Below are 461,373 nucleotides of genomic sequence, written 5' to 3'. Positions count from 1 at the left end.
TTGGCGTACGACACCTTCGGATGCGGCGTGAACCCCGCCGAGTACGCCATCGGCACCTCGGCACGGCGCAACGCACGCTCGAAGGCGCGCTGGAAATCACGGTGGCTGGTGAACCGGAGGCGGCCGCGCTTGGTGTAGCGCAGTCGGATGCGCTGCACCGCGGGTGCGGGCGGCGGGCCTTCGGGCTGTCGCTTGCCCAGTGTCGTTCAGTCCTTCGTGAGTGCGGTCGTACTGCTACCAAGAGTACGTGTCTCGGCCGCCGTCGGTTCCCGCCGGGCGACCGGCTCCGGCTCCTGCGGCTGCCCGAAGAGCGCCCACCGCACACTGGCGCGGGCCTGGCGGACGGATGCGCGGGCGGTGGCCAGGGCCTGCCGGGTGGTACGGCCCACAGTGCGCGCGACCGCCGTGACCGGCTTCCACACGACATCCCGTACCAGGTGGCCGGCGGGCGTGAGGACGGTCCGGTACACCCAGCGCGTGGGCTCCACGAAGATCCACCGGAAGAGGTTCGCCAGGAACCGACCGACGGCGAGCGAGATCCGCCCGGCCACCCGCCACGCGTGCCCGAGGGCGTCCCAGAGCTCCCGGCCGACGACGGCGAGGGCCCGCCCGACCGGTGTGAGGACCCAGCGCCACACGGCCAGCGCGGGCAGGACGAGCAGGACGCGCAGCGTCCAGTAGATCCCGAGCCAGAGCCCGGTGAAGATCATCCGTACGAGCCGTACGGCACCCCGGGCCACCCAGGCGATCGCATGGCCCACGGGCGTCAGCACATACCGGTACACCCACACGGCGGGTACGACGAGGAGGTACCGCACCAGCCAGGCCACGGCCGTGAACAGCGCGACCGCGACGGCGGCGATCCCGGTCCCGATCCCCCTGGCCAGCCAGGCGATGCCACGCCCGAGCGGCGCCAGCGTCCACCGGTACAGCCACACGAGCGCGGCCCCGACGCCGGTCGCGACCCAGACGACGCCCGCCCAGACCCCGGCGGCGACCCAGACGATCCCGGCCCAGATCCCGGCAGCCGCCCAGGCGATCGCGTGGCCCACGGGCGTCAGCACATACCGGTACACCCACACGACCGGCGCGACCACCAGCCAGTACCCGAGCCACCCGAGCCCTGTGGCGACCGGCACGACGACGTACCGCCACAGCGCCACCCACGGCCAGACGAAGACGGCCCTGCCGACCCACAGCAACGCCCGCCCCACCGGCCGGAACACGGCATCCGTCAGGAACCGTCCGCCCACGACGAGCGCGTCCCACACCATCCGCACCGGCACGACCAGCACGAGTACGACGATCCGCACAGGAATCCGGATCGCGACAGTGAGACACCCCTCGGGCGTCTGCTGCTCGGGCGTCTGCTGCTCGGGCGTCCGCCGCGTCGACGGCTCAACGGGCTGCTGGGCGGGCCGCTTTTCCAGGTCCATGACGACGTAGACGCCTCAGCAGCCTGTCCGGATCCAGCCACACGTCTGCAAATTCCCGCCCCGTTCGCCCTCGTGCCCTCTGTCGCCGACCCTCGTCACTTTATGCACGGTGCCACGGCAAGTCGCAGCTGGGGGCGGGTGATCGAGGTCTGCGGTCCGTCGACCCGGCTGACGGCCTCCTACCGCTTGCGCCCGGAACTCCTCGCGGACTTGGCGGACTTGCCGGCCCGAGCGGCCTTGGGGCGGCGCACCACGGAGGACAGATCCCGGAGGGATCCGGCATGCGGTGCGGAGAACTCCCGGTTGATCTCGACCTGGCGGCGGATGCGCTCGGGCAGGTCCCGCATCGCCAGCAGTGTGTCGCACGCCCGGAGGGCGGCGGCATGGTCGCCGACCCAGTGGGCGGTGATGGAGAACTCGAACAGCAGACCCCACCGATAGACCCAGGGCCTGGTGAAGAGCAGGTCGTCCGGTGCGGGCCTGTCGACGACGTCGACGAGGAGGGCGTGCGCGGTGTGGTAGCGGCGTCGGAGACGCAGACGGGAGGCCAACTCGTAGCAGGCTTCGAGTCTTACGGGACGCGACTCCCAAGTCTGCGGGGCCGCCGTCAACGGGCACAGCGCCAACGCCGGGGAGCCCATCAAGTTCGACGGCATCACCACGATCGGCGAGGTCTGGGAAACCACCTGTGTCGCGGTCACCAGCACCAACCCGGCCACTCTGGACTGCAACGACGCCGCAGGGAATCCCAACCCCTGGACCCGGGTGACACTGCAGCCGACCGAGGGCGTCACCAACGGGCGGCACCTGACGGACGCACCGCCGTATCCGGCTCTCACCGTGTGAGGCAGCTGGAGCGGTGACACGCACAGAGCGGTAATACGCCACATGGGGTGTCCGAGGGAACCTGTCGTTCCCTCGGACACCCCATGGCGTCGCCCGTTCTCAGTGGCTGTGCCCGCTCCCCGCCGGCTGCTTGACCGCCAGCGGCAGCAGCTTCCTGCCGGTCGGGCCGATCTGGATGTGTGTGTCCATCTGGGGGCACACGCCACAGTCGAAGCACGGGGTCCAGCGGCAGTCCTCGACCTCGGTCTCGTCGAGGGCGTCCTGCCAGTCCTCCCAGAGCCAGTCCTTGTCCAAGCCCGAGTCGAGGTGGTCCCAGGGGAGGACCTCCTCGTAGGTGCGCTCACGGGTGGTGTACCAGTCGACGTCGACGCCGAAGTCGGGGAGGGTCTTGTCGGCGCAGGCCATCCAGCGGTCGTAGGAGAAGTACTCGCGCCAGCCGTCGAAGCGGCCGCCGTCCTCGTAGACGGCGCGGATCACGGCGCCGATACGGCGGTCACCGCGAGACAGGAGGCCTTCCACGATGCCCGGCTTGCCGTCGTGGTAGCGGAAGCCGATGGAGCGGCCGTACTTCTTGTCGCCGCGGATCTTGTCGCGGAGCTTTTCGAGGCGGGCGTCCGTCTCCTCCGCCGACAGCTGCGGGGCCCACTGGAACGGGGTGTGGGGCTTGGGGACGAAGCCGCCGATCGAGACCGTGCAGCGGATGTCGTTCGAGCCGGAGACCTCGCGGCCCTTCTGGATCACGCGGGTCGCCATGTCGGCGATCTGGAGGACGTCGTCGTCGGTCTCCGTCGGTAGGCCGCACATGAAGTACAGCTTCACCTGACGCCAGCCGTTGCCGTAGGCGGTGGAGACGGTCCGGATCAGGTCCTCCTCCGAGACCATCTTGTTGATGACCTTGCGCATGCGCTCGGAGCCGCCCTCGGGTGCGAAGGTCAGGCCCGAGCGCCGACCGTTGCGGGTCAGCTCGTTGGCGAGGTCGACGTTGAAGGCATCCACGCGGGTCGAGGGGAGGGACAGACCGATCTTGTCCTCCTCGTACCGGTCCGCCAGGCCCTTGGCGATGTCGCCGATCTCGCTGTGGTCGGCGGAGGAGAGGGACAGCAGGCCCACCTCCTCGAAGCCGGTCGCCTTGAGGCCCTTCTCGACCATCTCGCCGATGCCCGTGATGGAACGCTCACGGACCGGACGGGTGATCATGCCCGCCTGGCAGAAGCGGCAGCCGCGGGTGCAGCCGCGGAAGATCTCCACCGACATCCGCTCGTGGACCGTCTCGGCGAGCGGGACCAGCGGCTGCTTGGGGTACGGCCACTCGTCCAGGTCCATGACGGTGTGCTTGGACACACGCCACGGGACGCCCGACCGGTTCGGTACGACGCGGCCGATACGGCCGTCTGGGAGGTACTCGACGTCGTAGAACGCCGGGATGTACACCGAACCCGTCCTCGCGAGGCGGAACAGGACCTCCTCGCGGCCGCCGGGACGGCCCTCGGCCTTCCAGGCGCGGATGATCCCGGTCATGTCGAGCACGGCCTGCTCGCCGTCGCCGATGATCGCCGCGTCGATGAAGTCGGCGATCGGCTCGGGGTTGAAGGCCGCGTGACCGCCGGCCAGCACGATCGGGTCGTCGACCGTGCGGTCCTTGGACTCCAGGGGGATCCCGGCGAGGTCCAGAGCGGTCAGCATGTTCGTGTAGCCCAGCTCCGTGGAGAAGGACAGACCGAACACGTCGAAAGCGCGGACCGGGCGGTGGCTGTCCACCGTGAACTGCGGCACGCCGTTGTCGCGCATCAGCTGTTCGAGGTCGGGCCAGACGCTGTAGGTGCGCTCGGCGAGGACGCCCTCGCGCTCGTTCAGTACCTCATAGAGAATCATGACGCCCTGGTTGGGCAGACCGACCTCGTACGCGTCCGGGTACATGAGCGCCCAGCGGACGTCGCAGGACTCCCAGGGCTTGACGGTGGAGTTGAGCTCACCGCCCACGTACTGGATCGGCTTCTGCACATGCGGGAGCAGGGCCTCAAGCTGTGGGAAGACCGACTCGACAGACATCGCGGGGATTACCTTCGTGAGCTGACTGGGGGCACCCCCGGCCGGAGGCTGGGGGAGGGTGACCATCTAGCGTAACGCCCCGGGAGGCACCCCTCGCACGCCCCGTCACCAGCAGGCCGACCGGCAGACCGTCGTGCGCCCGGCCATCGGCGTCCGCCCACCGCCAGAACGGCTGTCAGAAGGGCACGTCCGCGCTGATCTTCGCCCAGGTCCCCGGCAGCGCCCCCTCCGCCAGCTCCGCCCGCCGCTCCTCCCTGCCGTACAGCAGCCCGTACGTGAAGGCGCTCTCCCCCGCCTGATGGGCTTGGAGGGCGATGCCGCGCAGGGCCTCGCGGGCCATCACGCTGTCCTGGTGGTCGCCGAGGAGGGTCTGCAGGGACTTCATGTCCTTGACGACGGCCTTGGTCGGCTTGCCGAGGAGGGGGCTTGCCGCCTCGGCCGCGTACCGGGTGCGCTTGGCCTTCTTGCGGGCCTCATGCATCGCGAGATCCCGGTCGGCGCCGGACGGCTGCGCCAGGGCCTCCTCGACCAGGGCCGCCACCTTGCCGAAGTCCTTCTTGACCGCCTCGGTGATCACCTTCTCGGGATCGCCCTCGGCGGCCTTGAGCAGCGGCGGGTCCTTGACCACGGCGTCGAGGGACTCCAGCAGCTCCAGATAGCGCTGCCCGTCCAGCGCTTCGATCAGCTCGGGCCCCGGGCCGGTACCGCCGTCCTTCCCCGCCCAGGTCCGCAACCGTGTACGGACCGGGCCCGTCACCAGGCTCTCGGGGAGATCGTCCAGCGCCCCGGTGAGCCGTTCCGTCAGGACCTCCTGGTCACGGTCGACGCCCAGCTCCCCCGCCAGCCACTTCAGCTCCTCGCCGATCGGGTCCGTGACGGCCCGGTCCAGGACCTTCCCGAACGACTTGAAGGTGCTGCGCAGCCGGCGCGTGGCGACCCGCATGCTGTGCACGGAGTCGAAGACATCCCGGCGGACGGCGGGATCGAGCTCGATGATCGCGTCACGCTGGACGCGGACGTAGGCGAGGACATGATCACCGGGAGTGACGGGCTCACTCGGTGCCTCGGCCGTCTCCCGCTTCTTGTCCCGCTTCTTGTCCCGCTTCTGGTCCTTCTTCTTGCCCTTCTTGGGTGCCGTCTCCTGAAGGGCCCTGGCCAGCTTCGACGGTGAGCCGGACGGCCGTACGCCCGCCTTGCGCAGCTTCTTGTCGACCTTGTCGAGGAAGGCCGGGTCGCCGTCGTCGGCGAGTTCCACCTCGATCTCGGACCACTGGGCCGTCCGGCCGTCCTCGGTGAGCCGTTGGGCGACCACGGCGTCCACACTGACCTCGGCGAGGAGGATGCCGTCCGCGTCGAGCAGATCGCTGACGTCACGGGTGGAGAGGAGGCGGACCAGCGGGACCAGCTCGGCCTCCCGGACCCGGGAACGCACGAGCCCCGCGAGCTCGCCGGGCAGCGTGTCGGAGAGCGGGGCGCGGATCTCGTCCCGTACGCCGGTGGAGACGGGGAGCTTCAGATGCCAGCCGGCGTCACTGCCTCCCGTGCGACGGCGCAGGGTGATGGAGGCGGCGGCGAGACGTTCGTCGGGGGTGTCGTAGTAGACGGCGTCCAGCTCCGCCACGCCCTTGTCGATGACGGTCGCGACGCCGGCCACACCGGTGAGGTCCGGCAGGCCGCTCTCGTCGGACTCGTACTTCCGCTCGATCTCACGCTTGGTGTCCGCCATAAAAGGAATCTAGTCCTACTTCAGCCTCCTGGGCAGCCCCCACTTGTTGAACGACCGACAACTACCGTTTCCCCGGAGGACACCCGGCACGTCCCCCTACGCGGACATGGGTCGTTCCACACGGATGGACTGCAACAACCCCACCGCCACCCACACCGCGAACATCGACGACCCGCCGTACGACACGAACGGCAGCGGCAGCCCCGCCACCGGCATGATCCCGAGGGTCATGCCGATGTTCTCGAAGGACTGGAAGGCGAGCCAGGCGATGATGCCGCCGGCGACGATCGTGCCGTACAGCTCGGTGGTCTCGCGGGCGATCCGGCAGGCCCGCCACAGGACGACACCGAGCAGCAGGATGATCAGCCCGGCGCCCACGAACCCCAACTCCTCACCCGCCACCGTGAAGACGAAGTCGGTCTGCTGCTCGGGCACGAACTGCCCGGTGGTCTGTGAGCCCTTGAACAGTCCGGTGCCGAGCAGCCCGCCGGAGCCGATGGCGATCCGGGCCTGGTTGGTGTTGTAGCCGACGCCGGCCGGGTCGAGCTCGGGGTTGGCGAAGGCCGCGAAGCGGTTGATCTGGTACTCGTCGAGCACCCCGAGCTGCCAGACGGCGATCGCGCCCATCGCCCCGGTGCCGATGAGGCCGAAGATCCACCGGTTGGACGCGCCGGAGGTGAGCAGGACGCCCAGCACGATGACCACCATGACCATGACCGACCCGAGGTCGGGCATGAGCAGCACGATCAGTATCGGGACAGTGGCCAGACCGAGGGCCTGGACGACCGTGCGATGGTCGGGGTGGAGCTTGTCTCCCGCGTCCACCCGGGCCGCCAGCAGCATCGCCATACCCAGGATGATCGTGACCTTCACGAACTCGGAGGGCTGCAGCGAGAATCCGCCGCCGACGACGATCCACGCGTGCGCGCCGTTGATGGTCGCGCCCATCGGGGTGAGCACCAGCAGGATCAGCAGCACCGAGATGCCGTACAGGATCGGGACCGCCGTGCGCAGGGTGCGATGGCCGAGCCAGACCGTGCCGATCATCAGGGCGAAGCCGATGCCGGTGTTGAGCAGGTGCCGGAAGAGGAAGTAGTACGGGTCGCCCTGGTTGAGCTCGGTGCGGTTGCGGGTCGCCGAGAAGACGAGGGCCGCACCGATCAGGGAGAGCGCGATGGCCGAGAACAGTATCGGCCAGTCGAGCCGCCGGGCGAGCGAGTCACGGGCGAACAGACGGGTCCAGCCGGAGCGTTCGGGCCCGTACCCGGAGACGGAGAAGCTGTTGCCGGTCATGGGGACGTCCTCCGCGTAGGCGCTCCGCTGAAAGCGCCGCGATACGCCGTCGATCGCCTGCGGCGCCGTCGTGGCTGGTCGCGCCACGCGGCGGAGCCGCCTGTCGATACAGCCCCGCGCCCCTTTGGGGCGCGGGCGCAGCCGGTACGCCTTCGCGCCGCCCGGTTGCCGTTACCCCCACGGGTGCTGACGATCGCCGCCAGCGGGTCCCCCGTCCCCCGTTCGAAAGACACCGGCTGGGCCTCTGGTCCCGCGGCCACCGTCTGTGCCTCCTCCTCGGTCTTCTTCGGCGGGTAGGACTCCAGCTTCGGCGCGTCGATCGAGCCGTCGGACTCGATCTTCGGCAGGCCCTTCTGCGGCGTGGACAGCAGCGCCTTCTTCTTGTCGATCTCGCCGTCCTCGGAGACGCCGTACAGCGCGTTGTAGAGCTTGCGCACCGCGGGCGCAGAGGCGCCGGAGCCCGTACCACCCTGGGAGATCGTCATGACGATCGTGTAGTCCTTGGTGTACGTGGCGAACCAGGAGGTCGTCTGCTTGCCGTAGACCTCGGCCGTACCCGTCTTGGCGTGCATCGGGATCTCGTCCTGCGGCCAGCCCTGGAAGCGCCAGGCGGCCGTACCACGGGTCGCGACTCCCTCAAGGGCGTCGTCCATCTTGGCCAGCGTGGTCTTGTCTATCGGCAGCTTGCCGTGCGACTTGGGCGCGATCTCCTGCACGTTCTTGCCGTCGGCGCTGATGATGGCCTTGCCGACGGTGGGGTCGTAGAGGGTGCCGCCGTTGGCGATGGCCCCGTAGATGGTGGCCATCTGGATGGGCGTGACGAGCGTGTCGCCCTGGCCGATGGAGTAGTTGACGGAGTCACCGGCGCGCATGCGGTTGCCTTCGAGGCAGTTCTCGTACGCGATCTGCTCGGCGTACGAGCCGCCCTTCTTGCCATACTTGCACCAGGCGTCCTTGTTGGCCTCCCAGTACTCCTGCTTCCACTGGCGGTCCGGGATGCGGCCGCTGACCTCGTTCGGCAGGTCGATGCCGGTCTCGGCGCCGAGGCCGAACTGGTGGGCGGTCTTGTAGAACCAGTCGTTGGCGCCCTTCTTGGGCTTGATGCCTCCGTCGCGCTTCCACTCCTCGTGCGAGAGGCGGTAGAAGACGGTGTCGCAGGAGACCTCCAGCGCCTTGCCGAGGCTGATCGCGCCGTAGCCCTTGGACTCGAAGTTCTTGAAGACCTGGCCGCCGATCGAGTACGAACTGGAGCACTCGTACGGGCCGTTGAAGGAGTAGCCCGCGTTCACCGCGGCGGCGGTCGGGACCACCTTGAAGATGGAGCCGGGGGCCGACTGGCCCTGGATCGCGCGGTTCAGCAGCGGGTAGTTGGACTTCTTGCCGGTGAGCTTGGCGTAGTCCTTGGCGGAGATGCCGCCGACCCAGGCGTTCGGGTCGTAGTCCGGGTTGGAGGCCATGGCGACGACGCGGCCGGTCTTGGCCTCCATCACGACGACGGCACCGGAGTCAGCCTTGTAGTGCGTGCCCGTGTTGCGGTCCACGATCTTGCGGGCTTCCTTCATCGCGTCGTTGAGCTCGTACTCGGCGATGCGCTGGACGCGGGCGTCGATGCTGGTGACGAGGTTGGAGCCGGGCTCGGCGGGGTCGGCCTCGGCCTCGCCGATGACTCGGCCGAGATTGTCGACCTCGTAGCGGGTGACGCCGGCCTTGCCGCGCAGCTCCTTGTCGTACTGGCGCTCCAGGCCGGAGCGGCCGACCTGGTCGGAGCGCAGATACGGCGAGTCGGTGTCCTGGGCCTTGGTGATCTCCTCGTCGGTGACCGGCGAGAGATAGCCGAGCACCTGCGCGGTGTTGGAGCCGCCGGGGCTGGCATAGCGGCGGACGGCCTGGGGCTCGGCGGTGATGCCGGGGAAGTCCTCGGAGCGTTCGCGGATCTGGAGGGCCTGCTTGGCGGTGGCCTCGTCGGTGATGGGGATCGGCTGGTACGGCGAGCCGTTCCAGCAGGGCTGGGGCGTCTTGGAGTCGCAGAGCCGGACCTTGTCCATGACGTCCTTGGGCGTCATGTCCAGGACTCCGGCGAGCTTGGTGAGGACGGCCTTGCCGTCGTCGTCCATCTTCAGCAGGTCGGTGCGGGAGGCGGAGACGACCAGCCGGGTCTCGTTGTCGGCGATCGGCACTCCGCGCGCGTCCAGGATCGAGCCGCGCACGGCGGGCTGCACGACCTGCTGGACGTGGTTCCCCGAGGCCTCCTTGGCGTACGCGTCGCCCTCGCGGATCTGGAGATACCAGAGGCGGCCGCCGAGGGTGCCGAGGAGGGAGAAGACGAGGATCTGGATGATGATGAGCCTGATCTGGACCCGTGGGGTCCGCCCGGTCTCCGGGATGTTGGTCACTGTCTCCCCCTCTCAGTGCGTGAACGGGTGGTGCGTGTGCGGCTGGTGCCTGTGCCGGTCGTGCGCGTGGTGCCGGTACATGGGGTACACCGCTCGGCCGTGATCGGTTCCCGCGCCCGGACCGGATGTCATCCGACGTGCCGTCACAGCCGCTTGACCCCCTTGATGCGCCCCGCCCGTGCCATCCGTGATCGCGCGGCCTTGAGGCGGAGCCCCCCGCGCTGGTTGCCGATGCGCAGGCCGGTGCCGGAGGAGAGCCAGCCGGAGGAGACGTCGGCCGCCTTGGCGGCGTTGTTGGTCTCGGCGAGCGGGTCGTTCTCGGCGCGCCGGGCGAGCGCCATGATGCCGGGGACCACGAAGGGCGCGAGCAGCAGGTCGTAGAGCGCGGCGGTGAACAGCAGGCTGGGCAGGCCGACCTGGCGGGCCGCGTCGTCACCGACGAGGGCGCCGACACCGGCGTAGAGGAGCGTCGAGCCGAGCGCGGCGACGACGACCACGGCCATCGGTCCGGTCGCCGACCTGAGCCGGCCGGTCTCGGGTTTGGCGAGCCCCGCGAGGTAGCCGATGACGCAGAGGACCAGGGCGTAGCGCCCGGCCGCGTGGTCGGCGGGCGGCGCGAGGTCGGACAGCAGCCCGGCGCCGAAGCCGATGAGGGCGCCGCCGACATGGCCGTAGACCAGGGCGAGGCCGAGCACGGTGAGGAGCACCAGGTCCGGTACGGCGCCCGGGAGATGGAGTCTGGCGAGGACGCTCACCTGGATCACCAGGGCGACGATCACCAGGGTGGTGGAGAGCAGCATCCGGTTGAAGCGCATGAAGGGTTCAGCTCCTACTGTCCTACGTCCTACTGCTCTTGGGACTGGCCGTCGGTGCCGTCGCCGGGTTCGTCCGCGCCCGGCGTGACCGTCACGGTCACGGTCGGCGTGGGGGTGGCCTTCGGCTTGGCCGGCAGGACGGTGTCGCGCGGGTCCTTGCGGGGCGGCTGGACGACGACGCCGACGATGTCGAGCTGGGTGAAGGCCACGAACGGCTTGACGTAGATCGTGCGGGTGAGGTCGCCGCCGGAGGGGTCGACGCGGGAGACGACACCGACCGGGACGCCGGGGACGAACGGCTTGTCGGCCTGCGAGCCGAAGGTGACGAGGCGGTCGCCCGCCTTCACCTTGGCCTTGCCGTTGAGGAGTTCGACGCGCAGCGGGCGGTCGCCCTGGCCGGAGGCGAAGCCGAGTTCGTCGGTGGCCTCCATGCGGGTGCCGACGGTGAAGTCGGGGTCGTTGGCGAGGAGCACGGTCGCGGTGCTCGGTCCGACGGTGGTGACGCGGCCCACGAGCCCGTCGCCGTTGAGGACGGTCATGTCGCGGGTGATGCCGTCGTCGGTGCCGATGTCGATGGTGACGGTCCAGGAGAAGCCCTGGGCCGCTCCTATGGCGATGACCTCGGCGCCCTTGATGCCGTACTGGCCGTTCGCGGCGGTCTTCAGCATCTTGTCGAGCTGGTCGACTCTGCTCTGGTTGCGGTCGTCGCTGCCGAGGGACGCCTTCAGCTCGGCGTTCTCCTTCTCCAGCGCGGCGAGGCGGTCGTGGCGGGAGCCGGAGTCGCGAACGGCGCTTATGGCGTTGCCGATCGGGTCGACGGCGGTCGACACCCCGTCCTCGATCGGGCCGAAGACGGTGGCGGCGGCACGGCGGGCACCGTCGACCGGCGAGTCCTCCCCGCCGCGGATGTCCACCGTGATCAGCGCGAACGCGACGGCGATCAGCAGCACCAGGAGCAGCCGGCTCTCTCGTGTGTCCCTCACGTGCGGCGGCCGTGCCTTCCTCATAGGAATTCGACAGGAATTGGGGAATTCGGGTAGCCCCTCGGAATCCCGGGCCGGGAACCGTAGGGGCGCTTTGCGGGAGCTTATGCCTCTATATCAACGATCCGCCGCACGAGAGGAGAACGTCCCGTACGGCGGAATCGACGTGTCATGTCATCTGCGGGGCTGTGCGTCGAGCACCTGCTGCAACGCCTCGAACTCCTCGACACACTTGCCGGAGCCGAGCGCCACGCTGTCCAGCGGGTCCTCGGCGATGTGGATCGGCATTCCGGTCTCGCGGCGCAGCCGCTCGTCGAGACCGCGCAGCAGGGCGCCGCCGCCGGTGAGGACGATGCCGCGGTCCATGATGTCGCCGGAGAGTTCCGGCGGGCACTTGTCGAGGGTCGTCTTGACGGCATCGACGATGGCGTTGACGGGTTCCTCGATCGCCTTCCGCACTTCGGCCGCGGAGATGACGACGGTCTTGGGCAGGCCGGACACCAGGTCCCGGCCGCGGATTTCGGTGTGCTCGTCAGCGTCGAGGTCGTACGCCGAACCGATCGTGATCTTGATCTGTTCGGCCGTCCGCTCACCGAGGAGGAGGCTGTACTCCTTCTTGATGTGCTGGATGATCGCGTTGTCCAACTCGTCGCCCGCGACGCGGATGGACTGGGCGGTGACGATGCCGCCGAGGGAGATGACCGCGACCTCCGTGGTGCCGCCGCCGATGTCCACCACCATGTTGCCCGTGGCCTCGTGGACCGGCAGGCCGGAGCCGATGGCCGCGGCCATGGGCTCCTCGATGATGTGCACCTGACGGGCGCCGGCCTGGGAGGACGCCTCGATGACGGCGCGACGCTCGACACCGGTGATGCCGGACGGCACACAGACGACGACCCGAGGACGGGCGAGATACCGCCGCTTGTGGATCTTCAGAATGAAGTAGCGGAGCATTCGCTCGGTGATCTCGAAGTCGGCGATGACACCGTCCTTCAGCGGACGTACGGCAACGATGTTGCCCGGTGTCCGCCCGATCATCTTCTTCGCCTCCGCGCCGACCGCGAGGATGCCACCGGTGTTGGTGTTGATCGCGACGACGGACGGCTCGTTCAGTACGATCCCGCGACCCCTGACGTACACCAGCGTGTTGGCGGTCCCGAGGTCGACAGCCATGTCACGGCCGATGAACGACATTGAGTTCCCCATCAGGATTCGTCTGGCCTTCCCAAGTGGAGCGCTGACGGCTTTTGAGAGCTTTTCAGGCTTTTCAGGTCGGCGAAGTGGGTGCTGTGACGTGAAGGCTTACATCGTAGTCTCGCCCGCACGAACACTGCGCGAGGGTCTTCGCCATTGTGGGCATGCGATGCGTCGCCTCGCCTGTGGAGACGATCCATCGGGGGTGCGCGTTCCCCCGATCGCCGCGCATATGCCGTTGTACGGCCGGTATTTCAGCGGGGTTGGCTGGTCAGCCGGGGTATAGGCCATGTGGGTGGTGGCCGAATGTTGGCCGAATGTTCCAGAAGAGTAAGCGCGGCGGGGGCGGGACGACTCACCGGCCCCCGCCGTCACGGACGTTGCTACGCGCGCCCGGGGAAGAAGATCTTCAGCTCGCGCTCGGCCGACTCCTCGGAGTCCGACGCGTGGATCAGGTTCTCGCGCACGATGACGCCGTAGTCACCGCGAATGGACCCCGGTGCGGCGGCGATCGGGTCGGTCGGACCGGCCAGCGCGCGCACCCCCTCGATGACACGCTCGCCCTCGACGATCAGCGCGACGACCGGACCGGAGGCCATGAACTCGACCAACGGCTCGTAGAAGGGCTTGCCCTGGTGCTCGCCGTAGTGCTGCTCCAGCGTCTCCTGGTTCAGTGTCCGCAGCTCCAGCGCGGTGATCTGCCAGCCGGCCTTCCGCTCGATACGGCTGATGATCTCGCCGGTCAGGCCACGCCGGACGGCGTCGGGCTTGAGCAGGACGAGGGTGCGCTGGCTCACGGTGGTGACTCCTTCATTTCACAAGGGTGCGGAGCTCAGAGGCTACAGGGCGAGTCCGACAGGGTGTTACGCAGCGTCAGGAAGCCCCGGCCTGGGGCTCGGCCTCAGGAGGCTCCGGCGCCGGCCTCGGTGGAGGCCTGCGCCGCGAAGCGGGCCTTCGCCTCGTCGATCTTCCGCCCGAAGTGGACCGAGGCCCACCACAGGGCGGCGAACATCGCACCCATGAAGAACATCGTCGGGATGAAGAACCCGGACGCGATCAGACCGATCTGGAGGGCCCAGCCGATCTGGACACCACCGGGCCGGGTGACGAGGCCGCACAGCACGACGCACAGGAACATGGCGATGCCGCTGACCGTCCAGATCGTGGTCATGGTCAGGTCGGGGTCCTTCATGGCGACCAGCCCGGCGAAGGCGATCACGAAGAACTCGCCGATCAGGGTCGAAGCACAGAGGGTACGCATGGTGGTGAGACTCAGCCCTTCCCCAGCAGCAGCCGGGCTTCGCCGACGGTGATGACGGAACCGGTGACGAGGACGCCGCCACCGGCGAACTCGCCCTCCTCCTCGGCGAGCGTGATCGCCGCCTCCAGGGCATCGGGCAGCCGTGGCTCGACCTGCACCCGCTCCTCGCCGAACACCTCGACCGCGATCCCGGCCAGCTCGTCGGCGTCCATCGCCCGGTGGCTGGAATTCTGCGTGATCACGATCTCGGCGAAGATCGGCTCGAAGGCCTCCAACAGCCCCCGTACGTTCTTGTCGCCGCTGGCCCCGACCACCCCGATCAGCCGGCTGAAGTCGAACGCCTCTCCGACGGCCTCGGCGGTGGCCCGCGCGCCCGCCGGGTTGTGGGCGGCGTCCAGCACGACGGTCGGGGACCGCCGTACGACCTCCAGCCGTCCCGGCGACGAGACCGCCGCGAAGGCCTTGCGGACGGTGTCCACGTCGAGCGGCTCCGGGCGCTGCGAGCCGACACCGAAGAACGCCTCGACCGCCGCGAGGGCGACGGCCGCGTTGTGCGCCTGGTACGGGCCGTGCAGCGGGAGATACACCTCGGGGTACTCGCCGCCGAGGCCGCGCAGGGTGAGCATCTGCCCGCCGACGGCGACCTGCCGCGAGACGACGCCGAACTCCAGGCCCTCCCGGGCCACCGTCGCGTCGACCTCCACGGCCTTCTTCAGCATCACCTGCGCCGCGTCCACCGGCTGCTGCGCCAGGATCACGGTCGCGTCCTGCTTGACGATCCCGGCCTTCTCCACGGCGATCTCGGCGGGCGTCTCGCCGAGCCGGTCGGTGTGGTCGAGGTCGATGGGGGTGACGACGGCGACGTCCCCGTCGATGACGTTCGTGGCGTCCCAGGTGCCGCCCATGCCGACCTCGACGACGGCCACGTCGACGGGGGCGTCCGCGAAGGCGGCGTACGCCATTCCGGTCAGCACCTCGAAGAAGGAGAGCCGGTACTCCTGAGCTGCGTCCACCATCTCGATGTACGGCTTGATGTCCTCGTACGTCTCGATGAACCGCTCGGCGGAGATCGGTGCGCCGTCGAGGCTGATGCGCTCGGTGATCGACTGGACGTGCGGGGAGGTGTACCGGCCGGTGCGCAGCTCGAAGGCGCCGAGGAGGGCCTCGATCATACGGGCGGTGGAGGTCTTGCCGTTGGTGCCGGTGATGTGGATCGAGGGGTACGACCGCTGCGGGTCGCCCAGGACGTCCATCAGCGCGGCGATCCGCGTCACCGAGGGTTCCAGCTTGGTCTCGCCCCAGCGGGTCGCCAGTTCCGTCTCGACCTCGCGCAGCGCCTTGTCGAGGGCCGGGTCGGCGGGCCGCGTCGGTACGTCGGTCTGCGGCATACCGCCCTGGGCACGCAGGGTACGGCTGCCGGCCTCGATCACCGCGAGGTCCGGGTCACGGTCCGTCTCGGCGGAGATGATCTCCTCGAAGGGGTCGACTGCGTCGGGCTGCTGACTGCTGTCGTGCGGGCGCTCACTCACGGGGTCAGTCTACGGGTGGGGCTCCGCCGAGCTGGGGCGCCTTATCGCTCGGGAGCGCGGGTTGTGTGGCGGCTGCGGCTGCGTTGTGGTTGCTCGCGCAGTTCCCCGCGCCCCTGAAAGGGCTTCGCCCTTTCGGCGCCCGCCCACCCGTAAGCGCCGGGCCGCGCGGCCTCCCCGGCCGGTCGAAGGCCCCGGTGCCCGAGAAGCACCGGGGCCTTCACCCACGTACAGCCCGGAGAGCTACGCCTTCGGCAAACTCTCCAGTTGCGCGGCGATCCGTGCGATGTCCTCGTCCGCCTTGGCGAGGCGGCCGCGGATCTTCTCCACGACCTGGTCCGGGGCCTTCGCGAGGAACGCCTCGTTGCCGAGCTTGGCCGTGGCCTGGGCCTTGTCCTTCTCGGCCGCCGCGAGGTCCTTCGCGAGGCGCTTGCGCTCGGCGGCGACGTCGATGACGCCGGAGAGGTCGAGGGCGACCTCGGCGCCCGCCACCGGCAGGGTCGCGGTGGCCGAGAAACCCTCGCCCTCGGGCTGCAGGCGGAGGAGCTGACGGATCGCGGCCTCGTGCGGGGCCAGGGCCGTACCGTCGAGCGTCAGGCGGGCGGGGACGCGCTGGCCGGGCTGGAGGCCCTGGTCGGCACGGAACCGGCGGACCTCGGTGACGACCCGCTGGACCAGCTCGATCTCACGCTCGGCGGCGTCGTCGCGGAAGCCACTGTCCTTCGGCCAGTCGGCGATGACGAGCGACTCGCCGCCGGTCAGCGTCGTCCACAGGGTGTCCGTGACGAACGGGATGACCGGGTGCAGCAGCCGCAGCGTGACGTCCAGGACCTCACCCAGGACGCGCCGGCTGACCTCGGCCGGCTCGCCGCCCGCCTGGAACGTCGTCTTGGACAGCTCGACATACCAGTCGAAGACCTCGTCCCACGCGAAGTGGTACAGCGCCTCGCTGAGCTTCGCGAACTGGAAGTCCTCGTAGTACACGTCGACCTGTTCGACCGTCTCGCCCAGGCGGGCGAGGATCCAGCGGTCGGTCGCCGAGAGCTTCGAGGCCTCCGGCAGCGGGCCCTGGACCGTCGCGCCGTTCATCAGCGCGAAGCGGGTGGCGTTCCAGATCTTGTTGGCGAAGTTGCGGGAGGCCTGGACCCAGTCCTCGCCGATCGGGACGTCGGTGCCCGGGTTGGCGCCGCGCGCGAGGGTGAAGCGGAGCGCGTCGGAGCCGTACTTGTCCATCCAGTCGAGCGGGTCCACGACGTTGCCGAAGGACTTCGACATCTTCTTGCCGCGCTCGTCGCGGACCAGACCGGTCAGCGCGATCGTCTTGAAGGGGACCTCGCCGTCCATCGCGTACAGGCCGAACATCATCATCCGGGCGACCCAGAAGAAGATGATGTCGTGACCGGTGAGCAGGACGTCGGTCGAGTAGAACTTCCGCAGGTCCTCGGTCTGTTCGGGCCAGCCGAGCGTGGAGAACGGCCACAGGCCGGAGGAGAACCAGGTGTCCAGGACGTCGGTGTCCTGGGTCCAGCCCTCGGCCTCCGTGCCGGGCGGCTCCTCGTCCGGGCCGACGCAGACCGTCTCGCCGTTCGGGCCGTACCAGACCGGGATGCGGTGGCCCCACCACAGCTGGCGCGAGATGCACCAGTCGTACATGTTGTCGACCCAGTCGAAGTAGCGCTTCGACATGTCCTCGGGGTGGATCTTGACCCGGCCGTCGCGGACGGCGTCACCGGCCGCCTTGGCCAGGGGCGCGACCTTGACCCACCACTGCATCGACAGCCGCGGCTCGACGGTGGTCTTGCAGCGCGAGCAGTGACCGACGGAGTGGGTGTACGGCCGCTTCTCGGCGACGATCCTGCCCTGCGAGCGCAGCGCGCCGACGACGGCCGAGCGGGCCTCGAACCGGTCCTGGCCGAGGAACGGGCCGTGGACGGTGATGACGCCGTGCTCATCCATGATCGTCATGGCGGGCAGGCCGTGGCGCTGGCCGATCGCGAAGTCGTTCGGGTCGTGGGCCGGGGTGACCTTGACCGCGCCGGTGCCGAACTCCGGGTCGACGTGGGTGTCGGCGACGACCGGGATGGTGCGGTCGGTGAGCGGGAGCTTGATGTGCTTGCCGACGAGGTGCTTGTAGCGCTCGTCGTCCGGGTGGACGGCGACGGCCGTGTCACCGAGCATCGTCTCGGCACGCGTGGTGGCGACGACGAGGGAGTCGTCCCCCTCTCCGTACCGGATGGAGACCAGCTCGCCGGCGTCCTCCTGGTGTTCGACCTCGATGTCCGAGATGGCCGTCAGACACCGCGGACACCAGTTGATGATGCGCTCGGCGCGGTAGATCAGCTCGTCGTCGTAGAGCCGCTTGAAGATGGTCTGGACGGCCTTGGACAGCCCTTCGTCCATGGTGAACCGCTCGCGGTTCCAGTCGACTCCGTCTCCCAGCCGGCGCATCTGGCCGAGGATCTTGCCGCCGTACTCCTCCTTCCACCGCCAGACACGCTCGACGAACTCCTCGCGCCCCAAGTCGTGGCGGGACTTGCCCTCTTCGGCGAGCTGCTGCTCGACCTTGTTCTGGGTGGCGATGCCGGCGTGGTCCATGCCGGGGAGCCAGAGGGCCTCATAACCCTGCATGCGCTTACGGCGCGTGAGGGCGTCCATGAGGGTGTGCTGGAAGGCGTGCCCGAGGTGCAGGCTGCCGGTGACGTTCGGCGGCGGGATGACGATGGTGTACGCGGGCTTGTCGCTCTTGGCGTCGGCCGCGAAGTAACCCTTCTCCACCCAGCGCTCGTACAGCGTCCCCTCTACATCGGCCGGCGCGTACTGGGTCGGCAGATCGGTGGCGGGCGCTGGAGGCTGCTGCTGAGCGTTCTCGGTCACCCGCTCAGTTTAGGGGTGTCACGGGGTGGTCCCGAAACTCGATTCTTCGGTAACGGTGTGACCCCCGGTGCGTTGTGCTCCTCAGGTCTGAGCCAGGATGTCTGAAACACATAAGCATCTGGAGGGGAACCCAGAGATGAGCTACAACCAGCCGGGCCCGTACGGCGGGCAGCCCCAGCAGCCCGGACCGTACGGTCAGCCGGGCGGCCAGCCCGGCCCCTACGGCCAGCAGCCGCCGCAGGCCGCCCCCCAGCCCGGCTACGGGTACCCCCAGCAGGCACCTCCGCAGCAGCCGGGCTACGGGTACCCCCAGCAGACCCCCCAGGGCGTCCCGCCCCAGACCCCGCCCTACGGCCAGCAGCAGGCCCCGTACGGCCAGCAGCCCTACCCGACCGTGCCCCAGCCTCCCGTCTCCGGCGGTGGCGGCGGCAAGAAGGTCGGCATCATCCTCGGCGCGGTGGCCGTCGTGGCGGCCATCGCCGTGGGCGCCTACTTCGTCCTCGGCGGAGGTGGCGGCGCGGACATCGCCGATGACGGGCCGCACAAGCTGACTACGCCGGCGACTGTGCTCAACGACGAGTTCAAGAAGTCCAGCAACGCCGACAGCGGCGGCTTCAGCGAGAGCGACATCGAGGAAGCCGAGAAGAACGGTGTGAAGGACGCGAAGGACGTGAGCGCCGGATACCAGTCCGGCGACGAAAGCAACCCGCTGTCCGCGCAGATGATCAACTTCATGGGCGTCTACGGCGAGATCGATGACCCGGAGGCGGTCGTCGACGCCATGTTCGCCAACATGAAGAAGGAGGCGAGCAGCGACTCCTCGGATACCGGGGAACTCGTAGGCAGCCCCGAGGCGTTCACGCCCAGCGCGCTGGACGGCGCGGTACTCAAGTGCCAGGAGACCAAGTTCAAGGGTGACTCCTCGTCGGGCCCCGACCAGATGAGCGTGCCAATCTGCATCTGGGGTGACCACAGCACCCTCGGCGTCGTGATCTACGCCGACATGGCGTCCGCGATGGCGGGCAAAAGCGCGGACCTGAGCGGCGCTGCCGACAAGGCGGCCAACTTCCGCAACGACGTGCGCGTCAAGATCTGACGCTCATCAACTCCCGCGTTCCACTGGCGGAGAAGACGGCTCGGCGCCTCATTGAGAGGGCCGAGCCGTCGTCCGCACGAGGCGTCACCTCATCAGGCGCGCTTGCAAGCCGTCGATGCGTCACCTGACCTGACGCCAATGTTTACGAGCCCGGTCACGCAATACGGGTTGGGCAGCTTTATCACTCCGGAGGAGAGCGCCGCGTAGTCGCAAGCCGCCCTTACCCTGGGGCCGATCAGATAGCCCTGGTTGCCGAGGTAGTTCACGCAGCGCGCCTGAGACGCATGCGCCGGCGCGGCCGTCACCAGCGGGACGATGCCCGCCGCCGTCACCACACCCATCACTGCGAGAGCTCTCTTGATCTTCGTTGCCTTCACCGAGGGGTCTCCCGTTCCACTTTCCCCATCGCTCGAACGAGCGATCGATATGGTCGACCTCGACTAGATCATGAGAGCAAGCAAGGATCCAAGGCTTTGACGTGAGCCTGGCGTGTTTCCTTCGGCCTATGGCCACTTGAGCGAAAAAAAAGGGGGCCTGGCGCATTGCTGCGCCAGGCCCCTTCCGGCCAAGTGGGTGGAGAGAGCGGGTGTTACGCCGTCTTCTGCTCCCCCGGCCCCCGCCCGCGCGCGTCGCGCGGGATCAGGGTCGGGTTCACGTTGGAGTGGACGACGTCCGCCGTGATGACGACCCTCGCCACGTCCTTGCGGGACGGGACCTCGTACATCACGGACATGAGGACTTCCTCCATGATGGCGCGCAGGCCGCGCGCGCCGGTCTGGCGGAGGATGGCCTGGTCGGCGATGGCTTCGAGGGCCTCGCGCTCGAAGTCCAGCTCCACGCCGTCGAGTTCGAAGAGGCGCTGGTACTGCTTGACCAGGGCGTTGCGGGGCTCGATGAGGATCTGGAGCAGGGCCTCGCGGTCCAGGTTGTGGACCGAGGTGATGACGGGGAGGCGGCCGATGAACTCCGGGATCATGCCGAACTTCACCAGGTCCTCGGGCATGACGTCCTCGAACTGGTCCTTGGACTGCAGCTCGCGCTTGGAGCGGATCGTCGCGCCGAAGCCGATGCCCTTCGCGCCGGCCCGGGACTCGATGATCTTCTCCAGGCCGGCGAAGGCGCCGCCCACGATGAACAGGACGTTCGTCGTGTCGATCTGGATGAACTCCTGGTGGGGGTGTTTACGCCCGCCCTGCGGGGGCACCGACGCCGTCGTGCCTTCCAGGATCTTCAGCAGGGCCTGCTGGACGCCCTCGCCCGAGACGTCGCGGGTGATGGAGGGGTTTTCACTCTTCCTCGCGACCTTGTCGATCTCATCGATGTAGATGATGCCCGTTTCGGCTTTCTTGACGTCGTAGTCCGCCGCCTGGATCAGCTTCAACAGGATGTTCTCGACGTCCTCGCCGACATAGCCCGCCTCCGTCAGCGCCGTCGCGTCCGCGATGGCGAACGGCACGTTCAGCATGCGCGCGAGGGTCTGGGCGAGGAGGGTCTTGCCGGAGCCCGTGGGGCCCAGCAGGAGGATGTTGGACTTCGCCAACTCGATGGCGTCCTCACGGCTCTGACCGCCGCTGTTCTCACCGGCCTGGACCCGCTTGTAGTGGTTGTACACCGCGACGGAGAGGGCCTTCTTGGCCGCCTCCTGGCCCACCACGTAGCCCTCGAGGAACTCGTAGATCTCCCGGGGCTTCGGGAGCTCCTCCCAGCGGACCTCGCTGGTCTCCGCGAGCTCCTCCTCGATGATCTCGTTGCAGAGGTCGATGCACTCGTCGCAGATGTACACACCGGGCCCTGCGATGAGCTTCTTGACCTGCTTCTGGCTCTTGCCGCAGAACGAGCACTTGAGCAGATCGCCGCCGTCACCGATGCGTGCCACGGTGTGCTTCCCCTTCGCCATGGGAGACGCCTGGACAATTGGAATCCAGCGGCTCCTGGTGCTGCCTTATGTCGACGGTACCTTGCCGGGCCCCCCGTTCGGGCCCCCCTTGGCATGGTTCGCTTTGACGTGCACCTTGTCGTGCACTGGGTCGAACGGTGCCAACCATGCCAAGGGGCGGCAGACAATACAGCTTTTCCGGCCTCAGCGGACGTCCGCGTTGTTCATCTTCCGGGTGGAGATGATCTGGTCGATCAGGCCGTACGACAGTGCGTCCTCGGCCGTGAGGATCTTGTCGCGCTCGATGTCCTCGCGGATCTTCTCGATCGGCGTGGTCGAGTGCTTGGCCAGCATCTCCTCCAGCTGCGCGCGCATCCGGAGGATCTCGTTGGCGGCGATCTCCAGGTCGGAGACCTGACCGCGGCCCGTCTCGCTGTACGGCTGGTGGATCAGCACCCGGGCGTTCGGGAGCGCCATGCGCTTGCCCGGCGTACCGGCGGCCAGCAGGATCGCGGCGGCGGAGGCCGCCTGGCCCATGCAGACCGTCTGGATGTCGGGCTTCACGAACTGCATCGTGTCGTAGATGGCCGTGAGCGCCGTGAAGGAGCCGCCGGGGCTGTTGATGTAGACCGAGATGTCCCGGTCGGGGTCCATCGACTCCAGGCACAGCAGCTGCGCCATGACGTCGTTGGCGGAGGCGTCGTCGATCTGGACGCCGAGGAAGATCACCCGCTCCTCGAAGAGCTTGGCGTACGGGTCGTACTCGCGGATGCCCTGCGAGGTGCGCTCGACGAAGCGGGGGATGACATAGCGGGACTCGGCGCGGGGGCCGGTGTACTCGGCCTCGGTGCGGGCGAAGAGGCCGCTGCCGGGGAAGTCGTTCACGGTGTCTCCTGGAAAGAGGGCTGGGGCGGTGGGCTGGGGAGGGACTGGGAGGGGCGCTGACGGCCCTGGGGAGGCTCTGGGACTCCCCCGGCGGGCTTTCAGGGGCTCCGGGGAGCGCTCTGGGGCCCTGCTGCCGTCTTCGGCTCTCAGGCCGCCCCGGTACCGCCGCCGCCCGGCATGCCGGCGGCCGTGGGGATGACGTCGTCGATGAGGCCGTACTCCTTGGCCTCGAAGGCGTCGAACCAGCGGTCGCGGTCCGAGTCGCGGGTCACCTGGTCGACGGTCTGACCCGTGTGCTGGGAGGTGAGTTCCGCCATGCGCTTCTTGGTGTGCAGCAGCCGCTCGGCGTGGATCTTGATGTCCGAGGCGGAACCGGCCAGGCCGGCCGAGGGCTGGTGGATCAGGATCTCGGCGTTGGGCAGCGCGAAGCGCTTGCCGGGCGTGCCCGCGCTGAGCAGGAACTGGCCCATCGAGGCCGCGAGGCCCATGGCGATGGTCACCACGTCGTTCTTGATGAACTGCATCGTGTCGTAGATCGCCATGCCGGCCGTGATCGAGCCGCCGGGGCTGTTGATGTAGAGGTAGATGTCCTTGTCGGGGTCCGCGGCAAGGAGCAGAAGCTGTGCGGTGATCTTGTTGGCAATGTCGTCGTCGACCGGCTGGCCGAGGAAGATGATCCGCTCGTTGAGCAGCCGGTTGTAGACCTGGTCGCCGAGGCCACCACCGATGGAAGGCTCGCCGGCGGCGGAGGGCATCAGATTCGTCACGTATCCACCTGCTCGTCTTACGACGGCGCCGGGCCGTCTTCACGTTTCCCTGCGGGGCTGGAGCCGTTCGGGGACTCCACTGCCCTCGTATTCATGGACCCTAACGCGAGGGCACCGTCGAGGAATCCCGCAAAGGGAACTGTTCGCTGTCAGCGCATGGGCTCCGCTGGTGGGGCCGGGGGTGCGGTGGGGCCACCGGCCCCGTAAGGGGCGCGGGGAACTGCGCGACGAGCCACGGACAGGCCGCAGACGCGTCCGCCACACCAGGTGTGTCGGCGGGTGCGGCTCGCAGGGGGCTGGTCGCGCAGTTTCCCCGCGCCCCTGGGGAAGCGGATGGGCCCCCGGGTCACAAGTCCCCAGGGGCCCATCACGGCGTTACGAGCGGAGCGATCAGGCCTCGGGGGCCTTCTCCTCGGCCTCGGCGGCAGCCGGGGTCTCCTCGGTCTCCTCGGCGGAGCCCTCGGTGGTCTCGTCCTCGTCCTCGTCGTCCAGGTCGACGATCTCGCCGTTGGTGTCCTTCACCGTGGAGGACTCGACGACGAGGGCCAGGGCCTTGCCGCGGGCGACCTCGCCGACGAGGAGCTGGACCTGGTTGTTCTGGACGACGGCCTGGGCGAACTGGTCCGGGGACATGCCGGAGGAGGCCGCGCGGCGCATGAGGTGCTCGGTGAGCTCCTCCTGGTTGACGTTCAGCTTCTCCTTGGCGACCAGCTCGTCGAGGACGAACTGGGTCTTGATGCCCTTGACGGCCGCTTCCTTGGTCTCGGCCTCGAACTCCTCGGCCGTCTTGCCCTGGATCTCGAGGTACTTCTCGAGGTCGAGACCCATCTGGCCGAGCTGGTGGTGCTCCAGGTTGTGCTTGCGGGTGTTGATCTCGTCCTCGAGCAGCTTCTCGGGGACGGGCACCTCGACGATCTCCAGGAGCTTCTCCAGGACGCGCTCCTGGGCCTGCGTGGCCTGGTCGTACTGCTTCATGTTCTCCAGGCGCTTGCGGCTGTCCGCCCGCAGCTCCTCGAGGGTGTCGAACTCGGAGGCGAGCTGCGCGAACTCGTCGTCCAGCTCGGGCAGTTCGCGGGCGGCGACCTGGGTGACCTTGACGGAGACCTCGGCCTCCTTGCCGGCCGCCGAGCCGCCCTTCAGCTCGGAGGTGAAGGTGGCCTCGCCACCGGCCTCCAGGCCCTTCACGGCGTCGTCGATGCCTTCCAGCAGCTCGCCGGAGCCGATGGTGTAGGAGACGCCGTCGGCGACGCCGTCCTCCAGGACCTCGCCGTCGACCTTGGCCTGCAGGTCGATCGTGACGACGTCGCCGTCCTCGGCGGCACGCTCGACCGGGGAGGTCGAGGCGAAGCGCTCACGGAGCTGCTCGACCGCCTCGTCGACGTCCTCCTCGGTGACCTCGACGGCGTCGACCTCGACCTCGATGCCGGAGTAGTCCGGGATCTCGATGGTCGGGCGGACGTCGACCTCGGCGGTGAAGTTCAGCGTCTCGCCGTCCTTCAGCTCCGTGATGTCGACCTCGGGCTGGCCCAGGACGTTGAGCTCGGCCTCGTTGACCGCGTCGGTGTAGAACTTCGGGAGCGCGTCGTTGACCGCCTCCTCCAGGACCGCACCGCGGCCGAACCGCTGGTCGATGACGCGGGCCGGGATCTTGCCCTTGCGGAAGCCCTTCACCGTGACCTGCTGGTTGATCTTCTTGTACGCCGCGTCGAGGCTGTCCTTGAGCTCCTCGAAGGGCACCTCGATGCTGAGCCGAACCCGGGTCGGGTTCAGGGTCTCCACGGCGCTCTTCACGGTTCGGTCTCCTTGGGGGCTGACTTCTTGGGGTTCTGCCTGTCCTTGCCGGGAGCGGCAGGGCTTCAGCGGATTCGCGGCCCTTGATATACGTGAGTGCAGACACACGGGCGCGCAGCTTGCATAGTAACCGCAGGCGGTACACGCCCCAAAAGGTGATCTTGCCGGTGGCGGGCGCGCCGTCCGGCACGGTGGTCGGGGTGGCGGGATTTGAACCCACGGCCTTCCGCTCCCAAAGCGGACGCGCTACCAAGCTGCGCCACACCCCGTCTGGTGCGACACGTAGGGTACATGCCCCCAGCCCGCGCGGTTGCCGCATTTACGGAGTGCGCGGGGGCGTACGACGGCGGGTGACGGGCGCGGCCGGGAAGCGGTGTGCGGCGGGGGCACCCGACCCGCTACGATGCCTTCTGTGCCGCGGTCCTGCGACCTGTGGCGCGCGCTGTGCGGGCGTAGCTCAATGGTAGAGCCCTAGTCTTCCAAACTAGCTACGCGGGTTCGATTCCCGTCGCCCGCTCCAACGGCCTCCGGCCCGGTTTCGAGGGACTCCTCCCAACCGGGCCGGAGGATTTTCGTATGGCTTCGCGCCGCGTACGCGGCATGACCCTTTCACGCTACGCATCCGGTCGGTCACTAGAACTGGATCGAGTTGATCGTGTCCGCTATCGAGTTCAGGAAGCGTTGGATGTCGTCGGCCATGCCCGTCGAGGCGAGGAAGAAGCCGAAGAGGATGGCGACGACGGCCGGTCCGGCCTTGATCGTCCCTCCTCGCATCAGGACTACCAGGATGATCCCCAGCAAGAGCACCACTGACAGCGAAATGGCCACAACAGATCACACCCTCGGTCGGTCCGCACTCCCGGCCCGGGGCGCCGACCCCACGCGCACCCCGCCAGAACCATCGTGCCACCAACCAGGCCTTCGTATGCGGCTGGTGGGGCAACGTCGGCCACGATCACACGGATCCCGACGCACGTCCCCCCACGCATCCTCCGCCAACGAGCAGGCGTCCGTGGGGAATTCAGAGTGATCGTTTCCGTGCACACACATATCGTCCGCAGGTAATTCGAATTGTTGCCACAGACACATCAAGCGCCTTACCCAGGCGAGCAATTAACCGGACATTTCACCGGAGTCGCCTGCGCATGTTATGCACCATTTAGTCGGGATGAATGCGGACAGAAGGGTCGCCTTCCCCTCATGCCATCTGCCCTGCGGTGCACGGACGGTGACGCTCTGCCCGATGACAGCTTCACCGAATCCGGGGTACTCGCAGGTGACACGTACCCCTCAATACAGGATTCACGTCGGTGGTTTTACGAAATCGCACAGACAACGCTAGGGTGCCTCAGATGTTCACCGCTGCCTCGTCCCCCACTTGCGCAGCGAGTGCTCGGACCGCCCCGCCGAGTTTCCGGCGGGAGGGTCTGTGACGAACTCGCTGCGACCGCACGGCCGGCCCAGGGCGCCGCTCCCCCCGGCACAGTCACCACAGTCGCCGGCGGACGGAGTGCCGAGTCCGCGCTCGCTGAAGTCCTCGTCCCCCCACCCGACGCCAAGTGGCGCCTCCCCGGAGGCCAGACCGGCCAAACAACGTGACGCGTTCTTCGACAACGCCAAGTACCTCGCCATCGTGCTCGTCGCGATGGGGCACGCCTGGGAGCCGCTGACCGACCACAGCCGTGCCGCCGAGGCGCTGTACATGGTCGTGTACACCTTCCACATGCCGGCGTTCATCATCATCTCCGGCTACTTCTCGCGCAGTTTCGACATGCGCCCCGACCGGCTCCGGCGGCTGGTCACCGGCATAGCCGTGCCGTACGTCCTCTTCGAGGTCGCCTACTCCGTCTTCAAGCGGTACGGCAACGACGACCCCTCGCACCCGATCAGTCTGCTCGACCCCTGGTACCTCACCTGGTTCCTGATCGCGCTGTTCGTGTGGCGGCTGACGACGCCGCTGTGGAAGGTCGTCCGCTGGCCGATCCCGGTGGCGCTCGGCATCGCGGCGCTCGCCTCCGTCTCGCCCGACATCGGCGACGACCTGGATCTGCAACGCGTGCTGCAGTTCCTGCCGTTCTTCGTCGTCGGTCTCTTCATGAAGCCCGCGCACTTCCAGTTCATGCGGCGCCGTGAGGTGCGGATCCTGTCCGTGCCGGTGGCGGCGAGCGCGCTGGCCCTGGCCTACTGGGTGGGGCCCGACATGAACTCGGCCTGGTTCTACCACCGCGACAGCGCGCAGGAGTTGGGTGCGCCGTGGTGGGCCGGGGTCGTCATGACCTTCGCGCTGTTCGGCTGCTCCATGCTGCTCACGACCTGCTTCTTCGCCTGGGTGCCCCGGCGGAAGATGTGGTTCACCGTCCTGGGCGCGGGCACGCTGTACGGCTATCTGCTGCACGGGTTCCTCGCGAAGGGCTCGCGCTTCTGGGACTGGTACGACGCCAGTGCGTGGGTGTATCAGCCGCTCGGAGAGCTGCTCGTCACCCTCTTCGCGGCGGCCGTCATCACCGTGCTGTGCACCCCGCCGGTGCAGCGGATGTTCCGGTTCGCCATGGAGCCCGAGATGAAGTGGGCGTTCAAGCGGGACGCCACGGAGCTGGCGCGCGAGCGGGGGAAGGTCGGGGCCAAGGCGTAGGGCGGCCCGGGTTCCTTGGGCCCTTCTTCGGCCCTTCTTCAGCCCTTGTTCGACCCTCAGAGGTTGTCCGTCACGTCACCTCCTCGGCCGCCGGTTCGTCCGGCAGGCCGAGGAGGTTTCGCATGTGGGCGTACTTCTTCGTCAGGCGGGTGCGGGTGGGTTCGTCCAGGACGGCGAGCCGGGCCGGGTCGGCGTTGTGCGCGAGGTCCGACTGCTTGACGAGGAGGGCGCCCGGGGTGGCGAGGATACGGGCGGCGTACGCCTCCGGGGGTTCGCCCGGGCGTTTGGTGAGGGCCAGCACGATGGCCTTCGTGCGGGCGGTCAGCGGAGCCTCGGCCAGCCACGCCTCGGTGAGGGCGTGGTCCTCGACGGCGTCGTGCAGCCAGGCTGCGGCGATCTGCTCCGCGTCGCCGCCGCGTGCCTTGACTCCGTGGGCCACCGCCTGGAGGTGCTCGGTGTAGGGGCGGCCGGCCTTGTCGGTCTGGGTTGCGTGGGCGGTCCTTGCGAGGGCCTCTACTTCGGGGAGGGGGAGGGGGAGAGGGAGAGGGGTTGGGGGCATCGGGGTGGGGCTCCTGTCGTGTGGTGGGTGCGGGTCTGGATTGTCGCCCCCGCCGCCCCTACCCGTCCCATCCCCAGGGGCTGCGCCCCTGGAACCCGCCTTGGAGCTCGGGAGGATGGGCTCGTCGGCGAGTGCGGGTTCGTCGTGGTTGATCGCGCAGTTCCCCGCGCCCCTGACGGCGTGGTTGATCGCGTGGTTCTCCGTGACCCTGACGGCGTGGTTGATCGCGTAGTTTTCCGTGACCCTGACGTCGTGGGTGATCGCGTAGTTCTCCGGGCCCCTAAAACGGCCGGGGCCGTTACTTTCCCGCTGTGGGGCCCTCTCGGCAGATCAGCAGCAGGGCTCGGTCGTCGTTGACGTCCTTGGCCACGGCTTCGATGAGGTGCCAGGCGGCGCCGTGGAAGCCGCCTGCGACATAGCGGTCGGCCTCGCCGGTGAGGCGGTCGATGCCCTCGACGATGTCGCGGTCGGAGGTCTCGACGAGGCCGTCGGTGAAGAGCATCAGGACGTCGCCGGGGCGCAGCGAGCCCTTGACCGGGTCGAACTGGGCACCGTCGTAGACGCCCAGGAGGGGGCCCTCGGCGGCCTTCTCCTCCCAGCGGCCGGTGCCGGCGCTGAGCTGGAGGCCGGGCGGGTGGCCGGCGGAGAAGAGTTCGTAGTCGCCGGAGTCGAGGTCGAGGACGAGGTGGATGGAGGTCGCGAAGCCCTCGTCCCAGTCCTGGCGGAGGAGATAGCCGTTCGCCGCCGGGAGGAACGCGTGCGGTGGGAGCGATCCCAGCAGGCCGCCGAAGGCGCCGGAGAGAAGCAGGGCGCGGGAGCCGGCGTCCATGCCCTTGCCGGAGACGTCGGTGAGGACGACTTCGAGGGTGCGGCCGCCGTTGGTCCGGGCGGCAACGACGAAGTCGCCCGAGAAGGACTGGCCGCCCGCCGGACGCAGGGCCATCTCGCGGTGCCAACCGGCCGGCAGCTGCGGCAACTTGCTCTGGACGCGGATGCGTTCACGCAGGTCGAAGAGCATGGTGCCGCCGCGCCGCCAGGGGACGCCGACGCGGCTGCGGAACTGGGCGATGAGAAGGCCGAAGAAACCGCAGGCGGCGACCACGAGCACTATGCCCGGGGTCACCCGGGCCGGGCCCTCGGTATAGGGGCCGAGCCGTACGGACTCCACGATCAGCGCGGTCGCGGCGGCCGCGTACAGGCCGAGCAGGCTGGCGGGGCGGAGCAGGAGTCCGCCGGCGACGATGGGGAGGACGAGGACGGCGGGTGAGAACCACACCTCGTTGACCATCGTGAAGCAGGCGATCACCGGGATCATCAGCAGCAGACCGGCCAGGGCGATCCAGTCGGAGCCGTCCCCGCGGAAGTAGTCGACGGCGGATTTGCGCAGGCCTGTGCGGGCCCGGTGAACCAGCTTCTTCATCCGGGCCGTGAACGTATCGGCCGCCGCGCGCCGCTCTCGTCCTGCTGCCATTGTTCGGGACCTTATCCATCGGACCAGCCCCTGTGCACAGGAGGTCCTACTTGTCCCCCTTCCGAGGGCCGGTTCACGACGAATCTCACACAGATCTCACACCGGAACGCGTCCTTCTGCCCCCGTGCGCCCTCCATGCGGCACCTGGGAAGGATCCCATGAGACTTCCGGGCGCGCGGGGGTAATTCGCTCGCTCGTGCCGCATCTCGCTGCTAGGCATGGTGTATGACGACTGAGCTGCGTGCGCTGGGCAAGGATGACTGGAACGTCTGGTACGACAACTTCCTCCGCGCCTTCGGCGGATCCCCCGACCTGGCCGAGGAGCGCGAGTTCTGGCAAACGCTCACGGAGTGCGACCGCTCGATCGGCGCGTGGGACGGCGACCAATGCGTGGGTACGGCCGCGGCGTTCGACTTCCGCATCTCGGTTCCCGGCGGCACGGTCGTCCCGGCGGCGGGCGTCACGATGGTGAGCGTCGCGGCCACGCACCGGCGGCGCGGCGTCCTGACATCCATGATGCGGCGGCAGTTGGACGACGTCCGCTCCCGGGGCGAGTCGCTGGCGGTGCTGACCGCGTCCGAGCCGGTGATCTACGGCCGGTTCGGGTACGGCCTCGCCTCGCACCGGATGAGCGCCGAGATCGACACCACCCGTGTACGGCTGTCCGTACCGCCCGGCACCGATGACTTACGTCTGCGGTACGCGAACCCGGCCGACGTGCTCGACGTGTGCGAGGCGGTGTACGCCCGCCGGGTGCCGGAGCGGCCGGGGATGCTGGCGCGGCGGCCGGGCTGGGAGCAGGTGGAAATGCGCGACTCGGATCGGCATCGGGACGGGGCGTCGCCCTTGCAGTGCGTGGTGGCCGAGCGGATCGGCGGTGGGGGCGGGGACGGCTCCGAAGTGGTCGGGTACGCGCGGTTCCGGACCAAGTCGGACTGGGGGCCGGGCGGGGCGGAGGGTGTGGTGGCGCTGAGCGCGCTGGAGGCCGTGGATCCCGCCGCGCACGCCGCGTTGTGGCGGTTCCTCTTCGACATCGACCTGACCTCGAAGATCGTCGCGCATCGGCTGCCCGTGGACGAGCCGGCGCTGCACCTGGTGTCGGACATCCGCCGCTGCGGGCTGCGGGTGAAGGACGACCTGTATGTACGGCTCGTGGATGTGGGCGCGGCCCTGCGGGCGCGGACCTATCAGGCGCCGCTGGATGTGGTGTTCGAGGTCGAGGACTCCTTCTGCCCGTGGAACGAGGGGCGTTGGCGGCTCACCGGCGACCCGAAGGGCGCGACCTGCGAACGGACCGCCGACGCCGCCGATCTCTCCCTGTCCGTAAGGGAGTTGGGGACGGCCTATCTGGGCGGTGTGAGCCTCGCGTCCCTGGCCGCGGCCGGACGGGTGCGGGAGCTGCGGCAGGGGGCGGTGGCGGAGGCGTCCACCGGGTTCTTCGCGGCGGGGTTGGCGCCCTGGCTGCCGCACGGGTTCTAGGGCCCGGAGCCGGAGTTCACCGCCGTCTGGTTCCGGGTTCATCGCTCTGGTTACGGGTTCACTGCTCTGGTTACGGGTTCACCGCTGTTGGCAGGCCGGGCACCAGAAGAGGTTGCGGGCGGCGAGATCGGCGGTGCGGATCTCGCCGCCACAGATGTGGCAGGGCAGATCGGCCCTGCGGTACACGTAGACCTCGCCGCCGTGGTCGTCGACGCGGGGCGGGCGGCCCATGGCCTCCGGGGTGTGTTCCGGGCGGACGGTGTCGATGCGGTTGTTGCGTACACCCTCGCGCATGAGCATCACGAGGTCGGCCCACATCGCCTCCCATGCGCGGGAGTCGATGTCCTTGCCCGCGCGGTACGGGTCGATGCCGTGCCGGAAGAGGACCTCGGCACGGTAGACGTTGCCGACGCCGGCGATGACCTTCTGGTCCATGAGGAGCGCGGCGATCGTCGTACGGCTGCGGGAGATACGGGCGTACGCGCGCGCCGGGTCGGCGTCGGGGCGGAGCGGGTCCGGGCCGAGGCGGGCGTGGATCGCCTGCTTCTCGGCGTCCGTGATCAGGGCGCAGGTCGTCGGGCCGCGGAGGTCCATGTACGAGGTGTCGTTGCGCAGCCGCAGGCGGACGGTGTCCGTGGGCGGGGGTGCGGGGGCCGGGCCGAAGGTGACCTTGCCGAAGAGGCCCAGGTGGATGTGGACCCGTTCCTCGGCGTCGGCGTCGCCGAAGTGCAGGAAGAGGTGCTTGCCGTGGGCCTCGGCGGTGTGGAGGGGGGTGCCCGTGAGGAGGGCGGCCGCGTCGGCGAACTTGCCCTGGGGGCTCGTGACGTGGGCTTTCCGGCCGCCGAAGTGGGTGAGGCAGTCCTCGGCGAGGCGGTGGATGGTGTGCCCCTCCGGCACGGTGGCCTCCGGCGGTTCGGCAGGGTGGGTGGGGGGTGGCTGGGGGTGCGTTTTCGGGTGCGGGTGAGTGGGGGTTGCTCGCGCAGTTCCCCGCGCCCCTTAACAGCATGGGGCGCCCCCGGTGCTTTTAAGGGGCGCGGGGAACTGCGCGAGCAACCACATACGACCCGCAGCCGCCCTACGAGCCGAGGCTCCCGAGCTCGTGGGCGGGCGGCTCAAAAACCTACCGCTGAGGGTGGTGCGCCGGGATGGGCGGCAGATCCCCGGTGGTCTCATAGGCGGCCAGCATGTCGATGCGGCGGATGTGACGCTCGTCACCGGAGAACGGCGTGTTGACGAAGGTCTCGACGAACTTGGTCGCGTCTTCCTGGGAGTGCATACGGGCACCGACGGCGACGACGTTCGCGTTGTTGTGCTCACGGCCCAGCGCGGCGGTCTCGGCGCTCCACGCGAGGGCGGCGCGAACCCCGGCCACCTTGTTCGCGGCGATCTGCTCCCCGTTGCCGGAGCCGCCGATGACGATGCCGAGGGAGCCGGGGTCGGCGGCCGTGCGCTCTGCCGCACGGAGGCAGAACGGCGGGTAGTCGTCCTGGGCGTCGTAGATGTGCGGCCCGCAGTCCACGGGCTCATGGCCGGCGGCATTCAGCCACTCGACGAGGTGGTTCTTGAGTTCGTAGCCGGCGTGATCCGAGCCGAGGTAGACGCGCATGGTCCGAGTGTGACACGCGTGTTTCGGTGCGGCACGACGGGGTGCGGACACGTGAAACCGTGAGCTGTACCACGAAACCTCAAGTAAACCTCAAGTAACAATCTTGATTCAAAGGTTCAGGATTCCTTTCACCTCCGATTCACTGGACCGATCTTTACAGCGGCTCACACCGCCCCCGGCTGTCGACTCTCGTTTCCCGCTCTTGCGAGAGTCACGGGGGAATGCGTGGGCAGACGCACGGAAGTCCCCACAACGGCGCAAAGGAAACTCCCCCCATGACCTCGCAGCCGACTCTCCCGTCACAGACGGGATCCCCAGGCTCCCCCCCTCCCCCCTCCCCCGGTCTGCACGCCGGCCTCAAGAACCGCCATCTGTCGATGATCGCGATCGGTGGTGTGATCGGGGCCGGGCTGTTCGTCGGGTCGAGTTCCGGTATCGCCACCGCCGGTCCCGGCATCCTCCTGTCGTACGCGCTCGTCGGCACGATGGTGGTGCTGGTGATGCGGATGCTCGGTGAGATGTCCGCCGCCAACCCGACGTCGGGTTCGTTCTCCGCGCACGCCGACCGGGCGCTCGGCCGCTGGGCCGGGTTCTCGATCGGCTGGCTGTACTGGTTCTTCTGGGTCGTCGTGCTCGCGGTCGAGGCGACCGCGGGTGCGGTGATCCTGGAGGGCTGGATCCCGGCCGTGCCGCAGTGGGGCTGGGCGCTGATCGTGATGGTCGTACTGACCGCCACGAACCTGGTCTCGGTCGGTTCCTACGGTGAGTTCGAGTTCTGGTTCGCGGGCATCAAGGTCGTCGCGATCGCCGCGTTCATCGTGGTGGGCGGGCTGGCCGTCTTCGGGCTGCTGCCGGGCGCCGACAGCGACAAGGCCGGGCTGTCGAACCTGACCGACCACGGCGGGTTCCTGCCCAACGGGCCCGGCGCGATCCTCATCGGTGTGCTGCTGGTCGTCTTCTCCTTCATGGGCAGCGAGATCGCCACGCTGGCCGCCGGTGAGACGGAGAATCCGCAGAAGGCCGTCACCAAGTCCACCAACAGCATCATCTGGCGGATCGGTGTCTTCTATCTCGGCTCGATCTTCGTCGTCGTGGCGCTGCTGCCGTGGAACGACCCGTCGATCAAGGAGAAGGGCTCCTACGTCGCCGCCCTGGACTCCCTGGGGATCGCGCACGCCGGGCAGATCATGAACTTCATCGTGCTGACGTCGGTGCTGTCCTGTCTCAACTCCGGCCTGTACACGGCTTCCCGTATGGCGTTCTCCCTCGGCCAGCGCGGGGACGCGCCGCGGGCGTTCGGCCGTACGAACGGCCGGGGTGTGCCGATGACCGCGATCCTCGCCTCGGTCGTCTTCGGCTTCGTCGCGGTCATCTTCAACTACTTCTTCCCCGAGGGCGTCTTCCTCTTCCTCGTCAACTCCTCCGGCGCGGTCGCCCTGTTCGTGTGGCTCGTCATCTGCTTCTCCCAGCTCCGTATGCGCAAGATCATCGAGCGGGAGACGCCGGAGAAGCTCGTCGTGAAGATGTGGCTGTACCCGTATCTGACCTGGGCCACCATCGGCCTCATCCTCTTCGTCCTCGGCTACATGCTCACCGACACCGAGCACGGCAACCAGGAGATCCTGCTGCTGTCGCTGCTGGTCGCGGCCGTCGTCGTCGGCATCGCGCTGATCAAGGAAAAGGTCGGCGGCGGGAAGGCCACCGCCGAGGTCTCCGACAAGGTGCACTGACGGGGCGGCGGTCGAGTCCGCCTCAGGGAACCGGGGTCCGGTGGCGTGCGTACGCCGCCGGGCCCCGTTCGTCGCTCAGGGGCTCGAAGACGGTGGCCGGGAGGTGCCCGCGACCGTCGGCGGATCGCTGGTGTCGGGCAGGCGGGTCTCGCCGCCCGGCGGGATCGCGGTGGCGATCATCACGGCGACCACGGCGGCGGTGACCAGGAGTACGAGCGTGACGAGAAGCCTCGGACGCCAGTCGGGCGGCGGCTGCGGCTGTGGCTGTGGTTGCTGCGGCGGCTCGTCGGACTGCGGGTTCGGGGCCGCCGCCGCTGTCAGGTACGCCACGATCTCGTCCGCGTCGGGGCGTTCCGCCGGGTCCTTGGCCAGCAGTCGTCGCAGCAGCGGCGTCAACGGGCAGTCCGCGTCCGGGAGTTCGGGTTCGTCGTAGACGATGGCGAGGAGCGTCTCGGCGGTGGAGGCGCGGGCGAACGGGGAGCGGCCGGTCAGGGCGGTGCACAGGGTGGCGCCCAGGGACCAGAGGTCGGAGGGCGGGCCGGTGGGGCGGCTGAGGGCACGCTCGGGCGGGATGTACTCCGGGGAGCCGATGAGGACACCGGAGCGGGTCAGGGCACGGGTGTCCTCCAGGGAGGCGATGCCGAAGTCGGTGAGGACGACCCGGGTGCCGGGGCCGAGCAGGACGTTGCCGGGCTTGATGTCGCGGTGCAGGACGCCGGCCGCGTGCACCCGGCGCAGGGCCTCGGTGAGGGCGAGGCCGACGCGCGCGGTCTCCCGTACGCCGAGGGGGCCGTGGTCGTGGACGACGGTCTCCAGGGAAGGGGCGTCGACCAGTTCCATGACGATCCAGAGCCGGTCGGCGTCCTCGGCCACGTCGTAGACCCGTACGACTCCGGGGTGGTCGATCCGTGCGCTGGCCCGGGCCTCGCGCAGGGCGCGCTCCCGGCGGGTCCGCCGGTCCTCCACGTCGCCGCCGCCGTCCAGGCGCAGTTCCTTGACGGCCACCGGACGGTCCAGCACCTCGTCGGCGGCGCGCCACACCGTGCCCATGCCGCCCTGCCCGACCGGGTCTTCAAGGCGGTAGCGCCCCGCGACCCGCATAAGCGCCCACCTCCCACCTCCTTTCATGACAACACGGTTCGCCCCGGTCCGGGCAAGTCCTGTACGGGACATCGGCCCGGCGTTCGTGGACTGAGCCCCTGGGCGCGGAACGCGGAAGAGGCTCGCCATGGTGAAGTCGGAGTACGACATGGCGAGCCTCTTCGGGAGGGGTTACGGCGCTACCGCTTGAGCAGCTTCCACGCCGTCGGCAGCAGGCCCATGGCCAGCGCGGCCTTGAGCGCGTCGCCGATCAGGAAGGGAGTGAAGCCGGCCGCGACGGCGGAGGAGAAGGTGATGTCGGCCGTGGCGGCGAGGTACGGGACGCCGACGGCGTAGATGATCGCCTCGCCGACGAGCATCGTGCCCGCCATGCGCAGCATCGAGCGGTCGGCGCCGCGGCGGGCCAGGGCGCCCACGGCGGCGACGGCGAGGATCATGCCGAGGATGTAGCCGAAGGAGACGCCGACGCCGGAGGTGCCGTTCGCGAACCACGGCACGCCGAGGAGGCCGGCCAGCGCGTACAGGGCGAGCGAGGCGACGCCGCGGCCCGCGCCGAGGGTGGTGCCGACGAGCAGGGCGGCGAAGGTCTGGCCGGTGACCGGGACCGGGGAGCCCGGCACGGGTACGGCGATCTGGGCGGCGAGCCCGGTGAGCGCGGCGCCGCCGACCACGAGCGCGATGTCGCGGACACGGGAGGCGGGCAGGAGGTCGGCGAGGACCTCGCCGGGGCGGGCTGACGTGGCGGCGGCAGTGCTCATGTTCGGGCTCACTCCGGCGGGTGAAGGCGGTCGGGGACACGGTGACGCTATCTCAGGCCCCCGGCACCGGACACCGTCAGCGCTCGACAAAGCCGGGAGCGACGGCTTGATGGGCTTCTGACAAAGATTGCGGGTTACACCGGATACGGCGTGATGCCGGTCACTGAGGTGACGTGGCTCCGACCACGGGAGGGTGCCGGGTGGGATCTGTAGGTTCTCTCCAATCGAGCCCGGGGTGAACGCGAGGCGCCGGAGAAGCTCGCGGAGGCGCGGGACAAGGAGAAGGACGGTGTGGGCGAGCCGGCGGACGCGACCAGAGGGTCGACGTGGCCCGCCGTCATGAGGCCGCCGAAGAACCCCCGCGAGGACGTGACTCGCGGGGGTTCTCGCTCTCCCGGGCTGCCGGAAAACGCCACGGCGGGACGCATTCCGGTCTGACGGTTTCCTGAACTTTCGCCCTATGCTCCCGTTTTCCAGCCGGATTCCCGATCCGGCCGACCGGACCGGGAGGTCGCATGCCGAGTTACAAGCACTGCCCCCCTTGCGGAGGAAGCAAGCCGCTGCCGTTCTACGAGGTCGACAAGGAAGTACAGGAGCACCTGAGGTCCCTGGGGAAGAACCCGGCCGGCTGGTGGCGCTGCGGCAACCATGGCGAGAAGGGGCGCTGCCTCTACGTCCAGCCGTGGGGCAACAAGAGCGAGGGGCTGAGTCTCCCCGAGTCGTTCAGGTGACCGGGGCGGTCAGATCAGGTTGCTGAAGTCCGGGCCCTGGGTGCGGGTGCGCTTGATCTCGTAGAAGCCGGGGACCGAGGCCACGAGGAGGGTGCCGTCCCAGAGTTTGGCGGCTTCCTCGCCCTGGGGGGCGGGGGTGACGACGGGACCGAAGAAGGCGATCTGCTCGCCGTCGGCGCCGGGGACGGCGATGACGGGGGTGCCGACGTCCTGGCCGACCTTGTCGATGCCCTCCTTGTGGGAGGCGCGCAGTTCCGCCTCGTACGGAGTGGAGTCCCAGTGGTCCATGAGGGACTCGGGCAGGCCGACGTCCTTCAGGGCGGCGGCGACCGTCTCCTTCTCCGGGCCCTCGCCCTGGTTGTGGAAGCGGGTGCCGAGCGCGGTGTAGAGGTCGCCGAGGACTTCGGGGCCGTGCTCCTGCTGGGCGGCTATGACGACCCGTACCGGACCCCAGGCCTTGGTCTCCAGCAGCTCGCGGTACTCCTCGGGCAGCTCGTCGATCCTGGGCTCGTTCAGCACCGCGAGGCTCATCACGTGCCAGCGGACCTCGATGTCCCGGACCTTCTCCACTTCCAGGACCCATCGCGAGGTCATCCAGGCCCAGGGGCACAGCGGGTCGAACCAGAAGTCGACAGGGGTCTTGCCGGAGGTCTGCTCGGACATGGTTCTCCTCGGAAGGCAGTCGTTTCAGCTGGCAACACCGACGGCCGGGCATCGCATTCCCAACAGCCCGGCGTCAGCCGCGCATGGCAGGATCGGCCTGTCCGCATACTGAACACCACCCTGAGGGAGTGCCGCCCGTGCCCGGTGAGAATCTGTCCCGCGACGAGGCCCAGGAGCGGGCCGCGCTGCTGTCCGTGGACGGCTACGACGTCTCCCTCGACCTACGGACCGCCGTCGGTGACACCGGTGACCTCGGTGGCGAGCCGCGCACCTTCCGGTCGGTGACGACGATCCGCTTCCGGTGCGCCGACCCGGGCGCCACCAGTTTCGCCGATCTGATCGCGCCGAGTGTGACCGCGGTCTCCCTCAACGGCAAGGACCTCGACCCGAGCGAGGTCTTCGACGGCTCCCGGATCGTCCTCGACGACCTGGCCGCCGACAACGAACTGGTGGTCGACGCCCAGTGCGCCTACTCCCGCACCGGCGAGGGCATGCACCGCTTCGTCGACCCCGAGGACGGCGAGGTCTACCTCTATACGCAGTACGAGCCGGCCGACTCCCGCCGGGTCTTCGCGAACTTCGAGCAGCCGGACCTCAAGGCCCCCTTCCGCTTCGAGGTGCGCGCGCCCGAGGGCTGGGTCGTGTGGAGCAACGGGGTCGGCGAGCACACGGACGGGGTCTGGCGGTTCGCGGAGACGAAGCCGATCTCGACGTACATCACGGCGGTCGTCGCGGGCCCGTACCACTACGTGACGGACACCTACGAGCGGACCTTCGAGGACGGTACGCGGCTGGAGATCCCCCTCGGCGCGATGTGCCGCAAGGGTCTCGCCCCCTACTTCGACTCCGACGACGTCTTCCTGGTCACCAAGCAGGGCCTGGACTTCTTCCACGACCACTTCGACTACCCGTACCCGTTCGGGAAGTACGACCAGGCGTTCGTGCCCGAGTACAACCTCGGCGCGATGGAGAACCCGGGACTCGTCACCTTCCGCGAGGAGTTCATCTTCCGGGGCAGGGTCACGCGGGCGTCGTACGAGCGGCGGGCCAACGTCATCCTGCACGAGATGGCGCACATGTGGTTCGGCGACCTGGTGACCATGGTGTGGTGGGACGACCTGTGGCTGAAGGAGTCCTTCGCCGACTTCATGGGGTCCTTCTCCATGGTCGAGGCGACCCGCTTCACCAACGGCTGGATCACCTTCGCCAACAACCGCAAGTCCTGGGCGTACCGCGCCGACCAGCTGCCCTCCACCCACCCCGTCACGGCCGACATCCGTGACCTGGAGGACGCGAAGCTCAACTTCGACGGCATCACGTACGCCAAGGGCGCGTCCGTACTGAAGCAGCTGGTCGCGTATGTGGGGCGCGAGGCCTTCCTGGAGGGCGCCCGGCGCTACTTCAAGCGGAACGCGTACGGCAACACGCGCCTCGGCGATCTGCTGTCGGTGTTGGAGGAGACCAGCGGGCGGGACATGGCGTCCTGGTCGCGGGCGTGGCTCCAGACGGCGGGGGTCAACTCCCTTACGCCGCAGGTGCTTCTCGACCCCGCCGGCCGGATCGACGAGCTGGCGGTGGTGCAGGAGGCGGCCGAGTCGCATCCCGAGCTGCGGCCCCACCGGGTGGCGATCGGGCTGTACCGGCGGGCGAACGGGGAGGGCGGCGCGGGCGCGTTGGAGCGGTACGCACGGGCCGAGGTGGATGTCGACGGGCCGCGTACGGTCGTGGGTGAGCTGGCCGGGGCCGAGGCGCCCGAGCTGGTGCTGGTCAACGACGACGACCTGACGTACTGCAAGATCCGGTTCGACGCGGAGTCGCTGGACACGCTGCGGGCCGGGCTCGGGGACGTCTCCGACCCGCTGGCGCGGGCGCTGTGCTGGTCGGCGCTGTGGAACCTGACCCGGGACGCGCTGCTGCCGGCGCGGGACTTCGTGGACCTCGTCCTGCGGTTCGCCGGGCGGGAGTCCGACATCGGGGTGCTCCAGATGCTGCACGCGTGGGCCAACTCCGCGCTCACGCACTACGTGGCGCCGGAGTGGCGGGAGACCGGGGGCCGGCTGCTGGCGGAGGGGGCGCTGCGTGAGCTGCGGGCGGCCGAGGCGGGCAGTCAGCACCAGCTGACGTGGGCCCGGTTCTTCGCCTCGGTGGCGTCGGGCGAGGGCGATCTGGCGGTGCTGCGGGGGTTGTTGGCCGGGACCGAGAAGGTCGACGGGCTGGAGGTCGATCAGGAGCTGCGGTGGGCGTTCCTCGAACCGCTGGCGACGTACGGGGTTGCCGACGAGGGGGTGCTGGCCGCCGAGTTGGCGCGTGACGACACGGCGTCCGGGAAGCGGCATCAGGTGCGGTGCCTGGCGGCTCGGCCGTCGGCCGCGGTCAAGGCGCAGGCGTGGGCGTCGGTCGTGGAGTCGGACGCGCTGTCCAACGCGCTGGTCGAGGCGACCATCACGGGGTTCTCGCGGCCGTCCCAGCGGGAGTTGGTGGCGCCGTACGCCGCCAAGTACTTCGAGGTGATCGAGCGGGTGTGGGCCGAGCGGTCGATCCAGATCGGGATGGATGTGGTGCGGGGGTTGTTCCCGTCTCTCCAGGACTCCCAGGGGACGTTGGACGCGACGGACACGTGGCTGGCCTCGCACGAGGGTGCGGCGCCGGCGTTGCGGAGGCTGGTGCTGGAGGCTCGGGACGATCTGGCTCGGGGGTTGCGGGGGCAGGCGTGTGACGCGGCGGCCGGGGCGGCTGCCGGATAACTGCCGCTGAGTCCTGGGGTGTTGGGCACCCGGCAGCTGCCGCTGAGCAAGGTCGGATTTCGCTCACCGGCGCTTGCCGGGTGCCGCTGCGCCCCCCCGTGCCGCCCCAGCGGCACGACTGCCCGCAACTAGGACAGGCACGACCCTTGCCACTGCCGGGTGGGCACCGCCCCAGCGGCACGACTGCCCGCAGCTAGGACAGGCACGACCCCTGTCGCTGCCGGGTGGGCACCGCCCCAGCGGCACGACTGCCCGCGGCTGAGCAGGCGGGTGGATGCGGCCGGGTTCGGGGTTACTGAATTCGGGTAATCCGAGCCGTAACCTTTTTTGATCCCCGTCCGGACCAGCGGGTATCGGCAGTCGAACGCACGTACTTTAGTGTGGTCTTGTCCGGATTTGTCGACGAGCGTGTAACAAGGGTTCATGGGCGGCCCCGGAGCGGGAACCTCCGGGGCATGACCCACAACACCCCGCTCTCCCCCCGCCCCCTCCGTCGCCACTCGGACGTCACGCGCCGGGTGCTGACGGCCGCGCAGCTGCGCGCGCAGGGTGTCACCGCGGCCGAGACGAACGAGCAGTGCCGGCCCGGTGGTCCCTGGCAGCAGATCCTGCCGGGCGTGTTCCTGCTGCACCCGGGCCCGCCCACCTCCGAGGAGCGGCTGCACGCGGTGCTGTCGTACGCGGCCCGCTCCGCCTTCCGCGAGACGCCCGCCGCGGTCGCCGGCGTACCGGCACAGCCGAACGCCGACGAGCCCCGCCCGGCGCCCCGCTACTCGGACGCGGTGATCACGGGCCTGGCGGCCCTGACGCTGCACGGTTTCTCGTCCGCTCCCCCGCTCCCCTCCCTCGACTCGATCGACGTCCTGGTCCCGCGCATGCGCCGGCTGCGGACCATGGGATGCGTGCGGATCGTCCGTACACCGGTCATGCCGACCCCGTCGTACGTCACCGGCCTGCCCGTCGCCCCCGTGCCGCGCGCGCTGGCCGACGCGGTCGCGGAACTCTCGGACGCGGGCGCCGTACGCCGGCTGCTGACGGAGGCGGTGCGCGGCGGTCACGCCGAACCTGCGGCCGTCGTACGGGAGTTGACGCAGGCGCGGCTGCTGAGCCGCCCGCATGTCGTGGACGCGGTGGAGACGTTGCTCGCCGAGGGGCGGGCGATCGCGGAGGACCACCTGTATCGGATGGTCCGCGCATACGCCCTCCCCGACCCCGTCTGGAACGTCGACCTCCGCCTCCCCGGCGGCCCTCACCTCGGCGGTCTCGACGCGTACTGGCCGGAGCAGGCCGTCGCGGTCGAGCTCGACACCCGCGCCCCGCGTCAGGAGGACGACGCGCTGTGGTCCGAGTACGCCCGTAAGCGGGAGATGTTGGAGCGGCTCGGCATCACCGTCGTCCACATCACCCCCAAGAAGCTCCGTGACTCCCTGGAGCAGCAGGCGACCGTCGTCCGCACCGCCCTGATGGCGGCGTGCGACCGCGATCCGGCCGCGTACGTCGTGGTGGTTCCCCGCTGATCGGGTAACTCGGAGCACCAGGAGGGGAGAGGAAGGGCCGCCGCCCGCTTCGGCGGCCCTTCCTCATGCGCCCCTTCCTCATGGGCACGGGAACGCGGGCACCTCTTTCCTATTTCCTACTTCTTACAGAACTCCGCTTCCACGATCGCCTCGCTGTCGCCCGTCCAGTCGCTGTTGAAGTTGAAGGCGAGGGAGTGGCCGCCGTCGGACGTGGTGACGGCTTCCGAGGTGGAGCCGTGGATGCCGCCGCCGTGGCCCCAGACGGTGATGCCGCAGCTGAGCTTCCGTTCGATGAGGCCCAGGCCGTAGCCGGCGCCGGGGATCTCGTCGACCTTGATCGTGGTCTTCATCTCGGCTAGCTGCTTCGGCGGCAGGAGCTTGCCCTTGAGCAGCGCGGAGTAGAAGCGGTTGAGGTCGCCGGAGTCGGAGATCATCTCGCCCGCCGAGTAGGCCAGGGACGGGTTCAGTTCCGTGACGTCGTACGTCGGGCCCGTCGTCGTCTCGGCCAGCTTGCCGTAGGCGCGGCTGCTCGGCTTCGGGACCTTCGGGTAGGTGCCGGGGACGAGGGTGGAGCGCAGGCCGAGGGGCTCGATGACGCGGGCGCGGATCTCGTCACCGTACGGGTTGCCCGTGGCCTTCTCGATCACCATGCCGGCCAGGACGTAGTTGGTGTTCGAGTAGTTCCAGTCGGTGCCGGGGGCGAAGTCGGGCTTGTGCTTCATGGCGACCGCCACCAGGTGCTCCGGGGGCGCCGTGTCGAAGCGGTGCTTGAAGAAGCCGTCCTTCAGGAAGTACGTGCGGCCGAACTCCTCGTCGTCCGTGTAGTTGGAGATTCCGCTGGTGTGGTTGAGGAGTTGGCGGAGCGTCACCTCACGTCCGTCGTGGCCGTTGCCGCGCACCAGGCCCGGCAGCCATGTGTCCACCTTGTCGTCCAGCGACAGCTTCCCCTCCGCCTCCAGCTGGAGCAGGACCGTCGACACGAAGGTCTTCGTGATGCTGCCGACGCGGTAGCGGTCGTGGGCCGAACGCGGCTTGTCCGTCCTGATGTCGCCGACGCCGGACGTGGCCTTCCAGACGCCGTGCTTGTCCTTGGCCTGGAGGGCCACACCGGCGACGCCGTCCTTCACGGCCGCGTCCATGGCCTTCCGGGTCGCCACGTGGTCCGCTCTGGCCGGTGCGGGTGCCGCCACGGCGGGCGCGGCCAGCGCCACCGCCGCGGCCACCGCGGTCGCCGCCACCAGAGCCGTACGTACGGTGCGTGTTGCCATGTGATCTCCCCCTTCGCACCGACATTCTCGGCGGCTCCGAGAACGTTCGGTCGCGAAGGGGGACACCCCGGTGGGCGGGCAGGTTGAGCAGGTTCGCTCCGGTTGAGCGCTTTTCAGCCCTTGCGGAGGACCAGCTCCGTGTTGCGGTCGCCACCCGTGCCGGTGAGGGTGTCGCGGCGGCCGGGGGCGTTGTAGGAGAGCTCGCGGTAGAGGGCCGCGAGGCCGGTCTGGGAGAGGTCCGTGAAGTCGGTGGCGTGCGGGGCGGCCGATTCGATCAGGGTGGTGAAGAGGGAGATCGTGCCGTCCTTGTTGTCCACCAGCTCGATGACGCGGGCGAGTTGGGGGAAGTCGATGTGGGAGGCGGTCGAGATCTCCCAGAAGGAACCGCCGCTCGCGGCCGAGTGCGGGGTGATGCGGTTGCGGTGGCTGTGGCCGTTCACCCAGGCCAGGACGTTGCGGTGGCGGCCGAGCAGGGACAGCACCTCGTCGCCGCCGTGGCGGGCCTCGCCCGGGCGGGACGGGTCCTTGTTGAGGTTCCGCATCGACTTGCTGGTGTGGTGGCTGAAGACGACGGCGTACGAACCGTCCTTGGCCGCCTCCTTCAGCGTGCGGTCCAGCCACTTGAGCTGGGCCGTGCCGAGCGAGCCCTCGTAGTGGCCGCCGGGGTCGGTGGAGTCGAGGCTGATGCCGATGACGTCGTCGGCGATACGGAAGGCGTAGTACTGGGTGCGGGCGTCCAGGTTGGCCTTCGAGTAGCCGTGGCCGACCGGGCCGGGGCCCGTGTGGGCCGGGTCCAGGTGGGCCTTCAGGTACTCCTGCGGGGTGAAGGGGGCGCGGTTCTCGTCCGGGGTGACCGAGCGCATCTTCTTCGCCTGGGCCTTGAGGATGGCCTTCCACTCGGCGCCCCGGGGGTCGCCGCCGCTCTTGACGTTGTCCCAGATGGCCTTGCCGACCTGCTCGTCCAGGGTCATCAGCTTCCTTCCGCCGACCGCGAAGTCGGCGAAGAAGGAGTCGCCGGGGGCGTAGCAGCCGCCGGGGAGGGAGTCGTGGTTGCCGACCGTGGAGTACCAGGGGACGTTCAGGCCGGGGCTGTTGACCTCGCGGATCGCGGCGGCCAGGAAGCCGTTCAGGTGCGGGAAGCCGAGCTGCTTGTCGGCGTCGCGGAGGATCGCGTCCGGCTGCCAGTAGAGCTTGAGGCCGCTGTTCTGGACGCCCTCGTAGCGGCGCGGGTCACCGGAGTTGGGGGTGACCCGGCCACCGCTCATCACCTTCAGGAACCAGTCGAGTTCCGTCTTGGAGTTGTTGTCGGTGTTGTCGCCGGTCGTCATGACGAAGTGCAGGGGGGAGCCGGTCACCGGGGCTCCGCGCAGCGCGTTCACCCGCTCGACGAGCGAGACGGCGCCGGCCACGGACAGGGCCTCCTGCGGACGCCAGGCGCTCGCGGTCTGGGCGCGCAGGTACTCGTAGCGCAACGGGTGCTGGACGTCCACCACGTGCAGGTCGGTGAACTGCACGAAGGACGCCAGCGTCGTACGGCGGGTCTCGCGGCCGGACTTGGGGGTCGCGAGGTCGCCGCGGACCACCCGCTTCCAGGCGGGGCCGTCGCCGAGGCGGCGGTAGCCGGAGGCGTTGCGGGGGGCCGCGACCGAGGCGAGGGTCGTGCCCCGGGTGTACGGCGCGAGGGGGGCGGCCGGGGCCTCTCTGTTCGAGAGGTTGGCCAGGGGGACCTCGGCCGCCTTGTCGGCGGTGGCGGCGGCGTGGGCGTCGGTCTCCGGCCGCATGGCGAAGCCGGCCCCCGCGGCGAGGCCCACCGCGCCGGTTGCGGCGAGGAAGGCCCTGCGGTCAGGGTTGGTGGCGGCTGCTGCGACTGAGCGTATGCGCGACATGGCGCGGTCTCCCCGAGTGCGAACGCGTCGGAAGTGGTCGCGGGGCCGCTCCGCGGTGGGGGCCGGAGTGGGGTTCCCGCTCGTACTTGATGCTTGGCAGTTGGGGTGACCTGGACGTTAACGAGGCGGCAACGGGTGGCGCCGATCACCGTACGTGGATCTTCGAGTACGGTGCGCGTTCACTGGGGGTTCCCGAATGTGAGCGGGAGTGAAGGGAGGGGGTCACTCCTTGTTCATCTGGCGGGGTACGGCATCTATTCGCCGTGGGGGTGCGGTGGTTGTGTGGCTGCGGGTGCGTCGTGGCTTGTCGCGCAGTTCCCCGCGCCCCTTATCGACTGATCGGGAGTGCCAGGTGGCCGTTCCCCGGGCGTTCCCTCCAGAGTCGTAGGGCCGCGTCGACCAGGTCCACACGCTCCAGGTTCGGCACCTCGTCCAGGGGGTGCCAAGCGGCCATGTCGGTGGAGCCGTTGAGTTCGTGGCGGAGGTCGCCGCCGGTGACGCGGGCCTCGTAGACGATGCGGAGGGCGTGGAAGTCGACGTCGCGGCCGACGTGACGGGGGCGGTCGCGCCGGACGGAGTGGATGCCGAGGAGGGCGGTGGGCTCAATGTCGTAGCCCGTCTCCTCGGCGGCCTCGCGGACGACCGTGTCGTACGGGTCCTCGCCGTGGTCCATGCCGCCGCCCGGCAGGGTCCACTTCTTCTCGCTGCCGTCGCGGGAGACCCAGCGGGCCAGCAGCACCCGCCCGTCCCGTACGCACATGGCGTAGGCCGCCACCCTCAACTGCTCGCGCATACGGAGACGTTACTCAGTGGCCGTGGCGCCCCTGACGGGTGGCGGGTTCAAGTGGCGGGTTTACGCCATGACACAATCCCGCCGCCGTCAACTCTCCCCAAACATGCGTCACTTCGGTAAGGCTGAGCGATCATCCGGGACCGCATAACGGACCGGACCGATCCGAACCGCCGCTCGGATCATCAATGATCGTTTTCAGCTGAATTCCTTACCCAAAAGGGACGTCGATGACCCTCACCCCCCAGCCCGGCCCCCGGCCGGGTACGAGACGCGTGGCGCGCATAGCCGTGGCCGCGGGTCTGGTCGCCGCGCTTTCCGCGGCCGGGCCGATACCCATGGCCTTCTCGGCGGACGACCCCTCCGCGACCGTCCCGGCCGACGGCGGCGTCAAGTCCGCGCACGACAAGCTCGGTTCGACCGACGCCGATCTGCTCGCCGAGGCCAAGGCCGACGGCGACAAGAACGTCACCATGATGATCGCCACCGCGCCCGGGAAGACCGAACAGGTCGCCGAGCAACTGGACGCGGTCAAGGGCGGCTCCGTGGGCCGTACCGACGACAAGCTCGGCTACGTCCGCGCCACGGTTCCCACCAAGAGCGCCGACTCCGCCATCTCGGCCGCCACGAAGCTCTCCTCCGTGCACGGCATCGACCTGCGCCAGGAGATCCTCCTCGACGACCCGTCGCCGGCCGCGGACACCGCGAAGGGCGCCACGTCGCAGCCCACGGTGGCGGAGACGTACCCGGGGCCGGGCAAGAACACCCCCGCCGAGAACCCGTACAACCCGTCGTTCGAGACGGGCGCCGTCGACTTCGTGAAGCAGAACCCGAAGGCGGACGGCCGGGGCATCACCATCGGCGTCCTGGACTCCGGTGTCGACCTCGCGCACCCGGCGCTGCAGAAGACGTCCACCGGCGAGCGCAAGATCGTCGACTGGGTGACCTCCACCGACCCGATCATCGACGGCGACGGCAGCTGGCGCCCGATGACGAACTCGGTCTCCGGGCCGACCTTCACCTTCGGCGGCCGGACCTGGAGCGCGCCCTCGGGCTCCTACTCCGTCAACACCTTCCGCGAGTCCATCACGGCGGCCGGTGACGCGGCGGGTGACGTGAACCGCGACGGCGACACCACCGACGCGTGGGGCGTGCTCTACGACGCGGCGGCCGGCACGGTCACCGTCGACGTCAACCAGAACTTCGACTTCACCGACGACAAGCCGATGAAGCCGTACAAGGACGGCTACCAGATCGGCTACTTCGGCACCGACGACCCGTCGACCGACGTCGCCGAGCGCCAGCCGTTCGTCGTGGAGTACCGCAAGGACGTCCCGATGGATCCCTTCGGGGGCGACTGGGTCGGCAAGAAGGCCGACTTCGTCAACATCGGTCTCATCTCCAGCGAGCACGGCACCCACGTCGCCGGCATCACCGCCGCGAACGGCCTGTTCGGCGGCAAGATGAACGGCGCCGCGCCCGGCGCGAAGCTCGTCTCGTCCCGCGCCTGCGAGTTCGGCCCCGGCTGCACCAACGTCGCGCTCACCGAGGGCATGATCGACCTCGTCGCCAACCGTGGCGTCGACATCGTCAACATGTCCATCGGCGGTCTCCCGGCGCTGAACGACGGCAACAACGCGCGCGCCGAGCTCTACACGCGCCTCATCGACGAGTACGGCGTCCAGCTGGTCATCGCCGGCGGCAACGAGGGCCCCGGCGCCAACACGATCGGCGACCCCGGTCTGGCCGACAAGGTGATCTCGGTCGGCGCGGCCATCTCCAAGGAGACCTGGGCGTCCAACTACGGTTCACAGGTGACCAAGCCGTACCAGCTGTTCAACTTCTCCTCGCGCGGCCCGCGTGAGGACGGCGGCTTCACCCCGACCCTGGTCGCGCCCGGCGCGGCGGTCAACACCGCGCAGACCTGGCTGCCGGGCTTCATCGTCCCCGAGGCGGGCTACCAGCTGCCGGCCGGCTACCAGATGCTGAACGGCACCTCGATGGCCTCCCCGCAGGCGGCCGGCGCCTCCGCGCTGCTGCTCAGCGCCGCGAAGCAGAAGGGCATCGACCTGACGCCCGCGAAGCTGCGCACCGCGCTGACCTCGACCGCCGACCACATCAACGGCGTCCAGGCGTACGCCGAGGGCGCGGGCCTGATCAACATCGTCGACGCGTGGAAGTCGGTCAAGGCGGGCGCCACGGCGCACGACTACGCCGTCAAGGCCCCGGTCGACACGGCCATCGACTTCGCGCTCGAGACCCCGGGCTTCGGCACCGGCATCTACGACCGTGAGGGCGGCCTCAAGGCCGGGCAGAAGAAGACGTACGACGTGACCATCACCCGTACGTCCGGTGCCGACAAGGCGATCCGCCACGAGCTGCACCTGGAGAACAACCGGGACAACACGTTCCGGATCGTCGGCGACGACGTGGTCTCCCTGCCGCTGAACAAGCCGGTCACCGTGAAGGTCGCCGCCAAGCCGGAGAACTCCGGCATCAGCAGCGCGATCCTGGAGGTCGACGACCCGAAGACCGTGGGCATCGACAAGCAGATCCTCAACACGGTGGTCGTCTCCACGCCGCTGAAGTACACCCACTCGGCGTCCGGCACGGTCCAGCGCAACTCCTTCAAGTCGTACTTCATCACCGTCCCCGAGGGCGCGAAGACCCTCGAGGTCGCCATCAGCGGGCTGAAGGACAAGAGCCAGACCCGCTTCATCGCCAACCACCCGTACGGCGTCGCGGTGGAGGACACCGGCTCCCCGTACTGCTACAGCAACTACCTCGACGGCAGCGGCTGCAAGCCGGACGTACGGTCGTACGCCGACCCGCAGCCCGGCGTCTGGGAGATCGAGGTCGAGTCGCGCCGGACGTCGCCGGTGCTCGACAACACCTTCAAGCTGAACTTCGCGGTGTACGGGGCGAGCTTCGACCCGGAGGTCGTCACCGTGCCCGAGGCCAAGGTCGGCACCCCGACCGCCGCCTCCTGGAAGGTGACCAACAGCCTCGCCGCCGTCGACGGCAAGCTGGCGGGCGGGCCGCTCGGCTCGGCCAAGACCGACCGGCCGACCATCGCCAACGGTGCCACCCAGACCTCCACGGTCGAGGTGCCCGCGGGCGCCGAGTCCCTGGACGTCACCATCGGCAACACGGCTGACACCGCCGCCGACCTCGACCTGTACGTCTACGACGCCGAGGGCAACGAGGTCGCGTTCGACGCGGACGGCGACTCCGAGGAGTCCGTCTCCGTCCCGTCGCCGGCCGCCGGTACGTACACCATCCAGGTCATCGGCTACGCGATCCCGGCCGGGTCGACCGCGTACGACTACCGCGACGTGTTCTTCTCCTCCTCGCTCGGCGAGGTGAAGGTCGCGGACACCGCCGTCAAGCTCGGCACGGGTGACTCGACGACCGTCTCCGGTGAGGTCGTCGCGGCCGCCGAGGCCCCGGCCGGCCGGGAGTTCTTCGGCCGGGTCCAGCTGGTCAACGCCCGCGGCACCGTCGCGGGCACCGGCAGCGTGCGGATCGAGAAGGTCACGCCGTAGCACTCAGGTAGCAGGCAGTGCGTGAGGGGCGGGTGTCCGGGGGGACACCCGCCCCTTCGGCGTCAGCCGCCGGTGCCGTCACTCGGCGCCGTCACTCGCACGGCATGCGCGCCGCCGCCGGCAGGCCCTCCTCGATCCAGGCCCGCTCGTCGGCGATCTTCCGCTCGCCCACGGTCCACAGGTCGGGTTCGGCGGAGCCCGGCGAGATGCCGATGAGGACGTGGTCGCCCCTCCTCAGCCGGGGATCGACGTCCTCGGCCATGGGGAAGACGACCTCGTCGGCGCCCTCGGCGGGCTTGTAGTAGCGGTCCACGTCGACCGCGATCCGGTACTGCCCGGCACCCGGCACGGGTTCGACGTCGGTGACGGTGCCCTCGACGACGAGACGGGCGCAGGCGAGGTAGCCCAGGTGGCTCAGCTTGCCGCCGCTGTCGTCGTGCGGGCCGCTCACCTCGCCGTCCTGCTGATCGGCGCCACTGTCGTAGCCGCTGTCCGACTTGGACGACGACGTCGTGTCCGCCCCGCCGCCGGCCTGTACGAAGACCCAGCCCACGCCGAAGACCATGGAGGCGGCCACGGCTGCGGCGAGGGTGCCGAAGGCGATGTTCAGGGCGCGCCGGGCGCGGGCCGGCCGCGGCAGCAGGGGCCTCACCTCCGCGACGGGGGCCGTCGCGGGCCCGGACATCTGCCCGGGGTCCGTCTCGGCACCGGCCGCGTCCCCCGGCCGCGCGGCCACGCGTCGCCCCGGCGGTGCCCCGGCGTCGGCGTTCGCGGTGCCCGCCCCGGCCAGCGCCTCACCGATCAGCCCCAGCTGCTCCCGCAACAGAGCGATGTCGGCGGCGGCCGCGTCCCGCGAGGCCACGAAGTCGGAGTCCCGCAGGGCGTCCTCGGGCAACGGTTCGTCGACGAGTGCGGCCATCAGCGCGTCCATGCCGGCGTACGCGGGGCCGTCGTACCGGACGTCCTCGGCGGACTGCACGCGGTCGTGTTCGAGGCCCGCGCGCTCGACGCCGCCCTCATGCTCGAGGCCCGCGCGCCCGACGCCGCCCTCATGGTCGAGGCCCGCGCGCCCGACGCCGTCGCCGAAGACGAGGCCGCCGCGCGCGACGCCGTCGACAGCGGGGTCGCCGTGCTCGGCGTCTCCGCGCTCGGCGCCGCCGTGCTCGGCATCTCCGTGCGCGAGGTCGGCGCGCCCGGCATCCCCGAGCCCGAGGTCGCCATGCCCGGCGTCCCCGCGCCCGGCGTCAGCGCGCCCCGCGTCCCCATGCTCGACGTCCCCGTGCGCCATGTCGTCGTACTCGGCGTCGCGCCGGCTGTTGTCCCGGGCGGCCACGTCACACCACCTCGTCCTCGTGCAGGCGGGTGCGCAGGGCGCGGACCGCCGAGTGGAGCCTGCTCTTGACCGTGCCCTCGGGGATGCCGAGCTCGTCGGCGATCCCGCGTACCGGCAGGTCGGCGTAGAAGCGCAGGACGAGGACCTGGCGCAGGGCGTCGGGCAGCTCGTCCAGGCCGCGGGCGACGGCGAGCGAGAGCACGCTGGAGTCCTCGCCGGAGGGGTGCGCCACGGGCTGGCGCAGCGAGGCCAGCCGCTCGCCGAGGCGCTCCTGGCGACGCTTGGCGCGATGCCAGTCCATCGCCAGGTTGGAGGCGACCACCGCCGCCCACGCGGACACGTCCCGCGGTGCCTCACGGCCGCTCGCGGCCCTCTCCAGCAGCCGCAGCCGGACCTGCTGTACCCCGTCCAGCAGGTCCGACTGCGGCACACCGCCGAGCGCGAGCACCGCCCGCACCCGCCGCTCCTGGGCCGCGTCCAGCGGATCGACGGCCGTGGCGGCGGCGGTGGGCACGGTGGCAGCGGTGTCCTCCGTGCCCCCCGCGACCCCCGCGTCCCCCGTGTTCCCCGCCTCCCCCGTCGCCGCCGGCGAGTCGCCGCCCCCGGTCCGCAGGTCGCCGGCCCCGGTCCGCAGGTCGCCGCCCGCGTGCAGCGGATCGTCCACCTCCTGGACGCGGCGCGCCTTTCTGCGCAGCACAGCCACCCCTCCCCTCCCGCGTTTCCTCTACGACGCCGGTCCGGGCCGAAACGTTCGGAACCGTCGCCCGACCTTTTCCGGCGCAGCGCAGAGGCGTATGTCACACCTTCGCGTGCGCCCGGGTGCCGTGGGCAGGGTCGAGGCAGCACAGCTTGCGGTACGGGACCGTCGTAGGGTGAATTTCTCCAGCTCAGCCGGGGTGCGAGCCAAAGAAGCGGCTTCACCGGCGGGGGTCGTCGCGTCCCACGGTTCGAGCGCCCCGGTCAAATGGTTGGACAGGCGGACCCGGGCTGACAGCATGATGGAAACGCCTCGGCCATGCCGCAGACACAGACAAGCCACGTAAAAGGAGTCGCCGTGAGGGTCGGAATCGTCGGAGCCACCGGTCAGGTCGGCACGGTCATGCGCAGGATCCTCAAGGACCGTGACTTCCCGACGCGCGAGCTGCGCCTGTTCGCGTCCGCCCGTTCGGCGGGTTCGGTCATCGACGGCGTGACGGTCGAGGACGCGGCGACGGCCGACTACTCCGGCCTCGACATCGTCCTGTTCTCCGCGGGCGGCGCGACCTCCAGGGCGCTGGCCGAGAAGGTGGCGTCCCAGGGCGCGGTCGTGATCGACAACTCCTCCGCGTGGCGCCGCGACCCCGACGTACCGCTCGTCGTCTCCGAGGTGAACCCGCACGCGATCGCCGACCGCCCCAAGGGCATCATCGCCAACCCGAACTGCACGACGATGGCCGCGATGCCGGTGCTGCGTCCGCTGCACGACGAGGCGGGCCTCGAAGCGCTGGTCGTCGCCACCTACCAGGCCGTGTCCGGCTCCGGCCTCGCGGGCGTCGCGGAGCTGCACGGCCAGGTGCAGAAGGTCGTGGCCGACGCGGACAAGCTGACGCACGACGGTTCGGCCGTCGACTTCCCCGAGCCCGGTGTCTACAAGCGGCCCATCGCCTTCAACGTCATCCCCCTCGCCGGCTCGATCGTCGACGACGGTCTGCACGAGACGGACGAGGAGCAGAAGCTCCGCCACGAGTCCCGCAAGATCCTGGAGATCCCGGGGCTGAAGGTCTCCGGCACCTGTGTCCGCGTCCCGGTCTTCTCCGGCCACTCCCTCCAGGTCAACGCCCGTTTCGCGCGCCCGATCTCCGTGGAGCGCGCGACGGAGCTGCTGGCCGGCGCCCCGGGCGTCGCCCTCTCCGACATCCCGACCCCCCTCCAGGCCGCCGGCCAGGACCCGTCGTTCGTCGGCCGCCTCCGCGCCGACGAGACCGTCGACAACGGCCTCGCGCTCTTCATCTCCAACGACAACCTCCGCAAGGGCGCCGCGCTGAACGCGGTGCAGATCGCGGAGCTGGTGGCGGCGGAGCTGAGCGAGTAGGCGGGCAGTACGCCAAGTGGGCGGTCACCGTTCGTCGGTGGCCGCCCACTCGTCCGCGGGTGGTTCCTCGTCCAGCCCGTCACCGCTTGTCCGGTCCCACAACTCGGCGTCCTCACTCGCGGCCCACTCCTCGAAAGCCGCCGCGTACTCCGCGATGAGCTGCTCGTTCTCGTGCTCCATGGACAGAGTGTGCCCGTACCCTCACGACCTGCGCACCTCGAAAAGGAAGCATCCGTATTCGACCGCGCGGACATGGACCAACGCCACCTCCGGGTCGGCGAACGCCTCGTCGAAGGCCAGGCCGAACTCCTCGGGTTCCTCCACGAGTCGGCCGCCCAAGATGCGGCCCTCGGCCGAGTAGCGGCGCACCGTGCGGTGGGCGTTCGTGAAGGGGTAGCGGTCCCCGTCCGGGCCCGCGCACTCCTCCGCATGGATGAAGACCGGCCCCTGCTCGTCGTACGCTCCCGGGTCGACGCCCGTCCCGGCCGCCCAGCGGCGCAGGGGCGCGTACGAGACAAGGGCGATCTGCTCCCCCGGCTCACTGCGGCGCAGACAGCAGCGGAGTGGGGCGCCGCCCTCGTCGTCCACGAACGGGGCGCGCGAGCGCCCCGAATCGTCGGCCGAGCGCAGCTCCTTCAGAACCGCCGGGTCGATCGGTCGTGCGGCGTACGTCGTCATGTCCCCAGCCTCGCGCCCGTACACCCCGTTCACCGGCGGGAATCGGACATCGCGTCCGCGCGGGTCGCATGGAAGGATGGCGCAACCCACACATAACGAGGAGATGACCGCGTGCCTGGCACAAACCTGACCCGCGAAGAGGCTCAGCAGCGGGCGGAGCTGCTCAGCGTTGACTCGTACGAGATCGATCTCGATCTCTCCGGCGCGCAGGAGGGCGGCACCTACCGGTCCGTGACCACGGTGCGCTTCGACGTCGCCGAAACCGGCGCGGCGTCGTTCATCGACCTGGTGGCCCCGACCGTCCACGAGGTGACCCTCAACGGCGACGCGCTGGACCCGGCGGAGGTCTTCAAGGACTCCCGGATCGCGCTCCCCGGCCTGCTGGAGGGCCCCAACATCCTGCGGGTCGTGGCCGACGCCGCGTACACCAACACGGGTGAGGGCCTGCACCGGTTCGTCGACCCGGTCGACAACCAGGCGTATCTGTACACCCAGTTCGAGGTCCCGGACGCCCGTCGCGTCTTCGCCTCCTTCGAGCAGCCGGACCTGAAGGCCACCTTCCAGTTCACCGTGAAGGCGCCGACGGGCTGGACCGTCATCTCCAACTCACCGACGCCCGAACCCAAGGACGACGTCTGGGTCTTCGAGCCGACGCCCCGTATCTCGACGTACATCACGGCCCTCATCGTCGGCCCGTACCACAGCGTCCACAGCGTGCACGAGAAGGACGGGCAGAGCGTGCCGCTCGGCATCTACTGCCGTCCCTCCCTCGCCGAATACCTGGACTCCGACGCGATCTTCGAGGTCACCCGGCAGGGCTTCGACTGGTTCCAGGAGAAGTTCGACTACGCGTACCCGTTCAAGAAGTACGACCAGCTGTTCGTGCCGGAGTTCAACGCGGGCGCGATGGAGAACGCGGCCGCGGTCACCATCCGCGACCAGTACGTCTTCCGGTCGAAGGTGACGGACGCGGCGTACGAGACGCGCGCCGAGACCATCCTGCACGAGCTGGCCCACATGTGGTTCGGCGACCTCGTGACGATGGAGTGGTGGAACGACCTGTGGCTGAACGAGTCGTTCGCCACGTACACGTCGATCGCCTGCCAGGCGGCCCACCCCGAGTCGCGCTGGCCGCACGCCTGGACGTCGTTCGCCAACTCCATGAAGACCTGGGCGTACCGGCAGGACCAGCTGCCGTCCACGCACCCGATCATGGCCGAGATCCGCGACCTGGACGACGTGCTCGTCAACTTCGACGGCATCACGTACGCCAAGGGCGCGTCCGTGCTCAAGCAGCTCGTCGCGTACGTCGGCCAGGACGAGTTCTTCCGGGGCGTGCAGGCCTACTTCAAGGCGCACGCGTACGGCAACACGCGCCTGTCCGATCTGCTGGGCGCCCTGGAGGAGACCTCCGGCCGTGATCTGAAGGCCTGGTCGAAGCTGTGGCTGGAGACGGCCGGCATCAACATCCTCCGCCCGGAGATCGAGACGGACGAGCACGGCGTCATCACCTCCTTCGTGATCCGCCAGGAGGCCCCGGCGCTGCCCGCGGGCGCGAAGGGCGAGCCGACGCTGCGACCGCACCGCATCGCGGTGGGCCTCTACGAACTGGACGAGGCCAGCGGCAAGCTGGTCCGTGACGAGCGCGTCGAGCTGGACGTCGACGGCGAGCTGACCGCCGTACCGCAGTTGGCGGGCAAGCGCCGCCCGGCCGTCGTGCTCCTCAACGACGACGACCTGTCGTACGCGAAGGTCCGTCTGGACGAGCAGTCGCTGGCCTTCGTCACCGAGCACCTCGGCGACTTCGAGTCCTCGCTCCCCCGCGCCCTGTGCTGGGCATCGGCCTGGGACATGACGCGCGACGCGGAGCTGGCGACCCGCGACTACCTCTCCCTCGTCCTGTCGGGCATCGGCAAGGAGTCGGACATCGGCGTCGTGCAGTCGCTGCACCGCCAGGTGAAGCTGGCCATCGAGCTGTACGCGGACCCGACGGCCCGTGAGGCGCTGCTGACCCGCTGGACGGACGCCACACTGGCGCATCTGCGCGCGGCCGCCCCGTCCTCCGACCACCAGCTGGCCTGGGCCCGCGCCTTCGCCGCGACCGCCCGCACCCCCGAGCAACTGGACCTCCTGGAGGCCCTGTTGGAGGGTACGCAGACGATCGAGGGGCTGGCCGTCGACACCGAGCTGCGCTGGTCCTTCGTCCAGCGGCTCGCGGCGGTGGGCCGTTACGACGAGGCGGAGATCGCCGGCGAGTACGAGCGGGACAAGACGGCCGCCGGTGAACGCCACGCCGCCACCGCCCGCGCCGCCCGCCCGACCCCCGAGGCCAAGGCCGAGGCCTGGTCCCAGGTCATCGAATCCGACAAGCTCCCCAACGCCCTCCAGGAAGCCGTCATCGGCGGCTTCGTCCAGACCGACCAGCGCGACCTCCTCGCCCCGTACACCGACAAGTACTTCGAGGTCGTGAAGTCCATCTGGGACTCCCGCTCCCACGAAATCGCCCAGCAGATCGCGATCGGCCTCTACCCGACGATCCAGGTCTCCGCCGAAACCCTCCGCAAGACGGACTCCTGGCTGACCTCCACCGACCCCAACGCGGCCCTCCGCCGCCTGGTCTCGGAGTCCCGCGCGGGCGTCGAACGCGCCCTGCGCGCCCAGTCCGCGGACGCGGCGGCGGCCACGGAGTAGCCGAGGGCCAATCCGTACGACGACGGGGCGCCCGGTGACTTCACCGGGCGCTCCCGTGCGACTGGAGCACTTTCGGAGAGGGTGTCGTCGTGGACGGCCGTGTGCGCGGCTGGAGTTGGCCCAGGATCGTCGCGCCGAAGGCGAGGCTCATGCCGAGGAGTTGGAGGGGGGTGAGGGCCTGCCCCAGCGCGGCCCAGCCGACGACCGCCGCGGTCAGGGGGGAGAGGGGGCCCAGGAAGGTGACCTGGGTGGCGGACAGGCGGCCGATTCCCCGGAACCAGAGCCAGTAGGAGACGGCGGTGTTGGCGAGGGCCAGGTAGAGGTAGCCGCCGATCGCCCGGCCGTCCAGGGCTGGGGGCGCGCCTTCGACGAGGAGCGCGAGCGGGGCGATCAGGAGGCCGCCGGCGGTCAGTTGCCAGCCGGTGAGGGCGAGGGGGCCGACGCCGTCCGGGCGGCCCCAGCGTTTGGTGAGGACCGTGCCGGTGGACATGGAGGCGGTGGAGGCCAGCGCCGCGAGCACGCCGACGAGGTCGAGCGCGCCGGCCGCCTTCAGCACGACCAGGCTGACGCCGAGCGCCGCGGCGATCCCGGTGAGCAGCGTGCGGACGGTCGGCCGCTCCCCCAGCAGCACGGCCGCCAGGCCCGCGACGAACAGCGGGCCGACCGAGCCGACCACCGCCGCCATGCCGCCCGGCAGGCGGTACGCGGAGAGGAAGAGGAGCGGGAAGAAGGCGCCGATGTTCAGGGCGCCCAGTACCGCGGCCTTCCCCCACCAGACGCCGCGCGGCAGCGTGCGTGAGATCGCCAGGAGCAGCAGGCCCGCCGGGAGCGCCCGCAGCAGTCCCGTGAACAGGGGGCGGTCGGCCGGCAGGAACTCCGTGGTGACGGCGTAGGTGGTGCCCCAGGAGATGGGGGCGAGCGCGGTCAGGGCTATGAGGGGGAAACGGTTCGCGGTTTTCCCGGTTTCCCCGGTTCTCTCGATGTTCGCGGTCATTGCGCGTGCCCTTCGCGGCTCGACTGAGGAAACTTCAACTTCCCAACACTGACTTAGTGGAATTAGCTTAGCTCTAAGCAACTTTCCGTCAAGCTACTTTCTTGCGGCCGACCCACCGGCATCCGATACTCACCTCATGAGCGCGAGCCCCCGGCCCCAGCGGTCCGAGCCGTCCGAGCCGTCCGACAAGCCCCTCCGCGACCCCGTCGACGCGATCATCGACCAGTGGGCGGCCGTACGGCCCGACCTGGACACCACCGCGATGGAGGTGTTCGGGCGCGTCTACCGGCTCTCGCGGGCGCTCGGCGACCGGATGGAGAAGGCGTACGCGCGGTTCGGGGTCTCACGCGGGGAATTCGATGTGCTCGCGACCCTGCGGCGGTCCGGTGAGCCGTACACGCTCTCGCCGCGCGAGCTCTCCGCGACCCTGATGCTCACCACCGGCGGCATGACCGGCCGCCTCGACAAACTCGAACGCGCGGGGCTGCTCCGCCGCTCCCCCGACCCCCACGACCGCCGCGCCCTCCAGGTCACCCTCACCGACGAGGGACTGCGCCTGATCGACGAGGCCGTCGGCGCGGGCGTGGCCGTCCAGACCGAGGCGCTGTCCCACCTGAACGAGGAGCAGGCCGGCCAACTGGCCGACCTGCTGAGGATGTTGGTGGTGGGGACGGCATCGTGACCGCGGCCTGAAAGGCGGACCGAGCGGGCGGACCGAGCGGGCGGACCGAGGAAGCGGACCGAGGAAGCGGACCGAAGGGGCGGACCGAAGGGGCGGACCGAGGGGGCGGGCCGAGGGGGCGGGCCGAGGGGCGGCCGGGAAGGCCGGGTACTAGGAAGCGGCTCCCAGTGCCGCCGTCAGGGCCGCCTCGATCGTCGCGACGTCCGCGTCCTCCGCCGCCCAGGCCACGTATCCGTCGGGCCGGACCAGCACGGTCGTACGGCGGTCGCTCGTCCAGCGGGCGACGGCGAGGCGGTCCTTGCGGTCGCCGTGGGCGTACGGCCGGTCCGTGGCGCGCGGGGTGATGAGGACGAAGCGGCCGCCGCGCAGGGCCTCGTGGAGGCGGCCGGTGGTGAGGGTGACGTCCGGGACGCGGGTGCCGACGAGCCGGTGGGCGCCGCGCGGGGCCGGGTACTTGTAGCCGAGGCCGCTGACCTGGCCGATGACGCGGGTGCGGACCGGGGGGAGGAGGTTGGCGAGGGTGGTGAGGGCGGCGCGGAGCACCAGGGCCCAGGGGTGCTTGGCCATGGCGAGGCGGACGATGCCGCCGCTGCTGCGGAGTACGGCCTTGCCGACGGGGTGGCGTTCGGCCTCGTAGGTGTCGAGGAGGGCGGGGTCGGCGTGGCCGCCGAGGACCGCGGCGAGCTTCCAGCTGAGGTTGGCGGCGTCCTGGAGGCCGGTGTTCATGCCCTGGCCGCCGGCCGGGGTGTGGACATGGGCGGCGTCCCCGGCGAGGAAGACGCGGCCGACCCGGTACGCGGGTGCCTGGCGTTCGTCGCTGTGGAAGCGGGACATCCAGCGGGCGTCGCGCATGCCGTAGTCACGGCCGAGCGCGAGCCGGGTGATCTCCCTGACCTCGTCGAGGTCGAGCGGCGCGCTGTCGGGGACGTCGCGGCCGCGGTGCCAGCCGATGATCCGGTAGTAGCCGTCGCCGAAGGGCGCGATGAAGGCGAAGGCGTCGCCGACGGCCTTCGCGGTCAGCACCTCGGCCGGCTTCTCGTCGAGCCGTACGTCCGCGAGGACCACGGAACGGATGACCGACTTCCCGGGGAACGGCAGCCCGATCGCCTCACGGACCGCGCTGCGGTGCCCGTCCGTCCCGACGACGTACGCGGCGGTCAGCCGGTCCGTCTCGCCGGCCGGCCCTCGCACTTCCACGGCGACGGTGCCCGAGCCGGCGTCCGAGCCCGCGCCCGCGCCCTGCTCGACCGCCGTCACCTCCGTCTCGTACCGGAACCGCACCCCGGCCTCCACCGCCCGACGCTCCAGGACCTTCTCCACCTCGTACTGCGGGATCACGAGCAGGTGGTTGAAGCGGGAGGGGAGGGTGTCGAGGCGTGCGGAGAAGCGGCCGAAGAGGTTGATGCGGTCGAGGGGCCGGCCCTTGGCCTCCAGTTCGTCGGCGAGGCCGCGGGCGTCGAGCTGCTCCAGTGTGCGGGCGTGCACGACGAAGGCGCGGGAGAGGTTGCTGATCTCGTGGCGGCGCTTCTCGACGAGTGTGACCGGGATGCCGGCGGCGGCCAGGTCGCCGGCCAGGAGCAGGCCGGTGGGGCCCGCGCCTACGACGATGACGTCGCGGGAGTCAGAGGTGTTGCCGTTCCTGCCGTTCATGGCGGCCTCCTGCCAACACTTGTTGGTCAACGGTTGTTGGCCAACGCCTGTTGTCAACATAGAGAGAGGCCTCTGGACTGTCAACAGGTGTTGGCCTACGTTTGTTGGCATGGCTGACACGGAACCCGTCCCTCCCAGAGCGCCCCGCCGCTCCGACACCACCAGGCTCGCGATCCTCCAGGCAGCGCGCGAGCGGTTCGCGGCCGACGGGTACGACCGGGCCACGATCCGGGCGATCGCCAAGGACGCGAACATCGACCCGTCGATGGTCATGCGGTACTACGGCTCGAAGGAGGGGCTGTACGCCGCGGCGCTCGACATCGATCTGCTGCTGCCCGACCCCATCGGCGTCGATCCACGGGACGTGGGCCGGACGCTGGTGAGCCACTTCCTCGATCTCTGGGAGAAGAACGAGGTGCTCACCGCGATGCTCCGGGTCGGCGCCACCAACCAGGCGGGCGCCGAGCGGATGCAGGGGGTCTTCCGGGACCAGTTGCTGCCGCTCGCCCGGCATGTGTGCCCGGATCCCGAGCAGGCCGCGACCCGGGCGGCGCTCTGTGCGTCACAGGTGCTGGGGATGGCCCTGGCGCGTTACATCCTGCGGTTCCAGCCGGCGGTCGCGCTGAGCCGGGAGGAGATCGTGGAGTGGCTGGGGCCGACGGTGCAGCGGTATCTCACGGCGCCCTATCCGACGCCGTATCCCTGAGCGGAACACGTCGAGGGCACCCCCGGCGCACAGGTGTGCGGAGGGTGCCCTCGAGGGAAAGCGTTCGAGAACGGTGGAGCGGTGGAGGTCAGGCCTTGGCCTTGGCCTTCGGCTGACGGTCCGCCGACCGGTCCAGGACCATCACCAGGCCGGCGATCACCGCGAACAGCGCGAGCGGCGCCACGACGAAGAGGCCCAGCGTCTCGATCACATTGAGGCCCGGGCCCGGGTCGTCACCGTCGTCGGGCGTCAGCGCGAGCGCGGGGGACGACATGAGCAGCATCATCAGCGTCGTACCGGCGGCCAGGGCGCCGGCGCGCAGGGCGTTCTTCTTGTCCACGCCCCAAAGGTAACGAACGCGGGTGCGCTCCGCTTGGTCGGGGGGTGCCTAATGGCTCGGGGGTGCGTGTGGTCTGGCGGGTGCGGGTGGTGGGTGGCTGGTCGCGCAGTTCCCCGCGCCCCTGAAAAGCAGGGGCTGCGCCCCTTGCTTTTCGGCCCGCCGGACCGTCGTCTTTCAGAGGCGCGGGGAACTGCGCGAGCAACCACAGCGCACCCGCAGACGCCCACGCACCCCACGCCCCGAGCTCTCACGCGTCCCTCAGCACCTCCACCAACGCATGCAGCCGGGGGGAAGCCGCCAGGTCCTCCAACGTCACGGGGCGCCCCGTCGCGTCGGCGATGGGGAGGCGCCAGTTCGGATACTGATCCCATGTGCCGGGGAGGTTCTGAGGGCGGCGGTCGCCGATCGTGTCGGGGAGCCAGAGGCCGATCATGCGGGCGGGGGTGCGGACGAGGAAGCGGTGGACGGCCTGGATCGCGGCCTCCTCGGAGGCGGAGGAGATGCCTCCGCCGGCGCCGTTCAGCAGGCCCAGTCTGGCCAGCAGCGCCAGCCATTCGCCCGTGTCGGCGGCGGCCTCGGCCCGTTCCTCGTCCAGGGAGCGGGAGAGCAGGCCCAGGCCGTGGCGGAGGTCGACGTGGTCGCAGGTCAGCCGGGAGGCGGTGGGCGGGAGGTCGTGGGTGGTGGCGGTGGCGAGACAGTTGGCCCGCCAGCGCTCGGGTGGGAGGGGGCGGCCCGTGCCGTCCCAGTCGCGTTCGAACCAGAGGACGGAGGTGCCCAGGACGCCGCGTGCGTCCAGGGCCTCGCGTACGCCCGGCTCGACCGTGCCCAGATCCTCGCCGATCACCAGGGCACCGGCCCGTGAGGCCTCCAGGACCAGGATCGCGAGCATGGCGTCGGCGTCGTAGCGGACGTAGGTGCCCTCGGTCGGCGCCTGGCCCTGCGGGACCCACCACAGGCGGAAGAGGCCCATGACGTGGTCGATGCGGAGGGCGCCCGCGTGGCGGAGGAGGGCGCGGAGGAGGCGGCGGTAGGGGGCGTAGCCGGATGCGGCGAGGCGGTCGGGGCGCCAGGGGGGCAGGCCCCAGTCCTGGCCGCGGGAGTTGAAGGCGTCGGGGGGCGCGCCGATGGACATGCCGGCGGCGAAGTACTCCTGCTGGGCCCAGGCGTCGGCGCCGCCGGGGTGGACGCCGACCGCCAGGTCGTGCACCAGGCCGATCGGCATACCGGCGTCGCGCGCGGAGCGCTGGGCGGTGCCGAGCTGGGCGTCGGTGAGCCAGGCCAGGCGGGTGTGGAAGTCGACGCGGTCCATCAACTCGCCGCGCGCGCGGGCGGTTTCGGGTGAGCGCGGGTCACGCAGGCCGGTCGGCCAGCGCTGCCAGTCGGAGCCGTACACCTCCGCGAGCGCGCACCAGGTGGCGTGGTCCTCCAGCGCCTCGCCCTCCTCGGCGAGGAAGTCCGAGTACGCGGCCCGCCGTCCGGGGCCGAGCGGTACGGCACGCACCAGTTCCAGCGCCTCGCGCTTGAGGTCCCACACCGCGTCCCGGTCGATCAGCTCGCCCTTGGCCAGGACGGATTCCCGCAGCCGGGCGGCCCGTTCCAGCAGGGCGCCGAGGCGGTCGCGATCGTCGGGGGACGAGGCGGCGTACACGTACTCCCGGACGTCCTCGACGCGCAGGTGGACGGGGTCGGGGTAGCGGCGGGAGGAGGGGCGGTACGGGGAGGGGTCGGTGGGGGTGCCGGGGACGGCCGCGTGCAGCGGGTTGACCTGGACGAATCCGGCGCCGAGGGCACGGCCGGCCCAGGCGGTGAGTTCGGCGAGGTCGCCGAGGTCGCCCATGCCCCAACTGCGCTGGGAGAGGAGGGAGTAGAGCTGGACGAGGAGTCCGTAGGTGCGGCCGGGCGGGGCGGGCAGCCGGGCCGGGGCCACGACGAGGTGGGCCTCGGCGGTCCGGCCGTCGGGGGCGGTGGCGCGCAGGGCGTGCACGCCCGGGGGCAGCTCCTCGACGGTGGAGCGCACTTCGCCCTGCTCGGTCTCGATGCGCAGCCGGGTGCCGGCCGGGAGGGCGCTCAGGGCGGCGGGCGGTTCGCCGTCGGCCCAGCGGACCACGGTCGGCGGCAGCAGCCGCTCGCCCAGCTGCCGTTCGCGTGCCGTGAGGGCGGCCCGTACGGCCTCGGGGCTGCTCGCGTCGACGTCCAGTGCGGCGAGGGCGGCGACGACCGCACCGGCCGAGGCCGCGACCGTACGGTCCGGTGAGGGGCTGTAGGAGGTGGCGACACCGTGCAGCGCGGCGAGCCGGGCCAAGGGCGTCTCCGGTGGCGGCACGCCTGCGTCAGCCGAGCTCTGTGGCGGCAGGCCGGGGTCGGCCGGGCTCTGTGGCGGCACGCCTGCGTCAGCCGAGCTCTGTGGCGGCAGGCCGGGTTCGGCCGGGCTCTGTGGCGGCAGGCCGGGGTCGGCCGGACCGGACGGTGGGTCCCCGGGGTCGGCCGGTGTCTGTGGCGGCATGCCTGCGTCAGCGGGGCTCCATGGCGGCGCACCGGGGTCGGCCGGGCCGGGTGGTGGGGCTTCGGGATCCGACGGTCGTGGACGCGGGGCACCGGAATCGGTCGGTGGAGGCGGTTCGTCGCCGGAATCGGTCGGGCGTGGTGGGAGATCCCCGGAATCGGCCGGGTGTGGTGGCATCTAGACCCCCGATGCGGCGCCGTTGGACGTGGGTTCGCTGGTGAGCGGGGCCGCGTCGGCGAGGGGCGGCTCGCTGGTGAGGGGGGCGGCGTCGGGGAGCGGGGGCTCGCTGGTGAGCGGGACGTCGGCGCAGGGGCCCTCCGCGCTGAACACGCAGACATGGGGTTCGACGAGCTCGAAGGGCTGCGCCTCGCGTTTGGAGCGGGCCGGGGTCGGAAGGTGAGCCGGTGCGGCCACGGGGGCCTCCTTGTCGTCGTACGGCGATGGGGTGCGGGTCCGGGGTACTCCAGCCCTACCCAGCGGGCGCCGCCGCAGACGTGGGTGTACGGAGATCGTGGTTTTGGTCACTTCCGCGTCAGAACCTGTTCTCTTCGGTCTCCCTTCGGCACCGGCCTTGGCGGGACCGTTTCCGCACCCACTATCGCACCCACTATTCACTCAGTACATGTACTCGGTGCATACTGGTTCCCATGAGCACCCGTCACATCCTGTTGGGGCTGCTCGCCGGTGGGCCGAGCCATGGCTACGACCTCAAGCGACGGCACGACGAACGCTTCCCGCAGGCCCGCCCGCTGGCCTACGGGCAGGTCTACACGACCCTGCAGCGGCTGGTCCGCGACGGGCTCGCCGAGATCGACGGCACCGAGGCGGACAGCGGTCCGGAGCGGACGATGTACCGCTCGACGGACGAGGGGGCGCGCGAGCTGGCCAAGTGGGCCGGGGAGATCACGCCGCCCGCGCCGTTCGTGACGAACGAGATCTTCGCCAAGCTCGTCGTCTCGATCCTCGCCGACGGCGATCCGGCCGCCTACCTACGGGCGCAGCGCACCGCGCACATGACGCGGATGCGGGAGCTGACGGCCGTGAAGACCGCGCCGGGGGCCGATCTCGCGACCGTGCTCGCGGCGGACTACGCCCTGAACCATCTCGACGCCGACCTCCGCTGGATGAACACCACCGCGGCCCGGCTGACCACCCTGACCGCGGAGGTCGACGCAGCATGAACGAGAAGAACCCCAGCCCCGTGCCGCTGCTGGCGGCCCGTGGTCTCGTCAAGGAGCACGGCAGGACGCGGGCGCTGCGCGGCGCCTCGCTGGAGCTGCGCGAGGGCGAGATCCTCGCCGTCACCGGGGCCAGCGGCAGCGGCAAGTCCACGTTGCTGCACTGTCTGGCGGGGATCGTCCGGCCGGACGAGGGCTCGGTGTCGTACGCCGGGCAGCGGCTCGACCGGCTCCCGGAGAAGCAGCTCAGCGAGTTGCGCCGGACGGACTTCGGTGTCGTCTTCCAGTTCGGGCAGCTGATACCGGAGCTGACGGCCGTCGACAATGTCGCGCTGCCGCTGCTGCTCGCGGGCACGCCCCGCAGGGCGGCGCGGGAGCGGGCCGGTGCGTGGCTGGAGCGGTTCGGCGTACGCGGGCAGGAGGAGCAGCGGCCCGGGGAGATGAGCGGCGGGCAGGCGCAGCGGGTGTCGCTGGCGCGGGCGCTGGTGACCGCGCCGAAGGTGGTGTTCGCTGACGAGCCGACCGGGGCGCTGGACTCGCTGGCGAGCGAGCAGGTGATGGCGGCGCTGACGCACACGGCCCGGGAGTCCGGTACGGCGGTGCTGCTGATCACCCATGACGCGCAGACCGCGGCGTACGCGGACCGCGAGGTCACGCTGAAGGACGGCGTCGTGGTCTCCGAGGCCGACGCCTCCCTGGAGGTGTCCCGGTGAGCACGCTGGCGAACGATCTCCGCCTCGCCCTCCTGCTGACCCGGGGCTCCGACCGGCGCGAGTGGTGGCGGGTGACGCTGACGGGGCTGGGGGCGGCCCTGGCGACGGCCTTCGGCATGGCGGCGGGCGTGCTGGCCACGCTGAAGGGCCACCACCCGGTGGACATGGCCGCCGGTCTGCTGGACAACCCCGGTGAGCGCTCCGGGGTGATCGTCACCCTGCTGTTCCTGCTGTTCCCCGTGCTCGGGTTCCTCGGCCAGTGCACCCGCGTGGGCGCCGTCCACCGGGACCGCCGCCTGGCCGGGCTACGGCTGGCCGGGGCGTCGGCGGGCCAGGTGCGCCGGATCGCGGCGCTGGAGGCCGGGGTGGCCTGTCTGGCCGGTTCGCTGGTCACGACGGTCGCCTTCGTGGTGTTCCTGCTGAGCGAGTGGCAGAGCCCCACCGTGCCGGCCTGGATCGTGATCGCGCTGGTGGCGCTGGGCGTGCCGGTGTTGGGCGCGGTCGCGAGCGTGCTGGCGCTGCGCCGGGTGGTGGCCTCTCCGCTGGGCTGGGTGCGGCGGGTGACGCCGAGCACGGGCCGGGGGCCGGGGTGGGTGTTCCTGGGCGCGGTGGCGCTGCTGGTGGTCGCGGCCCTCGTCGCCGTCGCCAACACCTCCAGGAACATGCCCGACCACTCGGGTGGCCAGGCTCCGCTGACCTTCTGCGGTGCGCTGCTCGCGGTGGGCGCGGGCGCGGTGCTGCTGTCCGGCACGGTCTCGAAGCTCACCGGCCGGCTGCTCGCCGCGCGCGCCGAGAACCCGGCGGTCCTGATCGCCGCCGAGCGGCTGCGCGACGACCCGTGGGCGGCGGCCCGCACCCACGCGGCCGTCATCATGGGGGCCGTGGTCGGCAGCGGGTACATCGGCGTACGGCAGGCGCTGCTCGCGGAGGTCAGCAGCCAGAAGTACCTGGCCGAGAACGACGACTTCTACGTCACCGGCCTGAACTTCACCGCCGCCGCCATCCTCGTCGGCTTCGCCGTCACCCTGTTCGGGCTGGCCGTCGGCACCGCCGAGTCGCTCGCCACCCGCCGCCGGGGCCTGGCCGCGCAGGTCGCCGCCGGGGTGCCGCAGAACGTGCTCGGCCGCGCCCTGCTCCTGGAGACCGCCCTGCCGCTGGCGCCTTCGGTGCTGGTGGCCGGGGCCGGGGGCACGGCGATCGCCTTCATGTACGCCACGGCCATGGACGGCGTCTCGATCCTGCCGTTCGGGGCACTGCTGGTCCCCGTCGGGGTCTACGGCGCCTGTCTGCTGGCGGCGGCCACGTCGCTGCCGCTGCTGCGGCGGACGGTCCGGCCGGGGGAGCTGCGGTACACGTAGCGGCGCGTGAACGTCCCGGGAGGTACGGGGGTGCTCCCGGGGCGCGTGAAGGCGGTGGGGGCGCCCGGTGAAAACCGGGCGCCCCCACCGCCTTCACGCGAGCGGACGCGCTCTACTTGGGCACTCCCGAAGGCGCGATCGGCGTCGCCCGCTCCGACTGCGGGGACGTGGTGGACGCGTAGGCCGACGGGGGTGCCATGCCGGCCGTCGGGTCGGCCTCCGGGTCGGCGTCCGCGAGGGCGGGCACGCCGCCGACGATGCGGATGTCGGCGGCGTCGAAGGCCTTCTTGATGCGCCAGCGCAGTTCGCGCTCGACGGTGAGGGCCTTGCCGGGCATGGTCTTGGCGGAGACGCGGACGACCATCGAGTCCAGGAGCACGTCGTCGAGACCGAGGACCTCGATGGGGCCCCAGAGGAGCTCGTTCCAGGGGTCCTCCTTGCTCATCGCCTCGCCGACCGCCAGGAGGGTGCGGCGGACCCGGTCGAGGTCCTCGTCGTAGCGGACGGTGACGTCGACGCCGGCCGTGGCCCAGCCCTGGGAGAGGTTGCCGATGCGCTTGACCTCGCCGTTGCGGACGTACCAGATCTCGCCGTTGTCGCCGCGCAGCTTGGTGACGCGCAGGCCGACCTCGATGACCTCGCCGGAGGCGACGCCCGCGTCGACGGTGTCGCCGACGCCGTACTGGTCCTCCAGGATCATGAAGACACCGGAGAGGAAGTCCGTGACCAGGTTCCGGGCGCCGAAACCGATGGCGACGCCCGCGACACCGGCGGAGGCCAGCAGCGGGGCGAGGTTGATCTCGAAGGTGGCGAGGACCATCAGGGCGGCGGTGCCCATGATGAGGAAGGACGCCACCGAGCGCAGGACCGAGCCGATGGCCTGGGAGCGCTGACGGCGGCGCTCGACGTTGACCAGCAGCCCGCCGAGGGTGCTGCCCTCGACGCCGGGGACCGAGCGGTTCATGCGGTCTATCAGCTTCGTGATCGCCCGCCGGACCACCACTCTCAGCACCGCCGCTATCACCACGATCAGCAGGACGCGGAGACCGATGGCCAGCCATGTGGACCAGTTCTCCTCGACCCAGCTGGCGGCGTTGGTCGCGCTCTCCTGAGCGTCCTCCAGCGAGGGCACGGCCGGTGTCGTCGACGTCTCCGAGGGGGACGGCGACGGCGTGGCGGCGGCCAGTAGGAGGGGCAGGGAAGAAACGGACGACACGGCGGGTACCTCCAGGTGCGTTATCTGCCCTCCGGTACGGCGGTCAAGATCCGTCTGGTCACGGAAAGGTCACCGGACGGGCAGGCCCACCACACTAACGGGGCATTGTGTGGAGGTCCCCGGCACGTTCGAGGAGACAGGGCGCTCACCAGGGAGTGAAGGGCGCACACGACGGGGGATGAATCAGGGTGTGGTCGAAAACACTCCCAGCCCGTTACCGGGACATGGTGGCGCTTCCACCAGGCATGAGGGGAGACTGACTACGGATCGTCCACGGCGCGAGCCACGCGCCGCCGGCGTACAAGGAGGCATCCGTGCCGCACGTCCTGGTCCTCAACGCGTCGTACGAGCCGCTCGGCGTCGTACCGCTCCGCCGCGCGCTCGTCCTCGTCCTGGAGAACAAGGCTGTCGCCTTGGAGGAATCCGGCGCCTATCTGCACAGCGCGACCGTCACACTCCCCGCACCCAGCGTGGTCCGGCTCAAGCGATTCGTCCGGGTTCCCTATCGGGGGCCCGTTCCTCTCACCCGTCGGGCACTGTTCGCCCGCGACGGGGGCCGGTGCATGTACTGCGGTGGCGTCGCAACCAGCGTCGACCACGTCATCCCGCGCAGTCGCGGGGGCAAGCACGTCTGGGACAACGTGGTGGCGTCCTGCCGCCGCTGCAATCACGTCAAGGCCGACCGCCACCTCGTGGAGATCGGCTGGCGGCTCCGCCACAAACCCGCCCCGCCCACCGGCCTGGCCTGGCGCATCATCGGCACCGGGCATAGGGATCCGCGCTGGCTGCCCTACCTGCAGCCGTTCGGCGCGGACGACGCGTTGGCCCGGATCGACGGCATCTCCGCCTGACGGTCCGGGTTTTTGCATGACTCGGCGCCCTCTGGGGCGCGCCGGGTGACCTGATTGGGCCCTGGGGTGCTCGTGCCCCGGGGCCTGCTGGTGTGCACGAAGGCGGGAGCAGGGGTTCACGGCGTCAGCCGAACCAGCTCACCTGCACTACGACGATCCGCTCACCGCGCACGTCCGTCAGATACGTGAGCATCAGCAGCCCGCGGCTCTCGGTCCGCACTCCGGGACCTGTCCCGGAGTAGGCGGCTCCCTCCAGGAACACCATCGACTCACGTACGGCGATCTCGTTGGCCAGACGCCCGGTCTCCGTGCGCGCCACGTCCGGAAGCCCGTCCAGCAGATCGTCCTGGAACAGCTCCCAGTGCCAGTCAGCCACCGGCGACCTCTCGGTGCGCGGCACGCACGATGTCACCGGCCTCGCGGATGGCACGGTCGCGTACGGCGGGATCCGGGCTGCTGATGTCCTGCTCGGCGGCGTGCAGGCGGCGAGCCGTCTCGGGGTGCCGCTCGATCTCCACGACCACGCCCCACTGCCGGTAGAACATCCGGATCGGTACGACGCTGTCCTCGTCGCCGGCCCGCACGAACGCCTTCTGAAGGTCCTCGAAGAACTCCGGAAGCCGGGACGGCACGACCGTGGCCACCGCCTGACGCAGAGCCGGAAGCGTGAGAGCGGGACGAGGGATGAGCGGAGTGTCGCCCTCCGCGTACGGCATGGTCATCGGCCGCCCCTTCCGCTCGTCGAGCCCCGCTGTGGCACGTGCCCACGCTAGCGCCATTCCCGTCACTCCTTCGCGCCCACGAGCCGATTGCCCTCGACTCGGGCCGGAGCGAGCACCCACTCCGCGTAGACCGTCTTGCCGACGATCCGGGGGTCGCATCCCCACTGGTCGGCCAGCGCCGCCACCAGTAGTAGTCCGCGCCCGAACTGATCTGCGTCATCAGCCGTGCGCGGCTCCGGGAGCCGTTCGCCACATGGATCGCTGACCTCTACGCGGAGTGTGGTGGCCGTGACGGTGAGCCGTACGCGGATGAGCCGGTCCCGGAGGCTGCCGTGCAGCAGGGCGTTGGTCGCGAGCTCGGATACGACGAGGGCGGCGTCCCCGGCGAGGTGCGGGTAGCCCCACTCGGTGATGAGGCGGGTGGTGCGGCGGCGGGCGAGGGGGACGCTGCCGGGGATGGGAGCGTAGTCGAGGTAATCGTCGTGCAGGAGTTCGGCTTCGGTCATGGACACACACCTCCGTGTGCGGTCGGGAATGCCAAGTGGCACCGCTGAGTCAGCGGCCGCTGCGTGACGACCACCGGACAGACTGTGACCGTGAGGCGATCAATCGAACCGACAGGCAACCGAGCGTCGACCGTCCTGGGGCGCAAGCTCGGTGGCGAACTTCTGCGACTGCGTGACGCCGCAGGCAAGACACAGCAGCAGGCTGCCGCATCCATCAACGCGACGGGCACGAAGATCGTGAAGATGGAGCGAGGCTGGGTACCCATGAGGGACCCGGACATCCGGGTGCTGTGCGAGTTCTACGGCGTGGAGGACCGCAAAGTCGTGGGCCGGCTGCTGGAGTTGGCGAAGCTGGACCGCGAGCGCCGCAAGGCGAAGGGGTGGTGGCAGGACACACCCCACCCAGGAACGCTGTCCGAGTACATCGCGTTGGAGGATGCCGCGAGTCGCGTACGAACCTGGGAACTTTCCCTGATTCCGGGCCTGTTCCAGACCGCCGAGTACGCCCGTTCCCTGGCGGTCAGCGAAGGCGTGGGCGTTTGGGAGGATCCCGACGAGATCGAGCACCTGGTCGAGATCCGCATGCGCCGCCAGGGGCGCCTGCACGAGGAACGCCCGCTCCAGGTGTACGCAGTCATCTGGGAAGCAGCGCTACGACAGTTGATCGGCGGGCCCGATGTCATGCGCACCCAGCTTGAGCGCCTCCTGGAAGTGGCCCAGCTCCCGAATGTACGCCTGCAAGTGCTCCCGTTCCACGTGGGAGGGCACCCGTGCATCACGGGCCCGTTCACCATCATCTCGTTCGCCGAGACCGAGGCCGTGGACGTGGTCCACGCCGACACCATCGCGTCTACCGTGTGGGTGGAGAACGAGGCCGAAGGTGCGGCGTACAGCACGTTCTTCGACCGTACTGCTCGGCTGAGCCTCGCCCAGCACGACTCGGCCCTGCTGATCAACGCGATTCGCCAGGAGATGTAACCCGTGCCCGAGTTCGACTTCGTCAAGTCCAGCTACAGCAACACCGGCGGCCAATGCCTCGAATTCGCCCGCAACAACCCGCACACCGTCGCTATACGTGACTCCAAGAACCCCGATGGCCCCATACTCCGCCTCGCCCCTCACACCTGGGCGAAGTTCACCGCGTCCCTGCGCTGCCCACGCACGTGACCGTCCGGGAACTCGGCTGCTCGGTGCTGACATCAGCTGACGTATCGCTCCGGTTGGGAGTGCGTGACATCAACGCGGCGGCAACGTCCAGCACGGTGGCCGACCGTCGACGACGTCGGCTACGACTCGGTGATGGGCATCTCGACCCCATGGCGGCGGGCCAAGCTGAGGATTGCCGCGCGGGACTTCACGCCCTTCCACGAACTCCAGCCCTGGCGATCAGCCGCTCACCTGGAAGAACTCCTGATGGCCGGCGTGGGGTCTGCTTGTATGCGAACAAGAGAAGGAACCGCACGTGCATCACAGATACGCTCAGCCGTTTACGTGCTCCGTGTGCGGCGTCCAGACACAAACCTCACCCAACTGGCAAAAGATATTCATCCACACAAGACCCGGACAGCCTCAAACCTGTTGGGCATCCGGCTTGACACCCGACGGCGTCCAGCGCCGTCTCCGCACAAAATCTGCGGTCGAGCACAGGCCGACCGGAACGCCCATGCCGATGCCGATCTGGTTCCCAGGGTGGGAGGGCGAAAGCTACCCATCGATCGTTCTCTTCGCCCGGCGCCGCATGGGCTACTGGATACCCAAGATCAGCCGAGCGGATCACGAGGAGATCATCAAGGATCTGTTGGCCAAGAACGTACGCCCGACATGGGATGCGGAGCACGGGTGTTGGACCGTCTCCGACGACCACTTCCTCCAGCTCGCCGGAGTTTTCCTCAAACGCCATCCACGCGTGTCGGTGGGACGCGAATACAACGAACTGGAGGCATGCAACTGGCGGTGCAAGAACGCCCAGAGCCCACGGTGCACCTGCTCCTGCCAAGCCCGCAACCACGCCCACGTCGGCTCCGGCAAGGCGACTGGATGAAGGGTTGGAACATCCTGTTCGAAGACAACCGAGTCATGGACAGCCGGAACTGGAGTTGGATGGCAGTGGAAAGGAAGGCCACAGACCGCGGCTGACCACCTGTACACCACCGGCGTCGCTGCCGACGCCCTCGGCTACCACCACGTCACCACGACCTGCCTCGCTTTGAATCATCTGGCTGGATGTCCTCTGGACCAGGCCTACCTGCAGTGGGCCGCCAGGATCGGATGACCTCCAGCTACTTTCACAGACCCCACGCGTTCCCCACACAACGGTGATCGCCTAGTGTCGCCCCCAAGGGGGGCCCTTGTTCTGGAGCGCAACGCCCGGGGGTCCGCTTCGAATGTGGGGATACATGCGCAAGCTCGCCATAGGCGCCGTCATGTCCGGCGCCCTGGCTCTCACCGGTCTGGCCGCGCCCGCCGCGCTGGCCGACTCGCCGGACCTGACCTTCGGTGCCGTCACGGTCAACAACGGCAAGCCGATCGCGGTCGGCACCAAGGCCACGGTGACCGTTCCGGTCACGTACAGCTTCACCCGCCCGTCGGACTTCGCCATCGACTACGAGACGAACTTCCTCGGCGTCCTCCTGTACCGCGGCAGGCTCGCGGACCCCGACAACGGGCTGGAGACCTTCTCCAGGACGCCCAAGTGCACCCCGACCGCGACGACGGACACCACGGTGACCGAGTCGTGCACGACGGTGCTCACCGTGAACCCGCGGGAGCAGCTGATGGGCGCCGCGGACGCCACCACCTGGAAGGCCGGCGCCTTCTACGGACACATCTCGGTGGACAACGACGACTCCGACGACCACATCAGCTTCGAGAACGGCTACGACCTGTGGGGCGGCCTCGGCACGGCCAAGCTGCAGCGGATCGCCAAGGTCACCGTCAACGCCACCCCCGAGCCGGTCGTCAAGGGCAAGACCCTGACCGTCAAGGGCAGCCTCACCCGCGCCGACTGGGCCAAGCGCGCCTACACCGGCTACAAGGGCCAGAAGGTGACCCTCCAGTTCAAGGCCAAGGGCGCCACGGCCTACACGGACGTGAAGACGGTGACCTCCGGCACGGCCGGGGCCCTGTCCACCACCGTGAAGGCGTCGAAGGACGGTTCGTACCGCTACAAGTTCGCCGGTACGTCCACCACCGCGGCGAAGACGTCCGCGGCGGATTACGTCGACGTGAAGTGACATGACGTAGCACCGCCTCCCGCGTCGCGGGCACCGCCCCCAGGTAACGACTCCGTTGCCCGGGGGCGGTTTTTGTTGGCCGGATATTGACGCCCCTCTGGTCTAGTCCTATCGTCCTGGCATCCGACAGGAAACTTTCCTAACAGTTGGGCAGGTGGCGTCCACATGGCAGGAACCCCCCGCGTGCTGCGCGCCATGAACGACCGCGCCGCGCTCGATCTGCTGCTGGAGCACGGACCGCTCTCGCGGACGCGGCTCGGCAAGCTGACCGGACTGTCGAAGCCGACCGCCTCACAGCTCCTGGCCCGGCTCGAAGCCGCCGGACTCGTGATCGCCACGGGCACCGGCACGGACGAATCCGGCACCGGCGGGGGCGGCTCGGGCGCGGGCCGACCCGGCCCCAACGCCCAGCTCTACGCGGTCGACCCGACCGCCGCGTACGCCGCCGGCCTCGACGTCACCCCCGAACGCGTCCTCGCCGCCGTCGCCGACATCACCGGCCGCACGGTGGGCGAGTACGCCGTCCCCACCCCCGGACGCCGCCCCGCCGAACCTGTCGTACGGCAGGTCACCACCGCCCTCGACGGGGCGGTCAAGGCCGCCGGGCTCGTCCGGTCCGACGTGCGTCGGCTGGTCATCGGAACCCCCGGCGCCTTCGACCCCAACACCGGGCGGCTGCGCTACGCCTCGCATCTGCCCGGCTGGCACTCCCCCACCCTCCTCGGCGAACTCGCCGCCGCGCTGCCGATGCCGGTGGAGTACGAGAACGACGTGAACCTCGCCGCCGTCGCCGAACAACGGCTGGGCGCGGCCAAGGGCCACGACGACTTCGTCCTGCTGTGGAACGAAGGCGGTCTCGGCGCCGCGGTCGTCCTGGGCGGACGGCTGCACCGGGGGTTCACCGGGGGCGCCGGGGAGGTCGGGTTCCTGCCCGTGCCGGGCGCTCCGCTGGTTCGGCAGGTGACCAAGGCGAACAGTGGTGGCTTCCAGGAACTCGCCGGTTCGCAGGTCATTCCCCGGCTCGCCCGCGAGTTGGGGATCTCTCCGGTGCCGGAGGGGCCGTACGCGGAGGTCGCGACGGCGCTTGTGGCGAGGGCCGCGGACATCGACTCCGGTCCCCACCGACAACTTCTGGCCACGTATGCCACCGGGCTCGCCACGGGTATCGCTTCGCTCGTGGCCGTGCTCGACCCCGAGGTCGTCGTGCTCAGCGGTACGGCGTTGACCGCCGGTGGCGAGCCGTTGCGTGCCCTTGTCCAGGCCGAGTTGGCGGAGCTGGCGGCTTCCCGGCCACGGTTGGTTCTCGGTGACGTACGCGAAAAGCCCGTGCTGCGTGGGGCGTTGGAGAGTGCGCTCGCTGCCACGCGTGACGAAGTGTTTGACACCTCGCGCTGATTGATCGTTCAGAAGCTGCGGGCCGTCCGTGGCTGGTCGCGCAGTTCCCCGCGCCCCTGGGCTTCCCGGGCGTACCCCTCCCTCTCACCTCACCCCATCCCTCCCTCAGGAGACCCCACCATGCCCGGAATATCCAAGAACGCGGCGATCGCGCTCGCCGCCACCGCGTCCCTCGCCCTTCTCGCCACCGCCTGTACCGGTCAGGCCGAGACGGCCGCCTCCGACGACCCGAACGCCAAGACGACGATCACCTTCTGGCACGGGTGGAGTGCGCCCGGCGAGGTGAAGGCGATCCAGGCGAATGTGGACCGGTTCGAGAAGGAGCACCCGAACATCACGGTGAAGGTCGTCGGGAACATCAATGACGACAAGCTCAACCAGGCACTGCGGGCAGGCGGTTCGAACGGGCCGGACGTGGTGTCGTCGTTCACCACCTCCAACATCGGCAAGTTCTGCTCCTCCGGAGCCTTCCTCGATCTGAAGCCCTTCATCGAGAAGTCGAAGCTCGACCTCGACAAGACCATCCCGAAGCCGATGCTGGACTACACGCAGTTCGAGGGCACCCGGTGTGCGCTGCCGCTGCTGGGCGACGCGTACGGGCTGTACTACAACAAGGACGCCTTCGAGGAGGCGGGCATCGAGTCGCCGCCGAAGACGTGGTCGGAGTTCACGGAGGTCGCGAAGAAGCTGACCAAGGCCAAGGGGGACAGCTACGCACAGCTCGGCTTCATGCCGAACTACCACGGCTACGAGACGGTCGTGGACCACTACATGTCGCAGTGGGACCACGCGTACTTCGATGCGGACGGCAAGTCGAACATCGCCGAGGACCCGGCGTTCGCGGAGATGTTCACGTACCAGAAGAGCCTGGTGGACTCGCTCGGCGGCTTCGCGAAGCTGGAGAAGTACCGGAACACCTTCGGTGACGAGTGGGGGGCCAAGCACCCGTTCCAGACCGGTCAGGTGGCCATGCAGTTGGACGGTGAGTGGCGGCTCGGAATGGCGCGGGACGCCGGGACCGACTTCGAGATCGGCACCGCCCCGCTGCCCGTGGCCGACGACGAGGTGGACGAGTACGGCAAGGGCTTCCTCTCCGGCACGATCATCGGAATCGCCCCGCAGAGCGAGAAGCAGAACGCGGCCTGGGAGCTGGTGAAGTACCTGACGACCGACACCGAGGCCGTCGTCTCCTTCGCCAACGCCATCCACAACGTACCGTCCACCTTCGCGGCCCTGAAGTCGCCCGACCTGAAGGTGGACGAGGGCTTCCAGACGTTCCTGGACATCGCCCAGAACCCGGAGTCGAACACCCCGCCGGCCTCGATCAACGGCTCGACGTACCAGACGACACTCCAGGACTTCGGCTACCAGTACGAGTCCGGCAAGGTGACGGATCTCCAGGAGGGCCTGGAGAAGACCGCGAAGCAGATCGACACCGACATCGCGCAGGCGAAGTAGCGGTAGCGGTAGCGATCCGATGTCCACGCACACCCTGCGCGTGTCCAGTGGCACGCTCCGTGCGAAGCGCCGCCGGTCGGCGCTTCGCACGGTGGCCTTCCTGTCACCCTGGCTGATCGGGTTCGGCGTCTTCTTCGCCTATCCGCTGGTGTCCACCGTGTACTTCTCGCTGATGAAGTACGACGGCTTCGGTACACCGGTCTTCCGCGGCCTGGGCAACTGGGCCTACGTCTTCAACGACTATCCGATGTTCTGGCCGGCCCTGCGCAACACCCTCTGGCTGGTGCTCGTGATGGTGACCTGCCGGGTGGTGTTCGGGCTCGGCGTCGGTCTGCTGATCACGAAGATCAGGACCGGGGCGGGCGTCTTCCGCACCCTCTTCTATCTGCCGTACCTCGCCCCTCCGGTTGCCGCGACGCTGGCCTTCGTCTTCCTCCTCAACCCCGGGACCGGGCCGGTCAACTCCGTCCTCGACGGCCTGGGACTGCCGACGCCCGGCTGGTTCACGGACCCCGCCTGGTCCAAGCCGGCGCTCACCGCGCTCGCGCTGTGGGGCGTGGGCGACCTGATGGTGATCTTCATGGCCGCGCTGCTCGACGTACCGAAGGAGCAGTACGAGGCCGCCGAGCTGGACGGGGCGTCGGCCTGGCAGCGGTTCCGGTACGTGACACTGCCGAGCATCTCGCCGATCGTGATGTTCGCCGTGGTCACGGGCGTGATCCAGACGATGCAGTACTACACGCAGCCGCTGGTGGCCGGGAAGGTCGCCTCCGGCATCATCGGCGGCTCCGGTCAGCAGTTCGAGCCGGGCTACCCGGACAAGTCGACCCTGACGCTGCCCCAGCTCGTCTACAACCTCGGCTTCCAGCGCTTCGACTACGGCTCCGCCTGTGTGGTCGCGCTGGTGCTGTTCGCCCTGTCCATGGCGTTCACCGCACTGCTGATGCGGCGCCGGGGCGGACTGATCGGAACGGGTGACTGATGACCCAAGTACTGGACAGACCCGTTGACGCGGGCGCCACGCCGGCGAGTGAGCGCACCGCCCGCCGCCGGGCGCTCCTGGAGTGGATCGCCGTCCACTCCCTGGGCATCGCCGCCGCGCTCTTCTTCACCCTGCCCTTCGTGTTCGTCGTCCTGACCTCGCTGATGAGCGACCAGCAGGCGCTCACCCGCGATCTGGTCCCGGACACCTGGGAGTGGGGCAACTACACGAAGGTCCTGGACACCCCCGGCTTCCTGACCTGGTGGAAGAACACCCTGATCTACGCGGGCCTCGGCACCGTCCTCACCGTCGTGTCGTCGGTCCCGGTGGCGTACGCGCTCGCCAAGTTCCGCTTCCGGGGCCGTAATCTGGCGTTGATGCTGGTCATCTCGATGATGATGCTGCCGCCGCAGGTCGTCGTGATCCCGATGTACCTGTTCTGGGCGAAGCAGCTGGACCTGTCGGGCTCGCTGTGGCCGCTGATCATCCCGATGGCGTTCGGTGACGCGTTCTCCATCTTCCTGCTGCGGCAGTTCCTGACGACCATCCCGAACGAGTACCTGGACGCGGCCCGCGTCGACGGCTGCGGCGAACTGCGCACCCTGCTGCGGGTCGTCCTGCCGATGGCCAAGCCGGGCATCGCGGCCGTCGCCCTCTTCCAGTTCTTCTACGCCTGGAACGACTACTTCGGCCCGCAGATCTACGCCTCGGAGAACCCGGCGGCCTGGACACTGAGTTACGGCCTGGAGTCCTTCAAGGGCGCGCACCACACCGACTGGAATCTGACCATGGCCGCGACCGTGATGGTCATGGCCCCCGTGATCCTCGTGTTCTTCTTCGCTCAGAAGGCGTTCGTCGAAGGCGTCACCCTGACCGGAGTAAAGGGTTGATACAAGTATGAAGCTCTGCGTGGTCGGCGGAGGGTCGACCTACACACCCGAACTCGTCGACGGGTTCGCCCGGCTCAGGGACACGCTGCCGATCGAGGAGCTGGTGCTCGTCGATCCGGCCGCCGACCGGCTGGAGCTGGTCGGCGGGCTGGCCCGCCGTATCTTCGCCCGGCAGGGCCACCCCGGGCGGATCGTCACCACCGGCGACCTGGACCGGGGCGTCGAGGGCGCCGACGCCGTCCTCCTCCAGCTCCGCATCGGCGGGCAGGCCGCCCGCGAGCGGGACGAGACCTGGCCGCTGGAGTGCGGCTGCGTCGGCCAGGAGACGACCGGCGCGGGCGGCCTGGCGAAGGCGCTGCGCACGGTGCCGGTCGTCCTGGACATCGCCGAACGGGTCCGCCGGACGAACCCGGACGCCTGGATCATCGACTTCACCAACCCGGTGGGGATCGTGACCCGCGCCCTGCTCCAGGCCGGCCACAGGGCGGTCGGCCTGTGCAACGTGGCCATCGGCCTGCAACGGAAGTTCGCCGAGCGTCTCGGCGTGGCCCCGGCCGAGGTGCACCTCGACCACGTGGGCCTCAACCACCTCACCTGGGAGACCGGCGTACGCCTCGGCGGCCCCTCCGGCGAGGACGTCCTGCCGAAGCTGCTGGCCGACCACGGCGACACCATCGCCGCCGACCTGCGCCTGCCGCGCCCCGTCCTGGACCGCCTGGGCGTGGTCCCCTCCTACTACCTGCGCTACTACTACTCCCACGACGAGGTCGTACGAGAACTGCGTACGAAGCCGTCGCGGGCGGCCGAGGTCGCCGCGATGGAACGGCAGTTGCTGGACATGTACGCCGACCCGGCGCTCGACGAGAAGCCCGCGCTGCTCGCCAAGCGGGGTGGGGCCTTCTACTCGGAGGCGGCCGTCGACCTGGCCGCGTCGCTGCTGGGCGACGGGGGCAGCACGTACCAGGTGGTGAACACCTACAACCACGGCACGCTGCCGTTCCTCCCCGCCGACGCGGTGATCGAGGTACAGGCCGCCGTCGGCAGGCAGGGCGCGGCACCGCTGCCGGTGCCGACCGTGGACCCGCTGTACGCGGGCCTGATGGCGAACGTGACCGCGTACGAGGACCTGGCCCTCGACGCGGCCCTGCGCGGCGGGCGGGACCGGGTGTTCCGGGCGCTGCTCTCCCACCCCCTGATCGGGCAGTACGAGTACGCCGAGGCCCTCACCGACCGGCTGATCGCCCACAACCGGGAGCACCTCGCGTGGGCGTGAGCGACGGCGTGCACACGGGTTCGGACGCGGGCGTGCGCGGGAGCGACGGCGGGCGTGCGGAGTCGTCCTCAGGCGTGCGCGGGAGCGACGGCGGGCGTGCGGAGTCGTCCTCAGGCGTGCGCGGGAGCGACGGCGGGCGTGCGGAGTCGTCCTCAGGCGTGCGCGGGAGCGACGGCGGGCGTGCGGAGTCGTCCTCAGGCGTGCGCGGGAGCGACGGCGGGCGCGGGAGCGTACTCGCCGTCGACGCCGGCAACAGCAAGACCGACGTCGCCGTGATCGCGCCCGACGGGGAGGTGCTGGGCGCGGCGCGCGGCGGCGGGTTCCAGCCGCCGACGGTCGGGGTGACCACGGCTGTCGACGGCCTCGCGGACGTCGTGCGGCAGGCGTTCGCCGAGGCCGGGGTCGGCTCGGTCGACCATGTGTCGGCGTGTCTCGCCAACGCCGACTTCCCCGTGGAGGAGGAGCGGCTGGCGGCGGCGCTGCGCACGCGCGCGTGGGGCGCGACGGTGGAGGTCCGCAACGACACCTTCGCGATCCTGCGGGCCGGTGTGGCCGAGCCCCGGGGCGTGGCCGTCGTCTGCGGCGCCGGCGTCAACTGCGTCGGCATGCGCCCCGACGGCCGTACCGCCCGATTCCCGGCGCTCGGGCGCATCTCCGGTGACTGGGGCGGCGGTTGGGGCCTCGCCGAGGAGGCGATGTGGCACGCGGCCCGCGCGGAGGACGGCCGGGGCGGCCCGACCGCGCTGGCGCGCGCGCTGCCCGCGCACTTCGGCCTGGACTCCATGTACGCCCTGATCGAGGCCCTGCACCTGGAGCACGTTCCGGCCGCCCGCCGCCATGAACTCACCCCGGTCCTCTTCGCCACGGCGACCGCCGGCGACCCGGTGGCCCGCGCGCTCGTGGACCGCATGGCCGAGGAGGTGGTGGCCATGGCGACGGTTGCCCTGACCCGCCTGGACCTCCTCGGTGAGGAGACCCCCGTCCTCCTCGGCGGCGGTGTCCTCGCCGCCCGGCACCCCCTCCTCGACGCGGCGGTGCGCGAGGCGTTGGCGGCCGCCGCGCCCAAGGCCGTCCCCCGGGTGGTCACGGCCGCCCCGGTGCTGGGCGCGGCGCTGCTCGGACTCGACCACGTGGGCGCCCCGAGGACCGTGCACGCGCGCGTGCGCACGCAGTACGAAAGAGGGTGACCCGGCGGCCCGCGCCACCCCTCGAATCTCCCCCGAACGCGTTCGAACCCCCAGGGAACCGAACCCCACCGGAGCGCGTATTCATGGGCAGGGGGTGGTGCGGGAAGCCTTCTGCTGCGCCGGAATTCGACAAGCACAGCACGTACGGACACGATCGGGGAACAAGATCGAGTCAAGACCTGTGCGATGTCAGTCCCGACGGCGATACTTGCGGCCGTGCACCTCTGTCCGTGCGAGCGGGCGGAAGTGATGGACGGATGACCAGGGGGAGGTCAGGTGACATACACGCCGAAGGGCAGCGCGCCACCGCCGGCACCACCCGCGGGCCCCGGCCCGGCCGTGCCGCCACAGGCCACGCACGCGTCCCGGCCGCCCGTGCCGTCCCCGGCCCCGGACGGCGGCCCGCCCCGCCGCACGGCGTTCGCGGAGGGCGTCGACCAGCTGCGCGCCGCCGCGACGACCGAGCCCGGCCGACTGCGCATCATCGGCGCCGTCCTCGCCCTCCTGGTCGTCGCGTTCGGCTCCGTCACCGCCTGGCAGATGAACGACCGTTCGAGCGCCGCCGACGACGTGTTGCACGGCAGCCAGCCCCTCAGCTCCGCCGCGGCCCGTATCTACAGCTCCCTCGCCGACGCCAACACCGCGGCCTCCAGCGGCTTCCTCGCGGGCGGCCAGGAGACGAAGGAGTCGCGCGAGAGATACGAGCGGGAGATCCGGGAGGCCGCCGACAATCTCGCCGTCGCCGCCGCCGCCTCGGAGTCCGGCTCCGACTCCGAGGAGCGCGTCGCCAAGCTGAACGCCCTGCTGCCGGAGTACAAGGGCCTGGTCGAGCGGGCCCGCGCCAACAACCGGCTGGGCTACCCGCTGGGCGGCGCCTACCTGCGCTACGCGAACGACAAGATGCAGGACGACATGCTCCCGGAGGCCAAGAGGATCTACGACAACGAGAACCAGCGGCTGCGTGACGACTACGCCGACGCCACGTCGTATCCGTGGGCCGCGATCGCTCTCGGTGTCCTCGCCATAGGTGGCCTCGGCTGGGCCCAGCGGCGCAACTACCAGCGGACGAACCGGGTGTTGAACCACGGCCTGGTCGCGGCGACGGCCGCCTCCACGGTCGTCCTGCTGTGGCTGGCCGCCGGCCACACCCTCGCCCGCGCGGGCCTGAACGACTCCTACGACAGCGGCGTGCGGTCGCTGACCGTGCTGAACGACGCGCGCATCGCCTCCCTCACCGCCCGCGGCAACGAGAACCTGACGCTGATCAGCCGGGGCGCGCAGACCGTCACGGTCAAGGACAAGGGCGCGGAGGTGGTCGTGGACGAGTTCGACCACGCCTTCACGACCGACATGACGGAACTCAAGTCACGGCTGGCCGCCGCCGAGAAGATCGCCGACGACGACAGTGGCGCGAAGCCCGTGAAGGCCGCCGTCGCCAATATGAAGGTATGGCTGGAGCGGCACGAGAGCGCCCGCGCCGCCGATGAGACGGGCGACTACCAGTGCGCCCTCGACCAGGTGATCGGCGGCGAGGCGACGGCAGAATGCCCGCAGGGCGCCGAGCCGACGGGTGAGTGCTTCGACAAGGTCGACGAGAACCTGGACAACGCGAGCAAGCACGAGGAGAACGAGTTCGAGCTGGCGGCCCAGGGCGGCCGGAACGCCATGATCGGGCTCCCGGTGGGCGCCGCGGCCCTGGCCGTGCTGGGCGCCGCGGGCGCGGTGCTGGGCATCGGGCGCAGGCTTTCGGAGTACCGGTGACGGCGGCGGAAGGAGACACGGTGGAAGGAGGAGCGATGCATGCGGTACGACGCCTGCGGGCCGGCCTCCGGGGCTGGGGCGGCGTGGGCGCGATGGCGGTCCTCTGCGCCCTGACCGTGGTCTTCGCCCTGGTGCTGCCGGTGAGCGGGACACGCGGCGACGGCACCACGGGCACCGGAGGCCGGGGCGTCGCCCGGGGCACCCAGGCGCGGGCGGACGAGTGCGACACCATGGCCGATCCGCAGAACCAGAGCCTCAGGCCCTCCTCCGACGAGTCGGGTACGACGATCACGAAGATCAAGGAGAAGGGCTACCTCACCATCGGCGTCGACCAGAACAGCTACCGCTGGGGCTACCGCGACCCGAACAACACGACCGCGGGCGCCGAGCTGGAAGGTTTCGACATCGACATCGCGCACCACATCGCCGAGGAGATCCTCGGCGATCCGAACAAGGTGCGCTTCAGGGCGATTCCCACGAACCAGCGCATCCCCGCCATCCAATCGGGGCAGGTCGACATGGTGGTCCGCACCATGACGATCAGTTGCGAGCGAATGAAGGAAGTCGCCTTCTCCCAGCCCTACTTCAAGACCGGACAGCAGGTCCTGGCCCCCAAGTCCTCGACGATCGAGGGCTACGACAAGACGCTGGCTGACCAGCGGATCTGCTCGGCCAGCGGTTCCACCGCGCTGGACAACCTGACCGCCGACCAGCAGTCCGGCAAGCTGCCCACCTCCGCCGACATCTCCTCCGTCAACCCGCCCAACCAACTCGACTGCCTGGTAAGGCTCCAGCTGGGCGAGGTCGACGCGGTGGTGACCGACGGCGCGCTCGCCGCGAGCCAGGCGGCACAGGACCCGACGGTCGAGTTGAAGGGCGAGCCGTTCACCACCGAGTACTACGGCGTGGCGATGAACCTGGACGCGAAGGATCTGGTACGCCGGGTCAACCAGGTGCTGGTGGACTATCTCAAGGACGGCTGGCAGGACTCGTACACCCGGTGGCTGTCCGCGACGCTGGGCGCCGACTCGACGAACTCCCGACCGCCGGCGCCCCAGTACGGGGACTGAAGGCGACCGGCCGAACATCCAATGACCGACACCGACAGCAGCGAGAGGTGATCGATGGGCGTCGCGGGATCCACCGGGCCGGTGATGGACCGGGACGAGGTGGACCGTGCGCTCGCGCGGCTCGGCGCGGAGCACGAGGCCATCGAGACCTCGCTGCTCGCCCTGCAGGACCACGCGGGCCGCAGGCTGCTCGAAGGCGCCGAGCTGACCGGCGTCACCAAGGAGCGCTGGACCACCGCGGACGCGTCGATCACGCTGCTGTGGGCGTACTTCGACGCGTACACGGACGCGCTGCACTCCGCCCGCGAGATCCGTTCGCGGCGCCGCTGGTCCAGCCGTGAGGACCTCGTGGAGCTGACCGAACTGCTGCGCGGCGAGGCCGTCACGGTCGCCGGCAGCGCCACGGCGATGGCGAACGCGCCGACGCTGCAGGGCGCGAGCCGGCTCAGCGAGCAGTTCTCGCTGGTCACCCTCGTGGACCGGATGAACGACCTGTACGCGTCCTCGCTGGACATGGTCGTGGCCGCCGACGCGGTGTGGTCCGCGCTGCCCGCCAGGATCGATCTGCTGTCCGCCGAGCTCCAGCGCACCCGCCAGCTCGCGCACTCCGTCGGCGTACGCCCCGGCGAGCACCCGGCCGGCGACGACCTGGAGCGCATCACCCGCACCCTGACCAGGCTCCGCGAGCAGGTCATCTCCGATCCGCTGGCCTTCTGGGTCCCCGCGCCGGGCAGTTCGGCGCCCGGCGGCGGCCGCCCGGACACCTCGACGTACGACCGTGAGGCGCGCGCCCTGGAGGACGTACGGCGGGAGATCGACGCCGTGCTGACGGTCCGGCAGGACGCGGAGTCGCGGCTGCTGAAGCTGCGGGACGTGCTCAGCCGCGCCGACCGCACGCTCGCCGAGGCGCGCAGCGCGCGCGGTGAGGTGCTGGCGAAGATCGCGGCGACCGAGGTGCCCGTGGTGAGCGGCCCGCCGACGGTCCTCCAGGAGCAGCTGGCGATGGCGGCCGAGTACCGCAGACACGCGCAGTGGCACCGGCTGTCCCCGCTCCTGGAGTCCCTGGAGCAGAAGGCCGACGACGAACTGCTGCGCGCCCGCGAGTCGTTGACGGCGGTCACGGCTCCGCTGGCGGTCCGCGCGGAGCTGCGCGGCCGGCTCGACGCGTACAAGGCGAAGGTCGCCCGGCACGGCTTCGCGGAGGACTCGCTGCTGGTCGAGCGCTACGACGCCGCGCGCCGCATGCTGTGGAGCGCCCCCTGCGATCTGCGCGTCGCGGAGCAGGCGGTGCTGCGCTACCAGCACGCGGCGGCCGAACTGCTGGGCACCTCGGTCCCGCGCGTGCCCCAGGACCGGAGGAAGGAGGAATCGTGAGTCAGACGGAGGAAAGCCGGACAGGCGAAGAGAGCCGGCAGCAGTCGTGCCAGCGGCCCGGTTGCTCGGGATCGTACGAGGACGTGGGCGGCGGCGAGCTGTACTGCGACACCTGCGGTCTGGCTCCGGTCGTCTCGGCCGGCGGCATGGTCTCCTCCCCGCCCACCGGCATCACCGGGGGCGGCAGGGGCTCGCGCGGCTCCGGTTCCAGCAGTTCACGCTCCTCGCGGGCGTCCGCGCGCTCCTCGCAGTCCCGGCGCTCGGTCTCGGGCCGGCTCTCGCGCGCCCTGTCGGGCAAGTCGACGGGCCGCTCGGTGTCGGTGCGCAGCTCCGGCAAGACCGCCGGCTCCTCGGGGCGGGCGCGGCTCGGCGTCGGTCTCGTCCAGGTGCCGGACGTGCCGCGCCCGGACCCACGCTCGATGGTCCTGGAGACCGCCGAGGTGCCCGAGCGGAAGCGGTTCTGCTCGCGCTCCGACTGCGGGGCGCCGGTCGGGCGGGCGCGCGGTGAACGGCCGGGGCGCACGGAGGGTTTCTGCACCAAGTGCGGCCACCCGTACTCGTTCGTGCCGAAGCTGCACTCGGGCGACATCGTGCGCGGCCAGTACGAGGTCGTGGGCTGTCTCGCGCACGGCGGCCTGGGCTGGATCTATCTGGCCATAGACCGGGCGGTCTCGGACCGCTGGGTCGTGCTGAAGGGCCTCCTCGACACGGGCGACCAGGACGCGATGGCCGCCGCGATCTCCGAGCGCCGCTTCCTCGCCGAGATCGAGCACTCCAACATCGTCCGCATCTACAACTTCGTCGAGCACCTCGACCAGCGCACCGGTTCGCTGGACGGGTACATCGTCATGGAGTACGTCGGCGGCAAGTCGCTGAAGGAGATCGCCAACGGCCGCCGCACCACGGACGGCCGCCGCGATCCGCTGCCGGTCGAGCAGGCGTGCGCGTACGGCATCGAGGCCCTGGAGGCCCTCGGCCATCTCCACAGCCGCAACCTGCTGTACTGCGACTTCAAGGTCGACAACGCGATCCAGACCGAGGACCAGCTCAAGCTGATCGACATGGGCGCGGTGCGCAGGATGGACGACGACGAGTCGGCCATCTACGGCACGGTCGGCTACCAGGCCCCCGAAGTCGCCGACGTCGGCCCGTCGGTGGCCTCCGACCTGTACACGGTCGCCCGTACGCTCGCGGTCCTCACCTTCGACTTCCAGGGCTACACGAACGTCTTCGTGGACTCCCTGCCCGACCCCGACAACATCGAGGTCTTCCGCCAGTACGAGTCCTTCTACCGCCTGCTGGTACGTGCCACCGACCCCGACCCGGCCCGCCGGTTCGCCTCCGCGCAGGAGATGTCGGAGCAGCTGACGGGTGTGCTGCGGGAGGTCGTCTCCCTCCAGACGGGCCGGGCGCGGCCCGCGCTGTCGACGATCTTCGGGCCCGAAGTGAAGGTCACGGACACGGAGTTGTTCGCGGAGCTGGACGGGGATGTGTCCCGGCTGGGGACGCGCCGCGACAAGGCGGCCGTCAAGAACGGTGGTTCACCTTCCGCCACGCCCGCGCCGCTCACCGTCGGTGCGCCCTCCCCCGCGAGGCTCACCAAGGAGCTGGACACCGCCGCCGCGGCCCTGGCGCTGCCCGTCCCACGCGTGGACCCCGGGGATCCGAACGCCGGGTTCCTGGCGGGGCTCATCGCCTCCGCACCCACCGAGCTGATCACGGCGCTGCACGCGGCGCCCAGCGGCTCCCTGGAGCTGCGGCTGCGGGAGCTGCGGGCCCGGCTGGAGATGAGCGAGTTCACCATCGCCCTGGCCACGCTGGACGCCCTGGAGCGGGACCACCCCGACGACTGGCGGGTCGTCTGGTACCGGGGCGTCGCCGCGCTCGCCACCGGCGACCACGAGAACGCCGCGCTGTCCTTCGACGCGATCTACGACGCCTTCCCGGGCGAGCCGGCCCCCAAGCTGGCCCTCGGCCTGTGCGCCGAGGTACTCGGGCAGCTCGACAACGCCGCCGAGTACTACCGCCTGGTGTGGACGACCGACCCCAGCTTCGTCAGCGCCGCGTTCGGGCTCGCCCGGGTGCGGCTGACCGCCGGGGACCGGCAGAACGCCGTGCGCACCCTGGAGTCCGTACCGGAGGCGTCCATCCACTACACCGCCGCCCGGGTCGCCGCCGTACGGGCGCGGCTCAGACACCGTACGCAGGCCGCGCCCGGTGCCGTGCCGGACGCGCCGTTCCTGGACGACCTGACCGCGGCCGCCGGGCAGGTCGAGGCGCTCGACGGGTACGGTCTGGACGCGGTGCGCCGCGAGCAGTTGTCCACAGAGGTCCTTGGCTGCGCCCTGGACTGGGTACTCTCCGGGGGCCAGGGTGCCGCGCCCCCGGCCGGCGGGCGGGTGCTGCTCGGCAGCGCGCTGGACGAGCGCGGCCTCCGCTTCGGACTGGAGCGGTCGTACCGCACACTGGCCCGGCTCGCCCGAGGCGGCGAGGAGAGGATCGACCTGGTGGAACGTGCCAACCGTTACCGCCCCCGGACGTGGGTGTAGTTCATGTCGCAGATGCCCCAGCCGACCGCGCTGACGAAGTGCCCGATCTGCGAGTGGCCCCTCGCATCGGACGACCGCTTCTGCGGTGCGTGCGGCCATGACCTCTCGGCGCTGCCCGCGCCGCCGGCGGCGGACCAGCCGACCATCACGATGAACGGGACGGCGGGCGACCCGCCCGACGAGACCGCGTCCGTGGCCTGGCCCGTCGCCTCCGAGCCCAGCTCCGACACGCCCCCGCCGGTGGTCCGTCCCACCGACATCCAGGGCACCGACTCGGGCGGCGGCGACCTGCCCGGTCCGGGGCGAGGCGTGCGATTCGACCGGACCCGCGAGCCCGACGAGTACCCGCTGGCCGCGCCCCAGCCGCCGGACCCGCGCACCACCGACCTGGCCACGCCGCCGGCCGGCACGAAGGTGTGCGTGGCCTGCCGCGCGGGCCATGTCGACCGGGACGGCTACTGCGAGAACTGCGGGCACGCCCAGCCGCGGGAACGCGACCACATGGAACTGGAGTTGGGCGCGGTCGCCGCGGTCAGCGACCGGGGCCTGCGCCACCACCGCAACGAGGACTCGTTCGCGATCTCCTCGACCGCGCTGCCCGACGGCTCCCCCGCGGTCGTGGCGATCGTCTGCGACGGCGTGTCCTCCGCGACCCGCCCCGACGACGCCTCGCTCGCCGCGGCCCGCGCCGCCAACGGAACGCTCCTGGACTCCCTGCCGCGCGGCACCCACCCGCAGCAGGCCATGCACGACGCGATCGTCGCCGCTTCCCACGCCGTCAACGCCCTGGCGGAGGAGCCGGAGACGGCGCAGGAGCACGCCCCGCACCAGAACGCGCCGGCGTGCACCATCGTCGGCTCGATCGTCACCCCGAGCCTGCTCGTCGTCGGCTGGGTCGGCGACAGCCGGGCCTACTGGGTCCCTGTGGACCGCAGCGCACCCCCGGCCCGGCTCACCGAGGACGACTCGTGGGCGGCGCAGATGGTAGCCGCGGGACTGATGAACGAGGCCGAGGCGTACGCCGACGAGCGCGCCCACGCGATCACCGGCTGGCTCGGCGCGGACGCGTACGAACTGGAGCCGCACACCGCTTCCTTCAAGCCGGACCGGCCGGGTGTGGTGGTGGTGTGCACCGACGGACTGTGGAACTACGCGGAGGCCGCCGACGAGATGGCCGGGGCCGTGCCCCTGGACGCGGCCGGGCGACCACTGCACTGCGCGCAGGTTCTGGTCGGCCGCGCGCTCGACGGAGGGGGCCACGACAACGTAACAGTGGCCGTCCTGCCGTTCCCTGCCCCTCCTCAGGGGGCAGGATCGGCCTGAGGGTGCTCGCGGGCGGGGTGCTCGCGGGCGCCTCGGCGGCCGGACGGGAACGGCCGACGGACCGGAGGGGACCGGTCCGGTCACGGGCACGCACAGTCATCACCCCACGTGCTGTGGGGCCGCTAGGGGGATCTGAGTAGGCATGGCCAATTTCTCGAAGTCGAACGTGCCGCAGTTCTCGGTCGAGGTGTACCAGAACGAGTACCTGCCGGAAGGCGGCCGCGAGGTCAACGCCATCGTGACGGTCAGCGCGACCGGCGGGGGCACCATCGGCAGCGCGGTCGCCGCGCCGCACCTCTACTCGCCCGGCCAGGGCCCGTCCGCCGCCGTGGCGATCATGGTCGACTGCTCGGGGTCGATGGACTACCCGCCGACCAAGATGCGCAACGCCCGGGACGCCACGGCCGCCGCGATCGACACCCTGCGGGACGGCGTCCACTTCGCGGTGATCGACGGCACCCATGTGGCCCGGGAGGTCTACCCCGGTGGCGGGCGGCTCGCGGTCGCCGACTCCGCCACCCGGGACCAGGCCAAGCAGGCGCTGCGCAGGCTCAGCGCGGGCGGCGGCACCGCGATCGGCACCTGGCTGAAGCTCGCCGACCGGCTGCTCGCCTCGGCCGATGTCGCCATCCGCCACGGCATCCTGCTCACCGACGGCCGCAACGAACACGAGTCGCCCGAGGACCTGAAGGCCGCGCTGGACGCCTGTGCCGGACGGTTCACCTGTGACGCGCGTGGAGTCGGGACCGACTGGGAGGTCAAGGAGGTCACCGGGATCGCGTCCGCGCTGCTCGGCACCGCCGACATCGTCGCCGACCCGGCGGCCCTGTCCGCCGACTTCACGCAGATGATGGAGGCGGCCATGGGCAAGGAGGTCGCGGACGTCGCCCTGCGACTGTGGACGCCGGTCGGCACGCAGATCAAGTTCGTGAAGCAAGTGGCGCCCACGGTCGAGGAGTTGACCGAACGTCGCAGCGAGGCGGGGCCGCGCGCCGGCGACTACCCGACCGGCTCGTGGGGAGACGAGTCCCGTGACTACCACGTGTGTGTCGAGGTCCCGGCCGCGACCCTCGGCCAGGAGATGCTGGCCGCCCGTGTCTCGTTGGTCATCCCGCAGCCCGACGGCACGGCCCAGAACCTCGGCGCCCAGGGGCTGGTGAAGGCCGTGTGGACCGACGACATGGTCGCGTCCACGTCGATCAACCCCCAGGTCGCGCACTACACGGGCCAGGCCGAACTGGCACAAGTCATCCAACAGGGACTCGATGCCCGTAAATCCGGTGATTTCGACGGAGCAACGGCCAAGCTGGGACGGGCCGTTCAGCTCGCGAGTGCGTCGGGGAACGCGGATACTGCGAAACTGCTTGCGAAGGTGGTGGACGTCGTCGACGCGGCGACAGGTACTGTGCGACTGAAGGCGAAGGTCACGGAGGCCGACGAGATGACTCTCGAAACTCGGTCGACAAAGACTGTTCGTGTAAAGAAGTAGAAGCAGCAGCAGAGACACAGCACCACCATCACGACATACCGAAGCCGGCGAACCTGGCTCCCCCACCGGGGATCCGGACAGCGGGACCCGGCCGAGAGGCCGGAAAGGAGAGGGGGAAGCGCCGACATGCCGACCTGCCCGAACGGACACCAGTCGGGTTCCGACGACTGGTGCGAGGTCTGCGGTCACCGTATGGCCGGTGCCGTGCCCCCGCCGCCTCCACCACCGCCGCCCCCTGGCGCCGGTTACGGATACCCGCCGCCCGGCTCGCCTCCCCCGCCTCCGGGCGCGGGCGGCCCCGGGGGGCCTGGTGGGCCCGGTGCGCCCGGTGGGCGCCCGCACCTCGCCGCACAGTCGGAACTCTGCCCGCAGTGCCGCACGCCCCGTGAGGGCGGCGCGCCCTTCTGCGAGGAGTGCCGGTGGAACTTCCTGACCAACACGGCGACGACGTACACGCCGGCCGCGCCACGGCCTCCGGCGCCCGGGGCGGGTGCGGGGCCGGGCGGGCCCGGTCCCGGCGGGCCTGGTCCCGGCGGACCCGGCTCCGGCGGACCCGGTGCCGGTCCGGGTGCCGGTCCCGGTGGGAATCCGGCGCTCCGCTTCCAGCAGCCGCCTCCGCCGTCCTTCGGCGGCGGCGGTGACGGGTACGACTACCAGAGCTCACGCCCCTCGCAGATGAATCGTCCCGCCGAGCCGATCCCGCCTGGGCCGCCGTTCGGCGGGGATCCGTCGGGTCCGGGTAGGCCCGGGGGTCCCGGCGGGTCCGGTGGGCCCGGTGGCTTCGGCGGGCCTGGTGGGCCTGGTGGGCCTGGGGGCAACGCTGGTCATGGTGGGCCCGGTCGTCCGGGTGGACCTGGTGGTCCCGGTGGGCCGTCGGGGCCGGGGGGTTCCTCCGGGTTCGGTGGCGGGCCTTCGGGCCAGCCCGGGCAGCCCGGTCCGGGTCAGTCCGGCCAGCCTGGTCAGCCCGGCCAGCCTGGTCAGTCCGGTCCGTCCCCGTTCGGTGGGGATCCGTCGCGGCCCGGCCCCTCGGGCTTCGGGGGCGATCCTTCGCGGCCCGGGCCTTCGGGCTTCGGCGGCGATCCCTCACGACCGGTTCCGCCGCCGCCCGGGCCTACGCCGGGCGGGCCCGGTGGGCCTGGCGGACCCGGGTTTCCCGGCGGGCCCGGGGGACCTGGTGGTCCCGGTGGTCCTGGCGGCCAAGGTCCCGGTGGTCAGGGGCATGGTGGTCAGGGGCATGGTGCTCACGGGCCCGGTGGTGGTCCGGGGGCCGGTGGGGCGCCGCAGGCGTTCCAGCAGTCGGCGCCGCCCGCTCCGCCCGCGTTCCCGCAGGAGACCCGGCGGCCGCAGCACGGAGGCCCAGGCGGTCCCGGTGGACCGGGTGGTCCTGGTGGCCCCGGTGGTCCGCAGTCCGGCGGCGGCCCCTCCTTCGGAGGCGACGACGACTGGGTGATCTCACCACCGTCGTCGACGGGTCCGGGTGGATCCGGTGGTCCCGGCGGTGCGGGGGCTCGCCCCGGTGGCTACGGCTACCCGCAGCCCGGTGCCACCCAGGCCCCGCCCGGCGGCCCCGCGTACCCGCAGGCGCCGACGACCTGGAGCGCGACCATCGGCCCGGACCGCGACTACTTCATGGCGATGATGCAGCGCTCGGGCCCCGAGGCCGCGGGCCTGAACCTGCCCGCGTACTCCCCCGAGCAGCAGCGCACCCTCACCGGCAACCAGATCACCATCGGCCGGCGCCGCCACTCCACCGGCGACACCCCCGACATCGATCTCTCGGTGCCGCCGGAGGACCCGGGCGTCTCCCACCAGCACGCGGTGCTGGTGCAGCAGCCTGACGGCAGCTGGGCGGTCGTCGACCAGAACTCCACCAACGGAACCACGGTCAACGGCTCCGAGGACCCCATCCAGCCCTTCGTGCCGGTCCCCCTCCAGGACGGGGACCGCGTACACGTGGGCGCGTGGACGACGATCACGATCCGCCGGGGCTGACCGCCCGCACCAACGAATCGATCAGGTCGATCAGGGCCGACTGAGCAGCTTCAGTCGGCCCTGATCTGTCGGTTGCCGGTGTCGGATGCCGGGTGCCGGGTGCCGGTTGCCGGTTGTCGGTTGTCGGTTGCCGGTTGCCGGTTGCCGGTTGCCGGTTGCCGGTTTTCGGGTCACGGAAGAGGCCAGGCGTACGGTCCCTCCGGGTCGTCCAGCCAGGCCCAGGCGTGCTCACCGCGGACCGTGATGCCGTAACGCTCGCGGGAGGGCATGCCCTCCCGCTGCCAGAGCGCCAGCGCCTCGTGCGGGTCGAGGCTGCCCGCCGTCAGGGCCAGCAGGAACCGGAAGAGCTCGTGGTCCCTGGCCCGGTGCGGCAGTCCGCCGAGGTGCGGATGCGCCGCCTCTGGCTCACTGCCCCCACGCAACGGCACGAAGTACGCGGACGTGTGCAGGAAACGGCCCTCCGCGTGCTCGCCGTCCTCGACCCGCAGCCGTACCAGCCCCGTGGCCAGCGGCGTCAGGATGCGTGCGCCGGGGGTGCACTGGGCGAGCCAGGCGCGCGGGATCGAGTGCAAGGTGCAGGTCGCGATGATCCGGTCGTACGGCGCCCGCTCGGGCACCCCGCGCGCCCCGTCCCCGGTGACGACGGTCGGGTGGTACCCGGCGGCGTCCAGATGCCTGCGCGCCGCCTCGGTGATGTCGGCGTCCAGGTCGACGGTGGTGACGTGGCCGTCCCCCAGCCGGTACGCGAGCAGCGCCGCGTTGTAGCCGGTCCCGGCGCCGATCTCCAGGACCCTGTTGCCGTCCTCCACCTCCAACTCGGCCAGCATCTTCGCCATCAGCGAGGGCTGGCTGCTGGAGGAGATCAGCTCCCCGTCGCGCACCCGCGTGGCGAGCGGGGTGTCGGCGTACGCGCCCCGCACCCAGCGCTCACGCCGCCGGGGGTCGCGTTCCTCGCCCCACAATCGTTCGAAGCCGCCCATGACGCCGATGTAGTAGTACGGGACGAAGAGATGCCGGGGAACGCTCTCGAACGCCTTCCGCCAGTCAGGATCGGCGTCCCAGGCCCCGCTTGCCTCGATCTCGCGCACCAGCGCCGACCGGGCCTCGGCGGCGAGGCGTTCCAGGTCGTGGTCCACAGTGTGCGTGCCCATACCTCCACTGTGCGGCCCGACGCCCCCCGAGGCGAGCACCACGGCACATGGATCAACCTATCGCGGGTCCGCCGGTGTGATCGAGATCGACGGCCCGCGGCACAAGGACCACGCGGGTCGCGACCACAGCCGCAGCCGTCTGTTCCTGCACTCCGGCGTGAAGGTGGTCGACCGGCTGAACGTGGAGGAAGTGAAGAGCCGAGCCGAGGTCGAGAAGTTCGTGGATGACTTCTTGGCTCAGCTCAAGCGGTAGACGGCACGGAGCCCGGCCCGATGTTGCCTCCCGGGCGGGGCTCCGTCGTGTGCGGACGATCAGGCGGTGGTGACCCACTTGATCCGCTCGGTTCCCCGCGTCCCGCCAACCCTGCGACGGTGATCCGTATCTGCCCGCGGAGTTCGGGCGTGAGCAGCAGCGCAGCGACAGCACGCCGGCGCTGGACGTCGGCTACTGTGATAGCCATCGCCCCTCCTCGTAACACTGTGTGCCTTACACCTCCCATTGGGTACCTACGGTCCGTACTTATCCTCCATCCCCTCATCTGAGACCATGGGTGACGTGAAAGAGATTCGGCGAGGCACGCTTCAGGAGCAGACCTTCTACGAGCAGGTCGGTGGCGAGGAGACCTTCCGGCGCCTCGTGCGCCGTTTCTACGAGGGTGTCGCCGAGGATCCGATCCTGCGGCCCATGTATCCCGAGGAGGACCTGGGCCCGGCCGAGGACCGCTTCGCGCTGTTCCTGATCCAGTACTGGGGCGGCCCCACGACGTACAGCGAGAACCGGGGCCACCCCCGGCTCCGTATGCGCCACGCCCCGTTCACCGTCGACCGTGCCGCCCACGACGCCTGGCTGAAGCACATGCGCGTCGCCGTCGACGAGCTCAACCTCTCCGAGGAACACGAGCACACCCTGTGGAACTACCTCACCTACGCGGCGGCCTCGATGGTGAACGCCCCGGGCTGAGCGCCCGCCCGAGTCGGCGCCGAGCCGACCCTTCTGATCCTGGCGGGCACCCTCGGCGAAAGGGCGACCCGTTCCCCGGCAACCCGGCGACGAGCCCGCGACCTCAGCGGACGCTGACGTCCAATGCCCCAAGTCCCGCCCTGCGTACGGCGATCGACCCGTACGGTGTGCGCAGCCGGAGCCACGCGCCCGACGAGAACAGTCCGAGCGAGGCCACGTCTCCCGCGCCGGTCGTTCGCGCGGGACGGAGGAAGCCGAGCGACTGGGCCGCGTGCACGGCCCGCACCGGCAGCCGCGTGTCCCCGACCGTCCGGGACCAGATCTCCCGCCCGATCCGGTCGAGCTCGGCCCGCGTACGCCGCTCGGGCTCCAACTCCTCGGTACGGGACCGGAATTCCCTCACCGCCGTGGAGACCATCGCCCGCAACGCGTCCGGCGCGGGCAGCCCCGCCTCCTGCCGCCAGCCGCCGCGCGGGGGAAGCACCCCGGCCCACGGCGGCCCGGTCACCGCCCCCGGAACGACGGCCGTACCCGCCGACTCGTCGATGGACTCCAGGAGTTCACCGGCCGACACGGTCTCGTCGAGCGTGACGTCGAGCCCGTTCTCATACGGCTTGCCAAGGCGCACCGCGCGGATCGCCAGCACGTCGAAGGACGGGGGACGGCCGAAGACGGCCAGTGCGGTGCCGGCCGCCTGGAGGCGCACCGCGGCTCCACGGTCGTAGTGGAGCAGCCGGGAGAGGAAGGCCGCGAGATCCGCCGTCTCCCCCTCGTCGGCGAGGTGGAGGACCGTCATGCGGCGACGGCCTCCTCCTCGTCGTCCCTGTACTCCTGCAGGAACTCGCGTTCCTCGGCGGTGAGCCGCCGGGGCCGCTGGGTCGCGAAGTCGAACGGCACTATCACCGTCGAGGCCCGGACGTAGACCTGGTCCGGGTCCTTGACCTCGTAGGTGATCGTGAACGACGCCGCTCTGATCTCCGTGATCCACAGCTCGATGTCCACCGGCTGGTGCCGGTGCACCAACTGCCGCTTGTAGTCGATCTCATGGCGTGCCACCACGGACCCCTGCTTGAAGTCCTTTTCCGGGCGGAACAGGAAGTCGATACGGGCTTCCTCCAGGTACCGGAGGAAGACCACGTTGTTGACGTGGCCGTACGCGTCCATGTCCGCCCAGCGCAGTGGGCAGCGGTAGATGTGCCGCAAGATCAGCCCCGAGTCAGCTTCTTGTAGGTGGCGCGGTGCGGACGGGCGGCGTCCGGACCGAGTCGCTCGATCTTGTTCTTCTCGTACGACTCGTAGTTGCCCTCGAACCAGAACCACTTGGACTCGCCCTCGTAGGCGAGGATGTGCGTCGCCACACGGTCCAGGAACCAGCGGTCGTGGGAGACGACCACGGCGCAGCCCGGGAACTCCAGGAGCGCGTTCTCCAGCGACGACAGGGTCTCGACGTCGAGGTCGTTGGTCGGCTCGTCGAGGAGCAGCAGGTTGCCGCCCAGCTTGAGGGTGAGCGCCAGGTTGAGGCGGTTGCGCTCACCGCCGGAGAGCACCCCGGCCGGCTTCTGCTGGTCCGGGCCCTTGAAGCCGAACGCGGAGACGTAGGCGCGGGAGGGCATCTCGACCTGGCCGACGTTGATGTAGTCCAGTTCGTCGGAGACGACGGCCCACAGCGTCTTCTTCGGGTCGATGTTCTCGCGGCTCTGGTCGACGTAGGAGATCTTGACGGTCTCGCCGACCTTGATGGAACCGGAGTCGGGCTCCTCCAGACCCTGGATCATCTTGAAGAGCGTCGTCTTGCCGGCGCCGTTCGGGCCGATGATGCCCACGATGCCGTTGCGCGGCAGCGTGAAGGAGAGGTCGTCGATCAGGACCTTCTCGCCGAAGGCCTTGCTGAGGTTGTTGACCTCGACGACCACGCTGCCCAGGCGCGGGCCCGGCGGGATCTGGATCTCCTCGAAGTCCAGCTTCCGCATCTTGTCGGCCTCGGCCGCCATCTCCTCGTAGCGGGCCAGACGCGCCTTGGACTTGGCCTGCCGTCCCTTGGCGTTGGAGCGGACCCACTCCAGCTCTTCCTTGAGCCGCTTGGCGCGCTTGGCGTCCTTCTGACCCTCGACCTTGAGACGGGTCTGCTTGGTCTCCAGGTACGTGGAGTAGTTGCCCTCGTAGCCGATCGCGCGGCCGCGGTCGAGCTCCAGGATCCAGCCCGCGACGTTGTCGAGGAAGTACCGGTCGTGGGTGACGGCGACGACGGTGCCGGGGTACTTCGCGAGGTGCTGCTCCAGCCACTGCACGGACTCGGCGTCCAGGTGGTTGGTGGGCTCGTCGAGCAGCAGCAGGTCGGGGGCTTCGAGCAACAGCTTGCACAGCGCGACGCGGCGGCGCTCACCACCGGACAGGTTGGTGACGGGCCAGTCGCCGGGCGGGCAGCCCAGGGCGTCCATGGCCTGCTCCAGCTGGGTGTCCAGGTCCCACGCGTTCGCGTGGTCCAGGTCCTCCTGGAGCTTGCCCATCTCGTCGAGGAGCGCGTCCGAGTAGTCGGTCGCCATGAGCTCCGCGACCTCGTTGAAACGCTTGAGCTTGCCCATGATCTCGGCGGCGCCGTCCTGCACGTTCTGCAGGACCGTCTTGGACTCGTCCAGCGGCGGCTCCTGCAGGAGCATGCCGACGGTGTAGCCGGGCGACAGGAACGCGTCACCGTTGGAGGGCTGCTCGAGGCCCGCCATGATCTTGAGAACGGTGGACTTACCGGCACCGTTCGGGCCGACCACACCGATCTTCGCGCCGGGCAGGAAGCTCAGCGTGACGTCGTCAAGGATCACCTTGTCGCCGTGCGCCTTGCGTGTCTTGCGCATCGTGTAGATGTACTCAGCCAAGAGAAACCGTCCGGCAACTTGAAATCTGGCAGTGGGCAGTACCACCCATCTTGCCGCACGGCCAGCCCTCGACGGAAACCGGATCGTGAACCCCCTCGGACGAGCGACACGGCCCCGGCGCCCTGAGGGGCGTACCGGGGCCGCATCGCACGCGTGTGTCACCGCGCGGTCACTCACTGTTGAGTTGCCAAGGAGCTCTTTCTCTCACTGACCCATGTCGCGGATCTCAGTGGTTGTCTCTTCACGGGTTCCGCTTGCGGAGGACGACCATCACCGCGCCACCGATCACGACGAGGCCGATGGCGATGCCTCCGATCACCGGGGTCGCGCCGGAGCTGCCGGTCTCGGCGAGGTCGGTGCCGGAGTCGGCGGCCGCGTTGCCGCCGACCGTCGCCGGGCTCGGCTCGCTCAGCGTCTGGACCGAGTCGCCGCTCTCACTCGCCTCGGTCTCCGTCTGGCAGTCGAGCACGCCCTGGAAGCGCTTCGCGAAGCCGTTCGGCCCCTTGATCGTGAAGTCGTACGCCTGGTCCTCCTGCAGCGGGATCGTCACCGTGCGGGTCTCGCCCGCTTCGATGGCGTACGTGATCCCCATCAGCTCGAAGGTGAAGGCCTTGTCGCCCTGGTTGGCCGCCGTGATGTCCAGGCCGCCCTCGGCGCAGTTCTTCTCGGCGGAGAGTGCGGGTATGGCGCCCTTCTCGGCCCAGTGCGCGGTCGCCGTCGCGGAGACCGTGGACTCGCTGGAGCCCGCGAGGATCTGGGTCTGGCTGCGGGTCTCGGAGGCGAAGGCCCGGCCGACCGGCACAGTGGTCGAGGCCTGCACGGTCAGCTCGGCCGTGCCGTCCGCGGCGTCCTCGGGCACCTCGAAGTACAGCTCGCCGCCGTCACCGGCCGAGGTCACGGCCTTGCCGTCCGCATCGACGACCTTGACCCCGTCCGCCGTCGCGTCCGAGGGCGGGGTCACGGTCACGGCGTCCGCGTTGGTGTGCACCGTGACCGGGCCGAGCCGGTCGCCCGCCCGGCCGGAGACCGCCGGCGGGTCGAGGATGAGCGAGGCGGCCGGCTCCGCCAGGTTCCGCGCGCTCTTCTCCAGGTAGTCCGCGAGCCTCTCGGCCTCCGGGTCCAGAGCCGTCACATCGGCCCCGTCGGAGTACCGCCAGATCGCCACCTGCGTACCGGTCGCCGCGTCCTGTTCGGTGAGGCCCCTGGCGCCGGCCTTGCCGGCGAGTGCCGCGAGGTCGTTCACCTGCGGGTAGGAGTTCTGCAGGATCCAGCGGATCTTGCCGGCGTCCTTGTTGGCGTTGAGCGAGGTGCCGCTCCAGGGGGTCTCCTGGTACTTGGCGTCCTTCTGCGTCGGGTTCTGGACGTCGACGCAGTAGGTCTGCAGGGTGCCGCCGCCGTCGACGAACATCTCGAACAGGCCTGCCGGGAGCTGCTGTTCCTCGCCGTCGGTACGGAGCACGGCCGTCCCGTACGTCTTCAGGCCGCCTATGGTCGCGGTCGCTCCGCCCGAACTCTGCGCCGTCTCGTCGGCGGCGGCCGGGCCCGCGGTGACGATCGCACCCGCGACGACGAGTCCGGACGCGAGTGACACGGCGGCGAGGCGGGCTGCCCCTCGCCTGCGCGCGGAGCACCCCGACCACACGGCGAACGACGCCGAGAACCAAGAAAGCACAGAAATTCCCTTCGAGCAGGACCCGTTGACGTGGGGGGTTGTGGTCCCGCGGCAGAATCAGAAGCCCCGTGAGCTATGCCCGGCATCCTAGGGATGCGGCGCACCACTCTTCCCAGTCGTATCGTCGGACAACCGATCCGAATCGGAATCGTTATCGGTTGCACAGCCTGCGAACAGCACTTATCGACAAATCGATGGGATCTGCGCGAGGACCGATCACAACGCATTCGCCGATAAGCCGCAGTTCAGCCAGGGCGTTGGTTATCGGGCAGGGCACCCGGTACCTGATGTCACGTCACCCCCGCTGACTCCGGCCGGAGTTCGGACGCGGCGTCGAGCCGGCTCCCGGGCGGCGGTGTCTCCCAGTTCGGCTCCGGCTGGGACTGACCCATCACCGCTGCCTCACCACGGGGTGTCCGCCGGAAGGCCGATGTGCCCCGCGACAGGTCGTGGCCGATCGCCACCGCGTCGACGTCCGCCGAGGCCCAACTCTGTCCGTCACGCTGTTCGGTGCGCACCTTCAACCGCCCCTGCACCACGACCGGATCGCCCAGCGACACCGACGACCCCACGTTCGCGGCGAGAGTGCGCCTCGCCCACACCGTGAAGAAGTTGGTGTGGCCGTCGGTCCACTCGTTCTTCTCCCGGTCCCAGTACCGCGAGGTCACCGCCAGCCGGAACCGGGCCGACGAACCCGTCGCCGACTCCCGGCAGACCGGTTGCGTCGCCACGTTCCCCACCACGCACACCATCGTCTCGTTCATCTCGCGAACCCTCCTTCACGCCGGCACCGACGCCGGTGCCGGCCGGACACGCGTACGGGCCCGTCCCGTACGGCTGCCGCGTCTGTCGTGCGGCGGTGCTGTGATCGCCGCGTGTTCAGACTGCCGCCGTCGGGCCGGGCCCGCTGAGCCCTGTGCGCTACCCGCCGGTTGTGGATATCTCCGTCACCCGACGGGGTGAACTGTCCAGACGCAAGCCGCTCCTCACCCCACCGGCGCCGCCCCCAGCACCCGCCCGTACTGCTCCCGCACCTCCCGGTACCGCAGCAGCTCGGCCGCCACCGGATCCAGCACCCGCGCCCGGCCGCACCCGGCGGCCGCCTCCCGCAGCCGCCGCTCCGCTTCGTAGCCGTAACGCCGTGCGGGACCGCGTGCCGCCAGCCGACAGCCCCACTCGACGGCCGGACCGCCGGCGATGCCGAGCACCATCAGCAGCACCGGCACCCCGAGGTTCGGTGACATGAACCCGACGATCTGCCCCAACAGCCAGAACCCACCGATGACTTGCAGGAGGGTCATGGCCGCCTGCGCGAGCACGGCGACGGGCCACCAGCCAGGTCGCGGCGGCCGTCCCGTCGGCGCCCCGGCCCGCACCGCCAGTTCGTCCAGCGCCTCGGGCAGCCCCTGCGCCCCGCGTACGGCCGCCTCGCGCACCGCCTGGGCCCAGGGCAGGGGAAGCCCGGTCGCGGCACGCTCGGACAGGATGCGTACGGCCTGTTCGACGCGCTGCCGTGCGGTGGCCTCCTCGTCCACGGGCGCCGCCAGGGCGAGCCGCCCGGTCGGGGGTTCGTTGCGGTCCTGGTACCACCGCCACAGCCGTAGCCAGGGCGTACCGCAGGCGCGGTTGGCGTTGCGCAACCAGGCGCGCTCGGCGGCCTCGCCCGCCGCGGTGGCGCCGACGGCGTCCGCGAGCCGTGCGGCGAACTCGTCCCGGGCCCGCTCGCTGAGCCCCGCGCGCCGCTGATTGGCGTACACCGGCCACAACCGCGCGGCGGCCGCGTCCAGATCGGCGCGGACCCGGCGGGCCGGCGCGCCCCGCTCGGCCACGAACTGCCCCAGCGCCTCGCGCAGTTCCCCCATCCCGTCCCCGGTGAGTGCGGACAGTGCGAGCACGGTGGCGCCCGGTTCGCCGTACTCCCCCAGCGCGACCCCGTCCTCGTCGAGCAGCCGCCGCAGATCGTCGAGCACCTGGTGGGCGGCCTCCCCGGGCAGCCGGTCCACCTGGTTGAGGACGACGAACATGACCTCCGCGTGACCCGCCAGGGGGCGCAGATAACGCTCGTGGAGGATGGCGTCGGCGTACTTCTCCGGGTCGACGACCCAGATGACCGCGTCCACGAGCGCCAGGATCCGGTCCACCTGTTCCCGGTGCTGCACGGCCGCCGAGTCGTGGTCGGGCAGGTCCACCAGGACGAGGCCGCGCAACTGCGCCTCCGCCTCCGGGCTCTGCAACGGCCGCCGCCGCAGCCGTCCCGGAATGCCCAGCCGGTCGATGAGCGTCGCCGCGCCGTCACTCCAACTGCACGCGATGGGCGCGGCCGTGGTGGGCCTGCGTACGCCCGTCTCCGAAATCGTCACGCCCGCGAGCGCGTTGAACAGCATCGACTTGCCGCTGCCGGTGGCGCCCGCGATGGCGACGACCGTGTGCTGCCCCGAGAGTCTGCGCCGCGCCGCCGCCTCGTCCAGCACCCGTCCGGCCTCCGCCAGCGTCCTGCTGTCCAGCCGCGTACGGGACAGTCCGACCAGCTCCCGCAGCGCGTCGAGCCGCGACCGCAGGGGCCCGTCGTACGCGAGCGGGTGGACCGTCTGCGCGGCCGGGGCCCTGGTCTCCACGACCGGGACCCGCTCGGCGGCGCTCGTCTCGGTGACCCGCCGGGCGATGAGCCCGTCGTCCCAGGGATCGCCGGATTCCGTACGGCCGGACGCGCCGTCCTCACCGGACGCGTCGCTGTCGGGGCCGTCGGGGCTGCCGGGCACGCGCGCGTGGACACCGTTCTCGCGCTTCCGGAGCTGCTCGCGGCTCGGACGGCTCTCGACCTTGCCGCGCTCTTCGGTGCCCTCAGGGAGCCTGCTCTCGACAGGCTTGTTCTCGGCAGGCTTGTTCTCGGTCGGCTTCTTCTCGGCAGACTTGTTCTCGGTGGGACGGTTCTTCTCGGTGGGACGCTTCTCCTCGCCAGGGCGCTTGCTCTCGGCGCTTCCCGAGGCACCTCCCACAGGGCTCTTCTGGTGCTCCTCTTCGGAAGCGCCCTCTACAGGGAGGCTGTTTTCACCCTCGTCACCCTTCTCGGGCACGCTGTCTCCGATCTGATCCGCGTGGTCAGCGACGGCAGTCACGGCGGTCACCTCTCCTTCTGCAGTACGGACAGGGCGGCGATGAGTTCGGCCTGTGGCTCGGGGTGTACGTCGAGGGCGTCGAGCGGGGCGAGGCGGCGGTCGCGCTCGGTGTCGAGGGCCCGGTCGAGGTACTGGGTGAGCAGCCGCCCCCCGCGGTCGCGCAGCCGGAGCGCGCCGTGCGCCCCGATCCGTTCGGCGAGCCCCTCCCCCGCGGACCGGGCCCGTCGGCCGCCCAGCAGAGCCGTGGCGACCAGGGCGGCCACCACCTCGGTGTCCGGCGCGACGCTCCGGTCGAGGTCGCGCACCTCTTCCTCGGCGTACTCCTCGAGGACGCGCCGCCAGCGTCGTACGGTCATCCCGATCCGGTGTTCGACGCTTTCCCGGGTCGCGTCACGTTCCGTCAGCCCGGCGTCCACGGCGGCCGGTTCGCGGAGCCAGGCCTCGCCGATCCGCTCGTCGGCGGCGCTGACGGCACACAGCAGCAGTGTGCCGAGGCTTTCGACGAGGGCGTCGAGCAGTTCACCCGCGGTGCAGTCGAGCGGATAGCTGCGCCACCGCTTCAGGGCGTCGCCCGCGAGGACGGCCCCCGACTGCAGACTCGCCTTCACGCGCGCGTGCTCGCTGTCGTACGCCGTGTCGACGGCCGCGGTGAGCCGGAGGGCGGCGGAGTACTGCTGGGCCGCCGCGCCGGCCAGCTCGGGCATCCGGGACTTCAGCGAGTCGAGCACGCCCTGCGCGGTGCGTGCCATGGCCTGCTGCCGGGCGGCCGGATCGGTGACCTGCTGGATGAGCCACGTACGCAACGGCGCCACGGCGCTGGCCGGCAGCAGTCCGCCGCCCCAGGCCGACTCGGGCAGTTCGGGCACGGTGAACCGGGGCACGTCGCCGAGCCCGGCCTTGGTCAGCAGCGCCGCGTACTGCCGGGAGACCTCGGACACGACCTGGTGGGGCACCCGGTCGAGCACGGTGACCAGGGTCGCCCGGTTTTCCTTGGCGCTCCGCAGCAGATGCCACGGCACGGCGTCGGCGTAGCGGGCGGCCGTGGTCACCATCACCCAGATGTCCGCGGCGCAGATGAGTTCGGCGGCGAAGACGCGGTTGTCGGCGACCAGGGAGTCGATGTCGGGCGCGTCGAGGAGGGCGAGACCGGGCGGGAGGCTGTCGGTGGTCTCGATGCGCAGGACCCGCTCGCCGTCCTTGCCGCCGTCCCGGCCCGGCGGAAACGAGTCGTCGTCCGCGTCCTGGCCCGGTTCCTGCGGAGGCACCCACGCGCGTGTGAGGTTCGGCAGGACGCGCATGCCGCTGAACCAGTGATGGTCCTCGGGATGACAGACCAGCACGGGCGTCCGGGTCGTCGGCCGGAGGACACCGGCCTCGCTGACCTTCCGCCCCACCAGGGAGTTGACGAGAGTGGATTTGCCGGCTCCGGTCGATCCCCCGACAACGGCCAGCAAGGGCGCTTCGGGTTGCCGCAACCGGGGCACCAAGTAGTCGTCGAGTTGCGCGAGCAGTTCGTCGCGGTTGGCACGCGCGCGCGGGGCCCCTGCCAGGGGCAGCGGAAAGCGCGCGGCGGCGACACGGTCGCGCAGGGCGGAGAGCGCGTCGAGCAGCTGAGGCCGTACGTCCAAGGTCACCACATGCGAAGAATGCCCAATTTTGTGGACATTCTGAAGCATATAAGTTCGCCTGCGCGCCGACAGGACACACGGGACGGAGGGGGCGAGAGGGGCGCAGGCATAACGAGTGCACAACACCCGAGGCGGGAGACGCCAAAAGAGGTGCACGATTCGTACCTGCCTGCGATTATCAGGACCGCTTCACCGAACCTCCACATTGAGCCACGGAGGCGAAGCAACAGGGACAAGGACTCGGGAGCCCTATCCTTGTCCCCGGCAACGTCACGGATCAGCCCACACCCGGGCACCAGGACAGAGGCCACCACAACCGGCCCCCGTAGCTCAGTGGATAGAGCAGGCGCCTTCTAAGCGCTTGGCCGCAGGTTCGAGTCCTGCCGGGGGCGCCTACCCCGCCCTCCCTCGGGAGGGCATTTTCGCTGCTCAGAGCAGGTTCAGCCCTACGCAATAGAACCCTGCCCCCTCTCCGGGTGGCCTCAGGGACATCTTCGCCGCGCACGGCTCCCACCACGTTCGTGGGTGGCCGCGTCGAAATACGCGTCGAAGGCGGGGCCGCGCGTCCAAGCGCCAGACATCGCGTCGCGGGGACCAACCGCACGGCATCACAATTTCGACAGCGGGCGGGGCCCGGCCGGGCGCCGGGAAGCAGACCGGCACGGAGGTGACCGACAGGGGGCCCGCGCTCACGTTCAGCGATCGACGACCGACGGATCGTCACCATGTCGGACGGCTGTCGAGACCGCCGTTCCGGGCGCCCCGCCGATCTGCAGCACCCCGGAGCCTCCACAACATCCGCCGCCCGACGCCCCCGCACCCGTCTCAGCCCCCGCGGCACCCGGCTCGTCGAACAACACCGACCCCCCGCACACCCCGGTCTCCGGCAACGTCAACTCCACGCGTTCGGCGGCCTCGTGGTCGCCGGCGAGGGCGGCGGCGACGGAGCGGGCCTGTTCGTAGCCGGTCAGGGCGAGGAAGGTGGGGGCGCGGCCGTAGCTCTTCATGCCGACGAGGTGAACGTCCGGGTCGGGGTGGGAGAGCTCGCGTACGCCGTGCGGATACACCGTGCGCTGCTCGGCGGAGCCGGCCGCGAGACCTGAACGGCGGGAGCCTGAAGATCGGGAGCCTGAGGGACAAGGCCGTGACGGGCAGGAGCTTAAGCGTCAGGAGCCCGAAAGATGACGGCCACCAGCCCCAACCCGACCACCGCACCGACCAGTTGAGCCCCTACGAACCCGGCGACCGACCCCGGCGCGATCCCCGCGAAGGTGTCGGTGAAGGCCCGGCCCACCGTCACCGCCGGGTTCGCGAACGACGTGGACGACGTGAACCAGTACGCCGCGCCGATGTACGACGCCACCGCCACCGGCGCGAACCGCAGCCGGTCCGTACGGGCGAGCCCGAAGATCAGCAGCACCAGCCCGGCGGTCGCGACCACCTCGGCCAGCAGCAGATGCCCCGCCGACCGCTCATGCGTGGACCACTTCACCAACGGCTCCCCGAACATCGCGTCCGCCAGCACCGCCCCGGCGATCGCCCCGACGATCTGAGCGGGGACGTACGCGGCGGCCTCCCGCCCCGTCACCCCCGCCCCCTCTTCACGTCCGTGGCGCCGCCCGGTCCACCACTCGGCCAGGGTCACGACGGGGTTGAAGTGCGCCCCCGAAACCGGCCCGAGCAGCACGATGAGCACCCCCAGCCCGAAGACGGTGGCGAGGGAATTCGCCAGCAGCTGCACGCCGACGTCCCGCGTCAGCCCCGTGGCTTGCATGCCGGACCCGACGACCACCGTGACCAGAGCCGCCGTACCGACGAACTCGGCGGCGGCACACGCCCCCAACGGCGTACGCCCGGACACGGCGACGACCGGAACGGGTTCAGCGACGACCGGAACGGCTGCGGTGACAACCGGAACGGGTTCAGCGACAACCGGAACGGCTGCCCCCGCGACCGGAACGGTCTCGCCGGCACTCTCCTCGATGGCGACCAACAGGGACTCCTCGATGTCGGCCGGCGACGCCGGTCAGGAACAGGACCGCTTGACGTTGTTCTCGGCGGTGGCGCGCGCGGCCTCCGCCAAGTCGGCGAAGCCACCCGCGAGGGAGGCGAGGACCTCCGGCCTGAGCCGGTAGTACGTCCACCGCCCGCACGGTTCCGTCTCCACGATCCCGGCCTCGCGCAGCACCTTCAGATGGTTGGAGAGGCTCGCCGCCGGGCCCCATCAAGAAGGTCGCCGCTGCCCCCCATCACGGAGACCACCGCTGGGTAAAGTCCCCCTCAGACCCAGCACCCAGCTCCCGAACCACGCGCCCGAGGGCCGGACCGGACGGCCCGTCGGGCCCGACGGGCCGTCCGGAAGGCATCCGCCATGCGACTCCGCTGCGCCGTACTCGACGACTACCAGTCCGTCGCGACCGAGATCGCCGACTGGTCCCCGGTCGTCGACGACGTCGAAGTCGTGAGCCTCGCCGAGCACTTCACGGACGAGGACACCCTCGCGGCGGCCCTCGCCGAGTACGACATCGTCGTCACCCTGCGCGAACGCGTCCCCTTCCCCGCCTCGCTCCTCGCCCGACTCCCCCGTCTGAAGCTCCTGATCGCCTCCGGCATGCGCAACTCGGTGATCGACTACGCGGCGGCCGAGGCACACGGCGTGACGGTCTGCGGCACGGCCAGCTCCTCCACCCCACCGGTCGAGCTGACCTGGGCCCTGCTGCTCGGCCTCGCCCGCGGCCTGGTCACCGAGAACAACGCCCTGCGCGAGGGCGGCCCCTGGCAGAGCACGGTCGGCGCCGATCTGCACGGCGCCCGGCTCGGGCTGCTCGGCCTCGGCAAGATCGGCAGCCGGGTCGCCCGGGTGGGCCTCGCCTTCGGCATGCGGGTGACGGCGTGGAGCCAGAACCTCACGAAGGAGTACGCCGACGAGGTGGGCGTCCATCTGGCCGCCTCCAAGGAGGAGTTGCTCACGGACAGCGACTTCGTCTCCGTCCACCTCGCTCTGAGCGACCGCACCCGCGGCCTCCTCGGCGCCTCCGAACTCGCCCTCCTCAAGCCGACCGCCTACCTGGTCAACACCTCCCGCGCCGCCATCGTCGACCAGGACGCCCTGCTCACCGCCCTGCACGAGGGCCGCCTCGCCGGAGCCGGCGTCGACGTCTTCGACAGCGAGCCCCTCCCCGCCGACCACCCGATGCGCACGGCCCCCCGCCTCCTCGCCACCCCGCACCTCGGCTACGTCTCCCGGGCCAACTACGCCACCTACTACGGCCAGGCGGTCGAGGACATCCGGGCCTACCTGGCCGGTTCCCCGGTACGGCTCCTCAGCTGAGGCGTCACGCCTCACGACCTGACGGCCTCACCCATTCGCACGATCGGGCCGCCAGTAGAACCCGTTGCCCTCGCGCTCCGACTACTCGACGCCCGGCTCGAAGGTGCGCTCGGCGATGTGCCACCCGCCCCCGGGGCGGTCGTCCGGCACGCTTCCTCGACTCCCCCGATGACCGGCTCCTCCCGTACGCGCGCCCTGAAGTGCCCGTACGCGACACTCAGCCGGCGTCGGCCGCCGAGACGACGGATCAGTTGGTCGGTGGCCATGGTCCGCAGACTGACCACCGCGCTCTCGTAGGCGAACGGCGTGTCACCACGGGGCCGTGCCCCCGTCCGGATAATCACGAAGCCCGCACAACGGAACCCACCATTCAAAATGGGTGATTCCAGGATGAACACCGTGACCCCTGTTACGCGGGCGCGTTGAAGGAGCGTCCGGTCGCGTTCGTGCGGCCGAGTTCATCGATTCAAAGGAGAACGTGATGTCTCGCATGGTGAAGGTGGCCACCGTCGCTCTGGGTACGTCCGCCATGGTCCTCGGCGGGGCCGGACTGGCCTCGGCCGACACGGACGCCCGCGCCGCGGCCATCGGCTCCCCCGGTTTCCTGTCGGGCAACGTCGTCCAGGTCCCCATTCACGTGCCGATCAACGTCTGCGGGAACACCGTGAACATCGTCGGCTTGCTGAACCCCGCCTTCGGTAACACGTGCATCAACGACGACCACGAGGAAAAGAAGGACGACAAGAAGGACGACGGCAAGAACAAGAAGGACGACGGTAAGGGCAAGAAGGACGACGGCAAGGGCAAGAAGGGGCACAAGAAGAGCCACAGCCACGGCCACTGACCCCGGTCAGCGCCGACAAGCAGGCAACACACGGCTGAGCCCCCGACGGTGTCGATCGCCGAGGGCTCAGCCGTTCTCGTGCGACTGACGTGCAACGGTAGATCCCGCCGACGTCCTCCATCTGTTGGCGCCCTGACGGAAGCATCGCCGATCAAGTGGCCGCCCTACGATGCACCCGGTGAGTGCGCGTGGAGGGGCTGCCACTCCCCGCGCCCCAACCTTCCACCTGCTGTGGAAGCTCTCGCGGAAGGTCGAGTTCCAGGGCGCGGAGACGTGGGCGGGGTCGTCAGCGCCACGTCCGTTCGCGTCACCTGGTGGTCCACGCGCCGCCCATTGCCGCCGAGCAGGTCCGGGTCAGGGCACGCGGCTGACAGCGAACGGTCCCGGGTCCAGTGCCAGTACGGCACGCTCAATGAGGGGTTCACGCGCCGCAGCCCCAGCAGGAACTCACGCTGCCAGGGCAGGCAGGAGGGCGCCATGTGCCGCCGCTCCGCTCACATCAGCGCCATGCCGTCCTTACGCGTCTACGTCACGGCCGCTCCCCTTTGACCCGCCGCCACCCCCGACGTGCCCGTCCACATGGCTTTCCGGACCGAGTGCCACCCGTGCCGCGTCAGGTGCAGCGGCCGCCCAGCCACACTGACGTGCCACCGCAGGCTCGACCGCCAGTTACGCGTCAGCGACGGCACGGCGGATCCGATGGCCGAGGTGATCTCGTCGAACGCGACTTCCTCGGCAAGCGCCGACCGCCTGAGCCGTGGGCAGGCGACGACCGGTGTGACAGCCAGGGCGACGGCCCAAGCCGGCAGCCCGCGTACGACATGTCGGCGCCCGCGTACGGAAACCACCGACCACCGGCCCGGCACGTCCCAGGGTGCACCGAAGGCCCGGGATCGGCCGGACACCCCGACCTTCCCGGGCCCACCGAACCCTCAGCTCCCCGAACGTGGCTCTATAGCTGACCGAGCCCCATGTCGACGGTCGGGGCCGTGCGCAGCAGCGGCGTACGCACGGCCGCCTGCGGCTTCTGGAGCGTCGGGAGGCTGGAGGCCTCGGGGTCGGGCGCGGTCAACGGGGCGTCCAAAGACAGGCCGGGCGTCAGCGTCTTCAGGTCGGCCGCGGGCGCGCTGAGTGTGGCGCGCTCGAAACCCTTGCCGACCACTCGCGGCAACGGGCTCTCGGCCGACAGACCGGGCAGGGGAGCCTCGAGCGGCACCTGCGGCAGGGTGTTCTCCGGGATCAGCCGTCCTTCGACGTAATGGGGCCCCTCCGGCCGACCCTGCGTGGGCAGCGGCACTTCCCCGCCGATCTTGGGCAGTTTCATGTTGTGGGACTTCTCCACACCTTCCAGGGGTACAAGGACGGGAACCGATTCTGCCGCGACGGCGGGGGCCGCGGCACCAGCACCCAACGCGGCCACCACACCCGTGACGACGGCAGCAAGGGTTCCTCGTGGGCTCGACTTCATCTCGGCACAGTCCCTTTCAAGGCTCGGGATTCGGGTTCGAAATCTCACTGTCCGTACCGGATAACGAGGCCGGGTTCAATGTCAGTCGTTATCCAGGCGATATTCCCCCGACCGACCCATTAGTCGTCCGTACCGTATTCCTGCTCATCTCACTGGCGTGCCCCGAAACGGGGGACCTTACGGGGCCCGATACCCACGACGTCCAGCGCGAAGGACCCGGCACACCACGTGTGCCGGGCCCTTGTTCTGTGCGCATCAGGGGCAGATGGTGAGTACCCCGACCTCGACGACAGGCACGTTCAGGGGGGAGAGCAGACGACATCGGGGGTGCCTCCCGGGCCGGAGGCGTCGCCTCCGGCAGATGGCTCAGGCCGTCCCTGGTGGGGGTTCGGGCCGTCGGCCCTGGTGCTGGTGGGGGCGGGGGTGGCGCCTTCGGTCGTGGTCGGCGCTCTGTGCCTGCGGTCGGATGGTCCGGATACGGTGTGGGCTTCGCCAGTCGTCCTGCTGAGGTTGCGCAGGGAGCCGTGGACGTGGCCGGTGGGCCCGGAGGGCCGCTCACTGCGTGCGGGGGGCCGCACCTCGGCGGGTGGTGTTTCTGGCGGGACTGTCGGCTGTGCTCGGGTGGCGTCGTGGAGGGCCGCCCGGTCCATGGACCGCCCTGCCGCGGGGTGGGTCAGGGTCCACAGCACGTAGGCCAGGGCGAGCGCGGCGACGGTGGCGAGAGCCCCCCACAGCACCAGCGAAAGGGTGCCGTGCCCGTGGCTTCGGTGGCTCCGCCGGCTTTGGGACCGGGCCGTGTGCTTGCCGTAGCGCTTACGGAGCAGCTGGACCACCAGATTGACCAGTTGCCAGAGGATGAGCAGGATGCCGACCAGCGGCAGCAGAAGGAAGAAGATCTGCACGCAGGCCGCCGTGATGCTCAGCACGGGTGTGGTGCTGACAGTGGCGCTGGTGATGAGCATGGTGGCGGTGGACCATGCCGTGGTCGCCATCTGGGGCAGGTGGAAGAGAATGATGCCGAGTTGCAGGACGAGGACGGGCAGCACCGTGAGCACCCAGATCGTGACAACGACCTGGGGCCACCGCTTGAGGGCCTGGAGCCGTTCATCCGCTGGGCGTCGCAGGATGGTCCGTCGCAGGATGGGCCCGATGTACTTGAACAGATCCGGGATACCGACCAGGTCGGAGATGATGTAGTAGCCGTCGAACCGGAGGGTCGGCAGAAGCTGCTGGACCATTTCCAAGTTGACGAGCAGGATCGCCGCCAGCAGTACCGGGGACGGACTGTGGATGTACAACGCGGTCAAGCCGAGGACGAACAGGCTGTTGAAGTAGACGCCGCCCAGGTCGGTGCGCAGTCTTCCGCCGCGGCCCAGTCGGTAGGAACTGGTGACGTCGGTGTAGAAGGCCGGCCACACCAGGTAGAGCCCACACCCCATGGCCCCGGGGCGCACCTTGCCGTATCGGCAGGCCGCGGCGTGGCCGACTTCGTGGAAGGCGGCGGAGGCCAGAGTCAGTCCCAGCATGACGAGAATGCCGCCGGGGTCGGACATCACCTGGGCCATGGCCAGGCCCGCGTTCTCGGTGGAGAACAGCCAGATCTCGGTGGCCAGGAACGTCGACACGGCCATGAGTACGAGGAGGGGCTGGAACAGCCAGGCGAAGAGCCCCGCGATGACCCAGGAAACGCTTTCGGAGACCAGTGCGGCGCGGTAGCGCAAGCCGAGGAACTGGTGCTGGGCCTTGGCGAAGTCGGCAAGGGTGCCGTCGCTTCGGGTGGTGATCCCCAGCGGTGCCAGTTTGTTGTCGAGCACGAAAGCCACGTGGTCGGCGGTGAACGTACGGCCCGTGGTCCGGGTGAGTTCCCGCGCCACGCGGTCGAGGAGGTGCGGGCCGCCCCCGGATTTCGTCGCCCTGCCCTGGTGCCGCTCCAGGCTCTTGGCTGTCTCGTAGAGCAGGTCGGGCAAGTGGATGACCTGCCCGTCGAAGCGGTGCACCAGGTGGGGTGGGTGGCGGTATCCGGAACCGGCGAACTCGCCCAGCAGCTCGGTTCCCTCGGTGAGCATCGGGCCCGCCCCGGCGGGGACGGGCGACTCCTCGTGGACCGACGTGGGTGTTTGCGTACTGATGGCGATCTCCCAAAGAGATAGTTCTCCCGCCGGGGCTTTGCGGCGGCCGGACCCGGGTGTCTTCCGCCGCCTGCGACGGGGCGGTCTCGAGCCGCCGACCGCGGTCCCGGCCGCGATGGCCTTTCCGGTGCACCGGTACTTCCGTCATGTGAACGCAGCCGGCTGCGGAGGGGGTACGTCTCAGCGGGCGATGACCGCAGCCGGAATGCACGTCATGCTGCTGCTGGCCGGGGTGCCCAGGCCCAGCGCGGCGAGCAGGCCCCCCGAGCCCTGGGTCTGCTGGGCCTGACAGGCCTAGGCGACCGTGGCTCCGCCGCCCTTGCCGTCACCGCCTGCGGGGAAGTTATATGTGTTATGAGTACTGTTATCGATAATTACGATGGAGAGCAGCATCTTTCCGGGGAGCAGCTCGCCGGAGAGGGCGTCGAGTTCCTCATGACCGATGCCAGAAATGACTTTCCTTCCTCATGCCAAAAAGCGGTGCATGGCGCCTTCAAGCAGGCACCAGCACCGCTTCTGGCGTCGAAAGCACACGCTTCGACAAGCGTGTGCCGGTGGACGGCCAGCGGCCGGGGACAGAGTGCCCCGGCCGCTGGCGTTTTTATCAGAACGCGACCGCGTTACCCGGCGCGCAGGTGATGCTGGACTGCGCGGGGGTCCCAGCGATGTTCAGCCCGAGCAGGCCCGGGTTGGTGTCGACGTGGTGCGACACGCAGGCGTTCGTCACGATGGCGCCGTCGTTGCCGCCGCCGGGGGCGAAGGTGGACAGGACCGAGCGCTCCGGGAGCATCTCGCCGGTCAGACCGTCCAGCTCTTCGAAAGTGATCTTCGACACGGAATTCGTTCCTTTCGAACTTCCACTGAGGCAACGCGGTTACGAAGCCCTGAGAAGAATGCAACACCAGGAGCAACGAACATCCCGCAACGACGGCCCGGTCATTCACTCGCATGGCCCGAAGTTACGGCAGACGAGGGAATAGGGCCCAGCTGAGCGGGAATGCGTGACGCTTCTCGTCGTCTACGATAAACCCCGTGCGGGCAGGGGATCGGGCGCCCGGGCCCCGGTTATTGCGGGGCGGGCGGACGTGAGGGCGAGCCACCGCGCATTGCGAACGCCAGGGATCGCCCGGCCGCCGGCCGATCGACCCGGCGCGCCGCAGCCGACGTGCTCTCTCCGACGTGCCAGTCGCTGAGCTTGGCCGGTGTCGTCGGGCGGCGGCGTGGTGATGCGTGCCCTGAGCGCGGAACGAGTGCCTCGGACGCCAGGGCGTGCGCTGGTTGCGGCCGAGGGGGTGCGGGTGGACGCTGAGCCCTCCGGTCTCAATCGGTCGCGTCGGAGGTGGGCTGTGCCAAGTGGCGTGGTGAAGTGGTTCGATCCCGGCCGGGGCCTGGGCGTCATCGCCCAGGAGGGCGGGGAACCTGATGCGGTCGCCTGCCGCTCAGCGGTTCACGACTGTTCGGATCGCACGTTGGTCGAAGGCGATCGGGTCTGCTTCGACGTCACTCAGGACTCCGCGGGCATCAGGGCCGACAACGTCCACCGTCCGGCCTGTGAGCTGCATTGTCCGCCGGCCGAGGGATCGGCAGGCCACACCGTCGCGGGTCTGTCGTCGGCACCGGACGGCGCGCCCAGGCGGGTGTTCAGTTCGTCCAGAAGTCCCACCAGCGCGTCAGGATCAGCATGCCGATGACGCCTGTGTGCACCACCGCGAGGACCCAGGTGAATTCCCCGAGGAATCCACGCAACCAGCCGGGCGCGGGCAGGAATTGGCGCCGCACGGTGAACGACGTCACGTACCAGAACATGACGAGCGTGGCGACCCACGCCAGACAGCACCACAGGCACAGGGCGTTGATCCGGTACAGGGACTGGAACTGCAGCCAGGTGCAGAAGCCGACGCCGAAGACAGTGCCGACGTTGAAGGTGAGCCAGTACCAGCGCGGAAACCTCGCCCCGGCCAGCAGGCTCACGCCGACGCAGATGACGATGCCGTACGCCACCAGGCCCAGCATCGGGTTGGGGAACCCGAAGGCCGAAGCCTGGTCGCTCTCCATGATGTTGCCGCAGGAGACGACCGGGTTGAGGCTGCACCCGGGGGTGAAGTCGGGGTCCTCCAACAGCTTGAACTTGTCGATCGTGATGACCCAGGAGGCCAGCAGCCCGGCCGCGCCCGTGATCACCAACAGCAGGGCGAACCCTCGGTGGCCGCCGGCCGTCCGCTCGGACCGCTCGGAGGCTGTCGTCCGCCCTGCCGGCAACGCCGCGGCCGCCATCAGGCGCGCAGGCCGCGGGTCGGCAGGAGAACGTGCGCCGCACGGGTCAGCGTCTCCGTGTCGCCCGTGAACGCGGCCGGCGCCTCGGGCTCGACGGTGACGGTGACGGTGGCCGAGGGCGCCTCCGGGCGGTTCTCGCCGTCACCCGGGATGGGGCCGCGAAGGTGGGGCATGGCGTCGGCGGGGGCTTCGCCGCTCCAGGCCATGACGACGACCGTGCCGAGGTCGCCGCGGCGCAAAGGGAGCGTTTCAGTAGGGATTGAGGTCACCGCGGGATCCTATGCGCGCCCTCCGGACGAATCCCGCCACGTTTTCACCCGTCCGGCGATTTCCAGGAACGACCACACGAACGAGGAATGCGCGTCGAACGCCGGTGCGGGTACGGCCTGTTGGCAACGCGGAGGGCCGACTCCGCGCCGGTGCGGAATCGGCCCTGACTTTTGGTGCGCGCGGAACTCGCGAAAGAGATCAGCGCTTGAGGGGAAGCCCGCCGAGGAGCCGGGTGGGGCTGCCGTCGGAGTTGAGGGCCGTCGTCGCGCCCTTGACGGTGTTGAGCACGGAGTCCTTGTTCTCGGTGTCGAGCGAGTTCGACTGCTGCCGCATGGGGACGACGTCGAGGGAACTCTTGGTGATGGTGTTCATGGCGCCAGTGAGGTTGGGGGGCGCGAGGTCCGCTGCGCTGTGGGCATGGGCCGGCACGGCAGCACCGGCGATGGCCATGGACCCGGCAACAACGGCGGCGGCCTTCAGCGACTTCATCGTGTTCCTTTCTTCGGCAACTCATGTCATCAGGGGAATTCTCACTGCGCAGGCAGGGGAATACCTGGCCTCTCCCTGCCTGCCCAACGAGACCCGGCCTCCTCGGTAACCCCATGGGGGTGCAAATTCCGCGACTCACTCGAATGAACGGCGTGTCGCATTCTCATATAAGTCGGTACGGATAAGTCGGTGGGCACGAAATGCCGTCGGGCCGACCATGAGGTCTCCCCTGCTCGAGCGGAGCTTGGGAAGGCCGGCCCGACGGCGGGGTGGTGCCTGCTTCGCCTCAGGCACCGTTCCCCGGTCCCGAGAGGGTGATCTGCGACCGTCAGGACCGCCGCAGATCACCGGTCGGCGCGTTCAGCGGGGGCAGACCGGGCAGGTTCGCCTTCGGCAGGCCGCCGCCGACCAAGCTGGCCGTCATCACGTTGACCATGCCGGTCAGCACGCTCCTCGCCGCAGGCGCCACCCGTGCGCGGTCGTCGGAGGTGGCCGCCTTGAGCAGGGCGTCGACCTTCTTCTGGAGGTCGGCCAGGGCGTCGCGCTTGAGGTCGATCGGGCGCGTGGGCCTGTCATACGCGATGCTTCCGCCCTGTACGGGCGACGAGGGTGCGGCTGGAAGCAGCGGCAGCGTCGATGCCGTGGACTCGGCCGGCGTGATCGGTGCCGTGGGCTTGTTGGGCGCCGCGGAAGGAGCGGGCGCCGACGGCTTGGTGGACGTGGCCGGCTGGGCCGCCGGGGAGGTGCCGGTGAGCTTGGCGAGCGACTTCTTGACGTCGCCGCCGAGTCGGGCCGCCTGCTTGTCGGAGAGTTGGCCGTTGTTCGCCTTGAGCACGGAGTCGAGCAGAGCGGTGACCGGCTTCAGGACGCCGGCGAGGTCATCCAACGACTTGACCTGCGTCATGAGCGCATCCGCGGCGGGTACGGGTGCCGTCGCCCGGGTGCGGTCACGGCTCGAGTCTCCGTCGACCGCCAGCGCGGCGGAGGCGGTGATCCCGAGCACGAGCGTGGCGCAGAGGGCGGAGGACGCGAGGCGTCGGGCGGGCAGAGCACGCATGGGTGTTTCCCTTCGATCGGTGCGGCAGATCTTGCATTCACCGTTAAATCAGCCATCACCATCTGCAACCGGTCGGTCTCCTTCTGTAGCGGCCTGCGGCCCCAATCGCTGCCGTCGCCGCAGGTGAGCCGCCGCAAGGAGAGTGACGCGCCCTTCGCTCCATTCGGGGCACAGCAGACCGGCCGCCCTCCCATCAGGGAGGACGGCCGGGGAACGGTGCGCGACTACGTCAACGGTTGAGGCACGTGTTGCCGAACGCGGGGTTCAGCACACCGACGAGGACGTTGACGGTGTTCCCGCAGAGGTTGATCGGGATGTGGGCCGGGACCTGGACGACATTGCCCGACAGCACACCGGGTGAGTGGGCGGCGACGCCCTTCGCCTCGCTGTCGGCAACGGCGACGCCGGCGGTGCCCACCACAGCGGTGGCGGCGGCGACGGAGGTCAGGGCCAGGCCCTTCGCGATACGCGGCATGGAGAAGTGCTCCTTGGTAGTGACGCCATACATCCGGGCGGTGCGCCCGACACTCGATCAACGCATGGCACACAAGGGGGGTTGTGCGGCCGAAAGAGTGATCCGCGAAACGCATAGTTTCACGATTTCGACACGCATGTCTGGTTTCACCGATATATACGAATTGGCAGATACGGTTGCGGTTCTCCGCAACCAAAGGCTGCTGTGCACCGGTCGAGGGCACCCCTCAACCGCTGTTGTCCCGCTTCCTCCCCGCGGTCCACCTGCACGAGCATCGCGAAAGGGCACCGCCGGTCATGCGCCATAACCCGGGTCATCTGCTACGCCGCGCCATCGTGGGCTGCTGTGCTCTCGCTTCTCTCTGGACACCCGGCACCCCCGCGACGGCCACGTCCACCGCGCCGACGGCCGAGGCGGAGAGCCTCGCGTTCCAGCAACGCCACAGCGCCGTGCAACACGGGGGGATCGTCCGCGCGGCCAACTCGTCCATCACCTGCCATACCGCCCTGCCGCGTGCGGACGCGCCGTCGTGCCCGGACGCGCGCGGGGGCGATACGGCGGCGAACGGCGACTTCGACATGTTCTACATCGACGTGGACAACGACCCGAACACCTACAACTCCAGCCAGGGCGAGCTCCGTCTGCCGGAGGGGGCGCGGGTGACGTACGCCCGTCTGTACTGGGGCGGCAACCTGCGTGTAGGGGAACAGAAGCCACCGGAGGACAACGGCCGGGTGCTGATCGCGGAGCCCGGCGGCACGTACCAGGAGGTGCTCGCGGACACCGTGGTCGGGCACCGCGCTGCGCACGGCGCGGACGCTTTCCAGGCCTCGGCGGACGTCACGGAGCTGGTGCGGTCCAGCGGTCCGGGCTTTTACACCGTGGCGCAGGTCAACGTGGCGAGGGGCCACTCGGCCACCGGTGCCTGGGGCGGCTGGACACTGGTGGCGGCGTACGAGAAGAGGTCGGAGCCGCTGCGCCACCTGGCGGTGTGGGACGGCTTCGACGCGCTCTCGGCCGACCGGGACCAGGAGGTCCGGCTGCCCGCCATGGCGTTCCCGAAGAGCGCGGGCGGGCGGGTCGGACTGGTCGCCTACAACGGGGACCGCGGTGCACCCGGCGACACGCTCACCGTTTCCACCGGTCACGGGAAGCCGATCGCGTTGGGCGACGCGGCCAACCCGCGGAATGACGTTCTGAACTCGACGATCAGCGATCCGGGTGCGACCGGCCCGGGGCGGGCGCCCGCCTATCCCAACACGCTCGGCTACGACTCCGACATCCTCGATCTGAGCGAGGAAATCCGGCCCGGCGGCGACCAGTTGGCGTTCCGGATCGCTTCGCAGCGGGACGCCGCCTGGGTCGGAGTGCTCTTCGTCGCCGTGGACGCCAAGCCATGACGCACACCGACCCGCGTCGCGACCGTGCGCAAGGAAGCCCCATGCACCTGCCACCCACGGACCCTCCGTCGCGCATCCTGCACATCACCCAGCCCGTGGACGGCGGGGTGGCCCGGGTCGTGACCGACCTGATGCGGGCACAACTCGCCGACGGACTGCACGTCACCGTCGCCTGTCCCGGCGGTGGTGGTCTCACCCCCGCTCTCCGGGCGCTCGGCGCGAACGTACGGCACTGGCACGCGACACGCTCGCCGGGGCCCACTCTCCTCCATGAGGTCCGACACCTCCGGCGCGTCCTCTCCGACGTGCGGCCCGACCTGGTCCACGCGCACAGCGCCAAGGCCGGGCTGGCCGCGCGGCTCGCCGTACGCGGGCGGATTCCGACCGTGTTCCAGCCGCACGCCTGGTCGTTCGAGGCGGTCGGCGGGGTCACCGCCTCGCTCGCCCTGAAATGGGAGCGGTGGGGCGCGCGTTGGGCCGACCGCGTGGTCTGCGTGAGCGAGGCCGAGCGGCTCACCGGGGAGCGTGCCGGGGTGCGGGCCCGGTGGCGGGTGATCGCCAACGGCGTCGATCCGGGGCGCTTCCATCCCGCGGCCCCCGGTGCCGTACGGGCCGAAATTCCGCTGCTCGCCGGTATCGGTGCCGACGTTCCGCTGGTCGTGTGTGTGGGGCGGCTGTGCCGGCAGAAGGGGCAGGACATCCTGCTGGCGGCGTGGAGCACGGTCGTCAGGCAGGTGCCGGGGGCCCGGCTCGTGCTGGTCGGCGACGGGCCGGACACTCAGGCGCTGCGGGGGCTCGCACCCGACGAGGTGCTGTTCGCCGGAGCCGCCGCCGATGCCGTGCCCTGGTACCAGGCCGCCGATCTCGTCGTCCTGCCGTCCCGCTGGGAGGGCATGGCGCTGGCGCCGCTGGAAGCCATGGCGTGCGGCCGGCCGGTCGTGATCACGGACGTGGACGGTGCCCGCGAGAGTCTGCCGCCAGGTCAGGAACCCGTGCCCCCCGAGGATCCCGCAGCGCTCGCCCGCACCATCACCGGGCTGCTGCGCGATCCGGTGCGGCGCGAGTCTCTCGGCCACCAAGGGCGCCGCCACGTCCTGACCAGCCACGACGTGCGGCACACGGCCGAAGCCGTGGCGGACGTGTACCGCGAACTGCTGGCCGACGGAAACGGTGCGAGAGGCGCGGGCGCGTCACGCGGCGGTCGCGCGCCGGGCTCCGCATCCGTCGGGCACGCCCCGTGCGGGGAACCCACCGAGTACAGGAAGTCCATCCTCACGTGACTGCGGAAAGCACCGTTCCCTCCCCTGGCGGACAGGCACAGGGGCACGGATCTTCAAGCGTCTCAAGCGTCTCGGTCATCACGCCACGCGGGGCCGACGACGGCTCCGGATTCCCGGCCGCGCGGCCCGCCATACGGCGGCACTCCTCGGCGCTCGCGCTGCTCGCGGTGGACGCGGGCGCGGCACTCCTCGTCGCGCAGGCGCTCACCGACGCCCGGACACCAGGGCATCCGCTGCTGGTCGCCGGATTGCTGCTGGCCGTCGTGTGCCTGAACGCGCGGGCACGGCTGTACCGGCCGCCCGCTGTGCCTGCCGTACTGGACGAACTGCCCGCGATCTGTGCGCGGATCGTCGTCTGCTGGTGCGTGCTCGCGGCGGCGGTGGCGGCCTACTCCCCGGACCACTCCCTGTCCGTCGACGCCCTGGCCCTCGGCTGTGTCCTGCAGTCGGCGGCGAGCTGCGCGGGCCGGGGCACGGTGCACTGGCAGCGCCGCCGGGCGCTCGTCCGCAGGCCCGGTGCGGCCCTGGTGGTCGGTCCCGCGGCGACCGCGCAGCGCGTGGCCGCCGCGTTCCTTCGGCGCCCGGGGTGCGGACTGCGGCCCGTGGGCGTCGTCGCGGACCAGGCAGCCGGGGGCGAAGGCCTGCCGGTGCTGGCCACGGACGAGGAGGTGCGGCGGGCGCTCGTCCAGAACGGCGTCCAGACCGTCCTCGTCGTGGGCTCCCGCACCGAACGCGGACCGCTGCTGCGGGCATTGGCCGAGGCGGGCTGCGTGCTGTGGCAGGTGGACGCGGAGTCGCCGTCATACGACCGAAGCAGTGAGCGTCTCGCCGGATTCCCGTGCCGTCGACTGGAATTGACACCGCGTTACGAAGGTGTCGGCAAGAGGGCGCTGGACATCGTCGTCTCCGGGACCCTACTGCTCCTGGTCAGCCCGCTGCTGCTGACCACCGCCGTCGTTCTGCGGCTGAGCGACGGACCCGGGGTGGTGTTCCGGCAGGAGCGGATCGGCAGGGGCGGGCGGCCGTTCACGCTGCTGAAGTTCCGTACGCACCGCCCGGCCGACGCGCACGAGGCCGCGACCCGGTGGAGCGTGGCGAACGAGCAGGAGATGCGCTGGTTCTGCCGTTTTCTGCGACGCACCTCACTGGACGAGCTGCTCCAGCTGTGGAACGTGCTGCGCGGCGACATGAGCCTGGTCGGACCTCGCCCCGAACGGCCTTATTTCGTCGGCAAGTTCAGTCAGACGTACCCCGGCTACACAGACCGGCACCGGATGCGGACCGGCATCACCGGCCTCGCCCAGATCCACGGGCTGCGCGGTGACACCTCGATCGAGGACCGCGCCCGCTTCGACAACGCGTACATCGACGACTGGTCGCTGTGGCAGGACGTCTGCGTCCTGCTGCGCACGGCGGCCGCGCTCGTCCGGCCCACGGGGAGCTGAGCCGTGACCCGGCTGGGTGCCAGTGCCACATCGTCCGTTCTGCCGGTGCCGGCGATGATGGCCATGCTCGCGCTGCCCGTCCTCCCCGAGGGCAAGGACGGGGCGACCGCGGCCGACGCCGTCTCCGGGCTGCTCGTGCTGTGGTGCGGGATCCGCCTGCTACGGGAACGGCGGCGCCCGCTGTCCCGGACGGCTGCCGTGGTGCTGGGGCTGCCCGTCGTGGGACTCGCCCTGGCGGCGGCCGGGGCGGCCTCGCCGGGGATCGGGGTCTCCGGGCTCGCCCGGTATCTGCAGATCTTCGTGCTCGTGCCGGCGGCGGTACTGCTGAGCATGCGGGGCCGGGCGGACTTCCGGGTGGTGGCCTGGGCGTTCGTCGGGCTGGCGCTGTGGCAGGGGGCCGTGGGCGTGCACCAGTACGCCACCGGTACCGGGGCCTCGTACGCGGGTGAGGACATCCGGGCTGTGGGGACCTTCGGGCCGACGGACGTCATGGGGATGGCGACGGTCGTGTCGTTGGGGATGGTATGCGCGGTGGGGCTGGCGCTGCGGCCGCACGCCGCCGGGCAGCGGGCGGCGTCCGGGCTCTGCGCGGTGGTACTCGTGCTGCCGCTCGCGGTGTCGTTCAGCCGGGGCGCGTGGATCGCCACGGCGGTGGCGTGCGGGCTCCAGGTGGTACTGGCAGGGCTGCGGCGGGCGGTCACGGTGTTCGCGGCGGTGGCCGCCGTGGGCGTGGTCCTCGTGGGCGGGCTCGGCATCGGCTCCGCGATGTTCCAGCAGCGGATCAGTAGCATCACCCAGGTCACGGACAGCCCCGACCGGTCGGTCACCGACCGGTACACGATGTGGGCGGCGGCCGTCGACATGTGGCACGAACAGCCGCTGACCGGCGTGGGGTTGAAGGGCTTCCCCGAGTTCCGGGACGGGCACGCCTCGCTGGCGCTGTCGTCCGGGAGCGACATCGGGGGCGTCGGCACCACGTACCACAAGCAGCCCCTGCTGTCGCCGCACAACATGTACCTCCTCGTACTGAGCGAGCAGGGGCTCGTCGGACTGCTGACCCTGGCGGGGAGCTGGCTGGCGCTCCTGGTGTGCGCGGTGCGGGGGCTCGTGCGGGTACGGCGTGAGCCGGGAGGGCCCGTCCGTGGACCTGGTGAGCTCGTCCCTGGACCTGGCGGGCTCGCGCCCGGCTCCCGTGGGCTCGATTGCGGGCTCGTCGCGTGCGGGGTTCTCGTGTGGGTGCTGGTCGACTTCGTGTACGCCGACATCGGCGGGCCCTCGACCGTGCTGACCGCCGTGGCCTTCGGGCTGGTGGCGTGGTGGGCGCTGGCGGACATCACTTCCTCCTCCCGCGCGTCCGCCGAGGAACGGGCCGGGACCGCCGTACCGGAGGGGGGCGGAGCGCGATGACGATGACGCCTCCTCGGACGACCGACGGAACCCCCGCGGTGCCCGGGCCCTCGCCCGCGCCCGCCGCCCGAGCCGCTGACAGACCCACTGACGTCGCCCCGCCGACCAGCCGGTTCCTCGCCAAGGCAACCCTCGTCACAGCCGCGCTCACGGCCGTCGGGTCGCTGCTGGGCCTCGGCCGCGACCAAGCGCTGTCGTACCTGTTCGGGGCCGGCCCCGAGACGGACGCCTTCCTGGTCGCCTGGACCGTGCCGGAGTTCGCGGCGACGCTGCTCATCGAGGACGGGCTGGCCATCGTGCTGGTGCCGATGATCAGTGTGGCCGTGGCCCGCCGCGCGCAGGGCGCCCCCGGCGACCCGGTCCGCTCGCTGGTCGCCACCACGCTGCCCCGGCTGTCGCTGGCCTTCATGGCGGCGGCCGCGACTCTGATCGCCGGGGCGCCCTACCTCGTGAAGGTGCTCGCGCCCGGGCTGCCCGATCCGGGGCTCGCGGTGGACTGCACCAGGCTGACGGCGACCTGTGTGTTCACCTTCGGGCTCGCCGGGTACTGCAGCGCGGCGCTGCGGGCCCACCACCGGTTCATGGCGCCCGCGGCGATCTACGTGGCGTACAACACCGGGATCATCGCGGCGATGTTCGTCCTCGGCGGGCGCTGGGGGGTGCGCGCGGCGGCGATCGGGGTCGCGGTGGGCGGCGGACTGATGATCATGTCCCAACTGCCTTCTCTCCTCCAGGTGTTGAGACGCAAGTCGGCCACGGTCATCGAGGCGGCGGAGCCGGAGCGTCCGATGGATCTCGCTCTCGTCAGCACCGTCCTCCTCTTCGGACTGTGCCGTCAGTCCCAGGTACTCATCGAGCGTTTCCTCGGCTCCACGCTCCCGGCCGGGGCCATTTCGCACCTCAACTACGCGCAGAAGGTGGCCCAGATCCCGATGACGTTCTCGCTGATGCTGTGCACCGTCACCTTCCCGGTGGTGGCGCAAGCGCTGGCCGCGGGCGACGCCGAGCGGGCCCGCAGCCGGGTGGAGAAGGATCTGGCGCTGGTCTCCTGCATCGTGCTGTTCGGCGCGGCGGTGATCGTCGCCTGCGCGCCGCAGATCATCGAACTCCTCTTCCAACGCGGCGCGTTCACCGGCCACGACACCGCCGCCACGGCCAGCGTGATGCGTGTGTACGCCCTCGGGCTGCTGGGCCACGCGATGGTGGGCGCGCTGGTCCGTTCGTACTTCTCGACCCGGCGCCCCAGCTGGTACCCGCTCGCCGCCATGGCCACCGGGATCTTGGTGACCTCCTGCATCGGCGCGTTCACCGCCGGCAGTTGGGGCGTGCTCGGGATCGCCGCCGCCAACGCCACCGGGATCACCGTCACGGCCCTGCTCCTGCTGTACGGGGTCGGCGGGCGCGGGGTGCCGATCCGCGTCCGGCAGGTGGTGGCCGAGATGAGCCGGCCGGTGTGTGCGGCCGTGGTCGCCGCCGCACTCGGACTGTTCTGCGCGAGCCGCGTGGACACACCCGTGATCGGGCTCGCCGTGGGGTCCGCGGTGGTGTCCGTCGTCTTCGTCGCGCTGGCACGGGCCCTGGGGGCCGCCGGCTTCACACCCGCACTCCACTCCGTCACACGAAGGCTCCCGTATGTCCGTAACCGCTGAACCGACCCCACCCACCGGCCGCACCAGACCCGCCTTCGGCACAAGCCTGTGGGTGGCGATGTACCACTCCGTCGGCGACTGCACCGACGACCCGTACCGCGTCACCGTCTCCCCCGACCGCCTCGGCCGGCATCTGGCCTGGCTGCGCCGCAGGGGGCTGCGCGGGGTGAGCGTGGCCGACCTGCTCGCCGCCCGGGCACGGGGCGAAGGGCGGAAACTGGTGGGGCTCACCTTCGACGACGGGTACGCGGACTTCCTCGACGGCGCCCTGCCTCTGCTGCGTGACCACGACTGCGGGGCCACCGTCTTCGTCCTTCCCGGACAGTTGGACGGCGAGAACCACTGGGATCCGCTCGGCCCGCGCAAGCGCCTGCTGGGCAAGCGGGGCATCCTGCTGGCCGCCGCCACGCGGGGCATCGAGATCGGTTCGCACGGGCTCGCCCACATCGACCTCACCAAGGTGGACGACGAGACGCTGCGCGCCGAGGTCGCCGGGAGCAGAGCGCTGCTCTCGGAGTTGATCGGCGCTCCGGTACAGGGCTTCTGCTACCCGTACGGCACCGTCGACCAGCGAGCCGTCGACGCCGTACGGGACGCCGGGTACGCGTATGCCTGTGCCATCGACCCCGGCCCGCAGTACGGCCCGTACGCCCTCCCCCGCGTCCACATGGGCGAGCAGGACACCGCCGTGCGTCTCTACCTCAAGCACCGGCTGCACCGCATGCGCCGCCGCCCCGTCGAGGGGGCCTGAGGACGTGAAGGCACTGCACATCATCACCGGCCTCGGGGTCGGCGGCGCGGAGCAGCAACTCCGGCTGCTGCTGCGGCACCTGCCGCTCCACTGCGAGGTCGTGACGCTCACCAACCCGGGCCCGGTCGCCGACGGCCTCACGGCCGACGGCGTACGCGTCACCCACCTCGGCATGTCCGGCAATCGCGACCTCACGGCCCTCCCCCGCCTGGTGCGGCTGATCCGTGCGGGCGGCTACGACCTCGTACACACGCATCTGTACCGGGCGTGCGTGTACGGCCGGACCGCCGCGCGCCTGGCCGGTGTGCGGGCCGTCGTGGCCACCGAACACTCCCTGGGCGAATCGCAGATGGAGGGGCACCGGCTCTCCGCCGGGGTCCGCGCGCTGTACCTCGCCAGCGAACGCCTGGGCCGCGCCACGGTCGCCGTCTCCCCCACGGTCGCCGAACGGCTGCGACTGTGGGGCGTGCCGGGACCGCGCATCGAGGTGGTGCCGAACGGCATCGATCTCGCCCGCTTCCGCTTCGACCCGGACTTGCGCGAACGCACCCGCAGGCGGCTCGGGCTGCCGGAGGGCGCGTACGTCGTGGGCGGCGTCGGACGGCTCGCGGCGGGCAAGCGGTTCGACGTCCTCGTCCGGGCGCTCGCCCAGCTCCCCGCGGATTGCTGGTTGTTGCTGGTCGGTGGCGGCCCGGAGGAGAACGTCCTGCGGCGGGCCGCCCAACAGGTGGGGGTCGCCGACCGGGTGCTGCTCACCGGCGAGCGGGCCGCGGGCGGCCGCCCGGGCGCCGATCTGCCGTCGCTGCTGACCGCCATGGACGTCCTCGCCTCGCCCAGCACCGAGGAGGCCTTCGGACTGGCGGTCGTGGAGGCCATGGCGGCCGGGTTGCCTGTGCTCTACGTCTCCTGCCCCGCGATCGAGGACCTGCCGCAGGACAGGGCCGACGGCGCCCGGCGCGTACAGGGGAGCGCGGACTCATTCGTACACGCTCTCCTCGACGCCCGTGCCGAGGGGCCACGGTCCCGGGCCGTTCCCGCCGCCGCCCACCACTACTGCATCACTCGCAGCGCCGCCCAGCTCATGGACGTGTACGCGGCCGTCTCCAGCACGCCTTCCGGAAGCCTGTCTTTGGGAGTGAGTTCCGTATGACCGACATCGCCGACCAGACAGACCGTACGACCGACCGGGCTCCCGGGAACCCACAGGAGGCCGGCCCGCTCGCCCGAGTGAAGTCCTTGCCGCCCTGGTCCCTGCTCGCGGTCGGCGTCCTGCTCGGCGGGGGGCTCGGGGGCGCGTACGGCGTCGTCACGCCTCCGGCCTACACAGCCACGAGCTATGTCGTCGCGGTGCCCGCCAAGGAGTCGGACCCGCAGGCCGCGCTGGGCTTCGCGCAGGCGTACGGGCGGGTGGCCACACAGCTCGCGGTGCTCGGGGACGCGCAGGTGTGGGCCAGAGTGCCGGTCACCACCCTGCGGAACAGCGTACGGACGGCGACCTCCCCGGACGCGCCGATGGTCGCCGTCTCGGCCACCTCCACACGGCGCGACCTCGCCGCCGACATGGCCAACGCCGTGTCGCGCGCCCTCACCCGGCACGCGAAGTCCGCCGAGAAAAGCACACACGTCGAGCTCCAGCAGTTCGCGCGCGCCACCAAGCCCAACGAGGCGTCCTCGGCCTCGCCGACGGTGACGGGCCTGGTGGGCGCAAGTGCGGGTGGACTGCTCGGCGGACTGCTCCTGCTGGTGCGCCCGCGACGCACCGCGGACGCCCCCCTGCTGGCCGCCGTGCCGGGCCCGGCCACCTCCGCCGACGCACACCGGCACCTGTGACCGGCGCGCTCCGAGCCGTGGACGACGGCAACGACAGCATCCGCACGGAGAACGCCCTGCACGCCGAGCTCTGCACCGACGAACGCGAGTTCGCCACGCTCGGTCCCGCCTGGACCCGCCTCCACCGGCGGTGCTCCGCCGCCACACCGTTCCAGAGCCACGCCTGGCTCCACTCGTGGTGGCTGTCGTACGGCAAGCGCGGCCGGCTCCGGATCATGCTGGTACGCGACGGCGAGGAACTGCTCGCCGCCGCTCCCCTCACACTCACCGCGCTGCCGCTGCCCGCCCTGATCCCCCTCGGCGGCACGATCTCCGACTACGCGGACGTCCTCATCGACGACGAGCACACCGACCGCGCGGCGGCGGCGCTGACCGAGGGGCTGTTCGCCCTGGCCCGCACCGCGCTGATCGACTTCCGCGAAGTGCGGCCCGGCGCCGCGGTGGAGCACGTGTACGAGAGGTGGCGCGGTCCCCGGCGGCGGGTCGCCGACTCGGTGTGCCTGGAGCTGCCGGCCCGGCCGATGGACGAGTTGCTCACGCGGTTGCCGACCGCCCGGGCCCAGCGCGTCCGGGCCAAGATCCGTAAGCTCGGCGGCCTCGGCGTCGAACCGCGTGTCGTACCGCACGACGAGGTGGACACGGCCCTGGACACCATGCTGGACCTGCACCGGTTGCAGTGGCAGGGCCGCAAGGTGACCACCGAGCACCTCAGGCCCCGGTTCCACGAGCACCTGGCCCGCTCGATCGGCCCGATGGTCAGGTCCGGGGACGCCGTGGTGACCGAGTTCGGGGTCGGGGGTGAGGTCCTGGCCGTCGACGTGACCCTGCTGTCCCAACAGCTGGCGGGCGGCTATCTGTACGGCGCCCATCCCCGACTGCGGGAGTGGAAGGCGGACGTCGCCACGATGGTGCTGCATGCCTGCGCCGAGCGCGTGGGCAACAGCGACCGCCGGGTGCTGAGCATGCTGCGCGGGGCCGAGTCGTACAAGTTCGCCTGGCGCCCGGACACCGTGGTCAACCAGCGGTTCCTCCTCGCCCGGCGGCGTACGGCACCGCTGGTGTCGGCGGTCGTCTGGGACGCGACCGCGCGCAGTCGGGGCAAGAAGCTGGTCCGTCGCTGGCGGGAACGCGGTGGGGCGGGCCGTGACCGGCCCGCCACCGCGTCACCGGTCGCGCGACCACCAGGCGAAGCGCAGGCAGAGCTTCCCACCGAGCCAGTACTCGACCCACTCCCCCAGGTCCAGCGGCCAGCAGTGGGGCCAGAGCCCCGGGATGGTGGGCGTGGGCCGCGGAGTCGTCGGCACGGGGTCGGTGCGCCCGGACAGCACGGACCGGTAGACCTCGGACGCCTTCGGGTTGGCCTTGCACTGCCACACACCGTGCGGGCAGTAGTCGGTGAGCGTGTTGTAGAGCGGCTTGTGCTTGTCCATCCAGGCGAGCATGCCCCTCATGTACTCCGGGTTGTCCCCGTTGTGGAACAGCCCCCATTCGGCATACGAGATGGGCTTGCCATGGGCCTTCGCGAAATCCACGTGCGCCTGGAGCCCATACGGCTCCGTCACCTGCTCGTCGAATGACCGTCCGCGCGGCTGATCGTACGAGTCCATGCCGATGATGTCGACCGTACCGTCCCCCGGATAGCACCGGGTCCAAGGGATGGCGTCCCGGCCACGGTTCGGCGTCCAGTCGAACGCGAACTTCTGGCCCGGCACCGTTCGCATGGTGGCGACGATCCGGTTCCAGTACCGCTTCCAGTTCTCCGGGTCCGGCCCGCAGCGATGGGTGTACGTGATGCCGTTCATTTCCCAGCCGAGCACGATGACGGTGTCCGGCAGCTTCAGCTCGACCAGCCGCTCGGCCAGCTTGCGGAAGTGGTGGTCGAATTCGCCCACCGCCGCGCGCCGCAGCAGTCCGCGGACCTCGGCGTCGGAGACACGCTCCTCATTGCGCTCCATCATGGGCACGTTGAGGACGAACATCCGGTCGTCCCTCGCCCGCCGCCAGTCCGCCCACACATCGAGGAATTCCAGCCGGCCCTCGATGTTGCTCCACCGGTCGCCCGGCAGATACGTGTGCGCCACGCGCAGATCGGCCCCGCCCAGCCAGTCGCTGAGCTGGGCGATCCGGGCTGTGCCCAGGGGACCGTAGCCGACGTAGGCGCCGAAGGCCGGGAACTCCTTGTCGGGCTCGGCCCCTGGGGCAGCGGGCGCGGCAGACGCCGGCGGCGAGGGCACCGGGACCGGCCTTGTCTGAATTCCCGGGGTCGTCAGCGGGGTCGGCCTGGGTACCGGAGGGTCGCCGACCCGCACCGGCCCGGCGCCGACGGCGTACCCGGGTCCCGAGACGAGGACGAGCCATGCAACGACACCAGCCGCGACGCACGCCGACCGTCCGCTCCGGCGTCGCCGCCGCTGTAGGGCCATGTCCACTCCTTTCCGCCGCTCCTGCGCTGTCCCCCGGCTGCTTCCGCTTCCACTGCTTTTGCTTCTCACCTACTGACACACAGTCATATGAATACGGAGTCCGCCAGCCGAAGCTCCGTCGTTCGGGTGGTCGGACCACCCGTGCGGGTGGTCCGACCACCCGAACGACCTGAAAGGAAATGTCCGTGTCACTGCTCGACATCCGCGTCCCCGCCGTTCTGCTGCGGATCGACCGGAATCCCTTCCACCACGGAACGCTGGGGGCCGTACGCACCCTGGGCCGAGCCGGTGTGGAGGTGCACGTGATCGCTGATTCCGCCGGCAGCCCCCACACCCGATCGCGTTTCGTGACCGACACGCACTCCCCGCCGGCGCCCGGTGCGTCGACTGCGGAGATCGCCGCCGTCCTGCGCCGGGTGGCCGCCCGGATCGGCCGGCGCTCCGTCCTGATCCCCATGGACGACGCGAGCGCCATCGCGGTGTGCCGCCTGGGTGCGGAACTCGCGTACGGCTATCTGCTCCCCGACCAGCCCGTCGGTCTCGCCGAGCGGGTGGCCGACAAGGCGGAGCTCGCCACCCTGTGCGGACGCGTGGGCGTTCCGCATCCGGTGACCCTGGTCCCGGACAGCGTGGCCCAAACGGCCGCCTTCGCCTGGCAGCTGGGGCTCCCTCTGGTGGCGAAGTGGAGCCGCCCATGGCGGGTACCCGGCGGGTCGGGGTTGCGCAGCACGATGGTGGTGCACTCCCCGGAGGAGGCTCAGGCACTGTTCCGGCGGACGGAAGAGGCGGGCAGCCGGCTGCTGCTCCAGGCGTATCTGCCCCCGGGGCCGGACCGTGACTGGTTCTTCCACGGGTACGTCGACCGGGCCGGCGTGGTACGCGGCGGAGGCCCCGGCCGCAAACAGCGTGCTTGGCCGCGCGGCGCGGGTCTGACCACCGTGGGGTGCTGGACGCCGAACCCCGAGGTACAGGCGCTGGCAGAGCGACTGGTGGGCGCGCTCGGCTTCCGGGGAGTCTTCGACCTCGATTTCCGCAGGGACGGCACGACGCACGCGTACCACCTGCTCGACTTCAACCCGCGTCCCGGCGCCCAGTTCCGGCTCTTCACGGACACGGCCGGAGTGGATGTCGTCCGAGCCCTGCATCTGGATCTGACGCGCCGCCCGATCCCGGACGGAGACCCGCTGCCCGGCCGGGACTTCGTCGTCGAGAACTACGCGCCGCTGGCCGCGCTGCGTCCGCGCCGGGGGCGCGAGTTCGCCTGGCACGCCCGGGACGACCTCGCGCCCAGCTTCGCGCTGTGGGCGCTGTGGTGCCGGCACGCGGCCCGGAGCCTGTCGGACCGGCGCCCCGCTCCCGAAGTGCGGATCGTACGGCAGGCAGGCGCCCCGGCATCCCCACCGTCCTCGACCTCCCTGCCGTCCCCGACGTCCCCGACGCCCCCGACCGACTGACCGACTGACTGACTAGAGAGCGAGTAACTGCTGATGTACGACCTGCTGGTGGTGGGTGCCGGACCCTATGGACTGTCCATCGCGTCCCATGCCGCAGCCGCCGGGCTGAACCTGCGCGTCGTCGGACGGCCCATGGCGTCCTGGCGCGACCACATGCCCCGTGGCATGTTCCTGAAGTCGGAGCCGTGGGCTTCCAACCTCTCGGACCCGCAGGGCAAGTGGCGCCTGGACGTGTACTGCGCGGAGCAGGGCATGACGGCCCGGCACGGCGAGCCGATCCCGGTCGAGACCTTCGCCTCGTACGGCCTGTGGTTCGCGCGCCACGCCGTACCGCCCGTCGACGAAAGGATGGTGAGGGCGCTCCGGTTCTGCCCCGGCGGTTTCGAAGCGCTCCTGGACGACGGTGAGGCGCTGCGCGCGAGGACGGTGGCGCTGGCCATCGGCGTCCTGCCGTTCACCGAAGTGCCGTCCACACTCAAAACGTTGACGCCTATCCATGTTTCGCACAGCAGCGACCACAGTGACCTCGAGCGCTTCCGGGGCCGGGACGTCACGGTGATCGGCGGCGGACAGGCGGCGTTGGAGACGGCCGCGATTCTCGCCGAACAGGGCACCCGAGCCCGGGTGTTGGCCCGGGCGCCGCACCTGAACTGGAACGACGTTCCCTCGCCCCGGGAGCGCTCGCCATGGCAGTCGGTCCGCTCTCCGCTCAGCGGTCTGGGCTGCGGCTGGCGCAACTGGCTCTACTCCGAGCGGCCGGCCTGGTTCCGCCTCCTCCCGGAGGCCAGACGGGCACACATCGCGGAGACCGCCCTCGGCCCGGCGGGCGCCTGGTGGGTGCGCGAGCGGTTCGAGCCGGTCGTCGAGGTGCGGCTGGGGCAGCGGATCACGTCCGCGTACGAGTCCGGCGGCCGCGTACGGCTGGAGACGGTGGGCCGGAGTGGTGAGCCGACGTCTCTGGAAACCGACCACGTCATCGCGGCCACCGGTTTCCGGGCCACCTGCGGCCGGCTGGGACTCCTGGCGGAGAATGTTCGCGGAGGCCTGGAGGCCGTGTCCGACGGTTCGCCCGCGGTCGGGCGGGACTTCGAGTCGTCGGTACCCGGACTGTTCTTCGCGGGCCTGACGACGGCCTCCGGCTTCGGCCCCGCGATGCGCTTCGTGCACGGCGCGACGTTCACGGCGGGGACGCTGGTAAGGGGGGTACGGCGGCGACTGCGCTCGGGAGATTCGGGCAGCCGAATCCCGGCGCCGGGAGGCGGGGTGCGGCTGGCCGGGACCGGGGTCGTCATCCGGAGTTGAGGCGGGCCGCAGGGCCTCGGGTGCCGGACGCTGAGCGTCCGGCACCCGTGGCGTCACCGGCGGGAGGACACTCGGCGCCGCCGGTACAGGATGGCCCCGCCCGCGAGCAGCGCGGCGCTGGCGGCCGAGGTCGCGAGCAGACCGTCACTGCCGGTCTCCGCCATGGTCGGCGTCCCCGGTGGGGTGATGACAGGCTTGCCCGGTGGGGTCGTGGGCGGCTTGGCGGGCGGAGTCACCCGAGGGGTCGTGGGCGGCTGGTGCTGAGGCTCGTCCGGCGGGGTGTCGCGGTGCTCCGTGGGGGGAGCCTCGGGACCCTTCGGCGACCCGGCGTTGACGCACTCGTTGCCGAACGCGGGGTTGAGCGCGGCGAGCACGTCCACGGTGTTCCCACAGACGTTGACCGGGATGTCCACCGGCACCTGGACGTTGTTTCCCGACAGGACGCCGGGCGAGCCTTCGGCCACGCCGTGCGCCGAGGCACCAGAGGCCTTGTGCGAGTCCGAGGAATCGTGCTCCTCCGCGGAGACGGGCGCGTCCCAGGGAGCGTGCCCCTCAGCGTGACCATGCTCCCCCGCGTGTTTGTGCGGGCCTGAGGGACCGTGCTCGTCCGAGGGACCGTGCTCGTCCGAGGGTCCGTGCGCTCCCTTCCCGTCGTCGTGCCCGGAAGTGCCGTGGGCGGGAGCCTCGTGGAACTCCGGTGACGTCGAGCTTTCGTTGACACAGGCGTTGCCGAAGGCCGGGTTGCCGACACCGACGACGTCGACGGTGTTACCGCAGGCGTTGATGGGAACGTGCACGGGAACCTGGACGTTGTTGCCCGACAGGACGCCGGGCGAGCCTTCGGCCACGCCGTGCGCGCCCGAGTCCGCGAGCGCCGAGGAGCTGTACAGGGAAAGAATGCCCGTCGCGGCCGCCGCCGCCACCATTCCCTTACTCAGGGTCTGTCGCACTATCTTGTTGTCTTCCTGCTTGTTCCAGAAGGGGGAAAGGCCGGCCTTGGCACCGTAGAAACGGGCCAAGGCCGGCCGAGACACAATCGGGGTGGCTGCCCCGCTACATCACTTGTTGATGCACACGTTGCCGGCCGCCGGGTTCAGCAGTCCGACGATATTGACGGTGTTGCCGCACACGTTGATGGGAACATGCACGGGGACCTGGACCACATTGCCGGAAAGAACACCCGGGGATCCGGCGGCGAACCCCTTGGCGTCCGCGTCGGCTACGGCCGGAGTGGCCGCGCCGATAACCATGATCGCACCGGCGGCGGCTGCAGCGCCCTTCTTGAGCTTCACGTGTTTCCCTTCTTTGCGGTCATGCACCCATGACGGCCGAAACCGAGCGAGCACAGCTTGAACGGCTCGCACCATGACCTGCAGGCTGTAAACGAGGGATAGACGAATGAAGAAACCACGGAACATGGCGCGCTTGGGAATTCACCCGAACGCCGCACCGGAGACACCCGAACGCAGCACAACGGCGGATCGCATGCGAACACCGCGCAGCGGACACAACGACTACGTCGGCATGGCGAGGTCGTAGGACGCCTCAAGCGCCGTACAGCGCCTCGATCTCCGCCGCGTACTCCGCCGTCACTTGGTGGCGCTTGATCTTGAGGGACGGTGTGAGCAGTCCGTTCTCCTCGGTGAAATGCCCCTCCACCAGTCGGAACTCACGAATGGACTCGGCCCGGGATACCGCCTGGTTCGCGTACTCCACGGCCTTCCGCACGTCGGCGCGCATCCTCGGGTCGTGGACCAACTCGGCCGGCGGGGTGTCCGCGGGCATCCCGTTGACGTGGAGCCAGTGGGTGACGTCCTCGGGGTCGAGGGTGATGAGGGCGGCGACGAAGGGGCGGTTGTCGCCGACGACGATGCACTGGCCGACCGGGGGGCGGCTGCGCAGGCGGTCCTCCAGGACGGCCGGGGAGACGTTCTTGCCGCCGGAGGTGACGAGGATGTCCTTCTTGCGGCCGGTGATGGTGAGATAGCCGTCCTCGTCGAGCGCGCCGAGGTCGCCGGTGGCGAACCAGTCGTCGGTGAGGGCGGCGCCGGTGGCGGCCGGGTCGTTCCAGTAGGTGCCGAAGACGATGGAGCCCTTGATGAGGACCTCGCCGTCGTCGGCGATGCGGATCGCGGTGCCGGGGACGGGCTGGCCGACGGTGCCGGGGCGAGGTTTGAGGGGCGGGACGATGGTGGCGGCCGCGGTGGTCTCGGTGAGGCCGTAGCCCTCGTAGACGATGATCCCGGCGGCGTAGAAGAAGAGGTTGAGGTCGCGGTCGAGCGGGGAGCCGCCGCTGATGGCGTAGCGCATACGGCCGCCGAGTTCCTTGCGGATGCGGCGGTAGACCAGCAGGTCGTACAGGGCCCAGGCGGCGTACAGGGCGGGGGTCGGGCCGGGGCCCCTGTCCAGGAACTTGTCGAGGTGGGCGCGGGCGAAGCGGACGCCGAGGCGGTGGGCGCGGTCGAAGGAGGCGCCGCGGCCGATGCGTTCGGCGGTGGCGCGGCCGGTGGCGTGGATCCGCTCGAAGAGGTACGGGACGCCGACGAGGAAGGTGGGGCGGAACTTCTTGAGCGCGGGCCGGAGTTCGTCGGGCTTGATGCTCGGGCAGTGGCCGATCTCGATGCGGGCCATCAGGCAGGCGATCTGGATCGTACGGCCGAGGATGTGGGCCAGCGGGAGGAAGAGCAGGGTCGAGGCGGTCTGGCCGGTGACCGCCATGAAGACCGGGTGGAGCAGTTCGACCGTGTTCGCCGCCTCCGCGTGGAGGTTGGCGTGGGTGAGGACGCAGCCCTTGGGGCGGCCGGTGGTGCCGGAGGTGTAGCAGATGGTCGCGGCCGTGTCGGGGGTGAGGGCGGCGCGGCGCTTGGTGACCTCGTCGTCGGGGATGCCCCGGCCCAGGTCGGCGAGTTGCGCCAGAGCTTTCTGGTCCAGCTGCCAGACGTGCGGGGGCTGGGAGTGGCGGGCGGTGGCGGTGGCGACGGCGGCCGCGTTCTCGGGGGTCTCCACGATCACGAAGCGGGAACCGGAGTCCCGGACGATCCACTCGATCTGCTCCGGCGAGGACGTGGCGTAGATGGGGACGGACCGGCCGCCGGCCGCCCAGACGGCGAAGTCGAGGACCGTCCACTCGTAGCGGGTGCGGGACATCACCGCGACGCGGCCGCCCGGTTCGAGGCCGGCGGCGATCAACCCCTTGGCGGTGGCGGTGACCTCGCGGGCGAAGGCGGTGGCGGTGACCGGGTGATAGGTGCCGTGGTGGTCGGCGCGGCGCAGGACCACGGCGTCGGGGGCCTCGGTCGCGTTGACGAAGGGCAGGTCCGCGATGCTGCCGCTCGTGGGACGGGGCGCGAGGGCGGGCGTGTGTGCCTCGCGGACGACGCCCTGCGCGTCCTTGGCGACCTCGACCCTGACCCGGTCGACCAGATCGGTGTGCTGCTTCGCCCGGTTCAAGTCCTTGTGTACGCCCATCACGGCTCCCCGAGGCCGACGACCCCTACATTACTGACGAGTCAACTTACCGGTGCGTAAGGAATTTTCAATGGTTGCGGCGGACTCCGGGGACGGGCGAAGGACCGTCGGGGGCGTGTGATAAGCGTGGTTCATGCGCCCCCACCGCCTCAGGTCCGTCCTGATCTCCGCCTGTGTCTCCGTCTGTGTCGCGTCCGCCGTGGCTCTGCCCGGTGCCGTACCGGCCGTCGCCGAGTCCTCCTCCGCTCCCCCTCGTACGGCTGCGGGAGCCCGGTCGCTCACCGTGCTGACGGATCTGTTCGCGGAGCGGCTGCTCGTCGCGGACAAGGTGGCGGCGGCCAAGTACGGCACGACCACGCCGATCGACGATCCCGTGCGGGAGAAGGCGATCCTGGACGACGTGGCGGCTCGGGCGGTGGGGCTCGGCCTCGATCCGGATGCCGTGACCGCCGTGTTCCGGGATCAGATCGAGGCGAACAAGCTGGTGCAGCACGGCCTTTACGCCCGCTGGGACGCTCACCCGGAGGAGCGGCCGACCGAGCGGCCCGACCTCGTGAAGGACGTCCGGCCGGTCCTCGACCGGATCACCACGCGGCTGCTGACCGCGCTCCAGGACACGGAGCCCCTGCGAGCCGGGGCGTCGTGCGAGCCTCGGCTGCGGGTGGCGGCGGTGCGGTCGGCGTTCGAACACCGGCTGGACCGGCTGCATGGGGAGGGACTGGCGCGGGCGTTGCCGTCCGTGTGTGACGACAAGCTTTAACCCATCAGCCGGTCCGCCCTCTCGATCGTGTCAGCCAGGTCGTACACGTCCTTGTCCTCGCGGGCCCTCGCCAAGTCGTCGGCGCGGAAGCCCAGTTCGCGGATCGAGGGGCGGCCCGGGAGGCCGGACCAGCGGGTGTCCTCCTGGCGGAGGGAGTCGGCGAAGTAGGCGGCCACGGCGGCTACTTGGAGGCCGTACGGGGAGGCGGCCCACAGGTCGCCGTGCAGGGAGGAGGCCTCCAGGTCGGCTGATTCCTCGTGCGGGGTGCGGCTGTCGGGGTCGAGCCAGCGGACGGTGGCGGTGGCGAGGTGGCCTTCGGCGCCGGACTTGGTGCGGACGACGTAGAGGGCGGTGACGGTGTGGCCGGGGCCCACCTCGCCGCCGTCGACGCGGTCGTCACGGAAGTCCTCGTCGGCGACCTGCCGGTTGTCGTAGCCGATCAGGCGGAACTCCTCGACCGTCTCCGGGTCGAAGGAGACCTGGGCCTTGGCGTCGCGGGCCGTGAGGTCGACATGGCGCGGGAGTTCCTCGCAGAAGACCTTCTCGGCCTCCTCCTCGGTGGAGACGTACGTGGTGTGGCCGTCGCCCTTGTCGGCGAGCTGTTCCATCAGGGCGTCGCCGTAGTCGCTGCCCACGCCGACGCCGAAGAGGGTGATGCCGTGCTCGCGGCGTTCGCTCGCGATGCGTTCGAGGATGGTGTCGGCGTCGGTGGAGCCGGTGTTGGCGAGGGCGTCGGACAGGAGCACGACACGGTTGGTGGCGCCCTTGCGCAGGCCTTCGACGGCGGTCTCGTAGCCGGTCTCGACGCCCGCGGCGAGGTTGGTGGAGTCGGTGGGTTCCAGGCCGTCGACCGCCTCACGGATCTGGCCGCGGTGGTCGTCGAGGCGGGTCATCGGCAGGACGGTCTCGGCCTCGTCGCTGAAGGTGACGATGGCGACGGAGTCGTCGTCGCGCAGCCGGTTCGTCATCGTGCGCAGTGCGTCCTGGGCGAGGTCGAGGCGGCCCGGTTCGGACATGGAGCCGGAGACGTCGATGACGAAGGTGAGGGCGGCGGGCGGGCGTTCACTGTCGCCCTCGGCGGCGCGGGTCGCGAGGCCGACGCGGACGAGGGACCAGTCCCCGTCATGGCTGTCGTCGGTTGTCCGGGCGCCGTCGACGGTGACCGAGAAGCCGTCACCGTCGGGGCGCTCGTAGTCCTGGCGGAAGCTGTTGACGAACTCCTCCGGCCGGACCGTCGACGGGTCGGGCAGGCCGCCGTCGTCCAGGGTGCGGCGGGCGTAGCCGTAGGAGGCGGTGTCGACGTCGAGGGCGAAGGTGGAGAGGTGGTCGGGGGACGGGGCGATGTCCCGGGACTCGTCGTCCGGCTGCTCGCCCCGCTGTTCGTCGGGGCCGGTGCCCTCGGGGGCCGGGGCCGGGAAGCCGTCGTCGGGGCGGCTGTCGGCCTGTCCCCGGTCGTACGACGACGAGTTGTCGCCGCCGCTCGCGCCGCAGCCGGTGAGGAGCAGGGCGCCTGCCGTGCCCAGGGCGAGGAGCGCGGTGCTCAGCCGTCGCCGTGCCGTCGGCCTCGGCCGCGTGGTCGTCCTGGTCCTGGTCCTGGTCCTGCGATACGTGTGCATCCGGGCCCCCTAGCCACGTCACCTGTCGCCTTTCCGTGGGCGACTGTTGTGACTGTGACGGCGGAGGGGGCCCGGATGTGCGCTACGGGGTGTTGCGGATGCGTCTCGAAGCGGCCACGGCGGGGGCCCGTCGAGACCGGTGGGTGATCCTCCGTTGACCTACGAGACGACGTCCTTGCGGCTGAAACCCCGGAAGGCCAGGGCGAACAGCACCAGCGCGTACGTTATGGAGATGGAGACGCCCTGGATCATGTCAGTGTAGTCCGGCTGCGGGTTGACGACGTCCAGCCAGGCGTACTGCCAGTGCGTGGGGAGGAAGTCGCGCCAGTCGCCGAGGGCGGTCACCTCGTCGAGGACACTGCCGACGATGGTGAGGCCGACGGCGCCGCCGACCGCGCCGAGCGGGGCGTCGGTCTTCGTGGAGAGCCAGAACGCCAGGGCGGCGGTGACCAGTTGGGACACGAAGATGTACGCCACGGTGATCAGCAGGGCCTGGGCGGCGGCGCCCGGGGCGAGTTCACTGCCCGTGGGCAGCTCCAGCGGGCCCCAGCCGTAGGCGGCCGTGCCGACGGCGAGCGCGACGACCGGCAGCAGCACGAGCGCCGCCAGGCTGAGCGTGAGCCCCACGGCGAGCTTGGACCACAGCAGCCGGGCGCGTGGCACGGGCGCGGCGAGGAGATAGCGCAGGGAGGACCAGCTGGCCTCCGAGGCGACCGTGTCGCCGCAGAACAGGGCGACGGGGATGACGAGCAGGAAGCCCGCCGCGGCGAACAGGTTCACCGCGGCGAAGTTCGCGCCGGACGCGGTGGCCGTGTCCATCAGGTTCACCCGGTTGTTGCCCTCGCCGGGCGTGCCGCCGACCTGGAAGGCGATCAGCAGCACGAGCGGCAGGGCGAACAGGATGCCGCCCATGACCATCGTGCGCCGGCGCTTCAGCTGCCGGACCAGCTCGACCCTGAAGGGCAGGGTGCGGCCCGCGCGGTAGCCGTCGGCGACCTCCACGGGTGCCGCGGGGTCGCCGCGTTCGGCGCGCTCGGCCAGCGTGCTCATGCGGACTCTCCGATCAGGGTGAGGAAGGCGTCTTCGAGGCGGCGGTGGGGGCCGACCGACTCCACGGGGACCTCCAGCCGGACGAGTTCGGCGACCAGGCGCTGGGCGCTGCCGTCGGCGTCGAGGCGGACCACCAGGCCGTCGGCGGCGCGCACGGCCGAGTCGACACCCGGCAGGGCGGCGATCTTCTCGACCATGGGCTCGTCCAGGGGCTCGGACGTGCCGACCAGCAGCGTGTCGCCGGAGCCGACGATGTCGCTCACCTGGCCCGCCCGGACGAGCTTGCCGTGGTCCATGACGACGAGATGCGTGCAGGTCTGCTCGACCTCCGCCAGCAGGTGGCTGGAGACGATGACGGTACGGCCGGCCGCCGCGTAGCGGATCATGACCTCGCGCATCTCGCGGATCTGCGGCGGGTCGAGTCCGTTCGTCGGCTCGTCGAGGATGAGCAGGTCGGGCATGCCGAGCATGGCCTGGGCGATGGCCAGGCGCTGGCGCATGCCCTGGGAGTAGGTGCGGACCGCGCGGGCCAGGGCGTCGCCGAGGCCGGCGATCTCCAGGGCCTCGTCCAGGTGGGAGTCCTCGGCGGGGCGGCCGGTGGCCTGCCAGTACAGCTCCAGGTTCTCGCGGCCGGACAGGTGCGGGAGGAAGCCCGCGCCCTCGACGAAGGCGCCGACCCGGGAGAGCACCGGGGCGCCCGGCACGATCGCGTGACCGAAGACGCGGATCTGGCCGCCGTCCGGCTGGATCAGACCCATCAGCATGCGCAGGGTCGTCGTCTTGCCCGCGCCGTTCGGTCCGAGGAGGCCGAGGACCTGGCCCTTCTCGACACGGAAGGAGAGGTCGCGGACGCTGTAGCGGTCGCCGTTCTTGTACTTCTTGCTCAGATCGGTGATCTGGAGCGGGACCTCGGCGAGCGCGGGATCGGGGGCGGGGGTGACGATGCGGCGGCGGCCGGTGACCAGCAGGATCGCGGCGATCACCGCGCCGCTGATCGGCAGGTACCAGACCCAGGCCGGCAGCACGTCCGTCCGGTCGGCCCGGCCGAGCGGCGTGGGCACCTCCAGGTCGCCCTTCAGGGAGACGGTGTACGTCGCCGGGGTCGCCGGGGAGGCATAGCCGAGGTCGGTGGAAGCGAGGACCAGGCGCAGGCTGTGGCCGTCGTCGAGTTCGTGGTCGATGGCCGGGAGGGTGAGCTCGACGTCCTTGCCGGACTTGGCGCCCTCCACCCGGATGGGCTCGACGAGCTGCGAGGGGAGCACCTGGGAGGTGCCGTTCGGGCCGACGTCGTAGACCTTGGCGAAGAGGACGGCGTCCTCGCTGGTCGACTTCACATGGACCGTGGCCGTGGGCGAGCCCGTGATCTGGAGGTCGTCCGCGACGGGCTCCGACTGGAACGCGGCGAACTGGCCGGGGAAGTCGAGGGAGATGCTGACGCCGAGCGAGGACAGCTGGGAGAGGCCGCCGGCGGCGCCGAGGCCGGGCAGGGCCGACACGGCGGGCGGGTTGGCGCCGGCCGGGTTCTCGAAGCTCTGCTCGCGTCCGGCGAGGGCGATCGACGTGGGGTCGCTCTCCAGGCCCGGGTACGCGTCGTCGATCGTACCGCTCAGGCGGGGCTCGCCGTCCCCGGAGCCGGTGCCGAGGGTGCGGGTGACGCGGAACGCCGAACCGGTGTCCGCTCCCTTGTCGTCCTTCAGATAGCGGTCGAACCAGGCGTTGACGCGGGACTGGACGCGGTCCGCCTCCATGTCGCCGCCGTCGTGGCCGCCGGAGATCCAGTCGACGTCCACGGGCGCGCCGTTGGCCTTGATCGCCTCGGCGGCGGCGTCGGCCTGGCCGAGCGGGAAGAGGGAGTCGGTCTGGCCCTGGAGCAGCAGCGTGGGCACGTCGATACGATCGCCGACGGCCTCGGGGCTGCGCTCGTCGAGGAGCTTCACGGCCTCGGCGTCGGGCTGCCCGGACTCGGCGACCCGCTGGTACATCTCACAGAGCCGGGTCTCGAACTTGTCGCAGCCGCCGCCGGTGTTGAAGAAGATGCCGGCCCACAGCTTCTTGAAGACGCCGTTCGGGAACAGGGCGTCCGACAGGTTCCAGTACGTGATCGCGGGCGCGACGGCGTCGACGCGGTCGTCGTATCCGGCGGCCAGCAGCGACACCGCCCCGCCGTACGAGGCGCCGGCGGCGCCCACCCGGGGGTCGCCGTCCTTGTCCAGCTGGACCTCGGGGCGCTTCGCGAGCCAGTCGATCAGCTTCGAGACGTCCGCGACCTCGCCCTTCGGGTCGTTCAGCCCGATCTTGCCGGTCGACTCTCCGAAGCCGCGGGCCGACCAGGTCAGCACCGCGTAGCCGTCCCGGGCGAGGTCCTCGGCCTGCTGCCGGACGTCGTCCTTGCTGCCGCCGAAGCCGTGCGCGAGCAGAACGGCGGGGCGGCGACCGCCGGTGCCGGAGGTGAAGTACGAGGTGTCGATGCGCACGCCCTCGGCCGTGCCCATGGCCTGGTCGGTGCGCTTCACCGGCGCCGCTTCGTCCGAGGCGGTGGCGGTCCAGGTGCCCGCGCCGACGAGCACGACGACGGCGGCCGCGGCGGCGAGGGCCCGCCGCGGCCTCCGCCGCAGCGCCGCGCGCAGTCGCAGTCCGGGCAGTCGAAGATCCATGCGTCAACGGTAAGGGGCCCTGCCGGTGCCTCATGGCCCCCTCAGGGGGGAAGAGTGGGGCATCCCACGGTCGTACGGGGGGAATTCGGCATACAGCGGTCGCGGTATGCGGGGGTGGGGAACGGACCTGACAGCAACCTGATAAGTCGCCCCCGCCGCCCCTGCCCGACCCGTCCTCCAGCGGCCGCGCCCCTGAAACACAAGGGCGCGGGCCGAGACGGTGCGGCTCAGTGGTTGCGCGGACCCCCGGGATGACCCGCAGTCAGCCGGCCTTTTGTTCGCGAAGTTCGTGGACGCTGGCGGTGAGGGTGCCGTCTTGTTGTTCGTAGTGGGAGAGGGCCACGCCGAGGCCGAAGAAGGTGGGTGCCCATTCGCCGATGAAGATGCCCCAGCGGTCTGCGCGGGCCAGGCCGCCGACGGGTTCGGCTTTGAGAGATGTCACCCAGGTGGCGATGGAGAGGCCGATGCTGCCGAAGGCGGCGAGGTAGGCGTGTTCGCTGCGGATGCCCATGTCGTGCATCTTTTGGATGACCATGCCGGCACTCCGTTCGAAGTGGGGTATTTTCGGACGAAGTACCCGATACCGGCCAGGCTAACCAGTACTGCGCGACGAACAACGGCCCCGCCTCAACGAGGACGGGGGCCGTTCGCATGCGGGCCGGGCGGAGCGGGTGTTGTGCACTCCCGGGATTTGCAGCGCCACCACCAGGCTCACACATGCCCGCCGCCCTACTGCTTCCTGGCCGGCGGGCATGTGCAGATGCTCAGTGGTTGCGCGGGAACCCGAGGTCCACGCCTGTGGGGGCGTCGGCCGGGTCGGGCCAGCGGGTGGTGACGACCTTGCCCCGGGTGTAGAAGTGGGTGCCGTCGTTGCCGTAGATGTGGTGGTCGCCGAAGAGGGAGTCCTTCCAGCCGCCGAAGGAGTGGTAGCCGACGGGAACCGGGATCGGGACGTTGACGCCGACCATGCCGGCCTCGACCTCCAGCTGGAAGCGGCGGGCGGCGCCGCCGTCGCGGGTGAAGATCGCGGTGCCGTTGCCGAACGGGGAGGCGTTGATGAGGGAGATGCCCTCCTCGTACGTGTCCACGCGGAGGACGCAGAGGACCGGGCCGAAGATCTCGTCCTGGTACGCCTTCGCGGTCGTGGGCACCTTGTCGAGGAGCGAGATGCCGATCCAGTGGCCGTCCTCGAAGCCGTCGACCGTGTAGCCCGTGCCGTCGAGGATCACTTCCGCGCCCTCTTCGGCCGCGCCCGTGACGTAGGACGCCACCTTGTCGCGGTGCACGGCGGTGATCAGCGGGCCCATCTCCGACGTGGGGTCGTTGCCGGGGCCGATCTTGATCTTCTCGGCGCGCTCGCGGATCTTGTCCACGAGTTCGTCGCCGATCGCGCCTACCGCCACCACGGCCGAGATGGCCATGCAACGCTCGCCGGCCGAGCCGTACGCCGCCGAGACCGCCGCGTCCGCCGCCGCGTCCAGGTCCGCGTCCGGGAGGACCAGCATGTGGTTCTTGGCGCCGCCCAGGGCCTGGACGCGCTTGTGGTTGGCGGAGGCCGTGGTGTGGATGTAGCGGGCGATCGGGGTCGAGCCGACGAAGGAGATCGCCTTGACGTCCGGGTGCTCCAGGAGGCGGTCCACCGCCACCTTGTCGCCGTGGATCACATTGAACACGCCGTCGGGCAGGCCCGCCTCCGACAGCAGTTCGGCGATCTTGATCGAGGCCGACGGGTCCTTCTCGGACGGCTTCAGCACGAAGGTGTTGCCGGTCGCGATGGCCATCGGGAACATCCACATCGGGACCATCGCCGGGAAGTTGAACGGCGTGATGCCCGCGACGACGCCCAGCGGCTGGCGGATGGAGGCGACGTCCACGCGACTGGCGACCTGCGTCGACAGCTCGCCCTTCAGCTGGACGTTGATGCCGCAGGCCAGGTCCACGATCTCCAGGCCGCGCGCGACCTCGCCGAGCGCGTCGCTGTGCACCTTGCCGTGCTCGGCGGTGATCAGCTCGGCGATCGCGTCACGGTTGGCGTCGAGCAGCGCGCGGAACTTGAACAGGATGGAGGTGCGCTGGGCCAGCGAGGACTGGCCCCAGGTGGCGAAGGCCTCCTTGGCGGTGCGGACCGCCGCGTCGACCTCGCCCACGGTCGCGAAGGCGACCTTGGTGGTGACCGCGCCGGTCGCCGGGTCCGTGACCGGCCCGAACGTACCCGACGCGCCTTCGACGGTCTTGCCGCCGATCCAGTGGTTGACGATCTTCGTCATGCCAGAAACTCCTTGCTCACAGATGGCGGCGTCGGGTTGAGACGTGCCGGTCGTACTCCTCGCGGGCCTTGACCGCCGACGAGCGGGTCGCGGTCTCGGCCACAGGAACATCCCACCAGGCCTGCGCGGGAGGCGGGCCCGACACTGTGTCTGCCGTTTCGGTCTCCACGTAGACACATGTGGGAGTGTCGGCCGCCCGCGCCTCGGCGAGGGCGGCGCGCAGGTCACGGACCGTCTTGGCGCGCAGGACGCGCAGGCCGAGACTGGCCGCGTTGGCGGCGAGATCCACGGGCAGCGGGGCACCCGTGAACAGGCCGTCGTCGGGGTTGCGGTGCCGGTAGGCGGTGCCGAACCGCTCACCGCCGACCGTCTCCGAGAGGCCGCCGATGGACGCGTACCCGTGGTTCTGCACGAGCAGCACCTTGATCGGGATGTTCTCCTGCACGGCCGTGACGATCTCCGTCGGCATCATCAGATACGTGCCGTCGCCGACCAGCGCCCACACCGGGCGCCCGGGGGCGGCCATACGGACGCCGATCGCGGCCGGGATCTCGTACCCCATGCAGGAGTAGCCGTACTCCAGGTGGTACTGGTCCCGCGACCGCGCCCGCCACAGTTTGTGCAGGTCACCGGGGAGGGAACCGGCCGCGTTGATGAGGATGTCGGACTCGTCGACGATCTCGTCGAGGAGGCCGAGGACCTGGGCCTGGGTGGGCCGGGTGTCCGGCTCGTCGGCCTCGTAGCAGGCGTCGACGCGGTGCTCCCAGCGCTGCTTGTCCTCCGCGTACTCGGCGACGTACGCGTCCGCGACCCGGTGTCCATGCCGCGCCAGCGCCTCGGTGAGCGCCTCCAGCCCCGTTCGCGCGTCCGCGATCAGCGGCAGCCCGGAGAGCTTGTGGCCGTCGTGGGGCGCGATGTTGAGGTTGAGGAAGCGGACGCCGTCGGCGGCGAAGAGGGTGCCGGAGGCGGTGGTGAAGTCCGTGTACCGGGTGCCCACGCCGATCACCAGGTCGGCGGTGCGGGCGAGTTCGTTCGCGGTCGCGGTGCCGGTGTGGCCGATGCCGCCCACGTCCTGCGGGTGGTCGTGACGCAGCGAGCCCTTGCCGGCCTGGGTGGAGGCGACCGGGATGCCGGTGGCGTCGGCGAGTTCGGCGAGCGCCTCCTCGGCGCGGGCGTGGTGGACGCCGCCACCGGCGACGATCAGGGGGCGGCGGGCCTCTCGGATCGCCCGTACGGCGGCGGCCAGTTCGCTCGCGTCGGCGGCCGGACGGCGGACGTACCAGGTCCGCTCGGCGAAGAACTCCTCCGGCCAGTCGTACGCCTCCGCCTGCACGTCCTGCGGGAGGGCGAGCGTGACCGCGCCCGTCTCGACGGGGTCGGTGAGGACGCGCATCGCCTGGAGCGCGGCCGGGATCAGGGCCTCGGGGCGGGTGATCCGGTCGAAGTACTTCGACACCGGGCGCAGGCAGTCGTTGACGCTGATGTCGCCCGCGTACGGGACTTCGAGCTGCTGGAGAACCGGGTCCGCGGGCCGGGTGGCGAAGATGTCGCCGGGGAGGAGCAGGACCGGGAGGTGGTTGATCGTGGCGAGTGCGGCACCGGTGACGAGATTGGTGGCGCCCGGGCCGATCGACGTCGTCACGGCGTGCGTGGAGAGGCGGCCCGACTGCCGGGCGTAGCCGACGGCCGCGTGGACCATCGCCTGCTCGTTGCGGCCCTGGAGGTACGGCATGTCGTCGGCGTACTCGATCAACGCCTGGCCGAGGCCCGCGACATTGCCGTGGCCGAAGATGCCCCAGGTGGCACCGATCAGCCGCTGCCGCTCGCCGTCACGCTCGGTGTACTGGGCGGAAAGGAAGCGGACCAGTGCCTGGGCGACCGTAAGCCGGGTCGTGCTCATCGGTACCCCTCCGTGTGCTCCGGGTGGAAGCAGATCCGCCACTGCCGCTCGGAGCCCGGACCGGCCATCACGTTCAGGTAGTACATGCTGTGGCCGGGCTGCGCGATGGACGGGCCGTGCCAGCCGTCGGGAACGAGCACCGCGTCACCGGAACGGACCTCCGCGAGGACGTCGGAACCGCCCTCGCGGGAGGGGAACACCCGCTGGTATCCGAAGCCGCCCGGACCCTCGATCTCGAAGTAGTAGATCTCTTCGAGCTCGGTCTCCTCGCCCGGCCGGTTCTCGTCGTGCTTGTGCGGCGGGTACGAGGACCAGTTGCCGCCGGGGGTGATGACCTCGACGGTGATCAGCTTGTCGCACTCGAAGGCGTCGGCGGAGGCGAAGTTGCGCACCTGCCGGGCGCAGGTGCCGCTGCCGCGGTCTTCCACGGGGACCTCCGGCGCGGGGCCGTAGCGGGCGGGGAGTCGTCGCTCGCACTTCGCTCCTGCCAAAGCGAAGCGGCCTCCCGCGCCGGAGGCGATCTGTACCCGGGCGTCACGGGGCGCGTACACGAAGTCGGAGACTCCGGCGAACACGCTCTCCCTGCCCAGGATCTGAAACTCTGCGCCCTCTTCGCCGCCCGATTCACCGGATTCGCCCGATACCCGCACCGTACAACCGCCATTGAGGGACAGCACGATCCACTCGCTGTCCCCCGTCGTGAACGTGTGCGTGCCGTCCGGCCCCAACTCCACGATGCGCAGGCTGCTGTGGGTCCAGCCGGCCCGCCCGGGGTCGATGTCGACGACGTACCGGTCGTTCGCGGTGGCGCCCTTGGGTACGTACAGCTCGGTCTTCTGTGTCATGCGGCCCTCACAACAGTCCTACGGCGGTGTCCACGGCGGCGGTCACATCGTCGTCCGCCGGGTAGAGCAACGAGCGGCCGACCACCAGGCCCTGGACGGTGGGCAGTTGCAGCGCGCCCCGCCACTTCTCGTACGCGCCCTCCTGGTCCTCGCCGACATCGCCGCCGAGCAGGACGGCGGGCAGCGTCGAGGTCTCCATCACGCGGGCCATGTCGTCGGGGTTCTCGGTGACGGGCACCTTCAGCCAGGTGTACGCCGAACTGCCGCCGAGCCCGGCCGCTATGGCGATCGACTTGGTGACGGCGTCGGCGCCCAGGTCGTTCCTGACCTTGCCGGTCGCGGGGTCCCGGCGGCTGATGAACGGCTCGACGAACACGGGGAGCCCGCGCTCGGCCATGGCGTCCACGGCACGGGCGGTGGACTCCAGGGTGTTGAGGGAGCCCGGGTCGTCGTAGTCGATGCGCAGCAGGAGCTTGCCGGCGTCGAAGCCGAGGCGCTCCATGTCCTCGGGGCGGTGGCCGGTGAAGCGGTCGTCGAGCTCGAAGCTGGCGCCGGCGAGACCGCCGCGGTTCATCGAGCCCATGACGACCTTGCCGTCGAGCGCGCCGAGGAGGAGCAGGTCGTCGAGGATGTCGGCGGTCGCGAGGACACCGTCCACGCCGGGGCGGGACAGCGCGAGGCACAGTCGTTCGAGGAGGTCGGCCCGGTTCGCCATGGCGAGCTTGCGGTCACCCACGGAGAGGGAGCCGCGGGCCGGGTGGTCGGCGGCGACGATCATCAGCCGGCCGCTGTCACCGACGAGGGGGCGCCGGGTGCGCCGGGCGGCGGCCTCGGCGATCGCCTCGGGGTGGTGGACGCGGGTACGGACGAGGGCCGAGACGTCGACGGGGCTGAGGGGGCCGATGGCGGGGGTGCCGGGGGCGGGGGTGCCGGGGGCGGGGGTGCCGGAACGGACCGGCTCGGCGCCGGAGTTGCCGGGCTCGGGGGCGGTGGCAGCGGTGGGGCCGCCGGGCTCGGAGGCGGTCACAGGACTTCTCCCGCCGCTACGGCCGACTCGATCTCTGCCACCGTGGGCATCGCGGAGGAGCACTCCAGGCGGGAGGCGACGATGGCGCCGGCCGCGTTGGCGTACCGCATGATCTTCTCCAGGTCCCAGCCTTCGAGCAGGCCGTGGCAGAGGGAGCCGCCGAAGGCGTCACCGGCGCCGAGGCCGTTGAGGACGGTCACGGGGAGGGGCGGGACCTCGGCGGACTCGCCCTTGCTGTTGACCGCGAGGACCCCCTTGGGGCCCTGCTTGACGACCGCGAGTTCGACCCCGGCGTCGAGGAGCGCGCGGGCGGCGGCCTGCGGCTCGCGGACGCCGGTCGCGACCTCGACCTCGTCGAGGTTGCCGACGGCGACGGTCGTGTGCCGCAGGGCCTCCTCGTAGAACGGGCGGGCCTCGGCCGGGTCGGTCCAGAACATGGGGCGCCAGTCGAGGTCGAAGACCGTCGTACCGGCCCTGGCGCGGTGGGCGAGGGCCGCGAGCGTCGCCGTCCGGCTGGGCTCCTCGCTGAGGCCGGTGCCGGTCACCCAGAAGATCCGGGTCCCGGCGATGGCGTCGAGGTCCAGTTCATGGGCGTCGATTTCGAGGTCCGGGGCCTTGGGCCGACGGTAGAAGTACAGCGGGAAGTCGTCCGGCGGGAAGACCTCGCAGAAGGTGATCGGGGTCGCCAGGCCCGGGACCGGGGTGACCCAGCGGTCGTCGACTCCGAAGTCGCGCAGTGCCTGGTGGAGGTAGTCACCGAAAGGGTCCTCGCCCGTGCGCGTGATGACGGCGGTGGAGCGGCCCAGGCGGGACGCGGCCACCGCGACGTTCGTCGCCGATCCGCCGAGGAACTTCCCGAAGGACGTGACCTGCGGCAGCGGGACCCCCGTCTGCAACGGGTAGAGGTCCACACCGATCCGCCCCATGGTGATCAGGTCGTACGCCATCGACTTCCCTTCGCGTTGCTGCGTGCCGGCCGCGCCACGGCCGAACCGGGGCGGGTCCGTGTCCCTACGGGCCCGTGACCCCCGGGTTCGGCCACGCACAAGGTCTAGTCGCGTTCCAGCGACCCTGTCAATACTTTGTCCAGACATTCGGACTACCTATTGACACCCTCCGCTTCGAGGCTGAAGCTGACTCCCATGACGTCGTTGTCACCTCAGTCCTCACTCTCGCGCATCCGAGTCGGCTCGGCGCCCGACTCCTGGGGCGTCTGGTTCCCCGACGACCCCCAGCAGGTCCCCTGGCAGCGCTTCCTCGACGAGGTCGCCGCTTCCGGCTACGAGTGGATCGAGCTGGGCCCGTACGGCTATCTGCCGACCGACCCGGCGGTCCTCGCCGAGGAGACCGCGAAACGCGGCCTGAAAGTGTCGGCCGGCACGGTCTTCACCGGGCTGCACCACGGCCCGGACATCTGGGAGAAGACCTGGGCGCACGTGGCCGACAACGCGGTGCTCGCGCAGGCGATGGGCGCCAAACATCTCGTCGTCATCCCCTCCTTCTGGCGGGACGACAAGACAGGCCAGGTGCTGGAGCCGAGCGAGCTGACCGTCGAGCAGTGGCGGCACCTCACCCAGCTGACCGAGCGGCTCGGGCGGGAGGTGCGGGAGAAGTACGGCCTCCAGATCGTCGTCCACCCGCACGCCGACACCCACATCGACAGCGAGGAGAACGTCGTCCGCTTCCTGGACGGCACGGACTCGTCGGTGGTGTCGTTGTGCCTGGACACCGGGCACTACGCCTACTGCGGCGGCGACAGCGTGAAGCTGATCGAGACGTACGGGGAGCGCATCGGGTATCTGCATCTCAAGCAGGTCGACCCCGAGATCCTGGCGGAGGTCCGCGCGAACGAGATTCCGTTCGGGCCGGCCGTGGCCAAGGGTGTGATGTGCGAGCCGCCCAGGGGTGTTCCCGAGCTGGGGCCGGTACTGGCCGCCGCGCAGAAGCTGGATGTGGACCTGTTCGCGATCGTCGAGCAGGACATGTACCCGTGCGAGCCGGACGCTCCGCTGCCGATCGCCAAGCGAACCCGGGCGTTCCTGAGGTCTTGCGGGGCGTAGGTTTTCGGCTCGGAAGCGGTGGGGGACTGCGGATCGTTCGAGGCTGCGGGTGATTCGCGGCTGGTCGCGCCCACGCGGCGGAGCCGCATGTCGAACACAGCCCCGCACCCCTAAAGGGGCGCGGGGCCTGAGCGACGCTCAATTCGTCACCTCTGCCACAAAAGACACTCTCCTGTCACCCATGTCACATGTATGCGGTTCTTCCGTCACCTGTGGCCCATGGGCCTTCCTGATGATCACTGGGTGTCGTTCACCGGGCACAGGCTTGTGATCGCCAGCGCAGTGCCCGGCTCCCCCGACGGTCGTCCCGGCCGCCGCCGTGGTGCGCGCAGGGAGGCCACTGATGACCGACCGATGCCTCTGGTCGTACAAGGACATCGCGGCGCACATCCGTGTGCAGCCCGACACCGTCCGCTCGTACCGCAAACACGGGCTGCTGCCGCCGCCCGACCATGTGGAGGGCGGCAAGCCCTACTGGTACGCCGACACGGTCCGCGCCTGGGTCGCCTCCAGACCGGGCAACCGGGGGCGCAAGAAGGTCGACTGACCCGCCTCGCACCAAATCAGCTCCACGGCTCTATGACCGTCACTCCGCTGCCCGGGGCCGTGTCCATCGCCGCCAGGGCGGCGGGGGCCTCGTCCAGGGGGATGGTCGCGGTCACCAGGAGGTCGGGGCGGAGGATGCCCGCCCGGACCAGCTCCAGCATCTGGGGGTAGGCGTGGGCCGCCATGCCGTGGCTGCCCAGGAGTTCGAGTTCCAGGGCGATGGCGCGGGCCATGGGGACGGGGGTGGTGCCCGTCGAGGACGGGAGCAGGCCCACCTGGATGTGGCGGCCTCGGCGGCGGAGGCTGTTGACGGAGGCCGCGCAGGTGACGGGGGAGCCGAGGGCGTCGAGGGAGAGATGGGCGCCGCCGGCGGTGAGGTCGGACACGGCCTCGGCCGTGTCCGCTCCGGTCGACGCGTCCACGCATTCCACCGCGCCGAACTTGCGGGCCAGGTCCAGGGCCCGGGGGGATACGTCGACGGCGATCACCCGGGCGCCCGAGGCCGCCGCGATCATCACGGCCGAGAGGCCCACTCCGCCGCAGCCGTGGACGGCCACCCACTCCCCCGCCGCTACGCGGCCCTGTGTCACCACCGCGCGGAACGCCGTGGCGAAGCGGCAGCCCAGGGAGGCCGCCGTGGCGTACGACAACTCCTCCGGCAGTGCCACCAGGTTCACGTCGGCGTGGTCCAGGGCCACGTACTGGGCGAACGAGCCCCAGTGGGTGAAGCCCGGTTGGGTCTGTCGCTCGCACACCTGTTGGTCGCCGGACGCGCAGGCCGCGCAGGTGCCGCAGGCGCAGACGAAGGGGACGGTGACGCGGTCGCCGGGGTGCCAGGCCGTCACCCTCGTGCCGGTCGCCTCGACGACTCCGGCGAGTTCGTGGCCGGGGACATGGGGGAGGGTGATGTCCGGGTCGTGGCCCTTCCAGCCGTGCCAGTCGCTGCGGCAGAGGCCGGTGGCTTCGACTCGGACGATGGCGCCGTGCGGGGCGGGGGTGGGGTCCGGGACGTTTCTTGCCTCGGCCGGCTCTCCGAATTGCTCGAACACCACCGCGCGCATGTGTCCCACCTTTCGGTTCGGGGCCGTTGGTCCCTTTCGGACCCCGGTCAGCATCGCATTGTCGGTATGGGGTTTCTCGCCCCCGCCGCCCCTACCCGTCCCATCACCCAGGGGCTGCGCCCCTTCGACCCCCTTTCTGGGGGCTGCCGCCCCCAGGCCCCCGCTGCGGGATCTGGGGGCCCGGTGTGCGTTTGTACGTGTCGGAGCGTCGTGGCTTGTCGCGCAGTTCCCCGCGCCCCTGAGGCACGACGGCCCTTCGGGCCGGTCGTGCCTCAGGGCCTCAGTTCCTCAGCTCAGCGCCTCAGTGCCTCAGGTTCGGAGTGGCTGGAGATCGGCTCCGGCTTGTCCGTGTTTTCGTGGGGCTGTGGGGGCGCCGTAGGCGCCGGTTCCCCCTCGCTCAGTCCGAAACGCTCGTGGAACCTCCTCAGCGGGGCCGGTGCCCACCATGTGGCGCGGCCGGTCAGGCGCATGACCGCCGGGACCAGGAGGCTGCGGATGACCATGGCGTCCATGAGGACGGCCAGGGCTATGCCCAGGCCGAGCATCTTGGTGTTGGTCACTCGGGAGGTGCCGATGGCCACCATGACCACGGCCAGGATGACGGCGGCCGCGGTGATGAGGCCGCCGGTGCGCTGGAGGCCGAAGCGGACGGAGGCGGTGTGGTCGCCGGTGTGGTCGTACTCCTCCTTGATGCGGGAGAGCAGGAAGACGCCGTAGTCCATGGAGAGTCCGAAGGCCACGCAGAACATCAGGACCGGGAGGGTGGTCTCGATGGAGCCCGGGCTGGTGAAGGCGAGGAGTCCGGAGAGGTGGCCGTCCTGGAAGACCCAGACCAGCGCGCCGAACATCGCGGTGAGGCTGAGCGCGTTGAGCAGGACCGCCTGGAGGGGGATCAGGACGCTGCCGGTCAGGAGGAACACCAGGAGCAGGGTGACTATCGCGATGAAGGAGAGGGCCCAGGGAAGGCCTTCCGCTATCGCCGACTTCGTGTCGACCAGGACCGCCGCCGTGCCCGTCACCGAGGTGTCGAAGGGGGCGTCCATCGCCCGGATGTCGTCCACCAGGCTCTGCGCGCCCTCGTCGACCGCCTCGCCCTTCGGCTGCACGGTGAAGTAGGCCCAGTCGCCCTTCACCAGGGGGCCCTCCACGCGGAGCACCTCGGGCAGGTCGGCTATGCGCTCCTTGTACGCGGCGTACTGGGCCTCCGTCGCCTTGCCTTCGGCGAGGACCTCCAGGCCGCCGCCGGGGGTGCCAGGGAAGCCCTCCCGGATGTGCTGCTGCACCACGTGGGACTCGGCGGTCGAGGGGAGCTGGCGGTCGTCGGCCGTACCGAACTTCACGCCCAGGAAGGGCAGGCCCAGGAGGACCAGGCCGGCTGTCGTGGCGATGGCGAAGTAGGGGGCTCGGCGCATGACGAGGGTTGCCATGCGGCCCCAGGCCGCGCCTTCCTCCACGGGCGGAGAGCCTGCTGCGGTGTCGGACGTCTTGCGGCGCTTGAACAGCTTGCGCAGGTCCAGCGCGTTGACCCGGTCGCCCAGCAGCACCAGGGCCGCGGGGAGGAGGATCAGGGCGGCCGCCGCGGCCAGGAGGACCACCGCTATCCCCGCGTAGGCGAAGGACTTCAGGAAGTACTGCGGGAAGACCATCATCGCGGCCAGGGAGACGGCGACCGTGAGGGCGGAGAAGAGGACCGTGCGGCCGGCGGTGCGGAGGGTCGTGGCCACGGCGGGCAGGGGTTCGGCGCCGGAGGCGAGTTCCTCGCGGAAGCGGCGCACGATGAACAGGGCGTAGTCGATCGCCAGGCCCAGGCCCATCGCCGTGGTGAGGTTCAGGGCGAAGACCGAGACGTCCGTGACCTCCGTGAGGCCGCGCAGGATCGCGTTGGTGCCGAGGATCGCGACGATGCCCACGCCGAGGGGCAGCAGGGCGGCGACCGCACTGCCGAAGACCATGACCAGCAGGACGAGGGTCACCGGCAGGGCGATCATCTCGGCCCGCAGCAGGTCCTCCTGGATGATCGTCTGCATCTCGTGCCGCACGGCGATGATGCCGCCGACCTTGACGTCGACCGGGCCGTGTGTGCCGCGGAGCTCGGGGGCGATGCGGTCCAGGGTCTTGTTCACCGCGGTTTCGTCACCGGTGAGGCGGGCCGCTATCAGGGCCTCCTTGCCGTCCTCCGCGCGCAGGGCCGGTGCGCCGGTCTGCCAGTAGGAGCCGACGCCCGTGACGCCCTTCTCGGCGGCGAGCCGGTCGGTCAGCTTCTTCGCCTCGGCGGCGACCGCCGGATCGTCGACCGAGGCGCCGCCCGCGTCGACCAGCAGCAGGAAGTTCGGGTTGGAGTCGGAGAACTCGCGCTCCAGGGCCTTCGTCGCGTAGGTGGACTGGGCGCCCGGGTCCTCCCAGCCGCCGCTGCCGAGGCGGTCCGCGACATCGCTGCCCGCCACGACCGCGAGGGCGGTGAGCACCAGGGCGACGAGCAGGGAGAGCCGGGGGCGCGCGGTCACGAACCTGGTCCAGCCTCCGACTCGGGGTGGCCGGTTGACTTCGGTCATGGTGCGGTGTCCCCTTCACTCTGATCATCTGATCCGTGCTGTGCGCGGCAAGGCATCTGAACCGTGCTGTGCGCGGCAAGGCATCTGAACCGTGCTGTGCGCGGCAAGGCAGCATGGGAAAGCCAAGCCATACACTGGCAAACACGAGAGATCGCTCGCGTTTCACCAGAATGCGAGTGACCACTCGCGTTTGTCAATCACGTCCGGAAAGCTGGGGATAACCGCGTGGCCACCAACCAGGAGAAGGAGCAGCCGCGCCGCCGCCAGGCCCGCGGCGAGCGCCGTATCGCCCAACTCCTCGAAGCCGCGGCCGCCGTGTTCACCTCGACCGGGTACACCGCCGCCAGCACCAACGCCATCGCCCGCGAGGCGGGGGTCTCGCCGGGCACGCTGTACCAGTTCTTCCCGAACAAGGAAGCGATCGCGATCGAGCTGGGCGAGCGGCTCATGCACGAGATGCAGGCGGCGTACGGCGAGGCGCTCGCCCCGGTCGACCCGGCCACCCCGCTGGAGGAGGCCGTCGCGGCGGCCGTCGACCGCTTCATCGACTTCAACTGCCAACACCCGGTGTTCTTCGCCCTGATGCACGGCCCGGACGTCCCCGGCCGTATCGCCGAGCAGCACGACACCCTGCACACGACCCTGGTCGCACGGGTCGAGGCCCTCCTCGCGCCGCTGCTGCCCGACAAGCCGGCCGCCGACGTCACGCGCACCGCCCGGGTCTGCATCAGCGTGTACATGGCGGGCCTGGAGCTGGTGCTCGCCCACGAGGGCGCCGAGCGCGACGCGTACATCCAGGAGCTGAAGAACGTCGTCCTGCGCTACCTGGAACCGCTGGTGGGCGACAGACCCGCCGCCAGGCCCTCCGGCGCCGCCCCCGCCCCCACCCGCTGAGACCGGCGACTCCCCGGCGGGGTCCATGAATCCCCGCCGCGCACCGGACACCCCCGGACGCCCCGGCACCCCACCACGCCCGCCCCACCCCCCTCTTGGATTCATACCCCTAGGGGGTATAAGGTAGGCGTCCTGAAGGGTTACCCGAACCCCACATGCCCCGATGAGGAGTAACGACATGACCACCGAGACCGACACCCAGGGTTCCGTCACCGCCGTCTACAAGGTGAGCGGGATGAGCTGCGGGCACTGCGAGGGCGCCGTATCGAGCGAGATCACGGAGCTCGACGGTGTCTCGTCCGTGAAGGCCGTCGCCTCCAGCGGCGAGGTCACCGTGGTCTCGGCCGCCCCGCTCGACGAGGAGGCCGTGCGCGCCGCCGTCGACGAGGCGGGCTTCGAACTGGTCGGCAAGGCCTGAGGTCAGCACGGACGAGGTCAGCACGGACACGGACATGACCAGCACCACGGCAGTCGCCCCCATAAGCGACCCCGTCCATGAGGTCGAGCTGACCATCGGCGGGATGACCTGCGCCTCCTGCGCGGCCCGCGTCGAGAAGAAGCTCAATCGCATGGACGGGGTCACCGCCTCGGTGAACTACGCGACGGAGAAGGCGAAAGTCTCCTATCCCGCCGGGGTGGAGGTGGCCGATCTGATCGCCGCCGTGGTGAAGACGGGCTACACGGCCGAGGAGCCACCGCCCCCGGCTCCCCCGGAGGACGTCCAGGACGAGCCCGCCGGGGCCGAGGCGGCGGACTCCGAACTCGTCTCCCTGCGGCAACGGCTCACCGTCTCGGCGCTGCTCGCCGCGCCCGTGATCCTCATGTCCATGATCCCCGCCCTGCAGTTCGACAACTGGCAGTGGCTCTCGCTGACGCTCGCCGCGCCGGTCGTCGTATGGGGCGGGCTGCCCTTCCACCGCGCCGCGTTCACCAACCTCCGGCACGGCGCGGCCACGATGGACACACTCGTCTCGGTCGGCACCCTCGCCGCCTTCGGCTGGTCCCTGTGGGCCCTGTTCTGGGGACACGCGGGCATGCCGGGGATGCGGCACGGCTTCGAGTTCTCGGTGGCCCGTACGACGGGCTCGTCGACGATCTACCTCGAAGTGGCCGCCGGCGTCGTCGCGTTCATCCTGCTGGGCCGCTATCTGGAGGCCCGCTCCAAGCGCCGCGCGGGCGCCGCGCTCAGGGCGCTGCTGAAGCTGGGCGCCAAGGACGTCTCGGTGCTCCGCCAGGGGCGTGAAGTGCGGATCCCGGTCGGGCGGCTCGCGGTCGGCGACCGTTTCGTCGTACGGCCCGGGGAGAAGTTCGCCACCGACGGGACCGTCGTCGAGGGTTCCTCCGCCGTCGACGCGTCCATGCTGACCGGCGAGTCGGTACCGGTGGACGTGGCCGTCGGGGACGGCGTCACGGGCGCGACCGTGAACGCCGGGGGCCGGCTCGTCGTCGAGGCGACCCGGATCGGCGCGGACACCCAGCTGGCGCGGATGGCGCGGCTGGTGGAGGACGCGCAGAACGGCAAGGCGGAGGTGCAGCGGCTCGCCGACCGGATCTCCGCCGTCTTCGTCCCGGCCGTCCTCCTCGTCGCGGTCGCCACCTTCGGCGCCTGGCTCGGCGTCACGGACGACACCACCGCCGCCTTCACGGCGGCCGTCGCGGTCCTGATCATCGCCTGCCCCTGCGCGCTCGGCCTCGCCACCCCGACCGCCCTGCTGGTCGGCACGGGCCGCGGCGCCCAGCTCGGCATCCTCATCAAGGGCCCCGAGGTCCTGGAGTCCACCCGCCGCGTCGACACCGTCGTCCTGGACAAGACCGGCACCGTCACCACCGGCCGGATGACCCTCCGGAAGGTGTACGCCGCCGAGGACGCCCTCGAAGAGGACGTCCTGCGTCTCGCGGGCGCCGTCGAACACGCCTCCGAACACCCGGTCGGCCGGGCGATCGCCGCGGGCGCCGAGGACCGCCTCGGCGCACTGCCCGCCGTCGAGCGCTTCGAGAACCTGCCGGGCAAGGGCGTACGCGGCCTCGTGGGGGGCTACGAGGTCCAGGTGGGCCGGATCCTCGACGGCCCGCTCCCCGAGGCCCTGGAGAGCGCGAAGAAGACCGCCGAGCACGAGGGGCACACGGCGGTCGTGGTCGCCCGCGACGGGGTGGCACTCGGTGTCGTCACGGTCGCCGACGCGATCAAGGAGACCAGCGCCGAGGCCGTGCGGCGGCTGCGGGCGCTCGGGCTCACACCGGTGCTGCTGACGGGGGACAACGAGCGGGTGGCCCGGTCCGTGGCCGCGGCGGTCGGCGTCTCCCCCGAGCACGTGATCGCCGAGGTGCTGCCGCAGGACAAGGTCGACGTCGTCCGCCGGCTCCAGCGTGAGGGCCGTACGGTCGCGATGGTCGGGGACGGGGTGAACGACGCGGCCGCGCTGGCCGTGGCCGACCTGGGGCTCGCCATGGGCACGGGGACGGACGCGGCGATCGAGGCGGGCGATCTGACGCTTGTCCGCGGGGACCTGAGGGTGGCCGCCGACGCCATCCGGCTGTCGCGGCGGACCCTGGCCACCATCAAGGGCAATCTGGCCTGGGCGTTCGGATACAACCTGGCCGCGCTGCCGCTGGCCGCCGCCGGGCTGCTGAACCCGATGATCGCGGGGGCCGCAATGGCCTTTTCGTCCGTATTCGTGGTAACGAACAGCTTGCGACTCAGGACATTTTCATGACCGCCGGGCAAAAGTGCCTCTAGAGTCCGGAAGTAGCCTCACATAAGCTCTTCACAAGGCTCACGCATCATCCTTACGCTGGGGTCTCGATCGCCGTATCGGGTCTCTTGCGCATCTTCAGGACATATGGCAAGAGACGCAGATCACAGTGACGGGAACGTAACCACCGAAGGGGTTCGTGAGTCTAAGTTGGCGATGTCAGAAGCGTCTTGGGGGGCGTGACTGGCATCTGGGGATGTCTTGGGGGACGTTCCCGGAATTGCGTTGCCGGGGCACGTGCACCGGGGAGCTTTGAGCGGCCCTCCCGTACGTACGCGTCCCGGCAGACCGCAGTAAAAGGTACACAGCACAACACAGTGGTACGACGAGTTCTGCTCGTTCTGCCCAGCGATTCAGGCGCTGGCCCACCAGACGCCCGGCCGGATCCCGTGGGGGGAATCCGCACCGGGACATGGGAAGGCGCCCTGCTCGCCGGCCCGTGGGGGGACCAGCGTTGCAGGGCGCCTTCTTCTATGCGCATGAGGGCCCGCGACCCGCAAGAGGCCCCGGGACCGCAAGAGGGCCGCGACCCGAAGGGGTCACGGCCCGGTTGCCGGAAGGAGTGGCGGCCCGATTGAGGGCCGAAGGCCCGAAAGGGGCGCGGGGAACTGCGCGACCAGCCCCCACACACCCGCAGACGAACTCGGCCCTACCAGCGGAGCTAACGCGCCTCGACCGGCACGAAGTCGCGCTCGACGACACCCGTGTAGATCTGGCGCGGGCGGCCGATGCGGGAGCCCGGCTCCTTGATCATCTCGTGCCACTGGGCGATCCAGCCCGGCAGGCGGCCGAGGGCGAAGAGGACCGTGAACATCTCGGTCGGGAAGCCCATGGCGCGGTAGATCAGACCCGTGTAGAAGTCCACGTTCGGGTAGAGGTTGCGCGAGACGAAGTAGTCGTCGGAGAGCGCGTGCTCCTCCAGCTTCAGCGCGATGTCCAGCAGCTCGTCGGACTTGCCGAGCGCGGAGAGGACGTCGTGCGCGGCGGCCTTGATGATCTTGGCGCGCGGGTCGAAGGACTTGTACACCCGGTGGCCGAAGCCCATCAGGCGGACGCCGTCCTCCTTGTTCTTCACCTTGCGGATGAAGGAGTCGACGTCGCCGCCGTTCGCCTGGATGCCCTCCAGCATCTCCAGGACGGACTGGTTGGCGCCGCCGTGCAGCGGGCCCCAGAGCGCGGAGATACCCGCGGAGATCGAGGCGAACATGTTCGCCTGCGAGGAGCCGACCAGGCGGACCGTGGAGGTCGAACAGTTCTGCTCGTGGTCCGCGTGCAGGATCAGCAGCTTGTCGAGCGCGGAGACGACGACCGGGTCGAGGTCGTACTCCTGGGCCGGGACCGAGAAGGTCATGCGCAGGAAGTTCTCGACGTAACCGAGGTCGTTGCGCGGGTAGACGAACGGGTGACCGATCGACTTCTTGTACGCGTACGCCGCGATGGTCGGCAGCTTGGCGAGCAGGCGGATCGTGGAGAGGTTGCGCTGCCGCTCGTCGAACGGGTTGTGGCTGTCCTGGTAGAACGTCGACAGGGCGCTGACCACGGAGGACAGCATCGCCATCGGGTGGGCGTCACGCGGGAAGCCCCGGTAGAAGTTCTTGACGTCCTCGTGCAGCAGGGTGTGCTGCGTGATGTCGCCCTGGAAAGTGGAGAGCTCGTCCACGGTCGGAAGCTCACCGTTGATGAGCAGGTACGCCACCTCAAGGAAGGTGGAGCGCTCGGCCAGCTGCTCGATCGGGTAGCCGCGGTAGCGCAGGATGCCCTGCTCGCCGTCGAGATAGGTGATGGCGGATTTATAAGCAGCGGTGTTGCCGTATCCGCTGTCCAGGGTGACCAGACCGGTCTGGGCCCGGAGCTTCCCGATGTCGAAGCCCTTGTCGCCGACGGTGCTGTCGATCACCGGGTAGGTGTACTCGCCGTCGCCGTACCGCAGTACTACAGAGTTGTCGCTCACGTCTTCCCTCACCGACGTAGTGCCTCATCTTCGAGGTGCCCTGACTGTCTCTACCATCCCCCAATTGGCTCAGGAGAGTGCACTCGGGGTCGACCATCGGGCCTATCGGCGGCACTGAGTGCCGCCAACTTGCTCATCCTGCCCCCTCCGTTCGACATCTGGAAGGGCTGTGTGACCTTTACGACTCATTTGATCGATCAAATTTCACTCACGTGTCGCCGAGGCGTCGCGAGAGGGTCCTCATGACGATCCTGCGGGCTGCAGGGCCCGGGGCGCGAGCCGGAAGTCGAGGGCCGTGCACCGCCGGCCCGCGGACACCGTGCGCACCGCCTGGCCGATCGCCTTGCGGGAGCCGACGAGGACGACCAGTTTCTTCGCCCGGGTCACCGCTGTGTAGAGCAGATTGCGCTGGAGCATCATCCACGCCCCCGTGGTGACGGGGATGACCACGGCCGGGTACTCGCTGCCCTGGGAGCGGTGGATCGTCACCGCGTAGGCGTGCGCCAGCTCGTCCAGTTCGTCGAACTCGTACGCCACTTCCTCGTCCTCGTCGGTGCGGACGGTCAGCCGCTGGTCGACCGGATCGAGGGCGGTGACCACGCCGACGGTGCCGTTGAAGACGCCGTTCTCGCCCTTGTCGTAGTTGTTGCGGATCTGGGTGACCTTGTCGCCGACGCGGAAGACGCGGCCGCCGAACCGCTTCTCGGGCAGGTCGGGCCGGGCGGGCGTGATCGCCTGCTGGAGCAGCCCGTTGAGGTTGCCCGCGCCCGCCGGCCCCCGGTGCATGGGCGCCAGCACCTGCACGTCCCGGCGGGGGTCGAGCCCGAACTTGGCCGGAATACGACGGGCCGCCACATCCACCGTGAGCCGCCCGGCCTCCTCCGTGTCGTCCTCGACGAAGAGGAAGAAGTCCTTCATGCCCTCGGTGACCGGGTGGTGCCCGGAGTTGATCCGGTGCGCGTTGGTCACCACCCCGGACTGCTGGGCCTGGCGGAAGACCTTCATCAGGCGGACGGCCGGGATGGGGCTGTTGTCGGCCAGCAGGTCGCGGAGGACCTCGCCGGCGCCGACGCTGGGCAGTTGGTCGACGTCCCCGACGAACAGCAGGTGCGCCCCCGGAGGCACCGCCTTCACCAGCTTGTTGGCGAGGAGGAGGTCGAGCATGGAGGCCTCGTCGACGACCACCAGGTCGGCGTCGAGGGGGCGGTCCTTGTCGTAGGCCGCGTCACCGCCGGGCTTCAGTTCGAGGAGGCGGTGGACGGTGGAGGCGTCGGCACCGGTCAGTTCGGCGAGGCGTTTGGCGGCGCGGCCGGTGGGGGCGGCCAGGACGACCTTCGCCTTCTTGGCGCGGGCCAGTTCGACGATCGAGCGGACGGTGAAGGACTTGCCGCAGCCCGGCCCGCCCGTCAGGACGGCCACCTTCTCGGTGAGCGCGAGCCGGACGGCCGCCTCCTGCTCGGGGGCCAACTCCGCGCCCGTACGGCCCTTGAGCCAGCCGAGCGCCTTGTCCCAGGCCACGTCCCGGAAGCCGGGCATGCGGTCCTCGTCCGTGCGCAGGAGGCGCAACAGCTGGGCGGAGAGGGAGAGTTCGGCGCGGTGGAAGGGGACGAGGTAGATCGCGGTGACCGGCTCGCCGTGTTCGCCGGGGACCTTCTCCCGGACGACACCGGGTTCGCCGGAGTCCTCGTCGGGCAGGGCGAGTTCGGCCAGGCACTCGATGACGAGGCCCGTGTCGACCTGGAGGAGCTTGACCGCGTCGGCGATCAGCCGCTCCTCCGGGAGGTAGCAGTTGCCCTGGTCGGTGGCCTGCGACAGGGCGTACTGGAGACCCGCCTTGACGCGCTCCGGGCTGTCGTGCGGGATGCCGACGGACTGGGCGATCTTGTCGGCGGTGAGGAAGCCGATGCCCCAGACGTCCGAGGCGAGGCGGTACGGCTGGTTCTTCACGATGGAGATCGACGCGTCGCCGTACTTCTTGTAGATGCGCACGGCGATGGACGTGGACACCTCCACCGTCTGGAGGAAGAGCATGACCTCCTTGATCGCCTTCTGTTCCTCCCAGGCATCGGCGATCTTCTTGGTGCGCTTCGGGCCGAGGCCGGGGACCTCGATGAGGCGCTTGGGCTCCTCCTCGATGATCTTCAGGGTGTCCAGGCCGAAGTGCTGGGTGATCCGGTCGGCGAAGATGGGGCCGATGCCCTTGACCAGGCCGGATCCGAGATAGCGGCGGATGCCCTGGACGGTGGCGGGCAGGACCGTCGTGTAGTTCTCCACGGTGAACTGCTTGCCGTACTGCGGATGGGAGCCCCAGCGGCCCTCCATGCGCAGGGACTCGCCGACCTGGGCGCCGAGGAGCGCGCCGACGACCGTGAGCAGATCACCGCCGCCACGGCCGGTGTCCACGCGCGCGACCGTATAGCCGTTGTCCTCGTTGGCGTAGGTGATCCGCTCCAGTACGCCTTCGAGGACGGCCAGTCGACGCTCCCCGCCCTCCGTCTGATTCGCCACCATGATCCGACGCTACCGCCGGGGTCCGACAGAGCGGACCGCCCCTGGCACGAGTCCGTGCCCCGGCCGTGGGCACACCGCCCGCTTGCGCCGCTTTGACCCACTCTTGTCGCGCCTCTTGACTTCCTTTCGGGCCTGTCATTACCGTCGCGCAGAATTTCGAACAGTGTTCGCCATTTCGAACATTTCGAGCCACCGCATGAGTGCCCAATGGAGGACACCTCTATGCGTTACCGCCTCAGACGTCGCAGCCGCGCGCTGGCCGCCCTGTGCGGCTCGGTGTTGTCCATCAGCCTCTTGTCGGCAGGGCCGGGGGCATCCGAGGCCCGAGCCGCCGACGACCCCAACGCGGTCGCGCTGGACAAGGACGCGATCCTCGCCGCCCAGCAGCTCGACGAGCGCAAGTGGTACAAGGACAACATCCCGTTCCTGGACACGCCCGACAACGACATCGACGACGTCTACTACTACCGGTGGAGCACCTTCAAGCGCGCGCTGCGCTACACGGTGCCGGGCACCGGGTACGTGTCGACGGAGTACGACGTGCCGATCGGCTACGCGGGGAACCCGTACACCGCGCTCCCGGACGCCACCGGCTATCACCTGCTGGACGGGCGCTGGCTGCACAACCGCGACTACGCGGGCGACTACCTGGACTTCTGGCTGCGCGGGGCGGGCAACTCGGGCGCGCGGAACTTCAGCGAGTGGATCACCAGCGCCGCGTACCAGCGCTACCTCGTCACCGGGGACGCCGCGCAGATCAAGTCCGCGCTCCCCCACCTCATCGCGCTGTACAAGCGGTGGGACTCGAACTTCACCACCGACATCACGGTCAACGGCACGCAGTCCACCAGCGACCTGTACCACCAGACCCCGCTGTCCGACGCCACGGAGTACACCGAGACGTCGATGAAGAGCAGCAACTGGTTCAGCGGCGGCCGTGGCTTCCGGCCCACGATCAACGCGTACATGTTCAGCGCCGCCCAGGCGATCAGCAGGATTTCCACGCTGAACGGCGACACGGCGACCGCGAACGAGTACGACGCCAAGGCCGCGCAGCTCAAGGCCGCCGTGCAGAACTCGCTGTGGGACCCGCAGCGCGACTTCTTCATGCAGGTCTACAACACGGACAGCACCAACGGCACCCTGAAGCAGACCAGGACGACCTGGCGCGAGGCCATGGGCTTCGCCCCCTGGGCGTTCAACCTGCCGGACGCGCAGTACTCCTCGGCGTGGAAGTACCTGACCGACTCCAAGCGGTTCAAGGCGCCGTTCGGGCCCACGACGCTGGAGCGGGTGCACGACTTCGAGGCCGAGCAGGCCACCGTCGTCCATGCGAACACCCAGAACTCCTCGACGGCCTCCAACGGCAAGTACGTCGGGCAGATCGACTTCGACGACAGCTCCGTCACCTTCACCGTGGACGCGCCCGGCACCGGCACGTACCCGGTGACCGTGCACTACGCCAACGCCACCTCCGCCACGTCGACCCACAAGGTCGTCGTGAACGGCGACACCGCCAACCCGCTCACCGTCAGCTACGCCCTGGGCGGCAGCTGGGGCCAGTTCTCGGAGTCGAAGTCCGTCACCGTGCAGGTCCCGATGAAGGCCGGGGCCAACACGCTGAAGTTCGCCAAGGGAACGGGCTTCGCCGAGCTCGACCGGATCACCGCGAACCCGTACTTCAACTACGAGGCGATCCCCGCCGAGCAGAAGCGCGACGACGCCAACTGCTGCCACTGGAACGGCCCGAGCTGGCCCTACCAGACCAGCCAGATCCTGACCGGCCTCGCCAACCTGCTCCAGGACTACCCCGCGCAGAACTTCGTCACCAAGGCCGACTACCAGACGATGCTGGCCCAGTTCGCCGACCTCCAGCACAAGGACGGCAAGCCCTACGTCGCCGAGGCCGCCAACGGTGACACCGGCGAGTGGATCTACGACGGGTTCAACTTCAGCGAGCACTACAACCACTCCAGCTTCAACGACCTGGTGCTCACCGGTCTGCTGGGCATCAAGCCGCAGGCGGGCAACACGCTGGTGCTGAAGCCGCTGATCCCGTCCGGCTGGGACTACTTCGCGGTGGAGAACGTGCCCTACCACGGGCACACCCTCTCGATCCGCTGGGACCGGGACGGCTCGCACTACGGCAAGGGCAGCGGCCTGCAGGTCTTCCAGGACGGCCAGCGCATCCACCAGTCCTCGACCGCCGGCAACACCACCGTGAACGTGGCCGCCCCCGTCACCCCGGCGCAGCCCGCGCGGATGATGAACGTGGCGGCCAACCCGCTCACCGCCGAGCAGGACTGGCTGGGCCGCGCCATCACCCAGCCCTACCCGAAGGCCTTCGCCTCCTACACCAACACCGTCTCCAACGGCCCGCACTGCCACAGCGGCCAGACCTGCAAGCCGACCACCTTCGACGCCCCGCTGCGGGCGACGGATGGCTGGATCCGCTACGACAAGATCCCCGACGACCGGTGGACCAACTCCGGCTCACCGAACGCCACCGACCACCTCGGCGTCGACTTCGGCGCGCCGCGCAAGATCAACGAGGTGAAGTTCTACACCTACGACGACGGCGCGAACATCCGCGTCCCGGCGAGCTACACCGTCCAGTACCTCAAGGACGGCGCGTGGGTGAACGTCCCGAGCCAGACGAAGAGCCCGGCGGCGCCGGTCGCCAACAACCCCAACGAGGTCACCTTCCCGACGATCACGACCTCGCAGTTCCGGGTCGTCTTCACCCCGCAGGCGGGCAAGTTCGTCGGCGTCACCGAGCTGGAGTCCTGGTACCCGGAGACACCACGGGTGAAGATCACCAACAAGAACAGCAACCTGGAGCTCGGTGTCGCCGGCTCCTCGATCGCCCCCGGAGGCGCCGTACAGCAGCAGACCACCGACAGCACCGCCAACCACTGGTGGAAGATCGCCCCGGCCGAGAACGGCTACTACAAGATCTTCAACACCCACAGCGGGCGGGTGCTCGGCATCAGCGGCGCCTCCACGACCGCCGGTGCGACGGCGTTGCAGTGGGGTGACACGCTCACCGCCGACCATCTGTGGTCCGTGGTGGACGCCGGGGGCGGCTACGCCAAGCTCGTCAACAAGAACAGCGGGCTGGTGCTGGGCATCGACGGAATGTCCAAGTCGTCCGGGGCGCAGGCCCTGCAGTGGGACGACAACGGCACCGCCGACCATCTGTGGAGCATCGTCGCGGAGGACGGGTCCACACCGTTCACCTCCTGACGGCACCTCCTGACCGGCATTTCCTGACCGGCACCTCCTGACCGGCGCCTCCTGACCGGTCGTCCGCCGCGGTCCGTCCCAAGGGCCGCGGCGGACGCCTTCCGGGGTGTTTTCGGTCCGCCCAGTCCGTTGGTGGGACTCGCTTGTCGCGCCTACGACAGCCGACCCACGAGCACGATCAAGGTCTACGGCTGGAGGTCGCGCTGGTACCAGGTACCTGACTTGCCGCCGAGATCGGCCGGGGTGGCAGGGCCGACCGGGACGAACCCGGCCTTGGTCAAGACTTTCTGGGACGCGGCGTTGTCGTGGGAGGTGGCCGCCCGCAGTGTGCGCAGGCCGTGCCTCGTGGTCGCGATCCGGCACAGCTCCCGGACGGCCGCGGTCGCCACGCCGCGGCCGGCGACCCGCTCCGCGACCCGGTAGCCGAGTCTGGCAGTGCCGCCCTCCAAGTCGTACAGGTTGAACCTGCCGAGTACCGAGCCGTCCTCGGCGACGAGCACGTAGAACGCGCAGATGCCGGCCTTCTGCTCGGCCAGCGAAGCGTCGTACCGGTCGGTGAACTGGTCGAAGAAGTCGTCGCCGCGGTCGGAGATCGAGGCAGCGAAGTAGGCGCGGTTCGCCAGCTCGAAGGCCAGAACCGCCGGGGCGTGGCCGGCATGCAGCCGCTTCAGCTCGGGCATCGCCCGACTCTACCCAGATCGTGCGCTGAGGCCACCTGAGTTTCCACCAGTGCCGGACAGCCCCAAGACCAGGGCACATCCAGGGTCTGGCAGGGGTGCGGGCATCAGTGGCGGGGATGTGCCTTCAGGGCTTCGAGGAAGGGAGTGAAGGCGGCGACCGGGAAAGCGAGGGTGCGGGTGGTGGGGCTCTTGGAGTCGCGGACGGCTATGTGGGTGGCGGTGGTGGCTATCTCCACGCAGTTGTCGCCATCGCCGTCGCCGGAGTAGGACGACTTTCGCCAGTTGCTCATCGAGGGCCTCACAACTCTTTCGCCAAGCGGTTGATGAAGTCACGCGACCTATCCGGTTCGAGTGATACCGCCTCCACCCTACGGAAACGCATTCGATAACTGGTGAGTTGAGCCTCGCAATCGATGAGCATCGAGCCATGAGGGGCGTCGCGCACCACGGTGTCCAGCTTGGATACAGGGCCACCGACGTAAGTCATGGCGCTTGAGGCCCTGGCGAAGCCGTCCAAGTCGAAGGGGATGACACGCAATGTGATGCGGTCCTCTTCGGAAAGCTCAAGGAGCCGGGCGAGTTGAGCCCTGGCGGCAGCGCGGTCACCGACCCTGATGCGGAGCGCGGCCTCATGGATCACGATCTCGTGGGGGAAATCGACCTTCCCCTGTCGAGCCATTCGATGGCGTACGCGCAACTCCAGTTCGCCGGGCGTGAGTTCAGGCAGCCTGGATGAAAAGACCGCACGAGCGTAGTCCTCTGTCTGGAGGAGGCCCGGTACGTACAGGATGGCCACATCCCGCTGGAACGCCGCATGGTGATCAAGTTCCGACAGGTCCAGAAACGGCGTTGGCAACCTCCCCCGGTACTCCTCCCACCAACCCCGCGTCCGGTCCGTGGCCATAGCGACCAGTGCGTCAATGAACTCCACGTCCGTGCAGGCGTAATGGGACGCGAGTCGGCGCAGTCTTTCCTCACTCACCCCGATGAGCCCCGACTCAATGTGACTGATCTGCACTCTGTTTGCTCCGAGAAGCGCCGCCGACTGGATGGCTGTCAGGCCGGCGGCCTCGCGGAGCCTGCGCAGTTCGATGCCCAGGCGTACCTGACGAGCCGTTGGTTCACGCCTCTGGACCATGCCTTGCTCTCCTCTTTCGGGGCCGGATCCCGCGACCGGCTTGATTCGGGTTACAGGTTACCCATAGCGTCTGTGACGCGACGAACACGTTACGGAAGCGCACCGCTCCGTCCTGCCACGACGGCGTCGGCAATGCCACCGTGCGCGGAAATCCCCCTTCATTCACCGGAGTTGATGACCCATGCCCGAAACCTGGGACTACACCCTCCACATCCCCAACGACCCCAGAGCCGTGACCATCTGCCGCCGCACCCTGCGCCTGATGCTCACCATGCACGGCCTCACCGGCCTCGTGGACACCGCGGAGTTGCTTGCGACCGAGTTGGTCCGAATGCCGCACTGCACACGAAGGGGCCCGCCGCGCTCCGGGTGCGGCGGTCGGCGGAGGGCATGGTGTGGATCGGGGCGTGGGACGTCCGATCCCGAACCGCCGGAGCCACCACGGCCGTTGGAGCGGGTGGGTGAGCAGGAGGGCGGGCGCGGGCTGGGTCTCGTCGCGGCCTGCACGAAGTACTGGGGGTGGATGCCGTCGGCCAGATCGCAGCCCGGGCAAGTACGTGTGGTGCGAGCCGGCGGCGGCGTAGGGCCCTCTTGAAAACTCCTTGCGGTCGAGGGTGGTGATCGTCCTACGGTTGCTCCCCGTGACCATCGAGATGCCCTACCAGCCACTTCCGATCGACCAGTCGGACGTGCGCTACGTCCACGGACCCGATTCCGTCCACAGCCGGGCGTGCCTGCTGGCGAGACGGTCGCGTTCGACTGGGGGGACAGCGAGGTCTATCCGGGAACCTTCCGGAAGTTCTGGGTACACGTGCCTGCACAGTACGACCCGGCGGAACCGGCATCCTTGATGGTGTTCCAGGACGGATGGTGGTACCTGGACCCCGCAGGGGAAGTACGCGGCGCGATCGTCCTGGACAACCTCGTTCACCGCGGCGACATCCCCGTCACCATCGGTGTGTTCGTCGATCCTGGCGTCTTCCTCGATGCGGAGAACCCGAAGAACCGCAACAACGAGTACGACGCCTTCGACGACCGGTACGTCACCTTCCTCCTCACCGAGATCATCCCGCAGGTTGCGGAGCGCTATACCCTCGCCAAGTCGCCCGAGAGGTGGGGCATCTGCGGCGGGAGCAGCGGCGGCAACTGCGCCTTTACCGTCGCGTGGCTGCGTCCGGACAAGTTCCGCCGCGTCATCGGATACCTGTCCAGCTTCGCGCAGATGCCGGACGGCAACCCCTACCCAGACCTCATCTCCCGCGTGCCCCGCAAGCCGCTGCGCGTCTTCATGCAAGGCGGCCACCGCGACCTGCACTGGAATGAGCCACAGTGGAACTGGCTCGCCGAAAACCTGCGCGTGGCAGCCGCTCTCGCTGAAGCGGGCTATGACTTCCGCCTTGTCCTGGGAGACGGCGGACACAGCCCCAACCACGGCGGCGTCCTGCTGCCGGACGCTCTGCGCTGGCTGTGGCGGCCCAACGAAGACTGATCCGCCAATGCCCGCGTCTCCTGAGCCTGGGCACACCGCGCATCCCAGTCACGACGCCTCGGTCACAATTGGATTTCAGCCACTGCCGCGCCCTTGCCGCATCGCCATGTAATCGATTCCAATCCTCCCTACACATCGATGTAATCGATTCCACGAGGAGGTGGAGCGGTGATGGCGAGCATCAAGGACGTCGCTGCCGAGGCGGGTGTGTCCGTCGCCACGGTGTCGCGGGTCCTGAACGACCATCCGTCGGTCAGTGCCGACGCACGCGCGCGTGTGCTGGCCGCCGTCGGCACGCTGGGCTACCGCCCGAACGCCGTCGCCCGCTCCCTGCGCACCGACCAGACCCGCACCCTCGGCCTGGTCATCAGTGACGTGATGAACCCGTACTTCACGGAACTGGCCCGCTCCGTGGAGGAGGAGGCCCGCGCGCTCGGCTACAGCGTGATCATCGGCAACGCCGACGAGCGGCCGGATCTGCAGGACCACCACGTACGGACCCTGCTGGACCGGCGGATCGACGGGCTCCTGGTCTCCCCCACCGACGGCGGCTCCCCGCTGATGCTGGACGCCGCGCGGGCGGGGACGCCGATGGTGTTCGTGGACCGGTGGATCCCGGGGATGGAGGTGCCGGTCGTCCGGGCGGACGGGCGGGGAGCCGTACGGGATCTGGTGGCGCATCTGCACGGGCTCGGGCACCGGCGGCTGGCGATCATCGCGGGGCCTGCGGCGACCACCACCGGTCAGGAGCGTGTGGCGGCCTTCAGGGAGGCGCTGCGCGCGTACGGTCTCGAACTTCCCGACGCCTACATAGGGCAGGGCGACTTCCAGGCCGAGAGCGGGCGCCGGGTCACCGAGGGCTTCCTCGATCTGCCGGAACCGCCCGAGGTCGTGTTCGCGGCGGACAACCTGATGGCGCTCGGCGCGCTGGACGCCGTACGCGCGCGGGGGATGCGTGTTCCGGACGATCTCGCGCTGGCCGCCTTCGACGACATCCCGTGGTTCGTGCACACCGATCCGCCGATCACCGCGATCGCCCAGCCCACGGGTGAGCTGGGGCGCGCCGCCGTACGCGCACTGGTCGACCGTATCGAGGGGCGGCCCCCGCAGTCCGTCACCCTCCCCGCCCGTCTCGTCGTACGCCGCTCATGCGGCGAGCCCGCTCCCCCAGAGCGACCGGCTTCCCCAGAGCCGTCCCCCGTAACGAACAGGAGCCAGACGTGAGCAACCCGGACGAGTTGCTGCGCATCGAAGGCATACGGAAATCCTTCCCCGGTGTGGTCGCGCTGGACGGCGTCGACTTCGATCTGTGCCGGGGCGAGGTGCACGTACTGCTCGGTGAGAACGGCGCCGGCAAGAGCACCCTCATCAAGATGCTCTCCGGTGCGTACACGCCCGACGCCGGGCGGATCCTGGCCGGTGGCGAGGAGGTGCGCATCCATGGCGCGCAGGACTCCGAGCGCCTCGGGATCGCGACCATCTACCAGGAGTTCAACCTCGTACCCGATCTGACGGTCGCCGAGAACATCTTCCTGGGGCGGCAGCCGCGCCGCTTCGGGCTGATCGACCGCAAGCGGATGGAGGCCGAGGCCGCCGAGCTGCTGGAGCGGGTGTGCGTGAACGTGTCCCCACGCGCGCGCGTGCGTGAACTCGGTATCGCTCGGCTCCAGATGGTCGAGATCGCGAAGGCGCTGAGTCTCGACGCCCGCGTGTTGATCATGGATGAGCCGACGGCCGTGTTGACGACCGAGGAGGTCGAGAAGCTCTTCTCGATCGTGCGTCGGCTGCGCGAGGACGGGGTGGGGATCATCTTCATCACCCATCATCTGGAGGAGATCGCCGCGCTCGGTGACCGGGTCACCGTCATTCGCGACGGGAAGAGCGTCGGGCAGGTGCCCGCCTCCACGTCCCAGGACGAGCTCGTACGGCTGATGGTCGGGCGGTCGATCGAGCAGCAGTATCCGCGGCAGCAGGGCGACTCCGGCGCCGGGGAGGCGTTGCTCGTCGTCGAGGGGCTCACCCGGGACGGCGTCTTCCATGACGTGAGCTTCGAGGTGCGGGCCGGTGAGGTCGTCGGCATCGCCGGGCTGGTCGGGGCCGGTCGTACGGAGGTCGTGCGGGCCGTGTTCGGCGCCGACCCGTACGACAAGGGGGCCGTGAGGGTCGCCGGGGCCCCGGTTCCCAAGGACGACGTCAACGCGGCGATGACGGCCGGGATCGGGCTCGTCCCCGAGGACCGCAAGGGCCAGGGGCTGGTGCTGGACGCGTCCGTCGAGGAGAACCTGGGTCTGGTGACCCTGCGGGGCGCCACCAGGGGCGGGTTCGTCGACCTCAAGGGGCAGCGGGAGAGCGCGGCGCGGGTAGCGGGGCAGCTCGGGGTCCGGATGGCCGGGCTGCACCAGCACGTACGCACGCTCTCCGGTGGCAACCAGCAGAAGGTCGTCATCGGCAAGTGGCTGCTGGCGGACACCAAGGTGCTGATCCTCGACGAGCCGACGCGCGGGATCGACGTCGGCGCGAAGGTCGAGATCTACGAGCTGATCAACGAGCTGACGGCCGCCGGTGCCGCCGTGCTGATGATCTCCAGTGACCTGCCCGAGGTGCTCGGCATGAGCGACCGGGTGCTGGTCATGGCCCAGGGGCGGATCGCGGGCGAACTGCCCGCCGCCGAGGCCACCCAGGACGCCGTGATGGCGCTCGCCGTCTCCCACCCCACCACCCTCACCGCTGAGAAGGAGGCCCCCCGTGGCCGCTGACACGCTCAAGAGCACGACGGGCGCGAGTGGCGCCTCGGGGCTTCGCCGGCTCCTGCTCGACAACGGCGCGCTGAGCGCCCTCATCGTCCTCGTCGTCGTGATGTCGGTGCTGTCCGGCGACTTCCTGACGGCCGACAACCTGCTCAACATCGGCGTCCAGGCCGCCGTCACCGCGATCCTCGCCTTCGGCGTGACCTTCGTGATCGTCTCGGCGGGCATCGACCTGTCAGTGGGCTCGGTGGCGGCCCTCTCGGCCACCGTCCTCGCCTGGAGCGCCACTTCGGAGGGCGTACCGGTCTGGATAGCCGTGATCCTGGCGATCGCCACCGGCATCGCGTGCGGTCTCGTCAACGGCTTCCTCATCTCGTACGGGAAGCTGCCGCCGTTCATCGCGACGCTCGCCATGCTGTCGGTGGGGCGCGGTCTGTCGCTGGTGATCTCGCAGGGCAGCCCGATCGCGTTCCCGGAGTCGGTGTCGCACCTCGGGGACAACCTCGGCGGCTGGCTGCCGGTGCCGGTCCTGGTGATGGTGGTCCTGGGGCTCGTCACGGCCGTGATCCTCGGGCGTACGTACATCGGGCGGGCCATGTACGCGATCGGTGGCAACGAGGAGGCGGCCCGCCTTTCCGGCCTGCGGGTGAAGCGGCAGAAGCTCGCGATCTACGCCCTGTCCGGTCTGTTCGCCGCCGCCGCGGGCATCGTGCTCGCCTCCCGGCTCTCCTCCGCGCAGCCGCAGGCCGCGCAGGGCTATGAGCTGGACGCGATCGCCGCGGTCGTCATCGGCGGTGCCTCGCTGGCCGGCGGTACGGGCAAGGCGTCGGGGACGCTGATCGGCGCGCTGATCCTGGCGGTGCTTCGGAACGGGCTGAATCTGCTGTCCGTTTCCGCCTTCTGGCAGCAGGTCGTCATCGGTGTGGTGATCGCGCTGGCGGTACTGGTGGACACGGTCCGCCGGAAGGCCGGGGCGACCGCGTTGCCGGCCGGTGCCGGGGGCTCCGGGGAGCGGCGCAAGCAGGCGGTGACGTATGTGCTGGCCGCGGTGGTCGCGGTGGCCGTCGTGGGGGCGACGTCTTTCCTGCACAGCGGGTCGTCGGTGGCGAAGAGCGAGAAGATCGGGCTCTCGCTGTCGACCCTCAACAATCCCTTCTTCGTGCAGATCCGTGCCGGTGCGCAGGACGAGGCGAAGAAGCTGGGCGTGGACCTGTCCGTCACCGACGCGCAGAACGACGCCTCGCAGCAGGCCAACCAGTTGCAGAACTTCACCAGTGAGGGCCTCGGCACGATCATCGTCAACCCGGTGGACTCCGACGCGGTGACCCCGGCGGCGAAGGCCGTGAACAAGGCGGACATCCCGCTGGTGGCCGTCGACCGCGCGGTCAACGGCGCGAACACGGCCGCGCTCGTCGCCTCCGACAACGTCAGCGGCGGCAAGCTGGCCGCGAAGGCGCTCGCCGAGAAGCTGGGCGGCAAGGGCGAGATCGTCGTCCTCCAGGGCCAGGCGGGCACCTCCGCCAGCCGTGAGCGCGGCGCCGGCTTCACCGAGGGTCTGAAGGCCTACCCGGGCATCAAGGTCCTCGCCAAGCAGCCCGCCGACTGGGACCGCACCAAGGGCCTCGACGTGATGACGAACCTCCTCCAGGCCAACCCCGACATCGACGGCGTCTTCGCCGAGAACGACGAGATGGCCCTCGGCGCGATCAAGGCCCTCGGCGCCAAGGCCGGCAAGTCCGTCCAGGTCATCGGCTTCGACGGCACCGCCGACGGCTTCAAGGCCGTCAAGGAAGGCACGCTGTACGCGTCGGTCGCGCAGCAGCCCGCCGAACTCGGCAGGATCGCCGTGCGCAACGCGGTCAAGGCCGCCGAGGGCGAGAAGGTCGAGAAGTCGGTGATGGTGCCGGTGAAGGTGGTCACGTCGGAGAACGTGGCCGAGTTCGGCGGCTGACGACCGACGGCTGACGACCGACGGCTGAGAGCAGCTCCAACCCACCTGCACAGGGAGATGGTTCATGTACGACTACGACCTCCTGGTCGTGGGGTCGGCCAACGCCGACCTGGTGATCGGTGTCGAGCGCCGGCCGGGGGCGGGCGAGACCGTGCTCGGCTCGGATCTGGCCGTGCATCCGGGCGGCAAGGGTGCCAATCAGGCGGTGGCGGCGGCCCGGCTCGGGGCGCGTACGGCGTTGCTGGCGCGGGTCGGTGACGACGGGCACGGCCGGCTGCTCCTCGACTCGCAGCGCGCGGCCGGGGTCGACACGGCGGGGGTGCTGGTCGGCGGTGCGCCCACCGGGGTGGCGCTGATCACGGTGGACCCGTCGGGCGACAACAGCATCGTGGTGTCGCCCGGCGCCAACGGGAGGCTGACCCCCGAGGACGTACGGGCGGCCGACGCGCTGTTGCGGGCCTCTCGGGTGGTCTCGGCGCAGTTGGAGATCCCGTTGGAGACGGTGGTGGAGGTCGTCCGGCGGCTGCCGGACGGCACGCGTTTCGTGCTGAACCCGTCGCCGCCCCGGGAGTTGCCCGCGGAGGTGCTGGCCGCCTGTGATCCGCTGATCGTCAACGAGCACGAGGCGCAGGTCATCGTCGGGGGTGAGCTGGCGGGTTCGCCGGAGGACTGGGCGCGGGCGCTGCTGGCGCTCGGGCCGCGTTCGGTGGTCGTCACGCTGGGCGCGGAGGGGGCGCTGGTCGCCGACACCGAGGGCAGTGCGCGGGTGGCGGCGGTGAAGGTGGACGCCGTGGACACCACGGGGGCCGGGGACGCGTTCACCGCGGCGCTGGCGTGGAAGCTGGGCGCGGGCGCGGAGCCTGCCGAGGCCGCCGCGTACGCGGCCCGGGTCGGGGCCGCCGCCGTCACCAGGGCCGGGGCACAGGTGTCGTTCCCCACCGCCGAGGAGGTCGCCGCGCTGTGAAGCGGGCCGGGATACTCAACCGCCATCTCGCCGGTGCCATCGCCGAGTTGGGGCACGGGCACGGGGTGCTGGTGTGCGACGCCGGGATGCCCGTACCGGAGGGGCCACGGGTGGTCGACCTCGCGTTCCGGGCCGGGGTGCCGTCCTTCGCGGAGGTGCTGGACGGGCTGCTCGACGAGCTCGTGGTCGAGGGCGCGACCGCCGCGCGCGAGGTCCACGGGGCGAACCCGGAGGCCGGGGCGCTGCTGGAGGACCGCTTCCCCGAGCTGGTGCTGGTCTCCCACGAGAGGCTGAAGGAGCTGTCGGCGGGGGCGCGGCTGGTCGTACGGACCGGGGAGGCGCGGCCGTACGCGAATGTGCTGTTGCGGTGCGGGGTGTTCTTCTGAGCGGCTGAGCAAGTGCTGAACATGTTTCGAGGGGCCCGGTCCAGTGGACCGGGCCCCTCGGCTTTCCCCTCCGTATCAGAACCCCCGCGATCCCCCCGGATCCCCCTCCGAGAAGTCCTGATGCCAAGTACGACCCACCGGGTGCGGAGAGGGTTGCACGGTCTCCTGAGAATTTTTTTCGTAGGCCAACGCCCCTTCAGGGAGTGAGGAGGGCGTCGACTTCGGCCGCGTAGAACTGCGCGGGGTCGAACCCCATTCCGTCGAAGTGGCCCGCGAGTTCGAGGGACAGGACGCCGTGCAGGCGGGTCCAGAAGGTCAGGGCCCGGTGGAGGGGCGTGGGTCCGTCCGCGGGCAGTGTGGCGCAGGCCTCGAGCAGGTCCGCCATGATCTCGGACGCGATCGTGGTGATCTCGCGGGGCGCGTGGTAGCCGGGCACGGGGGTGCCGTAGACGAGGAAGTACCGGTGGGGGTCGGCCAGGGCCCACTCGCGCAGGGCCGTCGCCAGCGCGGCCACGTCGGCACCGGCCTCGGAGGTGGCGCGGAAGGTGTCGGCGAGGCTTCGGTACGCGTCCCGGATCAGCTCGGTGATCAGTTCGTCCCGGCCGGCGAAGTACCGGTAGAGCGCGGGGCCGCTCATGCCCATCTGTTTGGCGATCGCGTTGAGCGAGAGCGCGGAGGCGCCCGCTGTGGCGATCTGCTCCCACGCGTGTTTCTTGACCTCCGCGCGGACCTGGGCGCGGTAGCGCTCGCGGGGGGTCTTCGCGTCCTCGGCTTCCGTCATGGTTAGAGGCTATCACTGTTGTTATTGACAGTCGCAGGCGTGAGCGGTTACAACTTCTAACGACAGCGAAAGCCGCTAACCATGCCGCTGACCACCATGGAGGTCGTCATGAACACCGAAGGACTCGTCGAGGTCGTACTGCCGGGCAAGGTCGAGCCGGAGGGGTTGCGGATACGGCACGGAGACGTTCCCGTGCCCGGGAGGGGCCAGGTCGTGATCCGGATGGAAGCCACCGGGATCTCCTTCGCCGAGCAGCAGATGCGCCGCGGCCGGTACTACGACCAGCCGGCGTTCCCCTTCGTGCCCGGCTACGACCTGGTCGGCACGGTGCTGGCGACCGGCGAGGGCGTCGATCCGGGCCTGGCCGGCAGCCGGGTGGCCGCGCTGCTCAAGGTCGGCGGCTGGGCCAGCCATGTGCTCGTCGAGGCGGCGGACGTGGTGCCGGTGCCCGACGGGATCGGCGCCGCGGAGGCGGAGACCCTGGTGGTCAACGGCGTCACCGCCTGGCGGATGCTGCATCACACGGCACGGGTCCGCGCCGGGCAGACCGTCGTGGTGCTCGGCGCCAACGGCGGTGTCGGCTCGATCCTGGTCCAGCTGGCTCTGGCCGCGGGCGCGAAGGTGATCGGCACGGCCTCCGCGCGCCACCACACCGCCCTGCGCGAACAGGGCGTCGCCCCCGTCGACTACCGCGCCGAGGATGTCGCCGCGCGGATCCGCGAGCTCGCCCCCGGCGGGGTGGACGCGGTCTTCGACCACGTCGGCGGCCAGGGCATCGTCGACTCCTGGCGCCTCCTCGCGCCCGGCGGCACGCTCGTCTCCTACGGCAGTGCCTCCACCCGGGACGACGAGGGGTCCGGGCAGTGGCCCGTGCTCAAGCTGCTCGGCCGGGTGTGGCTGTGGAACGCGCTGCCCAACGGCCGCCGCGCCTACTTCTTCAACCTCTGGGCCGGGCGCTCGCTGGCCAAGAAGCGGTTCCGGGCCCGGCTGCGCGCCGACCTCACCCAGGTCTTCGCGGCCCTCCAGCGGGGTGACGTCACCGCCCGGATCGCCGCCCAACTGCCGCTCAGCCGGATCGCCGAGGCCATGCGGCTGGCCGAGTCCGGGACGGTCGCCGGGAAGGTCGTGCTCAAGCCGTAGCACGGCTCGGCGTCATCCGTAGGACCTTCGGTCGCCCGTAAGACCTCCGGTCGCCCGCAGGGTCTCACATCGCCCGTAAGGCCTCCGGTCGTCCATAGGGCTTCTCACCGTTCGAACCGACCACGTGCGACAACCACCGCCACCGCCAACCCCCCGAAGGGAACACCATGTTCAGCATGCGCACCGCCGCGCTCACCGTCTCTCTCGCCGTCGCGGGCCTCCTGGGGACCGCCCTCCCGCACGCCCAGGCCGCCCCGGCCGCCCAGCACAGCGACGCGTCCGTATGCCGCGGGGCGGGCGTCGACCCCGCCGCCCGTATCCGCTACCAGGCCGACATCGTCATCGACGCGCCCCTGAGCACCATCTGGAAGCTGCAGACCGACGTGGAGGACTGGCCGTCCTGGCAGGCCCCCGTGCTCACCAACGAGCGCCTCGATCACGGCCCGTTCCGGAAGGGTTCACTGTTCCGGTGGACGACGCCGGCGCCCGCCACGCCCACGACCCCCGCCACCATGCTGGAGATCACCTCCACCGTCCGGCAGCTCCAGCGCGGTGCCTGCGTCCTGTGGAGCGGGCCCGCGATCGGCGAAGGGCTGCGCATCGACGAGGGAGTTCACCTGTGGCGCTTCGAGAAGGTCGAGGGTGGTGTCCGCGTGCACACCGAGGAGACCTGGACCGGCGCGCAGGTCGAGGCGGACGTCCCCACCGCGACCGCGGCACTCGGCTGGGGCCTCGAAGGGTGGCTGCGCGACCTGAAGGCCGCCGCAGAGACCCGCGACGGTCGGCGGTGACCGCGCCACAGGGCTGTTCGAATTATGTCCCGATGGTGTCACTTCGCGGGCAAGTGCGTTGCGGGTGCAACGCGGTGTGGGAGAGCATGTTCGGGACGTAGGTGACCCAGACACACGGGGGTGGACACGACGTGAAGTTCGACATGGGGTCGACGACCCTGGCGGAGCTCGGGAAGAGCACGGTCGGTTCGAGTGACGACCTGGGAACGCTCATCCAGCTGCTGATCAGCGCGGCGGAACCGCTGGAGGGCAAGTTCAACGGCGCGGGCAAGCTGGCGTTCGATTCGTTCAAGAACCGCGCGGACGAGATCACCGCCGATCTGAACGGCTCGCTCGCCGCGATCCTGGGCGGTCAGTCCGGCATGGACAACGCGTTCGGCACCGGTGACGTGGAATCCCAGGACAACGCCAACCAGAACATGGGCCTGGCCAACTTCGACGCGGCCCGTTTCGGCGCCCGATAAGCCACCGAGAGCATTAGCAGGGGGACATCCACATGGCTCAGAACCAGGACCGCCGTTCGTACGACACCGGGGCCTCGGGCGAGGTGCAGACCGCGCTCGGCACGATCGTGGGGCAGTTGGAGCGGGTGCTCGGCGACCGCGACGCCGCCGTCAAGGCCGCGATGACCGACTTCCAGGCCGACGGTGTCTCGGACGACTACCACGGCAAGGAAGAGCGCTGGAAGAAGGCCGCGGGCGAGGTCCGCGAGATCATCCGTCTGGTGCGCACGACGCTGGAACAGAACGACGGCACCGCCCAGTCCACGCTGGCCAAGGCCCGCGCGGCGGTCGACCAGATCGGCTGACGCGGAGTCGGTGACAGAGGTGGCGGGGGTCCCGTAGCGGTGGCAGCGCAGGATTACGACAGCCAGTTGCTGGAGTCGGTGTCGGTGCGGCGTCGACGGCTGCGGGACGCCCTGCTGTTCGGGGCCGGGCGGCAGCGGCGCTCGGTGGACGAACGGATCGGAAAGGTGTTCGCCGGAATCGTCATCGCGGCGGTGCTGTGCGCGGGTTGTGTGGGGTGGTCCTTCGTGTCGAACCGCATCATCGGCAAGAGCCCGTACGGAGGTTCCGTGCAGCCCTCGGTCACACCCTCGCCGACCGTTTCCACAGCTCCTACCAGCACTTCTACCCGGTGATAGGTTCGAAATCGTGATGTCTACGGGGACGTTGGGGCAGACCACGGACGGCGGGCGTACGGCGCTCAGCCGGGTCACGCTGGTGGGTGAGCGGCGGCGCGTGGATCTCGTGCTGCCCTCGCGGGAACCGGTCGGGCTGCTGCTGCCGGAGATCATGCGGCTGCTCGACGACCAGGTCGGCGGACGGCCCGAGTTGCGGCATCTCGTCACCGCGGACGGTTCCGCGCTGGCGCACGACAGCACGCTGGAGTCGGCCGGGGTCCCGGACGGCGCCGTGCTGCGGCTCGTCCGGGCCGAGGACGCGCCGTCGGCGCCCGTCGTGCACGACGTCACGGACGAGGCGGCCGAGGACCTCGACGCCCGCGGCTGGCGCTGGCGTCCGGCCACGCGCCGGATCACGGCCGGGATCGCCACGGTCGGCTGGGCCTTGGCCGCCGGGACGTTCGCGCGGGGCGCGTACGAGCCCGGGGCCGTCGCGGGCGCGCTGCTCGCCGTGGCCGTCGTGGCCGCGCTCGCGGGTGCGCTGCTGGGGCGGATCAAGAAGGCGGGGCCGGCGACGACGTTGATCGCGACGGCCGGTGCGCTGGGCCTGCTCGGGGCCTCGACGCTGGCGGAAGCTCAGAACTGGTCCGCGACCCCGCAGGTCGCGGCCATGGCCGGGGCCGGGGTCTGCACCCTCGCCCTGCTCGGTCTGTTCACCCCGCTCGGGCGGGGTGGGCTGGTCGGGGCCGGGGCGCTGGCCGGGGCGGCCGTGTGCTGGCTGGGGGTCGCCGCGTTCGTGTCGGGCGCGGTGTCGTCGTCGGTGACGGACCAGGCCGAGGTGGGGGCCGTCCTCGCGGTGGTCTCCGTGATCGTGCTCGGGCTGCTGCCGCGGCTCGCGCTGATGGCGTCGGGGCTCTCCGGCCTCGACGACCGGCGTTCCGGGGGTGCCTCGGTGAGCCGGTACCAGGTGTCGGCGGCCCTCACCGCCACGCACCGGGGCTTGGTCCTCGCGACGGTCACCATGGCCGTCTCGGCGACCGTGGCCGGGGTGTTGGCGCTGCGCGCGCCCACCAAGTGGACCGTTCTGCTGGCCGTCCTCACCATGGTCGTCCTCGCGCTGCGCGCCCGGGCGTTCCCGCTGGTCGCCGAGGTCGTGGTGCTGCTCGGCGCGGCGGCCGTGCTCGCCGTGCGGCTGGTCTCAGTCTGGCTGGACCACTCCGGCGACGCGGCCGGCCCGCTCGCCGTCCTCGTCGTCCTCGCCGTACTGCCGCTGCTGGTGCTCGCCGTGCAGCCCGCCGAACACGTACGGGTACGGCTCCGGCGCTTCGGCGACACACTGGAGTCCATCGGCGTCATCACCCTGTTCCCGCTGCTCATCGGCGTGTTCGGCGTGTACGGACGACTGCTCGACACCTTCGCGTAGGAGCTGGGGACCGCACATGGCGCAGGCAGGGGCAGGGGACTGGCAGCGGGATGTGCTGCGCGAGCTGGGGCGGGACGGGGCGGGGGCGCGCGGCGATTCCGGGGTGGGTGGCGGCGACGGTGCTGGTGGAGCGGCCGATCCGGCATCCGGTTCGGCAGGGGCCTCCGGGGCTCCGGGCGGACGCGTGGAACCGACACTGAGGTTGGTGCGGTCGGTGCCGTCGGAGCGTGCGGAGTCGTCGGGACCGGCGGGGCCTGTGGAGGAGGCCGGGGGTGACCGGCCCGTGCGGCCGACGCCCGCTCAGCCGACATCTGTTCAGCCGCTGCCGGTTCAGCCGGCATCTGTTCAGCCGCTGCCGGTTCAGCCGGCGCCGCATCAGCCGGTGACCGTCGTGCAGCAGCCGGTGCGGCCCGCCATGCCGCCTGCCATGCCCCCACTGGTGCACCCCGTCGTACCACCGCCGGTCATGCCCACCCCGGTCGTACCCACCGCAGACCCCCGCGTAGGGCACCCCCAGGCCGCAGCGCAGCCACCGGGCGCGCCCGGTGATCCGGCGCCCGGGCAGCCCGGCGGCGATCCCCGCCCGGCACCCGAGACTTCTCCGGCACCCGGGACCTCCCCGGCCGCCCCCGCCCCCCGCGGCTCGCGCTCGCCGCAGTCCCCCATGCGTACCCCCGACTCCGTCCCCACCATCGACCCCCGGCTCGCGCATGCGCTCGGGCGGCCGCAGCACGGTGACTCGGTGGCTCGGCGTACGGGGCGTTCGATCCGGAAGCTCACGGCGTCCGCCTCGCAGGACGTGGCGGAGGAGACGCGGATCGCGCGGGAGTTGCAGCAGCCGGTGACGACGGGGCGGGTGATCGCCGTGACGTCGATCCGGGGCGGGGTCGGGAAGTCGACGATGGCCGCGCTGCTGGGGCGGACGTTCAACCACTACCGGCACGACCCCGTGCTCACGATGGAGGCGGACGCGGCGCTCGGCACGCTGCCGGTGCGGATGGGGGCCGACTCGGTGCGCTGGGCGGCGGGCGATCTCGCGCGGATCCTGAACCCGGCGATGCAACTCACCGATGTCACCGGCTACCTGGTGCCGGTGTCGGACGGCGGCTGGCTGCTGCCCGGGAGCCAGGGCCGGGTCGGCGCCCCGCTGGACATCCGTACGTACCGCACGGTGACCCTCGCGCTGCGGCGCTACTTCGCGGTGACCGTGGTGGACTGCGAGACGCTGCCGGGTGAGGTGGCCCGTACGGCGATGGACACCGCCCACGCGCGCGTGGTCGTCGCGCCGATGACCGCCGAGGGCGTCAACGGCACCCGCCAGGTCCTGGACTGGCTCGGCCAGTTGCCGCACTCCGCGCTCGCCTCGACGGTCGTCGCGCTGACCGCCAACTCCCCCGACGTCACGCTGGACCGCAAGACGGCCGTCGCCCACCTCAAGGAGTCCGGCGTCCATGTCGTCCCCGTCCCCTACGACCGCCACCTCGCCCAGGGCGGCCCCATCCGCACCGCCCTGCTGGGCCAGGAGACCCGTGACGCGGCGATCAAGCTGGCGGCGGAGGCGATGACGCGGGCGGTGAGGATGCGATGAACACCCGTCGAGTTCGAAGCCGAGAAGGGGTCCGTCCGTGACCCAGCAGCTGATCCACCGGCCCGCGCGGAGCACACGTCCGCTCGGGGCCGCCGGGGCCCGGACGATCGAGCCGCCGCCGAACCTCCCGGAGGGCAAGGCGGGGACGGCGGCGACGGCGTTGCTGCCGATGGCGGGGGTCATGGGCTCGGTCGTGATGATGACCGTGATCCGGAACAGCCAGTTCGCCGCGCTCGGCGCGATCGTGCTGGTCTTCGCGCTGCTCGGCGCGGTCGCCCTCTTCCTCTCCCAGCGCGGCAAGGCCCAGCGCACCCGGCGTACGCAGCGCGAGCGGTATCTGGAGTATCTGGAGGAGCTGCGCGAGGAGTTCGGGACCGACGAGCGGGCGCGGCGGCAGCTGGCGCGGGTGCTCGATCCGCCCCCGGAGGCGCTGTACGACCTCGCGCGTGACCCCGCCCGGCTCTGGGAGCGGCGGCGGCGGGACCCGGACTTCCTGCGAGTGCGGGTCGGCACCGGTGACGTGCCCGTGGCGCACCTGGCCATCGGGCAGAACCAGGGCGGGGTGCTGACGCCGCCGGACCCGTTCATGCTGAACGAGGCGCGGGCGCTGCTGGCCCGCTACTCCGTCGCCAACGACTGCCCGATCACCGTGCCGTTGGACCGCGCGGGCAACGTCAGCGTGGTCGGCGACCGGGAGGGCGTACTGCGCGTGGCCCGGGCGCTCCTCGTCCAGGTCGCCGTCTCGCACGCGCCGGACGACGTGGCCGTGGCGCTCGGTGTGCCCGGTGAGCGGCTGGCGGACTGGGAGTGGGCGAAGTGGCTGCCGCATGTGCTGGACGGGCAGGAGCACGACGGCCCGGTGGCGGCCCGCCGTATCGCGCCGAGCCTGCCGCAGCTGGCCCGGCACTTCAGGCACGAGCTGGGCCGGCGTGCCTCGTACGCGGCGGAGGTGCGCCGGGGGCTCGCCGACCGCAAGGCACTTGCGCTGGCGTCCCGCATGCTCGTCGTGAGCGACGAGTACGGGGAGACGGCCGCCGAACTGCCCCGTCCGGACACGGCGGTCGGTCTGTCGGACATGGGTGTCACCGTGCTGCATCTGCTGGCGGAGCAGGTGCACGAGCCCGACCAGGTGTCGGTGCGGATCACCGTGCGGGGCGACCAGGTCGTCGTAGAGGATCTTCGCGATCCGCAGGCGGTCATGACCGCGCAGGGCACCTCCGACGAGGTGACCGCCGCCGGCGCCGAGGGCCTCGCCCGGTTGCTCGCGCCGCTGCGGCTGTCCGCCGAGTCGGCCGCCGAGGGCACCCCGGTCACCGGACCCGTCGACTTCCCGGGCCTCCTCGGCATCGACGACCCGGCCGTGCTGGACCTGGCCCGGCTCTGGGCGCCGCGCGGTGAGCGGGAATTCCTGCGGGTGCCCATCGGCTTGACGGACCGTCATGAACCCGTGCTGCTCGACCTGAAGGAGTCCTCCGAGCTGGGTATGGGCCCGCACGGGCTGTGTGTGGGCGCGACCGGTTCCGGCAAGAGCGAGCTGCTGCGCACGCTCGTGCTGGCGCTCGCCGCCACCCACTCCCCCGAGGATCTGGCGCTCGTCCTGGTCGACTACAAGGGCGGCGCGACCTTCGCGCCCTTCACCGAACTCCCGCACGTGGCCGGTGTGATCACCAACCTGGAGAACCAGGCCGGGCTCGTCGAGCGCGTGCACTCCAGCCTCGCGGGCGAGGTCAAGCGCCGTCAGCAGGTGCTGAAGGACGCGGGGAACGTGGCCGACATCGGGCACTACGCCGCCCTGCGCGCGACCCGGCGCCCGGACCTCGAACCGCTCCCGCACCTCTTCGTCGTCATCGACGAGTTCGGCGAACTCCTCACCGCCAAGCCGGACTTCATCGACCTGTTCCTGTCCATCGGCCGCATCGGCCGCTCCATCGGCGTCCATCTCCTGCTCTCCAGCCAGCGCATCGAGGGCGGCAAGCTCAAGGGCCTGGACACCTACCTGTCGTACCGGCTGGGGCTTCGTACCTTCTCCGCCGACGAGTCGCGGACCGTCCTCGACACCACCGACGCCTTCCACCTTCCGCCGCTGCCGGGCTTCGGTTATCTGAAGGTGGACACGTCGACGTACGAGCGGTTCAAGGCGGGCTACGTGTCGGGCGCGTACCGGGGTCCGGCGCTGGTCGCGCAGGAGGATGACACGCCGCTGGCCTGGCCGTATCCGACGTACAACACGCTCGACAGCGGGCCCGCGAAGGCGGTCGCCGAAGAGCCCAAGGCGACCAAGCGGGAGACCGGGCCGACCGTGATGTCGGTGATGGTCGACCAACTCGCTTCCGCGGCAGGGCGGGTGCGCCGGATCTGGCTGCCGCCGCTGCCGGACGCGATCACCCTCGACGCGGCGGCCGGGCCGGTGCAGGTGGACGAGCGGGGGCTTCAACTGGTCGGTGGGCAGGGCCCGTTGCGGGTGCCGCTCGGTGTGCTCGACGATCCGGCGAAGCAGTGGCAGGGCCACTGGGTGCTCGATCTGACGGTCGCGGGCGGTCACGCGGCGGTGATCGGCGGCCCGCAGTCCGGCAAGACGACACTGCTGCGGACGCTCGCGCTGTCCCTCGCGACGACCCACACACCCGCCGAAGTGGCCATCTACGGGTTGGACTTGGTCGGTGGCGGACTCTCGGCCCTCTCCGGACTGCCGCACGTCGGCGGGATCGCGGGGCGGGCCGACCGGGAGCGGGCCGCGCGGACGGTCGCCGAGGTGCGGACGATGCTGATCGAGCGGGAGGAGCTGTTCCGCGAGCACGGGATCGACTCCGTCGACCAGCTGCGGCATCTGCGGGGGCAGGGCAGGCTGCGCGAGCTGGGCTCGACGGACATCGTCCTCCTCATCGATGGATTCGGGGCGCTGCGCGACGAGTTCGCCGAGCTGGACGACACGGTCGTGGATCTGCTCAAGCGCGGCGGCGGCTACGGCATCCATGTCGTCGGCTCCATGCTGCGCTGGAACGATGTGCGGATCGCGACGCAGTCGATGTTCGGGACGCGGGTGGAGCTGCGGCTCAACGACCCGAGCGATTCGAGCGTGGACCGCAAGCTCTCCGAGACGCTCTCGCCCGACACACCGGGGCGCGTCCTGACCGACGGCAAGCTGTTCGCACAAGCTGCTCTCCCCCGCCTCGACGGACGGCCGTCGACAGGTGATCTCGGTCCCGCCCTGGAGGACGCGGCCCGTACGATCCGCTCCACCTGGCACGGTGAACTGGCCGCGCCCGTACGGGTGTTGCCGACGCGCATGCCGTCCGCCGAGCTGCCGTCGCTGATCGCCGAGCCGAACCGGGTCCCGATCGGCGTGGACCAGGACGCCCTTGCTCCCGTCCTCCTGGACCTCTTCGGCTCGGACCAGCACCTCCTGATCCTGGGCGACAACGAGTGCGGCAAGACGAACCTGCTGAAGCTGGTCGCGGCACAGCTCGTCGAGCGGTACTCGGACGAGGAGCTGGTCTTCGGTGTCTTCGACCCCCGGCGCGGACTGCGGGGCGTGATCCCGGAGCCGTACCGGGGCGGGTACGCGCACAACGCGAAGCTCGCGGCGGGGCTGTCGACGGGTATCGCGAGCGAGCTGGAGAAGCGGATGCCGGAGACGGCCGACCCGGACGCGATGACCGACGAGCCCGCGTTCAAGGGCCCGCGGATCGTGATCCTGGTCGACGACTACGACATCCTCACCACCGCGGGCCAGCAGCCGCTGTCGCCGTTCCTCCCCTACGTCTCGTCCGCGCAGGACATCGGGCTGCACTTCGTGATCACGCGCCGGGTGGCGGGCGCCTCCCGGGCGATGTACGAGCCGCTGCTCCAGACCCTCCGCGAGACCGGCACGGCCGCGCTGCTCATGACCGGTGAGCGGAGCGAGGGCCAGCTCTTCCCCGGCCTGTACGCCTCGGCGCAGCCGACGGGGCGGGGCACGCTGGTCCGCCGGGGCCGGACCCACCAGCTGATCCAGACGGCACTCGACAGCGAGGAGGGCCACCGCCCGTGACCAAGGACGTCATCGCCCTCACCCCGAAGATGCCCAACGTCTGGGCCCTCATGGCGAGTCTGTACGCCGGCGGCTCCGACCTGGACCTGTCGGCGGCGGCCGACGGAGCGGTCGTACAGCTGCACGGTCCCGGTGGGCGCCCGCTGGTGTCCGTGGAGTCGCCGGTCCTGGTGCAGGTGCCGGGTGAGGCGGAGCGGCTGCTCGGGCAGAGCGTGGAGGCGCCGTTCTGGTGGACGGAGGCACGGGCGTCCACGGCAGTACCGGAGGCGGAGAAGCTGGCGGGGGTGGTGTGCGGGCGGCTCAACGCGCTGCTGGGCGGCTCCACCTGGCCTCCCGAGGCGGCGAGCACGAAGGTCGTCGATGTGTCCGCCGTACCGTCGGCGGGGTCGGGGCAGCCCGCCGTGGACGTGGTGACGGACCACGCCGCCGTCGTCCTCATCGACCGGCCGGTGGTCGCCCTGACCAGCTGGCTCGCGGAGATCATGCGCACGACCGTGGCGTCCCGGCGGTCCCTCCAGATCGTCACGCCGCCCGGCGTACGCCTGACCACCGCGGCCCGTACGACCCTCGCGCGCGTCCCCAACCGCTGGGTCGTGCAGGACCCGGAGTGCGGCTACTACGACGGGCTGTCGGGGGCGGTGCTGCGCTGGCAGGACGGGGCGTTCTCGCCCGCGTTGGCGGAGGACGGGACGGCGACGGTGGCTGCGGCCTTCACGCGCCCGGCGGACGAGGCACCTGGCCGCCAGCTGATCGTCGCCCTCCGTACCGTGCACAAGGCGGACGACCGGCTGCTGCTGGGCGGCGCGCTGGAGGCCGCCTGGGAGGCGCTGACGGGGACCGCACCGGCGGGCTGGGGCACGGCCGAGCCGGTCAACCTGCCTTGGTCGCCACGGCAGTTGACCGACCTGGCCCGTGAGCGGGCGCCCGAGCCGTCGCACCTGGTCGTGGTCGGCACCCCGGACCGGCCGGCCATGGCGACGGTCCGGGTGACGCGGACGACGAAGGGCGTGGAGGAGGACGTGGTCCTGACGGTCGGGTACGCGGACGGCGAGGAGCTGCCGCTGGACCGCGTCCAGCCGTTGGCCGAGGCCCTGCTCTCGGGCCACTCCCTGAAGACGATGCTCGTCTCCGTCCGCCGGGCCCGCACCGACCTGACGGCCGCGCCCCGGCTCGAGGGCCCGCCGATCCCGTACGCCTTCACGCTCGGCCCGGAGGACGTGCACGCCATCGGCGTCGAGCACGCGCGCCGCCCGCCGGTGGAGGTACGCCCCGTGTCGCTGGGGGCGACGTCCCGCCCGGCGCTGTACTTCCCCCTCGGAGAAGCGGAGGACGCGGAGGCGTGGGGGCGGTTGCAGGAGCTGACGGCGCATCTGCGGGCGGTGCGGTGACGCAGCGCAGGACGTGACACGTCTACGTCGTCATCCTCGCGCCCCTCGGTGAGAGGTCTCTTTTCCCGCACGACCGCCGTGCGGGAGGGCCTTGACGGAGTGACAGGAGATTCACGGCTCTGTCCCGATTGCGTTCCGTCCGGCGTTCGGCCGAAAGTCGACGGCTAACCTGACGGCGCTCAAGATCTTCCAAGGGTCGCCGAACAGAACGCGGAAGTGGGAAAAGACGTGGACAGACGTGCCGTACACGCGGTGTCACGCAGGCAGATGTTCAGGCTGGCCGGGACAGGGCTGGGGCTGGCCGTCTTCGGGGCCGGGGTCGTGGCGTGCGGTCCCGGGGACGAGGCGGACGCGTCGGGTGACAGCTCGACACCCGGCGCGGACAAGAACGGTGACGGCTCGACACCGGGCGCGGACAAGAACGGTGACAGCTTCACCACCCCGCCGCCGGGCACCGCACCCGAGCCACTGTGGAAGGCGGAGGCCGCGAACAACGGTGTGTCCGGTACCGAGGCCCTGGCGGTGATCGGGAACCTGGTCCTCGTCGCGGGCGACCCGCTGGTGGGACGCGACATCGCGAGCGGCAAGGCGAAGTGGTCCAGAGCCGGCGTCACCACGCCCGGCGCCAAACTCATAGTCGGCGGCGGAACGCTCTACCTCGCCAGCGCCGAGTACGACGGTGACGTGGTGGGTCTGGATCCGGCCACGGGCAAGGAGACCTGGCGCAGTCGCCTGGGCAAGGAGTACGACCAGCCACGCCCGATCGCGGCCGACGACCGCCACGTCTACGTCCTCGCCGGCGTCCTGGAGAAGGACTTCTCGTCGCCCACCAATGTGATCGCCGCCATCGACACCACCTCCGGCAGGATCGCCTGGCGTGAGAAGCGTGACGCGGGGACCGAGGAGTACGGCATCACTGCCACGGTCACCGGTGAACGCCTCGTCTACACGGACTTCCGGAAGAACGTGACCGTCCGCGACACGGCGACCGGCCGACAGGTGTGGACCAAGAAGCTCAGCACGTCCAACTACCGTCATTTCGCCGTGCACAAGGATCTGGTGATCCTCGCGGAAGGCCGGCGGCTGCGAGCGCTCGACCTGGCCGGGGGCAAGGAACGCTGGTCGCTCGCCACGGACGAGTTCAGCATCTTCAAGGACCCCCATGTCGTGGACGGGGTTCTCTACGCGTCCGACACCGCACGCAGCATGTGGGCGGTGGACCCCGACACGGGCAAGCAGGTCTGGCGCAACGAGGATCTGCTGGAGTCGGCTCAGGCCTGGCAGTTCGCCAAGGTGGGCGACACCCTGTACGGCGCGACCACGTTCGACAAGGACGGCGGCGTGCACGCCTTCGACGTGAAGAGCGGGAAGCTGCGCTGGACCTACAACGACAACACCGGCGACAACAAGGAGTGGTACGTCATGGCGGCGGGCAACCGGCTGGCCGTGACGCACGGGAAGCGGATCTACGCGCTGCCCGCTGTGTGATCCGACCGCCCTGGGGAAGCCCTGGGAAGACGGAGGACACCGCGGCGTAGGGGGCGGTCGCAGCGACTCGCAGCGCACCTCGGATGCGATCATTCCCAGCCATCGCCCCCTGCTCGCAAGCGGTGACTCGCGTCACGTACACAACGACCAATACGAGCAGTACGAGCTCTGACGGGTGAGGGATTTACCGGCCTGACCTGGGTCTCTAACCTCCCGGCAACAGCTGCCACACGGCATGCGCCAGGAGGAGAACCATGGCCAGATCCAGCCACACAACGGCACCCGCGCTCCGGCGCCCCCTGACGGCCGCGTTCGCCGCGACCCTCGCGCTCGCCACGCTGGCCGCGTGCGGCGGCGGTGGTGACGACGCGCCGAAGGTGGCGGAGAACAAGATCTCGGCGGGCCAGGTGCCGGACTACTACCCGGCGGACTACGCGGACCTGATCGAGGCGGCGGAGAAGGAGGGCGGCAAGCTCACCGTCTACTCGAACCTCGGTGACGAGAACATGGCGCCGATCGTCCGGGACTTCAAGAAGAAGTACGACTTCATCAAGACCGTCTCCGTGAACGAGCTGGACAGCGACGAGCTGTTCCAGAAGACGCTCTCCGAGAACGCGGCCGGGTCGTCCCCGGCGGATGTGCTGATCTCCAGCGCGGCGACCGCGTGGGCCGACTTCTCGGCCCGGAAGAACACGGTCCTGGAGTACGAGTCGCCGGAGCTGGAGGAGCTGGGCGAGAGCGCGGAGCTGCTGCCGAGCGTGTACTCGATGTCGCAGGACCCCATGACGATCGCGTACAACACCTCGCTGATGGAGACCCCGCCGACCACCCTGACGGACTTCGCGAAGATCGTGACCGGGGACGAGGGCAAGTTCAAGAACAAGGTGACGGTCCGCGACCCGGAGGGCTCGTTCGGTTTCACGGTCACGCGGGCGCTCACCGAGGGCAACCCGGAGGCGTGGAAGGACCTGGAGAAGATCCTTCCGCTGACCCGCCCGGAGACCTCCTCCGGCACCCAGCTGGAGAAGATCGTCGCCGGTGAGTACACGGCCGGCTTCCTGATCAGCGCCTCCCCCGCCTACCCGGTCGTCGAGGACAGCGCGGGCCTGGTGAAGATCGTCTTCCCGAAGGACGGCACGGTCGTCCTGCCGCGCGGTCTCGGTATCGCCGCCGAGGCGCCGCACCCGGCGACCTCCAAGCTCTTCCTGGACTTCGCCCTCTCCGACGAGGGCCAGCGCGCGGTCGCCGAGGGCGGCCTCGCCTCGTACCGCGAGGGCGTGAAGGGCGAGGGCCTGCACACCTACCAGGAGGTCGTCGACGCGGTCGGCGAGGAGAACATCATCCACGTCAAGTACGAGGCGGTCGCGAAGGACGACGCCGCGGCCTGGCTGGAGCGCTTCGACGGACTCCGTAAGTAGTCCGCGTCAGGCACCCTCCCGGGACGATCGGAGTCAGAGCACATGTCAACCCTCACCCAGCCGCCCCGCACACCGGCCGGCGAGTCACCCACGGAAACGTTCGAGCCGCCGCGCTACCGCCGCCCCCTCGGCATCGGACGGGACACGGTCGTCCAGTACGCGGTCCTGGCGTTCCTCGCCGTCCTGGTGCTGGCCCCGATCGTCCCGACCCTCTACCAGAGCATCCGCAACCGCCCGCTCTACGAGGCGGGCGGGGCCTTCACCCTCAGCGGCTACAGCGACCTCTTCACCGAGGCCGGCTTCGGTGAAGTCGCCCTGAATACGCTGTTGTTCGCATCCCTGACCACCATCCTCAGCCTCGCCATCGCCATCCCGATGGCGATCGTGGTGGTCCGGACGAAGCTGCCGGGCGGCCGGCTCGTCGCGCTGGCGATGCAGTGGCCGTTCTTCATCTCGTCGCTGATCCTGGGCTTCGGCTGGATCATCATGTACGGCCCGGCCGGGTTCGTCAGCGTCAAGGTGCAGCAGATCTTCGGCGGGGTGCCGTGGAACCTGTACTCGATCCCCGGCATGGCGCTCACGGAGGCCGTGGCGCTGGCGCCGATCGCGTACGTCTTCTGCGCCAACGCGCTCCGGCAGTCGGACGCCTCGCTGGAGTCGGCCGCCCAGGTCTGCGGCGCGGGGCCGTTCAGAATTCTGGCTCAGGTGATCGTGCCGCTGCTGCGGCCGCCGATCGTCTACAGCGCCATCCTCGTGTTCTCCGTGTCGATCGAGACGCTGAGTGTGCCGCTGCTGTACGGCCAGCCGGTCAGCATCGACGTCTTCTCCACCTTCCTCTACCACAACGGACTTCAGTCGGTGGACCCCGACTACACGATGCTGGGCGCCGCCTCGACGGTCATCCTCGTCGTCACCCTGAGCCTGGTCGCCGTACAGGCGAAGCTCCTCAAGGACGCGGCCCGGTTCGTGTCCGTGCGCGGCAAGGTGACCCGGCCCCGCAAGCTCGACCTGGGCTGGCTGAAGTGGGTGAGCATCGCGTGCATCTGGTTGTACGTGATCGTCGGGGCCGTGGTGCCGATCGCGGGCCTGGTGATGCGGTCCTTCACGCTCGTCTTCACCCCGCTCCAGTCGCCGTTCAGGACGGTGACGACGAAGAACTACGAGCTCGTCTTCGACTCGGACAACTACGTGCAGTCGCTGTGGAACAGCCTCATCGTGGCCGGTGTCGGCTCGGTGGTCGTCAGCGCGCTCGCCGTGTTGGCGGTGATGGTGGCCCGGCGGTCCACGTTCCGCTGGGGCCGGGCGGTCGAGTACCTGGCCCTGATCCCGCAGTCCCTGCCCGGCATCATCATCGGTATCGGCTTCTTCTGGGCCTTCGCGCTCGCCCCGTTCGGGATGGGCTCGGTGCTCCAGGGCACGATCTACGCCGTCATCATCGCCTTCGGTATGCGGGCCCTGCCCAGCGCCTTCGGCTCGGTCGCCCCGGCGATCATGCAGATCGGCGGTGAGCTGGACAACGCGGCCCGGGTCTCCGGCGCCGACTGGCTGATGACCTTCTTCCGGGTCCTGCGGGCCCTGATCACGCCGGCGTTCGCCGGAGCGCTCGTCCTCACTTTCGTGATCATGCTCAAGGAGTACTCCCCGGCCGTCTTCCTCTCCTCGGCCGACAACAACATCCTCGGCACCACCATGCTCAGTCTCTGGACGCAGGGCAGGGCCGGATCCGTCGCCGCGCTGGCCACCCTCCAGATCGGCATCACCGCGGTCTTCGTCGCACTCGCGGGACTGCTCATGAAGGGAAAGCACCATGCCTGAGGTGACCGTCAAGAACCTCGCCAAGACGTTCGGCGACAACTCCGTCCTGCGTGATGTCACCTTCACCATCAGGGATGGTGAATTCTTCACGCTCCTTGGCGCGAGCGGCTGCGGCAAGTCGACGACGCTGAACTGCATAGCGGGCCTTGAGCAGCCGACGGAGGGCTCGATCGCGGTCGGCGGCAGGCCCTTCGTCGACGCCGGGGCGGGGATCTTCCTCCCGCCCGAGGAGCGCAACCTCGGCATGGTCTTCCAGTCGTACGCGCTCTGGCCGCACATGACCATCGCGAAGAACCTCGCGCTGCCGCTCAACATCCGCAAGGTGCCGAAGGACAAGCAGAAGACCCTGATCCACGACGCGCTGGACAAGGTCGGCCTCGCCGCGCTCAGCGGCCGCTACCCGCACCAGCTCTCGGGCGGCCAGCAGCAACGCGTCGCCCTGGCACGGGCGTTGGTCTACTCCCCGACGGTCCTGCTGCTGGACGAGCCCCTCTCCAACCTCGACGCCAAGCTCCGCGAGCAGGCCCGCGCCTGGCTGAAGCGGCTCCAGGAGGAGCTGGGCATCACCACCGTCTACGTCACCCACGACCAGGACGAGGCGCTGGCGCTCAGCGACCGGATCGCCGTGATGGAGGGCGGCAACATGATCCAGATCGGTACCCCGCACGAGATCTACGAGCGGCCCGCCGCGCCCGCCGTCGCCGCGTTCGTCGGCCGCTGCAACTTCCTCACCGGCAAGGTCGTCAGCCTGGACGGCACCCGGCACACCGTGCTCCTCGACGCCAGCGGGGATGTCGTACGGGTCGACAGCGACGCGCGCGTCCCGACCGGTGACTCCGTGACGGTGGCGGTCCGCCCGGAGCGCCTTGAGGTCGTGGCCTCGGCCGAGACCCCGGCGGGGGTGAACCGCCTCGACACCCAGGTCATCACCAGCTCCTACGTCGGCTCCCGCTACGAGTACGACGTCCGCCTCGGCGACCAGGTGGTGCAGGTGTTGAGCGGGAACGGGGGGCTGGCGGGGGACGTGGCGCTGGTCTTCGACCCGGGGCACGCGCTGCTGTACGCGGACAAGGTGGAACTGCCGGAGGACCAGCGGGACTTGCTGACGGTCACGTCGTGACGGGTCACCTCCCCGGGAGGGCCCGCAGCCCCGAGAGGGGCGGCCCGGCCCTCCCGGGGACACGCCGTCAGCGGTTCAGGTCCATGATGCCGACCCCGAGCCCTTCATAGGGGCCTGGCTCCACGGTGGCGACCAGCCCGCCCATCGGAAGCAGCTGGTTCGGCCTCGCGGCATGGACAGCGGCCGAGGTGCCCTGTGCGACACCCGCGCGCCCCAGCTCGGCGATGGTCACAGCCATCGCGTAGTCGTCGTCCAGGACATGAAGGACGTCCACCAGCACACCGACGTGGTCGACCATGCCCGCACGTCGGCGCTCGGCTTCCAGAAGACACAGGACAGGCACCCAGAGGCGCACATCATCGCTCGCCGCAGCGGCATGGACGAGGCCGGAAACCTGCTTGTCGCCTCCCAGCGCCAAGAGGGTCGGCGAGTCAAGGACGTAGTGCTCGGTCTGGCTCAACGGGACGACTCCGCTTCGGCGAGGGCCGCCCGGTGAGCGGCTGTGGCCTCCCGCATCTTGCGCCGCATCTCGGCGGACTCCTCGTCGGACACGTCGTGCCCGAAGCGCTCGGCGAGCAGGAGGCGGGTACGGTCGGCCCGCTCCCTGATCTGCTCGGGAGTCAGTGTCTGAGCGGCTATGTCCTGCATCAGGGCACGAAGACTGGTCCCCCGGGCCTCGGCCACGGCGGCAAGCTGGTCACGGACTTCGGCGGGCACGCGGATCATGACGTCGGACATGAGGCGAGTATACGCGACGTATACACCCAGCGCCCTAGCGCCCTGGTGCCGACAGACGCCTGACCAGGGACAGCCACCGCGGCAGGTCGATCTCGGCCAGGACGGTTTTGCCGGGCGGGTTCCGGTCCAGTACCTGCCAGCGGTCGGCGAGGGCGTCGACGAGGGTCAGGCCGCGCCCGCCCTCGTCGAGGGGGCGGGACGGTCGTACGGCACCGGGGCCGGGCGGGTGGCGTTCGGCGCGGGTGTCGGTGACCTCGATGCGGAGCGAGCCGGTGGGCAGGGAGAGCCGCAGTTCGAAGTCCCGCCCGGGTACGCGGCCGTGTGTCACCGCGTTCGCGGCGAGCTCGGCCACGACCGCCGCGGCTCTCTCGGAGGCGTCCGAGCCGTGCGGGATGCCCCAGCTGTGCAGCTGGGTGAGGGCGAGGTGTCTCGCCAGGCGGGCGCCCAGCGGGGTCGAACTGAAGCGCTGACTGAACGCGTGCACGGTGGCGGGGAGTTGAGCGGCGGGCAGTGCGGTCATGCCGCCAATGTGGCCTGCGCGCGGGCCGGTTCACCAGCTCCACGCCGCGTACGCTGCGCGAGCGTACGCGGTTACGCACTGGACGGTACTGGTGACGTGCTGTGACCATGGGCGTTGAACGGTGTGGTTCAGCGGGCGGGTGCGCGGGAGGTGGCCCATGGTGGCCGACAGCGGCGGCGTGGCGGCAATGGGGATGGGCGGGGGCGGGGAGCCGGAGGCGTCCGACAGCCTGCGGACGTTCGGGGCGATGGTCCAGGCGTTGCGGGAGCACGGGGGGCTGAGCCGGGAGGGGTTGGCGGACCTCGTCGGGTACTCCAAGCACATGGTGGCGTCGGTGGAGTTGGGGAGGCGGATGCCGGATGTGGCGTTCGTGGAGGGGGTGGATCGGGCGCTGGGGAACACCGGGGCGCTGACCAAGGCGGCTCAGCATCTGGGGCGGCAGCCGGGGTTGGCGGCGTGGTTCCGGAAGTGGGCGCGGTTGGAGGCTACGGCGATCGTGCTCTACACGTACGAGAGCCGCATGATCCCGGGCTTGTTGCAGACAGAGGCGTACGCGAGGGCCCTGTTCGACGACCGGCTGCCACTGCTGACCGACGAGGAGGTCGAGGAACAGTGGAGGGCTCGGGCACAGCGGCAGCGGCTGCTCCATGAGCGGCCGAACACGGCGTTCAGCTTCATGCTGGAGGAACACATGTTCCTGCGGCACACGGGCGGTGTGGATGTCACACGTGGACTCCTCGATCACCTGCTGAAGATGGCCAAGTTGCGGAACATCGACATCCAAGTCATGCCCCTGGCACGGGAGTCCCACGCTGGACTCGCCGGACCCATCCAACTACTGGAGACGCCCGAGAACCGCTGGTTCGCCTACTGCGAGGGGCAGCGCGGTGGCCTGCTTGTTTCCGACGCGAAAGAGGTCAGCGTCCTCCAAAGCCGGTATGCCAGGATGCGTTCACAGGCTCTCACCATCCCGGACTCTGTGAGCCTGTTGCAGCGGATGCGAGGAGACCTATGAGCACCACCGGCGGCCTGGTCTGGTTCAAGAGCAGCTACAGCAGCAGCGGCGACGGCGACTGCGTCGAGGTCGCCCTCTCCTGGCACAAGTCGAGCTACAGCAGCGGCGACGGCGACGACTGTGTCGAAGTCGCCGCCGTCCCGCATGCCATCCACGTCCGCGATTCCAAGAACGCGGCCGGGCCTCAGCTCACCTTGTCCCTCACCGCCTGGGCCGACTTCATCCCGTACGCCTCCCAGGGCTGATCCCACGGCGGCGCATCCACCACACCAGCGCGGCGCCCGCCGCGGCCAGCGCCGCGGAGATCGCCGCGATCAGGCCGACCGGCGTGTCGGATCCGGTGTCAGCGAGGTCGCCGCCCGGAGGCGTCGGCTCGTCCCCGGTGTCGTCCGGGTCCGGCGTACCCGTGCCGTCGGTGGGCTTGTCGGTCGGGGTCGGGTCCGGCTTGTCCGACTCCGTGGGGGTCGGCTTGGGGGGAGTGGGGTTGGGGTTGGGGTCGTCACCGTCCACGGCTGACATCTTGCCGCCACCCAGATAGAGCGTGTCGGTGTCCCGGTAGGACGTGTCGTCGGACTTCCGGGAGTTGACGGTGGTGTTGTCCAGGTCCCGGTTCTCCACGTTGAACTGGGTGCGGGAGATGTTCCGCTTGGGCTGCTTGGAGAAGTCCACGCCGCCGACGATGTACACCTGGACGCCCTGGGCGGTCTCCACGTCGTACGTGAACTCACCCTCCGTGTAGATCTTCCGGTACTTGCGGAAGAGCTCGTCCTTGTCCCAGTTCTGGTTCGGCGCCCGCAGTGGCCACGCCTTGACGTCGTCGCTGTTGATGATCGGCCGGAAGTCGGTCGGGTTCTTCGCGTCCTGCTGCCGGATGTACTCGGCGGCGACCCGGGAGGTGTAGACGCGGCGCAGGTCGGCGTACTGCGGGGCGCTGTTGATCTGCTTCTCGACCTCGGGGACGATCATCGAGTCGATGACCGCCTGGGCGGCCGCGATCTCGGCGTCGTTCGGGTCGCAGATCGGCTCGCCCGGGCCCTCGGTGACGGTCTCCTGCGCGGTCGACTTCAGGGCCAGCGGGGCGTCGAGAATGTAGATGCCGCCGTCCTGCTCACGCACCTGCGCGGGCTTGGGCTCGATCCAGTTCCGCAGGCCGGGCATGCACGGCCTGCCGTTCTGCCGGGGCAGGGCCGCCCAGTACCGCCTGCCGAGGTCGGTCTTGGGGTCCATGGCCTTGTAGAAGTCGTGCTTCATCTGAAGGTCGGCTTCGAGCAGGATGCGGCCGGCGTCGGTGGAGGCGAACTTGGAGTCCATGACGCGGTCGGGCTCGTCCGGGTTCAGGTTCACCCAGAACTTGTCCGGCGTCAGCGCCAGCCAGGTGAACATCGCGTCGGAGGAGAGCTGCATCGCCGCCTCGCCGCCCCAGCCGGGGTTGGTGTCCGGGTCGGGCATCTGGTCGGCGCGCATGCTGTACTGCATGCCCTTGCCCTTGCCGAGGCCGCCGACGTAACGCAGCTCGAGGGTGGTGAAGTCGATCCCGCCGGGGCCGCCCCTGGGGAGGGTGCCGCGGGTGTCGAGGCGGCGGGCCTCGGCCTGGATCTGCTTGGCCTCCGCCGGGGTGCGGCCGGAGTCCAGGGCGCGCTGGTTGGCCGGGCCGCGGGTGCCGCAGCTGTTCGCGGAGGCGGCCATGGTCTGAGTGCCACCCGTCTGGCAGCCGGGGGCGAACCAGCGCTGGTGGTCGGAGTAGCCCTTGATGGGGGTGCTCTGGGGGACGGGGTTGTAGAGGCGCTGGTTGCCCCGTACCTGGTTGGACCTGCCGCGCTCTCGTTCGAGTTCGCGGTTGAAGTCGTCGACCAGCTGCTGCTGACCCTTGGTGAACTTCTTCGCGCCCGTGTAGCGGAAGGTGTGGTCCGTCATGGAGCGGGCGACGACCCGGTCCTTGGCGAGCTGGTCCGCCCTCGGCTTGGAGTCCGACTTGAACTCGTTGAACTCCTTGGTGCGCCTGTTGTAGGCGTCGTAGCGGCGCTCGCCGACCTTGTTGCCCTCGGCGTCGAAGAGCTCGACGTAGACCTCACAGAGCCAGTCGGGGCCGATGAGCTTGTAGTCCCGTACGAGCTGGGACTCGAAGCCGGCGCCCTTGTTCAGGTTGGCCTGGTTGCGGAGGTAGATGTTGGTGAACCACTGCTTGAAGGGCCTCTTCTTGCCGGTGTTCAGCCAGCGGGCGTAGATCTCCATCGCCCGGTCGGCGGGCTTGCCGGAGGCGTCGGCGGTCTTCCGCCACGCCTTGTAGTTCTTCTCCGTGTCGCCCGGGACCTTGGAGAGGACCTTCTTCTCCTCGTCCGGCGTGGGGGCCTCGAGCCCGTCGTACGCCTGGCCGGGGAGGTCGTAGTCGAAGTTCTTCGGGAGGTTGTCCGCTTTGTGGAAGTTGCCGAGCGGGCTGTTGGGGAAGCCGGAGTTCGCCGGTGTCCTGGTGGCGGGTGGCAGCCCGTTGCGGACATCGCAGCGCTTGCCGGTCTTGTCCTTGAGTTTGGCCGAGACCGCCGGACCGGCGGCGGCCGTGTCGTCGACGGGCATGCCCGGCAGGCCGGTCAGGGTGACGGCGGCCGCCAGGCCCGCGGCGGCCGTGAGGCGTGCGGTGAGCCGCCACCGTCTGGGTATCTGGAGCGCTCGATTAAAGATGGCGTCTTCCCTCGTTGTGGGGGGCACTGAGGGGGTGTGGGTGGCGCGTGAGGCCCCCGTGACGTGTACGCGCCGCGGCTCACCATAGAGCCCGAAGTCGGCGTATCCAGGGGATTGTTGACGTTGGTGGCGTTGTCAACGGAGCATCAATTGTGAGCGAGGCGTGGGCAGTTCGTCTCAGCGAGGTGTGACGGCGGTCCCACGCGGCGCCCCCGGCACCCGGCACACGCCCTCGCCGCACCGGCCAAAAACCCAGGTAGCTCCTCCCCCGCTCCCGGCTCCACCCGAAGCCGGAGGCCTCGTCGAGGGCTTCCCTCCGGCACACCGAGAACACGCCCCGGACGCCACAGGCGCCGCACAGGATTTCCACAAGACCCGCCGGGGGCCGGACGACTAGCCGACGAAGTACAGCTCTTCCATCGTGGACGTGGCGAACTCCGTGTGCCGTACGCGGAAGGCCGTGGTCTGGATCTGCCGCCACCCCCAGGGGTCGGCCCTGCCCAGGGCCAGGGCGGCGAAGTCGGCCCATTCGATGTCCGCCGGGTCCTCCTCGTCCAGGCCGAGCTCTTCCAGCTTCTCGGCGGCGATGCCGAGGGCGGAGGCGATGGCGCCCGGGTCGCCGGTCACCTCGAACGGCTCGTCCCCGGGCCAGCCGGCGGCGTGGAACAGGGCCCCGTCGGGCAGCCAGACGATGTCCTCGGTGTGGGAGGCCCCGCCGTGGAAGTGGACGCGGCCGACGATGCGGGCGTCGGGGTAGCGCTCGCGCAGCGTGCGGGCCTCGGACAGGAGGGGGGTGTCGTTGCCGTTGTCGGCCAGCGCGGGGTCACTGATACCGAGGACGTGCCCCCAGGCGGCGGCCTGGACGATGTCGAGGTCGGTCCGCGTGTTCGGGTAGGGCACGTCGAGGACGGACCCGGGCCCGATCTCCTCCAGGACCTCGTCGACCGTTCCGAACGACGCGACGAACTCCGCTGCCCGGACAGGGTCGTTGGCCGGAAACGTGCGCGCGTCCACGTCGAACGGCGGGAGGAGAACGGTGAGGTTACAGTGGCCCATGGAGCCGCGCACCATACGGTCGGGCGGGAGGGTCCAGAAGCTGTTGTCGGTCATGCGGGTCACCGTAGCGACGCTCACAAGCCGTCCTACGACCCGGCTGGCAGCGGCATGTGAGGATGCGTTCGCAGACTCACGCCATCCGAGACTCCGTGGGCCTGTTGCAGCGAATGCGAGGGGACCTGTGAGCACCACCGAACTGTCCTGGTTCACGTCCCACGCCACCGGCCACCGGCTCCCCCTCTCCCCCACCGCCTGGGCGGACTTCGTCTCCTCCACCGCGCGGGGCTGACCCCCAGCATGATCGGAACCGTGTTCCGGAGCGACGAGGTGCCCGTGGAGCACCGGTTCGACTACTGGCGGGAGTTGACGCACAGGGCGATCGCGCCCAGCGAGATGAGCAGCGAGTTCGCCGACGACTTCTGGGCACGGCAGCGGCTGTTGGAGCTGGGGCCGCTGATGGTATGGCCGACGGCGCACCTGCCGACGGGGTTCCGGCGAACCGAGAAGCTGGTGCGGCAGGCCGACCCGGAGATGTACCACCTGTCGCTGGTGCTCGGCGGCGGGCTGGGGTTCGAGCATGTGGGGCGGGCCGAGGTGTACGGCCCGAGCGACCTGTGGGTGAGTGACACGTCACGGCCGTATGACGTGCACCCGCCTGCCGACCTGGGCCGTGAGGTGATCACGGGGGTGGGCGTGGACTTCCCCAAGGCGCTGCTGCCCCTGCCGCCCGCCCGGATCGGGCAGCTACTGGGGCGTCGGCTGTCCGGACGGGAGGGTGTGGGCGCCCTGCTGACGGGGTTCCTCACCGGTCTGGAGCAGCAGGCCGACTCCCTCCAGCCGTCCGACGCGCCCCGCCTGGGCACGGTGCTGATCGACCTGCTGTCCGCCTGGTTCGCCCAGGTGCTGGAGGCGGAGGACGCGCTGCCACCGGAGACCCGCCAGCGGGCCCTGATGACGCGCGTACGGGCGTTCATCCGCCAGAACCTGCACGACCCGGAGCTGACCCCGCCCGTGATAGCCGCCGCCCACCACATCTCCCTGAGCTATCTGCACCGGCTCTTCCAGGAGGACTCCCCCGGCGAGACGGTCGCGGCCTGGATCCGCGTCCAGCGCCTCGAAGGCGCCCGCCGCGACCTGGCGGACCCCAACCTCGGCTCCACGCCGGTCCACACCATCGCCACCCGCTGGGGCCTGGTCCGCGCCTCCGACTTCACGCGCGCGTTCCGGGGCGCGTACGGGGTGTCGCCGACGGAGTACCGCGCACAGGCACGGTCCGTAGACGCAGAACCAAGCCCCCTGTGGACTCGCTCCTAACGACAGCCCCAGGTGTCGCCCCGCATGGTGATCGGGCACGTGACCGTGATCACCCACAGGAGGGGAAACCAATGCGCAAGCGCAGCATGGCGATCGCCGGAGCGATCGCGGCGATCGCCATTCCGTTGTCGGCCACGTCGGCCAGTGCGGTCGGGGTCGAGGGCCGCTGGGCAGTCGGGAACGCGGGCACCGGGAAGTGTCTGGCGATGCCCGGCGGTTCCTCGGCGGGGCAGGGAACGGCCGCCATCCAGTTCACCTGCGACTCGCCCGCCGACGGCGTGTGGGACACCGACCAGTTGTGGACCTGGGAGCTGATCCCCGGGGCCACGTCGACGTACACCATCAAGAACTACGCCACCGGACAGTGCCTGGCCATCGGCGGCGGCAGCACCGCCAACGGCGCGGAGGCCATCCAGTGGCCCTGCAACAGCGGCGCCGACGAACAGGAATGGGTCTACGACAGCACCCACCGGCTGCGGAACAACAAGAGCGACCTCTGCCTCGCCATCCCCAGCGCCAGCGGGGCGAACTCCGTCGCGGCCGTCCAATGGACGTGCAGAAGCGTCACCACCAACCGGGAACAGCAGTGGGAGCAGCTCGCGTAGCTTCCGCACGACCGCTGTGTGAGCCTCGCCCATGAGAGGGAAGCGGGCGGCGACTTCGCCGCCCGCTTCCGCACTCCGTCGGTCCGCCAGGCCAGGGCAGAGCACTCCGTCGGTCCGCCCGGCCAGGGCAGAACAGAGCACAGCCCGTCCGTCAGCGGTTCAGGTTCATGACGCCGACCCCGAGCCCTTCATAGGGGCCGTGCTCCACGGTGGCGACCAGCCCGCCCATCGGACCTGATCCGGGGGCCCAGGGCCAGGCGGGCCACGCGGGGCCAGTCGGCGGCTGCGCCGGTCACTCGTGGCGCATGGGGGCGGTGGCGGGGTAGGCGGACCCGGAGTGCCCCGGGTGCGCTGCGGCACACGACGGGTGACGGCAGGACGACGTGCTCTCCGTCGATGCCGACCGGGAGGATGCCCGCGTCGGCTTCGACGACGACTTCCCCGGCGCTCAGCCGGACGAGTCCCCGGGAGCGTGGACCGCGCAGCAGGCGTGCCGCCTCGGCGGTGTTGCCGACCCGCACGCACACCACGCCGAGGAGCCCTGTGTCCAGCCGCTCCCTGCGCCCGGGGCGGGCCGCGTCGACGGCACGGCCGTAGGGGTTGTTGCTGACGAGCAGCGCCTGAAGTCCGTCGACGTACGTGCCGTCGGTCCGCGCCCGCAGTCCGGGTGCGTCCTCGCCGGTGAGGAGGCCGGGGAGGGTTCGCAGGGTGGTGCGGGTCTTGGCGTCCCGGTAGGCGGGGTCGGTGACGACGTGCGCGTACGCGCCGAACGAGGCGTTGTTGACGAAGACCCGGTCCGCGGCGTATCCGAGGTCGACGCGGAGTTCGACGCCGTCGGTCAGGGCTTCCAGGGCCGCCGCCGGGTCGTCGCGGTCGAGGCCGAGGTCGAGGGCGAAGTGGTTGCGGGTACCGGCGGGGATCACCACGAACGGCAGGTCGTGGCGTGCGGCGACCTCGGCCACCAGGGCCTGGGTGCCGTCGCCGCCCGCCACCGCCAGCAGATCGGCGCCCTCGGTGACGGCCCGCCGGGCCAGTTCGGCGACGTCCTGGTGCCGGCCCGCGTCGAGCAGGGCCACCCGGCAGCCCGCCGCCCGGGCCTTCTCCACCAGGTGGAAGCGGTCCACCTTGCCGCCGCCGGAGCGCGGATTCATGAGGATCCAGGGGGTACGGGGTGCCTCCGCGACAGCCGGTCCGGGGCGCCCGGACTTTTCGGAGGCGGTGTGACCCGGGCTCAGAGCCGTGCGTGCCGCCGTGACGGCGAGGAGCCACAGGGCCAGGGACAGCAGGGCCGGCCCCAGCATGCCGAACGTGGCGTACAGGGCGAGGACGGCGACGGGGGCGGCCAGTGACAGGGCCGCGCCGAGGGCACGCGGCACGCCGGTGTGCGCCACGGCCCACCACGCTCCGACGGCGGCGAGCGCCAGTCCCGCGATGCCGGCCAGCGCCCACAGCACGCTCCGCAGACCGGCGGCGACGAGCGGCACCAGGATGCTGCCCAGCAGGGCGAGCAGAGCCAAGCGGGCCCGCCCGGCACTGCCCCCGCGTACGGTCGGGGTTCCTGTCTCCCCCGATGCCCCCGTGTCCCCGCCGCGCGGTCCCACCGGTCGGCCCTTCCCTTCCGCCTCACACCCGGTGCGAGGGGCGCTCCTCGTACATCGGGCGCTCCTCGGACAGGTCGAAGAGGTTGTCGCGCCGGACCACGCACAGGGCCCAGATGATGAAGCCCGAGATGGTGATCATCACGACCGACCAGACCGGGTAGTACGGCAGCGAGAGGAAGTTGGCGATGATGACGAGTCCGGCGATGGCCACGCCGGCGACGCGCGCCCAGGTCGAGGTCTTGAGCAGCCCGAAGCTGACGATCACGGCGACCGCGCCCAGGGCGAGGTGGACCCAGCCCCAGCCGGTCAGGTCGAACTCGAACACGTAATTGCGCGTCGTGAGGAAGATGTCGTCCTCGGCGATGGCCATGATGCCCCGGAAGATGTCGAGCAGGCCGACGAGGAAGAGCATCACGGCCCCGAAGGCCGTCAGGCCGGATGCCCATCCCTGCTTCGCGGTGTGGGTCGGCCGGGTGTGTGTCGCGGTCATCTCGCGCCTCGTTTCGTGTGGTCCGGATGCTCAGCGACCGGACATGTGGGTGGGGGAACCCGAGTGCTCAGCCGGACCGTGGCCGGTCAGGACCAGTTCCTTCGCCCTGCGGAACTCCTCGTCCGTGATGGCGCCGCGGTCGCGGATCTCGGACAGCCTGGCGAGCTCGTCGACGCTGCTGCGCCGGCTGTCGGCGGCGGTCTCCCTGATGTAGGCGTTGAACTCGTCCTGCTGCGCACGCGCCTGCGCGATCTCCCGGCGGCCCATGTTCTTGCCCCGGGCGATCACGTAGACGAACACGCCCAGGAAGGGCAGGACGACGCAGAACGCCAGCCAGCCGGCCTTCGCCCAGCCGCTCAGGTCGTCGTCACGGAAGACGTCGACGACGATCCGGAAGAGCAGGACGAACCACATGATCCACAGGAAGAACACGAGCATGGTCCAGAAAGCCCCCAGCAGGGGAAAGTCGTACGCCAGGTAGGTCGGCTCGTTCATGTCCGTCCTCCGTCCCGGGCCTTCGCCCCGGTAGCGGGTGTGTGCCGTAGCGGGTGTGTGCCGTAGCGGGTGTGTGGCGTCTTCAGCGTGCCCACGGCGGACACGGGGCGCCTCACCCGGCGCGGGTGAGTGCGGCGGACGCCGGGAGTGTCATCGGCGGCGGGAACGCGGTGAGGCACGCGCTCATGGGGTCGCCCGGTCTGCCGACCGGTCTGCCGCCCCGTCGTCGGCCCGTCCGGCGGCGGCCGCGAGGATCGCCAGGACGATCAGGACCGCCAGGGCGATGCCGAGAACGAGCACCACCGCGCCGACCGTGGGGTGGTTCCAGAGCAGCAGGGCCAGCGCTCCGGCCGCGAGGACGCCACCGGTGGTCCATGCCCGGTGGTCGGTCAGCCAGCGCCCGGTGGCTCCGGTGCGCATCCCGGCACGACGCAACGCCCGGCCGGCGGCCGTCGCGCCCCGGTCCGCCGTCGTGCGGACGGCCCGGGCGGGACGTCCGGGACCGTACAGGTAGGCGACCAGCGCCGTGATCACGGAGATCACCAGCAGGGTGCGTGTGCTGTCGCGCAGGAAGCGGACGAACGTGTCGTAGATCGCCGCGGCCGCGTCGGTGGGCAGCGCCGTGGGCGGAACCGAGTCCAGATAGACCCGTCGGAACACGGCGAGCGCGACGAGCAGGACCACCATCATCACGCCGACACCCGTCGCGGTGATCGCCAGCATCACCCGGTGTGCCGGATTGGTCCACACGGCGAGCGCGGCGAGTACGACGGTCAGGACGGGCAGCCAGGTGCCGAGGATGTCCAGCAGCCGCATCGTGTCCTGCGCCTCGTCCAGTTCCTCGGCCTGGAACAGCGTGATCGTCCGGTCGGTGTCCGGGATGGCGGCGGCCTGGTCGAAGCCCGCGTCGACGAGCCGCTCCCGGACCTGGTCCACGATCTCTCCCACGTCCAGTCGGACGGCGCCGTCCTCGGCGCGCACGGCGCCCTCGTCGTCGCCGGTCAGCATGCTGACCACCGCGGCGTGCGACCGCTCGTTGGCGCCCTCCCACACCTGCTGGAAGGCGTCACTGATGATCACACGCCTGATGGTGGCGTCGACGACGCTCGTGACCGCGGAGCGCAGCGGAGCCTCGAGGGAGTCGGCGCCCTCCACGACGCGGGGTGGTGCCCCGGCGTCCTGGAGGGCCTTGGTGAGCGCGTCCGTCACCGCCGCCACGTCAACGTTCTCCACCACGCGGTCCGTGAGCCGGTTGATCACGACTTCCTGCACCGCCGGCTCGGACGCCAGCGGTGCGACGGTCTCCACATACCGGTCGGTGTCGGAGACCGTGTCCTGGACCCAGGCCGCGACGACGGCCAGGGGCGCCAGGACCAGGGCCAGCAGCAGGAGGACCGAGGAACCGGCCTGGCGCAGCCGCCGGTGGCGTACCGCCGCGTGCCGGCGCAGCCGCTCGTACTCCGCTCGTTCGTCGGCGGTCATGACGTGCTTCGGGTTCGCGGCTCCGCCGGGGTCCGGCGGATCCGGGGTCGCGGCCGGGTTCATGGACGCTCCCTTCCGTGTGTGCGCAGCCCCGGCGGGCATGTTCGAGGCCCTGGCCGCTCCAGGGTCATGCCTGCCGCCGGGCGACCGGGTCACCCACCACGGGTGATCCGTCGACGCCGCCGCGGCGGTGGGATGGAAGTCCCCCGGCGCCCGCCCCACTGGCATTCCGGCGCCGGACGGACCGAACCGAACTGGAAAAACGCCGTACGGACCGTGAGAAACGGCCGGCCGGACGGGCCGAGAGGAATGAAAGACACGAGATGAGCGATCCGAGCACTGCCCGGACGGACCGCGCCCGGTCCGGGCCGGACGCGCGCCGGACGCGTCGGCGGCGCCGCCCCCACCGGTGGGCGGCGGCCGTCGCCGGCGTCCGCGCCGTGCTCATCGCCGTCGGCCTGGTCACCGCCTACTACCTGCTGCCTCTGGACGAGCGTGGGACGGCCGGCGCGTCGACGCTGCTCGTGTGCGGCCTGGTGGCGGTGGGGCTGGTGTTCTCGTGGGAGGTGCGGGTCATCGCGCGCTCGCCCCACCCGCGCCTGAAGGCCGTCGAGGCCCTCGCCGCCACGCTGGTGCTGTTCCTGGTCCTCTTCGCCGGCGCCTACTACCTGCTGGACCGCTCCGCCCCGGGCTCCTTCAGTGAGCCGCTGACCAGGACGGACGCCTTGTACTTCGCTCTGACCACGTTCAGCACCGTCGGCTACGGGGACATCGCGGCCCGGTCCCAGGCCGGGCGCGTGCTGACGATGTTGCAGATGACGGGAGGGCTGCTGCTCGTCGGTGTCGCCGCACGGGTGCTGGCGGGCGCGGTCCAGGCGGGGCTGCGCCGACAGCGCCGGGGGCCGTCGGGGCAGCGGGGTTCCGGCAGCGACGCCGGGACGCCGGACCGGGAGGACGGACCATGACCGTGCCCAGCGTTTTCACCTCACACCTGTCCCCGGCCGAGCGAGCGGAGCACGGCAGGAACGCGCGGAGGCGGGCGTCGCGTTCGTCGCACGGCTGGTACGAGACGGAATACGAGACGGAACAGCCGCGACCCGACCCCGTCGAGGTGATAGAGCGTCAGTCGGCCGATCGGGTACCGGAGTTGGTGCCCATTCGCTACGGCCGCATGCTGGAGTCGCCGTTCCGCTTCTACCGCGGCGCCGCCGCGATCATGGCGGCCGACCTGGGGCGTCTCCCCAACACCGGACTGCACGTGCAGCTCTGCGGTGACGCGCATCCGCTGAACTTCCGGCTGCTCGCCTCGCCGGAGCGCCGGCTCGTCTTCGACATCAACGACTTCGACGAGACCCTGCCCGGGCCGTTCGAGTGGGACGTCAAGCGGCTGGCGGCCGGTTTCGTGACGGCGGGCCGCGCGAACGGCTTCTCGCCCAAGGAGCAGCACAGCGTCGTACGGACCTGCGTGCGGTCCTACCGGGAACGGATGCGCGAGTTCGCCGGCATGCGGACCCTGGACATCTGGTACGCCCAGGACGATGCCGACGCGCTGGGGGAACTGCTGGCCTCGTCGAAGGACAGGTCGCTGGAAGGGGAGGCCAGACGCCGTACGGCCGGGGCCGCCGCGCGGGCCCGTACGCGTACCCATCTCCGGGCCTTCGAGAAGCTCACCCGTGTCACGGCCGAGGGCCGGCGTATCGCACCGGACCCGCCGCTGATCACCCCGCTCGGCCAGCTGTCGGCCGCCGACCCGTCCGAGGCCACCCGGGAAGAGGAACTCCAGGCCCTCCTGGACCGGTACGCACGGACCCTGCCGTCCGAGCGCCGGCACCTGTTGCACCACTACCGCCCGGTGGACATGGCCCGGAAAGTCGTGAGGGTCGGCAGTGTCGGTACGCGCTGCTGGGTGCTGCTCCTGCTCGGCAGGGACGACGACGATCCCCTGCTGCTGCAGGCCAAGGAGGCCCAGGAGTCGGTGCTGGCCGCCCACACGGGCGGTGAGCGCTACGACAACCAGGGCCGCCGGGTGGTGACGGGGCAGCGCCTGATGCAGACGTCCGGCGACATCTTCCTGGGCTGGACGCACGCCGTGGGCCTCGACGGGCGGGGACGGGACTTCTATGTGCGCCAGTTGTGGGACTGGAAGGGCATCGCACGGCCGGAGACGATGGGGCCGGGCCTGCTCGCCCTCTTCGGCCGGCTGTGCGGGGCGTCCCTGGCCCGGGCCCACGCCCGCTCCGGCGATCCCATCGCCCTCGCCGCCTACCTGGGCGGCGGCGACCGCTTCGACCGCGCTCTCGCCGAGTTCGCCCAGAGCTACGCCGACCAGAACGAGCGGGACTTCGAGGCCCTGGAAGCCGCTCGCCGCTCCGGCCGGATCACGGCGGAGCGGCTCTGAAAGGACCCTTGCCCGGTCACCACGAAAGGCCCGCCCCTTGCCCGGTCACCACGCGAGGCCGCCGGCTGCCCCGGTCACCACGCGAGGCCGCCGGCTGTCCGCGCCGCACACCGTCGCCGGCTGTCCGGCGCCGCACACCGCCCAGCCCCGTCACTCGTCACTCCGGCAGCTGCCGCATCTCCACGACCCTCAGTCCCAGTGACTGGCAGCGTGCCAGCAGCCCGTACAGGTGCGCTTCGTCCACGACCGGGCCGAAGAGGACGGTCTGGCCGGACATCACCACATGGCCCAGCTCCGGGAAGGCCTGGGCCAGCGTTTCCGACAGATGTCCCTCGACCCGGATCTCGTAGCGCACGAGCTGTCCCTCCATGGGCCGCCTCGGACAGGCGGACGGCACCCTCACCTGCGATCGTCCGCCTCCACGTTCCTTCGGGCCTCACCCGGTACAGGTGACCCGCCGCATGCTTCAGATCTCAGTGCTTCAGATCTCAGTGCTTCAGAACGATCTTGAAGGAGATGATCAGCAGGCCCAGCAACAGGTTGACCGATGCCGTGGCGGCCACAAGCCGCCGCGAAGCACCGGCGCGGCGTGCGGCGGCCACGGACCAGCCCACCTGCCCGGCCACGGCGACGAAGAGAGCCAGCCAGAGGGCACCTCGAAGGTCCAGGCCGAGGAGCGGGCTGACCGCCACCGCGGCCGCCGGCGGGACGGCGGCCTTGACGATCGGCCACTCGTCCCGGCACACGTCCAGCACGACCCGACGGTCCGGAGCCTGACGCGCCAGGCGCGCCCCGAACAGCTGGGCATGCACGTGCGCGATCCAGAAGACCACGCCGGTGAGCAACAGCAGCAGCACCAGCTCGGTGCGGGGGAACGAGCCCAGGGAGCCGGCGCCGATCACCACGGAGGCAGCGAGCATGGATCCGTAGACGCCGCCCGTGTAGTCCGCGTGGGCGCGGCGCGCACCACGGCGAGCCCGGCGCTCGGCACGGCGCGCTCCGCGGGCCGTGGCCGGGGCGGTCCTGGTCCTGGTCCTGGTCCTGGACACCGGTGGCTCCCTCCGGACTCAGCGCGCTCGGCGCGTCGGTCCGCTCGCTCCGGCCGGGGCATCGGCGTCCGGCTGTCGCGTACGGCTGTCCCGGGCGGTCGGCAGGTGCGGGGTGACCAGGAAACTGGCGAGGGCGATGCCGCCGGTGGCCAGGATCGCCGCCTTCAGGCCGTCGAGCTGGGCGGAGGCGTAGGAGTCCGCGACGGCCTCGACCTCGGACGGTGGCAGCCCGGCACGCTCGGCCGCCGAGCGCACCTCGTCGGTGGGGACGAAGGTGATCCCGGCCTGGAGAGCGACACCGACCTGCTCACGGGTCTCCTCGGACAGCCGCGGGTTGTCCGCCACCTGCGTGGTGAAGGCGTGGGCGAGCGCACCGATGAGGATCGACCCGATGAGGGCGGTGCCCAGCGCGGAGCCCAGATTCTGGGCTGTGAACTGGAGCCCTCCGGCCTCACCGCGTTCCTCCTCGCCGACGCTGGACTGGACGACGTTGCCCAGCTGCGAGGCGAGCAGGCCGACGCCCACGCCCAGCAGGGCCATGGCTCCGGCGAACGACGCGTCGTCGATGACCGGGTCGATGGTGGCGAGCAGCCACACGATGGCCGCCGTCAGGGTCAGCAGGGCCAGCCGGACCACCCCGCGCGGCCCCATCACACGCCCCAGCGAGGACCCGCACAGGGAGGTCACGAGCATGGTGACGGACACCGGGAGCAGGCGCAGGCCCGTCTGGAAGGCGTCGAACCCCTGCACCACCTGCAAGTACAGCGGGATGGTGAAGAACAGCCCCAGCAGGATGAGGTTCTGGCTCAGCAGCGTCATCAGGCCGGACCGCAGCACGGGCCTGCCCAGCAGGGACAGGTGTACGAGGGGGTCGGCGCCCTGCTCGTCGCGGCGCCGTTCCCAGTGCCGGAACACGGCCAGTACGGCCGCGCCGGCGCCGATGACGAACAGGGTCGGGGCGAAGCCGAGGACGGTGAAGGGCGGGTTGCGGGGCTGGACCCAGCCCCAGGTACTGCTCTGGAGTACCCCGAGCACGCCCAGCGCCAGTCCGGCCGCCGAGAGGACGGCACCCACCCAGTCCAGCCGGGGGCGCCGCACGGTCGGCGCGGGCGTCGCGATCACCCGGCGGCACAGCAGGACGGCCGCGACGACCACGACCTCGCCCGCGAAGACCAGCCGCCAGGTGAGGTACGTCGTCACCCAGCCGCCCAGCAGCGGACCGACCGCGATCCCGGCGCCGGCGAGCCCGCCGATGACCGCGTAGGCGACGGCCCGGTCCTTCCCCCGGTACGACTCCGCGACGAGTGCGGCCATGGCCGGCAGCACCATGGCGGCGCCCAGTCCCTCGATGACCGACCAGCCCAGTGCCAGGACCCACAGCGTGGGTGCCACGGCGGTCAGGGCCGACCCCACGCCGTAGACGACCAGCCCGAGCAGGAACATGCGGCGACGCCCCAGGATGTCCCCGAACCTGCCGCCGATGATCATGAACGCCGCCATGACCAGGGCGTACAGGGTGATGACGGCCTGGATCGCGGTGACCTCCGTGTCGAAGTCCTCGACCAGCTGGCTGATGGACACGTTCATGACGGAGGTGTCCAGGACCATCAGGAACTGGGCCGTACCGAGGACGATCAGAGCCCGCCAGCGCTTCACGGTGTCCACCTCGCAGAGTCGTCCGTCCCGCCGCTGCTCCCATCGCATCCGAAGTACGCGCCCCGTGCCTCACCCTCCGCGGGGGAAGAGACGGCACGGGGGTCGCGCGTGGTCACAGCATCCGAAGGTCGCGCGCGCGGCGTACCGCGTCGCCCCGCCGGTTCACCGCGAGCTTCCGGTAGACGCTCTTGAGGTGGGTCTTCACCGTGTTCACCGACACGTAGAGGTCGGCGGCGATCTCCTCCGTCGACATCATGCGGGCCAGGCGCTCCAGGACGTCGCGCTCGCGCGCGCTCAGCTCCACCGCGACGAGCGGCGAGGACGGCGACTCCGGTCCAGGCCGCTCACCGTGTCGCGGCGCGCCGGGCGTGAGCCAGCCCGCTGCGAGCTCGTGCAGCGGAGCCGTGGCGAGGAGAGGCCGGATCCACGCTCCCGCGTCGAGGAACGGGCGCCGCAGCCGCTCGCGCCGGGCGTCGAGGAGCGCCTGCGCCACGAGCTTGCGGGCGGTGGCGGTGTCTCCCGCCCCGTCCGCGGCCCGCGCCCGCACCAGCGCCGCCCGCACGGTCACCGCCGGGCCCGTCCCGCCCTGGGGGTGGATGCTGTCGAGCAGGTCGATCGCCTCCCCGCGACGCCCTGCGGCGAGCTGGATCGCCGCGGCCTCCACGGCCGACGCCGGCTGGTCGCCGGAGACTCCCCGGAGCAGCTCGGCGGCTGTGTCCGGCCGTCCTTCGGCCAGGTGGGCGGCGGAGGCGACGAGCGTTTCATGGCTCGCCGCCCAGGGTGAGGTCACGGCGGCGGAGACGGCCGGGACCGCCGCCTCCGCGGCGGCTCGTGTCTTCCCCCTGACCAGCAGGAGACGGGCTGTGGCGAGGGCTCGTCCCGCCGCCGGCACCGGATCACGCGTTTCCGAGGGGAGCCGGGGCGTCTCGTCGAGGAGCGCCTGGGCCCGGTCCAGATCATCGCGGTCGACCGCCACCGCCGCCAGGACCAGCCGCGCGAGGCCGGAGCCGGACGGCTGGGGCACGCCGCCCCGCTCCGCCTCGGACACCGCCGCCAGGGCCTTGCGCTCCGCCCTGACGAGCCAGCCGTTCAGGTAGTCGAGGAGGGCCAGGTGCCCCATCGACTCCTCCCGGGGCAACACGGTGGAGGTTCCGCCGGGAGTGCCGGCCACGGTGGTCAGCACCGTGCGGGCTTCCTCGAAACGCCCGGCCCACAGGCGCGCCGAGCCCAGATGCGTCAGCAGGAGAGCGGTGAACTCGGGATGTCTGTCCAGGAGATGCGCCGGGATCTCCCCGCGCAGTCCCTCGGCCGCCGCGGCGGCCTCTTCGACCTGTGGGGGGCATCCGGTCAGCCGGGCGGCCAGCGCCCCCAGCAGCGCGCAGCTCAGCTGGGCGGCCGCCAGGCCGGGCGCGTCGTGGGCCAGCTGCTCCTCGGCGCGGCGCAGGCGTGCCAGACCACGGTCGAGGTCGCACCGGGACAGGTCGCGGGCCGCGCGCACCAGGTCCGTCGCCGGACCGCCGGCCTCGGGCCCCATACGGGAGAACAACTGGGCCAGGTCGCCCGAGCGCAGGCCGGTGAAGAGCTGTCCGATCGCCAGGTCGTCTATGAGGGCACCGGCGGCGCATTCCCAGTCGCCCGCGGCGGCTCCGTGGGCGAGTGTCTCCGGCAGGAATCCGGCACGGCGCAGCCACCGCGCGGCCCGCTGGTGGAGTTCCGGCTCCAGCCCCGGCAGACGCACCCGCAGATGCGCCCGGAGGATCTCACCGAACAGGGGATGGAGCTGGTACCACGAACGCCCGAGGTGCTCGACGAACGCGTTCTCGCGGTGCAAACCGAGGAGCAGGGGCTCGGCGTCGGTCCGGCCGGTCAGCGCGTCGGCCAGATCAGGACAGAAGCGCTCCAGGACGCTGACGCGCAGCAGGAGGTCCTGTGTCTTCTCCGGCTGCCGCTTGAGCACCTCGGCCAGCAGGAAGTCCGCGACGACGCTCCGGTCCGCCTCGAACTCCTTCAGGTAGGCCTCCGGGTCGGGGTTCTCCCGCGCTGCCAGGGCACAGAGGCGCAGGCCGGCGGCCCAGCCCCGGGTACGGTCCACCAGGGCGCGCGCGGCGGCGACGGGAAGGCTCAGACCGTGCAGCTCCAGCAGGGCGACGGCCTCCTCCGGGGTGAAGGCCAGCTCGGCGGCGCGGATCTCGGTCAGCTCGCCCGCCGCCCGGTAACGGTGCAGCGGCAGCAGGGGTTCGGTGCGGGTGACGAGGACCAGGCGCAGGCCCCGTCCGGCGTGGTGCAGGACGAACTCCAGCTGCTCCGCGATCTCCGGGGCGGTCACGCGCTCGTACTCGTCGAGGACCAGGACCACCGGCTGGTCACGTTCCTCCAGTTCGGCGGCGAGCGCCACCAGGAGCCCGCGGTCGATCCGGGACGCCTCCGCCGGGAACCCGACCCCGCCGGACGCCGGCGCTCCGCAGGCGCGCAGGGCCTGGAGGACGTACGCCCAGAACACACCGGGACGCCGGTCCCCCGCCTCGACGGTGAGCCAGGCGACCGCCTGCCCGAGACCGGCGGCCCATTCGGCGGCCAGCAGTGTCTTGCCCGCTCCGGCCGGTCCGTTGACCAGCGTCAACGGCGTCCGGAGAGCCTGGTCGAGATGGCGGACGAGCCGCGGGCGCGGCAGGTGGGTGGCGGGCCTCGCCGGCAGCACGATCCGGGTGCGCAGGAAGTGGTCCCCCTGCGGATCGGTGCACAGAACGGCTGGGCCGGCCGCCCCTGAGATGTTCTCGTCAGCCTCCGCCACGGCGCTCACCACCACTGTCCGTCACGGTCAGGTCCTGGGCCGCGCCCCTCGATCCAGCATGGCAGCGTTCCCGCCTACGCGCGCAGCGGCGGCGGGCCGGGCCCGTTCACCAGGCCTTTTCTCCCTCGGCCCTGGCCGAGGTCCGCTGGGCGACGTTCCCCTTAATGCCTGATTTACGGCGATTCGTGATAGATACGATTCATGCCTCACCTGGAGACTCCGAGCACTGCGGGTTCCCGCAAGGAGCCCTCCCCGGAGCGCTCGCTGCTGGCGTTGGTCGTCGCGGATCCCGGGCACCTCCCCGAACTCCTCGCCGAATTCGCCGTCCGCCGGATGGGTCCGGCCGCGTCCGAAGCGATCACCCGGCTCCGGCGGAACCACCCTGACGCCACCGAGACGGAGCTCCGGGCCCGGGTGATCGCCCGCGGCCGACGGGCCGTCGTGTCGGAGGGCTCCCTGGTGGGCGGCCCCTTCCTCGTGCTCATCCCCGTCGCGTTCTGCGCGGCGCTGCTCAGTCAGGCCCGTACCGCCCTGGAACTGGCCGCCCTCGACGGCCGCGACCCCACGGCGAGCGCCCGCGCCGGCGAACTCCTCGTCTTCCAGGGCGTGTACGAGAACACCCGGCAGGCGCGGGACGCGCTCGCCCGTACGGGACCTGTCGCCGAGGCACCCGCCCGCTGGAAGCGATGGGCGGCCCTGTGGCAGGTCACCCTGCGCATGGCCCGCATCCTCGGCGTGCTCACGCCGGGCGACGAGAGCCCGGAAGCGGGCCGACACGTACGCCGGGTCGCCGTCCAGGCCTCGCGGTGGCTGCTCCTCGGCTCGGTCCTCCTGATCGGAACGGTCGCCCCCCTCGTCTGGCTCCCGTACCTGGCGGTGAGCTACCGGCGTACCGACGCCCGCCTGACGGACCGTGTCCTCGCCTACTACTTCGCCGACTCCGCACCCGCCCCGCCCCACCGGGCCTCCCACGTCGAACCGCAAGTGGTGGGGGCCGCGCTCCGTGCGCTGCTCTCCCTCCTCGTGCCGCTCGTGCTGATCGCCGTGACCTTCCTGACGGGCCTGCGCATCGCCGACAGCCGCTGGCCGGTCCTCGGCATCGTCGTGGCCACGGCATCCGCCGCCGTCGGCGCGCTCTGGTACCGACGCCGCCACCGTCACCGGTGAGGCGTACGAGCGGCGCGACACCCGGTACCGCGGCCCGGCACCGAGCCGCTCGGGAGGCCGCCGGTTCCCGGGGACACGACCACGTCCCCGGGAACGTACGGCGACTACGTCACGCAGCGTGCTCCACGAACCGCCGCGCCGTCTCGGCCAGCAGCTCACGCCCGCCCCCGGCCCACAGGTCGTCGTTGAACAGCTCGACCTCGATGGGACCGGCGTAGCCCGCCGCCTCGACGTACCCCTTCCACTCCCTCATGTCGATCGCGCCGTCGCCGATCTGGCCCCGGCCGGTCAGGACGCCCTGGGGCAACGGGGTGATCCAGTCGGCGAGTTGGAAGGTGTGGATACGGCCGGAGGCACCGGCGCGGGCGATCGCCGCCGGGGCCGTGTCGTCCCACCAGATGTGGTACGTGTCGACGGTCACGCCCACCTGCTCCGCCGGGAAGCGTTCGGCGATGTCCAGGGCCTGGGACAGCGTCGACACCACGCAGCGGTCCGAGGCGAACATGGGGTGCAGGGGCTCGATGGCGAGGCGGACGCCGTTCGACGCCGCGTAGGGGCCCAGTTCGGACAGGGCGTCCGCGATGCGCTCGCGGGCGCCGTGCAGGTCCTTCGAGCCGGACGGGAGACCGCCGGACACCAGCACCAGCGTGTCCGTGCCCAGCGTCGCCGCCTCGTCGATCGCCTTGCGGTTGTCGGCCAGGGCCGCCGTCCGCTCCGCCTCGTCGATGGCCGTGAAGAAGCCGCCCCGGCAGAGGGTGGTGACCGTCAGACCCGCGTCGCGGATCAGCTTGGCCGTGGCGTCCAGGCCGTACGCCGCCACCGGCTCGCGCCAGAGGCCCACGCCCGGGATGCCCAACTCGACGCAACCGGCGACCAGTTCGGGCATCGACAGCTGCTTGACCGTCATCTGGTTGATGCTGAAACGCTCAAGTCCCGTACTCACTGGGCCACTCCGTACAGGGAGAGCAGGTTCTTCATCCGGGCCTCCGCCAGCGCCGGGTCCGGGAACAGGCCCAGGCCGTCGGCGAGTTCGTAGGCGCGCGCGAAGTGCGGGAGGGAGCGGGCCGACTGGAGGCCGCCGACCATCGTGAAGTGCGACTGGTGGCCGGACAGCCAGGCCAGGAACACCACGCCCGTCTTGTAGAAGCGGGTGGGGGTCTGGAAGAGGTGGCGGGAGAGTTCGACCGTGGGGTCGAGCAGGTCCCGGAAGCCCTGCACGTTCCCCGTGTCCAGGACGCGGACCGCCTCCGCCGCCAGCGGGCCCAGCGGGTCGAAGATGCCGAGCAGCGCGTGGCTGAAGCCCTTCTCGTCGCCCGCGATCAGCTCGGGGTAGTTGAAGTCGTCGCCCGTGTAGCAGCGGACCCCGACGGGGAGTCTGCGGCGGATGTCGATCTCGCGCTGGGCGTCCAGCAGCGACACCTTGATGCCGTCGACCTTGTCGGGGTGGGCCGCGATGACGTCGAGGAAGGTGTCCGTCGCCGTGTCCAGGTCCGACGAGCCCCAGTAGCCCTCCAGGGCCGGGTCGAACATCGGGCCCAGCCAGTGCAGGACGACCGGCTCGGCGGCCTGCCGCAGCAGGTGGCCGTAGATCTCCAGGTAGTCCTCGGGGCCCTGCGCGGTGGCGGCCAGCGCGCGCGAGGCCATCAGGATCGCCTGGGCGCCCGACTCCTCGACGACGGCCAGCTGCTCCTCGTACGCCTTGCGGATCTCCCCCAGCGAACCCGAGGCGACCTGGTCCGTGCCGACGCCGCACGCGATGCGCCCGCCGACCGCCTTGGCCTCGGCGGCGCTGCGGCGGATCAGCTCCGCCGCGCCCGCCCAGTCCAGGCCCATGCCGCGCTGGGCGGTGTCCATCGCCTCGGCGACACCCAGGCCGTGCGACCAGAGGTGGCGGCGGAAGGCGAGGGTGGCGTCCCAGTCGACGGCGGCGGGGGAATCCGGGGACACGTCCGCGTACGGGTCGGCGACGACGTGCGCCGCCGAGAAGACCGTACGGGAGGTGAAGGGGGCACCGGTGGAGAGGGCAAGCGGTTCGGTGCGCGGGCTGTAGGCCTTCAACACCCCGTCCGCGCCGGGCAGTCGGATCGTCACAGCTGGATCTCCGGTACGTCGAGACGGACGCCCTCGGCCGAGGACTTCAGGCCCAGCTCGGCGAGCTGGACACCGCGGGCGCCGGCCAGCAGGTCCCAGTGGTAGGGCGCGTCGGCGTAGACGTGCTTGAGGAACAGCTCCCACTGGGCCTTGAAGCCGTTGTCGAACTCGGCGTTGTCGGGCACCTCCTGCCACTGGTCGCGGAAGGAGTAGGTGGCGGGGATGTCGGGGTTCCAGACCGGCTTGGGGGTGGCGGAGCGGTGCTGGACACGGCAGTTCCTCAGACCTGCCACCGCCGAGCCCTCCGTGCCGTCGACCTGGAACTCCACCAGCTCGTCGCGGTTGACGCGGACGGCCCAGGAGGAGTTGATCTGGGCGATCGCGCCGCCGTCCAGCTCGAAGATGCCGTACGCGGCGTCGTCGGCCGTGGCGTCGTACGGCTTGTCCTGCTCGTCCCAGCGCTGCGGGATGTGGGTGGCGGTGAGGGCCTGGACGGTCTTCACACGGCCGAACAGCTCGTGCAGGACGTACTCCCAGTGCGGGAACATGTCGACGACGATGCCGCCGCCGTCCTCGGCGCGGTAGTTCCAGGAGGGGCGCTGGGCCTCCTGCCAGTCGCCCTCGAAGACCCAGTAGCCGAACTCGCCGCGGATGGAGAGGATGCGGCCGAAGAAGCCGCCGTCGATGAGGCGCTTGAGCTTCAGCAGGCCCGGGAGGAAGAGCTTGTCCTGGACGACGCCGTGCTTGATGCCGGCGGCGGCAGCCAGCCGGGCCAGCTCCAGGGCGCCGTCGAGGCCGGTGGCGGTCGGCTTCTCGGTGTAGATGTGCTTGCCCGCCGCGATCGCCTTCGTGATCGCCTCCTCGCGGGCCGAGGTGACCTGGGCGTCGAAGTAGATCTCGACGGAGTCGTCGGCGAGGACCTCGTCCACGTCCGTCGCCCAGTGCTCCAGGCCGTGCCGCTCGGCCATCGCCTTCAGCGCGTGCTCGCGGCGGCCGACGAGGATCGGCTCGGGCCACAGCACGGTGCCGTCACCGAGGTCGAGGCCGCCCTGCTCACGGATGGCGAGTATGGAGCGGACCAGGTGCTGGCGGTAGCCCATGCGCCCGGTCACGCCGTTCATGGCGATCCGTACGGTCTTGCGTGTCACGGCCCGATCCCTTCGTTCATCTGCGTTCGTATGCGTTCGTTTGTTCGTACGCGTCCGGCGCCGCGTACGCCCGACTGAAGGGTGAGCGTCACAGCAAGCGCTTTCTATCCAATGAGAAGCTAGCCTCTGACCAGCGGTCCGGACAAGACCGCAGGGGGGTCGAGTTGTTCGAGGGGGCGAACGGCGATCGCGGTCGTATGGTTCCTTCGCTCCCCTACAACCGAACAAGACGCGCACCGGAGGACGAGGAAACGATGACTGTGACCCTGGCGGACGTGGCGGCCCGCGCGCAGGTGTCGCCCGCGACCGTCTCCCGGGTGCTCAACGGCAACTATCCGGTGGCCGCGTCCACGCGCGAGCGGGTGCTGAAGGCCGTGGACGAGCTGGAGTACGTCCTCAACGGCCCCGCGAGCGCGCTCGCCGCCGCCACCTCCGACCTCGTCGGTATCCTCGTGAACGACATCGCCGACCCCTTCTTCGGGATCATGGCCGGTGCCATCCAGTCCGAGATCGGCGGGCCGGGCGGGCGCGCGGGCGGGGAGCGGCTGGCCGTGGTGTGCAACACGGGCGGCTCCCCGGAGCGCGAGCTGACCTATCTCACGCTGTTGCAGCGCCAGCGCGCCGCGGCGGTCGTCCTCACGGGTGGGGCCGTCGAGGACCCGGTGCATCTGGCCGCCGTCGGCAACAAGCTGCGGAAGCTGGCGGAGGCCGGTACGCGCGTGGTGCTGTGCGGGCGGCCGCCCGCACCGGAGGCCATCGCGATCACCTTCGACAACCGGGGCGGCGGGCAGCAGCTCACCGAGCACCTGATCGGGCTCGGGCATCGACGGCTCGGGTACATCGCCGGGCCGGAGGAGCGGACCACCACGCGGCACCGGCTGGAGGGGCACCGGGCGGCACTGGCCGCGGCCGGCATCGAGGACGATCCCGGACGGACCGTGTACGGGCGCTACGACCGGCTCTCCGGGTACGAGGCGACGCTGGAGCTGTTGCGGCGGGATCCTTCTCTGACGGCCGTGGTCGCGGCCAACGACACGGTGGCGTTGGGGGCTTGTGCGGCCCTGCGGGATTCCGGGTTGCGGATTCCGGACGATGTCTCCGTGGCCGGTTTCGATGATCTGCCGTTCAGTATCGACGCGGTACCCGCGCTGACGACCGTGCGGTTGCCGTTGTCGGAGGCGGGAGCTCGGGCGGGGCGGATCGCGATGGGGCGGGAGGAGCCGCCGCCGGGCGGGATCGCCACGGTTCGGGGGGAGTTGATGGTGCGGGGGTCGAGCGGGGGGCCTCGGGAGGCTTGAGGTGCTCCTCAGGGAAGAGAGTACGGCCGGGAAGCACGTCCTCACTCAACATCCCTGGCCCCAGGGCCCTTCTGAGGGATCTCCCCGGAGATCCCTCAGAAGGGCCCTGGACAGCACATCGGGCACCTCCCCGGCTGGGGAGGTGCCCGACCCGTTCGGCCCTCGGGCCGACGCTCAGTACTTCGTGGGGAACAGCTGGATCTTGGCCTTCTTGCCGGAGACGGACTTGACCCAGATCTTGAGGTTGTTGAGCTTGACGGTGCCGCCGGGGCTGACGCTGGCGTTCAGGTAGACGCCGCTCGAAGTGGCCGAGAACTTCACGGACCTGGAGCTGACGGAGACGACCTTGAACTTCCCGAAGCCGAACTTCTTGCTGTTGACCTTGATGGACTTCCCGGCCGTGACGGTGGTCTTGCAACGGCCGTCGTAGCAGGGGCCGTTGGCGGCGTTCGCGGCCGGGGCCAGGGCACCGAGGCCCAGTGCGCCCGCGAGGGTCAGTGTGGCGGCGGTGTTCGCGGCTCGTCGGCTCATACCCGTGGTCATGAGGTGGGTCTCCTGTCCTCAGGGGTGGAAAGGCTCTCACAGGGATCTCCCCAAGGGATTTCCCGCAGGGCCTTTCTAGCCCGGCCGGTCCGGGACCCCTCCCCGGGGCCGACCGCCGCGCGGCCACGGTGATCACGACGATCACGACGATCACGGTCACCACGCAGCGTGACGCTTCGGCTCGCGACAGCCACCGAGCCGCCTTACGTTGGGCGGGAGAGCCAACCTCCCCCCACCAAGGAGAAACCATGGCCGCCAAGGGCAAGAGCAAGGGCAACATGGACAAGATCAAGGGCAAGGCCAAGGAGATGTCCGGGAAGGTCACCGGCGACCGCGAGCAGCAGGTCGAGGGCAAGATGGAGCAGGCGCGCGGCGATGCCAAGAAGATGAAGGGCAAGGCGCAGGAGCGCGTCGAGGAGACGCAGCGTTCGGCGAAGCGCGACCGTACCTGACGTCGGCGAAGCGCGACCGTACCTGACGTTCGGCGGAGCACGACCGTACTGAGTACGCGTGCGGCCGACGGCCAGTGGATGGGGGCTCCCCTGCGTAGGGGAGCCCCCTTCGCTGTGGGCGCCGTGGTCGGGTGCGTGCAGGTGAGTACTCGCGTGTCACGGGGTACCCGGCGCGCATGGAGACCGGGGTGGCAAGTCCGGTGCTGCCGGAGAGCAGGGGGCGGGTTTCGGCTGCGGTCGTGCGGTGTCTGCGGAGGACGGGGGCACCGCCCGACGCCCGGCAGATCGCCGGGGCCGACCCCTTCGGCGACGATCTCCAGCTCGCCCTCTATCTCTGCTACGAGCTGCACTACCGGGGCTTCGCCGATGTCGACGCCGACCTCGAATGGGACCCGGAGCTGCTGCGGTGCCGGGCGGCCCTGGAGTGGCCGTTCCTCGAAGCCCTGCGCGACCGGGCGACGCGGCATGAGAGCGCCCGCGAGGCGCTGGACGAACTGCTCGTGGAACCGGCGGGCGGGGGCGAAGGCGGCGTCGGTGACTTTCTGCAGGACGAGGGCGAGCTGTGGCAGCTGCGGGAGTACGCGGCCCTGCGCTCGCTGTACCACCTGAAGGAGGCCGACCCGCACGCCTGGGTGCTGCCCCGGCTGTGGGGGCGGGCGAAGGCGGGGATGGCCGCGATCGAGTTCGACGAGTTCGGCGGGGGCCGGGCCGAGCGGGTGCACGCGCGCCTCTTCGCCGACCTCATGACGGACCTGGGGCTCGACCCCGCGTACGGCCGCTACGTGGACGCCGCCGGTGCCGAGGCGCTCGCCCTCGTGAACCTGATGTCCCTCTTCGGCCTGCACCGCGCCCTGCGGGGCGCCCTCGTGGGGCACTTCGCGGCGGTCGAGATCACCTCCTCCCCCGGCTCCCGACGGCTCGCCCGCGCGATGCGGCGGACCGGGGCCGGCGCCGCCGCCGAGCACTTCTACGACGAGCACGTCGAGGCCGACGCCGTACACGAGCAGGTCGTACGGCGGGAGGTCGTCGCCGGTCTGCTGGAGGAGGAGCCGCAGCTGGACCCCGATGTGGCCTTCGGCGTGGACGCCACCAACCACCTCGAGGACGCCCTCGCCGAGCGGCTCCTCGGAGCGTGGCGGGCGGGCCGGTCGTCACTCCGCACGCCCGTCTGACGCCCGGCCCGCCCTGCCGGCCCGCCCGACCTGCCGACCGGACCGACCCGCCGACCAGATCGACCTGCCGACCGCCGACCGCCGACCCGACCGACCCGACCGACCTGCCGACCCAACCGACCCGACCGACAGCCAACCCGCCCGACCCGCCGACCTGCCGACCCGCCGACCGATCGACCCGCCGACCGACCCGCCGGCTGGCCTGCTCGCCGGCCGACTCACCTGGAGGACGGCCTCCCGTGATCCCGCTCTCGCTGCCCGGCGTCTACGCCCCGCAGGACGACACCGAACTCCTGGTCCACGCCCTGGGGCGGGAGCCGCTTGCCCCACGGGCCCGCGTTCTCGACGTGGGGACGGGGACGGGAGCCGTCGCGTTGGCCGCGGCGCGGCGGGGTGCGCTGGTCACGGCGGTCGACATCTCCTGGCGGGCCGTCCTCAACGCCAAGGTCAACGCCGTGCTGTCGCGGCTGCCGCTGAGGGTCGTACGGGGGAATCTGCTGGCCCCGGTGTCGGGGCGGTCCTTCGATCTGATCCTGTCCAATCCGCCGTACGTGCCGACTCCCGAGCCGGGGCTGCTTCCCGGCAGGGGGCCGGGCTTCGGCGGGTTCGGCCCCGGACGGGGCGCCGCCCGGGCCTGGGAGGCCGGTTGGGACGGACGGCTCGTGCTGGACCGGATCTGCCGGGACTCGCCGTCCCTGTTGCGGCCCGGCGGGGTGCTGTTGCTGGTCCAGTCGGCTTTGAGCGACGCGGAGCGGACGCTCGCGCAGTTGCGGGCGCAGGGGCTGCGGGCCGACGTCGTGGACCATCGCCGGATCGCCTTCGGGCCCGTCCTGCGGTCGCGGAGCGACTGGCTGCGCCGCCGCGGGCTACTGGGAGCCAAAGCCGAGCGGGGCGGCGGCGGTGACGGGCACGGCGACGACGGTCACGGGCACGGCGACGGCGACGGCGACGACGGTCACGGGCACGGCGACGGCGACGGCGACGACGGTCACGGGCACGGCGACGGCGACGGCGACGAGAAGGAAGAGCTGGTGATCATCCGTGCCGAACGTCCCCGCTGAACGCCACGTCCCGGCCGAACGCCGCCGCGTCACCCTCCAACGCCCCGGCCCGCTGCTGGTCGAGGGGCCGGTCGAGGTCACGTTGGAGGACGGGACGACCGTGTCGTCGGACCGCTTCTGCGTGGCCCTGTGCACCTGTCGCCGCAGCCGGATCTACCCGTGGTGCGACACCAGCCACCGGCGCCGGGCCGGTGCCGACGACCCGCCCCGCGCTCAGCCGCCGCCCACCTGAAGGGACCCCCGAGCCATGCAGCAGAAGCAGCCGAAGCAGCAGTCGTACTGGATCGAGAGCGCCCCGCAGGAGGGCGCGTACCCGGCGCTGGACGGAGACCTGATCGTCGATGTCGCGGTCGTGGGGGCCGGGATCGCGGGGATCAGTACCGCCTGGGAGCTGGCCCGGTCGGGGCGGCGCGTGGCGTTGCTGGAGGCGGACCGGGTCGCGGCGGGGGTCACGGGGCACACGACGGCCAAGGTGACCGCGTTGCACACGCTGATCTACGACCGGCTGCGGCGGACCCGGGGCGCCGAGGCGGCGGGGCTGTACGCGCGGTCGCAGACGGAGGCGATCCGGCATGCCGCCGCGCTGGTGGCGGAGCTGGGGATCGCGTGCGACTGGGAGGACACGGCGGCCTACACCTACGCCGAGGACGAGCGGCGGGTGCCGGAGCTGCGGGCCGAGGCGGAGGCCGCGCGGGAGGCCGGGCTGCCCGCCGAGTTCGTGACGGAGACGGAGCTGCCGTTCCCGGTCGCGGGGGCGGTGCGGGTCGAGGAGCAGGCGCAGTTCCATCCCCGTAAGTACCTGCTGGCCCTGGTCGACGATCTGGTACGGCAGGGCGCGTCGGTCCATGAGCGGACCCGGGTGGTGCGGCTGAAGGAGGGTGGGCCGTGCCGGCTGACGACCGACGCGGGGTTCACGGTGATCGCCGGGGATGTCGTGGTCGCCACGCACTACCCCGTCTTCGACCGGGCGCTGCTCTTCACCCGGCTCTCCCCGCGCCGCGAACTCGTGCTCACCGCGCCGATCCCGGCCGACGCCGATCCGCACGGCATGTACATCACCCAGGAGCAGCGCACCCGCTCGGCGCGGACCGCCCCGTACGGGGACGGGCGACGGCTGCTGATCGTCACCGGCGAGCACTTCACCCCGGGCACCGCCGACGTCGACGAACGGTTCGGGCTCCTCGCGGACTGGGCACTCGAGCGTTTCGGGCCGCTCGACTTCACCCACCGCTGGGCCACCCAGGACAACGACTCCACCGACTCCGTCCCGCTCGTCGGCCCCTTCCACGCGGGCAGCCGGCACACCTGGGTGGCGACCGGCTTCGGCGGCTGGGGGATGAGCGGCGGCATCATGGCCGGGCGGCTGCTCGCCGCGCAGATCACCGGGCACAAGGCTCCGTGGAGCGATCTGTACGACCCGCGCCGGGTGCTCAGCGCGGTGCGGGAGGCGCCGAGCTTCATCAAGCACCAGGCCCAGGTCGCCCGGCACTTCGTCGGCGACCGGCTCGCCCCGGCCGGGGAAAGCTCCGTCGACGCCATCGCGCACGGGGACGGTGCGGTCGTCCGGGTCGGCGGCCACCACTGCGCGGTCCACCGCGACGACGACGGCACCCTCCACTCCGTCTCCGCCCGCTGCACCCACCTCGGCTGCCTCGTCGCCTTCAACCGCACCGAACGCGCCTGGGAATGCCCCTGCCACGGCTCCCGCTTCGATCCGGACGGCCGGATCCTCCACGGTCCGGCGACGAAGCCGTTGGAGCGGCGCGACATCTGATGCGGCCGCGGGTGGGTGGGGGCGCTGGGGCTGGTCGCGCCCGGAGTCTTTCAGGGGCGCGGGGAACTGCGCGACAAGCCCCCACGCAGCCGCAGCCGACGAAGCACCCCGCAGCGCCGCACGACAGCTGACCCGCACACCCCACACCCCACACCCCACACCCCACACCCCACACCCCACACCCCGGCAGGGTGACGCGGATCGCCGGCTGACGTGTACGGTCCGAAGGCATGAAGCTCGCGTTCTCCACCCTCGGTGTCCCTGGCCTCCCCATCGCCGACGTCGTACGGCTCGCCGTCACCCACGGCTATCACGGTGTCGAGTTGCGCGCGCATCCCGAGGAGCCGGTGCACCCGGGGATCGGGCCCGGGGAGCGGGCCGAGGTCGCCGCCGAGTTCAAGGCGGCGGGCATCGAGATCCTCGGCCTCGCGGGGTACGCGCGGGTCGCGGCGCCGGGCGAGGACGGCCCGGTACTGGACGAGATCCGCGAACTGCTGGACCTCGCAAGGGACTTGGGCGCACCCTTCGTCCGCGTCTTCCCCGGCGCCGACCTCGCCGGCGGCCAGAGCGCGGACGAGGCCGACGTGATCGCGGCCCGGCGGCTCGGGACGGCGGCGGAGGACGCGGCCGACCGCGGCGTACGCATCCTGCTGGAGACCCACGACTCCCACCGCACCGGCGCCGACGCGATCCGTGTGCTCGGCCCGGTCGGCCACGGCAGCGTCGGCTCCCTCTGGGACGTGATGCACACCTGGCTCGGCGGCGAACAGCCCGCCGAGTCCTACGCCGCCCTCTCCCCGTTCCTCGGCTACGTCCAGGTCAAGGACATCGCCTCCCCCGACGACACCACCCCCCTCCCCCTCGGCGCGGGCGTCCTTCCGCTCGGCGAGTGCGTCGAACTCCTCTCCCGCAAGGGCTGGGACGGCTGGCTCTGCTGGGAGTACGAGAAGCGGTGGTACGAGGGGGCCGCGCCGCTGCCGGAGCTGCTGGCGGCCGGACGGGAGCACCTCGGGCGGCTCCTCAACGACGCGGCGTAAAGCGCAAGGCTTCCATGGCCTGAGCTTGAATCATCAAGCTCAGGCCGGCCTCCGCAAGGATTTTGACGGCGAATCAGTATCGACTCACCCAAAGCCGATCGCCCGCCGAACAAGTACCGACAGTAACTCTTGGAAAACGGAGCGCTGCGGTACGCGCTTACACCAGACTTGCCTCCCGCTACCAGCTAGGCCCAGCTAGCCACATACCGGGGGGATTTGGCATATGCAAGGCACGGTCGACGGTTTCAGCTACGGTGCGGTCACCCCAGTGGCCGCCTATGTCATGGCATGCCTGGGCGCGGCGCTCGGACTGCGCTGCGTCGTCAGGTCGATCTACAACGAACGGTCCTGGAAGCCCGGTTGGCTCGCCTTAGGGGCGGCCTCCATCGGCTGCGGCATATGGACGATGCACTTCATCGCGATGATCGGCTTCCGCGTGAAGGAGAGCCCGATCCACTACGACGTCGGGCTGACCGTGCTCAGCCTGGTCGTGGCCGTCACCGTCGTCGGTGTCGGGGTCTTCGCGGTGGGCTATCGCGGCGTCAGCACGGCCACGCTCTGCTCGGCGGGGGGTGTCACCGGGCTCGGGGTGGCCGCCATGCACTACCTGGGCATGGCCGCCATCCAGTTCAACGGCTACATCCAGTACGACATCGCCGTCGTCGCCCTCTCCGTCGTCATCGCCATCATCGCCGCGACCGCCGCGCTCTGGGCGGCCGTGTCGATCCGGGGCTTCCTGACGAGCCTGGGGGCCAGCCTGGTCATGGGGGTCGCCGTGTCCGGGATGCACTACACGGGGATGGCCGCGGTGGGGGTGCATCTGCACGGCACGACCGGGGGCACGGTCACCGGGGAGTCGCCCACGTCGATACTCCTGCCGATGCTGATCGGGCCGATCATCTTCCTGCTGCTGGCGGGGGTCGTGGTGATGTTCGACCCGATGCTCGTGCTGGGGGAGGGGGACTGGGACCGGTCGGCTGCCGCCGGGCAGCGCGACCGTGAGGCACCGCGACACCCGTGGCGCCCCGACCGCCCCGACGTGCCGCTCCCCCACCCGGTCCACGACACCCCCGGCTCGCTCTTCGACCCGGCGGTCCGCCGGCCCAGCCAACAGCCAGAGAGCGCTGGGCGCCGCATCCAGCAGTGGTGAGCGTTCTTCCCGCGTTCGGCTGCGGGTGCGTGGGGGCTGGTCGCGCAGTTCCCCGCGCCCCTTAACAGCATGGGTCGCGCCCGGAGTCGTTCAGGGGCGCGGGGAACTGCGCGAGCAACCACAACGCACCCGCACCCGCCCGACAACCCTCAGCCCCCGAGCTCCGACGCGTGCGGGGTCAAAGGGGCGGCAGCCCCTGGGGACGGGACGGGTAGGGGCGGCGGGGGCGAAATCCGCTCGGTGGGGCCTAGCGGCGAGGCTCAGGCAGGGCGCGGGGCTCCACGCGCTCCTCGGTCGCCGAATCGCCTTCCCGCCGCACGATGTAGGCACCCTTCCCCGGGAGTTCGGTCACGGCCTCCACCAACCGCGTACCGCGGTAGACGAGGCCGACCCCGTCGTCCGTGCAGTGGCTTTCCGGCAGGGTGCCGTCGGCGACGAGGCGGTGCACCAGGGGCCGCCGGCCCGCGTCGCTGTCGTAGTGGACGCCGTTGCCGTACGGGAGGTACCCCAACGCGTCGTTCACCGGCCGGAGTCGAGGCCCGAAGGAGTCGGTCGTGCCGCCCCGGAACCAGCAGATGGAACCCGCGCTGACGCCGCTGAGGACGACGCCCGACTCCCAGGCGCGCCGGAATATCCGGTCGAGGCCGTGGACGCGCCAGACGGCCAGCAGGTTGGCGACCGAGCCGCCCATGACCCAGACGACGTCCTGGTCGAGGACGGCCGACTCGACGTCCTCGATGTTCGGCATCGGGAAGAGCGCGAGGGGCGTCAGGTCGAAGCCCGCCACCCGCGCCGCCTCACTCATGCGCGCGGTCATGTGCTCGGAGTCGCCGACCGCCGTACCGACGTACATGACCTTCGGGCGCCGCCCGTTCACCCCCGACAGCTCCACCGCGTGGTGCACCAGTGAGTGGAAGGTCACCCGGGTGCGGTCACCGAGACGGTGACCGCCCGAGGTGGCGACGATGGTGGGCTCGGAGGCAGTCATGGCCGGGAGAGTAGCGGAAGCCCCGCGAACGCCTCGTGGAAGCCCGGGAACGTCTTCCGTACGCAGCCGGGGTCGTCGAAGGTGATTCCGGGCGCCCGGAGTCCCGTCACGGCGAAGGACATGACGATGCGGTGGTCGCCGTACGTCTTGATCTCCGTGCCTCCGACGGGGGTGCCGGGCTCGATCTCGATCCAGTCGGGGCCGGTGGTGACCCGTACGCCCAGCCGTCGCAGGTTCTCCGCGCAGGCCTCCAGGCGGTCGCACTCCTTGACCCTGGTGTTCGCCACGTCCTCGATGCGGACCGGGCCGGAGGCGAAGGGGGCGATCGCGGCGAGGGTGGGCATGGTGTCGGAGATGTCGCGCATGGTGACGGTCAGGCCGCGGAGTTCGCCGGTGCCGGTGACCGTCGTGCGGTCGGCGGCCACGTCCACCCGCGCGCCCATCCGGCGCAGTACGTCCACGAAGCGCAGGTCGCCCTGGAGGGCGCCGGTGCCGAGGCCGGGGACGGTGACCTCGGTACCGGTCAGCGCGGCCGCCGCGAAGAAGTAACTGGCGGTGGAGGCGTCGGGTTCGACGGCGTAGGTCGTGGCGCGGTAGCCGCCGGGGGCGACGACGTAGGTGTCGGCCTCGCGGCGGACGTCGGCGCCGAAGGTGCGCATCATCGCCGTCGTGATGTCGACGTACGGCTCGGAGACCAGGTCGGTGACCTTGACGCGGAGGCCGTCGCGGGTGAGGGGGCCGAGGAGGAGCAGGGCGGTCAGGTACTGGGAGGACTGGCCGGCGTCGAGGGTGACGTCGCCGCCGGTGACACCGTTGGCCGCGATACGCAGGGGGTGGTGGCCCTCGGCCTCCTCGTGGACCAGGTCGACGCCGAGGTCGCGCAGGGCGCGGGTCAGCGGGGCGAGGGGGCGGCGGCGCATCTGGGCGGAGGCGTCGAAGCGGTAGGTGCCGTGGCCGGCGGCGGCCAGGGTGGGCAGGAAGCGGGCGGTCGTCGCGCCGTCGCGGCAGTACACGTCCGCCTCCGCGACCGCCGGGCCCTGCGGGCGGCCGTCGACGTGCCAGGCGTCCGGGGTGCGGCCGACGCGGTAGCCGAGGCGGACCAGACCCTCCGCGAAGCCCTCCGTGTCATCGGACCTGAGGGGGCGTACGAGGGTGGTGACGCCATCGGCCGCCGCCGCGAGGAACAGGGCGCGGGCGGTGATGGATTTGGAACCGGGGATGTCGACGAGGGCCATGGGCGCCATGCTGGCCCGCGATGCCGTGTCCGTGCCGGGGCGTCCGGGGAGTGGACCTTGTGTCCGCCGTCCAGCTCGGGGGGTTCGGTGCGTCGGCGGGTGCGGGTGCGTCGTGGTTGCTCGCGCAGTTCCCCGCGCCCCTGAAAAGCAGGGGCTGCGCCCCGTGCTTTTCGGCCCGCAGGGCCGTCGTCTTCAGGCCCGCAGGGCCTGGTCTTTCAGGGGCGCGGGGAACTGCGCGACCAGCCCCCACTCACCCGCACCCGCCGACGCACCGAACCCACCGAGCTCCCCCGCGCACCAACACCCCCACCCCCACCAACTTCCGGAATTCCACCCTTCCCCGGGAACCCGAACCCACCCCACCCCGTCCAACCGCCATACTGCCGGGTGAGTCTCCGCAGAGCGGACGTCGGCCTCGCTGCTGGCTGCGATCGCTGACCAACCCTCTCCGCCGCCTGCGGCCGGCAGCACGCCGCCACCGGCGCGCCCCCTCCGACAGCGCCGGTGGCGGCCCCTCAGTCCCGTGAACACCTCCGGAAGGAGCGCACGTGCCCTCCAGACGTACCGTTCTCGCCGCCACAGCAGGCGTCACCGCGGCCCTGGCCCTCGGCACCGACGCAGAGGCCGGCGGCGCGCGCGGCGCCGACGACAGGAAACTCCGCGGCCTCATCTCCCGTATGACCCTTGAGGAGAAGTTCGGCCAGCTCTTCATGATGCGGGTCTACGGGCACTCGGCGACCACGCCCGACCAGGCGGACATCGACGCCAACCTCCGGGAGCTCGGCGTCCGGACGGCCGCCGAGCTGCTGGCCACGTACCGGGTCGGCGGGATCATCTACTTCGCCTGGGCGCACAACACCCGTGACCCGCACCAGATCGCCGGCCTGTCGAACGGGATCCAGCGCGCCTCCCTCGGCCTTCCCCGCGGACCACCCGGCCACCCTCTCCCGCCCGATCCTTACCGGCATCCTGCGGCGGGTCGGCGCCGATCCGGCGTCCCCGTCGGGCACCACGGGACCGCCGACGGCCGTCCTCGCCGCCGAACTCACCTCCCTCGGCTTCACGACGACCCGCCTGTCGACCGGTACGGCCCCCGCACAGGCCCTCATCGACCAGGCCGTGGCGGCGCGGGGCAAGGACGCCGTGGTCGTGGGGACGTACAACGTGACGGCGAGCAGCGCTCAGCGGACCCTCGTCACACGGCTCCTCGCCACCGGGGTGCCGGTGGTGGCGGTCGCCCTCCGGAACCCGTACGACGTGGCCCAACTGCCTGAGGTGAAGGGCTACTTGGCGTCGTACTCGTGGACGGACGTCGAGGTGCGGGCGGCGGCGCGGGTGCTGGCCGGGCGGGTGGCGCCGCGCGGGAGGCTGCCGGTGCCGGTGCAGCGGGCCGACGACCCGGCGCGGGTGCTGTACCCGATCGGGCACGGGCTGACGTACGGGTCCTGACGTACGGGTCCTGACGTACGGGACCTACGCCGCACACCTCGCGCACCACCCCCAAGTGACGCAAAGCGCACGGTATGTCTGGCGTGGCCCTCTCCACCGGGTCACGCTGGACGGGGGTTCATCGGGGGGTGGCCATGCGAGGGGTTTGTCCCGTTCGAAGGGTGCGTACAGGGGTGCTCGTGGCTGCCGTCCTCCTGGCGGTCGCCGCGCTCTGCGGGTGTCAGGCCTGGTCGGGAGGGGTGGGCGAGGAGCCCGAGGAGTGGACGACCACGACCGCGCCGACCCGGCAGTCCGGGTACGGGACCGTGTTCCTCGGGGTCGACGAGTGCAGTTCGTTCGGGACGACCAGCTTCACCGAGGTGCCCTGCGCGAGCGAGCGCGCCGCCGCCCGGGTCGTGGCCCGGCACGACGGCCGGGTCGGGCAGGGGCCGCTCTGTCCGCCGACCACCGACTTCGTCCTCCACATCAGCGAGTCCCGGCCCTCCTCCGGCGGGTCCGGCGGGTCCACCGAGTCCGCCGAGGACGAGGACGGCGACGGCTCGGTCCCCCAGGGCTACGCCTGTATGCGTAAGCTCCAGCCGCCGCATCCGGGCGACCCCGGCGGCGGAGGCGGCCCCCGCACCATCGTCGGCGACTGCGTCTACGGCGCCGGGCGGGGCGAGGTCCGTGAGACCGCCTGCGACGGCAACGGCAAGCACGCCCCGGAGTACCAGGTCACGGCCGCCGTCGGCACGAAGCCGCGGTGCCCGGCCGCCACGGATCTGTATGTGCAGCTGGGCGGGGACAGGCCGGTGGGGTGCGCGGTCCCCGTCTGAGTGCCTGCCCCCGAGTGAGTGCCTGCCCCCGAGTGCCCGGTGCCCCTTACCGAGTTGAGTCCAGAAACCCTCCGTACGCCGTCGCCCCTGATCGATATCATCCGCTTGACGACCGTACGACGGCGGTGAACGGTGGGGGGACGATGGCCCAGGATCCTCAGGGCGCTCCGGGCAAGGAGGAGCTGCCGGAGATCCCCGGCTACCGCATCGACTCCCTCCTCGGGTCGGGCGGCATGGGCCGGGTCTATCTCGGCACGTCGCCCTCGGGCCGCCAGGTCGCCGTCAAGGTGATCCGCGGCAACCTCGCTCACCAGCCCGACTTCCGGCACCGTTTCCGCCGTGAGGTGACCGCCGCCCGTCAGGTCAGCGGCGCCTTCACCGCGCCGGTCGTGGACGCCGACCCGGACGCCGACCCGCCCTGGATGGCGACCCTGTTCGTGCCGGGGCAGCCGCTGGACCAGCGCATCAAGCAGGGGCCCACTCTGGGTGCCGAGGAGCTGTACCGCCTCGCCACCGGCCTCGCCGAGGCGCTGCGCGACATACACCGCGCCGGAATCGTGCACCGCGACCTCAAGCCGGCCAACGTCCTGCTCGCCGCCGACGGCCCCCGGGTCATCGACTTCGGCATCGTGCGCGCCGCCGACACCGACATGCCCACGGGCACGGGGATCACGGTGGGCACCCCGCCGTTCATGTCGCCGGAGCAGATCCGCGCCCAGAAGGACGTCGGGCCACGGAGCGACATCTTCGCGCTGGGCTCGGTGCTGACGTACGCGGCGAGCGGCCATGTGCCGTTCGACGCCACGGACGTGTACGCGGTGGCGTACCAGCTGGTCCACGAACCCCCCGACCTGGAGGGGGTGCCCGACTGGCTGCTGCCGGTGGTCGAGAGCTGCCTGGCCAAGGAGCCGGCCGACCGCCCGGATGCGGACAAGCTGCTCGCCCTCCTGCAGAGCACGTCCTACCCGGCCGCCCTCGACTCCCCGGACACCTTCGTGCTGCGCTCACCGGCGTCCGGCTCTCCGGCGCCGCCCGTGCGCACGGGCGCCGGCTCCGCCGCCACTCCCCCGCCCCGGCGGCGCCGGCGGCTCGTCGCCGTGGCGGCCGCGGTGGTGGCGGTCGCCACGCTGTCGGGCGGACTGCTGTACGGGCTGCGTGGCGGCGAGGACGGCGGCGGGGGCGGTTCGGATTCCGCCGGGAGTCCGAGTGGGAAGCCCAGCCGGACCGCCCGCGCCGTCACACAGCCGGAGGGGTCGGCCCCGTACGCGAGCACGCAGTCCGGCTCGGGCGGCTTCACGTTCACGTACCACGACAGCCCCGAGCGCCGCCCGGACGGCTGGCGGCGGTGGCAGTACAACCTCCAGAACAGCGACTGCGTGTACGCCGACTCGTCCCTGGTGTGCGTCGGCGACCGGACGGTCCGGATCGACGCCGCGACCGGCAGGGAGCTGTGGCGGACGGACGAGGCCTCGTCGTACGGCCAGAACACGCCGGTCGTCGTCGGCGACACCGCGATCGTCAACATCGGCGACCGCGTCGTCGGTCTCTCGCTCGCCGACGGCGAGGTGAAATGGCGCTACGCGATGGCGTTGCTCACGCAGCGGCTCATCGGCGACGGCGAGCGGGTGTACGTGGTCGACCACGGCGGGCTGGTCCAGGCCGTGGACGCGCGCACGGGCCGGGAGGCCTGGTCGCTGCAGGCGCGCACCGTCCCCGAGGCCGGCACCGGGCATCCGCCCGCGCTGCGGGTCGTCGGCGACCGGCTCTACGCGTTCACCGGCGTGACCGTCGACGGGCTCGGCGAGGACTTCGTCACGGTCTTCGACACCGGCAGCGGCAAGCGGGTCGCCGCGTTCAAGCTGTCCGCGTCGTGCGAACCCGGCAGCCAGGCGCTGCTCGAGGAGGACGACGCGACTCGGCTGTACTGCATCGCGGTGAACGACGAGACCGCGGAGAGCGCCCTGTTGAGCCAGGATCTCGCGCCGGGCGCCAAGGGCGTGCGCATCGAGGTCGACGCGACCCTGGGCGGCGGTCAGATCGGGGCGCCCGAGCTGTCGGTGACGCCGGGCCGGGTGCTGTTCATGGCTCCCACCCAGACGGGCGGCGAACTGGTCGCCGTCGACACGGTCGAGCGGACCGAGCTGTGGCGCAGGCCCATGCCCGGACTGGGCCCGGCCGACGCACCGCCCGTCCAGGCCGGTGACCGCGTCTACGTCGCCAACACCCGTGAGGTCGCCGTCTTCGAGTCGCGCACGGGCGAGTTGCTCTACCAGCACAGCGTGCCGAGCGTCGAGGACGCCAGCGGTGTGGAGACGGGCCTGGACACCGAGCCGATGGTGGCGGGCGGCATCGTCTACGTCCCCTCGACCCGGGTGGGCTGGATGGCGCTGGACACCGAGGCCGCCGAGGAGAGGTGAGCCCCGGCGCCGCTCTCGACGGCACCGGGGCTCAACTCACTTACCGCTGGGGCAGGTTACGGCCGCAGCGCGGGCTCTCGCTCGACGTCACGCTTGTCGAGCTTGTTGTCGAACTTCGCCAGCGGCCTGGCCTTGCTCGGGTCCTCCTGGACCGTCGCGGAGGCGACGCCCGCCCACTCCAGGATGCGGGCGGTGGCCAGCGCCTTCTCGGAGTCGACGAGACGGGAGACGTTGGCACCGTGGTTGGCGCCGGGCGCCGTGAAGATGTACGAGTCGCGGGCCTTCTTGCCCAGGTGGAACGGCTCAGCACCCCACGGGTCGTTCTCGCCGTACACGAAGAGCATCTGGTGGGCGTTGTTACGGACCCACGTGTCGACGTCCCGCATGGCGTACGGCTGGAACCTCATCTTGATGTCGCGCGGGACGAAGTTCCGGGGCGGCTGGTAGCCGTAGCGGATGTACTTCTTCTCGATGTGCGGGAACCGGATCGTGGGCGCGCCCAGCTGCGTACCGGCCTGGTAGAAGTACGGCGTGTACGGCTCCAGGCCCTGGTCGGTGTAGAAGGAGAAGCCGGAGATCGTGTCGATGGACGTCCAGATCTCGTCGTCCGTCGCGGACTCGGCGTCCTTCGGGATGGCGTCGCTGTCGCAGTCGGCGAGCAGGCTGTACTGCCAGAAGCCCCACACGTAGTCGAGGACGACCGCCTCGTACGCCTTGTCGAGGCTGCCGACGGTGTCGAAGGTGTAGCCCTCGGCGGCGGCGACCTCCGCGTACTTCTTCTTCAGCGGCTCACGGCGTACCAGCGCCTCGCGCTGCACGGCGTTCAGCCGGTCGCGGCACTCCTCGGTGCCGACCTTCGCGAAGAACCGGTCGTACGCCGAGTCCTCCTTGTTCACCACGTCGTTGGGGGCGACGTACGCGACGACGCCGTCCATGTCCTTCGGGTAGAAGCGCTCGTAGTAGGTGGCGGTCATGCCGCCCTTCGACCCACCGGTCGAGATCCACTTCTGGCCGTAGATCTTCTTCAGCGCCTTGAAGATCCGGTGCTGGTCGCTGGCCGCCTGCCAGATGTCCAGCTTGGACCAGTCGGCCGGGTCGGGGCGGGAGGGGTTGAAGAAGCGGTACTCCATCGACACCTGGTTACCGTCCACGATCTGCGTGGGCTCGCGGCGGCCGGGGGCCGTGGAGACGTTGTATCCGCCGGTGTAGAAGACCGTCGGGCGGCTGGTGTCCTTGTGCAGCATGGTGACCCGCTGCTGGAACGTGCCCTTCGCCGGGTTCCGGTGGTCCACCGGCTGGGTGAAGTTGAGGACGAAGAAGCGGTAACCCGGGTACGGCTTCTCCTCGATCAGGCTCACGCCCGGTATCGCGAGCAGTCGGTCCTTGATGTCAGCGGTGTCCGACCCCGCGGCGTTGGCCGCCCCCGCCGTGCTCAACGTGCCTATGAGCACCACGAGCGACAGCACCCATCCGAGTGCTTTGCGCATGCGTTTCTCCCCTATGCAGCAGCTGTGCGCCGGAAGCTATCGGAGCGACCGCCGGGGCACCAGGGAAGAAAGGGGCCAACTGGACTGCTTTCAGCCGGAGATGGGAGAGATAGGGAAAACCCTGTGCGGGCTGGGGCTGCGGCTGGGGCTCAGCGCAGGATCCAGCCCGAGTTGTAGGTCAGTGAGCCGACCCGCGCCTTGATCCACACACCGCGCTTGCCCGCGTGCACGGTCACGGGCCCGGTGGGGCGCTTCTTGTTCTTCGCCCACCGCCCGGCCCAGGGGCGAATCTCGACGGACGCCTTGCGGGCCTTGTTCGTCCCGGTCTTCTTGGGCACGAGCACGGCGCACACGTACCGGGTGCCCTTCCGGTAGACCTTGATGGTCCCCGCGTCGAACGTCAACGTCCGCACCTTGCGCCCGCCGCACCCCGGGGCGGCCGCCTCCGCGCTCCCCGCCGGCCCGGCCAGCGTCAGCAGCCCGGCCGTCGTCAACACGGCCAGCACGAGCGCCATCGGCCGACGTGTCCCACGCCTGCTCACTGTTGCCCCTCCCGCCTCGGAACCGTACTGATGTACGGACGCGCAACCCCCCTCGAACGGTTGCGCGCCCGGCGGAACAGGCTGGGGAGACGCCCTACGGCCGCAGAACCGGCTCGCCCACGAAGGTCCGCCACAGCTCCGCGTACCGGCCGCCGCGGGCCAGGAGTTCGTCGTGGGTGCCGTCCTCCGTGACGCGGCCGTGGTCCATGACGACGACGCGGTCGGCGCGGGCGGCGGTGGTGAGGCGGTGGGCCACGACGAGGGTCGTGCGGCGGCCGGCGAGGCGGTCGGTGGCGTGGTTGACCTGGGCCTCCGTCGCCAGGTCCAGGGCCGCCGTCGCCTCGTCGAGGAGCAGGATGTCCGGGTTCACCAGCTCCGCGCGTGCCAGGGCGATCAGCTGGCGCTGTCCGGCGGACAGGTTGCGGCCTCGTTCGGCGACCTCGTGGAGGTAGCCGCCCTCCAGGGTGGCGATCATGTCGTGGGCGCCGACGGCACGGGCGGCGGCCTCCACCTGGGCGTCGGTGGCGTCGGGGCGGCCGTAGGCGATGGCGTCCCGGATCGTGCCCTGGAAGAGGTACGCCTCCTGCGGGACGACGCCCAGGCGGTGGCGGTACGACGTGATGTCGAGGTCGCGCAGGTCGGTGCCGTCGACCGTGACCCGGCCGCCGGTGGGGTCGTAGAAGCGGGCGACGAGTTTGACGAGGGTCGACTTGCCGGCGCCGGTCTCGCCGACGAAGGCGACGGTCTGCCCGGCGGGGATCGTCAACGCGACCCCGCTCAATGCCTCCTCGTCGTCCCCGTACGCGAAGTCCACGTCCTCGAAGGCGATGTCGCCGCGCAGCGACAGCACCTCGAGGGGCTCGTCGGCGGCCTTCGTCGAGGTCGGCTCCTGGAGGAGTTCCTGGATGCGGCCCAGGGAGACGGTGGCCTGCTGGTAGCCGTCGAAGACCTGGGAGAGCTGCTGGACGGGGGCGAAGAAGAGGTCGATGTAGAGGAGGTACGCCACCAGGGCGCCGGTGGTGAGGGTGCCCGCGTCGACGCGGTGGGCGCCCACGACCAGGACGGCCGCCGCTGCCGCCGAGGAGAGGAACTGGACGAACGGGAAGTAGAGGGAGATCAGCCACTGGCCGTGGACACGGGCCTGGCGGTAGCTGTCGCTGCCGGCCGCGAACCGCCGGCCGCCGTCGCGCTCACGGCGGAACGCCTGCACGATCCGCAGCCCGGACACCGACTCCTGGAGGTCCGCGTTCACCACGGACACCCGCTCACGGGCGAGTTCGTACGCCTTCACGCTGGCCCGGCGGAAGAAGACCGTGCAGACGATCAGCGGCGGGAGCGTGGCGAAGACGACGAGGGCGAGCTGTACGTCGATCACGACCAGGGCGACCATGATGCCGAAGAAGGTGACGACGGAGACGAAGGCCGTGACCAGGCCGGTCTGGAGGAACGTCGAGAGAGCGTCGACGTCCGTCGTCATCCTCGTCATGATCCGGCCCGTCAGCTCCCGCTCGTAGTAGTCGAGTCCGAGGCGCTGGAGCTGGGCGAAGATCTTCAGGCGGAGGGAGTAGAGGACGCGTTCGCCGGTGCGGCCGGTCATGCGCATCTCGCCGATCTGGGCCGCCCACTGGGCGAGAACCGCGAGCAGCCCCAGCAGCGACGCGGCCCAGACCGCACCCAGGGCCGCCTGCGAGACGCCCTGGTCGATGCCGTGCCGGATCAGCACGGGCAGCAGCAGGCCCATGCCCGCGTCGACCGCGACCAGGCCCAGGCTGATCAGCAGCGGCAGCCCGAAGCCGCGCAGCAGCCGCCTCAGGCCGTACGACTCCTCCGGCGCGACCGCGCGGGCCTCGTCGATCCCGGGGGTGTCGGTCGCCGGGGGCAGCGCCTCGACCTGGGCGAGGAGTTCGGGGGTGGCGGGGGTGCCGTCGAAGGCGGTGTCGCGGGGCTCCCGGTCGCCGGTCCACAGGCGGGGCGTGATCCCGCGCTCGGCGTCGAACTCGGCGTCCAGCTCGTCCCGTATCGAGTCGCGTACGGGGGTGTCGTCGGACTTGGCCAGGGAGGTCGGCGGGATGTGGCCGGGCGAGACGCCGCCCAGCTCGTCCGGGTCGGTGAGCAGACGGCGGTAGAGGGCGGAGCGGCGTTCCAGTTCCTCGTGGGTGCCGATGTCGGCGAGGCGGCCCTCGTCGAGGACGGCGATGCGGTCGGCGAGGCCGAGGGTGGAACGGCGGTGGGCGATGAGGAGGGTGGTGCGGCCCTCCATGACGTGCTTCAGCGCCTCGTGGATCTCGTGCTCCACACGGGCGTCCACCGCCGAGGTCGCGTCGTCGAGGACGAGCAGGCGCGGGTCGGTGAGGATCGCGCGGGCCAGGGCGATGCGCTGGCGCTGGCCGCCGGAGAGGGTGAGGCCGTGTTCGCCGACCTTGGTGGCGTAGCCGTCGGGCAGGTCGGCGATGAAGCGGTCGGCCTGGGCGGCGCGGGCGGCGGTCTCGATCTGCTCGTCGGTCGCGTCCGGGCGGCCGTACGCGATGTTGTTGCGGACCGTGTCGGAGAAGAGGAAGGAGTCCTCGGGGACCAGGCCGATCGCGGCGCGCAGCGAGTCGAAGGTCAGCTCGCGGACGTCGTGGCCGCCGATGAGGACGGCGCCGCGTGTGACGTCGTAGAAGCGCGGGAGAAGGAGAGAGACGGTCGACTTGCCGGAGCCGGAGGAGCCGACGACGGCGAGGGTCTCGCCGGGGCGGATCTCGAAGCTGAGGCCGTTCAGGACGGGGCGCTCATCGTGGTAGCCGAAGGACACGTCGTCGAACTCGACGGTCGCGGGGGCGTCCGCCGGGAGGGTCTTCGTGCCGTCGCTGAGGCTCGGCTCGGTGTCGATCAGCTCCAGGACGCGCTCGGTGCCGGCGCGGGCCTGCTGGCCGACGGTGAGGACCAGGGCGAGCATGCGGACGGGGCCGACCAGCTGGGCGAGGTAGGTGGAGAAGGCGACGAACGTGCCGAGGGTGATGTGGCCCCGGACGGCCAGCCAGCCGCCGAGCGCCAGCATGGCGACCTGGCCGAGGGCGGGGACGGACTGGAGGGCGGGGGTGTACCTGGAGTTGAAACGGATGGTGCGGAGCCGCCCCGCGAAGAGCCGGCGGCCCACTTCGCGCAGTTTCCCGGTCTCCTGCTCCTCCTGTCCGAACCCCTTCACCACGCGTACGCCACTGACGGCGCCGTCGACGACGCCCGCGACGGCGGCGGCCTGGGCCTGGGCGTACCAGGTGGCCGGGTGCAGCTTGGTGCGGCTGCGCTCGGCGATCCACCACAGGGCGGGGGCGACGGCGAGGGCGACGAGCGTGAGCGGCAGGGACAGCCACGCCATGATCACGAGGGAGATCAGGAACAGCAGGAAGTTGCCGATGGTCATCGGCAGCATGAAGAGCAGGCCCTGGATCAGCTGGAGATCGCTGGTCGCACGGCCGACGACCTGGCCGGTGGACAGCTCGTCCTGGCGGCGGCCGTCGAGCCGGGTGATCGTCCCGTACATCTCCGTACGGAGGTCGTGCTGGACGTCGAGGGCGAGGCGGCCGCCGTAGTAGCGGCGGATATAGGTGAAGACGTAGACGAGCAGGGCGGAGCCGATCAGGGCGGCCGCCCAGGGGGCCATGTCCCGGGTCTTGTCCCCGATGACGTCGTCGATGATCACCTTGGTGATCAGGGGGACGAGGGCCATCAGGGCCATGCCCGCGAGGGACGAGCCGAGGGCGAGGATCACGCCCTTGGGGTACCGCCAGGCGTATCCGGCGAGCCTGCGGGCCCAGCCGTCGCCTCCGGCACCGGGCTTCTCACGTTCCTCTCGCAGGTCCTCTACGGCTTCCTCCCCCTGTCGCGCGGCCACGCGGTGCCCTCCTTGTCGCTGTTCTCTTCCGGAAGGCACCAACACGGCCGGCCGGGGATTTCATCCCGCCGCGACATTCGGGACGGCGTCCGCGCCGGCGACCGGGCGCAGGGGACGGCTGGAATGCACCTCCCGTTCGATGCGCGGCATGATCTCCGGGACGTAGATCTTCTGGATGGCCTCGCCGTCGCCGTGAAGCTCCCAGACCTCGCGGGTCTCCCAGCGTTCGACCAGCACGAAGCGGCCGGGGTCGTCGTGCGACTGGTACGCCTCCCAGGCGACACAGCCCTCCTCGGCGAGGCAGAGGGGCCGCATGCGGGTGAGGGCGTCCGCGACCGCCGGGATCCCGGCGGGGTCCGGGACGCGGATGATGACGATCAGATCGAACATCAGTTTCCTTCCTGGTCGGCGACCGTACGGGCCAGCGCGGGCAGCCACTGGCTCACGGGAGCACAGCGGTGGCCGAGCGCCGCCGCCCGGTCGGTCGCCATGCCGAAGTCGGCGGGGCAGGAGAACGGGGAGAGGTCGGGGTCGCCGGGGGCGTCCTCCTTCTCGATCACCTGCGGCACGAGTCCGAGGGCGCTCTCCACCGCCGCGCAGACGTCGTACACGTCGGCGGCGTCGGGGGAGGCGACATTGACCGCGCCGGTGATGTCCGTGGTGGCGGCGAAGGCCAGGAAGGACGCGGCGTCCGGCGCGTGGACCAGGGAGGTACGGCCGGGGCGGGCGTGCGCGACGATCGGGCGGCCGGCCCGGACCCGGTCGACGTGGAAGCCGTACCGCTCGGTGAAGTCGTCCTCCGCGGCCACCACGTGGGCGACCCTGGCCAGGACCACCGGCACCTCGGCGAGGGCGGTCAGCGCGGCCTCGGCCTGACGCTTGCCCTCGCCGTAGTTGGGCCCCGCGAAGTCGGGGTCGTGCCACGGGAGGGCCGTGTCGTAGGCGTACGCGGCCGGGTCGAGCTCCTTCTCGCGGGCGAAGGCGCTCATCGGCGGGGCCGGGATCTTCCAGCGGAACGTGTCCGCGTTGTACACCTCCATGCTGCTGGTCAGCACGTACTTCCCGGCCCGCTCGCCGAACGCCTCGACGGCCTCCACCGCGGTGACCGGGGAGTAGCACATCTGGTGCACCACGGCGTCGAACCGCTCCCCCGCGACGGCGGCGGCCAGTTCGCCGGGGACGGACAGGTCGGCCCGGAGCCGGCGCACCGAGTCGCCGAAGGTGTCCGGGGCGCGGCCCCGGTTGACGACGGTGACGCGGTGACCGTCGTCGAGCAGTCGCCGTACGAGCAGCTTGCCGAAGAACCGGGTGCCGCCGATGACGCAGATGTCAGCCATGCCTCTCGTTCCTCCCTCTCAGCTCGCGGCGGCTTCGGCCGGTTCCGGGGCGGACTCGTCCGCAGGCTCCTCCGTGGCGCTGTCGTCCTTGCTGAACAGGCAGATGAACCCGCACGCGGCGGCGATCACCGCCGCGATGTACCAGTTCGCACCCGGCACGTCCCACGACAGGGCCAGGTCGAAGAGGATGCCCGCCAGGAGGGAGCCGACCATGTTGCCGGCGCTGCGGAAGAAGTGCATCGCACCCATGGCCTTGGCCAGGCGGTCGGCGGGGACCTTGCGGGCGATCCAGATGTCGAAGGAGGGGACGAAGAGGATCTCGCCGAGGACGACCGTCAGGCAGCCGACGATCACCCAGGGGGCCGTGCGGCCCGCGCCGAAGGCCGTGAAGGCGACCGTCATGCCGGCCAGGCCCAGCGCCATCACCGCGCCGGGGCGCAGGTGCTTGATCAGGAACTTGAACAGGGGGTACTGGAGGATCAGGACGGCCAGGCCCGTGATCCAGAAGGGGGACGAGGGGGCCCAGCCCGACGCGTACTCCTCCATGTGCAGCGGGATGCCGACCATGAAGCCGATGGAGAGGAACCAGAAGACGGCGGAGAGGAGGAAGTAGCGGGTGGCGCCGCGGACCTCGATGCCCTTGAAGACCGCCGTGCTCACCAGGGGCTTGTGCTCCTTGGCGGGCGGCTCCCCGAAGCCGTCCCTCGGGATGAACGCCGACGACGCCAGGCAGAAGCCGATGAAGATGGCGAAGACGACGGAGAACAGCGTCCGCAGGTTCACGTCCGCCAGCAGGCCGCCGACCAGCGCGCCGCCGAAGAGGCCCACCTGGGCGGACATCTGGAAGGTCGAGAAGGCCTTCGGGCGCTCGTCGTCGGGGTACGAGACGAGGATGTTCTTCAGGCCGGGGAAGGCGGTGCCGGAGCCGAGGCCGATGAAGAAGGCGAGCGCGGAGTAGACGACGACGCCGCTGCCGAAGCCCATCAGGCCCAGCGCGACCGCCTCCATGGCGGTGCCCGCGAACACCGCGCCACGGATGCCGATCCGGGCCGCGACCCCCTCGTAGAAGAAGGTCGCGGCGAGACGGCCGACATACGTCATGCACATCACGACACCGGCCCAGAAGCCGCTGTCGGTGCCGCCGAGGGAGGCGACGAGGACGGGGAACCAGATGAAGTTCCCGATGTGGGCGAGGAAGATGCCGGCGTTCACGCCGATCAGCGCCCGCCTGCGTTCGATGGTCACGCGGCCAGTCCCTTCGGATCAGTCACAGCATGGGTGGCGCGCAGCGCCGCTATCGCCCGGGCGAGCGCCGGGCGGTCGATCTCCGTGCCCCGGACGACCGTCCTGACAGGCAGGGCCGACAGCGGGCGGTCGGGGGTGGACGCGTGCAGCACGTTGTACGTGGCGGTGGCGCCGACGCTCAGCGGGTGCGCCCCGGTCGCCCGGCCGCTCAGCTCGTCGAAGTAGCGGCGGCCGCCGACCGTGGCCTGGTGGCGCAGCATCGCCTCCAGTGACGCGTCGTCGCCGCGCAGCAGGTCCAGCTCGCTGAGCAGCGAATAGCCGTGGTACGCGCCGGTGTTGCCCGAGTCGGTGCCGACCAGGAGGTCGCCGCGGGCCAGCGCCGCGACGGCGTTGCGGCGCATGTCGGCGAGGGCGGCGGTGCGGGTCTCCTGGACGCCGTACTCGATGCCGTAGGGCTTCTCGATGCCCTTGACGAAGTCGAGGTTGCGGACGTCCTGGGTCTCGGCGAAGCCCTCGCGGCCGTACTCGGCGAGGAACTCCTCCCCCGTCATGATCATCGGCCGGAGCCCGGCGAGCGTCGAGACGAAGCGCGCGCCCTCGAACTCCTTCCAGTCGGCCTCGTCGAGGGTGCGGTCGCGCACGGTGTGGGCGAAGAGGCGGAAGCCGCACTCGTACGCCCAGCGGGTCTCCTGGAGGGTGTTGCAGTCGATGACCGCCGTGACGCCGCGCTCGGCCGCCATCCGGGCGGTGAAGCGCAGCACCCGCTCGGAGAGGCGGGAGAACCTGACCGGGCTGCCCGGCTGTTCCGTGCCGTCGGTGAACATCACCTTCAGGAAGGTGCCGCCGCGTTCGGCGTTGGCGCGCAGGGCGTGGTCCAGGTCGGACTCCACGGCCAGCATGTACACCGGGGCCGGGAACTCGACGCCGTGGCCGGTGCGGCCGGCGGCGTCGGTCGTCGCCGTCACCGCGTAGCCGCAGTGCGTGATCTCGGGGTACGGCCACGGGGAGGCCGCCCGGCCGGCCGCCCAGGCGTCGGCGGCCAGCGGGAAACCGAACATGTCCACCACGTGGGTGACCCCGTGGTAGAGGTACTGGAGGGCCACGATCCGGGGGTCCTCGACCGTGTCGTCCCAGTTCGCGGGGAGCGAGACATGGGCGTGGGTCTCGGTGTAGCCGGGCCAGAGCTCGTGCTCGCCGCCCTGCCGGGGGCCGGTCTTCGTGAAGGCGGTGAAGACGCCGTTCTCCGTCGTGACGTCGTACAGCGCCTCGGGGTCGAGGGCCGGGACGGCCACCCCGTGCAGGGTGACCGGTCCCTCCTCACCGCGTTCGGCCTGACGGCGTGCGTCCTGGCCGCGTACGGCCTCGGTCATCGGGCCACCTCGACCTTCAGGCGGAGGTCGATGGCGTCCAGGGCCTCCTCGTTGCGCTTGTTGACCTCGTCGCGGTCGGCGCCGGTGAAGATGATGTGGCCGATCCAGTCGAAGTTGCTCTTCGACAGCCTGCTCACCTCGACGCCGGGCTTCTTGTAGGCGAGGGCGCTGTGGAAGCCGGGCAGGTCCTTCAGGCCGTCGAAGCCGATGGACTCGACCGTGCCGGCGACCGGGGAGCCGAACCAGTGGCCGCCCGCGATCGTCTCGCCGGGGAAGGGCAGTTCGGGGCGCTCGCCGAGGGCCTGGCGGATGACCTCCAGGTAGGCGTCGACGCCGGAGCTGATCTGCATCAGGCTCGGCACGATGCCGCCGATGAGCCGGCCGTTGACCTCGCAGAGCACCGGGCCGTCCGGGCCGAGCAGGAACTCGGTGTGGATGAAGCCGAAGTCGACGCCCAGCTCGTTCAGGACCTTCGTGGTCATCTCGAACAGCTCGTCCTGGAGCGGGTGGCCGGTGAAGTACGTGGCGCCCATCTCGATGAAGTGCGGGAAGCCGCTCAGCGGACGGTCGGTCAGCCCGAGGTTGACGACCTCGCCCTTGCCGAGCACGCAGGACTCCACCGAGATCAGCTCACCGGTGACGAACTCCTCGATCAGGATGTCCGGGATGCGGACGACACCGCGCCCGTAGTCGACGACCTCCGCCAGCTCGGCGAGGTACGCCGTCAGGTCGTCCTCGTCCTTCAGGTGCAGGACGTGCAGGCTGGCGGTGCCGTCGGACGGCTTCACCACGCACGGGAAGCCGATCTCGCGGACGGCCGCCTCGACCTTCGTCGGGTCGGAGACGTGCGCGAAGCGCGGCTGCCGGATGCCCCTGCCGTCCAGGGTGAGGCGGGTGAGGTGCTTGTGACGGGCGTTGCGGGCGCCGTCGACGCTCATCCCGGGCAGGCCCAGCGCCTCGGCGACGGCCGCGGTGTGGACGGTGTGGTACTCGCTGTACGTGGTCACGCCGTGCACCGGGCGCTCGGCGTGGACCTCGCGGGCCAGGGCCGTCAGCTCCTCGATGGAGAAGGCCTGCTCGCTCTTGATGACGGTGCAGTTGGGGTGCGCGTACGCGGCCTCGGTGAGCGGGGAGACGGCGAGGTAGAAGTCGGGGTCGACCGAGACGAGGGTGACGTCGTGGCCGAGGTCGAGTGCGTTGGCGATGCCGGCCATGCCGTTCGGGTTGCATTCGATCATGAGGATGTGCATGTCGGGCTCCTTGGTTGGCTTGTGGGTGCGATCAGCGCGTGGTGGGGTGACCGGCGGCGGTGGCGGCACGGTCCAGTGCGTCCAGTACGGCGGGCAGGTCCAGGCCCAGTGCGGCCATGACCTCCTCGTGGTCGCCGCCCTGCGAGGGCCAGCTCCGGTTCGCGCTGACCGACGTGACCTGGCAGGCCGGCAGCAGCAGGGCCAGCGCTTCGGCGACCCCGCCCTGCCCGCGGTGCTCCTCGACCACCACGAACCGGGAGTGGTGGCGGGCGAGTTCGGCCGCGGCTTCGGTCAGGTGCTCGTGGTCCAGGTAGACCAGGTGCGCGTGGGCGGTGCCGGGTGCGGCCCGCCGGGCGGCGAGGGCGAGCCGGGTGCCTTCCTCGCCGACGGAGACGAGGCAGACGGCGTCGGGGTCGGCGGCCGTGAACTCCCAGTTCACGAGGGGCAGTTCGGCACCGACGCCCGGGAGGGACTCGTATGTCGCGTTGCGTCCCGTACGGATGTAGTGCGGGCGTCCGGAGCGGACCGCCTCCCGCACGACCGCGCGCATCTCGGCGTCGCCGTACGGGGCCGCGATGGTCACGCCCGGCACGCTGCGCAGGATCGCCAGGTCCTCCAGGCAGTGGTGGGTGGTCCCGAACCAGGCGCCGGAGACCCCGGCGTACGGCGCGACGACCGTGACCCCGGCGGCCAGATAACCGAGGGTCAGCTTCAGGCTCTCGGCGGCACGCAGGGCGGCGAACGGGGCGAAGGTGCTGACGAACGGCTTGTGCCCGCCGGCGGCCAGGCCCGCCGCCATGTCGACCATGGCTCCCTCGGCGATCCCGAGGTTGAAGAAACGCTCCGGGTGGGCGGCCTGGAAGGGGTGTCCCTTGCCGCCCAGGTCCGCCTCCAGGCAGACGATCGTGTCGTCGGAGGCGGCGAGCCGGGTCAGCTCGTCCCGGTAGGCGTCGCGACCGGACAGGGTCACCGGTCGCTCGTCGGTGAGGAGCGCGGTTGCCGGAAGGCTCATCGGATCGCTCGCTTCCACTTGGCGGCGCGCGCCTCGTCGATGGTCACGTAGTGGCAGCCGGGTTTGCCCTCGACGGCTCGTACGCCCTTGCCCTTGACGGTGTCGGCGACGACGGCGAGGGGGCGGCGGGCGGTCGAGCGGTCCTCGGCCAGCAGGGCGGTGAGGGCGCGCAGGTCGTGGCCGTCGACCTCGACGACGTCGAAGCCGAACGCGGCGAACCGCTGCGGGAGTTGGGGCAGCGGCGAGATGTCCGCCACCATCCCGTCGTTCTGGCCGCCGTTGCGGTCGACGACGAGCACGAAGTTGGCCAGTTCCTGCGCGGCGGCGACCTGGCAGGTCTCCCAGACCAGGCCCTCCTGCAGCTCGCCGTCCCCGGCGACCGCGATACCGAGCCCGTTCCCCCCGCCGATCCGCTGCGACAGCGCCCAGCCGGCGGCGTACGGGACGCCGTGGCCGAGGCTGCCGGTGGGGAAGCGGACGCCGGGCACCTTGGGGCCGGGGTGGCCGGTGTAGGGGTGGCCGGCGAGGCCGTACAGCGGGGCCGGGTTCTCCGGCAGGATGCCGCTGACGTGCAGGGCCGCGTAGAGCCCGGCCGCCGCGTGGCCCTTGCTGAGGACGACCTCGGTGCCGTCGTCGCCGGCGGCGCGGTGCAGCGCGGCGATCAGGATGTCGAGGACGGAGAGGCTGCCGCCGAGGTGGCAGCCGCGCGGGCTCGCCGCCATGTCGACCACCAACCGGCGGGCCCGCACGGCACGTTCGGTGAGGGTGGCCACCAGGTCGACAGGGTCGGTCAGGGCAGCCAGGTCGGTCACGTCGTCCCCGACCCGGGTCTCTTCGCGTACGGCCGTGGTCATCGCCGGCTCCCCTCGGACAGGGCGAACCACCGGTGGACGGCGTCGGCGAGCAGGGAGCGGGCGGTGCGGTACTCCATGGGGTCGATGCGCTCCTCGTCGGTGTGGTCCAGGGATGAGTCGCCGGGCCCGTACGCCACCATCGGCACGTCGTGCCAGGTGGTGGCCAGCGTGTTCATGTCGGACGTGCCCTTCTTCACCACGAAGCGGGGCCTGATCCCGGCCTGCGCGAAGGCCCGGGTGAAGACCTTGACCAGGGCGCTGGACCGGCCGCCGGCGTGCCCGGGGGTGGCCCGCAGCACCTCGACGCGCACGTCGTCGCCGGCATGGCCCAGCGCGGCGGCCTCGAGCACCGCCACCTCGACCTTGGGCGGCACCCGGAAGTTGAGGATCCCGGTGGCGGTGCCGCGCTCCCGCCCGTTCTCCACCTGGACGTCGATGACCGCGCTGAGCGCGTCCGGCGCCTCGGCCAGCACCGAGGCCCGGATGCGGCCCAGCACGTCGATCAGGTGGTCCGGCGCGGACACGGCGTCCATCCCGGCGGAGTGGCCGCTCGCCACGGACGCCGTCACCCGGAGCTTGAACAGCCCGAAGTAGCCGAGGGTCAGGGTCCCCGAGCCGCTGGGCTCGCCGATGACGACGGCGTCGGCGGGGTAGCGGTCGCGGGCGTGGAAGGCACCCTTGGAGGAGGAGATCTCCTCCTCCACCGCGCCGACCACCCGCAGCTGGGCGTCCTCGGGGATGTCCGCGTGGGCGAGCACCTCCAGGAAGTTCGCCAGGCTGCCCTTGGCGTCGACACTGCCCCGCGCCCACAGCTCGTTGTCACGCCACTCGGCCGGCCAGTGGTGCGGGACCGTGTCGAGGTGGCCGAGCAGCAGCAGCCGCCGGGGCCCGTCGCCGCGGGTGGCGACCAGATTGCCCGCCTCGTCGACATGGGCGTCCATGCCGCGCTCCCGGCACCACTCGGCCAGGTAGACGGCGAGTTCGGCCTCGTCGCGCGAGACCGACGGCACGCACGCCACCCGGGTGAGCAGCCCGAGATCGGCCGCCGGCTCCTTCGTACGCCAGAACCGGGTCCAGCAGGACGGCTCGCTCATCGTGTGCGGGCCGGTGATGGCGACATCCGCGCCGCTGTTCTTCATGGCGATCTCGGCGGCCCGCACCTTCTGCCGCATCCTGCCGCCCGCGTACTTCGCGCCCTCGCCCGGATAGGCGTCGTACAGCGTCGAGTCCGGGTCGGACGGGTCGGTCAGCAGCCCGGCGGTACCGGTGACCAGCCGCAGATGGTCGGCGCCGAGCGCGCCGGTCAGTACGGCGGCGAGCACATCGGCGTCCACGTTCAGCGGGGCACCACCGGCCGGATCGGCGACCGGCGGCGACAGACACACGACGTCGTACGCCTCCAGCAGCGCGGTGAGCCCGTCGGTGTCGACCTCCGTCGGCACCCCGGCCCGGTGGTCACGGACGACCACGGTCCGGCCCTCGGCGGACACCGCCTTCAGCGGGCGGTTCGCCTTTCCGGTCACCAGCCCGCCGCGCGCGGCGACGGAGGTGAACACGCTCAGGCCGAGCGCCCGCAGGTCCCGCTCCACGGCGGGCAGCGTGACCCGCTCGTAGGCGTCGACCAGGTGCGCCATCTCCTCCGGCGGGCAGTACCGCACCGAGTCACCGCTGGTCAGCCGGAGTTGGGGCATCGGCCGGCCGATGGTCTCGTAGTGCCGCTCGATCCCGGTGGCCCCGCCCGCGACGAGCAGCACACGGGCGCCCCGGGCCACCAGGTCCGCGAGCTCCTTGTGGATGGCGCCGCGGTCGAGGGTGGCGCTGCCGGCCTTGATGACGTAGAGGGGGCGGGTGGGCGTGAGGGTGCGGCGGGTCGGCTGGGGGGTGGGGGCAGGGGTGGGGACGGCTTGCGAGGCCGGAACCGAAGCCGGAGCGGGAACCGAGGTCGGAGCCGGGACCGGGGCCGTCGCCGGGACCGGGGCCGGCGCCGGGGCGTTGATGTGAGCCGGAGGCTCGATCCCCGCCCCCGTCGGCCTTTCCATCTGCGTCGTCATGGTGACACCGCCGTCGTCGGCAGGCCGGCCGTCTCGTCGAAGCCGTTGATGAGGTTCATCGCCTGGACGGCCTGGCCGGCGGCGCCCTTGATGAGGTTGTCGAGGGCGGCGACGGCGACGACCTGGCCGCCCTGGACGGCGATGGCGACCTCGGCGACGTTCGAGCCGACGACCGCCTTGAGCATCGGGAAGTCCTGCGGCGCCTTGGGCGCCGGGCGGACCCGTACGAACGGCTTGCCGACATACGCCTTGGCGTAGGCCCGCTTGACGTCCAACGAGGTGACGCCGTCCCGGAGTTCGGCGTACGCGGTGACCAGGATGCCCCGGGCCACGTCCAGGCTGTGGGTGGAGAACCGCAGGTCCACGGCCGCGCCGGTGAAGTCGGCGATGGCCTGGCGGACCTCCGGCGCGTGCCGGTGCCCGTACAGCTTGTGCACCCGGAAGTTCCCGCTGCGCTCGGCGGGAGGCTCGTTGCTGCCCCGGCCGCCGCCGGTGGAGCCGGTCTTGGCGTCGACGACGACCTTGTCGGTCGCGAGGGGCTCGGCCCCGAGTGCTCCGGCGAACAGCGGGTACAGGGCGTAGATCGTCGTGACGGCCATGCAGCCGGGCAGGTTCACGAACCGCCCGTCCGGTACCTCGGAGCTCAACTCCGGTACGTAGTAGGCGAAGTCCTCCAGCGGCGGGTGCTCGGCGGTCTTCGGGTAGTGCGCCCGCACGTCGTCCTCGGCCCGCAGCCGGAAGTCGCCGCCGAGGTTCAGCACCCGCTTGGCGTGCGCCGCGATCAGGGGCAGCCGCTCGGGCAGCGCCCCGGTGGGCAGACAGCCGAAGGCCACATCGACGGGGTCGACGTCCGCCAGCTCGGCCAGCGGCCGGAACTTCAGCCCGCCCGCCTTCGGATGGTTGCGCAGCCACGGGTGCACCGTGCCGATGGCGGCACCGGCCGCCCGCTCGGCGGACAGGAAGGCGAGTTCGACGTGCGGGTGCTCCAGGAGCAGCCGGATGACCTCGCCCCCGGTGTATCCGCTGGCACCGACGACGGCGACGCGGATCTTGTCGTGCGCGTGTGTGGTGAGGTCGATGTCAGCCAAGGCGGGCCGCCTTCTCGTACGGCCGGACGTAGTCGCGGTCCTCGACGAGCTTGCGGATGGCGTCCGGGCGGCGGGCGACCTTGCGGAAGGCGTCGGCGTAGCGCAGGATCCGCTCGTACTCGACCGGGGAGCGCAGCTCGCGGCAGAGGACGAGGGTGGAGTCGAGCATGCCGAGGGTGACGGGGAAGTCCTCCGGCCGGTGGTCGCGCACGGCCCCCGGGTTGAGGCTGAACGGATAGCCGTTGCCGAACCCGTCACGGTTCCGGAAGGGCAGATGGCACGGGATGGGCGTGTTCTGCCACTCACGGGCGGGCACGCCCTCGGCGACCAGCAGCTCGTGCACGGCCTCCTTGACGGCGTACACGGGAAGGTCCTCAAGGCCGACGGCCTCGGGGTGCAGAGTGATCCGGTACATGTTGTAGGCGTGGACGTGCCCGTCCGGCACGTGCGGCGGAGTGAACAGGCCGGTCTCGTCGAGCGCCTCCCCGAGCAGCGTGGCGTTGCGGGCCCGGATCTCGTCGTAGTACGGCAGCCGCTTGAGCTGGCTGCTGCCGAAGGCGGCGGCGACCCAGGACATGCCGTAGTCGATGCCGTGCCGGGCGAGGTAGGTGACGGCCCGCTCGTACGACTCCTCCTGGGCGAAGAAGGCGATGCCGCCCTCCCCACCCAGCGGGAAGTTCTTGTCGGCCATGAGGCTCTGCCCGGCCGCGTCCCCGAGGGATCCCGCGACCCGGTCGCCGATCTTCGCGGAGTGGGCGTGCGAGGCGTCCTCGACGAGGGCGATGCCGTGCCGGTCGGCGAGGGCGCGCAGGGCGGGAACGTCGGCGGGCAGCCCGTGGACGTGCACCGGCATGAGCGCACGGGTCCGGTCGGTGATCGCGGCAGCGGCGGCGGCCGGGTCCATGCAGTACGTCACCGGGTCGATGTCGACGAACACCGGGACGGCGTGCGCCGCGACGACGGCCTGCGCGGTGGCGATGAAGGTGAACGCCGGCACGATGACCTCGTCACCGGGCTGTACGCCCGCGCCCACGAGCGCCATGTGCAGACTGGACGTACCGCTGGCCGTGGGCAGCGCGTACCCGGCGCCCACATACGCCCGGTAGGCCTCGGCGAAGTCGGCGACGACCTTCTCGGGCGCCTGCCGCTGGGCGAGCATCAGGTTGAACACGTCTTCCTTGGTGATGACCGGGAAGAGCGTGCGGCGCATGGCCTTGGGGATGATCTCGCCACCGCCGAGGGCGGCGAGTTCGTCGTCGAGGTCCGCCGGATTCGGCAGCGGCAGCGGCGAGTTCGGGAAGTCGGTGATCATGACTGGGTCGCTCCGGAGGTCGCGGCGGGTCGCGCCGCCTGGGTCAGGGCCATCCGCACACAGGCGGCCACGAGCGGGCTGAGCCGGTAGTTGAACTGCACTCCGGGCACGAGTTCGGCGTCCGCCTCCTCCTGCGTCCACATCGTCCGCAGGTCGTAGGCGCCGAAGATCTTCAGCCGCTCGGCGCGGGCCCACAGGCGCGGGTCGTCGGTGAGCACGGCGGCGGCTGGACCGAAGCCGAGGCCGGTCAGGTCCACGACCAGCGCCGGCGCGGTGGCCCCCGCGGCCAGTTCGCCGAGCCGGTCGGCGTTCGCCGGGTCCAGCGCGATGTGGTCGTACGCGGCGGGCCCGTCGTACGACGTCACGTTGACGCCGAGCCAGGCGAGGAACGCGGAGGTCTCCGCGTCGGGCTCCGCGAGCGCGACGCTGTCTCCGTGCCCGATCCCCTGACCGGCCAGCGCGGCGTGGATCGCCCCGGTACGGCTGTTGAGCAGGACGGCTTTGCTCCGCCCCGTCTTCTTCGTCAGTAGTCGTTCCAGACCGGGCAGCTCCCGGTCACTCTTCTCGATGCTCATCACCACGCCCGAGGTCAGGACGCGGGTGAGCACGGTGGCCGTGTCGAACAGTTCCATGTGATGTCGGTCCTCTTTCCGAAGAGCTCGGTCCAGCGGGTGTGTGGACGGGTGCGGGTGGGTGGGGGCTTGTCGCGCAGTTCCCCGCGCCGCTTTCAGGGGCGCGGGGAACTGCGCGAGCAACCACGACGCACCCGCGGCTGGGGGTCGAAGGGGCGCAGCCCCTGGGGGATGGGACGGGTAGGGGCGGCGGGGGCGGAGAAAGGCCCCGTGGCTAGGCGGCGGCGTTCACCGACAGCTGCTCCGCGACATACGCCGCATACAGCCCCGCCACATCCACCCCATGCCGCTCCGACGACTTGGCGAACTCCGGATTGGCGTTCACCTCAAGGACGAGCAGCTCCCCGGTGGCCCGGTCCTCCACCAGATCCACGCCGTAGAACCCGGGCCCCAGCACATCCACCACCTGCTGGCACAGCTTGTCGATCTCGGCACTCACCTCGACGCGCTCAACACTCGCCCCCAGATGCGTATTGGTCCGCCAGTCCTCCGACGCCCGCTGAATCGCGACGACAGGCGTCCGCCCGACCACCACGACCCGCAGGTCATGCCCGGGCTTGTCGACATACGCCTGCACGACCACGGGAAACAGCTTCCCGGTCGCGTCCGCGGACTCCCGCCCCCCGGCCCACGCCTCGACACACTCCGCGTTGGCCATCTTGGTGACCCCCCGCCCCCAGGACCCGCTCACGGGTTTGACGACGGCCGGCATCCCCAACTCCCCCACGGCCGCACGCACCTGGTCGTAGCTGAAGGCATGCCGGGTGACCGGATGCGGAATGCCGTGGCGGGCGAACAGCAGCGACTGGAGCCCCTTGTCGTTGCACGCCTCGATGACGGACGACCGGTTGAGGGTGGTCACCCCGGCGTACTCCAGCCGCCGGGAGACGCTGATGGCGTCCCGATGGGACAGGTTGCGGATCACGGCGAGGCCGGGCGGCGGGCCACCGGTGCGGCCGGCCACCACCTCCGCGAGATCCTCCATGAGCAACGGCCGAGCCGTCAGCCCCTCGGCCCGCAGCGCCCCGAGGAGCAGTTTCTCCTCGGGCCGCAGCATCGTCACCGAGAGCAGGACCTGATCAGCGGTCGTCACTCGCCCCAGTCCTCTTCCACCTCGGGGGCGAGATCAAGACGTACCCCGGCGGCGGATTTCTCGACAACCTCGTGCTCCTGGCCGCAGGCCGTGCACTCGGTGATCTCCCCCTTTTCCCAGTCCCCCTGGACCTCGAATTCGGTGTCGCACACCAAGCACTTCGGTGCGGCAATGGCGGTGGTCATTTCCTCGGACTCCTTCGTTGGTTCAATATGAAACCGACATGCCGGAACAACTCACGGGAACCGATAAACCGGCAGGCGGATTTCACCGGACAGCGCATGAACATCGACTGGACACCGAATGGACACCGATCCGGCAGGACGGTCCCGCGAGCGGTCAGTCGTGAAGCCCCGCACCCCCGCCGCACCTTGACGCCCCGTCAGATAGGCCGTCCGGGCCGCACCGAGCCGTCGTCGAGCCGCCGTCGCACATGTGTGCCACGTGAGCGGCACATGAGCACTACGTCGGCTTTACGCGCGTTTTTGCCTGGGCTTTACGCGGGTAGATCGGCCGAGCCCCGGGCTCAGGGCCAGCCGGGGTCGCCCGCGGCGATGGACGCCTGGGCGTTGGCGACCGTGGTGCGGTCAGCCGTCTCGGCGGCGACAGAAAGGGTCAGCACCGCGGCGGCGACAAACGCGAGCGCCCCGGCCATTCTGCGCATGTACTTCATTTCTCTTACCCCCAGAAGAATTCTCCGACTTCCGGCTCTTCGCCGGTGTCCACACGAAGAGCATGCCGTGGGCCGCCGGTTGCCGGAAGCGAATGGAGGGGTCATGATCGTGCAATGCAGGAATCTGAAGGGGGATGGCATGTGCGGTGAGGCGGCCATACGCGGGGGCGGCGATACCGCCGCGGAGCTGTGCGGCGCGGGCATCGCGTTCTATCGCACCGCTCTGCTGGCGGGGAGGGCTCCCCGCGCGGACGCGCCGGGATGTGTGAGCGCGTTCGGGCTCGTGGCCCCCGCGGTGGACGACCCGGAGGCCATGGTGCCGGTACCGCCCTCGGTGGCGACCGCGGCGCTGGCGCACCCGCTGGAGCAGCAGATCCTGGAACAGCAGCAGGCCCTGGTCGCCGTACGGGCGTCGATGTCCCAGGCGGAGAGCGTCTACCGCACCGCCCGCCGTGAGGGAAGCGAGTCCTCGCAGCGGCTCACCCCGGCGCCGGCGATCACGGCCGCCCTCGACGAGGCGATCCAGGGCACGAAGAAGGAGCTGCTGACCGCGCACCCGGGCGGCCGAAGACCCGAAGAGGTCCTGGTCAAAGCCCTGCCGCGCACGCTGGAGGCGCACCGCAAGGGCGTCAAGCAGCGCACGCTCTACCAGCACACGGTCCGCGCCCACGGCCCGACCCTCGACTACATCAAGCAGGTCACCGACCTGGGCGTCGAGGTGCGTACCGTCGACGAGGTCTTCGACCGGATGATCATCTGCGACCGTGCCCTGGCCTTCATCCCCGACATGGGCAAGGACCACGGCACCCACGCCCTCAAGGTCACCGACCCCGGCGTCGTGCACTTCCTGGTCTCCGCCTTCGAGTACGCCTGGGAGCGGGCGAAGCCGGTCGTCTACGAGCACGACCAGCAACGCCCCCCGCTCCTCACCGACGAGACCCGGCTGCACGTCCTGCGCCTGATGGTCGACGGCTACACCGACGCCGCCATCGCCGGGCGGCTCGGTATCAGCACCCGTACCGTCGCCAGCCACCTGAAGAAGGTCGGCGACATGCTCGGCAGCAACAGCCGCGCCCAACTCGCCTACCTCACCGCCAAGAGCGGCCTGTTGGAGGACGGCACGGCGGCCGACTGCGACTGCGAACGGCGGAGCTGAACGCCGCCGGGGCCGGCCGCCACCGGCCCGGGCTCACGCCACGCGGACCCGGAGCGAGTAGAACCGCGTCGTCTGTACGGCGTTCTGGTTGTCGTCGCTGACCAGGAGCACGTTCAGCCGCCCGTGCCGCTGCCCGGTGATCGTCATCCCCTCGATGTTGTCGAGCAGCGGGTTCGGCTGCGGCTGCTTGGCGGTGGCGCCGAGGGTCGGGCAGTTCACGAGGTCGGCGAGGAGCGTCTTGCGGACGAGCCGTACGCCGCTGCCGTCCTGGCCGGTGAGGACGTCGACGCCGCTGGTGTCCGTGGCGCGGCGGGTGTCGGCGACGTAGAGGCGGACCGTGTTGCCGACGCCGGCGGTGAAGCCCCGCTCCAGCACGAGCAGCCGCCCGCCCGGGAGGGCCGCCACCTCGACGACGCCGAGGCCGGTGTCGGCGCGGTAGCCGTACTGGGCGGAGAGCCGGAAGTCCCGTCCGCCGCCGTGCCGTTGCCAGGTCTGGAGGCGGACGATCCCGGCCGTGTCGCCGGAGAGCGCGCCCTCCATCGAGGCGAGCAGGGTGCGCCCGCCGGGCAGGAGGGTGAGCCCCTCGAAGGTCTGGTTGGTGGCGGCGCGCCCGGCGGGGGCGACCTTCAGCGCGTCGGGCACGGGGAGGCTGCCCAGGATCCGGCCCTCCCGGTCGTACCGCCGTACGGTCGGCTCGGTCTCGGAGGTGACGAGGCGGGTGCCGTCCCGGTCCACGACCAGCCCCTCCGAGTCGAGCGCCGCGCCGCTCTCGGTGGCGAGCGGTACGACGCCCTTCGGCTGGAGCGTGCGGCGGTCGAGGGAGAAGAGGGAGGACCGGTCGGAGACGGCGAGCAGGGACCCGTCCCGGTCCACGGCGAGAGCGGAGAAGTTGCCGACGAAGGTGCCCTCGTACGTCGTCTTGTCGAGGGCGTCGGAGTAGGCGTCGATGGAGACGGACGGCGAACAGGCGTTGTTCCGCGGCGAGTCGGCGTGCACCGGCCCGGCGGCGGCGAGTGTGGTGGTGGCCGCGGCCAGACCGGCGGTGACGGTCGCGAGAAGGGTTCTGAGACGCATGGCGTCACGGTAGGACGACGCCGGTGATACGGAGATTGCCTCTCCGTGAACGTCCGGGGATCAGCCGCCGGTCGTGCCGGCCGGCACGGGCACGGTCGCTTCCTGGGGCTGATCGGTGGGCACGTACCGCTGCGTACTCGCCGACGTGCTGACCGGCACGAGATCCTTGTGGATGACCTTGGCGACGCCCTGGATGGTGTTCACGCCGTACTTCATGTCGGGGTTGCCGTGGGTGAGGACGGTGATCGTGTAGTCCCGTCCGCCGCCCTTGAACGTGCCGACGCTGTGCACCCGCCAGCCGTGCGTGGCGCGGGACAGCCAGCCGTTCTTGACGTGCACCTTCACGGTCGACGGCGCCCCGGCCGGGGTCCCCCAGCGCTGCGAGGAGACGACCTTGTTCATCAGCTTGAGGACGTACGCGCGGGCGTTGTCGCTCAGCACACTGTTCTTCGCGGTGAGCAGCGCGAGCAGCCGCTGCTCGTCCCGGACGGTGATCTGGGTGAGACCCCAGTAGTTGTTCGCGCCCGGCTTGGTCTGGGTCATCTTGGCGGCGGCGAGAAACGCCTTGATCTTGGTCAGCCCGAGCTGCTTCCACAGGGTGCTGGTGGAGGCGTTGTCCGACTTGGTGATCATGGCGGTGGCGAGCTTGGTCTCACGGTCGGTGAGATACCGCCCCTGCTTCTTCGCGTCCCACAGCAGCGCCGCGAGCACGGTCACCTTCACGACGCTGGCCGAGTCGAAGGCGGTGCCGCCGCGCAGGGTGCAGGTGGTCTTGGTGGTGCGGTCGTACAGCCCGACCGCCACCGTCCCCTTCCGCTTCGCCAGCGCCGCCGTGATGTCCTTCCGCAACTTCTCGGCCAGCCCGGCCTGCCCCGACGTACAACTGACCTGCGGCGGCGCGGCCGCCGCGCCCGGCGCGAAGCCGACCGCCAACGGCAGGAGCATCCCGGCCCCGATGCCCGCGGCGAGCACCCGGGTCCGTCTGGACGTCCGGGATCTCCGGAATATCCGCTGAGTCATCAAACCTTCCCATCCCCTTGAGCGACGACGAATTGAGCGACGACGAACGCGCTCGTGGCGCGTTCACCCCACTCGACTCGCAAGGATGGTCGAAAGTTGTACGTACGTAGGTTTTCATCCCGGGACCCGCCCCAAAGGGAGGTGTCCGTAAGGACAAGTCCGGTTCCGGCCGAATCCGCCCCGGACCCACCAGCCGGACCGACCCCCACCCGTTCTCTGACCGGCCGATATCGGCCGTCACCGCACGACAGCCACTCGATCATGACCGAAACCGAATCGAAACCGATCAAATCACCGCCTCTTCTTTGCGTTTCCTGTGCTTCCATGGCGCCAACGCGACGGGGGCGTACATGAGTTGACGGTGTGCCTTCGTCGGCCGTGACCGACACACGGGGGTACAACTTGAAACTGACCAAGCCGCTCATCACCGGGGCCGTGGGGATAGGTCTGCTGATAACGGCAGCGGCCCCGTCAGCGACAGCCGCCCAGACCGGCGCCGGACAGGCGAGCGCCGGACAACTGCGGGTCACCATCGGCTCGGCCGAGGGCAAGGCGGGTGCCGTCGCCAGTCCGATGGCCAACGCGACCTGCACGATCAACCGCATCACGGTGAACCGCTACAGCTCGTGCGAGTGGGTCACCGTCCACGTCGACGTCATCAGGGTCGTCAACGGACGCCCCGTCATCGAGGGCACCGCCGACTTCAACGCCAAGCACCAGATGACCCTCAAGGCGAACTCCGCCAACTGGAGCGAGAAGTTCACCGTCTCCAAGGCGAAGACCACCGGCAAGGGCAAGGGCGTCCGCGTCAACATCGGCGCCACCTCGGGCGGCGGCACCAAGGCCACCGTCAAGTTCCCCCAGGGGCGCACCCTTGACAGCGCGGGCAACGGCACCGTGAGCTACAAGAGCGCCGCCATCGCCCCGAAGAAGATCAAGCCCAAGGCGAAAACCACCTACAAGTACACCTTCACCAAGGCCGGTTACAGCCCGGGCGGCGTCTCCTACGCCTCCGCCACGTACCGGTGCGACAACTACTACGGGAGCACCCGGACGAACCGCTCCGGATGCGCCTTCCCCGAAGCCCCCACCGCGGTGAGCATGGTGGGCCTGGCCCGTATCGACGAAGGCATCCGCAAGCTGCGCGCTCGCGGCGGCCACTACGGCGACCCCAACGGGGGCAAGCCACTGCACTGGATGACCGACAAGACTCAGGAGGGCAAGAACCGGGCCGCGGTGTGCCCGCGTTCCGCGCCGGCCGACATGAAGCGCGTCGGCCGCACCTCGTGTGACGAGTACCCGTTCGCCTCCACCAGGGAGGGCGGCACTCACCTTCCCGCGAACCAGCGGGAGATCACCTGGGTCAAGGTCCAGGAGAACAAGTCCCAGGGCGGACGCATCACCGCATGGCGCGGCAAGATGCACGTCATGCATGGTGACCCGTTCTACGTGGTCACTTCCTGAGCCGTCTACACTCCCACCGCCAGACAGGGTGCCCCCTCCCGCGCGATGCGGGAGGGGGCACCCTGCCCCGCTCAAGGTGTCTCAAGGAGGCTTCCCTTGCTGGTCCGTGAATCCTCGTTCACCGTCGAACTCGGTGAGAACGGCTACCTCATCGGCTTCACCGACGACTACGCCTACCCCCAGGAGATGCCCTTCGGCTGGCGCTGCGGCCCGGCCACCGAGGCCAACGCCGTCGTCCTCACCACCACCGACACCGGCCCCCTCCTGATCACCATCCAGGTCCACGACGCCCCACCGCCCGCTGAGACCAACGGCGACTGGGAGCCCGCGGAGGAACTCAGCCTCCGAACCGACCTCCCCCACCTCTGCCTCGCGACCCTCGAACAGGGCGACATCCTGGACGCCTGGCCCGAAGACGAACCCCCGCTCAAAAACTTCGACGGCTGGGTACGCATGCGCCTGTACTGCCACGCCGACGACCCCGAACCCGGCATCGGCGACCACGGCGAACGCCACCTGATCCAGCTCTGGCCCGCCCCCGAGACACCCCCGATCCACCCCGAGATCACCGAGGAAGACCGCCGTGCACGCGCCGAGTACGCGGCGGACATGGCCATGCCTGTGGAGGACTACACCGCCGAGTACTCCGTCGAAGAGAACTGACAGTGTGGCTGCGGCGGTGATCCGGGGGGTCCGCCATCGCATCACGACAGTCCGGGCGAGTCCGATGCCGTCGGATCGCTCAGAGCGTCGTAGCCGTCGAATCCCGCATCGGCGGTGCGGTCGGACAGACGCGCACCCCGGCTCTCCGCGATCCGATGGACATCGGTCAGCGACTCGGTCATCCGGGCAAGCAGAAACCGGAGTTGTGGGGCGGTGGCCCGGCGGTCGGCGAGCAGGTCGGCCGCGTGACCGAGGAGTTCCCCGGCCATGTCCAGTTGCACACGCTCCACGTTGTCGGCCATCCGCGAGACATGGCCTCGGCCATCGCCCACCACATAACGAGAAGACGAGCGGGGAAGTAGCCTCAGCGTTCATGACCACCACCCTGCAGACGATCCACGACGTGCCCGTTCTGATGTGCGCCCCCGAGGGCGAGACGATCGCCCGCGAGAGCGACGCCCTGGATCTCATCGGCAACGCCGGGTACCAGGGCGCCGCTTGGGTGGTCGCCCCCGTCGAACGGTTCGACGAGACGTTCTTCCACCTGCACACCCGTGTCGCCGGCGACATCATCCAGAAGTTCGTGCAGTACCGCGTGGGCCTCGCCGTCATCGGTGACATCTCCCGCCACACGACCGCCAGTTCGGCCCTGCGCGACTTCGTCCGTGAATGCAACCGCGGCCGCCAGACCTGGTTCCTGGCCGACGTCGACGAACTGCGCGAGCGCCTCGAGGGCTGAGCAACTCACACCGGTTCGGGTTGCCGTTCCGCTCGTCGTTCCGGCTGCCGCTCCGGTACGGCCTCCCGCGCCCACAGTCGGTCGGTCCGCACATGGCCGTAGACGACCGAGGAGCGCGACGAATACCGTCCCGCCGTAGGCCGCAGCACGCCTGATTCCCCACGTCAATGGGGGTCTTCCCTCGACTCGGGGCATGTTGAGGGGAGTTGCGGCACGGGGGTTGCCCCGTTAGCGACAACGTCACCGAATCGCCTTCCCGCCGTAACACACGGACTGACCCGTCCATGCCAATCTCTCGGTTACCCACACAGTCAACCCGCGTAGACCGAGGCTCCCCGTACCAACTCCTCGTGCTGCGCGGCCCTCTGGGAAGGGACACCCCTCATGCCCGCTGCGCGGATTCGCAGTTGGAAGACGGTCGCATTCGCGACGTCGGCCGTGCTCGTCGGTCTCGTCCTGCCGACGGCCACCGCCGCCCCCGCCTCGGCGACGACGACCGCGTACGACAGCACGTACTACAAGAACGCGATCGGCAAGACCGGTACGAGCCTCAAGTCCTCCCTGCACACGATCATCAGCCCCCAGACGAAGCTGTCGTACTCGGCCGTCTGGGAGGCCTTGAAGGTCACCGACCAGGACCCGAGCAACAGCAGCAACGTCAAGCTGCTGTACAGCGGCATCTCCCGCAGCAAGTCCCTCAACGGCGGCAACTCCGGCAACTGGAACCGTGAGCACGTGTGGGCCCAGTCCCACGGCGACTTCGGCACCTCCGCCGGCCCGGGCACCGACCTGCACCATCTCCGCCCCGAGGACGTGGCGGTCAACGCCCGACGCGGCAACCTGGACTTCGACAACGGCGGCAGCAGCTTCACCAACAGCGGTGGCAGCCTCGCCGACACGAACTCCTTCGAGCCCCGCGACGCGGTCAAGGGCGATGTGGCCCGCATGATCCTCTACATGGCCGTCCGGTACGAGGGCGACGACGGCTGGCCCAACCTGGAGCCCAACGACCTGGTCACCAACGGCGGCACCCGCTTCCACGGCCGCCTCTCCGTACTGAAGGCCTGGAACGACGAGGACCCGCCGGACTCCTTCGAGGAGCGCCGCAACGACCTCATCTACAGCAACTACCAGGGCAACCGGAACCCGTTCATCGACCACCCGGAGTGGATCGAGGCGATCTGGTAGACGCCGGATCACGAACGAACGCACAAGCGAGCGCACAAGCGAACGCGCAACGAACACACAGGGCGAACTCCCGGTCCGGCGGCCGGGAGTTCGCCGTGTTCACAGGCCGACCTTTTACGTCCCCCTGTGTGCATTCACAGGTCCAGCGGCAACAGCTCCGAACCCCTGGACGAACCCTCGTCCAGGGGCCCTCCGCCAGTTACCCATTCATGACATCCGAACGTACAACCGGTGAACCCCCAACCGAGTCGGACTACACGGACGCGGCGCTTCCGCGCGCCGGACCCCACCGACCCGAAAGGCACGTGCATGTCACGAGCACGAGCAGCAGCACGACGAGCAGGACGCAGTACCCGCACCGCACGAGTGAGCGCACCCCTGGCCGCGGTGGTGCTGCTGGCCGGAGGCCTGACCGCCTGGTCCCTCGGCCCGGCCTCGGCGGCCACCGCGTCGGTGGGCGTGGCGGACGACTTCAACGGGGACGGGTACGCCGACCTGGTCATCGGCGCCCCGAACGCCACGGTGTCCGGAAAGGCCAAGGCGGGCTATGTGGCCGTCATGTACGGCTCGAAGAGCGGGGTCTCGACGGCGAAGAAGAAGCTCGTCAGCCGTTCGACGAGCGGCGTGCCCGGCTCCGCCACGGCGAACCAGCGCTTCGGCTCGACGTTCACCAAGGGTGACCTGGACCGGGACGGCTACGGCGACCTGGTGATCGCGGGCGGTACGGCGGGCTCCGTGATCGTCTGGGGGTCGGCCTCCGGTCTGACCGGCGGTACGAGCGTCGCCGGGTTCGGGGCGGCCCCGCAGGCGGGCGACTTCGACGGCGACGGCAAGACCGACCTCGCGCTCTTCTCCGCCCAGTCCGTCGGCGGCGACGACCCCGAGGGCGCACCGGCTGCCCTGTGGAAGGGCCCGATATCCCGCGCCGGCAAGCCCACCGCCGTACTCGATCTCCTCGACAAGTCCCTGTGGTGGGGCTGGAACGAGGACGACGCCTCCTGCGCGAGTGGCGGCGGCTGCGAGAACGGCCCGTCCTCCATCACCGGTCCGGTCGTCTCCGGCCAGGTCGGGGACGTCAACGGCGACGGCCGGGACGACCTGGTCCAGTGGCACTACACGGGCGACGGCACCTGGGGCAACCGCCTTCTCCTGGGCGGCAGTTCGGGCTTCACCCGGGGTTACGTGCCCGGGGACGACGTGAGCCGCGACCCGGCGGGCACGGGCATCGGCGACGTGAACGGCGACGGCTACGACGACGTGGTCGTGGGCGCGGACGGCTGGTCCGACCAGGTGCGGGTGGCCTACGGCTCCGCCACCGGCCCGTCCGAGGCGAGCACCAAGACCTTCGACCAGGACCTCCCCGGCTTCCCCGGTGTGCAGGAGGACGGCGACCTGGTCGGCTCGGCGGTCTCGGTCGCCGACGTCACCGGCGACGGCTACGCCGACCTCGCCCTCGGCATCGCGTACGAGGACGTCGACGGCATCGTCAACGCCGGCTCGGTCGCCCTCGTCCCCGGCAGCGCCTCCGGCATCACGGGCACCGGCACGCGGGTGTTCCACCAGAACACCGCCGGGGTCCCCGGAGTCGCCGAGAAGGACGACAAGTTCGGCGCCACCACGGCCCTCCTGGACCTCAACGGCAACGGCCACCCCGACCTCGTCGCCGGCGCCCCCACCGAGAACAGCGACAACGGAGCCGTCTGGGTCCTCCCCGGCACCACCACCGGCCTGACCACCACGTCGGCGCTCGCCTTCGGGCCCCAGGACCTGTCGGGCCCGTCCACGGACGCGATGTTCGGAGCGGCCCTGCGCTGATTTCCGGTTCGGCGTGACCGCGACCCCCGCGGTCAAAGGCCTTCGGCCCCCGCCCTGTCGGGCGGGGGCCGAAGGCCTTCTCACATCACTGTCAGCGGTCGTGTGTCATGACCGCCGTCAGTCCAGCCGCTCAGGACGAACTCTGTCGACCAGATGCACCAATGCTTCCTCCGGGCTTCCGCCATAGAGGGCGAGAAACGCATCGTAGGCGCCGTACGTCCGGCCCCCCTCGGCGACGAGAAGCACGAGAGGACCGGAGGCCGCCGTGCCCACGGGCGTCAGCTTCTCTCCCGTTCGCTGCTCGTATCCCGTCAGCTTTTCGCCGTTGACGATGCGACTGGCGCGCTCGGCGTTCAGTTCGCAGCTGTGCGTCCCTGGATCGAGCGGATGGCGGGGGTAATCGAAGCAAGTTCCGTTGAATTCCTCGACGAAACGCAGCGCCGTCGGCGAGCAGTGGATTCCCAGCTCATCCCAGACATCCCTGATGTGCTGGACGTCCGCTTCGGAGGCTATCCACCGGGCGTCCTCCGCCAGGATGTCCGACAGCCTTTCCGGCAGTCCTGCCTCGCGAGGGCTATCCGGCCGATCCGTCACGCGCGCCGCCCCCTCCCAGAATTCTTCTGCACCAGCCGCACGACGGGAACGGTGCTCCGTCCGCCCGGGTGATGGTGAAGTAGTCGATCTCGTCGAGGCTTGCTCCGACATCATTCATCAGATTGTTGCACGCGTGGAACTCCGCGCAGGTCCCCGGATCCCACTCCTCCAGATGGTTCCCCTGGGCCTGCATGTCCTGTGCTTCCTGCAGGCGGGGAGCGAGATCGGGGTGGACGTTTCCGGGTACGGCACCGCTTTCGCCGTAGCGGCGCTCTCCCGTGTACCCGTCGCGCGCCCCGGCACCGGCGGTGTTGTTGGTGCCGCTCTTCTTGGCCTCCGCCCTCGTCCACTCGGGGAGGTCGTCGTCGGCGCTGCCCGCAGGGCTCTTCTTCCCGCCGTCGTCACCGCCCTTGCCGCCCTTGCCGCCGCCCTCGGTCTTCGCTCCGCCGGAGTCGCCCTTCTTCGTCTGGGGCGCTTCCTTGGCCTTGGCCGGAGGGGCGGGCTTGGGGGTGGGCTTCGGTTTCGGGGCCACCGGTGGCGTGACCGTGTCGGCGGCGTCGACCGCGTCCTCGGTCTTCTTGGCCGCCTTGGTGGTGTCGGTCGCCGTGTCGACGGCGTCGACCGCCTTGTTGACGTACCGCGCGCCCTTCGCTGCGGTCGCGCCGTAGCCCGCGATCGGGATGGCCGAGGCATAGGACAGGCCCGCGTCGATGTAGTTACCCTCGGCCGTGTACCAGACGCCGTTGAGCAGGTCGGCGGGCTCGCCGAAGCCGGGGACCAGGCCCACGACGTCGAGGGCGCCGTGACCGATGGGGCTGATCCAGGACTCGCCCCAGTACAGGCCCGTCGGGTCCGGGAAGGCGAGCGGGTTGTTGCGCCCGTAGGCATACGCGTTGAGGTGTTGCGGGTCCGCGACATTCAGCACGGGGTCGACGGAGACGAAGCGGCCTGCCGCCGGGTCGTACGCGCGGGCGCCGAGCTGGATCAGACCCGCCGACGCGTCCGCCGTGCCGCCCACGAAGGACTTGTCGCCCGGCCACGCGCCCGCCGCCGGCTTGGCGCCACGCGCCTCACCGAACGGCGACGTCCGACGCTGTGTGATCGCCGAGTCCGCGGCCTTGATCGCGATCTCAGCCGTGCCGTTCTGGCCACCCACCAGCCAGGTCACCCCGGCCGACGTCCGCACAGCGATCTGCTTGCCGCCGTGCGAGTAGTAGCGCGTGCCCGACAGGGAGTTCTTCGCCGTGTCGAGGCGGATCTCCTGGCTGCCCAGGTAAAGGGTGATCGCGCCCTTCTCCTTGCGGAGCAGGCGGCTTCCGTCCGGGCCGTAGACGTACGAGGTCTTGTTCGCCTCGTCGAGGTTGTCACCGGACAGATAGGGGGTCACCGCGCTCAGGCGGCCCTGCTCGTCCCAGTCCAGCTTCTGGTCGACCGCCGGGGAGAGGTCCGTCGCCGCCTTGGTGCGGCGGACGGTGTTCCCGGTCTCGTCGTACTGGAAGCTCTGGGCCGCGGTCACTTCCTTGGCCGCCGTCGCGGTGCGTACCTCGGCCGACTTCAGGGCGTGCGCGTGCATGCCGCCCTTGGTGTCCTGGGCCTTCGGCACGTACGTCGTCGTCTGCGTGATCGCCGCGTCGCCGGTCGTGCCGGTTGCGTGGCGGACCTCGCTCGTGCGGTTGCCGACCGCGTCGTAGGTGTACGAGTGCCGGTACGGGGCCGGGCCGCCGACGGTCGCCTCACCGGCGCTCGGCGCGCAGGCGGTCGCCGTCTGGGTCCACGCCTCGGTCAGGCGGCGCAGGTAGTCGTACGTGAAGCACTGGACATCCGCCGTCTTACCTTCGGGCGCGTCGGCGATCTTCTGGATGTTGCCGGTGGCGTCGTAGCCGTAGGTGATGTCGGAGTCCGGGGTCTTGACGATCTCCCGGTCGATGCGGGCGCGTTCCAGGCGCCGGGTGCCCTCCTCGTAGGTGTTGGTCAGCCAGGTGTACTTGTCCGCGCTGGCGGTGCCCAGGGTCAGCTGGAGCATCTCGCCGTAGTTGGAGTAGCGGGTCTCGCGGGCGTAGTCCGTCGAGTCGCCCAGGGTGAAGGACGGCAGACCGGTCGCCGTGTAGCCCGTGGTGATCGTCTCCGCCGGGAGCCCGCCGACCGCCGGCAGGCTGATGTCATCGATCGAGCCGTCCGGCTTGTACGACGCCGTCGAGGTGTACGTGCCGGCCAGCTTGCCGGTGTCCGCGGAAGCGGGGATCGTCACCGACGTCTTCGTCGGACGGCCCGCCACGTCGTACGCGTCGACCGACGAGGTATAGCCGTCGTCTCCCACCCACTTGGTGGCCGAGGTCAGACGCCCCTTGCCGTTCGGCACGGTCGCGCTGTCGTACTCCCAGGTCGTCAGCTTCTTGTCGCCGTTGTACAGCGAACGCTGACGGCCCAGCTTGTCGTAGCTGAAGGTGAGAGTGATCTCGCGCTGGTTGCGGATCGTCTTGAGCTGGTCCAGGTCGTTGTACGTCATCCAGGACGTACCGGCGTCGGGGTCGACGGACTTGGTCTGACGGCCGCGCACGTCGTACTCGGACGACCAGACGTTGCCCGCCGTGTCCTTCACCTCGGTGAGGCGGCCCGCCGCGTCATAGTCGTACGAGGTGGTGTCCGCCGCACCGGTCGGCGAACTGGCCTTGAATTCCAGGACCTTGGTCTTCTGCCCCTGCGCGTTGGTGTACGTCGCGGTGGGCGTGGCGCCCGCCGGTGGGTCGACCGTGGTGTGGTCGCCGTGGTACGCGGTCTTGGTGCGCCACTTCTCGGTGCCGGCCACGCGGAAGATCGAGTCGGTGGCGCGGCCCGCCGCGTCGTATACCGTCTCCGTCTCCCGAGGCGTCCCCTCGGAGGCGTCCACCACGTTCACGAACGTCGTGCCGACGGCGGCCGTGTTGTAGAACGGGCCGATCTCCTTGACCGCCAGCCCGCGGCTGTCGTACTCGGTGGTCGTGATGACCCGTCCCGAGTTCGCGGCCGGCGTCTGCGTCTGGCGGGGCCTCAGCAGGCCGTCGCTGAGCTGGTGGCTGGTGGCCACCGAGCCGTTCGGCAGCAGCGACTTCGTGGTGGTGACGACGGGCGCGTTGTTGCGGACCAGGTAGGCGTATTCGATGCTCGCCGTGTCCGTCGCCTTGGCGCGGCCCGGGAGCCAGACCTTCAGCAGACGGCCGAGGGCGTCGTACTCCAGGTCGGTGCGCTGCTTGTTGGCGTCGACCGTGGCGGTGACCAGGCCCCAGCGGCGGTCGACGGTGGAGGTGGTGGTGTTGCCGAGGGGATCCTCGACCTTCATGCCCGTCACCGGGCCGCCGGTGGTCGGCGTGTACGTCGTCTTCGTCGCGTTGCCCGCCTGGTCGGCGGACTCCACGACACGGCCGTGCACGTCGTACTTGGCCGTCGACGTCGTCACGTACTGCGGGGTGCCGTCGGCCGCGTACCCCTTGACCTTCTCACTGCGCACCACGTCGCCCTTGGTGGGCGTGGTGCCGTAGGTGTCGCGATCGTCGTACCAGGTGCGGACGTCGGAGATCGCCTCGCCCTTGTACGAGGTCGGCGCGCCGTCGTCGCAGTTGACGGGGACGACCGTGACGCGCTTCAGCAGCGTGAGCAGGTTCGCGTCCGTGTTGCGGTTGTACGCGTTCGTCGTGCAGGTGTCGTCGTCCGGGTCGGCCAGGTCGCCGGAGTCGGAGGAGCGGGACAGCATGCCGTACGCGTCGTAGAAGTGCTCGATCGAGGCGCGGCGGACCTTGCCGTCGTCGAGGGCGGTACGGGTTCTCACCGACTTGACGGCGGCGAGGCTCGCCTCGTCGCTGCCCTCCGTCGCCGTGGCCTCGGACTTCCAGGGCGTGCTGACCGAACCGGTCACCTCCGCGGCGCCGTTGAAGCTGCGCTGCTCCAGCTGGAAGCCCTGGTGGCGGGCGTCGTCACGGATCTTCGTGCCGTCGGAGGCGGTGACCGAGACGGACTTGGTGCCGCCGGACTCCTTCTCCCGGTCGCCGTCCATGCCCTGGAGGTAGGTGGTCTCCGTGCGGAGCTGCTTGCTGCCGGCCTCACCGGTCTTCGTGATGACCGAGCGGAAGCCGCGCCACTGGTTCCACGTCTTCTTCTTGGTCTTGACCAGCTCGCTGTCGTCGAAGGCCCAGGCGGCGCCCGAGTAGTCGTAGGAGGTGACCTTGTTGGGGCCGGTGACCGTGACCTCGTCCTCGATCACCGTGTCGACGACGAACTTGTGGAACCAGTCCTCCTTCTCCCCGACCGTGCCCTCCTTCGACCAGAAGGACGGCATGCAGCGTTTGGTGTTGGTCTCGGGGGTGGGGAGGGTGGTAGGCGTGCACTCGTTCGGCTTGTAGTTGACCGAGATCGTGCCGCCCGTCTCCGACTGGATCGCCCGGATGCGCCACTTGTACATGGGCAGGCGGTCGTCGGAGCCGGTGTCGACACGGTTGGCGTCCTGCCGCTCGTAGAAGGTGACCTTCGGGAGCTTGTTCGCGCCGTCCTTGCCGGAGTGCGTGACCGACTCCAGCCACATGGCCGGGGCGTGGGTGGTGTCGGCGCTCTGGTACTTGTGCGCGAGGTCCCACTCGTCGACGTCCGTGTACGTCTTGCCGTCGGACCCCAGCACCTGCGTGGTGACCTTCGCCAGCCGCTTGCGGGAGAAGAAGGTCGGGGACCACTGGTCCTTGCACTCGGTGTCGGAGGTGCAGATCTGCTCGAACGGCACGTCCGGCCAGCGCTTGGCGGTCGACTCCTTCAGGTCGGCCGGCTCACAGTCGGCGGCGGCGCCGGTGCAGCGCTCGGCGACGTCGAAGACGACCTGCGCGGGCGCGGTGGTCGTGTTCTCCTTGCCCTGCTGCTCGCCGTACTCGATCCGCTTGAGGTACCCGCCGCGGTCGTAGGAGACGACCTTGTCGCCGCGCACCGAGTCGTACTTGTTGGTCTCGGTGCCGTAGTAGTACGTCATCGAGTTGCCGTGCACGTCGATGACGTAGTCGAGGTTCCAGCGCCAGGCCTGCTGGCAGCGGGAGTCCTTGAAGGTGTCGGCGTGGCAGGGCTCGTCCTTGTCGTCGCCGAAGACCGGGACCTCGAAGGTGGAGCCGGTGCCCTCGGTGTCGGCGGCCTCCGACTCGCGCTTGCCCTTGCCGAAGTGGTAGCGGGTGCCGTCGGTGGTGGTGACGACCCAGTACTCGTCGTTGTTGTCCGAGTTGAAGCCGTCGTGCTTACGCTCGATGCGGGTGCCGTCGTCCTGCTTCAGGCGCCACTCGTTCTCGCCCTTCTTGACCAGCTCACCGGCCCGGCCGCCGAAGTTCATGGTGGCGTTGTCGGAGTGCCAGCACAGGTCGTACTTCTGCGACCCGGCCTCGTCGTGGCCGTCCTCCGTGCAGCCCCGGTACGAGCGCTCGATGTAGCCGGCGCTGAGGTCGAAGCCCTCGCCGATCCAGGACGTCTGGTTGTTGCTGGAGGCCGTACGGCCGTCCGTGGACGCGGAGTTGTAGCCGAGACCGAGCTGCGGGGAGGGCCCGGCGATCGCGGGCGGGACCCGCAGCGGGTACTGCCAGGTGAAGCTGCCGGTCTGACCCGCGACCTGCCAGGAGGCGGACGGCGCCAGCGAGGTCGCGGTGTAGGAGCCGGAGCCGCCGGAGGCCGCGGCCGCGACGGCGAGCAGCGGGGCCTTGGCCGCGGGCAGCGCGGCGACGTCGGCGGTGAGCTTCTGGTCGCGGACGTTGTTGTCGGTCTTCAGCGGGGTGCTGGTCTGGCACTTGGCCGCCTTGGGCGTGGTCAGCGCGCAGTCGGGGAGTTCGACCAGGCGCAGCCGCTGGGCCCAGTCGCCGCCGTAGGCCTGGGCGAAGGCCGCGTAGTCGACCTCGACGGAGACCTTTCCGTTCGAGGTACGGCTGTCGGCGCGGGTCACCTTCAGCAGCAGGCCGTCGATCCCGGCCTTCTGCGCGGCGGCGTGGCTGAGGACGTCGACCTTGGCCCGGGTGGGCGCGGCGGCCAGGGCGGACCGGGTCTTGCCCTGGGGCGGGCCGACACGGACGGGGAGGGACCCCGCCTTGGCGCTGGACAGCGCACCGCGCTTCTTGGAGCCGGCGAGATCGACGGTCGCACTGCCCGCCTTCGGCCAGGTGGCCTTGAGGTCCAGCGGTTTCCCGTACCCCTTGGTGTGCTTGAGCGGGGTGGCCTGGCCGTCCTCGTCGACGACCGGGGTGGAGGCGACGTCCTGGGTCTTCGGGCGCCGCTTCTCCCGGGCCTCGTCGGGGTCGTCGCCGAGGGCCGGCGTGCCCTGGAGCAGGGTGACCGTCAGGGCGGATGTGATCGTGACAGCGATGGCTTTCGCCCAGCCATAGGGCATACGTCTGCGTGATGGGCGCACGCGTGCTCCCCCTCTGAATGGTGTGGAAGACGCCCTGGTCAGGGGCGTTGAAGGTCGGCTGTGGCTCAGTCGTTCGTGAGCCGGGAGATCTCTAGTCGTTCGCGAGCCGGAAGATCTCCGTCGCGGACAGCAGGCCGGGGACGAGGCGTACGTCGTCGACGTCGCCGGTGAAGGGGTCGGACCACTCGCCGCCGTACTGCGCGCGGCCGATGTTGAGGCCCTCGGAGGCGTTCCAGACGTCGGTGACGGTCGCGCTGCCCTGCTCCTCGCCGTCGACGAAGAGCGTGAACCTCCGGGCCACCGGGTCGTAGGTCCCGGCCAGGTGGACCCACTTGTTCACGGTCGCGGGCCGCTCGCTGGTCGCCATGGCGCGGACGAGGTCGGAGTCGGCCGTGTCGCTGAGGTGGCGGCCGAAGATCCAGCGCTTGTAGGCGGTGGAGTAGTAGAGGTTGAGGCCGTTGCCCTGGCTGCCCGCCTGGCTGATCACCGAGATGTTCCGGTCCAGCGAGGTGGGCCGCACCCAGACCGAGACGGTGAACGCCTGGCCGGTGTGCACGGCGGACACGGCGGTGGCGTGGTCGGTGGTGCCGTTGAAGCGCAGCGCCTTGTCGGCCGGGTCGCTCGCGGAGTTGTGGCCGGCGACCCAGTCGGCGCCCTTCACCGTCAGCGTCCGGTTGTGGCCGGAGGCGTCGGGGGCCGTGGTGCCGGAGGTCTGGTCGAGGCCGTAGACGGCGGCGGCGCAGGTGTCGGCGAGCACGTCGGCGCAGGCCCGGTCGACGGTGAAGAAGTACTTCTCCAGCGGGCCCCGGTTGCCGGCCCGGTCGACGCTGCGGACGTAGAGCACGTTCGGGCCGAAGGTGCTCGGCGCGACCTCGATGGTGGCGTTGCCGCCGAGGGTGGCCGGGTCCGCCTTGCGGGTGGGGGTGTCGTTGCCTAGGTCCCACTCGTAGAACTCGACGTCGTTCTTGAAGACCGGGTCGGAGTTGCCGTTCGCGGAGAAGGTGAAGTGCCGCTTGCCGCCCGCCGGCAGGTCGGCCTCGCTCGCCACCGGCGCCACGTGCGGTTTGGTGTCGGGCCGCTCCACGTCCACCACGAACTCGCACCAGTCGGACCACTCGGAGTACCCGGAGTCCTTGAGCTTGCCGGTGGAGCCGTCGTAGGTCTGGGCGTGCCACTTGTAGCCGTGGCCGTGGGCCAGCTCCTTGATGGGGATGTTCTCCTCGAACTTGCCCTCGTTCTGCGGTCCGTCCTTGCCCTCGTAGACCATGGGCCGGCCGTCGACCTGGTCCCACACCCGGAAGGTCGCGGTGAGGTTCTGGCCGGTGCCGTCGGTGTGGGAGTCGGCGTCGGTGCCGGTGACGGACATGGTCGGGGTCGCGTCGCGGATCCAGGGCCGCTTGGTGTTGTCGGTGGTGCAGGCCTTCTCGTCCGGGTTGGTCAGCCGCTCGCCGGTGGGCTTGGTCGGGCGGGTGTTGTACGTGACGACGAGCTTGGCGTTGTCACCCCGGAACCGCTTCCAGGAGTTGGGGTCGTCCTCGTCGGCGGCGCGCAGGGAGAAGGCGATCGGGTCCTCGGCGGCGGCCTTCTTGCGGACGGAGGAGGTGAGGTTCTCGTTGCTCTCGTCGGCACTGTCCGCGAAGTCGACCCAGCTGGGCGGCGCGTCGGGGCTGCAGCTGTCGCCCCGGCCGTACGCGACGGTCCGGTCGACCATCAGGTCGCCGTCCTTGGGCTTGTTGTTCCAGTTGGTGGCGGAGTCGACACCCCCCTCGGCGACCATGTGCAGGTTGACGGTGCTCTTGGTGCAGGAGAAGGAGAAGGTCTCGTAGACCTCGAAGACGGCCTTGGAGATGGTGCGGTTCTTCCAGCCGGCGGTGGAGAACTGGAAGTACATCCGGTTCGTGTACGGCGAGCCGCTGCACACGTAGTAGATGCCGCCGATGGTCTTGGCCGAGCAGCGGCCGACACCCTCGTCCTTCTTGAACTTGTGGAACTCGGTGCTCGGGTTGCCGCTGGACACATACAGCCACTCGCTCTTGGACATCCCGGCCTCGGGGTCGATGTAGACCGGGAAGTCGGTGTCGGCGGCGGTGAGCAGGGCGCGGTCGGGCTCGACGGTGACGGCGGACGCGGAGACGTCGAGGGCCATGTCCGCGACCTTGGCGCCGGCGTCGGGCGCCTCCTGGGCGGGCGTGTCCGTGCCCGAGGCGGGAACGGCGTCGGTCGGGACCCCGGTGGTGGACGAGTCCCACATCTTGGGGGCCTGCCCGCCGAAGACGATCTCGCCCGAGGCGTCCACCGCCTGGAGGCCACCGGTCGGGCCGGTGCCGAGGTCCAGGCCCTCCGACCGTACGGGCAGCCGAAGTTCGGCCAGTTCCGCGTTATCGGCCGCCTCCGGAGTCTTCACCTCAAGGACGTACGAGTAGCCGGTGACCGAGGCGCTGGCCAGCAGGTCCACGCCGGGGAGCACCTCGCGGTACTCGGCGGTGTCCCCGTCCAGGACCGGCTCGGGCAGCGGCGCGGGCCAACTCAGTGTGAAGGACCTGCCCTCCTCGCCGAGCGTGACGAAGTCCGACGAGCCGCCCGCCGCGAAGGCCAGGTCGACGACGGCGGCCTTGGGACCGACCGTGCCGTCCGGGCGGCGTTCGAGGGTCGCGTCCGCCTTCTCCCAGCTGCCGTCGGGAGCCTGCACCCGCTGCGGCTGGACGCTGGTCTCGCTGGTCAGCGTGCCATCGGGATTGGCGTAGACGAGTTCGTCCTCGGCACGCCGGTCGACGATCTCCACGCGTTCGCCGGTGGCGGCGGCCTTCGCGAAGGCGGACGCCTCGGCGCCGGCGGGCGCGTCGGGTGTGCTGTTCGTGGTCGGTTCGGTGGTGGACTCGGGCGCGGCGACGGCAGGTGCTCCCGCCGTGGCCACTGTTCCGGTGAGTACGACGGCGGTGCCGAGCAGCACGCCGAGTTTTCGGGCAGCGCGAGGCCGCCGGTTCCAACGGGCGGTCATTCCCGTTGCTCCTTCCCCCGTGGGCTCTCCCCAGAGCCCCTTATGAAGTTTGTGTGGCCGAACTGTGGGACGGCCGTGGGTCCGTTGAAACCTAAAGTGGCGCGTGGGACTCAGGGAAGGAGGATTAATTCGGACGCATGGGCGATTCCTCGGGGGAATCATCACCTCCGGTCATGTGACGTGCATCACATGTCGTGACGTCAGTTCTGCACGTGCGTCGGCGCGAACATCCGCAGCACCGTCGGGAGCACGACCACCGAAGGGCCGGGCGTGGCAAGGGACTTGGCCAGGTCCTCGGTGAGGGTCTCGGGGGTGGTCCGCAGGCCCGGCACCCCGAACGACTCCGCCAGCGCCACAAAGTCCGGTCGCGTCAGCTCGGTGCCGGTCGTCTCCCCGAACGCGTCCGTCATGTACTCGCGGAGGATGCCGTATCCGCCGTCGTCGACGATGAGCCAGGTGACGTCGAGGTCGTACTGCCGGGCGGTGGCCAGCTCCGCGATCGAGTACAGCGCGCCGCCGTCGCCCGAGACGGCCAGCACCGGCTGCGTCGGGTCGGCCGCCGCCGCGCCGAGGGCCGCCGGGAAGGCGTAGCCGAGCCCGCCGGAGCCCTGGGCGGAGTGCATGAGGTTGGGGCCCTTGGCGTCGAAGGCCGACCAGGCCCAGTACGCCAGGATCGTCATGTCCCAGAAGGAGGGCGCGCGAGGCGGCAGGGCCCGCCGGATGGATGCCAACAAGTCCTGTTCGAGGGTGAGTTGTTGTCCATCGATACGCTCACCAACCCGCGCGAGCACGTCACGCACCCGCTCCGGCGCCGACTCGTCCTCCCGCGGCTCCTCGATCGTCTCCAGCAGCGCCTGCAACGCCAGTCGCGCGTCCGCGTGGATACCCAGGGCCGGGTGGTTCGACTCCAGCTTCCCGAGGTCCGCCTCGATCTGGATCACGCGTCCCCGGGGCCTGAACGTGTGGTAGTTCGAGGAGAGTTCGCCGAGCCCGGAGCCGACGACCAGCAGGACGTCCGCGTCCTCCAGGAAGTCCGTCGTGTGGCGGTCCTCCAGCCAGGACTGGAGCGACAGCGGATGCGTCCACGGGAACGCGCCCTTCCCGCCGAACGTCGTCACGACCGGCGCCGACAGCCGCTCCGCCAGCTGCCGCAGCTTGCCGGACGCGTCCGCCCGTACGACCCCGCCGCCCGCGATGATCGCCGGGCGGGCCGCGGAGATCAGCAAGTGGGCTGCCAGCGCGGTCAGTTCGGGGCGCGGCGGCAGCTCCTCGGGGAAGGCGTCGCCGCCCGTCACCACCGGGATCGACGTCTCGGCCAGGAGTACGTCCTGCGGGATCTCCACCCACACCGGGCCGTGCGGGGCGGTCAGCGCGGACTGCCAGGCGGCGGCAACGGCGGAGGGGATCTGGGACTGCGCACGGACGGTGTGGACGGACTTGACGACACCCCTGAACGAGGCGGACTGGTCCGGGAGTTCGTGGAGGTAGCCGTGGCGGCCACCGCCCAGGCCGGCCGTCGGGATCTGGCTGCTGATGGCGAGGACGGGGGCCGAGGCGGCCGCCGCCTCCTGGAGCGCGGCCAGGGACGTGAGCGCGCCCGGGCCCGTCGACAGGAGCAGCGGGGCCGCCTCGCCGGTGATGCGGCCGTACGCGTCCGCCGCGAAGCCGGCGTTGTTCTCCACTCGCAGACCGATGTACCGCAGGTCCGAGCGGCGCAGCGCGTCGAACATGCCGAGCGCGTGCTGGCCGGGCAGCCCGAAGACGGTCGTCGCGCCGAGGCCGGCCAGCGTCTCCACGACCAGGTCTCCGCCGTTGCGGCCGTGGGGAGGGTTCAGCGCGGCCTCCGTCTGGGCGGCCGTCGGGCGGAGTACCAGGTCGTGGTCGTGGGTCACTTGCCCTCGTTCTCCTTGCGGGTCTCGGCGATCTGCCGGGCCATGATCGTGGTGAGCTCGTACGCCGTGTGCGAGGCGGCCACCGCGGTGATCTCGGCGTGATCGTACGCGGGCGCCACCTCGACGACGTCGGCCGATACCAGGTTGCAGGACGCCAGCCCCCGCAGGATCTCCAGCAGCTCCCGGGAGGTCATGCCGCCGGCCTCCGGCGTCCCCGTGCCCGGCGCGTGGGCCGGGTCGAGGCAGTCGATGTCGATGGAGATGTAGAGGGGGCGGTCGCCGATGCGCTGACGCAGCTGGTCGGCGACCTCGTCGACGCCGCGCCGCATCACGTCCGCCGACGTCACGATCCCGAAGCCCATCTTCTCGTCGTCGGTGAGGTCCTGCTTGCCGTACAGCGGGCCGCGTGTGCCCACGTGCGACAGTGCCTCCGTGTCGAGGATCCCCTCCTCCACCGCCCGCCGGAACGGGGTGCCGTGCGTGTACTCGGCGCCGAAGTACGTGTCCCAAGTGTCGAGGTGCGCGTCGAAGTGCAGCAGCGCCACCGGACCGTGCTTCTTGGCGACCGAGCGCAGCAGCGGGAGGGCGATGGTGTGGTCGCCGCCGAGGGTCATCAGCCGGGCCCCCGTGCCCAGCAACTCGTCCGCCGCCGCCTCGACCGTGTCCACCGCCTCGTTGATGTTGAACGGGTTGGCGGCGATGTCACCGGCGTCCGCGACCTGGGCGAGGGCGAAGGGGGAGGCGTCCTGGGCCGGGTTGTAGGGGCGCAGCAGCCGGGACGCCTCACGGATCGCGTTGCCCCCGAAGCGGGCGCCCGGCCGGTACGAGACGCCCGAGTCGAACGGCACGCCCACGACCGCGACGTCCGCGCGGCCGACCTCGTCGAGGCGGGGCAGCCGGGCGTAGGTCGCGGGGCCGGCGTACCGGGGGACGCGGGAGGAGTCGACCGGGCCGCGGGGCGCGTCGACGGGACCGCGGGGCGTCTCGATGCTGCTCATGGGGTAAAGCCTTCTTTCTTACGCTTCGTCGCGTATGTACAACTCTGCTGACGACTCTACTGGTGAGTCGGTACGGGTTCGGTCACGAGTTCGGGGGTCCGCCCGGCGAGACGCTCGCGCCAGGCGTCGAGTACGGCGGCGTCGGTCGCCGGGGTCGCCAGGGAGACGGCGACGTACGCGACCAGGGAGGAGAGCAGGCCGTAGTAGACGGGCTCGTTGGCGAGGATGCCGTAGGACGCCATCAGGCCGATGACCGCCAGGCCGCCGACGATCACCGAGGCGAGGGCACCCTGTGCGGTGCCGCGCCTCCACAGCAGGCCACCGAGGATCGGGACGAGGAGTCCGCCGACGAGGAGGTTGTAGGCAACGGTGAGGGCCTCGATGACGTTGTTGAGAGCGATGGCCGTACCGATCACGGCGAGGCCCATGATGAGGATGAAGGCGCGGTTGCCCCGCACTTCGTCGCGCTCACCGGACGTGGCCTTCCCCCGCACCCGCGACCAGATGTCGTTGTTGGCGACGGTCGCGCAGGCGATGAGCGCGCCGGAGGACGTCGACATCACGGCGGCCAGGGCGGCGGCGAGCACCAACCCCCTGACGCCGAGGGGAAGTTCCTCCTTGACGATGGTCGCGAAGGCGTCGTCGGCGCTCGCGAGGTCCGGGAACAGCACCTTGGCCGCCGTACCGATGACGGCGCCGGCGAGGGCGTACGCGAGGCAGTAGGTGCCCGCGACCGTGCCGCCCCACTTGGCCGTCCGGTCGCTCCGGGCGGTGAACACGCGCTGCCAGATGTCCTGCCCGATGAGCATGCCGAACGTATAGATCAGGACGTACGTGAAGATCGTCTCGCCGCCGATGCCCAGCGGGTCGAAGTACGAGGTGGGGAGCTCGTCCCTCATCTCGCCGAACCCGCCCGCCTTGACGACGGCGATGGGCAGCAGGAGCACCAGCACGCCGATGGTCTTCACCACGAACTGGACCATGTCCGTCAAGGTGATCGACCACATGCCGCCGAGCGTCGAGTACGCGACGACGATCGAGCCGCCGAGGACGATCGCGAGCGTGCGGTTCATGTCGAAAAGGACGTCGAAGATCGTGGCGTACGCGATGGTGGAGGTGACGGCGAGCATCAGGGTGTACGCCCACATGACGACACCGGAGATGACGCCCGCGCGGCCGCCGTAGCGCAGGTCGAGCATCTCGGAGACGGTGTAGACCTTCAGACGGGCGATGCGGGCCGAGAAGAAGACGGAGAGGGCGAGCAGCCCGAGGCCGATGGTGAACACCATCCACGCGCCGGACAGCCCGTACCGGTATCCCAGCCCGACCCCGCCGATGGTGGAGGCGCCGCCGAGGACGATGGCCGCCATGGTGCCGGAGTACATCGTGGGGCCGAGGCGGCGCCCGGCGACCAGGAACTCGCTCTTCGACCTGGCGCGGCGCATGCCCCACCAGCCCATGGCCAGCATGCCGGCCAGATAGACGACGATCACGGTGTAGTCGACGGCCACGGGGCCCTCCTCAGCTCGGTGTCGCCGGCGGGTGACGTGCACCGACAGTAGGTGGCCGGAAAGCGACTGCGAAGTGTACGTTTCATCCATTCGAGCGGGGTGACATGGAGGGAACGCACACCATGCCGGAGTCAGCCGCGCCACCCGCCCCGGCGGTCCCTCCCACCCCGCCCGTGCCCCTCTCGGCCCTCCTCGCCCGCGAGGACCTGGGCCTGCGGCAGATCGCCGGGCCCCTGGACGAGGGGACGGTGATCCACTGGGCGCACACCTCGGAGATGTCGGACCCGTATCCGTATCTGCTGGGCGGCGAGCTGCTGCTGACGGCCGGCGTCCACATCCCGGAGGCGGCGGGCTCGGGCACCTACTTCGACGACTACGTCTCCCGCATCGTCGCGGCGGGCGGCGCGGCCCTCGGCTTCGGCGTCGCCCCCGTGCACGACACGGTCCCCAGGGCGCTGGTCGCCGCCTGCGACACCTACGAGCTGCCGCTGATCGAGGTCCCGCCCCGGACGACCTTCTCGGGCGTGGCCCGCGCGGTCTGGCAACTCATGGCCCGCGCCCGCCACGCCGAACTCCGCCGCGTCACGGAGGCCCAGCAGGCCCTCGCGGCCGCCGCGTCCCGCCCGGACCCGGTCCCGGCGGTCCTGCGCCAACTGGCCCAACGGGTGAACGGCCGGGCGGTGCTGTACGGCCCGGAGGGCACGGAACTGGCGGCCTTCGGACGCGAGCCGGAGAAGGCGATCAACCAAGGCCTGGCAGCCCTGACAACAGTGGTCCGCCCCGGCCCCGCCAGGGGCGCGGGGAACTGCGCGACCAGCCACGAACCACCCGCACCCGCCAGAACACCGCAACCTCCCGAGCTCTCCCCGCGCACTCCCACCCCCTCCTCCGCCACGGACACAATCAACGGCACCCACCTCGCCGCCTACTCCCTGGGGTCAGGCCGCGGCTTCACTCTCGGCGTAGCCACCCCGCACCGCACCCCCGGCGACCACACCATCACCTCCGTCGCCGCCGTCCTCCTCTCCCTCCTCACCGGCGAACAGCAGAGCGGCACGGGCGCCGCCCGCACATCCGCGCTGGTACGGCTCCTGCTCGGCGCCGAGCCGGCGGACGTGGCGCCCCTCCTGGGCGAGACCACCCGCTGGCACGTCGTACACGCCCGGCCCCCCGAGGACGGCCCCCCGCCGGACGCCCTGGCCGCCGCCGCGCTCGGCGCGGCCCTGGGCTCGGCCCTGATCGACACCCGGGACGACGTCGTACGCGTCCTGGTCCCCGCCGACCGCGAGGTCACCCCCCAGGCCGGCTGGACCTGCGGGGTGAGCGCCCCCGCCGAGCCGCACGCGTGGCCGACCGCCGACGTCCAGGCCGCCCGGGCCCTGGCCCGGGCCAGGGCGACACGGACGCCGCTGGTCCGGCACGGGCCCCGCACGACACTCACCCAGCTCCTGCCGGAGGCCGACGCGACCGCCCACGCCCGCGCCCTGCTGGCCCCCCTCTCCGCCTCTCCGTCCCTCACCGAAACCCTGCGCACCTGGCTCTCCCTGCACGGCAGTTGGGACCGCACGGCCGTCGCGCTGGCCGTCCACCGCAACACGGTCCGCCAACGGATCGGCCGCTGCGCGGCGTTGCTGGACGCGGACCTCGACGACCCGGACGTGCGCATGGAGTTGTGGTTCGCGCTGCGACAGGAGTGAACCGGCGGCGGGCGCCCAGGGCCGAGGGAGAGTGACGCAGGTCGCAGCGGGCGGTACGTCCGCGACTCCCACAGTTGTCTGCCTCACAATGGACGCATGCCGATACCCGGGACCCCCAGCCGCGCCGAGCTCGTCGAACACCTCGTGAAGACGCGTATCGCGGGCGATGTCGCCACGCCGCGCGAGAACAACCTCTCCCACTACCGCGAACTGGCCAACGGCAACCGCCACTACTGGCTCGGCCTGGAGCTCGGGGACCGCTGGAGCGACGAGCAGGACGTGCTGGCCGTGATGGCGGAGCGCGTCGGCGTGAACGACGACCCGGGGTACCGCTACGGCCAGGACACCATCGACCCGGATCTGACCGTCGACGCGCTGGAGCGCATGGCGGCCCGGCTGCGCAAGGCCGCGGAGGGCGGGCAGCGCGTCCTGTTCGCCACCGGCCACCCCGGCGGTCTGCTCCAGGTGCACCACGAGACGGCGCGGGCGCTGCGCGCGGCCGGCTGCGAGATCATGGTCATCCCGGACGGCCTGCAGACGGAGGAGGGGTACGTCATGCAGTTCGCGGACGTGGCCGTCCTCGAACACGGCGCCACCCTCTGGCACACCCACTCCCCCGAGCCGATGCGCGCCATCCTCCGGGGCCTGGAGGGCGCCGGCCGCCCGCTGCCCGACCTGGTCGTCGCCGACCACGGCTGGGCGGGCTGCGCCGGCCAGCTCGGCGTCGACTCCGTCGGCTACGCGGACTCCAACGACCCGGCCCTCTTCCTCGGCGAGTCCGAGGGCACCCTCCAGGCCGTGGTCCCGCTCGACGACCACGTGGTCAGCCCGCGCTACTACGACCCGATGTCGGCGTACCTGCTGGAGCAGGCGGGGCTCAAGGAGAGGTAGGCCCCGGGCCTCGGAGCCGGCCAGGTCTCAGGGCGAGCCGGCCGGATCTCAGGGCGTCTTCGGCCTCGGTACGCGGACGACGCCCTCCTGGATCACGGAGATCGCGAGGCGGCCGTCCTGCGTGTAGATCCGGCCCTGGCCGAGGCCGCGACCGGCCGACGCGGACGGCGACTCCTGGTCGTACAGGAGCCATTCGTCGGCGCGGAACGGCCGGTGGAACCACATGGCGTGGTCGAGCGAGGCCCCGACGACGTCGCCGACGGCCCAGCCGCCGCGCCCGTGCGCGAGCAGGATGGAGTCGAGGAGCGTCATGTCGGAGACGTAGGTGGCGAGGACGACATGCAGCAGCGGGTCGTCGTCGAGCTTGCCGTTGGCGCGGAACCACACCTGGGAGTGCGGCTCGCGCGGCTCGCCGTAGCGGCCGTAGGGCGGGTCGTCGACATAGCGCAGGTCGACGGCGGCCCGGGCCTGAAGCATCTTCTCCACGACGGCCGGGTCGAGGCCGTACGCCGGGAGCCGCTGCTCGGCGGTGGGGAGGGTCTCCGGGTCGGGGGAGAACGGCATGGGGGCCTGGTGTTCGAGGCCCTCCTCGTGCCGCTGGAAGGACGCGGAGAGGGCGAAGATCGGCTGCCCGTGCTGGACGGCGACGACGCGGCGCGCGCTGAAGGAGCGGCCGTCGTTCATGCGCTCGACGGTGTAGACGATGGGCGCGCCGGCGTCGCCGACGCGCAGGAAGTACGCGTGGAGGGAGTGGGGCAGCCGGTCCTCGGGGACCGTCCGCCCGGCGGCGACGAGCGCCTGGGCCGCGACCTGCCCGCCGAAGACCCTCGGGACGATGGCGGGCCGGGACTGGCCGCGGAAGATGTTCTCCTCGATCTGCTCCAGGTCGAGCAGATCGAGGAGAGACTCAAGTGGTACCTGACTCATGAGGCCATTTGTACTGGACAGTAATTTCCGGAACCTTACGGCCCCATGTCCCCGTAGATCCCTACAGACCCATGTCCTTGGCGATGATCGACTTCATGATCTCGCTGGTGCCGCCGTAGATGCGGTTGACGCGGTTGTCCGCGTACAGGCGGGCGATCGGGTACTCGTTCATGAAGCCGTAGCCGCCGTGCAGCTGGAGGCAGCGGTCGATGACGCGGTGGGCGACCTCGGTGCAGAACAGCTTGGCGCTGGCGGCCTCGGCGGGCGTCAGCTCACCGGCGTCGAGGGCTTCGAGCGCGCGGTCGGCGACGGCCTCGGCCGCGTCCACCTCGGCCTGGCAGGCGGCCAGCTCGAACTTGGTGTTCTGGAACGACGCGACGGGCTTGCCGAAGACGACGCGGTCCTGGACGTACTGCTTGGCGAACCGGACGGCGGCCTTGGCCTGCGCGTAGGCGCCGAAGGCGATGCCCCAGCGCTCGGAGGCGAGGTTGTGGCCGAGGTAGTAGAAGCCCTTGTTCTCCTCGCCGAGCAGGTCCTCGACCGGGACCTTGACGTCGACGAACGCCAGCTCGGCGGTGTCGGAGGTGCGCAGCCCGAGCTTGTCGAGCTTCCGCCCTATCGAGTAGCCCTCGGACTTGGTGTCCACGGCGAAGAGGGAGATGCCGTGCCGCCGGTCCTCGGCGCTGGGCGCGTCGGTGCGCGCACAGACGATCACGCGGTCGGCGTGGACACCACCGGTGATGAAGGTCTTGGACCCGTTGAGGACGTAGTGCGTGCCGTCCTCGCTGAGCTTGGCGGTGGTCTTCATGCCCGCGAGGTCGGACCCGGTGCCCGGCTCGGTCATGGCCAGCGCCCACATCTCCTCACCGGAGACGAACTTGGGCAGGAACCGCTTCTTCTGCTCGTCGTTCGCGAGCATCTTGATGTACGGCAGACCGAGCAGCACATGCACACCGGAGCCACCGAAGTGGACGCCCGCACGGGCCGTCTCCTCGTACATCACGGCCTCGAACTTGTACGAGTCGATGCCGGCGCCGCCGAACTCCTCCGGCACGTTGATGCCGAAGAGACCCAGCTCGGCCAGCTTGTAGTAGAACTCGCGCGGCGCCTGGCCGGCGGCGAACCACTCGTCGTACACGGGCACGACCTCGGCCTCGATGAAGGCACGCAGGGTCTCCCGGAACGCCTCGTGATCCTCGTTGAACACCGTACGGCGCACCGCCGGCCCCTCTCTGCGCCTAAGCCGGCGCCGCTCTCGCGGATGTGGTTGCTCGCCGTCCGGGTTCCTCAATTGATGGTTGCGGTCCCATCGACACGGCTAAGCGCTTGCTCAGACAACCGTACCGGCGGGTAGACAAGCCCGTCCAGACCAACCCCTCCGTAACGCTCGTCACGTCGGCGCGGACCCGCGCCGTCGGGGGCGCGGGGAAGCGACATATGCGGCTCCGCCGCGTGGGCGCGACCAGCCACGCCCGGCCGGCAGCCCGCAACCGCCAGAACCCCCAACCCGGTTCATCGGGTAGCCGTAACCGGCGGTCAGCCGGAGGCGGCCGCCCCAAACGCCCCCCGAGCCATCCGATGCAGCAACCCCGCAGTCGCCGCCCGCCCGGGCAACGACCCCGGTCGCCCCAGATGCGGCGTCGAGTTCAGCAAGCCGAACACCGAGTGCACGGCGGAACGGGCCGCGGGCTCCGCCAGATCCGGGTAGACCTCGCGGAGCACCCCGACCCACAGCTCGACGTATTGCCGCTGGAGCTGCCGTACGAGCTTGCGGTCGCTGTCCCGGAGGCGGTCCAGCTCGCGGTCGTGCAGGGTGATGAGGGGACGGTCGTCGAGGGCGAAGTCGATGTGCCCCTCGATGAGCGAGTCGAGGACCGTCTCCGCCGAACCCCCGTCGGCCTCGGCCAGGCGGCGCTTCGCGCCGGTCAGGAGCTGCCCGCTGATCCCCACCAACAGCTCCGCGAGCATCGCGTCCTTGCCGGCGAAGTGGCGGTAGAGGCCGGGGCCGCTGATGCCGACGGCGGCTCCTATCTCGTCGACACCGACCCCGTGGAAACCGCGCTCGGCGAAGAGACGGGCGGCTTCCTTGAGGATCTGCTCGCGGCGGGTGGGCGCGTCGGTTCTCGTGGCCATGGAGGCAATTCTAGACAGGGAGGTTAGCGGTCGTTAACCTGAGGGAAACACGTTAACGCTCATTAACAGGTGACCACACGTGACCACTGGGTGAGGGGACCGCACGATGGACCAGGCACCGGAGCTGACGACCGCGGCGGATCCCGCGGCGGAGGCCTGGCGGGCAAACGAGGACGCGCACCGCGCCCTCACCGAACAGCTGCGCGCCAAGCTGGCCGCCGCCCGGCTCGGCGGCGGCGAGAAGGCGCGGGCCCGGCACACCGCACGCGGCAAGCTGCTGCCGCGCGACAGGGTCGACACCCTCCTCGATCCGGGGTCTCCCTTCCTGGAGCTGGCCCCCCTCGCCGCCGACGGGATGTACGACGGGCAGGCCCCGGCGGCGGGCGTGATCGCCGGGATCGGCCGGGTCAGCGGCCGTGAGTGCGTCGTCGTCGCCAATGACGCCACCGTCAAGGGCGGCACGTACTACCCGATGACCGTGAAGAAGCATCTGCGGGCACAGGAGGTGGCGCTGGAGAACCGCCTCCCCTGTCTCTACCTCGTCGACTCCGGCGGCGCCTTCCTCCCCATGCAGGACGAGGTGTTCCCCGACCGCGAGCACTTCGGCCGCATCTTCTACAACCAGGCCCGGATGTCGGGGGCGGGGATTCCGCAGATCGCCGCCGTGCTGGGGTCGTGCACGGCGGGCGGCGCGTACGTCCCCGCCATGAGCGACGAGGCCGTGATCGTCCGCAACCAAGGGACGATCTTCCTCGGTGGCCCCCCGCTCGTGAAGGCCGCCACCGGCGAGGTCGTCACCGCCGAGGAGCTGGGCGGCGGCGAGGTCCACTCCCGGATCTCCGGCGTCACCGACCACCTCGCGGAGAACGACGCCCACGCCCTGCGCATCGTGCGGAACATCGTCTCCACCCTCCCCTCCCGGGGCCCGCTCCCCTGGTCGGTCGAGCCGGCCGTCGAGCCCAAGGTGGACCCGTACACGCTGTACGGCGCCGTCCCGGTCGACTCCCGCACGCCCTACGACGTACGCGAGGTCATCGCGCGCGTGGTCGACGGTTCGCGGTTCGCCGAGTTCAAGGCCGAGTTCGGGCAGACCCTCGTCACCGGCTTCGCCCGGATCCACGGCCACCCGGTCGGGATCGTCGCCAACAACGGCATCCTCTTCTCCGAGTCCGCCCAGAAGGGCGCCCACTTCATCGAGCTGTGCGACCAGCGCGGCATCCCGCTGGTCTTCCTGCAGAACATCTCCGGCTTCATGGTCGGCCGGGACTACGAGGCCGGTGGCATCGCCAAGCACGGCGCCAAGATGGTGACGGCCGTGGCCTGCACCCGCGTCCCCAAGCTGACGGTCGTGATCGGCGGCTCGTACGGCGCGGGCAACTACTCGATGTGCGGCCGGGCCTACTCCCCCCGCTTCCTGTGGATGTGGCCCAACGCCAAGATCTCCGTGATGGGCGGCGAGCAGGCCGCGTCCGTCCTCGCGACCGTGAAGCGGGACCAGTCCGAGGCGCGCGGCGAGAACTGGCCGGCGGAAGAGGAAGAGGCCTTCAAGGACCCGATCCGCGCCCAGTACGAGCGCCAGGGCAACGCCTACTACGCCACCGCCCGCCTCTGGGACGACGGGGTCATCGACCCGCTCGACACCCGCCAGGTCCTGGGCCTCGCTCTTACCGCCTGTGCCAACGCGCCCCTGGGTGACCCCCAGTTCGGCGTCTTCCGGATGTAGAGGGGGCTTTGGAAGTGACCATGTTCGACACCGTCCTCGTCGCCAACCGGGGCGAGATCGCGGTCCGCGTCATCCGCACCCTGCGGTCGCTGGGCATCCGCTCCGTCGCCGTCTTCTCCGACGCGGACGCCGACGCCCGGCACGTCCGGGAGGCCGACACGGCGGTACGGATCGGCCCGGCGCCGGCGGCCGAGAGCTATCTGTCGGCGGAACGGCTGCTGGAGGCGGCGGCCCGCACCGGCGCCCAGGCCGTCCACCCCGGCTACGGCTTCCTCGCCGAGAACGCCGAGTTCGCGCGGGCGTGCGCCGACGCGGGCCTCGTCTTCATCGGTCCGCCCTCCGACGCCATCTCCCTCATGGGCGACAAGATCCGCGCCAAGGAGACGGTTCGGGCGGCCGGGGTGCCAGTGGTGCCCGGTTCGAGCGGCAGCGGGCTCACGGATGCCCAACTCGCCGACGCCGCACGGGAGATCGGCATGCCGGTGCTGCTGAAGCCCAGCGCGGGCGGCGGCGGCAAGGGCATGCGGCTGGTACGGGACGCGGAGCGGCTGGCCGACGAGATCGCCGCCGCCCGGCGCGAGGCCCGCGCCTCCTTCGGCGACGACACGCTCCTCGTGGAGCGGTGGATCGACCGCCCCCGGCACATCGAGATCCAGGTCCTGGCCGACGGCCACGGGAACGTCGTCCACCTCGGTGAGCGCGAGTGCTCGCTCCAGCGCCGCCACCAGAAGATCATCGAGGAGGCGCCCAGTGTGCTTCTCGACTCCGGGACGCGTGCGGCCATGGGCGAGGCGGCCGTCCAGGCGGCCCGCTCCTGCGGCTACTCCGGCGCGGGCACCGTCGAGTTCATCGTCCCCGGCGTCGATCCGTCCTCGTACTACTTCATGGAGATGAACACCCGCCTCCAGGTCGAGCACCCGGTGACCGAGCTGGTCACGGGCGTCGACCTGGTGGAGTGGCAGCTCCGGGTGGCGGCGGGCGAGCGGCTGGCGTTCGGGCAGGAGGACGTACGGCTGACGGGCCACGCGGTCGAGGCCCGCATCTGCGCCGAGGACCCCTCCCGGGGCTTCCTCCCCTCCGGCGGCACGATCCTGCGCCTGCGCGAGCCGTCCGGAGACGGCATCCGTACGGACTCCGGCCTGACCGAGGGCACGGAGGTCGGCTCCCTGTACGACCCGATGCTCGCCAAGGTCATCGCCTACGGCCCCGACCGCCCCACCGCCCTGCGCCGACTCCGCGCGGCCCTCGCCGGGACGGTCACCCTGGGCGTCCAGACGAACGCCGGGTTCCTGCGGCGGCTGCTGGCCCATCCGGCGGTCGTGGCGGGAGAGTTGGACACGGGGTTGGTGGAGCGGGAGGTGGACGGGCTCGTACCGGACGACGTGCCGGTGGAGGTCTACGCGGCGGCGGCGTTGCTGCGGCAGGCCGCGCTCACCCCGCCGGACGGCACCGGCTGGGCGGATCCGTTCGACACGGCGGTCGGCTGGCGGCTGGGTGGCGAGCGGGCCTGGACGGCACACCACCTGCGGTTGCCGGGACACGAGCCGGTGACCGTGCGCGTGCGCCGCACACCGGACGGCGGGACCGAGGTCCTGCCGGACGGGGCCGTAACTCCCCTCCGGGGGTCCGGGGGCGCGCCCCCGCGGCCCGAAGCCGAGGGCCGGTTCACCTTCTGTCTCGACGGCCTCACCCACACCTTCGCCGTATCGCCGGACGGCACCTGGCTCGGCCGCGACGACGACGCCTGGCACGTGCGCGACCACGACCCCGTCGCCGCCGCCCTCACCGGTGCCGCCCACGCGGGCGCCGACTCGCTGACCGCGCCGATGCCCGGCACGGTCACCGTGGTGAAGGTGGCCGTGGGGGACGAAGTGGCCGCAGGGCAGAGCCTGTTGGTGGTGGAGGCGATGAAGATGGAGCACGTCGTCTCCGCGCCGCACGCCGGGACGGTCACCGAGCTGGACGTCATGCCCGGTACGACCGTCGCCATGGACCAGGTGCTGGCCGTCGTCGAGCCGCACCCGACGGAGGAGGCCACCGAATGAACAGCTCGAACCTGGGCCTCCCGATGGCCGTCCCCGCCCCGGACCTGCCCGCGCGCGTCCGCATCCATGAGGTGGGCGCGCGGGACGGCCTGCAGAACGAGAAGGGCACGGTCCCCACGCGAGTGAAGGCGGAGTTCATCCGCCGCCTGGCCGACGCGGGGCTGACGACGATCGAGGCCACCAGCTTCGTACACCCCAAGTGGGTGCCCCAACTGGCGGACGCGGAGCAGCTGTTCCCGCTGGTGCGCGAGCTGCCGGTCGACCTCCCCGTCCTCGTCCCGAACGAACGCGGCCTCGACCGCGGCCTCGCCCTGGGCGCCCGCCGCGTCGCCGTCTTCGCCAGCGCGACGGAGTCCTTCGCCAAGGCCAACCTCAACCGCACGGTCGACGAGGCGCTGGCGATGTTCGACCCGGTGGTGACGCGGGCGAAGGCCGAGGGCGACGTGCATGTACGGGGCTATCTCTCGATGTGCTTCGGCGACCCCTGGGAGGGCCCGGTCCCGATCCCCCAGGTCGTACGGGTCTGCCGCGCGCTCCTCGACCTGGGCTGCGACGAACTGAGCCTCGGCGACACGATCGGCGTCGCCACCCCGGGCCACGTCCAGGCACTGCTCACCGCCCTGAACGCGGCGGACATCCCCACATCAGCCCTCGGCGTGCACTTCCACGACACCTACGGCCAGGCCCTCGCCAACACCCTCGCGGCGCTGCGGCACGGCGTCACCACGGTCGACGCGTCGGCCGGCGGCCTCGGCGGCTGCCCGTACGCGAAGAGCGCCACCGGAAACCTCGCCACCGAAGACCTCGTGTGGATGCTGCGGGGCCTCGGCATCGACACGGGCGTCGACCTCGGCCGCCTCGTCGCCACGAGCACGTGGATGGCCGGACACCTGGGCCGACCCAGCCCGTCCCGCACCGTACGAGCCCTGTCCCACAAGGACGCAGAGGTCCACGAGGACCACAAGGAGCATTGAATCCTCCCCTCCCTGAAGGGATGGGGATTCCTGGCTCAGGCTGCCTCCTGGAGCAGCGCTCCAGGAGGTCTTCCGCCATCAGCACCAGCCGGGTTGAGACCAGCCCGGACGAGCATGACGCGTGCGGAGTTCTTGTCCCTGGAGGACATGGCTCCGCAGGCGGTGCAGGTGTAGGTACGTTCCGAAAGAGGAAGTGCGTGCTTGGTTCTCGCTCCGCACGATGCGCAGTCCATGGTGGTGTGCGCGGGGTGTACGAGGCGGATGTCCCGCCCGTGCTTGCGGCCCATCTCGATCAGAGCGGCCTTGGTGGCGCCGATGGCGGCGTCAGCGGCCTTGCGGGCCATGGTGCTCTTGGCGAGGAACTTCGGACGGAAGTCCTCGACAGCGATGGCGTCGTGATCGCGGACCACCTTCTTGGCCCACTTGCGACCGGTGTCCTCACGCTGCCTTGCGACCTTCTTGTGCGCCTTCGCCCGCAGTTTCTTCGCCTCACGGTAGCTCTTCGATGCCGGCTTGCCCTTCTGCGGCTTGCGGCGGGCCATCATCCGGTCATACCGGGTCAGCTGCGCCTTCGCCTTCCTGCCGTGCTCGGCGTGCGGGAGGTCGTGCGCGTCGGACGTAGTGGTCGCGGTCTCCTTCACCCCCCAGTCGACACCGAGTACGCGGCCGGTCTCCGGCAGGGGCTGGACCTGAGCGGGGACGACGAACGAGCCGTACCAGTGCCCGAGGCTGTCCTGGTACACGCGCACCGAAGACGGCTCAGCCGGCAACTCCCGCGACCACACCACCGCGACGACGATGCCGCCCGCCAGGTGCAGACGGCCGTCCTTCAACCGGAACCCGCGCTTGGTGTAGTTGAGGGTCGGCAGCGCCTCGCGCTTCTTCTTGTACGTGGGCATCCCCGCCCGGCGTGCCATGGGCAGGCGCGCTTCGATGTCCTTGCACGCCTTGGCGCGGGAGCGGCCGAAGTCGCGGATGACCTGCTGCTGGACAACCGACGAGCCCTCACGCAGCCACGGCGTACAGGCGCGGGCTTCGGTCAGCATCCTGTCGAGCTGAGCCGGGCCGCACGTGGCCTTCTCGCCGGTGGACTTGTTGCGCAGGTGTACCGCCTTGGACTTGGCAACGCATTCGTTCCACACCCAGCGGCATCGATCCCACTCCACCACCAGCGCGGTACGGGCAGCGGACGACACACGGAGCCGGTACGTGTACCGGGCATGCCCGGCCTCCGCAGCCGCCCCCGCCTGCGCCATCTCGCCCCCCCCTCACAGCCACCCGGCCGGGACACCGTGCCGTCCCGACCCCTGCGAAGGACCATACGTACGACAGCCGCACAAACGCCCCCGATCCCGCAGCCACCACCCCGACCAGCGACCACAGGCACGCGTGTTCGCATCACCTCCGCGATACCGACGGCGCTACGGGCGCTCCGCGCCCTGAACCGGATACGGCGACGCTCCGCGTCGCGACACCCGGATGCGATCCCTCCCCGACGTGAACGCCGGGGCCCTCCTCGCAAGAAACAGGTGAAGTTCAATGGACCACCGTCTCTCCCCCGAACTGGAAGAACTCCGCCGGACGGTCGAGGAGTTCGCGCACGAGGTCGTCGCCCCCAAGATCGGTGACTTCTACGAGCGGCACGAGTTCCCCTACGAGATCGTGCGCGAGATGGGCCGTATGGGGCTGTTCGGGCTGCCGTTCCCGGAGGAGTACGGGGGCATGGGCGGCGACTATCTGGCGCTCGGCATCGCGCTGGAGGAACTGGCCCGGGTGGACTCGTCCGTGGCGATCACGCTCGAAGCCGGTGTCTCCCTGGGCGCGATGCCGATCCACCTCTACGGCACACCCGCCCAGAAGGAGGAGTGGCTGCCGCGCCTCTGCTCGGGGGAGGTCCTGGGCGCGTTCGGTCTCACCGAACCCGACGGCGGCTCGGACGCGGGCGCGACCCGTACGACGGCCCGCCTGGACGAGTCGACGAACGAGTGGGTCATCAACGGCAGCAAGTGCTTCATCACCAACTCGGGCACGGACATCACGGGACTGGTCACGGTCACGGCGGTCACCGGCCGCACCCCGGACGGCAAGCCCCTCATCTCCTCGATCATCGTCCCGTCCGGCACCCCGGGCTTCGCGGTGGCAGCCCCCTACTCGAAGGTCGGCTGGAACGCCTCCGACACCCGCGAGCTGTCCTTCACCGACGTACGCGTCCCGGCGGAGAACCTGCTGGGTGAACTCGGCCGCGGCTACGCCCAGTTCCTGCGCATCCTCGACGAGGGCCGTATCGCCATCTCGGCGCTCGCCACCGGTCTCGCCCAGGGCTGTGTGGACGAGTCGGTGAAGTACGCCAAGGAGCGGCACGCCTTCGGCCGGCCGATCGGCGCCAACCAGGCCATCCAGTTCAAGATCGCCGACATGGAGATGAAGGCCCACACCGCCCGCCTCGCCTGGCGGGACGCCGCCTCCCGCCTGGTCTCCGGCGAACCCTTCAAGAAGGAGGCCGCCCTCGCCAAGCTCTACTCCTCCACCATCGCCGTCGACAACGCCCGCGAGGCCACCCAGATCCACGGCGGCTACGGCTTCATGAACGAGTACCCCGTCGCCCGCATGTGGCGCGACTCCAAGATCCTGGAGATCGGCGAGGGCACGAGCGAGGTCCAACGCATGCTGATCGCCCGGGAGTTGGGGCTCACCGGCTGAACCAGGAACCAGGTGAAACTCGCGGCGGGGGCAGGCGGCATGAGACCGACTCTGTTCGGCGCCGAGGTCGCGGAGGCTGTCGTGCGGCGGCCGCCGCGGCCGGCTGGGCGGCCGGTTGCCTGGTCGTACTCGGTCACCTTCAGCCGGGCTGGAAGAAGGTGAGCATTTTCCGGGCGGCGTCCGGCGACGTCAGCAATTCCTGGATGTCCGCGGACATCCGGGCGGCAGCACTGGTGCGTTCGAACATCTCGCGTTCGTACTCTTGGACGGCGGCGGGAAAGTCCTCCGGGTGCGCGGCCAGCGCGAGACCGAGCAGGGCGCCGTCGAGCAGCGCCATGTTCGCGCCCTCTCCCACCGGCGGCATCAGATGCGCGGCATCGCCGAGCAGCGTGACGCCTGGCGTCGACGGCCAGGTCAGGCCGACCGGGAGAGTGGTGATCGACCGCGGCACGACCGTGTCGTCGCAGGCCGCGATCAGCGCGGTGAACCGTGAGTCCCAGCCGGGGAGCAGCTCGATCAGCCGCGCCCGGGCGGCGGCCGGGTCGTCGAACGGGATCCCGCTGGTGGCGAACCAGTCCTCGGCGGTGTGGTAGAAGCTGAGGCCGATGCGCACGCGGCCGTCGCCGTTGCGCTGCGCCGCCAGGGACAGTCCGTTGCCGAGCACCCAGTAGTTGCCGCGTCCGACCATCGCCGCGAGGTCGGGGTGCGTGCGGTCGATGTCGGGAATGCCGACCTCGACGACGTTCTGGCCGATGTGCGTCGGGCGGGCGTCGGTGAGCAGCGCGCGGACCCGGGACTGCGCGCCGTCCGCGCCGACCACCAGGTCATACGGCGCACTGCCGCCGTCGGCGAAGTGCAGCAGGCCGTTGTCGGCGGATGCGAACGCGTGCCCCCAGCGCACCACGCCTTCGGGGAGGGAATCCAGCAGCAGGTCGCGCAGATCGGCGCGGTCGACCTCGGGTCGATCGAGCGGGGCGTCGTCGGGCGTGTCCTCCTGGAGCAGCAGGGTGCCGTCCGGCTCGAGAAGGCGCATGTCCTGGCCTTCACCACGGGCGATCGCGTGGAACTGGTCGATCAGACCGGCCTCGCGCAGCGCCCGCTGGCCGGAGTGGATGTCGAGCATGCCGCCCTGAGCGCGCGCACCGCGTGACGATTCACGTTCATACACGACGGAATGCATGCCGTTCACGTGCAGTACACGGGCGAGAGCCAGGCCGCCGAGGCCGGCTCCGACGATGGCGATGGCGATGGTCATGGTCGTTTCCCCTTCGATACACCGTATTGATCGATACACTGTATCCACATGATGCGATGTATGGTGAGCGGCATGTTGGTGTGGGAGAGGCCGGAGCCACCGAATCGACCCGTGCCGGCCCCGTTGAGCCGGGAGCGGATCGTGCGAGCGGCGATCCGGCTGGCCGACGCGGACGGCCTGGACGCGGTGTCGCTGCGCAAGGTCGCCACCGCGCTGGGCGTCGGGCCGATGCGGCTGTACGGCTACATCGCCGACAAGGAGGAGTTGCTCGACCTGATGGTCGACGCGGTCCACGCCGAGATCCGGCCGGTCGGAGACGGCTGGCGGGAGATGCTCCGGTCTCTTGCCGAAGCCACTCGGCACGCCGCTCACGAGCACGAATGGCTCGCCGATCTCCTGGGTGGCCGACCCCAGCTCGGGCCGCACGCGCTGGCCAGTGGGGAGACCGTGGTGGCCGCACTGGACGGCGTCGACGTGGACGCCGTCATGCCGGTGGTCGCCGCGGTCAACGCGTACGCGATCGGCGCGGTGCGTCGGGAGATCGCCGAGCGGCGTGCCGAGCGGGCCACCGGGATGGACGAGAAGCGTTGGCAGGCCTCACTCGGGCCCTATCTGGAGCGGACCTTCGCCACCGGCCGATTCCCCGCGCTGGCCACGGTGGTGCGCGATGCCGCCCACCTGGACGCCGACCACACCTTCCGGATCGGACTCGACTTCCTGCTCGACGGCATCGAAGCCCGCATCTCAAGGTGACGCGCGACCGAAGGACCTTGAGACGACCCAGGAATCCGCTGGTCAGCTGAGACCAACAGGTCACGCGTCGGGGGCGGCTCGTCCGGCCACCGTTTGCCCGCCGTTCGGGAGGGGTCCCGGTCTCCGGCCGTAGATTCGCCGGCAAGACGGAGGCTTGGCTGCGCGGAGCTGGCCGGTACCGCGGCCTGGGTGCTGCTCCTGTCGGCTCCGGCCGTCGTCACTCACGTAGCGGCCGGTGGACGTCGATGCGTGGAAGCGGGAGGAGGAGCGGTATGTCCTGGCTGATCGTCGGGGGTGTGCTGGCGGGCGCGGCGGTCGTGGCGTTCGTGGTGGTCGTCGTGCGCGAGGTCCTGAGGCACGGGACGGAGGAGCCGGCCCTGGTCGCGGTGTGGCTCGTCGGTACCGCGGCGGTGCTCGGCCTGGCGTCGTGGGGGCTGATGCTGCTGCCCCCCGTCAACGATGCCGTCCTCGGCGACAAGCCGCGCGACCTGAGGGACTTCGCGCGCGTCTGCGAGGACGACCACGAGGGCGAGCCGTTCCCGCGCGCGGCCCCTTACGAGCCGTCGACGGGGCCGCATCCGTGGGTGGTGATAGAGGACGGGTGGGACTCGTACTCCTCCACGGACAAGCAGACGAAAGAGCCGAAGCCGGAAGAGGAACCGGACCCGGGCACAGTGCAGTTGGTGGTGTGCAGGGAGCAGGCCGGGGCGGTCATGGACACGGAGATCACCTGTTCGTACAGCCCGAGTGGTGTGGGCGAGGTCACTCAGTCCGTCACGTTCTCGCAGGGTGTCTACACCGTCGCCGTTGTCGAGGCACGCACCGGCGACCTGGTCAGGAGGGGCACGGTGAAGGGCGACAGCGACGTGGAGTGCTTTCGGTTCACCGCGGAGGGAGAGACCGGGCCCTTCTACACGGTTCCTCTGCGGGACGCGTACGTGGACCTGCTCGCCGACTGAAGCACGAATGTTCTCGGCCACGAGCCGCCGACGTTGTTCGATTTCTCGAACCGAAGAGGTATGCCCAACCGGCTTCTGGAACACGGAAGTTGAGGGTCGCCACCAGGGTTCGGATCGTTCGAGGCAGACCTTCTCTTCCGCGAGGACAGTGGCCAATTCGGAGGCCGTCAGCATCCGGTACGCCACACCAACCTTTGATTCACAGGCAATTCAAAGATTAGGACAGGTGTCGACCCGGGCATCCCACTACGTGGAACCACCCTCTGGACTTGCAGTGAGGTTAGGCTAACCTACCTTCGAACTCACCCCCGGGCGGCACTCCGCCCCGTTCGAAAGTAGCCACACACATGTCCAACGCCAGAGCCGCTCATCTCACCCGCCGTGGCATCCTCGCCGCCGGTGGCGCACTCGGCCTCGGTGCCGTGCTCGCCGCCTGTGGAGACGAGAACTCGACGAGCAGCAGCACTGGCTCCGACAAGGAGACGGCTGCCGCCGAGTCCGGCCCCTGGTCGTTCAAGGACGACCGCGGCGAGACCGCCAAGACCGACGAGGTCCCGGCGAACATCGTCGCGTTCGTGGGTGTCGCCGCCGCGCTGTACGACTACGGCATCGACGTCAAGGGCGTCTTCGGCCCGACCAAGACGACGGACGGCAAGGCCGACGTCCAGGCCGGCGACCTCGACATCAGCAAGGTCACCATCCTCGGCAACGTCTGGGACGAGTTCAACGTCGAGAAGTACGCCGCTCTCTCCCCCGACGTCCTCATCACCACGCTGTTCGACGACGCCGGCACCCTCTGGTACGTCCCCGAGGCCTCCAAGGACAAGATCGCCAAGCTCGCCCCGAGCGTCGGCATCTCCGCGTACGACCGCCAGCTGACCGAGCCGCTGCAGCGCATGCTGGAGCTGGCCAAGTCGCTCGGCGCGGACGCGGAGTCGGAGAAGATCACCGCGGCCAAGAAGCGGTTCGAGGACGCGGCCGCCCGGCTGCGCGCGGCCGCCAAGGCCAAGCCCGACATCAAGGTGCTGGCCGGTTCCGCCAGCCAGGACATCTTCTATGTGTCCGGCTCGAACCTCTCCATCGACCTCGAGTACTACAAGGCCCTCGGCGTGAACTTCGCCGAGCCCAGCGCTGCCGCACTGAAGGCCAGCGGAGGTTGGTTCGAGAACCTCAGCTGGGAGAACGTCGACAAGTACGACGCGGACGTCATCATCATGGACAACCGCACGTCGGCGATCCAGCCGGACGCGATCGAAGAGGCGACGTGGAAGAAGCTGCCGGCGGTGAAGGCGGGACAGGTCATCGGGCGTAACCCCGAGCCGATCCTGTCCTACGACAAGTGCGCGCCGCTTCTCGAGGAGCTGGCCGAGGCGATCGAGAACGCGAAGAAGGTCTCCTGACCGCCGTATTCGACTGCGGGTCGTAGGTGGCTGGTCGCGCAGTTCCCCGCGCCCCCTGGGTGCCCCGGGCTGCCCCTTTCCCGCCTGTGCCCCGCTCCTGACCCCGGAGTACCCCGACATGACGACGGCCGTAGCCGCACCCTTCCGTTTCTTCTCTCTTCAGGTCGTACGGACGGAGCGGCTGGGGCCGTCTCTCGTGCGTGTCTCGTTCGCCGGGGACGACCTGAGGTACTTCCACTCCGACGGCCGCGATCAGTCGCTGTCCCTCTTTCTGCCGCATCCGGGGCAGGACGCCCCGGCCATCCCCTTCGAGCTGGGCGACGGCTGGTGGCAGGCGTGGCGGGAACTGCCGGACGACGTGCGGGCGGTGATGCGCTCGTACACCCTGCGGGGGCTCCGCTCGGACGTCCACGGGGAGACCGTCGAGATCGACATCGACTTCGTGCTGCACGGTGTGGAGCCGGGGGCGGCCGTGCCCGCCGGGCCCGCGTCCCGGTGGGCCGCCCAAGCGACCACCGGCGACCGGGTGGTCCTGCTCGGGCCCGCCGTCGCCGACAACCGGGCGATCCGTTTCCGGCCGCCGGCGGACGCCGACCTCGTGCTGATCTGGGCCGACGAGACGGCGCTGCCCGCCGCCTCGTCGATCCTGGAGTCGCTGCCCGCCGGCACGCGGGCCCGGGTCTGGCTGGAGGTCCACCACCCGGGGGACATCCAGGACCTGGCGACGGACGCCGACGCCGAGATCAACTGGATCGTACGGACCGAGGGCGCGCCGACCGCCCTCGACACCATCCGCGCCGCCCAACTGCCGCCCGGCGAACTGCCGTACGCGTGGATCGCCGGTGAGTCCGGCCGGGTGAAGGAGCTGCGCCGCCATCTCGTGCGGGAGCGCGGGATCGACAAGCGGCGGGTGACCTTCGTCGGGTACTGGCGTGAGGGTCTGACGGAGGAGCAGCTGCGGGAGCGCGGCGAATAAACCGAGTTGCCCGAGTCGCCGGAGTCACCCCGGTCACCAGAGTGACCGCAGTCACGGCTGAGCCAGGGTTTCACCCAAGTTAATTAGGTTAGGCTTACCTAAGTTGGACGACGTGATGTCACCCCCCACTCACCTCTCCGTCCCACCCGGACCGCCCCGCTCGGAGGACCTCCCCATGCGCTCGCACCTGCTCAATGACACGACCGCGGAGCGGTACCGCCGCACCGTGACCGAAGGCGTGGAGCGGGTGGCGGCCAAACTCGCCACCACCGACCGACCGTTCACCGGTGTCACCGTCGACGCCCTCTCCCCCGGCATCGAGAAGATCGACCTCGACAAGCCGCTGCACGACACGGCCGCCGTCCTCGACGAACTCGAGGAGGTGTACCTGCGCGACGCGATCTACTTCCACCACCCGCGCTACCTCGCCCACCTCAACTGCCCGGTCGTCATCCCGGCCGTGCTCGGCGAGGCCGTGCTCTCCGCCGTCAACTCCTCCCTGGACACCTGGGACCAGTCGGCCGGCGGCACCCTGATCGAGCGCAAACTGATCGACTGGACCAACGAGCGCATCGGGTTCGGTCCCTCCGCCGACGGCGTGTTCACCTCCGGCGGCTCGCAGTCCAACCTCCAGGCGCTGCTTCTCGCCCGTGAGGAGGCCAAGCCAGGGCCGGGCGGGTGGGGGGGACCAGCCGACACCGCCAAACTGCGGATCTTCGCCTCCGAGGTCAGCCACTTCAGCGTGAAGAAGTCGGCGAAACTCCTGGGCCTCGGCCAGGACGCCGTCGTCTCCATCCCGGTGGACGCCGACAAGCGCATGCAGACGATGGCCCTCGCCCGCGAGCTGGAACGCTGCAAGAGCGACGGTCTCGTCCCCATGGCCGTCGTCGCCACCTCCGGCACCACCGACTTCGGCTCCATAGACCCGCTGCCCGAGATAGCCGAGCTCTGCGCCCAGTACGACACGTGGATGCACGTCGACGCCGCCTACGGCTGCGGCCTGCTCGTCTCGCTCAAGCGCCGCGCCCTCCTCGACGGCATCGAGCGCGCCGACTCCGTCACCGTGGACTACCACAAGTCCTTCTTCCAGCCGGTGAGTTCGTCCGCCGTGCTCGTCCGGGACGCGTCCACGCTCCGCCACGCCACCTACCACGCGGAGTACCTCAACCCGCGCCGCATGGTCACCGAGCGCATCCCCAACCAGGTCGACAAGTCCCTCCAGACCACCCGCCGCTTCGACGCCCTCAAGCTGTGGATGACGCTGCGCACGATGGGCGCCGACGGCATCGGCCAGCTCTTCGACGAGGTCTGCGACCTGGCGGAGGAGGGCTGGAAACTGCTCGCCGCCGACCCGCGCTACGACGTGGTCGTCGAGCCCCAACTGTCCACGCTGGTCTACCGCTACATCCCCGAGGCCGTCACCGACCCGGCCGAGATCGACCGCGCCAACCTCTACGCCCGCAAGGCCCTGTTCGCCTCCGGCGACGCCGTGGTCGCGGGCACCAAGGTCGGCGGTCGCCACTACCTGAAGTTCACCTTGCTCAACCCCGAGACCACGGCCGACGACATCGCCGCCGTCCTCGATCTGATCGCCGGCCATGCCGAGCAGTACCTGGGAGAATCCCTTGACCGCGTCGCTTCCTGAACCGGCCGTGAAAACAGCCGTGAAAACACACGACTTCATCGGCATCGGACTGGGACCCTTCAACCTCGGCCTCGCCTGCCTCACCGAGCCCATCGCCGAACTCGACGGGATCTTCCTGGACTCGAAGCCCCACTTCGAGTGGCACTCGGGCATGTTCCTCGACGGCGCCCACCTCCAGACCCCGTTCATGTCGGACCTGGTCACCCTCGCCGACCCGACGTCTCCCTACTCCTTCCTCAACTACCTGAAGGACTCGGGCCGTCTGTACTCGTTCTACATCCGCGAGAGCTTCTACCCGCTCCGCGTCGAGTACGACGACTACTGCCGCTGGGCCGCAGGCCGGCTGAGCAACGTCCGCTTCAACACGACGGTCACCGAGGTGACGTACGACGAGAGGGCTGAGCTTTACGCCGTAAGGACGGCGGCCGGTGACATCCTCCGCGCCCGGCACCTCGTCCTCGGCACCGGCACCGTCCCCTTCATCCCCGAGGCCTGCCAGGGCCTGGGCGGCGACTTCTTCCACAACGCCCAGTACATGCACCGCAAGGCGGAGCTCCAGGCAAAGAAGTCGATCACGATCGTCGGCAGCGGGCAGTCCGCCGCCGAGATCTACTACGAGCTCCTCTCCGAGATCGACACGCACGGCTACCAGCTCAACTGGGTCACCCGCTCCCCGAGGTTCTTCCCCCTCGAATACACCAAGCTGACACTGGAGATGACGTCCCCGGACTACATCGACTACTTCCGCGAACTGCCCGAGGAGACCCGCTACCGGCTGGAGAAGCAGCAGAAGGGTCTGTTCAAGGGCATCAACTCGGAACTGATCGACTCGATCTTCGACCTGCTCTACCAGAAGAACGTCAGCAGCGGCGGCCGCCCGGTCCCCACCCGCCTGCTCACCAACTCGTCCCTCAACAGCGCCGGTTACGAGGACGGGCGGTACACCCTCGGCCTGCGCCAGGACGAGCAGGGCAAGGACTACGAGATCGAGACCGAGGGCCTGGTCCTGGCCACCGGCTACCACTACCGGCCGCCGGCCTTCCTCGCCGGGATCAACGACCGGCTCCTCTTCGACGGCCACGGCCGCTTCGACGTGGCCCGCAACTACGCCATCGACACCACGGGCCGCGGCGTCTTCCTGCAGAACGCGGGCGTCCACACCCACAGCATCACCTCGCCCGACCTGGGCATGGGCGCGTACCGGAACTCGTACATCATCCGCGAGCTGCTCGGCACGGAGTACTACCCGGTCGAGAAGACCATCGCCTTCCAGGAGTTCGCTGTATGAGCGGGATGAACGACATGAACGGCAGGAACTTCACCTTCCGTCCCCTCGACCCGCTGAAGGACTCCGAGCTGCTGCACGGCTGGGTCACGCACCCCAAGGCCGCGTACTGGATGATGCAGGACGCCAAGCTGGAGGACGTCGAGCGGGCGTACATGGAGATCGCGGCCGACCCGCACCACCACGCCCTGCTGGGGCTGCTCGACGGCGAGCCCGCCTTCCTCATGGAGCGGTACGACCCCGCCCACCGTGAACTCGTCGGCCTGTACGAGCCCGAGCCCGGAGACGTCGGCATGCACTTCCTGGTGCCGCCGACGGACACCCCGGTGCACGGTTTCACCAGGTCCGTGATCACCGCCGTGATGGCGCACCTCTTCGAGGACCCGGCCACCCACCGGGTCGTCGTCGAGCCGGACGTGTCCAACAAGGCGGTGCACGCCCTCAACGACGTCGTCGGTTTCGTCCCCGACCGCGAGATCGACAAGCCGGAGAAGCGCGCACTGCTGAGCTTCTGTACGCGAGAGCAGTTCTTTAACAGCCAGAGCCTGGCTGCCCGAGGAGTCGCTGTATGACCCTGTCCGATGCCGTAGCGCATCTGTCCCCCCACCGCTGGGCACGGGCCAACCGCCTGCTCATCCGCAAAGCCCTCGCCGAGTTCGCCCACGAGCGGCTCATCACGCCGGAGGCCACCGCCGACGGCCGCTTCGAGGTGCGCAGCGACGACGGTCTGACCCGCTACGGGTTCACGGCCGTCCGCCGCGCCCTCGACCACTGGCAGGTCGACGCCGACTCGATCTCCCGTCAACGAGACGGCGTCGACCTTCCTCTCGCCGCGCTGGACTTCTTCATCGAGCTGAAGCAGTCCCTGGGCCTGAGCGACGAGATCCTCCCGGTCTATCTGGAGGAGATCTCCTCCACCCTCTCCGGCACCTGCTACAAGCTCACCAAGCCGCAGACGCCGGTCGCCGAGCTGGTGGACGCCGGCTTCCAGGCCATCGAGACCGGCATGACCGAGGGCCACCCCTGCTTCGTCGCCAACAACGGCCGCCTCGGCTTCGGCGTCCACGAGTACCTCGCGTACGCCCCCGAGACCGCGAGCCCCGTGAAGCTGATCTGGCTGGCCGCGCACCGCTCCCGGGCGGCGTTCACGGCGGGCGTCGGCATCGAGTACGAGACGTTCCTGCGCGACGAGCTGGGCACGGAGACGGTCGCCCGCTTCAACTCCGTCCTCATCGACCAGGACTTGGACCCCGCCGACTATCTCTTCATCCCGGTCCACCCCTGGCAGTGGTGGAACAAGCTCACCGTCACCTTCGCCGCCGAGGTCGCCCGGCAGAACCTGGTCTGCCTAGGTGAGGGCGACGACGAGTACATCGCCCAGCAGTCCATCCGGACGTTCTTCAACCGGTCCGCCCCCGAGAAGCACTACGTGAAGACGGCCCTGTCCGTCCTCAACATGGGCTTCATGCGCGGCCTCTCGGCGGCGTACATGGAGGCGACCCCGGCGATCAACGACTGGCTGGCCGGTCTCATCGACAGCGACCCGGTGCTGAAGTCCACGGGCCTGTCGATCATCCGCGAGCGCGCCGCCGTCGGCTACCGGCACCTGGAGTACGAGGCCGCCACCGACAAGTACTCCGCGTACCGCAAGATGCTGGCCGCGCTGTGGCGCGAGAGCCCGGTGTCCGCGTTGCGCGAGGGCGAGTCGCTGGCGACGATGGCCTCCCTGGTCCACGTCGACCACGAGGGCAACGGCTTCGCGGCGGCACTGATCGAACGCTCGGGCCTGACGCCGACGGAGTGGCTGCGCCGCTACTTGCGGGCGTACTTCACTCCCCTCCTCCACAGCTTCTACGCGTACGACCTCGTCTTCATGCCACACGGCGAGAACGTCATCCTCGTCCTCAAGGACGGCGCCGTCGAGCGCGCGATCTACAAGGACATCGCCGAGGAGATCGCGGTCATGGACCCGCAGGCGGTACTCCCGCCGACGGTCGAGCGCCTGCGCGTCGAAGTCCCCGAGGACAAGAAGCTCCTGTCCATCTTCACGGACGTCTTCGACTGCTACTTCCGCTTCCTCGCCGCCAACCTCGCCGAGGAAGGCGTCCTGGAAGAGGAGGAGTTCTGGCGCACGGTCGCCGAGACCGTCCGCGACTACCAGCACTCGATGCCCGAACTCGCCGACAAGTTCGCCCAGTACGACATGTTCGCCCCCGAGTTCGCCCTGTCCTGCCTCAACCGCCTCCAACTGCGCGACAACAAGCAGATGGTCGACCTGGCGGACCCGGCGGGTGCGCTGCAACTCGTAGGCAACCTGAAGAACCCCATCGCGGGCCTGTAGCCCCTGGCACGGCCCCACCTGAGCAGACGGGCACCTCGGAGTACGGTCCTCCGAGGTGCCCGTCGCGTTCCGCCGGTCGGTTCTTCGGCTGCGGCTGAGTGGGGCTTCTCGCGCAGTTCCCCGCGTCCCTAAAAGACCAGGCCCTGCGGGCCTGAAAGACGACGGGTCCGTGGGCCTGAAAGACGACGGGTCCGTGGGCCGAAAAGCACGGGGCGCAGCCCCTGCTTTTCAGGGGCGCGGGGAACTGCGCGAGAAGCCCCACCGGGCCGCACCCGCCCACGCACCCAGACCCCCGAGCTCTACCGCGCAGGCCAGGGCACCTGCGGCGACCGGTAATACCCGATCCCCAGCGCCTCCCACCGGGGCCCCTGCCCCGCAAGCCGAACCCGATACCCCTCCCAACCGTGCGCGGACGCCGACGACCACCCCAGCTCGGCAACCCCCGGCAACCTCGGAAACGCCATGTACTCCACATCCGCCGACGTCACGATCGTCTCGGTCCACAGCGGCGCCTCCACCCCCCGAACAGCCGCCCCCGGCACCCCCTCCAGATAGTCCCCCGGATCCCACTCGTACGACCGCCGCACATCCACGTACCCGGCCCAATCCAGCCCCAGCGGCGTGTCCTTGTCGTACTTCATGTCGAGGTAGATCCGGTCGGCCGGCGACAAGACAATCCCCGTCCCGTTCCGCGCGGCCGCCGCGACCCGCTCCTTCTCCTCGGCGCTCGTGCTGTCCAGCCCCCAGTACTGCGCGAGCGCCCCCCGTGCCGGAGTGGCCCCGGTCAGCTGATGCCAGCCGATCACGGTCTTCCCGTACCGCTCGACGACCGGCTGCACCCGGTCCATGAACGTGACGTAGTCCTCGTGACTGGTGGAGTGCGCCTCGTCGCCGCCGATGTGGAGGTAGCGCCCCGGAGTGAGCGCGGCCAGCTCCCGTACGACGTCGTCCACGAAGTCGTACGTCACCTCCTTGTCGACGCAGAGGGAGCTGAAGCCGACGTCGGTTCCGGTGTAGAGCGGGGGTGCGACGCCGTCGCAGTTCAGCTGGGCGTACGAGGCGAGGGCCGCGTTGGTGTGGCCGGGCATGTCGATCTCGGGGACGACCTCCAGATGGCGGGCGGCGGCGTACCGGACGATCTCCTGGTAGTCGGCCTTCGTGTAGAAACCGCCGGGGCCGCCGCCGACCTGTGTGGAGCCGCCGTACGTGGTGAGGCGCGGCCAGGAGTCGATCGCGATGCGCCAGCCCTGGTCGTCGGAGAGGTGCAGGTGCAGCTTGTTGAACTTGTAGAGGGCCAACTGGTCGATGTAGCGCTTGACTTGGCCGACGGTGAAGAAGTGCCGGGAGACGTCCAGCATCGCGCCGCGCCAGCTGTAGCGCGGGGTGTCCTCGATCGTGCCGCCCGCGACGAGCCACGGCCCCGGCTGCACGGAGTCCTTCTCGACGGCGGCGGGCAGCGACTGCCGCAGGGTCTGCACGCCGTGGAAGAGCCCGGCGGGCGCGCGGGCGGTGAGGGTGACGCCGGAGCGGCCGCTCTCCAGCCGGTAGCCCTCCTGGCCGAGAGCCGCCTCCCCGGGGGCCAACCGCAGGCGGATTCCGGCCGCCCGACGCTCGGTCACCGGCAGCCGGTACCCCGTCGACGGCCGCAGGATCCCCGCGAGGTACTCCCCGATCCGGCGGGCCTCGGGCCCGCCGTCCACGACGATGTGCGTACCGCTCGTCATCCGGTACGGCGACCCGCCCGCCTCGACCGAGGCGGGGGCCGGTATCACCCGCCCGAGCGGGATCGTGACGGCGTCGGCGACGGCGTCGGCGTTGTCGGACACGGGTGCGGCTCCCACGGCGAGGATCCCGGCCACCACGAGCAGCAGCGAACCGAGCAGGCGGGTCGATCTGTGGTGCGGTCTCACGACGAGCTCCCTTCCACCAACCGAACGGACGACACCACCATCCCCTCAACGGACCCACCAGGTCTAGACCATGTCACTCGCAGCCGATGGAAGAATCCCTTTCATGGCGGAAATCCTCCAGCGGGACGGCACGTGGACCTTCGACGGCGACACACTGCGGCTGACCCCGGGCCGCGACAAGAGCGTGAGCCTGCTCCGCAAGACTCTGGGTGAACTCTCCGTCCCCCTGGGCGCGTTGGCGGGGATCTCCTTCGAGCAGGGCAGGAAGTCGGGGCGGCTTCGGCTGCGGCTGCGCGACGGATCGGACCCGCTCCTCCAGGCGACCGGCGGGCGGCTCACCGACTCCAACGACCCGTACCAACTGAGCGTCGAGTCGGACCGGTACGGCGTCGCCGAGTACTTCGTGGACGAGATCCGCAACGCGCTGCTCCTCGACCAGGTGCCGGCCGACGCGGTCGACACGTACCTCCTCGCCGGCCCCGCCGTCCCGCTCTCCGTCTCGGCCGGGGACGGCACCGCGAGCTTCGACGGCGAGCACATACGCCTGGAGTGGAACTGGAAGACGGAGGACGCGAAGGCCGCCGCCGGCACGCGGACGCTGTCGCTGCCGGACGTCGCGGCCGTGGAGTGGCACCCCTCGGTCGGCCTGGAGAACGGCTACCTCCGCTTCACCGTACGGAACGCGCCGACCAAGGCCCCGCCCAAGTACGACCCCAACTCCGTCGAGTTGTGGGGCTTCAAGAAGGATCCGCTGATGGCCCTGGTCGCGGCGGCGGTCCAGGCCCGGCTCCCGCACCCCGCGACTCCGGCACCGAAGCAGCTGACCCCGCCACCACCCCCGGCGGAGCCGGACCGGCAGACTCCCGAACAGGACCACGACGCCCTGCTGCGCCGCCTCCGCGAACTGGGCGACCTCCACAAGTCCGGCGTACTCACGGACGAGGAGTTCACCTTGGCCAAGCAGGCGGTCCTCAAACGCATGTGACGCATCCGAGGACCGCCTGCCCGGTACCGCGTGTGCGCCCCGCCTTCCGGGCGCACCGGCCGCGCTACTTCGCCCTGCGCGCCACCGTGAAGTGGTCCACCTGCTCACCGGTCTCCGCGATACCGCGCACGGTCAGCGTGGCGTGGTGCCCCTTCGGCGCGGGCTTCACGTCCACGCGCAGAAAGGAGTAGTCGAGGTAACGCACGCGCGACCAGGTGACGGTCTCGTTCTGCTTGCCGTCCTTGGTGTTGACGAAGGAGGCGACGGACTCGGCCTCGTTCTCGTGGCCCTCGTACGACTCCGCGGCGCTGAACGCGTACAGGCTGCGGCCCGCCGCGCCCGCCGTCACGTAGACCACGCCCTCGCTCTCGGGGTACGCCGTGCCTCCGATCGGGAGCTTCTTGGTGACCGCGCCCGCCTTGATGACGTCGGTGCGCTCGTACTGGTGGTTGTGGCCGTTGATGACGAGGTCCACCGAGTACTTCTCGAACAGCGGCACCCACTCCTGGCGCACACCGCCTTCCGAGGCGTGCGCGGTGGAGGTGCAGTAGGCGCAGTGGTGGAAGAAGACCACGACGAAGTCGATGTCCTCGGCGGCGCGGAACTTCTTGAGCTGTGCCTCCAGCCACGTGGTCTGGGTGCCGCCCGAGAGGCCGAGGTTGGCCGGGATCTCGAAGGAGATGTCGTTGGCGTCCAGCGAGATGACAGCCGTGTTGCCGTGGACGAAGAAGTAGACGCCCGGCAGGTTCTTCTTGTCGGGGCCGTTGTCGGGGAGGGTCCAGCGGGCCTCCTCGCCGCCGTAGCCGTTGGGCGAGTACCAGGCCTCCATGTCGTGGTTGCCGTAGGCGGGCATCCACGGCACGGACTTGGCGACGGACTCGGTCTGGGCGAGGAACTGGTCCCACACGCGGGAGTCGAAGCCTGTGTCGGCGGTCTTGCCGGCGCCGGACGGGTCGGCGTAGGCGATGTCGCCGGCGTGCAGGTGGAATGCCGGGTTCTGGCCGAGCAGCAGGTTGTTGTTGGCGAGGCCGTGGTAGCCGACGCCCTCGTCACCGAAGGCCGTGAAAGTGAAGGGTGTTTTGTGGGCGGGGGCGGTGGTGAAGGTGCCGAGAGTACCGAGCAGGTGCGGCTCGGCCGGGTCGAAGCCGGCATGGCCGACGCCGTAGTAGTAGGTGCGGCCGGGCTTGAGGTGGGTGAGCTTGGCGTGCACGTAGTACTGCGTGTGGTCGGCGCTCGCGCCGACGCCGGCGGGCGTGTGGAGGGTGCGCACCTCCGCGTCGATCCGTCGGGAGAGGTCCTGGGGATGGGCGCCGACGCGGATGAAGGGCTTCGTGACGGCGAGGGGGACCTGCCACGAGACGGTGATCTCGGTGCGCGGGTCGTTGCCGTAGGCGAGGTGGCGGCCGAAGGGGGCGACGAGGGAGCCGTCGACGCGCTCGGCGCTGGTGGCGGCCTGGGGAGGAACGGAGGTGCGGAGGGCGGCCGGGGTGGCGGCCCGGCCCGTGGCGCCCGGGACGAAGACGCCGCCCGCGACGGCGCCGAGCGTGACCGCGCCGCCTCTGATCATCGAGCGCCGGGAGAACCGGGCGCGCAGGTACTCGTGCTGCTCGGCCATGCTCATGCGCTCGGCCAGCCGCTCGGGTACGCCCATGCGAGGAATGTCCATGGCGTCCGAAACTCGTCGCCTCAGGCGACGGGATGCGGGACGCCGTGTGGACAGCTCACGAACAGGCACTCATAACACATTCAACGCTCCCCCAAGGACCAGTAACAGTGAGCTGCCCGAAATCGGGCAGGATTCTTGCGAAACACTCGCCGGTCCCCCAGGATCTACCGAGTGCACGACGAACTTGTTGATCATTTGACGCGATCCTCGCCCCTCAGCCGGGGCGAGGCGCTGCGTGTGATCCAGGACGTGCTCGCCTATTTCGACGAGACGACGGAGGACTACGTCCGTCGCCGCCACCGCGAACTCCAGGCCCAGGGCCTGGTCAACGCGGCGATCTTCGAACGGATCGAGGCGGACCTGAAATACCGGGCGGTCGCACCGCCGGAGCTCACGCTCAGGCAGCTGCGCCGCATCGTCTACGGCTGAGCAGTACCGGCCGTCGGACCCGGGACCACCGACCGAGAAACGGGATACGTATATATGTGCGGGATTGTCGGTTACATCGGCAAGCGCGATGTGGCGCCGCTGCTCCTCGAGGGCCTGCAGCGCCTGGAGTACCGGGGCTACGACTCGGCGGGCATAGTCGTCACCTCGCCCAAGACGGCCGGCCTGAAGATGGTCAAGGCCAAGGGCCGGGTCCGTGACCTGGAGGCCAAGGTCCCCGCGCGCTTCAAGGGCACCACCGGCATCGCCCACACCCGCTGGGCCACCCACGGCGCCCCCTCCGACATCAACGCCCACCCGCACATGTCGGCCGACAACAAGGTCGCCGTCGTCCACAACGGCATCATCGACAACGCCTCCGACCTGCGCCGCAAGCTGGAGGCCGACGGCGTCGAGTTCCTCTCCGAGACGGACACCGAGGTCCTGACCCACCTCATCGCCCGCTCCCAGGCGGAGACCCTGGAGGAGAAGGTCCGCCAGGCGCTGCGCATCGTCGAGGGCACGTACGGCATCGCCGTCATGCACGCCGACTTCAACGACCGCATCGTCGTCGCCCGCAACGGCTCCCCCGTCGTTCTCGGCATCGGCGAGAAGGAGATGTTCGTCGCCTCGGACATAGCCGCGCTGGTCGCCCACACCCGCCAGATCGTCACGCTCGACGACGGCGAGATGGCCACCCTGAAGGCCGACGACTTCCGCACGTACACGACGGAGGGCACCCGCACCACGGCGGAGCCCACCACCGTGGAGTGGGAGGCGGCCTCGTACGACATGGGCGGCCACGACACCTACATGCACAAGGAGATCCACGAGCAGGCCGACGCCGTGGACCGCGTGCTGCGCGGCCGCATCGACGACCGCTTCTCCACCGTGCACCTCGGCGGCCTCAACCTGGACGCCCGCGAGGCGCGCCAGATCCGCCGGGTGAAGATCCTCGGCTGCGGCACCTCCTACCACGCGGGCATGATCGGCGCCCAGATGATCGAGGAGCTGGCCCGCATCCCCGCGGACGCCGAGCCGGCGTCGGAGTTCCGCTACCGCAACGCGGTCGTCGACCCCGACACCCTGTACATCGCCGTCTCCCAGTCCGGCGAGACGTACGACGTGCTGGCGGCCGTGCAGGAACTGAAGCGCAAGGGCGCGCGGGTCCTTGGCGTGGTGAACGTCGTCGGCTCGGCGATCGCCCGCGAGGCGGACGGCGGCATCTACGTCCACGCGGGCCCCGAGGTCTGCGTCGTCTCCACGAAGTGCTTCACCAACACCACGGTGGCCTTCGCGCTCCTCGCCCTGCACCTGGGCCGCACCCGCGACCTCTCGGTCCGCGACGGCAAGCGGATCATCGCGGGCCTGCGCAAGCTCCCCGCCCAGATCGCCGAGATGCTGGAGCAGGAGGACGAGATCAAGAAGCTGGCCCAGGAGTACGCCGAGGCCCGCTCGATGCTCTTCATCGGCCGCGTCCGGGGCTACCCGGTGGCCCGCGAGGCCTCCCTGAAGCTGAAGGAGGTCTCCTACATCCACGCCGAGGCCTACCCCGCCTCCGAGCTCAAGCACGGCCCGCTGGCCCTCATCGAGCCCGCCCTCCCCACGGTCGCCATCGTCCCCGACGACGACCTCCTGGAGAAGAACCGCGCCGCCCTGGAGGAGATCAAGGCCCGCAGCGGCAGGATCCTCGCCGTGGCCCACCGCGACCAGGAAAAGGCCGACCAGACGATCGTCGTCCCCAAGAACGAGGACGAACTGGACCCCATCCTCATGGGCATCCCCCTCCAACTCCTCGCCTACCACACGGCGTTGTCCCTGGGCCGCGACATCGACAAGCCGAGGAACCTGGCGAAGTCGGTGACGGTGGAGTAGAGCGTCTTCTCGGCAAGGGCTCGCTTCTGAAGGGGCGCGGGGCTGTGTCGATTTGCGGCTCCGCCGCGTGGGCGCGATCATCCCCCACGCACCCGCAGACGCCGAACAAGAGGACGGACCCCCACGTGATGCCACCCATCACGCGGGGGTCCGTTTCAATCGCCGGGGACGCCCAATACCCCGACGCCGGCTGCCCTTTGCCCGGTGGCCGTCACACCACCCCGTCCGGCAGCACGCGCGCAGTCGTACGGCGAACGGGTTATGCCCTTCACAAAGACACAAACACCCCTACGCGCCAGTAGACTTACGCGTTTCCGGAAGTGCCGCGGAAGCAGCCGCAGCGAGACGGACCGTCACGGAATGACGATGACCGGCCGCTGCGCCCGTTTGGCGAGCCGCCCGGCGACCGAGCCGAAGAGGCGGCCGACGATCCCGTGCGTGGACCCGACGACGATCGCGTCGGCCTCGTACTCCCGCCCCACCTCTTCGAGTTCATGGCAGATGTCGCCGCCGCGCTCGACGAGGATCCACGGCACCTCGGCGAGATAGTCGGCGCAGGCGAGCTCCAGGCCGAGGACCTCGGTCCGGTGATCGGGGACGTCGACGAAGACGGGCGGCTCGCAGCCGGCCCACACGGTCGTGGGCAGCCGGTTGGCGACATGCACGATGATCAGGCCCGAGCCGGAGCGGCGGGCCATGCCGATGGCGTACGCGAGGGCGCGTTCACTGGACGTCGAACCGTCGAAGCCGACGACGACGCCATGCTTGAAAGCGGGGTCGCAGGAGGGGCGTGCCTCTTCCGCCGCCAGGGGGTCGGCCGCCGTGTGATCGGCGACGGGCCGCCGCTTGCGGTCCGCGGAGTCGAAGAATTCGTGACCGGCCATGGGTGTCTCGGCGTTCGGATCCTCGTGGGTGGGACGACGTGAAAGGGGACGTCAGTGCGCGGCGGAGCCGTGTCCGGGAATCATGTTCCCAACCCCATACCCCCAAGGGTACGACCGCACGCCTCCTCCGCCCATATCCCGCACCGGCTGCGCGGGATTCCAGGGAGCATGCACGACCCCCGGCCCGCAACGCAATGGTTGCTGCCACGTACAGCCGTTTTCCACAGGAATACAGTCGCCGCCATAACCGGCCCGGCTGTGGGCAGTCGTGCCACCACCCGATCCGACGCGCACCAGTGACCGACAGCTCGAACACGCGTTGAACCCCCGTAAGCCGTACCCGAGGAAGCCAGGAGGGAGCCGACCGTGTCCGCACCCCGCACCGCGCCCCAGTCCGCCCCCGAAACCGACGAGGTCCCCCCGGCCTCCCGGACGATCTCGCAGACGACCCCCCACGCGAGCGACCCCGCCACGGACGTGGTCCGCTGGGCGGCGTTCAGCTGCGTCCTCGTGCCGGTCGTCCTCGTCTGGTACGGCACCTCCCTGGCCGGCGCGACGGGCGCGGCCCTCGGCCTCGCCGCGGTCACCGGCGTCTGCCGCATCCTCCTGCGCCGGTCCGAACGCGGAGCGGCCCGCGCCGCCCGTACGACGGCCGCCGACCGCGCGACGCCCGCAGCCCCTTCAACGACCACAGCCCCTTCAACGGCCGCCGACCGTTCGATGGCCGAAGATCACACCCTCCCGCGCGGCCGACGCGGACGCTCCGGTTCCGGGGCGCACAGGGGCGGACGGAACTCCGGCCCGAGTACGCCGGTCGACTGACCGGTTTCCGCGCACACCCCCGTATCTTTTCAGCCAACTTCGGCCACCTGCACCTCCCTTGGTCGAACACCCCTCCACCCCCCGTTCGACCTGCGTTGAAAGGGGTCAAGGGGCGACGCGCACCCTACGTGGACCGGCCACTGGGACAAGGCGCACTTCCCTGCACGGCCTACGAGTGCAACGCTTCGTGATCGAATGCTTCACGCCAAGTTGCCATGTCGACAATGTGCCGGTTGGCGATCTGGTCACGCCGGCACCACGGGACACAGTAGATTCGATCATGACTGTCTTACGGCGGGGGACTCGTGCAGGACCAAGGGGAAACGTGCAGGAGCGACACAACCGAGGAGCCGCGACCACCGAGGGGGGCTTAGCAGTATGAGCCACGACTCCACCGCCGCGCCGGAAGCCGCGGCCCGGAAACTCTCCGGGCGACGCCGCAAGGAGATCGTCGCGGTGCTGCTGTTCAGCGGCGGCCCCATCTTCGAGAGTTCCATACCACTTTCGGTGTTCGGGATCGACCGCCAGGACGCCGGCGTACCGCGCTACCGCCTGCTGGTGTGCGCGGGCGAGGAAGGCCCGCTGCGGACCACAGGGGGCCTGGAACTCACCGCACCGAACGGCCTGGAGGCGATCTCGCGGGCGGGCACGGTGGTCGTGCCCGCATGGCGTTCGATCACCTCACCGCCGCCGGAGGAGGCGCTCGACGCACTGCGCCGAGCGCACGAAGAGGGTGCCCGTATCGTCGGGCTGTGCACCGGCGCCTTCGTGCTGGCCGCCGCCGGCCTGCTGGACGGCAGGCCCGCGACGACACACTGGATGTACGCGCCGACGCTGGCCAAGCGCTATCCGTCCGTCCACGTCGATCCACGCGAGCTCTTCGTGGACGACGGCGACGTACTGACATCGGCCGGCACCGCGGCCGGAATCGATCTATGTCTGCACATCGTGCGGACGGACCACGGGAACGAGGCGGCCGGCGCGCTGGCCCGTCGTCTGGTGGTCCCCCCACGTCGATCGGGCGGCCAGGAGCGCTACCTCGATCGATCTTTACCAGAGGAGATCGGCGCCGACCCGCTCGCCGAGGTCGTCGCCTGGGCGCTGGAGCACCTCCACGAGCAGTTCGACGTGGAGACGCTCGCGGCACGGGCGTACATGAGCCGTCGTACGTTCGACCGCCGGTTCCGCTCGCTCACCGGGAGCGCTCCCCTGCAGTGGCTGATCACCCAGCGCGTACTGCAGGCGCAGCGTCTCCTGGAGACGTCGGACTACTCGGTGGACGAGGTCGCGGGGCGTTGCGGCTTCCGTTCGCCGGTGGCGCTGCGCGGGCACTTCCGGCGGCAGCTGGGCTCGTCGCCTGCGGCGTACCGGGCGGCGTACCGGGCCCGGCGTCCGCAGGGCGAGAAGCACAGCGACCACCACGACGGCCCGCACGGCGTTCCGGGGCCGTCCCCGGTGTCGCCGGAGCACGCCCCGGTGCCGCTCCAGGCCCGGCGTACGGCCGCGGCGAGCGCCCTGGCGCCGTCGGCGTCCCTGTCCACGGAGGGCGCCAAGCCGGAGCTGTACGCGACGGGCCGCCTGCCGGGCCAGCGCAGCGCGCCCTAGCCCTCACCGGCGCATGACGGCCCGGTCCCGCACTGATCACCCCGGTGCAGGACCGGGCCGTACGGCTGTCACGGGCCGTAAGGTGAGACACATGAACGATCGCATGGTGTGGATCGACTGCGAGATGACCGGCCTCTCGCTGTCCGACGACGCGCTCATCGAGGTGGCCGCCCTCGTCACCGACTCCGAGCTGAACGTGCTCGGGGAAGGCGTCGACATCGTCGTCCGCCCGCCGGACTCGGCACTGGAGACCATGCCGGAGGTGGTGCGCCACATGCACACCGCGTCCGGCCTCCTCGACGCCCTGCCCGGCGGCACGACGCTCGCCGACGCCGAGGAGCAGGTCCTGGCGTACGTACGGGAACACGTGAAGGAGCCGGGCAAGGCCCCCCTGTGCGGCAACTCGGTGGGCACGGACCGAGGCTTCCTGCTCCGGGACATGCCGACGCTGGAGGACTACCTCCACTACCGCATCGTGGACGTCTCCTCCGTCAAGGAACTGGCCCGCCGCTGGTACCCCCGGGCGTACTTCAACAGCCCCGAGAAGAACGGCAACCACCGGGCCCTGGCGGACATCCGCGAGTCCATCGCCGAACTCCGCTACTACCGCGAGGCGATCTTCGTCCCGCAGCCCGGCCCCGACTCGGACACGGCCCGCACGATCGCCGCGAAGCACGTCCTGCCCGCGCGGTAGCCCCGTCCCCGGGCCCCGAACGCCCCTCACCGAAACGCGTGCGCGGGCACCCCTGAAGACCCTGTACACTTTTTCTCGGCCGGTCGGTGAAACCTTCGGATGAACCGCCGGTCATGGTGGGTGTAGCTCAGCTGGTAGAGCACCTGGTTGTGGTCCAGGATGCCGCGGGTTCGAGTCCCGTCACTCACCCTGATGAATCGGCCCCGGTTCGCGAAAGCGGACCGGGGCCGATCGCTGTCCGCCCCTCACGCCCCGCCGGAGCACCCAGCCCTCCGCCAAGCGCTCGTGAGCTCTCCCACACCCGCGAAGCGTTCACCGGGATCGGGAGCCATGGCCCTCCGCAGCACGGCCAGTTGGGCCGCCGTCCCCCGCCAGGCCCGCTCCTCGTCCCCCGCGTCGAGCAGCAGCCGGACGGTGCGGCCCAGTACGTACACCGTGGTGCGGATGTCGATGGTCGCGCCGCGCTGGAACTCCTCCGGTGCCATGAAGCGGGTCGAGCCCGGCAGCCGCTCGGCGTCCAGCACGAAAGGCCCCGGCCGGTATCCATCGAGATCGACCAGGCGCATCTCGTGCGCCGTGAAGTCGTACAGCAAGGCACCGTCGTAGAGGTCCACGGCGACGTGCCCGGCGGCCTCCACCGCGAGGTGGGCGTCGAGGACACGGGCGAGGGCCGCCTCGATCCGGGCGACGGGCAGGGCCCGGAAACGGGCCATGGGACTGCCCGGGGTCGTACGGTCGCGCCTGCCGCGCTCAGCCGGGTGGTACAGCACTTCCCCGTCCCTCCAGGGCATGACCACGGCCAGACTGTCACCGCCGCCCTCGCGGAGGGCGATCCGGTGCACCTGCGGAACGATCACCGGGTGCCGCACGGCCCGGTGAAAGGCCCACGCCCGCTCCAGCGACCGCAGGCCCACGGCACCGCCCGCCGCCCTCTTCACGAACCACCGCTCGTCACCGCCGTCGCCCCCCAACCGCACGCCGTACGCCAGACACCCCGAGTCCTGCTTCTCGAACACCCGGAACACATCACCGATCCGGGACAGGTACGCCCGTAGCGGGCCCTCGATCCGGTCCACGCCCAACAGCGGGTGGCCACCCGCACTTCCCCTGCCCACAAGGTTCTCCATGAAGGCCAGGCTGCCAGCGGCAGGCCCCAGCCACGCCGGGTGGGCCCAGGCACCGGAACGCCCGGAACGCCCGGACGTCATCGGAGAGTTGACGGGCTGGTAGTGCTCGGCAGCGCGCGCATGCCGTCGCTTCATGTCCCCCTGGGCGTCCTGATGTCCGGCCTGAGCGTGCTGGTACTCGGCCGGGTGCTGCCCGCCGCCCCCGGCGTCGGCCGCCTGCGACGCACCCCGTGACGCTTACCGAGCACCGAGCACCGAGGCCCGCTGACCCGACAGTCGGCGGGCCGCCGCCTTGCTCACCGCTCCTTCCCCGGGAGGCAGCTCAGGAAGAATCCCGCGCCACCAGCTCCGTGGGCAGCACCACCTGGCGCCGTTCCAGTCCCCGGGACACCGCCGGGCGGCGGTCCGCGATCTCGTCGAGGAGGAGGTCGATCATCGCGCGGCCCATTTCCTCGATGGGCTGGCGGACGCTCGTCAACGGGGGGTCCATGTGGCGGGCGATGGCCGAGTCGTCGTAGCCGACGAGGGCCACGTCGTCGGGTATGCGGCGGCCGGCCTCGCGGAGGACTCGGCGGGCGCCGGCGGCCATGACGTCGGACTCGGCGAAGACGGCGTCGAGGTCGGGGCAGCGGGACAGCAGTTCCGTCATCGCCCGGCAGCCGCCCTCCTCCGTGAAGTCGCCGGAGACGATCAGGCGCTCGTCGACCTCGCGGCCGGCGTCCTCCAGGGCCTCGCGGTAGCCGTCGATGCGGCGCTGGGCACCGTAGACGTCGAGGCGGCCGGTGACCGTGGCTATGCGGGTACGGCCGCGTGCGATCAGGTGTTCCACCGCCGAGCGGCCGCCGCCGTAGTTGTCGGAGTCGACGGAGGGAAGTGTTTCGTGCTCGGAACGGGGGCCGCTGATCACCGCCGGGATTTCCAGTTGTGACAGCAAATCCGGGAGCGGGTCGTCCGCGTGGACGGAGACCAGGAGCACGCCGTCCACCCGGTGCGCCGCCAGATACTGGGCCAGGCGGCGGCGCTCGCGGTCACTGCCCGCGAAGATCAGCAGGAGCTGCATCTCCGTGTCGGACAGCTGGGCGCCGACGCCCTTGAGGATGTCGGAGAAGTACGGCTCCGCGAAGAAGCGGGTCTCCGGCTCGGGGACGACCATCGCGATCGCATCGGTGCGGTTCGCCGCGAGGGCGCGGGCCGCCGTGTTCGGGACATAACCGAGCTCCGCGACGGCCGCCTCCACCGCCGCGCGGGTCGCGTCGCTGACCCGGGGCGAGCCGTTGATCACCCGGGACACCGTCCCCCGGCCCACACCGGCCCGTGCGGCGACCTCTTCCAACGTCGGCCGCCCACCGCTCCGGCCCCGTGCCCCGTGGCCTGCCACCATGGTCGCCTCCCGTTCACACCGCGCTGGCGTGGAATCTAACAGTCCCGATCCCCGTACGACGCCCGGGAAGTGGTCATTCGGGGGCGACGAGCAGGGGACATCCGTGCGGCGGGCAGAGGACGTCCGTGCCCGGCGGGCACGGACATCCGTCGTCCCCCTGCCTTCAACCCGTCCCGGCCTCTTGCCTCCGCCCGTCCCGGCCCAGCGCACCCTGCGGCTCCCGCGAGCCCCCGTGCCGCCGACCTCTGAAGTCCCGCCCGCGCCCCGTGCCGCCGACCTCTGAAGTCCCGCCCGCGCCCCGCCCGACGACTTCCGGGGGCGCCCGGCCGCCGGTCCCGGCGTTAGTTAACAGCCCGATAACCGAAGCGATATCTCCGCGCTCGCTCCCTTGACACCCCCGCACGAACCGACGACTCTTCAACACATCACTTGTGGGAGCGCTCCCACGGTACCTGGCACTTACACATCCCGCACGTTCCCCACCCGAGCCGCAGCTTGAAATCACGGGCCCAACAACGCAGTTGGCCGGGGGTCGGCACGTCAGGGCATCAGGAGGACGCAATGCGAGCACGTACCCTCCCGCACTCTCGGCTCCGGTCGGGCGGGGGCACCCGTATCGCCCGCAGGACCCGCAAGACGGTGGTCATCGCGGCTGTCGCCGCGCTGAGCGCCGGGTTGCTGGCCGGCTGTGCCGACGACGGCAAGGACGAGGACGGCTCGTCGTCGAGCGACGGCGGCGGTGGCAAGACCAAGATCACCCTGGGGCTCTTCGGCAGCTTCGGCTTCGAGGAGGCCGGACTCTACGACGAGTACGAGAAGCTGAACCCGAAGATCGACGTCGAGCAGACGGTGATCGAGCGGAACGAGAACTACTACCCGCCGCTGGTCAACCACCTCACCACCAACAGTGGTCTGCAGGACATCCAGGGCATCGAGGTCGGCAACATCGCCGAGGTCGTCGACAAGTACGCCGACAAGTTCGTCGACCTGTCGAAGTACGGCAAGGAGAGCGACTACCTGCCCTGGAAGTGGGAGCAGGGAACCGCGGAGGGCGGCTCGACGGTCGGGCTCGGCACCGACGTCGGTCCGATGGCGATCTGCTACCGCAAGGACATGTTCGAGGCGGCCGGCCTGCCCACCGACCGCGAGGAGGTCGGCAAGCTGTGGACGGGCGACTGGGCGAAGCTCGTCGAGGTCGGCAAGGACTACAAGGCGAAGGCCCCCAAGGGCACCACCTTCATGGACTCCCCCGGCGGCCTGTTCAACGCCATCGTCGGCAGTGAGAAGGAGCGGTACTACGACGCCTCCGGCAAGGTCATCTACAAGACGAACCCGGCGGTCAAGAAGGCGTTCGACCTGACGGCCGAGGCCGCCGAGGCGGGCCTGATCGGCAACCAGACGCAGTTCCAGCAGGCCTGGGACACCACGATCGCCAACAGCAAGTTCGCCGCGATGGCCTGCCCGCCGTGGATGCTCGGCTACATCGAGGGCAAGTCCAACCCGGAGAACGCCGGCAAGTGGGACGTGGCCACGCCGCCGAAGGCCGCCAACTGGGGCGGCTCCTTCCTCAGCGTGCCGAAGTCGGGCAAGAACACCGAGGAGGCCGCGAAGCTGGCCGCCTGGCTGACCGCGCCCGAGCAGCAGGCGAAGCTCTTCTCCAAGCGCGGCAGCTTCCCGACCGCGCAGGCCGCCTACGACCTGCCGCTGGTCAAGGACGCGAAGAACAAGATGACCGGTGACGCGCCGATCGGCCAGATCTACGCGCCGCTGGCCGCGGAGCTCCCGGTTCAGGTGGTCGGTGCGAAGGACCAGATCATCCAGCAGGGTCTGACCGACAACGGCGTCATCCTCGTGACCCAGGGCAAGTCGCCCAAGGAGGCCTGGGAGAACGCGGTCAAGACCATCGACAACAACCTGGAGAATTGAACCCTCCCCCAGCCGGAGCAGAGGGATTCCTGGCTCACGCTGCTTGGCCGCTCAGCAAGCGATCGAGTCCTACGCGATCAACACCAGCCGGGTTGGAACCAGCCCGGTCTACAACGACACCAAGGATCCAGCCTCATGCTTGGTTCTCGCAACGCATCGAGCGCCGTTCACCTGATCGTGTGCACGGCACCTGGCCTCCGGTCTGAAGGCCACCGTCTCCTCGGAGACATCAGGTGACCGGAATCTCGCCCCCGCACGACACCGCCGCCGCGCCCCCCGCCAAGGAGGGGGGCGCGGCCCCGGCCCGTCCGCCCGTCGAGTCACCTGAGACGCTCCGGAAGCGAGCACGGCTGTCCCGCCGCTGGCAGCGGGACGTGCGCTGGAGCCCGTACGCCTTCGTCTCGCCGTTCTTCCTGCTCTTCGTCGCGTTCGGCATGTTCCCGCTGATCTACACGGCGTGGGCCTCGCTGCACACGGTGGAGCTGACCGCGCCCACCGACATGGAGTGGGCGGGGCTGCGCAACTACACGCGGATCTTCGACGACGAGTTCTACTGGAACGCGGCGAAGAACACCTTCACCATCGGGATCATCTCGACCGTCCCGCAGTTGATGATGGCGCTGGGCATCGCGCACCTCCTCAACTACAAGCTGCGTGCCTCGAACTTCTTCCGGGTCGTGATGCTCGCGCCGTACGCCACGTCGATCGCCGCGGCGACCCTCGTCTTCGTGCTGCTCTTCGGCCGTGACTACGGCATGATCAACTGGTTCCTGGGCCTGTTCGGCGTCGACAACATCGACTGGCAGAACGACAAGTGGTACGCGCAGATGGCCGTCTCGTCCATCGTCATCTGGCGCTGGACCGGCTACAACGCGCTGATCTACCTGGCCGCGATGCAGGCGATCCCGCAGGACCTGTACGAGTCGGCGGCGCTCGACGGCGCCAGCCGCTGGAAGCAGTTCCTCCATGTGACGCTGCCGTCGCTGCGCCCGACGATCCTGTTCACCGTCGTCGTGTCGACGATCGGCGCCTCGCAGCTCTTCGCCGAGCCGCTGATGTTCGACGCCAACAAGGGTGCCTCCGGCGGCCCGCAGCACCAGTTCCAGACGCTCGGCCTGTACATGTACGAGCAGGGCTGGGTGAACCAGCACCTGGGCCGGGCCTCCGCCATCGCCTGGACGATGTTCCTGATCCTCATCGTGGTCGGAATCATCAACTACGTCATCTCGCGCCGGCTGCGCGCCAGTAGTTAGGAGACCGGCCGTGACGACGACACTCACCAAACCCCCGGCCGACGCCACCCCCGAGCCGCCGAAGAACGGGCGACGCAGGCTCGGAACGAAGGCGTCCCGTGCGGGCGGGCAGCATCACGCGGGCCCCGTCGCGTACATCATCCTCGCCGTGTTCACCCTCGTGTCGGTGTTCCCGCTGTTCTGGACGGCGGTCGCGGCCTCGCGCGACAACGCGCGGCTGGCGGAGACCCCGCCGCCCTTCTGGTTCGGCGCGAACCTCTTCGACAAGCTCGAAGTGGCCTGGGAGGACGCCAATCTGGGCGAGGCGTTCCTCAACACGACGATCGTGGCGGGCATTTCGTCGCTGACCATCGTCTTCCTGTCGACGATCGCCGGGTTCGCCTTCGCCAAGCTGCGCTTCAGGGGCCGCGGTGCCCTGATGCTGATCGTCATCGGCACGATGATGGTGCCGCCGCAGCTCCAGGTGATCCCGCTGTACATGATGGTCGCCAAGCTCGACTGGACCGACCAGCTCCAGGCCGTGATCCTGCCCTCGCTGGTCAGCGCGTTCGGCGTGTTCTTCATGCGGCAGTACCTGATCCAGGCGCTGCCCGACGAGATCATCGAGGCGGCCCGCGTCGACGGCGCGAGCAGCTGGCGGGTGATCTGGCACGTGGTGTTCCCGGCCGCGCGGCCCGCGATGGCCGTCCTGGGCATGCTGATGTTCGTACAGACCTGGAACGACTTCCTGTGGCCGTTCCTCGTCCTGACCCAGCTGGGCAACCCGACCGTGCAGGTCGCGGTGGCCGGTCTGGGCCGTGGCTACACCCCCGACCAGGCCCTGATCATGGCGGGCGCGCTGCTCAGCACGCTTCCGCTGCTCCTGGTGTTCGCGATCTTCGGCAAGCAGATCGTGGGGGGCATCATGCAGGGCGCGGTGAAGGGCTGAGGCCCGGTTCCGCTTCGGTTCGTTTCCCTTGTGGGGGTCGGGTCACCGCCGCCTCGACCCCTGTCTGTCCTCTGTCGTTCCTCTCCCCCCACCCACCTCCGTCGGTCTGTCACGACCACCTTGGGAGCGCTTCCATGCCTGAGCCCACAACGCCGGTGACCTTTCCTCCCGCCTTCCTGTGGGGCGCGGCCACCTCCGCCTACCAGATCGAGGGAGCGGTGCGGGAGGACGGCCGTACGCCCTCCATCTGGGACACCTTCAGTCACACCCCGGGCAAGACCGCCGGCGGTCAGACCGGTGACATCGCTGTCGACCACTACCACCGCTACCGCGACGACGTGGCGCTGATGGCGGAGCTGGGCCTCAACTCCTACCGCTTCTCCATCTCCTGGTCTCGGGTGCAGCCGACGGGCCGGGGCCCCGCGATCCAGAAGGGTCTGGACTTCTACCGCCGGCTGGTGGACGAACTCCTGTCCAAGGGCATCAAGCCGGCCGTCACCCTCTACCACTGGGACCTCCCCCAGGAGCTGGAGGACGCGGGCGGCTGGCCCGAGCGGGACATCGTCCACCGCTTCGCCGAGTACGCGCGGATCGTGGGCGAGGCGCTGGGCGACCGCGTGGAGCAGTGGATCACGCTCAACGAGCCGTGGTGCACCGCGTTCCTGGGCTATGGCTCCGGGGTGCACGCGCCGGGCCGTACGGACCCGGTGGCGTCGCTGCGCGCGGCCCATCATCTGAACCTGGCGCACGGGCTGGGCGTCGAAGCACTGCGCTCGTCGATGCCGGCGCGCAACTCCGTGGCGGTGAGCCTGAACTCATCGGTCGTACGGCCGATTTCGGACTCCCCGGAGGACCTGGCGGCGGCCCGGAAGATCGACGACCTGGCGAACGGCGTCTTCCACGGCCCGATGCTGCACGGGGCGTACCCGGAGAGCCTGTTCTCCGCCACCTCGTCGCTGACGGACTGGTCGTTCGTGCAGGACGGTGACGTGGCGACGGCCAAGCAGCCGTTGGACGCGCTCGGGTTGAACTACTACACGCCGACGCTGGTGGGCGCGGCGGACACCTCCGCGGAGGGCCCGCGCGCCGACGGGCACGGCGCGAGCGAGTTCTCGCCGTGGCCGGGCGCGGACGAGGTGTTGTTCCACCAAACTCCCGGCGAGCGTACGGAGATGGGCTGGACCATCGACCCGACGGGCCTGCACGAGCTGATCATGCGGTACTCGCGGGAGGCTCCCGGGCTGCCGATGTACATCACCGAGAACGGGGCGGCGTACGACGACAAGATGGACGCGGACGGGCGCGTCCACGACCCCGAGCGGATCGCGTATCTGCACGGCCATCTGCGGGCCGTGCGCCGGGCGATCGCCGAGGGTGCGGATGTGCGCGGGTACTACCTGTGGTCCCTGATGGACAACTTCGAGTGGGCGTACGGGTACGAGAAGCGCTTCGGGGCGGTGTACGTGGACTACGCGACGCTGACTCGTACACCGAAGTCGAGCGCGTACTGGTACGGACAGGCGGCGAAGACGGGGGCGTTGCCGCCGCTGGTGACCACCTCGGCGTAGGAGCCGGGGGCAGGGGGAGCCCTCTGGGGGGGACGAGGGAGCGGGGGTCCGGGGCGCGGCGCGATTAGGGGAGCGCCGCGCCCTCGGCGTTGGTGGAGGCGGCGAGTCGTGATGTGCGTGCCCCCAGTTCGAACCACGTGGCCTTGCCCTGGCCGGAGCCGTTCGTATCCACACCCCACGCGTGGGCGCCGAACGAGATCAGCCGCATGCCCCGGCCGCCCTCGTCGTCGGGGGTGGCCGAGCGGGCGGTGGGCAGGCCGGGGGCCTCGTCGTGGACCAGGATGCGGAGGCGGGCGGGGCGGATCCAGGCGGCGTGGAGGATGACCTGGGTCGTGCAGCCCTTCGCCGTGCAGGCGTTGATGGCATTGGTGACGGCCTCGGAGGTCAGCAGGACTGCGGTGTCGGTGAGTTCGGGGTGACCGGAGGCGGCGAGAAGGGCTCGGACGGCTTCCCGGGCGGGGCGGACCCAGACGGGGTGCGGCGGGAAGGCGAGGGAGACGTTCATGGGGGCGGCCTCTTTCGGTGGGGTTGAGCATGCACGCGGTGACCAGGTCCGGGCCTCGGCGCCTTGGCGACTGGCTTGAGGGCGGGGGTACTTCCTCGTGACGCGGGGTGGGCGGTTCAGTACCGACCGTAGGGCCACACGTGAGAAAGTTACAACTGTGTACACCAGCTTTCCCCCTTGGGGGTGACGCCTCCGCAGCGGCGTTGGACGTCGGCACAACGCGCGCGGCACACTGCGCACGGCCACAAGGAGGACCGCATGCCACCTAGGACCAGCCCCAGCGAACGTCAGCGGCGCCTGGGCAGCGAGCTGCGCAAACTGCGCATTCAAGCCGGGTTGTCGGGTGATGCCGCCGCCAAGCTCATCGCCGTCGAGCGCACCAGGATCAGCCACATCGAATCCGGCCGCGTCGACGTTCCACGCAACGGGATGTACAGGCTGCTCCGCGCGTACGGCTGCCCCGAAGGCGCCTATTTCGAACGCCTGCTGGACATGGCCCACGAGAGCGGGAAGGGCTGGTGGGGTGGGTTCCGCGACACGATCGGCCCGGCAGCCCGGGACCTGGCCGAACTCGAGTCCCGTTCACACGTGCTACGGACCCACGAACCGCTCCTCATCCCCGGCCTGCTCCAGACCGAGGACTACGCCCACGCCGTCATCGGAGCCACGGAAGTCGACCCGCAACGCGTCCGCCGGTACACCGAGTTCCGGCTCGCGAGGCAGCGCGTGCTGACCGATGCCCCTGCGGTGTCGTATCACGCGGTCATCCATGAGGCCGCGCTCCACACCCGTGTGGGTGGCCCTGCGATCATGCGCAGACAACTGCTGCGGCTCATCGAGATCTCCCGGCTGCCCAACGTGACCGTTCAGGTGTACCCGTTCGAAGCGGGGAACTACGCCGCGCACACCCAGTCGTTCGTCATCTACGGTGCCGCGGCCCCCGAGTTGGACACGGTCTACCTGGAGCACCCCACGCAGTCGCTCTTTCTGAGGGATGGAGAGCAACTCACGGAGTACGCGAAGATGTTCGAGCGGCTCGCCGAGCTGGCGCTGGCACCGGTCGATCCCGAAGCGGCGCCCGAATCGCACGAGACACGCGACTCACTGAGCCTGATCCAGCACGTGATGTACACCCTCTGAAAGGACCGCCATGGCCCAACTCGGCTGGCAGAAGTCATCGTTCAGCTCGGGCGGCGAGGGCAACTGCATAGAGCTGGCGGCAGCCACCCCGTACCGCATACACCTCCGCGAGAGCGACCGGCCGGACGAGATCACCACGGCCGCTCCCCGTGCCTTGGCGCACCTCCTGCACACGGTCAAGGGCGAAGGCCTCAGTCGCTGAGGCCCAGGCATGGCTCAGCTCGCGGCGGGCACCGAGGCCGTCCTGGGCGACTGATCCACCCCTGGCCACCTGCCCGAGGAGCCCACCCACGACCCCACATTCACCATATAACCGACATACCATGATTGCGTCATACTTGACGCGGTGGCCACGTCTCCGAGGACGGGATGAGGCACATGGGCAGGACGCGGACCGAGGTCGGTGAGCGGTTGCCCTCGGCGGGTGTCATCGACGAGGCGGCGACGGCCAGGGTGACACTCGACGAGCAGGGCACGGTGACGGGCTGGGGCACGGGGGCCGAGCGGCTGCTCGGCTACCGCGCGACGGAGATCGTCGGCCGCCCCGGCGCCGCCCTGCTCGCCGACGGCGCCGACGGCCTCGACGCGGACCCGCGGTCCCTCGCGGCGCTGCCGCGCTGGAACGGCCGGGTGGCGCTGCGGCACCGGGACGGACGGCGACTGGACGTGGCGGTCCTGGCCCACCACCGGACATCCGGCACCGGGGAGAGCGACTGGCTGGTGGTCTCGGCCCTCACCGGAACGAGCCCGGAGCCCCAGGACGACCGCCTGACCGGCTGGAGTTTCACGCAGACCCCGTGCTGCACGATGGCGCTGTACGACACCGGTCTGCGTCTGCGTCGCGCGAACGAGGACATGCAACGCGCCCTGTCCCTCACCGAGGACGAGATGCGCGGGCTGCGGGTGGCCGAAATCGTCGTGCACGCGGACTCGGACAAGACCGAGCGGGCCATGGTCAAGGTGCTGGAGACCGGCGAACCGCAGTACATCGAGAACTACCTGCGGGTGGAGGGGGAGAGCCGTGAGCACGCCTGGTCGGTCTACCTCGTCCCGCTCAGGGACCAGGACGGCCGGACGCACGGTGTCCTCCTCTCCGCGCACGACATGACGGAGCAGTACTGGGCCCGCCAGCGGCTCCAGCTGATCACCGAGGCCAGCGCCCGCATCGGCACCACCCTGGACGTGACCCGGACCGCGCAGGAACTGGCGGACGTGGCCGTCCCCGCCATCGCCGACTTCGTCACCGTCGACCTGCTCGCCTCCCTCGACGGCGCCGCCGACCCGGTCCCCGGCAGCCGGCCCGGCACGGCGGACGGCGCCACGGAGCTGCGGCGCATGGCCCACCAGTCGGTGTACCAGGGCGTTCCGGAGTCCGTGGTCGCGGTGGGCGAGACGGACGTCTACCCGGCGGGCTCGCCCCCGGTGGAGTGCCTGAGCGCGGGCAGGGGCGCGCTGTTCGCGATGACCGATCCCGGGTTCGCCCCGTGGACGGCGAGGGACCCCGCCCGCGCGGACCGGATCCGGACGTTCGGGATCCACTCCGTGATGATGGTGCCGCTGCGGGCCCGCGGCACCATCCTGGGCGTGGCCGTCTTCGTACGCCACCAGCGCCCCGAGGCGTTCGAGCGGGACGATCTGCTGCTGGCCGAGGAGATCACCGCCCGGGCGGCCGTCTGCGTCGACAACGCCCGGCGCTACACCCGCGAGCGCTCCACCGCCGTCACCCTCCAGCGCAGCCTGCTGCCGCAGCGGCTGCCCCGCCAGGCGGCCGTGGACGTGGCCTCCCGCTATCTGCCCGCCGGGGGCACGGCCGGCGTGGGTGGCGACTGGTTCGACGTGATCCCGTTGTCGGGCGCCAGGGTCGCGCTGGTCGTCGGCGACGTGGTCGGCCACGGCCTGCACGCCTCGGCGACGATGGGCCGGCTGCGCACCGCCGTCCGCACCCTCGCCGACGTCGACCTGCCGCCCGACGAGCTCCTCACCCACCTCGACGACCTGGTCTCCCACCTCGCCGCCGACGACAACGAGGACGACGCCCCGTACTCCGACGGAGACCTCGGCGCGACCTGCCTGTACGCCGTGTACGACCCGATCGCGCGCCGCTGCACCCTGGCCGCCGCCGGGCACCCCGGACCCGCCCTGGTGAGCCCCGACGGAACGGTCACCCTTCTGGAGCCGCCCGCCGGGCCGCCCCTGGGCCTCGGCGGACTGCCGTTCGAGGCCATCGAGGTCGACGTACCCGAGGGCAGCCTGCTCGCCCTCTACACCAACGGGCTGATCATGGCCCGTGACCCCGACATCGACCGCGGACTGGACGTGCTGCGCCACGCCCTCGCGCAGCCCGCCGCCTCCCTGGACGGCGTGTGCGACACGGTGCTGGGCGCCATGCTGTCCGGTCGCCCCATGGACGACATCGCCCTGCTCGTCGCCCGTACCCGCACGCTCGACGCCGACCATGTGGCCACCTGGGACCTGCCCGCCGATCCGGCCGAGGTCGCCGGAGCCCGCAAGTTGGCCGCCGGCCGGCTCGCGGAATGGGGGCTGGACGATGCCACGTACATCACCGAGCTGGTCGTGAGCGAACTGGTCACCAACGCCATCCGGCACGCCGAGCCGCCGATCCAGCTACGGCTGATCAACGACCGCACGCTCATCTGCGAGGTGTCCGACGCCGCCAGCACCGCCCCGCACCTGCGTCGCGCCCGCACGTTCGACGAGGGCGGCCGCGGCCTGATGCTGGTCGCCCAGATGACCCAGGCGTGGGGCACCCGCCACACGGCCCTCGGCAAGACCATCTGGGCGGAACAGGCCCTGCCCGGACGGTGAGGCCTGAACGAGAGGACGAAGAAGACGGCGAGGAAGACGGCGAGGAAGACGGCGAGCAAGGCGGCGAGCAAGGCAAGGAAGGCGAGGAAGGCGACGAAGACGGGGACGACGAAGAGGACGAACGAGATGGACGGACCCGACAACGGGGACGCACCGCACGACGCGCACGGACACGACGCGTACGGAGAGGACGCGTACGGAGAGGACGACGAGGCCGCCCGGGTCTTCGCCCAGGGCGGGCCGTTCGGTGAGGTGCTGGCCGGAACCGACTGGCCGGCGACCGTCCTCGGTCCCACCGACACCTGGCCGCGCCGGCTGGTCGAGAGCCTGCGCGTCGTGCTGGCCTGCGAACTGCCGATGGCGCTGTTCTGGGGGCCTCGTTTCGTCATGCTCTACAACCAGAGCTACGCCGAGATCATCGGCTCCAAGCACCCGGGGGCACTCGGGGCCCCCGCCGGCCAGCTGTTCCCGGAGAACTGGGACGACTACACGGGGCCCATGTTCCAGTCCGTCGTCGACCGGCGTCGCGCACTGGTCGTCCGTGACCAGCCCTTCCGCCTCATCCGCCACGGCTTCCTGGAACAGACGTACTTCGACATCTCCTTCCAGCCGGTGCTCATGGACGACGGGACCGTCGGCGGGGTGCTGTGCTTCGTGTCGGAGACCACCGGCCGGGTGCTCGGCGAGCGGCGCCTCGGGCTGCTGGCCGACATCGGGGTGCACACCACCGACCTGCCCGGCCCCGCGGAGGTGGCGCGGGAGATCGCCGAGGTGCTGTCCCGCCACGCGGACGACGTGCCGTTCGCCCACCTGTACCTGCCCTCCGGGACGGAAGGGCTCGCCCTGGCCGCGTCCACCTGCCGTCCGCCGCCCCACGGGGCCCGGGCCCGGCTGCCCGACGACGTCGCCGGCGAGGTCACCGGGGGCACCGCCGTCACCCTGCCCGCGGAACCCTTCCTGTGCGAGCCCGGTGCGACGTCCGCCGAGGCGCCCCCCGCCGAAGCGCTCGCCCTCCCGTTGAGCAACGCCGACCGGGTGCGCGGGGTACTCGTCGCGGGGATCAGTCCGCTGCTTCCCCTGGCCGGCGGCTACCGGGACTTCCTCGACATCCTCGCGCGCGCCGTCACCGCCGCGCTCTCGGCCGCGCTCGCGCACGAGGAACAGCGCAGACGCGCCGAGGCGCTGGCCGAGCTGGACCGGGCCAAGACGACGTTCTTCTCCAACGTCAGCCACGAACTGCGCACACCGCTCACCCTGTTCCTCGGTCCGGTCCAGGACGCGTTGGCGCGGGAGGACCGGCCCGAGCCGCGCAGGCGGCTGGAGATGGCCGAACGCAACGCCCTGCGGCTGCTGAGGCTGGTCAACACCTTGCTCGACGTCACCCGCGCCGAGGCGGGGGCCCTGCGAGGCGACTTCGAACCCGTCGATCTGTCGGCCACCACCGCCGAGCTGGCCGGGATGTTCCGCTCCGCCTTCGAGGCGGCCGGCCTGGCGCTGGACGTCGACTGCCCGCCGCTGCCCCAGCCGGTCTGCGTCGACCGCGAGATGTACGAGAAGATCGTCCTCAACCTGCTCAGCAACGCGCTGAAGTTCACGCCGTCGGGCGGCGCCCGGGTCGTCCTGTCGGCCGTCGGCGACCGTGCCCGGCTGACGGTGTCGGACACGGGCATCGGGGTGCCCGAGGAGGAACTGCCCCGGCTCTTCGAACGCTTCCACCGGGTGCACGGAGCACCCGCCCGCACCCACGAGGGCAGCGGTATCGGCCTCGCACTCGTCAAGGACCTGGTGCAGCAGCACGGCGGCACCGTCACCGCCGACAGCCGCCCGGGCGGGGGCACCACGTTCACGGTGGAGATCCCCTTCGGCACGGCCCATCTGTCCCCGCCACCGCGTGCGGAACACGAGCGCGTCGCCGCGGCGACCGGGCCCTCCCGCCAGGCCACCGCCTACGCGGAAGTGGAGCGCGGCCTGGCCGTCCCCCACGGACAGCCGACCCGCACCGAGCGGGAGGCCTGCGCCGCGGAGGTGACCCACGAGGAGGGAGCGGACCGCGCCGGGCAGGAGAGCCGAGCCGAGTGGAAGACCCACGCCGAAGGGGCCGTCCGCCCCGGCGCCTCCGGCCACGGTGCCCGCCCCCGGCTGCTCATCGCGGACGACAACAGCGACATGCGGGCGTACCTGTACGACCTCCTGCACGCCGAGTACGACCTGGGGCTCGTGCCCGACGGCCGGACAGCCCTGGCGGCCGCCGTCGAGGGCCCGTACGACCTGGTGCTGACCGACGCGATGATGCCGGGCATGGACGGCTTCGAACTGGTCCGCGCGCTGCGGGCCTCCCCTCGTACCTCCCAACTGCCGATCGTGATGCTCACCGCCCGGGCCGGCGAGGAGGCCTCCGTCCAGGGCATCGAGGCGGGCGCCGACGACTACCTGGCCAAGCCCTTCTCGTCCCGCCAGCTGCTCGCCCGCGTACGGGCCAACCTGGAGCTCTCGCGGCTGCGGGACCGCATCCTGTCCGAGACCCGTGAGCACGCGACCGCGCTGGCCGCCCTCGCCGACGCGGGGCTGCGGCTGTCCGGCAGCCTCGAACCCCGGCAGGTCCTGGAGACGGCCGGCGACCTGCTCGTCCCCCAGCTCGCCGACGAGGTCCGCGTCGAGGTACTCGGCGACGCGCTCGGCCCCGACACGGCCGGGTCCCCGGACCCCGCCGTGTACACCTCGGGACATGGCGCCGCGGCCGACGACAGGCTGACCGACGCGGTGGCCCGCGTCCTGCGCGGGGGCCCGGCACCGCGGGACCCGGACGGCCGGCTCCTGGCCATGGCGCTGACCTCGCGCGGCCGGACGCTGGGCGCCCTGGCCGTGGCCCGCCGCCACCGCCCCTACTCCGACGGCGAACGCACCTACCTCGAGGCGTTGACCAGCCGGATCGCCGTCGCCTACGACAACGCCACCCGCTACCAGAACGAGCGCCGCCTCGCCGTCGCGCTGCAACGCGCGCTGCTGCCCCAGGCCCTCCCCCAGGTGCCGGGCGTGGCCACCGCGTCCTACTACCGGGCCAGTGCCCTCGGCGCCGAGGTGGGCGGCGACTGGTACGACGTCATCCAACTGCCGGACGGCGCGGTCGGGCTGGCCATCGGGGACGTCATGGGCCACGACGTCGACGCGGCCATCCAGATGGGCAGCCTGCGGTCGGCGCTGCACGCCTACGCGCTGGAGTCCTCCACCCCGAGCGAGGTGCTGGCCCGCCTCGACGCCCACTGCCGCACCCTCGACAGCGAGCGCTTCGCCACCTGCCTGTACGCCGTCTACGAGCCCGGAGCCCGTCGGCTGCGCTACGCGTCCGCGGGCCATCTGCCCCCGCTTCTGGTGGCCGGCGACCGGACCGGCTACCTGGACCTCGCCCCGGGCATGCCCCTCGGCGTGGCCCGCGGCGACGCCACCGACCACGAGACGCTGCTTCTCCCCGGCACCGGCCTGCTGCTCTTCACCGACGGCCTGGTCGAGCACCACACCGCGCCCCTCGACGACCGGCTCGCGGCCCTGCGTCTGCTCTGCCGCGACGCCATGCCCGCCCCGGAGTCCCCGCACGCCGCGCCCGCCCCGGACGTGATCATCGGCCAGGCCCTCGGCCTGCTGGCCACCCCCGGCCGCGTCGACGACGACACGGCCCTGCTGGCCGCGGTCCCGGCACCGTGAGGATCCGCAGGGGGCCGGCCGTCGGACAGGCGTCCGACGGCCGGCCCCCTCACATCGCTGTCAGCGCGGTTCCCGTACGACCGCCACGTCCCCGGCGGCCACCTTCACCGAGCCGCCCTCGGCCGCCTTGCCCGTCAGCAACTCGGTGCCGTCGGCCCTGACTTCGGCGTCCTCGTCCCCATGGTTGATCAGGAAGAGGTAGTCGGCGTCCGGTCCCCGTCGCAGTACCGCCTCCACGCCCTCGGGAGTCGTACGCACCGGCTCCACGCCCGCATCCGCGCGGATGCGGTCCAGCACCGACGCGAGCGTCGTCGGGTCCGGGAGCGTGGCCAGGTACCAGGCGGTGCCCGAGCCGTGGGTGTGACGGGTCACCGCCGGGACACCGGTCAGCGGGCCGGAGGTGTACGTGGCCACCGGCTCGGCGCCCGCCAAGGCGACGCGCTCGGACCACAGCCCCGCCGTACCGCCCCCGCTCAGCCCCACCGACTCCCCCGGCAGCAGCGGGAACAGCTCGTCCGTCCGGACGCCCAGCGCCTCGCGGAACGCGCCCGGGTAACCGCCCAGCCGGACATGGCAGTTCTCGTCCACCGCGCCGCTGTGGAAGCCGACCGCCAGGACACCCCCGTCCGATGCGAAGCCCGTCAGGTTCGCCGCGCCCTCGTCGTCCACCAGGTAGAGGCTCGGCGCCAGGACCAGCTTGTACGCGGAGAGGTCCGCGTCGGGGCGTACGAAGTCCACGGCGACGCCCGACCGCCACAGCGGCTCGTACCAGGCGCGGACCAGGTCCTGGAAGCGGACCTCTTCGCTGGGCTGGGAGGGGAGTTCGACGGCCCACCAGGCGCTCCAGTCCCAGACGATCGCCACCTCGGCGACGCCCTCACTGCCGCGCACCTCGGCCAACGACCGCAGATCCGCGCCCAGTCGGACCACGTCACGCCAGATCTGGCTGTCCGTGCCCGCGTGCGGGAGCATCGCCGAGTGCCACTGTTCGGCGCCCGCCTTGGCGGCCCGCCACTGGAAGTACGCGATGCCGTCCGCGCCGTGGGCCACGTGGGACAGGGCGTTGCGGCGCAGCTCGCCCGCCGTCTTCGCCCGGTTGACCGGCTGCCAGTTCACCGCGCCCGTGGAGTGTTCCATCAGCAGCCACGGACGGCCGCCCGCCAAGGACCGCACCAGGTCGCCGCTCAGGGCGATGTCGATCTGCGACTCCGGGTCCGTCGACTGGAGGTAGTGGTCGTTCGAGACGATGTCCAGCTCGGGGGCCCAGCGCCAGTAGTCCAGCTTGTCGAAGTTGTACATCACCATGAAGTTGGTGGTGGCGGGGGTGGACGGGGCCGCCTCCAGCAGCACCTCCCGTTCCGCCTTGCACAGCGACAGCAGTTCGTCGCTGCAGAAGCGGCGCCAGTCCAGCTGGTGGGTCGGGTTCGGGACCGCGCCCGTCGGGCGGGGCGGGATGATCTCGTCCCAGTCGTAGTACCACTGGCTCCAGAACGTCGTGCCCCAGGCGTGGTTCAGCGCCGCCAGGTCGTCGTCGTACTTGTTCCGGAGCCAGACGCGGAACGCCGCCGCGCTCGTGTCGCAGTGGCACTCGCCGTTGTGGCAGCCGTACTCGTTGTGGACGTGCCACATGACCACGGCCGGGTGGTCGGCGTACCGCTCGCCCAGCACACGGGCGATCCGCAGGGCCGCCTCGCGGTAGGCGGGGCTCGACGGGCAGAAGGTCTGGCGGCTGCCGTAGGAGAGCGTGCGGCCGTCCTTGTCGACCGGCAGGGCGTCCGGGTGGGCCCGGAAGAACCAGGCCGGCGGGGCCGCCGTCGGCGTCGCCAGGTCGGCCGCGATGCCGTTCTCGTGGAGCAGGGCCAGGATCCGGTCGAGGCGGGAGAAGTCGTACGCGCCCTCCTTCGGCTCGAGGAGCGCCCACGCGAAGATGTTGACGCTGACCATGGTGACGCCGGCCTCACGCATGAGGCGTACGTCCTCGGCCCAGACCTCCTCGGGCCACTGCTCGGGGTTGTAGTCACCGCCGTAGGCGATGCCGGGGACCTTCAGTTCGCGCGCGGTCATCGGGCAACTCCCGTCAGGAGGCGGCGTGTGGTGTCCACGCCCCAGGTGTCAAGGGACAGCAGGCGGTCGCTGGAGGCCATCAGGCCGCCCGTCGACTCGACATGGGCCGCCCAGCGTTCCCGTGTCTCCACGGCGGGGCGGGCCATCAGACAGTCGGGGTCGTTCACCCAGAGGCGGCCGTGCTGCCACTGGCGGCCGACGCCCGTGAACTCGGCGGGGTCCTGGCCGGGCTGGCTGTAGTCGTCCGCCTCGGGGCGGCGGTGCGGAGCCGTGTCGGGGCTGATCCGCATGGCGTCGAACAGGCCGACGGAGGGGAGAATCGGCGCGCCGCAGCCCAGAAGGTAGGCGTCGGGGCCGATCGCGTCGCGGATCAGCTCGATCCCCTGGCGGTACGCCGTCAGGGCGTCCACCGGCGCGTGCCGTACGCCCTCCAGCGCGCCCGCGTAGAGGAAGTCGACCTTGAAGTAGTCGTAGCCCTCGGAGCGCAGGGTCGTGAAGACCTCGGTCAGGTACGCCGCCGCCTCGGGGTGCGTGGTGTCCAGGACGTGGAGGTCGTGGCCCCAGTTGCGGCCCGCGTGCAGGGGCTCGCCGTCGGAGTCCTTGACCAGCCACTCCGGGTGCTCGGCGGCCAGTGTGCTGGACGGGTCGACGAGGAAGGGGGCCGTCCAGATGCCGGCGCGGCGGCCCCTCGCCCTGATCGCGTCGGCGATGCCCGCGCGGGAGCGGAAGCGGCCGGAGAGGGTGAGCCAGTCGCCCAGGGCCTTCTGGTAGCCGTCGTCGATCTGGACGACGTCGATGGGGAGGTCGAGGGTGTCCATCGCACGGAGGTTCTCGTGGATGTCGTCCTCGGTGACGGAGGTGAAGTACTCGTACCAGGAGCACCAGACCGTGGGCGCCTGGCGGGGGGCCGTCAGGCCGAGGCCGGTGGCCCAGTCCGCGAGGACGGACTGGATGTCCGTGCCGGTCCACTCCTTCACGGGGCCGTCGGCACTCACGTCGGCCTGTCCGTCGCGGACGACGAGGCGGATCGACGGCACCTCGGCGGTCGGCTCGGGCGCCGCCCACAGCCGTACGGGGGTGCCGTCGCCCGGGTCGAGCACCAGCAGACCCTCGCCCTGGAAGGTGCCGGCGGGGACGGTGCGGCCGGGGCGGTAGCAGACGGTCGCCCAGTTGGCGTTGGTCGGGCGGTAGGGGGCGTCGCCGAGCGCGTAGGAGCCGCTGGGGCTCCAGGACTGCCAGCCCTCCTCGTGGACCCTCGCGGTGCGAAGGTCCACGGGCACGGAGGCGACCGGCGTGAAGGGGTTGGCCGCTGTTGGCGGAGAAATGTTCATAACGTCGCTTTAGCTCGATCATGTGATGGTCGGCCCTTTGGGCTTGCGGAACTCTGGGCCGACCTGGCTAGCGTTGTTGTGCGATCTGGGACGCCGGGTAGGGCGCCAGCTGCGGGGCCCCCGCTCCACCGGAGTGATGGTTCGGGGCCTCCCCGTCGCCTCTGGCCATACCCGCATGGCCAGGTCGTGAGGGAACCGGCCTCCTGGGCCCGGACCACGGACACGATCCGTGTCGCCGACCTGGGGTCGAGTACGCCGGGGACCAGTACGCCCACGACCGTTCGGGGCGTGCGGCTGAGCGGACTCGCTGCTCAGTCCGGAGGAACGGTCGGGCACGGTGGTTCTGATGGCGCCGGGCCTTGGGGTGAGTCCGGCGCCGGACCTGCGTGACCTTCTGCAAGCCCGGCGCCAGACCTCTGTGACGGGCTGGCGTCAGCCCTTGTTCGCGCCCAGGGTCAGACCGCCCACGAACTGCCGTTGGAGCAGGAAGTAGACGATGAGAGTGGGGATCGCGGTGAGCAGGGCTCCGGCGGCGACGAGGTTGTTGTCGGTGAAGAACTGGCCGGAGAGGTTGTTCAGGGCCGAGGTGATCGGCATGTTCTCGCCGGTGGAGATCAGGACGAGCGCCCAGAAGAAGTCGTTGTAGATCCAGATGGACAGCAACGTGGCGAGGGCGGCCATCGCGGGCTTGCACAGCGGCAGGACGATCTGCCAGTACATCCGCCATACCGAGGCGCCGTCGACGAGCGCGGCCTCGGTCAGTTCGTGCGGCAGCGAGCGCATGTAGTTGCTGAGCACGAAGGCGCAGAACCCGGACTGGAACGCGATGTGGATGAGGACCAGGCCGAGCGCGGAGTCGTACAGCTTGCCGCTCATCGTGATGCCGGGCAGGTCGATGAGCAGGTACATGCGGTACAGCGGGGTGATGATGACCTGCTGCGGGAGCAGGTTGCCGGCCGTGAAGACCAGCAGCAGTGCCAGGTTGATCCGGAAGTCGAAGCGGGACACGTAGAACGCGACCATCGACGACAGGAACAGCGTGAGCAGCACCGCCGGGACGGCGATGACCAGCGTGTTCACGAAGTAGTGCGTCATGTCGGACTGGGTGAACGCGTTCGTGAAGTTCTCGAAGGTCAGCTTGTCGGGCCAGGAGACATAGCCCTTCTCACTGGTCTCCGAGTACGGCCGCAGCGCCGCGTAGACCGCCCAGAGCAGCGGGGCGAGCCAGGCCAGCGCGGTGCCGGCCAGGAACACGTGCAGCAGGACCCGGGCGGGACGCAGGGGCGTGCGCTCCTTGTGGGTGCCCGTGGTGAGGTCCGCCACGACGTCCTTGGTGGCGGTGGGGGCGGTGGAGGCGCTCATGCGCGGCGCTCCTTCCGGAAGGTGCTGATCAGGTACGGGATGATCACGACGAGGGAGATCAGCAGGAGGACGACCGCGATCGCCGACCCGTATCCGATCCGGCTGGACTCACCGATGATGTTGCTGGTCACGAGGATCGACAGCAGCTCGGTGCCCTCGGCTCCGCCGTTGAAGACGAAGACGAGGTCGAAGGCGCGCAGTGCCTCGATGATGGTGACGACCAGGACCACGGTGTTGGTGGGGCGCAGCGTCGGGAAGATGACGTTCTTGAAGGTCTGCCACTCGTTGGCGCCGTCGAGCGCGGACGCCTCGCGCAGCGAGGGGTCGACGCCCTTCAGGCCGGCCAGGTAGAGGATCATCATGTAGCCGGTGTGGCGCCAGGACGCGGCGATGAGGATGGCCCAGAGGTTGAGGTCCGGGTCGCCGATCCAGTCGATGTACTGGCCCGGTTCGTTGGCGCCGATCAGGCTGTTGATCAGGCCGGTGTCGGGGTTGTAGACGAGCTGCCACACGAAGCCGATGACGGCCATGGACAGCACGACGGGCAGGAAGAACGCCGTCTGGTAGACCCGGCTGAACCGGATGTTCTTGTCCAGCTGCACGGCCAGGAACAGGCCCATGGGCGTCGGGATCAGGATCAGTACGACGAACCAGACCACGTTGTGCTCGACGGCGGGCCAGAACTGCGGGTTGTTGCTGAACAGTTCCTTGAAGTTCTCCAGCCCGACCCACTGGATGGTGTCGAAGCCGATGCCGTCCCAGGTGGTGAAGGCGAGGAGGATCGAGGCCAGCGCCGTCACCCACACGAGGGCGACATGCAGGATCGTCGGCAGACCCGCCATCACGCCGAGGGTCAGCCGGTCGCGCCTGGTCAGCAGACGCTTGTGGCCCGTCGCGTGCTTCTTGACGGGGACATGGGCAGAGCCCGGAGGCGGCACCTTGGCCGCTTCCGGGTTGCCCGACTTCTCGGGGGTGGTGTCGGTCTTGGTCATGAGGAGGCGAAGATCGTCTTCTTCTGGCGCTCGATCGACGAGAGCAGACTGTCGATGCCCTTGGGGTCACGGATGAACTTCTGCAGCGAGGGCTGCATCACCGTGGACGTGAAGTCCGGGCGGCTGTCGCGGTCCATGAACTGCGTGAGGCTCTTGGCGCCCGCGATCATGTCGTACGCCTTCTTCTGCAGGGCGGTGTACGACGAGGTGTCGGCGCCGGTGGCGGCGTGGACCACGCTCGGGTCGGCCTTGAGGTAGATGTCCTCGGCCTCCGTGGTGCCCAGGAACTCCAGGAGCTTGACGGCCTCGGCCTTGTTCTTGGGGTTCTTGCTCATCATGAAGCCGTCGGTGGGCGCCTCGACGGTGTCCTGGCCGTACGCCGGGTCGATCTCCGGGAAGGCGAAGAAGTCGAGGTCGTCGAGGTCTTCCTTGTTGGTGAACTGCTGCGCCACGAAGGTGCCCAGCAGGTACATGCCGGCCTTCTTCGACACCAGGGTCTGGGCCGCGTCCTGCCAGGTGCGGCCGACGGCGCCCTCCTGGTGGTACGGGAGGAGCTCGGCCCACAGGTCGAAGGCGGACTTCACCTTGGCGTCGGTCCAGGACGCCTTGCCCGCCATCAGCTCGACGTGGAAGTCGTAGCCGTTCTTGCGGAAGTTGATCTGGTCGAAGGTGCCGAGCGCGGGCCAGGCGTCCTTGTCACCGAACGCGATCGGGACGAGCCCGTCCTTCTGCATCTGCTTGCACAGGGCGATCAGCTGGTCCCAGGTGGTGGGGACCTCGTAGCCCTTCTCCGCGAAGACGCTCTTGCGGTAGAAGAGCGCCCAGGGGTAGCTGTACAGCGGCACGAAGTAGTACTTGCCGTCCTCGCCCTTGCTGAGCTTCTGCATCGCCTCGGGGAAGTTGCCCTGGATGGTCTTCCACACGTCGTCGATCGGCGAGGCCAGGCCCTTGGCCGCGAAGAACTGCATCCGGTAGCCGGCGAACCAGGTGAACACGTCGTCCGGCGTGCCCTGCAGGTAGGAGTTGATCTGCTCCTGGAAGGTGTTGGAGTCCTTGGTGTTCACGTCGACCGTGATGCCGGACTTCTTCTGGTACGCCGCGTAGATCTCGGCGAACGCCTTCTTCGGAACCGGGTCGGACGCCTTGGAGCCGAGGGTGACGGTCTTCGGGTCGGCGGCCGTGCCGCTGCCGCCGCAGGCGCTCAGCAGGGGGATGCCGGCGCCGAGCGCGGCGGCGCCGCCTATGCCGCGCAGCAGGGTGCGGCGGCTCGGACCGGGCACGGCGAGACCAGAAGGTGTGAGATGCATGTACGGCTCCCTGGGGGGACAGGTCGTTCGGTCTCCATGGCCCTCGCCGGTGACTGATCGAAAACAATCAGAAACCAACTCGACCGAACATCGTGGCCGCAATAACAGCTCTATGTCATGTCATACGTCAAGGCTTCTTGTCCCCCTTTGTTGAAACGTAATCCCTGGTTGTCGAAACGTGACCGTCATACACGTGAGCCACATCACCCACGGACATGCGCACATATACGGGACAGAGCGGTCGCACATGCTCGCGCGCGGGTGTGCGCGTGATCATTTGAAGGCGGGGTGCCCCTTCAGGTGTTTGCGTCGGCGTATGGACGCGCCCCGGTGTCCCCGCCGCGTCGGCGGCCTGCCCTCCCGCGCCGCTCCCCCCTTCAACTGGATCCGGATCCGCACCTCGGCGCCGCCCAGCACCGACGACCCGATCCGTACATCGCCGCCGGTCGACTCGGCGAGTCGGCGGACGATGTCGAGTCCCAGACCGGTCGAGCCGTCGCTGCCGGAGCCACGGCCACGGGCCATGGCGGCCTCGGGGTCGGCGATGCCCGGGCCGGCGTCGGAGACCAGAACGATCACCGCGTCCTCGCCGTTGTGAACGTCGACCGCGAACGCCGTGCCCTCCGCCGTGTGACGGAAGACATTGCCGAGGAGGGCGTCCAGGGCGGCTGCCAGGTCGGCCCGGGCGACGGGTATGCGCACCGGGCGCTCGGCCCCGGCCATCCGCCACCTACGGCCCTCGTCCTCCGCGAGCGCCGACCAGAACGCCATCCGCTCCCGGACCACCTCGGCCGCGTCGCACCCGGCACCCGGCCCCGCCGTCGCGGTCTGCGGCTTGGCCTCCCGCGCCGTCCTGATGATCGTGTCGACCTCCCGCTCCAGTTGCTCCACCGCCGCCCGGGTCTGCTCGGCGGCCGGCCCGTCGCCGAGCGAGGCCGCGTTGAGCCGCAGCACGGTCAGCGGTGTCCGCAGCCGGTGCGACAGATCGGCCGCCAGCTCCCTCTCGTTCGCCAGTAGCTGGACCACCTGGTCGGCCATCGCGTTGAATGCCATCGCCGCCAGCCGCAGCTCCTTCGGCCCCTCCTCCGGTACACGTGCGCCCAGCTGCCCCTCCCCCAGTTCGTGCGCGCTCTCGACCAGCCGCTGGGCGGGCCGGACCATGCGCACCCCGAGCCGGTCGGCCACCGCGACCGAGCCGACGATCAGCAGGGCGCCCACCCCGGCGAGCACCGCCCATGCCATGACGACCCCGTTGCTCACCTCGGACTCGGGCACATACACCTCGAGGACCGCTATCTCGCCGGAGCTGAGCGCGGTGGGCTGGAGCAGCGTGGACCCGCCCGGCACCTCGGCGGTGGACGCCCGGCCCCACTTCCGCACGGTGGCGATGTCCTTGTCGGAGGCCCGCTGCCGCCCGAGATCGATCGCGGCGGCCCCGTCGCCGCCCGCCGGTATGTGCACGGCCATCCCCTCGTCCGCCCCCGCCGAGGCGACGACCCGCTCCAACTGCTCCCGGTCGGTGGTGATCGAGAGGGCCGGGGCGATCGCGGCCGCCTCCCGCTCGGCATTGGAGAAGGCCCGGTCCCGTGCCATCTCCCTGATGACCAGCCCGAGCGGCACCGCGAAGGCGACCACGACCATCGTCGTCACCGCCACGCACACCTTGACCAGCGCCCACCTCATGGCCCCACCGCCCCGCGCACTGCGCCCGGCGTCCCCCTCATGGCCTTGCCCCCGCCGCCGGCGGCTCCAGCTTCACGCCGACCCCCCGCAGCGTGTGCAGATAGCGGGGCTTGGCCGCCGTCTCCCCCAACTTCCGCCGCAGCCACGACAGATGCACGTCTATGGTCTGGTCGTCCCCGTACGACTGCTGCCACACCTCGGCCAGCAGCTCCTTGCGCGGCACGACGACGCCGGGCCGGCCGGCGAGGAAGGCGAGCAGGTCGAACTCGCGCCGGGTGAGGTCCAGTCGTACGCCGTCCAGCTCGGCCTGGCGGCGCAGCGGATCGATCGCGAGGCCGCCGACGCGGAGCACCGGGGACGCGGGCGCCTCCCCGGTCGAGGCGCGGGAGCGGCGCAGTACGGCGGCGATCCGGGCGGACAGGTGCTCGACCGAGAACGGCTTGGTCAGATAGTCGTCCGCGCCCGCGTTCAGCAGCCGCACGATCTCCGCCTCGTCGTCCCGCGCGGTGGCGATGATCACTGGTACGTCCGTGATGCCGCGCAGCATCTTCAGCGCCTCGGAGCCGTCCAGATCGGGCAGCCCGAGGTCGAGGATCACCACGTCGAAGCGGACATGCGCGACCTCGCGCAGCGCCTCCAGGGCCGTACCGACGCTGCGCACGATGTGTGCGGCGTCCGTCAGATGCCTGATCAGCGCCGAGCGTACGAACTGGTCGTCCTCGACCACGAGCACACTTGCCATGCGCCGCACCGTACGCCAAACGGGAGAGGCCGGTCTGGGCCTGTGGACAACTCCCGCGCAGGCCCTGCGCAACGGCCCCGCAAGCGGGACGCCCCACGACATCACCGTGGCTGGTGGGGCAGTATGGCCGCGATGCGCAGAGGACTCCTGCACGTACTGGCCTGGCTGCTCGCCACGGGCGCGGCGGTCACCGTGTCGTGGTGGGGCGTCCACACGGTGATGGCCGGCACCGCGTACGACCCGCCCCGCGCCCTGCCCATCACGGCCGCCGATGCCCAGGCCCAGGGAGCCCCCGCGCCGACCAGCGGCACGCCCCGCCCGGAGCCGTCGACGAGCACGAAGGCACCGGAGAAGAACGACAGCCGCGAGCCGTCTCCCACCCCCTCCACGCCGTCGAAGTCCGCGAAGCCCCGCCCGAGTCCGAGCACCGGCACCCCGGCCGACTCGGGCGACATCAAGGCGTACGACACCGAGGGCGGCCGGGTCGTCCTCTCACTCGGCGACGAGGACGCGACCCTCGTCTCGGCGACGCCCGGCTCGGGTTGGTCGATGCAGGTGTGGAAGACGGAGACCTGGATCCGGGTCGACTTCGCCTCCGGCGCGGACCGGGTGTCGGTGTTCTGCGCCTGGCATGACAGCGCGCCCCGGGTGGACGTCCAGAACTTCTGAACGGAACTCGGCGGGGCTCAGCGGAACGCCGACGACGGCGGTGCGGGCGAGGCCACCGCCCCCGCGTCCGTCACCGGCACCGCGCCACCCGTGAAGTCGGTGAGCGTCCTGCCGTGTTCGACGCGGCCGGGGTGCGGGTCGGAGGCGGCGCGGCGGGTCAGTTCGGCGACGGGCAGCGGCTGGTCGGAGGCGACGAGGACCGCGTTGCCGAATCGTTTGCCCCGCAGCACGGTCGGGTCGGCGACCAGCGCCAGCTCCGGGAACACGACGGCCGCGGTGACGATCTGGCCCCGCAGATGGGCGAGCGGCGGGCCGTCGGCGAGGTTGGCGGCGTAGAACCCGCCGGGCTTCACCACCCGCCGTACGTCCGTGAGGAATTCCGTCGACGTCAAGTGCGCCGGGGTGCGCGCCGCGCTGAACACATCCGCGATCACCAGGTCCGCCCACCCGTCCGGCACCTTCGCGAGCCCTTCGCGCGCGTCCGTCGACCGCACCCGTATCCGCGCGTTCGGATCCAACGGCAGCTCCCGCCGGACCAGTTGGACGAGCGCCGCGTCCCGTTCGACGACCTGCTGCGTGGACCGGGGCCGGGTGGCGGCCACGTACCGGGCGAGGGTGAAGGCGCCCCCACCGAGGTGCACGGCGTGCACGGGCCGCCCGGCCGGGGCGGCGAGATCGATGACATGCCCGAGCCGCCGCTGGTACTCGAAGGAGAGATACGCCGGATCATCGAGATCGACATGCGACTGCGGCGCCCCGTCGACGAGCAGCGTCCACGCCCGCGCGCGATCCCGGTCCGGAAGCAGTTCGGCAAGCCCCCCGTCGACCGCCTCGACCACGGCGTCGGCCCCTTGCCCCCGCCGCCCCTGCCCCTTCTTCGACCTGCCCATTCACTCATTATCCGCCCGGACGAAAAGGGGCGCGTCACGCGGGGGCACCACGCTGCGGGCCGCAGGCCCGCCCTTGAGGGGCGCGGGGCTGTGTCGATCTGCGGCTCCGCCGCGCGGGCGCGATCAGCCACGACAAACCCGCAGCCGCCGACGAACAGAAGCCCTACGGCGACCAGGCTGGCTCAACCTGCGGAGCTCACCGGCAGTTGTCCGCGGCCTCGATCAATCGCGCAGCCTCATCCAGCGCCGCCCGCAACACCGTCGGATCCGTCGCGAGGTCCGCCTCGCCGGGCGGCAGCAGCCAGTCCGCCCCGTCCGCGGGTGCCGGCACCGCCCCCCGCCCATCGCTGTGCGTACACGTACTCCCCGGCACGTCCCACGCGTCAGCCGTACCCGGCGGCACCAGGAATCCCAGGGTGTCGCACGTGTCGTCATGCAGCACGGGCCCGACCGCCATGACGGGCCCCACCGCGTCGACGGCACCCCGGCGGAGGATGTCGACCGCCTCCAGCCCCTGCCGCGCAGGCACGGTCACCAGGTCACACTCGGAACGGGGTTCGAGGTTCTTCATCCGGGCCTCCCATGCCTACCAGCCCCCTGCCCAACGCGTCACCCCGTCAACGGCTACGGCGAAACTGCGCCGCAAAGGATGGCAGTTCATGGCAGATCCAGGATGAGATATCCGGTTTGTAGCCAAACCTCGCGTGGGGGCACCGACGGGGCAGGTACGTTCTTGCCCCGCCGGACACAGCGGAACCAACCGTGCAGCACGCACACAAGTCCGACTGGTTCCGGCATGGTTCGACGGTTCGCGAGAGAGGGCCCGGCCATGGTGTCGTCATCGGTGACCTCGTCCGAGTTCCCCCGTCCACAGCGGCCGAACCTCGCCTTCCGGCAGTTGCGCGGGCAGCGTTCGCCCGGCGAGTTCGCCGCCGCGGTACGACGGGCCGCGCGGGAGATCGGCGAGCGGGTGAGCTGTGACGCGCGGTACGTCGGACGGGTGGAGGCAGGCGAGATCCGCTGCCCCAACTACGCGTACGAACGGGTGTTCCTGCATATGTTCCCCGGCCGGACGCTGACCGACCTGGGGTTCGCGCCCCGCGCGGAGGTACGCGGTCGAGGGGCGCGCCCCGCCGACGAAGCGCCCTCCCCTCGCAACAAGAGCCGCTCGCACTCCTCACAGGGAATGAGGGGTGAGACGGAAGAGGCGTACGAGCCGTATGACACGCAAGAGACGTACGACATGCAGGACCCGCGGGGCGGCACGGGCTATGTGCGCGGCCGGCGGGGCCCGCAGCACACGTACCAGAACCACGAGGAGAGCGACGTGCAACGTCGCGCATTCATGACCGGGGGTACCGCCGCGGTGGCGGCCGCCTCGCTCGGCCCCTTCGCCCTGGGCGGCACGGCCTCGGCCGCGGGCCGTCCCGTCCACCGGGCGGGCACCGGGGAGGCGGGGGCCCTCGAAGCCGCCGTACGCAAGATCCGGCTGCTCGACGACCGGCACGGGGCGGACGGGCTGTACCGCAGGGCCTCGGCGCCGCTGCGGGCGGCGTACGCGCTGCTCGACGCGGGCACCACCCGGCAGACCACCGCCGACCGGCTGTACGCGGGGGCGGGGGAACTGGCCATCTCCGTGGGCTGGTTGGCCCATGACTCGGGGCGGTTCGACGACGCCCGCTCGCACTACGCGGAGGCGCTGGCCACGGCCCGGATGTCCGGGGACCCGGGTCTGGAGGCGCACGCGTTCTGCAACACGGCCTTCCTCGCGCGGGACGCGGGCCGGCCGCGCGAGGCGGTACGGGCGGCGCAGGCCGCGCAGCGGGTCGCCCGGCCGCTGGGGTCGCCGCGGCTGATGTCCCTGCTGGCGCTGCGGGAGGCGGGCGGCTGGGCGGGGCTCGCCGACCGCACCGGGTGCGAGCAGGCGCTGGCCCGGGCGCACGCCCTGTTCGGGCGGGGGGCCTGCGAGGCCGACCCCGAGTGGATGAGTTTCTACGGGGAGGCCGAGCTGGAGGGCCTTGAGGCGCAGTGCTGGTCCACGCTGGGCGACTGGACCCGGGCGGCCCGGCACGCGCGCCGGGCGGCCGGGCTGCAGAACCCGCACTTCACGCGCAACATCGCGCTGTACACCGCCGAGCTCGCCGACGATCTCGCGCGCGGGGGGTTGCCGGACGAGGCCGCGGCGGCGGGTATGCGGGTCCTCGACCTCCTCGACGAGGTCCAGTCCTCCCGGGTGCAGCAGATGCTCGCGGGGACCGCGCGCGTGTTGCTGCCGCATCGGCGGGCTTCGGGGGTGTCCGCGTTCCTGGAGCGGCACGCGGGGGTTGCGCGGTCGGCTTAGGCGGCGGTTTTGAGGGTGCCCCTCGCTGTGGGTGGGCGGGGGTCGGTCTCGCTCACCGGCGCTCGCCGGGTGCCGCTGCGCCCACCCGTGCCGCCCCAAGCGGCACGACTGCCCGCAGCTACGCGGACGGCGAAGTAATCAGCCGGCCAGATGCCCCGTGTCGTTCCAGGACTCGATCGCCGGGTCGCCGTAGGCCCAGCCCAGTACCGACAGGGACGTCGGGTTGAGGCGGATGCGGGCGGCGAAGTCGAGGCCGAGGCCCAGCCAGCGGGCGGCTATGGAGCGCAGGATGTGGCCGTGGGCGAAGACCAGTACGTCGCGGTCCTCGCTCCGTGCCCACGCGACCACCTCGTCCGCGCGCGCGGAGAGCTGCTGAAGGCTCTCCCCTTCGGGGACGCCGTCGCGCCACATGAGCCAGCCGGGCCGGAAGGCCTGGATCTCGGCGGGGGTGAGTCCTTCGTACGCCCCGTAGTCCACCTCCATCAGCGTGTCCCACTCGGTGGCCCGGTCGCCGAAGCCGGCCAGTGCGCACGTCTCACGCGCACGCGCGAGGGGACTCGTCCGGACATCGACGCCGGGCAACCCGTCCAGGGGCGCACGGTGCAGGCGCTCGCCGAGGAGCTTCGCACCGCGTCGGCCCTCTTCGAGGAGGGGGATGTCCGTCCTGCCGGTGTGCTTCCCGAGCAGGGACCATTCCGTCTGTCCGTGCCGGGCCAACAGGATGCGCGGTGCCATGGGAGACCTTTCCGAGGGGCCTTCGGGAGAAAGGAGAAATGAGAGGCGGACGGGTCCATCATCGCTCACGCTGTCGCGAGGCAACCCGAGAGGCGATCCCAGCGTCTTGGACATCGTCTTGCACAGGGGCCACAGCTGGACGAAACACAGATGAACACCGACGCACGCAGACGGGGGAGGACGTTCGGATGCCGCAGACCGAGGCGATCGAAGCACCGGTTACCAGAGGGGCGACCGGCGCACCGGTTACCGAGGCGGCACCGAGCATCCGGCTCCGCTGGTGGACCGAGCTGCCGCTGATCCTGCTGGTGTACGGGGCGTACTCGGTCGGTCGGCTGCTGGCCCGCGGCGACACCTCCGACGCGGTCGACCACGGCTTGGCGATCCTGCGGATCGAGAAGGCCCTGTGGCTCAACGCCGAGCATCCGCTGAACCGTCTGTTCGTCCGTGAACCCTGGATCGGGATACCCGCCGACTTCTGGTACGCGTCGCTGCACTACCTGGTCACACCCCTGCTCCTGGTGTGGCTCTTCAGGTCCCGCACCGTGCGCTATCGCGCGGCCCGCACCTGGCTGATGACCTCCACGTTCATCGGTCTGATCGGCTTCACCCTGCTCCCCACCTGCCCGCCGCGCCTGCTCGACCCGTCGTACGGCTTCGTCGACACCATGGCCCACTACAGCTCGTGGGGCTGGTGGGGCGGCGAGGCCAGCGCGCCCCGGGGGCTGGGCGGCATGACGAACCAGTACGCGGCGATGCCGAGTCTGCACGTCGGCTGGTCGCTGTGGTGCGGTGTGATCCTCTGGCGCTTCGGCAGCGGCTCCCGTCTCATGCGGACCGCGGCCGTCGCGTACCCGCTGATCACCACGATCGTGGTGATGGGCACCGCGAACCACTACTTCCTCGACGCGGTGGCCGGCGCCGCCGTGATGGGCACGGGCCTGTTGCTGACACCGCTGGTGCTGCGGATCGTGGACCAGTGCCGGGTCACGCTCGAACTCGGGGCGGCGGCCGACGGCCGGTTCGGTGGCGGGCTCGGAGGCCGGGTCGACGGCGGGCTCGGAGACCGGCAGGACGGCGGGCTCGGAGGCCGGGTCGACGGTGTCGGGCCGTGGCGCGGCGAGGGGCGGGGCCGGGGGCGCGTCGAGGGGACCGTCACTCCGGTCGCGGTCGCCTCTCGTGGCTCGGTTTCCCCAATTGTCAGTGGTGGGTGCCAGACTTCCCCGGGTGAGCGAATTCCACGGCAGCGGATCATCGAACCCGAGCCGGGTGCCGCCCCCTCGCAAGCAGGAGACGGCGCTCCGGCAGCGGCTCGCTGAGCTGCGCGGACCCGAGGTCCCACCCAAGGCGCTGGACGCGCGCGCCCTCGCCGCGCTCGCGGCCAACCCGGGCTGCGAGCGCCGTGCGCTGCTGGACGGCGCGGGCGTGAACAAGGCGGTGCTGGCGGACGCGCTCGGCTCGCCCTCCGCCTTCGGCCAGTCCCAGTTCGCCTTCATGCGGGGCAACGCCTTCGAGGCCCGGGTCAAGGCGGACGGCGGCGCCGAGCTGCTGCGGCTGGTGCACGAGAGACTGGACCCCGGGGCCGAGCCACCGGCCGCGTCGCCCGTCTCCGTCCCCGACCTCGCCGCCGTGGGCCCCGAGGGCCGCGCCGCCCGTACGGCGCTGGCGCTCCGCGAAGCCACGGACGCCGACGGCTGGGCGCTGCTCGACCACCCCATGCTCGCGCTCGACGTGGCGGGCTCCCCCGCCTTCCTGGAGCCGGACGCGGTGGTGGTCCACCCGGACGGCACCTGGTCGGTCGTGGAGATCAAGTCCTTCCCGATGCTGGACGGTTCGGCGGACCCGGCGAAGGTGGGCGCGGCGGCCCGCCAGTCCGCGGTGTATGTGCTCGCGCTGGAGGAGGTGGCCGCCCGGCTCGATCCCGCACCCGACGTCCACCACCGGGTGCTGCTGGTCTGCCCCAAGGACTTCACCAACCTCCCGACGGCCGCAGCGGTGGACATCCGTAAGCAACGGGCGGTCACGCGCCGCCAGTTGACCCGCCTGACCAGGATCGAGGAGATCGCCGGCTCCCTCCCCGAGGGCACGTGCTTCGCCCCGGACCTCCCCCAGGAGCAGCTGACGACCGCCGTCGAGGCCCTGTCCGCCACCTACGCCCCCGAGTGCCTCGCCGCCTGCGAGCTGGCTTTCCACTGCCGGGCCCGTTCCCGCACCGAGGGCGCGGTGACGTCCCTGGGCCGGGCCACGCGGGCCGAGCTGGGCGGCCTCACGACGGTCGACGACGTCCTCGCGGCGGCCCACGGCAGGGCCGGGGACCCGGACGACCCCGCGGTGGCCGCGCTCAGGAGAGCGGCGGAGCTGCGGGCGGAGGCACTGGCAGGCGCCGGCCTGCCCGGCTCGGCCCCGGAGGGGGTTCCGTGTCGCTGATCGCCACCCTCGCCCGCCTCGAAGCCGTCAGTACGGGCCGCGCGCAGCCCGCCGCCACGGTCCTGCACCGGCATCTCTCCGCACACCCCCTCGTCCTCGTGCCGCTCACCACCGCCGGTGAGGCCGGGGCCCCGCTCGGCGCGCTCATCGGCACCGACCGGGACGCGCCCCGGCTGCTGGTGGTGCCGCAGCCCCGGGACCGTGACCTGCGGTTCGCGTTCCTGGCCGAGCTGGCGGACATCGTGCTGCCGTACATGGACGCGTACGCCGACGTCGTGGAGGCGGCCGAGCGCAGCGAGACCGACCCGGAGACCGGCAAGCGGGTCAAGGTCGAGGTCGAACTGTGCGCGGACGCACCGCAGTTGATCGTGCCGAGCCGGACGGGCATCGACTTCGTACGGCTCCTCGGGCGGTCCATGCGGTTCCGGCGCACCGCCGAGCAGGATCCGGAGGCGCCGCATCCGGCGCCGCCGCGCGTGCCGTTGCTCGGGCGGTGGCTGACGCACTTCGGGGAGCGGGCGCGGGTTCCGGGCTCCTCACTGCTGCTCGCGCTCACCGATCTGCTGTCGCGGCACTGGGCGACCGGGCAGTCCGGGGTGGAGGACCAGCACCTGGGGTCGCTGCTCGCCTGGATCGACCCCCCGGAGGGGGAATCGGGCGAGGCGGCGGCGCGGCGGGCCGAGTTGGCGCGGGACGCCGAGGGCCAGTTGCTGTGCCCGCCCGCCGGGCCCGCGACCGATCCGGCGTTCGACAACAAGCTGCTGGCCCCGGCCATCGAGCGGTACGACCGGGCGCGGCTCGCCCTGGCCGCCGCCGAGGACGGTCTGGAGGCCGACGACCGGTGGGGTGCGCTGACCGCCGCCGAGCGGGAGATCCGCGCCCTCGTCGAGAGCCGCACCCGGCCCACCTGGGACGCGGTCTGGCACGGCCTCGACCTGCTGCGCGCCCTGCCGGAGGGCGCCCACGCGGCCGACCGGTGGACCCGCGACCGCTGGTCGTTCACCGGCCACCGGGACCGGATCGTCGCCGGGGAGCCCCCGCAGCCCCGCCTGGACGACGCGGTCACCGCCGCGAACAAGCTGGCCGCGCGCGAGCGGGAGCAGGCCCGCCTCGACGCCCAGGAGGCCCTGGACGACCCCCTCGTCATGGCCGGGCGGCGGCTGGCCGGGGAGGCGTTCGCCGGGGAGGTCACGGACGTCGTCATGGCGTACAGCGAGGGCAAGCGGCCCAGCCCGCGGCCGCTGGTCACCGTACGGACGCGGGACCGGCCGCATCTCGGGGAGCGGGCGAAGGTGTACCGCTCGCTGGGCGGGAAGCCGCAGACGGCGGAGTTCGTGCGGTTCGAGGAGGACGAGGGGGACGAGGGCGGCGCTCAGGACGGCGGGCTGCTGGTCCTACGGATCATGGACAAGATGGGGCGCGGCAAGGAGCCGGAGGCGGGGTCCGTCCCCGAGAAGGGCGATCTGCTCTGCTTCACGCTCTTCGAGCACGACCAGCGGGGCGGGGCGAAGCTGCCGGACCCGGAGGAGACACCGTGGACGCACGGCGGACCGCCGGGTGAGCCCGACGCCGTACCGCTGCCGGATCCGGTGACCGAGGAGGACGCGCTGTGACCAGCCCCGAGGCCGTGCTCGACCCCGGGGCGGCCGCCGGTCGCGCCACCGACGCGATCCTGCGCGACACGCTGCGCGGCGAGGCGCGCGGTGTCGTGGTCGACTCGCCGCCCGGTGCCGGGAAGTCGACGCTCGTCGTCCGTGCCGCGCTGGAACTCGCCTCCGCCGGGCGCCCTCTGATGGTCATCGCGCAGACGAACGCGCAGGTCGACGACCTGGTGATCCGGCTCGCGGAGAAGGACCCGGACCTCCCGGTCGGCCGGTTGCACAGCAGTGACAGCGACCCGTACGACAAGGCGCTGGACGATCTGGCGAACGTGCGGAAGTCGACGAAGGCGGGCGATCTGGCGGGCCTCGATGTCGTGATCTCGACGGCCGCGAAGTGGGCGCATGTGAAGGGGGTCGAGCCGTGGCGCCACGCGATCGTCGACGAGGCGTACCAGATGCGGTCGGACGCGTTGCTGGCCGTGGCGGGGCTGTTCGAGCGGGCACTGTTCGTGGGTGATCCCGGGCAGCTGGATCCGTTCGCGATCGTGGGCAGCGAGCAGTGGGCGGGGCTGTCGTACGACCCGTCGGCCTCGGCGGTGACGACGCTGCTGGCGCACAACCCCGAGCTGCCGCAGCACCGGCTGCCGGTGTCGTGGCGGCTCCCGGCGTCCGCAGCGCCCCTCGTCTCCGACGCGTTCTATCCGTTCACGCCGTTCCGCAGCGGTACGGGGCATGGTGACCGGCGGCTCGCCTTCGCGGTGCCGTCGGACGGCTCCGGCCCGGACCGGGTGATCGACGAGGCGGCCGAGTCGGGGTGGGGGCTGCTGGAACTGCCGGCCCGGCACACGCCCCGCACCGATCCCGAGGCGGTACGGGCCGTCGCGCGCGTCGTACGACGGCTCCTCGACCGAGGTGGGGCGGCGACCTCGGAGCGGTCCGAGGTGCCCGTCCCGCTGACCGCCGACCGGATCGCCGTCGGCACGGCCCACCGGGACCAGGCCGCCGCGGTGCGCTCCGCGCTGGCCGAGCTGGGGGTCGTGGACGTGGTCGTGGACACGGCGAACCGGCTTCAGGGGCGGGAGTACGACGTCACGGTCGTCCTCCATCCGCTGTCCGGGCGGCCCGACGCGACGGCGTTCCACCTGGAGACCGGGCGGCTGTGCGTCCTCGCCTCCCGGCACCGGCACGCGTGCGTCGTGGTGTGCCGGGCGGGCGTGACCGACCTGCTCGACGACCACCCGTCAACCGAGCCGGTGCAGCTGGGGGTGACCGTGAAGTTCCCGGACGGCTGGGAGGCGAACCACTCGGTGTTGGCGGAGCTGGCGGAGCATCGGGTGGCTTGGCGGCCTTAGGGCGGGGGCGCCTTGGGGCGGGCGTCGCCGTGGGGGCCTCCCCAGGGGGCCTCGCCATGAAAGGCCTCGCCAGGAGGGGCCTCACTATGGGGCGGATCAGGGTGGGGCGGCGCCTTCGGGGGTGTGTGGGTGGGGCGGCCGCGCCTTCGGGGGCGCGGGTGTGTGGGGGGCGGCGTGTGGGGTGGTGGGGCGGGGGCGATGCCCACTTGCGCTGTCACGAGACAATGGACGGTGGCCCTCCTCCCGGGACACCCCGGGGCCGGCCCACTGAACCGTCGTACGAGGAGGAGAAGACATGGCGGAGCCCACGCCGCGTCGGCACGAACCGCGGCTACGCCCCGCGCCCCTGCTCTTCGAGCCGGCGGAGGCGGCCGGCGATCCCGAGCACTTCTTCGATCTGGAGTCGATCGACGATCCGCGGGCGTTGCTGTCGCGGGCGACGGAGTTGGCGCAGGCGTTTCGGGCGGCGGCGGACCGGGCCGTGGAGTTCCAGGCGATCGCGGCGGCGCAGCTTGCCGATCCTCGGCGGTTCGACCGGTTGACCTCGGCGGATATCGCGGAGCGGGCCGAGTGGACCGAGGACTATGCGAAGAAGATGGTCGAGTTCGGGCGGGATCTCATGCGGGGGCGGGATGTCAGCGGGCCGGAGACCATCTGAGCGCGGGGTTCTGCGGCCGGGGTGACAGGTGACCCTGCGCCGGAGCTGGGCGGGGGTCGGAGGCGCTTACCGGCGCTGACAGGGTGCCGCTGCGCCCACCCTCCCCCACTCTCGGCTTCGCTCGAGCGGGAGGTGCCCCCATCGCCCCAGCGGCACGACTGCCCGCAGCTAGGACGGGTGGATGGGCAGCGGCCCCGCCGGCGCCGCTGCCCCCGTCAGGACGGGTGGGGTGGGCACCCGCCCCAGCGGCACGACCGCCCGCAGCCAGGACCGGGGGCGGCGAGCCCGGCCTAGCGGCACAGCCGCCCCCCCGGGGTAGGTGCGCAACGGCCCCAGCGGCGCCGCTGCCCCAGCCAGGACGGGGTGGGGGTGCAACCATCGCAGCGGCACGACCGCCCGCAGCGAGGACCGGGTGGGCGGGCACCGCCCCAGCGGCGCCGCTGCCCCAGCCAGGACGGGGTGCGTGCGCAACCGCCCCCGCAAGCCGGACCGGGATCCGTGGGGGCCCGTCTCAGCGGCGCGACTGTCCGCGGCTGTGGGGGGGCGTAGCCGCCTCAGTGGGGTCGCTGAGCGTGGCTGGGCGGGCAGTCGGGATATCCGGGGCGAAACGACGGTTGGCATATGCCGGGTGGGCAAGATACCCCACTTGCCCATCTCTCGTATCAGTTTCCGGCAACTGCCCGGGGTCAGGTGGTCACGGGCGGTAGATCTAGGGGTATGAGCAGTGACGTGGGATCGGGCAGGTATCCGCGGGACGGGGTCGATGTCGCGGGGGTCACGGCGGAGGGGGCGGCTTGGCTGGCCTCGGCAGGAACGTATCCGCGGGGTGCGTCGGCATTGCGGGAGGAGCGGTCGGCGGCGCCGTTGGTGTTGCCGTGCGGGACCGTGTTCGACGTCGTCAGCGTGCCGGCGATCTTCGGGCGGCGGATGCTCGACCGGATATGGGGCGAGGGGCCCGGCTCCGGACCCGTGGCCGTGTACCGCGGGCGGACGCTGCTGTTCGCCTCCCCCGGCACCGCCCACCGGCTGCCCACGCTCCTGGAGTGGGAGGAGTGGGGCTCGCCCGGCCGCACCGGCGCCGTCCCGCCGCTCCTCTGCCACGGCACCGGCGACACCGTGACCGTCCCGGCCCTGCTCAGCACCGGCGACGGCATGCCGGAGGCGCCCGGCACCACCCGGCTCGGATCCCGCTGGCTCGTCGCCCCGGACACCCGGCGACCTTGGCTCCCGGGGCCCGACGTACTGCTCTGGGCGGCCGTCCGGGCGGCCCGTGCGAGCACCTCCGCGACCGTGCGCGTATCGATTTTTCCTCCCCCCGATCAGGGTGCTAAGGTCTACGACGTCAGCAGGCGCCGCTAGCTCAGTTGGTTAGAGCAGCTGACTCTTAATCAGCGGGTCCGGGGTTCGAGTCCCTGGCGGCGCACGACACGAAAGAAGCCCCTCGCGGAAGCGAGGGGCTTCTTTCGTCACTCCGGTACACCCCCTTCGTCCTCCTTACCGCTCCGCCACCGCCCCGTCACCGCCCCGTCGTGATCCGCACCGTCCACGCCCCGGACGCCGTCCGCCCCTCCACCGCCACCCGTACGGCCTCCCCCGGCACCGTGAAGCTCTCGCCCACGCCCACCGGGGCGTCCGCGAGGGGCGGGTAGACGGACTCTTCCCGGCAGGCCTCGGTACGGGGGTGGGCGTCGAGGACCTCGATGGGGCCGGTACCGGACTCGGCGCCGCTACGGATGCGGTAGACGAGGACGCCCTCGGTGCAGACGGAACCGTCGTTGCCGACCGCGCCCCGCGCCTCGATGCCGAGGGCACTGTCGGGGCCGGTGGGGACGACCGCCAGCTTCGCCCCCCGGCCGACACCGAAGGCCCGCGCCCCAGCCGCCCCACCACCGACCCCGACCCCGACTCCTAAACCGCCACCGACCCCGACCCCGGAACCGCCACCGACCCCGGAGTCGGCAACCGGCCCACCACCACCGCCGCCATCACCCGCCACCCGCCCACCACCGCCCGCGTTCCCGACCTCCCCGACCTTCCCGCCCTCCCCCTCGTACCCGTCCTTCGGCCCCGCCCCCACCGCCTCCAGCGTCAGCCGTGTGCTCCCGGTCCCCCGTACGCACGTCACCTGGCGCGGTTCCAGCCATCCGAGCTTCCACTTGTGCCAGGCGAAGAGGTCCGGGGCGAGGGCGAACTGGCTGCCCATGAGGTCCCAGTCGCCGACGTAGGTGTCCCAGTCGCCCTTGCCGTCGGCGGGGCGGTGGTAGAGGTCGGGGAGGTCGAAGACGTGGCCGGTCTCATGGGCGAGGACGAGACGGTCCGGGGGATGCCGCTCGAACACGGTGACGACCCGGCGCAGACCCGTGCCGTCGACCTCCAGCGGGGTTTCGAGGTTGACCACTTTCGTCGCGTCCGAGTCCACACCGGGGGCGTGCGGGTCGGCGACGAAGTACACGATGTCGTAGCGGGAGAAGTCGACGTGCGGGTCGGCCGTAGCGAGCGCGTCCTCGAGGTAGGCGGCCCGGCGCTCCGCGCTCCAGTCACGCCGTATGGCGTACGCCGTCGAGGGCCGTGGCATCTCCAGCCACTTGCGGCGCGGATGCGGACGGAGGGCAAACTTTCCATAGGAAGCGCGTTCGAAGAACTCGCTCGTGGCCGGAAAGTGATCGGCGGTCAGCTCGGCCGGAGTGGTGAGCGGGGCCGCGTCAGGGAATGACAAGAAGACAAGTACGGCGTCGAGGTCGCGGGTGGGGCGTGGATACGCGGAGTTCCAGGTGTCGAGGCCCTCCGAGTGGTGGGCCTGGGTGCGCCGCAGCACGCACGCCTCCGACAGCGGTACGGCGACCGAGGGGGCCGCGATCAGCGAGGTCGCCGCGAGCGCGGTCAGGGAGGTGAGCATGGCAGCTGTACTGCGCAGACTGGGCGCCCGGTCGCCGAGGAGTTCCTTCCAGGGGAGCGGACTCTGCACGGAGACCTCCGGATGCGGATCTTGGGATGCCGCATCCAGATTTTCGGAGTTTGTAGTACTTTGCCCTGTTTGTCTGCACCAGAAGAGTGAGAGGGAAGGGCGAGGAGGAGTCGGATGGTCTCCGGTGGCCGACACCCGGGAAAATCACGGAACGTCACAACCGATCGACGGAGCGAGGAAGCCGTTCACCTCGGGGCAGAAACGATCTGTCAGATCAGGTCGTTGTTCAGGGAGACTGGAGAGTGGCTAGAAGGCCCTGGGGCCAGCCTCTATGATCGGCACACTTTCCTGCACGGACACGGCTTGAGCGCCCTTACGTACTTTGTTCGGCCGCTCCGACGAGACACATGAGATCCGTACGAAAACGAGTGCACTGCGGGAGCGAACGGTGAGCGGAACGTCCCAAGGGCCGGCGCCCGCGGCAGACCTCGTCCGGCCGGCGATTACAGAGCGTCACGTCAATGCGTCAGATCAGTCGCCGGGGTCGGCCGGGGAAAGTCCCACCGCCCCCGCCGCCTTCTCCGTCGCGCCGCTCGCCATGGCCGTCGTCGATCAGGACGGGCTCGTCGTCACCGCCAACGGGGCGATGGGGACGCTGCTCTCGGTCGGCGCGGAGACGCTGGTGGGGCGAGTGGCCGCCGAGTTGGTGGACCTGGCCTCGGACACCCGCACCTGGCACGCGTACCGCGAGGTGCTGAGCGGACGGCAGGCCCGGCTGCGCTGTACGCGCCGTCTCAAACAGCCCGACGGGACCTGGTTGTGGGTCCAGGTGTCGGTGGCACCGCTGCCCGAGGAGGAGCGCGCGGTGCTGCTCTCGGTCGCCGACATCAGCGCCAACCGCCAACTCCAGGCCCGGCTGCGCCATCTGCAGATGCACGACCCGGTGACCCGGCTCCCCAACCGCACCCTCTTCTTCGAACAGCTCTCCGCCGCCCTCGAACGGGATACGTACGACGAGGCCGGCACCGGCCGGATCGGCCTGGTCTATCTGGATCTGGACGGCTTCAAGGCGGTCAACGACACCCTCGGCCACAACGTCGGCGACCGGCTTCTCACGGCCGTCGCCGAGCGGCTCACCCGGTGCGCCGACGAGGCCGCCCTCCACCGGACGGCGGGCGCGGCGGCCGGAGCGCCGCTCGTGGCCAGACTCGGCGGCGACGAGTTCGCGCTGCTCGTCGAGGACTCCACCGGCACGGAACAACTCGCCGACCTGGCCGACTCCGTCCTGAAGGCCTTGCAGGCGCCCTTCGAACTGGCCGGTCAGCGGCTGTCCGTCTCCGCCTCGATCGGGGTCGTCGAGCGGCAGTCGGCGAGCACGACGGCGACCGGGCTGATGCAGGCCGCCGACACGACGCTGTACTGGGCGAAGGCCGACGGCAGGGCCCGCTGGACCCTGTTCGACCCGGAGCGCAACGCCCACCGGATGACCCGCCAGGCCCTGTCCTCGACGCTGCGGGCGGCCGTCGGGCGGGGGGAGTTCGTCCTTGAGTACCAGCCGCTGGTGGGCATGGCGGAGGGCGAGGTGCGCGGGGTCGAGGCGCTGGTGCGCTGGCATCACCCGCAGTTCGGCCTGTTGACGCCGAATCGGTTCATCTCACTGGCCGAGGAGGACGGTTCGATCGTCCAGCTCGGGCGATGGATTCTGGCCACCGCCTGCCGACAGGCCCGCCGCTGGCAGCTCGACCACCCCGACCGGCCGCCGATCTTCGTCAGTGTGAACGTGGCCGTCCGTCAGGTCTGGGACTCCGACCTGGTCGCCGACGTCGCCGAGATCCTCGCGGAGACCGGACTCGCCCCGCACCTGCTTCAGGTGGAGCTCACCGAGTCCGCGCTGATGGGCTCCGCCGGCCGTCCCCTCCAGGCCCTCCAGGCCCTCAGCGACATGGGCGTCCGCATCGCCATCGACGACTTCGGCACCGGGTACTCCAACCTCGCGTACCTCAGCCGGCTGCCGGTATCGGTGCTGAAGCTGGACGGGGCGTTCGTACGGGGGTTCCAGTACGAGGGCCCGCAGGAGGGCGGGGCCGGGGACGACGGGCAGCCCAACCCCGCCGACGAGATCATCGTGGAAGCCCTGGTCCAGCTCGCCCATCGGCTCGGGCTGAGCGTCACGGCGGAGGGCGTGGAGACCGACGCGCAGGCCTCCCGGCTGCGCCGGCTCGGCTGCGACACCGGGCAGGGGTGGCTGTACTCCCGCGCGGTGTCGCCGGAGCGGATCGCAGAGCTGCTGGGGGCGGCGGCCTGCCCTCAGGCCTGATCGGGCGATCCGGCCTGTCCTCAGGCCTGATCGGGCGATCGGGCCAGATCGGTCGGTCGGGTCTGATCGGTCGGTCGGGTCTGATCTGGTCAGATCGGGTGCGATCGGGCCAGATCAGCCAGATCACGCCAGATCAGGTCTGGGAGTCGCCCCCGGCTCCCGGCAGGTCGTACGCGTCCGCGATCAGTTCGTACGAGCGCAGGCGCAGGTCCGCGCTGTGGGCGTGGGTGGTGAGCATCAGCTCGTCGGCGCCGGTCCGCTTCTGGAGGTCGTCGAGGCGGGTGCGGACCTCGTCGACGGTGCCGTGGACGACGTCCGCGTTCCAGGAGTCGATGAAGTCCTGTTCGACCACGCTGAATTCGTACGCCTCCGCCTCCTCCGGGGTGGGGACGAGGCCGGGGCGGCCGGTGCGCAGCCGGACCATGTTCAGGGCGGCGGCCCTGACCTGTCGGCGGGCCTCCTTCTCCTCGTCCGCGGCGAGGGCGGAGACGCCGATCAGCGCGTACGGGGCGTCGAGGACCGGCGAGGGGCGGAACGACTCGCGGTACAGGTCGAGGGCCGGGATCGTGTTCCGCGCGGAGAAGTGGTGCGCGAAGGCGAAGGGGAGGCCGAGGGAGCCGGCCAGGCGGGCGCTGAAGCCGGAGGAGCCGAGCAGCCAGACCGGGGGGCGGTGCGGGGACTGGACGCCGCCGGGTGAGGTGGCCTGGATCGGGCCCGGGACCGCGTGGATACGGCGGTAGGGGTGGCCGTCGGGGAAGTCGTCGTCCAGGAAGCGGGTCAGCTCCGCGAGTTGCTCGGGGAAGTCGTCGGCGCCTTCATGAAGGCGGGTCGAGCGGCGGAGGGCTGCGGCGGTGGCGCCGTCCGTGCCGGGGGCTCGGCCGAGGCCGAGGTCGACGCGGCCGGGGGCCATGGCTTCGAGGGTGCCGAACTGCTCCGCGATGACCAGGGGGGCGTGGTTGGGGAGCATCACGCCGCCTGAGCCGAGACGGATGCGGGTGGTGTGGGCGGCGAGGTGGGCGAGGATCACCGCGGGGGAGGACGAGGCGACGCCGGGCATGGAGTGGTGTTCCGCCACCCAGTAGCGGTGGAAGCCGCGGCGCTCGGCTTGGCGGGCGAGGGTGACGCTGGTGCGGAGGGCGTCTGTGGCTGTGCGGCCGGCGCCGACTGTGACCAGGTCGAGGACGGAGAGGGCTACGGGGGCGGTGCCTTTGGCTCCGCCTCGTATCTCGTCTGTGGTCACGGGGCGCCTCCTGCGGTGTATGTGGGGTTGGGTACGGAGGATGGGAACAGGAGGGTGGCTCCGGTTATTCCCGCCCCCGCCGCCCCTACCCGTCCCATCACTGGGGGCGCAGCCCCCAGGCCCCCGGACCATCCGCGTTTTCGGGTGCGGGATCGTCGTGGCTTGTCGCGCAGTTCCCCGCGCCCCTTAAAAGCAAAAAGCAGGGCGCGGGGCCTTCCCTGTCAGTGGACCTGCACGATCGGTTCCCTTGTGAACAGTTCGCCTAGTTCCGGGGCGTTGACCCTCCTGTCCGTCAGCCTCAGGGCCTCCCAGACGCTTACCTGGTTGGCGGTGAGGACGGGCTTGTTGAATTCCTTTTCCAGGGTGGGGATGTGGGAGGCGGTGTGGAGGGCGGTGTCGGGGAGGAGGAGGGCCTCGGCCTCGGGGTGGTCGGCGGCCCGGGCCAGGGTGAGGATGTCGTCCAGGCCCCAGGTGCCGACCTCGGCCGCCGTGATGATGCCCGCGCCGCGTACGGAGAGGACTTCCACGCCCGCCGGTGCCAGGAAGTCCACGAACAGCCGGGCGACGTCGTCCGGGTAGGTGGCCGCGACGGCGACCCGCGTGGCGCCGATCTCCCGCGCCGCGTGGACGAAGGCGAAGGACGTGGAGGAGGCGGGCAGGCCGGCGGTGCGGGCGAGGGTGCGGATCTGCTCGTGGGCGCCCTCGTAGCCGTAGACGAAGCTGCCGCTGGTGCAGGCCCAGACGACGGCCTCCGCGCCGGACAGGCGGAGGGCCTCGCAGCCGGCGGCGAGCCGTTCGGGGGCGCCCATCTCCCGCAGGGCGTCCACCCGGTGCGCGTCCTCGCCGATGTCGGTGTGCACCACGTCCAACCGGATGTCGCTGCCCAGCAGTTGCTCCATGCGCGGATAGTCGTCCTCGGCGGAGTGGCCCGGGTAGAGGAAACCGAGTGCGGTCATGCCCAACCTTCCTGTTCTTCCGGCAGTACCGGCGGTGGCGGAACGGGTCCCGCACCGAACGTCTGCCTGGCCGACTCGTCGAGCAGAGCCTGGTACGGACCCACCGCCCGGGTACCCAGGTGACGCAGTGCCGCCCATATCGTCACCTGGTTGGCCGAGAGAACGGGCATCCGCAGTTCCGCTTCGAGTTGGGGGATGACGTCGTACGTGGGCAGGTTGGTGCAGGAGATGAAGAGGGCGTCCGGCGTCGCCGTGCCGACCGCGTGGTGGGCCATGGCGACCACATCGTGGTACGGGACCTTCCAGATGTGCCGGACCAGGCCGAGCGAGGCGCGGCCGGTGACACTGATGCCCGCCTCGGCGAGGTACTCCTCCAGGGACTGGGTGACCGAGACGGTGTACGGGGTGACCAGGGCGATGCGGCGCGCGTTCAGCTCGGCCAGGGCGGCGAGCATCGCGCCGGAGGTGGTGACCGCGTGCGCGGCGCCCGCGCGGGTCATCGCCTCGCCCATCGCGCGCTCCCCCGCGACCCCGCCGACGAAGCTGCCGCTGGTGCAGGCGTAGGCCACGACCTCGGGCGCGACCTCGTTCAGGGCCCGGACCGCCTCGTGGAGCGTCTCGTGCTCGGAGACCAGCCGGGCCAGGTCGAGGCTCACCTCGACCGGGACGTACGGGGTCCGGGTGAGGTGCAGGGAGACGTCGTCCGGGACCCAGCGCCACAGCTCGCGGTCGAGGGCGAAATCGAACGGGGCGATGACACCGACGCCGCGCTGCGGCAAGGGTCCACCGAGGAAGGAGACGTTCATGACAGCCACCGGCCTCACGGAGAGAGATGTGCGGACGACAGACCGTGCGCAAGTCCGTGTTGACGAAGGTAGGTTCGGGTGCGAGCGTGGTCAATCAGTGCATGTCACACGCATCCCGTGGGGCCGGTGGAGCCGCTTCCGCTTGTGAGGGGAGCCACTTCTGCTCGTGAGTGGAGCCGCTTCTGCCGTGATTGGTTGCTTACGCTTGCTGATTGGTTGCTTACGCCTATGACGCCGTCGCACCGACCGAACCTTCTCGTCCTCGACACCGAGCCGCGTCCCCGGCTCGGGCGGCTCACCGGGCGGGCGACGATCGAGTACGCCGACGCCTCGACGCTCGCCGAGCGGCTGCCGTACGCCGATGTGCTGCTGGTGTGGGACTTCGCCTCCCACGCGGTGCGGGACGCCTGGCCGGGCGACGGGCCGCGGCCGCGCTGGGTCCACACGGCGAGCGCGGGCGTGGACCATCTGCTGTGCCCCGAACTCGCGGCCGACGAGGACACGGTGGTCACGAACGCCCGCGGGGTGTTCGAGGCGCCGATCGCCGAGTACGTCGCCGCGCTCGTCCTCGCCATGGCCAAGGACCTGCCGCGTACCTGGGAGTTGCAGGGGCGGCGGGAGTGGCGGCACCGGGAGGCGCTGCGGGTGGCGGGCGGCCGGGCGTGCGTGGTGGGGTCCGGGCCGATCGGGCGGGCGATCGCGCGCTGTCTGAAGACCCTCGGCATCCACACGGCCCTGGTGGGCCGGGTCGCGCGCGCCGGCGTCCACGGTCCCGAGGAACTGGACCGGCTGCTGGCCCGCGCCGACTGGGTGATCGCGGCAGCGCCGCTGACCGAGGCGACGTACGGCATGTTCGACGCCCGGCGGTTCGGGGTCATGCAGCCGTCCGCGCGGTTCGTCAATGTGGGGCGTGGGCAGCTCGTGGTGGAGGACGCGCTCGTCGAGGCGCTGCGCAAGCGGTGGATCGCGGGGGCGGCGCTGGATGTCTTCGAGCGCGAGCCGCTGGGCCCGGACGACCCGCTGTGGGAGGTGCCCGGGCTGATCGTCTCGCCCCACATGAGCGGGGACACGGTGGGATGGCGGGACGAACTCGGCACCCAGTTCGTGGAGTTGTTCGGGCTGTGGGAGGCGGGCAAGCCGCTGCCCAACGTGGTCGACAAGCAGCGCGGGTACGTGCCCGGGCACTGAACTCCCCTGGAAGGGGCCGTATGCCGGAGCCGACTGAACTCACGGAACTGACGGAACTGTCCGCCGTACGACTCGTCGAGGGCTACCGCAAGGGCGAGTTCAGCCCCGTGGACGTGGTGCGCGCGGCCCTGGAACGGGCCGGGCGGGTGCAGCCGGATGTGAACGCCTTCGTGCGCATCGACGCCGAGACGGCTCTCGCGCAGGCCCGGGAGTCGGAGGGGCGCTGGCGGCGCGGGGAGCCGGCCGGGGCGGTGGACGGGGTGCCGGTCACGGTGAAGGACATCCTGCTGATGCGGGGCGCGCCGACCCTGAAGGGCTCCAAGACCATTTCGGCGCAGGGGAGTTGGGACGAGGACGCGCCTTCCGTGGCCCGGCTGCGTGAACACGGCGCCGTCTTCCTCGGCAAGACCACGACGCCCGAGTTCGGCTGGAAGGGCGTCACCGACTCGCCGCTGAGCGGGGTGACACGGAATCCGTACGACCTCTCGCGTACGGCCGGGGGTTCCAGCGGGGGTGCGGCGGCGGCCGTGGCGCTCGGGGCGGGGCCGCTGGCGCTGGGCACGGACGGGGGTGGCAGCGTCCGTATCCCGGCCGCCTTCTGCGGGGTGTTCGGGCTGAAGCCGACGTACGGGCGGGTGCCGCTGTATCCCGCGAGTGCCTTCGGCACGCTGGCCCATGTGGGGCCGCTGACCCGGGACGCGGCGGATGCCGCGCTGATGCTGGACGTCATCGGCGGCCCCGACGCACGGGACTGGTCGGCGCTCGCCCCCGCGCCGGGATCCTTCGTGGACGCGCTCTCGGGAGGCGTGCGGGGGCTGCGGGTCGCGTACTCCCCGTCGCTCGGCGGGCAGGTGGCCGTACAGCCCGCCGTCGCCCTCGCGGTGCGGCGGGCCGTGGAGGGGCTCGCCGGGCTCGGCGCGTACGTCACCGAGGCCGACCCCGACTTCTCCGATCCCGTCGAGGCGTTCCACACCCTGTGGTTCAGCGGGGCGGCACGGGTGACGCAACGGCTCGGGCCGCATCAGCGGGAGCTGCTGGACCCCGGCTTGCGGGAGATCCGGGCGATGGGGGCGCGGCTCTCCGCGCTGGACTATCTGGCCGCGGTGGATGTCCGGATGGATCTCGGGCGGCGGATGGGGGGCTTTCATGAGCGGTACGACGTTCTTGTCACGCCGACGCTGCCGGTGACGGCGTTCGAGGCGGGGGTGGAGGTGCCGCGGGGGTCCGGGCATCGGCGGTGGACGGGGTGGACGCCGTTCACGTACCCCTTCAACCTGACGCAGCAGCCTGCGGCGAGTGTTCCTGTGGGGGTGGACGGGGGCGGGTTGCCGGTGGGGCTTCAGGTGGTCGCGGCCCGGCACCGGGACGACCTGGTGCTGCGGGTGGGGCATGCGTTGTACGAGGTGGGGGTTGCGGGGGTGGCTCCGGCCCCCAGGTGATCGCGCGCATGCGCCGAGGGAAACGCGTCCGTCCCGCACCGGTCGGTGTGGGACGGACGCGTTCGGCGGGTCAGTCGCAGGCAAGGCCCCATGAATTGTTGGGACGCCAGGTCTTCTCGCCGGAGCCTGTGCCCTTCCAACTGAAAGTCGCCACCACGCCGAAAGTCTGCCGTGGCCAGTTACACGGGTTGACGGAGCTGGTGCCGGCCAAGTCCTCGGTGCCATGCCAGCCGTCGCCGTCCTTCGCGGTGCGCATCGTCACCCAGCCACTGGCATTGCTGAAGCGCTGGAGCTTCACGTTGGTGACCTTGACCTGGTAGCTGCCGCCACCGGCGACGTCGGTGATCTTCGCCCGCGCTCGGTAGGTGTCGGCGGTCTCGTCCCACCAGACGGTGGCGCAGCGCTTGACTTGGGTGCCGTAGCACTCCCATGCGCTTTCTGCGGACGCCGACGACGGGGTGAAGACGATCGACGCGCCAAGCGCCGCGGCGACCAACGCGCCGGTGGTGCCGAACCGGCCCACACGCTTGAGCCTCATGAAAGCCCCTCCTGATGTGCCATGTGAAAATTTCTTGTTCTTCTTACGTGCCATCGGGCTTGGACACCTGGACACTCATCGTCCACCGCACAGTGTCCGGTGCCTCGATCGAGACGTGCCCCTTGCGTTTCGTGGAGAGGTTGAGTTCGTGTGCGTAGTAGCTGACTTCACCGCTCTTACAGGCGGTCGAGAAGGTCGCTACGGTATCGACGACGACGTCCACCATCGGCGATCCGGAATCAGCCACGCAATCGAGCGCGATCAACGTGACGCCCTTTTGCAGCGGAACCGGGCTGAATACGTCACTGCCACGCGTCGGTCCTGCGGACAGGGCCTCCGTGAACCCCATCTCCAGCTCGGGCGCGGACAGCGCCGGTGGCGCCTTGGATGCCGTGGGCGATGAGGTGCCCGAGTGGGCACCCCGCGTTTCCTCGCCACCGGTGCAGGCCGCGACCGCGGAAACCAAGGCGACAGCCGCCAAGAGCGCCACCGTCCGCCGCATCAGGAGTTGGTCTCCCAGTACCGGAATCCCTGCCTCTTGTTTGCCAGCTTCACGGTCCCGGTCTTGCGTTGCGACTTACGGCAGTCAGGGAGCGTGAGGTACTTCTCCACCTTGGCGGTGTGCCCCTTCACCCCATACTGCACGTTGCCGTACTTGCCCCTCCTGATCTCGCGCTCGTAGGAGTGGCTGGACGTCCAGGTAGCCTTGGCTTGGACACCCGCGCTGACCTCAGCCTTCGCTTCGACGACAGCGGCCTTCACGCTCACCCCGACCGTGCCGCTGATCGACGTACCAAGCTCCCCGGCTCTGATCTTCGTGAGGGTCATCTTTCCGCCGGGCCCGTCCGAGTAGACAGGACCCTTGCCGAAGAACGTGGCCTTGTAGCCGTAGACGTTCTTCACCCATACCCTGTCGCACCTGTCAAGCGCCCTCGCGTCACCCGAGCCGGCTGCCGCCGCCGTGGACGGCGCGGCGAGAAAACCGCCGAGGAGGCCGGCCAGAAGAGCCCCGGCGGCCGCGGTCGACTTCGCGCGCCCTCTTCCGATTCTGGTCAATTCAGCTCCACCTTCCAATTTTTTGGGGCCGATTGCCCGAATTCCCCTTCGGGCGGCCCGGTATCGAAAGTTACGCGGCGGGCCACAGAAGGGCATGTCACGCAAACACGTGACAACACCGGTGCGCCGCCCGCGCGCTGATCTAAGTTGAGAGGAATCCAGGTCGGGAGGCGGGCCTCATCAGCGTACGGGGGAAACACTGTGAAGAATTCGGTCGGATTCCGTGCTTTGATTGGCGGAGTCGTGAATTTCTTTGGTGGAGACGGCGTGCCGACGCAGGGGCCGGCCCAACTTCAGCTTCGGCGTAGGTCCGCACGTCTGTCCGCTGTCCTGAGAACAGTCAGTGCCGTCGGAGCGGCCCTGGTCGCCGTGGTCGGCTTCGCGCCGCCCGCCCGCTCGATCTGGGTGGCCGTCGCGGTCGTCGGACTGCTGCTGTGGAGCGGCCTGTTCACCGTTCTGACGCTCAGGCCGGAACCTCATGCCTGGCTCTACGCCGGTGATGTCGCCGTCGTTCTCATGCTCTGCCTGGCGCAGGGCAACCTTGTCCCAGCCGAGGTACTGGGAGCGAGCGCGGGCTCCGGATGGATCGACATGGTCGCCGGCACAGGCGTCTTCATCGCACAGTTCATGCTGCGTCAGCCCTGGGCGATGGCCTCGGCGATCGCCATCGCGGCGGCCCACGCGGTGGGCGCCGGCGTACGAGAGGCCTCCGTCGTCCTGGTGCTCCAGGGGCTGCTCGCCGCCGCTGTCATGGTCCTGCTGCGGCATGGAGCGCGCAGGGCGGACCTCGCGCTGTCCGAGGAGGCGGCGGCGCGCGCGTCGGCGCGGGCCCGGTCCGCCGCCCGCACCGACGAACGGGACCAGCAGCGGCTGTTGCACGACACCGTGCTCGCCACGCTCACCATGGTGGGCACCGGCAGCATCACCCGTGACTCTGCCGCGCTGCCGGAACGGGCCGCGGCCGACCTGGCCGTCATCGCGGACCTGCGGGCGCATCCCGGCGTGGCGCGCGATGGGGTGCAGGCCCCCGCACCGCTGGATGTCGCGCTGCGCACCGTCGTGCTGACGCGCCGCGTCGGCCTCCCACCCCTGGACATCGAGTTCGACGTGCCGCCTCTGGACCTGCCCCACGAGGTCGTGGAAGCCCTCTCGCAAGGGGTCGCCGAGTCCCTGACCAATGTGGCCCGGCACGCGAACACCGGCGCCGCCCGGGTCACGGCCCGACGCGTCGGGGAGGGCGTCGCGGTCGAAGTCCGCGACGAAGGAGACGGGTTCGACCCTGCGGCTGTTCCCTCCCACCGGCGCGGCCTGCGGGAATCGGTCTGCGGCCGGATGAGTGCCGTGGGCGGCAGCGCCCGGGCGGACTCGTCCCCGGGCGCCGGCACCCGGGTCGTGCTGAGGTGGGAACCATGACCGTCGGCGTCGTCGAGGGCGTGGTCGCCACCCGCTTCGCCAAGGCCGTCAATATCGGGCTGGTGGCGATCGTCGGCGTCTGGCACCTGGGTCTGGACACCCTGCTGGTGCTCAGGGGCTGGCCGGTGTACGAGCCGCGGGTCGCGGCCGCCGGCGCCTGGCTGGCCCTCGCGGTCATCCAGACGGCCGGGTCGATCCTGTTGCTGCGTTCCGCGCTCAGCGGGCGCACCGCGCGGGGGCTTGCGGGGGCGACGCTGGTCACCGGAGTCGTCGCCACCGCCACGTACCCGCCGGGCGGGGCGATCGGCGACGTGAGCTGGGCGTGGAACACCGTCGGTTGGTTCGGCGTGCTGCTGTTGATTCAGCGTCCGCTGTGGGAGCTGATCACCCTGTTGGGCGCCAACACGGCTGTCACGGTGGGCTTCCTCGCCGCCGACGGTGCGCTCGACCAGGTCACCGTCTCCCGTCTGCTGGCCGCGGTCTACACCACTGCCGGTATCCAGTTGACCTTCGCGTATCTGGCGCGGCAGCTCAACGACGGTGCGAGGGAAGCCACCGAGATCGCCGCGGGGCAGGCGGAGCACCTCGCCCGTGCCACCGCCGACGAGGCCGTGCATGCCGAGCGCCGGCGCCGCTACGCATACCTGCGCATCAGAGTGGAACCGCTGCTGCGTGGTCTGGCGGAACGTCAACTGGACCCGGGAGACACCGTCGTACGCCAGCGCGCAGCCGTGGAGGCGGCACGGCTGCGGAGGCTGTTCGTGGAGACGGACGACACCCCGCACCCGCTCCTGCACGAACTGCGGGCCTGTGCCGATGTCGCCGAGCGGCGCGGCGTACGCGTGGCCCTGCTGAGCTACGGCGACCTGCCCGACCTGCCGGCATCCGTCCGCCGGGAACTGGCGGAAGGGGCCCTGCTGGTCCTGGCCGGCGCCGCCACCCGAGCGCGGGTGACCGTGGTGACATCGCCCGAGGAGGTCGTGGTGAGCGTGGTGGCCGACGCCCCGCCTCAGACGCTCTTGGAATCGCCGGGCCCCCTCACCGTATCCTCCACATACGACCAGGAGGAGGACCAGTTGTGGTGGGAAACCCGATGGCCCGTACGACCGGCCCCCTGACCGTTGCCATCATCGACGATCACCCTGTCGTCATCGAAGGCATCCAGACCTGGCTGTCCGAGGAGCCGCGGATCTCGGTGGGGCACACCGGCGAAACCGTGGATGTGGAGCCCGGCGTCGCGGATGTCCTCATTCTCGATCTGAATCTGCACGGCAGACTCGTCATCGGCGACATCGCCACGCTGGCCGCGGCGGGTCAACGGGTCATCGCCTTCTCGCAGTTCACCGAGCAGCGGGTGGTGCTCGAATCGCTGGAGGCCGGCGCCTGCGAGTTCGTCGCGAAGAACGAAGGACGGGCGCACCTGGTGAACACGGTGTTGGCGGCGGCGGGCGACAGGCCGTACGTCACGCCGACGGCCGCGGGCGTCCTCGTCGGTGATCGCGGCGCGAACAGGCCCAAGCTGTCCTCGCAGGAACGTACCGCCCTGCTGTGGTGGTTCCAGTCCATGTCGAAGGCCTCGGTCGCCCGGCGCATGGGCGTGTCGGTTCACACCGTCGATGTGTACATCCGTCGGGCGCGAGTCAAGTACGCGCAGGTCGGCAGATCCGCACCGACGAAGGCGGACATGCTGGCCCGGGCGATCGAGGACGGCTTGGTGAAGCCCGACGACATCACGGGCTACGAGTCAGCGGCAGTCGGCGTGGGTTGACCATGTGAACAGCGCGCCTGTCGCCCCATAGGCACCTGTCCCCGAGCAGTCGGATCTCGCACCACCCACAACGTCACGCCCGCCGGAACCGCAGCGTCTCCCCCAACGCCCCTGTCCGCCAAAGGTCGTTGCACGCCTCGGCCATCTCGTCCAGGCCCGAGACCACCTGCCCCCACACGATCCCCGGCACCCACCCCACATCGCCGTTCAGCAGCAGGTTGTTGCGTTCGTAGAAGAGGGCCAGGTCTACGAGGGTGGTGCCGGGGCGGACCTCGTCGTCGTAGCCGTACGCGTTCGTGGCCAGTTCCGTGCCGGCGAAGGAGAAGTAGCAGAGGTCGCCGGGGATGGGGGTGACGGTGGGGTTCTCGAGGGGTGGCTCCTGGGGGGCGAAGGGTGGGAAGAGGGCGTAGATCTCGTTGCGGGCGTATTTGGCGTGGTAGACGTCGCCGGACAGGGGCAGGGCGTCCCAGACGGCGGCGCAGGTGAGCGGCGCGCGGTCGTCCAGGAGTTTCGCCCGGCACACGACCTGGCGCTTGAGCAGGGAGATCTCTATGTAGCGGTCGGTCATGTCTTCCATGGTGCCGCCCGGGTCAAGGGTGCCTCCCTTGGCCCGACCCGCCTGGCCGGGTGTGTGCAGGGGGCGTGAAGGCCCCGGCAGTGGCGTGAATACATCGCATCGGGTCGGGTAGCCGCGCGGCCATGGCTCCAGCAACAGAGACCTCCGGGAGAACCGGGAAGACACGCGACCCCAGCCGCCGGGCGCTGCTCGCCGGCGCCTCCGCGCTCGCCACGGTGGGCGCGCTGGGCGCCGCCGGGTGCAGTCGGGTGGCCACCGCCTCCAGCACGGAGGGGGGTGAGCTGCTGGACCGGCTGCGGGCGCAGGGCGTCGTACGGCTGGGTATCGCGGGGGAGATCCCGTTCGGCTACATCGACACGGATGGTGAGTTGACCGGCGAGGGGCCGGAAGTGGCCGGCATCGTCTTCAAGCGGTTGGGGGTGGGGCGGGTTCAGCCCGTGCCCACCGAGTTCGGCTCGCTCATACCCGGGCTGAATTCGCAGCAGTTCGATGTCGTGTCCGCCGGGATGTACATCAATCCCGAGCGTTGCGCCGAAGTCATCTTCTCCGAGCCCGACCATCAGATGCTGGACGCGTTCGTGGTGCGGAAGGGCAATCCGAAGGGCCTGAACGACTACGCGGATGTGATTCGGGAAAAGGCCCGGTTCGCCACCGGGTCGGGGTACGCGCAGATCGCGCATGCCGTCGAGGCCGGGTATCCGGAGAGCGACATCGTCATCGTGCCCGACCAGGTGGCCGGGCTGAACGCCGTGGAGGCGGGGCGGGTCGACGTGTTCGCGGGGACGTCGCTGACCACCCGCGAGGTGGTCAAGAAGTCCCGCACGACGGAGGCGACCAAGCCGTTCGCCGCGCTGGTCGACGGCAAGCCGCGGGTGGACGGCGCGGGCTTCGCGTTCCGGCCGGCCGAGACGCGGCTGCGGGACGCCTTCAACGTGGAGCTGCGGAAGATGAAGGAGAGCGGGGAACTGCTGCGCGTCCTGCGGCCCTTCGGCTTCACCAAGGTCGAGATGACCGACCTGACCACGAAGGAGCTCTGTCGCGCATGACACCGGGACTCTGGGAACTGGTACTGCGCGGCGTCTGGGTCACCCTTCAGCTGCTGGTCTTCGGCGCGCTGCTGGCCACGGTCGTCTCCTTCGTGGTGGGGGTCGCGCGCACCCACCGGCGGTGGATCGTCCGCTTCGTCGCGGGCCTCTACACCGAGGTGTTCCGCGGCACCTCCGCGCTGATCATGATCTTCTGGGTGTACTTCGTACTGCCGCTGGCCTTCGGCTGGCAGCTCGTCCCGATGTGGGCGGGCGTCCTGGCGCTCGGGCTGACGTACGGGGCGTACGGCGCCGAGATCGTGCGCGGCGCCCTGACCGCCGTGGATCCGGCGCAGCGCGAGGGCGGTATCGCGCTGAGCTTCACGCCGTGGCAGCGGATGCGGCTGATCCTGCTGCCACAGGCGGTCCCGGAGATGATCCCGCCCTTCGCCAACCTCGTGGTCGAACTGCTCAAGGGCACGGCGCTGGTGTCGGTCATGGGCATGGGTGACCTGGCGTTCAGCGGCAGCCTGGTGCGGCTGGCGCTGCAGGAGAGCGTGGAGATCTACGCGTATCTCCTGGTCATCTACTTCGTGATCGCCTTCCTGCTCACCCGGGCCATGCGGGTGCTGGAACGGCGGCTGAAGGCCGGGGTCGGCAAGGCTCCGGCGAGGAAGGCGGCTGTGCCGCCGGCGCGCGTCCCCGAGGGCGCGAGTGCGGGAGGCGGTGCCTGATGAACTGGGACTGGAACGCGGTCACCGACTTCCTGCCGCACTTCCGGGACGGTCTGCTGGTCACCCTGCAGGCGCTGGCGCTGGGCTCGGTCGTCTCCTTCGTGCTCGGACTGGTGTGGGCGCTGCTGGTGCGGACGCCGACCCGGTGGGTGAGCTGGCCGGTGGGCGTCGTCACGGAGTTCATCCGGAACACTCCGCTGCTCGTCCAGCTGTTCTTCCTGTTCTATGTGCTGCCGGAGTGGGGTCTGACCTTCTCGGCGCTGACCACGGGCGTCTTCGCGATCGGGCTGCACTACTCGACGTACACGATGCAGGTCTACCGCGCCGGCATCGAGGCGGTGCCCGCGGGCCAGTGGGAGGCGGCCACGGCGCTGAACCTGCCGATGCGGCGCACGTGGTCGGTGGTGATCCTGCCGCAGGCGGTCCGCCGGGTGGTGCCCGCGCTGGGCAACTACGTGATCTCGATGCTCAAGGACACACCGATCCTGATGGTGATCACAGTGCCGGAGATGCTGAGCGAGGCACGGCTCTACGCCCAGGAGACCTTCCGTTTCACCGAGCCCCTGACCGTCATCGGGGTGGCCTTCATCCTCATCTCCTATCTGGCCTCCCTCCTTCTGCGAACCCTGGAGCGACGTCTTGTCCGCTGACACCCCGCTGAGGAAAGAACCGGACGCCAACACCGACGGCGCCCCGGCCGCCGGCCGTGCCGAGCTGATCCGCTTCGAGAACGTGACCAAACGATTCGGCAGCAATACGGTCCTGGACCGGCTGGACTTCTCCGTCGACGCCGGCAAGCACGTCACGCTGATCGGCCCGTCCGGCTCCGGCAAGACGACGATCCTGCGGCTGCTGATGACCCTGACCAAGCCCGACGAGGGCACGATCACCGTCGGCGGGCAGCGGCTGTTCCCGGCGAGCGACAAGCAGTGCCGTGAGGTCCGCAAGAACATCGGGATGGTGTTCCAGCAGTTCAACCTCTTCCCGAACATGAAGGTGCTGCGGAACATCACCGAGGCGCCCGTCACCGTCCTCGGGCTCTCCAAGGACGAGGCCGAGGCGCGCGCCCGCGAGCTGCTCGACCTCGTCGGGCTCGCCGACAAGTGCGACGCCTACCCGACCCAGCTGTCCGGCGGGCAGCAGCAGCGGGTGGCCATCGCCCGGGCGCTGGCGATGCGTCCGCAGGTGCTGCTCCTCGACGAGGTGACGTCCGCACTCGACCCCGAGCTGGTCGCGGGCGTACTGGACCTGCTCAGGGACATCGCCCGCACCACCGACATCACGATGCTCTGTGTGACCCACGAGATGAACTTCGCCCGGGACATCTCGGATCAAGTTCTGATGTTCGATTCTGGCCAGGTCATCGAGTCGGGCAGCCCCGAGAAGATATTCGGCGACCCCGCGCACGAACGAACGCGCGAGTTTCTCGGCGCGGTCCTCTGATTACGGCGAGTGAACGAGCGAACACACGGGAACGTCCGAGGTCCGCTCGCCGGGCCATGACTGCGGCATATGCCAGAGTGCTGGTCCGGCAGTTGAGGGGCCCGGAGGCACCCGGAATTTCTCGCGAACAACCCCTCCACGTACGCCCCTTGGGCCGTATCGTGGGACACGGCAAGCTGTCCGAAAAACGGCCCGAGAAGCGCAGGGGGAAACCGTGGCGCTCAAGCACGAGCCGACCGCGCCGTACCACTCGGCCCAGGACGCCCTCCGCGTCCTGGAGACGGTGGCGCGGCAGGCAGGTGGCGTCACCGACGCCGAGATCGCCCGTCGCACCGGCGTCGGCAGCGAGCGGTTGACCGCGCTCCTGCGGATGCTGCGCCGCGAGGGGTACGTGGAACAGACCGCCGACGGCGCCTACGTCACCGGTGTCGCACTCGCCCGGCTGGGCTCCGCCCAGGGTCATGACCAGGCCCTGCGCGAGCAGCTCCAGCACACCCTCGACCGGCTGCGCGACTCGGTGGGCGCCGCCGTCTATGTCACCCGCTATCTGGACGGGGAGATCCAGGTCACCGGCTGGGCCGACAGCCCGGCCACACCCGCGGTCCACGAGTGGGTCGACTTCCGCTCCTCCGCCCACGCCACCGCCTTCGGCAAGGGCCTGCTGGGCCAGCTCGACCTCAACGGCCGCCGCGACCACCTCTCGCGCCACCGTCCGGCCCGGCTCACCGCCCGCACGATCACCAACGAGAAGGTGCTGCTGAGCAATCTCGACGCCCAGACACCCACGGTCCCGGTCCTCGACCTCCAGGAGTACGCGCCGGGCACGGTCTGCGCGGCCGTCCCCCTCACCGCGGGCTCCTCCGTCGGCTGCCTCGCGCTGTCGCTCCCGCTGGAGCACGCACACCGGCTGCGGTCCGCCGCGAACACCCTCAACCGGGGAGCGGCGCCCGTGCTCCTCTCCCTGGCGATCTAGCCACCCACCGTCCTTCAGAGATCCAGCTCACGTTTAACTGGTCGAGGGCACCCCTGCGGACCAGGTAGTATTTTCTCTGTCGCCAGCCGCCGAAGGCGGAAGGGCGACAGAGTCTGCGCCGCTAGCTCAGTTGGTTAGAGCAGCTGACTCTTAATCAGCGGGTCCGGGGTTCGAGTCCCTGGCGGCGCACCAAACGGAAGGCCCTCCACTTCGGTGGGGGGCCTTCCGCTATCCCCGCAGATACGCCAGGACCGCCAGCACCCGCCGATGCGTGTCCTCCGCCGGTGGCAGATCCAGTTTCCCCAGGATGTTGCCGATGTGCTTGCCGACGGCCGCCTCGGTGACGACCAGCTCGCGGGCGATCGCCCCGTTCGACTTCCCCTCGGCGACCAGCGCGAGCACCTCCCTCTCGCGCGGGGTGAGCGCCGCCAGCGGATCACGCCGACGCCGCAGCAGCTGCCGTACGACCTCGGGGTCGACGACCGTGCCGCCGGCCGCGACCCGCTCCACCGTCTCCGCGAACTGCTCGACCTGGCCGATCCGGTCCTTGAGGAGATAGCCGACGCCGGTGCCGTCGCCGGTGTCCAGCAGCTCGGCGGCGTAGGCCCGTTGGACGTACTGGCTGAGGACGAGGACGGGCAGGGACGCGTTCGCCGCGCGCAGTTCGAGGGCGGCGCGCAGGCCCTCGTCGGTGAGGCCGGGCGGCATGCGTACGTCGGTGACGACGAGGTCGGGGGCGTACGACCGCACGGCCGCCGTCAGCGACTCCGCGTCCCCGACCGCCGCGACGACCTCGTGTCCGAACCTGGTCAGCACGCCGACGAGCCCTTCCCGCAGCAGCACGCTGTCCTCGGCGAGCACGATCTTCAGCGCTGGGGGCACGGGATCTCCAGGGACAGGACGGTCGGGCCGCCGGCCGGGCTGTGGACGGCCAGTGTCCCATCGAGCACGGCGAGCCGGTCGGCGAGTCCGGTGAGGCCGGTACCCCGCGCGGGATCGGCGCCGCCCGTCCCGTCGTCCCGCACCTCCACCCGCAGCCGCCCGCCCGCGTACCGGCCGCTGATCCACGCCCGCCCCGCCCCGCTGTGCCTGCCGATGTTGGCCAGCGCCTCCCGTACCGCGAAGTACGCGGCCGACTCCACGGACTCGGCGAACCGGGGAAGGTCCACATCCAGCTCCACGGGTACGGCGGAACGGTCGGCCGCGTCGGCGAGGGCGTCCGGGAGGCCGTAGTCGGCGAGGACCTGGGGATGGATGCCGTGGATCAACTCGCGCAGTTCGCCGAGGACTTGGTCGGCCTCCCGGTGGGCGGCGGCGAGGCGGTCGGACAGTTCGGGCGGGGCGTCGAGACGGGCCAGGCCCAAGGTCATACTCAGGGACACGAGCCGTTGCTGGGCCCCGTCGTGCAGATCGCGCTCGATCCGCCGCCGCTCCGCCTCGAAGGCCGCCACCAGCCGGGCCCGCGACCGCGTCACCTCGGCCAGCCGCCGCTCCGCCTCCGCCTCGCTCGGCGCGAGCAGCAGCCGGGCGAGCGCGGCGCGGGCCCGCGTGTACAGGACGAGCGGCCGGAGCAGCGCGAGGAGGAGGACGACACCGGCGGCCGTGCACAGCAGGGCCTGGCCGTAGGAGTCGATCAGCCAGAGCTTGGCGATCCGCGCGTCACCACTGGCGCTGCTCGTCGTCGCCAGCTGCACGGGCGCCCCGATCATCGCGCCGGGCAGGCCCAGCGCCCCGAACAGCACGAGCGCGTCGAGCGGCCACAGCACGAACCCGAGCAGACCCGTGTACGCCAGCTCCCGCCAGGTCGCCCGCTCGGTCAGCCGCAGCCGGGCCCAGGCGGCGAGACCGGGCTCGGCCGGGGTGGCGTGTGGGTCGGGCGGCGGCGGGATGTGGGTGAGGGCCAGTCGCCGTCGTTCGAGCGCACCGACGGGTATGCCGGACAGCACGGCCACGGCGAGCAGGGGCAGGCCGACGAGGGCCGGGGCCAGGGCGAGGCCCAGGGTGCTCAGCACCAGGAGCACCACGAGGAGGGGCACGCCGATGAGCACACCGCTCAGCAGGTACGCCACCGTGCGCGGCACGTCGCGTACGACCGTTCGGATCATGGGGTCACGGTAGGCGGAGGGGGACGACAACGGCCATACGCGCAGGGGGCGTTCCGGGGGTGGGGCCGGCCCTACCTGGTCAGCAGTTCCTCCCGCCCCCGGGCCCGGTACTCCGCCACCAGTCGCGCCTGGTCCACCGCCGAGAACTTCCGGTACGCCCACTTGCCGGGCGGGCGCCACCACACCGGGTCGGGGCAGCGGAAGCCCTCGTGGCGGAGGGTGGCGCGCTGGATCTTGTTGGTGGCGGTGACGGGCATGGTGGGGACGACGCGTACGAAGCGGGGGGCCATCTTGGTGCCCAGGTCCTGCTGGTCGAGGAGGAACTCGGCGAAGCGGCAGGCGTCGAAGGTGCCGGCGATGGTCGCCATGACCTGGTCCCCGGCGACCGGGTCGGGGACCGCGTAGACGGCGACGGCCTCGGCGCCCTCGTAGCGGGCGAGGATGTTCTCGATGACGGCGGCGGCGAGGTTCTCGCTGTCGACGCGGAGGCGGTCGTCGGTACGGCCGGCGAAGTAGAGGAAGCCGTCCTGGTCGCGGTAGAAGAGGTCGCCGGTCCAGTACCAGCCGTCGTGGCGGCGGGCGGCGTCCGCCTCCGGGTTGCGCCAGTAGCCTTCGAAGGGATTGGGGCCGCGGTTGACCAACTCCCCTATCGCCTCGGTGCCGTTGAGCAGGCGTCCATCGTCGGTGAGGAGGGCCGGCGGGCACTCCTTCCGTGTCTCCGGGTCGACCACCGCGAGGTCGTCGCCGGGTGCCGCCCGCCCGATCGCGCCCGGCGGCGCCCCGGGCGACCGCTGGATCGCCGCCCCGCCCTCGGAGGACCCGTATCCCTCCACGAGCCGCACCCCGAACCGCTCCTCGAACGCCGCCGCGTCCACCGCCCCCGCCTCCGTGCCGAAGCCCATACGCAGGGGGTTGTCGCGGTCGTCGGGGCGGGGCTCGGTGGCGAGGAGGTACTGCACGGCGCGTCCGACATAGGTGAAGTACGTGGCCCCGTACGCCCGTACGTCGTCCAGGAAGCCCGAGGCCGAGAAGCGGCGCCGTAGGGCGATCCCGGCGCCGGCGACCAGGGCGGGGGCCCAGTCGGCGATGACCGCGTTGCCGTGGAACATCGGCATGCAGAGGTAGTGCACGTCGTCCCGTCCGACGCCGAAGCGGTCCACGAGCGCCCGCCCGGCCGCCGCGAGCCGCCCCTGTGAGCAGATCGCGGCCTTGGGGGCGCCGGTGGAGCCGGAGGTGAAGTAGAGCAGGAGACGGTGGGCGGGGGTGGCCCGGGTGGGATCGGGCACGGCGTCGGAGTATGGGGCGAGGAGGTCGGCGTAGGGCTGGGTGTCCGTCACCAGCACGCGCACGCCCGGGAGTTCGAGTCCGTCGAGGAGGGGCAGGTGGGACTGTTCCGTGACCAGTACCCCGCACTCGGTGTGCAGGATGTCTCGGGCCAGTTCGGGGCCCCGGCGGGTGGGGTTGATTCCGGCGACGGCGGCTCCCGCGAGGGCGGCCGCGCTCAACCACAGCGGGAATTCAGGGGTGTTGTCGAGGAGGACGCCGATGTGGGGTTCGGCGTCGGGTGGCAGGAGGTCGGCCAGCAGTGCCGCCCGGGCGGCGGCTCCGGACGCGACCTCGTGGTGGGTCAGGACCTGTTCCTCGAACCACAGCCCGGGCCGGTGGTCGCCCCACCGGTCGGCGACGAGCTGTGCGACCGTGCGCCTCATGGACTCCATGTCGGCGCACGGTAGTTGACGTACCGTCAGTTGAGGAGGGTCACGGCGTCGGGAACGAGGTGTCCGTGGAGAACTGGTGGAACGTGACCATGAAGCCGACGCAGAACGCGAAGGCCACCCCGAGGAAGGCCAGCAGGCCGAGGCTCGCCGCGCCCTGCTTGATCCGTTCGCCGGGCCCGTGGGCCGTGGCCACCACGTTCGGGCCGTCGGTGTAGTGGACGGTGACGAAGTCGCCCTCGACCGTCGTCATCGGCCCGTCCTCCTCCTCGAAACGGATCGCGCGGCCGTCGTGCGTCGTGAACTCGTACACGTGGTGGATCGTCGTGTGCACGCGGCTGTACTCACCCATGCCCTCGCTGACCGTCGTGAACGTCTTCAGGCAGCGCGCCTCGGCCGTCAGCCCGCTGTTCCAGGCACTCCTGATCAGGAGCCAGCGGCGCAGCACGCGGTAGCCCCAGAAGGCGATGACGGCCATCATGAGCACGGGAACGAGGTAGAAGAAGGCGTCCATGTGTGTTCCCCCATGTTCTTCAACCGCCCTGGTCAGCGGTGTGTGGGAACCTACCCGCGCCAGGGCCCCGCGCAGCTCAAGTGATGCTCAGAACTGAACGGGACCCCAGGCGCAGGACACTCAGAACGTCTCAGAACGTGACGTCCGAGCAGGCGTAGAACGCGTTCGTGGTGTCCGCGACCGTCCATACCGCGACGATCACGTGGTGGCCGCTCAGGCCGGACGGCAGGCGCCCGGTGTGGGAGAGCGTGGACGGCGGGCGCTGGCCGTTGTAGGGGACCGTGAAGAACGGGGTCAGGTTGAGGTCGGAGCGGGCCAGGGCGTGGTTCTGGTTCCAGCCCGCCTTGGTGACGTAGTACTTGAAGTCGGTGGTGGCGTGCATGGCGGTGAACTGCCAGCGGAACGTGTAGTTCTGACCGCCCGTCACCCTGGTGGTGGGCCAGGCGCCGCCGCCCGGCTTGGTGGACGCGTTGAGCTGGTTGAACCTGCTGTTGCCACCGGAACAGATCTGGCCGTCAGCCGGCCCTGAGCCCGGGAAGCCCTTCGGGCCCTCCACGCTCTGCGGCTCCCACTGGATGTCGCCGCAGTTGGTGACGGTGCCGTTCTGACAGAGCTTCTGCCTGCTGACGGGGAGGTCGGTGTAGCCGTGGCCGGTGGCGCCACCGCTGGAGAGCACGAGCGCTCCGGTGGTGGCGAGGCCGACCGTGGCCGCGTACCACTTGGTCTTGCTACGCGTATGACTGCGCATGCTGCCGCTCCCTGGAGTACGTGGGGGGTGTTCCAGGTCTAGACCAAGTCCCAGATTATGAGCGCTGGTTCAACATGTCCATACCAATCGCAGACCGTTGCGGCCGGCTGCCGCGGACTGTTCAGGAGGAGGTCTCGCGGCGTCCCGTATAGAACGCCACCGTCAGGTCCTTCACCAGCGCCTTGCGTTCGTAGTCGTCCAGTTCGACCAGGCCGCGCATGGTCAGCCGGGTCACCGTGTCCTCGACCGAGTCGACGACGGAGGTGAGGACGGTGTCGCGGTGCTGGGCGTCGAGCGCGGCGATCCGGCGGCGCTGCATCACGGCGGCCACCTCGGGCGCGTACTCGATCCGGGTCGGCTGGGCGGAGAACACCTGAAGCCCGACCGGCGCCGCGTCCGCCGCCACCAGCCGGGTCAGGGCCTCGCTCACCGCCTCCGTGTTGCGCAGGGTCGCGTCCCTGACCAGCGCGTTGGGCGATACGTCGGCCGGGAGCTGCGACAGCACCCGGGAGACCGCCGCCTCCACACACTCGCGCAGGTACCGCTCGTGGTCCTCGATCCCGAGCAACGCCCGCGCGGTGTCCCTGACCCGCCATGCCACGAGGACGACGACCCGCATCGCGACCCCGTTCGCGTCGACGGCCTCCATCGGCTCGCTCCGCCAGTGCCGCAGCCGTACGTCGACCCGGCGGCGCAGCACGAGCGGGTTCACCCAGAGGAGGCCGGTGCGGCGGACGGTCCCCCGGTACCGCCCGAACAGCCCGAGCACCCAGGCCCGACCGGTCCGCCCGCGCGCCAGCCCGCCGAACCCGAACAGGGTCAGGGCGCCGGCAGCGGCGTACGCGGCCCACTGCGCCGGCCCGAGTCCGGCACCCGCGTACGCGGCCGGCAGCCCGAGCGCCCGTACCGCGAGCCCCGGCAACACCCCGGCCCACCACGAGGTGAGTACACACCCGGCCACCCCGCACGCCCCGCCCAGCACTCCCACCACCCCGGGCATCACCCGCGCCGGCCGCTCGACCAGCTCCTGGTCCACTTCCACGGTGGGCCGCGCCTTCACCGCCCCCGGCCCCCGCCGCACCTTCGGCTGCTCCCCCGTGCCCAGCCGCCGGCCCACGATCGCGGGCGTGACCGGCACGGACACGGGGGCCGGGTCGTCCCGGAAGAGCAGATGTACGGGGATCTCGGTCGTCGTCTCGTTCTGGATGAGCCGGGCGGGCCGCGCGGCCCCTTCGGGCTCCGGTGTGGGTGAGGTGGTCGTACTCATACGTGCCTCCATGCCTCCGCGCAGGAAGAACCGTGGTCTGAGCGATGAGCCGGGGTGGTGAGCGAGGAGCTGTGGTGGTGAGGAGTGAGCTGTGGTGGTGAGGAGTGAGCTGTGGTGGTGAGTGGTGAGGCCGTGGCCTGGGGGATCGGTCAACGGGGTGGGGCGGGTGTCGCGGCCGTCAGTGGAACAGGCGCCGCCAGGTCTCCGGGCCCGGATAGCCGTCCGCCGCACCGCCGCGCCACCCCTGGGCCCGCTGGAACGCCTCCACGTTCCGCCGGTCCGACTCGCCCCAGCGCGGACCCGGACCCGAGGTGTAGTACTTGCCGAACCCCTTCTTGACCAGCTGCTTCCCTAGCTGGGTGACATAGGCGTTGTTCGCGCCCGGGCGGAACATCCCGCGTCCGGGATAGCCGGGGACGCCCTGCGAGGCGGGCGTCCTGGGCGAACCGGGCCGACCGGACGTGGCGGGCGAGGAAGGCCGACCGGACGTCCCGGGCCGGCCGGACGTGGCGGGCTTCCCCGATGCGCCGGGCCTGCCGGCCGTCCCCGGTGGCCGATGCGCGACGGGTGGCTTGGGCGCCGCAGGCCTCCCCGCTGGTCCAGGGTTCGCGGCCGGAGGGATGTTCTTGCCCCTGCCGGTCACCAGATACGACCAGGTCAGCGGCCCCGGCATCCCGTCCGCGTCGCGGCCCGACCAGCCCTGCGCCCGCTGGAACGCCTGGGTGGCCCTGCGGTCGGCGTCCGACCAGACCGGTCCCGGCCCGCCGGTGTAGAAGCGGGCCCCGCCGCGCTCCACGAGCATCTGCCCCAGCCGGGTGACGTGCTTGTTGTCGGCGCCGGGCCCGAAGGCGTCGGGGCCGGGGAAACGGTCACCGCCGGACGGCCCGGCGGAACCCTTCCGCCCCGGGCTCTCCGACGGGACACCGGGGGAACCGGAGTCGCCGGAGCCGTCCGTCCGGTCGTCCGGCGCATCCTCGCCGTCGTCGGTCAGCCCCTTGTAGCGGTACGGCACATAGCGGTTCCCGTTGTCCCAGTAGGCGTACGGGGTGGCCTGTCTGCGGGCGTACGGGCGGGTCGACTCGTAGGCGATGTAGTGGGTCTCCGCGTAGTCCGTCCAGCCGCCGAAAATGACGACGTGCGAGCCATTCTGGGGGTCCTTCGGATTATGGAAGAGCAGCATGTCGCCCGGCTCCAGCCGGTCCTTCGAAATGCGCTGGGCGAACTTGTCGAGGCTGCCCGTCCATTCGTTTCCGGGCAGGTTCCAGGCCATCGAGACGAACCCCGAGCAGTCCTGCCGATAACCGTCCGACCAGTACTCGCTCATGCTGTACGGCACCTCGGCCGCGATCCATGATGCGGCGCGCCCGATGATCTCGGCGCGGGTGGTGGGCGGCGTCTTCACCCCTTTCGGCGGCTTCTCCCCGTCCGCCGGACGGCCGGCCGGGCCATGCAGGGGAGCCCTCTTCCCCTGCGGGGTGTCCGGCTCCTCACCTGCGGGAACACCGCCGGGACTGACCGGGCCGTGGGCCGCCGCGACCGCCGGTGCGGCATGGCCGACGCCGAGTGCGGCGCCGGCGGCGGTGGCGACGACGAGCGCGTTCCTGGCCGTCCTGGCGGCCGGGTGACTCAGATGGGCGTACTGGGCGGAGTACGGCATGACCCGCCGCCAGTGGACACAACCGGGGCATTCGCAATCGGCCCCCGGATCGATCTCCTCGAATACCGGAGTCTCCATGCGATTCCCCTCGCGAACCGACCGAAGAATTCCACGCTTCTGCACGCGGGTCAGTTTCTCAACTGTCATCCCATGTCGCATGCTGACGGTCCAAATGATGTACACCGCCCCCCGTCGGCCGACGAGCCCGGCGGGGCTCGGCCTCTGACCGGGTGGCTCCGTGGTCAGGAGCACCCCCGCCCCTCCGCTAAGATTTTTCTCGCGCGCCGCTAGCTCAGTTGGTTAGAGCAGCTGACTCTTAATCAGCGGGTCCGGGGTTCGAGTCCCTGGCGGCGCACCACCTGGAGAGGCCCCTCGCGAGAGTGAATCGCGAGGGGCCTCTCCGCATGTGCACGTCACCCCGCGCACTCCCCCCTCGCTCCCCTCTCACTCCCCACAGATCCTCCACCGATGCCCCAATATCCGCGTATGACCGGTAAACACCGCGTTTCGCATCTTGCGATCAAGATGAACACCATAGAACCCTGGGCCGTAAGAGACTGCGGATACATGGCAGTTGGGGGGCCATGGGCGATTTGCGCGCCCGGGGATGGGGATCTTAGGCCCTCACCGACACACGCGATGCACGCTCTCATGAACAGATGCCGAGGGGGGCATCAATGCAACCGGATGGCCGTCACCCCGTGTCTCCATGGTGTAGATCACATGGTGACGATGGCCCATTGATGCGTCCGTAACGGTCGAGGGGGACCGAAGCGGGCGGAAGACCGACTAACACACACGAACGTGTGTGCGGGGGGAATGACTCATGACGTCGACGCCGACGGGCGCCCGGCACAACCACGACCCGTCCGAGACGACCCAACTGAAGGTGCCGTCGCACCGGACCGGAGCCTTCCGAAAGCTCAAGAAGACCCTTCCCAGATACGACTACGAGCACTACAGCCGGCTCGCGGGGCCTCTCACTCAGCCCGATCCGACCAAGCCCTACAAGGTGCGGTACCGCTCCCTGATCTCCCAGGAGCCGCACCGTATGAGGGTCGCCCTGATGCTGGCCGCCGCTCCGCTGCTCTCCCTGGTCCTGCTCGCCTGGCTGCTGCAGCAGGAGCACTGGACCGAGCGCGACTTCGTCGAGTACGAGTTCCTGCCCGCCCTGGACATGGTCATGCTGGTCTCGATCGGCCTGATCGAGTTCTTCCGCTGCATGAACGTGCTGTCGAACGCGCACGCCACGCTGGTCGCCCGCGACCCGATCCCGGTGGTGCCCGAGACCGGCACCAGAGTCGCCTTCCTCACCTCCTTCGTGCCCGGCAAGGAGCCGCTGGAGATGGTGACGAAGACCCTGGAGGCCGCGGTCAAGCTCCGTCACCGCGGGCTTCTGCACATCTGGCTCCTCGACGAGGGCGACGACCCGGATGTGAAGGCGGTCTGCGCGCGCCTCGGCGTACATCACTTCTCCCGCAAGGGAATCGCGAAGTGGAACCAGCCCAAGGGCCCGCACCGCGCCAAGACCAAGCACGGCAACTACAACGCCTGGCTGGACGCGCACGGCGACGACTACGACTTCTTCGCCTCGGTCGACACCGACCACGTGCCGCTGCCCAACTACCTGGAGCGGATGCTCGGGTTCTTCCGCGACCCGAACGTCGGCTTCGTCATCGGCCCCCAGGTGTACGGCAATTACGACAACTTCGTCACCAAGGCCGCCGAGTCCCAGCAGTTCCTGTTCCACGCGCTGATCCAGCGCGCCGGCAACAAGTACGGCTCCCCCATGTTCGTCGGCACCTCCAACGCCGTACGCATCAGGGCGCTCAAGCAGATCGGCGGGCTGTACGACTCGATCACCGAGGACATGGCGACCGGTTTCGAGATCCACCGCCACAAGAACCCGGCGACGGGGAAGAAGTGGCGCTCGGTGTACACCCCGGACGTGCTCGCGGTGGGTGAGGGGCCCAGCGCCTGGACGGACTTCTTCACCCAGCAGATGCGCTGGTCGCGCGGTACGTACGAGACGATCCTCAAGCAGTACTGGAAGGGCTGGTACTCGCTGCCGCCGAGCAAGCTCTTCAACTACACGATGATGATCATCTTCTACCCGATGTCCGCCCTCAACTGGATCCTCGCGGCGCTGAGTTGCGCCCTGTTCCTGGGTCTGGGCGCCTCGGGTGTGAACATCGACCCGACCGTGTGGCTGATGCTCTACGGCAACGCCTCCGCGCTCCAGATAGGCCTGTACGTCTGGAACCGCCGGCACAACGTCTCCCCGCACGAGCCGGAGGGCTCCGGCGGTGTGGCGGGCATGGTGATGTCCGCGCTGTCCGCGCCGCTCTACGCGAAGGCGCTGATCGACTCGGCCCTGCGCCGCAAGAGCAAGTTCGTGGTCACGCCCAAGGGAGACTCGGCGAGCCCTGACAGGTGGTTCGGCACCTTCCGGTACCACTGGTACTTCATCGTGATCTTCGGTGGCTCGATCGCCGCCGGTTTCGTCTTCGGCAACGCGCACCCCGCGATGATCATCTGGGCCACGTTCGCCATGATGATCACCGCCTTCCCCATCTTCGTCTGGCGCTACATGCTGCGGCAGGACAAGAAGAAGGCCGCCGCCGCGGCCGCACTGCAGGGTTCCATGGTGGCGCCGCCCGAGGCGGCTCCCGCGCCACACGCGCCGCCACTCGCACCGCACGCCCCACACGCGCCGCACGCTCCCCAGCACAAGCCGAGCTGGGCGGCGTCCGGGTCGGGCAGCGGGGGTAGCGACCAGACCATGCAGATCGCCCTGGGCGGACTTGGGGGACGTAAGGAATGAAGGACCGTGCAGGCCGCCGCCGCGCCCGTCGCCTCGCGATCGGCTCGGCGGTGGTCCTCGCGCTCGCCGGGATGAACGGGCCGTGGCTGTACCGCGTGAGCACCGAGAAATACCACGAGTACAAGATCAACAGACCCGAGTACAAGGCCGACAACGGGCACTGGCAGATCGTGGAGTTCCCGAAGGAGTACCGGCAGAACACGATCCACGCCGCGCTTCTGCACACGGGCAAGGTCCTGTTGATCGCGGGTTCCGGCAACGACGCCGACAACTTCGACGCCAAGAAGTTCGACACCCGCGTCTGGGACCCGGTCAAGCAGACGATCAAGCGCGTACCCACCCCGGCCGACCTGTTCTGCACGGGTCACACCCAGCTGTCCAACGGCAATCTGCTGATCGCGGGCGGCACCAAGCGCTACGAGAAGCTGAAGGGTGATGTCACCAAGGCCGGCGGCCTGATGATCATCCACAACGAGAACCCCGACAAGGGGATGAAGATCAAGGCGGGGACCCGGTTCGTCGGCAAGGCGAACGGCAAGACGTTCGTCCTGAAGGACACGGTCGACATCAAGAAGGCCACGAAGACCTTCGACAAGGACACCGGGAAGTTCACCGGCAACAAGCCGGGGATCGCGCGCGCCTACGTCGAGGCCGAGAAGAGGGGCAGGAAGTACGAGACGGGGACGGAGGACAACTACCGGGTAGTGGGCCTGGAGGGTGAGGACGCGCGGAACACGTACGGCATCGCGCAGAAGCTCGCCCTCGACAAGAAGGACTTCCAAGGGATCAAGGACGCCTACGAGTTCGACCCGGTCGCCGAGAAGTACATCAAGGTCGACCCGATGAACGAGGCGCGCTGGTACCCGACGCTGACGACGCTGTCGGACGGCACGATCCTGTCGCTGTCCGGCCTCGACGAGATCGGCCAGCTGGTCCCGGGCAAGAACGAGGTCTACGACCCCGAGACCAAGAAGTGGACATACACGAAGGACGTCCAGCAGTTCCCGACGTACCCGGCGATCTCCCTGATGCAGAACGGCAAGCTGTTCTACTCGGGCGCGAACGCCGGGTACGGGCCGGACGACATCGGCCGTGACCCCGGTATCTGGGACCTGAAGACCAACAAGTTCACCAAGGTCCCCGGGATGAGCGACAACAAGCTGCTCGAAACCGCCGGGACCGTGCTGTTGCCTCCGGCGCAGGACGAGAAGTACATGGTCATCGGCGGGGGCGGGGTCGGTGAGTCGGAGCGGTCCAGCAAGAAGACCCGGCTGATCGATCTGCTGGCCGAGAAGCCGCGGTTCGTGGACGGGCCGGAGCTGGCGAAGGGCACGCGCTATCCGCAGGCCTCGATCCTGCCCGACGACACAGTGCTCATCTCCGGCGGCTCGGAGGACTATCGGGGGCGCGGCGACTCCAACATCCTCGAGGCGCGGCTCTACGACGCGAAGACCGGGGAGATGCGGCGGGTCGCCGACCCGCTCGTCGGCCGGAACTACCACTCCGGGTCGATCCTGCTGCCGGACGGGCGCGTGGTGTTCTTCGGGTCGGACTCCCTGTACGCCGACAAGGCCAACACCAAGCCGGGGGAGTTCGAGCAGCGGATCGAGATCTATACGCCGCCGTATCTGTACCAGGACGCGCGGCCGACGTTGTCCGGCGGGCCGAAGACGGTGGCGCGGGGCGGGACGGCGACGTTCGGTACGCGGCATGCCTCGTCCATCAAGTCGGCGCGGTTGATTCGGCCGAGTGCGTCGACGCATGTGACGGATGTGGATCAGAAGTCGATCGAGGTGGACTTCAAGGCGGAGGGTGATGAGATCACGGTGACTGTGCCGAAGAATCGGAATCTGGTGCAGTCGGGGTGGTACATGCTGTTCGTGACGGATGACGCGGGGACGCCGAGCGCCGCGCGGTGGGTGAAGGTTCCGTAGGTAGTTTTTTGGGTGCGGGTGCGTGGGGGCTGGTCGCGCAGTTCCCCGCGCCCCTGAAAAGCAGGGGCTGCGCCCCGTGCTTTTCGGCCCGCAGGGCCGTGTCTTTAGGGGCGCGGGGAACTGCGCGACCAGCCACAACGGACCGTCAGTCAGACGCCTTCGCCAAGTCCAGCGCGTACTCCGGCCACCACTCCCCCGCCTTCGGCCCGCCCTTGCACTCCCCGTCCGACTCTCCCGGCCGCTTCACCCACAAGTACGCGTCCACCAAAGAGTCCGCCGTCTTCGTCGTGGGCGACTCCCCCAGCGCGCGCCCCGGAGGGTTGCACCACCGTTCGTCCTCGTCGCCCTCGGTCCAGGGACCGTTGCCGTTGCGGCTGGTGTCGATGACGAAGGGCTTGTCGCCGATCTTCGAGGAGAGCTGCTTGCCGTACTCGATGGAGTCCTCGGTGGTGTAGAAGTTCGAGACGTTGACGGCGAAGCCGTCGGCCTGTTCGACGCCGGCCCACTTGAGCGGGTCGTAGATCTCCTCGGGGTCGCCCCAGCCGGCGTTGCCCGCGTCGAGGTACACCTTCGTGTTCTTCAGCGCGCCGAGCTTCTCGATCGCCCCCTTGAGCAGGTCGTACCGCTCCTCGTGGAACTCGCCCGGGGTGCAGCCGTCCACCACGTGGAGCACCGCGTCGGGCTCCAGGATGATCGTGGCCGGCCGGTCCCCGATGCCCTTGGCCACACCGTCGATCCAGGCCCGGTACGCGTCGCCGTCGGCCGCGCCGCCGCCGGAGTACTGGCCGCAGTCGCGGTGCGGGATGTTGTAGAGGACGAGGATCGCGTCCCGGTCGGCCTTCTCGGCGGCCTCGGTGAAGCCCTTGGCCTCCTGCTCCGGGTTCTCCGCACCGATCCACTCGCCGGTCGGCTGCTCGGCGATCTTGCGGATCAGCTCGGCGTCCTCGCCCTTGCCGGCCTTCTCGTAGGCGGCAACCTGTGCCGCCGCGTTTCCCTTCGGATTGACCCAGAACGGGTCCGTGCCGCTCGGCTGTTGGGTGATGTCGGAACCGGAGGCCCGGTCCTTCTCGCCGTCACCGCCGTCACCGCTGTCTCCTCCGGAACAGCCGGCGAGCAATAACGCCACCACCGCCACGGACGCCCGAACCCCGGCCCCCCTACTGCCGTACATCCAACTCCCCCTTGGGTGCACCGTGTCGTAAGTCCCAATCCTGACATAAGTCCCGCCTCGCCCACGAGGTCGTCGCGACCTTGACCGAGAACCTGCTTACCTTTCCCGTCGCCAGCAGGATGGATGACGCAGCGTCACAGCCCGTCAACTTGGCGTCAAACAGCCTCTACCCGGGGCGCTCATCCGTTCTAGAGTCGCATCGGATCGCCCCAGGACCTCCCGTGTCGGCGCCGGGTTACTCCCGCAGCCCGAGCGCGCACGGTCGAGGACCAGCCCGGTCGGCGGCCCCGGGGGGAGCGGGTCGCCGACCGGGCCGGGTGTGTACGCCCGTTCAGGGTTCACGCGGACAAGGCCCGTACCGCTCAGGGTCCCGTGACGACCAGGGGCCTTTGCCGCTCAGGGTCCTGTGCCGCTCAGATACGCGGAGACGACGACGTTCGCCGAGTACGTGCGGCTCGTCCGGTCGAAGGTGCCGCCGCAGGTGACGAGGCGGAGCTCGGCGCGGCCCGACTGCCGTACGCCGTACGCCTGTTGGGCATCGAAGTCGTCGCGGCCGATGACCTGGACGTCGTCCACGGTGAACTCGGCGAGCCTGCCGTCGTCGCGGGCCACCCGGATCTTCTCGCCGATCCGCAGCGCGCTCAGCTCGTGGAAGACGGCGGGCCGGGTCTCGGTGTCGGCGTGCCCGACGAACAGCGCGGCCCCGGTCGCCCCCGGCGGCGTACCGCCCGCGTACCAGCCGACGACGCCGGGCTGGCCGTACGGCGGCGGCTCGATCGCCCCGTCCCGGTCGAGGCCGCGTGCCACGACCGGCGCCTGCACGCCCATCGAGGGGATGTCGAGGCGGTGGGGCCGCGCGCCTCTCAACGGCTCGACGGCGGGCGGCAGTTCGGCCTGCGCGGGCCGTCCGACCGCCGCCACGTCGCCGGTGGTCGGGGCGGATATGCCCTGCCGTACGTCGGTGATCTCGCGGCCCCACAGCCACAGGCCGAGCAGCAGCACGGCCCAGGCGACACCGGTGGTGACGCGACCGGTTCCGCTGCCGGACCCGGTGCCGGTCCCGCTTGCGTCGTAGGTGTAGTCCCGTCTGGTCACGACGACCCCTTACTCCGTACCTCGGCGGCGGCTCCGGCGCACGCCCCGCGCGACCACCACCACCGCCGCCACCCCGGCCAGGACCAGACCGACGACCGCGTGCCGGGCGCCGGGTCCGGTGTGCCGGGCGTCGTCCATGGAATCGACCGGGTCGGCCGCACCCTGCGAGGTCGCCACCTGGTCCGCCGCTCCGCCGCCGCCCGCGCGCGCGGGGGCGACCGGGGAGGCGGGGGATGCGGGGGCCGAAGGCCGCGCGGAGGCGGCGGGTTCGGCGGCCTCCGGCTTGGTGGCGTCGGGCTTGGTGGCGTCGGGCTTCGGAGGCCCCGGCTCGGTGGCCGCGGGCTTCCCGTTCTCGCCGACCGTGATCGTGCCCCTGGCCTTGTGTTCCTTGCCGTCGCAGGTGACCGATACGTCGTACGTGCCGGGTTCGAGCGAGGACCGTACGCGGGTGTCCCCGGAGAGCGTGCCGACACCCTGCCCGGTGAGCCGGATGAGCCGGGTGAGCCGGGTGAGCTGCGCGTCCGCGACGAACGCCTTCGAGGCGGCGGATCCCGACTTCCCCCCGCAGCCCTTGGCCCGCACCTGGATGTCGCTGCCGGGCGCCGGCGAGGCCGGCACCACCGAGATGTCCCCGGAGTCGGCCGCGTGGGCCGAGGGTGCCGAGGGTGCCGTCACGGTCGACGCGACCGCGACCACCGCCCCGGCACACAGAGTGAGTCGCAGTGAACCCATGGTGAACCTCCAGACACCTGAGACTCCCCCGCCGGAGGCCGGGACGCATCCGGGGAAGGGCCGCGACTACTCCGTACGGGTGTCTGGGGGTTTATCCAGCGGGTCGGAAGGCTCAAAGGCTCAGATGCGGTCGACCAGGTCCGCGATCGAGTTCACGACCTTCGACGGGCGGTACGGGAACTTCTCGATCTGCGCGGGGGTCGTCAGGCCGGTGAGGACGAGGAAGGTCTCCATCCCGGCCTCGATGCCCGCGAGGACGTCGGTGTCCATGCGGTCGCCGATCATCGCGCTGGTCTCGGAGTGCGCACCGATCGCGTTCAGTCCGGTGCGCATCATCAGCGGGTTCGGCTTGCCCGCGAAGTACGGCTTCTGCCCCGTCGCCTTGGTGATCAGCGCGGCCACGGCCCCGGTCGCGGGCAGCGGGCCCTCGGTGGAGGGGCCGGTCTCGTCCGGGTTGGTGGCGATGAACCGGGCGCCGCCGTTGATCAGCCGTACCGCCTTCGTCATGGCCTCGAAGGAGTACGTGCGGGTCTCGCCGAGGACGACGTAGTCGGGCTGGTGGTCGGTGAGCACGTACCCGATGTCGTGCAGCGCGGTGGTCAGCCCCGCCTCGCCGATGACGTACGCCGTGCCGCCGGGCCGCTGGTCGTCCAGGAACTGGGCGGTCGCCAGGGCGGAGGTCCAGATGTTCTCGACGGGCACGTCCAGGCCCATGCGGTCGAGGCGGGCGTGCAGGTCACGGGCCGTGTAGATCGAGTTGTTGGTGAGCACCAGGAAGGGGCGCCCGGACTCGCGGAGCTTCTTGATGAAGGCGTCGGCACCGGGGATCGGCACGCCCTCGTGGATGAGCACACCATCCATGTCGGTGAGCCACGACTCGATGGGCTTGCGCTCTGCCATGTGCGATCTCCTGCCGACCTCTGTCGATTCCTGCCGTACGTCCGTACATCTGTACGTCCGGCGCCGCCCCCAACCCTAGTGAGGGGTGGCTGAAATGAGGAGGCCGATCTTGGCCGCTGAGACCCGCCCGCCTCAGGTCGGCGGGCGGGTACGGGGATGGCCGCCATCAGGCACGCAAGGCGGCCGCCATCAGGTCACCCGGACCGTCTGCGGACGCCCGCCATCAGCAGCCCGCCGGCGGACAGGAAGAGGAGCCCGGTCACGTACGGCAGTGCCTCGCGCATACCCGATTCGGCCAGCTCGTCGGCGTACGGCCGCTCGCCCCGTACGGCCTCACGGTCACCGGCCGCGTCACCGTCCGCGTCACCGCCGCTCTCCTTGGCGGCCCCTTCCTCTTCCCCTTCCTCTTTCTCTCCCTCTTCCTCTGCCTCTCCGTCTCCCTCTTCCTCTGCCTCTCCGTCTTCCTCTTCGTCTGCCTCTCCGTCTTCCTCTTCGTCGGTGATCCGGAAGCGGTAGTCGTTCGACTCCCCCACCCACTCGCTGTCGTCGCCCCGCCGCTCGACCACGGCCGCGTTCGCCACGACGTCGTTCGGTACGGCCGCGTCGGAGGTGACGGAGAGGCGGACCTTGACGGTGAGGGTGCGGCCGGGCGGCACGGTGAAGCCGGTCCCGCCGCCGTCCCCGTCTCCGCCGAGGACGCCGACCAGTTCGTCGGAGTCGGTCCGCTCGAAGGTCACCGGCCGGGAGGTGGTGCCCTTGGCGTCCTCGTAGAACTCCAGCTGCGGCTGCGTCCGCTTCAGCGTGCGCGCGCCGTCGACCAGCACGACCACCGGGTGGATGTTCGCGCAGGTCCGGGAGGTGGTGTTGGTGAGTTCCAGCGCCCAGGTGTGGAAGCCGCCGCCGGCGACGTAGGTGGCGGGGCCGCCTCGGATACGGGTCCGGATCGGGAAGGCGCTGCTGTCGGCGCCGACACAGGTGGGCCGGTGGTCGTCCGCTGCCGCGAGCGGGGGTCCGGGGGCACCACCGAGCGAGGGTGTACCGCCGAGCGGGGGTCCGGGTGTACCGCCGAGCGGGGGTCCGGGGGTACCGCCGAGCGGGGGTCCGGGGGTACCGCCGAGCGAGGGTCCGGGGGTACCGCCGAGCGAGGGTCCGGGGGTACCGCCGAGCGCCGCTGCGGGACCACTGACGAGGGCGGCTGCGGTGGCGAGGGCAAGGGTCAGACACGTACACAGTCGCATGAACACATGACCATGCCATCTGCCTGCGCCGAGGGGCCCCGCCACGCCTTGGGGCCACAGGACCGGTGCGGAAGTCCGCTCGATCAGCGGAGCGACCGCACCGGCCTGGGGTCCTTCGGGTCAGTCGCCGATCCTCGGCAGAAGGGAGACCATCCTGCTGCCGTCCCGGGCGACCAACACGTCCTCGTAACTCAGGAGTTGGGGCGCGAGCCCGAACCCGGGCCCCGGCTTCGGCTTGCCGATGTCGGCGTGACCGCGCCAGACCTGCTCACCCGTGCGCAGATCGAGGCCGGACAGATCTCCGCTCGGGCTCAGGAAGTACACGACCCCCTGCTTCTCCGACACCACGGGAGACGCGATGCCCTCGACCGTGTCCTTGTCCGGCATCTCGACGCCCACGGGGCCGGTCCACAGGGTCTTTCCGGTGGTCAGCGAGTAGGCCGAGGCCTTGCCCTGCCAGGACACGGAGATCAGACGATCACCGATGACATCCAGGTTGGCGAGCTGTCCCTCGATCCGATAGGTGTGTGAGGTCCGCTCCCCGGAACCGCTGATGACGGTCAGCGGCATCTCCTTGCCGGCCGCGTCCTTCACTCCGGCCAGGACCATCCGATCCTCCGAGGTCCCGATGAGCTGCTGCCCGCCGGGGACGGTCATGACCTTCTCGGCACGTCCGGTGGCGGGATCGAGACGGAAGACCTCGGTGTCGCCCGGATCCTCGGCGTCCCGCATGCACAGGAGATACGGCACACCGCTCAGCACCGCCCGTTGACACGCGGTGCCCTTGTCCCAGGTGTGGCGCCACTTCTCCTTGCCGGACAGCGGATGGAGGGCCGACATCGTGCGCGGCGTCGGGGTGTTCGCCAGCACCGCGCCGTCGATGAGCATGGCGGCCTGGTCGCCGCGGTCGTCCTGCGGCATCTCGACCGTCCACACCACCTTGCGGCTGGCGGCGTGCACCGCCATCAGATCGGTACCGCCGTAGTAGTCCCCGTTCGGCTCGTTCTCCGCGGTGTGGTTCCGGAAGACGTAGACCAGGCCGTCGCGCACGGCGAACGGGTGGTCGATCCCGTCGCCTTCGCGATTGACCTCGACGGTCCACAGCCGCTCGCCGGTGTTGGCGTCGATCTTCGCGACGTCGTACTTCGTCCCGGCGCAGTACAGCGCGGAACCTTCCACCAGGCAGCCCCGCTCGCTGACCCCCGGGACACTGCTCTGCCACGGCTTCCAGCCCTCCGGCGACGCCGCCGGCCGCACCGGCCGGTCCTGCTCCACCGCACCGCCGCCCCCGAAGCCGAACACCGCCCCCACGCTGATCGCGACAACGGCCACCGCCGTCCCCGCGGCCTGCGAGAAACGGCGCCGGCCGCGGCGCCGCACCACCTTCTCGGCCAGGTCCCCGGGTGCCCGCACCCGGTCCAGGGCGACCGCGTGCAGCGTCTCCCGGACCTTCTCCTCCACCTGCTCCGTCGTCATCCCCGGACCCCCTTCGGCGTGTAGCTGAGCGGCTGGACCTGTTCCACATGACCTTCGGGCCCCAGCTCCGGTACGAGCGCCCGGAGCTTGGCGAGCGACCGGTGCGCCGTGCTGCGCACCGTGCCGACCGGGCACCGCAGCAGCGCCGCGACCTCGGCCTCCGGCAGGTCCTCGAAGTAGCGCAGCACGACCACGGCCCGCTGCCGCTTCGTCAGACGGCCGAGCGCCGCCCACAGCGCGATCCGCAGCTCGGAGTCCGCGCCCGCGTCGGCGTCCGTGCCGGACTCGGGCAGTACGGGCACCGTCGTCTCGGCGCGATGTCTGCGCAGCCGCCAGCGGTTGACCTGCTGGCGGTACAGGATCTGGCGGACGTACGCCTCGGGCTGCTCGATGCTCGCCCAGCGCCCGTACGCCTTCATCAGCGCGATCTGCAGCAGATCCTCCGCGGCATGCCTGTCCCCGCCGGTGAGCAGCACCGCGAGCCGCAGCAGCGCGGTGGAGCGCATCGCTACGAACTCCCGGAACTCGTCCTGGCCAGAGGCCTTCATCGACCCTCCCCCTTCTCGGCACCCGTCACGACGCGATGGGCCGCCCGCGGCTATCCCTCGGCGGGCGAGATTCTGCCGTCACACCGAATCGGTGCGTCGCGGAGGAACGGAGGAACGGAGGAACGGTGGAACGGACGAGCGGAGGAACGGTGGAACGGTGGAACGGACGAGCGGACGGCGGACGAGCGGACGAGCGGACGAGCGGAGGATCAGCGACACCGGGGCAGGGCCTGACCCCACATCCCGAACGCTCCTCAGAGCGCCTCACCCGTCCTCACGCCCGAACAACGGCGCCAGCAGGAGCTGAGCCGCCCCCTCCGCGACCCCGGACGCCCCACCCCCGGCCACCCGCACCGGCACCGCCGGATCCTCCCCCTGCCGCCGAGCCCACGCGTCGAGCACGAACCCCACCCCCCGCACGAACGCTTCGGGATGGGCCTCGACCGTCCGCCCGCCCAGCAGCACCAGCTCGATATCGAGGAGCCCCACGAGATTCGCGGCCCCCGTACCGAGCACCCGCGCCGCCTCGTCCACGTCCCCCCGCGCCACCGCCGCGAGGCACAGCGCCTCGACGCACCCACGGTTCCCGCACTCGCACATCGGCCCGTCCAGCTGGACGACCTGGTGCCCGAACTCACCGGCCCGGGTCCGGGCCCCCCGGTGCACCGCCCCGTCGATGACGAGCCCCGCCCCCAGCCCCGTACCGAGGTGGAGGTAGGCGAAGGACCCGTGCGCCCCCGCGACCGCCGCGAGCCCCAGGGCCGCCGCGTTGGTGTCCTTGTCGACCACCACCGGCATCCCCAGCCGCCGCGCCAGCGCCGCCCGCAGCGGAAACCCGTCCCACTCCGGAAACCCGGTGACCCGGTGCAGCACACCGTGCAGATGATCGAGAGGGCCGGGGAGCGCGACTCCGACCCCCAGTACAGGGAGGAGCGGCGCGGCCTCGACCGCACCACGCCTCTCACTCGCCCCCGCCAGCAGCGCCTCCACCTCACGCGCCGCACCCTCGATCACGGCGTCCGACCCGGCCCCCAGGCTCAGCGGCGTCCGCCGCTTGGCGACCACCGCGCCGGTCAGGTCGCAGAGCACGGCCGTCAGTTCGTCGCGGTCGAGGTGGAGGCCGATCGCGTGCCCGGCGTCGGGCACGAGCCGCAGCACGGTGCGCGGCTTGCCGCCGGTGGACGCCCGGTACCCGGCCTCGGTCACGAGCCCGTCCGCGCGCAGCCGGGCGGTGATCTTGCTGACGGCCTGCGGGGTGAGCCCCGTCCGCTCGGCCAGCTCCAGCCGGCTGATCCCGGCCGCCCCGGCGATCCGCAGCAGATCGAGGACCAGCGCCCCGTTGTGGCTGCGCAGTGCGAGGAGGTTCACGCCGGTCACTCCCGCGGTACGCCCGTTCCCGTTGCCGATCCCGTTGCCGATCCCGCCGCCGTTGCCCGTCCCGCTGCCGATCCCGTTGCCGTTCACACCTCCATTGTCTCTCGCGCTTGCACTTTGGCAACAGCGTTGCTTAAGTGGACGGTATGACAGGCACCAGCACAGGCAGGCCCCGCCGCGTCGCCCTTGTCGGCTACGGCCTCGCGGGCTCCGTCTTCCACGCCCCGCTGATCGCCGCGACGGAGGGCCTGGCCCTCGACACGGTCGTCACCTCGAACCCGGAGCGGCAGGCGCAGGCCCGCGCCGAGTTCCCGGAGGTGCGGTTCGCGTCCACGGCGGACGAGCTGTGGGCCCGGGCGGACGAACTGGACCTGGTCGTCATCGCCTCCCCGAACAAGACACACGTACCCGTGGCGACCGCCGCCCTGGAGGCGGGCCTCGCGGTCGTCGTCGACAAGCCCGTCGCCGGTACGGCGGCCGAGGCGCGCGAGCTGGCCGCCCTCGCGGACTCCCGCGGCCTGTTCCTCTCCGTCTTCCAGAACCGCCGCTGGGACAACGACTTCCTGACCCTCCAGGGCCTTCTCGCCGCCGGCGAGTTGGGCGAGGTCCGCCGCTTCGAGTCCCGCTTCGAACGCTGGCGCCCCCAGCTCAAGGGCGGCTGGCGCGAGTCCGGCGACCCCGCAGAGATCGGAGGTCTGCTCTACGATCTGGGCAGCCACATCGTCGACCAGGCCCTCACCCTCTTCGGCCCCGCCACCCTCGTCTACGCCGAGTCCGACCTCCGCCGCCCCGGCGCCGAGACGGACGACGACACGTTCATCGCCGTCACGCACGCGAGCGGCGTCCGCTCCCACTTCTACGCCTCCGCCGTCACGCCCCAACTCGGCCCGCGCTTCCGCGTGTTGGGCTCCGAGGCGGGCTACGTCAAGTACGGCCTCGACCCCCAGGAGGCGGCCCTCCGCGACGGCGAACGCCCGACACCCGGCACCGCCTGGGGCCAGGAGCCCGAGGACCTCTGGGGCCGTGTCGGCGCCGGCGACTCCCCCCTGACCGACGGCGGCCGCCCCGTCCCGACCCTCCCCGGCGACTACCCCGCGTACTACGCCGCCGTGGCCGCCGCCCTGCACGGCACCGGCGAGAACCCGGTGACCGCGTACGAGGCGGCCGCCGCGCTGGACGTACTGGAGGCGGCACGGAAGTCGGCGCGCGAGGGCGTGGCGGTGAAGCTGACATGACCGACACCCCGAGCATCGAGGAACTGGAGGCCCAGGAACGCCGCCTGGTCCTTCCCCGGTTCACCTACGAGGACGCCTGGGCGCTGGGCTCCCTGCTGGTCGAGCTGGCCCGCGACCGGAACGCCCCGGTCGCCATCGACATCCGCCGCGGCCCCCAACAGCTCTTCCACGCCGCCCTCCCCGGCTCGACCCCGGACAACGACGCCTGGATCGACCGCAAACGCCGAGTAGCGGAACGCTACGCCAGCTCCTCGTACCTGGTCGGCGCCCGCTTCCGAGCCAAGGACACGACCTTCGAGGAGTCCTCCCGTCTGGACCCGAACCTCTACGCGGCCCACGGCGGTTCCTTCCCGCTGACGGTAGAGGGCACGGGAGTCATCGGCACGGTGACGGTATCGGGCCTCCCCCAACTGGAGGACCACGCGATGGTGGTGGAGGCCCTGGAGCGCTTCAAGGAAGACTTGTAACTGCCGGTTATGGGCCGCGCCCTTTCTTTTAGGGGCGCGGGGAACTGCGCGACAAGCCACAACGAACCCGCAGCCGCCAACAACCCGTAGTCCCCCACCCATGAGGCACCCGGCGCCCCGAGCGGAGCGCCTACGCGTTCTTGAACTCCTGCCGCTGCCGCCCAAGCCCTTCGATCTCCAGCTCGACAACATCCCCGCCCCGAAGGAACGGCTTCGGCTCAGGCTCCCCCAACGCCACCCCCGCCGGCGTCCCCGTATTGATGACATCCCCGGGGTAAAGCACCATGAACTGACTGACATACCGCACGACTTCACTCACCGCGAAGATCTGCTCGGCCGTCGTCCCGTCCTGCTTCAACTCCCCGTTGACCCACAACCGCAGCCCGAGCTTCTGCGGATCGGGAACCTCGTCCGCGGTCACCAGCCACGGCCCCAGCGGATTGAACGTCTCGCAGTTCTTGCCCTTGTCCCACGTCCCGCCGCGCTCCAGCTGGAACTCCCGCTCGGACACGTCGTGCGAGACTGCGTACCCGGCGACATGCGCGAGCGCCGCCTCCCGCGACTCGACATAGCGGGCCGTGCGCCCGATGACGACCGCGAGCTCGACCTCCCAGTCGGTCTTGGCCGACCCGCGCGGCACGAGAACCGTGTCGTTCGGCCCGACGACCGTGTCCGCCGCCTTGAAGAAGATCACCGGCTCGGAGGGCGGCTCGGCCCCGGTCTCGCGGGCGTGGTCGTGGTAGTTGAGCCCGATGCACACGATCTTGCCGATGCGGGCGAGCGGCGGCCCGATCCGCAGCCCGGCCGCGTCCAGGACGGGCAGCTCACCGCTCCCGGCCGCCGCCCGGACCCGTCCGAGCGCCTCCTCGTCCGCGAGGAGCGCGCCGTCGATGTCCGGCACGACCCCCGACAGGTCCCGCAGAACGCCCTCGGCGTCGAGCAGCGCGGGCCGCTCCGCGCCCGCCGTACCGACTCGCAGCAGCTTCATCGTCGTACATCTCCCTCGCTCGTCCGCCGCCCGACCGATGGGTGCAGCCATCGGAGGACTGGTCGATCCTCCAAGGTCACCGTCCACTCCGCAATACCCGGTTCACGGAGTGGACCTCCCGTGCCGCTGCCCCGATCCGACCTACTGGGCGGTAGCGGCTGACGACGTTCCGGCGGCGGTCCCGGCCGAAGGCAGGGGATAGAGCAGCGCCCGCTCCACCGCACTCCACGTCGTACTGGTCACCACGTACAGCGCGGCCGCGAGCGGCACCACCGCCACGGTGACCAGCGTGAAGAAGGACATGAACGGCATGAACTTGCTGACGGCCCCCATGCTCGCGGCCATCCCGGGCACCTGCTCGTCCGACACCGCCGGCATCCCGGCGGTGCCCGCGGCCATCATCAGCTTCGTACGCCGGAAGTTGAAGGCCGCGACGCCCGCGACGATCACGAACAACCCCACGTAGACAAGCCCCTGCGCCCCGAACACGCCGCCCTCACCCAGCGCGTCGGCCCAGCGGTCGCCGAGCGGGGCCGCGAAGAGCCGGTGGGTGAGGAGGGCGTTGGCCTCGCCGCCGATCGTCTTGTTGGAGAACAGGTGGTAGAGGAGGAAGAAGGCCGGCAGCTGGCAGAGGCTGGGCAGGCAGCCGGACAGCGGCGACACCTTCTCCTCCGTGTGCAGTTCCAGCACCGCCTTCTGCAACTTCTCGGGGTTCTTGGCGTGCTTCTTCCGCAGCTCCGCGATCTTCGGCTGCAACGCGATCCGCGCCCGCTGCCCCCGCGCCGCCGCCCGGGACAGGGGATGCACGAGCAGCCGTACGAGCGCCGTGAACAGGACGATCGCGACGGCCGTCGCGGAGGCGTGGAACAGCGGCTGGAGCAGATCGGCGAGATACGCGACCAGGTCGGCGAAAACGGACATGGGTGGGAGCCCTCCAGAGGGTCTCGTCGTGCCAGGAAGTCAGGACGTGGTCGTCCGGAGCGGTCCGGACGACGGGAGACTCGGCGCGACGGCCCGCGGAAAGGGCACGTGCAGTCGGATGGCTGGGGGCGTGCCCTACGCGGTGGCCGTCAGGAGGGCACGTCCGGGCGCCCGGGGCCGCGTACGGCCGCGGGCGTCGGGATCGCGTTGAGGCAGGAACGCCGTACGGCGCTCACGGTCCCGTATGGCCGTTCGTACGCGCGTACGGGGTACGACGGGTGCGCAGCGCGAGGCGATCAGCGCGCAGGCGGCGAACGCGGAGCCGGCCGCGGCGGTCGCGGCGAAGGCGACGGCCGCGGAGAGCGTGCCGGCGTCCAGCACCGAGAGTTCGAAGAGGACGAGGAGCAGCACGGCGACGGGACGCAGATTGGCCCAGGCCTGCAACATGACTCGCTCCCCCTTCTTTCCTCTTTCCGTTTTTCGTTTATACAGGACGCCGCTGACAACGGGGCGGGCGGTGGGCCGCGAGCGGGCACGCCGGTCTCGGCCAGAAGGACGCCCCGGGCGCGCCGGCCCGGGGCGTTTCTCCGACTCACTGGATGGCTTACTGGATCGGGGAGTCGGGCGGGGGAAGCTGGATGGTGCGCTCCCGGTCGAGGGATTCGACGCCGTCGATCGCCTCCAGGTCCGGGATCCGTTCCTCCGCGACGGTTCCGGAGAGCGTGCCGAGGATCGGCTGCTCGCCCGTGACCGTCAGTCCGGCCCGCCGTAGGGCCTCGACGACTTCCGCGAACCGGTCGGGGTCGACCGCGAGGACGACCCCGACCGGCTCGGACCGGGACGGCTCGCTCACGGGGCCTGGAGGAGGCCCGCGCCGACGTCCCTGACGGGCTGCGCCAGCGGGAACGCGCCCGCCTTCAGACGGGCCACGAGATCGGCCGCGGGCACGTTGGGGTTCGCCTCGGCGAGCAGGGCGAGGACACCGGCGACGTGCGGTGTGGCCATGCTCGTACCGCTCAGGTTCACGTACCTGCCGCCGGGGGCGGCCGAGCGCACGTCCCTGCCGGGCGCGGCGATGTTGATCTCGCCGCCTTGGGCGTTGATGCCGCCGTTGGAGAAGGACGACGGGGTGAGTGACCTGTCGAGGGCGGCCACCGCGAGGATGGAGGGGCAGTTGGCGGGCCGGCTGACGGGGTGAATGACCGGGGGCCGCTCGCTGTCGTTGCCCGCCGCGGCGACGATCACCGTCCCGCGCTCGAGCGCGCGCCTGGCCAGGATCTCGTACGTCTGCGGGAACAGCTCGCCCGGTCGGACCAGCGCGCCGAGCGACATGGAGATCACGCGCGCGCCGCGGGCGACGGCCCAGGCCATGCCCGCCAGGATCTGGCCGTCGGCGCCGCTGCCCCTGTTGCTGAGGACCTTTCCGGCGAGGATCCGGGCGTCGCAGGCAACGCCGTAACGGGGTCCTTCCTGGGGTCTGGCCGGGCCGGCGACGGTGCCGATGCAGTGGGTGCCGTGGCCGTTGCGGTCCTCGACCGCCTCGCCGACCACGAAGGACATGGTGTCCTCGATGCAGCCGACCAGGTCCGGGTGGGTGATGTCCACGCCGGTGTCGAGGACGGCGACCTTCACACCGCGTCCCGTCAGATTTGTGAGGTTGGCCCGGATCGCCTGCAGGCCCCAGGTGAAGCTCTGCTCGTCCGCGGCCGGGCCCTGGGTGGCGGCGATCTCGGCCCTGGTGTGGCGGTCGACGACGTCCTCGTCGCTGCGGTAGGCCGGGAAGAACTCGGTCGGCGCCTGCGTCGGGGCGGTGATCGGCATGGCGTACACCATGCGCTCCGGCTCCGCCGCGATGATCGCCGGGTCGGCCTCGGCCGTGGTCACCAGCGCGTGGCGCTGGTCGGGCCGCACCTCGACGACGGCGGCGGCGAGTTCCTCGAAGTGCACCGAGACGTCGGGGCGCTCCAGCAGTTCGGAGACGTTCCCCGCCTCGGCTCCGCGGACACGTTCGACGGACGCGATGTCGGCGGAGGAACGCAGTGCGTTCAGTCCGCTTTCCTGGTTGCCCGGGTCGAGCATGACCACGTACCGACCGGTGTACTCCGCACCCTGGCCGGTGCCGGGGCCGCCGGGTCGATTGGGCTGCCCGTCCGAGGCGCGCCTGTCCATGGGTCCGTTCGCCATTGAATTTCCCGCTTTCTGTGCGCTGCCCCCGAGGCTTCGTGGACGCGCGTCGATTCACAGGGCACTGGGAGCTGAGGCACTCCAGGGCTGATGGGCACGGCCGAACCGCGCGTCGACGCGCGGCGCCGTCGCTTCCGGCAAGGCGGTTCCATGCGGTTCCTTACGGTTCCGTGCTGGACCGTTGCCTGCGCGAGGCGCCTCGAACACCGTCGCACCGGGTGCGGAGGTCGGCAACACGGCGGCGCAGCACGTAGGAGGCCAGTGCCCTCGCACGTGGGAGGGCAGTGCCCCAGCAGCCGGAGTAGAGGGCGCGAGCATCGGAGCCCCCGAACGCGCGGGCTTGGGAGCTCCGCCCCCGCCCGTCGCTGTCCGCTCCGCTGTCCGCCGCCTGTGCGACCCCTTTCCTCTCCCCTTCTCACAACCGTTGAAAGAAATCGAAGAAAGCGCTGTCACGCATCTCGACAACCCCACCGTTCACCCCTGACTCTTCCGATGTCCCTATGGAGCAGCTCGGAAGGTGGCGGCTCCCCTCCCCACCTTTCCCTCCCCTCGGCACCCGCATCCCCCGGAGCTGACATGACCGCATCCCCCGGCCCCCACGACGACCAGGCGAGACCGACCGCGGAGACGGAGGCGTCCCCGGATGCCGGCCGCCGCCCCGGCACGTTCGGCCGCAGAGCCCTGCTGGCCGCGGCCGGCGGCGCGGTGGTGGGCACCGCCCTCGGCACCGGCACCGCACACGCCGACGCGACCATCGCGGTCAACCCGGCCACGAAGTACGGCACTTGGGAGGGCTGGGGCACCTCGCTCGCCTGGTGGGCCAACGTCTTCGGCGCCCGGGACGACTTCGCCGACCTCTGGTTCACCACCAAGACGACGACGTACAACGGCACGGCCCTCCCCGGCCTGGGCATGAACATCGCCCGCTACAACCTCGGCGCGTGCAGCTGGAACACGGTGGAGGGCTCGACCATGGTCGAGTCGGCGAACATCCCCGCCTTCAAGCAGATCGAGGGCTTCTGGCAGGACTGGAACAACGAGGACCCGAACTCCTCCGCCTGGGACTGGACGGCGGACGCGAACCAGCGCGCCGCCCTGACGAAGGCGGTCGCGCGCGGCGCGACCACCGAACTCTTCGCGAACTCCCCCATGTGGTGGATGTGCGCGAACCACAACCCCTCAGGCGCCTCCGGCGGCGGCAACAACCTCCAGACCTGGAACTACCGCCAGCACGCCTCCCACCTCGCGGCGGTAGCCCTCCGCGCGAAGAACAACTGGGGCGTGAACTTCGCGACGGTCGACCCCTTCAACGAACCGGCGGCATCGTGGTGGACGGCGACCGGCACCCAGGAGGGCTGCCACATGGACCCCGCCGTCCAGGCGGCCGTACTCCCTTACATGCGCAGCGAGTTGGACGCCCGAGGCCTGACATCGGTCCGCATCGCGGCCTCGGACGAAACGAACTACGACGTGGCCCGCTCGACGTGGAACTCCTTCGGCGCCTCCACGAAGTCCCTGGTGAGCCAGGTGAACGTCCACGGCTACCAGGGCGCGGGCGGCCGTAGGGACTTGTTGTACACGGACGTGGTCACCACCTCCGGCAAGAAGCTGTGGAACTCGGAAACGGGCGACAGCGACGGCACCGGCTGGACCCTCGCCCGCAACCTCTGCTACGACTTCCGCTGGCTCCACCCCACGGCCTGGGTCTACTGGCAGGTGATGGACCCGACAGCGGGCTGGGCGATGATCGCCTACGACGCGAACACCCTCCAGCCGACAACAGTCCAGACCAAGTACTACGTCATGGCCCAGTTCAGCCGCCACATCCGCCCGGGAATGACGATCCTGGACGCGGGCTCCAGCTACACGGCGGCGGCGTACGACGCGGCAGCGCGCCGCTTGGTGATAGTGGCGATCAACACCTCCACCTCCGCCCAGACCTTCACCTTCGACCTCTCCCGCTTCACCACGGTGACAGGCGGCACGAACGGCCTCGTCCCCCGCTGGAACACCCACACCTCAGGCGGCAGCGACCGCTACCGCGCGTACTCGGACACCCGCCTGAACGGCAAGTCGGTGGCGGTGCCGTTCGCGGCGGGGGCGGTGCAGACGTTGCAGATCGACGGGGTGACGATCTAGAGAACCTGTCGAAGGCGATCCAGGGAACCTGTCGAAGCCGAACGCCTCAGCGGGCCGGGGGGTCACCTCGGCCCGCCCACCCCATCCGCACACCATCCGCGCGCCTCTGCACCCTTCCGAGCTGCTGCCGCAGCAGACGCTGGGCCCCGGTCGGCGGCCGAAGGAGTCAGCCGCTCCCCGGGGTGCAGCAGGGGGCATCCGGAGGCGCAGGAGCGGAGCGGATGAACTGGGCATGCTTGCACTACCCCTCAACTGATGGTTTGGCATGGGAAGTTGAGAAGGGCCCTGAATGCGTCCCTAGCGTTGTTCGTGCCGTGGTCTGCGGGCTGCGGTGCGGTGTCGCTTCCCGCGGCATCGGAGCAGTGACAGACAAGGGGCACTGATGGCGAACTTCCAGACTGGCGAGATTCCCCCCGGCTTCGCGTTCACTGAGAGCGGCGGGCTCATCCACTACAAGTACGGCATCGTCCTGGCCGTCCCGGCGGCCAACCAGGCCGGCTGGTCGGGCGACATGTGGATCAGCTTCGCCTCCGCCTGGGCGGATGCAAAGATCAAGGTGAACTGGCACGACGGCACCAGCTGGAGCGCCGCCGTGGACCTGAACGTCACGCACGCAGGCGGCCGCGTCAACCACGGCGCGAAGCTCCCGACAAGTACGATGAAGATCGCCATCGGCCGCGTCAAGAAGACCACGAACGACACCGAGGACGACATCCCGGTCAGCTGGCTGCTCCAAGTCGCCGAGGCGTGACCCAGGCGCCCCTCCCATAACTCCCGATGCCCGGACCGGCCCAGCGGCCCGGACCGGGCATCGGCATGGTGGCCGTGGCCGTGGCCTTGCCGGCCGTGCTCTACCTGGCCGACTGCGGCCTGTGACGGGAGCCCGCGCGCCGCCGTCACCGGCGGGCGTCACCCGGCGCGAGCACGCCGGCCACCGCGGCGATGGCCTCTGGGCGGGATCATCCACCACCAAGATCCACCTCCGCGACAGACCCTAGTCGGGGACCGGGGCCTGGCCGGGGGCGGGCTGAGGTCTGGTCGGGGGCGGCCCCGGGGGCCTGGGCCGGGCGCGGGCCAAGCCCGGCGGAGGGCGCCCCTCGCCTGCTGCCCATCCCCCTCCTCCCCACACCCCCGCCCCCACCTCAACCCGTACCTCACCCCCGTCCCCCATCGGGCAGTACGGTGTCGTCCATGCGCCCCGACACGCCTGCCGAGAACGTCGACCACAACGCCGAAGCGGCACGCCTGGAGCGGACCGCCGACCTCTACCCCGAGGACGCCGAGCACCTGCTCCTGCAGGCCGCCGCCCACCGGGAACTCTCCGGCGACCGCCCCACCGCGACGGCCCTCTACGACCGCCTCCTCTCGTCCTCCACCCCCCTGGAGAACCCCCACCTCGTACGAGCGCTGAAAGCCTCCAACCTCTGGGAGTACGGCCACGAGGCCGAAGCCCGAGCCATCATCGACGGCGTCCGCGCGGCCCTCCCCCGCGACCCGGCCCCCTGGGTGATCGTCGCCGAGGCCCTGGAATCCCACGACGAGCTGGAAGCGGCCCAGGACACCTTCACGGCAGCCGTAACCCTCCTCCTGACAGACGTCCCGGAACCCCCCTACGCCACACGCGCCCTGCTCTTCGGCCGCCACCGCGTCCGCCGCATGCTGGGCGCGATCCACGACGAGTGGGACGCCATGGCGGACACCCTCCACTCGTCCTCGGTCTCCCTGGACGAACTACACGACCCGAAGCGCGTCTGGTCCCTGGGCTCGGACAACCCGGCAGAGCTACAGGCCGAAATCTCCCGCCTACGGGCGGAGTTGGGCACCTACCGAGAGGCCCTCTCCCGCCCCTTCCCGGTAGCGGTCCTGCACTGGCCGGCCCCAGAACTCTCAGAACTGGTGACGGCGTACCCGGGCCTGACCGCCGAATACCCGTCCCACGAGGACCACCTCGCGACGATAGAGGCCTCCCTACGAGAACTATCGTCCTCAGGCACCCCGAACCTGGGCATCGTGACGGGCACGGTCCCCTCGTACGAGGCCTTCGCGGCATCGGAGAGCTCGTCCCCCGACGACGCCACCCTGCTCCCCCAGTACGCAACAACCCTGGCAGCCCGAGGCCTGGCCGTGGCATGGCCACCGCAGCGGAGCAGCGCGTGTTGGTGCGGCTCGGGCCAGCAGTACGAGGGCTGCCACGGCGCGTAGCACCCAACCACCATCAGTGGAGGCCGTACCACCCACAGGCCACAAGCCGCTAAGCAAACCCGGCGTGCCGGCGAGACGAGAACGCGCCCCACGCCCCGGCCCACAACGCACCCAACCTCTCCCCCACCCCACCTGGGCCACCCACCCTTCCGGGCCGCTCGCTCGCTTCTCCCCCGTGCTGGAGCGGCCCGGGTCAAGGGTCGGCCGCAGGCCGATCGCCGAAGGCGACGCGAAGCGCCCTTGACGCGGGCCGCGGAAGCACGACACTGCCAAGAAGCGAGCGGCCCCTACCGCAACCATGCAGCGGGCAGGACGGGTAAGGGGCTAACGCTTCGTGATGGAACGCCCTACTCAGACTTCCCGACTTTCTTGCATGAAGGCTCTGTGGCGAGCGCGAGCCACGGCCAGCAACTTCTTTTGCAGTTCGCTTCGGTCCTTGCCCCGTGTCTTGAGGGCATGGCAGTTGGGGCAAAGAGCAATCATCGTGTCAGGGGTGTCCGGGCCCCCACCAGCCAGATCTTTGACGTGGTCAACGTCAAGGATGGGTGCGCCAGCATCGGTGCGCTCAAGGGGATGCCCCAAGCAGGAGGGATTTTCGCAGTGGCCTTCACTACGGAGTATCACTGCTTCGCGAGCAGCGGGTGAGCGCAGGTATCGCTCCGCTTGAGCAAGCTTGGACCGCCGGGTTCGTCCAGCCGCTGTCCGACGAGCGGCCGCCGCCAGTCGCTTGTACTTCTCGCGGGCACTGATCGGCTTCGGCTCCGCCGTAGAGTCCACTTCGATGGGGATGACGTCGACAGTGTCGTCATGCAGCCGCTTGTCATCTTCCTCGAGGGCTTCAATGACCTCCAAGGGCCAGGTCTCACGTATCGGCGAGGGCACAGGTGCAAGGACCCAGACGAACTCTCGGCGCTGCTGGCCGTCCTCTCCGCGACCCCAGCGTTTCCGGCGCTGAACGATGACGGCCCAAGTCTCGAAGGTCCAGTGACCTTTGTAGGGCTTGTGCCAATAGCGCAGAGCCCTCTCCTGCTCCTGGTACTCCGCCATATTGCGGTTGCCCGCCCTCAGGGTCTGATCGCCGGATAGCCCATCGCCGGTGTACGCGATCCAGTCCATCTCCGGGAGGCGCTGGTCTGCGTACGGCCCCTTGTCGTCCGAGTAAGCGCTGAGGATGCCGTCAGAGAGCGGAGTAATTCCCTTTACACGATTGCCGCCATACACAGCGGCGATTTTGAAGCGATCCGCATACGGTTCTCCAGGAATGGGACGCAAACCGGTGGCAGCCTGCCCTGCGACCAGCTCCTTCAGCCCCAACGCTTCCAACAACAAAGGCGGCATGGGAGTGAAGAACCGTATGAGCAACGTACTGACTACCCAAGCCGCCAGTTCCAGGTCCTCGGACAGACGGTCGTAGTCCTGCATCGACAGCCCAGCGAGAGGGTTCGCTTCCTCCAAGGCAGACAACTTCGGGCGTCGTCCTTGACTCGTCATGGCAAGATCAGCGGACCCCGCTACCTCCCACAGCTCGTCCTTCTGCAGCACCCAGAAGGGATACAGCACGTCCTGGCCGCCGCCGTCTGCGCCAGCGAACGCCTTGAGTAGCGGCCCCACAGCCTCCTTGACCACCGACCAGGGCTGCTCACGTGGACGACCATGTACGGCTTGCGCGATGGCCCACAGAAGCAGCAGGGGTCGGTGAAGATGTTGTCCCGTGGGCCGGTGGGCCGGTCGCAGCTTCCCTATTCGCTTGATCAAGTCCCGCTCGTCGGCCACTTCGCCACTCCAGTCCCTCAGCCCTACTAGTAGGACTATCTGACCAGATGGCACTGACAGTGCCCTTCATCAGCTGCAACTCGCCTCCGCCTATCAGTGGCTCCTGTTACAACTGGTTACAGCTATCCGAGCGATCAAGGGAGCCAGCGTGTTGGAGTCGGGGGACCTGTCGCAGCCCATCGCGGGCGTGTACGAGGAGCTCATCACTCAGCGCATGCAAGCGCAGATGGAGCAGTTGGACTCCGCTGGTTGGAAGGCGATCGACGCCGATGTCAGTGAAGAATCGTCCCCGCATGTGCTCGCACGGCACATCGGCCAAGCCATAGGGCGCAAGCTCAGCCAGTTGCCACATGGCAAGCGTGTCGCCTTGGCCAACCAGATCATCGAGTCGCTCGCATCCGATCCATCTGAGCTAGACACCAGTGATGCTGTCGAGCTCATCGCGGACGGACCTCGCCAGCTCCTGGCGCTGGCTGAGCAAGAGGCTCCCGGCGTCTACGCAATCCGCCCCCTCACCCCGCTCTCCGAGACGGCGCTCATCACCAACTCCCCCGAGGACCCCAGCCTCGGCAGCGAACTGCGCGCCGAGTTGGCCACGGCAGACCAGATCGATCTGCTCTGCGCATTCGTGAAGTGGTACGGCCTGCGCGTACTCGAAGATTCGCTCCGCGCGGCCAAGGAACGCGACATCCCGATCCGCGTCATCACGACCACCTACATCGGCGCCACCGACCGACACGCACTCGACCGTCTCGTCCGTGACTTCGGCGCCGAGGTGAAGATCAACTACGAGATCCGCTCGACGCGGCTGCATGCGAAAGCATGGTTGTTCCGGCGCAACAGCGGCTTCGATACGGCGTACGTCGGTAGCTCCAACCTCTCCAAAGCGGCGCTGCTCGACGGGCTGGAGTGGAACGTACGTCTGTCATCGGTGGCCACCCCGGCAGTGCTCAACAAATTCGAGGCCACCTTCGACGCGTACTGGAACGACAGCGCCTTCGAAATGTACGACCCTGACGCCGACGGTGAGCGTCTCGATCGGGCACTGGCACAAGCCAGCGGAACCGGCCCCACGACCGACCTCAAGATCAGCCTCTCAGGGCTTGAGGTGCGCCCCTTCCCACATCAGCAGGACATGCTCGAACGCCTCCGCATTGAGCGGGAAATGCGTGGACGGAACCACAACCTCCTTGTTGCAGCGACCGGGACCGGCAAGACGGTCATGGCGGCGCTGGACTACCGAAGCCTACGCAAGACGCTGGGCAATGGGAATCCGCGGCTGCTGTTCGTAGCCCACCGCAAGGAGATCCTGAAACAGTCCTTGCGTACGTACCGTGAGGTTCTCGACGACGCCTCCTTCGGCGAGCTTCTCTACAGCGGACAGGACCCACGCGAGTGGAACCACGTCTTCGCCAGCGTCCAATCACTCAATGTCCAGCGGCTTGAGCAGCTCGCTCCCGATCACTTCGACGTCATCGTGATCGACGAGTTCCATCACGCTACGGCGAGCACGTACCGCCGAGTCATTGAGCACTTCAAGCCGAAGGAACTCCTGGGCCTCACCGCAACGCCTGAACGGATGGACGGGCGCAATGTGCAGGACGAGTTCTTTGAGGGTCGTATCGCAGCCGAGATGCGGCTATGGGAGGCGTTGGAGAACGATCTCCTGTGCCCCTTCCACTACTTCGGAATCCCTGATGGGACCGACCTGACCAACCTCGGCTGGCAGAAGGGCGCGTACGCCGATCGCGACCTCGAAAACCTCTACACCGGCAACCACGCCCGCGCCCGGATCGTCGTCAAGCAGATCCGCGACAAGGTCTCCCATCCGGGAGCCATGCGCGCCCTCGGATTCTGTGTGACCAAGGTCCATGCACACTTCATGGCGGACTTCTTCCGGCAGGCCGGCTTCCAGGCCGTAGCACTCGACAGCGACTCAACCGCCGCAGATCGGGCGCAAGCACTGGCCGACCTCCGGGACGGCAAGCTTCAAGTGATCTTCTCCGTCGACCTGTTTAACGAAGGCCTCGACATCCCTGACGTCGACACTTTGCTGCTCCTGCGCCCCACCAGCAGCGCCACGGTTTTCCTCCAGCAGTTGGGGCGAGGCCTTCGCCGTACGGAGACGAAGCCCGTCCTCACCGTCCTCGACTTCATCGGTCAGCACCGAGCGGAGTTCCGCTTCGAAGAGCAGTTCCGCGCTCTGACGAACCTGTCCCGCAACCGGCTGGTCGACCACATTGAGCACGACTTCCCGCAGCTTCCCTCGGGCTGCCAGATCATCCTGGAAGGAAAGTCCAAGGACATCGTCCTCGATAACATCCGCACCCAACTGGGCGCCACCGTCAAGACGTTGATGAAGGAGGTCAAGGACTATCGCACTCCGCGTCTCGCGGACTATCTCCGAGAGAGTCGCCGTGAGATCAAAGAGCTCTACAAGAGCGGCAATTCCTGGACCATGGTCCTCCGCAAGACCGACGCACTCGAAGAGTCAGGTCCAGCAGGGGAAGCAGGACTCCTCAAGCGAGTCCACGCTTTCCTCCACGTCGATGACCCCGACCGGGCCCAGGCCTACCTCCGACTCCTTGCCGATGACGCCCCCCCGTACGAGAGCCTGCCGCCGACCGATCAGGCATACGCCCGCATGCTCTTCTTCAACCTGTGGGACAACGCTGGAGGCTTCACCAGCTTCCAGGAGGGCCTCGAATCCCTACGCTCCCAGTGGGCGTTCCGCGATGAACTCAGCCAGGTGCTGTCGCATGTCATGGAGCAGTACGACCACTTCCCGATCCCTCTGTCAGACCCGCACCGCGACATTCCCCTGAAGGTCCACAGCGCCTACAACCGTTCCGAGATACTGGCTGCGCTCGGCGTGGCTCGCTTCGGCGGCCAGATGCCCCGGTCTTTCGCGCAGGGGGTGCAGTGGGTCGAGGACATCAAAACCGATGCACTGCTCATCACCCTCGAAAAGAACGAAAAGGACTTCTCTCCCACAGTCCGCTACAAGGACTTCGCCTTGAGTCCCACTCTCTTCCATTGGGAATCCCAGAACGCCACGGCCGAGAACTCCCCCACGGGCCTGCGGTATCAGCGGCATGCACAGCAAGGCAGCCAGGTTCTGCTGTTCATGCGCCGGTACAAGGACACCGACATCGGCAAAGCTCATCCCTGGATGCTCCTCGGCCCTGCGACGTACGAGGGGCATACCGGCAGCAAGCCGATGGCCATCACGTGGCGTTTGGAGCATGAGCTTCCGGCCGACGTGTGGACGTATTCGGCGATCACCGGCGGATAGCGGCGGACGACTGCGCCGGTGATCACCTATGCCCCTACCAGGACGACGGGTTCTACTCAGCAGGCTCGCTTACGAAGGCGGAGCGCCCTTACCTCGACGTCTCTGCCTCGAAGCGGCTCTGGGCCCGATCGAGTGCGTCGTCGGCGTCGCATCCGTGGGCTCTCACCCAGTGCAGTAGGTCCGCGATCAGAGCACTCACCGACTCCTCGGCAACAGCCCTGGTGAGAGCACTGGGCCTCGCTGTCTGCGGCAGCCTTGCCGTCCCGTACAGCCCGAGAATCGCCTCGGCTCTGGCGACGGGCACGCCTCCCGTGTGCCCGTCGCTGGAGCTCAGCCCCGTGGCCAGCTCGCACCACGTCACCTTCCAGTCGGCATGAGGTTGGACACCCCATCGCGCGGCAACGGCATTGACCAGAGCCATGCCTCTGCCGGACTCAGCCTCGGGTGCGGCGTCTGTGGCGTTGAGGAGAGTGGGCAGGGCTCGGGCGTCGGGGTCGTGGACCTCGATCCGTAGACGAGTTCCATTCATGGAGACAGCGAGCGTGGTGGGTGTTCCGGCGCCCACGTGGTTGATGACGTTGGACACGAGCTCGCTGACGCAGAGTTGGGCAGCGTCGATGACTTCGTGGAGTCCCCAAAGGCCCAAGTGAAGCCGCATGATCCGCCGGAGGGCTGCCACCTCCTCCACCTCGGCTACGAAAGGCAGGTTCCAGGGGTTCCTTGGCACGCCTGCGATGCAGTCCATCGTTCAACTCCTCTACTTGCAGCACTGGTTGCGATCTGCGCTCTCCCGCACACAGAGAGTTGCATTGGAACTCTCAAAATGGAACTCTCATTTATGAGCGGTGGGAGCACGCCTCTCATCGCACGCCCCCGGCGCGCACCGCGTTGCGAACGCAGGCAAGGAAGCCCCAGGATCTGACGGTTCGAGTTGAAAGGCCCGGAGCATGGCAGTTGGCCCCACCACCCGCAGGCGCCAGTTGGGCGCCGATCTGCGTCGCCTTCGCGAGCTCAAGGGGCTCACTCTTGAGGAAGCAGGCGCCCGAGTCGGCGTTTCCAAGGCAACGCTGAGCCGCTACGAGACCAAGGAAGGCTCGGTCAAGTGGCCTACCGTGGATGCCCTTTGCCGCGAGTACGACACTTCCGATGAGGAGCGTCTCGCTCTGGTCGAACTGGCTAAAGCAGCCAAAGTCCAAGGCTGGTGGCGATCACTTGCCGACCCCATCCCCGACTCCATGAACCTCATGCTCACTCTGGAGGACGAGGTAGTACGGGAGGACCACTACGCCTGCATGTTCATCCCAGGCCTGCTCCAGACCCGCGACTACGCCGAAGCCGTCCATCGCGCCTCCGAAAAGCAGTGCCCCGAGCGGGAGGTGCAGCACATGGTCGACATCCGCATGAAGCGACAGGAGCTCCTACAGCGGGAAGACCCACCTCACATCTGGTGCGTGATCGACGAGGCCGCTGTCCGACGAACCGTCGGCGGAACCAAGGTCATGAGCGATCAACTCCGCCACGTGCTGACCATGGCAGAGCTCCCCCACATCACGGTCCAGGTGCTGCCCTTCTCAACAGGCGCCCATGCACCCGCTGTTGGCAGCTTTCTCCTTCTGGCCGGCCAGACCCCCGACCTCGATGTCGTCTACGTAGACCTCATCGGCGGCGGCCTCTTCATGGAGAAGCCGAAGGAACTAGAGCGGTATAGGTTGGCGTTCCAGTACCTCAAGGCCCAGGCCCTCGACCTTGATTCCTCAGCCCAATTGATCCACCGCATTAGCAAGGAGTCGTGATGCCGATACGGTCCGAGCACCACTGGTTCAAGTCCTCCTACAGCGGAGGAAGTGGGACAGAGTGTGTGGAGGCCGCCTTCGTGCAGGGCGGTGCCGCCGTGCGGGACAGCAAGGACTTGTCCCTTCCCTGGTTGACCTTTAGCGGCAAGGCCTGGGCTGACTTCATTGCCGCCATTGAGAGGGCCGGGCTCTGAGACATCAGAACCCGGCCACCAAATGTCACTACATCATTACGTAGAAAGCGCCTCAGAGATCACTCCTTGGCTTGGTCAACCTGTGCTCCCACCGCAGCATGTGCTTCTCCCCGATCCAGTGCGAGCGCCTCTTCGTACTGATCTTCTGGCCGCCGATCCAGTAAGTGTGAGCAGCGTCGGTGATGTGGAGTCGTACGGTGCTGATGTCGGGTTGATCGGCGTCCGCCCAGGCCACCAGGCCCTGCTCGACGTCGTCCCAAAGCGCCACAGGCCCGCCCTGGCGCACCGTCCAGCCTGACGCATCCTCGGTGAAGGCTGCAAAAGACTCCCGCTCAGCGTCGAAGAGATACAGCAGTTGAGCTCCATCGCTCCCCGTAGCCCGTACGAACTGGGCTCCCGGTGCAGCCAGTTGCGCCAGAAATGCCGGCATCCACTCCTGCAACAGAGTTGGTGGCAACTTGGCCTGGCGTTCGGTGTCCGGGTACGCCGTACGGGCAGACAGGTCCCCGGCCAGCGGCGTAGGTGCCTGTGCGCGGGCGTGCATGAAGGAGGAGCGACCGATAATTCGCCCTTCGGCCGTACCGTCCTCGTTCACGATGACTTTGGCCAAGCCCGTGCCGTAGGTCCAGGAGCCGACCGTGGCGAGGATGATGCCGCCAGGCTTGGTCTGGCGGACCCAGGCGTAGGGGATGCGGCGTACGGCGCACGTGGCGATCACACGGTCGTACGGGGCTCGGCGAGGGTGGCCGAGGAGCCCGTCGCCGGTCACGGCCCAAGTGGAGAACCCTGTCTCCTCCAGTGCGGCATCCGCGCGAGCGGCCACCTGAGGGTCCACCTCGATCGTGGTGACGTTGTCCTCGCCGAGTCGGTGGCAAAGCAAGGCGGTTGAGTAGCCGGTGCCGGTACCGACCTCCAGCACCGTATGGTCGTCGCCCACTTCCAGGTCCTCGATCATCCCGACCACGGTCATGGGCGTGGTGGAGGATGAGGTGGGCACTCCGGTGACGGGGTCGGCAGTCTGATCGGAAGTCAGGTGGCCGTCGAGTTGGGTGGCTAGGGAGTTGTCGCTGTAGGCGATCTCCAACCATTCCTTCGGCTCCGCACCAAGTGCAGTCACCGGGTTCCACCGTCCGCCCTCGGCCGGCAGGAAGACCCCTGGGGTGAGGAACAGTTCGCGCGGGACGGCCTCGACCGCTGCCCTCCACTTTGGGTCCTTGAGGACTCCGGCCGCCTTCAAGCGGTCGGCGAGAGCCTGCCGCTGTGGGGCGCTATCGGGCAAGGACATGGGGTTCTCCTCGTACGAGTAGGTCGGCGAACGCGGCAGCCATCTCCAGGCCCGTCTTCTCCTCCAGCCAACCCCACTGGCCGTTGGGGTTCAGCTCCAGCCAGTGGTGCTCGCCGTCGCGGTCTACGGCAAGGTCGAAGGAGCCGGACGCGAGGCCGAAGTGGTCCAGGTAGGTGAGCAGGGTCTTTTCCAGGCGGTTCGGCAGGTCTACCACGCTGTACTTGAGCGCGGTGTAGTCCTTGCGCCAGTCCAGGAGGTCGGAGTCGATTCGTACGGCGAACACCCGCCGTCCGACGATCAGGACGCGTACGTCCGCGACCTTGTCCACGCGGGCCTGGAAGAGGTGAGGGGTGACGCGCACGGTGTCGTCCAGTTCCTCGGCGCGGACCGGTGACGCCCACGACGTGAGGCTGATGCCGTCGCGCTGGTAGGGGGTCCAGCGCAGCGTCTTGTGGATGACCTCGCGGTGTTCGCGAATGAACTGGCGTGCCTCGTCGGAGTCGTTGGTCACAAGCGTTGGCGGCACTGTGAGGCCCAGCCGATGGGCGAGTGCGAGTTGGGTGGGCTTGTAGTCGGCGGCAGCGTTCCTGAGTGGGTGGTTCACCCACAGGCAGCCCGGCAACGCGTAGAGCGTGCCGCCGATCCCGTAGCGCACCTGAGCAGCGGCTAGCCGGGCGTCCGCCTCCGCAAGGTGTTCGAACATGGGCCAGACGGGGCGGCGCCAGTACACCGCCCCCAGCTGCTCCAGGTCGACGGATCTCGATCGCGTACGGAGCCGGCCGGCCATCGTGGTCGGACGGCCGCCGAAGCGTGCTGTGATCGTCAAGTCCCAGCCGATATCCGCAGGATTGAAACGAATCACTGGCACGCCCCACTGGTTCAGATGGCTGATCACCATGTCGGCGGTGACGTCATTCGTCTCGGTGGCCACCAGTACGGGCCTTTCCTCGGTCACGGCAGTCAGTCCTGCTCGCTGTCCTGGTCGTGACCCTCGTCGGGCTGGGAGTCGAGGTTCGTGGAGGTGGAGGTCTCGGTGCCGGAGCTGGTGCCGTGTTTACCCATCTCCATCGGGTGGCCAAGGTGGTCACGGAAGACGCCGGTCTGCGTCGCGGGATCGATAGTGATGCTGTTGAAGGGCAGCTTCACTGTCGTCGGATAGGGAGCTAGGCGGCCGATACCCCACGGACGAACGGGGGTGAGCTGGTCCTGAGTGCTGTGCGCTGTCACGAGGTCTCCTTGGAGGTGGTCGGGTCCGGAGGCGAACAACGGCAGTGCGGCGGGGGCAAGGCGGCGGTCTGCGTGGACGGCGACGGCCAGGCGGTCTTCGAGTAGGCATGCCAGTGGTTGCCTTCATGCCCGGCCGGCTCCGTGCAGTGCAGCACCAAGCCGTCCTTCTCCTTCTCCATCCAGCACAAGGAGGCCACCGGTGACAGTCGCTCGACCGCCGCCTCCCGCTCGTGCAATCGGCTTGACTTCGTCATGGGGACGTCTCTCTCGTCGTTGGAGGAATCCCGGTGAGCACGGCACGGAATGCCGTGAGGATGTGGCGGTGTGATCCCACGTCCCGGGAAGGCGCGTGGCCCAGTCAACGGCGTGCAGTTGGAGCTACGGGACTCCACCGGGTGACTCCAAGATGGAGTCATGGACGGGTAGCCTCGAAATACAGTCATGGGAGCCACAGTTGCTGCAGGAGCCACGTGAGATCGTTGCCGGACTGCTCGCCGACGAGAGGTTCCTGTCCGCGTGTGCCCGGCGGGACATGGGATCGCTGTTCCGGATGCTTAACCACCGTGGAGTCAGCACTCGCCGGATCGCCGCGGCGGTCGGGATCGCACAGGGCCGCCTGTACGACTACATGAACGGCAAGACTCGCGTCGAGCGGCTGGCGTTGTTCGAGCAGATCGCCGATGCCTTTTACATTCCCGGACATCTGCTTGGGCTGGCCCGACGCCACTGGGAACCACGGGCCGACTCGTCTCCGACTGCATCTTCTGCTTCCGTTTCCCTGGCAGCGGTCGGGAGCAGCTCCGCGGAAGACCCGGACCTGGCGGCCGTGGACGCCTTCCGAAACGCAGACAAGGCGACCGGCGGGGGCCGCCTCTACTCCGCTGTGGTGACCCATCTCCGCGAGAAGGTCGCGGCCCGACTCGTCGACCTCAATGGTGGTCAGGCGTTCGCCGCAGCGGCGGCCCTGACGGAGATGGCCGGTTGGATGGCCCACGACTCGGGTCGTGACCAAGTGGCGCAGGCCCACTTCGCCCGTGCGCTGCCTCTCGCCCACGTCTCCGGCGACACTGCTCTGGCTGCGAACATCGCCGCCTCCAGCTCCCACTTGGCGCTACAAATCGGCGACCCCGCGAGAGCGGTGCACTGGGCGCGGATCGGGCTTGATGCGGGAAACAAGAGTCCTGGTGTGCCCAGCCTCATGGCACGGCTCCATGTGATGCAAGCTCGTGCACTCGCCGTCGCAGAACAGCATGCTCCGGCCGAAAAAGCCCTCGATCGCGCTCGTGCCACCCTCCACGAAGCGCCTTCCGGGATCGCTCATCCGTGGGTCAGCCCGTTCGATGCGGCCGCGCTCGCCAGCGAGACCGCGGAGACCTTACGGGACATGGGACGCCTACGTCAGGCCGTCGAATACGCCCAGCAGGCTGTCGACCTGCGCGAATCCGGACGCGCCCGCTCGCTGGCCCTGTCCAGGATCACCCTCGCCGGCCTCCACATCCAATGCGGAGATTTGGACGCGGCCCTCGTTGTCGGCGAGGAGTTGCTGACCACCACCGCGCCCACTTTGGGTTCGATCAGGGTTGTGCGGCAGCTCGACTCCCTCCGGGACGAGTTCGAGCCCAACCGGTCGCATCCGCCCGTGAGGACGTTCCTCATGAGGCTCGAGGCCGAGCGCAGGGCCAGAATGCTTCTGCTCGCAGATATCCTCACCTCCCAGGGAGGCAGCCCCGTATGAGGCCCGTTCCCGCTGACCCGGACGCCTACAGGGAGTGGCTGGCCGAGGGCAACGCCACGCAGGCCCGCAAGCGCGTCGCCGCCGATGTCCTGATATGCGACCAAGCCGGTCGGATCCTGCTGGTCAACCCCACCTACAAGCCCGGCTGGGACCTCCCGGGCGGGATGGCCGAGGCCAACGAGCCTCCGGACGAGGCCGCGTCGCGGGAACTACGCGAAGAGCTCGGCCTAGGGATCGCTCTGTCTGGGTTGCTGGTGGTCGACTGGGTTCCCCCGCACGGGCCATGGGACGACCAGATCGCGCTCATCTTCGACGGCGGCCAGATCGACAACACCCAGGCTGCGTCGCTCCGCCCTCGCGATGAGGAAATCTCCGATGTGCTATTCGTCGCCCCCGGGGAAGCCATGTCGATGGTTCGGGAGCGTATGGCCCGCCGTCTTGACGCGGCCTGGAGGGCCCACGCAGCAGGACAAGTTCTGTACCTTCGCGACGGGAACCCATTCCTGTGACCTCTCCGCATCGGCGTCTGCGGCGATCTTTTGGAGCCACCGTGCGGCCCCGGTCGCATCGGTGTTGGCGAGTTCTCAACCGCTGCAAGGCCTCAGACACCGAATATCTCCCACGCCTCCGAGGGCCTTACGTCTCCCTTGGTCCGGCGGAAGCCGAGGTATTGGCGAGGGGTTCGGGCGGGAGGATTGAGCCGTCGGCTGCTGGTGCTGTTCAAGGACGGCGGCCAGGGTGCGGCCGATGGGTAGGCCCGAGCCATTGACGGTGGCGGTCGGCGCGGGCTACTCATCCATGTCGGGCACCACGTAGGATTCTCGGTCGCGCAGCCAGCCACGATCTCGGCCTGAGAACATCGGGCGCATAGGCGCCGCCGCCCAGCCCCCCTCGAACCAGCCGTCGCGCGCCGTCGTCCCGCGAGGGCGTCCGTATCGAAGGCGCGCCGACTGGCGGGTGAGCACGCCGCTACCCGCCCGTCGCCTGCGGTGCGCAGGCGCACGCGCATCAAAGGGGTAAACTGCCCACGGCCGCACGGGAGCGTTCTTGGTCACACTCGAATCGTCTCCGTGCGGCCACTTTCATGCCCTGGCCCAGGCCCGCTCCCCCGGGGAAAGTCAGGCAATGGCGGAGGCGCCCGGCCCCTAGAATGGCCGTCGTGACCGATAACTCTCAGCGCCCCAGCAACGGGCCGAACAGCTCCCCCGAACTGCCGACTCAGTACGCGCCGGCCGAGGTAGAGGGGATGCTGTACGAGCGCTGGGTAGATCGGGGTTACTTCGAGGCCGACGCGAAGAGCGACAAGCCCGCGTACACCATCGTCATCCCGCCGCCGAACGTCACCGGCTCCCTGCATCTGGGCCACGCGTTCGAGCACACGTTGATCGACGCTCTGACCCGTCGCAAGCGTATGCAGGGCTACGAGACGCTGTGGCAGCCGGGCATGGACCACGCCGGAATCGCCACTCAGAACGTGGTCGAGCGTGAGCTCGCCAAGGAGGGGAAGTCCCGCCACGATCTCGGGCGGGAGGCCTTCGTCGACCGTGTCTGGCAGTGGAAGGCAGAGTCCGGCGGTCAGATCGCCGGTCAGATGCGTCGTCTCGGCAACGGTGTCGCCTGGAGCCGGGACCGCTTCACCATGGACGAGGGTCTCTCCAGGGCCGTCCAGACCGTCTTCAAGAAGATGTTCGACGACGGTCTGATCTACCGGGCCGAGCGCATCATCAACTGGTGCCCGCGCTGTCTGACGGCGATCTCGGACATTGAGGTCGACTATCAGGACGACGACGGCGAGCTCGTCTCCATCAAGTACGGCGAGGGCGACGAGACGCTCGTGGTCGCGACGACCCGCGCCGAGACGATGCTCGGTGACACCGCTGTGGCGGTCCACCCCGACGATGAGCGGTACGCATCACTCATCGGCAAGCGGATCAAGCTGCCGCTGACCGACCGGACCATCCCGGTGGTCGCGGACGCACACGTCGATCCCGAGTTCGGCACCGGCGCCGTCAAGGTGACTCCGGCCCACGACCCGAACGACTTCGCCATCGGCCAGCGGCACGACCTGGAGTCGTTGACCGTCATGGACGAGCGCGGTGTCATCACGGTGCACGGTCCCTTCCAGGGCCTCGACCGTTTCGAGGCTCGCTCCGCGATCGTCGCCGCGCTGCGCGCCGAGGGCCGCATCGTCGCTGAGAAGCGCCCGTATGTTCACTCGGTCGGGCACTGCTCGCGCTGCAAGACGACTCTGGAACCGCGGCTGTCCATGCAGTGGTGGGTCAAGGTCGAAACGCTCGCCAGGGCGGCCGGTGACGCGGTCCGCGACGGACGCGTGAACATCCACCCCGCCGACATGTCCCAGCGGTACTTCGACTGGGTCGACAACCTCAACGACTGGTGCATTTCACGCCAGTTGTGGTGGGGACACCGCATCCCGGTCTGGCACGGGCCGAACGGCGAGACGGTCTGTGTCGGCCCCGACGAGCAGCCGCCGACCGGCGAAGGCTGGACCCAGGACACGGACGTTCTCGACACCTGGTTCTCATCCGGCCTGTGGCCGTTCTCCACTCTCGGTTGGCCCGAACAGACCCCGGACCTGGAGAAGTTCTACCCGAACTCCGTCCTCGTCACCGGATACGACCTCATGTTCTTCTGGGTCGCCCGCATGATGATGTTCGGTCTGTACGCGATGGACGGCGAAGTGCCGTTCCGCACCATCGCGTTCCACGGCATGGTGCGCGACGAGTTCGGCAAGAAGATGTCGAAGTCCTTCGGCAACACCGTGAACCCGCTGGACTGGATGGACAAGTACGGCTCGGACGCCGTCCGCTTCACCCTGGCCAAGGGCGCCAACCCCGGTACGGACGTGCCGATCGGCGAGGACTGGGTCCAGGCGTCCAGGAACTTCGCCAACAAGATCTGGAACGCCACACGCTTCGCGATGATGAACGGCGCCACGATCGAAGGCGACCTCCCGCCGGTCGAAAAGCTTTCGGCCACGGACCGCTGGGTCCTGTCCCGGCTCAACGCGACTGTCGCCGAAGCGGACGCCTACTACGACGACTACCAGTTCGCGAAGCTCGCCGACGCCCTCTACCACTTCGCGTGGGACGAGGTCTTCGACTGGTACGTCGAGCTGTCCAAGACCACCTTCTTCGAGGCCGGCGAGCAGGCCAGGGTCTCCGGCCGTGTGCTGGGCGAAGTCCTCGACGTCACGTTGCGCCTCCTTCACCCGATCGTCCCGTTCGTCACCGAGAGCCTCTGGACGACGCTGACCGGCGGCGAATCCGTCGTGATCGCAGACTGGCCGACGGACAGCGGATTCCGCGACCCGGCTGCCGAGGCAGAGATCGAGAACCTCCAGAAGGTGATCACGGAGGTCCGCCGCTTCCGCTCCGACCAGGGCCTGCAGCCGGGGCAGAAGGTCCCCGCCCGTCTGGATCTGTCGGGCACACAGCTCGCGGCTCACGAGGCTGCCATCCGCCAGCTGCTGCGTCTCCAGCCAGAAGGCGACGGCTTCAACGCGACTGCGACTCTGCCCGTCGCCGGCGCCACGGTCGCACTCGACCTGTCCGGCACGATCGACGTCGCGGCCGAACGGAAGCGTCTCGGCAAGGATCTCGCTGCGGCCGAGAAGGAGAAGGCACAGGCCGAGGCCAAACTCGGCAACGAGGCGTTCCTGGCCAAGGCGCCGGACAATGTGGTCGACAAGATCCGCACCCGCCTGGCCAAGGCGGAAGAGGATATGGTCCGGCTCCGGACCCAGATCGACAATCTGCCGTCTGCCTAGCAGCCAGGCCGGCACAGAAGCCCCGGACGTGATGTCCGGGGCTTCTTGTCTGAGTACGTGGTGGCTAAGAGCTCGTAACAGGATCTTGTTGAAGTGGCCTGGTCGGGCGTGACCGATGTGATGATTCGACCGTTCGCGTCGTGTGATGACTCGGCCGTGGATCGTGGACGACGACTTGTGGGCACGGATCGAACCGCTGCTGCCGCCCTGGCCCGAGCGGTCACCGGGGCCGAAGCCGGTGGACGACCGGCTGTGCCTGCAGGGCATCCTGTACGTCCTGCACCAGGACATCGCCTGGCAACTCCTGCCCCTGGAGCTGGGGTTCGGCTCCGGACAGACATGCTGGCGACGCCTGGACCGCTGGCAGCAGGCCGGCGTCTTCGAGCAACTGCACCGCACCCTGCTCGCCGAACTGAACGCGGCCGGCGAACTCGACTGGACCCGCGCGTGCGTGGACGGCTCCCACATCCGCGCGAAAAAGGGGGAGCCGCGACCGGCCCGTCGCCGGTCGACCGCCGGAAGACAGGCAGCAAACACCACTTGATCTGCGACGGCAAGGGCACCCCGCTGCACGTCATCACGACCGCCGCCAACGTCAACGACATCACCCAGACCCTCAACCTCGTCGACGGCATCCCGCCCGTCGCCGGACGGCCCGGCCGACCTCGGCGGCGCCCCGAGTCCGTCCTCGGTGACAAGGCGTACGACTCGAAGGCCGTGCGCCGTGAACTGCGGCGCCGCCGGATCCTGCCGGTGATCTCCCGCAAGGGCGCCCCGAACATTAAAGGTCTGGGCAAGCTCCGCTACGTCGTGGAGCAGACCTTCGCCCTGCTCCACCAGTTCAAACGCCTGGCCGCGCGCTGGGAGCGACGCCTCGAACTCCACGACACCTTCGTCTCGTTGGGCTGCAGCCTCATCTGCTGGCGACGGCTCAAGAAGGCCGGATCATGATCGCGTTACGAGCTCTTATGGTGTACAGAGATCAAGTACAAACCAACACTCTTGCATCACCCCAGGTCAGACAGGAGATTCCCGCGCCCTCCGCTGTGGCCTGGTGCATGGCAGCGTGAGCGCGACGGCTCAGACCCTGGAACGTTATAGGTACGCAGGGCAGCGGGGGCCCTCCATGCTGGGGTGCACGTGTCACGAAGCGAGCATGGACGCTCGTACTGAAACGGGGAGTTACATATGACGGCTGTAAGGCGCCTTGCTGCTGTGACGGGGAGCGTCGTCCTGGCTGTGAGCGGTCTGACCGCGCTGACCGCCACGTCGGCCACTGCGGCAGGCAGCTGCTTGAAAGCCCAGACGAAGGAAGTCACTGGCGCAAAGATCACGTACAGCAGGTGCTTCAACGGCGACGGTGAAACCCTGGTTCGAGGAACCCTCTACGACACCAACAAGAACGACAGGAAGGCAGCCTACGCCGAGATCAAGATTGGATCCTGGAAATCGCCGACGCTAGGAACGCCTAGCAGTGAAACCTACTCCACCGGGTGGCACAAGTCTGGCACGGTCAGCGCCGCCGTTTGGGCTGCCGGGTAAGCGCTTCTAAGTGTGGAAGGGGCTGACTATTCAAGGTCAGCCCCTTCCGCCGTTGGTTACGCGGCTTCGTCGCTCACCCACGTAATCCGTACCCGCTCGGGCCAGGGCGGCAGCAGCGGTTCGATCAGCGCCCACAAGTCGTCGTCCACGATCCACGGCCGAGTCGTCACACCAACCCGAACGGTCAGATCGTCACAACAGTCACGCCCGACCAGGACACGTCAGCAAGATCCTGTTACGAGTTCTAAGGGATTCCCAGGCACTCGAACGGACTCGACAGGGAGAACTCCCTCTGACGCGCGACCATCAAGGCCTGCTCGACATCGTGTGTGGCCATACGAATCAGGTCGTCGAGCCGAGAAGGCTTCGACGCGAGGACATGGCGGGCGATGTCCTCTGCGCAGTCATCACGCTGGAAGTGGTACTGGAACAGGTCGAGGTTCTTCTCCACCACGAGGAGAGTCATGTCGAACTCCGCAACCGCGGCATTGGACACGCGCCGTCCGCGCGAGTGCACCCTGTACTCGTGCAGCGGACCGGCGATGCACACGATGGCGTTGTGCGCTCCCTTGCGGAAACGCCCCGCGAGGAGGTTCACGGCGAACGCCCAGTCCCCCCACTTCAGTACCCGCGGGTCGTACATCCCGCCACGGACCGCATCGGCGCGGCGGTAGACGATCGACGTGGGCACGTGATGCTTGCGGAGCACCAGCTCCTCACGGCACGGATAGGACGAGATCGTGAGGCCGTCGAACTCACCGATCATGCGGGACATCGTGTGGACGAAGGCCACATCGCTTTGCGCCCGGAGGATCTCGACCGCGCGGTCCGGATAACTGCCGCCTGTGAGGAGTTCCGGAGCTGTGGCGAGGCGGTCGTCAGCGTCGAGCTGCATGACGTACTCGAAGCGCGCGGCTTCGACACCAGCGTTTCTGGCTGCGTGATGCCCACTGCGGCTGAGGCGGATCACGCGTACCTCCGATCGCTCGCCGCATGCCGAGATGGAACTGAGCGTGGCCTCGTCGTCGGAACCGTCGTCCACGATCACGATCTCGTAAGGGAACACGTGCGGTTGCCCGATGAGTGAATTCACGGCCTCGATAAGGTAATCACCCGAGTTGTAGCAGGGGATGACGAAACTGATCCCCTCGAACGTGGTCGACTTCACGATTACCTCTCTGTTCCGGATCAGACTGACGCGTTTGCCGCGATAACAGTGGCGCGGATCGCTTCGAAGCAGTTCTCCCCGGTTCGACTGTCCTTTTCAGCATGCTCGTCCCATAACAGCGTGACCTCCCACCCGTCGTAGACGCGCTCGATGAGATGGCCAAAGGACTCAGGCGAGTAGCCCGCCTCGCCCTCCACCTGCCGGATTCGGCCGTCACGCGATCTTCGGGTGATCGACGTGAAGACCTCAAGGTAATGATGACTCCTTGCGTGCGCGTTGACGACTGCGTTCTCCAACACGGACTCGACGTCAGATTTTGAGAGGTAGTGCAGTACATCCCTGGCCACGACGATCCCGAATTCGTGATCAATCGAGTACTCCTCGACAAGGCACTCTTTGACGTCGATCCGATGATCCCAATCCCCTTGAGCATCCAGGCGCTGCAAGAACAGACGGCTCGGGAGCTGATCCACGGCAACCACTCGGTAACCTGCCCGCGCCATGGCAATGCTGTAGTTCCCTGCGCCGTATCCGAGATCCAAGGCTGTTTGCGGAGTTCCCTTTCCGATCGACTTCAGAAACGAGTTGAACCGCTCCGAAGTAGGGGCGAGAAGGTTTTCCGCCGTGTTCCTTCCGTGCCGGATTGCGTCCACGTAGAAGGCATGCACGGATGCCTTCGAGACAAGGTTCGTCACGAACTCCTCCTCAGTGCGGTGAGACGGGGACGGAACACTCCTGGAAAGGGACCTCGAACAAACGGCCAGGAGCAAGCACGGACGCGGCGAGAGCCTCGGTCACCTTCATGGGAAGGAGGTGACTGGCCAGCGAACTCCGCTCCTCCGTGCCGTTCAGCCAGTGCTCCATCAGCCGACGGTTGCTGTCGCTGTGGAACAGTCCGTCGAACGTTTCCTGCGACACGTACTGTTCGTCTGGAAGAAGGGCAGCGTTGGCGCGCGTGGTCAAGCGGGCGAAGGCATCGATCCCGTCTGCGCTGACGCCGCGAGGGATGTCGTAGCAGTGGACATGGGTGGAGTACAGCGTCGAGAGCTGTGCCTCCATGTCGACGCTCGACGTGCGACCGTTCACGTTGTACAGCTCCGACGAAAGCTCGCCCCAGTTCCGGATGGACGGGGTGGTCTGCTCGAAGGAAAGTGTCCCGAGCGAGACAGTCCTGCCCGATGCGATGTCGACGAGGCGGAATGCGGAGGTTACGTCGGTCTCACCGAAGCGAAGGGCGCCGTCGACGTCATCAGCCCATGCCGGATTTCCGTCCTGGAACCTGCTCGCTATCGGCCGAGACATCCGCTGATGCTGATCGACGGGGAAAGCACCGAAACCGCTGAGCTCCAGTTTGAACTGACGGTCCGAGAACAGGGCAGCGTTGAGCGAAAGAATCTGCGTCGCCAGATCGACGTAATGGTACGCGCCGTGCATCATCATGCCGTAGCCGTACTTGTACGGGTGATCGTCGCGGCTCTCGAACTCGCGCTGGAGATTCCATACTCCGCCGGCCGCCCGGATATGGAATGAAGTCAGGGGAGCCTCCCATCTCTCCATCTTCTCCCTGAGCGAAGCGATCACCTTCTGATTGTAGATCTGGTGGTATCGACTCAAGGTCATGACCGAGTGCTTCGCCGGAGAGTCACCGGAGAGTCCGATGAGTTCCTCCATGATCTTGGTGATGTACGACGGCCTGAAACTACCGTCAACCATCGGGGCCAATACAGGTTTCTCGACAAGCGAGTCGATGTGGTTCTCCACACAGAACCGGAGGTACGCCTCGTGCGCCCGTACTTCCGTGGCGATGTATACCTTCGCCGGTACGCCTGGTGCACTGAGGCGTTGCACTGCCCCCGCGATTAATTCCTGCGGGGTTCCCTGCACTCGAGCCTCGGAGTCCGGAAGGTAGACGATTCCTCGCGGCTTCAGGTCAACGGCCTGGAGACGCTGCTCGATTGCCAACCTCTGGGACTCCAGGTCAATGATGGAGTAGGAGTCGATATGGCCCGACCGGACAGCGTTTCGGATACAAGAAAGGTATTTATTGGCCACTATCGAATCGAAACCAACCACAATGAGATGATGTGCAGCTATCACGGGACCAACCTTTCCGAGGTTACCCAGCAGGCATTGATGGTTGGGCGTCTTTTGAGCGCGCTTCACCACAAGCACGTGTCTCTTCAATGCGCGAGCGATACAGGGAATGGCGCCCACGACTTGCCGAAACGTCGGAAGTTAGCTGCAGGCCGGCCAGTTCGGCACAAGGCCATGCTGCTCACACGTCATCGGCATGACAGCAATCTTGGGTGGGCGACAAAGAAAGGACCCGGACAGTCTGTCCGGGTCCTTGTGTCCCTGCTGCTCAGCTGGGTTGACGGGGCGTCATTCCATCGCTCGGTCGGCTGCGTCGAGCACAGCAGACCACGGCAACAGGCGCCCGGCAGGCGCTTCCCGCGGCTCGTACAGTGGCCAGACGTCAGGCCCGTAGACGAGATGGACATCGGCGTCTCGCAGTGCCGCGATGTGACGCTTCCATGCGGGGTGGCGGGCGTGGGCCGCATTGACCCGGGGGAACACCACAACGGGCAGGCCGAGCGTGCCGATGGCTTCCCCCACCTGTGTCAGTGCTTGGTTGTCGGCGATACCGGTCGCGAGCTTGGCCACGGTATTGGCGCTGGCGGGGGCGACCACATAGCAGTCCACCTTCGGATGCGGACTCGCATCACCGGGCAAGCGTGCTTCGTACCGGACGGCCAGGCCGGTCAGCTCCTCCAAGCGGTCGACCTCACCGCTCATACGAAGCCAGTGGGCGGCGGTCGGCGTGAGTGTCACAGCCACCCGCCACCCGCGAGAGAGGGCAGGCTCGACGAGGCCAGTCCGCAAGCACTCGACACCGCCAGCGCTGGAAGCCACAACTCCCAGAGTCCAGCCCCTGCTTGTGCTCACTGCACCGCCCTACAACGTTGAGCCATCACGAACAACTCGGACGACCGAGCACCGCCCGTGACCGGAGACTGTTTGATCAGGTCCCGCAACGTGTCACGGACACGAGGATTGTTCCGCACAAGTTGCGGGGACACGGACTCGGCTGTGCGCAATTCAGCGAACGCGTCGTCCGTTCGCCCGGCCAAAGACAGTGCTCGGGCGAAGTCGATACGGTGCGAGACCCCTCGCTCGGCTGCCATGTGATCCACATCGACCTCGCCGTGTTCTACGACGTACGAAACATTATCGAGATCCAGCTCGGCCGACAGCCGGTGCAGCATCACGTTCGTGGGGCCAAAGCATGTGTGCCAATGGTTCTCATCCGAGCCAAGTCGTTCGGCCAGCTCCTCGGCACACCCCAACAGGCTCATGGCTGTCGAGCGGTCCTGATGCCTGGCCGCAGCGATGGCCGCCCGAAGGTGAATCATGCCCAGCAAGCTCACTGCCGCCGGATCGCTCTGCTCGATCCGGGCAGAAAGCCATCTCGACGCGGTGACCGCCAATTCCAGTGCATCGTCATACCGGCCATTGGCCAGTAGGGCATGAGTGCCCGATCGCGCAGCGGAGGCCAACACCAGGGCATTTTCCGACTCATCGGCGGCCCTCATGGCTCTCTCCGCAGCCAGCCACGACATGTCGGACTCTCCCACCTTGGCAAGCGTCGTGGCTGCAAGGTGGTGGATACGTGCTGAGACGGCCCAGGAATCCATGCGCTCTGCGGCGGAACGCACAGCACGATCCTCCAGCCCGTGGGCGATCTGAAGGAGTCCAGGAAGCGCAGCGATCACCTTGCCGAGCCGACCCGCCTGATAGTCGTCCCATGCCGCTTCAACACGCGGAGCCACTGGACCGGGACTCGGGAGCTGGCTCTCCGCCTCAGGCCCGAAGAGCAACCGCGACAGGCGGCGCGGGCTCATCAGGGCGTCCCGGACAGCCGGTACGTCGTCCTGTTGTCTCTCGTCCTCCATCAGGACCGGTTTCCCTAGCAAGTCGCCAAGCGGCACTCGGAGCACACGGGCCAGTTCGGCGAGCATGTCGATACGGGGAGGCTTTCGCCGACCCGACTCCGCTTTCGCCAACCAGTCGGTGCTGCGCCCCACCAGGCCGGCCAACACCTGCTGTGTGTAGCCACGTCGCCTCCGGTGGAAAGCGATCCGCTCACCGATGGTCAGATGATCTCCGAGCCCACGCATGCACGGCCTCCCTCGACGTAGGGGCCTCGTCCACGATAGCTGCGCCCGCGCGAGTGATGATCAGCTGACCGCATCCTCCGACGGATGAGCCACACGAACTGGTTGCGCTCACGGTCGACCCAGGCGCCGTCGACAGTGAAGCCCAACTTCAGCCGCAGCGGCATGATTTCCGCACGCCAGCGCTCCACCCACTCATCGAGCCTGCCCTCCCGGACGGTGTAGGTGCGCAGCTGAGTGGTCTTTGGCATGCGGGTCCTCCTGCGACGTGGCCAGGGCCAAGGACAGTGCCAGGCCGGTGCTGTCTTCCCGCCTGCCGCTTCAACCCTCTACCAGCCCGTCAGATCCACCCGCCGCCAGCAGTGCGGGTCCGTCTTGTCCTTTCGCCAGCGTTCTTTCTCCGTGAGCAGGGTCGGGAGGGACGCCTCGATGGCTGTCAGGGGGCCCGACAGGCGTACGTCTGCCGCCAGGGTGCCCGGGGATTCGGGTGGGGCGACGTACAGGCGGAGGGTGTCGGGGGTCGTGGGGAGGAAGCCGATGAGGGGGAGGCGGGAGGGCTCTTCGTCGTGTGGGCAGGTGAGGGTCATCAGGAACGTGGTCTGGCGGCTGTGGGGGGACTCGGGCGCGGTGGGGTCTTGCGACGGGTTCAGGTGGATCAGGAGCATGCCCATCGTTTTGGCGATGCGGCTTGAGGAGTAGAGGGCCGTGCCTCGGTGGGCTGCTTGGAGGAGGGCGAGCATGTGGTGGGGAGTTGTGGGCTCGTCTTCCTCGTCGGCCAGGGGGATTTCGTAGAGGTGGAGGTCGGGGGGTGTGGCCTTGCGGCGGCCCGTCGCCAGGCGGAGGGCGGGGCGGCCCTTGGGGGCGGGGAGGATGCCTCGTAGGTACTGCTTCGGGCCCAGGGGGATATGGAGGTGGTGGAGGAGCAGGGCTACGGCGGACGCCTGCTCCTGCACGGTTTCCTCGTCGCGGTGGGTCACTGGGGTGTCATCCGGTGGGGCGAGGGCGGCCATGTGGGGTGGTTGCGCATGCCCTTTACGTTATGTGGTGGGGGTGGAAAGGGCTGCCGATGTGGGTGGTCGGCCGATGAGTGCCGCGCGGTCAACTGCCGGGGAGCAGGCGGGTCTCGGCCGTGGCCGGGAAGGGCTTGGTCCACCAGTGGTCGTAGCGGCGGTAGGGAGTCGGGTCGCGGGGGGCCAGGAAGGTCGCGAGAGCCGTCGCCTCTGTGGCCAGGGCGTTCCAGGTTTTCTCGGGGAGGGGATGGAAGGCCGTGGCCTCGATCGCTTCGTCGAGTGGGCGCCAGATGCCTGCCACGTAGCCGTCGACCAGGAGGGTCGGGAGTACGTCGCCGTTCACTCGGGTCACGTGTTTGCGGTACTCGGGTGGGAGGAGGCGGCCGCGGTCGGCGTAGGCGAGGAGGGGGCTGTCCCACATGGCCATCAGGCGGGGTGGGGCGGGGGTGTCCGCTGGGGGGCGGGGGGCTTCCGGGAGGTCGTACAGCGGTTCCTTGCCGTCCAGGGGCTGGAGTACTTCCAGTTCGTCCTCGTCCGTGAGTGCCTGGATCGCCGCTCTGACGCGGGGGCGGTGGACCAGGGCGAACTGGGCCATGTCCGCCACCGTGGCCGGGCCGAAGCCCTCCAGGTAGCGGCGGATCAGGGTTTTCAGGCCCTCGGCGGCGGCTTCCGGGTTCGTGAGGGACGGGGGTGGGGTGGCCGTGACGTACGACTGGCGGGTGTTGAAGGACCAGGGGGCGCCGGTCGGGGAGTGCCAGAGGGGGGCGTACTGGCGGAGGAGGCGGTGGGCGCTGGTGTCGAGGGGGGTGCCCAGGTGGTTCTCCAGCCAGGTTTTGAGTTCGGCGGCTGTGCGGGGGTGGGTTTCGGCGTATGTGAGGAGGGGTGGGAGGACTGCGTCGGCGTCTGCGGGAGTCAGGCCCGAGGCGCTGAAGCGGGGGTCGCCGAGGCGGGAGCCTCGGAGGGTGGGTTCCATCGCCTCGCGGAAGGGGGTGTAGTCGTCGGCGTGGACGGTGTGGAGGGTGATCCGCATCAGGGTTGATCTGACCAGGCGGTGGTCGGTGAGGGCCGTGTCGAGGGCCGTCGGGTCGAAGGGGTCCAGGCGGTTCCACAGGGCGATGTACGGGGAGGCCGGCTGCTGGGCCTGCAGGGCCACTACGCGTCGTACCGTCTCGACCACGTCCAACGGCTCGCGCGCCAGGAGGAGTTGGCGGGCGAGTGTGGCGCGGTTGAGGGCGCGGGCGGTGAGCTTCTTGGTCCCCATGACGTCATTCTCGCGGCTGGGTGGGCGGGCGGGCGGGTGGGCGGGCGGGTGGTCCGTCGTGTTCGGCCAGCTGGACAAAAACGGGGCGAAGACGAAGACGAAGGAGAAGGAGGAGGAGAAGGAGAAGGAGAAGACGACTACAGGCCCTGCCCTACGCGGAGGTGGGGCAGGGCCTGTGCGAGGCGGGGGTGCGCGACGTGCTACGTCGTCGCCGCCTCGCCCTTCGTCAGCAGCCACTCCTCGTGCAGTGCGCCGAGGGGGATCTTCTTCTGGAAGATCGGGGTGCCGAAGATGGAGAGCTGGAGGTTGAGGGTGCCGGTGAGGTCGAGGCCGCCGTAGAGGGCCCAGGAGCCCTTCGCCGAACCTGTGCCGTTCGCCGATCCCTCGGCCGTGGCGTCGGCCTCCGCCCGCAGGTACGGGGCGACGTCGGCGGTGACGCCGACCGTGCCGTAGAGGCCGACCGTCGCCTCGGCGCCCATCGCGGCCTTGACGTCACCGGCGGCGGTGACCGTCGTCTTCAGGGGCTCACCCGTCATGTGGGACTCGCTGACGCCGGTCCAGCCCTTGGACCAGGTGAAGTTGCCGCCGACCTTGAAGTCGCCCTTGAGGTCCTGCTCGACGTCGACCGTCACGCGGCCGTCGGCGTCCACCTGGAAGTAGCAGACGAGGTCCAGGTTGACGACGATCGGGACCGGGCCGACCTGGATCACGGGGTCGGCGTGCAGTTCGGCGAAGGGGATACGGATCGGGTCGCCGTCGGTGGAGCCGGCCGCGCGGCCCTTCAGCGACCACTGGGACGCCCAGTCGCCGGTCAGGCCCAGGAACGCGCCGCCGGGCGAGGAGCCCGTGCCGGATCCGGAACCGTCGTACGAGAAGGCGACCTCGGGGGCGAGCTGGACGAAGCCCTCGACCGACGCGGCGGCCGAGGCGGGGGCGTCCTCGGCGGTCTCCACGGCGGCGCCCACGTCGATGCGCAGGCTGCCCAGCGGGAGCTTCGCGCCCTCGGGGCCGAAGGTGAGGTCGCCGGTCTTCGCCCAGGAGACCTTCACGCCCTCGACGAGCGGGTCGACCTCCATCGTGGACGGGTCCACGGGGACCGTGCCGTCCGCCTCGCTCTCCCCTAGGACCGAGTTGAGCTTGGCCGGCTCCGTCTCGACCGTCGTACCGCCGTCGCCGTCCTCCGCGGTCTCGACGATCTCCGTCACCTTGGCCAGGACGCCGTCGGGGGCGCCGGGGGCGGGGGCGCTGGCTATGACGTCGCCCACGGCCACGGCGGCTTTCGGCTTCGCGCCGGTGTCCTGGGATGGCTCGGAGCCTGTATCCGGGGTGGCGTCGGAGTCCGGGTCCGGGGACGCTGAGGCCGTCTTCGACGGGGTCGCCGAGGACCCGGTGCCCGAAGCTGCCGGTGCCGAGATGACCGCCCGGCCGCTCTTCCTGTCGTACGACGCGACCTTGAGCGTGGACTTCTTGGCCTTGCCCTGGTCGGCCGGGTCGGCGTCGGCCACGGCGGTGGGGGTGGCGTCGCCGGTCGGGGCGGACACGACGGCGAGTTGTTCCTCGGCCGCCGCGGGTTCGGGGGTCTCGGCCGTGGTGGCGGCCGCCTTGTCGGCGGTGGACGGGGAGGTGGCGGAGCAGCCGGTGGCCAGCAGGGTCGCGACGGTGATCGCCGACAGTGCCGACACCAGGGCATGCCTTCTGAGCTTGTACACGTGTGAGTCCTCGGGAGCGGAGATTGGGGGGTGCGCTTCAGGAGGGAGGAGAAGGGATGAGAGGTGCCAGAGGTGCGAGGTGCGAGAGGTGCGAGATGGGACAGGTGGGAGAGGAGAGATGGCACCTGGCGGTGGAGGGCGGGCCGTGGCGGCACAGCTGTCGTCATGACAGCGCGCATGCGGTGGTTACCCCCCAGTAGCCATGCATGAGCATGCCAGGCTTACGGGGGTGTCGCGGCCCACTTCCCCACGTCCCGGCGGTGACCTGGATCACATTGCCGTACGGCTCAACTGCCGCTGCCCGTAGGAGAGTTGAGGGATTCGGCGTCGTACGGCGACCAGGGCACCATGCCGGTGGCCGACGCCGCCAGGATGCCGAGCTGCCGCGCCCCGCACACCGGAACCGACCGAAGCCGAGCAAGGGCCCCGGCCGCCGAGGGCGGCGCCGTAGAACGCGCGCATGGTGTGCACGTCCCCTGGAGGCGGGCTGAAGGTGGGCGTGGTGGGCGCCACTCGGGGTAGCGGATCAGCAACGCATGATCACGAGAGGGGGCCCCGGGTCGGCGTCGCAGTCGTCACGGGTCCGGATGTGGGCGTGCGAAGGGGACCCGTACTGGAGATGGATGAGACGCATGCTCGATGTCTTTGGGATTGACGCCCTCACTGAATCCGTCTATCGGGGGATGCTGGCCCATCCCGAAGCCGGAGTCACGGGACTGAGTGACGAATTAGGTCTCTCCCGGGAAGAAATACGGACCGCTCTCGACAGACTCAGCGAAATGGCGCTCATACGGCCGTCCGTCGAGGACCCGCAGCGTATGCACGCGCTCAATCCCCAGCTGGGCATGGAGATGCTGATCGCCCGGCAGCAGGCCGAACTCGCCGTTCAACAGCAGCGGGTGGAGGAGGGCCGGGCGGCGGCCGCGCGCATCATCTCGGAATTCGCCCTCGATGATTCCGCGACGGTGAAGGGGGACGCGGAGCACGTCGAGGGTCTCGACAATATCCGGGATCATCTGGCCGCGATGAACAACGAGGTCGAGGACGAGTTTCTCACCTTCGCGCCCGGCGGTGCCCAGACCGAGGAGAACATGCGGAACTCACGGCCGTTGAACCGGCGGCTGCTGGACCGCGGTGTGCGGATGCGGACCGTCTACCTCGACAGCATCCGCAACGACTCCGCCTCGGTGGCGCACGCGGAGTGGCTCACCTCGCACGGGGCGCAGGTGCGGACGGCGCCCTCGCTGCCCAACCGGATGATCATCTGGGACAGGCGGGTCGCGCTCATCGCCGCGAACAGCGACGACACGGCGGCGGGGGTCACGATCCATCGGGCGCAGGGCACCGTGGCCGCCCTGGCCGCCCTGTTCGAGAACGTATGGCAGACGGCCGAGCCGTTCGGGGTGGAGAGCCGTCCGAAGGAGCCCGACGGGTTGAACCCCCAGCAGTTGGAGGCGCTGCGCCTGTTGGCACTGGGGCACACGGACGAGATGGTCGCCAAGCGGCTCGGGGTCTCGGCGCGCACGGCCCGCCGTATCGCCACCACCCTGATGGAGCACTTCGACTCCCGCAGCCGGTTCCAGGCGGGAGTGCGGGCCGCCCAGCAGGGGTTCATCCAGGGCTGATCACAGCTCAGCACGGCTCGACACCGTTATCACGGCTCATCACGGCTCACCGCTGCTCGTTACGGCTCATCACGGCTCACCGCTGCTCGTTACGGCTCATCACGGCTCACCGCTGCTCGTTACGGCTCATCGCTGCTCGTTACGGCTCATCACGGCTGATCACCCCTCATCACGGCTGATCACTGCTGGTCACACGAGTAAGCGGGGCTGCGCGGGTCGCGCTCGGGCGTTTCGCACCGGGCGGGGCGGGCCGGTCCCGGCCATGGCCCAAACCGGCCCGCGACCGTCGGCAGGGCATATTCGGCGGGCGCCCCAAGCTAGGGGGATGTATCTCATCCACCTTGCTCTGGAGCCCTGCGGCCGTGGTGTCGGCGGTGGTTCTCTGCCTACGGACACCGGGTCGGCGATCGCCGCGTGCGCCGGTGAGGCCGACGCGCTCGAACATGTCACCGTGCACCGGGACGACCCCACGCGACCGGTGGTGGGGTTCTTCCTGCGCGCGGCCTGTCTGGCGGAGGCCGAGGCCGCGGCGGAGCGGCTCTGGCGACGGACGGCCGCGTGTCGGCCCGACCTGCGGACCTGGCATGTGACGTGTTCCGAGTCGCCCCTTTTCGTGCCGGACACCGGATGGCCCTGGTGGCCCAGGACTGAATAGGCCACGGCCAGTTTGGGCCATCGGGTTCCACTTCCCACGGCATCTCCGAGCCGCAAAACTCTTGCTTGTCGGCAGCACACCACCACCCTCAGAGGAATGGGCATGGAATTCATGGCATTCATGGCATCCAAGGGGACGGTTCGGAAAGCTCAGGACGACGACTCCGGCTGGCAGTGACGGCACAACCGGGGGCCGGGAAACCCAGGAAGGGAATTTCGTGAGTGCAGTAGGCGTCCAGATCCAGGGAAAATCGTTCGAAGACCTCGCCGAAGAATTCGGCACGCCGTTGTTCGTCTACGACGCGGACGTGCTGGAGGGGACCTTTCGCGAACTGCGCGGACTGCTTCCCGAGTCCGTCGACATCTTCTTCTCGCTCAAGGCCAACCCGAACATCAGCGTGTGCGCGTTCCTCGGTGCGCGGGGTGCGGGGGCCGAGGTCTCCTCGTACGCCGAACTGGTCACCGCGCTCCGGGCCGGCGTCGCGCCGCGGAACATCATTTTCCTGGGGCCCGGCAAGGACCTGCGGGAGCTGACGGCCTGTGTCGAGGCGGGGATTCACGCGGTGGTGTGTGAATCGCTGGAAGAGCTACGACAGTTGGACCGTCTGGCGGGCGAGCGCGGGGCCAAGGTCCCGGTGGTCCTCCGGGTGAATCCCTCCTTCAGTGCCAAGGGGTCCGGGCTGGCCATGGGTGGGAAGCCCCGGCAGTTCGGTATCGACGAGGAGGAACTGCGGGGCCTCAAGGGGGAGTTGGCGGATCTGCGGAACGTCCGGGTGCGGGGCGTCCACGCGTACATGGGGACGCGGTTCCTCCAGCACGAGGACGTGGTCCGCAACACCCGGGAGGTGCTTGCCGCCGCCGAGGATCTGGCGGGGCGGCTCGGTTTCCCGCTGGAGACCGTGGACTTCGGCGGCGGTCTGGGAGTCGCCTACTTCGACAACGAGGAAGACCTGGACCTGGCGGCCCTCGGCGAGGGCATGCGCGCCGCGATCGCGCCCTTCGCCGCGCGCAACCCGAGGTGCCGGCTGATCATCGAGCTCGGCCGCTTCCTCACGGCGACGGCCGGCACGTATGTCGTACGCGCCCGGTATGTGAAGGAGTCCAGGGGTGAGACGTTCGTCGTCGCGGACGGCGGCACGAACCATCACATGGCGGCGGTCGGTGTCGGCAGCTTCGTCAAGCGCAACTTTCCCGTCGTCCACCTGAGTCGACCGACCGGGCGGAGGGTCGGGCGGACCTCGCCGTCGTCGTCGGCCTCGCCGTCGTCGCCGTCGTCGGCCTCGCCGTCCGAGGCGACCTCGCCCTCCGAACCGGCCTCGCCCTCCGAGCCGTCTGTGCGCCGCTACACCCTCACCGGGCCGCTCTGCACGCCGAACGACGTGGTCGCCAAGAAGGTCGAGCTGCCCGAGGTGCGGCCGGGGGATCTGTTGGGGGTGGAGCGCTCGGGGGCGTACGGGCCGACCGCGTCGCCGGGTCTCTTTCTGAGCCACGGTTATCCGGCCGAGGTCATCGTCCACCGTGGGCGGGCCCATCTGGTGAGGGAGCGGGACACGACCGAGGATCTGCTCGCCAAGCAGCGGCTCGTCGACTTCGGCCTCGGCTCCGGCCTCGACCTCGGCTCTGGCTCGGGCTCCGGCTCCGGCTCCGGCCTCAACTCCGGCTCCGGCTCCGGCTCCGGCTCCGGCTCCGGCTCCGGCTCCGGCCTCAACTCCGGCTTCGACTTCGACGGCACGTCTTGAACCTGCGGATCGGCATCGACGTGCTCGACCGCGACGAACTCCGCGCGCTGCTCGACCGGCCGTGGTTCCTGCGGTTCGGTTACGCCCCTGAGGAGACGGCTCTCGCCGACGCTATGGGTGCCGAGCGCCGTCTGGAGTTCCTGGCCGGGCGGTTCGCCGCCAAGGAGGCGGTGCTCAAGGTGCTGGGGACCGGGATGCTCCAGGGCGTCGCGCCCCACGAGATCTGGGTGGACCGGGACACCGACGGGGCTCCCGTCGTCCGGTTCCGGGGGCGCGCGGCGCGGTTGGGGCCGCCGGACATCGCCCTGTCCATCACCCACAAGCAGAACGTCGTCGCGGCGGTCGCGATCGCCCTGCCCGACGGCGTCTCCGGTTCCACCGCCAAGCCCACCGCCAGGCCCACCGACAGACCCATCGCCAGCTCCATCGACAGCTCCATCGACAGCTCCATCGACAGAAAGCCCGAAAGAAAGATCGACAGAGAGGAGTTCGCCATCATGTCGTCCGCGGCGGACAGCGACGAGGACCACCGCAGCTCAGAGGGGCATGCGGAGCAGCACACCATGGCCTTCCTGCGCGTACGGGTCGGTCAGGAGGAGGCCCACTACGGCGGTGGTCTGGTGGACGGCGCCCGGGTCCTGCGGCTCTTCGGGGATCTGGTCACCGAGATCACCGTACGGACGGACAGCGACGAGGGGCTGCTCTCCGAGTACTCCGACGTCCGGTTCACCGCGCCCGTGCGTCCCGGCGACTACATCGAGGCGAGCGGCCGGCTCGTGCGCAGCACCAGGTTGCGCCGGATCGTGGAGCTGCGGGCCCACAAGGTGATCGCCGCCCGGCCCGGCGACACCGGTGACAGCGCGGCCGAGGTGCTCGACGAGCCCCAACTCGTCTGCTCGGCGACGGCCACGACGGTGGTGCCGATCGGGAAGGTCGCCAGGAAGAGGGCGGCGGCTGGGAGCGACGGGGCTGTTACGGCTGTTACGGCTGCTGCGGCTTCTGGGGCTGCCGGAAGCGCCGGGACCGGCATCGCCGACGGCGCCGCATCACTCACCCGGCCGGTCCCCACCACCACCGTCGCTGCCACCACCACCGCCACCACCGCCGCCACCGCCGCGACGAGGGAGCCCTGATGCCCACAGAGTCCCAGCAATTCCCGGCCCCCACGGAGCGCCCCGCGCCTCCCACCCTCTTCGAACGCCCCGCGCCCCCACCCCCATCGTCGCCCCCGGCATCCCCCACCCCCCACCTCCTCCACCACCTCCTCGACGGGGCCGCCGAACGCGCCCCCCAGGCCCCCGCCCTGAGCACCCGCGGCGGCGGTCTGACCTACGGCGAGCTGGCCGACGCCAGTGTGCGGCTGGCCGGGCGGCTTCGGCGGGAGGGGCTGGGCCGGGGTGACCGTCTGGTCGTGAAGGCGGAGGACGGGCTCGGTGTGGCGATGCTGGTGTACGCCGCGTCCCGGATCGGGGCGGTGTTCAGCGTGCTGCACGAGCAGGTGCGCGGCGGCCCGTTGGAGCATGTGCTGGGCGACTGCGAGCCCCGCGTCCTCGTCTCCGACGACACGGAGGCCCTCCGTACCGCTGAGGGGGCCGGCGTCACGGCCGTACGGATCGAGGACCTCGTACGAACGGCTCTCGACCCTCGCGAACCCGGTGCCCACACCGCCGCCCCGCAACCTCGCGCCCACACCGCCGCCTCGCAACCCCGCGCCCACACTGCCGCCCCACCAACCGACCCTCACGGTCCCGGCCCCCTGACCACCGTCGACCCGGTCAGCCTCATCTACACCTCCGGGACCACGGCCCTGCCCAAGGCGGTGGTGAGCACTCACCAGCAGGTGCTGTTCGCGGTGTCCGCCATCCAGGCCTGTCTCGGCTACCGCGCCGACGACGTCGTGTACTGCCCGCTGCCGCTCTCCTTCGACTACGGCCTCTACCAGCTCTATCTGTCCGCGCTGAGCGGAGCGCGGTTGCATCTCGGCACGGTCGCGGAGGCCGGTCCGCCGCTGCTGCGGAGTCTGGAGGAGAGCGGGGCGACGGTGCTGCCGGGGGTGCCGTCCGTGGCCGACCGGCTGGCGTGGCTGTTGCGGCGCGGCTCCGGGGAAGCGGGCGGCCGGCTGCGGGGGCTGCGGCTGCTCACCAACACCGGGGCGGCGCTGTCCGACACCACCATGGCCGCGCTGCGCGGCGCGCTGCCGGGGCTGCGGATCCAGGTGATGTACGGCCTCACGGAGTGCAAGCGCACCGCGATCATGCCGCCCGACGGCGACCTCGCCCGGCCCGGCTCCTGCGGTCTGCCGCTGCCCGGCACCGAGGTCTTCGTCGTCGGGGACGACGGTGAACGGCTACCGGCCGGCGAGATCGGGCAGTTCGTGGTCCGCGGACCGCATGTGATGGCCGGCTACTGGCGGCGCCCCGACCTGACCGCCGAGCGCTTCCCGCGCGCCGAGGGCCTCTTCCCCGAGCTGCGCACCGGCGACTACGGCCGGCAGGACGAGGACGGCTACCTCTACTTCGCCGGGCGCCGCGACGACCTCTACAAGGAGCGCGGCTTCCGGCTCAGCGCCACCGAGGTCGAGGCCGCGGCGGCCCGCGTGGAGGGCGTCGTATCGGCCGCCGTACTGCCTCCCGACGGGCAGCGGTCCGCGGTGCTCGCCGTGGTCGCGGACCTGCCCGCGGAGGAGGTGCGCGAGCGCATGCGCGACCTGATCGAACCCTTCAAGATCCCCCGCCGCTGTGTACGCCTCGACGCACTGCCCGTGAACGGCAACGGAAAGGTCGACCGGAAGCAGCTCGCCGCCCTGGTCTCCTCCCCCGACCTGCTCGCACCGGCCGCCCGCTGATCGCCCCCGCCAGCCCCCAGCAACCCAGCCCAGCCCAGTAACCCAGCACCCCGGCCCAGCCCAGTAACCCAGCAACCAGCACCCCAGCAACCCACCAGCACGACAACCCCACCCATAAGGACATGTGATGGATCGTCAGAACGTCGTCACCGCACTCGAAAACGCCCTCACCCACGTCCTCGAACGGCCCGTCACCGGTCTCCACGGCGACATCCGGCTCTTCGACGACCTGCACCTGGACTCCACGACGATGCTCGAAATGCTGATGGCGCTGGAGGACTCCATAGGCCTGGTCGTCGACCCGGAGGAGCTGGACGCGGACGACTTCGTCTCGGTGGACACCTTCACCGACTTCGTCCTCGCCTCAGGGGCCACGGCCGATCCCGAGCGGGCCGCCGTATGACCATCGCCCCGCCCGACCTGAGCGTCTTCCAGACCCTGGAGTCGGAGGTACGGAGCTACTGCCGGGGCTGGCCCACCGTCTTCGACCGGGCCCGGGGCAGCCGGCTGTACGACGAGGACGGCCATGTCTTCCTGGACTTCTTCGCGGGCGCCGGTTCACTCAACTACGGGCACAACAACCCGGTGCTCAAGCGGGCGTTGCTCGACCATCTGGAGCGGGACGGCGTCACCCAGGGCCTCGACATGGCGACCACCGCCAAGCGGACGTTCCTGGAGACCTTCCAGAACCTCGTGCTCCGGCCGCGCGATCTGCCGTACAAGGTCATGTTCCCGGGGCCGACCGGCACCAACGCGGTGGAGGCCGCGCTGAAGCTGGCGCGGAAGGTCAAGGGCCGGGAGTCGGTCGTGTCCTTCACGAACGCCTTCCACGGTATGTCCCTCGGCTCGCTCGCCGTCACCGGCAACGCCTTCAAACGGGCCGGCGCCGGTGTGCCCCTGGTGCACGCCGTACCGCTGCCGTACGACAGTTACCTCGACCGCGTCGACCGCATCGACCGCGTCGACCGCGTCGACCGCGTCGACCGCGTCGATCCCATCGGCCACCTCGACGATCACGTCGGCAGCGGCTTCGACGAGGTCCCCGAATTCCTCTGGTTCGAACGGATGCTGGCGGACCGGGGCTCCGGTCTGGACACGCCCGCCGCGGTGATCGTGGAGACCGTGCAGGGCGAGGGCGGTGTCAACGTCGCCCGGCCGGAGTGGCTGCGGGCGCTGGCCGCGCTGTGCGAGCGGCGGGACATGCTGCTCATCGTCGACGACATCCAGATGGGCTGCGGGCGCACGGGCGCGTTCTTCTCCTTCGAGGAGGCGGGCATCGTCCCGGACATCGTGACGGTGTCGAAGTCGATCAGCGGGTACGGGCTGCCGATGTCCCTGACGCTGTTCAAGCCGGAGCTGGACGTCTGGGAGCCGGGCGAGCACAACGGCACCTTCCGCGGCAACAACCCGGCGTTCGTCACGTCGGCCGCCGCGCTCGACACGTACTGGGCCGACGACCAGACGGAGAAGCAGACCCTCGCCCGCGGCCAGCAGGTCGAACAGGCGCTGCTCGCGCTCGTCGACGAGCACCGGGACGCCGTCCACCGGGGGCGCGGCCTGGTCTGGGGCGTCGAGTTCACCGACCGGGCGCGGGCCTCGGCCGTGTGCCGCCGCGCCTTCCAGCTCGGCCTGCTCCTGGAGACCTCGGGCCCCGAGGACGAGGTCGTCAAGCTGCTGCCGGCGCTGACCATCACCCCCGACGAACTGGACGAGGGGCTGCGCGTCCTGGCCCGAGCCGTCCGCGAAACCGCCTGACCACTGCACGAGACGCCTGACCACAGCACGAGACGTCTGTCCACAGCACGAGACGTCTGTCCACAGAAAGGGCTGAACTCACCGTGATCGTCCGATCGTTCAAGGACATCGAGAACACCGACCGTCATGTGAAGGCGAAATCGGGAACGTGGGAGAGCAAGCGCATCGTGCTCGCCCAGGAGCGGGTCGGCTTCTCCCTGCACGAGACCACCGTCTACGCCGGCACCGAGACGACCATGTGGTACGCGAACCACATCGAGGCCGTGCTGTGCGTGGCGGGCGAGTCCGAGCTCACCAACGAGGAGACCGGCGAGAAGCACTGGATCACACCGGGGACGATGTACCTCCTCGACGGCCATGAGCGGCACACGCTCCGCCCCAGGACGGACTCCCGTTACGTCTGCGTCTTCAACCCGCCGGTCACCGGCGCCGAGGACCACGACGAGTCGGGCGCGTACCCCCTGCTGACCGGAGAACTGACCGGGGAACTGACGGGAGAACTGACCGGTGAGGGGGCGGGCCGCCCGTGACCACGTCGATCGCCGCGCCGTCCACCGCCGAGGACACGGCCGCCGAACCGGCCCGGAGGGCCGTCTTCCGCACCCCGCGCCCCGAAGACGGCTTCGCCGTCTGGGAGTTGGTGAAGAACACCCCGGGCCTGGACACCAACAGCCCCTACTCCTACGTCCTGTGGTTCCGGGACTTCGCCGACTGCTCCCTGCTCGCCACCGTGAACGGCGAGATCGTCGGCTTCCTCACCGGCTACCGGCGTCCCGACGAGCCCGAGACGTACTTCGTCTGGCAGACGGCCGTCAGCCCCCGGCACGGCATCCCGTTCCTCGGCGTACGGCTCTTCGAGGCCGCAGCCGAGCGGCAGCGCGAGCGCGGCGCCCGGTATGTCGAGGCCACCGTGTCCGCCGACAACAAGGCCATCCACATGGTCCTCAAGCAGTACGCCCGCAAGCGGTCGGCCGAGGTCGCCGAACGCGTGCTGTTCCCGGCCGCGTGGCTCGGCGACGGCCACCACGACGAGGTCCTGCACCGCATCGGCCCCCTCACCGGCACCACCACCAGCACCAGCACCACCACCGGCCCCCTCACCAGCACCACCACCGGCATCACCACCCACCAGGAGAAGGAGCAGGCATGACCACCGCCCCCACCCGCATCGACCGCTACCCGACCCGCGTCACCGGCGAGGCCATCGCCCAGCCGCGCCTCGACCCGACCGTGTGGGGCACCCAGGCGGGGCCGCTGAGCCGGCGGGAACTGGAGCGCTACGATGCCGACGGCTACCACGTCTTCGACAACCTGCTGAGCGAGCAGGAGGTCCAGCTCTACCGTGCGGAACTCCAGCGGCTGAGCGAGGACCCGGCGGTGCTCGCGGGCGGCCGTGTGGTGCTGGAACCGGACTCCGACCGCCTCCGTTCGGTCTTCGAGGTCGAGAAGGTCAGCGAGGTCTTCGCCGACCTGCTCGCCTCGCCGCGGCTGACGGACGTGGCCCGGCAGGTGCTGGGCTCGGAGGTGTACATCCACCAGAGCCGGGTCAACTACAAGCCCGGCTTCGGCGGCGCCCAGTTCGACTGGCACTCGGACTTCGAGACCTGGCACGCCGAGGACGGCATGCCCAAGCCGCGCGCGTTCAGCGTGTCCATCGCGCTGAGCGAGAACTACGAGTTCAACGGCCCGCTCATGGTCATGCCGGGGACGCACAGGACGTTCGTCCCCTCGGTCGGCGAGACACCCCCGGACTTCCACAAGGAGTCGCTGCGGGTGCACCGCATCACCGTGGGCTCCCCCGGCCCGGAGCACCTGACGCGGATGGCGCGGGAGCACGGGATCAAGCAGATCGCCGGCCCGGCCGGGTCCGCGGTGATGTTCGACTCGAACCTGATGCACGGTTCGAACGGCAACATCACCCCGTTCGCGCGGTCCAACATCTTCATCGTCTACAACAGCGTGGAGAACGCCCTGGAGGAGCCGTACGCGGCCGCCGCGCCCCGCCCGCAGCACCTGGGCAACCGGGAGTTCCCGCGAGGGATGTGACCGACGGCGACCCGTACGACCAGTGGGGCGGCTCCTCGAAGGGGCCGCCCCGCTCGGCGTCACAGGGCGCGGAACGTCGTGCGGTACGCGCTCGGCGACGTCCCCAGCGCCGCCTGGAAATGCCGGCGCAGGTTGGCCGCCGTACCGAGGCCCGTGCGCGCGGCGATCTGGTCGACGGGGAGGTCCGACTCCTCCAGCAACTCCCTTGCCCGCTCGACTCGTTGCTGGGTGAGCCAGTTCATCGGGGTCGTCCCGACCTCGTCGCGGAACCGCCGGTTGAAGTTGCGCACGCTCATCGCCTCCCTGGCCGCCAGCTGCCCCAGGGTGACGGGCTCGTGGAGGTGCCGCAGCGCCCATTCGCGGGCGGCGGAGGTGGCGGGCGCCGAGAGGGCCGGCACGGGGCGGCGTACGTACTGGACCTGGCCGCCCTCGCGGTGCGGGGGCACGACGGTACGGCGGGCCACGTCGCCCGCGACGGCCGTGCCGTGGTCGCGGCGGATCATGTGCAGGCACAGGTCGATGCCGGAGGCGCAGCCGGCCGAGGTCAGGACGTCTCCACCGTCGGTGTAGAGCACGTCCGGGTCCAGCTCGACCCGGGGGAACAGCCGGGCGAACTGGTCGGTGTACCGCCAGTGGGTGGTGGCCGTGTGCCCGTCGAGCAGTCCGGCGGAGGCGAGGACGAAGGCGCCGGTGCAGATGGAGGCCATCCGGGTGCCGGGGCGGATGCGGGCGAGGGCGTCCGCCAGGGGGGTGGTGAGGTCGGGGGTGTCCTGGACGTAGTCCTCGTGGGACGACAGGACGATGACGGTGTCCGCCTCGGCCAGGGCCTCCGGGCCGTACGGGACGTTGACCGTGAAGTCGCCGTCCGTGCGCGTGACACCGGCCCGCAGCCCACAGGTGACGACCTCGTACAACGGCTCCCCCGCCGCCGTCGCACCCTCTCTGGCCTGCCCGAACAGCTGGTGCACGATTCCCAGCTCGATGGGCAGGAGCAACTGGCGGGCGAGTACGGCGACACGATGGCGGCCGGGGTGGGCGAAGACAGGCATGGCCATATTGTTGCGCACATGGTCCATCTGGCCACTCGTGAGGGCAGGACTCGGTCATCAGGCTGGAGACATGGCTGAGTTGACCCGACCTTCACCGACCAGCAGCACTCCCCCCACACCGGAACCCACACCGGAACCCACGCCAGAACCCACGCCAGAACCCCGTCATCCGCTCCACCGCGCCTGGGCCGTCGCCGTCGCCGCCTGCGCGGCCATCGTCACCGCCGGGGCCTTCACCACCGTCCCCGGTCTGCTGGTGACGCCGCTGCACGAGAGCTACGGCTGGGACCGGGGCCAGATCGCCCTCGCCGCCTCGGTGAACATGGTGCTGTTCGGTCTCACCGCCCCCTTCGCCGCCGCGCTGATGGACCGCGTGGGCATCCGGCGCGTGGTCGTGGGCGCGCTGCTGCTCGTCACCGGGGGCGCGCTGCTCACCAGCGTGATGGCGGAGCCCTGGCAACTGACCGCGTACTGGGGCGTGTTGATCGGGCTCGGCAGCGGCTGCCTCACCATGACGTTCGCGGCGAGCATCACCGGCAGCTGGTTCGAGCGGCGACGCGGTCTGGTCACCGGGGTGCTCAGCTCCTCCAGCCATCTGGGCCAGCTGCTCTTCCTGCCGCTGCTCGCGTGGGGCGTCGACCGGCACGGCTGGCGTCCGCCGGTGGTGACGCTGGCGTTCGTGGCGCTCGCGGTGGCCGCCCTCGTACTCCTGCTGCTGCGCGACCACCCGGCGGACGTGGGCGCCAAGCCGTACGGGGCGACGGAGTTCGTGCCGAAGCCGCCGCCGGCGTCCGGGGCCGCGCAGCGCGCCCTGAAGGTGCTCCTCGACGCCGCGCGCACCGGGCCGTTCTGGGTGCTGGCCGGGATGTTCGTCATCTGCGGCGCCTCCACCAACGGGATCATGTGGAGCAACTGGGCGCCCGCCGCCCACGATCACGGCATGCGCGCCACCGCCGCCGCGTCGCTGCTCTCGCTGATCGGCGTGTTCTCGGCGCTGGGCGCGGTCTTCTCCGGCTGGCTCACCGACCGCTTCGACCCGAGCCGGCTGCTGACCGCGTACTTCGCGGTCCGCGCGCTCACCCTGCTGGCGCTGCCGATGGTGTTCTCGTCCACCGTCACCCCGATCATGGTCGCCTTCGTCGTGATCTACGGCCTGGTCGACGTCGCCACCGTCCCGCCGGTCATCGCCCTCAGCGACCGCGTCTACGGCGAGGACGGTCCCATCGTCTTCGGCTGGGTCAACTCCGCCCACCAACTCGGTGCGGGGGCATCGGCGTTCCTGGGTGCGACCGCGCGCGATCTCTTCGGCGCGTACGACGTCGTCTGGACGAGCCTCAGTGCGACGTGCCTTGTCGCGTCTCTGCTGGCGATGGTGGTGCGAGGCCCTCGGGTGCGTACTGCCGTCTGAACGTGCGGGTTGTATGTGGTTGCTCGCGCCCACGCGGCGGAGCCGCACAATGTCACAGCCCCGCGCCCCTGACTTGCCTGCATTTACTCCCCCCTGAAAGCCCGCCGGTACGCGTACGGGCTCGTGCCCACCACCCTCCTGAAGCGGTCCCGGAACGCCGTCGGGGAGCCGAAGCCCGACTGGGTCGCGATGCGTTCGACCGTGTGGTCGGTGGACTCCAGGAGGTACTGGGCTCGGCGGACCCTCGCCCGGTGCAGCCACTGCAAGGGTGTCGTGCCCGTCTGTTCGCGGAAGCGGCGGTTCAGGGTGCGGGTGCTGGTGCCGGCGTGGAGGGCGATGTCGTCCAGGGTCAGGTCCTTCTCCACGTTCTCCTCCATCCAGCGCAGGAGGGGTTCCATGGTGGCGCCGGCGGGGGCCGGGGGCTGGTCCTGGACGATGAACTGGGCCTGGCCGCCCTCGCGTTCCAGGGGCATGACGCACATGCGGGCGGTGAACGCGGCGACCGCCGAGCCGTGGTCCTTGCGGATCATGTGCAGGCACATGTCCATGGCCGCGGCCGCGCCCGCCGAGGTCAGGAACTGGCCGTTGTCGACGTAGAGGACGTTCGGGTCGACGGTCACCTCCGGGTGGCGGGCCGCCAGGTCGGGGGCCGCGAACCAGTGGGTCGTGGCGCGCAGCCCGTCCAGCAGGCCCGTCGCCGCGAAGATGAACGCGCCGACGCAGATCGAGGCGATCCGCGTCCCGCTCGCCGCCGCCGCGTGCAGTGCCTCCGTGACGCCCGGCGGCAGCGGCACCGTCGGGTCCTCGGTCCCCGGCAGGATGATCGTGTCGGCCTCGGCCAGCGCGTCGAGCCCGTACGGCGCCCGCACGCTGAACGGCCCCGCCTTGACCTCCCCGTCCCCCGCCGGCGAGCAGACCCGCACCCGGTACGCCTCCCGCCCGTCCGGCAGCCGCGCCCAGCCGAAGGTGTCGATGGGGGCGGAGAGATCGAACGGGATGACCTGGTCCAGCGCCAGTACGGCCACGGTGTGCATGGCGGGAGCGTAGGCCCGCACCGGGTTCCCGCCAAGCAGGGCCGGACTCCCCCTGCTCTCCCGCTGCTCTGCTGTCGCGGCGCTGGCGAGAATCCGTTGGGTCCTGGCAATCCCGCCACTTCTACGAGATCGTTCCGCGTCCTACCGTCCCAGCGTGACCAAGTTCCTGCTCTCCCTCCATGTCCTCGCCGCGATCATCGCCGTCGGGCCCATCACCGTCGCGGCCAGCATGTTCCCGCCGAGCGCGTGCAAGGCGCTGGCCGAACCCGGGAGCGAGCGGGCGGTGTCGGCGCTGCGACTGCTGCACCGGATCTGCCGCGTGTACGGCGGTGTGGGCATCGCCGTGCCCGTGCTCGGGTTCGCCACGGCGATGAGCATGGGGGTGCTGAAGGACGCCTGGCTGATCGTGTCGATGGTGCTGACCGCCCTCGCGGCCATGGTCCTGCTGGCCCTCGTGCTGCCCCGGCAGGAGGAGATCCTGGAGGGGATCGGGGGTTCCGCTGTCGGCCCGAAAGTCACCGCCCAACTGGCCATGTTCACCGGCGTGTTCAACCTGCTGTGGGCGACGGTCACGATCCTGATGATCGTCCGGCCCGGTTCGACCACGGGGGCATGACTTCCCAGCCACGCTCGGGTGGGTGCATGATCCGGCCATGCATCCACAGCAGTCCCCCTCTCAGACCTACCTCGCCTCCGTAGCCGCCCGTCTCGCCGCCGACGAATGCCAGACCTGGTGGGAGGACTGGGGTGGGGTGCCCGTGCTCGTGGGGCGGCGCTCCGACTTCCGGCTCCGCTGGATGGGGACGAAGCTCCATCTGTTCACGGTGGCGGCCGCCGTCCCGGAGATCACCATGCCGACCATCGGCACCTTCACCTTCCAGGCGATGGAGTACGCCAAGCGCACCAAAGGCGGGCTGCCGGCCGGTCTGCAGACCGGGATCGGCGTGTTCCCGGTGCTGGTCAGCGACCGGGTGGACCCGGCCGCCGTGCAGTGGGCGGAGGCACAGGCGCGCAACGAGTGGGCCATCATGGCCCGGCCCGTCGTGGTCGACAGCGCGCGCCAGTATGTGGGCACGTTCCGGCGCAGGGGTTTCATCGGCAGCGGCTACGCGTCGCACCTCATCAAGAAGAGCAGGCTCTACTTCGACGGCCAGTGACGCGGCGGTGACACCGCCCGCCCTCTGCGACGGCTCACCGCTGGGCCCTGAGCAGCCACTCCTCGTCCACCGCCTCCACCCGGAACCGCCGCGCCACCGACGACGCGATCAGCACCCACGCGCCGAGGACGAGCGTGAAGAAGGCCCAGGCGAGGGGCCAGACGGCGGCGTCGGGAGGCTCGGGGTGGCCGTGGAAGGACACGTACATCAGGGCGGACGGCGGTACGGCCACCAGGAGCAACGGCCAGGCCAGGGCGTCCCGACGGCCGAAGTACGCCGCGAGGAGCAGCAGGACGAGGGCGAGGACGACGACCCCCAGGGCGGTCACGGGGGTCGTCTCCGTGAGGGAACCCTCCAGTTCGGGCCGGTTACGCAGATCCCACGGAAGACAGAGACGGTACGCGGCCGCGGCGAGAGCGGCGCCGAGCAGGCGGGTCAGCCAGCGTTCCGGCCAGGGGCGCGTGCGCAGGGGGCGGAGCAGCTTCTCGGTCATGCGTACGAGGGTTCCGGGGCGGGCGGCGGGCCGACAGAGTACGGATACTCAGTCGGCCGCACCCCGAAGGTACTCAGCGGTACCTGAGTAGCGACGATGACGGCGGCCCTGGCCCGCGGTCATCGTCCGGCGGCCCTGGCCTGCAGTCATCGTCCGGCGGCCCTGGCCTGCAGTCATCGTCCGGCGGCCCTGGCCTGCGGTCATCATCCGGCGGCCCTCTCCTGCGGCGGCCGTCAGCTGCCCTGGTTGGCCACAGCCGTCAGCGCCCTAGTTGGCGGCGGCCGTCGCCGACAGCGGCTGGGCGATGTCCTCCAGGGAGCGCCGCTCCGCGCGTACCGCGAGGAACGCCGCCACGAGTCCCGCAGCGCACATGAGGCCCGCGCCGATCTGGAAGGCGAGGACGGTGTCGGCGACGACGCCGGACTCGGTCAACTGGGCGAAGATCAGCGGGCCGCTGATGCCGCCGGCCGCGGTGCCGAGGGCGTAGAAGAAGGCGATGGCCATGGCCCGGGTCTCCATGGGGAAGACCTCGGAGACGGTCAGGTAGGCGCTGCTCGCGCCGGCCGAGGCGAAGAACAGCACCACGCACCAGCAGACCGTCAGGGTCACCGCGTCGAGCGACCCCCGGTCGAACAGCCAGGCCGTGCCGAAGAGCAGCACACCCGACAGCAGATACGTCGACGAGATCATGATCTTGCGGCCGACCGTGTCGAACAGCTTGCCCAGCAGCAGCGGGCCGAGGAAGTTGCCGGCGGCGATGACGGCGAAGTAGTAGCCGGTGTCGGAGGTCGGGACGTCGTAGAACGTGGTCAGGATCGCGCCGAAGCCGAAGGTGATCGCGTTGTAGAGGAACGCCTGGCCGATGAAGAGGGAGAAGCCGAGGACCGCGCGGCGGCGGTAGCGGGAGAAGACCGTACGGGCGATCGTGCCGAAGCCGACGCTCCCGCGCTGGTGGATGGTCATCTCCTGGCCGGCCGCGGGCAGCGGGCGGCCCTGTTCCGTCTCGACCTGTTCCTCCACGTCCCTCACCAGCCGTTCGGCCTCCTGTTCCTTGCCGTGGATCAGCAGCCAGCGGGGGCTCTCGGGGACGTTCCGGCGGACCAGCAGGATCACCAGGCCCAGCACCACACCGAGGGCGAAGGTCAGCCGCCAGCCGACGTTCGCCGCGAAGAGGTCCGTGTTCAGGGCGACGATCGACAGCAGCGAACCGCCGATCGCGCCGAGCCAGAAGCTGCCGTTGATGACGATGTCGACGCGGCCCCGGTACTTGGACGGGATCAGCTCGTCGATCGCGGAGTTGATGGCCGCGTACTCACCGCCGATACCGAAACCGGTGAGGAAGCGGAAGAGGAAGAACCACCAGGAGGAGAAAGAGACGGCCGTCAGCGCGGTCGCCGCCAGATAGACCGCCAGCGTCACCATGAACAGCTTCTTGCGGCCGAACCGGTCGGTCATATGGCCGAAGAAGAGGGCGCCCGAACAGGCGCCGGCCACGTATAACGCGGCCGCGATTCCCGTGACCTGCGCGGAGGTGATCGGCAGACCGCTGCCGTCCTCGGAGAGCCGTCCCGCGATGTTACCGACGACGGTCACTTCCAGACCGTCGAGGATCCACACGGTGCCGAGGCCGATCACCACCGTCCAGTGCCAGCGCGACCAGGGCAGACGGTCCAGGCGCGACGGTACGGCGGTGGTGATCACACCCGCTGACTTCGGGACTGTGACGGACATGGTCTCGGGCTCCCTCCACATCGAGCGAACCCGGGCCGAGTGCCCGCGCGGGCAGGGCCTACGCCCCCAGCGCCCGCGACACCGTGTAGATCAGCAGGCCGGCCAGCGAACCCACCACCGTGCCGTTGATCCGGATGAACTGCAGGTCGCGACCGATATTGGCCTCGATCTTCCGCGTGGTGTGCTCGGCGTCCCAGCCGGCGACGGTCTCGGTGATGAGGGAGGTGATCTCCTTGCGGTAGGTGGTCACGACGTGCACGGCCGCGCCCTCCAGCCACTTGTCGACCTTGGCCTGCGCCATCGGCTCGGTCGCCATCCGGGTGCCCAGCGACAGCAGGGAGGTCCGCACACGCAGCCGCAGCTCGCTGCGCTCGTCCTCGGCGGCGGCCACGATCATCGACCGTACGGCCGTCCAGGCGGAGGCGATGAGGTCCTGGACCTCGCCCCGGCCGAGCACCTCGCCCTTCAGCCGCTCCACCCGCGTACGCGTGTCCGTGTCGGACTGGAGGTCGGTGGCGAAGTCGGTGAGGAAGCGGTCGAGGGCGCCCCGGGCCGGGTGGGCGGGCGAGTCGCTCATCTCGGTGACGAAGCGGAGCAGTTCCTTGTAGACCCGCTCGCCGATCCTCCGGTCGACGAAGCGTGGGGTCCAGCCGGGGGCGCCGCCCTCGATCGCGTCCATGACCTGCGTCTCGTTGAGGATCAGCCAGTGCTGGGCGCGGGCGCAGATCAGGTCGACGGCCCGCTTGTGGCCGCCGTCGGCGACGATCCGCTCCAGCAGCTTGCCGAGGCCGGGCGCGACTTCCTGGGCACCCGCCCGCCGGGTGATCGCCTCCCCGACCACGGCCTGCACGTCCGAGTCGCGCAGGACCGTCAGCGCGCCCCTCAGCGCGGTCGCCAGCTCCGCCGTCACCCGGTCGGCGTTCTGCGGCTCGGCGAGCCACGCGCCGAGCCGGCTGCCGATACCGACGGCGCGCAGCCGCTGCCGTACGACGTCCTGGGAGAGGAAGTTCTCGCCCACGAACTCACCGAGAGTGACGCCCAGTTGGTCCTTCTTCGTAGGGATGATCGCGGTGTGCGGGATGGGCAGCCCGAGCGGATGCCGGAACAGGGCGGTCACGGCGAACCAGTCCGCCAGCGCACCCACCATGCCCGCCTCGGCCGCCGCCGCGACATAGTCCGCCCAGGCACCGGCGCCCTCGTGCGAGGCCCACTTGGCCAGCACGTACACCACCGCCACGAACAGCAGCATGCCGGCCGCGATGAGCTTCATCTGCCGCACGCCCCGCTGCTTCTCCTCGTCGGCGGCGCTGAAGGTGGTCATGGTGCGGTGCGACACGCGCGGCTCGGCGGCCACTGCCGCTTCCGCCACCTCTTCCGCTTTCGTACGGTCCATTCACTCCACCCGTTCCTGTCCCCCGTACACATTGTCCCGTTCTTCGGCGCTTCAGCTCGTCGGCTCGTCCGTTCGTCGGCTCTTCGGCTCTTCGGCTCGTCAGTTCTTCGGATCGTCAGTTCTTCGAAAATCTTCGGCTCTTCGAATGCTTGGTGACGTACTCCATAGGTCTACTCAGACCTACTCCTGGAACGGAACAGGAGTTCCCCGCGTCTGTCCGGGCGGGGGAACCGATGGGGGTTCTCCCCAGCCGCCCCCGTCCCATGCCGCATCATGGGGTGATCACATCGGAGCCTCGGGGCTCCACAGCCCGAGGAGTAACACACCGCATGACCAGGCAACACGGTTATGCACTTCTGGCGGCCATGGCCGCCCTGGTCGTGGCGATCTCGGCCGCGATATACATCGGCGTCGGCATCGACGACGGCAGCCGGCGCCAGGAGACCTTCGCCCGCGCACCCCACAACAGCGCCGCCCCCGCCTCCACCGGCGTCTGGGTCGGCGCCTGGGCGACCTCGCCGAGCGGGTCGGAGCCGGGCACCGAGACGAACGGCTTCGCCGGCCGCTCGGTCCGCAACGTGGTGCACACGACGGCCGCCGGTACGAGTGCCCGCGTCACGCTCTCCAACCTCTACGGCCAGCAGCCGCTGACCATCACCCACGCCTCCCTCGCGGTCGCCGCCACCACGAACACCGCGGCCGCCGCGGCCGACACCATGCGCCGCCTCACCTTCGCCGGCAACCCGACGGTCGTCATCGCGGCGGGTCAGCAGGTGGTGAGCGACGTCGTACGGGTGGCGATCCCGTACGACAGCGACGTACTGATCACCACCTACTCCCCCACCCCGTCCGGCCCCGCGACCTACCACGCGCACGCCCGGCAGATCTCGTACACCGCCGAGGGCGACCGGGCGGCGGACGTCACCGGGGAGCCGTACACCACCCAGTCCCTGCACTGGCGGTACGTCACCGCCCTGGACGTGCTGAGCAAAGAGTCCGAGGGCACGGTCGTCGTCCTCGGCGACTCCCTCACCGATGGCGTCACCTCCACCGTCGGCGAGAACCGGCGCTGGACGGACGTCCTCGCGGGCCGCCTCCGCGCCGCCGCCGGCTCCTCGGACACGCCCCGCTACAGCGTCGTCAACGAGGGCATCAGCGGCAACCGCGTCCTCACCGACGGCAACGGCCGCCCCGCCGAGAACCCCAGCGGCCTCAACCGCTTCCAACGCGACGTCCTCGGCCGTACGGGTGTCAAGGCCGTCGTCATCGACCTCGGCGTCAACGACATCCTCAGGAACCCCGGCCGGGCCGACCCCGACGCCATCACCGCCGGCCTCCGCCAACTCGTCGACCGGGCCCACGCCCGAGGCCTCCGCGTCGTCGGCACCACCCTCATGCCCTTCCACGGCCACCGCGGCTACTCCGACCAGCGGGAATCCGTCCGCCGGGCCATCAACGACCGCATCCGCTCCGGCGAAGTCTTCGACACGTACGTCGACTTCGACCAGGCCCTGCGCGACCCCTACGACCCGCGTCGGCTCCGGGCGGACTACGACTCGGGGGACCACCTCCACCCGAGCGACAAGGGCTACGAGCGCATGGCGGAGGTCTTCGACCTGGAGAAACTGAAGGGCGCGGCTCCAGCAGAGCTGTAGCCCCGTAAGGGGCGCGGGGCTCTGACATGTGCGGCTCCGCCGCGTGGGCGCGAGCAGCCCCCGCACACCCGCAGTCGGCGAACGGCCTAACGCTCCCCCCGCCTACGCCGTTCCCGCTCCGACCTCATCGCGTCCCGCGCCTGTTCCATCGCGTCGCGATGCGCGTCGTGCAGGTCGTGCATGTGGTCACGGCGAGAGGCGTGGAGTTCGCGTCGCGCCTGACGGCGTTCCAGCCGTTCCCTGCGCCGCGCCTCCTTCTCCCGCTGCCGCTCGGCCTTCGGCACCTTCCGTTCGACCTCGACCCCGCCCATGAACGCGAACCCGGTGACGACCACGCGGGGTGCACCGGGCTCCCCCGGCTCATAGTCCGCGCTGTGATCGAACCCGCCCATGATCCCGATCCCCCGGACCACGACCTCGACCCCCGGCGGCACGACCACACTGATGCCGCCCATGATCGCCACGCAGTTGATGGTGACCTCGCGCTCCGCGAAGTACGCGTCCCGCAGATCCAGCTCCCCGCCGCCCATGAACGCGAAGCAGTCGAACCGCTTGGGCACGGTCCACCGCCCCTTGCGCTCGAACCCGGACATGACCGCCACGCCCCACGTGGACGAGCCCTCACCGCCCACGATCCGCTCGGGCCAACTCGCGCCCTCCGCAGGCCCCTTGACGAGCGAGATGGACGACGGCGGCACGACGGCCGGCGGTGCCACGGTCCCCGCGCCGGGCAGATCACGGGTGATCGGCGCCAGCTCGCCGTACGTCCGCGCCTTGTATGTCGCGTCCAGCCTCTCCTCGAACTCCTCCATGTCGAGCCGCCCCTCCGCGAGGGCGTCCCGCAGCTGCTCGGAAACTCGTTCACGATCGGCGTCGGAAGCGCGGAGGTCCATGGCGGCCGGAAGATCCGGCAGGTCGTCCGTCATACGAATCAGCGTACGAGGAACTCCCCACACCGGGCTACGAGACGGCCCCACTCGTCGCCCCGGGCTACGAGACGGCCCCACTCGTCGCCCCGGGCTACGACACGGCCCCACTCGTCGCCCCGGGCTACGACACAGCCTCGCCCCTCTCCCCCGGGGCTATGGCACGGCCTGCCCCGTCTCCCCCACGCGCTCGGCCTGCTGCGCGTACATCTGGGCGATCACGGCCTCGATGTCCGGCTCCCGCACCGACAGGTCCATCAGCGGATACTCCGACGCGATCCGCGCCACCAGCGGAGCAGCCGACTCCGACGCGGGGAACGCGAGCCACTGCCGGGGCCCCTCGACCCGTACGACCCGGGCGGGCGCCGCCTCGATCGGCGGCAGCTCGCGCTCCAGGTCGACGACGAGGGTGCGCTCGCTCTCGCCCACCTCGTGCAGCCCGGTCAGCGGACCGTCGTACATCAGGCGTCCGTGGTCGATGACCATCACCCGGCGGCACAGCTGTTCGATGTCCTGGAGGTCGTGCGTGGTCAGGAGCACGGTCGTGCCCTGCTCGGTGTTGAGCTCCTTCAGGAACTCACGGACCTTGGCCTTGCTGATGACGTCGAGCCCGATCGTCGGCTCGTCCAGATACAGCACCTCGGGGTCGTGCAGCAGGGCCGCCGCGATGTCCCCGCGCATGCGCTGGCCGAGCGAGAGCTGCCGTACGGGTACGTCCAGCAGGGCGCCCAGTTCGAGGAGTTCGACGCAGCGGTCGAGGTTCTCGCGGTAACGGGCGTCGGGGATGCGGTACATGCGGTGCATCAGCCGGTAGGAGTCGATCAGGGGGAGGTCCCACCACAAGGTCGTACGCTGCCCGAACACCACGCCGATACGACGGGCGAGCCGCGTCCGCTCGCGGGACGGATCGATGCCCGCGACCCGGAGCCGACCCCCGCTCGGCGTCAGAATCCCCGTCAGCATCTTGATGGTGGTGGACTTTCCGGCGCCGTTCGGCCCGATGTAGCCGACCATCTCGCCGCGCGCCACGGTGAAGGAGAGCGAGTCGACGGCCCGCACCTCGCGCCGCTCCCGGCGCAGGAACCCGGTCTTCCTCCGGACGTCGAAGACCTTCTCGACCCGGTCGAGTTCGATGAACGCACTGTCTGCCACGTCTGCCACGTCTGCCACGTCTGCCACGTCTGCCACGTCTGCCACGGTCAGCTCCCTGTACTCCGATACGAACGCAGTCCCGCCCGCCACGCGACCCCCGCCAGCGCGCAGCAGGCCACACCGACCAGCGGTGGTGCGAAGGCCAGCCAGGTCGGCAGGTCCAGCGGGTAGGGGCGGCCCAGGACGTACAGCCCGGGCACCCAGTTGACGAAGGCGAGCGGCAGGACGAAGGTCACGCCGCGCAGCAGGTCCTTGGCGAAGAGGGCCGGCGGGTACTGCAGGAGGGTCGCTCCGCCGTACGTGAAGGCGTTCTGCACCTCGGAGGCGTCCTGCGCGACGAACTGGAAGGCCGCGCCGCCGACGAACACCGCCGCGAAGATCAGGCCGCCGCTGCACACCATCAGCGGGATCATCAGCACCTTGGCCGGTGTCCAGGCGATGTCGAGCGTGGTGAGGGCGTAGCCGAGGACGAACAGCCCCTGGGTGATCCGGCCGAGGCGGCGCAGCGCGAACTTGTCGGCGGCGACCTGGGCGAGCACCGGCACGGGGCGCACGAGGAGGGTGTCCAGCGTGCCGTCGCGCACGCGGCGCCCGAGCCGGTCCATGGAGCCGATCATCAGGTCCGCGAGACCGAAGGAGACGGCGGAGGTGCCGTACAGCAGGGCGATCTCGGGCAGGGCGAAGCCGCCCAACTCGTCGACCTGGGAGAACATCAGCAGGATCGCGACGAAGTCGAAGGAGGTCGCCGCGAAGTTCCCGAAGGTCGTCATGGCGAAGGAGGCGCGGTAGGCCATCGTGGAGCGGATCCACATGGCGGCGATCATGCGGTAGGCGCGCAGACCGTCCCGTACGCGGCTGTACACGCCGTACTCGCCGAACGGGTTCTCCTCCTCGATTCGAACGACTGTGCGGTCGTCGAGGTCAGCCACCCTGGACCACCACCTTCCGTGTCGCCGCCGACTGGATCAGCCGCCCGACCGCCAGCAGCACCGCCGCCCAGGCGAGCTGGAAGGCGTACGTGCCCAGCGGGTCGGCCTCGCCCAGCAGGACGTCCGCCGGTGCCTGGAGCAGCGCGGACCAGGGCAGGATGCGGGCGAGGTCGCCGAGCGCGCCCGGGAAGACGTTGAGCGGGAGGAGCATCCCGGAGAAGAAGACTCCGGTCAGCCAGGTGATCTGCATCGCTCCGGCGCCGTCGAGGAGCCAGAACGCCCACAGGGCGACGATGTACCGGATCGCGAAGCTGACGAGGGCCCCGAGGGCGACCGCCACGAGGCAGGCGAGCCAGGGCAGTGGGCCGGAGGGTAAGGCCAGGTCGAAGAAGAGCGCGCCGCACACCATGGGGACGACACCCCGTCCGAGCAGTTGGAACAGGGCCCGGCCCATGTCCGCGGCGAGCCACCACAGCTGGAGGTCGACGGGCCGGTACAGGTCGACGGCGATGTCGCCCGTGCGGATGCGCTCGATCAACTCCTCCTCGAATCCCACGCTTCCCAGCACCATCACCGCGAACATCGCCTGGCCGACCCATACATAGGTGAGTGCCTGCGCCTGGTCGTAGCCGCCGAGGTGGGGCTTCTCGTGCCAGAGGGCCAGGTAGGTGTATGCGAGGATGAAGCCGAAGACGGTGTTGGTGAACACCCCCGCCGCGGTGGCCACCCGATATGTCGCGTACCGCCTGAAACCACCGGCGGCGACGGCGGCGTACAACCGCCCTGTGCCCACGAGGAAACCCCCATCCGCTGCGAAGAGTTAGGCGCAATGCCGAGGCCGAGACCGATTCGGGCCGAAGCGGAGAAGCCTAGTCAGCGGCCGGAGTGGGCTGCCACACGTTTTACGGGGCGGACGGTGGCGCTCGCGGGGCGTACGGGGCACGTGCCGGGATCCGGGAACGGATCGAACGGTGCGAGAGTCTTTACTCAGGGGCGCAGAACCGGCCCGGAGCGGGCGCAAAGCGTACGAGGCCGTACGGAAATGAACGTACGACGCGAAAACAGGAGCACGGCAGCACGATGAGCGACGAGCCGCAGCGGAACGGCCCGGGCTGGGCACCAAGAGAACCGGAGCCCCGCGCTCCGGGCGCGACTCCCGAGTCCGCCGACAACGCCGCCAAGGGAAAGACCGACGGTACGGCGGGCGCGGTGCCCGGTGGGGGGCCCGACGCGGCATCCGGCGGGAAGCCCGAAGCGGCATCCGGCAGGAAGCCCAGCACGACGCCCGGCGGGAAGCCCGGTACCACGCCCGGCGGAAGGCCCGACCCCACGCCCGGCGGCAAGCCCGACGCGACATCCGGCGGGAAGCCCGAAGCGGCATCCGGCAGGAAGCCCAGTACGACGCCCGGCGGAAGGCCCGACCCCACGCCCGGCGCGATGCCAGGCGGGAAGCCCGGCGCAGCGCCTGGCGGTAAGCCCAGCACGGTGCCTGGCGGGCCGTCCGGTGCGGTGGCCGGTGGCCAGTCCGGTGCTGTGCCCGGCAGGCAGTCCGGTGCGGCGTCGGGCGGGAAGCCCGGCTCGACCCCCGGAGGGACGCCCGGCGCGGGATCCGCCCCGAGGTCTGAGGCCAAGCCGACACCGACCTCTGACGGCAAGCCAGGCGGGGCCGGCGACGGCCGGTCCGCCGACGCCCACGACGCCAAGCCTGCCGACGCGCGTGACGCCAAGCCTGCCGGCGCGCGTGACGGTGCCTCCGGCGGATCCCGTGACGCCAGGCCCGTCGCCGGACGCGACGGCAACCCCGCCGGGGTCCCGGACGCCAGGGCTGCCAGGGCCGCGAGGGCCGCCAGGGCCGCCGGCGCACTTGGCGGCAACCCCGCCGGCCCCCGTGACACCAGGCCCGTCCCCGGACGTGAGGGCACCCCCGCCGCGACCCGTGACGCCAGGCCCCCCGGCGGACGTGACGGCCGGCCCGCCGGGGCCCATGACGGCAAGGCCCCCCGGACGCCCGCCGCGGCATCCGGCGCGGCCGGTGACGACACCCCCACCACCACCCTGGGCATCACGCCGGCCCGGCCGGCGCCGGACACACCCACCCAGGCCCTGGGCGTCATCCCCGCCGGGAAGGCCACCGCACCCGCCGCCGTACCCGACATCACGCCCGACCCCGCCGGCACGGGCGGCAAGGCGAAGAAGCCCAAGCGGCCCAAGCGCACCGGGTTCAGGCGGCTGATCCCCACCTGGCGCTTCGTGCTCAGCGCCTTCGTCGTCGGGCTCATGCTGATCATCGGCGCCTTCGTCCTCGGCTACAACATGGTCCACATCCCCAAGCCGCAGGACGCCGCGACCAAGCAGAGCAACGTCTTCCTGTACGCGGACGGCACCCAGATCGCCCGCGACGGCGAGGTCAACCGCGAGAACGTCCCGCTGTCGAAGGTCTCCAAGGACGCCCAGCACGCCGTACTGGCCGCCGAGGACCGCGACTTCTACTCCGAGCCGGCCATCGACGCCAAGGCCATGATCCGCGCGGCCTGGAACACGGCCACCGGCAAGGGCAAGCAGTCCGGCTCGACGATCACCCAGCAGTATGTGAAGAACTACTACCTGGCCCAGGACCAGACCGTCACCCGCAAGGTGAAGGAGTTCTTCATCGCGATCAAGCTGGACCGCGAGGTGACCAAGGACGAGATCCTGGAGGGCTACCTCAACACCAGCTTCTTCGGCCGCAACGCCTACGGCATCCAGGCCGCCGCCCAGGCCTACTACGGCGTCGACGCCGACGAACTCACCGCCGAGCAGGGCGCCTACCTCGCCGCGCTCGTCAACGCGCCCAGCATGTACGACGTCGTCGCCCACCCCGAGAACAAGGACGCGGCCGTCGCCCGCTGGAACTACGTCCTCGACGGCATGGTCAAGGAGGGCTGGCTCAAGGAGTCCGAGCGCACCGGCATGAAGTTCCCGATGCCGAAGCAGGCCACCACGTCCAGCGCCTTCTCCGGCCAGCGCGGCTACCTCGTCGAGGCCGTCAAGTCGTACCTCATCAACAACAAGATCATCGATGAGGAGGCGCTGGAGAACGGCGGTGGCTACCGCATCACCACCACCATCCAGCCCAAGATGCAGAACGCCTTCATCAAGGCCGTCGACGACCAGCTGATGGACGAACTCGACAAGAAGAACCGCAAGGTCGACAACTACGTCCGCGCCGGCGGTGTCTCCATCGACCCGAAGACCGGCAAGGTCATCGCGATGTACGGCGGCATCGACTACACCAAGCAGTACGTGAACAACGCGACCCGCCGCGACTTCCAGGTCGGCTCCACCTTCAAGCCGTTCGTGTTCACCTCCGCCGTGGAGAACGCCTCCAACAACCAGAGCGGCCAGGCGATCACCCCGAACACCGTCTACGACGGCACCAACAAGCGCCCCGTGGTGGGCTGGCCCGGCGAGACGTACGCCCCCGAGAACGAGGACTACGTCAACTACGGCAACATCACCGTCCGCCAGGCCACCCAGAGCTCCGTGAACTCGGTGTACGCGCAGATGGCCGTGGACGTCGGCCCCGAGAAGGTCGAGAAGACCGCGATCGACCTCGGGCTCCCCAAGGACACCCCGGACATGAACCCGTACCCGTCCATCGCGCTGGGCACCGCCACCGCGAGCGTCCTCGACATGACCGAGGCGTACGCCACGCTCGCCAACCACGGCAAGCACGGCACGTACACGATGGTCGAGAAGATCTCCAAGGACGGCGAGGCGGTCAAGCTGCCCTCCACGGAGTCCACGCAGGCCGTCAGCCGCAAGGCCGCCGACACCACGACCGCCGTCCTGCAGAGCGTCGTCGAGAGCGGCACCGCCACCGCCGCGCAGGCCTCCGGCCACCCGGTCGCCGGCAAGACCGGTACCGCCGAGGAGGACCAGGCCGCCTGGTTCGCGGGCTACACCCCCGACCTCGCCACCGTCGTCTCCGTCATGGCCCAGGACCCCAAGACGGGCGCCCACAAGTCGCTGTACGGCGCGATGGGTCTGCCCCGTATCAACGGTGGTGGGGCGCCCACGGAGATCTGGGCGCAGTTCACCAAGGCCGCCCTGAAGGGCAAGAAGGTCAAGGACTTCGACCTCGACCTCCAGATCGGCGCCGACGTCGTCATCACCCCGCCCAGCACCCCCGCCGACGAGCCCGGCGCCACCGGCGAGGAGCAGGACGGCGGCGCCACGGGCGAGGAGGAGACCGGCCGGCCGGACGACGGCACCGACGGCGGCACGACCACCGGCGGCACCCCCACCACGGACGGTGGCACCACGACGACCGGAGGCACAACGACGGACGGCGGTACGACGTCGACGGGCGGAGGCACCACCACCGACGGAGGCACGACGGACGGCGGCGGAGGCACCACCACCGACGGCGGAACGACGGACGGCGGCGGAGGCACCACCACCGACGGCGGAACGACGGACGGCGGAGCGCCGACAGGGGGCGGGACGACGGAGGGGACGTTCCCATAGCGCCTTGACGGCTTGACGGCTTGATCGAACGACAGAAGGGGCTGGTGACGATTGTCACCAGCCCCTTCTATGTCTGAAATCAGAGATACAGGCCCGTGGAGTCCTCCGCCCCCTCGAAGCGGTCCGCGGCCACGGCGTGCAGGTCGCGCTCGCGCATCAGGACGTACGCGACACCACGGACCTCGACCTCGGCGCGGTCCTCGGGGTCGTAGAGGACGCGGTCGCCGACCTCGACGGTCCGGACGTTCTGGCCGACCGCGACGACCTCGGCCCAGGCGAGACGCCGACCGACGGCCGCCGTCGCGGGGATCAGGATGCCGCCGCCGGACCGCCGCTCGCCCTCGGCGGTGTCCTGCCGCACGAGCACACGGTCGTGCAGCATCCGGATGGGCAACTTGTCGTGCTGGGTCTTCTCGCTCACGCCCCGAACCTACCTGCCTTCCCTACCTGTCTCCGTCAGGACCTGTCTCCGTCAGGCCCTACGACGCCGGGTCCCGAGGGCGAGGAACCCCACGACGCCCACGACACCCACGACCACGAGAGCGACGGGCACGATGCGCTCGACCCTGGGCGCCCCGTCCTCGTCGACGAACTGGCCCCTGACGTCACTGACCACACGATTGACCGAGACGTAGGCCTTGCCGAGGGTGTGGTCGATGTTGGAGACCACCTTGGCCCTGGCGTCGCCCACGATGGTCTTCGGGTGGACGCGGACGCCGATCTCGTCGAGGGTTTCGGCGAGGGTGTCGCGGCGGCGCTTGATGTCCGCCTCGATCTCGGCCGGGCTTCTGGTGTCCGAGGTCTCCGCCACCGCGCTGCCTCCGTTGTCGGTGAAATCTCTTGTTTGCGGACAGTCTGTCAGCTCCACCCGGCGCCGTACCGCCAGGGCCCGCCATTACGCTGGAACGATGAGCGAGCGACTCCAGCCCGGGGACGTGGCCCCCGCCTTCACCCTCCCGGACGCCGACGGCAACGAGGTGTCCCTGTCCGACCACAAGGGCCGCAAGGTCATCGTCTACTTCTACCCGGCCGCCCTGACCCCCGGCTGCACCAAGCAGGCCTGCGACTTCACCGACAACCTGGAGCTCCTCGCGGACGCCGGGTACGACGTCCTCGGCATCTCCCCCGACAAGCCCGAGAAACTCGCCAAGTTCCGCGAGAAGGAGTCGTTGAAGGTCACCCTTCTCGGCGACCCCGACAAGACCGCCCTCGACGCGTACGGCGCCTTCGGCGAGAAGAAGAACTACGGCAAGACCTACATGGGCGTCATCCGCTCCACGATCGTCGTGGACGAGGAGGGCAAGGTCGAACGGGCGCTGTACAACGTCCGGGCGACGGGCCACGTGGCGAAGATCATCAAGGACCTGGGCATCTGAGCTCCGCGGTAGCCCCCAACGGCCCGTACCGGAACGATCCGGTACGGGCCGTTCCACATCCCGGACGTGACCGTCCGATAAACGGTTCGTTACTCCGTACGAGGTCACGAACAGGTGGCCGGGACGGAGGGGAACCGAGGGCTCGACCCGGTCGGCGGCCACCACACGAACATCTCCCGGCGCATCAAGGCGTACGGCCTGGACACCTCGCACTTCACGCCGGTGGTGCGAACGGAGCGGCAACGGTACAACCAACGCCGCCGTACGGCCGAAGAGATCCTCGTCGAAAACACCTCGGCACATGTCAGGCGTGTACCGAGCAGCCGCCTCAAGCGGGCGATGCGTGAGCAGGGCCTGGAGGAGCGCTGCGCTCTGTGCGGAATCGAGCCGGTGTGGCTCGGAAAACCGCTCCCTCTTGAGGTCGACCACATCGACGGCGACTGGCGCAACAACCGGATCGAGAACGTGAGACTGCTGTGCCCCAACTGCCACTCAACGACCGACAGTTACCGGGGACGCGGCAAACGACACACCAGGGGTCGAGCCTCATGACCAGCGGCACGCAGTACACACGGGAGCGGTTGTCCGAGGCCGCCGAGAGGTGCGGCGACATCGACGAGGTGATCGCGTTCTTCGGCACCCAACCGTACGGGCATCTCCGCGGCTACCTCGCGAGACGGTTCGCTCACTTCGACATCGACATCTCGCATTTCCGCCCCTGCGGCAGGCGCCCTCGCCCCACGGAGAGCGAACTGCGGGCGGCAGTTGCCGATTCGTCCTCTCTCGCAGAAGTACTGCGCCGCCTGGGCCGTCCGGGCAACGGTTCGCAACGCACCCAACTACGTACATGGATCGCCGAGCACAAGATCTCTACCTCGCACTTTCTCGGGCAGGCCCATCGGCGGGGCAAACCGGCCGCGAACGCCAGGCGCGCCGAGGAAGTGCTCGTGCAGCACAGCGGCACCCACCGGACGGCGACTACGCGCTTACGCCGTGCACTTCTCGAAGTCGACGTGCCCGAGGAGTGCGCCCGTTGCGGAATCGGACCCGAGTGGCTCGGCAAGCCCATGACGCTGGAGGTCGATCACATCAACGGCGACTGGAGCGACGACCGGCGCGAGAATCTGCGGCTGCTGTGCCCCAACTGCCACGCGGTCACCGACACCTGGTGCAGGGGAGGCAGAAGGCAGCACACAACTCCCGGTACGATGACAGGCGGCTAGCGGCGGTGGCGCAACGGCGACGCAGCAGACTTAGGATCTGTGGCCCGTGATAGGGCTTGAGGGTTCGAATCCCTTCCGCCGCACACAGACGGCCTGCGAATCGAAGATTCGACTCGCAGGCCGTTCTTGCGTCACCTCAGCCCAACAGCTCCCGGAGCACCGGCACCAGCCCCCGGAACGCCTTCCCCCGGTGGCTGATCGCGTTCTTCTCCTCAGCAGTCAGCTCGGCGCAGGTCCGCGAGTCCCCCTCCGGCTGGAGGATGGGGTCGTAGCCGAAGCCGTTCGTGCCCGTCGGCACATGCCTCAGTACGCCCCTCAGCTGCCCCTCGACGACCCGTTCCGTGCCGTCCGGCAGGGCCAGGGCCGCCGCGCAGGTGAAGTGGGCGCCCCGGTGTTCGTCGGCGATGTCGCCGAGCTGGGCCAACAACAACTCCAGGTTGGCCTTGTCGTCGCCGTGGCGGCCTGCCCAGCGGGCGGAGAAGATGCCGGGGGCGCCGTTGAGGACGTCGACGCAGAGGCCGGAGTCGTCGGCGATGGCGGGGTGGCCGGTCGCCTGGGCCAAGGCGTGGGCCTTGAGCAGGGCGTTCTCGGCGAAGGTGACGCCGGTTTCCTTGACGTCGGGGATCTCGGGGTAGGCGTCCGCGCCGACGAGGTCGTAGGACAAACCTGCGTCGGCGAGGATGGCCTTCAGCTCGGTGAGCTTGCCGGCGTTGCGGGTGGCGAGGATCAGGCGGGTCATGCCCTCCAGTATCGCGATCCCCGCCGCCCGGTTCGCAGGGGTTGTGCAGCGCGGCTCGTCGTCAGGACGTGCAGACCTTCGTCAGTTCGCCCGCCGCGTCCGTGATGCCGCTGATGTCGGGGGTCGCGTCGCCGCTCTCCACGGCGGTGCGGGTGTCGGTGACGGCCTTCTGAAGGTCGTCGACGGCCTTGTTGACGTCGGCGTTGTCGGTCTTGTCGCCGATCTCCTTCAGGTTCTCGTCGATGGAGTTGAGGGACTCCTCCAGCTGCGTCGGGTCGTTCGACGCGTTCTCGACGGCCTGCTGGAGGTCGCCCACGCTCTGGGCGATGGCCTCGGCGGTCTGGACGCAGTCCAGGGCCTTGCTCACAGCGTCGCAGCCGGTGGTGAGCCCGGCCGTGAGAGCGACGGCAGCTATGGCTCCGGCGATGGTGGTCATACGACGTCGGCGGCTCGCGGCCATGGAACGGTCCTCCTACTGGTTGCAGGCCTGACGGCCCCGGGTACGGCTACTTGCCGGTGTGGCCGGGCGCACGGTGGTGTGCCGTGCGCCCGTATGTGCAAGGACGCGGGCGGGGCCGCCGTGGTTGCCATCGTCGGCCGTCGCTCTTGGTGCTCCCTTTACCTTTCGAGGACCGTATCAAGCGCCTTGCGCTGCAGAAGCGCCAGCTCCGTGCAGCCGGAAACGGCCAGGTCCAGGAGAGAGTTGAGTTCCTCGCGGGCGAACGGCTCGGCCTCGGCGGTGCCCTGGACCTCGACGAAACGGCCGTCGCCGGTGCAGACGACGTTCATGTCGGTGTCGGCCTTCACGTCCTCCTCGTAGCAGAGGTCGAGGAGGGGGACGCCGCCGACGATGCCCACGGAGACCGCCGAGACGGTTCCCGTCAGGGGCTGACGGCCGGCCTTGATCAGCTTCTTGCCCTGGGCCCAGGACACTGCGTCGGCCAGCGCCACGTACGCGCCGGTGATCGCGGCCGTACGCGTGCCGCCGTCGGCCTGCAGGACGTCGCAGTCCAGCACGATCGTGTTCTCGCCGAGCGCCTTGTAGTCGATGACGGCGCGAAGGGAGCGGCCGATCAGGCGGGAGATCTCGTGGGTGCGGCCGCCGATCCTGCCGCGTACGGACTCGCGGTCGCCGCGGGTGTTGGTGGCGCGGGGGAGCATGGAGTACTCGGCGGTGACCCAGCCCTCGCCGCTGCCCTTGCGCCAGCGGGGGACGCCTTCGGTGACGGAGGCGGTGCAGAAGACCTTCGTGTCGCCGAAGGAGACGAGGACGGAGCCCTCGGCGTGCTTGCTCCAGCCGCGTTCGATGGTGATCGGGCGGAGCTGTTCGGGCGTGCGGCCGTCGATTCGAGACATGGCGCTGAGCCTAGCCGCACATACGGAAGGGGCTCCTCCTGCGGCGGAAAGGAGCCCCTGTCCATGAGCCGGCGTGGCTCACATCATGTCTTCGATCTCCGCGGCGATGGGGTCGGCGTCCGTGCCGATGACGACCTGGATCGCGGTGCCCATCTTGACGACGCCGTGGGCGCCGGCGGCCTTGAGGGCGGCCTCGTCCACGAGGGAGGCGTCGTGGACCTCGGTGCGGAGGCGGGTGATGCAGCCTTCGACCTCTTCGATGTTGTCGAGGCCGCCGAGTCCGGCGACGATCTTCTCAGCCTTGCTGGCCATGGCCACGCTCCCTGTTTCCCTGATCCGAGCCGCGTTCCCCGCGGAACCGTACGGGGACAGCTTGCAGGACTGTCCCGCGACTGGTCTACACCACTGGGGGAAAGGTCGCCAAATGAACGCGAGTGGCTGCTGGGTCGTCGCGCCTATGGAGGTGCCGGGTGGTGTTGTCGGGCGGCCGGGGTCGGTTGTGGCTGGTCGCGCCCACGCGGCGGAGCCGCACATCGAAACAGCCCCGCGCCCCTTCGGGGGCGCGGGCCCTGCGGGCCCTGCGGGCCCAGCGCCCCCGCCCTCCGGAGTTCAGGCCGTCGGGGTATCCGCCGTTTCTGAGCCCTGGCCCGGGATGGGGGATCCTCCGTCGGGGGTCGGCTGATCCTCTGCGGGGGGTTCGGACTTGGCACGGCCCGCGTCGAGGTTGCGGAGTGCCGGCAGGGCCACGATCGCGAGGGTGACCGCGCACCAGGCGATGGCGAGGAGTGCGCCGGTCTGGCGGAGGCCGATCCGGTCGACGGTGAGGCCGGCGACGAGGGTGCCCAGCGGGACGGCGGTCATCGATACGGCGTTCTGGAGTCCGAGGACGCGGCCGCGTACCTCCTCGGGGATCCGTTCGGTGACGAGGACCAGGAAGAGGGCGGGCAGCGGGCCCGCGCCGGCGCCGGCCAGGACGGCGGCCGCCCACATGACGGGCACCGGGGGCAGGAGCGCGAGCCCGGCGATACCGATCGTGGAGGTGAGCTGGGCGGCCACGAAGACGGTACGGCGTGACCAGCGGGTGCCGATCGCGGCGTACAGGCCTGCGCCGGCGATGCCGCCGACGGCGAGGAGGGAGACCACGACGCCGAAGCCGCCGGGTGAGTCCTTGCCCACGAGGTGGACGGGGAGCACCAGGTTCTGGAGCGGGGCGAGGACGGCGACGCTGCCGGCCGAGACCAGGGTGACGGCGGTGAGGACGCGGTCGCCGCGCAGGACGCCGAGTCCGCGCTTGAGGTCGCCTCGCAGTCCGGCGCCGTCGCCCTGGGCCGTGGCGGTGGGCTGGGCGCCGATGGTCTTCGGGAGGGCGAGGGTGACGAGCGCGGCGAGGGCCGAGCAGCCGGCGGTGAGCCAGAGGACGGTCGCCGGGTCGACGAGCATGATGAGTCCGCCGGCGGCGGCCGGGGCGAGGATCACGACGCCGCCGGCGATGCTCTCGCGGAGTCCGGCGAGGCGTTCCATACCGATGCCGGTGGCTTCGGCGATGTCCGGTGCGAGGGCCTCCCGGGCGGTCATGCCGGGTACGTCGAAGACGGCGCCGGCGACTCCGAGGACGACGAACCAGACGACGGTGAGGCCGAGGAGGCCGTCGACGACGGGGAGTGCGGCGACGCAGGCGGCGGAGGCGAGGTCGGCGCCGATGGAGAGGCGGCGGCGGCCGACCCGGTCGATGAGCACGCCGCCGGCGACGGCCGACAGGAGCATCGGCAGGGCGCTCGCGGCGGCGACGAGGCCGACCGCGGTGGCATCACCGGTGCGCAGCAGCACCAGCCAGGGCAGGGCGATCGAGGCCACGGTGTTGCCCAGCAGGGAAAGGCCGTGGGAGATGAGGTAGAGCGGCAGCATCGGGGCATTCTGGTCGTGGGCCGATGGCCCGTCGGATGGTTGACCGGCGTCACCGCCGGGTGGCCGGGGGTTCCCGGCAGTCCGGGTCTCCCAGCGGCCGGGGTCCCGGGTGGCCCGGGCCCCCGGGTTGCCGAGGCTTCCCCGGATGGCCGGGGTCTTCCGGCGGTCGGGGTTCCCAGGTGGCCCGGGCTACCCATCTGTCGAGCCTTCCCGAGAGGCCTGACCCCCGAGTGACCGGGACCCCCGGTCCGCCGGGGGCTCCGGCGGGTTCAGGCAGGTGGGCCGAACGCATAGCGGGAGATGTGGCCGATGTGGCGTAGTACCGGGAGCCTGGCGAGGATGTGGGTGTCGATGCGCATCCGGCGCCGCAGTGTGCGGGGCAGGTGGCTCACGTCGACGCCCGCCGCGGTGGCGTACGCGCTGTCGGTCTCGATCAGCCGCAACCCGGGTATCCCGCGCTCCAGTTCGCGTGGGTCGTTCACCCCCCAGGCGAGCCGGGCGCCCGTCTTGCGGAAGAGGGTCAGGGAGCGGGTGGACCGTACGGCGAACCGGGAGTACGTGTCGAACAGCAGCTCGCCCTGCGGGAAGTGGGCGACGAGGGTGCGCAGCATGCGGGGCCCCTCGTCGGCGGAGAGGTACATGCTGAGGCCCTCGGCGACCACGAGGACGGGGCGGTCGGTGGGGACCTGGGCCGGCCAGTCCGGTTCGGTGACGGACGTGGCGAGGGTCTCGTGGCCGGGGCGGGCGGGGTAGAGCTGTTTGCGCAGTTCGATGACGTCGGGCTGGTCGAGGTCGAACCAGCGCACGCCCGGGCCGGGGGCGAGGCGCTCGAACCTGCTGTCGAGGCCGCAGCCGAGGTGGACCACGGTGGACTCGGGGTGCGCGTCGAGGAATGCGCGGACCCGCCGGTCGAAATAGCGGGCGCGCAGGGCCACGCCGACGGCGGAGGCCTCTCCCATGCCGAGTCGGTCGAAGTCGTAGTCGATGCGGTCCAGCAGTTCGGCCGCGATGTGGTCGCCCAGCAGGGGGTGGGCGGAGCGGGCGTCGAGCGCGCGGGCATAGAGGGGTGCGAGCAGGGTCTCCGCCGCGCCGGTCAGGGAAATCTTCACGCGACTTCTCGCCTCTCTGCGCACAGAAATAGGGTCGGCGGGAAATATTGATTCGGCGAGCGCAAGGTAAAGCCCTCGGCAGGGATTTTCCGACCGACAGGGACAGCTCGCGTCGACTCCCGGCGCGTCATGACACAGCATACGCAAGGAGCACCATACACCGTACAACCCGACCGGTCCCATTGTCCACCACGCATCTCACCTGCGTATACGCGTACGACCTGCGCACCTTCCCCGTCGATCACGGAGTTGATCACAAATACTCGGCCACGCATTGTCGAGGGGTGCATGCCGGACGAATGTTTCCAGCCAACCTATACCGATGCTTTGGGCACTGTTGACTCGCGTAATCGGCCCCTTCTACGGTGATTCGAGTTGCCGCAACCGGCTCCGGGGGTTGTTTTCGTGCCTGCCGCCAAAAACGTTTCTCTTGTATCAATGCCTTGGAACAGCGTCATCCGGCCTTCGATTCAGGTCGGTATTCTGCGCTCGCTCGCCGAGAGTGAAGGCTGGCAAGTAGACGCCCGATATTCCTATCTGGATTTCTACGGACTGGCCCAGAGAATGCTGGGGTTCTCCGACGAGAAGTGGTCGGAGGCTTATGAGCTGGTCTCCGAAAAGCTCTACCACCTTTCGGTGGGCGACTGGATCTTCTCGTGCCGCCGGGGTGATGCCGAGCGGCGGGAGGCGTACTTCGCCCAGTTGCGGGCGAGGCGGGTCGACGACACGTCGATCGAGCTGGTCGACGCGCTGCGCGAGGTGGCCGACCGCCATGTGGAGCGGACGGCCGCCGAGCTGCTGGAGTCCGCGCCGGACGTCGTCGGCTTCACCTCGATGTTCAGCCAGAACGGCCCGTCGCTGGCGGTCGCGGAGCGCCTGCGGGACCTCGGCTACGGCGGCGTGATCGTGCTCGGCGGCAGCAACTGCGAGGGCTCGATGGGCCGCGCCCTGCTCGCCAACTACCCTGCGGTGGACGCCATCGTGGACGGCCCCGGCGAGGACGCCTTCGTCGCCCTGCTCCGCCAGGTCGGGGCCGGCGGCCCGCTCCGTACGCGAGGACGCCTGGTCACCCGCCTGCCCGCCGACGACGACGCCGCGCCGGCCGCCCCGCTCACCGCCGCCGCCCTGGACGTACCCACCCCCAACTACGACGGGTTCTTCGAGCAGTTGCACGCCGCCGGTCTGCACGGCCTCGAACCCGAGATCACCCTTCCGGTGGAGTTCTCCCGCGGCTGCTGGTGGGGCGCCAAGACCCACTGCACCTTCTGCGGCCTCAACGGCGCGACCATGGCGTACCGGAGCAAGAACCCCGACACCGTCGCCGACGAGCTGCGACATCTGATGGACCGCTACGGGGTGCTCGACTTCTTCGCGGTGGACAACATCCTGGACCTCAAGTACCTCGACACGGCACTGCCGTCGGTGGAGAAGCTCAACACCGACCACTCGCTGTTCTTCGAGGTCAAGGCCAACATGGAGTGGGCCGACATCCGGGCCGTGCGCCGGGCGGGGGTCCGTTCCGTGCAGCCGGGGATCGAGAGCCTCAGCACGGAGGGGCTGCGGCATCTCAGGAAGGGTGCCACGGCGTACCAGAACATCCGGTTCCTGCTGGGCTGCGCCGAGTACGGCGTGCGGGCGGACTGGAACATCCTCACCGGGTATCCGCACGAGACGCCGGACTCCCTCAAGGCGCAGCTGGACGTCGTCGCGTCGCTGACGCATCTGACGCCGCCGCACATCACACTGATCCGCTTCGACCGGTTCAGCCCGTACGTCGAGGCGCCCGAGAGCTACGGGCTCACGCTGACCAGCCCGTTGCCGGGCTACCAGTACGCCTATCCCCGCCTCTCTCCGGAGGATCTGTGGGACATCGCGTACCACTTCGAGGGTGACTTCACGGACGACCCCGACAACGGGCCCGTGCGGCGGCGGCTCGCCGCGCGCGTCCGGCTGTGGCGGGCGCACCACGACTCCGCCCGCTTCAGCTACCGGCTCGGTTTCGACTCGGTCACCCTCACCGACGAACGACCCGGGCTGCCGCCGCACACCACCACCCTGCGGGGCGAGGAGGCGCGGCTGTTCCGCGCCGTCGTGGGCGGCACCCGGTTCCGCGACCTCCAAGGGCAGGAGTGGCAGGGGGAACGCTGGGACCAGGCCCTGGAAACGCTGCGCACCTGGCGGCGGAAGCGGTGGGTCTACATCGAAGGCACGAAGGTCATCGCACTGGCGGTACGCGAGCAGCCCTCGGCCTATCGCACCCCACCGCCCAAGGGCACTCCCCGGCGGGCTCGTACCCCCGTACCCCTCACGCTCACCGCTCGACCGTAAGGAGGCCGCCCATCGCGCGGATGCGGGCCGCCGCGTACCCCATGAGGCACGGAACCGAAATCGAACGGCAAGCCAGACCGACGAAAGGATCGAGATATGGGACCCGTAGTCGTATTCGACTGCATGACCGCGGATTTCCTCAACGACGACCCCAACAACGCCGAACTGAGCGCTCTGGAGATGGAGGAGCTGGAGTCCTGGGGTGCCTGGGACGGCGAAGCCACCTCTTGAGCGCCGGCCGGTGAGTAGCCGGCGGGTGTGAAGTCGGCGAGACGGACCACCGGGAGAGGGAGCATGCTCGAAGCGACGGCGACGGAGTGTGAGCTGCGCGAGGTCGTCCACCGTTCGTATCCGTCGGATCGAACGGTGACCGTGCGGTGCACCGTACGCCCCGCCGAGGGCACCGCCCAGGCCGACGGCTACGGCACCGCCACGACCGAGGCCGTGGCACGGGCGAAGGCCCTGTCGGAAGCCGTGGAGCGGCTGGTGGCGTGCACCCCCTTCGCAACGGTCGCCCGTCCGCCGACGACCCCGGCCCCCGGCTCGGGCTCCGGTCCGGTCCCGCCCTTCCCGGCGGCCGGGGTACGCACCGCGCCGGACGGCTGTGCGAGCCGGGAGTACCGGC

The 461,373-nt window shown here is 70.3% G+C and carries 387 protein-coding genes, 8 tRNA genes and 8 pseudogenes (2 of these 403 only partly in view); 190 read left to right on the top strand and 213 right to left on the bottom strand.

Features of this window, described 5'->3' with window-relative positions; genetic code table 11:
- The 14 genes from JIX56_RS31170 to JIX56_RS31105 all read right to left on the bottom strand — a co-directional run.
- Positions 1-158, bottom strand: partial view of a TIGR03936 family radical SAM-associated protein gene (locus tag JIX56_RS31170; RefSeq protein WP_257545411.1) — the beginning only. The gene continues 658 nt to the left of window position 1, outside the view; 158 of the gene's 816 nt are visible here — the first part of the coding sequence; the start codon lies at positions 156-158; the stop codon falls past the left edge of the window.
- 48 nt (positions 159-206) lie between these two features.
- The gene (locus JIX56_RS31165; RefSeq protein ID WP_257545409.1) at positions 207-1,436 is read right to left on the bottom strand and encodes a hypothetical protein; all 1,230 of its coding nucleotides are present in this window, start codon (positions 1,434-1,436) and stop codon (positions 207-209) included.
- A gap of 179 nt (positions 1,437-1,615) precedes the next feature.
- Positions 1,616-2,137 carry a hypothetical protein gene (locus JIX56_RS31160; protein WP_257545407.1) on the bottom strand — a complete coding sequence of 174 codons (522 nt, stop codon included), beginning with the start codon at positions 2,135-2,137 and terminating at the stop codon, positions 1,616-1,618.
- A gap of 244 nt (positions 2,138-2,381) precedes the next feature.
- Positions 2,382-4,331, bottom strand: coding sequence for a TIGR03960 family B12-binding radical SAM protein (locus JIX56_RS31155; RefSeq protein ID WP_257545405.1), 1,950 nt, complete (start codon positions 4,329-4,331; stop codon positions 2,382-2,384).
- Positions 4,332-4,506: 175 nt separating this feature from the next.
- On the bottom strand, positions 4,507-6,057 hold the full coding sequence (locus JIX56_RS31150; protein WP_257545403.1) for a CYTH and CHAD domain-containing protein: 1,551 nt from the start codon (positions 6,055-6,057) through the stop codon (positions 4,507-4,509).
- Between the two features lie 96 nt (positions 6,058-6,153).
- The gene (gene rodA, locus JIX56_RS31145; RefSeq protein WP_257545401.1) at positions 6,154-7,350 is read right to left on the bottom strand and encodes a rod shape-determining protein RodA; all 1,197 of its coding nucleotides are present in this window, start codon (positions 7,348-7,350) and stop codon (positions 6,154-6,156) included.
- Positions 7,347-9,743 carry a penicillin-binding protein 2 gene (gene mrdA / locus JIX56_RS31140; protein ID WP_257545399.1) on the bottom strand — a complete coding sequence of 799 codons (2,397 nt, stop codon included), beginning with the start codon at positions 9,741-9,743 and terminating at the stop codon, positions 7,347-7,349. The genes rodA and mrdA overlap by 4 nt, the downstream gene beginning before the upstream one ends.
- Before the next feature lie 143 nt (positions 9,744-9,886).
- The gene (gene mreD, locus JIX56_RS31135; RefSeq protein ID WP_257545397.1) at positions 9,887-10,558 is read right to left on the bottom strand and encodes a rod shape-determining protein MreD; all 672 of its coding nucleotides are present in this window, start codon (positions 10,556-10,558) and stop codon (positions 9,887-9,889) included.
- A gap of 29 nt (positions 10,559-10,587) precedes the next feature.
- Complete coding sequence (gene mreC / locus JIX56_RS31130; protein WP_257545395.1) at positions 10,588-11,541, bottom strand: rod shape-determining protein MreC; 954 nt, start codon at positions 11,539-11,541, stop codon at positions 10,588-10,590.
- A gap of 174 nt (positions 11,542-11,715) precedes the next feature.
- Complete coding sequence (locus JIX56_RS31125) at positions 11,716-12,735, bottom strand: rod shape-determining protein (protein WP_004931372.1); 1,020 nt, start codon at positions 12,733-12,735, stop codon at positions 11,716-11,718.
- Positions 12,736-13,118: 383 nt separating this feature from the next.
- Positions 13,119-13,532, bottom strand: coding sequence for a nucleoside-diphosphate kinase (ndk, locus tag JIX56_RS31120; RefSeq protein WP_257545393.1), 414 nt, complete (start codon positions 13,530-13,532; stop codon positions 13,119-13,121).
- A gap of 104 nt (positions 13,533-13,636) precedes the next feature.
- Positions 13,637-13,996, bottom strand: a complete 360-nt coding sequence (locus JIX56_RS31115; RefSeq protein ID WP_257545391.1) for a DUF4233 domain-containing protein — start codon at positions 13,994-13,996, stop codon at positions 13,637-13,639.
- Positions 13,997-14,007: 11 nt separating this feature from the next.
- Positions 14,008-15,525 (bottom strand): bifunctional tetrahydrofolate synthase/dihydrofolate synthase, encoded by a 1,518-nt coding sequence (gene folC / locus JIX56_RS31110; protein WP_257545390.1) that lies wholly within the window; start codon positions 15,523-15,525, stop codon positions 14,008-14,010.
- 240 nt (positions 15,526-15,765) lie between these two features.
- Positions 15,766-18,396: a valine--tRNA ligase gene (locus JIX56_RS31105; protein WP_257545388.1), complete on the bottom strand. Its 2,631-nt coding sequence runs from the start codon at positions 18,394-18,396 to the stop codon at positions 15,766-15,768.
- A gap of 136 nt (positions 18,397-18,532) precedes the next feature.
- Between JIX56_RS31105 and JIX56_RS31100 the strand changes: the two genes are divergently transcribed.
- Positions 18,533-19,492, top strand: a complete 960-nt coding sequence (locus JIX56_RS31100; RefSeq protein ID WP_257545386.1) for a hypothetical protein — start codon at positions 18,533-18,535, stop codon at positions 19,490-19,492.
- Positions 19,493-19,584: 92 nt separating this feature from the next.
- Here the strand turns inward: JIX56_RS31100 and JIX56_RS31095 are convergent, their stop codons facing one another.
- The 6 genes from JIX56_RS31095 to JIX56_RS31070 form a co-directional block, all read right to left on the bottom strand.
- Complete coding sequence (locus JIX56_RS31095) at positions 19,585-19,869, bottom strand: hypothetical protein (RefSeq protein ID WP_257545384.1); 285 nt, start codon at positions 19,867-19,869, stop codon at positions 19,585-19,587.
- Between the two features lie 212 nt (positions 19,870-20,081).
- Positions 20,082-21,368, bottom strand: coding sequence for an ATP-dependent Clp protease ATP-binding subunit ClpX (gene clpX / locus JIX56_RS31090; RefSeq protein WP_257551229.1), 1,287 nt, complete (start codon positions 21,366-21,368; stop codon positions 20,082-20,084).
- A 204-nt stretch (positions 21,369-21,572) separates the two neighbouring features.
- Entirely contained in the window at positions 21,573-22,253 is a 681-nt protein-coding gene (locus JIX56_RS31085; protein ID WP_257545382.1) for an ATP-dependent Clp protease proteolytic subunit, read from the bottom strand.
- A 146-nt stretch (positions 22,254-22,399) separates the two neighbouring features.
- On the bottom strand, positions 22,400-23,008 hold the full coding sequence (locus JIX56_RS31080; RefSeq protein WP_257551227.1) for an ATP-dependent Clp protease proteolytic subunit: 609 nt from the start codon (positions 23,006-23,008) through the stop codon (positions 22,400-22,402).
- Positions 23,009-23,410: 402 nt separating this feature from the next.
- Entirely contained in the window at positions 23,411-24,811 is a 1,401-nt protein-coding gene (gene tig / locus JIX56_RS31075) for a trigger factor (protein WP_257545380.1), read from the bottom strand.
- A gap of 192 nt (positions 24,812-25,003) precedes the next feature.
- Positions 25,004-25,080 (bottom strand) — tRNA-Pro (locus JIX56_RS31070).
- A 177-nt stretch (positions 25,081-25,257) separates the two neighbouring features.
- On the opposite strand from JIX56_RS31070, the gene JIX56_RS31065 reads away from it, so the two are divergent.
- Positions 25,258-25,331: transfer RNA gene (locus tag JIX56_RS31065), tRNA-Gly, on the top strand.
- Positions 25,332-25,444: 113 nt separating this feature from the next.
- On the opposite strand, the gene JIX56_RS31060 is transcribed toward JIX56_RS31065, so the two are convergent.
- Positions 25,445-25,639: a hypothetical protein gene (locus tag JIX56_RS31060; RefSeq protein ID WP_033526477.1), complete on the bottom strand. Its 195-nt coding sequence runs from the start codon at positions 25,637-25,639 to the stop codon at positions 25,445-25,447.
- Between the two features lie 601 nt (positions 25,640-26,240).
- Between JIX56_RS31060 and JIX56_RS31055 the strand changes: the two genes are divergently transcribed.
- Positions 26,241-27,443, top strand: coding sequence for an acyltransferase family protein (locus tag JIX56_RS31055; RefSeq protein WP_257545379.1), 1,203 nt, complete (start codon positions 26,241-26,243; stop codon positions 27,441-27,443).
- Positions 27,444-27,513: 70 nt separating this feature from the next.
- Here JIX56_RS31055 and JIX56_RS31050 read toward each other — a convergent pair whose 3' ends face one another.
- Both JIX56_RS31050 and JIX56_RS31045 read right to left on the bottom strand, forming a co-directional pair.
- Positions 27,514-28,002, bottom strand: a complete 489-nt coding sequence (locus tag JIX56_RS31050; RefSeq protein WP_257545377.1) for an HD domain-containing protein — start codon at positions 28,000-28,002, stop codon at positions 27,514-27,516.
- A 298-nt stretch (positions 28,003-28,300) separates the two neighbouring features.
- On the bottom strand, positions 28,301-29,473 hold the full coding sequence (locus JIX56_RS31045; RefSeq protein ID WP_257545375.1) for a PP2C family protein-serine/threonine phosphatase: 1,173 nt from the start codon (positions 29,471-29,473) through the stop codon (positions 28,301-28,303).
- 225 nt (positions 29,474-29,698) lie between these two features.
- Between JIX56_RS31045 and JIX56_RS31040 the strand changes: the two genes are divergently transcribed.
- The gene (locus tag JIX56_RS31040) at positions 29,699-30,952 is read left to right on the top strand and encodes a GNAT family N-acetyltransferase (RefSeq protein ID WP_257545373.1); all 1,254 of its coding nucleotides are present in this window, start codon (positions 29,699-29,701) and stop codon (positions 30,950-30,952) included.
- A gap of 78 nt (positions 30,953-31,030) precedes the next feature.
- Here JIX56_RS31040 and JIX56_RS31035 read toward each other — a convergent pair whose 3' ends face one another.
- Both JIX56_RS31035 and JIX56_RS31030 read right to left on the bottom strand, forming a co-directional pair.
- Positions 31,031-31,849, bottom strand: coding sequence for an Fpg/Nei family DNA glycosylase (locus JIX56_RS31035; RefSeq protein WP_257545371.1), 819 nt, complete (start codon positions 31,847-31,849; stop codon positions 31,031-31,033).
- Positions 31,850-32,072: 223 nt separating this feature from the next.
- Positions 32,073-32,558: a ribose-5-phosphate isomerase gene (locus tag JIX56_RS31030; protein ID WP_257545369.1), complete on the bottom strand. Its 486-nt coding sequence runs from the start codon at positions 32,556-32,558 to the stop codon at positions 32,073-32,075.
- 275 nt (positions 32,559-32,833) lie between these two features.
- Between JIX56_RS31030 and JIX56_RS31025 the strand changes: the two genes are divergently transcribed.
- Entirely contained in the window at positions 32,834-34,288 is a 1,455-nt protein-coding gene (locus JIX56_RS31025) for an amino acid permease (RefSeq protein ID WP_257545367.1), read from the top strand.
- A 75-nt stretch (positions 34,289-34,363) separates the two neighbouring features.
- Here the strand turns inward: JIX56_RS31025 and JIX56_RS31020 are convergent, their stop codons facing one another.
- Together JIX56_RS31020 and JIX56_RS31015 are read right to left on the bottom strand one after the other, a co-directional pair.
- Positions 34,364-35,389, bottom strand: coding sequence for a serine/threonine-protein kinase (locus JIX56_RS31020; RefSeq protein WP_257545365.1), 1,026 nt, complete (start codon positions 35,387-35,389; stop codon positions 34,364-34,366).
- A 179-nt stretch (positions 35,390-35,568) separates the two neighbouring features.
- A complete protein-coding gene (locus tag JIX56_RS31015; RefSeq protein WP_257545363.1) occupies positions 35,569-36,147 on the bottom strand; it encodes a biotin transporter BioY in 579 nt (192 codons plus the stop codon).
- A 515-nt stretch (positions 36,148-36,662) separates the two neighbouring features.
- Here JIX56_RS31015 and JIX56_RS31010 point away from each other — a divergent pair.
- On the top strand, positions 36,663-36,878 hold the full coding sequence (locus JIX56_RS31010; protein WP_257545361.1) for a hypothetical protein: 216 nt from the start codon (positions 36,663-36,665) through the stop codon (positions 36,876-36,878).
- A 9-nt stretch (positions 36,879-36,887) separates the two neighbouring features.
- On the opposite strand, the gene JIX56_RS31005 is transcribed toward JIX56_RS31010, so the two are convergent.
- On the bottom strand, positions 36,888-37,541 hold the full coding sequence (locus JIX56_RS31005; protein ID WP_257545359.1) for a mycothiol-dependent nitroreductase Rv2466c family protein: 654 nt from the start codon (positions 37,539-37,541) through the stop codon (positions 36,888-36,890).
- Between the two features lie 137 nt (positions 37,542-37,678).
- On the opposite strand from JIX56_RS31005, the gene pepN (JIX56_RS31000) reads away from it, so the two are divergent.
- Both pepN (JIX56_RS31000) and JIX56_RS30995 read left to right on the top strand, forming a co-directional pair.
- Positions 37,679-40,285, top strand: coding sequence for an aminopeptidase N (gene pepN / locus JIX56_RS31000; RefSeq protein ID WP_257545357.1), 2,607 nt, complete (start codon positions 37,679-37,681; stop codon positions 40,283-40,285).
- 455 nt (positions 40,286-40,740) lie between these two features.
- Complete coding sequence (locus JIX56_RS30995) at positions 40,741-41,802, top strand: hypothetical protein (RefSeq protein WP_257545356.1); 1,062 nt, start codon at positions 40,741-40,743, stop codon at positions 41,800-41,802.
- 116 nt (positions 41,803-41,918) lie between these two features.
- Here JIX56_RS30995 and JIX56_RS30990 read toward each other — a convergent pair whose 3' ends face one another.
- The 3 genes from JIX56_RS30990 to JIX56_RS30980 all read right to left on the bottom strand — a co-directional run bounded on the left by JIX56_RS30990 (position 41,919) and on the right by JIX56_RS30980 (position 45,749).
- On the bottom strand, positions 41,919-43,070 hold the full coding sequence (locus JIX56_RS30990; RefSeq protein ID WP_257545354.1) for a serine hydrolase domain-containing protein: 1,152 nt from the start codon (positions 43,068-43,070) through the stop codon (positions 41,919-41,921).
- A 113-nt stretch (positions 43,071-43,183) separates the two neighbouring features.
- Complete coding sequence (locus tag JIX56_RS30985; RefSeq protein WP_257545352.1) at positions 43,184-44,956, bottom strand: TIGR03767 family metallophosphoesterase; 1,773 nt, start codon at positions 44,954-44,956, stop codon at positions 43,184-43,186.
- Positions 44,957-45,284: 328 nt separating this feature from the next.
- Positions 45,285-45,749 carry an NUDIX hydrolase gene (locus JIX56_RS30980; protein WP_257545350.1) on the bottom strand — a complete coding sequence of 155 codons (465 nt, stop codon included), beginning with the start codon at positions 45,747-45,749 and terminating at the stop codon, positions 45,285-45,287.
- A 227-nt stretch (positions 45,750-45,976) separates the two neighbouring features.
- Here JIX56_RS30980 and JIX56_RS30975 point away from each other — a divergent pair, with 227 nt between their 5' ends.
- Positions 45,977-49,291 (top strand): S8 family serine peptidase, encoded by a 3,315-nt coding sequence (locus tag JIX56_RS30975; protein ID WP_257545348.1) that lies wholly within the window; start codon positions 45,977-45,979, stop codon positions 49,289-49,291.
- 91 nt (positions 49,292-49,382) lie between these two features.
- Here JIX56_RS30975 and JIX56_RS30970 read toward each other — a convergent pair whose 3' ends face one another.
- On the bottom strand, positions 49,383-50,624 hold the full coding sequence (locus JIX56_RS30970; protein ID WP_257545346.1) for a hypothetical protein: 1,242 nt from the start codon (positions 50,622-50,624) through the stop codon (positions 49,383-49,385).
- 1 nt (position 50,625) lies between these two features.
- On the bottom strand, positions 50,626-51,138 hold the full coding sequence (locus JIX56_RS30965) for a sigma-70 family RNA polymerase sigma factor (protein ID WP_257551225.1): 513 nt from the start codon (positions 51,136-51,138) through the stop codon (positions 50,626-50,628).
- Between the two features lie 540 nt (positions 51,139-51,678).
- Here JIX56_RS30965 and JIX56_RS30960 point away from each other — a divergent pair.
- Positions 51,679-52,695, top strand: coding sequence for an aspartate-semialdehyde dehydrogenase (locus JIX56_RS30960; protein WP_257545344.1), 1,017 nt, complete (start codon positions 51,679-51,681; stop codon positions 52,693-52,695).
- A 24-nt stretch (positions 52,696-52,719) separates the two neighbouring features.
- Here JIX56_RS30960 and JIX56_RS30955 read toward each other — a convergent pair whose 3' ends face one another.
- On the bottom strand, positions 52,720-52,875 hold the full coding sequence (locus JIX56_RS30955; protein ID WP_257545342.1) for a hypothetical protein: 156 nt from the start codon (positions 52,873-52,875) through the stop codon (positions 52,720-52,722).
- Positions 52,876-52,896: 21 nt separating this feature from the next.
- A complete protein-coding gene (locus JIX56_RS30950) occupies positions 52,897-53,373 on the bottom strand; it encodes a DUF1203 domain-containing protein (RefSeq protein WP_257545340.1) in 477 nt (158 codons plus the stop codon).
- A 111-nt stretch (positions 53,374-53,484) separates the two neighbouring features.
- On the opposite strand from JIX56_RS30950, the gene pepN (JIX56_RS30945) reads away from it, so the two are divergent.
- Entirely contained in the window at positions 53,485-56,064 is a 2,580-nt protein-coding gene (pepN, locus tag JIX56_RS30945) for an aminopeptidase N (RefSeq protein WP_257545338.1), read from the top strand.
- Positions 56,065-56,104: 40 nt separating this feature from the next.
- On the opposite strand, the gene JIX56_RS30940 is transcribed toward pepN (JIX56_RS30945), so the two are convergent.
- Entirely contained in the window at positions 56,105-57,058 is a 954-nt protein-coding gene (locus JIX56_RS30940) for an EamA family transporter (protein ID WP_257545336.1), read from the bottom strand.
- Between the two features lie 136 nt (positions 57,059-57,194).
- On the opposite strand from JIX56_RS30940, the gene JIX56_RS30935 reads away from it, so the two are divergent.
- Positions 57,195-57,740 carry a MarR family winged helix-turn-helix transcriptional regulator gene (locus JIX56_RS30935; RefSeq protein ID WP_257545334.1) on the top strand — a complete coding sequence of 182 codons (546 nt, stop codon included), beginning with the start codon at positions 57,195-57,197 and terminating at the stop codon, positions 57,738-57,740.
- Positions 57,741-57,890: 150 nt separating this feature from the next.
- Here JIX56_RS30935 and JIX56_RS30930 read toward each other — a convergent pair whose 3' ends face one another.
- On the bottom strand, positions 57,891-59,390 hold the full coding sequence (locus JIX56_RS30930) for an FAD-dependent monooxygenase (protein ID WP_257545332.1): 1,500 nt from the start codon (positions 59,388-59,390) through the stop codon (positions 57,891-57,893).
- A 109-nt stretch (positions 59,391-59,499) separates the two neighbouring features.
- Between JIX56_RS30930 and JIX56_RS30925 the strand changes: the two genes are divergently transcribed.
- Positions 59,500-60,096, top strand: coding sequence for a TetR/AcrR family transcriptional regulator (locus JIX56_RS30925; RefSeq protein ID WP_257545330.1), 597 nt, complete (start codon positions 59,500-59,502; stop codon positions 60,094-60,096).
- A gap of 88 nt (positions 60,097-60,184) precedes the next feature.
- On the opposite strand, the gene JIX56_RS30920 is transcribed toward JIX56_RS30925, so the two are convergent.
- From JIX56_RS30920 to JIX56_RS30910, 3 genes are all read right to left on the bottom strand, one after another.
- Positions 60,185-60,436, bottom strand: coding sequence for a hypothetical protein (locus tag JIX56_RS30920; RefSeq protein WP_257545328.1), 252 nt, complete (start codon positions 60,434-60,436; stop codon positions 60,185-60,187).
- Between the two features lie 247 nt (positions 60,437-60,683).
- Positions 60,684-62,849, bottom strand: coding sequence for a 4-alpha-glucanotransferase (malQ, locus tag JIX56_RS30915; RefSeq protein ID WP_443032072.1), 2,166 nt, complete (start codon positions 62,847-62,849; stop codon positions 60,684-60,686).
- Positions 62,850-63,116: 267 nt separating this feature from the next.
- On the bottom strand, positions 63,117-63,353 hold the full coding sequence (locus tag JIX56_RS30910; protein WP_257545324.1) for a hypothetical protein: 237 nt from the start codon (positions 63,351-63,353) through the stop codon (positions 63,117-63,119).
- 233 nt (positions 63,354-63,586) lie between these two features.
- On the opposite strand from JIX56_RS30910, the gene JIX56_RS30905 reads away from it, so the two are divergent.
- From JIX56_RS30905 to JIX56_RS30895, 3 genes are read left to right on the top strand one after another with little or no spacing between them, the layout of a single operon-like run.
- Positions 63,587-64,120 (top strand): PadR family transcriptional regulator, encoded by a 534-nt coding sequence (locus JIX56_RS30905; RefSeq protein ID WP_257545323.1) that lies wholly within the window; start codon positions 63,587-63,589, stop codon positions 64,118-64,120.
- The gene (locus JIX56_RS30900; protein ID WP_257545321.1) at positions 64,117-64,830 is read left to right on the top strand and encodes an ABC transporter ATP-binding protein; all 714 of its coding nucleotides are present in this window, start codon (positions 64,117-64,119) and stop codon (positions 64,828-64,830) included. Before JIX56_RS30905 ends, JIX56_RS30900 begins: the two co-directional genes overlap by 4 nt.
- Positions 64,827-66,188 (top strand): ABC transporter permease, encoded by a 1,362-nt coding sequence (locus JIX56_RS30895; RefSeq protein ID WP_257545319.1) that lies wholly within the window; start codon positions 64,827-64,829, stop codon positions 66,186-66,188. Before JIX56_RS30900 ends, JIX56_RS30895 begins: the two co-directional genes overlap by 4 nt.
- A gap of 112 nt (positions 66,189-66,300) precedes the next feature.
- Here JIX56_RS30895 and JIX56_RS30890 read toward each other — a convergent pair whose 3' ends face one another.
- On the bottom strand, positions 66,301-67,404 hold the full coding sequence (locus tag JIX56_RS30890; RefSeq protein ID WP_257545317.1) for a mechanosensitive ion channel family protein: 1,104 nt from the start codon (positions 67,402-67,404) through the stop codon (positions 66,301-66,303).
- 314 nt (positions 67,405-67,718) lie between these two features.
- On the opposite strand from JIX56_RS30890, the gene JIX56_RS30885 reads away from it, so the two are divergent.
- Entirely contained in the window at positions 67,719-68,255 is a 537-nt protein-coding gene (locus tag JIX56_RS30885) for an HNH endonuclease (RefSeq protein WP_257545315.1), read from the top strand.
- 124 nt (positions 68,256-68,379) lie between these two features.
- On the opposite strand, the gene JIX56_RS30880 is transcribed toward JIX56_RS30885, so the two are convergent.
- The 3 genes from JIX56_RS30880 to JIX56_RS30870 are packed head-to-tail and all read right to left on the bottom strand — an operon-like array spanning position 68,380 to position 69,483.
- Positions 68,380-68,631 (bottom strand): hypothetical protein, encoded by a 252-nt coding sequence (locus JIX56_RS30880; RefSeq protein WP_257545313.1) that lies wholly within the window; start codon positions 68,629-68,631, stop codon positions 68,380-68,382.
- Entirely contained in the window at positions 68,624-69,034 is a 411-nt protein-coding gene (locus tag JIX56_RS30875) for a hypothetical protein (RefSeq protein WP_257545312.1), read from the bottom strand. Before JIX56_RS30875 ends, JIX56_RS30880 begins: the two co-directional genes overlap by 8 nt.
- 5 nt (positions 69,035-69,039) lie before the next feature.
- Positions 69,040-69,483 carry an ATP-binding protein gene (locus JIX56_RS30870; RefSeq protein ID WP_257545310.1) on the bottom strand — a complete coding sequence of 148 codons (444 nt, stop codon included), beginning with the start codon at positions 69,481-69,483 and terminating at the stop codon, positions 69,040-69,042.
- A gap of 90 nt (positions 69,484-69,573) precedes the next feature.
- Here JIX56_RS30870 and JIX56_RS30865 point away from each other — a divergent pair, with 90 nt between their 5' ends.
- The 17 genes from JIX56_RS30865 (at position 69,574) to JIX56_RS30785 (ending at position 91,459) form a co-directional block, all read left to right on the top strand.
- Positions 69,574-70,461 carry a helix-turn-helix domain-containing protein gene (locus tag JIX56_RS30865; RefSeq protein WP_257545308.1) on the top strand — a complete coding sequence of 296 codons (888 nt, stop codon included), beginning with the start codon at positions 69,574-69,576 and terminating at the stop codon, positions 70,459-70,461.
- A gap of 3 nt (positions 70,462-70,464) precedes the next feature.
- Positions 70,465-70,650 (top strand): DUF397 domain-containing protein, encoded by a 186-nt coding sequence (locus JIX56_RS30860; RefSeq protein ID WP_257545307.1) that lies wholly within the window; start codon positions 70,465-70,467, stop codon positions 70,648-70,650.
- 496 nt (positions 70,651-71,146) lie between these two features.
- Complete coding sequence (locus JIX56_RS30855; protein WP_257545305.1) at positions 71,147-71,524, top strand: hypothetical protein; 378 nt, start codon at positions 71,147-71,149, stop codon at positions 71,522-71,524.
- A 355-nt stretch (positions 71,525-71,879) separates the two neighbouring features.
- On the top strand, positions 71,880-72,716 hold the full coding sequence (locus JIX56_RS30850; RefSeq protein WP_257545303.1) for a hypothetical protein: 837 nt from the start codon (positions 71,880-71,882) through the stop codon (positions 72,714-72,716).
- A 165-nt stretch (positions 72,717-72,881) separates the two neighbouring features.
- Positions 72,882-74,111, top strand: coding sequence for an ROK family transcriptional regulator (locus JIX56_RS30845; protein WP_257545301.1), 1,230 nt, complete (start codon positions 72,882-72,884; stop codon positions 74,109-74,111).
- Positions 74,112-74,231: 120 nt separating this feature from the next.
- Positions 74,232-75,569, top strand: coding sequence for an ABC transporter substrate-binding protein (locus JIX56_RS30840; RefSeq protein ID WP_257545299.1), 1,338 nt, complete (start codon positions 74,232-74,234; stop codon positions 75,567-75,569).
- 40 nt (positions 75,570-75,609) lie between these two features.
- The gene (locus tag JIX56_RS30835) at positions 75,610-76,551 is read left to right on the top strand and encodes a carbohydrate ABC transporter permease (RefSeq protein WP_443032071.1); all 942 of its coding nucleotides are present in this window, start codon (positions 75,610-75,612) and stop codon (positions 76,549-76,551) included.
- The gene (locus JIX56_RS30830; RefSeq protein ID WP_257545296.1) at positions 76,551-77,441 is read left to right on the top strand and encodes a carbohydrate ABC transporter permease; all 891 of its coding nucleotides are present in this window, start codon (positions 76,551-76,553) and stop codon (positions 77,439-77,441) included. The genes JIX56_RS30835 and JIX56_RS30830 overlap by 1 nt, the downstream gene beginning before the upstream one ends.
- A gap of 7 nt (positions 77,442-77,448) precedes the next feature.
- The gene (locus JIX56_RS30825; protein ID WP_257545294.1) at positions 77,449-78,714 is read left to right on the top strand and encodes a 6-phospho-beta-glucosidase; all 1,266 of its coding nucleotides are present in this window, start codon (positions 77,449-77,451) and stop codon (positions 78,712-78,714) included.
- Positions 78,715-78,914: 200 nt separating this feature from the next.
- Positions 78,915-79,901: an N-acetylglucosamine kinase gene (locus JIX56_RS30820; RefSeq protein ID WP_257545293.1), complete on the top strand. Its 987-nt coding sequence runs from the start codon at positions 78,915-78,917 to the stop codon at positions 79,899-79,901.
- Between the two features lie 276 nt (positions 79,902-80,177).
- The gene (locus tag JIX56_RS30815) at positions 80,178-81,662 is read left to right on the top strand and encodes a hypothetical protein (protein ID WP_257545291.1); all 1,485 of its coding nucleotides are present in this window, start codon (positions 80,178-80,180) and stop codon (positions 81,660-81,662) included.
- Positions 81,663-81,697: 35 nt separating this feature from the next.
- Positions 81,698-82,732, top strand: a complete 1,035-nt coding sequence (locus tag JIX56_RS30810; protein ID WP_257545289.1) for a glutamate ABC transporter substrate-binding protein — start codon at positions 81,698-81,700, stop codon at positions 82,730-82,732.
- A 54-nt stretch (positions 82,733-82,786) separates the two neighbouring features.
- Positions 82,787-84,106, top strand: coding sequence for a hypothetical protein (locus JIX56_RS30805; protein WP_257545287.1), 1,320 nt, complete (start codon positions 82,787-82,789; stop codon positions 84,104-84,106).
- Entirely contained in the window at positions 84,103-86,655 is a 2,553-nt protein-coding gene (locus tag JIX56_RS30800; RefSeq protein ID WP_257545285.1) for a serine/threonine-protein kinase, read from the top strand. The genes JIX56_RS30805 and JIX56_RS30800 overlap by 4 nt, the downstream gene beginning before the upstream one ends.
- A 3-nt stretch (positions 86,656-86,658) precedes the next feature.
- On the top strand, positions 86,659-87,978 hold the full coding sequence (locus tag JIX56_RS30795) for a PP2C family serine/threonine-protein phosphatase (RefSeq protein WP_257545283.1): 1,320 nt from the start codon (positions 86,659-86,661) through the stop codon (positions 87,976-87,978).
- Between the two features lie 142 nt (positions 87,979-88,120).
- Positions 88,121-89,467 (top strand): vWA domain-containing protein, encoded by a 1,347-nt coding sequence (locus JIX56_RS30790; protein WP_257545281.1) that lies wholly within the window; start codon positions 88,121-88,123, stop codon positions 89,465-89,467.
- A gap of 126 nt (positions 89,468-89,593) precedes the next feature.
- The gene (locus tag JIX56_RS30785) at positions 89,594-91,459 is read left to right on the top strand and encodes an FHA domain-containing protein (RefSeq protein WP_257545279.1); all 1,866 of its coding nucleotides are present in this window, start codon (positions 89,594-89,596) and stop codon (positions 91,457-91,459) included.
- Positions 91,460-91,629: 170 nt separating this feature from the next.
- Here JIX56_RS30785 and JIX56_RS30780 read toward each other — a convergent pair whose 3' ends face one another.
- Entirely contained in the window at positions 91,630-92,610 is a 981-nt protein-coding gene (locus JIX56_RS30780) for a methyltransferase domain-containing protein (RefSeq protein ID WP_257545277.1), read from the bottom strand.
- 76 nt (positions 92,611-92,686) lie between these two features.
- Here JIX56_RS30780 and JIX56_RS30775 point away from each other — a divergent pair, with 76 nt between their 5' ends.
- Together JIX56_RS30775 and JIX56_RS30770 are read left to right on the top strand one after the other, a co-directional pair.
- On the top strand, positions 92,687-92,863 hold the full coding sequence (locus JIX56_RS30775) for a hypothetical protein (RefSeq protein WP_257545275.1): 177 nt from the start codon (positions 92,687-92,689) through the stop codon (positions 92,861-92,863).
- A 294-nt stretch (positions 92,864-93,157) separates the two neighbouring features.
- Positions 93,158-93,571, top strand: coding sequence for a globin (locus JIX56_RS30770; RefSeq protein WP_257545274.1), 414 nt, complete (start codon positions 93,158-93,160; stop codon positions 93,569-93,571).
- 103 nt (positions 93,572-93,674) lie between these two features.
- Here the strand turns inward: JIX56_RS30770 and JIX56_RS30765 are convergent, their stop codons facing one another.
- The 7 genes from JIX56_RS30765 to JIX56_RS30735 all read right to left on the bottom strand — a co-directional run bounded on the left by JIX56_RS30765 (position 93,675) and on the right by JIX56_RS30735 (position 102,905).
- Positions 93,675-94,367 (bottom strand): hypothetical protein, encoded by a 693-nt coding sequence (locus JIX56_RS30765; protein ID WP_257545272.1) that lies wholly within the window; start codon positions 94,365-94,367, stop codon positions 93,675-93,677.
- Positions 94,364-94,774 (bottom strand): acyl-CoA thioesterase, encoded by a 411-nt coding sequence (locus JIX56_RS30760; protein WP_257545270.1) that lies wholly within the window; start codon positions 94,772-94,774, stop codon positions 94,364-94,366. Before JIX56_RS30760 ends, JIX56_RS30765 begins: the two co-directional genes overlap by 4 nt.
- Before the next feature lie 2 nt (positions 94,775-94,776).
- The gene (gene ettA / locus JIX56_RS30755; protein WP_078937042.1) at positions 94,777-96,441 is read right to left on the bottom strand and encodes an energy-dependent translational throttle protein EttA; all 1,665 of its coding nucleotides are present in this window, start codon (positions 96,439-96,441) and stop codon (positions 94,777-94,779) included.
- Positions 96,442-96,682: 241 nt separating this feature from the next.
- Positions 96,683-98,113, bottom strand: a complete 1,431-nt coding sequence (locus JIX56_RS30750) for a TQXA domain-containing protein (protein ID WP_257545268.1) — start codon at positions 98,111-98,113, stop codon at positions 96,683-96,685.
- Positions 98,114-98,403: 290 nt separating this feature from the next.
- A complete protein-coding gene (locus JIX56_RS30745; RefSeq protein ID WP_257545266.1) occupies positions 98,404-98,877 on the bottom strand; it encodes a single-stranded DNA-binding protein in 474 nt (157 codons plus the stop codon).
- 222 nt (positions 98,878-99,099) lie between these two features.
- Positions 99,100-101,229: a GTPase gene (locus JIX56_RS30740; RefSeq protein WP_443031914.1), complete on the bottom strand. Its 2,130-nt coding sequence runs from the start codon at positions 101,227-101,229 to the stop codon at positions 99,100-99,102.
- A 5-nt stretch (positions 101,230-101,234) separates the two neighbouring features.
- Positions 101,235-102,905 (bottom strand): dynamin family protein, encoded by a 1,671-nt coding sequence (locus tag JIX56_RS30735; protein ID WP_257545263.1) that lies wholly within the window; start codon positions 102,903-102,905, stop codon positions 101,235-101,237.
- Between the two features lie 271 nt (positions 102,906-103,176).
- Here JIX56_RS30735 and JIX56_RS30730 point away from each other — a divergent pair.
- A tRNA-Arg gene (locus JIX56_RS30730) sits at positions 103,177-103,249 on the top strand.
- A 303-nt stretch (positions 103,250-103,552) separates the two neighbouring features.
- Here JIX56_RS30730 and JIX56_RS30725 read toward each other — a convergent pair.
- From JIX56_RS30725 to JIX56_RS30715, 3 genes and pseudogenes are all read right to left on the bottom strand, one after another.
- A pseudogene (locus JIX56_RS30725) lies at positions 103,553-103,927 on the bottom strand (hypothetical protein); the annotation flags it as partial.
- A gap of 89 nt (positions 103,928-104,016) precedes the next feature.
- Positions 104,017-104,850 (bottom strand): aquaporin, encoded by an 834-nt coding sequence (locus JIX56_RS30720; protein WP_443031913.1) that lies wholly within the window; start codon positions 104,848-104,850, stop codon positions 104,017-104,019.
- A 33-nt stretch (positions 104,851-104,883) separates the two neighbouring features.
- A pseudogene (locus JIX56_RS30715) lies at positions 104,884-105,066 on the bottom strand (ArsR/SmtB family transcription factor); the annotation flags it as partial.
- 162 nt (positions 105,067-105,228) lie between these two features.
- Between JIX56_RS30715 and JIX56_RS30710 the strand changes: the two are divergent.
- Together JIX56_RS30710 and JIX56_RS30705 are read left to right on the top strand one after the other, a co-directional pair.
- Positions 105,229-106,188: a D-2-hydroxyacid dehydrogenase family protein gene (locus JIX56_RS30710; RefSeq protein WP_257545261.1), complete on the top strand. Its 960-nt coding sequence runs from the start codon at positions 105,229-105,231 to the stop codon at positions 106,186-106,188.
- A gap of 481 nt (positions 106,189-106,669) precedes the next feature.
- Entirely contained in the window at positions 106,670-107,032 is a 363-nt protein-coding gene (locus JIX56_RS30705; protein WP_306819892.1) for a chaplin, read from the top strand.
- Between the two features lie 164 nt (positions 107,033-107,196).
- On the opposite strand, the gene JIX56_RS47850 is transcribed toward JIX56_RS30705, so the two are convergent.
- From JIX56_RS47850 to JIX56_RS30685, 4 genes are all read right to left on the bottom strand, one after another.
- Positions 107,197-107,511: a tyrosinase family protein gene (locus JIX56_RS47850; RefSeq protein ID WP_331596164.1), complete on the bottom strand. Its 315-nt coding sequence runs from the start codon at positions 107,509-107,511 to the stop codon at positions 107,197-107,199.
- A gap of 473 nt (positions 107,512-107,984) precedes the next feature.
- Positions 107,985-108,500: a hypothetical protein gene (locus tag JIX56_RS30695; protein WP_257545259.1), complete on the bottom strand. Its 516-nt coding sequence runs from the start codon at positions 108,498-108,500 to the stop codon at positions 107,985-107,987.
- Between the two features lie 299 nt (positions 108,501-108,799).
- A complete protein-coding gene (locus JIX56_RS30690; RefSeq protein WP_257545257.1) occupies positions 108,800-110,566 on the bottom strand; it encodes a hypothetical protein in 1,767 nt (588 codons plus the stop codon).
- 667 nt (positions 110,567-111,233) lie between these two features.
- Positions 111,234-111,464, bottom strand: coding sequence for a hypothetical protein (locus JIX56_RS30685; protein WP_257545255.1), 231 nt, complete (start codon positions 111,462-111,464; stop codon positions 111,234-111,236).
- 391 nt (positions 111,465-111,855) lie between these two features.
- Between JIX56_RS30685 and JIX56_RS30680 the strand changes: the two genes are divergently transcribed.
- On the top strand, positions 111,856-112,320 hold the full coding sequence (locus JIX56_RS30680; protein ID WP_257551223.1) for a cold-shock protein: 465 nt from the start codon (positions 111,856-111,858) through the stop codon (positions 112,318-112,320).
- Here the strand turns inward: JIX56_RS30680 and JIX56_RS30675 are convergent.
- The 5 genes from JIX56_RS30675 to JIX56_RS30655 all read right to left on the bottom strand — a co-directional run bounded on the left by JIX56_RS30675 (position 112,271) and on the right by JIX56_RS30655 (position 115,194).
- Positions 112,271-112,903, bottom strand: coding sequence for a vitamin K epoxide reductase family protein (locus JIX56_RS30675; protein WP_443031912.1), 633 nt, complete (start codon positions 112,901-112,903; stop codon positions 112,271-112,273). The two genes, JIX56_RS30680 and JIX56_RS30675, sit on opposite strands and share 50 nt — an antisense overlap.
- Complete coding sequence (locus JIX56_RS30670; RefSeq protein ID WP_257545253.1) at positions 112,903-113,172, bottom strand: DUF5949 family protein; 270 nt, start codon at positions 113,170-113,172, stop codon at positions 112,903-112,905. The genes JIX56_RS30675 and JIX56_RS30670 overlap by 1 nt, the downstream gene beginning before the upstream one ends.
- Positions 113,173-113,371: 199 nt before the next feature.
- Positions 113,372-113,662, bottom strand: a complete 291-nt coding sequence (locus tag JIX56_RS30665) for a hypothetical protein (RefSeq protein WP_257545252.1) — start codon at positions 113,660-113,662, stop codon at positions 113,372-113,374.
- 328 nt (positions 113,663-113,990) lie between these two features.
- Positions 113,991-114,719 (bottom strand): hypothetical protein, encoded by a 729-nt coding sequence (locus JIX56_RS30660; RefSeq protein ID WP_257545251.1) that lies wholly within the window; start codon positions 114,717-114,719, stop codon positions 113,991-113,993.
- 229 nt (positions 114,720-114,948) lie between these two features.
- Positions 114,949-115,194 carry a chaplin gene (locus JIX56_RS30655; protein ID WP_257545250.1) on the bottom strand — a complete coding sequence of 82 codons (246 nt, stop codon included), beginning with the start codon at positions 115,192-115,194 and terminating at the stop codon, positions 114,949-114,951.
- Between the two features lie 296 nt (positions 115,195-115,490).
- Between JIX56_RS30655 and JIX56_RS30650 the strand changes: the two genes are divergently transcribed.
- From JIX56_RS30650 to JIX56_RS30610, 9 genes and pseudogenes are all read left to right on the top strand, one after another.
- Positions 115,491-116,594 (top strand): DUF3344 domain-containing protein, encoded by a 1,104-nt coding sequence (locus tag JIX56_RS30650; RefSeq protein ID WP_257545249.1) that lies wholly within the window; start codon positions 115,491-115,493, stop codon positions 116,592-116,594.
- Between the two features lie 41 nt (positions 116,595-116,635).
- Positions 116,636-117,874, top strand: coding sequence for a glycosyltransferase (locus JIX56_RS30645; RefSeq protein ID WP_257545248.1), 1,239 nt, complete (start codon positions 116,636-116,638; stop codon positions 117,872-117,874).
- On the top strand, positions 117,871-119,319 hold the full coding sequence (locus tag JIX56_RS30640; protein ID WP_257545247.1) for an exopolysaccharide biosynthesis polyprenyl glycosylphosphotransferase: 1,449 nt from the start codon (positions 117,871-117,873) through the stop codon (positions 119,317-119,319). Before JIX56_RS30645 ends, JIX56_RS30640 begins: the two co-directional genes overlap by 4 nt.
- A gap of 54 nt (positions 119,320-119,373) precedes the next feature.
- Positions 119,374-120,726, top strand: a complete 1,353-nt coding sequence (locus JIX56_RS30635; protein WP_257551222.1) for an O-antigen ligase family protein — start codon at positions 119,374-119,376, stop codon at positions 120,724-120,726.
- Entirely contained in the window at positions 120,723-122,375 is a 1,653-nt protein-coding gene (murJ, locus tag JIX56_RS30630) for a murein biosynthesis integral membrane protein MurJ (RefSeq protein WP_257545245.1), read from the top strand. The genes JIX56_RS30635 and murJ overlap by 4 nt, the downstream gene beginning before the upstream one ends.
- A gap of 58 nt (positions 122,376-122,433) precedes the next feature.
- Positions 122,434-123,126, top strand: coding sequence for a polysaccharide deacetylase family protein (locus tag JIX56_RS30625; protein ID WP_306819950.1), 693 nt, complete (start codon positions 122,434-122,436; stop codon positions 123,124-123,126).
- A 4-nt stretch (positions 123,127-123,130) separates the two neighbouring features.
- Entirely contained in the window at positions 123,131-124,276 is a 1,146-nt protein-coding gene (locus tag JIX56_RS30620) for a glycosyltransferase (RefSeq protein WP_257545243.1), read from the top strand.
- Positions 124,273-124,956, top strand: a complete 684-nt coding sequence (locus tag JIX56_RS30615; protein ID WP_257545242.1) for a lipopolysaccharide biosynthesis protein — start codon at positions 124,273-124,275, stop codon at positions 124,954-124,956. The genes JIX56_RS30620 and JIX56_RS30615 overlap by 4 nt, the downstream gene beginning before the upstream one ends.
- A gap of 17 nt (positions 124,957-124,973) precedes the next feature.
- Positions 124,974-126,098, top strand: a pseudogene (locus JIX56_RS30610) (GNAT family N-acetyltransferase); the annotation flags it as partial.
- Positions 126,099-126,119: 21 nt separating this feature from the next.
- On the opposite strand, the gene JIX56_RS30605 reads toward JIX56_RS30610, so the two are convergent.
- Positions 126,120-127,379 carry a glycoside hydrolase family 26 protein gene (locus JIX56_RS30605; RefSeq protein ID WP_257545240.1) on the bottom strand — a complete coding sequence of 420 codons (1,260 nt, stop codon included), beginning with the start codon at positions 127,377-127,379 and terminating at the stop codon, positions 126,120-126,122.
- A 185-nt stretch (positions 127,380-127,564) separates the two neighbouring features.
- On the opposite strand from JIX56_RS30605, the gene JIX56_RS30600 reads away from it, so the two are divergent.
- Positions 127,565-128,833: a carboxylate--amine ligase gene (locus JIX56_RS30600; RefSeq protein ID WP_443031911.1), complete on the top strand. Its 1,269-nt coding sequence runs from the start codon at positions 127,565-127,567 to the stop codon at positions 128,831-128,833.
- Between the two features lie 33 nt (positions 128,834-128,866).
- Complete coding sequence (locus JIX56_RS30595) at positions 128,867-130,135, top strand: lysine N(6)-hydroxylase/L-ornithine N(5)-oxygenase family protein (protein WP_257545238.1); 1,269 nt, start codon at positions 128,867-128,869, stop codon at positions 130,133-130,135.
- A 53-nt stretch (positions 130,136-130,188) separates the two neighbouring features.
- Here JIX56_RS30595 and JIX56_RS47710 read toward each other — a convergent pair whose 3' ends face one another.
- The 3 genes from JIX56_RS47710 to JIX56_RS30570 all read right to left on the bottom strand — a co-directional run bounded on the left by JIX56_RS47710 (position 130,189) and on the right by JIX56_RS30570 (position 133,603).
- Positions 130,189-131,085 carry a chaplin gene (locus JIX56_RS47710; protein WP_306819891.1) on the bottom strand — a complete coding sequence of 299 codons (897 nt, stop codon included), beginning with the start codon at positions 131,083-131,085 and terminating at the stop codon, positions 130,189-130,191.
- A gap of 108 nt (positions 131,086-131,193) precedes the next feature.
- Positions 131,194-131,427 carry a chaplin gene (locus tag JIX56_RS30575; RefSeq protein WP_306819890.1) on the bottom strand — a complete coding sequence of 78 codons (234 nt, stop codon included), beginning with the start codon at positions 131,425-131,427 and terminating at the stop codon, positions 131,194-131,196.
- 253 nt (positions 131,428-131,680) lie between these two features.
- Positions 131,681-133,603 (bottom strand): AMP-dependent synthetase/ligase, encoded by a 1,923-nt coding sequence (locus JIX56_RS30570; RefSeq protein ID WP_257545236.1) that lies wholly within the window; start codon positions 133,601-133,603, stop codon positions 131,681-131,683.
- Between the two features lie 133 nt (positions 133,604-133,736).
- Here JIX56_RS30570 and JIX56_RS30565 point away from each other — a divergent pair, with 133 nt between their 5' ends.
- Positions 133,737-134,363, top strand: a complete 627-nt coding sequence (locus JIX56_RS30565; RefSeq protein WP_257545235.1) for a chorismate mutase — start codon at positions 133,737-133,739, stop codon at positions 134,361-134,363.
- On the opposite strand, the gene JIX56_RS30560 is transcribed toward JIX56_RS30565, so the two are convergent.
- From JIX56_RS30560 to iolC, 9 genes are all read right to left on the bottom strand, one after another.
- On the bottom strand, positions 134,360-135,979 hold the full coding sequence (locus tag JIX56_RS30560) for a vWA domain-containing protein (RefSeq protein ID WP_257545234.1): 1,620 nt from the start codon (positions 135,977-135,979) through the stop codon (positions 134,360-134,362). The two genes, JIX56_RS30565 and JIX56_RS30560, sit on opposite strands and share 4 nt — an antisense overlap.
- A 159-nt stretch (positions 135,980-136,138) precedes the next feature.
- A complete protein-coding gene (locus JIX56_RS30555; RefSeq protein WP_257545232.1) occupies positions 136,139-137,029 on the bottom strand; it encodes an ABC transporter permease in 891 nt (296 codons plus the stop codon).
- Positions 137,026-139,683 carry an alpha/beta fold hydrolase gene (locus JIX56_RS30550; protein ID WP_257545231.1) on the bottom strand — a complete coding sequence of 886 codons (2,658 nt, stop codon included), beginning with the start codon at positions 139,681-139,683 and terminating at the stop codon, positions 137,026-137,028. The genes JIX56_RS30555 and JIX56_RS30550 overlap by 4 nt, the downstream gene beginning before the upstream one ends.
- Before the next feature lie 262 nt (positions 139,684-139,945).
- Positions 139,946-140,218, bottom strand: a complete 273-nt coding sequence (locus JIX56_RS30545) for a hypothetical protein (RefSeq protein ID WP_257545230.1) — start codon at positions 140,216-140,218, stop codon at positions 139,946-139,948.
- Positions 140,219-140,447: 229 nt separating this feature from the next.
- Positions 140,448-141,950, bottom strand: a complete 1,503-nt coding sequence (gene mmsA / locus JIX56_RS30540) for a CoA-acylating methylmalonate-semialdehyde dehydrogenase (RefSeq protein WP_257545229.1) — start codon at positions 141,948-141,950, stop codon at positions 140,448-140,450.
- 16 nt (positions 141,951-141,966) lie between these two features.
- On the bottom strand, positions 141,967-143,850 hold the full coding sequence (gene iolD / locus JIX56_RS30535) for a 3D-(3,5/4)-trihydroxycyclohexane-1,2-dione acylhydrolase (decyclizing) (protein ID WP_257545228.1): 1,884 nt from the start codon (positions 143,848-143,850) through the stop codon (positions 141,967-141,969).
- A complete protein-coding gene (gene iolB / locus JIX56_RS30530) occupies positions 143,847-144,695 on the bottom strand; it encodes a 5-deoxy-glucuronate isomerase (protein ID WP_257545227.1) in 849 nt (282 codons plus the stop codon). The genes iolD and iolB overlap by 4 nt, the downstream gene beginning before the upstream one ends.
- A 7-nt stretch (positions 144,696-144,702) precedes the next feature.
- The gene (locus tag JIX56_RS30525) at positions 144,703-145,599 is read right to left on the bottom strand and encodes a Cgl0159 family (beta/alpha)8-fold protein (RefSeq protein ID WP_257551220.1); all 897 of its coding nucleotides are present in this window, start codon (positions 145,597-145,599) and stop codon (positions 144,703-144,705) included.
- A 119-nt stretch (positions 145,600-145,718) separates the two neighbouring features.
- Entirely contained in the window at positions 145,719-146,669 is a 951-nt protein-coding gene (iolC, locus tag JIX56_RS30520) for a 5-dehydro-2-deoxygluconokinase (RefSeq protein ID WP_257545226.1), read from the bottom strand.
- A gap of 195 nt (positions 146,670-146,864) precedes the next feature.
- Here iolC and JIX56_RS30515 point away from each other — a divergent pair, with 195 nt between their 5' ends.
- The gene (locus JIX56_RS30515) at positions 146,865-147,782 is read left to right on the top strand and encodes a sugar phosphate isomerase/epimerase family protein (RefSeq protein ID WP_257545225.1); all 918 of its coding nucleotides are present in this window, start codon (positions 146,865-146,867) and stop codon (positions 147,780-147,782) included.
- Positions 147,783-148,125: 343 nt separating this feature from the next.
- Positions 148,126-148,329: a helix-turn-helix transcriptional regulator gene (locus tag JIX56_RS30510; protein ID WP_257545224.1), complete on the top strand. Its 204-nt coding sequence runs from the start codon at positions 148,126-148,128 to the stop codon at positions 148,327-148,329.
- A 16-nt stretch (positions 148,330-148,345) separates the two neighbouring features.
- Here the strand turns inward: JIX56_RS30510 and JIX56_RS30505 are convergent, their stop codons facing one another.
- Both JIX56_RS30505 and JIX56_RS30500 read right to left on the bottom strand, forming a co-directional pair.
- On the bottom strand, positions 148,346-149,389 hold the full coding sequence (locus JIX56_RS30505) for a zinc-dependent alcohol dehydrogenase family protein (protein WP_257545223.1): 1,044 nt from the start codon (positions 149,387-149,389) through the stop codon (positions 148,346-148,348).
- Positions 149,390-149,682: 293 nt separating this feature from the next.
- Positions 149,683-151,941 carry an MMPL family transporter gene (locus JIX56_RS30500; RefSeq protein WP_257545222.1) on the bottom strand — a complete coding sequence of 753 codons (2,259 nt, stop codon included), beginning with the start codon at positions 151,939-151,941 and terminating at the stop codon, positions 149,683-149,685.
- 225 nt (positions 151,942-152,166) lie between these two features.
- On the opposite strand from JIX56_RS30500, the gene JIX56_RS30495 reads away from it, so the two are divergent.
- From JIX56_RS30495 to JIX56_RS30485, 3 genes are all read left to right on the top strand, one after another.
- Complete coding sequence (locus JIX56_RS30495; RefSeq protein WP_257545221.1) at positions 152,167-152,835, top strand: TetR/AcrR family transcriptional regulator; 669 nt, start codon at positions 152,167-152,169, stop codon at positions 152,833-152,835.
- A 178-nt stretch (positions 152,836-153,013) separates the two neighbouring features.
- On the top strand, positions 153,014-153,253 hold the full coding sequence (locus JIX56_RS30490; protein ID WP_257545220.1) for a heavy-metal-associated domain-containing protein: 240 nt from the start codon (positions 153,014-153,016) through the stop codon (positions 153,251-153,253).
- Between the two features lie 34 nt (positions 153,254-153,287).
- A complete protein-coding gene (locus JIX56_RS30485) occupies positions 153,288-155,549 on the top strand; it encodes a heavy metal translocating P-type ATPase (protein ID WP_257545219.1) in 2,262 nt (753 codons plus the stop codon).
- Positions 155,550-156,249: 700 nt separating this feature from the next.
- Here JIX56_RS30485 and JIX56_RS30480 read toward each other — a convergent pair.
- Together JIX56_RS30480 and recD2 are read right to left on the bottom strand one after the other, a co-directional pair.
- Positions 156,250-157,539 carry a citrate synthase gene (locus tag JIX56_RS30480; protein WP_257545218.1) on the bottom strand — a complete coding sequence of 430 codons (1,290 nt, stop codon included), beginning with the start codon at positions 157,537-157,539 and terminating at the stop codon, positions 156,250-156,252.
- A gap of 240 nt (positions 157,540-157,779) precedes the next feature.
- Positions 157,780-160,050, bottom strand: coding sequence for an SF1B family DNA helicase RecD2 (recD2, locus tag JIX56_RS30475; RefSeq protein WP_257545217.1), 2,271 nt, complete (start codon positions 160,048-160,050; stop codon positions 157,780-157,782).
- Positions 160,051-160,272: 222 nt separating this feature from the next.
- Here recD2 and JIX56_RS30470 point away from each other — a divergent pair, with 222 nt between their 5' ends.
- The gene (locus tag JIX56_RS30470; protein ID WP_257545216.1) at positions 160,273-163,296 is read left to right on the top strand and encodes an MGH1-like glycoside hydrolase domain-containing protein; all 3,024 of its coding nucleotides are present in this window, start codon (positions 160,273-160,275) and stop codon (positions 163,294-163,296) included.
- Between the two features lie 185 nt (positions 163,297-163,481).
- On the opposite strand, the gene JIX56_RS30465 is transcribed toward JIX56_RS30470, so the two are convergent.
- The 3 genes from JIX56_RS30465 to JIX56_RS30455 all read right to left on the bottom strand — a co-directional run bounded on the left by JIX56_RS30465 (position 163,482) and on the right by JIX56_RS30455 (position 165,114).
- Complete coding sequence (locus JIX56_RS30465; RefSeq protein ID WP_257545215.1) at positions 163,482-163,976, bottom strand: GNAT family N-acetyltransferase; 495 nt, start codon at positions 163,974-163,976, stop codon at positions 163,482-163,484.
- Between the two features lie 104 nt (positions 163,977-164,080).
- Positions 164,081-164,266, bottom strand: a complete 186-nt coding sequence (locus JIX56_RS30460) for a DUF397 domain-containing protein (protein WP_257545214.1) — start codon at positions 164,264-164,266, stop codon at positions 164,081-164,083.
- Positions 164,267-164,274: 8 nt separating this feature from the next.
- The gene (locus tag JIX56_RS30455) at positions 164,275-165,114 is read right to left on the bottom strand and encodes a helix-turn-helix domain-containing protein (RefSeq protein ID WP_257545213.1); all 840 of its coding nucleotides are present in this window, start codon (positions 165,112-165,114) and stop codon (positions 164,275-164,277) included.
- 181 nt (positions 165,115-165,295) lie between these two features.
- Between JIX56_RS30455 and JIX56_RS30450 the strand changes: the two are divergent.
- From JIX56_RS30450 to rbsD, 7 genes and pseudogenes are all read left to right on the top strand, one after another.
- A pseudogene (locus JIX56_RS30450) lies at positions 165,296-165,698 on the top strand (ATP-binding protein).
- A 146-nt stretch (positions 165,699-165,844) separates the two neighbouring features.
- The gene (locus JIX56_RS30445; RefSeq protein ID WP_257545212.1) at positions 165,845-166,603 is read left to right on the top strand and encodes an alpha/beta hydrolase; all 759 of its coding nucleotides are present in this window, start codon (positions 165,845-165,847) and stop codon (positions 166,601-166,603) included.
- A 171-nt stretch (positions 166,604-166,774) separates the two neighbouring features.
- A complete protein-coding gene (locus tag JIX56_RS30440) occupies positions 166,775-167,827 on the top strand; it encodes a LacI family DNA-binding transcriptional regulator (RefSeq protein ID WP_257545211.1) in 1,053 nt (350 codons plus the stop codon).
- On the top strand, positions 167,824-169,359 hold the full coding sequence (locus JIX56_RS30435; RefSeq protein ID WP_257545210.1) for a sugar ABC transporter ATP-binding protein: 1,536 nt from the start codon (positions 167,824-167,826) through the stop codon (positions 169,357-169,359). Before JIX56_RS30440 ends, JIX56_RS30435 begins: the two co-directional genes overlap by 4 nt.
- Positions 169,349-171,301: an ABC transporter permease/substrate-binding protein gene (locus JIX56_RS30430; RefSeq protein WP_257545209.1), complete on the top strand. Its 1,953-nt coding sequence runs from the start codon at positions 169,349-169,351 to the stop codon at positions 171,299-171,301. Before JIX56_RS30435 ends, JIX56_RS30430 begins: the two co-directional genes overlap by 11 nt.
- A 64-nt stretch (positions 171,302-171,365) precedes the next feature.
- A complete protein-coding gene (locus JIX56_RS30425) occupies positions 171,366-172,265 on the top strand; it encodes a ribokinase (RefSeq protein ID WP_257545208.1) in 900 nt (299 codons plus the stop codon).
- Positions 172,262-172,651, top strand: coding sequence for a D-ribose pyranase (gene rbsD / locus JIX56_RS30420; RefSeq protein WP_257545207.1), 390 nt, complete (start codon positions 172,262-172,264; stop codon positions 172,649-172,651). The genes JIX56_RS30425 and rbsD overlap by 4 nt, the downstream gene beginning before the upstream one ends.
- A 196-nt stretch (positions 172,652-172,847) precedes the next feature.
- On the opposite strand, the gene JIX56_RS30415 is transcribed toward rbsD, so the two are convergent.
- Positions 172,848-173,432 (bottom strand): TetR/AcrR family transcriptional regulator, encoded by a 585-nt coding sequence (locus tag JIX56_RS30415; RefSeq protein ID WP_257545206.1) that lies wholly within the window; start codon positions 173,430-173,432, stop codon positions 172,848-172,850.
- Between the two features lie 108 nt (positions 173,433-173,540).
- Here JIX56_RS30415 and JIX56_RS30410 point away from each other — a divergent pair, with 108 nt between their 5' ends.
- The 13 genes from JIX56_RS30410 (at position 173,541) to JIX56_RS30350 (ending at position 190,756) form a co-directional block, all read left to right on the top strand.
- Entirely contained in the window at positions 173,541-174,572 is a 1,032-nt protein-coding gene (locus JIX56_RS30410) for a medium chain dehydrogenase/reductase family protein (protein WP_257545205.1), read from the top strand.
- Positions 174,573-174,739: 167 nt separating this feature from the next.
- Positions 174,740-175,363 (top strand): SRPBCC family protein, encoded by a 624-nt coding sequence (locus JIX56_RS30405; RefSeq protein WP_257545204.1) that lies wholly within the window; start codon positions 174,740-174,742, stop codon positions 175,361-175,363.
- A 131-nt stretch (positions 175,364-175,494) separates the two neighbouring features.
- Positions 175,495-175,827, top strand: coding sequence for a hypothetical protein (locus JIX56_RS30400; protein ID WP_037703280.1), 333 nt, complete (start codon positions 175,495-175,497; stop codon positions 175,825-175,827).
- A 32-nt stretch (positions 175,828-175,859) separates the two neighbouring features.
- Positions 175,860-176,171, top strand: coding sequence for a pore-forming ESAT-6 family protein (locus tag JIX56_RS30395; protein WP_257545203.1), 312 nt, complete (start codon positions 175,860-175,862; stop codon positions 176,169-176,171).
- Between the two features lie 39 nt (positions 176,172-176,210).
- Positions 176,211-176,504 (top strand): hypothetical protein, encoded by a 294-nt coding sequence (locus JIX56_RS30390; RefSeq protein ID WP_257545202.1) that lies wholly within the window; start codon positions 176,211-176,213, stop codon positions 176,502-176,504.
- A gap of 16 nt (positions 176,505-176,520) precedes the next feature.
- On the top strand, positions 176,521-177,909 hold the full coding sequence (gene eccD / locus JIX56_RS30385) for a type VII secretion integral membrane protein EccD (protein WP_257545201.1): 1,389 nt from the start codon (positions 176,521-176,523) through the stop codon (positions 177,907-177,909).
- A 664-nt stretch (positions 177,910-178,573) separates the two neighbouring features.
- Complete coding sequence (locus tag JIX56_RS30380; RefSeq protein ID WP_257545200.1) at positions 178,574-179,497, top strand: type VII secretion protein; 924 nt, start codon at positions 178,574-178,576, stop codon at positions 179,495-179,497.
- Positions 179,498-179,534: 37 nt separating this feature from the next.
- Positions 179,535-183,527 carry a type VII secretion protein EccCa gene (gene eccCa / locus JIX56_RS30375; protein ID WP_257545199.1) on the top strand — a complete coding sequence of 1,331 codons (3,993 nt, stop codon included), beginning with the start codon at positions 179,535-179,537 and terminating at the stop codon, positions 183,525-183,527.
- A complete protein-coding gene (locus JIX56_RS30370) occupies positions 183,524-184,915 on the top strand; it encodes a DUF6177 family protein (protein WP_257545198.1) in 1,392 nt (463 codons plus the stop codon). The genes eccCa and JIX56_RS30370 overlap by 4 nt, the downstream gene beginning before the upstream one ends.
- 267 nt (positions 184,916-185,182) lie before the next feature.
- Positions 185,183-186,403, top strand: a complete 1,221-nt coding sequence (locus JIX56_RS30365; RefSeq protein ID WP_257551219.1) for a PQQ-binding-like beta-propeller repeat protein — start codon at positions 185,183-185,185, stop codon at positions 186,401-186,403.
- Between the two features lie 254 nt (positions 186,404-186,657).
- On the top strand, positions 186,658-187,821 hold the full coding sequence (locus JIX56_RS30360; RefSeq protein ID WP_257545197.1) for an ABC transporter substrate-binding protein: 1,164 nt from the start codon (positions 186,658-186,660) through the stop codon (positions 187,819-187,821).
- Positions 187,822-187,863: 42 nt separating this feature from the next.
- Positions 187,864-189,636: an ABC transporter permease gene (locus JIX56_RS30355; RefSeq protein ID WP_257545196.1), complete on the top strand. Its 1,773-nt coding sequence runs from the start codon at positions 187,864-187,866 to the stop codon at positions 189,634-189,636.
- Entirely contained in the window at positions 189,629-190,756 is a 1,128-nt protein-coding gene (locus JIX56_RS30350; protein ID WP_257545195.1) for an ABC transporter ATP-binding protein, read from the top strand. The genes JIX56_RS30355 and JIX56_RS30350 overlap by 8 nt, the downstream gene beginning before the upstream one ends.
- Before the next feature lie 67 nt (positions 190,757-190,823).
- Here JIX56_RS30350 and JIX56_RS30345 read toward each other — a convergent pair whose 3' ends face one another.
- Genes JIX56_RS30345 through JIX56_RS30335 form a run of 3 tightly spaced genes read right to left on the bottom strand, consistent with a single transcriptional unit; the run spans position 190,824 to position 192,014 of the window.
- On the bottom strand, positions 190,824-191,216 hold the full coding sequence (locus tag JIX56_RS30345) for a hypothetical protein (protein ID WP_257545194.1): 393 nt from the start codon (positions 191,214-191,216) through the stop codon (positions 190,824-190,826).
- Positions 191,213-191,494: an Arc family DNA-binding protein gene (locus JIX56_RS30340; protein WP_257545193.1), complete on the bottom strand. Its 282-nt coding sequence runs from the start codon at positions 191,492-191,494 to the stop codon at positions 191,213-191,215. Before JIX56_RS30340 ends, JIX56_RS30345 begins: the two co-directional genes overlap by 4 nt.
- A gap of 34 nt (positions 191,495-191,528) precedes the next feature.
- Positions 191,529-192,014 carry an ATP-binding protein gene (locus JIX56_RS30335; RefSeq protein WP_257545192.1) on the bottom strand — a complete coding sequence of 162 codons (486 nt, stop codon included), beginning with the start codon at positions 192,012-192,014 and terminating at the stop codon, positions 191,529-191,531.
- Between the two features lie 157 nt (positions 192,015-192,171).
- Here JIX56_RS30335 and JIX56_RS30330 point away from each other — a divergent pair, with 157 nt between their 5' ends.
- Both JIX56_RS30330 and JIX56_RS30325 read left to right on the top strand, forming a co-directional pair.
- Positions 192,172-193,029: a helix-turn-helix domain-containing protein gene (locus JIX56_RS30330; RefSeq protein ID WP_257545191.1), complete on the top strand. Its 858-nt coding sequence runs from the start codon at positions 192,172-192,174 to the stop codon at positions 193,027-193,029.
- Positions 193,026-193,274, top strand: a complete 249-nt coding sequence (locus tag JIX56_RS30325; protein ID WP_257545190.1) for a DUF397 domain-containing protein — start codon at positions 193,026-193,028, stop codon at positions 193,272-193,274. The genes JIX56_RS30330 and JIX56_RS30325 overlap by 4 nt, the downstream gene beginning before the upstream one ends.
- Here JIX56_RS30325 and JIX56_RS30320 read toward each other — a convergent pair.
- Both JIX56_RS30320 and JIX56_RS30315 read right to left on the bottom strand, forming a co-directional pair.
- Positions 193,249-195,732 (bottom strand): hypothetical protein, encoded by a 2,484-nt coding sequence (locus JIX56_RS30320; RefSeq protein WP_257545189.1) that lies wholly within the window; start codon positions 195,730-195,732, stop codon positions 193,249-193,251. The genes JIX56_RS30325 and JIX56_RS30320 overlap by 26 nt on opposite strands.
- 366 nt (positions 195,733-196,098) lie before the next feature.
- Positions 196,099-196,815 (bottom strand): DUF6333 family protein, encoded by a 717-nt coding sequence (locus tag JIX56_RS30315; protein WP_257545188.1) that lies wholly within the window; start codon positions 196,813-196,815, stop codon positions 196,099-196,101.
- Between the two features lie 243 nt (positions 196,816-197,058).
- Between JIX56_RS30315 and JIX56_RS30310 the strand changes: the two genes are divergently transcribed.
- Positions 197,059-198,075: a helix-turn-helix domain-containing protein gene (locus JIX56_RS30310; RefSeq protein ID WP_257545187.1), complete on the top strand. Its 1,017-nt coding sequence runs from the start codon at positions 197,059-197,061 to the stop codon at positions 198,073-198,075.
- Between the two features lie 71 nt (positions 198,076-198,146).
- A complete protein-coding gene (locus tag JIX56_RS30305) occupies positions 198,147-198,680 on the top strand; it encodes an RICIN domain-containing protein (protein ID WP_257545186.1) in 534 nt (177 codons plus the stop codon).
- 188 nt (positions 198,681-198,868) lie between these two features.
- On the opposite strand, the gene JIX56_RS30300 is transcribed toward JIX56_RS30305, so the two are convergent.
- From JIX56_RS30300 to JIX56_RS30285, 4 genes are all read right to left on the bottom strand, one after another.
- Entirely contained in the window at positions 198,869-200,281 is a 1,413-nt protein-coding gene (locus tag JIX56_RS30300) for a diacylglycerol/lipid kinase family protein (RefSeq protein WP_443031910.1), read from the bottom strand.
- A 22-nt stretch (positions 200,282-200,303) separates the two neighbouring features.
- Positions 200,304-200,771, bottom strand: a complete 468-nt coding sequence (locus tag JIX56_RS30295; protein ID WP_257545184.1) for a DUF7144 family membrane protein — start codon at positions 200,769-200,771, stop codon at positions 200,304-200,306.
- A gap of 30 nt (positions 200,772-200,801) precedes the next feature.
- Entirely contained in the window at positions 200,802-201,266 is a 465-nt protein-coding gene (locus JIX56_RS30290) for an SHOCT domain-containing protein (RefSeq protein WP_257545183.1), read from the bottom strand.
- Positions 201,267-201,449: 183 nt separating this feature from the next.
- On the bottom strand, positions 201,450-202,811 hold the full coding sequence (locus JIX56_RS30285; RefSeq protein WP_257545182.1) for a hypothetical protein: 1,362 nt from the start codon (positions 202,809-202,811) through the stop codon (positions 201,450-201,452).
- Positions 202,812-203,071: 260 nt separating this feature from the next.
- On the opposite strand from JIX56_RS30285, the gene JIX56_RS30280 reads away from it, so the two are divergent.
- Together JIX56_RS30280 and JIX56_RS30275 are read left to right on the top strand one after the other, a co-directional pair.
- The gene (locus tag JIX56_RS30280) at positions 203,072-203,713 is read left to right on the top strand and encodes a potassium channel family protein (protein WP_257545181.1); all 642 of its coding nucleotides are present in this window, start codon (positions 203,072-203,074) and stop codon (positions 203,711-203,713) included.
- On the top strand, positions 203,710-205,146 hold the full coding sequence (locus tag JIX56_RS30275; RefSeq protein ID WP_257545180.1) for a DUF2252 domain-containing protein: 1,437 nt from the start codon (positions 203,710-203,712) through the stop codon (positions 205,144-205,146). The genes JIX56_RS30280 and JIX56_RS30275 overlap by 4 nt, the downstream gene beginning before the upstream one ends.
- Before the next feature lie 157 nt (positions 205,147-205,303).
- On the opposite strand, the gene JIX56_RS30270 is transcribed toward JIX56_RS30275, so the two are convergent.
- The 4 genes from JIX56_RS30270 to JIX56_RS30255 form a co-directional block, all read right to left on the bottom strand.
- Entirely contained in the window at positions 205,304-205,501 is a 198-nt protein-coding gene (locus JIX56_RS30270; protein WP_257551218.1) for a hypothetical protein, read from the bottom strand.
- 133 nt (positions 205,502-205,634) lie between these two features.
- The gene (locus JIX56_RS30265; RefSeq protein WP_257545179.1) at positions 205,635-206,195 is read right to left on the bottom strand and encodes a hypothetical protein; all 561 of its coding nucleotides are present in this window, start codon (positions 206,193-206,195) and stop codon (positions 205,635-205,637) included.
- Between the two features lie 18 nt (positions 206,196-206,213).
- Positions 206,214-207,851: an MFS transporter gene (locus tag JIX56_RS30260; RefSeq protein ID WP_257545178.1), complete on the bottom strand. Its 1,638-nt coding sequence runs from the start codon at positions 207,849-207,851 to the stop codon at positions 206,214-206,216.
- Between the two features lie 112 nt (positions 207,852-207,963).
- Positions 207,964-210,657, bottom strand: coding sequence for a LuxR C-terminal-related transcriptional regulator (locus JIX56_RS30255; protein ID WP_443031909.1), 2,694 nt, complete (start codon positions 210,655-210,657; stop codon positions 207,964-207,966).
- Between the two features lie 186 nt (positions 210,658-210,843).
- Between JIX56_RS30255 and JIX56_RS30250 the strand changes: the two genes are divergently transcribed.
- Positions 210,844-211,809, top strand: a complete 966-nt coding sequence (locus tag JIX56_RS30250) for a hypothetical protein (RefSeq protein ID WP_257545176.1) — start codon at positions 210,844-210,846, stop codon at positions 211,807-211,809.
- Positions 211,810-211,918: 109 nt separating this feature from the next.
- Here the strand turns inward: JIX56_RS30250 and JIX56_RS30245 are convergent, their stop codons facing one another.
- The 3 genes from JIX56_RS30245 to JIX56_RS30235 are packed head-to-tail and all read right to left on the bottom strand — an operon-like array spanning position 211,919 to position 215,048.
- The gene (locus JIX56_RS30245) at positions 211,919-212,716 is read right to left on the bottom strand and encodes a sugar phosphate isomerase/epimerase family protein (RefSeq protein WP_257551217.1); all 798 of its coding nucleotides are present in this window, start codon (positions 212,714-212,716) and stop codon (positions 211,919-211,921) included.
- Positions 212,717-212,748: 32 nt separating this feature from the next.
- Positions 212,749-213,900, bottom strand: coding sequence for a dihydrodipicolinate synthase family protein (locus JIX56_RS30240; RefSeq protein ID WP_257545175.1), 1,152 nt, complete (start codon positions 213,898-213,900; stop codon positions 212,749-212,751).
- Positions 213,897-215,048 carry a Gfo/Idh/MocA family protein gene (locus JIX56_RS30235; RefSeq protein ID WP_257545174.1) on the bottom strand — a complete coding sequence of 384 codons (1,152 nt, stop codon included), beginning with the start codon at positions 215,046-215,048 and terminating at the stop codon, positions 213,897-213,899. Before JIX56_RS30235 ends, JIX56_RS30240 begins: the two co-directional genes overlap by 4 nt.
- A 254-nt stretch (positions 215,049-215,302) precedes the next feature.
- Between JIX56_RS30235 and JIX56_RS30230 the strand changes: the two genes are divergently transcribed.
- On the top strand, positions 215,303-216,346 hold the full coding sequence (locus JIX56_RS30230; protein ID WP_257545173.1) for a LacI family DNA-binding transcriptional regulator: 1,044 nt from the start codon (positions 215,303-215,305) through the stop codon (positions 216,344-216,346).
- 174 nt (positions 216,347-216,520) lie between these two features.
- On the opposite strand, the gene JIX56_RS30225 is transcribed toward JIX56_RS30230, so the two are convergent.
- Entirely contained in the window at positions 216,521-216,889 is a 369-nt protein-coding gene (locus tag JIX56_RS30225; protein ID WP_257545172.1) for a hypothetical protein, read from the bottom strand.
- 248 nt (positions 216,890-217,137) lie between these two features.
- Here JIX56_RS30225 and JIX56_RS30220 point away from each other — a divergent pair, with 248 nt between their 5' ends.
- From JIX56_RS30220 to JIX56_RS30190, 7 genes and pseudogenes are all read left to right on the top strand, one after another.
- Complete coding sequence (locus JIX56_RS30220; protein ID WP_257545171.1) at positions 217,138-217,341, top strand: CsbD family protein; 204 nt, start codon at positions 217,138-217,140, stop codon at positions 217,339-217,341.
- 176 nt (positions 217,342-217,517) lie between these two features.
- Positions 217,518-218,513: an iron-containing redox enzyme family protein gene (locus JIX56_RS30215; RefSeq protein ID WP_257545170.1), complete on the top strand. Its 996-nt coding sequence runs from the start codon at positions 217,518-217,520 to the stop codon at positions 218,511-218,513.
- 239 nt (positions 218,514-218,752) lie between these two features.
- Positions 218,753-219,403 (top strand): annotated as a pseudogene (locus tag JIX56_RS30210) (methyltransferase); the annotation flags it as partial.
- Positions 219,404-219,554: 151 nt separating this feature from the next.
- The gene (locus tag JIX56_RS30205) at positions 219,555-219,806 is read left to right on the top strand and encodes a CDGSH iron-sulfur domain-containing protein (RefSeq protein WP_257545169.1); all 252 of its coding nucleotides are present in this window, start codon (positions 219,555-219,557) and stop codon (positions 219,804-219,806) included.
- 15 nt (positions 219,807-219,821) lie between these two features.
- Complete coding sequence (locus JIX56_RS30200; RefSeq protein ID WP_257545168.1) at positions 219,822-221,348, top strand: FAD-dependent oxidoreductase; 1,527 nt, start codon at positions 219,822-219,824, stop codon at positions 221,346-221,348.
- A 230-nt stretch (positions 221,349-221,578) separates the two neighbouring features.
- A complete protein-coding gene (locus JIX56_RS30195; RefSeq protein WP_257545167.1) occupies positions 221,579-222,385 on the top strand; it encodes a sugar phosphate isomerase/epimerase family protein in 807 nt (268 codons plus the stop codon).
- A 223-nt stretch (positions 222,386-222,608) separates the two neighbouring features.
- Positions 222,609-223,535, top strand: a complete 927-nt coding sequence (locus tag JIX56_RS30190; protein ID WP_257545166.1) for an MHYT domain-containing protein — start codon at positions 222,609-222,611, stop codon at positions 223,533-223,535.
- A 247-nt stretch (positions 223,536-223,782) separates the two neighbouring features.
- On the opposite strand, the gene JIX56_RS30185 is transcribed toward JIX56_RS30190, so the two are convergent.
- Both JIX56_RS30185 and aroA read right to left on the bottom strand, forming a co-directional pair.
- Positions 223,783-224,523, bottom strand: coding sequence for a peptidase E (locus tag JIX56_RS30185; RefSeq protein ID WP_257545165.1), 741 nt, complete (start codon positions 224,521-224,523; stop codon positions 223,783-223,785).
- On the bottom strand, positions 224,520-225,758 hold the full coding sequence (aroA, locus tag JIX56_RS30180; protein WP_257545164.1) for a 3-phosphoshikimate 1-carboxyvinyltransferase: 1,239 nt from the start codon (positions 225,756-225,758) through the stop codon (positions 224,520-224,522). The genes JIX56_RS30185 and aroA overlap by 4 nt, the downstream gene beginning before the upstream one ends.
- 548 nt (positions 225,759-226,306) lie before the next feature.
- On the opposite strand from aroA, the pseudogene JIX56_RS30175 reads away from it, so the two are divergent.
- From JIX56_RS30175 to JIX56_RS30165, 3 genes and pseudogenes are all read left to right on the top strand, one after another.
- Positions 226,307-227,207 (top strand): annotated as a pseudogene (locus JIX56_RS30175) (glycoside hydrolase family 3 C-terminal domain-containing protein).
- Between the two features lie 134 nt (positions 227,208-227,341).
- On the top strand, positions 227,342-228,022 hold the full coding sequence (locus JIX56_RS30170) for a hypothetical protein (RefSeq protein WP_257545163.1): 681 nt from the start codon (positions 227,342-227,344) through the stop codon (positions 228,020-228,022).
- A 143-nt stretch (positions 228,023-228,165) separates the two neighbouring features.
- On the top strand, positions 228,166-230,439 hold the full coding sequence (locus JIX56_RS30165; RefSeq protein ID WP_257545162.1) for a serine/threonine-protein kinase: 2,274 nt from the start codon (positions 228,166-228,168) through the stop codon (positions 230,437-230,439).
- A 56-nt stretch (positions 230,440-230,495) separates the two neighbouring features.
- Here JIX56_RS30165 and JIX56_RS30160 read toward each other — a convergent pair whose 3' ends face one another.
- The 17 genes from JIX56_RS30160 to JIX56_RS30080 all read right to left on the bottom strand — a co-directional run bounded on the left by JIX56_RS30160 (position 230,496) and on the right by JIX56_RS30080 (position 250,250).
- Positions 230,496-231,926, bottom strand: a complete 1,431-nt coding sequence (locus JIX56_RS30160) for a S28 family serine protease (RefSeq protein ID WP_257545161.1) — start codon at positions 231,924-231,926, stop codon at positions 230,496-230,498.
- Between the two features lie 149 nt (positions 231,927-232,075).
- Positions 232,076-232,441 (bottom strand): hypothetical protein, encoded by a 366-nt coding sequence (locus JIX56_RS30155; protein WP_257545160.1) that lies wholly within the window; start codon positions 232,439-232,441, stop codon positions 232,076-232,078.
- Between the two features lie 121 nt (positions 232,442-232,562).
- Positions 232,563-236,306 (bottom strand): ABC transporter ATP-binding protein, encoded by a 3,744-nt coding sequence (locus tag JIX56_RS30150; RefSeq protein WP_257551215.1) that lies wholly within the window; start codon positions 236,304-236,306, stop codon positions 232,563-232,565.
- Positions 236,307-236,402: 96 nt separating this feature from the next.
- Positions 236,403-236,732, bottom strand: coding sequence for a putative quinol monooxygenase (locus tag JIX56_RS30145; protein WP_257545159.1), 330 nt, complete (start codon positions 236,730-236,732; stop codon positions 236,403-236,405).
- Entirely contained in the window at positions 236,732-237,679 is a 948-nt protein-coding gene (locus tag JIX56_RS30140) for an NAD-dependent epimerase/dehydratase family protein (RefSeq protein WP_257545158.1), read from the bottom strand. The genes JIX56_RS30145 and JIX56_RS30140 overlap by 1 nt, the downstream gene beginning before the upstream one ends.
- 18 nt (positions 237,680-237,697) lie before the next feature.
- Entirely contained in the window at positions 237,698-238,924 is a 1,227-nt protein-coding gene (locus JIX56_RS30135; RefSeq protein WP_257545157.1) for an MFS transporter, read from the bottom strand.
- Positions 238,921-240,294, bottom strand: coding sequence for a hydrolase (locus JIX56_RS30130; protein WP_257545156.1), 1,374 nt, complete (start codon positions 240,292-240,294; stop codon positions 238,921-238,923). The genes JIX56_RS30135 and JIX56_RS30130 overlap by 4 nt, the downstream gene beginning before the upstream one ends.
- Positions 240,291-241,544, bottom strand: a complete 1,254-nt coding sequence (locus tag JIX56_RS30125) for an ATP-grasp domain-containing protein (RefSeq protein ID WP_257545155.1) — start codon at positions 241,542-241,544, stop codon at positions 240,291-240,293. The genes JIX56_RS30130 and JIX56_RS30125 overlap by 4 nt, the downstream gene beginning before the upstream one ends.
- 31 nt (positions 241,545-241,575) lie before the next feature.
- Positions 241,576-242,556: a transketolase gene (locus tag JIX56_RS30120; protein WP_257545154.1), complete on the bottom strand. Its 981-nt coding sequence runs from the start codon at positions 242,554-242,556 to the stop codon at positions 241,576-241,578.
- A complete protein-coding gene (locus tag JIX56_RS30115) occupies positions 242,553-243,410 on the bottom strand; it encodes a thiamine pyrophosphate-dependent enzyme (RefSeq protein ID WP_257545153.1) in 858 nt (285 codons plus the stop codon). The genes JIX56_RS30120 and JIX56_RS30115 overlap by 4 nt, the downstream gene beginning before the upstream one ends.
- The gene (locus tag JIX56_RS30110) at positions 243,407-245,461 is read right to left on the bottom strand and encodes a M20/M25/M40 family metallo-hydrolase (RefSeq protein ID WP_306819889.1); all 2,055 of its coding nucleotides are present in this window, start codon (positions 245,459-245,461) and stop codon (positions 243,407-243,409) included. The genes JIX56_RS30115 and JIX56_RS30110 overlap by 4 nt, the downstream gene beginning before the upstream one ends.
- Positions 245,458-246,549, bottom strand: a complete 1,092-nt coding sequence (argC, locus tag JIX56_RS30105) for an N-acetyl-gamma-glutamyl-phosphate reductase (protein ID WP_257545152.1) — start codon at positions 246,547-246,549, stop codon at positions 245,458-245,460. The genes JIX56_RS30110 and argC overlap by 4 nt, the downstream gene beginning before the upstream one ends.
- The gene (locus JIX56_RS30100) at positions 246,542-247,861 is read right to left on the bottom strand and encodes a DegT/DnrJ/EryC1/StrS family aminotransferase (protein ID WP_257545151.1); all 1,320 of its coding nucleotides are present in this window, start codon (positions 247,859-247,861) and stop codon (positions 246,542-246,544) included. Before JIX56_RS30100 ends, argC begins: the two co-directional genes overlap by 8 nt.
- Complete coding sequence (locus JIX56_RS30095; RefSeq protein WP_257545150.1) at positions 247,858-248,493, bottom strand: degT/DnrJ/EryC1/StrS aminotransferase; 636 nt, start codon at positions 248,491-248,493, stop codon at positions 247,858-247,860. Before JIX56_RS30095 ends, JIX56_RS30100 begins: the two co-directional genes overlap by 4 nt.
- A gap of 214 nt (positions 248,494-248,707) precedes the next feature.
- Positions 248,708-249,586: a RimK family alpha-L-glutamate ligase gene (locus JIX56_RS30090; RefSeq protein WP_257545148.1), complete on the bottom strand. Its 879-nt coding sequence runs from the start codon at positions 249,584-249,586 to the stop codon at positions 248,708-248,710.
- Positions 249,583-249,771, bottom strand: coding sequence for a lysine biosynthesis protein LysW (locus JIX56_RS30085; protein WP_257545147.1), 189 nt, complete (start codon positions 249,769-249,771; stop codon positions 249,583-249,585). Before JIX56_RS30085 ends, JIX56_RS30090 begins: the two co-directional genes overlap by 4 nt.
- Positions 249,772-250,112: 341 nt before the next feature.
- Positions 250,113-250,250, bottom strand: coding sequence for a hypothetical protein (locus JIX56_RS30080; RefSeq protein ID WP_257545146.1), 138 nt, complete (start codon positions 250,248-250,250; stop codon positions 250,113-250,115).
- 112 nt (positions 250,251-250,362) lie between these two features.
- Between JIX56_RS30080 and JIX56_RS30075 the strand changes: the two genes are divergently transcribed.
- Complete coding sequence (locus JIX56_RS30075) at positions 250,363-251,415, top strand: LuxR C-terminal-related transcriptional regulator (protein ID WP_257545145.1); 1,053 nt, start codon at positions 250,363-250,365, stop codon at positions 251,413-251,415.
- 33 nt (positions 251,416-251,448) lie between these two features.
- Here the strand turns inward: JIX56_RS30075 and JIX56_RS30070 are convergent, their stop codons facing one another.
- Both JIX56_RS30070 and JIX56_RS30065 read right to left on the bottom strand, forming a co-directional pair.
- Positions 251,449-252,489 (bottom strand): esterase-like activity of phytase family protein, encoded by a 1,041-nt coding sequence (locus JIX56_RS30070; RefSeq protein WP_257545144.1) that lies wholly within the window; start codon positions 252,487-252,489, stop codon positions 251,449-251,451.
- 60 nt (positions 252,490-252,549) lie between these two features.
- Complete coding sequence (locus tag JIX56_RS30065) at positions 252,550-253,434, bottom strand: class A beta-lactamase-related serine hydrolase (RefSeq protein WP_257551211.1); 885 nt, start codon at positions 253,432-253,434, stop codon at positions 252,550-252,552.
- A gap of 477 nt (positions 253,435-253,911) precedes the next feature.
- Here JIX56_RS30065 and JIX56_RS30060 point away from each other — a divergent pair, with 477 nt between their 5' ends.
- On the top strand, positions 253,912-254,973 hold the full coding sequence (locus JIX56_RS30060) for a NucA/NucB deoxyribonuclease domain-containing protein (RefSeq protein ID WP_257545143.1): 1,062 nt from the start codon (positions 253,912-253,914) through the stop codon (positions 254,971-254,973).
- A 96-nt stretch (positions 254,974-255,069) separates the two neighbouring features.
- Positions 255,070-255,636, top strand: coding sequence for a hypothetical protein (locus JIX56_RS30055; protein WP_257545142.1), 567 nt, complete (start codon positions 255,070-255,072; stop codon positions 255,634-255,636).
- Positions 255,637-255,677: 41 nt separating this feature from the next.
- Here the strand turns inward: JIX56_RS30055 and JIX56_RS30050 are convergent, their stop codons facing one another.
- Complete coding sequence (locus JIX56_RS30050) at positions 255,678-256,004, bottom strand: hypothetical protein (RefSeq protein WP_257551209.1); 327 nt, start codon at positions 256,002-256,004, stop codon at positions 255,678-255,680.
- Positions 256,005-256,009: 5 nt separating this feature from the next.
- On the opposite strand from JIX56_RS30050, the gene JIX56_RS30045 reads away from it, so the two are divergent.
- The 3 genes from JIX56_RS30045 to JIX56_RS30035 all read left to right on the top strand — a co-directional run bounded on the left by JIX56_RS30045 (position 256,010) and on the right by JIX56_RS30035 (position 259,378).
- Entirely contained in the window at positions 256,010-256,375 is a 366-nt protein-coding gene (locus JIX56_RS30045) for a DUF4180 domain-containing protein (RefSeq protein ID WP_257545141.1), read from the top strand.
- 384 nt (positions 256,376-256,759) lie between these two features.
- On the top strand, positions 256,760-257,563 hold the full coding sequence (locus JIX56_RS30040; protein WP_257545140.1) for an endonuclease I family protein: 804 nt from the start codon (positions 256,760-256,762) through the stop codon (positions 257,561-257,563).
- A 309-nt stretch (positions 257,564-257,872) separates the two neighbouring features.
- Entirely contained in the window at positions 257,873-259,378 is a 1,506-nt protein-coding gene (locus tag JIX56_RS30035) for an FG-GAP-like repeat-containing protein (protein WP_257545139.1), read from the top strand.
- 117 nt (positions 259,379-259,495) lie between these two features.
- Here the strand turns inward: JIX56_RS30035 and JIX56_RS30030 are convergent, their stop codons facing one another.
- From JIX56_RS30030 to JIX56_RS30005, 6 genes are all read right to left on the bottom strand, one after another.
- The gene (locus JIX56_RS30030; protein WP_257545138.1) at positions 259,496-259,972 is read right to left on the bottom strand and encodes an SUKH-3 domain-containing protein; all 477 of its coding nucleotides are present in this window, start codon (positions 259,970-259,972) and stop codon (positions 259,496-259,498) included.
- A complete protein-coding gene (locus tag JIX56_RS30025) occupies positions 259,953-266,366 on the bottom strand; it encodes an RHS repeat-associated core domain-containing protein (protein ID WP_257545137.1) in 6,414 nt (2,137 codons plus the stop codon). The genes JIX56_RS30030 and JIX56_RS30025 overlap by 20 nt, the downstream gene beginning before the upstream one ends.
- A gap of 91 nt (positions 266,367-266,457) precedes the next feature.
- Entirely contained in the window at positions 266,458-269,364 is a 2,907-nt protein-coding gene (locus JIX56_RS30020) for a LamG-like jellyroll fold domain-containing protein (RefSeq protein WP_257545136.1), read from the bottom strand.
- Positions 269,365-269,564: 200 nt separating this feature from the next.
- Complete coding sequence (locus tag JIX56_RS30015; RefSeq protein ID WP_257545135.1) at positions 269,565-271,256, bottom strand: thiamine pyrophosphate-binding protein; 1,692 nt, start codon at positions 271,254-271,256, stop codon at positions 269,565-269,567.
- On the bottom strand, positions 271,253-272,254 hold the full coding sequence (speB, locus tag JIX56_RS30010; protein ID WP_257545134.1) for an agmatinase: 1,002 nt from the start codon (positions 272,252-272,254) through the stop codon (positions 271,253-271,255). Before speB ends, JIX56_RS30015 begins: the two co-directional genes overlap by 4 nt.
- Before the next feature lie 56 nt (positions 272,255-272,310).
- Positions 272,311-273,765: a sodium:solute symporter gene (locus tag JIX56_RS30005; RefSeq protein WP_257545133.1), complete on the bottom strand. Its 1,455-nt coding sequence runs from the start codon at positions 273,763-273,765 to the stop codon at positions 272,311-272,313.
- Between the two features lie 104 nt (positions 273,766-273,869).
- Here JIX56_RS30005 and JIX56_RS30000 point away from each other — a divergent pair, with 104 nt between their 5' ends.
- The gene (locus JIX56_RS30000) at positions 273,870-275,462 is read left to right on the top strand and encodes a PucR family transcriptional regulator (protein ID WP_257545132.1); all 1,593 of its coding nucleotides are present in this window, start codon (positions 273,870-273,872) and stop codon (positions 275,460-275,462) included.
- A gap of 96 nt (positions 275,463-275,558) precedes the next feature.
- Positions 275,559-276,353, top strand: a complete 795-nt coding sequence (locus JIX56_RS29995; RefSeq protein WP_257545131.1) for a phosphatase — start codon at positions 275,559-275,561, stop codon at positions 276,351-276,353.
- A 48-nt stretch (positions 276,354-276,401) separates the two neighbouring features.
- Here JIX56_RS29995 and JIX56_RS29990 read toward each other — a convergent pair whose 3' ends face one another.
- The 3 genes from JIX56_RS29990 to JIX56_RS29980 form a co-directional block, all read right to left on the bottom strand.
- Positions 276,402-277,280 (bottom strand): acyl-CoA thioesterase, encoded by an 879-nt coding sequence (locus JIX56_RS29990; RefSeq protein WP_257545130.1) that lies wholly within the window; start codon positions 277,278-277,280, stop codon positions 276,402-276,404.
- A 61-nt stretch (positions 277,281-277,341) separates the two neighbouring features.
- Entirely contained in the window at positions 277,342-278,499 is a 1,158-nt protein-coding gene (locus JIX56_RS29985; RefSeq protein ID WP_257545129.1) for an acyl-CoA dehydrogenase family protein, read from the bottom strand.
- A gap of 317 nt (positions 278,500-278,816) precedes the next feature.
- On the bottom strand, positions 278,817-279,413 hold the full coding sequence (locus JIX56_RS29980; protein ID WP_257545128.1) for an SACE_7040 family transcriptional regulator: 597 nt from the start codon (positions 279,411-279,413) through the stop codon (positions 278,817-278,819).
- Between the two features lie 106 nt (positions 279,414-279,519).
- Between JIX56_RS29980 and JIX56_RS29975 the strand changes: the two genes are divergently transcribed.
- From JIX56_RS29975 to JIX56_RS29965, 3 genes are read left to right on the top strand one after another with little or no spacing between them, the layout of a single operon-like run.
- Positions 279,520-281,136: a carboxyl transferase domain-containing protein gene (locus JIX56_RS29975; RefSeq protein WP_257545127.1), complete on the top strand. Its 1,617-nt coding sequence runs from the start codon at positions 279,520-279,522 to the stop codon at positions 281,134-281,136.
- Between the two features lie 20 nt (positions 281,137-281,156).
- On the top strand, positions 281,157-283,181 hold the full coding sequence (locus JIX56_RS29970; RefSeq protein ID WP_257551207.1) for an acetyl/propionyl/methylcrotonyl-CoA carboxylase subunit alpha: 2,025 nt from the start codon (positions 281,157-281,159) through the stop codon (positions 283,179-283,181).
- Positions 283,178-284,155, top strand: coding sequence for a hydroxymethylglutaryl-CoA lyase (locus JIX56_RS29965; RefSeq protein ID WP_257545126.1), 978 nt, complete (start codon positions 283,178-283,180; stop codon positions 284,153-284,155). The genes JIX56_RS29970 and JIX56_RS29965 overlap by 4 nt, the downstream gene beginning before the upstream one ends.
- A gap of 35 nt (positions 284,156-284,190) precedes the next feature.
- Here JIX56_RS29965 and JIX56_RS29960 read toward each other — a convergent pair whose 3' ends face one another.
- On the bottom strand, positions 284,191-285,411 hold the full coding sequence (locus JIX56_RS29960; protein WP_257545125.1) for an RNA-guided endonuclease InsQ/TnpB family protein: 1,221 nt from the start codon (positions 285,409-285,411) through the stop codon (positions 284,191-284,193).
- Positions 285,412-285,694: 283 nt separating this feature from the next.
- Between JIX56_RS29960 and JIX56_RS29955 the strand changes: the two genes are divergently transcribed.
- Complete coding sequence (locus tag JIX56_RS29955) at positions 285,695-286,855, top strand: acyl-CoA dehydrogenase family protein (RefSeq protein WP_257545124.1); 1,161 nt, start codon at positions 285,695-285,697, stop codon at positions 286,853-286,855.
- Positions 286,856-286,994: 139 nt separating this feature from the next.
- Here the strand turns inward: JIX56_RS29955 and JIX56_RS29950 are convergent, their stop codons facing one another.
- Positions 286,995-288,104, bottom strand: a complete 1,110-nt coding sequence (locus tag JIX56_RS29950; protein ID WP_257551205.1) for an FAD-dependent oxidoreductase — start codon at positions 288,102-288,104, stop codon at positions 286,995-286,997.
- Positions 288,105-288,182: 78 nt separating this feature from the next.
- Here JIX56_RS29950 and JIX56_RS29945 point away from each other — a divergent pair, with 78 nt between their 5' ends.
- From JIX56_RS29945 to JIX56_RS29910, 8 genes are all read left to right on the top strand, one after another.
- Positions 288,183-288,863: a TetR/AcrR family transcriptional regulator gene (locus tag JIX56_RS29945; RefSeq protein WP_257545123.1), complete on the top strand. Its 681-nt coding sequence runs from the start codon at positions 288,183-288,185 to the stop codon at positions 288,861-288,863.
- A 272-nt stretch (positions 288,864-289,135) separates the two neighbouring features.
- A complete protein-coding gene (locus tag JIX56_RS29940) occupies positions 289,136-289,822 on the top strand; it encodes a hypothetical protein (protein WP_257545122.1) in 687 nt (228 codons plus the stop codon).
- Between the two features lie 347 nt (positions 289,823-290,169).
- A complete protein-coding gene (locus tag JIX56_RS29935) occupies positions 290,170-291,222 on the top strand; it encodes an ABC transporter substrate-binding protein (protein WP_257545121.1) in 1,053 nt (350 codons plus the stop codon).
- 118 nt (positions 291,223-291,340) lie between these two features.
- On the top strand, positions 291,341-292,198 hold the full coding sequence (locus tag JIX56_RS29930) for a siderophore-interacting protein (RefSeq protein ID WP_257545120.1): 858 nt from the start codon (positions 291,341-291,343) through the stop codon (positions 292,196-292,198).
- 175 nt (positions 292,199-292,373) lie between these two features.
- Positions 292,374-293,843: a lysine decarboxylase DesA gene (desA, locus tag JIX56_RS29925; protein WP_257545119.1), complete on the top strand. Its 1,470-nt coding sequence runs from the start codon at positions 292,374-292,376 to the stop codon at positions 293,841-293,843.
- 19 nt (positions 293,844-293,862) lie between these two features.
- Positions 293,863-295,131: a lysine N(6)-hydroxylase/L-ornithine N(5)-oxygenase family protein gene (locus JIX56_RS29920; RefSeq protein ID WP_443031908.1), complete on the top strand. Its 1,269-nt coding sequence runs from the start codon at positions 293,863-293,865 to the stop codon at positions 295,129-295,131.
- Positions 295,128-295,700, top strand: a complete 573-nt coding sequence (locus JIX56_RS29915; protein ID WP_443031907.1) for a GNAT family N-acetyltransferase — start codon at positions 295,128-295,130, stop codon at positions 295,698-295,700. The genes JIX56_RS29920 and JIX56_RS29915 overlap by 4 nt, the downstream gene beginning before the upstream one ends.
- Positions 295,697-297,469 carry an IucA/IucC family protein gene (locus JIX56_RS29910; protein ID WP_257545117.1) on the top strand — a complete coding sequence of 591 codons (1,773 nt, stop codon included), beginning with the start codon at positions 295,697-295,699 and terminating at the stop codon, positions 297,467-297,469. The genes JIX56_RS29915 and JIX56_RS29910 overlap by 4 nt, the downstream gene beginning before the upstream one ends.
- 299 nt (positions 297,470-297,768) lie before the next feature.
- Here JIX56_RS29910 and JIX56_RS29905 read toward each other — a convergent pair whose 3' ends face one another.
- Entirely contained in the window at positions 297,769-299,379 is a 1,611-nt protein-coding gene (locus tag JIX56_RS29905) for a beta-N-acetylhexosaminidase (RefSeq protein ID WP_257545116.1), read from the bottom strand.
- A gap of 103 nt (positions 299,380-299,482) precedes the next feature.
- On the opposite strand from JIX56_RS29905, the gene JIX56_RS29900 reads away from it, so the two are divergent.
- Positions 299,483-300,364, top strand: coding sequence for a DUF4429 domain-containing protein (locus JIX56_RS29900; protein WP_257545115.1), 882 nt, complete (start codon positions 299,483-299,485; stop codon positions 300,362-300,364).
- Positions 300,365-300,428: 64 nt separating this feature from the next.
- On the opposite strand, the gene JIX56_RS29895 is transcribed toward JIX56_RS29900, so the two are convergent.
- Entirely contained in the window at positions 300,429-302,015 is a 1,587-nt protein-coding gene (locus JIX56_RS29895; protein ID WP_257545114.1) for a purple acid phosphatase family protein, read from the bottom strand.
- Positions 302,016-302,201: 186 nt separating this feature from the next.
- Between JIX56_RS29895 and JIX56_RS29890 the strand changes: the two genes are divergently transcribed.
- Together JIX56_RS29890 and glmS are read left to right on the top strand one after the other, a co-directional pair.
- A complete protein-coding gene (locus JIX56_RS29890) occupies positions 302,202-302,459 on the top strand; it encodes a hypothetical protein (protein ID WP_099499435.1) in 258 nt (85 codons plus the stop codon).
- A gap of 54 nt (positions 302,460-302,513) precedes the next feature.
- Entirely contained in the window at positions 302,514-304,331 is a 1,818-nt protein-coding gene (gene glmS / locus JIX56_RS29885; protein WP_257545113.1) for a glutamine--fructose-6-phosphate transaminase (isomerizing), read from the top strand.
- Positions 304,332-304,684: 353 nt separating this feature from the next.
- Here the strand turns inward: glmS and JIX56_RS29880 are convergent, their stop codons facing one another.
- Complete coding sequence (locus tag JIX56_RS29880; RefSeq protein WP_257545112.1) at positions 304,685-305,215, bottom strand: universal stress protein; 531 nt, start codon at positions 305,213-305,215, stop codon at positions 304,685-304,687.
- A gap of 366 nt (positions 305,216-305,581) precedes the next feature.
- Between JIX56_RS29880 and JIX56_RS29875 the strand changes: the two genes are divergently transcribed.
- The 4 genes from JIX56_RS29875 to JIX56_RS29860 all read left to right on the top strand — a co-directional run bounded on the left by JIX56_RS29875 (position 305,582) and on the right by JIX56_RS29860 (position 308,525).
- Entirely contained in the window at positions 305,582-306,037 is a 456-nt protein-coding gene (locus JIX56_RS29875) for a hypothetical protein (RefSeq protein ID WP_257545111.1), read from the top strand.
- 378 nt (positions 306,038-306,415) lie between these two features.
- Complete coding sequence (locus tag JIX56_RS29870) at positions 306,416-307,642, top strand: helix-turn-helix domain-containing protein (protein ID WP_257545110.1); 1,227 nt, start codon at positions 306,416-306,418, stop codon at positions 307,640-307,642.
- A 91-nt stretch (positions 307,643-307,733) separates the two neighbouring features.
- A complete protein-coding gene (orn, locus tag JIX56_RS29865; RefSeq protein ID WP_257545109.1) occupies positions 307,734-308,336 on the top strand; it encodes an oligoribonuclease in 603 nt (200 codons plus the stop codon).
- 116 nt (positions 308,337-308,452) lie between these two features.
- Positions 308,453-308,525, top strand: a tRNA-His gene (locus JIX56_RS29860).
- A gap of 56 nt (positions 308,526-308,581) precedes the next feature.
- Here JIX56_RS29860 and JIX56_RS29855 read toward each other — a convergent pair.
- Positions 308,582-309,463, bottom strand: a complete 882-nt coding sequence (locus JIX56_RS29855; RefSeq protein ID WP_257545108.1) for a serine/threonine protein kinase — start codon at positions 309,461-309,463, stop codon at positions 308,582-308,584.
- A 322-nt stretch (positions 309,464-309,785) separates the two neighbouring features.
- Positions 309,786-310,841, bottom strand: a complete 1,056-nt coding sequence (locus tag JIX56_RS29850; RefSeq protein WP_257551201.1) for a LacI family DNA-binding transcriptional regulator — start codon at positions 310,839-310,841, stop codon at positions 309,786-309,788.
- Positions 310,842-311,405: 564 nt separating this feature from the next.
- Between JIX56_RS29850 and JIX56_RS29845 the strand changes: the two genes are divergently transcribed.
- From JIX56_RS29845 to JIX56_RS29830, 4 genes are all read left to right on the top strand, one after another.
- Positions 311,406-312,770 carry an ABC transporter substrate-binding protein gene (locus JIX56_RS29845; RefSeq protein ID WP_257545106.1) on the top strand — a complete coding sequence of 455 codons (1,365 nt, stop codon included), beginning with the start codon at positions 311,406-311,408 and terminating at the stop codon, positions 312,768-312,770.
- 242 nt (positions 312,771-313,012) lie between these two features.
- Positions 313,013-314,023, top strand: a complete 1,011-nt coding sequence (locus JIX56_RS29840; RefSeq protein WP_257551199.1) for a carbohydrate ABC transporter permease — start codon at positions 313,013-313,015, stop codon at positions 314,021-314,023.
- Between the two features lie 10 nt (positions 314,024-314,033).
- Complete coding sequence (locus tag JIX56_RS29835; RefSeq protein ID WP_257545105.1) at positions 314,034-314,951, top strand: carbohydrate ABC transporter permease; 918 nt, start codon at positions 314,034-314,036, stop codon at positions 314,949-314,951.
- 134 nt (positions 314,952-315,085) lie between these two features.
- Positions 315,086-316,519: a GH1 family beta-glucosidase gene (locus JIX56_RS29830; protein WP_257545104.1), complete on the top strand. Its 1,434-nt coding sequence runs from the start codon at positions 315,086-315,088 to the stop codon at positions 316,517-316,519.
- Positions 316,520-316,583: 64 nt separating this feature from the next.
- On the opposite strand, the gene JIX56_RS29825 is transcribed toward JIX56_RS29830, so the two are convergent.
- On the bottom strand, positions 316,584-317,024 hold the full coding sequence (locus tag JIX56_RS29825) for an ATP-binding protein (protein WP_257545103.1): 441 nt from the start codon (positions 317,022-317,024) through the stop codon (positions 316,584-316,586).
- Between the two features lie 258 nt (positions 317,025-317,282).
- On the opposite strand from JIX56_RS29825, the gene JIX56_RS29820 reads away from it, so the two are divergent.
- The 4 genes from JIX56_RS29820 (at position 317,283) to JIX56_RS29805 (ending at position 324,689) form a co-directional block, all read left to right on the top strand.
- Positions 317,283-318,164, top strand: coding sequence for a helix-turn-helix domain-containing protein (locus JIX56_RS29820; RefSeq protein ID WP_257545102.1), 882 nt, complete (start codon positions 317,283-317,285; stop codon positions 318,162-318,164).
- A gap of 10 nt (positions 318,165-318,174) precedes the next feature.
- Complete coding sequence (locus tag JIX56_RS29815) at positions 318,175-318,366, top strand: DUF397 domain-containing protein (protein ID WP_257545101.1); 192 nt, start codon at positions 318,175-318,177, stop codon at positions 318,364-318,366.
- Positions 318,367-318,542: 176 nt separating this feature from the next.
- The gene (locus JIX56_RS29810; protein ID WP_257545100.1) at positions 318,543-320,990 is read left to right on the top strand and encodes a SpoIIE family protein phosphatase; all 2,448 of its coding nucleotides are present in this window, start codon (positions 318,543-318,545) and stop codon (positions 320,988-320,990) included.
- 126 nt (positions 320,991-321,116) lie between these two features.
- Entirely contained in the window at positions 321,117-324,689 is a 3,573-nt protein-coding gene (locus JIX56_RS29805) for a SpoIIE family protein phosphatase (protein ID WP_257545099.1), read from the top strand.
- A 60-nt stretch (positions 324,690-324,749) separates the two neighbouring features.
- Here the strand turns inward: JIX56_RS29805 and JIX56_RS29800 are convergent, their stop codons facing one another.
- The 7 genes from JIX56_RS29800 to JIX56_RS29770 all read right to left on the bottom strand — a co-directional run bounded on the left by JIX56_RS29800 (position 324,750) and on the right by JIX56_RS29770 (position 334,170).
- Positions 324,750-326,753 (bottom strand): beta-galactosidase, encoded by a 2,004-nt coding sequence (locus JIX56_RS29800; protein WP_257545098.1) that lies wholly within the window; start codon positions 326,751-326,753, stop codon positions 324,750-324,752.
- Positions 326,750-328,084, bottom strand: a complete 1,335-nt coding sequence (locus JIX56_RS29795) for a glycoside hydrolase family 36 protein (RefSeq protein WP_257545097.1) — start codon at positions 328,082-328,084, stop codon at positions 326,750-326,752. Before JIX56_RS29795 ends, JIX56_RS29800 begins: the two co-directional genes overlap by 4 nt.
- Positions 328,085-328,516: 432 nt before the next feature.
- On the bottom strand, positions 328,517-329,446 hold the full coding sequence (locus JIX56_RS29790; protein ID WP_257545096.1) for a carbohydrate ABC transporter permease: 930 nt from the start codon (positions 329,444-329,446) through the stop codon (positions 328,517-328,519).
- Complete coding sequence (locus JIX56_RS29785; protein WP_257545095.1) at positions 329,443-330,438, bottom strand: carbohydrate ABC transporter permease; 996 nt, start codon at positions 330,436-330,438, stop codon at positions 329,443-329,445. Before JIX56_RS29785 ends, JIX56_RS29790 begins: the two co-directional genes overlap by 4 nt.
- Complete coding sequence (locus JIX56_RS29780; RefSeq protein ID WP_257545094.1) at positions 330,435-331,745, bottom strand: ABC transporter substrate-binding protein; 1,311 nt, start codon at positions 331,743-331,745, stop codon at positions 330,435-330,437. Before JIX56_RS29780 ends, JIX56_RS29785 begins: the two co-directional genes overlap by 4 nt.
- Before the next feature lie 273 nt (positions 331,746-332,018).
- A complete protein-coding gene (locus tag JIX56_RS29775) occupies positions 332,019-333,428 on the bottom strand; it encodes a sensor histidine kinase (protein WP_257545093.1) in 1,410 nt (469 codons plus the stop codon).
- A 37-nt stretch (positions 333,429-333,465) separates the two neighbouring features.
- On the bottom strand, positions 333,466-334,170 hold the full coding sequence (locus JIX56_RS29770) for a response regulator transcription factor (RefSeq protein ID WP_257545092.1): 705 nt from the start codon (positions 334,168-334,170) through the stop codon (positions 333,466-333,468).
- A 132-nt stretch (positions 334,171-334,302) separates the two neighbouring features.
- Between JIX56_RS29770 and JIX56_RS29765 the strand changes: the two genes are divergently transcribed.
- A complete protein-coding gene (locus JIX56_RS29765) occupies positions 334,303-334,839 on the top strand; it encodes a hypothetical protein (RefSeq protein WP_257545091.1) in 537 nt (178 codons plus the stop codon).
- Between the two features lie 17 nt (positions 334,840-334,856).
- On the opposite strand, the gene JIX56_RS29760 is transcribed toward JIX56_RS29765, so the two are convergent.
- Together JIX56_RS29760 and JIX56_RS29755 are read right to left on the bottom strand one after the other, a co-directional pair.
- Positions 334,857-335,729, bottom strand: a complete 873-nt coding sequence (locus JIX56_RS29760) for a spermidine synthase (protein ID WP_257545090.1) — start codon at positions 335,727-335,729, stop codon at positions 334,857-334,859.
- Between the two features lie 196 nt (positions 335,730-335,925).
- Positions 335,926-336,300, bottom strand: coding sequence for a hypothetical protein (locus JIX56_RS29755; protein WP_257545089.1), 375 nt, complete (start codon positions 336,298-336,300; stop codon positions 335,926-335,928).
- Between the two features lie 258 nt (positions 336,301-336,558).
- Here JIX56_RS29755 and JIX56_RS29750 point away from each other — a divergent pair, with 258 nt between their 5' ends.
- The gene (locus JIX56_RS29750) at positions 336,559-338,070 is read left to right on the top strand and encodes a hypothetical protein (protein WP_257545088.1); all 1,512 of its coding nucleotides are present in this window, start codon (positions 336,559-336,561) and stop codon (positions 338,068-338,070) included.
- A gap of 138 nt (positions 338,071-338,208) precedes the next feature.
- Here JIX56_RS29750 and JIX56_RS29745 read toward each other — a convergent pair whose 3' ends face one another.
- On the bottom strand, positions 338,209-338,805 hold the full coding sequence (locus JIX56_RS29745; RefSeq protein WP_257545087.1) for a histidine phosphatase family protein: 597 nt from the start codon (positions 338,803-338,805) through the stop codon (positions 338,209-338,211).
- Between the two features lie 188 nt (positions 338,806-338,993).
- Here JIX56_RS29745 and JIX56_RS29740 point away from each other — a divergent pair, with 188 nt between their 5' ends.
- The 7 genes from JIX56_RS29740 to JIX56_RS29710 all read left to right on the top strand — a co-directional run bounded on the left by JIX56_RS29740 (position 338,994) and on the right by JIX56_RS29710 (position 346,266).
- The gene (locus JIX56_RS29740; RefSeq protein ID WP_257545086.1) at positions 338,994-340,124 is read left to right on the top strand and encodes a phosphatase PAP2 family protein; all 1,131 of its coding nucleotides are present in this window, start codon (positions 338,994-338,996) and stop codon (positions 340,122-340,124) included.
- The gene (locus JIX56_RS29735) at positions 340,075-341,232 is read left to right on the top strand and encodes a hypothetical protein (RefSeq protein WP_257551197.1); all 1,158 of its coding nucleotides are present in this window, start codon (positions 340,075-340,077) and stop codon (positions 341,230-341,232) included. Before JIX56_RS29740 ends, JIX56_RS29735 begins: the two co-directional genes overlap by 50 nt.
- A complete protein-coding gene (locus JIX56_RS29730) occupies positions 341,223-342,845 on the top strand; it encodes a hypothetical protein (protein WP_257545085.1) in 1,623 nt (540 codons plus the stop codon). The genes JIX56_RS29735 and JIX56_RS29730 overlap by 10 nt, the downstream gene beginning before the upstream one ends.
- Positions 342,842-344,185 carry an AAA domain-containing protein gene (locus JIX56_RS29725; RefSeq protein ID WP_257545084.1) on the top strand — a complete coding sequence of 448 codons (1,344 nt, stop codon included), beginning with the start codon at positions 342,842-342,844 and terminating at the stop codon, positions 344,183-344,185. The genes JIX56_RS29730 and JIX56_RS29725 overlap by 4 nt, the downstream gene beginning before the upstream one ends.
- 295 nt (positions 344,186-344,480) lie before the next feature.
- Complete coding sequence (locus JIX56_RS29720) at positions 344,481-344,843, top strand: hypothetical protein (protein WP_257545083.1); 363 nt, start codon at positions 344,481-344,483, stop codon at positions 344,841-344,843.
- Between the two features lie 717 nt (positions 344,844-345,560).
- Positions 345,561-346,202: a hypothetical protein gene (locus tag JIX56_RS29715; protein WP_257545082.1), complete on the top strand. Its 642-nt coding sequence runs from the start codon at positions 345,561-345,563 to the stop codon at positions 346,200-346,202.
- Positions 346,193-346,266 (top strand) — tRNA-Lys (locus JIX56_RS29710). Before JIX56_RS29715 ends, JIX56_RS29710 begins: the two co-directional genes overlap by 10 nt.
- 93 nt (positions 346,267-346,359) lie before the next feature.
- Here JIX56_RS29710 and JIX56_RS29705 read toward each other — a convergent pair.
- Positions 346,360-347,808: a M6 family metalloprotease domain-containing protein gene (locus JIX56_RS29705; protein WP_257545081.1), complete on the bottom strand. Its 1,449-nt coding sequence runs from the start codon at positions 347,806-347,808 to the stop codon at positions 346,360-346,362.
- Positions 347,809-348,196: 388 nt separating this feature from the next.
- Between JIX56_RS29705 and JIX56_RS29700 the strand changes: the two genes are divergently transcribed.
- A complete protein-coding gene (locus tag JIX56_RS29700; protein WP_257545080.1) occupies positions 348,197-350,065 on the top strand; it encodes a putative bifunctional diguanylate cyclase/phosphodiesterase in 1,869 nt (622 codons plus the stop codon).
- A gap of 133 nt (positions 350,066-350,198) precedes the next feature.
- Here the strand turns inward: JIX56_RS29700 and JIX56_RS29695 are convergent, their stop codons facing one another.
- The 3 genes from JIX56_RS29695 to JIX56_RS29685 form a co-directional block, all read right to left on the bottom strand.
- Positions 350,199-351,305 (bottom strand): LLM class flavin-dependent oxidoreductase, encoded by a 1,107-nt coding sequence (locus JIX56_RS29695; protein ID WP_257545079.1) that lies wholly within the window; start codon positions 351,303-351,305, stop codon positions 350,199-350,201.
- A 221-nt stretch (positions 351,306-351,526) separates the two neighbouring features.
- Positions 351,527-352,261, bottom strand: a complete 735-nt coding sequence (locus JIX56_RS29690; RefSeq protein ID WP_257545078.1) for a maleate cis-trans isomerase family protein — start codon at positions 352,259-352,261, stop codon at positions 351,527-351,529.
- Positions 352,258-353,067, bottom strand: coding sequence for a maleate cis-trans isomerase family protein (locus tag JIX56_RS29685; protein WP_257545077.1), 810 nt, complete (start codon positions 353,065-353,067; stop codon positions 352,258-352,260). Before JIX56_RS29685 ends, JIX56_RS29690 begins: the two co-directional genes overlap by 4 nt.
- A 228-nt stretch (positions 353,068-353,295) precedes the next feature.
- On the opposite strand from JIX56_RS29685, the gene JIX56_RS29680 reads away from it, so the two are divergent.
- The gene (locus JIX56_RS29680; RefSeq protein WP_257545076.1) at positions 353,296-354,255 is read left to right on the top strand and encodes a D-2-hydroxyacid dehydrogenase; all 960 of its coding nucleotides are present in this window, start codon (positions 353,296-353,298) and stop codon (positions 354,253-354,255) included.
- A 20-nt stretch (positions 354,256-354,275) separates the two neighbouring features.
- Complete coding sequence (locus JIX56_RS29675; RefSeq protein ID WP_257545075.1) at positions 354,276-355,694, top strand: amidase; 1,419 nt, start codon at positions 354,276-354,278, stop codon at positions 355,692-355,694.
- Positions 355,695-355,764: 70 nt separating this feature from the next.
- On the opposite strand, the gene JIX56_RS29670 is transcribed toward JIX56_RS29675, so the two are convergent.
- Genes JIX56_RS29670 through JIX56_RS29660 form a run of 3 tightly spaced genes read right to left on the bottom strand, consistent with a single transcriptional unit; the run spans position 355,765 to position 357,288 of the window.
- A complete protein-coding gene (locus JIX56_RS29670; RefSeq protein WP_257545074.1) occupies positions 355,765-356,286 on the bottom strand; it encodes a hypothetical protein in 522 nt (173 codons plus the stop codon).
- Positions 356,276-356,713: a hypothetical protein gene (locus tag JIX56_RS29665; protein WP_257545073.1), complete on the bottom strand. Its 438-nt coding sequence runs from the start codon at positions 356,711-356,713 to the stop codon at positions 356,276-356,278. Before JIX56_RS29665 ends, JIX56_RS29670 begins: the two co-directional genes overlap by 11 nt.
- Before the next feature lie 20 nt (positions 356,714-356,733).
- On the bottom strand, positions 356,734-357,288 hold the full coding sequence (locus JIX56_RS29660; protein WP_257545072.1) for a hypothetical protein: 555 nt from the start codon (positions 357,286-357,288) through the stop codon (positions 356,734-356,736).
- Positions 357,289-357,555: 267 nt separating this feature from the next.
- Here JIX56_RS29660 and JIX56_RS29655 point away from each other — a divergent pair, with 267 nt between their 5' ends.
- From JIX56_RS29655 to JIX56_RS29645, 3 genes are read left to right on the top strand one after another with little or no spacing between them, the layout of a single operon-like run.
- Positions 357,556-358,701 carry a sensor histidine kinase gene (locus tag JIX56_RS29655; RefSeq protein WP_257545071.1) on the top strand — a complete coding sequence of 382 codons (1,146 nt, stop codon included), beginning with the start codon at positions 357,556-357,558 and terminating at the stop codon, positions 358,699-358,701.
- Positions 358,698-359,819 carry a hypothetical protein gene (locus JIX56_RS29650; protein ID WP_257545070.1) on the top strand — a complete coding sequence of 374 codons (1,122 nt, stop codon included), beginning with the start codon at positions 358,698-358,700 and terminating at the stop codon, positions 359,817-359,819. Before JIX56_RS29655 ends, JIX56_RS29650 begins: the two co-directional genes overlap by 4 nt.
- Complete coding sequence (locus JIX56_RS29645; RefSeq protein WP_257545069.1) at positions 359,795-360,469, top strand: response regulator; 675 nt, start codon at positions 359,795-359,797, stop codon at positions 360,467-360,469. The genes JIX56_RS29650 and JIX56_RS29645 overlap by 25 nt, the downstream gene beginning before the upstream one ends.
- Before the next feature lie 73 nt (positions 360,470-360,542).
- Here JIX56_RS29645 and JIX56_RS29640 read toward each other — a convergent pair whose 3' ends face one another.
- Positions 360,543-361,037 (bottom strand): DUF3830 family protein, encoded by a 495-nt coding sequence (locus JIX56_RS29640; protein WP_257545068.1) that lies wholly within the window; start codon positions 361,035-361,037, stop codon positions 360,543-360,545.
- Positions 361,038-361,168: 131 nt separating this feature from the next.
- On the opposite strand from JIX56_RS29640, the gene ehuB reads away from it, so the two are divergent.
- The 6 genes from ehuB to JIX56_RS29610 all read left to right on the top strand — a co-directional run bounded on the left by ehuB (position 361,169) and on the right by JIX56_RS29610 (position 365,413).
- Positions 361,169-362,092 (top strand): ectoine/hydroxyectoine ABC transporter substrate-binding protein EhuB, encoded by a 924-nt coding sequence (gene ehuB / locus JIX56_RS29635; RefSeq protein WP_257545067.1) that lies wholly within the window; start codon positions 361,169-361,171, stop codon positions 362,090-362,092.
- Positions 362,089-362,805 (top strand): ectoine/hydroxyectoine ABC transporter permease subunit EhuC, encoded by a 717-nt coding sequence (gene ehuC / locus JIX56_RS29630; RefSeq protein WP_257545066.1) that lies wholly within the window; start codon positions 362,089-362,091, stop codon positions 362,803-362,805. Before ehuB ends, ehuC begins: the two co-directional genes overlap by 4 nt.
- Positions 362,805-363,455 (top strand): ectoine/hydroxyectoine ABC transporter permease subunit EhuD, encoded by a 651-nt coding sequence (gene ehuD / locus JIX56_RS29625; protein ID WP_257545065.1) that lies wholly within the window; start codon positions 362,805-362,807, stop codon positions 363,453-363,455. Before ehuC ends, ehuD begins: the two co-directional genes overlap by 1 nt.
- A gap of 7 nt (positions 363,456-363,462) precedes the next feature.
- On the top strand, positions 363,463-364,248 hold the full coding sequence (gene ehuA / locus JIX56_RS29620) for an ectoine/hydroxyectoine ABC transporter ATP-binding protein EhuA (RefSeq protein ID WP_257551195.1): 786 nt from the start codon (positions 363,463-363,465) through the stop codon (positions 364,246-364,248).
- A gap of 214 nt (positions 364,249-364,462) precedes the next feature.
- A complete protein-coding gene (locus tag JIX56_RS29615) occupies positions 364,463-365,221 on the top strand; it encodes an IclR family transcriptional regulator (protein WP_257545064.1) in 759 nt (252 codons plus the stop codon).
- Positions 365,222-365,336: 115 nt separating this feature from the next.
- Positions 365,337-365,413, top strand: a tRNA-Lys gene (locus JIX56_RS29610).
- Positions 365,414-365,449: 36 nt separating this feature from the next.
- Here JIX56_RS29610 and JIX56_RS29605 read toward each other — a convergent pair.
- The 7 genes from JIX56_RS29605 to JIX56_RS29575 all read right to left on the bottom strand — a co-directional run bounded on the left by JIX56_RS29605 (position 365,450) and on the right by JIX56_RS29575 (position 373,305).
- Positions 365,450-366,103 (bottom strand): response regulator, encoded by a 654-nt coding sequence (locus JIX56_RS29605; protein ID WP_257545063.1) that lies wholly within the window; start codon positions 366,101-366,103, stop codon positions 365,450-365,452.
- Positions 366,088-367,326, bottom strand: coding sequence for a sensor histidine kinase (locus JIX56_RS29600; RefSeq protein WP_257545062.1), 1,239 nt, complete (start codon positions 367,324-367,326; stop codon positions 366,088-366,090). The genes JIX56_RS29605 and JIX56_RS29600 overlap by 16 nt, the downstream gene beginning before the upstream one ends.
- Before the next feature lie 71 nt (positions 367,327-367,397).
- The gene (locus tag JIX56_RS29595; protein ID WP_257545061.1) at positions 367,398-369,044 is read right to left on the bottom strand and encodes a long-chain-fatty-acid--CoA ligase; all 1,647 of its coding nucleotides are present in this window, start codon (positions 369,042-369,044) and stop codon (positions 367,398-367,400) included.
- Positions 369,045-369,084: 40 nt separating this feature from the next.
- Positions 369,085-369,555: a hypothetical protein gene (locus JIX56_RS29590; protein ID WP_257545060.1), complete on the bottom strand. Its 471-nt coding sequence runs from the start codon at positions 369,553-369,555 to the stop codon at positions 369,085-369,087.
- A gap of 130 nt (positions 369,556-369,685) precedes the next feature.
- On the bottom strand, positions 369,686-370,303 hold the full coding sequence (locus tag JIX56_RS29585) for a lytic polysaccharide monooxygenase auxiliary activity family 9 protein (RefSeq protein ID WP_257545059.1): 618 nt from the start codon (positions 370,301-370,303) through the stop codon (positions 369,686-369,688).
- A gap of 121 nt (positions 370,304-370,424) precedes the next feature.
- Positions 370,425-371,570 carry an SPFH domain-containing protein gene (locus tag JIX56_RS29580; protein ID WP_257545058.1) on the bottom strand — a complete coding sequence of 382 codons (1,146 nt, stop codon included), beginning with the start codon at positions 371,568-371,570 and terminating at the stop codon, positions 370,425-370,427.
- A gap of 178 nt (positions 371,571-371,748) precedes the next feature.
- Positions 371,749-373,305 carry a peptidoglycan-binding protein gene (locus JIX56_RS29575; RefSeq protein ID WP_257545057.1) on the bottom strand — a complete coding sequence of 519 codons (1,557 nt, stop codon included), beginning with the start codon at positions 373,303-373,305 and terminating at the stop codon, positions 371,749-371,751.
- Positions 373,306-373,508: 203 nt separating this feature from the next.
- On the opposite strand from JIX56_RS29575, the gene JIX56_RS29570 reads away from it, so the two are divergent.
- From JIX56_RS29570 to JIX56_RS29560, 3 genes are all read left to right on the top strand, one after another.
- Positions 373,509-373,585: transfer RNA gene (locus tag JIX56_RS29570), tRNA-Lys, on the top strand.
- 468 nt (positions 373,586-374,053) lie between these two features.
- Positions 374,054-376,051 (top strand): glycosyltransferase family 2 protein, encoded by a 1,998-nt coding sequence (locus JIX56_RS29565; RefSeq protein WP_257545056.1) that lies wholly within the window; start codon positions 374,054-374,056, stop codon positions 376,049-376,051.
- Positions 376,048-377,985, top strand: a complete 1,938-nt coding sequence (locus JIX56_RS29560; RefSeq protein WP_257545055.1) for a kelch motif-containing protein — start codon at positions 376,048-376,050, stop codon at positions 377,983-377,985. Before JIX56_RS29565 ends, JIX56_RS29560 begins: the two co-directional genes overlap by 4 nt.
- Positions 377,986-378,130: 145 nt before the next feature.
- Here the strand turns inward: JIX56_RS29560 and JIX56_RS29555 are convergent, their stop codons facing one another.
- The 8 genes from JIX56_RS29555 to JIX56_RS29520 all read right to left on the bottom strand — a co-directional run bounded on the left by JIX56_RS29555 (position 378,131) and on the right by JIX56_RS29520 (position 386,609).
- The gene (locus tag JIX56_RS29555) at positions 378,131-379,156 is read right to left on the bottom strand and encodes a glycoside hydrolase family 6 protein (protein ID WP_257545054.1); all 1,026 of its coding nucleotides are present in this window, start codon (positions 379,154-379,156) and stop codon (positions 378,131-378,133) included.
- Between the two features lie 396 nt (positions 379,157-379,552).
- Complete coding sequence (locus tag JIX56_RS29550) at positions 379,553-380,251, bottom strand: class F sortase (RefSeq protein ID WP_257545053.1); 699 nt, start codon at positions 380,249-380,251, stop codon at positions 379,553-379,555.
- Positions 380,252-380,260: 9 nt separating this feature from the next.
- A complete protein-coding gene (locus tag JIX56_RS29545; RefSeq protein ID WP_257545052.1) occupies positions 380,261-380,983 on the bottom strand; it encodes a hypothetical protein in 723 nt (240 codons plus the stop codon).
- Positions 380,984-381,103: 120 nt separating this feature from the next.
- On the bottom strand, positions 381,104-381,883 hold the full coding sequence (locus JIX56_RS29540) for an HAD-IIA family hydrolase (RefSeq protein ID WP_257545051.1): 780 nt from the start codon (positions 381,881-381,883) through the stop codon (positions 381,104-381,106).
- Between the two features lie 194 nt (positions 381,884-382,077).
- A complete protein-coding gene (locus tag JIX56_RS29535; RefSeq protein WP_443031904.1) occupies positions 382,078-383,121 on the bottom strand; it encodes a cell wall protein in 1,044 nt (347 codons plus the stop codon).
- A gap of 120 nt (positions 383,122-383,241) precedes the next feature.
- Entirely contained in the window at positions 383,242-384,597 is a 1,356-nt protein-coding gene (locus tag JIX56_RS29530; protein WP_257545049.1) for a PQQ-like beta-propeller repeat protein, read from the bottom strand.
- Positions 384,594-385,145, bottom strand: a complete 552-nt coding sequence (locus tag JIX56_RS29525) for a SigE family RNA polymerase sigma factor (RefSeq protein ID WP_257545048.1) — start codon at positions 385,143-385,145, stop codon at positions 384,594-384,596. Before JIX56_RS29525 ends, JIX56_RS29530 begins: the two co-directional genes overlap by 4 nt.
- Before the next feature lie 264 nt (positions 385,146-385,409).
- Positions 385,410-386,609 (bottom strand): ROK family transcriptional regulator, encoded by a 1,200-nt coding sequence (locus JIX56_RS29520; protein ID WP_443031903.1) that lies wholly within the window; start codon positions 386,607-386,609, stop codon positions 385,410-385,412.
- Between the two features lie 56 nt (positions 386,610-386,665).
- On the opposite strand from JIX56_RS29520, the gene JIX56_RS29515 reads away from it, so the two are divergent.
- Both JIX56_RS29515 and JIX56_RS29510 read left to right on the top strand, forming a co-directional pair.
- On the top strand, positions 386,666-387,754 hold the full coding sequence (locus tag JIX56_RS29515) for a Gfo/Idh/MocA family oxidoreductase (RefSeq protein WP_257545047.1): 1,089 nt from the start codon (positions 386,666-386,668) through the stop codon (positions 387,752-387,754).
- Complete coding sequence (locus JIX56_RS29510) at positions 387,751-388,221, top strand: heme-degrading domain-containing protein (RefSeq protein ID WP_257545046.1); 471 nt, start codon at positions 387,751-387,753, stop codon at positions 388,219-388,221. The genes JIX56_RS29515 and JIX56_RS29510 overlap by 4 nt, the downstream gene beginning before the upstream one ends.
- A 130-nt stretch (positions 388,222-388,351) precedes the next feature.
- On the opposite strand, the gene JIX56_RS29505 is transcribed toward JIX56_RS29510, so the two are convergent.
- The 5 genes from JIX56_RS29505 to JIX56_RS29485 form a co-directional block, all read right to left on the bottom strand.
- Positions 388,352-389,209, bottom strand: a complete 858-nt coding sequence (locus tag JIX56_RS29505) for a fumarylacetoacetate hydrolase family protein (RefSeq protein WP_257545045.1) — start codon at positions 389,207-389,209, stop codon at positions 388,352-388,354.
- Positions 389,210-389,350: 141 nt separating this feature from the next.
- On the bottom strand, positions 389,351-390,130 hold the full coding sequence (locus tag JIX56_RS29500) for a YidC/Oxa1 family membrane protein insertase (protein ID WP_257545043.1): 780 nt from the start codon (positions 390,128-390,130) through the stop codon (positions 389,351-389,353).
- Positions 390,131-390,265: 135 nt separating this feature from the next.
- A complete protein-coding gene (locus JIX56_RS29495) occupies positions 390,266-390,577 on the bottom strand; it encodes a DUF6412 domain-containing protein (RefSeq protein WP_257545041.1) in 312 nt (103 codons plus the stop codon).
- A 157-nt stretch (positions 390,578-390,734) separates the two neighbouring features.
- Positions 390,735-390,983 (bottom strand): hypothetical protein, encoded by a 249-nt coding sequence (locus tag JIX56_RS29490; protein WP_257545039.1) that lies wholly within the window; start codon positions 390,981-390,983, stop codon positions 390,735-390,737.
- A complete protein-coding gene (locus JIX56_RS29485; protein WP_257545037.1) occupies positions 390,980-392,314 on the bottom strand; it encodes a S8 family peptidase in 1,335 nt (444 codons plus the stop codon). Before JIX56_RS29485 ends, JIX56_RS29490 begins: the two co-directional genes overlap by 4 nt.
- Positions 392,315-392,890: 576 nt before the next feature.
- Between JIX56_RS29485 and JIX56_RS29480 the strand changes: the two genes are divergently transcribed.
- The 3 genes from JIX56_RS29480 to JIX56_RS29470 all read left to right on the top strand — a co-directional run bounded on the left by JIX56_RS29480 (position 392,891) and on the right by JIX56_RS29470 (position 396,655).
- Positions 392,891-394,453 (top strand): beta-1,6-galactanase, encoded by a 1,563-nt coding sequence (locus JIX56_RS29480; RefSeq protein WP_257545036.1) that lies wholly within the window; start codon positions 392,891-392,893, stop codon positions 394,451-394,453.
- A gap of 382 nt (positions 394,454-394,835) precedes the next feature.
- The gene (locus tag JIX56_RS29475; RefSeq protein WP_257545034.1) at positions 394,836-395,204 is read left to right on the top strand and encodes a hypothetical protein; all 369 of its coding nucleotides are present in this window, start codon (positions 394,836-394,838) and stop codon (positions 395,202-395,204) included.
- Between the two features lie 440 nt (positions 395,205-395,644).
- Positions 395,645-396,655 (top strand): SEC-C domain-containing protein, encoded by a 1,011-nt coding sequence (locus JIX56_RS29470; protein WP_257545032.1) that lies wholly within the window; start codon positions 395,645-395,647, stop codon positions 396,653-396,655.
- Between the two features lie 351 nt (positions 396,656-397,006).
- Here JIX56_RS29470 and JIX56_RS29465 read toward each other — a convergent pair whose 3' ends face one another.
- Entirely contained in the window at positions 397,007-398,428 is a 1,422-nt protein-coding gene (locus JIX56_RS29465) for an HNH endonuclease signature motif containing protein (protein WP_257545030.1), read from the bottom strand.
- Between the two features lie 214 nt (positions 398,429-398,642).
- On the opposite strand from JIX56_RS29465, the gene JIX56_RS29460 reads away from it, so the two are divergent.
- Positions 398,643-401,723: a DUF3427 domain-containing protein gene (locus tag JIX56_RS29460; RefSeq protein ID WP_257551192.1), complete on the top strand. Its 3,081-nt coding sequence runs from the start codon at positions 398,643-398,645 to the stop codon at positions 401,721-401,723.
- 88 nt (positions 401,724-401,811) lie between these two features.
- Here the strand turns inward: JIX56_RS29460 and JIX56_RS29455 are convergent, their stop codons facing one another.
- Entirely contained in the window at positions 401,812-402,468 is a 657-nt protein-coding gene (locus tag JIX56_RS29455; RefSeq protein ID WP_257545028.1) for an ATP-binding protein, read from the bottom strand.
- A 202-nt stretch (positions 402,469-402,670) separates the two neighbouring features.
- On the opposite strand from JIX56_RS29455, the gene JIX56_RS29450 reads away from it, so the two are divergent.
- Both JIX56_RS29450 and JIX56_RS29445 read left to right on the top strand, forming a co-directional pair.
- Positions 402,671-403,516 carry a helix-turn-helix domain-containing protein gene (locus JIX56_RS29450; RefSeq protein ID WP_257545026.1) on the top strand — a complete coding sequence of 282 codons (846 nt, stop codon included), beginning with the start codon at positions 402,671-402,673 and terminating at the stop codon, positions 403,514-403,516.
- On the top strand, positions 403,516-403,710 hold the full coding sequence (locus JIX56_RS29445) for a DUF397 domain-containing protein (protein WP_257545024.1): 195 nt from the start codon (positions 403,516-403,518) through the stop codon (positions 403,708-403,710). Before JIX56_RS29450 ends, JIX56_RS29445 begins: the two co-directional genes overlap by 1 nt.
- 52 nt (positions 403,711-403,762) lie before the next feature.
- Here the strand turns inward: JIX56_RS29445 and tgmC are convergent, their stop codons facing one another.
- Genes tgmC through JIX56_RS29425 form a run of 4 tightly spaced genes read right to left on the bottom strand, consistent with a single transcriptional unit; the run spans position 403,763 to position 406,476 of the window.
- Positions 403,763-404,995 (bottom strand): ATP-grasp peptide maturase system methyltransferase, encoded by a 1,233-nt coding sequence (gene tgmC / locus JIX56_RS29440; RefSeq protein ID WP_257545023.1) that lies wholly within the window; start codon positions 404,993-404,995, stop codon positions 403,763-403,765.
- The gene (tgmB, locus tag JIX56_RS29435; protein ID WP_257545021.1) at positions 404,979-405,950 is read right to left on the bottom strand and encodes an ATP-grasp ribosomal peptide maturase; all 972 of its coding nucleotides are present in this window, start codon (positions 405,948-405,950) and stop codon (positions 404,979-404,981) included. Before tgmB ends, tgmC begins: the two co-directional genes overlap by 17 nt.
- Positions 405,951-405,955: 5 nt before the next feature.
- Positions 405,956-406,222, bottom strand: coding sequence for a putative ATP-grasp-modified RiPP (tgmA, locus tag JIX56_RS29430; RefSeq protein ID WP_257545019.1), 267 nt, complete (start codon positions 406,220-406,222; stop codon positions 405,956-405,958).
- Positions 406,219-406,476, bottom strand: a complete 258-nt coding sequence (locus JIX56_RS29425; RefSeq protein ID WP_257545017.1) for a hypothetical protein — start codon at positions 406,474-406,476, stop codon at positions 406,219-406,221. The genes tgmA and JIX56_RS29425 overlap by 4 nt, the downstream gene beginning before the upstream one ends.
- Positions 406,477-406,628: 152 nt before the next feature.
- On the opposite strand from JIX56_RS29425, the gene JIX56_RS29420 reads away from it, so the two are divergent.
- Together JIX56_RS29420 and JIX56_RS29415 are read left to right on the top strand one after the other, a co-directional pair.
- The gene (locus tag JIX56_RS29420) at positions 406,629-407,957 is read left to right on the top strand and encodes a helix-turn-helix domain-containing protein (RefSeq protein ID WP_257545015.1); all 1,329 of its coding nucleotides are present in this window, start codon (positions 406,629-406,631) and stop codon (positions 407,955-407,957) included.
- On the top strand, positions 407,954-408,466 hold the full coding sequence (locus JIX56_RS29415) for an NUDIX domain-containing protein (RefSeq protein ID WP_257545013.1): 513 nt from the start codon (positions 407,954-407,956) through the stop codon (positions 408,464-408,466). The genes JIX56_RS29420 and JIX56_RS29415 overlap by 4 nt, the downstream gene beginning before the upstream one ends.
- Positions 408,467-408,558: 92 nt before the next feature.
- Here the strand turns inward: JIX56_RS29415 and JIX56_RS47705 are convergent.
- Positions 408,559-408,745, bottom strand: a pseudogene (locus tag JIX56_RS47705) (hypothetical protein); the annotation flags it as partial.
- A 371-nt stretch (positions 408,746-409,116) separates the two neighbouring features.
- Between JIX56_RS47705 and JIX56_RS29410 the strand changes: the two are divergent.
- The 3 genes from JIX56_RS29410 to JIX56_RS29400 all read left to right on the top strand — a co-directional run bounded on the left by JIX56_RS29410 (position 409,117) and on the right by JIX56_RS29400 (position 413,289).
- Complete coding sequence (locus tag JIX56_RS29410) at positions 409,117-411,747, top strand: valine--tRNA ligase (protein ID WP_257545011.1); 2,631 nt, start codon at positions 409,117-409,119, stop codon at positions 411,745-411,747.
- Between the two features lie 145 nt (positions 411,748-411,892).
- Positions 411,893-412,698 (top strand): IS5 family transposase gene (locus JIX56_RS29405; protein WP_257545009.1). Its coding sequence is split into 2 segments (ribosomal slippage): positions 411,893-412,223 and positions 412,223-412,698, totalling 807 coding nucleotides; the frame shifts between segments, so codons are not numbered across the junction.
- Positions 412,699-412,935: 237 nt separating this feature from the next.
- The gene (locus JIX56_RS29400) at positions 412,936-413,289 is read left to right on the top strand and encodes a hypothetical protein (RefSeq protein WP_257545007.1); all 354 of its coding nucleotides are present in this window, start codon (positions 412,936-412,938) and stop codon (positions 413,287-413,289) included.
- 244 nt (positions 413,290-413,533) lie between these two features.
- Here the strand turns inward: JIX56_RS29400 and JIX56_RS29395 are convergent, their stop codons facing one another.
- The 10 genes from JIX56_RS29395 to JIX56_RS29350 form a co-directional block, all read right to left on the bottom strand.
- Entirely contained in the window at positions 413,534-414,457 is a 924-nt protein-coding gene (locus JIX56_RS29395; RefSeq protein WP_257545005.1) for a glycosyltransferase family 2 protein, read from the bottom strand.
- A 20-nt stretch (positions 414,458-414,477) separates the two neighbouring features.
- Positions 414,478-415,152, bottom strand: a complete 675-nt coding sequence (locus JIX56_RS29390; protein WP_257545003.1) for a class I SAM-dependent methyltransferase — start codon at positions 415,150-415,152, stop codon at positions 414,478-414,480.
- Positions 415,153-415,162: 10 nt separating this feature from the next.
- On the bottom strand, positions 415,163-416,671 hold the full coding sequence (locus JIX56_RS29385; RefSeq protein ID WP_257545002.1) for a hypothetical protein: 1,509 nt from the start codon (positions 416,669-416,671) through the stop codon (positions 415,163-415,165).
- A 168-nt stretch (positions 416,672-416,839) separates the two neighbouring features.
- Entirely contained in the window at positions 416,840-417,370 is a 531-nt protein-coding gene (locus tag JIX56_RS29380; RefSeq protein WP_257545000.1) for a flavoprotein, read from the bottom strand.
- 29 nt (positions 417,371-417,399) lie between these two features.
- Positions 417,400-418,635: a helix-turn-helix domain-containing protein gene (locus JIX56_RS29375; protein WP_257544998.1), complete on the bottom strand. Its 1,236-nt coding sequence runs from the start codon at positions 418,633-418,635 to the stop codon at positions 417,400-417,402.
- Entirely contained in the window at positions 418,611-418,883 is a 273-nt protein-coding gene (locus JIX56_RS29370) for an NIPSNAP family protein (protein WP_257544996.1), read from the bottom strand. The genes JIX56_RS29375 and JIX56_RS29370 overlap by 25 nt, the downstream gene beginning before the upstream one ends.
- A gap of 78 nt (positions 418,884-418,961) precedes the next feature.
- Complete coding sequence (locus tag JIX56_RS29365) at positions 418,962-419,609, bottom strand: hypothetical protein (RefSeq protein ID WP_257544994.1); 648 nt, start codon at positions 419,607-419,609, stop codon at positions 418,962-418,964.
- 121 nt (positions 419,610-419,730) lie between these two features.
- On the bottom strand, positions 419,731-420,903 hold the full coding sequence (locus JIX56_RS29360) for a winged helix DNA-binding domain-containing protein (RefSeq protein ID WP_257544992.1): 1,173 nt from the start codon (positions 420,901-420,903) through the stop codon (positions 419,731-419,733).
- Positions 420,904-421,103: 200 nt separating this feature from the next.
- Complete coding sequence (locus JIX56_RS29355) at positions 421,104-422,612, bottom strand: hypothetical protein (protein WP_257544990.1); 1,509 nt, start codon at positions 422,610-422,612, stop codon at positions 421,104-421,106.
- 270 nt (positions 422,613-422,882) lie between these two features.
- Positions 422,883-423,125 carry a hypothetical protein gene (locus tag JIX56_RS29350; protein WP_257544988.1) on the bottom strand — a complete coding sequence of 81 codons (243 nt, stop codon included), beginning with the start codon at positions 423,123-423,125 and terminating at the stop codon, positions 422,883-422,885.
- A 266-nt stretch (positions 423,126-423,391) separates the two neighbouring features.
- On the opposite strand from JIX56_RS29350, the gene JIX56_RS29345 reads away from it, so the two are divergent.
- The 10 genes from JIX56_RS29345 to thpD all read left to right on the top strand — a co-directional run bounded on the left by JIX56_RS29345 (position 423,392) and on the right by thpD (position 433,276).
- Positions 423,392-424,237 carry a helix-turn-helix transcriptional regulator gene (locus JIX56_RS29345; protein ID WP_306819888.1) on the top strand — a complete coding sequence of 282 codons (846 nt, stop codon included), beginning with the start codon at positions 423,392-423,394 and terminating at the stop codon, positions 424,235-424,237.
- 325 nt (positions 424,238-424,562) lie between these two features.
- Entirely contained in the window at positions 424,563-424,892 is a 330-nt protein-coding gene (locus JIX56_RS29340) for a hypothetical protein (protein ID WP_257544985.1), read from the top strand.
- Positions 424,893-425,109: 217 nt separating this feature from the next.
- Positions 425,110-426,630, top strand: coding sequence for an alanine racemase (locus JIX56_RS29335; protein ID WP_257544983.1), 1,521 nt, complete (start codon positions 425,110-425,112; stop codon positions 426,628-426,630).
- Positions 426,627-427,763, top strand: a complete 1,137-nt coding sequence (locus JIX56_RS29330) for a holo-ACP synthase (RefSeq protein ID WP_257544981.1) — start codon at positions 426,627-426,629, stop codon at positions 427,761-427,763. Before JIX56_RS29335 ends, JIX56_RS29330 begins: the two co-directional genes overlap by 4 nt.
- Entirely contained in the window at positions 427,763-429,475 is a 1,713-nt protein-coding gene (locus JIX56_RS29325; RefSeq protein ID WP_257544979.1) for a class I adenylate-forming enzyme family protein, read from the top strand. Before JIX56_RS29330 ends, JIX56_RS29325 begins: the two co-directional genes overlap by 1 nt.
- 127 nt (positions 429,476-429,602) lie before the next feature.
- A complete protein-coding gene (locus tag JIX56_RS29320; protein WP_257544977.1) occupies positions 429,603-429,878 on the top strand; it encodes a phosphopantetheine-binding protein in 276 nt (91 codons plus the stop codon).
- Positions 429,875-431,230: an aspartate aminotransferase family protein gene (locus tag JIX56_RS29315; protein WP_257544975.1), complete on the top strand. Its 1,356-nt coding sequence runs from the start codon at positions 429,875-429,877 to the stop codon at positions 431,228-431,230. The genes JIX56_RS29320 and JIX56_RS29315 overlap by 4 nt, the downstream gene beginning before the upstream one ends.
- Positions 431,231-431,313: 83 nt before the next feature.
- Entirely contained in the window at positions 431,314-431,760 is a 447-nt protein-coding gene (locus tag JIX56_RS29310) for an ectoine synthase (RefSeq protein WP_257544973.1), read from the top strand.
- The gene (gene ectA / locus JIX56_RS29305) at positions 431,757-432,380 is read left to right on the top strand and encodes a diaminobutyrate acetyltransferase (RefSeq protein ID WP_257544972.1); all 624 of its coding nucleotides are present in this window, start codon (positions 431,757-431,759) and stop codon (positions 432,378-432,380) included. The genes JIX56_RS29310 and ectA overlap by 4 nt, the downstream gene beginning before the upstream one ends.
- Entirely contained in the window at positions 432,377-433,276 is a 900-nt protein-coding gene (gene thpD / locus JIX56_RS29300; protein ID WP_257544971.1) for an ectoine hydroxylase, read from the top strand. The genes ectA and thpD overlap by 4 nt, the downstream gene beginning before the upstream one ends.
- Positions 433,277-433,335: 59 nt before the next feature.
- Here thpD and JIX56_RS29295 read toward each other — a convergent pair whose 3' ends face one another.
- On the bottom strand, positions 433,336-434,325 hold the full coding sequence (locus tag JIX56_RS29295) for a GlxA family transcriptional regulator (protein ID WP_257544970.1): 990 nt from the start codon (positions 434,323-434,325) through the stop codon (positions 433,336-433,338).
- A gap of 70 nt (positions 434,326-434,395) precedes the next feature.
- Between JIX56_RS29295 and JIX56_RS29290 the strand changes: the two genes are divergently transcribed.
- The gene (locus JIX56_RS29290; protein WP_257544969.1) at positions 434,396-435,733 is read left to right on the top strand and encodes an MFS transporter; all 1,338 of its coding nucleotides are present in this window, start codon (positions 434,396-434,398) and stop codon (positions 435,731-435,733) included.
- An 83-nt stretch (positions 435,734-435,816) separates the two neighbouring features.
- On the opposite strand, the gene JIX56_RS29285 is transcribed toward JIX56_RS29290, so the two are convergent.
- Complete coding sequence (locus tag JIX56_RS29285) at positions 435,817-436,767, bottom strand: GlxA family transcriptional regulator (protein ID WP_257544968.1); 951 nt, start codon at positions 436,765-436,767, stop codon at positions 435,817-435,819.
- A 154-nt stretch (positions 436,768-436,921) separates the two neighbouring features.
- Here JIX56_RS29285 and JIX56_RS29280 point away from each other — a divergent pair, with 154 nt between their 5' ends.
- Positions 436,922-437,383 (top strand): protease, encoded by a 462-nt coding sequence (locus JIX56_RS29280; RefSeq protein WP_257544967.1) that lies wholly within the window; start codon positions 436,922-436,924, stop codon positions 437,381-437,383.
- 37 nt (positions 437,384-437,420) lie between these two features.
- On the top strand, positions 437,421-437,924 hold the full coding sequence (locus JIX56_RS29275; RefSeq protein ID WP_257544966.1) for a levansucrase: 504 nt from the start codon (positions 437,421-437,423) through the stop codon (positions 437,922-437,924).
- Positions 437,925-437,958: 34 nt separating this feature from the next.
- Here the strand turns inward: JIX56_RS29275 and JIX56_RS29270 are convergent, their stop codons facing one another.
- The 3 genes from JIX56_RS29270 to JIX56_RS29260 form a co-directional block, all read right to left on the bottom strand.
- Positions 437,959-438,417, bottom strand: coding sequence for a hypothetical protein (locus JIX56_RS29270; protein WP_257544965.1), 459 nt, complete (start codon positions 438,415-438,417; stop codon positions 437,959-437,961).
- 267 nt (positions 438,418-438,684) lie between these two features.
- A complete protein-coding gene (locus tag JIX56_RS29265; RefSeq protein ID WP_257544964.1) occupies positions 438,685-440,148 on the bottom strand; it encodes an MFS transporter in 1,464 nt (487 codons plus the stop codon).
- 58 nt (positions 440,149-440,206) lie between these two features.
- Positions 440,207-441,541, bottom strand: a complete 1,335-nt coding sequence (locus JIX56_RS29260; protein ID WP_257544963.1) for a DUF445 domain-containing protein — start codon at positions 441,539-441,541, stop codon at positions 440,207-440,209.
- 329 nt (positions 441,542-441,870) lie between these two features.
- Between JIX56_RS29260 and JIX56_RS29255 the strand changes: the two genes are divergently transcribed.
- The gene (locus tag JIX56_RS29255) at positions 441,871-443,196 is read left to right on the top strand and encodes an SGNH/GDSL hydrolase family protein (RefSeq protein WP_257544962.1); all 1,326 of its coding nucleotides are present in this window, start codon (positions 441,871-441,873) and stop codon (positions 443,194-443,196) included.
- Positions 443,197-443,282: 86 nt separating this feature from the next.
- Here JIX56_RS29255 and JIX56_RS29250 read toward each other — a convergent pair whose 3' ends face one another.
- From JIX56_RS29250 to JIX56_RS29235, 4 genes are all read right to left on the bottom strand, one after another.
- Positions 443,283-444,122: a DUF1707 SHOCT-like domain-containing protein gene (locus tag JIX56_RS29250; RefSeq protein ID WP_257544961.1), complete on the bottom strand. Its 840-nt coding sequence runs from the start codon at positions 444,120-444,122 to the stop codon at positions 443,283-443,285.
- Positions 444,123-444,278: 156 nt separating this feature from the next.
- Positions 444,279-445,319 (bottom strand): ABC transporter ATP-binding protein, encoded by a 1,041-nt coding sequence (locus JIX56_RS29245; protein WP_443031902.1) that lies wholly within the window; start codon positions 445,317-445,319, stop codon positions 444,279-444,281.
- 2 nt (positions 445,320-445,321) lie between these two features.
- The gene (locus JIX56_RS29240) at positions 445,322-446,203 is read right to left on the bottom strand and encodes an ABC transporter permease (protein WP_443031901.1); all 882 of its coding nucleotides are present in this window, start codon (positions 446,201-446,203) and stop codon (positions 445,322-445,324) included.
- Positions 446,196-446,996, bottom strand: a complete 801-nt coding sequence (locus JIX56_RS29235) for an ABC transporter permease (RefSeq protein WP_257544960.1) — start codon at positions 446,994-446,996, stop codon at positions 446,196-446,198. The genes JIX56_RS29240 and JIX56_RS29235 overlap by 8 nt, the downstream gene beginning before the upstream one ends.
- 1,310 nt (positions 446,997-448,306) lie before the next feature.
- Here JIX56_RS29235 and JIX56_RS29230 point away from each other — a divergent pair.
- Positions 448,307-450,712, top strand: coding sequence for a transglycosylase domain-containing protein (locus JIX56_RS29230; RefSeq protein WP_443032070.1), 2,406 nt, complete (start codon positions 448,307-448,309; stop codon positions 450,710-450,712).
- A 79-nt stretch (positions 450,713-450,791) separates the two neighbouring features.
- On the opposite strand, the gene JIX56_RS29225 is transcribed toward JIX56_RS29230, so the two are convergent.
- Positions 450,792-451,133 (bottom strand): GroES family chaperonin, encoded by a 342-nt coding sequence (locus tag JIX56_RS29225; RefSeq protein WP_257544959.1) that lies wholly within the window; start codon positions 451,131-451,133, stop codon positions 450,792-450,794.
- Between the two features lie 51 nt (positions 451,134-451,184).
- On the bottom strand, positions 451,185-451,523 hold the full coding sequence (locus tag JIX56_RS29220; RefSeq protein WP_257544958.1) for a DUF3618 domain-containing protein: 339 nt from the start codon (positions 451,521-451,523) through the stop codon (positions 451,185-451,187).
- 97 nt (positions 451,524-451,620) lie between these two features.
- Here JIX56_RS29220 and bcp point away from each other — a divergent pair, with 97 nt between their 5' ends.
- The 4 genes and pseudogenes from bcp (at position 451,621) to JIX56_RS29200 (ending at position 453,394) form a co-directional block, all read left to right on the top strand.
- Entirely contained in the window at positions 451,621-452,088 is a 468-nt protein-coding gene (gene bcp / locus JIX56_RS29215; RefSeq protein WP_257544957.1) for a thioredoxin-dependent thiol peroxidase, read from the top strand.
- A 138-nt stretch (positions 452,089-452,226) separates the two neighbouring features.
- Positions 452,227-452,640: pseudogene (locus tag JIX56_RS29210) on the top strand (HNH endonuclease); the annotation flags it as partial.
- Positions 452,637-453,311 (top strand): HNH endonuclease, encoded by a 675-nt coding sequence (locus tag JIX56_RS29205; RefSeq protein ID WP_257544956.1) that lies wholly within the window; start codon positions 452,637-452,639, stop codon positions 453,309-453,311. The pseudogene JIX56_RS29210 and the gene JIX56_RS29205, both read left to right, overlap by 4 nt.
- Positions 453,311-453,394 (top strand) — tRNA-Leu (locus JIX56_RS29200). The genes JIX56_RS29205 and JIX56_RS29200 overlap by 1 nt, the downstream gene beginning before the upstream one ends.
- Before the next feature lie 53 nt (positions 453,395-453,447).
- Here JIX56_RS29200 and rdgB read toward each other — a convergent pair.
- The 6 genes from rdgB to JIX56_RS29170 form a co-directional block, all read right to left on the bottom strand.
- A complete protein-coding gene (gene rdgB / locus JIX56_RS29195) occupies positions 453,448-454,050 on the bottom strand; it encodes an RdgB/HAM1 family non-canonical purine NTP pyrophosphatase (RefSeq protein WP_257544955.1) in 603 nt (200 codons plus the stop codon).
- A 61-nt stretch (positions 454,051-454,111) separates the two neighbouring features.
- Positions 454,112-454,510, bottom strand: a complete 399-nt coding sequence (locus tag JIX56_RS29190) for a hypothetical protein (protein ID WP_257544954.1) — start codon at positions 454,508-454,510, stop codon at positions 454,112-454,114.
- A gap of 158 nt (positions 454,511-454,668) precedes the next feature.
- On the bottom strand, positions 454,669-455,406 hold the full coding sequence (rph, locus tag JIX56_RS29185; protein ID WP_257544953.1) for a ribonuclease PH: 738 nt from the start codon (positions 455,404-455,406) through the stop codon (positions 454,669-454,671).
- Positions 455,407-455,484: 78 nt separating this feature from the next.
- Positions 455,485-455,940 carry a PTS glucose/sucrose transporter subunit IIB gene (locus JIX56_RS47700; protein ID WP_306819886.1) on the bottom strand — a complete coding sequence of 152 codons (456 nt, stop codon included), beginning with the start codon at positions 455,938-455,940 and terminating at the stop codon, positions 455,485-455,487.
- 75 nt (positions 455,941-456,015) lie between these two features.
- Positions 456,016-457,311, bottom strand: a complete 1,296-nt coding sequence (locus JIX56_RS29175) for an MFS transporter (protein ID WP_257544952.1) — start codon at positions 457,309-457,311, stop codon at positions 456,016-456,018.
- Between the two features lie 269 nt (positions 457,312-457,580).
- Positions 457,581-458,420 (bottom strand): class I SAM-dependent methyltransferase, encoded by an 840-nt coding sequence (locus tag JIX56_RS29170; RefSeq protein ID WP_257544951.1) that lies wholly within the window; start codon positions 458,418-458,420, stop codon positions 457,581-457,583.
- A 375-nt stretch (positions 458,421-458,795) separates the two neighbouring features.
- Between JIX56_RS29170 and JIX56_RS29165 the strand changes: the two genes are divergently transcribed.
- From JIX56_RS29165 to JIX56_RS29155, 3 genes are all read left to right on the top strand, one after another.
- Positions 458,796-460,748, top strand: coding sequence for a RiPP maturation radical SAM C-methyltransferase (locus JIX56_RS29165; RefSeq protein ID WP_443031900.1), 1,953 nt, complete (start codon positions 458,796-458,798; stop codon positions 460,746-460,748).
- A gap of 96 nt (positions 460,749-460,844) precedes the next feature.
- Complete coding sequence (botA, locus tag JIX56_RS29160) at positions 460,845-460,979, top strand: bottromycin family RiPP peptide (protein WP_005486703.1); 135 nt, start codon at positions 460,845-460,847, stop codon at positions 460,977-460,979.
- Positions 460,980-461,042: 63 nt separating this feature from the next.
- Positions 461,043-461,373, top strand: partial view of a YcaO-like family protein gene (locus JIX56_RS29155; RefSeq protein WP_257544949.1) — the 5' portion only. It continues 929 nt past the right edge of the window; 331 of the gene's 1,260 nt are visible here — the first part of the coding sequence; the start codon lies at positions 461,043-461,045; its stop codon lies off the right edge, out of view.

This window comes from Streptomyces sp. CA-210063 (assembly GCF_024612015.1).
Lineage (GTDB): Bacteria > Actinomycetota > Actinomycetes > Streptomycetales > Streptomycetaceae > Streptomyces.
This window is presented reverse-complemented; position numbering and strand designations above follow the sequence as displayed.

Coding starts and splice junctions, on each gene's coding strand:
- JIX56_RS29250 (WP_257544961.1), bottom strand. CDS start 444,122: ATGACGGACGACCTGCCGGATCTTCCGGCCGCCATGGACCTCCGCGCT.
- JIX56_RS29900 (WP_257545115.1), top strand. CDS start 299,483: ATGGCGGAAATCCTCCAGCGGGACGGCACGTGGACCTTCGACGGCGAC.
- JIX56_RS29895 (WP_257545114.1), bottom strand. CDS start 302,015: ATGGGCGTACCCGAGCGGCTGGCCGAGCGCATGAGCATGGCCGAGCAG.
- JIX56_RS29870 (WP_257545110.1), top strand. CDS start 306,416: ATGAGCCACGACTCCACCGCCGCGCCGGAAGCCGCGGCCCGGAAACTC.
- JIX56_RS29980 (WP_257545128.1), bottom strand. CDS start 279,413: ATGGCCACGAGAACCGACGCGCCCACCCGCCGCGAGCAGATCCTCAAG.
- JIX56_RS29285 (WP_257544968.1), bottom strand. CDS start 436,767: ATGCACACCGTGGCCGTACTGGCGCTGGACCAGGTCATCCCGTTCGAT.
- JIX56_RS29470 (WP_257545032.1), top strand. CDS start 395,645: ATGCGCCCCGACACGCCTGCCGAGAACGTCGACCACAACGCCGAAGCG.
- JIX56_RS30510 (WP_257545224.1), top strand. CDS start 148,126: ATGACCGACCGATGCCTCTGGTCGTACAAGGACATCGCGGCGCACATC.
- JIX56_RS30340 (WP_257545193.1), bottom strand. CDS start 191,494: ATGTCCGACGTCATGATCCGCGTGCCCGCCGAAGTCCGTGACCAGCTT.
- iolD (WP_257545228.1), bottom strand. CDS start 143,850: ATGAGCACGACCCGGCTTACGGTCGCCCAGGCACTGGTCCGCTTCCTT.
- JIX56_RS29500 (WP_257545043.1), bottom strand. CDS start 390,130: ATGTCCGTTTTCGCCGACCTGGTCGCGTATCTCGCCGATCTGCTCCAG.
- JIX56_RS30485 (WP_257545219.1), top strand. CDS start 153,288: ATGACCAGCACCACGGCAGTCGCCCCCATAAGCGACCCCGTCCATGAG.
- JIX56_RS30440 (WP_257545211.1), top strand. CDS start 166,775: ATGGCGAGCATCAAGGACGTCGCTGCCGAGGCGGGTGTGTCCGTCGCC.
- JIX56_RS30660 (WP_257545251.1), bottom strand. CDS start 114,719: ATGCGTGCTCTGCCCGCCCGACGCCTCGCGTCCTCCGCCCTCTGCGCC.
- JIX56_RS31050 (WP_257545377.1), bottom strand. CDS start 28,002: ATGCCCCCAACCCCTCTCCCTCTCCCCCTCCCCCTCCCCGAAGTAGAG.
- JIX56_RS29400 (WP_257545007.1), top strand. CDS start 412,936: ATGACGGCTGTAAGGCGCCTTGCTGCTGTGACGGGGAGCGTCGTCCTG.
- JIX56_RS30225 (WP_257545172.1), bottom strand. CDS start 216,889: ATGACCACGGGTATGAGCCGACGAGCCGCGAACACCGCCGCCACACTG.
- JIX56_RS30305 (WP_257545186.1), top strand. CDS start 198,147: ATGCGCAAGCGCAGCATGGCGATCGCCGGAGCGATCGCGGCGATCGCC.
- JIX56_RS30350 (WP_257545195.1), top strand. CDS start 189,629: ATGCCTGAGGTGACCGTCAAGAACCTCGCCAAGACGTTCGGCGACAAC.
- JIX56_RS30825 (WP_257545294.1), top strand. CDS start 77,449: ATGAAGCTCTGCGTGGTCGGCGGAGGGTCGACCTACACACCCGAACTC.
- JIX56_RS30985 (WP_257545352.1), bottom strand. CDS start 44,956: ATGTCGCGCATACGCTCAGTCGCAGCAGCCGCCACCAACCCTGACCGC.
- JIX56_RS29190 (WP_257544954.1), bottom strand. CDS start 454,510: ATGGCCGCGAGCCGCCGACGTCGTATGACCACCATCGCCGGAGCCATA.
- JIX56_RS31025 (WP_257545367.1), top strand. CDS start 32,834: ATGACCTCGCAGCCGACTCTCCCGTCACAGACGGGATCCCCAGGCTCC.
- JIX56_RS30500 (WP_257545222.1), bottom strand. CDS start 151,941: ATGACCGAAGTCAACCGGCCACCCCGAGTCGGAGGCTGGACCAGGTTC.
- orn (WP_257545109.1), top strand. CDS start 307,734: ATGAACGATCGCATGGTGTGGATCGACTGCGAGATGACCGGCCTCTCG.
- JIX56_RS30040 (WP_257545140.1), top strand. CDS start 256,760: ATGCCCGCTGCGCGGATTCGCAGTTGGAAGACGGTCGCATTCGCGACG.
- JIX56_RS29325 (WP_257544979.1), top strand. CDS start 427,763: ATGCCCACAGAGTCCCAGCAATTCCCGGCCCCCACGGAGCGCCCCGCG.
- JIX56_RS30280 (WP_257545181.1), top strand. CDS start 203,072: ATGAGCGATCCGAGCACTGCCCGGACGGACCGCGCCCGGTCCGGGCCG.
- JIX56_RS30020 (WP_257545136.1), bottom strand. CDS start 269,364: ATGACCGCCCGTTGGAACCGGCGGCCTCGCGCTGCCCGAAAACTCGGC.
- JIX56_RS29530 (WP_257545049.1), bottom strand. CDS start 384,597: ATGACGACGGAGCAGGTGGAGGAGAAGGTCCGGGAGACGCTGCACGCG.
- JIX56_RS29805 (WP_257545099.1), top strand. CDS start 321,117: ATGGACGGACCCGACAACGGGGACGCACCGCACGACGCGCACGGACAC.
- JIX56_RS30465 (WP_257545215.1), bottom strand. CDS start 163,976: ATGCCCGAGCTGAAGCGGCTGCATGCCGGCCACGCCCCGGCGGTTCTG.
- JIX56_RS29600 (WP_257545062.1), bottom strand. CDS start 367,326: ATGATCCGAACGGTCGTACGCGACGTGCCGCGCACGGTGGCGTACCTG.
- JIX56_RS29825 (WP_257545103.1), bottom strand. CDS start 317,024: ATGAACGTCTCCCTCGCCTTCCCGCCGCACCCCGTCTGGGTCCGCCCC.
- JIX56_RS30655 (WP_257545250.1), bottom strand. CDS start 115,194: ATGCCGCGTATCGCGAAGGGCCTGGCCCTGACCTCCGTCGCCGCCGCC.
- JIX56_RS29290 (WP_257544969.1), top strand. CDS start 434,396: ATGGCTGAGTTGACCCGACCTTCACCGACCAGCAGCACTCCCCCCACA.
- thpD (WP_257544971.1), top strand. CDS start 432,377: ATGACCACCGCCCCCACCCGCATCGACCGCTACCCGACCCGCGTCACC.
- ehuB (WP_257545067.1), top strand. CDS start 361,169: ATGGCTCCAGCAACAGAGACCTCCGGGAGAACCGGGAAGACACGCGAC.
- eccD (WP_257545201.1), top strand. CDS start 176,521: ATGTCTACGGGGACGTTGGGGCAGACCACGGACGGCGGGCGTACGGCG.
- JIX56_RS30625 (WP_306819950.1), top strand. CDS start 122,434: ATGTACCACTCCGTCGGCGACTGCACCGACGACCCGTACCGCGTCACC.
- ehuD (WP_257545065.1), top strand. CDS start 362,805: ATGAACTGGGACTGGAACGCGGTCACCGACTTCCTGCCGCACTTCCGG.
- murJ (WP_257545245.1), top strand. CDS start 120,723: ATGACGATGACGCCTCCTCGGACGACCGACGGAACCCCCGCGGTGCCC.
- speB (WP_257545134.1), bottom strand. CDS start 272,254: ATGAGCAGCATCGAGACGCCCCGCGGTCCCGTCGACGCGCCCCGCGGC.
- JIX56_RS30170 (WP_257545163.1), top strand. CDS start 227,342: ATGCGAGGGGTTTGTCCCGTTCGAAGGGTGCGTACAGGGGTGCTCGTG.
- JIX56_RS30470 (WP_257545216.1), top strand. CDS start 160,273: ATGCGTTACCGCCTCAGACGTCGCAGCCGCGCGCTGGCCGCCCTGTGC.
- JIX56_RS29955 (WP_257545124.1), top strand. CDS start 285,695: ATGGACCACCGTCTCTCCCCCGAACTGGAAGAACTCCGCCGGACGGTC.
- JIX56_RS29770 (WP_257545092.1), bottom strand. CDS start 334,170: ATGGCAAGTGTGCTCGTGGTCGAGGACGACCAGTTCGTACGCTCGGCG.
- JIX56_RS29910 (WP_257545117.1), top strand. CDS start 295,697: ATGACCCTGTCCGATGCCGTAGCGCATCTGTCCCCCCACCGCTGGGCA.
- JIX56_RS31155 (WP_257545405.1), bottom strand. CDS start 4,331: ATGTCTGTCGAGTCGGTCTTCCCACAGCTTGAGGCCCTGCTCCCGCAT.
- JIX56_RS29270 (WP_257544965.1), bottom strand. CDS start 438,417: ATGACCGAGAAGCTGCTCCGCCCCCTGCGCACGCGCCCCTGGCCGGAA.
- JIX56_RS29510 (WP_257545046.1), top strand. CDS start 387,751: ATGACCGACACCCCGAGCATCGAGGAACTGGAGGCCCAGGAACGCCGC.
- JIX56_RS31125 (WP_004931372.1), bottom strand. CDS start 12,735: ATGTCGTTCATCGGCCGTGACATGGCTGTCGACCTCGGGACCGCCAAC.
- JIX56_RS30735 (WP_257545263.1), bottom strand. CDS start 102,905: ATGCTTCAGAATGTCCACAAAATTGGGCATTCTTCGCATGTGGTGACC.
- JIX56_RS30565 (WP_257545235.1), top strand. CDS start 133,737: ATGCGCCCCCACCGCCTCAGGTCCGTCCTGATCTCCGCCTGTGTCTCC.
- JIX56_RS29585 (WP_257545059.1), bottom strand. CDS start 370,303: ATGCGCAGTCATACGCGTAGCAAGACCAAGTGGTACGCGGCCACGGTC.
- JIX56_RS30185 (WP_257545165.1), bottom strand. CDS start 224,523: ATGACTGCCTCCGAGCCCACCATCGTCGCCACCTCGGGCGGTCACCGT.
- JIX56_RS29255 (WP_257544962.1), top strand. CDS start 441,871: ATGACCAGGCAACACGGTTATGCACTTCTGGCGGCCATGGCCGCCCTG.
- JIX56_RS30790 (WP_257545281.1), top strand. CDS start 88,121: ATGGCCAATTTCTCGAAGTCGAACGTGCCGCAGTTCTCGGTCGAGGTG.
- JIX56_RS30290 (WP_257545183.1), bottom strand. CDS start 201,266: ATGAACGAGCCGACCTACCTGGCGTACGACTTTCCCCTGCTGGGGGCT.
- JIX56_RS29345 (WP_306819888.1), top strand. CDS start 423,392: ATGGCGCTCATACGGCCGTCCGTCGAGGACCCGCAGCGTATGCACGCG.
- JIX56_RS29995 (WP_257545131.1), top strand. CDS start 275,559: ATGCCGATACCCGGGACCCCCAGCCGCGCCGAGCTCGTCGAACACCTC.
- JIX56_RS30275 (WP_257545180.1), top strand. CDS start 203,710: ATGACCGTGCCCAGCGTTTTCACCTCACACCTGTCCCCGGCCGAGCGA.
- JIX56_RS29205 (WP_257544956.1), top strand. CDS start 452,637: ATGACCAGCGGCACGCAGTACACACGGGAGCGGTTGTCCGAGGCCGCC.
- JIX56_RS30830 (WP_257545296.1), top strand. CDS start 76,551: ATGACCCAAGTACTGGACAGACCCGTTGACGCGGGCGCCACGCCGGCG.
- JIX56_RS30130 (WP_257545156.1), bottom strand. CDS start 240,294: ATGACCGAGGCCGTACGCGGCCAGGACGCACGCCGTCAGGCCGAACGC.
- JIX56_RS29945 (WP_257545123.1), top strand. CDS start 288,183: ATGTTGGTGTGGGAGAGGCCGGAGCCACCGAATCGACCCGTGCCGGCC.
- JIX56_RS30875 (WP_257545312.1), bottom strand. CDS start 69,034: ATGGCGCTAGCGTGGGCACGTGCCACAGCGGGGCTCGACGAGCGGAAG.
- JIX56_RS29320 (WP_257544977.1), top strand. CDS start 429,603: ATGGATCGTCAGAACGTCGTCACCGCACTCGAAAACGCCCTCACCCAC.
- JIX56_RS30155 (WP_257545160.1), bottom strand. CDS start 232,441: ATGGCGCTCGTGCTGGCCGTGTTGACGACGGCCGGGCTGCTGACGCTG.
- desA (WP_257545119.1), top strand. CDS start 292,374: ATGCGCTCGCACCTGCTCAATGACACGACCGCGGAGCGGTACCGCCGC.
- JIX56_RS29445 (WP_257545024.1), top strand. CDS start 403,516: ATGCCGATACGGTCCGAGCACCACTGGTTCAAGTCCTCCTACAGCGGA.
- tgmC (WP_257545023.1), bottom strand. CDS start 404,995: ATGTCCTTGCCCGATAGCGCCCCACAGCGGCAGGCTCTCGCCGACCGC.
- bcp (WP_257544957.1), top strand. CDS start 451,621: ATGAGCGAGCGACTCCAGCCCGGGGACGTGGCCCCCGCCTTCACCCTC.
- JIX56_RS31030 (WP_257545369.1), bottom strand. CDS start 32,558: ATGCGCGTCTACCTCGGCTCGGATCACGCCGGCTACGAACTCAAGAAC.
- JIX56_RS29795 (WP_257545097.1), bottom strand. CDS start 328,084: ATGAACATTTCTCCGCCAACAGCGGCCAACCCCTTCACGCCGGTCGCC.
- JIX56_RS29720 (WP_257545083.1), top strand. CDS start 344,481: ATGGCGGAGCCCACGCCGCGTCGGCACGAACCGCGGCTACGCCCCGCG.
- JIX56_RS30285 (WP_257545182.1), bottom strand. CDS start 202,811: ATGAACCCGGCCGCGACCCCGGATCCGCCGGACCCCGGCGGAGCCGCG.
- JIX56_RS30845 (WP_257545301.1), top strand. CDS start 72,882: ATGGCAGGAACCCCCCGCGTGCTGCGCGCCATGAACGACCGCGCCGCG.
- JIX56_RS31005 (WP_257545359.1), bottom strand. CDS start 37,541: ATGTCCGAGCAGACCTCCGGCAAGACCCCTGTCGACTTCTGGTTCGAC.
- JIX56_RS29930 (WP_257545120.1), top strand. CDS start 291,341: ATGACGACGGCCGTAGCCGCACCCTTCCGTTTCTTCTCTCTTCAGGTC.
- JIX56_RS30035 (WP_257545139.1), top strand. CDS start 257,873: ATGTCACGAGCACGAGCAGCAGCACGACGAGCAGGACGCAGTACCCGC.
- JIX56_RS30120 (WP_257545154.1), bottom strand. CDS start 242,556: ATGAGCCTTCCGGCAACCGCGCTCCTCACCGACGAGCGACCGGTGACC.
- JIX56_RS30550 (WP_257545231.1), bottom strand. CDS start 139,683: ATGGATCTTCGACTGCCCGGACTGCGACTGCGCGCGGCGCTGCGGCGG.
- JIX56_RS30045 (WP_257545141.1), top strand. CDS start 256,010: ATGACCACCACCCTGCAGACGATCCACGACGTGCCCGTTCTGATGTGC.
- iolB (WP_257545227.1), bottom strand. CDS start 144,695: ATGACACAGAAGACCGAGCTGTACGTACCCAAGGGCGCCACCGCGAAC.
- JIX56_RS29505 (WP_257545045.1), bottom strand. CDS start 389,209: ATGAAGCTGCTGCGAGTCGGTACGGCGGGCGCGGAGCGGCCCGCGCTG.
- JIX56_RS30840 (WP_257545299.1), top strand. CDS start 74,232: ATGCCCGGAATATCCAAGAACGCGGCGATCGCGCTCGCCGCCACCGCG.
- JIX56_RS29820 (WP_257545102.1), top strand. CDS start 317,283: ATGCCACCTAGGACCAGCCCCAGCGAACGTCAGCGGCGCCTGGGCAGC.
- JIX56_RS30570 (WP_257545236.1), bottom strand. CDS start 133,603: ATGGGCGTACACAAGGACTTGAACCGGGCGAAGCAGCACACCGATCTG.
- JIX56_RS30505 (WP_257545223.1), bottom strand. CDS start 149,389: ATGCGCGCGGTGGTGTTCGAGCAATTCGGAGAGCCGGCCGAGGCAAGA.
- JIX56_RS30955 (WP_257545342.1), bottom strand. CDS start 52,875: ATGGAGCACGAGAACGAGCAGCTCATCGCGGAGTACGCGGCGGCTTTC.
- rodA (WP_257545401.1), bottom strand. CDS start 7,350: ATGACCGGCAACAGCTTCTCCGTCTCCGGGTACGGGCCCGAACGCTCC.
- JIX56_RS30615 (WP_257545242.1), top strand. CDS start 124,273: ATGACCGACATCGCCGACCAGACAGACCGTACGACCGACCGGGCTCCC.
- JIX56_RS30080 (WP_257545146.1), bottom strand. CDS start 250,250: ATGCGCAGAATGGCCGGGGCGCTCGCGTTTGTCGCCGCCGCGGTGCTG.
- JIX56_RS29340 (WP_257544985.1), top strand. CDS start 424,563: ATGTATCTCATCCACCTTGCTCTGGAGCCCTGCGGCCGTGGTGTCGGC.
- JIX56_RS30160 (WP_257545161.1), bottom strand. CDS start 231,926: ATGCGCAAAGCACTCGGATGGGTGCTGTCGCTCGTGGTGCTCATAGGC.
- JIX56_RS30325 (WP_257545190.1), top strand. CDS start 193,026: ATGAGCACCACCGGCGGCCTGGTCTGGTTCAAGAGCAGCTACAGCAGC.
- JIX56_RS29970 (WP_257551207.1), top strand. CDS start 281,157: ATGTTCGACACCGTCCTCGTCGCCAACCGGGGCGAGATCGCGGTCCGC.
- JIX56_RS31015 (WP_257545363.1), bottom strand. CDS start 36,147: ATGAGCACTGCCGCCGCCACGTCAGCCCGCCCCGGCGAGGTCCTCGCC.
- JIX56_RS30245 (WP_257551217.1), bottom strand. CDS start 212,716: ATGACGGTCAAGCAGCTGTCGATGCCCGAACTGGTCGCCGGTTGCGTC.
- JIX56_RS30395 (WP_257545203.1), top strand. CDS start 175,860: ATGGCTCAGAACCAGGACCGCCGTTCGTACGACACCGGGGCCTCGGGC.
- JIX56_RS29455 (WP_257545028.1), bottom strand. CDS start 402,468: ATGGACTGCATCGCAGGCGTGCCAAGGAACCCCTGGAACCTGCCTTTC.
- JIX56_RS30950 (WP_257545340.1), bottom strand. CDS start 53,373: ATGACGACGTACGCCGCACGACCGATCGACCCGGCGGTTCTGAAGGAG.
- JIX56_RS30650 (WP_257545249.1), top strand. CDS start 115,491: ATGCGCCATAACCCGGGTCATCTGCTACGCCGCGCCATCGTGGGCTGC.
- JIX56_RS30075 (WP_257545145.1), top strand. CDS start 250,363: ATGATCGTGCAATGCAGGAATCTGAAGGGGGATGGCATGTGCGGTGAG.
- JIX56_RS30425 (WP_257545208.1), top strand. CDS start 171,366: ATGTACGACTACGACCTCCTGGTCGTGGGGTCGGCCAACGCCGACCTG.
- JIX56_RS30925 (WP_257545330.1), top strand. CDS start 59,500: ATGGCTGACACGGAACCCGTCCCTCCCAGAGCGCCCCGCCGCTCCGAC.
- JIX56_RS30810 (WP_257545289.1), top strand. CDS start 81,698: ATGCATGCGGTACGACGCCTGCGGGCCGGCCTCCGGGGCTGGGGCGGC.
- JIX56_RS30085 (WP_257545147.1), bottom strand. CDS start 249,771: ATGACCACCGCCATTGCCGCACCGAAGTGCTTGGTGTGCGACACCGAA.
- aroA (WP_257545164.1), bottom strand. CDS start 225,758: ATGGCCCTCGTCGACATCCCCGGTTCCAAATCCATCACCGCCCGCGCC.
- rph (WP_257544953.1), bottom strand. CDS start 455,406: ATGTCTCGAATCGACGGCCGCACGCCCGAACAGCTCCGCCCGATCACC.
- JIX56_RS30125 (WP_257545155.1), bottom strand. CDS start 241,544: ATGCACATCCTCATGATCGAATGCAACCCGAACGGCATGGCCGGCATC.
- JIX56_RS29315 (WP_257544975.1), top strand. CDS start 429,875: ATGACCATCGCCCCGCCCGACCTGAGCGTCTTCCAGACCCTGGAGTCG.
- JIX56_RS29645 (WP_257545069.1), top strand. CDS start 359,795: ATGGCCCGTACGACCGGCCCCCTGACCGTTGCCATCATCGACGATCAC.
- JIX56_RS30415 (WP_257545206.1), bottom strand. CDS start 173,432: ATGACGGAAGCCGAGGACGCGAAGACCCCCCGCGAGCGCTACCGCGCC.
- JIX56_RS29260 (WP_257544963.1), bottom strand. CDS start 441,541: ATGGACCGTACGAAAGCGGAAGAGGTGGCGGAAGCGGCAGTGGCCGCC.
- JIX56_RS29765 (WP_257545091.1), top strand. CDS start 334,303: ATGCGCAGAGGACTCCTGCACGTACTGGCCTGGCTGCTCGCCACGGGC.
- JIX56_RS29935 (WP_257545121.1), top strand. CDS start 290,170: ATGTCCAACGCCAGAGCCGCTCATCTCACCCGCCGTGGCATCCTCGCC.
- JIX56_RS30905 (WP_257545323.1), top strand. CDS start 63,587: ATGAGCACCCGTCACATCCTGTTGGGGCTGCTCGCCGGTGGGCCGAGC.
- JIX56_RS30930 (WP_257545332.1), bottom strand. CDS start 59,390: ATGAACGGCAGGAACGGCAACACCTCTGACTCCCGCGACGTCATCGTC.
- JIX56_RS29425 (WP_257545017.1), bottom strand. CDS start 406,476: ATGACGAAGTCAAGCCGATTGCACGAGCGGGAGGCGGCGGTCGAGCGA.
- JIX56_RS30065 (WP_257551211.1), bottom strand. CDS start 253,434: ATGCTCCTGCCGTTGGCGGTCGGCTTCGCGCCGGGCGCGGCGGCCGCG.
- JIX56_RS31100 (WP_257545386.1), top strand. CDS start 18,533: ATGAGCTACAACCAGCCGGGCCCGTACGGCGGGCAGCCCCAGCAGCCC.
- JIX56_RS31115 (WP_257545391.1), bottom strand. CDS start 13,996: ATGCGTACCCTCTGTGCTTCGACCCTGATCGGCGAGTTCTTCGTGATC.
- JIX56_RS30870 (WP_257545310.1), bottom strand. CDS start 69,483: ATGACCGAAGCCGAACTCCTGCACGACGATTACCTCGACTACGCTCCC.
- JIX56_RS29485 (WP_257545037.1), bottom strand. CDS start 392,314: ATGGCGAACGGACCCATGGACAGGCGCGCCTCGGACGGGCAGCCCAAT.
- JIX56_RS30635 (WP_257551222.1), top strand. CDS start 119,374: ATGATGGCCATGCTCGCGCTGCCCGTCCTCCCCGAGGGCAAGGACGGG.
- JIX56_RS29515 (WP_257545047.1), top strand. CDS start 386,666: ATGACAGGCACCAGCACAGGCAGGCCCCGCCGCGTCGCCCTTGTCGGC.
- JIX56_RS29750 (WP_257545088.1), top strand. CDS start 336,559: ATGGTGTCGTCATCGGTGACCTCGTCCGAGTTCCCCCGTCCACAGCGG.
- JIX56_RS30365 (WP_257551219.1), top strand. CDS start 185,183: ATGTTCAGGCTGGCCGGGACAGGGCTGGGGCTGGCCGTCTTCGGGGCC.
- JIX56_RS30250 (WP_257545176.1), top strand. CDS start 210,844: ATGCCTCACCTGGAGACTCCGAGCACTGCGGGTTCCCGCAAGGAGCCC.
- JIX56_RS29375 (WP_257544998.1), bottom strand. CDS start 418,635: ATGCGTGGGCTCGGAGATCATCTGACCATCGGTGAGCGGATCGCTTTC.
- JIX56_RS29680 (WP_257545076.1), top strand. CDS start 353,296: ATGACGCCGTCGCACCGACCGAACCTTCTCGTCCTCGACACCGAGCCG.
- JIX56_RS29800 (WP_257545098.1), bottom strand. CDS start 326,753: ATGACCGCGCGCGAACTGAAGGTCCCCGGCATCGCCTACGGCGGTGAC.
- JIX56_RS30070 (WP_257545144.1), bottom strand. CDS start 252,489: ATGCGTCTCAGAACCCTTCTCGCGACCGTCACCGCCGGTCTGGCCGCG.
- JIX56_RS29370 (WP_257544996.1), bottom strand. CDS start 418,883: ATGCCAAAGACCACTCAGCTGCGCACCTACACCGTCCGGGAGGGCAGG.
- JIX56_RS30805 (WP_257545287.1), top strand. CDS start 82,787: ATGGGCGTCGCGGGATCCACCGGGCCGGTGATGGACCGGGACGAGGTG.
- JIX56_RS29175 (WP_257544952.1), bottom strand. CDS start 457,311: ATGCTGCCGCTCTACCTCATCTCCCACGGCCTTTCCCTGCTGGGCAAC.
- JIX56_RS29915 (WP_443031907.1), top strand. CDS start 295,128: ATGAGCGGGATGAACGACATGAACGGCAGGAACTTCACCTTCCGTCCC.
- JIX56_RS29275 (WP_257544966.1), top strand. CDS start 437,421: ATGCATCCACAGCAGTCCCCCTCTCAGACCTACCTCGCCTCCGTAGCC.
- JIX56_RS29545 (WP_257545052.1), bottom strand. CDS start 380,983: ATGGGTTCACTGCGACTCACTCTGTGTGCCGGGGCGGTGGTCGCGGTC.
- JIX56_RS29990 (WP_257545130.1), bottom strand. CDS start 277,280: ATGAGTCAGGTACCACTTGAGTCTCTCCTCGATCTGCTCGACCTGGAG.
- JIX56_RS29815 (WP_257545101.1), top strand. CDS start 318,175: ATGGCCCAACTCGGCTGGCAGAAGTCATCGTTCAGCTCGGGCGGCGAG.
- JIX56_RS30900 (WP_257545321.1), top strand. CDS start 64,117: ATGAACGAGAAGAACCCCAGCCCCGTGCCGCTGCTGGCGGCCCGTGGT.
- JIX56_RS30115 (WP_257545153.1), bottom strand. CDS start 243,410: ATGACCACGGCCGTACGCGAAGAGACCCGGGTCGGGGACGACGTGACC.
- JIX56_RS30705 (WP_306819892.1), top strand. CDS start 106,670: ATGTCTCGCATGGTGAAGGTGGCCACCGTCGCTCTGGGTACGTCCGCC.
- rdgB (WP_257544955.1), bottom strand. CDS start 454,050: ATGACCCGCCTGATCCTCGCCACCCGCAACGCCGGCAAGCTCACCGAG.
- JIX56_RS30140 (WP_257545158.1), bottom strand. CDS start 237,679: ATGGCTGACATCTGCGTCATCGGCGGCACCCGGTTCTTCGGCAAGCTG.
- JIX56_RS31020 (WP_257545365.1), bottom strand. CDS start 35,389: ATGCGGGTCGCGGGGCGCTACCGCCTTGAAGACCCGGTCGGGCAGGGC.
- JIX56_RS29780 (WP_257545094.1), bottom strand. CDS start 331,745: ATGCATCTCACACCTTCTGGTCTCGCCGTGCCCGGTCCGAGCCGCCGC.
- JIX56_RS29775 (WP_257545093.1), bottom strand. CDS start 333,428: ATGAGGTGGGCGCTGGTCAAGGTGTGCGTGGCGGTGACGACGATGGTC.
- JIX56_RS30770 (WP_257545274.1), top strand. CDS start 93,158: ATGGGTGACGTGAAAGAGATTCGGCGAGGCACGCTTCAGGAGCAGACC.
- JIX56_RS31080 (WP_257551227.1), bottom strand. CDS start 23,008: ATGCCCTCCGCCGCCGGCGAGCCTTCCATCGGTGGTGGCCTCGGCGAC.
- JIX56_RS29975 (WP_257545127.1), top strand. CDS start 279,520: ATGGACCAGGCACCGGAGCTGACGACCGCGGCGGATCCCGCGGCGGAG.
- JIX56_RS29640 (WP_257545068.1), bottom strand. CDS start 361,037: ATGACCGACCGCTACATAGAGATCTCCCTGCTCAAGCGCCAGGTCGTG.
- JIX56_RS29580 (WP_257545058.1), bottom strand. CDS start 371,570: ATGAGTACGACCACCTCACCCACACCGGAGCCCGAAGGGGCCGCGCGG.
- JIX56_RS30645 (WP_257545248.1), top strand. CDS start 116,636: ATGCACCTGCCACCCACGGACCCTCCGTCGCGCATCCTGCACATCACC.
- JIX56_RS29670 (WP_257545074.1), bottom strand. CDS start 356,286: ATGGCACGTAAGAAGAACAAGAAATTTTCACATGGCACATCAGGAGGG.
- JIX56_RS30990 (WP_257545354.1), bottom strand. CDS start 43,070: ATGGCAACACGCACCGTACGTACGGCTCTGGTGGCGGCGACCGCGGTG.
- JIX56_RS30335 (WP_257545192.1), bottom strand. CDS start 192,014: ATGACCGCACTGCCCGCCGCTCAACTCCCCGCCACCGTGCACGCGTTC.
- JIX56_RS29760 (WP_257545090.1), bottom strand. CDS start 335,729: ATGGGCAGGTCGAAGAAGGGGCAGGGGCGGCGGGGGCAAGGGGCCGAC.
- JIX56_RS30935 (WP_257545334.1), top strand. CDS start 57,195: ATGAGCGCGAGCCCCCGGCCCCAGCGGTCCGAGCCGTCCGAGCCGTCC.
- JIX56_RS30940 (WP_257545336.1), bottom strand. CDS start 57,058: ATGACCGCGAACATCGAGAGAACCGGGGAAACCGGGAAAACCGCGAAC.
- JIX56_RS29295 (WP_257544970.1), bottom strand. CDS start 434,325: ATGCCTGTCTTCGCCCACCCCGGCCGCCATCGTGTCGCCGTACTCGCC.
- JIX56_RS29855 (WP_257545108.1), bottom strand. CDS start 309,463: ATGGAGAACCTTGTGGGCAGGGGAAGTGCGGGTGGCCACCCGCTGTTG.
- botA (WP_005486703.1), top strand. CDS start 460,845: ATGGGACCCGTAGTCGTATTCGACTGCATGACCGCGGATTTCCTCAAC.
- JIX56_RS30665 (WP_257545252.1), bottom strand. CDS start 113,662: ATGAAGTCGCTGAAGGCCGCCGCCGTTGTTGCCGGGTCCATGGCCATC.
- JIX56_RS29880 (WP_257545112.1), bottom strand. CDS start 305,215: ATGGCCGGTCACGAATTCTTCGACTCCGCGGACCGCAAGCGGCGGCCC.
- JIX56_RS30110 (WP_306819889.1), bottom strand. CDS start 245,461: ATGACGACGCAGATGGAAAGGCCGACGGGGGCGGGGATCGAGCCTCCG.
- JIX56_RS30595 (WP_257545238.1), top strand. CDS start 128,867: ATGTACGACCTGCTGGTGGTGGGTGCCGGACCCTATGGACTGTCCATC.
- ehuC (WP_257545066.1), top strand. CDS start 362,089: ATGACACCGGGACTCTGGGAACTGGTACTGCGCGGCGTCTGGGTCACC.
- JIX56_RS30315 (WP_257545188.1), bottom strand. CDS start 196,815: ATGACCGACAACAGCTTCTGGACCCTCCCGCCCGACCGTATGGTGCGC.
- JIX56_RS30545 (WP_257545230.1), bottom strand. CDS start 140,218: ATGGTCATCCAAAAGATGCACGACATGGGCATCCGCAGCGAACACGCC.
- JIX56_RS30165 (WP_257545162.1), top strand. CDS start 228,166: ATGGCCCAGGATCCTCAGGGCGCTCCGGGCAAGGAGGAGCTGCCGGAG.
- mmsA (WP_257545229.1), bottom strand. CDS start 141,950: ATGACGAAGATCGTCAACCACTGGATCGGCGGCAAGACCGTCGAAGGC.
- JIX56_RS30460 (WP_257545214.1), bottom strand. CDS start 164,266: ATGAGCAACTGGCGAAAGTCGTCCTACTCCGGCGACGGCGATGGCGAC.
- JIX56_RS30095 (WP_257545150.1), bottom strand. CDS start 248,493: ATGGAACTGTTCGACACGGCCACCGTGCTCACCCGCGTCCTGACCTCG.
- iolC (WP_257545226.1), bottom strand. CDS start 146,669: ATGGCGTACGACCTGATCACCATGGGGCGGATCGGTGTGGACCTCTAC.
- JIX56_RS31150 (WP_257545403.1), bottom strand. CDS start 6,057: ATGGCGGACACCAAGCGTGAGATCGAGCGGAAGTACGAGTCCGACGAG.
- JIX56_RS31010 (WP_257545361.1), top strand. CDS start 36,663: ATGCCGAGTTACAAGCACTGCCCCCCTTGCGGAGGAAGCAAGCCGCTG.
- JIX56_RS30745 (WP_257545266.1), bottom strand. CDS start 98,877: ATGAACGAGACGATGGTGTGCGTGGTGGGGAACGTGGCGACGCAACCG.
- JIX56_RS30190 (WP_257545166.1), top strand. CDS start 222,609: ATGCAAGGCACGGTCGACGGTTTCAGCTACGGTGCGGTCACCCCAGTG.
- JIX56_RS30310 (WP_257545187.1), top strand. CDS start 197,059: ATGATCGGAACCGTGTTCCGGAGCGACGAGGTGCCCGTGGAGCACCGG.
- JIX56_RS29420 (WP_257545015.1), top strand. CDS start 406,629: ATGGAGTCATGGACGGGTAGCCTCGAAATACAGTCATGGGAGCCACAG.
- mreD (WP_257545397.1), bottom strand. CDS start 10,558: ATGCGCTTCAACCGGATGCTGCTCTCCACCACCCTGGTGATCGTCGCC.
- JIX56_RS30195 (WP_257545167.1), top strand. CDS start 221,579: ATGAAGCTCGCGTTCTCCACCCTCGGTGTCCCTGGCCTCCCCATCGCC.
- JIX56_RS30100 (WP_257545151.1), bottom strand. CDS start 247,861: ATGATCACCGACTTCCCGAACTCGCCGCTGCCGCTGCCGAATCCGGCG.
- JIX56_RS30220 (WP_257545171.1), top strand. CDS start 217,138: ATGGCCGCCAAGGGCAAGAGCAAGGGCAACATGGACAAGATCAAGGGC.
- JIX56_RS29460 (WP_257551192.1), top strand. CDS start 398,643: ATGCAAGCGCAGATGGAGCAGTTGGACTCCGCTGGTTGGAAGGCGATC.
- JIX56_RS29480 (WP_257545036.1), top strand. CDS start 392,891: ATGACCGCATCCCCCGGCCCCCACGACGACCAGGCGAGACCGACCGCG.
- JIX56_RS29565 (WP_257545056.1), top strand. CDS start 374,054: ATGACGTCGACGCCGACGGGCGCCCGGCACAACCACGACCCGTCCGAG.
- JIX56_RS30855 (WP_257545305.1), top strand. CDS start 71,147: ATGCCGATGCCGATCTGGTTCCCAGGGTGGGAGGGCGAAAGCTACCCA.
- JIX56_RS29495 (WP_257545041.1), bottom strand. CDS start 390,577: ATGTTGCAGGCCTGGGCCAATCTGCGTCCCGTCGCCGTGCTGCTCCTC.
- JIX56_RS30795 (WP_257545283.1), top strand. CDS start 86,659: ATGTCGCAGATGCCCCAGCCGACCGCGCTGACGAAGTGCCCGATCTGC.
- JIX56_RS30490 (WP_257545220.1), top strand. CDS start 153,014: ATGACCACCGAGACCGACACCCAGGGTTCCGTCACCGCCGTCTACAAG.
- JIX56_RS29685 (WP_257545077.1), bottom strand. CDS start 353,067: ATGAACGTCTCCTTCCTCGGTGGACCCTTGCCGCAGCGCGGCGTCGGT.
- JIX56_RS29755 (WP_257545089.1), bottom strand. CDS start 336,300: ATGAAGAACCTCGAACCCCGTTCCGAGTGTGACCTGGTGACCGTGCCT.
- JIX56_RS30515 (WP_257545225.1), top strand. CDS start 146,865: ATGACGTCGTTGTCACCTCAGTCCTCACTCTCGCGCATCCGAGTCGGC.
- JIX56_RS29555 (WP_257545054.1), bottom strand. CDS start 379,156: ATGTACGGCAGTAGGGGGGCCGGGGTTCGGGCGTCCGTGGCGGTGGTG.
- JIX56_RS30695 (WP_257545259.1), bottom strand. CDS start 108,500: ATGAAGTCGAGCCCACGAGGAACCCTTGCTGCCGTCGTCACGGGTGTG.
- JIX56_RS29525 (WP_257545048.1), bottom strand. CDS start 385,145: ATGAAGGCCTCTGGCCAGGACGAGTTCCGGGAGTTCGTAGCGATGCGC.
- JIX56_RS30710 (WP_257545261.1), top strand. CDS start 105,229: ATGCGACTCCGCTGCGCCGTACTCGACGACTACCAGTCCGTCGCGACC.
- recD2 (WP_257545217.1), bottom strand. CDS start 160,050: ATGGTGGCGAATCAGACGGAGGGCGGGGAGCGTCGACTGGCCGTCCTC.
- JIX56_RS29590 (WP_257545060.1), bottom strand. CDS start 369,555: ATGGACGCCTTCTTCTACCTCGTTCCCGTGCTCATGATGGCCGTCATC.
- JIX56_RS30000 (WP_257545132.1), top strand. CDS start 273,870: ATGGAGGGAACGCACACCATGCCGGAGTCAGCCGCGCCACCCGCCCCG.
- JIX56_RS30455 (WP_257545213.1), bottom strand. CDS start 165,114: ATGGTCCAGAGGCGTGAACCAACGGCTCGTCAGGTACGCCTGGGCATC.
- JIX56_RS29810 (WP_257545100.1), top strand. CDS start 318,543: ATGGGCAGGACGCGGACCGAGGTCGGTGAGCGGTTGCCCTCGGCGGGT.
- JIX56_RS30850 (WP_257545303.1), top strand. CDS start 71,880: ATGCGCAAGCTCGCCATAGGCGCCGTCATGTCCGGCGCCCTGGCTCTC.
- JIX56_RS29940 (WP_257545122.1), top strand. CDS start 289,136: ATGTCCTGGCTGATCGTCGGGGGTGTGCTGGCGGGCGCGGCGGTCGTG.
- JIX56_RS30555 (WP_257545232.1), bottom strand. CDS start 137,029: ATGAGCACGCTGGCCGAGCGCGCCGAACGCGGCGACCCCGCGGCACCC.
- JIX56_RS29575 (WP_257545057.1), bottom strand. CDS start 373,305: ATGGAGACTCCGGTATTCGAGGAGATCGATCCGGGGGCCGATTGCGAA.
- JIX56_RS29595 (WP_257545061.1), bottom strand. CDS start 369,044: ATGGAGTCCATGAGGCGCACGGTCGCACAGCTCGTCGCCGACCGGTGG.
- JIX56_RS29650 (WP_257545070.1), top strand. CDS start 358,698: ATGACCGTCGGCGTCGTCGAGGGCGTGGTCGCCACCCGCTTCGCCAAG.
- JIX56_RS47850 (WP_331596164.1), bottom strand. CDS start 107,511: ATGGCGCCCTCCTGCCTGCCCTGGCAGCGTGAGTTCCTGCTGGGGCTG.
- JIX56_RS29965 (WP_257545126.1), top strand. CDS start 283,178: ATGAACAGCTCGAACCTGGGCCTCCCGATGGCCGTCCCCGCCCCGGAC.
- glmS (WP_257545113.1), top strand. CDS start 302,514: ATGTGCGGGATTGTCGGTTACATCGGCAAGCGCGATGTGGCGCCGCTG.
- JIX56_RS30200 (WP_257545168.1), top strand. CDS start 219,822: ATGCAGCAGAAGCAGCCGAAGCAGCAGTCGTACTGGATCGAGAGCGCC.
- JIX56_RS30560 (WP_257545234.1), bottom strand. CDS start 135,979: ATGCACACGTATCGCAGGACCAGGACCAGGACCAGGACGACCACGCGG.
- JIX56_RS29475 (WP_257545034.1), top strand. CDS start 394,836: ATGGCGAACTTCCAGACTGGCGAGATTCCCCCCGGCTTCGCGTTCACT.
- JIX56_RS30680 (WP_257551223.1), top strand. CDS start 111,856: ATGCGTGCCCTGAGCGCGGAACGAGTGCCTCGGACGCCAGGGCGTGCG.
- JIX56_RS29715 (WP_257545082.1), top strand. CDS start 345,561: ATGAGCAGTGACGTGGGATCGGGCAGGTATCCGCGGGACGGGGTCGAT.
- JIX56_RS29360 (WP_257544992.1), bottom strand. CDS start 420,903: ATGGGGACCAAGAAGCTCACCGCCCGCGCCCTCAACCGCGCCACACTC.
- JIX56_RS29415 (WP_257545013.1), top strand. CDS start 407,954: ATGAGGCCCGTTCCCGCTGACCCGGACGCCTACAGGGAGTGGCTGGCC.
- JIX56_RS31045 (WP_257545375.1), bottom strand. CDS start 29,473: ATGGCAGCAGGACGAGAGCGGCGCGCGGCGGCCGATACGTTCACGGCC.
- JIX56_RS30330 (WP_257545191.1), top strand. CDS start 192,172: ATGGTGGCCGACAGCGGCGGCGTGGCGGCAATGGGGATGGGCGGGGGC.
- JIX56_RS30295 (WP_257545184.1), bottom strand. CDS start 200,771: ATGACCGCGACACACACCCGGCCGACCCACACCGCGAAGCAGGGATGG.
- JIX56_RS30980 (WP_257545350.1), bottom strand. CDS start 45,749: ATGCGCGAGCAGTTGAGGGTGGCGGCCTACGCCATGTGCGTACGGGAC.
- JIX56_RS30410 (WP_257545205.1), top strand. CDS start 173,541: ATGAACACCGAAGGACTCGTCGAGGTCGTACTGCCGGGCAAGGTCGAG.
- JIX56_RS47700 (WP_306819886.1), bottom strand. CDS start 455,940: ATGTGCGGCTCCGCCGCGTGGGCGCGACCAGCCACAACCGACCCCGGC.
- JIX56_RS29540 (WP_257545051.1), bottom strand. CDS start 381,883: ATGGCAGAGCGCAAGCCCATCGAGTCGTGGCTCACCGACATGGATGGT.
- JIX56_RS30355 (WP_257545196.1), top strand. CDS start 187,864: ATGTCAACCCTCACCCAGCCGCCCCGCACACCGGCCGGCGAGTCACCC.
- JIX56_RS31165 (WP_257545409.1), bottom strand. CDS start 1,436: ATGGACCTGGAAAAGCGGCCCGCCCAGCAGCCCGTTGAGCCGTCGACG.
- JIX56_RS29450 (WP_257545026.1), top strand. CDS start 402,671: ATGGCAGTTGGCCCCACCACCCGCAGGCGCCAGTTGGGCGCCGATCTG.
- JIX56_RS30230 (WP_257545173.1), top strand. CDS start 215,303: ATGACTGTGACCCTGGCGGACGTGGCGGCCCGCGCGCAGGTGTCGCCC.
- JIX56_RS29560 (WP_257545055.1), top strand. CDS start 376,048: ATGAAGGACCGTGCAGGCCGCCGCCGCGCCCGTCGCCTCGCGATCGGC.
- JIX56_RS29535 (WP_443031904.1), bottom strand. CDS start 383,121: ATGCGACTGTGTACGTGTCTGACCCTTGCCCTCGCCACCGCAGCCGCC.
- JIX56_RS29785 (WP_257545095.1), bottom strand. CDS start 330,438: ATGACCAAGACCGACACCACCCCCGAGAAGTCGGGCAACCCGGAAGCG.
- JIX56_RS30690 (WP_257545257.1), bottom strand. CDS start 110,566: ATGCTCACCGAGGGAACCGAGCTGCTGGGCGAGTTCGCCGGTTCCGGA.
- JIX56_RS30780 (WP_257545277.1), bottom strand. CDS start 92,610: ATGGGCACGCACACTGTGGACCACGACCTGGAACGCCTCGCCGCCGAG.
- JIX56_RS30765 (WP_257545272.1), bottom strand. CDS start 94,367: ATGACGGTCCTCCACCTCGCCGACGAGGGGGAGACGGCGGATCTCGCG.
- JIX56_RS29265 (WP_257544964.1), bottom strand. CDS start 440,148: ATGTCCGTCACAGTCCCGAAGTCAGCGGGTGTGATCACCACCGCCGTA.
- JIX56_RS30975 (WP_257545348.1), top strand. CDS start 45,977: ATGACCCTCACCCCCCAGCCCGGCCCCCGGCCGGGTACGAGACGCGTG.
- JIX56_RS29740 (WP_257545086.1), top strand. CDS start 338,994: ATGCCGCAGACCGAGGCGATCGAAGCACCGGTTACCAGAGGGGCGACC.
- JIX56_RS29845 (WP_257545106.1), top strand. CDS start 311,406: ATGCGAGCACGTACCCTCCCGCACTCTCGGCTCCGGTCGGGCGGGGGC.
- JIX56_RS30785 (WP_257545279.1), top strand. CDS start 89,594: ATGCCGACCTGCCCGAACGGACACCAGTCGGGTTCCGACGACTGGTGC.
- JIX56_RS30380 (WP_257545200.1), top strand. CDS start 178,574: ATGCGTACCCCCGACTCCGTCCCCACCATCGACCCCCGGCTCGCGCAT.
- JIX56_RS30215 (WP_257545170.1), top strand. CDS start 217,518: ATGGAGACCGGGGTGGCAAGTCCGGTGCTGCCGGAGAGCAGGGGGCGG.
- JIX56_RS29675 (WP_257545075.1), top strand. CDS start 354,276: ATGCCGGAGCCGACTGAACTCACGGAACTGACGGAACTGTCCGCCGTA.
- JIX56_RS29960 (WP_257545125.1), bottom strand. CDS start 285,411: ATGGCGCAGGCGGGGGCGGCTGCGGAGGCCGGGCATGCCCGGTACACG.
- JIX56_RS29830 (WP_257545104.1), top strand. CDS start 315,086: ATGCCTGAGCCCACAACGCCGGTGACCTTTCCTCCCGCCTTCCTGTGG.
- JIX56_RS30360 (WP_257545197.1), top strand. CDS start 186,658: ATGGCCAGATCCAGCCACACAACGGCACCCGCGCTCCGGCGCCCCCTG.
- JIX56_RS29790 (WP_257545096.1), bottom strand. CDS start 329,446: ATGAGCGCCTCCACCGCCCCCACCGCCACCAAGGACGTCGTGGCGGAC.
- JIX56_RS30605 (WP_257545240.1), bottom strand. CDS start 127,379: ATGGCCCTACAGCGGCGGCGACGCCGGAGCGGACGGTCGGCGTGCGTC.
- JIX56_RS29690 (WP_257545078.1), bottom strand. CDS start 352,261: ATGACCGCACTCGGTTTCCTCTACCCGGGCCACTCCGCCGAGGACGAC.
- JIX56_RS30995 (WP_257545356.1), top strand. CDS start 40,741: ATGACCCACAACACCCCGCTCTCCCCCCGCCCCCTCCGTCGCCACTCG.
- JIX56_RS29745 (WP_257545087.1), bottom strand. CDS start 338,805: ATGGCACCGCGCATCCTGTTGGCCCGGCACGGACAGACGGAATGGTCC.
- JIX56_RS30675 (WP_443031912.1), bottom strand. CDS start 112,903: ATGGCGGCCGCGGCGTTGCCGGCAGGGCGGACGACAGCCTCCGAGCGG.
- JIX56_RS30405 (WP_257545204.1), top strand. CDS start 174,740: ATGTTCAGCATGCGCACCGCCGCGCTCACCGTCTCTCTCGCCGTCGCG.
- JIX56_RS30145 (WP_257545159.1), bottom strand. CDS start 236,732: ATGTTCGATCTGATCGTCATCATCCGCGTCCCGGACCCCGCCGGGATC.
- JIX56_RS31040 (WP_257545373.1), top strand. CDS start 29,699: ATGACGACTGAGCTGCGTGCGCTGGGCAAGGATGACTGGAACGTCTGG.